This is a genomic window from Paenibacillus sp. GL_099_B, from assembly GCF_057835695.1.
The window spans coordinates 3,456,754-3,918,126 of record NZ_CM174430.1 but is presented as its reverse complement, the minus strand read 5'-3'; the positions used below and the strand labels follow the sequence as shown (position 1 = coordinate 3,918,126).

Here is a 461,373-nt window from a genome sequence, read left to right as displayed (position 1 = left end):
CACGTTCCTTCTATGTAGATTATGATCTCGGAGGGCCAGAAGAAGAAGGTGCGTTGACGATCTGGGTCGGACGAGGGCGGGATTATGTTGATTTATTGCGCGAACTGGTTAGCCAGGATTTCACGCCAAAGACAGGGATTGAAGTCAATATCAATCTTATGCCAAATCCCAACATGCTAATCCTTGGCAATGCAGCAGGAGAAGTTCCTGATATTGCACTAGGAGTCGGAGAATCGACACCGGCAGATTATGCCATGCGGAATGCTGTCGAGGATTTATCACAGTATCCGGGTTTTGATGACGTGATGAATCAGTTCATACCGGGTGTTACCAGAGCTCTGATGTATGATGGTGGAACTTATGGACTGCCAGAAGTACAGAATTTTCAATTGTTGTTCTACCGCTCGGACATACTTGAAAGACTGGATTTAGAAGTGCCAGATACCTGGGACGATGTGTTTGATATCCTACCCACTCTGCAAGAGAATGGGATGACCATGAACGTGCCAAAAGGTGACTATTCCACATTGTTTCTGGAACATGGTACCGACCCTTACACAAAAGACGGTCTGAAATCTAATATATTCAGCGACACTGGACAACAAGCATTTAAATTATGGACCGAGATGTTTACCAAATACAATTTGCCCATTGATATCCCGGCTTTCTTTCAGCACTTTCGGGATGGGGATATTCCGATTGGGATATCTGATTTTAACACCTATGTCCAGTTACAAGTAGCTGCTCCGGAAATTACAGGACATTGGAAGGTCGCTCCGTTACCTGGAATTAAGCAGGAAAATGGTGAGGTTGTGCGCTGGTCTCCTCAAGGCTTAACTGGCGCCATGATCATGAAAAAAAGCGAGCAGAAAGACAAAGCCTGGGAATTTCTGAAGTGGTGGACTTCAGGAGAAGTGCAATCTCGGTATGCTGCGGATATGGAATCATTTTATGGTATCGAATACCGCTGGAATACAGCCAACGTAAACGCGATGGAATCGCTAAACTGGCCTTCTGATGATTTGAAAGCTATTCGGGAACAAGCCAGTTGGGCATTGAACATGCCGAATGTACCGGGATACTATTTCTTGGGCAGGGAGATGGATTTTGCATGGAACCGAACAGTATTTGACGGCATACCAGCGGATGAATCATTGGAAGAAGCGCATTTGTCCCTGCAACGGGAGATGGACCGCAGACAGCGGAACTTCGGTATCATGGGCAGAAGTTTAAATATTCCACAGATTACAGAGCCCTACGTATGGGAGGACACAGAATCGTGAAAACAGAGGTTTTTCCCGTGTTACACCCAGCTAAGCGACCTTCACCTTTGGTGTCAAAGTGGATGCGTTTTCTGAGAGAGCTTAGAAAAGATGCTTTCTGTTATCTTTTTCTGGCACCGTTTCTGATCTGCTTTCTCGTATTTATCGTCATTCCCGTCGTGATGGCGGCCACACTCAGTTTTACATCTTATGATGGGTTTGGAAGTCTGAATTTTATCGGTTTTGACAATTTTATCGCATTATTTACGCAAGATATTATTTTCTTGACCAAAGCACTTCCGAATACATTTCTGTTTGCATTAATTGTTGGGCCGGGTGGCTATATTCTATCGTTCTTCTTCGCCTGGCTGATCCATCAGCTGCCTCTGCGGGTCAGGGATTACTATACATTAGTGTTCTATGCACCCTCTATGGCCGGTGGGGTAGCATTATCGGTCGTTTGGATCGCAGCGTTCAGCGGAGACAGGGTCGGGTATCTTAATAATTTTTTACTGCGAATGGGCTGGATTGACTCCCAAATCACCTGGCTGCAAGATCCCAAGTATTTGCTTCCTATTATGATTATGGTCTCCTTATGGATGAGTTTCAGCGTAGGCTTTCTGGCGATGCTTGCCGGATTGCAAACGGTCAATCGCGAGCTGTATGAGGCCGGTCGCATCGACGGCCTCTCCAATCGGCTCCAGGAAGTATTCTATATCACCATCCCATCGATGAAGCCACAGATGTTATTCAGTGCCGTCATGACCATCGTGTCTACACTGAAGGCAGGCAGTATTTCGACCCAGCTTACGGGTATGGCGGTGACTCCGCAGTATGCGGGTCATCTGATTATTAATCATGTCGACGATTATGCATTCATCCGGTTTGAACTTGGTTATGCTTCTGCAGTGTCGGTCATGCTGCTGTTGTTCAGCTATTTTGTGATGAGGTTTGCATATCGGCTGTTCAACTCGAAGGAGGAGCTGTAATTATGATAGCCAAATTACGCAAGCTCCGTTCAGTATCATCCTTCGATGTCATCCTGATCTTGTTGTTTACTTGCCTGGCAGTATTTATGTCTTTGCCCATTGTATTTATTTTCAATCATGCCTTTAAACCGCAAAATGAATTGTTTTTGTTTCCACCTCAATTCTTTGTACAACAGCCGACACTAAATAACTTTGAGACGTTGTTTCTTCATGCTTCCAATGCCATGGTACCGTTCACCCGTTACCTGTTTAACAGTATGATTGTTGTGTCATTTACACTGATCAGTGTAATCATGGTCAGTACAATGGCAGGTTATGTATTGGCAAAATATCAGTTCCATTTCAAGAAACTCATTATGGGAATGATCACGCTTTCCCTTATGTTCGCACCCGAAACTGTTTCCATTCCACGTTATCTGGTCATCAGCGCTCTTGGACTGAACAATACGTATTTCGGACACATCTTACCTTCGCTTGCATCACCGGTAGCGGTGTTCATGCTGGTCGGATTTATTTCTCAGATTCCAAATGATCTGATGGAGGCTGCTAAGATTGACGGAGCCAGTCATTTCGGCATATTCAGACGAATCATTCTCCCTTTATCCGTTCCAGCCATTGCAACGATATCCATTCTTACTTTTCAAAATGTATGGGGCGATGTCGAGACCTCAACTTTGTTCATGCAAAAAGAGGCAATGCGTACATTACCGTTCTATGTGAATAGTCTGCTTAGCGGACTGCAGAACAATGTCGCAGGACAGAATATGGCAGCAGCAGCCGGACTGCTCATCTTCATTCCAAATTTGATCATCTTCCTGCTCTTCCAACGCAAGGTATTGGAGACGATGGTCCATTCCGGTATTAAGTAAAGTCATCAGTAAAGGAAGTAGAATCGCGATGAAAAAATGGTTATCAATGGCACTCATAGGCTTGATTGCGTTAACCGTTCTGCCGAAGGTAGCTTCGGCAAGTCTTCCATACTGGACGGCTTATTATGACAGTAACCAGTCTAACTGGTTCCAAATTCAGCCGATTTATAGACCAGCAGGCGCCTATTCCGCCGACTTCGGGGAACCGGTAGACCTTGATGTCGCCTCAGACGACAAGGTCTACATCGCAGATAAGAAGCAGAACCGAATCGTAGTGCTGGATCAGGATGGTAGCCTGCTGCGTACGATCGGTGAAGAAGAAGGATCAGGACAGTTGTCTTCACCGGAAGGTGTATTTGTGACACCGGAGCAAGCAGTGTATGTTGCGGATTCAGGTAATCAGAGGATCGCGGTATTTGATCAAAACGGGGTATTTCAGCGTGATTTCAAAAAACCGGATACACCATTAATGGGATCCGAGCACTTTGTGCCCGTCAAGTTGATCGTTGATCGTCGGGGTGTCATGTACATACAACTGAATTCATCTTATCAAGGACTTGTACGGTTAAATCCCCAAGGTGAATTCATGGGTTACTTCGGTGCTAATAAAGCTGATCAATCTATGCTCAACTGGTTGAAGAAACTGGTTCTGAATAAAGATCAATTGGCCAAGGAGAAGGCTGCGCTTCCTAAACCGATTACGAATGTCTCGCTAGACAAAGACGGCTTTATCTTTACCTCGACTGCTGGCGGTGAGGGGAAGGGAGCCATCCGTAAGTTGAATGCAGGTGGCGTGGACATATTCAAGAATAAGACGTTAGAGAACGGTCACGGTATTGTTGATGTTGCGATTGATGCTGATGCATTTCTTTACAATATTGACCTTGACTCTATGCACATCAATTTGTACGACCGTAATGGGGAAGCGATGTTTGAGTTTGGTCTTGTCAGTAAAGATACGCAGCAGTATGGCATATTGGGTTATCCGACAGGCATCGGGGTGGACAGCCATCATGCGATCTGGATCTCGGACAGCGGTACGAATACCGTCCACAAATATGTGCGTACTGATTTGGGGCGGGATGTCCTGAAAGCGCTAGCTTTGTATGCAGAAGGGAAATACGAGCAAAGCAAGCCTTACTGGGAAGCCGTGTACGCCCGTAACGATATGTATAACGGGACCTTTCAAGGATTAGGAAAAGTGCTTCTACATGAAGGACGGAACGATGATGCGTTGATGTTTATGGAGGCAGCCTTTGATACGGAAGGCTACTCCAAAGCATTCTGGAAGCTGAGGCTAGACTGGTTGCAGAACCACTTTATGATCCTGATATATAGCCTAATAGGGGGTGGACTCTTCCTCCATTTTGGTATACGCGGATTACGCGCATACCTTCGGAAGCAGCCGCTTCCCGAGCGCTGGCAGCAGCCTCTGGCTGATTTAAAAAATTTCAGTTATGTGATGTTTCATCCATATGAAGGATTCTACCGGATCAAGGAAGCGAGAATTGCACCATGGATTACGATAGCACTGCTGTTTCTCGTCCTGGCCATCAAATTGTGCACAATCTACTGGACTGGGTTCCTCTTTCATCCAGTAGAACTCTCAGAAGTTAATTTACTGAAAGAGATGGGGTTCTTCATCCTACCTTGGATCACCTGGATTGTTGCCAATTACTTAGTTTGCAGTGTTAAAGACGGTGAGGGTAAATTCCGGGAAGTAATTCAAGGAAGTGTGTATGCGCTCTCACCCTACGTATTCTTCTCGATTCCACTACTGTTATTGTCCAACATCGTCTCACTGGATGAAGCGATCATCATTCATGCGATGAATATGGTGATGGTACTGTGGCTTCTCTCAATGTTCTTTGTGATGACGCAAGTAATTCACAATTTTGAATTTGTGGAAACGATCAAAAACTCGGCCGTTACTGTGTTTGCGATTCTGACGATCTGGATGTTTGGCTTCATTATATTCGGATTGTCCTTTAATCTGTATGACTTTTTCTATGAGCTTTACAAAGAGGTGAACATCAATCTATAACACACTCAAACGAAAATGGAATAGGGCAGGGTGGTCCGCCATCATTGTGCTGGTGCTTGGCCTGATGCTGATCATGTTGGTGATAAAACCATGGCAGCAGAGTACAACGGAGAGTTTTGCCGCTACTGGAATGCAAATGCTGCTGCCAGAGAAAGATCCCCTCTATCAAGGTGAAAGATGGGAGCCTGCTACACAAGCAGATGGTTATGCAATTGCGGTAGATAACGATCAGTACACTCTGTATGTGAATCCGCTCAATACTCAAATCTACGTTCTGGACAAAAGCAGTGGATACCGTTGGACCAGCAATCCGACTGAAGTTGAGCTCGCGGATGAGACCGTCAAGGGGCAACTGTTGGATAATTTGCAGTCCCCGTTTGTATTAACCCATGTACGTACGCAAGGGGCAGATCAAACGGTTAGGGAAACTTTGAACAGTAAAGCGCCCGGTTTAGAGACGACGATGATCCGTGGTATGAAAGGACTTCAAATTCAATACTGGTTTCCTGACAAACGCATCGGTTTTGCTATTCAATACGAATTGACGGAATCCGGATTAAAGGTCAAAGTGCCGGCAGCAGGCATCCGCGAAGAAGGAGATCACGTGTTGTTTTCACTGGATGTCCTGCCTCATTTCGGCGCTGCTATGGCTAGTGAAGATGGATATTTATTTGTGCCTGATGGTCCTGGCGGACTGATCCGCTATGATACGGCAAAGGCAAGCCTGTCCAGAGGGTATATCCATCAGGTGTATGGCCAGGAACTGACCAATGCAGGGAATATCAATTTAATGGTTCAGAACAGAGAGGATATCGCTTATCCGGTATTCGGGTTGAAACGGGGAGATCATGCTTATGTCGCTGTCATGAGGAAGGGCGAGGATTCTGCTAATGTAGTCGCAATGGCACCTGGACAACGCTCATCCTTCTACAATGTGTACTCGAGTCAAATATACCGAGAAGAGTATTTATACAGAATGAGCAGGTTGGCTACACCAAGCAAGGCCATTCAGAAGCAAAAATTGGACCTGGACCGTGAGGTAGAGTACCGCTTTCTGAATGGGGAGCAAGCTTCTTATGTCGGAATGGCGAATGCCTACCGAGATTATCTACAAGAATCCGGCCAGTTGGGAGAAGCTTTGCAACCGGTAGAGCATATACCCCTCTACCTGAAATTGATGGGCGGAAATTATGAGAAAGCTTTTGGAAGAGTGCAATATGTTGCTACCACTACGTTTGATCAAGCGACTGAGATTGCAGAGCGGCTGCAACAGCAGGGTGTCGCTTCGCTTAAGACGATATTTTATGGCTGGCAGAACGAGGGCGATTACAACATGGAGAAGCGTTTCCCAATTGAGAGTTCGCTCGGAGGGGAGGCTGGAGCTAAATCCTTCGTCGCTTCGATGAAGAAATCCGGTATTGATGTTGCTTTCCAAGAGGATTTCCTATGGGTGGATAGCGAGTCATCATTCTCTGGCAAAACAGATGCCATCCGCGGTATTGATGGCACGGCTTATAACATTGATGGGTGGTATCTTGCTAAACCAGTATACACCGCAGTAAGTGCAGCAGAGACCATCGACAAGCTAAAAGATATTGGAGTGCATGGGATCCATTACAGCGGATTGGGCGAGATTCTTGTGCATGATTATGAGTTGTCCGGCATCCGTACAAGAGAATATACGAAGACCGTATACAACGGTTTACTTGATTACACCCGCAAGGAGTTGGGATCGGCTAGCGTTGAACGCGGCAATGCTTATGTGCTTGGCAGCACTGATTTCATTGACGGAATGGCATCCTCCTCCAGTTATGATTTCATGATCGATGAGACCGTTCCGTTTTACCCAATCGCACTGCATGGCAACGTACCTTACACATTCGAAGCAGGAAATTTGCGCGATGATGAGGATACTGAATTTTTGAAGGCGATAGAATATGGAGCGCTGCCATCCTTTTTCGTCACTCATGATGACTCCCGGAAGCTGAAAAACACACCTGTATATGGGCTATACAGCAGCAGGTTCGACAAGTGGGAGAGCCGCATTGTGGAGGAATACGGACGATTTGATAGCTTAAGCGATCTTTATTCGCTTAGGATTGTTGATCACGAGCAAATAAGTGATGAGCGTTATATGACCACGTATGAGAATGGAACTCGCGTCATTGTGGATTATGCAGCCAAGAGCTTCAAGGTGGAGAAAGGGGCTGCCCAATGAGCAAGTTGCAAGAACACAAGAAGAAGGCGGTTCAGTACCACTTCAAGCGCTATGGCGTCGGCTTGCTTTTCATGCTGCCCTGGATGATCGGATTCAGTGTGTTCGTAGCCATACCCATCGGTTGGTCAATGTTCATGTCCTTGCACAAGGTGGCGGTGGTGCCAGGCGGATTTAAGTATGATTGGATCGGCATTCAAAATTACCGGGATGCTTTCCTAAAGGACAATGTGTTCCCGATCGAGATGATCACCTATTTTCAGCAAATGTTGTTGATGGTTCCGATTATCGTCATCTTCGCTTTGCTTATTTCGCTGCTGCTGAATCAGAAGTTTCCCGGCAGGTTCATCTATCGCGCTTTATTCTTTCTACCTGTCATCTTCGCCACTGGTCAGGTGTTGTCGGAGCTGTTTACGCAGGGGGCAGGCGATATCCCTTTTCTGGATCAATACAATCTGGAACCGTTAGTGAAGCAATATGTCGGAGGCGAAATGGCGAAGATGATCATGGAAGTGCTGGGGCGCGTTGTCCTAATTCTCTGGTATTCGGGGGTACAGATCTTGATCTTTATCGCCGGATTTCAGACGATATCGCCATCCATTTATGAAGCAGTACGGATTGATGGGGCATCGCCTTGGGACAGCTTCTGGAAAATAACGCTGCCTGCCAGCATTCCGTTCATAAGCCTTAATGTGCTGTATACCATCATAGACCTATTCACCTTCCCTCTCAATCCGGTGCTGAAGCATATTCGCGACAATATGTTCAAAGTGGATACCGGATACGGATATGCAAGTGCGTTGGCCTGGATCTATTTCGGATTCATCTTTGTCCTGATCGCGATAGTACTAGGAATGTTCAGCCATAGCATGCGCCAGAGGGGGAGAAGATCATGAAAGAAGAACTATGGTTCGATCGGGCCAAAAATTATGCAAGAGATCTGCTGTGGCGGAGAGAGTCGCAAAGGCTTAAAGCTCTGCTTATGGGCAGGAATTTGTCAGACGGATTGCTGGCTAAACTGATCATTTATGTGCTGCTGTCTATTGTGGCGTATTTGTATCTGCAGCCACTTCTCTACATGATCACCACGATGCTAAAGACGGTCAGCGACCTGTTGGACCCGTCTGTGAAATGGATCCCCCGCGTCGTTACATGGGAGAACATGACAAAGGCTTACGAGGGATTGCAATACCCGGAAGCGCTGCGGAATACGGCGGTGATTGCTCTTACTTGTTCACTTGTACAGGTGCTGATCTGTTCTATGACCGGATATGCACTTGCACGGCTAGCAATCCCCTTCAAAGGACTAATTACAGCACTGGTATTGTTGACCTTTCTTATACCTCCACAGGTCATCATTATTCCGCTGTATGTTATTTTCAGCAAGTTAGGACTACTAAATTCGTTGTTTGTATTCCTGGTACCAGCGATCTTCGGCCAGGGTTTAAAGGGAGCGCTGTTTATTCTCATATTCCGCCAGTTCTTCAAATCCCAGCCCCCTAGCCTTGAAGAAGCGGCGAAGCTTGACGGTGCATCTGCAGCCCGACTTTACTTCCGAATTATGCTGCCACTGGCTCAGTCCGCCTGTCTGGTCGTCTTTCTGTTCTCCTTCATCTGGTATTGGAACATGTATTATGAACCATCCATGTTTTTGGCCAAGGGATTTACACCCTTGTCGATACGTCTGGACAATCTGGAAGAAGTGTTGAATCCCTCTCTGCTCAGCAGCCAGGAGTCGGTTAATAACCCGGTTACGGAAGGGACCAAAATGGCAGCGGCATTCCTTATTATTTTCCCGCCAATGTTGATCTTCATGTTCCTTCAGCGCTGGTTCATCACCGGAATTGAACGAACTGGAATTGTAGAGTAGATCACTAATGGGGAGGTATAGCGATTATAACTTTGAATTCACTGGAAAGGGGGAATGCTGGCCGGTAGTGGCTGTGGGCGGTCTGTATCTCTGAAGGAATGATCACAAATAAGATCAAATGGGGAGGGAAAAGCTTGAAAAAGAAACGGTTAGGAACATCGATATTGGCTGCAGTCTTGTCTCTGACTTTTATGTTGGCGGGATGCAGCGGAAATTCAGGAACTAGCGGGAATAAGGAGAGTTCACCACCAGCGGGGAATGACACTGTAGTAACGGAGCCGGGTCAGGATGGGGACCGGGAGCCGGTTACGCTGAAGTTCATTTCCTGGAAAGAGGGCACTTATGACGATTTATATGAACTGTTCCATCAAAAATATCCTTGGATAACCATTGAACAAATTCCGGTCAATAAGCAACCGATCATGGAAATCATTGCATCACTTGAAGCTGCCGGAACGCCGGCCGATGTGACCGAGATCGATACCGATTTGGTGGCTTTTGAGCAGGGGGGTCTCATTGAAGATTTAACACCTTACATTGAAGAAAGCGAAATTTTCCAGAATGCCAAATTTCCTGAGGGTTTCTTGGACACCATGACGTTCAACAGCAAAAGGCTTGCGATACCGATGGTCGATGTACCGATGTGGATCTTGGTGAACAAAGATTTACTTGCCAAGCATGGCGTCGATATGCCTTCAAATGATTGGACCTACGATGATTTTCGAAATATTGCTAAGCAGATTACCGATTCGAATGCAGGCGAGTATGGAGTGACTAGCCAACCAGAAATTCAAATGCGCATGCTCTCCAGTAAAGCGATCGCGGATGGTTATGCTGCGAACCACCAATACATGAACGAAGATATGACACAGAGTTTGCTGAGTACGCCGGAGATCATGAACGAAGTGAAGTGGTTCCAGGAGCTGGTTACCAAGGATGGCTCCATGCAGAGTAACGCAGCCGCAGAAGCAGACGGAAATGTGACTAAGGATTTCATAAATGGTAAAACAGGTTTTGCAATTGGCGGCGATTGGGTACTTCCGACATTGAAGGAGAAGGCGCCATTTCAATGGGATGTGCTTCCGTTCCCTAAAGGGAAAGTGAGCCAGCCGGGGTATTCCATTTATGGACCGCTCGCCATGCTCGCAGGCTCCAAACAAAAGGAGGCCGCGTTCCTGTGGCTCAGCTTCCAATTCACGCCAGAAGCGCAGAAATGGAAGATTGACCAAGGGGCAAATGCATCGGTCAACGATCCGGAAATCACCGCTTATTACGATGAAGCTCCAATATGGGAGGGTAAGAACATTGAAGCGGTAAAAATTGCACAGCAAAACGCTAGAATCCAGTCTGGTTTGACCGTAGTGGGATGGAGAGAATACAACTATAATAACCTCTTGAACGATATTATTTTCGGAGATCGTGATATTAACGATATCATTCCGGAAACCGAAGCCTGGAACAAAAAAACGCTAGAGTTACGCGAAAGTCTGAAGTAACCTGAAGTGAAAATAATAGCCGTTGGTCCTATGATCAGCGGTTATTCTACTTGGTGTTATATAAGATAAAAGAGAGAACGAAATCGTTGAATTGACAGGAATTTCTCCGCTCATGCTTGAAGTAACAATGAATGCTAGCCTACCAAATCATGTTATGGAGGGTACTCATATGATGCCAGATAGACAATTAGAACGGATGCTCGGGAAGTTAGTTCGCTTTACCAAGACCATTGAACCTCTTATGTTTACCAAAGTGGATGAAGTGCCGATGAAGAAATACCATACAACTGAATCTCTATATTCGATTCCAGACGAATCGAATTTTAAGGATTGCAAGAAGGGGGATATTTGGGAAGGAGAAAAAACATACTGCTGGTTTAAAGGAAGCTACAAAGTACTCAGTAATCTCGCCGGACAAAATTTATATTTGTATCCTCACATCGGTGGATATGAAATGATGATGTGGGTCGACGGTGTACCGTCTGGAATTTTCTGCTCCAAAATCATTGTGAACAGCCATGGTAACCATTACTGCGACATGTTAAAACAGCAGGTTAGAGGTGGCGAGAATATAGAGATCGCTCTGGAAGTCTATGCTCATCATGATTTTCCGGGTGTAGCACCTCTGGAGACAGAGAGTCAAGGAAACTTTACTTATGTATATGAAAGCGTTGACATTTGCACCAAGAATGATGAAATTTGCGACTTCTATTTTGATTTAAAAACACTTAATCAAGTTGTTGCTAAATTGGATTCTAACAACTTCGTTAGAAGCAATATCGTTGCCCAGCTAGTCGAAGTGCATAAAGTATTGTACTACGATTACGACAATGTAGATTACGATACTTTTATGGGCGCTATACGAAAAGCACATCCGATTCTGCAAAACCTACTAAAAAATCAAAATTCTATATCCGCACCAAGTGCCGGAATTATTGGACACTCCCACATGGATACAGCGTGGTTGTGGCATAAAGACGAGACATTGAAGAAATGTACTCGCACCTATGCCAATCAATTAAACCTTATGAAACAGTACGATGAATATAAATTTGTACAAAGTTCCGCATACCATACGGCAATGGTTCAGCGGCATTACCCTGAAGTATTTGAAGGTATCAAAGAACAGGTTATAAACGGCAGGTATGAACCCAATGGAGGGGTATGGATCGAAAGTGACTGTAATTTGCCTAATGGTGAATATTTAATCCGCCAATTTATTTGGGGACAACGATACACGCAGGAGAATTTTAATTACCGTTCGGATTGTTTCTGGTTACCGGATACGTTTGGCTATAGCGCTTCTTTGCCTCAAATTATGAAGGGCTGCGGAATAAAATACTTTTTGACAACGAAAATGGACTGGAATGATACGAATGTATTCCCGTATGACACCTTTATTTGGAAAGGATTAGACGGATCGAGAGTTTTCGTTCATTTTAATCGAACTCATATATGGCCTGATGCTGCAAGCTTGGTAGATTATGTTGCGGGGGGAGATATGAGGGGAATCAAGGAAAAATCCGTTACAAACCAAAGGTTATTAGCCTATGGTTTTGGTGACGGCGGTGGAGGTCCACAATTTGAAATGATTGAAATGGCACGTCGTGTTAGGGATTTAGAAGGCATTCCTAAAGCAAAGCACACTACAGTAAGTGAGTTCATGAAAGAACTCGAAGAAACTGCAATAGATCCGTCCATTTTCAGTGGAGAACTATATTTGGAGCTACACCGCGGAACATTAACCAATCAACATAATATCAAAAGGAATAACAGATTGGCCGAAATTTCTTTAAGAAACCTAGAGTATGTAACGGTACGGGAAGCCATTAGGAAAAATATAATAGCCAGTGACGAGAAAATCCGTCCACTAATGGAAGATATGCTGGTTAATCAATTTCATGATATTTTGCCAGGTACAAGTATTGCTCGAGTCCATGATGAATCCTTAGCTGAAACATCTGCAATCATTGAAAAATCGGCCAGGTACATTCAAGAATTGATTAAACCTAAGAACAGACCACTATCCAGAACGGTTATCAATACCTTATCTTTTGACCGAAGTGAAGTAGTGTATCTTGATTATACTGACGGTTTAAAGGTGCAAGGAGATTATCTTCAACAAGTGACTGCCGACATTCACGGGAACAAGAAACTAGCCGTAAAAGTTATGATTCCAGCTTTCTCTAGCATCGTGTTAAAACTGGAGGAAGGTGCGCCTGAAGTTGAAGCAGCGTTTAGTTTGGATGGGAATCAATTAGAAACGCCGTTAATCAAAGTAAGTTTTAATGAAAAGGGTTATATTGAATCATTCTTTGACAAAAAAGCCAAGAGGGAACTTCGTGGTGAAGGCTACGCATTCAATACCTTCCTTATAGCCGAGGATGTTCCGACTGCATGGGATAATTGGGATCTGGATGTTGATAGCCAGTATAAATTCGCGGATACTGCTGCAATGATTTCAAGAGAATTGATTTCTAATGGCCCTCTTGAAATACGTATTCGAAGCAAGTATCAAATTACAGTGAAAACAACCATCATTCAGGATATGGTGTTCTATAGTGACAGTCTGCAAGTGAGGTTCGATACTCTGATTGATTGGCAAGACGAACATCGTTTCTTGAAAACAGCTTTTGATACATCTATTTTTACGAATACTGCAAAACAGGAAATACAGTTTGGATATATTGAACGTCCAACAACAAGAAATAATTCTATGGAAAAAGCTAAATTTGAAGTGGTTAATCATAAATTTACGGATCTGTCTGAAGCAAGGTATGGGGCCACCTTATTGAATGATTGTAAGTATGGAATCAGTGTGGAAAATTCAAGCATGAAACTTTCGCTACATAAGGGAGGTAACCGTCCAGATCCTCGAGGGGATAAAGGCTTACATGAATGCAGTTATTCTTTCTTACCTCATGATGGTAGCTTTTGTGCGAAAAATGTTGTGCATCCTGCATATCAATTCAATATGAAGCCGCTTATTTTGGCAGGGGAATTTCAGCAAAATGGTCTTTTATCGTTAGAGGCTGATAATATTCTCGTGGAAGCTATCAAACCGTTAGAGAATAATGATAGAGGATTTGTCATTCGAATGTATGAGGCAGAAGGAGCATACACAATCACCTCTTGGAATTTAAATATCTCTTTTGACAAAATGGAAATAACTAATATGTTGGAAGAAACGCTAGAAAGCTTGGATTCTAATATGAACCTTGTTTTCAAACCGTTTGAAATCAAGACCATTAAGGTGAGTTATTAAAATAAAACAGTGATGGTTGAATGTTAAATAGAATTACAGAACGATAAATCCATCACTTGAGAAGCATTGTATTTTGTTTGACAGAAGGTGCATAGCCTAGAACCTTTTTATAAGCGCGGAAGAAAGATGAATAATCGTGGAAGCCTACGGCTGATGCTGCGGAATTGGCTGTTTGGCCCTGCGATATCAAATTTTGCGCCATAGTGACCCGTTTATGAATGACATAATTGCCAACCGTTGTGCCTGTTGCTCTCCGGAACATTTTGTTCAGATGGTGTTTGCTGATGTAGAATTCAGCAGACAAATCGTCCAGCTTAATAGATTCGGTAATATGATCGTTTAGATAAGCAATGATTTTTGATACGGATTTAGTGGATGATGAAGATTCAGATGCCCCTTTGAGTGAATAGCTGCTTATCAATATTTGTGATAAAAGAGCTTCGAGACGCACGCGAAGCGACAATTCACGAATAGCTTCGTCAGCAAGTCTGGCGTCGATCAATTGTTTGAAAAAAGGAAACATAACTTGATCCCCATTATCCATGTAATAGATGTCAGCCGAACCGAAATCAGGATGGAACGGAGATAATAAGACTGACTGGTTTTCAAGAGGCAGAAAGCCAGGTATAAAATGTAGCGATATTCTCTCATAGGGAATGTCGCTTTCGATTTTGACCCCATGAAAAACGTGGGGAGCAATAAGCAGGAGGCTGTGGGGCTTGGGAACATAATGTTTGCCTTCTACAAGATAGCTCACATCACCGGCAACGAAATAGAACACCTCGTAGAAATTGTGACAGTGAAGTGCATATTGTTCAGTCTTCTTATGGTCTACAGCATGGTGAAGAATTAACGAGTCGGTATGGATATTGACAGTATTCATTCAGTCACCTCTTCCAATCGGTGTAAAGTTAGTCTAATAGATCGACGCTATATTTGCAATGTAATTGCTCCTATTTACAATGGAAAATCTACACGTCAGAACTATAATTAATTAATGTAGACATATTCCAAACGTAGAGAGGGAGCTGTTTCATGTGATTTTAGGTGCACAGTTGTACACAGTACGTTCTTTTCTTCAAACTGAAAAAGACATCAAACGTACATTGCAAAAAATTGCGGAGATGGGTTACACATCGATCCAGGTTTCTGCAATCGGTAAAATCAAGCCGGAAACACTTAGAGCCATGTGCGACGAGTTATCGCTCCAAATTGCTCTGACGCATACGAGCCCTGAGCGGATATTGTATGAAACCGATCAAGTGATTGAGGAGCATAACATTCTTGGTTGCGATTATATCGGTATCGGAGCTATGCCGGATAAATATCGGTCACTGGATTGGTACGGATATTTCGCGAGTGACTTCCGGGAAGCGGCTGGGCGGATCGCCAGGTCCGGAAAGCTATTCATGTATCACAACCATCACTTCGAGTTTGAGAAATCGAATGGCAGGCGTATGATCGAACGTCTTATCGAGGATTTCTCACCCGAGGAACTGGGAATTACTCTGGATACGTATTGGGTACATGCTGCCGGAGCTGACGTATGCGAATGGATCGACAAATTAAAGGACCGCCTTCATTGCGTGCATTTGAAGGACATGGGTTCGGATAAGCAAATGGAACCGGTGATGGAAGGTAACATGAATTTCACGGGAATTTTGAAAGCGCTTGAAAATGCGAATACGAAATATTTGCTCGTAGAGCAGGACGTTTGTCAAACGAGTCCGTTCGATTGTTTGCAGACGAGCTACAACAATTTGGCTTCTCTTGGCTATCGCTAGAGGAAAAGGAGATCGATCATGAAAAAATTACGTATCGGTATTATCGGAATGGGAAATATGGGGTCGGACCATGCGAAAAAATTGATTAATGGCACCGTAACGGAGGTGGAGCTTACCGCCGTATCAGACATGGATGAAAAGCGGATTACGGCTTCCAAGACGTATTTACCGGAGACATTAGGCTATTTTAATAGTCCGGAAGAATTGATAGACAGCGGTCTTTGCGACGCTGTTATTATCGCTACGCCGCACTACGATCATCCAAGGCTTGCGATACAAGCTTTCAGCAAAGGATTGCACGTCTTGTGCGAGAAGCCGGCCGGAGTCTATACAAAACAGGTAAGAGAGATGAACGAGAAGGCGCAGGAAAGTGGCGTCGTATTCTGTATGATGTTTAATCAGCGCACAAATCCAATGTACCGGAAAATGCGCGAGTTGGTGCAAGGTGGCGAGCTTGGGGCCATCAAACGGGTGAACTGGATCATTACTGACTGGTATAGAACTCAGGCTTATTATGATTCTGGGAGCTGGCGCGCAACTTGGGCTGGCGAAGGCGGTGGTGTGCTCATCAACCAATGTCCTCATAACATCGACTTGCTCCAATGGATCTGCGGGATGCCTTCGAAAGTACGTGCTTTTTGCCATGAAGGTAAGTGGCACGATATTGAGGTTGAAGATGATGTGACGGCGTATTTGGAATTTCCGAACGGTTCCACTGGCGTATTTGTAACCACAACCGCGGATCTACCAGGAACGAACCGTCTTGAGATTACGCTGGAGATGGGAAAGCTCGTCTGTGAACACGGTAAACTGACGTTGCATAAGCTCAGCCAAAATGAACGTGAATATTGTTTCGAATCGAAGGAAGGCTTCACAACGCCGTCCGTTGAAGTATCCGTCGTTCCAGCGGAAGGGGATAATAGCCAGCATATGGGTATCATCGCTTCATTTGCGAACGCGATCCTGGACGGAACACCGCTCATTGCGGACGGTGAGGAAGGCATCCATAGCTTAATGTTGTCGAACGCCATGCATTTGTCCAGTTGGATTGGTGAAACCGTTGAATTTCCAATTGACGAGGATTTGTATTTATCCGAGTTGAAGAAGCGGATCTCGACATCCAAACGAAAGATAGGGGAATCGGTACTATTTGATACAACAGGAAGTTTTGGTACATGAAATGGATGGAGAAAGAAATCTGATCGTTCGTAAATGCAGATGGAGGGGAGAATAACCCCTCCTTTTTTTGGCTGAAGAAGAACATCGTTTAAACTGGATGAGATATATAATTTCCATTGTTTTACTAAAAAGAAGTGGGTATATTTAAACAGTGAACACGGGTGAATGCTTTTTTTGATATAGAAATCTTGAATGGATGGCGATGTCCGTATTTCAGAAATGGAAGGGGATTAAATGAAGAGTTCCGTTTTCAGATTCCAGAGGTGGCTGGTACCCTATCTACTATGCATGGCTTTGGCATTGTCTGGATGCATGGGCAACCCAGGGGCAGATATCAATGATTTTTTCACATCATCTAATCATCCTAGTGAGCCGGAAGTGACACTCAAGTTTTATTTTGGCGGAGAGAAAAAAGCAGCGACCGATGAAGTATGGACGACAGTCAGCGAATACGTAAAAGACAAAGGACTGAATGTAAAGTTTTCTATTCATTTCATTTCCTGGCCTGAATATCCGGAGAAACTTCTAGTTATGGCTGCCGCCGGTGATCGGTGGGACCTTAATTTTGATTCGGATTCTTCCTTCAGAGAGATGGCTTCGCGGGGTTCTTATATGGCCTTGGATAAACTTTTACCCGAGTATGCGCCAAACCTCTATAAAAAATATCAGATGGATGGTAACCTGCGATCTACTACGATGAACGGAGATATTGTCGGACTGCCATGGTCTATCAAAATGAATCAGCGTCCATATGCCGGATGGCGTGTAGATCTCGCAGAGAAAGCGGGAATTTACCGGGAACCGGATTCGGTACAGACGGTTCAAGATGTAGACGTACTCTTACATGAACTAAAGCATGCTTATCCGAATAGTAAAGTGACTCGTATTACAGCACTTCCATTCTATCTCGTGCGAGAGGAGTGGCTGGATTTGGGGTTTCATGGACTAGGTATTAATCTGAATGACCCTGATCATAAAGTGCAGGCCATTGAGCAGCAACCCTTCTATGTGGAAGCCGCAGCGATGAGCATGAAATGGTATGAGGACAAGATTTTGAGTCCAGAATCACTGATTGACCGAGCAGACAGTTCCGATCAATGGCGCAATGGTAAAGTGTTATTTACACTTACCTCGCATGAATGGGCACATGCTGCTGATCAGGGTTTTGTTGATTCAAACTATCGTCAGCAAATGTCTCTTCTGTACCCGGATAAGAAGCAAGTCAACCGCAGTCCAATTTCGAACGTTGTTGCCATTAACCGTAACTCGGAGAATGCTGAATTGGTGCTGCAATTTCTCGATATGATGGAGACCGATCGAAAACTGTATGACTTAGTGATCTACGGCATTGAAGGCAAGACGTATCAGATGGACGGGGAACAGGTGGTTTATCCGCACAACTTAAGTGATTCGACAAGCAACTATATGGGCTGGGGCGGACAATGGGCGCTTTGGAATTCGCGATTCATCAGGTCCACGGAGACATACCCAGGGGATTTCTGGGGAGAGGAAGCACGGTTTGCCAAAATACCAGTCAATTTGGATTCGCCGTTAGAAGGCTTGCTGCTTAGTGAATATGCGATCAGCAAGGAAGTTGAAGAGCGGGTTCAGTTGTATGAAGATATGGGTCGGTCCATTGAATTCGGATTGGTATCTGATGTTAAGGAGGCAGTATCGGATTACCGAATAAAACAACAGAACATCGGTCTTGATAAAATCATTGGCGAGGTGCAGCGGCAAGTCGATCTGAATCTGGCGTCGAATTACCCTGACTAACTTCCGGGAGGCTTACTTCATGATTAATGTGTTAATTGTTGATGACGAGTATGAAATTCGTGAAGGTCTTCGTAAGCGCTTTCCTTGGCATGAATATGGGGTTGGAACAGTCCGTTCTGCCTCCGATGGCGACGAAGCACTACAGATTGCACAGGAGTACAAACCCGATTTGATCATTACGGATATCAAGATGAACCGGATGTCGGGACTTGAACTGCTCAGTGAATTGCAGATGAGGGAACCTAAGGATTGGAAAGCAATTTTGATTAGCGGTTATGATGATTTTTCCCTGGTAAAGCAGGCGATTCATCTGGGTGCTATCGACTACATATTGAAACCCATCAACATGGATGAAATGGAACGGATTGTGCGCAAGGCAACGGATCACATCAGGCGGGAGAGGCTAGAGGAGCAAAATAAAACGAATATTGCGTACCAGGTTCAATTTGCTGTTCCCATATTGCAAGAAGAACTTCTGCGCGAAGTGGTAGAAAACGAATACAATCCGTATCGAGAAACCCGCATCACTCATCGGCTGAAGTCCTTGCATTTGGACTGGATGAAAGAATCTCCCTTGCTGCTGATGGTCGTTGAAGGAGATGATCTGAAGGCGCTGGTCAATATGCAAATGCTGACGGCTGAGAAGGATCTTGTACTCTTCGGGATTGGCAATGTGGTCAGCCAGACACTGGCTGAAGAATTGAATGTACCCGCAGCATTATTCAAGGATACCACGGACCGTTGGGTGGCTGTGATTAGTTGTCCTGATCCCAAAATACTGGAGTTATGCAAATCAGTGGCTGAGATCTGCTTGCAACGGATCAATCAATTCGTAAAAGTGAAGGCCAGTATTGCAGTAAGTGCCTTCCCGAAGGAGCTAAAGCATCTTAATGCCTTGTACGTTGAATGCGTCGAATCGTTAGGGCAGAAAGTCATTTATGGGGGCAATCGGTTGTTCACTGAATCCGTTGATGGGATGGATACTGAGAATGAGAAGATGTCCATTAGCGAACCGGCGGCAGTGCTGGATCTGGTCAGGTATGGTACAGAAAAGGATATTACTGAATCCATGAAAGGCTTCGAAGACATGGTTAAATCTTGGGAGCTCTTAAGTCTGAAAGACATTCAACAGCAAATATTCCAGTGGTTAATGGGCATCTATCGAATCGCCGCATCCGCTGGTTGGCCAGACCGTTCATGGGAACGCGATCCTATTGGGTTGTGGGAACGCTTGGAACAATATGACACTCTGGAATCCCTAAAGAAGCATGTAGAAAAAAACTTGCATCTGTTAGCAATTGATTTTCATAAAATGGATAACTCATCCAGCAGAATTGTGCAGGAAGCTGCAAAATTGATCCGAACCCGTTACAACGAGAATCTATCGTTGCAATACGTCGCATCGATGGTTCATGTTACTCCGATATGGCTCAGCAAGCTTTACAAAAAAGAACGGGGTCATACCTTTCTGGAGGATTTAACAAGTATCCGGATGATACGAGCCAAAGAATTGCTGGGGGATATAAAATATAAGATTTATCATGTTTCATATGAAGTTGGCTATAAGGATCCGGTTCACTTTTCAAAATTGTTCAAAAAGCATGTCGGGGTGACACCGAAAGAATTCCGTAGATTACGGGGGATTTCGGATGATTAATGCTTTTCTGCGCCTGGCATCTTCCTTTCGTAACCGTATGATTTTGATCTTTCTCTCGATAACGATCATCCCCTTCATCCTATTCTCTGCATATGCCCATACCAAATCAATAGAAGGCATTCAGCAAGCCAATATTACATTCTCGATGAGTTATCTGGAGCAAGCCAAGATAAACGTGGAAACTTATTTAGCTCAGTTAAACGAAGGTATCAATAGCTTGATCGGTGACAAAACATTGCAGTATTTATTGGAGAGGCCGCCGTTAAGTCAAAAGGAAGAAGAGACGAACTCCGTTGATATGCTGAGTATCGTATATGAAAAGAAAAAACAGATGGATGCGCTGCAGATTCGATTATATCCACTAATTCCAGCAGATTATCCAACCTATATGAGAGCTTTGGAGGAATCTGCCTCGGTTGGTGAAGAAGAATGGTTTCGGCAAGCAGCGGACAGTAACGTGCCATATTGGCAATTGTCAGTAAGTGATGGTCCGAATCGAGGTCCGCTGTTGTCTTATATCAAGACGTTCACAAGTCTGCATAGCAGGACGCCCCGCGGCATTGTGATAACGGATCTGGCTGACAATCACCTAAGCCGATTCTTTTCACCTACCAAACGACTGCAAAGGCAAAAATTTCTGATCATTGATGAAAAAGGGGCCATTCTTTTTGATTCGGCCGGGAACGAATGGACAGGTGATGTTTTACCTTCTCCACAACTGCTGGCCAAGCGCAATCTGTATAACGAAGGCGTGGAGAAATTGTCGATTTATGATCAAGAGCATTTGATCACTTTCGTCCGGATGGACAGCCTCCCCTGGACGATTATCAGTCTGACTCCGATGGATGCTCTAGTGGAGCCCGTTATGGAGATGAATCGGCTGCTCCTTGTCATTATTATTGTTTATTTACTTGTATCCATTGGCGTCGTTATTTATCTTACCCGAAATTTCACGCAGCCTGTCCTTCGATTGGTACGTCTGATGAGAAAGCTTGAAGAAGGCGATTTTGGAATGTACATCCCGCATCAAGAACGCAAGGACGAGATAGGGTGGCTGTTTCGTGGATTCGGCAGCATCGTACGTAAAATCGAGGATTTGATTGCACAATCCACCCGAGCCGAACGGAGCAAAAAAGAACTTGAATTTCAAGTGCTCAGTCATCAAATCAATCCGCATTTTCTGTACAACACGCTGGAATCGATCCGCTGGAAAGCGGAGAATCATGGACGAAATGATATTGGTGAGATGGTGTCCGCATTAGGCAATTTATTACGACTCAGTCTCAATCAGGGCAAGGATATTACGACAGTTGGTCGTGAAATCGAACAGGTGAAGGCTTACGTGCAAATCGAACAGGCCAGAATCGGGATGCCACTGCGAGTGGTGTACTTTTTTGATGAGGATATGCTGAATATAACGTTCATGCGCCTTTTACTACAGCCTCTGGTTGAGAATGCGATACAACACAGCATACGTGGGAATTTCGAGCATGGCAAAGTTATACTCTCCGGACGAATAGAAGAACAGGATCTGGTCATTGACATTACAGACAACGGGAAGGGAATACCCGATTCAGTTATACAGGCATTGGAGGAGGAAAATGAGGATCAGAAGATGAATGGGCGATCTGGTGTCGGCCTGCGCAATGTCAATGAGCGGTTAAAGATTTATTTTGGTTTAGAGTATAAATTACAAATCGAATCCAAGGAGGGCGTAGGCACCCGAATTACAATCCGGCATCCGATTCTGAAAGAGAAATTAGAGAATGGGGCATAAATCGGTTTAATTCTCCGTTTTACTTAAGCCATTTATGCCGCTTTTTCGATATGCTAGCGGAACTAATCCTATGTGTTTGCGAAAAAGGGATGAGAAGTAGCTCACACTTTGAAAGCCGCAGGCAAGTGCGATTTCACTTACAGATCTTTTGGTTTCCCTCAACATCTCACAACTTTTATGAAGGCGGTATCGAGTTAAGTAATTGTTGGGAGTTTGACCCACGTATTTATTAAATAAAGTGCAGCAGCGGCTTCGACAAACGGCTCCTGAGGACGCAATGTCTTCAAGAGTTATTTTTTGCTCGTAGTTTTGATGAATGAATCGAGTCATTTTCTGAATATTCGTCCATAATTGCACATCATGGATATCCCCCACCTTCTGTTGCAAGTGATCTCCAATACCAGCACATAAAGATAAAGCCTGTGAAGTTAAGCGGAACGGATTTGGAGCAAAGCTATTGTGCATTTCAGCATAGATCGATTGAATGGATAACAATATCTCGTGCTGCCAGGATATCTGTTCTGCTAGTAATACAAAATCATCCATGTTTGGACCAAACTTCTCTTCCCAGTAAGCTCCTATGAACGAACCTTCCCCGATGAGAGATGAATGGATCACTATAACAATAAATGAACAATTACAATGAGTATGAGAAAAACCAAAATGTAAACGATGGCTATTCACAAAAATCCCATTTCCTTGCTCTAATTTAATGGTCTGTCCGTTAACAGAATACTCCATGGAGCCTTCCAGAATGTAAATGAACTCTACGTCCGAATGCCAATGAGCGGCAGCTGTAAAATTATCAAATTCATTCAAGCTTCCTCTCCGGACATACAAGGGTAGGTCAGGTAGATTATAATTCAATCGTTCCGATAAATCAGAAAATACCTCTAAATTTTTCATCCAACAAAGTGCCTCCAATAAATATACGATTTTGATAAAAGTATAGCCAATATTTATGGAAAGGACAATGGATTTATCCTATCTTGATAATATGGAAAGCAACAGAGAGGAGTGGATGTAAGTTAAAAAGAAAAAGCCTATAAAGTTAACTACTCCTATGACGCGAGATTTTAATAAGGAATTAATCACGCTTGTCATTCCCATTGCATTACAAAATCTAATCTCAGCCACAGTCATATCAGCTGATGTAGTTATGTTGGGAATGATTAGCCAATCTACAATGTCGGCCGTATCGCTAGCGGGACAAATCACCTTTGCATTGACATTGTTTTACATGGGAATGGCTACGGGAGCAGGGATTTTAACTGCACAATATTGGGGGAAGAAAGATGTACAAACCATACAGCGTATTCTCAGCACTGCCTGCTTGTTCTCATTTAGTATCTCAATTTTGTTTTTTTTAGTATCTTTTTTATATCCTGAAACGTTAATGCGTTTTTTTACAAATGATAGTGAATTAATTCGGTATGGTTCAATATTTCTAAAGATGAATTCGTTTTCTTATCTTGCAATGGGCATTTCACAAATGTATCTAAGCGTGATTAGAAGTATGGAAAATGCAAGACTAAGTGCTTGGATTAGTTCACTATGTTTAAGTTTAAACATTTTGTTTAATGCGTTATGCATCTTTGTGTTTTTCCCAGACAGACCTGAAATGGCAATCATGGCGGTAGCTCTTGCTACAGTTTTAGCTCGGTTTATTGAGTTGGGCTGCTGTGTTATTTATTCCGTGACGAGAGGATCGATTCGCTTTCGTTTTCCCATATGGGATGGTATTCAACGCAATCTCTTAAAAGATTTCCTGAAATACACCATGCCTGTACAAGGCAATTATATTGTTTGGGGAGGGGCACTAACTGCGACTGCTGCAATTATTGGACATGTAAGTGCTGATATGGTTGCGGCGAATTCTGTTGCATCCGTGGTTAAGAATTTAACCATTGTCCTGTGTGGAGGTATTGCTAGTGGAGGATCTATATTGGTTGGGAAATATCTAGGTAAAGGGGAGATCGAGAAAGCCAAACAGGTGGGAAACAGAATGAATCTATATGCTTTACTATTTGGAATAATAGCAGGATGCACAATTATCCTGATAAAACCGCTTGTTTTCTCCGTAGTAAACCTAAATGTCATTTCTCAAAACTACTTGGATGGAATGTTATATATTAGTGCAGTTTATTGTATTGCTAAATCCATTAATGCAACCAATATCTCAGGAATATTCACTGCAGGAGGTGACTCTAAATTTGGCTTTTGGTGTGATTCGATTGTAATGTGGGGTATTATTTTGCCGCTTGGCTATTTCTGTGCTTTTGTATGGAACGTATCACCCCTTGTGTTATATATCGTTATTAGTTTGGATGAGATCATTAAGTTGCCATTGGCATTTATTCGTTACCGCCAATACAAATGGCTAAATAATATTACAAGGACTTTTTCGCCAGCCAGTTAAGAAATATGCGATCAAAGAATGTAAGGTCAACTAAAATAAATAGATTAAATGCAGAGGGGACTAAGGCATGAATATTACAGAACGAATGGCAAACCGACAACTGTTTACGGATCACGATGCGAATTATCCACAGGAAGCTTCTGATCTGGCTCGGGCGCGTCAACGAGGAAAGGCACTATGTTATGAGATCAATCGCTTACATCCCGATGATATTGAAATGCGTAAGGCTCTGATGGAACAACTTTTCGGTAGTATTGGTGGAAATGTTTGGATGGAACCTCCTATTCGGATGTCTTATGGATCAAACACTACAGTAGGCAATAATGTCTATATCAACTTTAATTTAACTGTTGTCGATGACTATAAAGTCACGATTGGAAACGATGTCATGTTTGGCCCAAATGTCACGATTGCTGTAACCAATCATCCAGTACACCCAGAAAAGCGCAAAGAAGGTGGAATGTTCGCTCTACCGGTAGTTATCGAGGATGGTGCATGGATCGGTAGCTGCGCTGTGATTGTGCCAGGAGTTACTATCGGTGCGGGTAGTGTGATCGGTGCAGGAAGCGTGGTAACCAAGGATATCCCTAGTAATGTAATCGCTGTCGGAAATCCCTGCAGGGTCCTACGTGATATCACGGATCATGACAGAGAGTATTACTACAAAAACATGCGTTTCGACCAAGTGGAATGGTAATGGATAACCAAGCAAATAATCAAATCTAACTTGGGCCGATTAGACGCTACCTGGCAAGGAGAGAATATGGGAAAATGATGCCACTTATTGTTGAAATCATTATATCAGTATGTATTTTGATTGGATTATATTTTGTAGTAGGTAGTTTATTGGAATCCCCACGAGTTGTCAGTTACGTAAAGCATCTAGAAGAACAATTTGAAAAAAACCTTTATGAAGACAACACAAATTGAATAATAAGGTATAAGAACTATAGGATAAATTGCTGTTATCCCCTTTTTGTAGACAAGAGAAAAAAGACATCTGCTAAGATGGACTTAATCTTGCTGAGCGGAGGGGGTTTTTTTATGGATAAAAAAGGAAAAAATGATCAATGGTGTAGCCGAAAGGGTCGGCTTGTATATGGATTGAACTAACGGGTGGGATAGTTTAAGCTATTCACACTGGTTTATCATAGATCGTATTTAAACACATTAAAAAGCCGATTCTTTCCTTATGAGGGAATCGACTTTTCTTTAGCAAAAAACAATATAACAGTCAAATTAAATTGAAATAGGGTGGAAACATGGATAAGGGATTTACATTAGCTAGTCAACTATTAACGCTGCTGGATACGGAACAAAGATGGTTTACCTTAGCCGAAGTTGAAAAAAGTTTAGGTATCTCAGATAAAACCATACGTAAAATGGTGGAGGAAATCAGCAAGCAATTACCTCCTACTGTGACCATAGAAGTTTCTAGAGGAAAGGGAATCGTTCTTCGGCGAGATGGACGAAGTGAGACGATGAGTGAAGTGATTTCTACGATGTTCAGACAAACCATTTTTTATCGACTGATGAATGTATTGTTCATGAATGTGGATCGACTGTCCGTGGAGGAGCTTGCCGGAGTCATGTTTATGAGTACCTCGTCGTTGAAGAAACTGATTGTACAATTAAATAATAATGATCTAAAAGCGTATAAGTTACGCATTACATATTCAACCCCGACAATCAAAGGAAATGAAATGAATATCCGATATTTCTATTGGAAGTTATATTGTGATGCGTATGAGTTTACAGGATGGCCCTTTGCGAATGTCGATTTTGCATATATCAATCAGCTAATCACAAATACAGAGAATGAGAAAAATATTGTGTATTTTATCAATTCCAAAAGGAGATTATCCTTTTTGTTGGCCATTGTTGTGGAAAGAGTCACTAAAGGGAAATGCGTAAAAATCGACGAAAGTGGTTACCCCTGGGAAAAGGGGATGTTTTATATGCCCGTGAAGACCCTTGCAAAGAGTCTTGAAGAAAAACTTTCCATTAATTTTCCCAATAGTGAAATCTGCTTCATGCAATCCCAGGTTAGTCTCAGCCAATATCATTATTATGAAGGATCAGAAATTACGCCGATGAAAGAAGTCGAATTGCATAAAGACAAAGAAGAATATCAAATGGGTAATCTGCTTCTAAAACTATTGGCAAACGTATACCCCAATTTGGAGATGGAAGAACGATTTGTATTGGAGATTTACGCTTTCTTTGACAAGTTATTAATCGATAATGCAATTCCTGAATGGATGATGATATCAAAAAGTAATTTAACGGCATATGTTCAAAAGGAATGCCAGCAGCTTTATCAAGAACTGCAAACCTGCATGCAAACGTGGAGTAAAGCTTATCCAGCCGTTTTGTACAATAATTTTCATTTAACCAAGCTAACCTTAATTGTTCGTTCCAGTTTACGATATAAAAGGAAAAGGGCCTTCTTGGTGATTGGTGAAGAATTTTCAATTCGTCATTACATAGCGGATTTGATAAAGAAGGAAATTGGAGATCAGCTGATCATCAATACTTCCATAATGAAAGGTCTCTCCGACGAAATGATGCAGCAACATCAGATTGATTTTGTCATTAGTAATATCCCGGTTGCATTGCAGACCGTGCCTGTTGTTATTATCTCTACAATCCCGTCCAAAAGAGATCTAGACAATATTCGTAAAGAATTGCTTTTATAATTTGATCAATTATTTCCCTTACCCTCCGTAAGATTTTGGTCTAGTTTGTTATGCTGAAAAATCTTATGCTCAATGTACTTTCCGAACAGATTTTCTTGAAGGCAAGCGGAAGAGATTTCGGTAAGCCTGAGTTCAACATTGAGAGTAGGAGGCAGAAATATGAGTAGGCATTTAGGCGCGAAAAAAGGAGAAATAGCGGACATCGTTTTGCTTCCAGGAGATCCTTTGCGTGCAAAATTTGTAGCAGAACACTTTTTAGATGAGGCCAATTGTTATAGCGAAGTAAGAGGCATGTATGGGTACACCGGATTATACAAGGGGATACCGGTATCGGTTCAGGGGACAGGGATGGGAAATCCATCGATGAGTATCTATGCAACGGAATTGATCGTCGATTATGAAGTGAAGAAATTGATTCGCATTGGTACATGTGGCGCGATGCAGAAAGAAATTAATATCCGCGATATTGTAATAGCCCAATCCGTGTCTTCAGATAGTAATATGACGGATAAGATCTTCCATGGCTGCAATTATGCACCTACAGCAGATTTCTCATTGTTAATGAAAGCGTATCAACAAGCACAAGCTAAACAAGTAAGTGTCTTTGTTGGCAACATCTATAACTCGGATGAATTCTATCGTGAGAGCTTAGATCGACTTCACAAGTTTATGGATTTTGGTGTATTAGGGGTAGAAATGGAAAGCACAGCCCTATATACATTAGCCGCTAAATATGGTGTGAAAGCGCTATCCATTTTGACAGTAGGCAGTCAACTGTTAACACAGGAGCACTTAACTCATCAAGAAAGTGAACAATCATTTTATGAAATGGTCGAAATCGCTCTTAACACAGCCATTGAGAGCTAATCTATCGATAAGAGTAATGTTGCAAGAAAAGAGAGTGAGCAAGAAATGAAGGGAATACTGTCTGGGTTGCAGTGGATGATGTTTATGATTGCAGGTGCAATCGCTGCGCCAATTGCTATCGCAGATTTATATAACCTAACACCTGTGGAGACGTCTGGACTCATCCAGAGCACACTGATTACTTTAGGAATAGCTGGATTTTTACAAGGTGTCATCGGCCATAAATTCCCTATTCATGAAGGTCCAGCAGGGTTATGGTGGAGCATTTTCACCATTTACGCGAGTTTAGTGGGGGTATTGTATTCTTCGAATATTGCTGCCCTGCAAGCTTTAAGTGGGGGAATGATCTGTAGTGGAGTTTTATTTATCCTAATCTCAGCATTTAAGCTAATGGATAAAATCGCTCGTCTATTTACGCCAACGGTCACTTTTATATATTTGCTCTTATTGATCTTTCAATTAAGCGGTTCTTTTATGAAAGGTATGATGGGGATCACTTCAAGCCACACCTTGTTAGATGTTAAAGTGTTCTTGCTGAGTGTGATTGTGATTTGCATTACCTTTGGGTTAGGGAACAGTCGCTTTGTTTTGCTGCGCCAATTTTCAGTAATAATCAGTATATCGATAGGCTGCTTATTGTTTATCATATGCGACAAGATGCCGGTGATTTCACCGGCGGATACGCTATTTAAACTGCCAAAAATATTTCCTTTTGGAAGTCCAAGATTTGATAGCGGGACAGTCACAACTGCCTTTCTATTAACACTATTGTTAATAACCAATGCGCTTGCGTCTATTCGGTTGATGGAGACCGTTATGAAACAAAAGAAATTGGACCATAACCGTTATTTACGTGCTGGATTTACTTCTGGCATTACCCATTTTATTGGTGGCAGTTTCGGAGCGATTGGCTCAGTGCCTATTTCGGGAGCAGCGGGGTATGTTGAACAAACAGGGATGAGGGAACGGAAATCGTTTTTAATTGGATGCATCTTAGTAATCTCTGTATCCTTGTTTCCGCCAATAATGAACGTAATATCCGGTATTCCAGCGCCCATAGGCTATGCCGTTACATTTGTCATCTTTGTGAAGATGGTTGGATTATCCCTGAAGGAATTGAAAAAGGTTCTTCATGAAGAACGAACATTTGTTGTTAGTGGAGTTTCTCTTTTAGTTGGTGTGGGTTTAATGTTTATCCCTACATCCGCTATGAGCCATTTATCTCCGATTGTAATAGCTATTTTAAATAATGGGTTAATTTGCGGAAGTCTATTGGCGATTATTTTGGAACAAGCATTAATGTGGAAACATGCAAATCGATATGAGGATTCCAAAAAAATGTATCGATAATTTGGAGGGTTAAACATGCATTATCTAATTTCAGTTGTCGGTCTGGTTATTGTTCTATTACTGGCCTGGCTTGCGAGTAATAATAAGCGGAAAATTAAATATCGTCCAATCATAGTAATGATTGTTATTCAGATAGGTTTGGGATTAATTATAATAAAAACGAGTATAGGGGAATTCTTAATTAAAGGGTTTGCCGATAGTTTTTCAAAATTACTTGGATATGCCAATGAAGGAACGAACTTTGTTTTTGGTGGGATTGCCAATGAAGGAGCTCATACTTTTTTCCTGTTTGTGTTGATGCCAATTGTTTTCATGTCAGCATTAATAGGAATCCTGCAACATTACAAAATACTGCCGTTCATTATCAAGTATATTGGTCTGGTGCTAAGTAAAGTAAATGGCATGGGAAAATTGGAATCTTATAATGCGGTTGCAGCCGCAATTGTAGGACAAAATGAAGTATTTATTTCTGTGAAAAATCAGCTTGGATTATTACCAAAACATCGCTTGTATACATTATGTGCATCTGCAATGTCAACGGTATCCATGTCCATTGTTGGTTCATATATGACGATGCTGGAACCTAGATATGTAGTAGCTGCATTAATATTAAACCTATTTGGCGGCTTTATCATTGCATCCATCATTAATCCGTATGAAGTTACAGCTGAAGAAGATATTGTTGAAGTTCAGGAAGAGGGCAAACAAACGTTTTTTGAAATGCTGGGCGAATATATTATGGATGGCTTTAAAGTAGCCATTGTAGTAGGAGTAATGTTAGTTGGTTTTGTTGGAATCATTGCTTTAATTAACGGAGTCTTCAGTGGTATATTTGGTATCTCGTTTCAAGGAGTGCTAGGGTATGTTTTTGCACCAATTGCCTTTATGATCGGAGTGCCATGGCATGAGGCTGTTCATGCGGGGAGTATCATGGCCACGAAGCTGGTTGCGAATGAATTTGTTGCCATGCTTGACTTTGTTAAGATTCAAGACGGTTTAAGTGGGCGTACTACAGCCATTGTTTCCGTTTTTCTAATCTCATTTGCTAACTTTGGGTCCATTGGTACAATCGTGGGTGCAGTAAAAGGGCTGAATGAAAAACAAGGGAATATTGTTGCTCGCTTTGGATTGAAGCTGTTATATGGCGCCACACTTGTAAGCGTTTTATCCGCCATAATTATCGGAATTATATTTTAGTTAAATCATTTCTCTTTTGAATACAATTGAACTCGAAATGGGGCTTTTCAAGCATATTTCACAAAAGCAGGACAATTCAGGAGTCGTGTGGAATAAATATACAACTTTACCGAATCTGGAGGTCGTGAAATGGCGTTTCCGACACATATTGTCTCATCAGGTGGAATTGTAGAAGATGGAAATGGAAATATCCTATTAGTAAAAGCCCATGACGATGGTTGGGTGTATCCTGGTGGTATAACTGAAGTGGGAGAAAATCTGATTGATGGCGTGATTCGTGAAATTAAAGAGGAAAGTGGAATAGATGCCGAGGTTAACCATTTAATTAATGTTGTTTCGAATACAGCGATCCATAAGTGGTATGACGGTGTGACCGATGTTCCCACGAAGGTCATGTTTGATTTCGTTTGCAAAGCTGTAGGTGGAGAGTTAGCGACTTCTGATGAAACAAGCGAATGTAGGTGGGTTCCCAAGGGGAATGTTCTAGATTTGATTACATTACCCGCCATCCGCATGCGTTATGAAGCTTATTTGAACTTTAATGGCTCTGTGAATTATATGGAATACGTCACTGGGACTATGTCAGAATGTGATATCAAGCTTCAAAGGCGTGTTTAAAGTGTACGAAGGATCAAACAAGAACATACTACCAACCCAAGTCGCTATAATAGCGGCTTTTTTAATTGAAGGACCAAGTTCTTGCACCAAACTGAGGACAAGAACTTGATCTAATTATTAATCTCAACAAATACACACTGAAAAAATACCATCAAATGATATCCTCTCAATATCCTACAGAGCGGTCCCTAGATGTCCTTGATAGATGCTGTTTGCGAAATCCTTTCGCGAATGTCTTCTTCAGTTCGTGGGACAAGAAAATCTACCATCAATTCCGCGTTTGCTTGCACTTCCTCGATGAAAGGACGGAAACTCTGATTATATTCTTGGAACGCAAGTTCATAGTTCCCATGGTTTTTATGGAAAGCATCGGCCAAGGCTGCCGCCCCATCGATTGCGAGTGATCCACCCATGCCAGCAGCCGGAGAGGCGCAGTATCCAGCATCACCGACCAGCGCTACCCTGCCTTTTGTCCACGAGGGCATTTTCATTTGGCACAGTTTGTCAAAGTAAAAAGTTATTGAGTTCTTCACTTCTTCCAGCAATTCTGGCGTTCGCCAGCCTAGTCCGGAAAATTGATTCAAAATGATATCCCGCTGCTGTTCCTCGTTTCGGTAGTCGTAGGGGAGCTCCTTCTCCGAAGAAAAGCAGAGCACGATATCGGTTTTATTGTTATAAGAGTTTAGCATGACCGCCTTGCCCAGCTCGTTGTACATCTGTGTCGTATTCTCCCGGATCAACAACTTATCCACGATCGTGATAGAGAAATACGTTTGAAGAAAATGCGAAAATTCCGCTTCCTCGCCGAACCATAATTTTCTGACGACCGAATGAATACCATCACAGCCGAACACCAGGTCATAAGAGCGTTTTTGTCCTCCTTTGAAAGCTACCTCAACGCCATTAGCTTCTTCCTTCAAAGACGTAATGCTATCCCCGAAAATAAACTCAACGTCATCTTGGACAGCCTCGAACATGATATCCAGCAATACATTTCGCTCAATTTCATATTCATCTTCTGCAAGCTGCTCACGGATTTCGACTCTTTCAGTGACATCATCGGAATTTTTGAATTCCATTAATTCCATGTCTATTTTATTCGACTGGATTTGGTCTAGAAGCCCCATACGTTTCGCGATGTCGGCGGTATTTTCGCGGATATTTACAGGTGTGCCGCCTTTTTTAAGACCTTCAGCAATCTCAACAACGGTCACGTTGTAGCCAAACTTCTTCATCCAGTAGGCTGTTGAAATTCCGGCGAAACTCGCCCCACTAACTAGAATATTTTTTTTCATATTCTCGTTCCTCCCGTGATCAATATTATTTCTAATGATGTTGTATAGAATAAAATAGCTTTGTGAACTGAATATGAACGGCTCGTGCAGAGCCAGGGGTTGATATTTTCCTCAAGAAAAGCCAAGTTTGATTGTGGGGAGTATCGCTCCACTAATAATTACGGATATGGGTTGTATGAAGTCAGCATGAAGCCTGCCAAAAATACAGGCATCGTATCCTCCTTTTTCACCTACACAGGACCTGCTCATGGCACGCAATGGGATGAGATTGATATTGAATTCTTAGGAAAAGACACGACCAAAGTACAGTTTAATTATTTTACGAATGGGGTCGGTGGTCATGAGAAGGTTATTAACCTTGGCTTTGATGCATCACAGGGGTTCCATACCTATGCTTTCGACTGGCAACCAGGGTATATCAAGTGGTATGTTGATGGCGTATTGAAGCATACCGCAACCAGCAATATCCCCATAACTCCCGGTAAAATTATGATGAACATATGGAATGGGACCGGGGTTGATAGTTGGTTAGGTGCTTATAACGGTGCCAATCCATTGTACGCTGAATACGATTGGGTTAAATATACGAGTAATTAGTTATGCAGAAGCAGCCGCTCAGCGGCTGCTTTTGTTTTTTCAAGAGCACGAGGTACCTCCTGAAAAGAAATTTCGAGTAGAAGATGTTAATGAAATTATCGGCAATTCCGATAAAAATAGCTGGGGGGATTGTGGAAGAGTGCTCTGGGCAGCCTAGGGGCAAGCGATTCATATACAGTTCATAAATGCAATTTACAATAAGATAAATTGTTGTTAGTAACCGAAACCTGTTTTACGAAAAGCTGCTTATTACAGATAAATATGGAGGTAAGATTCGTTTGGAATTGTTTGAATTTATTTTATTGATGCTGGTGGCGGTCTCTTTATCCAATTTAGTAAACCGGTTTATACCTTCGATCTCCGTGCCTATTATTCAAATCGTGCTGGGGATGTTGATTACTTTGCTGCCCTTGCACTATGAACTGAAATTAAATCCGGAGCTGTTTTTACTTCTATTCATTGCCCCGTTGCTGTTCAATGATGGTAGGCATGCGGATAAAGAAGCGCTGTGGAAGCTAAAGAAACCGATCCTTTTGCTAGCGCTAGGATTGGTCTTTGTAACGGTAGCTGTGATGGGATATTTCCTGAATTGGTTACTTCCGGTCATTCCGCTGGCGGCAGCCTTCGCATTGGCAGCAGCACTGGCGCCTACCGATGCTGTGGCCGTAGGCGCACTGGAGCAGAAAGTGAAGATCCCCCATCAGACAATGCAAATTCTTGAGGGAGAGTCTTTAATAAACGACGCATCAGGGCTGGTCTCCTTTCAGTTTGCCGTAGCCGCAATGGTCACAGGTGTATTCTCTTTCAAAACGGCCAGTATCAGCTTTATTGCGATTTCACTTGGTGGTGTGGTGTTGGGTCTGCTGCTCACCTTAGTAAAATATGGTGTGGTGAAGTGGTTGCGCAAACTGGGAATGGAGAATGTCACGCTTCACATGCTGATTGAGATTCTGACTCCATTTTTAATTTTCATGGCTGCAGAGGAATTGGGGGTCAATGGTATCCTGGCCGTTGTCGCAGCAGGAATTGCCCATTCTTTCGGTTACAAGAAAATGAACCCTGAGGTAGCCAAGTTAAGTGTTGTATCCAAAAGCACCTGGTCAGTTATTATCTTTGTATTAAACGGACTCGTTTTCCTCTTGCTTGGAACACAGCTTCCTGAGATTATCCAGACAATTTGGAGTAACCCCGAAATAGGTAATTTTAAAATCATTATGTACACACTATTATTGACTTTGGCTGTACTCGGACTGCGTCTCATCTGGGCCATGCTGATGGATATTTCCGAAGGGACCAAACCGCGTGATCCTTGGGCGCTGAGGTTGAAGAAGGCGCTTATCCTCAGTCTTTCGGGAGTTCGGGGAACGATTACACTTGCGAGTACCTTGTCACTGCCGTTTTTACTTAATGATGGCACTGCATTTCCAGCCAGAGATCTGATCATTTTCCTCGCGGCTGGAGTTATCTTGTGGACTCTTCTGGCATCCAACTATCTGTTGCCGCTTTTATTGGGTAAAGAAACACAAACGGAACAGGAAGAGGACGAAATTCAGGCAAAAATTGAGATTCTGAGGAATGTGGTTACCGGATTAAATGAACTGACCACGGACCAGAATCGTCTTGCGACCGCCCAAATCATCAATACGTATACTTCCAGAATACGAACACTCAAGAAAGATGAGAAGAAGGATAAGGCACAGCGATCCTTGGGTTTGTCCGTATTGAAATGGGAAAGAGAGAATACGCTGCATGCGCTTGAAAAGAAAGAAGTGAATCCATACACAGCGTACCGTTATCTTAACCGAATTAACAAACTGTTGTTTATGCACACAAGAGATGCCCGTTATAAAAAAGAGTTTTTCCCCGTTAAGCATTGGGACGAAGTGTTCGGGATGCTGCAGCAAGTCCGGTTAAGCTTCCGAGAAAGACGGGCTGAATTGAATAGTCTCAGAATTCAAAATATTGCTTATGTCATTAAGCAGCTAAATGTTCTACTCGCAGAAGGCGAGCAGGATATGGAGATGGTCAGCTCGCTAATTCTGCAGTATGAACGAATGCTGTTGGGTCTGACCAGAAATGAAAAGGACACCGGCACCCGAAAAGAGTTTGGTATATCGATGCAGGAGCTGGCCCGAGTCGGAATTCAGCTGGAGAGAGACAACATCCAGTCCATGTTCGAGACAGGAAGGATTTCAAGACAAGGCGTGAAGGAAATGAAACGAGATATTCTATTCATGGAGCATGATTTGCGAGAAGAGACAAGCTAAGAGGTACCGATCGATGTTTTTGTCAAAAACCTAGGGGAAATGCAAAGATCTCTTACGAAAACTCATTGAAGAAAACCGCTATTTTAGCGGTTTTTTTGTTTTTATGGAACTTTGTTCTTGACCTGAATACTCATAGGCTGTTTTTAGGCAAGGAGTTGCCTAGAGGATATAAGTGTGTTAAAGTACCTATTAACCAAACATCCTACGTTTGATGAAATGAGGGCTTACGTATGCTTCAGAAAACAAATCGGCTGACGCTGGTCGAGCAAGTCGCATTGCAAATGGAAAGACAGATCGAATCTGGCAAGTGGGCTGTCGGGATGCGTATTCCGGCTGAACCGGAATTGATGGTCGAGTTGAATGTTAGCCGCAATACATTGAGGGAAGCCATTCGGGCGTTGGTCCACTCAGGACTCTTGAAGACGAAGCAAGGGGACGGGACGTACGTCTGCTCTTCGAGCGTGCTGGGAGTTGTGCTACATAAACGAATCATGCGCTCCGACACGATGCAGACATTGGAAGTCCGGCATGCGCTCGAGCGCGAGGGAGCCCATCTTGCCGCACAGCGCAGAACGGACGACGAGGCGCGCGAACTTCTTCTCCAATTGGAACGCTGGGAGGGGGCGGCAGCACGCGGTGACATGGATGGTATTGTAACGGAGGATATCCATCTACACCAAGGCATCATCGCGGCGTCTCATAATGAAATCTTGATCGAATTATACAATCATATCGCGGACGCATCACAAGATACGATTATCAGCTTGACTCGTTATGAAATCGAAGCGAGTTTCAAGGAGATGCACCGGCAACTGGTTGAAGCGATTGTTGATCAAGATGCCGATCGTGCCGTGGCAGCGGTTCACCGTCATATTGCGGAATCGAAAGCTGTTCTTGAGGTCAAAGGAGACGAGCAGCCATGAGCGTACTAAGCGATACAAAGTCAACGATTGGGAAGAAACCGTTGTCGTTGGCTTGGCCAATTATCCTCGGCATCGTCCTGATTGCAATGATTATGCGGTCGCCGTTAACATCGGTAGGCCCATTGATCGGCTCGATTCGCGAATCCCTCGGACTGTCAAATGCTACGGCAGGTCTGCTCACTACGCTGCCGTTGCTTGCTTTCGCGTTGCTCTCGCCGTTCGCCCCCATTCTGGCACGCCGTTTTGGGGTGGAACGAACCCTTCTTTATGCGTTGGTTTTACTCATAGTAGGTATCGCGATCCGTTCGTTGGCCGCAACAGCTTCTTTGTTTGCAGGCACTGCTTTGATTGGGCTATCGATTGCGGTGTGCAACGTGCTCATTCCAAGTCTGGTCAAACGTGATTTTGCTCATCAAGTCGGCCTCATGACCGGTGTGTACTCCGTGTCGATGAATTTATCCGGGGCGATTGCATCCGGTGTCAGTATTCCGGTCGCCCGCGACCTCGGTTTCGGCTGGAATGGCGCGCTTGGCATTTGGGGCGTACTCGTTTTGTTGGCCGCGCTGTTCTGGTTGCCTCAGGCACGGGCGAGTAGGGGGTCTGCCGTAGCGGCAACAAGTGGTGCGTCCAAGCGCCGAAGTCTGTGGCGTTCGCCTCTGGCATGGATGGTTACGATTTTTATGGGGATGCAGTCTCTCTTTTTCTATGTTTTAGTCGCTTGGTTGCCAGAAATCATGACAAGCCGGGGATTGAGTGAAGACAGCGCCGGTTGGATGCTATCGCTGTTTCAAACTGCTGCGCTGCCCGTAGCGTTCATCGTGCCGATTGTTGCGGGACGCATGAAGAACCAACGTTTACTGGTCATCATAATGACTATCCTGTTGTTTGTTTCATTGGGAGGCCTTTACTTTGGGGGAAATGCTCTCATTTCGTTATGGACAGTTTTACTCGGAATTGGTGGGGGATGTGCGTTCAGCTTGGCCATGATCTTTTTAAGTTTACGTACGAAAGATGCCCACGATACAGTTTCTTTGTCTGGCATGTCGCAATCCGTAGGATATTTGCTGGCAGCAACCGGACCGATCTTGTTCGGTTTGCTTCATGACATCACGGCAAGCTGGAACTCCCCGCTGTTGCTGCTGCTTGTCGTTAGTGCTCTGCTGCTCCTGTCTGGCTTGGGCGCCTCCAGAAATCGCACGGTATAAGGAAAGAAGAATAAGCAGAGCTTGTGAAACGCGCCGAATGCCACGGCAGAGGCAGTATGAGATTTGTAGCTCAAGTCTATCAGGGTAGGCCGTGAGCAGATAGCGGAATAGCACCTATATATGGAAGTATTTTAATATATCAATTGCGAAAATGATTGGCTATAATGCAAAAGGTATAAAAGGAGAAATGAAATTTATAAAAAAAATACAAAAATGAGGAATGTAAGTGATTTACTTTTTATGGACGATGTATCTTGGATTGCTAGGAACAGCATCTCTCGCATTTTTATTAAAAGGAAAGTATAAATCAAAACTTAGCAAAATAGATTTCGTCGTATCTGTCATTACATGGATTGGGTTGTTAGGGTTCGTTACGGAAACCACTATTCTAACTCCTATATTCTGGAAAATTGTTACAGTGGCAGCTCTTTTGTGGGATATATCATTCACGATGCTCCTAAAGGATTATGAAGGTCAAGAAATACTAGAGGAGTTACCGATTGGGGTGAAAAGAGTTTGGATGTTAATAACATTAGTTATCATGATCGGACCTCTTTACTATGGGCTTTTCAGATATTCTTTTTCATGAATGGTGCCGGTAACCTTAGGTTTCCTATGTATTGAAGGAATCCGTGTAAACAAAATGAGAATGTAAAACCAGTGAAATTTTAATTCATTCACTGGTTTTTTATTTACCCTCGAATGCAGTTTGAGAAATTACAAAGGAGTTTTCTTTTTTTAGGACACACATAAACGTATGCGAAGGGAATATTCAGAGGTACAAATTTAATTTTTCAATAATAAATTTTTATTCATTTTGAAAAATACTGCGCATCGTCTGATCCATTTCAAATAATAAAACTTTTGTGTTTTGATTTCATTGTATGTCCTCCAGCATTGATAAGATTGGGATTCCAAAGAAATTTCCTAAACAAAAAAAAGTGATCGTCCAGAATAGAGCGCTGGAGTATGTTATAAGAGCAAATTTTGTATAATGAATACCGCTCACTCCAATGAGCAAAGGCATGAAATAACGCACAACCGGGATAAACATTCCGATACACATCGCTACATGGCCTCTTTTTCTTAAAATGGATTCGGCTATGAGATAGTGCTTATTGTGTGAGAATTTATTCTTAAATTTGTGGCCGAATAATTTGCCTGTAAAATAAGCAATCGTGATCGCTGTTATCAGACCAATCAGAATACTGATATAGGCAGCCCAGTGATTGATAAAACCCGAGCGACTTAGAACGGCACTGGTAAGAATGGTTACTTCATTAGGAATTGGGATTCCGAATGGGCCTAGGGAGAAGGCGAGAAAAAAGAAAAGGTAACCATACTGATGGACAAGATCTAGCACGTTATGAACAATCATTTTTTCAACTCCTCATGTGGATAGATGTATCTTAACGAGAAAAAATAAGGAATTGATTAGAGTATTTCTAAAGAAAATCTAAAGAAGTTGCAGTGAAAAAAAATGAACCGCATGACCATATTGGATAAACATTGGCCATGAGATTCACTAAGGTCTCAATCACTTATCTATCGATGTATAAAAACTTCATAAATTCCTTCGTTTTTATAACAGAGATTTTTCATGTAGATTGTGTATGATGATCTGATGAATCGAAAATGGAAAAATGTATTCGCTTTACATAACTGGTGCCTCCGCAGAAAGTATTGTAGAGTTGTAGGAGCAATTACGCGATGAAGGTGAGAAATATGGAAATAAATAAGATTCTTGTTGTAGACGATGAGCCGGAAATTCGAGAAGCTCTCGTTATTTACTTAAAAAGCAATGATGTAGATGTATTTACGGCCTCTAACGGATTGGAGGCACTGGAGATCCTTGAACAAGAAACGATTCATCTTATTATCATGGACATCATGATGCCGCAGCTTGATGGAATCAAGACGACATTTAAAATTCGTGAAGATAAAAATATACCGATCATTATGCTTTCCGCCAAATCGGAGGATAGTGACAAGATTTTGGGACTCAACGTTGGAGCTGACGATTATATAACGAAACCGTTTAATCCCTTGGAACTGGTCGCTAGAGTCCGATCTCAGCTACGCCGGTTTACGAATTTAGGTTCCTTTCACTCCATCGGGGAAGAGATCATTCAAGTAAAAGGACTCGTGTTGAACAAAAGCTCGAAAACTGTTGAGGTGGATGGAGCGGACGTTAGACTGACCGCGAAGGAATACAAAATTTTGGAGCTGTTGATGGAGAACAAGGGCAGAGTTTTCTCCATTGAAGAAATTTATGAACGCGTGTGGAATGAGCCGGTTTTTGCTTCAGAGAATACGGTTGCCGTACATGTGAGAAACATTCGTGAAAAAATTGAGATCAATCCTAAAGACCCAAAATATTTGAAGGTGGTATGGGGAATTGGATACAAAATCGAGAAAAAGTAAAGCGGATCGAACGATTGGAATTGACCCTCTTGTCCTCATCATCGCAGTTATTTTAGGGATCTTCTTACTTATTAACGAGTATTCATACTTGGGGGTGGGTCTGAGATTTTCAACTTCACGTTTTATTTTGGAACTGCTTTCCATTATTATCTTGGGTTTGTTGGTAGCCAGACTGTTTCGTTATTTTAAGGCGCCTCATAATAAACGTACCTTCTGGGATGGCAGTGTGTTGCTAGATTACTTTTATATTTGGAGAACCGGTTTTAGAGCCAGTCTGCAAAACGGGAGACTAACGTTTGGCCTCATTATTATGTTTCTGCTGATTGCATTAACCGGTATTTGTTTTTGGGAGGCAGTCACATATTACGGTGAGGGATGGCTCATCCTTTATTTGTTGCTATTTGTGCTGTTTGTGGTTCCTTATATGCTCTCCAAGCTTAGACGTTTCATCGCCATCATCAATGGAAGTAAAAAGATATCCGAAGGGAATATTCAGAATTCAATTCAAGATACTGCCGGAAACGATTCCCTATCTGAACTTGCTGGCTATATTAACAATATGAAAGCCGGGTACCAAAGCGCATTGGAACATCAAATGAAAAGCGAGCGGTTAAAAACGGAACTGATAACCAACGTATCGCATGATTTGAAGACTCCGCTTACTTCGATTATCAACTATGTCGATTTATTAAAAAAAGAAAATCATTCTTCGGAGACAACCCGAGGCTATATTGAAACGCTGGAGCGCAAGTCGCTTCGACTGAAACTGTTAATTGAAGACCTGTTCGATATCTCTAAGATGGCCAGCGGTACAATAGAGCTGGATATGGAGTACGTCGATGTGGCAACGTTATTGACACAAGCGATAGCGGAATCCAACACTCATATGGTACAGGAGTCGCTCGAAATGCGGGAGAGGATTGCCAAGTTCCCGATCCATGCGCATTTGGACGGTAATAAAATATGGCGTGTATTCGAAAATTTAATTAGCAACGCGCAGAAATATTCGCTTCCAGGAACCCGAATCTATATTTATTTGGACGAGACTGATGATCTGGTAAGATTCAAAATTCAAAACACCTCTGCCTATGAGATTGATTTTGATGCGGAAGAACTGTTCGAACGTTTCAAAAGAGCAGACGAATCCCGCCAGACAGAGGGATCGGGACTAGGTCTGGCTATTGTGAAAAGCATCGTTGAGTTGCATGGAGGGCAGATCAAAGTCGAGATTCACGGCGATCAATTCAATGTTATTGTGCATTTACCCATACTAACTCAATAATCCCCAACGGAAAGCATAGGCAACGACTTGTGTCCGATTTTTTGCACGTAGCTTGGTCATCAAGCTGCTTACGTAATCTCTCACTGTATACTCGCTGAGGAACAACAAGGAAGCGATTTTCTTGTTATCATAACCTTCCGCCAGAAGTTCGAGAACGGTTGCCTCTCTTTCTGTTAAAGCGATGGCCATCGTTTTGGCGGTGTTTTCCTTCTCTTTCCTAGATAAAAACAAACCAATCCTTTTTCCCACTTGTTCAAGCAAATCCAGCTCAGCCTTCGTGCAATCAAATGAATCTCCCATTTGGTCAAAAGTTACCCAGCCATACAATTGATGCTCGTGGGCAATCGGTATAAATATAATCGAAGACAACTGAAATAACTGGATATGCTCGTCCCTTAGATAAGGTTTTGGATTTTTCAAATAGATCGGTCTTTTAGAGTTGAAGATTAGATTTTGCTCGGTCAATTGTCCTTTCATACTCTGAATTTTCGGAAGTTCTTCGCCAATGACCCCATAGAACTGGTTGGACCAAGGTACATATGCATAGAAGACACAACGTTTATAATTGAAATACTTCTCACATTTTTTCAGGATAAAGGCAAGATCTGAAGCTCCGGAAGAACTGACTAGGAGTTGGCTTAATTGGTCCAGCAAACGCAGCCTTTTTAATTCGTCATTTTCCTCCGTTTCATGATTACCAGACTCCGTATCAGCCCACTTATGAAAGCTATGCATCAGATACGAAAAGACAGATAACAGGAACATGAGCGGGTCCATCATCCGCTGATGTTTCAATTGGATTAATAGTGTCAGCAAAGCTTTTTCCAATATAATTTGAAGCCATTGTAAGCTTGCCATATTTAAAATAGTTAGCTGGGATTGAACCCAGGTATCCAAATAAGAAGAATAATGATTATCCATATGATCCAAGTCTGAATAAGTAAACATCTGGAAAAAAGATCTCATCAGTACTTCCGTTTCGTTCCGATGTGTCTCAGAGATATTAGCTTCCGCGATCAGGTAAATGTTTGTGTTTTCTTCGAGCTGTTTACTATGCGTTTTGAAAAATAATACAAATTCCTGAAAAGTCATTTCAGTATATGGATGAAAATTTTGTGTCATAATAAGCCGTTCCCTTCAAATGAAATACCCTACAAATGGGGGGTATACAATCCATTATTACACAGAACTTTATAGGATAGTATTTCAAAATTAAAGGAGTAATATTGAGGAGTACAAGTTCTTGAGTCTTTTGAGTCCAATTAGGATTGATAAGATCTTAATGAATGGGCAAAATATGGATATATAACTGATGATGAAATGGAGCGGTTGAATCTTATGAAATTACATGAAAAAGTAGCTATTGTTACAGGTGGTGCTAGTGGGATTGGTGAAGCCACCGTTCGCCTTTTCGCAAAAGAAGGAGCAAAAGTGGTCATTGCTGACTTCTCTGAACATGGTAAAGAACTAGCTGCCGAACTCAACGGGGAAGGTCATGATACGTTATTTGTCAAAACAGATGTGACTAAAGAAGAAGATATTAAGCACATGATTAATGAAACTGTTGAGAAATACGGTAAGCTGGATATTATGTATGCAAATGCAGGGGTTGCCGATGACGAAACCGCTGATGTATTGTCATATGATAAATGGAAACGAACGATCGATATTAACTTGTCAGGTGTATTTCTTTCCGATAAATATGCTATTGAGCAGTTCCTTAAGCAAGGAAATGGCGGAGTTATTGTTAATGCTGGGTCGATACACAGCTTTGTTGCATTGCCTAAAACAACAGCTTATGCCTCGGCAAAAGGAGGCGTTAAACTGTTAACTCAGAATTTATGTACTGCGTATGCAAGCAAGGGAATCCGGGTCAACGCGGTATGTCCTGGATACATTGAAACGCCTCTGTTGAAGAACGTAGATGAAAAAAGCAAAGAATATTTAACTTCACTTCATCCACAGGGCAGACTTGGCCGACCAGAAGAAGTAGCAAAAGCTGTGTTGTTTTTAGCCAGCGATGATGCTAGTTTCGTGAATGGTACGACCTTGCTTGTTGATGGAGGTTATACCGCACATTAATTTTGGTCAGATAAAAGATGGTATCTGAAAACAGATTAACAAATCGAAATAAACCTCTAATCATTGAAGACTTCTTCATTGATTTAGAGGTTTTCTTTTACATACGGCGTAGCCTATAGAAGATTCCTTAATTACCCTTTGACAGAGCATTAAAGTTTCCTGCATACTGACTTTATAAAGTTGTTTTATAAAGAGGGTTACAGAAAGAGCTGACCACATTAGAAGGATCTAGGCTCTAAGTGCGTGTTTTACTAAATCTGCTTGTATTCATCATACTCAATGAATATGGGATGATTTTTTTTGCATTTAGATACGGGAGGTGAGAGTCATGGTATATATAATTTTAGCAGCTATCATTTGGATTGGGGTTTATGCGACTTTGAAATTGTCGAGTGAGCCTATTGAAGTGAAGCCAATTCGATCAATTAATGATCTCTTTGAATAGCTAAAGGAATTGCCATGGACACTTAATAAGCACGCTTTATAAAGACGAAAACTATTTTAAAGATGAGTAAACCTGTATCCAACAAAGAACCCAATAATAAATCCAACTTGAATTCGGAGGATTTTAAATGATTAGACTCGTAGTAACTGATCTGGACGGAACATTTTTGAATAATCAAGGTTCGTTTGATATTGAACTTTTTAATGAAGTGTATGAAGAAATGCAAAAGAAAGGAATAACGTTTGTTGCCTGCACGGGAAAACAGTGTGAACGAGTAGAAAAGTTGTTTGGTGACCATGGGAAAGGAATTTGGATTCTTGGAGATAGCGCGGCCAGAATCAAGAAAGATGGAAAAGTCGTCAAAGAGTTTAGCATTGATCGCACACTCGTTCTGCGAGCCATTGAAGAAATTCAAGGTTTTGATCCCCAAATGACAATCATTGTATGTGCAAGCGATGCAGCATACGTACATTCCTCTATCTCTGATGATATGTACAACGTAGTTAAGGGCTCTTATGAACAAGTCATAAAAATGGAATCCTTCTCCGAAATCGATAGTGATTTTATCAAAATAACCGTATTTGATACACAAGGCAGAAGCACAATGCTTAGAAAACATGTAGAACAAACGTTAAATGGCCAAATCTATATTGTCGACTCTGAAGCCAGATGGCTGGATATTACTGCTCTTCATACCCATAAAGGTGAAACGGTAAAAAAATTACAGGATATGCTGGGGGTGACCCCGGAGGAAACGATGTCGTTCGGTGATGGAGAAAACGATGTTGAACTGATGGCAATTGCTAAATACAGCTTTGCTGTTAGCAATGCTTGCGAGAACACCAAAAAAGCAGCAAGTTTCATCACAAAATCTAATGAAGAAAACGGCGTTCTTACAACCATTCAAAAAATGATGGATTTACAGTAGGACTGCTCTAAACATTCAAATAGAAATTACTATATGACGAAGCATGTGAAAAGGAGCGTGGGATATTTGCGTAAAAATGTATATTTGTCAGGCTCTGTACTTACTTCTGAGGAACGACGGAAGTTGGAACAGTTAAATACGATTATGGAAGCACACTTCTTAACCACACATCTACCGCATAGAGACATAGAAACTCAATCTGTACACTCAAAAAGTGGAGATGAAATGTTCAAATTTGCAGTTAAGGCGATAGAAGAATGTGATATGTTTGTCGCTGTTTTAAACAACAATGACTTGAATTTAAGTGATGCCTTTTGGGAGATTGGTTATGCTTATGCGCATAAGAAACCTATCTTTTGTCTACTTGAAGGTGAATTCAATATCAATCAATGGGGACAACTCATGTTGATGAATTCTTCAGTTGTTTGTCATAATGTGGAAGAACTCAAAGGACAATTAGATCAGGCACAAAACTATTTAAAATCAAAAACGAAAACAGTGTAGATATGATTGCTGTAGAAGACTCAACATAGACATATCTCATCGCCTATAGTAACAAGTATTCAAAAAAAATAGAAAATGTGATGAACGGACGGACCAGCAATCAAGAAAGAGCTTATCAAGGCGTTCACTGCACAATAGAGGGAAAGCTTTGATCGAACGAGAGTGGGGTTACGCCGGGCTAAACAAAGAGTTATACAAAGATCTTGTGGCGAAAGATACTGATGTGAAATTCGGAGCTGGGCAACATTTTGGCCATAGTTCAGGAGTTATTCCGGTTGCGGACCATTTATAATTAATCCTTATCGATATGAACAATCTATTGCTAAATTGATATTTTAATGTAAAATGACTAAAATGATTCGCAAATAGATTAGTCTAATCTCGGCAAGACTTCTTTTATTTTCAAGAGAGGTTGATATGGAAATTTATGAGACGACTGTGGGCAGATCGTATCACCGACAAATTCAATCGTTTGATTTACAGCAGCTCCTTCAAACAGAGAATTCGCTTATCTATCATCACTATGATAACGCTTGCAATCGGGGCAGTGGGCATGACAACTTATTGGATTGCATCCAAGGAGCTCCAGAAGAACGCATTTGAGACTAGTCAAGAAACCGTAAACAAAACGACTCAAATTCTGGACGACAAATTAACGGGGATTTCCAACTCCATTCGTTCACTGACCTTTAGTTATGCCTTCAAGGATATGATGCTGGATGTACAGAGTAACGATATCTCTAATTACTATGTGCATTTGTCCGAGCTCCAATATGTGTTTTCACAGGTTTATTTCAACGAACCTCTAATCGAAAGCATACTTATTGCTACGCCCATTGGAGATTTTTATCCCATTTCACAAAGACGTTCTCAGACACAGTCCTTTTATGAATCCAGTATGTATTACGATATGATTGAGAATTATGGTGGGAAGTGGATAAAAGGGCATACGGATAAGCTTTTTACTGGGAACAAGCGTGCCATTTCATTTGTTACAAAGGGAACTCAAGAGAATGTCCCCAACACAAATGTATTTATTGTCGTGAATGTTAATGAGAGTGGATTAATTGGGCTGGTTAACAAACATTCTTCAAATGATGATAGCGATTATTTTGTAATCGATTCCAAAGGCGAGGAAGTAATCCGGACTTCATGGTCATCCAGCCATAATCTAATGAAAGATAAACCCTTCTTGTACAATGTATCTGAGAGTAATCAGGGCTCTTTCTTTCATAAGTTCGATGAAACCGATTACTTGGTTAATTACACAAGATCAACAGTAGTCAAAGATTGGAGCCTGTTCGGTATTCAACAGAAGGATACACTGCTTGAACAAATGAACGGAGTAAAGCGTACCACCCTGTATATTATGCTTTTCTTCCTGCTGTTCACTAGCCTTTTAACCAATAAACTAACGGCGCTGTTGCTAAATCCCCTATATAAACTTCAGCGACTTATGCGTGAAGTAGAGAATAACCGTCTGAATGTTCGCTTTACCAGCCGTTCCTCCGACGAAGTTGCTCAGGTCGGATTCCAGTTCAACCGCATGTTGGATGAAATTAACCGACTCATCGATGATGTAAAGTTGAGCGAATCCGGAAAACGTAAGGCAGAGATGCGAGCTTTAACTGCGCAAATGGAACCACACTTTTTGTATAACACTCTTAATACGATCTATTGCAAATCAGTCCTGGGGGAAAATGAGGAAGTCAATGAGATGATTCTATCCTTGTCCCAGATGTTTCAGCTTGGCTTGAGCGGAGGGAAGGACTGGAACACGCTCCAAGATGAATTGTTGCACGCAGAGCAGTATTGTCTGATTCAACAAAAATGCTATGAAGGGCTGTTTGAGCTTGAAGTTACCGTACTGGATGAATCTGTGCTGAACTGCCTTTTGCCAAAGATTCTCTTGCAGCCGATTGTGGAAAATAGTATCCAACATGGCTTTAAGGACATTACTTTCGGAGGTCAGATTCATTTACAGGTGGACAGGCAAAACAATTTGGTTCATCTGACTATTGAGGATAATGGTGTGGGCATGAATGCGGCGATGGTAAGTCAAGCGATGTTGCAACCGCCAGTCTCCAAGAAGGGTTATGCTCTGAACAATATCGTGAATCGGCTCAACCTGTTTTATGGAGAAGAAGCGCGAATCGAACTCTGCAGCCTTCCTGGCAAAGGATCGAGAACTGACATTTGGATTCCGATTAGAAAAGGAGAAGTTGAATCATGATAAATGAACCCCAACGGATTAAATTATGCATTATTGATGATATTCGAAGTGTAGTCGATATGATTTCTCAGAAGCCGCCTTGGGGAGAACATCACATTGAAGTGGTTGGTACGGCCCTCGATGGTGAGGAGGGTATTCGACTGGTGAAAGAAACCAAACCTGATATTGTTCTTACAGACATACGGATGCCCAAAAAGGATGGGTTGGCCATGACGCAGGAAATTCTCGTAAGCGCTCCCTCCACGAAAATTGTCATTCTCAGCGCGTATACCGACTTCTCATTTACAAGACAAGCGATTCGTTTAGGTGCATTTGATTTTGTAAAGAAACCTTTCTCTATAGATGAAATCATTCAGGTCGTGTTGAAAGCAAAGGCTGCATTCGAAGAAGAACGGCAGGGCCAGAGTAAGGCAATTGAAATGGAGCAACAGGTAAGGAAGAGTTTACCGGTATTGCAGCAGGAGTATTTGTCCTTGCTTGTTCATCACAGGACGAATGCTGTCGCTGCTTTTCAGAAATGGCAAACACTCGGCATTCAACTTGCCCCTCAAAATTTCAACCTCTTTATCGTAGAGCTAGACCGTTTCATGGACAAATATAAAGCACAACCTGCACGGGAAGTCGAATTGATCAGGTTCAGCCTTCGAAATATTTTGGAGGAAACCATCGCAGCTTTTATAAGTGGAGGTGTTGTTTTTAGCGAAGCGTTAAATCGATTCGTCTGTTTAATTAATTGTGAAGATATGATAATGGCAGAGCAAATTTCTGAAGCATGCAGGTTGAATATTTATCAATTCACGAACTCTACCATCTCAATTGGTATTGGTAGTTGTGTTACTTCTATCGATGAATTACCGGATTCATATGAGCAAGCTTTAAGTGCTCTGGCCTATCATTTCTATTCAGATGGTAATGGTGTTAACAGTTATTCAGGCATATCCGAAGACGAGAAAACACTGCTTAATTATACTGCGTCAACTGAGCACGAGTTTCTCATGGCTCTACGCTCGGGCAATCGGGAAAAATGTCGGCTTATCCTAGAGCAAATCTTCAATGATCTATTGCAGCGAGATCCTCTTCCCAAACCGCAACAAGTCGACAATCTATGCTATGAATTGTCATCCAAAATATGTCGAGTCATGTTAGAACAATTCCCGCCCGATCGCGTGAAGAGACTTGAAGAACAATGGAACCATGTGAAGCGTACAGGTGTAATTACATTTCAGATTATGCGGGATACGGTGAGAGAACTCTGTCTTGAAGCGTGTTCTTGGATTGAGCAGGAACGCTCGGATGAATCAACTAAGTTGATCTATCAGGCGAAGGATTACATATGTGCCAATTTAAATTTAAATTTATCTCTTGATTATTGTGCAAAGCAGTTCAATTTAAGTCCCGGATATTTTTCGAATTTATTTAAAAAAGTACTGAATATTTCATTTCAGCAATTCGTGATCCATCAGAGAATGGAAAAGGCTAAAGAGATGCTGATCGATGATTATCAGGTACAGGAGATTGCAAGGGAATTAGGATATGAGCATCGGCGTTATTTTAGCGAAATTTTCAAGAAGCATACCAATATGACCCCATCCGAATTCAAGCTATATAGTACGGGGAAGATCAGTCAACCTTTAGATCTTGCTCATAAGCAATCATAATTCGTAAGAGTAGCCTTGTTTCCGTGAGTTTCGGATGCAGGGCTAGTTTTTTAATGACAGATTCATAAGAAAACCTGCCCTTGATGTGTGGTTTACCGCATTATGTAAACGATTACAAGAAACTATAATGGAGGAGAAAGAGAGTTATTAGATAAAAAAGGGAGGTAATATGTATGAAGTTAAGCAAGAAATTCCTTCTAACTGCACTGTGTATCGTTCTCACGGGAAGTCTCGCAGCTTGCAGTAGTCCTGAATCCACAGAAAAAGGAACCGGAACATCAGCTAAAACCAAGATCACCTACTGGACTGGAGACCGCCACGATTCTGAGTTTGTGAAAGAGACGATCGATAAATTCAATGAAACGAATAAGGATAACATTGAGGTGGAACTGGTCATCAAGGGAGACGATTTCGATCAAGCACTAGATATGTCTTTTCAGACTTCAGAGCCACCGGATATCATTCGTGTTAAAGAAAACACCATACAGACTTTCTATAAGAAAGGGTTCCTTGCTCCAATTGACGAGTTCCTCACAGAAGAAATAAAAGATACATTTCCTGTTATGGAGGATCTGAACAGCTTCGATGGAAAACGCTATAGCTTGCCGAACTATGGTACAACGATGCGTCTGATTTACAATAAAGAGCTTTTCGCCAAAGCGGGTATTGAAAAACCACCGACGACATTGAATGAGTTGGTCGAGGCAGCCAAGAAAATTACGGAAGTGGGTAAGTCAAACGGAGCCTACGGTTTCGCACAGAATTTCAAGAGTCCTTCCAGCGCCTTGGGCCGATCTGCCCGTGTTATTGCAGAAGTAAGTGGTTATGGAGGGTATGGTTATGATTTTAAGACAGCACGATATGACTATAGCGGCTTTAAATCCATCATGGAAGCATTTAAGCAAATCAAGGATGACGGAAGTATGTTGCCGGGTGTCGAGTCGCTTGATATTGATCCATTACGCGCTCAATTCGCTGAAGGGAAAATCGGAATGTACTTGTCCTATTCTGCTGAAGCGGGGGTCTACCAATCTCAATTTCCAGCCAAAATCGATTGGGCCGCAGCACCTGTACCTTCCATTGACGGCAATTTCAATGGTGCTTCTGGATTCCTAGGGGGCCAATGGCTGGCAATAAGTTCAGAGACCGAAAATAAGGAAGCAGCCTGGAAGTTCCTTGAGTATATGTATAATGAATCTGTCCTTCAACAATATCAAGAGAATGGCTTTGGAATATCCATGGTTCCTTCAGTAAGTGCTGTTGCAGCAAAGCCAGAGGTTAAAGGTATAGAAGGTTTCCTGCCCAACAAGTACGACGGTGTCTGGCCGGTCTACCCAACCGTGCCGGTACATGGTATGAAGTCTGACGACGCCTTCGTAAAGTACATCCTAAGCGGAGGTAATCTAGATTCTATTATCAACGATTTGAATACACGTTATAATGCCGCTTTGGATACAGCAATTGCAAGTGGTGACGTGAAAGCCGAGCCTATTGCGGATTTCGATCCAGCGGAACTTGCAGGAAAGTACGTAAAATAGAGGTATTTCAAAGGGTGGGGCATGCTCCATCCTTCATTAAATCTTATAGAGATTGCAAGGAGTTGAGAGGATATGAATAAAGCAAAGAATCTAGCTTTTTCATACAGCTTTCTTTTGCCCAGCTATATACTAACCATCGTTCTGGGTATTTACCCGATTATGTGGGCCATGAGATATATGTTTTACGATTACAAAGGGTTTGGGACTGCACAATTTGTAGGACTGGCAAATCTAGAACGAGTCATGACAGATCATCAGTTCTGGGATTCAGTAGCCAACACGTTCGTTTATGCTGGAGGCAAGCTCCTGCTATCGATACCGCTCGCTCTGATATTAGCCGTCATTCTGAATTGGAAAATTAAAGGAAGAAATCTGCTAAGAGCCATTATATTTATGCCTACGATCATTAGTACAGCAGTTATGGCGGTCGTATTTTTCACCATTTTTAACTCGTATAATGGCATCCTCAATCAGTTCCTTCTGAAATATAAATTGATCGGCAGTGCCATTGATTGGCTGGGTGTTGATTATGCCATGCTGACGATCATCCTCGTTGCTGTATGGGGGGCGGTTGGGAACTACATGCTTTTGTTCTTAGCAGGCCTTCAAAATATCCCGGAAGATGTGTACGAGAGTTCTGCTCTAGATGGGGCTAACAAATTCCAACAATTTCGCTACATTACCATTCCAATGCTCGGCCCTGTCATGCAAATGATAATTATGCTAGCCATTATTAATGCGCTAAAAGGTTATGAGAGTATTATGGTGATGACCGATGGCGGGCCTATTGGAAAAACCAATGTCATGTTTTTATATGTATATAAATTGTTTTTCCCGCCTGCGGGTTCCACGGCATCTACACAAATTCAAGAAATTGGCTATGGTAGTGCTGTGGCTTTTGTCACAGCTGTTATTGTCGGTATCATCACGATACTTTACTTTTATGGATCAAAACGGATGAGTCATAACGAATAAGGGAGGAACGTTCATGAGAATCGCATGGAATACCGTACTGTGGGCGTTTCTGCTAATGGTCGCATTTCTAACGCTGTTTCCTATAATTATCACCCTGCTTGGTTCTTTTAAAACGAATGCCGAACTTACTGCCGGAGCGACTTTTCTTCCAGCTATTTGGCAGTTCACCAACTATATCGAAGCATGGAAACAGGCGAATTTTTCAACATACACACTAAATAGTGTATTTGTTGCCGTCGCGTCAACCATAGGAACATTAATCGTCTCGTCCATGGCAGCCTATGTCGTGAACAGAATGGACTTTATCGGCAAAAAACTATACGTCAGCATCCAGGCATTTACTATGTTTGTAGCGATCGGAGCCGTCGTTCTTCGACCTCAATTCGAGCTGATGATTAAACTTCATCTGCATAATACGCTGTGGGGCGTAATTCTGATTCTGATCAGCACACATGCTTCAGCATTCTTTATCCTGCTCAGTTTCATGAACGGAATTCCCAAAGAGCTTGATGAGGCTGCACGCATCGATGGGTGCTCTCCGGGCAGAACATTCTGGAGAATCATTATTCCGCTGCTTACGCCTGGGCTCGGTGTGTGTGCGTTGTTTGCCTTCCGGGGAGCATGGAACGAATACCTGATTCCGTTTGTGTTTACGCTCAGTAAACCCGAGCTGCAGACATTGACCGTGGGACTAGCCAATCTGAAGTACGGTATCTCGGCTGCTTCACAGACACACTTCATGATGGCGGGGGCATGCCTGTCCATTCTCCCGATCCTTATTGCTTATATTTTTGCTAACAAATCCTTTATGCAAATGACTGCGGGCTCCTTAAAGGGCTAGTAGTATTCTTAACATCATCAGGAGGAATGGAAATGAATTCACCTTATATCGGAAAACTCGCATCAAGTTCTGTAATTAAACGTTATCTGAACAACCCGATTCTAGATGCTTCTTGCGTCCCATATCCCACGGCGCTTGTGTTCAATGCAGGCGTAACGAAATTCAATGGAAAATATGTGATGGTTTTTCGAAACGACTACGGCTCTTTGGAGCAGCAGACGATTGAGGCTCATCATACAACAGATCTTGGTGTTGCCTTCAGCGATGACGGGATTCATTGGGAGGTACAACCGAAGCCGTGTTTTAAGCTACATGACCAAGAGATTATCCGCGCCTATGACCCAAGGCTTACTGTAATTGATGGCCGCTGTTATATGTGTTTTGCCGTAGACACACACCATGGCATTCGCGGTGGTGTGGCCGTTACCGACGATTTTGAAGAGTTTGAAATATTGAGTTTGTCGACACCAGATTTGCGAAACATGGTACTATTCCCGGAGAAGATTGGCGGGAAATTCATGCGGCTTGAACGGCCTTTCACAGTATACAGCCGCGGGGGAGTCGACCGATTCGACATGTGGATATCAGAATCTCCGGATTTGAGGTACTGGGGAAATTCTGACTTGCTGCTTGCTGTTGAAGATGTACCATTTGCCAATGATAAGATCGGTCCTGCAGCTCCCCCCATCAAGACAGAGCAGGGATGGCTTACTACATTTCATGCCGTTGATATTGACCCTGCAAGAGGCAAGAACGGGTGGGAAACGTCGTGGCAGAAACGGTATACTGCAGGCTTAATGCTGCTTGATTTGGATAATCCCAAAAAAATAATCGGCATGTATCAGAATCCGCTGCTGGCACCAGAAGCTAGCTATGAGATCGAAGGAGGCTTCCGTAATAACGTTATCTTCCCAGGCGGAATGATACTCGAAGATGATGGTGAGGTTAAGATTTATTATGGTGCAGCAGACACGATTGAATGTCTCGCAACAGCGCACATCGATGATTTGATCCAGTTATGTCTGAAGGGTTAACAGGAGGGGATGAGACAATGACCATATGGGATCTCGTGCAACATCCTCCTGCTAATTATCGTACAGTGCCATTCTGGTCCTGGAATGACGATCTGGATAAAAATGAGCTCGAACGGCAGATCGAAGAGATGCACAAAGCTCGAATCGGAGGCTTTTTCATACATGCTCGTGGTGGTCTTACTGTACCTTACATGGGAAAAGAGTGGATGAAGGCCATACAGATCTGTATCAAGAAAAGCCAGGAGCTCGGGATGGAAACATGGCTCTATGATGAGAATGGCTGGCCAAGCGGTTTCGCTGACGGAAAGGTGCCTACATTGGGGGTGGCTTATCAACAGAAGCGTTGGCTTATGAAAGGGCTCCTTTAAATAGAGGTAATAAAGTGACGATTGCCTCCTATGTCCAGTCCGAGGAAGAACTGCATCTACTCACCGCTGACGACACACGTAATCCTGACTTCCGAGTATATTACGAGTTGAATCCTTTTTATATCGACACGTTAAGCAAAAAGGCTGTAGCTGCGTTCATTGATTCCACCTATAATGCTTACTGGGCAGAGTTCGGTGATCAATTCGGCTCTGTGTTGAAAGGAATATTCACGGATGAACCGCAATTTGGACGCGGAGATCTTCCATGGTCGCTAGAAATCGAAAATGCCTTTCAGAACCAGCACGGGTATTCGCTGCGCAAGGTACTTCCAGCTCTGTTCCTGGAAACCAAGGACTGTCGCAGAATTAGGCATGATTATTGGTCATGTGTCACCACATTGTTTACTGAGTCCTACGCAAAGCAAATTGGAGAGTGGTGGAAGGAGCACGGCAAGCTGAGGTATTACTGCTTCATCCCGTCCGAACCGCTTGGGTGGAACTGGAGGGTTCTAACTCATCACAGGTTGAGCAATATCATGAATCGTTTGCACAGCTGTCTCGCTGGTTGTGCCAAACGTTTATCGAGCATGATTATGGAAGCGAGGGAATTATTGAACGTCATGGTAAAGTAGAGGGAAATCTTTTTTTTGTAGGTAAGGCTGGTTACCGAGTGGTTGTTGTTCCGCCGAGTGTGACCTTAAGCGAGATGACGGTGAAATTGCTCAATCAGTTTGTATTGCAAGGTGGAAGCTTAGTCGTATTTGAACCTGTTCCGTTCCTCATCAATGGACAACCGAATGAAGAAATCAGTCGTTTAGTGAACGCTGCAGTGAAACCCGATTGGAATCGCAACGCCTTGGTAGAATCTGTTTCCAGAACCGTTTCTCCATCGATCTCTGTTGCTGACAGGGAGGGACTTCCCATCGTATCGGACATGGTCAATATCCAGTCACTTAGGTTAGACGATTCCTATCTCTATTACCTGGTGAATTCCGGAGAAAAGTGTTATCCAGGTATAGAGGTAACTTTTCACCCGAAGGGTACACTGACTCTAATTGATTTGGAGAGTGGCGATATCAGGCCGCTTAAGTATACAGGAGCAGAGAACGGCATCAAATTGAAACTGACTTTGCACCCTGCTCAATCCTATGTCATCAGACTAGTTTTGATGGAAGATCAATCGCAAGTGGATCAGGTAACTGAACTCAGAGTAGACCATTCAAAAGTTAACAATCAACAACTAAATGAATTATGGAAGATTGATCATATCGATCACAATAGCTTGACTTTGGATACCTGCAGGTATCGGTTGGAGAATGGTGAGTGGTCTGAGTCGCAGCCTCTCATTTTTATCCAGGAAAAACTATTAAAGATTGGTTATCCTGTTCAGGTCGAATTGGAATTCGAATTTCAGATCGCCTATGATCTTATGGTTACGCGGGAAATGCATCTGGTATTGGAAAATCCAGAGAAAGCGCGAATTATTATTAATGGAAGCAAGATAGCATCTCATACTATCAGCTTAACATTGGATTTCTGGAACTCTCCTGAAACGTATGAAGCTATGGAACGTGCTCAAAGTTTTGAGTCTGAGGGGAATAAGCTGACATTTGATACGGAGCTTGAAAGCGTGTATCTAGTTGGTCATTTTGCAGTGAAATCGGAGTCTCCTTATAAAAATGGAGAGCATGTTGTTATATATACAGATGGTCCATTTGTACTTGAAGAATCTCCTCATCAATATGTACTGACAACTGATCTAGGCTGTCAGGGCTTACCTTTCTTTTCAGGCAGCATTCGAGTGATGCAGACGGTTGCAATAAATCTGGAAGATAGCGCTTCATGGCTATGGCAGTACGGCTCACATCCGGATGCGATTGTTACAAGATTATCAATTAACGGACAAGAAGTTCGTACCTTTTTATGGGAACCCTATGAAGCAGATATTTCAGGATATCTCCAACAAGGAGAGAATTTGATTGAGCTGGAGTTGACCAGCAGTTGTAGAAACTTGCTTGGGCCTCACCATCATGTGAAAGGAGAACCAATGAAGGTTGGCCCAGACAGTTTTAAAAATACAGTCGGTTGGACGGATAGAGACCTAGACCCAGATATCAATTTGTACCAATCTCATTACGCTTTCGTTCGCTTTGGACTAAGTACATCACCACGAATAGTTATGATGACATGAAAGAGCAAGAAGATAGGTAAGTTTTTTGATTTTTACAAAAGGACATATCGTGTTAATCAATAATTCCCTTTCAGGGCAGATGCTCACTTAATTAATATGAGTATAACTCACCTCTCACAGTGGAAGGCGAGTTATACTTTGTGTATTTAATTAATGTGTGTAATCTGCCCTTTTTGTGGAATTACCCTCATTATCTGATTTTCAGATGAAGTTTATAATGATTGTGCTGGGAGAAATTGCATGCCGGCCGGACTGCAATTTCCATCCATTTTAATTTGAAAGGGCTTTCAAAAAAGATTAAGGAGGCAAATGTGATGACAATGATTAGAAAATTTTTATGCTCTACTCTGGGGTTGATGTTAGTTGCTACCATTTTTACACTTACCTCGAATGCCCAATCTGGACTAGGTACTCCGGAAGGAACTCGCTTGGCACCAGCTACAATTCACACTTATCAACCATCAGTGCGCTATTCCAACTCGGCCAACTATACTCTGAAAGCGAACGGGGTGGTTATACCGGTTGTCAAAGGATTCAGTGACTATGACTATGCACATTTTTCCATGTCGGAAGGGCCTGTTACGTATGAATTAACGATTTTAAATACCGATAAAGTGCATGAATATTCCATAAGTCCAAAGAAGCTCGGTATACAAGCTGACAAGATAGAGGGAAAAACGATTACCTTCACAACACAATCTGACGAATACCTGATCGTAACGATGAATAATCGTCAAACGCGCATGGTCATTGCTGCAGATCCGATGGAGACTGATGTTCCCGCCTCAAGTGGGGACGGCATTTTTAATGTTACAACCGCACCATATCATGTGGTGACCTCAGGCACACCAGGATCCGGAGTATCCACAAGAACGGCTTCAATTCAGCAAGCGATTGATGATGCCAGCCAGTACGGTACTCTTCAAGGAGACGGTAGACAAGGCATTGTCTATATACCGGCCGGAACCTATTACATTGGCAATCTGGTATTGAAAAGTAATACAGCAGTCTATATGGAACCCGGAGCAACGTTCATTGGTACAGGTAAAACAGTTGATTATAAGGAGCACTGGTTTAAGGATTCCATGGGTAGGCCAGCTACCTGGTGGATCTCAACTGCTTTCCAATCCGAAAATATCCGGATATATGGGCGGGGGACGCTCGATGGAAACGGGCAAGCCTTGCACGATAATAAGACTACCAATGGTAAAGGAATGATCAATAATCTGGTTGTTCCAATTGCCACTTCCAATTTTGTCATGGATGGTATCCTTATAAGGGAATCATCGGGCTGGGCCGTTGTTACGGTTCGCTCTAATGATCTAACCTTCACGAATTTGAAATTGTTCAACAGTCTGGGAATGGGAGAGAATGACGGCATTGATATTTGCGACAAAATGTGTTATTCGAGGATACGATAGCGTGGACATTATGCTATGGGTACAAGATTGGTCAAGGCGTTATGCAGGATCAATCTAATATTGTATTCAGAAACGGAGTCGTTTATAAAGCCGCAGTGGGCTTCGCTATCCATCATAAATATGGGACCGGAATCGTCAGTGATGTGAGGTTTGAATCGATGGATGTCGAGGACATCAGTGGAAGTAACGAAGACAATAGTGCCTGGATGACCCTGTTCACGGTTAATGGTGGCAACCATGGAGTGGGACCCATTCGAGGAGTCACAGTGAAAGATATTATGGTGCGTGACGCAGGGGAAAGCTTTGCCAAGATTAAAGGATTGGAAGGAGCCATGATCTCTGATTTGACGTTTGAGAATGTCTATATGCCTGGTAGCAGTACCCCTGCACGTACGCTACAAGAGATGAATTTCCTAAATAAAGAGCATTACAGCGGAGTAACGATTAAGCCGGTTCAGAATAATGAGCCGCTTCCCTTAACTAATTTGGCGCTCCATCGTCCAGCGGTAGCTTCATCCAATGACGGGGTTGAGAACACCGCACCTTATGTGACCGACGGAAACTTAACAACCCGCTTTGGTTCAAAGCGCGGAGTGGACCCAGGCTGGATTTATGTGGATCTTGGAGAAACCAAAAAGATCAATGAAGTCAGGTTGTACTGGGAGGCTGCTTACGGTAAAAGTTATCGCATACAGGTAACTGACGATCCAAACCAGGAGGCGAATTGGAGGGACGTTTATAGCACCACAAACGGCAAAGGTGGTTTAGAGAGGATTACTTTTAACGAAGTGGAAGCTCGTTATGTTCGTATGTACGGAACCGCCCGGGCAACGATTTATGGGTATTCAATTTGGGAATTTGAGGTATACGGACCGGCGCAATAATTCCTATAGTTATGATTAATAACCTTGGTCGTTTAGTTTCTTCTGAAATCGATCCTGGCCATGTGTAGGCAAATCCCACGCTGTGAATGACTGCTCTACATGCTGGTTGCTTCAGGAGGTTAAGTCGCTTCGAGATGTGAATTTAGGTTAAGTTAATACAAGTCTGAAATCATATTGGCATTAAGCTAACGGGAAACGTTAGTCGAACAAAGCGAGATTAAAGAAAGGGCCATCCTGCAAAAGGATGGCCCAAAAACTTGCCGTTACAGATAGCACGGTGTGTGTATCGCACATACTGATACAGCGGAGAGTTGAGTTGAGAGTAGAAGCCACCACATGTGGAGTGTCTAATATGGATGATATTGAAAATGGACTTGGAGGCTTCATGTTCTAATTAATGAAGCTCCAGAAAATCCCTAGAGCAGTAAATCATTGACGATTGCGCTTGTACGACAGGGCGAACAGGAGGCCGCCAAACGTGACGAGCGCAATAAATATCAGCATCATATTGCTGTAAAGCGCGGCTGCTTGACTGGTTACGGTCGCGATTAGGGGGGAGTTTAGCCACGACTTCGTCAGCAGTCCGCCCACACCGGCAATGCCAATACCTTCGGCAAGGAAACAGGCGAAGTTGAGCATGCCCATTCCGGAACCTGCTTCATCCGGCTCGAGCGTCTTGGCGACACTTGCCGAAATGACAGTTTTTACAAACGAAAGACCTCCAAACGTCAGGATCATCGAACCTGTAATAAGCCAAGGCGCTCGATCCGTATAGAAGAGTACGATCAGAAAACCGGCGACAATCATGCCAAGCCCGGACAACATCCCTACAATATGGCCCCGGCGGTCAGCCAGCATCCCGCCGAGCATCCCGAACAAGATGACACTTAATGTGCCCGGGAACAGAATGGCGCTTCCGATGAGGCCGGTCGGCATATGGTACACCGCTCTCATCAAATAAGGCACCATGGAAAAGAAACCGGCGACCGTGCCGAGCAGCAAGGCACCGGTGAGCACACCAGCAATATACCTTTTCTTCCGAAATAGGAACGGTTCCAGAAACGGTGCCTGTTGCCGGCGGATATGAAGAGCGAGAAGCCCGAACAGAACTAGACTCGCAGTGAGGTAAATCCAATGGTAAAGCGTCGTGAACAGCGCAAACGAGAGAATGCCGACGGATAGCAGAATGGCCCCGGTAATATCGAATGATTTTCTTTCCGAAGTCTCGTCGGGCAGAGTCCGTAGTACGAAAGGAAGGGCTAGCAGCGACAGCAAGGGCAGTGCGAATAACAAGGACCAATGAATATAGTCGGAAATCGCACCTCCGATGACCGGGCCGATCCCCTCGCCAAATGCAACCACAGAGCCAATCAGGCCGAACGCCTTGCCCTGTTTTCCCGGTTCGACAATCTTGACGATGATCACCATAATAAGCGATGGAACTGCCGAAGCGCCAACTCCCTGAAAAAAACGCGCGATCAGAACGCCCGGATACCAGGTATGACACAATAGGCCGGCAATCGAACCGAAACCGTAGATCAGAATACCGAATAACAGCAACTTCCTCATACCTATATGTTCCGATATCTTGCCGTACACAGCGATGCCAATGGCGAAGGATAGCGAGAAGCAGGTATTGGTCCAATTTGCCGCCGACGGTGGAATATCAAAATAAGCGGCAATATCCGGCAATGTTACGTTAAACATGGTTTCGTTCATAACGCTGAAAAACGTTAAAATGCTCAGCCAAAGGATGAATCGTGACGCGTGAACTTCATTTCGATGTAGCACTTGCATATAACCCCTTTAAGATGAAGGGGAATCGCAGTTTATAGGGTCAATTATGCGTCTTCCCCTAAATGTTGTACCCTTACAGAATTGTTTTGCCGCATGATATAAATACGCCTCCAAATATGTGAAATTTAAAAATAAATCAATACAATTTTATCATATCCTGTTAAAAGAAGTAAGGAGAAGATTAGTTGAAAGAATAAATCATCAACACATCGAAGATATTTCTCATATATATGGTTTTGCAAATTCCTATAAGGCGAAAAGAGTATTGTATTATTCAATAGATTCGATGAAAATAATACACTAATTAATGCATTTAGTTCGGAAATTAGTAACTCTTATGCTGAAATTGAGGATGAGGAAAAGAATAGATAGAGACATAGTATATAGAGGTAAACAGAGGCGGTTAGATGTTGGAAAAGCAAAATAATAGGCATATATCTAATCAATTTTCGTCCACTTATTCATTAAGCTAACGGGCAATTTAGCCCAAAGGTATGATAAATGTGTAGGGACTTTTCATAAAGGGAACGCATGGATACTGTGGTTACATTTGAGGGAATTAGCCAGATTTGTAGTGAGTTCTTGGTAAAAGCAATGAACCTACGAATTTTTCCGTCCAAGTCACGATATTGATTTAATTACGATATGAGACTATAGGAGGAACGCCGGTGGACCTTAACAGGTGACCGGCGTTTTCACTTATTTTCTCGGCATTTTGCTCTCATCCATGTAAAGCAGGTTCCAGCGGTGACCGTCCAGGTCGGCAAATCCTGCACCGTACATCCAGCCGTCGATTTCACTCGGTTTGCCAAAGATGTTTCCTCCGGCAAACTCCACTTTTTGAATGAAGGCATCTACTTCTTCTTTGCTCTCAGCACCAATGGAAAATATTACTTCTGCGCTATGGGAAGTATCTGCTGTTTTTGAACCTGTAAATTTTTCAAACGCTGACTCCGGGAATAGCAGAATCGTTGTTTGACCTATGGAAAGCTTTGCTCTCTCGTTACCAACGCTCACCGCATGGAATCCAATCTCATTGAAAAAGGCAGTTGACCTCTCAACATCTTTGACTGGCAGGTTAATCCAGATATCCTGTGGCATGGTTGTAACCTCCTGGAATATATTTTTTACTACGCCTACTATACTCTACTTCTGGAAGCAGAAGCGAATTTTATAAAAGAGATCTGTAAGTATTCGTTCAAAATTTCCCTTTATGTCTATGCGCCTTATCCATTAGAATAGAAATTATAGATAGAGAGGTGTTAAAATGCTTTCGCATCGATTGCTTATTCACGATACAATTATTAAATTATTGCCTCACATTAATACAGAACAGAATCTGCTTTTCTATAGTTATTTAACTCAACGTAAGGATAAGGCCCAATATATTTGTCAATTTTTTAATAGCCAACTTACAGCCGTATTAGCTTATTTTAGCGAACTATCCTTTCCTGCATTTTCTTTCTTCCGAGTTGAAGATCGTGATATCTTTTTTCCAGAACTAATTGCTTTTACAAGAGAAACTATCAAACTTGACGAAAGTGCTGTATGTGGCACGATACTCTGTCAACGGGACCTTGAACTTTTTCAATCCTTCGGTCTCATCAAAGGAATTCCTCAACGTTTTTTAACTATGAAACATCAGGATGAATCGAAACTCCTTGAATCTAACATTGCAAAAAAGATAAATGAAAATGATTATTCTAAGGTAATTGATTTTTTACATAGTGGGGAAATGAGGTTTTTCACAAGGAGTGAGTTAGAGGATTATCCTTTTCTTGGAATTAAGGAAGGGGAAGATTTCATAGCTGTAGGAGGCTACCATTTTTATGACCCTCAGCTAGTAGAGCTTGGGAACATTGTTACCAGGTTAGATTACAGAGGAAGAGGATTTAAGTGAATTGACACACCTCGGTAAAAAAAATTCACCAGATGTCTATCTGGGCGTATTAGCAAATAACTTACCTGCTGTTCGCTTATATGAAGGCTTGGGGTATCAAACAACAATGGAACTTTCTATTGTCAATTTTACTTTATCTAAGACAAAAATTTAGTCCCATTTAAAGTCGCTATTTTAGCGGCTTTTTTGTTTTATCGGTATAAGCATTTAAAGGAATGGGCTTCTTTTGCCTTATGTCAGCGTTTTCTTTATCCCGTATGTAAAAACATTTAATCTATAACATGCTAATTGTGGTCTGGATTCAGTATAGCCTGTTCTAAAAAAACGAATGAATACTTAATATCATCTCAATATAGTTCGTAAACAACTGTGAACAATACGTTAATTCGTTGACAATGAGTGTTATATTTATTAAAATTCGAAAGGGGCATCAGGGTAAAGCAGATATGAGTATCCTTATCATTGGTTTAGAATCTTAGCTTTTTAATCCTAATGACGAATATAGGAGCGATAATATTACAATCCTATTACGATGATTAGGATTTTTTTTGTTTTTAGCTTTGGTGAATAATTTGAAGGTTGGAGGCTGGCTTTAATCATGGACAATTGGTTCAAACTAAAAGAAAGAGGCACGACTGTTTCAACAGAGATCATCGCAGGGATCACGACATTCTTCACGATGGTATACATAGTTATCGTAAACCCAGGAATACTCAGCAGCACAGGGATGGACTTTAACGGAGTATTCATTGCTACGGTGTTGGCAAGTATTGTGGCGACGCTGATTATGGGAATCGGGTCCAATTATCCGATTGTCATAGCGCCTGGTATGGGTCTGAATGCATTCTTTGCCTATAGTGTAGTTGCTGGATATGGTGTATCTTGGCAGGTTGCACTAGGAGCGGTATTTATAGCAGGGCTTTTGTTTATTATTTTATCGCTTACTTCATTTCGTTACATGCTGCTTGATGCCATTCCTGCGAGCCTTAAGCACGCGATAACAGCAGGTATCGGATTGTTTATTACAACGGTAGGTCTGCAAAATGCCGGGATTATTGCCGATTCAGAATCGAATTTGATTACGATCGGGAACTTGGCAGAGCCTATGACTTACCTGACCATTATCGGTTTGATTATCACTGTTGTGCTTATGGCTTACAATGTAAAAGGTTATCTGTTCATCGGAATGGTGGTAACAGCGATACTTGCCTGGATTATGGGACTATTTCAAATGCCGGAATCGATTGTATCCATGCCGCAAGGCCTCACAACAACGGCCTTCCAACTGGATTTGGCAGGCGTTTTCTCTAATGGCTTGTATACCATCATATTTACTTTCCTGTTGATCACACTGTTTGATACGACGGGGACGATGCTCGGAGTTGCTGAACAAGCAGGACTTCTGAAGGAAGGTAAATTTCCGCGCTCACGCGGCGCCCTATTGGCTGATGCCGTAGGGACTACCACTGGCGCTTTGCTCGGAACGAGCCCAACATCGGCTTATATCGAGTCCAGCACAGGGGTGGCTGCAGGAGGAAGAACAGGACTGACGGCGGTAACGGTAAGTGTACTGCTTGCTCTTACTTTGTTCTTTACACCTATCGTAAGTGTGATATCAGGTATCCCGGCGATCACTTCTCCGGCACTGATTATTGTTGGTTACTTTATGATTAGCGTAATCAGCAAAATCAATTGGAAGGATCTCGAAGAAACATTTCCTGCTTTCTTGATAATCATACTTACTCCGTTGACGCACAGTATTGCGACAGGCATCGGCGTAGGCTTCATTTTCTATCCGGTACTCAAGCTGCTTCGCGGAAAGGGCAAGGATGTTCATCCGATATTCTACATTTTTGCGGTATTGTTCTTCATTCAGCTTGTATTCCTGGATCACTGAGAGAAACGCTTTAATAAAAAGGAGAACTGCTTGTATACAGCCAGTTCTCCTTTTTTATATCACACTTAGACTCAACGTAATCTATTCATGCCATTTACGGGTAGCACATGATTTCGGGGAATGAACAAACCGGATCCGTAAACGAACAGTGATGAAGAAATGGGCATCACCACAGAAAATGTTCCCGCGACCTGTTACCCAACAGGATATGCGATAGGCTCCGCTTGGAACACGGAATTGTTGCTCGGGCCAGGAGTAAACATCTGCCCGCCCCTTGAATTCTGGGCTTTTGGCAAACCGGTCAATCACGGCCATCGACGAAATCGATTCCGGCTGCAGCGGGAGAATGGCGTTTTCGTTTTTCAGAAGCACAATGCTTTCGGCTGCCGCTTTACGTGCGTGTTGATCAAAGACATCAGTAAGGTCCATCACCATATCAGCTTCGACCAACTGCCTCAATTGTGATGGATTAACACTAAACACGCAGGAAGATCGTTCGATGCTATAGCCAAATTCAATTTGGTATCGTACTCATCGCTGACCCAGTCAGTTTTGACATCAATATTAAACTACTCTTGTTATCGCCTAATCCACATATTGTTTGTAACACCATCACCTTTTGGATATTTCGCAGAAGTGTATTCAGATGTTACGGTGTGAATTGGTTTTTGTTCCCGCCTCGTTGGTGCCAGAGTGCTTGAAATGCTATGGAGTATTTATTTTGTAGACGCTACATTTCAACGTATAACTATTCATATTACTATACCAGTATATAGGGGTTAACCATGCCTTTTAAGGGTTATGAGGCGCGAAATAGAGGTGTTAAAATCGATGTTTTACAACGAGGTTTATTGTGTTAATCTGTATTTGTTGATTCGAATCTAACATTTCTGGACACTGAACTTCATGAACAATTAGAACGAGAATAATGGAGGCAGCTTTAACCATTGAATAACACGGGATTCCCATCTTTTTTTTTGAGGATACTCATCTCATACCTGAACTTCATTCGCCGTACGTTACTGGAGTGCAGCCAACGGAATAATGATCACAGCAAGGCAGAAAAGTGTATATTTCACTGCATAGTTCAGCTAACAACATGATTAGCGTTATATTTGAAAGAATGGCATTTCACCATATCCTTAGAAAGGCAGTTTTACTACTTTCATTGGAGAAGGAGAGACCTCAAACCGAAGAGTGATATTGGCTTCGTTAGCATCAGTAACATTTTTAACATTTTTTAAAGATCAAAAAGAAGGATGTCAACTGTAATGAAAAATCGAATGAATTATCGTTTTGCGAACGAAAGTATTCCCAAGCTAATTTTTTGGTTAGCTACTCCTGCCGTCATAGCTCAGTTGATTAATGCTATGTATAGTGTAGTTGATCGGATGTTCCTCGGCAGAATGGAAGAGAGTGGAACGCTAGCCTTATCGGCTATAGGTGTGTCTTTTCCGATAATTATGTTGATTTCAGCTTTTGCAGCTTTATTTGGAACCGGTGGAGCTCCTCTAGCTTCTATAAAAATGGGCGAAGGAGAACATAAAAAAGCGGAAGAATTACTAGGTAGTTGTTTTTCTATGCTACTAATGGCATCTATAATAATAACAACTGTGTTTCTTCTCTTTAAGTCACCATTCTTAACACTATTTGGTGCAAGCCATGAAACATTGCCGTTCGCCAATGATTTTCTAGACATTTACCTTTTTGGTACATTGGGAGTACTCATTTCTCTGGGATTGAATCCATTTATTGCAGCACAAGGATATGCTAAAACGGCCATGCTCACAGTATGTGTTGGTGCGGTTGTGAACATCATCCTCGACGCCATTTTTATTTTTGGGATGAATTTGGGCATTAAGGGTGCAGCTTGGGCTACTGTTATTGCACAATTTATTTCGGCGATTTGGGTTTTAGGCTTTTTAACGTCCAAACGTGCCTATTTGCGCTTACGCTTATCCAATATGCGCATCAACCTTAAACAAGCGACAAGCGTTCTTATGTTGGGGCTTTCTCCATTCATTATGTTGTCGACGGAAAGTTTAATTCAAATTGTATTTAACACGTCTCTTGCTAGATATGGTGGTGATATGTATGTTGCGGCTATGGGGATTTTGGGAACACTGATGCAAATATTTGGGCTGATGCTATCCAGTTTTGCACAGGGCGCACAACCAATCATTAGCTATAACTACGGAGCTCGAGATTTTTCACGAGTGAAATCCACAATTTTATATTGTAGTATTATTTGCGCTACTATAGGCTTCTTGATGTGGGGCATAGCCATTTTTATACCGCAGCTACCCATTAACATGTTTACCACTGATCTAGAGCTTATTGTATTGACGGCTAGACTAATGAAAATATTTTTCTTGGGAACGTGTATTTATGGTATACAATTAGCCTTTCAACAGGTCTTTATTGCTTTGGGACAAGCTAGAGTTTCTATATTCATCGCGATTTTGCGAAAAATTATTCTGCTTATTCCATTAGTACTCTTGCTCCCTAATTTTATTAGCCCGAAAACTGATGCAGTTATTATTGCTGAGCCCATTGCAGATTTATGTGCTGCACTTACTTGCTGTGTTTTATTTGGAGTTACCATCAAAAAGCTTTTAAAAGATAAATCGACGTCAATAAATAAAAATTGAAGAGCAATCGAGTGATGCTATGGAGTATATATTCGGATAAAGAGGTGTGCTATTTGATTTGTACCGAGCTAATTGAGTCATACAAAAGCGAAGACATGACGGCTTTGGGTGGCTCAACGCGCGCGAGTGGCTCGATTTGGTAGGTATGCATTTTGTCCATCACCTGCGCCAAAAGGACGAACTGGTACAAAAGCTTGTGTTTTAAATTAATCTGAATGTGAAGGGGTGTACGTATGAAGAATTTAGGTTCCATGAATGTTGATGTGATTACCTTGTTTGTGGAGGATTTGCAAAGGGTGAGGGCGTTCTATCAAGAAGTATTTGGTGTTTACGCCGTATATGAAGACGATGTGTCTGCGGTATTCAACTTCGGAAATATGAGCATTAACCTCCTGAATATTTCCGAGGCGTACGGTCTGATCCATCCTGGGACAGTCGCAAGCCGAGAATCCGGATCTCGTTTCCAGTTTACCATTCGGGTGGGTGATGTAGATGAAGTATGTAAGGAATTAAATATACGAGGCGTTGCTCTACTTCATGGTCCAGTGGACCGTCCGTGGGGTGTACGCACTGCTACCTTCACAGATCCGGCAGGACATGTCTGGGAGATTGCGCAGCAATTGGCATAGATATTAAGTTTGCGCATTGAACTAACGAGAAACGCTAGTTGAATCCATAGTCTAAAACCTCCTATTAGAGGCAAACTAGAATTAATTGCTCTAGTAGCTGCCGAATTGGAGAGGTCGAGAGGTTAAACATTGAGGATCTGAACTGGGAGAACTGCTCTGCCATTGTAAACGGGAAGGGTTTAAAGCAAAGAGAAGTTTTCTTCACCACGGAGTGTAAAGTAGAGAGGGAAATACACCACAGACTCATATTATTTATGCAAGAAAATGAAAAATCAGGGGATTGACTTAATAGACTGTAGTTCAGGCGGGTAATAACTGTACCAAATAAAGGATAGGAGAGATCTCAATGAAGGCTGTACAAATTTCTCGTATTCCAAAACACTATATGCCCAATTCCCTCGTTTCACTGTGTGCCTCATCTTCCTTTTTGCGACAAATATACACAAAAACAGGAGAGAGGCTGAAGGGCTCAAATTGAATTTTCTCAATATCGAATAGCTCAGCCAACCGTTTCTTCATATGAAGTGAGTGCTGGTATAACACTAACATGCCTCCAGGTCGGAGCGCTGTATTGATCTGCGACAGGAGGTATTGTCTCATTTCTCTGGAAAAATTAAAAAACGGTAGTCCGCAAATGATGCAATCCAACTGATGAACATGTTCTTGATTGATCCTTTTCAATAAATAGGACGCATTCGAATGGAACATGAATTCAGGATATTTTTTCTTCAGATTACTTCTCATTTTTGGGTCTCTCTCAAATAAAAACACGGTTGCAGATTTCGGTAAGTGTGCTCTCATGAGACGTGTGATGGCACCTGTACCTGGACCCAACTCTGCAACGGTTCTAACTTCATCCCATCGTACAGACTGGACGATTTTATTGGCCAGAAATTTTGAACTGGGCAGGACACTTCCTACTCGTTTGGGGTTCTTCAGAAATCCTTGCAGGAAAAGAAGAGGTTCGGATGTTTTCAATGCTGTATCCTCCATTGTTGAATTCACTGATGTTTTACTGGATGTTGTTGGAAGGCAGGCTTAACTGGAACGTAAATACGTTATGCGTATGTTGTAGTATCAAGGCACCCCGATGTAACTCCGCAATATTTCTTGCAATCGAAAGACCCAGACCAGACCCCGTTTGAATGCCTTCGCTGCTTCTTGAATAATCCACCTTGTAAAAACGATCAAACAGTTTATCCTTTTGCTCTATTGTGAGCGGCATACCTTTATTTTCGACTTCAATGGTAATGTGTTCTTGACGCATACTCATTCGAATGTGGATTATACCAGGTTTGAAGGAATACTTTAGGGCATTCATGAGAAGATTATCGATGGCCCGAGCAATCTTATCACTATCCACGCAGGCTATGATTGGGGCATCGCCGATCTCTTTTTCAATGTGAATACCATTCTCCTGAGCTAAAGGTTCAAATTCAAACAGTAACTGATTCAAGAGTTGATATAGGTCAACCTTTTTCATATCCAATTGGGTATCTACTGAGGTTAAACGCGTGTATTCAAATAAATCATCGAGCAACTTCTTCAAATGCGTTGCTTTGTTATAGGTATTCTGAATAAACCGGTCATACTCTGCTTTGTCTTGAAAGGATTCTGTTCTAAGAAGCTCAATATACCCAATTATGCTGGTAAGCGGTGTGCGCAGGTCATGTGAGATGCCCGTAATCATATCCATCTTGGATTTCTCCAACTCGCGCTCCTTGATGATCTGCATCTGCAACTGTTCAGTCATGTGATTGATGTTGGAAGCGACTCGTCCAAGTTCATCTTGTCGATTGACGGGTACACGGTAGTCCAGGTTGCCCTCAGATATGAGTTGAAGTCCTTGCTCCAAGTGAATGATATCTTTAACCATTCGCCGAGTTAAAAATAGAAAGGTTAAGATAAAAGTTAATATGAAAATTGGAGTAATAACATACGGAAGCGAGTTGCGGAACCAGGCCTGCTCCCAAGCTTTAAAAACATCTATAGAAAGGAAAATGAGCATATTATTAAAGCCAGCTGCAACAATGGTACTCAAAATAATTCGGATCAAAATGTTAACCTGAATTTTTTTCTTTCGATTTCGATGTGATGGGTTAGATAAATCAGTCAATTTTATAGCCCACTCCCCATACCGTTTTAATATACTGAGGTTCTCGTGGATTCACTTCCAGTTTCTCTCGTAGATTACGAATATGGACCATCACCGTGTTATCCGAATATCCATAAGGCTCTTTCCATACGGTTTCGTAAATCTTCTCGGAGCTAAATACTTGTCCAGGATGGCTGGCAAGCAACACCAGAATAGAAAACTCCAGTGGTGTAAGCGAAATGTCATTCTCTTTTAGCTTCACGGAATGTTTACTTGTATCAATGACAAGGTCCTTGATCAGGATAAGTGAATTGAATTCTGCTTTTCCAATCAATGTTTGACGTCGTAGCTGAGCCTTAACGCGGGCTAGTAACTCTAACGGATTAAACGGTTTGACCATATAATCGTCAGCCCCGGTAGTCAGGCCTGTGATTTTATCTATGTCCTCCTCCTTAGCGGATAACATAATAATGGGAGTGGTTGATACTTCTCTTATTTTGAAGCAGGCTTTGATCCCGTCCATAATGGGCATCATAACATCCAGAATAACGAGCTGGACTGATGTTGTTTTGATAATATTTAGTGCTTCTTCACCATTGGCTGCTTCAATGACGTGATATCCTTCGTTACGTAAATAGACATGAATGACATCACGGATATCGGGTTCATCATCAACAACGAGAATGGTATTCATCATTCAACACTCCTTTTATGACCTGTTATATATAAATAAATTACTAATCCTTATAAAGAGGATAACATCAGTGTAAACGATAGCCCAGAATGTTTAAATTGTTTCCTTTTTGCGACAGACATAAACGAACGCAGGAGGGATATTCAAAGGCACTAGTTCAACTTTTTCGATGATAAAGTGCTCGGATAATGTTTTTTTCATTTGAAGTGAGTATTGAAAGGCGATGAATAACCCCCCAGGTTTGAGTGCCTTATGGATCTGGTCTACCAAAGTATTTCTCAATTCAGCCTCGAAGTTGAAGAAAGGCAACCCGCTAAAAATATAATCCAGTTGCTGAATGCCCTCTTGATTCATGGATTCTACTAATCGAGCGGCATCTGGATAACAGGAGAATTCCGGGTATGTGGTCTGCAGATTATCCCTCATCGTCTCGTTCATCTCAAACAATAACACTTTGGTCCAATCTTTTGCCTGTTGATGAATATAACGAGTGATGGCACCTGTACCCGAACCGAGTTCGGCGACTGCTTTTACTTCTAGCCAAGGAGCTTGGTTCACCATTTTGTTAGCGAGAAACCGGGAACTGGGTATGATGCTGCCAACATGTTTAGGGCTTTGAAGAAAGCTTTTCAGAAATAAAATAGGTTCATTGGAATTCATTTTTGTGGTTCCTCCATATATGTGATGGTATGTTATCAAAACCAGTAGAAATGTAATAAATGAAGCGTAGATAGAATGGACCGCCGAAGTAGGTTACCGCTAGAATACAGAAGTATGTGATCCATGAATTGATAACACCCGTGTGGCTCAAAATGGCACCGCTGATCATCGTGATCTCATTCGGAATTGGAATTCCGAATGGCCCTAACGAGAAGGCAAAATAAAAAATCAGATTTCCATACTGATGAAGTAACTCTAAGATTGTATTACTGATCATTGTTTTGCCTCCTCTCGTGTCGATACAGAAATCATAATGAAAAAAACTAAGGAATTAATGAGCATATTTCTGAAGAAAATCTAAAGAATACATAAGCAAAGCCAAATAACTACGTTCAAGACAAAAAGCCTTACCAACTTACTGGCAAGACTTGATAAAGTGGATATATTCTGGAGCGGTGATCAAGTGGCACAGTCAAAATAATAATGTTGTTCGTGTGATTTAATGTTAACGTACCACCTTGCAGCTTAATCATATTTCTGGATATATGAAGGCCCATTGCAGTTCTGGTATATTTCTGATGCATGGCGGGATGATCTATGCTGCTGTTTACGAACGATCCATAGAGTTACTGTTTTCATCAGGATGGGAGGAGAGATCACCTTCTACCCCAATGACGAGCTATCTGTGATCTGCTTTGAAGATCAGGGGAATGACGCCTGACTGAGCGGAAGCGTAAATATGAAGGTCATGAGAAAGGCAATCAGAAAACTGAAACTAGAACTGATAAGGATATGGAAACGAATACTATGTTCGCGGTAACGGATTTATCAATGTATCCATATTAGTGATAAACTCTGAAGAACTTGAAAGGGATTTTCTAGATATCTTTTTTAATATAGACAGCGCGCTCAATCACCATTAAAATTATAATAATGAAAATATTTCCATAATAAAGGAGGGGAACATGGTGGAACTTTTTTACGAAATCGAAGGGAATGGAGTCCCGATTGTCATGATTCACTCGGGAGGCGTCGACTCAAGGGTGTGGAGGTTTATGGTGCCTGAACTGGCAAAATCATTCAAGATCATTACCTTCGATGGTCGAGGAACCGGCCGCTCTCCTGCTATACAAGAACCGACTTCACTCGTGGAGGATTTGCGCAAACTTCTCGAACATCTTGGACTAGATCGTGTCACACTTGTTGGCCATTCTATCGGTGGGCAAGTCGCGACTGATTTTACGTTATCATATCCTTCCATGGTTGAGCGGCTAGTGGTGATTGCCCCTTCATTAACGGGATTTGCGTATTCGCAAGAATTCACCAAATATATTGCATCGGTGAATGCGGCCGCTCCCGATATTTCAAAACTTGTGGAGTTGTCTTTAGCCGGACCCATCTATCGGGTTACGATGGCTAGCCCCCATCGGAGTTTTCTGAGTGAAATGCATGCTCACTACATGGCAAGGGTATTTACCGAGTGGAGAAGCTTTGAGGTCCTTTGGCCATAGCCGCCTTCGATTGAACGTTTAGAGAAAATTGCAGCAAGTACGTTATTTATACAAGGAACAATAGAATGGCCGGATATGTATAAGATCGCCGAGCACTTCAAGCGTGTACCTGCGATTAGGTTTGCCGAAATCAAAGGGGCCGATCATATGCTTGTCCTTACTCATGCGGAAAAACTAGCAAATAACATTCGACAGTTTTGTCACAGGTGAGAACCGGTACGAGAATACACCTTTGAAAGTCGCTATTTAAGCGGCTTTTTTGTTTTATCGGAACAAGTTCTTGTCCCGATTACCGGAGAACGTGAAGAGTTTAGCAGGGAGGAACAAAAGCTGTAAATTAAAAATACGTATCATTCTTGTTAAATGAATAGTATTTCCATTGAAAATTGCTGCCCTTGATCCATAATTTACAAGTTTGCTAGAAACTTTTTCCTAAACCAAGCGTCTAATAGTATGACTTTTTGAGAGGATAACAAATTACTTGGGAGCAGAAGGAGCCAAAGACAAAGCATGAATATGAAGAAGAAATTGTCCATTTTTACCGCTTTAGCCGTTTTTCAAGCATTTGCAGTCGGTTCTGTGAATGCGCAATCAGCACCGCAAGATGACACAGCGTCAGTAAATACAGCAAAAGTAGAATCGGTTGAGGTGCTGAAGAAAGAGCAGCCGATTGCAGAGAGTGAAGTGAAAACGGGTAGCAGTAACGCATCCAGCAGTACTCCGTCCACTAAAGTAAAAGAAAGCGGAACTTTGACAGGCACTGAGGCAACACCTAAAACAGATATCGAGAAACCCGCCATAGATGGGGGAGAGACGACTACAAACAAAACGAGTACGGGGTCTACTACGATTCAGGAAGGATCCACTGAGGATGTTGAAACGCCAGCTACGCCTGCTCAAATAGAGCAACCATCCATTGATGGAAATTCTGCCGTAGCAGCAGGCGGCAATCTGACGTTGTACATGAATAGCAACAAAATGGAGCAGGATGGGAAAACGTATCTTGCTGGTCAGCCAATGACTGTAAAGAACGGCGTATCCTATGTTGCGATCCGTGCACTGGTGGACCGTGTGGGATACGGGGTCAAATACGATAACAAAACCAAGGAAACCATCATCATCAGTGGTGATAATGAGCTCCGATTCAAAACCAACAGCACGGTCTATACCGTAAATGGAGAGTCCAGAACGATGAAAGGCCCTGCTTATCAGCAAAAAAATACGTTCATGGTGCCTTTAACTTCCATTACTCAAGCTCTGAACATCACCTATAAAGTGAATCAGTCTGCTAAAACGGTTGTGTTGAATCTCAATACTAAACCCGTTGCAAGCTTTGTGATTTCCCAAAAGGAAATTTTTGCGGGCGATAAGGTGGACTATGTGACTTCTTCCAGTTCTCCAAATGGATTGGATATCCTAGACGAACGCTGGACAGGTCGTCAGGAATCGTTTGATCAAGCGGGTACATATACGATTTCATATCAAGTACAGGATTCCAACGGTCAATGGAGCGATCCCTATTCGATGACGATTCAAGTTTTGAGTCCTAATCTTCCTCCTGTAGCCATGTTCACCACAGACAAGGAACAATATAAAATGGGCGAAAAAATAACATACATCGACCAAAGTACAGATGATGAAAACAGTATTGATAAAACGGTATGGGAAAACAATTCGCTGGCCTTCTTTGAACCCGGTCCCAAAACGGTGACACTCACCGTTACTGACAATCACGGCGCGACGAACACGTACTCCAAAGTTATAACCATAACCAATGAGACATTATATTCATTTTCCGATTTCAATTTACTCTTCACGCCGGTAGGACAGAAATTTACCTTTAACGGTGGCGAAGTAACTTCCATGGAAAAATTGCCTTATACCTACACGGATGAACCAAGTCTGCTGATCCGCAGTAACAGTCCTGAAACGGTTAATACGGAAGGCATCGTGTACAAAGAATCATCTTCGGGGCAGACCCGGTTCATGATTCACCACGTGAACAATACAGGAAAAAGAGTGAAAATGTATGTTATTGCAACCAATAACAACCCAAATCCGGTAGTATTCGAACAACAAAATATGGGCTTTGCTGGGCCTACACCGTATGCTACCGTAGCTGGGAAATTGTCGATTGATAAATGGTTCAAATCGATTCAGACCGGAGCCGATCAGAAGAAAGAGGTTATTCAACCTGGAGAAAGCAAACTGATTTTGACCGAACTAAATAAAACTCCGATGAAAGAAGGACAAGTGATCTCACTCTATTCGGATGCTTATAGTGATTATTCCCTGGACTATAACGTTATCCTGGTCGAAGAAAATAAAGATCCGTTCGAGGCTTTACCAATGCTGCCTGTGCTTGATCGTGACGGTGTGCACAACCGTGGAACGTACCCGAATGCGACTCGTATCATAACGTATGATCAGCAAGTGGGAGCCAAACCAGCTCGTCTGCCACTGGGTGATAACGCAAGCGATCCCAATCTGGTTGGAACAGATCCAATGGCTTACACAGACGCATCCAACGCGGGTAATTTTGGTGTATTGTACAAAATCACGTTGAGCAATGTGGCTCCACGTACGTTAATCTCATTTAACCCTCGTGGAGGGAAGTACTCAGGAGTTGCTCTAGTGAACAATCAGGTTGTATCCATTGCCGAAGGTAACGTTGCTGTTAGCAATTCAAGTGAACAAAGCGTTCTTTACCGCACAGGGGCATATGGAGAGAGCGTAACGATTCTTTTCTCTGCCGCGCCAGGAAGCAACCTGCCGGTCAATCTGCTATTTACACCGCTTCCATCGGAGAAATGATGTAGTTGTCTCTCATAAGCTAGAGCGGGAATGAATGATTGGGTTGGCGTATTAACTATTGAAAGAAGGACTCCTTAAGGAGTCTTTTCTTTTCACTGGGAATATGAGGATATAAGGAATGGATGCCGCTTAAAAAGCCATATTTAAAACTGCTTATTTCTACTGAGGAGGAATCAAATTCCGATGAATGTAGTCGTCAAGTTGATACGTGAATTCAAAGAGCGCGATACCCGACGTTTGTTGAAAGACTATCGAGACAAAGTGGAGCTTATCAGAAAACGGAATTTGGAAGCTTGGGACGATCAGCGGCTGCAAGCGGAATCCCTTCGGCTGCAAGAAGAAGCAAGATCAGGCACGCCTTTGGATGAGTTGCTTGTTGATGCTTATGCGTTAGTCTGCGAGGCTGCGAAGAGGACACTCGGATTACAGCCTTACGATGTCCAGGTTATGGCTGCTATTGCTTTGCACGAGAGATTTTTGATCGAGCAGCATACCGGTGAAGGAAAAACCCTCTCTGCTGTTATGCCTGCTTATCTAAACGCGTTGACAGGCGAAGGCGTTCATGTGCTCACATTTAACGACTACTTGGCAAATCGAGATGCAGAGTGGATGGGCCCAATCTACCGCTACCTCGGGTTAACGGTAAGTTCGGTTCAAGCGGGCATGAGACTGTTGGAGAAACGGGAAGCTTACGCCAAGGATATAACCTATGTTACGGCTAAAGAAGCGGGGTTCGATTATTTGCGTGACACAATAGCATTCAATGTAGCTGATACCGTACACCGTCCTTTCCACTACGTCATCGTCGACGAAGCGGATTCACTGCTTCTTGACGAAGCACGGGTGCCGTTAGTCATTAGTGGCGATTCGAGCGCTTCCAAGAGTGACGGCGTTCTTTTCGCAGAAGTGGCCCGGCAGCTGCAGCCAGCAGAGCATTACGATTTTGACGAGTTCCAGCGGAACGTTTACTTGAATGATGCGGGTGCTGCGAAAGCGGAGTTGCTGCTGGGATGCGGCAATTTGTACGATAGCCATAATAGTCATTTGTTAACGTCATTGAATTGTGCGCTGCATGTGGAATCGTTATTAAAAAAAGACGTCGATTACATCGTCCGGGACGGTGAAATTGAGCTAATCGAAGAACATACCGGCCGTGTGGCTGAGAACAGGTATTTGCCGGACGGGCTGCAAGCTGCACTGGTGGCGAAAGAAGGGTTGCAGTGGAAGGCCGGTGGTAGAATTCTCGGTACGATCACCATTCAACACTTCATTAGCCTGTACTCAGGAATTTGCGGAATGACGGCTACGGCGCACGCTTCAGCAATGGAATTCGAAGATATCTATGCGCTGCAGGTCGTGCAAATTCCGCCGAACCAGCCAAACATACGGATCGACCACAAGCACCGAATTTACACCCATAAAGAAGCCAAATATAAGGCGCTTGTACAAGAAATCTCTTCCGTCTATAGGGTGGGACGCCCCATTCTTATTGGTACGTCAAGCGTCGAGGAGTCTGACATTCTGGCGGAGGCGCTTGCCGTTGCCGGCGTACCTTGCCAGGTTCTGAATGCGAAAAACGATGCGAAAGAAGCCGAAATCATCGCCAAAGCGGGAGAAATCGGCGCCGTAACGGTATCTACGAATATGGCAGGACGCGGCGTCGACATTCGTCTCGGCGGCGGCAACCCAGCGCAGGCAGAAGTGGTTGCCGAGCTGGGGGGATTATACGTGATAGGTACATATGTGAACGAAAGCATGCGGATTGATAACCAGCTGCGCGGGCGTTCCGGCCGCCAAGGTGATCCGGGAGCTTCCGTATTTTATATAAGCCTGGAAGACGAGTTGATGCTTCGCTTCGGCATTCATAGACTGTTTCGCGCTCCCAGGCAGGACGAGGTTCTTGATGATCCGGCGCTCCGCAGCAAAATCGAGCATATTCAGCGCGTTATCATAGGTCAAAATTTCGATATTCAGCGGGAATTGAACTGTTATTCGGATATGGTGGAGGATCAGAGGCGAATCCTATACGAAGAACGGCTCGGAATATTGAAAGGCGAGAGACCGATGAGCCCATCGGAGCAGCGGGTACGGCTTTTTTATATCGACGAGTTCTGGGCTGACCATCTGTCATACGTTTCTTACATTCGCGAAAGCATCCATCTCGAGAGCATTACCAGTCGCAACCCGATCGACGAGTTTCATACGCAAATCACCCAAGCATTCGAGCAAATTCCGGCTAAAATAGATCATGAGTCGGCGAATATGCTTAGAAAACTTGGAGGTTCGAATGATCCGGCGAAATGGGAACAGTTCGGTCTGAAGAGTCCTATTTCGACTCGGACTTATATGATCAACGATCAATACAGCCAAGATAAGCGCAGCTCATGGACCGGAACGACGGTATTTGCTTTTTGGGGACGCGAGATTTTGAGGTTGGTACTGTGGCCGGTACATAGGCTGTCAAAATATTGATGGGAGCGTGACGATCGATGAACAGTAGAGAACGGTTTTCGAGCCGGGTCGATTCGTATTTAAAATACCGCCCGAGCTATCCAAAAGAGGCTATCGACTATTTGTACGACTTCGTCGGTTTACGTGCGAACAGTAACATAGCAGACATCGGTTCAGGTACTGGGATCATCTCAAAGCTACTTCTGGAACGCGGAAGCTATGTGATCGCGGTCGAGCCAAATCAGGCAATGCGGGAAGCCGCCGAGCAAATGTTAGAAAGTAATCCGAAATTTCAGAGTACATCAGGTTCTGCAGAATCTACTGGATTACCTGATCAGTCGGTTGAGTTTATTGTCTGCGCTCAGGCATTTCACTGGTTCGATCGCTCCGCAGCACAAATCGAGTTTCGCAGAATTCTACGGCCAGGTGGGAGAGTAATACTCATCTGGAATTCACGTCTTACAAACGGTACTCCATTTCGTGAAGAGTACAATCATCTGCTTCATACTTACGGAACCGACTACGAAAAAGTCAATCATAAAAATATTTCTCAGACGATGCTGCTCTCTTTTTTCAAGGAAGGTTCAATGCATAAAATGCGATTCAGAATGAGTCAGGAGTTCGATTTCGAGGGCTTGAAAGGCCGGTTGCTATCCTCTTCCTACAGCCCTGTACCCGGGCATGCAAATTATGATCCCATGATGACAGAACTGCGGAATCTATTTGATAGAAATAATCAAGATGGTATTGTTGAATTCGATTATGAAACTGAGATTTTTTGGGGAGAAGTATAGTTCCAAAATGATACCCAGGTATAGCCTTAAGCTATACCTGGGTATGTTTGTGGAATTTACGTCCATAAAGCTTTTTCACGATTGTACGCCTAGATGTTGATTTTAAGACGTAATTCGGCCATCATAGCCTCAGCTTGTTGTGGATCTTCATTCAGCAGCTTCCTGTATGTCAGCATCCAATTCAGCGTTAAAAGCATATGATCGTATTCTTCCTTCTTGCGCTCGATCTCATTAATCTTCTGAAGAATCCATTCAATTACTTCATGGTTGGTGCGTGCGTTCGTATCGTGATCCTGCAAAATCGTCTTCAGCTCGGCTAACGAGCAGCCGATGCCTTGAAATTTCTTAATCAGCCTTAACCGCTCAATTGCTTCGTCTGAGTAGTTGCGGTAATTATTCTTCTCTCGCTGAATATGCCTGCTATCAAGCAAGCCTTCCTTCTCATAAAATCGAATGGTATGGGGGGTTAAACCCATCAAATCTGCTAATTCTTGAATTTTCATATGAAATCATACCTCCAAACGCTTGCCTTAGAGTTCACTTCATAGTTTAGACTGAAGTCATATCTTCGTCAAATACTTAAGGAGGCGTTAAAATTTTATGCGTATATTCGTTACTGGTGCAGCAGGTTATATTGGTACAGCCGTTGTCCGCGAACTCATCGGTGCGGGCCATCAGGTAGTTGGTCTGACCCGTTCGGAGAGTGGTGCTCACGTATTAGAAAGCTTGGGAGCTGAGGTGGCTCGCGGTGTTTTAGAGGATCTGGATTTACTGCGCAGCTGTGCAGCCACTTCAGACGGCGTTATTCATCTGGCATTTAACCACGATTTCTCTAATTTCGACGCATCACTGGCAACTGATCTACGCGCCATCGAAGCAATGGGAGAGGCGCTTGCCAGCTCCGGTAAACCACTTGTTATTACAGCACATGCGAATGGCAAAACATCGGAGGATGCGGCACTTGCGTTTATAGAACAAGGCGTGAGAGCATCGATCGTCTCGCTTGCACCTTCCGTTCATGGAGAAGGAGATAAAGGCTTCGTGCCGGAATTAATCCGGATCGCTCAGGAAAGAGGCTCTTCGGCTTACATTGGAGACGGCTCTAACCGTTGGCCAGCGATTCATCGCTTGGATGCGGCAGTTTTGTTCCGCCTCGCTGTAGAATCTGCGCCTGCAGGCTCACGACTGGATGGCGTGCACGATGAAGGCATTGCGTTCAGCGACATTGCCGCAGCCATTGGTCGTCATGTGGATGTGCCAGTAGTTAGCATCCCGCCTGAAGAAGCGCAAGCAATCTTCGGTTTTCTAGGCATGGTCGCGTCGCTTGACTTAGCAAGATCAAGTGAAGGGACGAAGGAGCTTCTCGGCTGGAAGCCTGTCCAGCATGGACTTCTCGCAGATCTGGAGCAAGGACATTATTTCACAAAATAGCGTTAGATAAATGTAGTTCACAAAAAATAACGATCGCATCTTGGCGTTTCGCAAGGGAATTGGAAGGAAGGAATGAGAATGAAATGACAACAACGTATATATAAAGAAAGTCGCATTAATAGTCATAACCCAGTCAAGTAAACACGAAAAAAGACAACTTAAGCTACGACCGTTTCCTGGTATTCTACCGGGGAAGGGTCGTTTAGTTTCTTCTGGAATTAATGCTGGTTATAAAACAAAATTTATTCTCTCATTTGCACAAGAACTTGTACCGATTGCAGAAAAGGACAAGAACAAGTCGCATTCATTTTAGTAGGTTTGAGAGGTTACACAAAGTATTTTTGAGCCTTTTTATTTTGACGCAACTGCAAATAAGCGCCTCGGCTTTAACCACCGAGACGTGTTAAACTGGATAGTCTTGGTCCTGCGACCAAGGCATTTTGCTTTTCTTCGGGTGCGTAAAAATACGACATTTATGAAATGGTTTGCAATATATTAACGATTTTCCTTTCAACAGCGGAGTCGTCTATCATCTTCAGATATTCAGGTTTTAGCAATTGATACTGCTTCATGCGGTAGAAATCCATAATCGCTTGCTTCAAGGTGATGTCATACTGAATTGAAAATGATGGCTCGATAAAGCGCCGCAGCACAGCGTCATCTTGAACCATAAATAACACGGCATTCATTCTGTTGAAAATCTGTTGCTCCATTCCTGATTCAAAAAAAGTTTGTAAGCTTTTATTCCGATTTTGTAGGGCAACTGACAAATTCTCGAAATGGTGCGGATAAAATTCCTTTAGATCTTGCAAGAATAAATCAGAGATATACGTGGCACACATAAAAGATTGTAAAAATGTGATTTGAAAACGATCCAAATAAGAAACGGAGTCGTCTTCGACAACGGTGTCAGCATTCTTTGCGTATTCAATGTAATAATCCACAACTTGTTCGATGATGTCGTCTTTAGAGGAAAAATGCTTATAGAGTGTCACTTTGCTAATATCCATATATTTTGCGAGATCGTCGACTTTCAGTTGGCTGAATTTTGTTCTTCTAATTATGGGTTTTATTTTTTCCACATATGTATCAACACTCACAGCTTTTCTCAAAGGTAAGTACCTCCCTTTATGCCTATAAATATCATTATAACAAACTTGCCGCCATTTATGTATATAATTTATTAAATGAACTAAATGTATTAAAATTGTTTACTTAATAAAATCATTACTATATAATCGGTCCTGTACCTAATCATCCGCTTGCGGATTACTCAAAGGGAGGACGATTCAAATGGAACAATTCAGTAAGGGCAAATTCTCCGGGAAGAAAGTCGTGATCACGGGAGGAAGCAGCGGACTTGGCCTCGCAACGGCGAAGTTATTAGTGGATGAAGGAGCACGCGTTCTGATCACCGGACGTACTCAGGCTAAGCTCGACTCGGCTCGTGAAGAACTCGGCAACAACGCGGTCACAGTGCTGAGCGACGCCGCGTCGTTGACGGATATCGACGAGTTAGCCGACCGGGTAAAGGCCGAGTTCGGCACGATCGATGCCCTGTTCGTTAACGCCGGCATCACGCGCTACGTCCCCTTCGAATCCATGTCCGAGGATGTGTACGACGAGTTACATACAATTAACGCTAAAGGTCCGTACTTCACCGTACAGAAACTCGCCCCATTGCTAAACGCAGGAAGTGGCGTGGTGCTCACTACCTCTATCACGAACGTATTGGGTATCCCGATGATCAGTGCGTACTCGGCCAGTAAAGCAGCGTTGCGCTCCATGACTCGCAGTCTGGCTCGCGAGCTGTTACCGCGAAAGATTCGCGTTAACGCGGTAAGCCCCGGCCCCATCGACACCGGTATCTTGGAAAGGTCGATGCCGAAGGAAGCTGCAGAACAGATCGGGGCGCAGACAAAACAGCAGATCCCAATGCTGCGTTTCGGCGATCCGGTCGAGGTCGCCAAAGCCGTATCATTCCTAGCATTTGAGGCCACCTTTACCACCGGGGCTGAGTTCCCTGTTGACGGAGGCGGCTCCCAGATCTGAGCACTCTCCGTTCGCAGTTGGCACAGGGTTTCTTCTCAAGTGTTTTTGTTGAAAGATCGGGTTGCGGACTTAAAATTTACAGAACATGCGCAGCGTGTGCTGGATAAAATCTCTGATACATATAACCATGAATTTCTTGGTGGGAATGTTCCGAGTTATCTTTAAAAATGAAAAGTGTTTGTTTAATTACCCTGATTGATGCAATGTTCACTACGTTCCCTAACTGGAATGAATCAAACGCCTTGCTGTCAATGTTATACTCAACAAAAAAATCGTTGCCTACTTCGTACTTAGGCAACGATTTTTTTGTTTTTATATTTCTATCATCATTAATCTAAACTATCCAAGAAGGCTAGTTTTCTCTGAATATAAGTTCGAGTTGCCTTTGACCATCTGGTGTAATGATATTTAAAAAACTTCTTGGATACTTTTCTCCATATTGAATATGGGTTGTTAATTGATATTTACCATCAATAGTTGTGGTAGTAGATGGTTCTGCTGTGTAAGTATTTTCTGCTCCAGAACTGTTTTGCAAATATAAAGCAACTGGCTTTGCTAATTCTCAACGTTATTGATTTGAAACTTCGATTCATTTTCGTATGCATTTTAGCGGTACAAGTTCTTGTCCCGCTTCCCGGGATGAGCTCTTGGAACGATCCAAGGCACACTTCCTTAATATCTTATAAGAAATTCTTGAAATTTCAGAAATTTATCCGATAGGGGGGTGCTAATATACAAATACAAATAAAGACGAGGTGATGATATGCAAGCGAAATTGGCAGCGGACGCCATTCCCCTCTCCAAAAAGCGGAAGTCATGGATAAGGACGATCCAAAAATATAAAGTGATGTATGCTCTCTTATTACCGGCCTTAATTTACTTTGCCGTATTCAAATACATTCCTATGGCGGGAATATTGATTGCTTTTAAAAACTACAACCTGGCTTTGGGAGTATGGGATAGCCCGTGGGTGGGATTCAAAAATTTTACGGATTTTATGAACGGCGTTTATTTCTGGGACATCATGAAAAATACGATTGTTATATCGCTCTATAAGCTATTGTTCGGTTTCTCAGCTCCCATCTTACTTGCTTTACTGCTCAATGAAGTTCATACCCATTGGTTTAAGAAAATCGTACAAACAATTACTTATTTACCCCACTTTCTGTCTTGGGTCATTGTATATGGATTGATGGTAGCATTATTAGCCCCAGGCGATGGCCTTTTTAATATGATTTTGAAGGAAAGTGGTTTTCAGCCCATTTCATTTCTAACGGAGCCTGCTTGGGGAAGACTGCTGGTCATCGCATCTGAAATATGGAAGGACATTGGATGGGGAGCGATACTGTACCTCGCCGCATTAGCAGGTATTGATCCAAGCTTATATGAAGCGGCTCGAATGGATGGCGCTTCCAAATGGAGACAGCTCTGGCATATCACTTTACCCGGCATTCGTGGAGTCATTATTCTGATGCTGATCCTTAAATTAAGCCATATTCTGGATGCTGGATTTGACCAAATATTTATGTTTGCCAACACCTTTAACCAGGAGAAGATCGACATTATCGACACATGGGTATACCGTGAAGGGTTGGAGCGTCTTAAGATTGGCTTGGCTACTGCTGTAGGATTGTTTAAAGCTGTCATTGGATTTGGTTTAGTTTTGGCAGCCAATAAGCTCGCCAAAAAATTCGATGGGCAAATTTGGTGAGGTGGTTTTTAAAATGATCAATTTGACAATCGGGGAAAAAGTCTGGCAATCCATCGTTTATGTGATTCTTATTTTTTTATCACTACTTTGCTTACTACCCTTTCTATATGTGATTGCTGTCTCAGTGACGCCAGAATCGGAAGTGTTAAGAAGAGGGATCGTTATTATACCAGAATCTTTTACCTTTCTGGCCTATAAAGAAGTATTCATCTCTCATGGGATCTGGCAGGCGTATAAAATTACGTTGTTTCGAACGATTGTAGGCACGATGCTTAATGTGTTTTTTACGGTCTTAGCAGCTTATCCGTTATCCAAAAAATATTTGCCGGGACGCAGTCCGTTCTTACTATTCATTGTGTTTACCATGATGTTTAGTGGGGGGTTAATTCCGACTTATCTACTAATTCGCTCTCTGGGGTTGCTAAACAGTCCGTGGGTATTGATTATTCCAAATCTCATTAGTGCATTTAATCTGGTGATCATTAAAGGCTTTTTCGAGCAATTGCCTGGTGAAATCGAGGAATCAGCGAGGGTTGACGGTGCAAGTGAACTTCAATCGTTATGGCGGATCATTTTACCACTGTCTTTGCCCGTCATTTCCACTATTTCTTTATTTTACGCAGTGGGACATTGGAACAGTTATTTCGATGCTATTGTTTATATTAATGATTCCAACTTCATGCCGCTTCAAGTAGTCTTGCGCAACATCCTGCTTAACGTCGCAACACAAAGCGCTGAGTCGCTCGCCAATTCCGGAGCTGTAAGTACATTCGCTGTGCAGATGGCTACAGTTGTTGTGACTACGATTCCGATTTTGATCGTTTACCCATTTTTACAAAAACATTTTACTAAAGGTGTGCTCTTGGGATCCGTTAAAGGTTAAAAGGTGTTCCAACCTAACTTATTACGGTGAAACCGTGATAATATACAAGCAAAGGAGAGGTCAATATGCAGCGTAAGAAGATTTCATTTGCTATTCTGTCGGCAATCTTAGGATTGGGAACGCTACTGGCAGGATGTGGGGGAAATGAAGAAGTTACATCGACAGCTTCAAGTAATTCGCAAGGGCAGTCTGGCCAGTTTGCAACCAAAATGAAAATCTCAATGTTTAACCAAGGCACTTTCAACGCTGCTGCTCCGGTACCTCCACGTGATGAAGATGTTCAACGTCAAATGTTGGAAAAAGAGATGAACATCGACTTGGATATGATGATTCCTCAAGCTGGGCAAGCAACAACCAAACTGAATACGCTCATTGCAGGCGGAGATATTCCAGATTTGATCTTCTTGAAGAGTCGGGCTGATCTGGCGCAATATTACGACCAAGGCGTTCTTGCGGATTTGACACCGTATCTGGATCAATTCCCTGAATTACAGAAACGGTTTGGCAACGACTCCTGGGAAGCAATGTCCTATCAAGGAAAAACGATTGGAGTTCCAGGCTATGATAATGTAAACGGTATCAGTCGAAGCTTTTTCATCCGTAATGATTGGCTGAAAAAGCTGAATATGGAAGTGCCAACGACACCGGATGAGCTGTTCGAAGTTATGAAAGCCTTTACAGAGAAAGACCCGGACGGTAATGGCAAAAACGATACGTACGGATTCATCGGCGGTATGAACAAAGAAGGTAATCTGCAAACCTACGGCTTCGATAGCTTGATGTGGATGTTTGGCGTCAATCCTCCTTCGGCCATCGAAATAAAAGATAATGAACCGATATTCCTGTTTATCGATCCCAAAATGAAAGAGGCGCTTGCTTACATTAACAAAATGATGGCAGCCAACGTGGTAGACCCAGACTGGGTGACGATGAATTCACCTGATCTGTTAGACCAAAAGATGTTTAAGGGTAAAGTTGGCTTCATGATCAGAGATGCCCGTAGGCTGGAGCCGGATTATCAGCAGAAAATGAAAGAGATTAGTGGCGAGGTGCCGGAATGGATCGTCATTCCTCCGATGAAAGGTCCTTACGGGGATCAAATTGTAGAAAGAAAATCATTCCAAGGCAATTCATGGGCCATTTCCGCGAAAGCGGATAAGGACAAAATCATTCGGATCTTGTCCATGCTGAATTATCTCTTTACAGACGAAGAAGCTTATCCGAATTTTGCATACGGAATTAAAGGTATTCATTGGGATGTAGTGGACGGCAAGATCAAAAATAAAACCTCCGAGTTATCGAAGGAAATGAAAGAGAAGTACCTGTGGGTCGATCATTATAGAATGCCACGCCGTGGTGATGATGCGGAGTACTTCAGCTTCCAGAATCCTAAGACGGCGGAAGCTTTCAAGGACAATCAGCAATATGTGGGGCCAACGTTGCCCGGAAATTTATTGACCCCAGACCCCAGCGATACCTTGGATGCTGACCGCACACGTTTCATTAATGAAAGTTTAGTTAAATTTATGACGGGCAAAGAGCCTCTTTCCAACTGGGACAATTTCCTCCAAACGTTGGATACCAAGTTTGACATGCAGAAATATAAGGAAACAGCAATCAAACAATTTAAAGAAGCCGGCCTTATCAAGTAAAATAAAAAAATAAAGAGAGTGGCTATTCGTAGCCCCTCTCTTTATTAGCATATGCTATTCTTATTTTAAAACGGAACTAAAAAGGAAGATGATGGATGCGAAGAAGAATCAGCTTGCCTTTAAAATTATTTTTTCTCGTGTTTGCATTTGTATTAGGGTGCATAATCTTGATAAGCCAATTGTCTTATCGCTATGTCCAAAAGGAAATAAGAACCAATGACATTTTTTACACCAACCAAATCCTTGACAAGGTAGACCAGTACTTCACTGTTAATTTTTCTTCCTTCCAGACGATTCTCTTCTCAGTCGAAACATCAGTGAAAGCCAATATTGACAATGCGGAAGTGATTAAAAAGCAATTAAGAGAACTGTATGAACTCAATAGTAATTACGTCAGTAATATTTATTTGATCAAAAGCGATTTATCCATTCTAGGCGGAAGTACAGCTACTCGAATATTCGATGAACCTTTATCTGAAAGAGAACCTTTGTTTGATGCGGCTGATAAGAACAGAAGGACTACCTTTGTTAGTGAACCATACAAATCGAAGTATTCTGGCTGGACCGTTACGATGGTTCGATATCTAAACGGTGCTCCGTTTCCAATGGCCATTGCGGTTGACTTGGATCTAAATGCCATTGAAGAAACCTTGTTCAAGATTAATAAACAAGAACAAATGAATCTGGCTCTGATCACAGCGTCAGGTAAAATCATTGCCGGATTTTCTGAAAATAAAGGACTACTGAATATTCAAGATCATACGTTTTCGATCGGGGAAACGTCAGCTGAACAAATCCTGGATACGACAGAAACAAGTCTTCAACTGCATACCATGGATGGCATTCCGGTCTCCCTTCTGAAAAAACCGACGGAGAAATTCAACTGGACCATAATCTCAATCAATGATGAATCACGCTTGAAAGCAGCTTTGTCCAGATTGGAAACCTATTATATTGAGCTTCTAGCTGCAGGTCTTCTCTTAAGTTTGATCATTTCTTTTTTGGTTGCCAAATATATAAGGAAACCACTCTATACACTCAAAACAAAAATGAAGCAAGTGGAGCAGGGTTTACTCACAACGACAATTACGGTTAATCGAAACGATGAGTTTGGAGATCTTTCACGAGCATTCGATCGTATGCTGCAGCAAATTGTGGAACTGATTCGGGGAGCGGAACTTCATAATGAGCTTGAGCGGAAGTTGGAAATCCAGGTGCTACAGTCTCAAATTAACCCTCATTTTCTGTATAACACACTTGGTTCGATCAGCAACGTTATACGTCTCGGACAAATAGAGAAAGTAGATGTGGTGATCGGATCGCTCATTTCATTATTGGAATACGGGATAGACGATGCTTCAGAGAAGGTTTCCTTAAGTCAGGAACTACGTAATGTAGCGGACTATATCGAGATCCAGAACGTTCGGTATAACCGAAACTTCCACTTGATTGAAAATATCGAAGCAGGGTTAATGGATTTTCCGGTTTTTCGAATGCTGCTGCAGCCTCTTGTGGAGAATAGCATCTTCCATGGTTATAACGGAGGGGGAATTGAGGGACCTATTACGATTCATGCGTACAGGGAGGACAGTATCGTCATCATAGAAGTTGTTGATCAAGGCGAGGGGATTCCAGCTGATAAAATAAAGCATATTTTAATCTCAGAACCGAGTGAAATGGAATTAAAAAGGAAAAGGATCGGGCTAAATAATATTCATGGCCGAATAAGACTTCACTATGGCAATCAATTCGGACTGCAAATCATTAGCATACCTAAGGAAATAACCCGTATACGCGCTTTATTCCCGGCAGAATTGCAAAAAGGAGATGCATAATGGTGAGAGACTATACCTGCTTCATTGTTGACGATGAAGACCTGATCATTCAAAGATTGGAATTGTTTTTTAATGAACTCTCTCATAGGGATAAGCGATTTGTTCTAGTGGGCAAAGCGAATAATGGGCTGAATGGGATCGAGGAGATCATAAAACTTAAGCCGGACATCGTCATATCCGATATCGTTATGCCGCGAATGGACGGAATCTCCATGATTGAGCAGCTCAAGGCGGAGCTCCCCCATACGCAATACATACTTTTGACCGCCTATTCATCCTTTGAATACGCCCAGCGAGCCATTCAAGCCAACGTATTGGAGTACATTGTAAAGGTTCCGCTGAGGGAAGCAGATTTGAATCGAGCTTTGGATAAAGCAGCCGGAATTTTAAATGAGTTTAAGAAAAAAGAAGCGGAATTTCAATCTTTAAACGTATCCGTGCTTGAAAACAAATATAGAGTGCGCAAGCAATTTTTCAACGAACTGATCAGAGGCGAAATTCCTTCTCATCGGGCATCGGATTTTGCTAATCGCATGCAGTTTCATTTCTTTCAAGCCAACTATTGCTGCTTCATCGTTGAAATGAATACGTATGAAAGTTTCCGAAACGAATACGCAGCCACAGATCAAAACATCTTGAAATATGCGATTACGAATATCATCGAAGAAACGGTGATGAATGGTGGTAGTGGGGTAGCTGCGGATCTGTCCGATAATTGTTTTATTGGCTTTCTATCCTGGGAAAATAACCGCAGTGATATGGAAACGGAATATGCTTGCCTATCCTTGGGAGGGCAGATCGTCTCTCATTTGCATCAATATTTGAATCAAAGGGTATCTGTCGCTTTTGGCGGTCCACACCGAGGCTGGGAATCGATCAAACAGGCGTACACGGAAGCTAAAAATGTGAGTGAGGATTTCTATTATCATACCGAGAAAGTAGTAAAAACACCGATGCATCGGTTCCAATACCATAATGACAAAAAAGCAGACTTTCAGCAGAAGCTGGCTGATTTTCTTATACGGATGAAAAGGAAGATTTCCAAGGAAGAGCTGGAGAATGCACTTGCCGATCTGTCTCAATTTGTTTCGGACCATAAAATCCACAAGTCCATCATGGCGCCAATGATTAGAGACTTGTACAGAGACATTACCGTAAAGTTTAAATCAGGGAACAAGATGGCCACGGAAGTCCCAGACTTCCCCATGGAATTTATGGCTTTTCAGGAGCAGCTCGCCTATATTGGTGACTTCACATTCGAATACGTACAAGCGGGCCAACTATTACATCGTGCAGAAATCATGAGTGCTATGCATTTTATCGAGAAAAACCTGAAACAACGCTTAACGTTGGAGGCAATTGCGGAGGAAGTGAATCTAGCGCCATCGTATTTTAGCAGCTTATTCAAAAAAACAATGAGCGAAGGCGTGATCAGCTACATCAACCGTAAAAAAATCCATCTCGCTCTCGAGTTGTTAAACGTCCGGGATTATTCTTTATTGGAATTGTGCGAGGAAGTAGGCATCGTCAATGAAGGTTACTTTTGCAAACTGTTTAAAGAATATACGGGTGATACACCTAAGCAATATCGGATAAAAATGACACGGTACGAATCCAAATAAGAATACAAAAAATGTATGATTTTTTCGTGAAATCCTGTAAAAAAAAAGGGGCCAAAACCATTACCATGATAGGAGCATCTAATCATGGAGGTTATCAAAATGGAGCTTATGAAAGCAGATGTAACCGTCGTAGGTGGAGGTATTGCAGGGATATGCGCTGCCATTGCAGCTGCACGCCAAGGTCTGCAGGTTTCACTTATTAATGATCGGCCGGTGCTTGGGGGAAATGCGAGCAGCGAGGTCAGAGTTCATATCAACGGGTCGGCATATCTCGGAAATAGTCCATCCTATTATGCCCGCGAGGGCGGGTTGGTAGAAGAACTTAAGCTGAAGATCTTTCATTATAATCCGTTATACAACAAGAAGCTTATGCTTTCGCTTTCGGATACGGTCTTGCTCGACATGGTTTATGATGAGCCTAACATTTCTCTATTTCTGAATACATGTATACATGAAACGGGCATGGAGAACGGCAGAATTCAATGGGTGGAGGGCCTTCAATTAGCTTCCGAAAGAAAATTTCGTTTTGAAAGCCCAACCTATATCGATTGCTCCGGTGATGGAATTGTTGGATACCAAGCAGGTGCTGACTTCCGATGGGGAAGAGAAGCGAAGCATGAATACAAGGAGGAGCTTGCTCCAGAAGTGGCGGATCATTACACGATGGGCGATACGATTCTGTTTCAAGCCCGTGACGTAAACTATTCCGTTCCTTACAAAAGGCCTGGCTTTGCGTATGATATCACGAAGCTGGAGTTTTTCGATAGTATCAGAAAAGGATTAAACCATCGGTCTTTTCCAAGGAAAATCAATGGACTTGGCGGATTGTGGTGGCTGGAATACGGCGGACATATGGATATTATCAAGAATAATGAAGACATCGCATTGGAACTGCGGAAATTGGTGTACGGGATATGGGATTATATCAAAAATAGCGGCGAGTTTGATGATGTAGACAATCTCATCTTGGATTATGTATGCCCGATTCCGGGAAAACGGGAGTCGAGGCGGTTTATAGGGGAACACATGTTGTCTCAGAACGATCTTACAGCAAAGACTCATTTCGAAGATGCTGTATCCGTCGGAGGTTGGTATATGGATCTGCATGCGAATAAAGGCATCTACGATGAGGGACCCGCTACAGCGTGGAATTTCGTGCCGGGATTGTATAATATCCCTTTCCGCAGCTTATTTTCACATAATATTCCTAATCTCATGTTCGCTGGCCGCAATATAAGCGCTACCCATGTGGCTTTCGGATCTACAAGGGTGATGGCAACCTGTGGTTGTATGGGGCAGGCGGTAGGAACGGCTGCTGCGTTATGCGTAAAATATGATACAGACCCCGCGGACATAGTCAAAGCGCATATGGGTGAGCTTCAGACGCAGCTGCTTCGAGACGGGCAAACGATTGTAGGGCTTCAAGAGCAGTTGGATTCTTATTTCGCTGACGGATTAACGATTCGTGCCTCGTCTCAGCGAAGCTATGAACATCTTCATCCAACCGAAGAGATCTCCTTGGAGAAAGCGTTATGTTTGGTTTTGCCAATTCAGACATCCGTGGCTGAAAGTGTGCAGATCAAAATTAAAAATAGATCCGAGAGTTCGGAAACGTTGCAAGTGAAGCTATTTGGCGGGGAACGGAAGGAGAACTATATTCCCACCAGCGAGCTAAAAAACTACCGCTTGGTTATTTCAGCGGGTCACGATGACTGGATTACACTGGACCTCAGCTGCAAGAAGCCGGCTGACGACAAAATCTACATCGTATTGGAAGGTACGGCGAGCCTTGCCGTATATGGCAATGAAGAAAAAATGACAGGGGCGGTGAGCTTCTATTATAGACCAGAAGAGCCATCCAAATTGAAGAAGCTTAATAAGAGTATTTGCTTCAAGGATCTGAAACCTTCCCAAAATATGTATAGCCCTGAGAATGTCGTCAACGGCTTCTCCAGACCTTATGGTCTGCCGAACGGCTGGATTTCTGAACGTACGGAAGGACAGGAATGGTTGGAATTTGGTTTTGCAAGCCCCAGGAATCTGGAAGAAATCCATCTTGTTTTCAATTCACAGCTGAATTTGGAGCATTTCGACGATCCGATCGAGCCACTTATCCAAGATTATGATGTGATCTTAACCTTAGAAGATGGAACCGAGAGTGAAATTAATATCCGTGATAATTATCTTTCGTTGAATAAACATCAGGTGCATGAAAAAGGTGTAACCCGAATCCGGTTTGATTTCTGTGCAACGTATGGTTCGCCTTATTATGAAGTGTTTGCTGTAAAATTTTTTGCTCCTAAAAACGCTAAGTGAGGGCGGGTGAAGTCACGATGAAGGAATTTTTCCCTCGAAGAGGGCTGCCTAATGTCATTCAAAAGTTGGAAAATGGGGAAACAGTAACAATTGTCTATTTTGGCGGCAGTAATACGCGTTCTGAAGGATACAGGGTCATGACGGCGGATTGGCTGCGAGGGCAATATCCCAATGCAGATATCCGCTCTGTGAATGCAGGCATTGATGGGACAGGATCGGACCTCGGCTGCGCCCGTTTGGAGACAGATGTACTGCGTCATCAGCCTGATCTCGTGTTTGTTGAATTTGTTGGTAACGATGGCGGAGTTCCCGAATCCAAGGCGCGGATCGAAGGCATTGTCCGACAGATTCGCAAACGGAGCCGGTTTACCGATATCCTGTTTGTGTATACGGTTAAGGAACGGGATTTGACCTCATTTCAATCCGGCCAATACCAGAAGGGCGCTCGTATGCAAGAGGAAGTCGCCGACTATTACGGCATTCCTTCGATTCATCTGGGCGTAGCGGTCAGTCAATTGGTTTTGGATGGAAAGCTCATTTTCACCTTAAGAGCAGACGTGTCTATTCCCGGAGCCGTTATTTTTACGCATGATTCGATCCATCCAACGATTCCCGAAGGACACCAGATCTACACGGATACAATCACCCGGTCGTTTGAGAAAATGAGCGAACTTCGAGATCACGTGGGAAAGGTCGAGCATCACTTGCCGCAGGACCCATTGGTCCCGGCCAATCCTTGGGAGTATGCAACTATGCTGCCACTGGATAGTCTTACTCATTTTTCCGCGGGGTGGTCTTACATGACCCCTGATGATTTTCCTTTAGTGCGTGAGTACGATTGGTTGTTCCCCGGTCTATGGCGAGCAGTCGATCCCGGAGAGACGATCACAGTGGAGTTTGAGGGAACCCACATCGGATTATTCGATATCGGGGGGCCGGATTCCGGCAGATTGAAGGTGTCGGTGGATGGAGAGGAACCCTTTCTTATCGATCGATTCACTTCATATAACGATCATAATCGAAATCAATATGTTTTCTTACCGGAGCTACAGAATGGGAAACATACGGTTTGCTTCGAAATCGATCACAAGAAGACAGACAAAGCGGCCGTGTTTGAGGCAAGTGGCAATGAAAGAAGTATGGAACATGTTCGGCAACATCCGGCTTGGTATGATCAAACGGTCATTCAGCTTGGGAAGTTGCTATTGGTGCAGCCGCCATTATAATTGATTAGTCCACTTGGAAGACCTATATTCTATCTGAATGCAACTGAGCAATCAATTAGGATGTAGGTTTCTTTTTTTACTTAAAATCTTATAAGAAATTCTTAAAATGAAAGAAATTTCACGGTGATGTGACATGCTAAGATAAAAACGACAGAGCGGGATTAGCCAGAAGGATAAGGTTAATTGCTTTTTTACGATCATTTGAGCAAAAGGGCATCTTTTTTTTGGAAGCGTTATCATTAATAGGAGAGGCTGTGAGTTGTATGGTCAAAAGGAAGCTGTTTTTCTTAATCGTTTTCATGTTGACGATAGGAGTTCCTTCCAGCCTGATCGGAATAAGGGCCGCTTATGCGGAGACCTTACCTTATCAGACGATTATCATCGATGACGGTAGCATTAAGATTAATGATGTTGTGAAACCTGATGCGGGTAACGAGAACAATGGATATTCGGCTCCAAATTGGACCACAAGCACAGGGGTGAAGGGGTATGATCTTTCCAGCACCAAATATACGAGTACAGTAGGCAAAACGATAACATGGAATCCACGCTTGGAAGCAGGGACGGCGAGAATATCGTTCTATAAGCTGGATTGGGCGGATAACGCTGATAGCAATGTGAAAATCGAAATTGTTCATAATGGAACGACGGATGTAGTCTTTATGGATCTAAGACCCTCATCTGGCGCTCCTTCGGGATGGGTTGATTTGGGAGAGTACTATTTTTCCGGGGTTGGTGAAGAATTCGTTAAATTGACCCGGTCTACCGGCACCACGAACACGATCCTTACGCGTGCTGATGCGGTCAAGTTCGAAGGGAATATAAGGCAGAAAGAGCCACATAAGACGATCATCATTGATGATGGAAGCCTTACGATTGATAATGTCGTCACTGTTGATTCAGGCAACGTCAATAACGGGTTCTCCGCTCCTTATTGGACCACAAGCGCAGGAGTGAAGGGATACAATAATTCCAGTTCCAAATATACGGATGCCGTAGGTAGAACTATCACATGGAATCCGCGCTTGGAAGCAGGGACGGCGAGAATATCGTTCTATAAGCTGGATTGGGCGGATAAAGCAGATAGTAATGTGAAGATTGAGATTGTTCATAACGGGATAACGGATGTTAAGTTTATGGATCTAAGACCTTCGTCAGGTCCATCGGTTGGATGGGTGGATCTGGGGGAGTACGAGTTTAGTGGTGATGATAGCGAATTTGTCAGGCTGACTCGAACGCAACCTACGACGGGTACAATTATTACTAGGGCCGATGCAGTCAAGTTCGAAGGGAATATCCGGCAGCAAGCACCGCCGTTGCCCCCGCTGCGGAGCCGTACCTTAGCGAATCTCAGTTACACGGAAAAAGGCAGCATCGAAAATGCTAACTATAAGGCGACTTTCTATGAGGCAGCATGGGATGGGGGCAAATCCATCGTTCGTGACATGTTCTACAAGAACACGGACACGGGAAACTGGATGCCAATCAATAATGTGTCGGAAAGACTTGAGGAGCAATGGGTCTTATTGGATGGGAATGCGGGCAGCCGAACCAATTACTACGATACGATGAACAAACACTGGATTACATTCGACGGGGTCCATTTTCCAGACAGCCACACGGCGGTATTAACCGATTCTACGCATGGCAGTGATTACGATTTTGAAGTGAACTGGTCCATGGCAGGGGAAAAACCAGATGTTTCTTTCGCCTTTACGCCTCGCCGCGACGGTAATTATGTGATTGGATATCAGTCCTTCACAACAGAGGCAGTCTCCGGCATCAATGAAGTGTTAAATGGATTCAGGTCGCATGCCAAAATGGTAGGTACGGTGGAATCAACAAGCTTGAGAGAGCTGAGCGCTCCGATGAGCCTGGTTGAGAAGAATGATGGTTCGGGTAATCCATTGACGTATGGCGTATTTGTACCTTCGGCAGAGCTTCCGGTTGAATTTGAACCGACGGGAGGCGTTACGAAACAACGGCTTGGCATGAGCCTGGTCAACAACGAAGGCAGCGTGCAACCAATCCTGTATGCGCCTCAATTAGGGACTTATTCTCAAATGACTGCAGAAAGCACTTATCAATTTCATATGGGGCTAATCGCTCAAAAAAGCAATCTGTATGAGTCCTACGCGGATATTCTTCGCAATGAGTACGGTTATTCAGCATACCGCGAAAATGTGTCAGATCAGTCGCTTACTGACGCGATGTTCAATATGATCGATTTGCTTAAGATTGAGCCGCAAGGGGACGACTCTGTTAATTATGTCCCGTCACCCAGCGGGTGGTGGAGCCGTGCCAAGGGCTTTATTGATATCGAAAACGAGGATAGCGTTCGAACAAGCTCGAATGCGGTTCTTCTGGGGGCTTACTATTTGACTGGGGATGACCAGCTATACGATACGAGAGCACTGCCGTCCGTCCAGTATGGTGTATCGCGAAATGGTATCGGTTGGTCGCCGACGCAGAAAAAAGTATACGGTGTGCCTTCCTTATGGAAAATGGCTACTCTGCCTTTCGATGTTTCAAGCGTAGCCGCTGTCAATCAGATGATGGGCACTTCGGCAGGAATTGGGGCGCTGGCACAGGAAGAGTATCTCATGCGTGATCCTGACCAGAAAGACCGGGGGCCTGTCATTCAACCCCTGATGATGTATCGTATGACGGGAGAGGCGCAGTATTTGCAGGCTGCCAAGGATGCAGCCGATAGTTATATCATGCAATATATCGATACGCCTACATCTGTGGATGTGAGTAAAAATGAGTTCATTTATTATTATAGCAAGCTGTGGATGGAGATCTTGGAGCTTTATGAGGAAACTCAGGATCCCAAATACTTGAATGCCGCTTATAAGGAAGCCAAACGGTATGCAACCATGTTCGTTGCTCGTCCAGTTCCTGAAGGTAACGTTACGATTCCTCAGCCTGAGACGTATAATTACGCGGAGTCGTTCCATTGGCCGGAAAGTGGTAAATTTCAATATCCTAGGCTCAAGCTTCCAGAAGATATAGCCGGAGGCGTTCAAGCGGATAGTTGGCTGGTTTCTCCCAATGGATTGACGTTTGAAGCGGGAAGTACAACCGGCTATTATCGGATGAATGCTCAGGAAGCCCCATTCATGCTGAGATTGGCGCAGTATACAGGTGATAAACTGCTGCAGGATATTGCTCATAATGCGGTTATTGGTCGATATTCCAGTTATCCAGGTTATTACTATAAGGGATTTGCCGTTAGCCAACTTGAACCGGATTTTCCTCTGGAAGGCCCAAGCGGGGCTACATCCATCTATTATCACCATATTCCGGGGCAGCTTGGGCAAACGATGGATTATTTGATCAGCGAACAATCATTAAAATCAAATGGCAGTATTACATTTCCTTCCGTATTTGAAACGAATTTTTTATGGTTCAAATATCACCTCTATGGGAATAAACCAGGTCAATTTTATGGTAATTCCGACGTTTGGCTCTGGATGCCCAAGGGGATTATTAAGACTAATCATCCTCAATTGAACTGGATAACGGGTGAGAGCGGGGATAAATTCTACATCGGCCTAAGCAATGCATCGTCAGAAGAAGTTCAGACTCCGATCGAATTGAATGAACAAATCATTGGATTCAACCCGGCACAAGATTATACCGTAACGATCATCCGCGACAATGGTACACCAGAGCAAGCAGTTATGAGTGGCGGAATCATTCAAGCTACGGTTTCAGGCAAGGGAATCACCGCGATCATTGTAGAGGGTCTCGATATTGATGTGCCGCTGCATCAGGTCAGAACGGCTGATACATCGGATGCAAGCTATTTCTTCGATATCCACAGTCCAATTGATGCGGTTAAAGGCATGCTGATGGTTAAGCCTGACGAAACGGCCTATGATGCTTATGTGCAGGCCAAAACGACGAAACCAGCGACAATCCATTATTCCTTGGACGGTGGGGCTACGTATACAACCATCCCAGATACGATATACCCGATGGAATGGTCGATACGGGTAAACGATTTATCACAAACTTTCACTTATTACGTGGAATCGGAGGGGAAACAGACCCGCAAGCGGACACTCTATCTGCCTGATCAGGTAACGGAAACTCCAGTCCAACCCGGTGGGCAGGATAGTTCATCTATCATTGTGGATAATACGGAGGCGGAGACAGAAGGCGTCTGGATAAGGGATACGACGGCTGACAACTATTACTATGATAACTATGTGTATGCCAAATCTACGGCCGGCACAGCGACAAGCAAAATGAGATGGCGGCCTGAGCTGGCAGAAAGTGTCACTTACAGTGTGTATTACAAGATTCCGCAAATCACCGCTGCGAGTGAAAATTGGGCAACGAATGCCTCATTTACCGTGTATTACAGCGGAGGCTCCGAGACGGTTACTGTTGATGAGACAACGGCGAATGGTACTTGGGTGCACCTAGGGGATTATCCTTTTGCTGCAGGCGATAGCGGGTACGTTGAGCTAACCAACAAGGCTAACAAGTCCAGGGTCGTTGCCGATGCGATCATGTGGGTGGACCCGAACAGGATACCGCAATTGGAGTCTGCTGTGATCCTGTCCGATCGGAACGAGTTGCAGATGACTCAAACCGCACAACTGAGCGTAACCGGCTATTTGGATAACGGTTTGATCGGTGATCTAACACAGGCCAATGTTCAGTATTTCGTTGATCGTACGGATCTGGCCGAAGTGGATAGCAGTGGGTTGTTGACCCTTCTAAATCTCGATGGAGACACGGATCACATTGAGGTATGGGCTACTGTAACGATTGATGGTGTGACCTTAACCACACCGCCTTTGAACATCACGATCAAGGACCTAACGGTTATCGTCGATAGTACAAATACAACTGGGTTATACACGACAGAAGGGTCTTGGAGCCAAAGCAATTTAGCCGGATACAAAATTGGGGTTAAGTCCCGTTACTCTACAGTTCAAGGATCATCAGCAACGTGGAAAGGCCAGTTTCCAGAGGGGAAATATACGGTCTCGATCTACAAGCTCGTTCATACGACGGCAAACGATAATAATGTCAAAGTAGAAGTGAAGCATAAGACGGGTACCGAAGTCACCTATATCGATGCATCGGTCGGCTCATCGGGGTGGGTTAATCTAGGAACGTTCGACTTTACGGGTGACGGTAGCGAGTATGTCCGGTTAACCAGGGTTACTCCTACAACGGTAGACCCGCCAACGCTTCCTGCGGATATGATCTATACGAGGGTTGACGCAGTTATGTTCGAACGGCATTCCGATGGTTCGGAGCTGCTTGCAAGTGAGGCGCCAGGTGAACCAACACTTTCTGAATAATAGAGGTGTTGCGACATGTTTACATGATGCCAGTTAGTGTACATGTGAGTTATTGAATTGATGTTATACAAGTTATTGTTAAATAACCCTAAGAGCTGAGTGGATGAGAACGATCCATTCGGCTTTTTTTATGTCGAGGGACAAGAACATGGTCCCCATCCTATTTCTAGAGTAGAATCAACATAATATGTATCATCATGTAGAGGTTAATGGGACAGGTCAGGAAATTATGAAGCAGCAATGCCTGCAAAATGGTGCAGGGAATGTCGGATGCAAGAAGAAAGGATTTGATATGCTTGAATCAACGAGGGAGGGAAAGATCATGAATACGCTAGCACGACTGAATGAGGGCCTGAGCTACATTGAGGAGAATCTAATGGATTCCGTGGATATGAAAGAGGTAGCACGAATCGCCTGCTGCTCGGAATACCATTTTACACGTATGTTTTCCTTTCTTAGCGGCATTACCTTATCAGAGTATATCCGACGTCGGCGCTTGACGCTGGCAGCTCTGGAACTAAGCCGGAATGACAGTAAAGTCATTGATGTTGCCCTCAAATTTGGATATACCTCTCCGGATTCCTTCGCTAGGGCTTTTCAGAGCATGCATGGTGTTACGCCCTCGGAAGCGAAAAATCATGGTCCATCTCTCAAGGCCTTCCCTCGAATGACATTTCAATTGACCATTCAAGGAGGAAGCGAAATGAACTACCGTATTGAAGACAAAGAGGCCTTTAGGATTGTGGGCATCAGTAAAAGGGTGCCGATCGTGTTCAACGGAGTGAACCCGGACATTGCTGCGATGTATCAACATCTTACGCCGGAATTAATTGAGACGATTAAGGGGTTATCCAATGTTCAGCCGCTTGGGATAATAAGTGCCTCGACTCATTTTAGTGAGGAACGGATGGAGGGAAAAGGGGAACTAGATCATTATATCGGTGCAGCCACGACCCAAGAGGCTCCCGAGGGTTTGGCACAACTGGAAGTGCCTGCCTCAACGTGGGCAGTGTTTACTGCTGTTGGTCCTTTTCCGAGTACGCTTCAGGATGTATGGGGAAGAATCTATTCCGAGTGGTTTCCTTCTACGGATTATGAGCTGAGCGAAGGACCGGAAATACTGTGGAATGAGCACAAGGATGTCACTTCTTTGCAGTACAGAAGCGAGATATGGATACCGATACGGAAGCGATAAAGCTGTGTGTCTTCATATGTGTGGGGTGGCGCAATAGTTTTAAATCGGGACAAAGAAGAGTCACCACCCTCAATTTGTATTCGCATGTAGTGAGCAAGCGAGAATCATTGAACTTTTTGAGTTTCAGATGTCGGTTATATGTGAAATACCAAAAGATCTCTTCACTACTGAAGAGATCTTTTGGTGTACAACAACTTTTTAATGGAAATCACATTACATAATGATGACAGATGAGTGCGTGAATCCATTTGCAAGGTACTGTTATGGTGTTTAATGTCCACCTGTATCGGAAGCCCAGACAGGATACCAGCCCAAGGCCGGATTTTCATTGTTGTACAGTACCAGATTGCCGTCATTTTGCATGATCAGCACATTGCCTCTAAGATTGGCTGGCACATTGTCTGCTCCATAATATGTCTTAGCCCACGCCAGGTTATCTGACGTCCAATAAGGTGTGTTTTGCGGATCTGATATGACCAACTTCCCGCTGAAATAATTAATCTGGAGTTTATGTATTCTCGTGTCTTTGGTTTTGCTGTTCCATATCATCTTGCGTGACTTGACATCCCAGATCTGCGCATCACCATAATTATCAAATTGAAACGAAAACCTGATATTGTTTGACACTAACCCCCCACCGGCGACGTTATACATCGTGTCATAAATCAGACGATCTCCACTGGCGGCGGAAGTCACAGGGGAAAATGAAATCAAAAACATGAGCATGGCCAGACAAGATAAAAAGACTTTTTTCATATAGCATCCTCTTTTCCTGAATATGTTCTAAGTTACTCGTCAAATATATCATATATTTTTCTTTTATGGATAAAAATTCAATAAATTGGTCCCCTACCAAGAGACTGTCATACGCAAACGGCCTGATCTCTGAATGACCAGAACGCGATTCAATAACTTGAGCAGAATGCCCGCTTGGATCGTTGGTGAGAGATGGAGGGCTCTGCCAATTTGTATGAAATATCGGGTTAGGTCAACTCTGGAGTCAAGTTTAGGTAGATTAGGGGGTTGCTGTGTTAAACATTGCTATATACAAATCTTATTTCATGCATTATAGTTATTAAAGATAATCAATATCTATAATAAAAATCCAGTGGTTTATATTCAAGTGGTTAGAATAAAATATGAACTAAAAAGCCTATAGAAAATCTCTTAAGCAGAACTTGTTGCCTTAGTTCCACAGGCAGGACTGAGATCAATCCCGACGTCAGCTGGAAAAAACCAAGTATTCTTACAAATACGATTATACAAGGAGTATAAAAATGAATCCAAAACTACAAAGAAAAATTGAGCACTTGGAGAATATCGAGAGGTTCCCAGCAGAGGAGTTATTTGAGTATATACAGCTTAATAAAGAGGACGAACTATTAGATCTTGGAGCCGGTACAGGTTATATAAGCTTTTCTTTTGCTAAATATGTGAAAAAGGTAGTTGCCTTTGATTACGATAATGATATTTTAAAGTATCTAGAGGTAAAAGCTAAGGAAAAAGGGATAACCAATATTGAAACCACAGCCGCAAACTTTAAAGAAATGCCATTAGAGAACGAAAGATTCGAAAAAGCTGTTGCTTCAATCTCGTTACACGAGGTTCAACCTCTTTCATTGGTGTTGGATGAAATCCACAGAGTTTTAAAAGACAAAGGGATCTTTTTGTGCATTGAATTAGAGAAGTCGAAGATGTCGGAGATGTCTAATGCTCCAAGGGTTTCATCGAAGGAAATGGAGGGAGAAATCGTTAAGGCAGGCTTTTCAGTTATTGATATGTTTCATTCACCAACGCAAATTGCTAATCAACCCGTCTATATCATTATTGCACAGAAGAATAAATAAAAAATGAAACTAGTTCATAATAAGCAAAAATTAAAAACCTTATGATAAAAAGAACAGGAATATTGTTATTGATGTAAGGACGTATTCTAAAAACTGAAATCGGCGTTATTGGGATATTGCCTCAAATTGCTGAACAATTCGTTAGCTTATCAATTCTTAAGCAGGGTTACTAATTGTAGTTGCCATAAAGTACAAAAGGACGGCGAAGCCGTCCTTTTTGCTACATTATATTAAGTTCTTATTCCGAGACGAGACAAGAACTTGGTTGTATCCAGAAATAACAGAGGAGCTGAGAAGCTGATCGAATTGATCATACAGGGTGTTATTGTAGATTCCTTTCTCATAACCGGAAACTTTTACGAATGTCTTTTATTCTTTAAATGAAGATCTTAATTCACTCTCATAATCGTCAAAGAAATTCATATATGTTCTGCGAGGCATCTCGATCATTCCCAATTTCGTTCCGAGTGTCATAACCTGATCCGTTTCAGCATCATATGGCGCCCAAAATGGTAGTTTATCATCGTTAGGGTCGCCACTCTTGGCGAAATTTACCCAATACGAAGACATTCGATCGGCCAGTTCATAATCTTCGGGGGTGTAGGGCAAGTTCACCTTATCCAAATTATTGTATGCATACACGATTTCGCCGGAGTGGTATGCTCCTAACGTCTCAAATCTAGATGGTCCGGGCTGCCCCTTATCGAAGATATAATAGTAGACATTAGATTTCCCTGTTGTGCTCTGAAGTTGTGCCCAGGTGTGCATTTGCCAGGTGAACAGCTTGTCCGTCGAAAGATCGACTTGAGCCTGCTTGGATTCGTTATCACTATCCGAACGATACAGCTCCAATACTTCATCAGCTTTGTCTCCGAACCGTTTACGAACAGAAGCTTGGAATTCATCGACATCCTTTATTGCATATATGGGCCAAGGCATCGTGAGAAGGGTTCCTTCATCAGAATTGCTGCCGATCAAAGTGCGAACATCATTTTGTTTTCCAGTTTCAAAAATGTTATAAACGGTATTCGGCAATACATAACCATCTATAGCTGGGGCGATCGTCTCGTCTGCAGAAGCACGAAGTAAGTCCGCTGCGGACATCTTCCGTAAATCGCTAATAGAAGTTTTATTAAGCGACTTCTGGAATTCATCTCCGTGAAGTTCGGCTTGGGCCAGCGTTTGCGTATAGATTCCACCCGTTCTCTCTCGCTCCATATCAAAGAAAGCACCGCTTTCGGCAATTGCTTTATTGAATAACCCCTTAGCCAAGGGGGATGCCGTTAGAATATTAACCGAGCCCGCTCCGGCCGACTCCCCTGCAATTGTCACATTGTCCGGATCGCCACCGAAAGCAGCAATATTACGTTTGACCCACTTCAATGCAGCGATTTGATCCAGAATCCCGTAGTTTCCCGAAGCTCCATAATCGGATTCCTCGGTTAGCTCTGGATGTGCCATAAAGCCGAAAATGCCGAGTCGGTAATTAATCGTTACGAATATAACACCCTTTTTTGCCATGTTCTCGCCGTTGTACAAGTCCATGGAACCTGATCCGTTTTTGAATGCCCCTCCATGGATGTACACCAATACAGGATGCTTCTCCTGATCTGATTTAGCACCTGACCATACATTTAAATATAAGCTGTCTTCACTTATTTTTTCATTATGCTTGATACTGAAATTGTCCATGAATGCACTTGTGCCAAGTCGTAAGTTAATGAAGTTTGTTAAAATAGACGGTGTTTTTTTCTGCATGGCCGCATTCGGGAAACGTTTTAGTTCGCGTACCCCTTTCCATGGCTGGACCGGTTGCGGAGCCTTCCATCTCAATTCTCCGACTGGCGGGGTAGCATAAGGGATTGCAGCGAAAGCCCTGACAGATTTATCTTCGTTATAAAGTCCCGAGATCAAGCCGTCTTGCGTCTCCACCGGCTCAGTTGGCATGGATTCCATCTCATCGTTCCATACTGATCTGTTCACAAGAATGGGACCGGTCAAAATCACTATTAAGCCTAAAAAAGCGGATGTCAATATCCAGGAAGCGAATTTGAATAAAGTTCTCAAACGAACAAGCGGTTTTCGCATAAAAATTGCTATTGTACCTACTACAGCGAACAAGACCCACTCGAGCAGTCTACTTTCTCTAGTAAATAATAATAAAGCCGTGATAAGTGCAAAAACCGTAAATGGGGCCCAAAACCAGATGATAAGATTCTTATTTTTTTTGACTTCAAGTTCACTCATGCAATCTACTCCTAATTCCATAAAGTTATGGTACACTTGTACCGTATAAGTCGTTATCTTATAATTACTAATATGGGTTGTCAACAAGTTAAGATGATGTGAAACAGGAGGGATAGATTTGTACCATATAAACCGTGATAAAAGATCAATTCAATCGAGTGAATTGATCTTCGAAGCATTGCTGGCTTTAACAGATGAAATGGATTATGAGAAAATAAGTGTGACGGATATCGTAAATCGCGCCAAGGTTGGAAGATCAACCTTTTACCGAAATTTTGACCAAAAAGACGACGTGTTCAAATTCAAATGCAACCAAACATGCCTCCGATTAAGAGAATATCTTACCGATTACCAAACACAGTATGACGTACCGCCAGGGCCGGCCTCTAGCAAACCTTTTTTTACGTTCTGGTCTAGTAACACTCTTCTGATTGAAGCGTTAATCAAGATCAATAGAATTGACATATTGAGCGATTCTTATGTAGAAGTTTTACGACAATATTACGATGATTATACCTATCTACTGGATGGGATACCTTCAGACTATGTAGAGTATGTAATGGCTGCGAATGTTGGTTCGTCTATTGGTGTGCTGGTCCAGTGGATTAAGAATAACAAACGCGAATCCCCCGAAGATATGGCCGAAATAATCATGCATCAACTTTTGTCCAACTACAACAGATTAATTTGAAGTTCGGAATAAAAGTAGTGGGGCCTTCCTTTAATCTGTAATTAATTCTTAATCTATCTTAAGATAGCTGTATATGCAGTTTGAATTTGATCAAAATTTGCATATTGATCAAATTTGGCGATGTACTAAAGATGAGGAGGACGATGTAGAATGGAATTCAAGTTTGGGGACGCTGCTATTCTTCTACCCCCTTTACACATTACAATTATCGCAATAATTATTATTCTCTTTTTAATAAGGTGGAGCAAGCAATTAGAAATAAGACGTTTTACGGTTTTCTTTTACTTTTTAATTAGTACTTTCATTACTTCTATTTATTCTCGTGCTACAACAGAAGGTGTCTTTCAGTTATGGATTCCCTTAGGATTTATAGTGGTTTTCTTTTACTTGTTTCGCAGCGAAAGAAATCATCCTTCTAAGATGAAAGCGAGTATTTTAGGGCTTTCTATAGCAATATACCAGTTGATTATTCAATATTTCGGATAGATTTTGATATTTATTGAACATAGTTCCAATACACGGTATAAAAATGCGATGAAGCCGGTGGCGTGAGATGGAGATTTGAACTAGTTGTTCGACTCGACCATGGCTCCCTTACTTTTCATTATCGAGCGGTTAAAGTAGAATGCATATAAGCTGGGCGAAAATACGAAAATGATCACATTAAACGAAGTAAAAGAGAGGTTTGTACTTATGACAATGACGTTTAGGAAACTAAGTGAGCTATCGATGGAGGAAAATGTACGTATTTGGAATCTAGGATTCGAGGGCTATTTTATACAGATGGTCATGACGATTGATGCTTTGATGACCAGGATTGTTAACGAAGGACTTTCCTTGGAGAATTCACTCGCTATTTATGTGGATGGTGAACTTTCAGGGTTTGTCATGAATGGATTTCGTGACGTAGATGGAAAGAAAGTGGCATGGAACGGTGGGACAGGTATTGCGCCTGCATTTAGAGGGCAGGGCATTGGCAGAGCGCTCATGTTAAGAAATATAGAGTTGTACCGAGAACAAGGCGTGGAACTTGCGTTACTTGAAGCGCTCACCCAGAATGAGAGTGCGATCAAGCTATATCAGTATGTGGGGTATGAAATTACGGATCGATTAATGATTTTACAACATACGGGTACAATAGATCCCCAATTATTGAAGCGATCTGTTGAGCATCCCTTTTCTATCACCAAAGGATTGCCCCGTGATGTATATGCGCTAGACTTCTATCGAGGTTTATCTGCTTGGCAGACACAATGGCCTAGCATGAAGGAGGGTGAATCTATAATTATTAGACAAGATGGCGAGCCTGTATGCTATGCATTGTATAAGCGAACATTTGATCAAGAGGATAAATTGGTAACCATTTCGCTCTATCAATGTGAGGTCCTTCCTGGGCGGGAAGATGCAGAGGAGATTTATAAGCTTGCTCTCAGTGAGCTGTTCGCCCCGTTAGACTATGTTTGCAGACGAGGGACATCTAACCTGCGTAAATCCAATCAATCTCTGAACGATCTATTGATAAAATTAGGTTTCACAACAAATGTTGAGCAAGTGTTCATGATGCGAAATATGGATCTTAACTAAGATAAAAGAGAAACAGATAGATAATAGTAATGTTGAATTACAAATTTTTTTAGCATTCGTTGAATACATGATACAAGAAATAAAGCAACACACATCATTAAGCTAACGGGACATGATAGCGCAAAAAAATAAGAAGACAGCCGATTAAGATCGGCTGTCTTCTTATTTAACTAACCGACAGGACAGTTCATTGGCAATAGCGTCATCTATAGTACTCCAATCTGCACAGATTTCCGAGAATATTTGAAAAATACTATCGCACATAGCTACCTAAGATTAGATAAGGTGGCTGAAGAAGGTCGTAACAGGAAGGAACTATAGGTTGTTTGTAGCCTTTTTACTAATGGACTGATGCGAAAAACCGTTTAATAGTGCAGTTTAATCATTGAAATGATTGAGATTTACTACATTTTTACATGTAGTATGAAGATGATTCAGGATGGAATTATTCATTCCGGAATCCCAGAAGTGCATAACTTGTCGTGCTTATGTTTTCTTAATTACATTCCAAGGAAGAGGTGTTGTTCATGAAAAAGTTAATGGATTTTAGAAAGAAAATGTCGGCCGTGTTAATGGCAAGTGGCCTGATATGCGCGATGCTGTTACCCATTCAAGCGTCGGCGGCAGACATTGCTTTTAACGAACCTTTAAACGGCGTGAATCCTAATTTGTTCTATATTTGTTCTATACCTCAGATGGATGGGCTAATGGTCCAGATTTCGGAGTGGGCTGGAAGGCGGTTAATCAGGAATTCGTGAATGGAATTATGGCTCTGCGACTTGACAATACTGGGTATCCCGCAAGTTGCTCGGGGAAAAATTATGCTTCCGCTGAATATTCGACCCATGTGAAGTATGGCTATGGCCGGGTTGAAGCACGTTTAAAAGCGGCTTCAGGAGTCGGTCTCGTCACAAGCCTCTTCACGTATTCCGGGCAAGGAACAGGTACATCCAATGACGAAATCGACATTGAAATATTGGGCAAAGACACGACGAAGATGGAAACTAATTATTTTACGAATGGTGTAGGTCAACATAGCACGATCATCAATCTGGGGTTTGATGCCTCGCTCGATTTTCATAATTATGCGTTCGAATGGTCGCCATCTTCCATTAAGTGGTATGTAGACGGTAAACTGGTCCACACGGAGAATGGATCACGTGGAACACTTCCGACCAGTCCTGGCTATATTATGGTTAATCTGTGGTCGGGCTCGGGACCGGCTGAAATATGGACAGGAAAATTCAATTACCCAGGTATGCCGGTACGTGCCTATTTTGATTGGATCAAATTTAAACCGGCTAACTGACGTTTGAAAGATGGGTTTTTTAACTGAATTTACAAATAAGATGAAATAATCTGAATATAACTCTGTGTGATATAGGCAGAAATTGAAGTCCAGAAGAATTAGCAGTTATGGATTATCTGAAGGCGTTACAAAGTTTACTCTGTAGTGACCTTTTAAAAAGCTGTCCCGGGTCAGTAGTGGCTCTCGGGATAGCATTTTTTATTTACAACAATTGGAATATAGGTGATAGAGTTTTTTACAAGATATGTATTTGGTAGCGCTTACAAAAAATGTGGGGGGAGTTATGAATGCCATCTATCATAAGGGAAGAAGCGGTTCCGAAGGAAAAGGTAAAAATGAATAAGAATTATCCAGTTTATGTCGGCGACACGATTGGTGTGACTATCCCTTATCAAAAGCTTCATTGGCATAATGTTCTGGAGATTAATTATATTAAATCCGGCACGGGGTACTACATCATCAACGGGCAAAAATTTGATTTCCAGCAGGGAGATGTGCTGCTCATCAATTCGAATGATCTTCACTGCGCTTACGAAACGAAGGATCTTGTCATGACTGTCATTACGTTCGATTCGACCTGGTTTATTCATAACCTCCGATTCGATCCGGAGCTATTCAGCCCGTTCCGCGAAATAGACAAACATTACATGAATCTGATCCACCGTGATCATCCAGCCATGGACAGGCTGCGGTCACTTCTTCTTGAACTCCAAGTGGAGCATGAGAGGGAGCAGCGTTCCTACGCTACGGTTGTATACTCGCTTATTCTCCAGTTTTTGACTATCGTAAATCGGGAGTGTCGAATAGAGGGGATTTGCGGTAGTCAACCCATCATCAGTGAGAGGCAGTATGAGAAAATACGTCAGGTGATTATGGTCATGATTGAACTGAAGTACAGAGTGAACAACACTGGAGATATTTAGCTAAGAAGTAATTCGAGCAAAAAATTAGAATGAACAGTTTTACCAAGCCATTTAACACTTTCAAGCAATGCAATTATATCTTCATTTCCCTATCATTATAAGTAAACGAAGTGACGCAGGCAGCCGGCAAAAATCCACTTTCCTTATTAAATCTTTCGTTTGTATCCTCTTAATTACTTGACAAAAGGTAACTGGTTAGATATTTTAATACATAACCAGTTACCTATTTTGGAGGTGGAAATATTGGAATTTCCAATCGAAAAAAAAATCACACCTAAAGCCTATGTTTATGGATCAATTTTCACATTGTCTAACCGTTTGCAACTTTTAGGTGATAGAAGATATAAGGATCTTTCATTAAAACAAGCTTTTGTGTTGTGGAATATTTCTCTTTATGAGGATTACTTTCTTAACCTAAAAGATATTGCTCAAATTGTCGGTACTTCGAGTCAGAATGTGAAAAAAATCATAGATATTCTTGAGAAAAGAGGTTTTGCTACAGTAGGAAAAGATGAAACTGATAGAAGGAGTTTACGTGTTGCTTTAACATCTAAGGGTAAAAAGTATTACTTGGAAAGAGGTAAGGAGGAAGAACAGTATATAGAGGAGTTATTTACTGACTTCGATGATGAGATGCTTATGGGATTGTATCAAGGTCTATATAAACTTATGGAAAAAACAGCTCAAGAACAAGGGGGAAAATAATATGGCAGTTTATCTGAATGAAGTATCGCGCACCTTTGGTGAGTATTTACTAATACCAGGTTACTCATCTGTAGAGTGTATACCGGCAAATGTTAGCTTACAAACACCCTTAGTGAAATTTAAAAAGGGAAATAAACCACCTATGTCTTTGAAAATTCCTATGACATCAGCAATTATGCAGTCTGTTTCTGATGATACAATGGCAATATATTTAGCAAAAGAAGGTGGACTTTCTTTTATTTACGGATCACAATCTATTGAAAGTCAGGCACAAATGGTTGCTCGTGTTAAAAGTTATAGAGCTGGATTTGTTGTTAGTGATTCAAATATATCTCCTGAAGCTACTTTAGAAGAACTGTTAATGTTAAAGAAGAAAACAAATCATTCAACTATAGCAGTAACAATTGATGGAAGTTCTAGAGGTGAATTAGTAGGCATTGTAACTAGCAGAGATTATCGAGTTAGTCGGATGACTTTAGACACTAAAGTTAAAGATTTTATGACACCGTTCGAAGAATTAATCTGTGGTAATAAAGATACCACATTAAAAGAAGCGAATAATATTATATGGGAGCACAAATTAAATTGTCTTCCAATCATTGATGATGAACAAAGATTGATTTCTATGGTATTTCGAAAAGATTACAATACTAATAAGAAAAATGAGAATGAGTTGATTGATGAATCCAAAAGATATATGGTTGGTGCAGGTATTAATACTAGAGATTATGCTGAACGAATTCCAGCATTACTTCAAGCTGGAGTAGATGTTCTTTGTATTGACAGTTCCGAAGGATTTACAGAATGGCAAAAGATTGTTCTTGAATACGTTCGGAAGAATTATGGTGATACCGTAAAAATTGGGGCAGGAAATATAGTTGATAAAGAAGGTTTCCGTTTCCTTGCAGAAGCTGGTGCCGATTTTGTAAAAGTAGGAATTGGCGGCGGTGCAATTTGTATTACACGAGAACAAAAAGGCATAGGGAGAGGTCAAGCTACCGCATTAATTGAGGTAGCGAAGGCTCGTGATGAATATTTTAATGAGACAGGAATCTATGTACCAATTTGTTCTGATGGAGGTACTGTACACGATTATCACATTACATTGGCACTAGCGATGGGAGCAGATTTTCTAATGTTAGGCAGATATTTTGCCCGATTTGATGAGAGCCCCACTAAAAAAGTGAATATAAACGGTAATTATATGAAGGAGTATTGGGGAGAGGGAAGTACAAGGGCAAAAAATTGGCAAAGATATGACTTAGGCGGTGACGAAAAACTTTCTTTTGAAGAAGGAGTTGATTCGTTTGTACCCTATGCAGGAAGTTTAGAAGATAATGTTGGACTTTCTTTAAGCATAGTACGTTCAACAATGTGTAATTGTGGTTACCTGACAATTTCTGAACTACAAAAAAATGCTAAGATAACCTTAGTTTCTTCTACAAGTATTGTTGAGGGTAGTGCACACGATGTTCTACTTAAAGATAGTCGTCAGATATTGTAACACATCATTGTTAGCGAATCGTTCACTGAATAAATTAGATTTTTATATAAATGAGATGTAGCTTATATATGTTAGAGAACTGTGATCACAGTTCCTTAAAGTGTCGAGAAAGTCTTAGGGACTTTCTCGACACTTTATTTTTTATTTGGGGGGACTCGAGAGACCGTAGAAGAGTAGTTAATCCAGAACCCCAACCATTTCTTGTCACGGGACAAGAGCATTGCTTCGTTATTTGGCAACATTATATAGTTGTATTGCGTTCATTTAAGTGAGTACTTTAAAGGGGGAGGATTATAATAAAAGTAAAATATTTATATTTTATTCTCAACATTATACTGATTATTCTAACATCAGCTTGCTCCAGCAGTTTGACTAGTTCAGGTTCACAGGAGGATCTTACTGGACCTTATCGCGTAGCGTTGGATGAAGTGATTTCAAATGATACAGCTCTTAATGCCGATATGGGGTACATTTCTCTGGTTTGGGAAGAGGGAGTTATTTTGAAAAGTTCTGATAAACAAGTTATTGAAGAATACTTACAAAAAGAATATAACATCAAGATTTATAACTACACCTATGAACAATTAATAGAGCAAAAGTTATATGAGCAGGGGAAAACGATGCTTAAAGGCATTCTTCTAACCATTGAAAAGCAGAAGCAATCGATCAACCCAGATGAGATGACTATTGAGGTTAGTAAGTATCGTGCAAACGAGGGATCAATCTCTTTAGACATGAAACTTGCTTACCAGCAAGGGCAATGGAACGTCGTTGAATATGCTATGATCAGAGAAAGTTAGGGAGTACCTTATGTAAAGAGCTGTTCTTTCGGCCGTATTTAAGAGTGGATATATCTTTCCTGTCTTTCAGGGAGGTAGTAGGGAACTTTATGTCAATGTACAAAATGTACATACTTCACGCCATCCGATCTGGGAAAAAAGGAGAATACCCCCTATGAAATCATCACCGAAGGAGTCTTATGTGTCTCATGACACTCGCCTTACCCGCTATGCTATCGTGTCCACTGCCGTAACATTGCTCAGTGATGAACAGCTTCGAGAACGAGTAGAAGATGCTATGGGCCTTGATACTGGCATTGGTGGTGCAACGGCTTTGATGCAGATTCAGGAAACGCCCATCTTCGTGAAAATAATACCACTTACGGAAAAAGAAAGGCTCACTGAAAATGCCATGTCCACGGAAAACGTGTTCAAACTTCCTCCATATTGCCAGTATGGCATAGGTTCTCCAGGTTTTAGTGTGTGGCGCGAGGTTGCAGCCCATACCATGACCACCAACTGGGTGCTGGCAAATCACTGTGCGAGTTTTCCGTTAATGTACCACTGGCGAGTGTTAAAAAGTCCAGAACGACGAACTCCAATCTCTGATGAACTGAGCGATGTTTCTCGTATGGTTGAGTTTTGGGATACTTCAAAAATGCGTGACCGTATTGAGGCACTTGAACAATCCGAGTACAGTGTTGTACTGTTCTGTGAGTACATTCCCTACAACCTGCACGACTGGCTTTCCGAACAGATTGCTATTGGTGAGAGTAAAGCCGCTTCAGCACTGTCCATGGTGGATTTGAATCTGCAATCCGCTGTCTCCTTTATGAATGCAAACAAGTTACATCATTTCGATCTTCATTTTAAGAATGTTTTAACCGACGGAAACCGTGTTTATATTTCGGACTTTGGTCTTGCGACGTCTTCTCGGTTTGAACTGTCCGATTCCGAATTGAATTTTCTTGAAGCGAACAAGACTCATGATGGGTGTTATGTGGTAACAACGTTAGTGAACTGGCTTGTAACGGCATTGGTTGGCATGGTAAACCGAACTGAACGTATAGACTACATACGCCGTTGTGCTGAGCACGACGAGTTGCCAGAGCTGATGGATCCAGCAGCAAAGATTATCATGCGGTACGCTCCAATAGCCGTAGTGATGAATGATTTCTACACCAATCTCGTTTCGATGGGCAGAACTACGATTTTTCCAGATGAGGAGATTGAACGGATCTGTACAAAAATGGGGTTCGATTCATTTTACTCAGATGCGAAGCTTGTTTAGTACTTTAGAATCTTATAGTTAAGTTTAGGTCTTGTTAGTTCCTAGAAGTGGATTTGAAAATGTACAACGTTTTGATGGAAAAGGAAAAGGTCACATCAATAAAATAACAAAACAAAATGTGCCAACACCTCATGTTAATTGTAAGTCAATACCTGGGGGAGTTAGACTAACTAGACCAGATGGAATTCCAAAGAAGAGGTAGAGATGATGAATACATTAAAATGGCTTCAGAACTGGTATTATGAAAACTGTAATGGAGATTGGGAACATTCATATGGTGTGAAAATTGATACAGTGGATAACCCCGGTTGGTCTGTTGAAATCAATTTGGCTGAAACTTATTTAGAGGATACGCCATTTGATTCGATAGAAGAAGAGAGAACTGATGAAGATTGGTTCTACTGTATTGTGAGGGATGGAGTATTTCATGGTGCAGGCGGAGCAACGAATCTAGAAGAGATAATAATTCACTTTAAAAATTGGGCTTCAAGCATAGAAAGATGATAATTACGTAAGTTATCGATGTGTTCTATCGCGCTGCCCTAATCTTGTTTTAGGACACTAGTGCCAAATAAAAAAACAATAACATTACTGATTTGATGATTATTTAATAAAGTTTCGACTGCATTATACCTATACGACTTCTACTGGAAAAATTAAACTGACCCCTCCGCTATTTTCAGCGAGAGAGGCCCGTTACTTGTCAATTGCAGTACTTATATGTTGTACATGCCATCCAAAACAGCGATCAAGATGATGAGTCGTTACTAAAGCGATATGTCACTTTTTTTGGTTCGTTCCGCCAGTTCAGTTATTGACTTAATGTCTTGATCAGTTAATAGATCTAGAAAATACTTGCGTATTGCCTTTGAGACTATGGGAAGGGCTTCATCCAAGGCTGACTTTCCGACGGAAGTAATAATGACTTGCACACCGCGATCTGTGTCTAGTGGTTTCCTCAGAACTAGACCTCGTTTTTCCATACGCGTTAGATGATGAGATAGTCGGCTCTTATCCCAGTCCATCGAGTCAGCTAATTCCTGTTGGCGAAGTTTACCATCCCCAAATTGGACTAAACGATCTAATACTCCAAAATCACCTTCTGATAGTCCTGTATATTCAGACATTTCTTTTACAACGCGACCGAAGACTCGTTTAAAGGAGCCTTTCCACGTATTCCATAGTCGCATTTCGTCTTCGTTTAGTTCATTAATATCCATGCGAATATAATACCATGGTTGACACATCAACCACAAGGTGTTACAGTTTGTTTTGTGAGTTGACATATCAACCAATGGGGTTGAATTTGTCTTTAGGTTGATATGTCAACCTGAGAAAATTATAAAGGTCTGCAAAAGATGTAAAGGAAGGAGTAAAAAATGCATAAACCTGTCGCCTTGGTCACTGGGGCAAACAAAGGAATCGGGCTTCAAATAGCGAAAGATCTCGCGTCACAAGGCTTTGCGGTACTCATCGGCTCGCGCAATCTCGAAAAAGGGGAGGCAGCAGCAAAAAGTATCGGTGAAGATGCTCGTGCTATACAGCTCGACGTCACGAATCAGGATTCCATCTCAGCTGCTGCAGCACGAATTCGCAGCGAACTCGGCCGTCTTGACGTGCTTGTTAACAACGCGGGCATATCACACGCAGGTCTGCCAGGTAGGCCGCTGGAGGAAGTTGGAAGGTCCGGCCGCCCAAGCGTCGCGTCTCTCGACGAGATACGCACAGTTTTCGAAACGAACGTGTTCGGCGTAATTGCTGTCACGCAAGCGATGCTGCCGCTTCTGCATGAAGCAGCAGTGGCACGTATTGTTAACGTATCAAGCGGCTCGAGTTCGTTGACGTTAAACGCAGATCCTGCCAATTCGCATCGCGAAATGTTCGGTGCCGTTTATAGTCCGTCGAAAACCGCTCTCAATGCGATTACACTTGCTTTCGCAATCGAACTTGAGTCCACAGGAATTAAGGTCAATGCTGTATGCCCGGGCTTCATCGCAACAGATCTTAACAATTTCGAGGGCACGGGCACCGTACAACAGGCTGCTCGTCATCCTGTACGCCTTGCTATGCTCGGCGAAGACGGGCCGACGGGAACGTTCTCAAATGAGAAACGCCAGCTCCCTTGGTGATTTAATCTCTAGTACTGACTCACCAGAAGATCCACGGACAATATAAGGCGTAACGCCTACAAATATGAGGAGTGTGTTATTAAATGGAATATGTGAAACTGGGACAAAGCGGTTTGGATGTTTCGAAGTTAAGTCTTGGAACCATGAGCTTCGGCGTACCTGAACGCGGCAATACCCCATGGTCATTGGATGAAGAGGACAGCAGAGCGATCATTAAAGAAGCAATCGAAATGGGCATTAATTTTTTTAGTACTGCGAATATGTATTCGGACGGAACAAGTGAAGAATTTCTTGGACGTGCATTAAAGGATTTCGCCCGTCGTGATGAAACCGTCATTGCTACAAAGGTATTTGTTCCGATGCGCAAAGGTCCGAATGCAATGGGACTTTCCCGTAAAGCCATCATGACCGAAATTGATAACAGTCTAAAACGGCTTGGAACGGACTACGTCGATTTGTACCAGATCCATCGTTGGGATCCTAATACACCAATCGAGGAGACAATGGAGGCTCTTCACGATTTAGTTAAGGCGGGAAAGGTTAGATATATTGGAGCATCCTCCATGTTGGCATGGCAATTTGCGAAAGCGCAGCATGTCGCGGAGCGCAATGGCTGGACACGTTTCGTTTCCATGGAAAATAGACTTAACTTGCTTTATCGGGAAGAAGAAAGAGAAATGCTCCCCCTTTGCAAAGATGAGGGGGTTGGCATCACTCCTTACCTGCCTCTGGCGGCAGGCCGGTTAACCCGGGATTGGAATGAACAGACCTCGCGATCCGAGAATGACCAAATAGCAAAAACGTTGTTTATTAAAACGGAAGAAGCTGATCGCAAAGTTGCAGAAAGAGTAGCGGAAGTTGCCGCTAACCGAGGGATTCCGCGCGCACAAGTTGCTCTTGCATGGTTGCTGCAAAAGGAAGAGGTCACAGCACCAATAATCGGTTCGACCAAAATCAGCCATCTCGAAGATGCGGTTTCAGCGTTATTGGTTAAATTAACGCCTGAAGAAATTACCAGTTTAGAAGAACTTTATATACCACATCCATTAGTATAATTGATATTCGAAATCAAACAAGTATAACAGTCAGTGAAGGGGATTATACAACTGAGATCATTGATTCGAAATGGATAGCACCTAAGGATCTGTTGATTCCAGATTTACTGGAGCTACGTGATAAACAAGTAATTAAACAGATTACAGAAAATTTGATCTCTCAAAAGGAATACTCATTAGCTTTATTCAACAGATATCTCACGGGACAAGAACATGGTCCCATTGAAAGTCGCTATTTTAGCGGCTTTTTTATTTTATCGCTAGTTCAGAAAAACCCAGGAACTGTTAACTTACTCAAATAAGATTTTATAATAAAAATGGTAATGTTAAAAAAGACATCGATCATACGAACCATGGAAATCTAAGGAACACCCTAAACTCCCACATACACATGATTGGAAGGTTCCTAGAAGTCCATGGAGATAGTGAGGGGAGACTCAAGATGTATAGTTACGATGAATTCACTGAAGACTTAAATCTTGGACACGAAATAGAATTTATCTTGAATGATACACATTTCTTAATCAATTATAATGAAAGTGGTTGGTACTGTATTAAAGAAAATGAAGAAGCGCAAATTAAGTATGAATCAGTTGAACAACTATTAAATGAAGTTAAGATTAATGGTAAATCATTAAAAAGTTTATGGGGAAATATCATTGTGAGTGACATATTTTTACTAAAATCAGCCAACAACGTTATCTGTTAAAAAGCCGCTATAGTAAGGGAGGCTAATAATGGCAGGAAAGAAAAGGGTTAAAGTGAAGTTAGGAGATGTCTTCGCGATAAGACTTAATCAGGACCGTTATTGTTACGGACAAGTTGTTTCTGAAGGAAGAATATCAGATTGTATGATTGTATATGATTTGGTATCCATGGAACACCTAACGGTCAGTGAAATCACCTCGAAACCCATCATTTTCTTAATACAGACTGTAAACTCTAGGATTGAAGATGGTATCTGGAATGTGATTGGAAATGGGCCAATACCAAGCATGACATTTCCGTTGTACAAGTGGAAACTGAAGATGGATACATGTTGGTAGATCATAAGGGTGATGTTGTGAATGAAGATCCCAGTGCTTCGGAGATTGAAGAAGTCCCCGAACTGGAGTCTTGGTCACCTGTTGGTCTAGAAAAAGCAGTCAATGCTAGGTTTGTAACTGGAGAATGGGACCCGTACTATAATGAGTTAATTTATACAAATTAGTTTATGTTCAATGTAACCTTGAAGGGCCCATTACCCTCAAGGGTTTTTTATCTAGATATCAAGGGACGAGAAGTGAATATTGATGGGCAAAAACATGTTCCTATTACCGATTCGGCATGTATCTAATCGATCTTCGTCCGTTAATTTATTAAGCTAACGGGCAGGTTAGCATGCCTATGATAGCTGGATTCTGTATACTAAACGAGAGAATTGTCTTTGAAAGGAGTTTGCAGGTGGACACAATCATGATAACGCCGTTTGTCGGCATCGGTCCTTTTCGGCTGGGGATGAGCAGGGAAGAGGTGGAGCAGATTTTTGAAAATCTAAACCATTGGAGAGCTGATGATGGTATATCCGTGAATCCGAGCTACATCGAGATGCTGTTTATGCGCGAACATTTCGAATACGATTCCAATGCGCGGGTGAAGTTCATTCAACTGATTAATCCGCGTTACTCGGGGCAATTCTATATTCCCTGCTTATATCAAGGTGTGGACGTCTTCACGACGAAGGTAGAGGATTTAATCCACTCGCTTAGGCAAGAGTTCTCAATGGTCGGAGATGATGATCCGAGGACAGGTTTTTCCTTTGCGATTCAAGACCTTGAGCTAAGCTTCTGGCGAGAAGGTATTATGAATGATGAAATCATGAAAGACCCGTTCTTTCTGGAGATGAGCGAAGAAAATCAGGAGATCGAGAAGCGATATTTCTATTTTACTACCGCCTCGATTGGAACACCGGGATATTTCGATTTTATGGATAACGATTTAGCGGACACACAAGGTTAGGGAGAAAACAAATAATATCGAGATGGCTTTTTAGAGTTATGCCGGATCATATTCTTGTTCGAGCTGAGGACAAGAACAACTTACTCTGCTTCATCATCGTCCCCGTTGCCTGCATCTAATACTGTAAGCGTCACATCGGATGTACTTGCTGCTAACCATCGTCTTACTTCATATCAGTTACAATGCGAATGCAAAAGTCAAATCGTTTATTGACATTGATCGATCGTTCGATTATATTTCGAGTATGAAAACTAAATCCGAAAACAAAGTGAATCTTATTTATCAGGCTACGATCGAACTTCTGAATGAAAGTGGCCTTTCTGAAATATCTATCTCAAAAATTGCTAAAAAGGCGAAAATCTCTTCTTCGATCATTTATTTTTATTTTGATAGCAAAGAGGATATGTTGATCAAATTGTATTTTCTGCTCAAGGATCAAATGCACCAGCTCATGTTTCATGGTGTAACAGAGAGTACACCCGTAAAAGTGGGGTTTGAGAATATTCTGCGTAATTACTCAAATTATATCTTAAATAATAAGGACAGCTTCTTGTTAATGGAACAGTTTATTGACTCACCCTTTATACGTAAAAAATGTAAGGATCACAATGGTGGCGTGTTTAAGCCGATGTATCCTTTGTTTGAAAGAGGAATTAAAGAAGGTTATTTTAAGGATTTGGAAACGAATCTATTGGTCACATATTCCTGTTTACCTTTTGTTGAAATGGGAAAAGAGTATTTAAATGGGGCGTATGAGTTCAGTCCAATAAACATTGAGAAAATGATTCAAATGAGCTGGGATGCGATTAAAGTATAGTCAGCTCTTTTTTTTATTATAAATTGATCGATCGTTCAATAAATTTTTTTGAATTATTTTGATCGATCGTTCGATAAACTTAAAGGGGGTGATTTTCATTTTTGCAATCGAATTTTCAAGGCATGGATTCCCATAGAGTGAGAAGTTATCCAAAAGAAGAAACGGTATCAATTCAAACATTAAAAACAATAGATTAGACAAACAAAGGGGATCAATTCTTTCATGAAGAACTACAAATGGATTATTTACTTGCTTGCATTAGGCGCAACCGTGGTCGGTACTGCGGAATCAATTATTACAGGTATTCTGGATATGGTGGCCGCTGATATAAATGTCACTATTGGCTTGGCTGGCCAATTGGTTGCCATGTATTCTATAGCCTACGCGGTAGGAACACCAATTTTAATCGCGATCACTTCAAAAATAGATCGGAAAAAGCTGCTGTTCATAGCACTTCTTATCTTTATTATCGGTAATGTCATTGCTGTCCTTAGCCCTAACTTTATTATATTGATGATATCCCGTGCTATTTTGGGTGTGAGCGCTGGGGTATTCGCGGTAGTGGCATTGGGGATTGCAGCACAAATTGCTCCTCCAGAGAAAAGAGGAAGTGCGATTGCCACGATTTTGATGGGTACGAGTCTTGCGCTCGTTGTCGGCCTTCCTTTAGGAACCTTAATCGGTGAATATATGGGGTGGCGCTGGATCTTCGCAATTCTTGGTATTATCACCATCATTCCTATTATTGCGATTGTAAAAGCGATACCTAAAATGTCTGGACAAGAAACGATTCCTTTATCCAAGCAATTGGCTATTCTCAAAGATTTCAAAGTAATCAGCGGTTTATTAGCTTCCTTGTTCTTTATTACCGGTTACTCCGTTGTTTCCACATACCTTGCGCCGTTACTACGCGAAAATGCTGGCCTCAATAGCAATACAATTAGTCTCGTCTTGCTTGGCATGGGTTTAATGGCTGTTGTTGGAGCACGTGTTGGAGGATACGGCGCTGATAAATGGGGAATAGCCCCTACACTGATTGTCAGTCTGTTGATCCATGTTATTGCCTTGTTTTTCCTCCCGTTCGCTGCGGTTACTTTTGTAGGTGCCATGTTTATTCTTGCACTCTGGATGCTTGGAGCTTGGACAACTGCTCCTGCACAACAGTTCTATCTGGTAACGATGGCTCCTAAATCAACCGAAATTATACTGAGTTTGAACTCATCCGCCTTCCACCTTGGTGTTGCCCTGGGTGCAGCTTTGGGGGGAGTGGTTGTAGAGCGGTTAACCTTGTCGTCGATCGGCTGGGTCGGTGGTTTAGTCGTCATACTTGCAACTGTATTTGCAGTGATTTCTATATTAATGGGAAAGAAAAAAATCATCAAGTCTACTTGAGAGCGAGTAAGCGAAGGAGGGCGAGACTTACGAGCTGTACCTGGAAGCGAACAACCCGGGCCTCTGGATGGTGCATTGCCACAATCTCAAGCACGCCTCGATGGGCATGAGCATGATGTTGAATTACGAAGGCATTACGACGCCATATCGGGTGGGAACCAAGTCCGGGAATCTTCCCGGCCTATAAGCATGAGTTGATCACATTCCTGACGAAAGACGCGAAGACTATATTAATCTCCGAGCCAACTACTTCACCAACGGCACCTGAAAGCACGTTGTGACTACAGGTACGAATAAAATAGCCTAGCGGAATACTGCCCAGAAAGAGGAGTAGAGCAGAAGCCGCCATTCTGTCAACTTGTATATGGTGTAACTAGCGAAATGTATGAACCGCTAATGGCGCTTTATTATGCGGTTCGTACATTGTTTTTGGTAGAGTACTAGAATGATAAAAATGATGAGTACAGAAAGGCCGAAAAGAGGCATCAAAATATCCCAATAAGGGGATGATAACTTAATATTAGATAGATTGTAAGCGTCGAAAAGAAAAAGAACATTTTCCGATTCCAATTACCAATTTGATGATGATCCAAACAGGTGCTCTGTCAATTCTTTAGCATAAACAATTACGTATATTATTATGATTGCGGGCAATTCTAACCTCTAGAAATATAATGAAGAAGTAACCAGGATGGAATGAGGAGGGGAAAGTTATAATTTACAGGCCAGCTTTATTGATCATCGATATACAAGCCGGACCGTTTGAAAATCCTCTCTTTATTCACCACGGTGAAAAATTATTAACGAATATCAAGCAACTTATTACTTGGGCACACATAAGTAAGATTCCAGTCATACTTACTCAGCATAATGGTAAACCGGGAACGACTACCTCGAAATTATCTCCTGGGTGGTCTATTCATCCTACGTTACCCTTGATAGCTGATGACGTGAAGATCGAAAAGAACTACCCAGACTCATTTCAGGAAACAAACCTGGATTCACATTTAACTCGTTTAGGCGTTAATCAACTGGTTATCGCGGGAATTCAAACGGAGATTTGTGTTGATGCGACATGCCGAAGAGCATTTAGCATGGGATATGACGTTATTCTAATAAAAGATGGTCATAGTTCAGCCGATACTTCCATCTTGAAAGCAGATCAAATCATTTCACACCATAATACTGTTTTGCAGGACTGGTTTGTTTCTTTGAGCGATACTCAGAATATCATTATGTCGGTTTCAAGATAAAAAGTATCTCCTCCGTTGATGGAATTATCAATACGAACTTTAACTGCTGTAACTATCTTGTTTCTAATCACGAAAATTTTAGGTGAACGTCAAATTACCGAATTATCCTTTTTCAAGTATATCACCGGTATTTCTTTAGGGAACTTAGTAGGGTATTTGAATGGGTAGCTGTGTCAGCAAGTGCAGAGTAATTTACAATAAAGAGTGAGCTGTCGAGGGACAAGAACAAGAGCCCAGTGGAAGTCGCTATTTTAGCGGTTTTTTTTATTTTATCGGTACAAGTTCTTGTCCTGAGCCGAGAACAACGGGAAGATTTGCGAAGATTCCATTATTTGGTGTAGTATGTGGAGTGGAAAAGGACGGAACGAACGGTTTCAAAGTGAAGAGTGAGAAAGGAGCTAAAATGTGAGGATGTATTCTAAAAGCAATAGAATATTGATAGGTGTGGTTTTTATAGTTTGTGTAGTAGGAGGTGTAACAGTATTCCAAAGCACATATGCTAAAAGTACGACTAATCAAAGCCACACAAATTCTCCTAACTATCCTGAAAATGAACAAGGACAAACATACGGTTCTGCTGCAGAAGCCACCTCAGTTGAAATGCTACCTAATTTAATCTATGCAGGAAGTGTGAATGGCATTAAAGGGTACTTGCTGAAAAAAGATTATCTCGGTGAACCTGGTGATGTCCCACTGTATGATGTTTATGGGAAAACCATAATTGGTTCTTTTCATATTAGCCCTAATATTATAAACTATCCTAAATATAAAAATGGACAGACATACGGTTCAAGCGCAGATGCTACTTCTCCAGAAACGGAACCTGAATTAATCAGTACTATAGGTGAGGATGGCACTGCAGGATATGTGCTAAAAAAAGACTTAGACGGTGAGCTACCAAAATCACCCGAGGAAGCCATTGCAATACAGAACAGTAGATCACCAGATGGTCGTGATATTCCGATGTTTGATGTTGATAGTGCAACTGTAATTGGTGTGTTTCATGTTGGAGGAAAGTAATAAAAAGGATGTTAGGTGTTAGCCTCCACAATTCATGAACACCGCTCTGCCGTCAGTGAAGAAGCCGGTTGAAAAAATTGCGTAAATAGTCGAGGGACAAGAACAATGTTCCATTCAAAGTCGCTATTATAGCGGCTTTTTGGTTTTAAGGTACCAAGTTCTTGTCCCAAGCTCAGGACAAGAACATTGTGTCATCCCGATGTTTTTATCTAAACAGTTGAGTGATGGAAATTATGTGGCGTGATAAAGCACATTACCATAAAAAGTCGATAAAAGTTATTTACTAAAAGAATTTGGACTGAAATGGAAATGGTGTAGGTTTAAAGAGAGAACCAGTCTAAGTAAATTGGAAGTTAGAAAAACTAAGATTATAGCTAAGCATTCCGTAAATGATTTAAAGATTCTAAAGTCTGACTTAAGTAGTTAACTCGAGCAACTTAAAGTTTATACTGCCGTAGTTTCTTCAATAGCAATAGTTGTCACCATCACGACAGAGTAAGGAGTGAAAGAATCATGCCAACCGAGAACCCTTACTCTTGGCGGTTCGTGGTACCGCTATATATGGGGTCTACGCTTAACCCAATCAATAGCTCCATGATTGCCACCACTAGTGCCGATCGCTGCAGCATCTATACAGATTTCAGTGGCTCAAACCACAATACTAGTGACGGCTCTATATCTAGCGACCAATTGGCGGCTTGGTTGTGGATACGTGGGGGATGGCGAACAACGTTTTTCGTTAACATCCCTTTTCACTCATCACGTTTGTCATGACCATGTTTTGGATTCCTAAGGATACTCATATGGAGGGAAAGAAGACAGTACGGGAGCTGTCATCGCGCATCGATATTACGGGTATCATAGGATTTTCTGCCACAATCTCCACGCTCATGATATTCCTGTTCTCTTTAACCCGCCCAATTTGGATTGCGCTTGGTCTGTCCATTGTGTCGGGTGTTATGCTTACGGTGGGAGTTGCGAGCAAAAAATCCTTTCATCGATATACGTATGCTAGCCTCGAACCTAGCGCTCACCGGTACCTATGCATGGTTTGCATCGATGACTTTGTCCTTGTATACCGTGCTTTATGGTGTTACTGCATGGATTAGCGCTGCACGCGGAATGTCCGCACTTGAAGCTGGACTTTTAATACTACCTATGAGCGTACTTTCGGCTTTGGTAGTGGGGCCAATTTCAAAACGAAATTTGGTTCGTGGACCACTCATTGTTGTCGCGGGTTCCTCTATCGTTGACTCCATTGGGGTATTCTTTCTCAAGACTAGAACGCCAATGATTTGGATTGTGTTAATTACTCTAATCTTCGGTATCATGAAGGGTACAATGTCTAGCGGCAACCAAACAGCGTTGTACATGCAGGTTTCTGAAGACCAGATTGGTACAGCTTCAGGTTTTCTCCGTACATTCGGATATATTGGTTCTATTGCTTCCTCAGCATTAATCGGCATTGTTTTTCACACAAAGATTACAGATAGCGGCCTCCATCACATTGCCATCATAATGATCGTGGTAAGCATCATCGCACTAATCTTGACCATAGCTGACCGTCGACTCAAAACGACTAGTTCAAGCTAGTGCTACGAACAGGGTCACTTGCAGCTTTTGTTAGGAGAGGTAGCAGAACTGAATTAAAGTTTTACTGGAGTAACCGAATTTTTACTCATCCCGAACAAAGTGATTCCTCATAAAGGGAGTTAATTCAATTGATTCTGGCGCTTGCATTTCACGCAAATTAAAGTTATTATAGACTCATAAAATCTATAATTCAAACAGAAGAGCACTTTGAAATATTCACAAGCAACCGACTATGCGCTTCACGCGATGTTCTATTTGGTGACAACAGCGCCGGATAATCCGGTAAGCTTGCAACAGCTGGCTGAGAAACTAGGCGTTACCTAAACATATCGGTCTAAAATGCTGACCAAAGCTGGTTAAGACGGGACTCATCCAGTCCGTGTCTGGCGTGAACGGAGGGTAACCGGCCTCTGCGCTATCGGGAAGATATCTCGTTGCTGGATGTTATCGAAGGAAACGCTTCGTTGTTCGAGTGCGGTCTTGATCACGGCAGCGAATGTTTGATTCAACAAGTTGTCCCCGAAGCAGGACGCCAAATGGAGCAGTATCTGAAAAATAAAAAAATTATGAACTGGCCGGGCAATTCAAAGGAATGGATTGATCGATCGAATTTTGGGCTATTTATAGATATTATATAGCTATAATATCTATAAATAAATGCGATGCAGGAGAGAATTTTATTGTGACGATTGGGATTGTGCCATTATCGATGGGGCCGGTGGAGCTCAATGCTGCCCCAAGAAATTCCTTATAGGCTCCCCGTGACGCACAGATAAAGTTCCCCACGGAAATCGAAACTGGGCCTATGAAAGGAGGTGAGAAGGATTATAGAAGAAGTGATCGAGAAGTACCGCGAACGCATGGGGTGCTATCCGGCTATCAACCTACGAACACGAGAGAACCGACAGTTTTGCAAGCAGAATGGCATCCGTCTCAGGACCGGCATTGGGACGCCAGCCGAATAACGGCCCGATAAGCGAAGAGAAACAAGTCGTCAAACAGGACGCAGGTGAACGAAATTCGATTGAAGGCAAGTGCAAATACGGGCTTGACTGTCTTCGGGCACGCCAGGCAAAGACAAGTTAATCGGTCATCACGCTACAACTTCTGGTGATGAATCTGGAACGAAGGCTCCGCGTTCTTTTTCGCCTTATTTGCAACAAATGCTAAATACGACACTGCCACGCATAATGCCGGACATTGGAATAAGTGAAACGGAGCATTAATCTCCAACAGATAAACCGTTGAAATCTCATGTACAATTAAGGATATAATACATCTTTATTATATTTAATTCGGAAGGATGATCACGATGGCTATTCAACACGCGAAAGATTCTACTTTTAAAGAGATGGTGCAAAATGAAGGTATAACAGTAGTGAATTTCTGGGCTCCTTGGTGTGGTCCATGCAGAATGTTTGCACCTGTTTTAGAGGAGTTTGAAAAGGAAGCAAATGATTCCATTAAAGTAGTTAAAGTTAATATAGACGAAAATCCGGAAACCTCTTCACAATTTCAGATTATGAGCATACCGGCAACCATTATATTCAAAGATGGAAAGCCCCTATATAAAGAAATAGGCATATTGCCGAAAGGTGCCATGCAGCAGCTTGTTGCCTCCGAATAAATCAACACACAAAAGCCGACAGGTAACGCTTTAGCAAGTATAGCATCTGCTTTCTCCAAAAAAAATAGTGTGGCAAGTGAATGGACTTGAAAAACACTAGACACTAGGAGGCACATATGTGTAAAACAATCGTCTGAGGAAACGATCTTCACACTGTCAGTCGAAGGTACAGGTATTTTAGAGAGGTTCTGGTGGGACCGCTAAAAAAATATCATATTCCGGAAAGCAAACTGAGAAACTTCTAGCTAAGGAACAAAAACCGTGTTCTTATATGGATAAAATATATAATAATGGTAAATTTGCTCAAAGAAGATTTTATGATAAAAATGGTAATGCTAAAAAAGACATCGATTATACGAAACATAGAAATCCCAAGCACACCTAAAGTCCCACAGACACATGATTGGGATTGGAATAAGAATGTTCCTAGAAGTCCATGGAGATAGTGAAGGGTGACTCAAGATATATAGTTACGATGAATTCACTGAAGACTTAAATCTCGGACACGAAATAGAATTTATCTTGAATGATACACATTTCTTAATCAGTTATAATGAAAGTGGTTGGTACTGTATTAAAGAAAATGAAGAAGCGCAAATTAAGTATGAATCAGTTGAACAACTATTAAATGAATTTAAGATTAATGGTAAAACATTAAAAAGTTTATGGGGAAATATCATTGTGAGTGACATATGTTGACTAAAATTAGTCAACAACGTTATCTGTTAAAAAGGCGCTTACAAGGAGTCAAGTAGACAAAATAAATAAAACGATCTTTAAATTGCACCGTTTCCCGGTATTCTACCAGGGAACGGTTGTTTAGTTTCTATTATATCGCGGGACAAGAACATTATTCCATTCAAAGTCGCTATTATAGCGGCTTTTTTTGTTTTAAGGAACTAAGTTCATGTCCAAAGCTGAGCACAATTACATTGTGTCATTTCCGTTTAGAAGGTGATCTAAACATGCATCGGTTCGTATGCATCAATTCCACAGTTTTACGAGTCCTTCAAAACCGCAAGGTAGAATTACAAAATTGTAAGGTAGATGTAAGTTGAATCGATAGCTTAGGCCAGCCTGGCAGGATAATATTGGAACAAACGAAAATAGAAATTTTTTAAAAGGAGAATTGAGATGAGGCTGTTTGAACTGTTGCTTTTTTTGTCAAACATCGGCTTGTTTGCATTAACATTCCTATTAAAAAAAGGACGGCGTAGAATTCCAGTATTCGTTGCAAGCGGGATCGCCACACTTTTACTGGTCATTCATTGGATGGTGGAAGGATACAGAGTTCAGCTATTTTTCCCATATTTCATAACTATCATTTTTTTAGCCATTTCAAGTTATAGCTACTTTAAAAAAAACGGCCAAAAAAAAATCCCAAGATTCATGTTGGGTTCAGCTTATACCGCTATAGCGACAACGCTGGTCGTAACAGCGGGTCTTATGTATGCTTTTCCTGTATTTAAACTACCTGAACCGACAGGCGAATTTAAGGTAGGAACGCAAACTTTTCATCTCGTGGATACAAATAGGGAAGAGATTTTCGACGAAGCCAGAAGTGGTAAGAGAGAGTTGATGGTTCAGGTATGGTATCCGGTTCAAGATGGCACCGGCAAGTACGCTCCCTTTATTCCCGATACCCAGATTTTACGTTATATGGCCGCGAACTATGGCCTTCCTGAGTTTACTCTTCAGCACTTGAAGTACGTATCCAGTCATGCTTATTCGGGGGCCGAAGTCTCTTCTGCTCAGACTTCATATCCACTGATCCTTGCGAATCCCGGCTTTGGCTCGTCCAGGTTCCTCCATACGTCGCAAGCTGAGAATCTCGCGAGTCACGGATATATCGTGGCAGTGATCGACCACACCTACAATACATTTGCAACCGAGTTTCCGGACGGTCGAATCACGACCAGCACAACCAACGACTTATTCTCGCCCGACGATGATTACCAAACGGGAAGAGAAACTCGCGACAAGTTGGGAAAAGTGTTAACCGGCGATGTGATGTTTACGCTGGACCAATTCGAGCTCATCCAATCGGGACAGATTCCAAGTCATCTAAAAGGGAAAATTGATCTCGATCATGTCGGGGTGTTCGGTCATTCCATCGGCGGGGCGACGGCCTACGACGCTTCTTACGATCCGCGAATCACGGTTGGAATAGACTTGGATGGAGGGCTTTATCGTCTTCGTGACAGAGAGGATCTGCGAAAGCCGTTTTTGTTCATCAACTCGGAAAGCTATTTCGAAGAATTAAAAATGGTGATGAATAACCGGGTCTACACAGATGCAGAGCTTAACCGTATGGGCTCAACAAGAGAGTGGATGGATCAAGTAACGGAAGATAAAAAGTTGGAGCTTGAACGGATGCGCGAAACGTTCGACGAAGGGGGACAAATCCTTTATATCGAAAATACAGAGCATTTGAATTTTGCCGACGTACAGTTCATTTCTCCGATTTTCAAAATGCTGGGCATTACAGGAAAGATTGCGCCAGAAAGAGCGAACTCCGTTATCAATGCTTATATGCTGGATTTCTTCGATATGTATCTGAAAAATCAAGGCGGAGCCTTAATGAAAGGACCGGATAGCCGCTTTCTGGAGGTGAAGTTCATAACCTCGCTATTATAAATTACGGAACAGGCTACCAAATGTGTTTTAATCCCCTTTGTAAAATAACTATATATTTACTATATGGATAATAATTCAATGAAATTCAAGGGCCCATACAGACATAAGAAAAAGGGGAAGAAGTACGCCTTCCATGATCCGGAGCAAGATTCACAATGGTAATAAAAGTGAATACACACATGATCCATTAAAATTGCATTTGGTTAAACGCTTGATTCGATGGGAAATCCGGACAGAATGGTATAGATTCAAATATATAAGCCAATTAGAAAAAGTAAAAACCCCGCCGTCTGATTCGACAGGTAACGGGGTTTTCATTATTATGAATCTGATTTACGGACTTCGATCTGAAATTGGTCGGAATATGATTTGAGGTTCCCTGCAAGGCTGGCGAGCTGCCCGGAGATGTTCGACAGTTCGTTGGCCGACCGCTGCTGCTCCACAGCACTTGCCGTGACTTCTTCGGCCATGGCTGAAGTTTCCTCGGTTGCGGAAGCAATATAGCTCAAATGCTGTTCCACTTCCTGACGAATAGAGTGCATATCCACCGTCCGGCTTTCCAAACGTTGAGCCAGCTCCTGCACCTCGGTCGATAAGCGGCTAACCTGTCTGAACGTCTGGAGGCAATCAGCGATCTGTTCTTCCTGTTCCTTGACCGCCACCATATTCGCATCAAAATGACTGCCCATACGATGTATCTCTTGAACAAATGAACTCAGGATCTCATCAATCTCCTGGATCGAACGTTCGGATTGCTGAGCGAGCTGTCCCATTTCACCAGCAACGACCGCAAAGCCTCTACCCGCTTCGCCAGCGCGGGCTGCCTCGATTGAAGCATTCAGCGATAGAATTTGAGTTTGTTTTAAAATGTTGTGTATTTGTCCACTAATGGAGGAAGCGAGTTCCGATTGAGTCGTCAGTGAACTGGAAATTTCCTGCTGATGCTCAACACGCTTCGCATTCTCGCGGCTCTTTTCAAGCAGAACCTCATGTTCACGTGTAACTTGTACTTGCACGGCAGATAACTGCTCAGAAGTATGGGTAAACTGTTGCACATATGAACCTACTTCATCCATTATTTTGCCGAGATTCTCTGAGTGCTGGACGGATTGTTCTGTTTCTTCGGCCTGTTTCACGGAGCCTATAGCAATTTCTTCGATCGCTTTGGAAAGTTCTTCGGTCTGACGCTGATTCGTTTGAGCCGTTTCCGCAATATTTTTCGAGGACTGCTGCAACGTATTGGATCCTTGCTGTATTCCCATCAGAATGTTCGTCAATTGGGCAACCATGACATTAATCAAATCACTGATATCACCGAGCTGATCATTTGTCATATGTGTGGATACAACTTTGAGATTCCCATCAGCAACCTGTTCGAGGCTTGACTTAATATCGTGTACTTGTCTGAGAATGCCTCTTACTACGAATAGCATCATGACCAAAGACAGAATCAGAACAACCACAAAAATCGGGATAATGGTCCGATAAGCATTATTCAGGGATGTCGCGGAGACTTGATTCACTGCTCCAGCAGAAATATCAATGCCCAGATAGCCAATAACAGTACCTTGCGAATCCTTGATTGGTGTAAAGGAGGACAATAGCTGTCCCCAGGTTGGCTCATCTACAATGCCTGTTGTGACGACTTCACCGCGTAACAAGCGTTCCTGAATCTGGGGGTTGAATTCCATTGCAGTCCCGTAAGGGCTGTATTCCCTATCGTCCCAATCCGCTCCATCCACGGTGTAGATCCAACCGTCTGAAGTTTTGTTATACATATAAACATATAAGGCTCCAGATTGAAGCCTAACTTTAACGAGTTCGTCTCTAAGACTTTTGTATTCGTTGCTCTCCTCTGAAGCAGTAGAGGATAATGTCTTGATTAGTTCCGATTCCTGGCCTAGTTGAGAAGCAGTATTCACTGCCAGCTGCTGATTGTTATGCTGCATGGTCATTAATGATGCATTTTCACTAGAATCAATGGTGGTCCACATGATTAGACCGCCCATGGCCAGCAGCGGAACCAGAATGATCAAATAAAGTTTAAACCTTAAATCCATCTTTTTTTTGCGAGTCTGTCTCACGTTCTGTTCCCCCTTGGAAGTAGTAAAGCAATATGGTTATTCGTATAACCCCATTCTATTTATCGTAAAATCGAAGAGGGAAATGAAGACTAATCCTAGATTTATATTTACATATAGGCTGATGGGCGGCATACTTTTTATCTTGAAACATATTAGACAACTTGATTTAAATGATATCAACAACAAGTACAGAAATGGAGGAGATCGGGGACATACAAAAACGTACACGTATAAAGCGAACAGTGGCCTCCAGGAACTCGCATATACAACAGGTACAGGTGCGTCTAAAGTTAATTTTGAATACACTGGGTTAGAACAAGTCAAAAGTATAGCAAAAGATAATCAAAGCCTCATTTTATATCAATACAATGATACGGGCGCAATGCAACAAGTCGATCGAGCCAACGGAATTATAACTAAAGCTACTTACGATCAAGGGGATCAGCTGCTTACTTACAGTGATTACTTTGGCACTGGTAGTGCACTTCGTGAGCACAACTATACATATGATAGCAATGGAAATGTAAAAATAATTCAAACTGATGCTGGTGGTACAGCCTATCTGTACGACACACTCGACCAATTGACACAAGAAACACTACCGGATGGAAGGACGATTCGTTACAGTTATGATGAACAGGGAAGGCGTATTCAGTCGATTGGCCAGTCCGTGGCGTATGCGGACCTTAACTCTAGAATTTTCAGTTGAGGAGAGGGTGAGCCTTACAAGGTGGTCGTGATCAATTGTGCCAAGAAGCTGGCTCACTGAATGAGTAGACAATAGTGCAAATACACTCAACACTGTTGCAAAATGACCTGAAATTCAAACGAAGCTCCACAAAGGGCAAATTGACATGGGAGAATGGCTTATACATTCCTATCTTCAATGAATAACATACATAAACAACTGACTAGGAAGAAGTGAGTAGGTTGAGAATTGATTTGGGTAGCGGCATAAATAAGTTCAAAGATTGCATTGGCATTGATCGTATTCGTTATGAGATGACGGACATTGTTCATGATTATAACTTGCCTATTCCACTTAAAAACGACACTGTCGATTTTATAATGTGTTCTCACAGTTTGCAATATGTTGATAATTTGATTTTGGTTATGAAGGATATTTATCGGATTTGCCGACACAAAGCAATAGTATGTATTGTTGCTCCTTATGCTCATGCCAGTGTTCATATGGTAAATCCCCAGTTTAAGCAACAGTTCAACGAGCACTCGCCTAAATATTGGACGACTTACCCAGGACGTATGGAAGACGATAGTGAGCTTTCCCTGTATCCATCGGTCGCTTTCCCCGTAGAAGAGGATTTGTCCCAAAATCGGATTGACTTCCGAATGCTGAAGATGGAATTCTTTTATTTCCCTGCCTACCATGGTTTATACAATGAAGTGGAGCTGGGACTTCTCAGACAATCACAATTCAACGTAGCTCATCAAATCATGTATCATCTTCTGGTCGTGAAAGAACCGATGCCCGAAGCGGAAATAGCCGGTCTTCAAGGGACCGTAAGACTGGAAGAACCGGATTATGTGATGGAACAACGAATTCGAACAACAGAAAAAGAAGAACAGGAACAATCCTTCAACTTGGATCATTTTCGTTCCCTCTCATCTGGAGAGGAAGAGTCTCTAAATAAGTCAGTAGAAGAAAAGCCCCCTATACTTAAAAAAAGTAGCAAAGGGGGCAAGCAAAAATCTTCTGGAACCAAAACAAGGGCCAAGTCCAATCGGAAAACAAGTGTAGGTAAGAAAAAAGTAGGTACAAAACGATAAGTTGTTATTCTTCACTTTCCACAATGGTGACTACAGTGGTGTTTGATGCAAGGGTTATAGCAGCAGTGCCTGCACCAGGAATGACGTAAACAATGGATAATGAAGCCTGATTCACCAGTTTGCTATTCGCAGGTTGCCCCTTGACCAGAACTTGATAATGGATCTGAATGGATTCTCCCGGCAGCAATTGGTTTAATATCAGGCCTTGTTCTAGATTGGTGCCCGTCTGCGGAAGATTTGGGGCGTGAATACTGCCTGATACGATGTGTGCTTCCGATTGTACTTTATCTTTTAAAACAAGCTGGGTTGCGGTGTAAGGGCTCGTATTCTGAATAAGGATGGCATAATTAATAGTTTCACCTACTTCAACAACCGTTTTGTTAGCCATTTTTTGCACAGGGATGGCTGGCGCTGAAGAGGTTTGCGATACCCCAGATCCAGCCTCCGAAGCTACAGGGGGAGTGGAAGGTACTGGTCCTGACGGAATTATAGGCACTGTTGGTGTAATTGCTGTGACGGGAATGATGACGATGTTGGAATCCACTCTGAATGGAATTGAACCTAACCGATATTCCACACTGGCCTGATTGGTGATTTGAGTTAAAGTAATACCACTATTTACGGTGACTTGGAAACGTATTGAGATTGTAGCTCCGGCTTCAACATTCTCGATACCAACTCCAGTTGCCGGGTTCGCTCCCGGTATATTTACCCCTCGGCTCGTAACACTTCCACTTACAAAAGTCGTTCCTTGAGGAATCTGATCAAAGAACAAAACATCACTTAACGACACGTTGTTGCCATTTACCAAGGTGAACGAGAAATCAATGATTTGATTTGGAGCAACCTGAGTGGGAGAAGCGGTTTTGATAATGTCCACCAGTGGGTCTGAAATTATCGTTACGACCGAATTGGAATTGACTGAATTGTTTGTGACGCTACCGTCAGGCAGAGTATAGGTGTACGTGGCTATGGCTTCATTTACAACCTGATTATTGGCAGGGAAATTTAATATGTTTACGGCGAACGCGACGGTGGTGATATCTCCTGGTGGGAGGGTCCCTATCGGAATTCCATCTACAGGATCGCTAATAATAGGCACTCCATTCACTGTTAAGGAATCCGGAATAAAGACAGCCTCTAGGGGAATGGGGTCAACTAGGGTGACGTTTGCTGCCGTATTTCCCGAATTTTGAACACTAAGGACATATTGCACGGTATCCCCGAGATCTACTTCAGCAGGGGATGCGGATTTGAGAATCGTAATCACCGGTGCTAGAATGGGGATCTCTACAAGGTTGGAGGAGGTGCTGCCACCTAACCCATTTAGAATAAAGGTCAGATTGGCTTGGTTTATTAATGTGTTTGGAACGGGCTGCACGGATAAATTATCTACACTTACTTGGAAGGTCAACGTATTAGAACTGTTCCCTGCAAGGCTGCCAATTAAAAATCCATCAGAAGGATCAGCATCAATCTGTACTACCCCGTTCAGGGTTAAGCTGTCCGGAACAAAAGTTGATCCATCTGGAATGGGATCAGTGAGAATAACATTAGTTGCTATCGCACTTGAACCGTTAAGCACAGAAAATGTGTAGGTTACAATATTCCCCGAAGTTACTATCGTTTGGTTAGATAATTTTGTGACTGTGATTGTGCCAGGATCGCTCACCGGAATGGTCACTATATTGGATTGAGATGTTCCCGGAATAACTCGCCCATCTGGAAGGATATATGTGAAATCGCCGGTGGCCTGATTGACTAACTCGGGCCGGTCTAGCAGGGAAGTAACGGTTGCTAAAAAGGTGACAGTAACCGGAAATTGAGGCTGTACAGTGCCTAAATTAATCCCAGTTGTTGGATCAGCACTACTCCAGCGATTCCCGTTAATAAGCACGCTGTTTGTTACGAATGTTTCTCCTGCAGGCAGCGGGTCCAGTAAAACAACGTCAGCATTGTAATTCCCGAGATTGGATACAACCACTGTATACGCAATGATATCGCCTACAATAGCTGCTAGGGTATCGGCTGACTTTACGAGATTGATAATAGGTTCAAATACTCTGACATTTACGATATTGGATAAGGAAACTCCTGTAAAGTCTTCCGTGCTAAACACTAGGGTAGCCTGATCCGTAAGGAATAAGGGGAACGGTACCGGAGGTGCTGTTCCAACAACAGTGACTTGGAACGTGATGGTTACAGTGCCATTGGCCGTGATGGTACCAATGGCTATACCTGTGTCAGGGTCAGCTCCAGGGATAGAGACCCCGTCTATCGTAACGCTGTCTGTCACAAAAACGGAGGCAGGGGCCACAGGATCGGTTAGGATGACGCTGGTCAAATCAATGGCATCATTGTTTTGGACAACCAGTGTATACGTAACAATATCACCCACGATGGCTTGGAGCTCATTTGCGCTCTTAATGACTGTTACGTTGTCTGCGGAGATAGGGATGACGACGACGTTGGAGTCAGCTGCTCCGGGTATAACTCGGCCATCTGGTGGTGTGTAGGTAAAGCTTGTCGTGGCCTGATTGATAATTTGGAATGATTCAGGCAACGAATTGATAACAATTTGAAAACTGACGAGCACAGAACCTCCAGCAGGTACGATCCCCAGTGAAAATCCTGAATTGGGATCTGCTGCAGGAATAGAAATGTTGTTCACCAGTACCGTACCCGGAACAAAAGCGGTCTCAGCCGGAATGATGTCGGTAAGGAGGGTAGTTGCATCAATATTCCCTGTATTGTTAACGATGAATTGAAATGAGATAATCTGTCCAACCACAGCAAAGGTAGGAACTGCGGTCTTGGTGATGCCGATAATCGCCTGAAAGACAGGAATCGTCACGACGTCGGAAAAAGAGGCACCGCTAAAAGTGCCGCTCGTGAACGTAACTTGAGCTTGGTCTGTTAACTCTGCAGGTTCAGGTAGGGAAGTGACATTCACACTAAAGGTAATCGTTGAAGAAGCGCCTCCAAATAGGGTCCCAACTGCTATGCCTGTCATGGGGTCAGATGTAGGCTGAGAAACTCCATCAACCGTTACGCTGCCCACTGCAAACACAGAACCTGGAGGAATAGCATCGGTCAACAGAATATCAGTGACGGGAATCGTATCCTGATTGGTCACTACAATGGAATAGGTCACCGTGTCTCCAACGACAGCATCAAGGACGGGGGTAGACTTCACTACACTAACGAAGGGTAATGTCACTGGAATAATAACGGTGTTGGATACTACGGAGCCAGGGATAACCCTTCCATCCGGCGGTTGGTACGTATAGGAAGCTGTACCCTGATTCACGAGCTGAAATCCGGCTGGCTGGCTAACCACATTAACTTGAAAGGTAACTGTAAACACCGTATTTGGGGCAACCGGTCCGATCGGAATGCCGGTCACAGGGTCGGCACCCGGTTGAACAACGCTATTGATTGTAACACTCCCCGGCACAAACACAGATCCATCCGGAATATTGTCCAGCACAGTAGTGGTTGCACTGATGTTGCCCGTATTTGTAACAACAAGGGTATAGGTCACGTTCTCGCCAACCTGGACGTTTGACGTCTCCGCACTCTTAACAATGGCTACATTAGGCTGAAAGACAGGGATTTCTATGGCATTGGTAGGCACAGCGGTATTAATGACTGGGCCACTCGGTACCGTAGGAGCAGTGTACCCAACCTTGGCCTGATTGAATAATCGTGGTGGTGCTGGAAGCGAAGTGACTACGACCTGGAAGGAAACGGTTACCGATGCACCTGAAACAAGAATGCCAATGGGGGCACCTGTGATTGGATCAAGGGCAGCCTGGGGAACCCCGTCAATCGTAATACTATTCATCACAAAAGTAGTACTATCCGGAATGTTATCAAAGAACATAACATTGGTCGCATCCAACAATGACGTATTCGAGATCACGATAGAGTACGTTACGGTATCTCCAACGATGGCATCAGCGACGTTAGCGCTTTTTACAGCAGTCAATACGGGAGTATTAATATCAATCTGCAGGCCATTTCCGTCAACAAGGTAACCGTCACCGTTGGTGGTCAGTTGGAACGTGGCTTGAGTCTGTGTATTATGCAAAGTAAAGCCAACATCAACATTCGTAATATCCCAACCTTGTCGACCGCCTATGATATTGGTCCCAGGTGTCCCATTGATTTGATTGCGTGTACCGAAGGTTCCCGATGTATCCAGAAGGCCGGCATCATTGTTAATCTGTGAAGCGAAAAAGTTGGTCGCGAAGTTATTGGGGCCTGACAGATTGGTGACCGTTCCAATGGTCGGGCCAAACCGTGCCTGATCCCCTGTCTTTATAGCGTCACCTTCCTGGCTGCTGAATAACGCTCTTCCTGCGAGAGGCCCCATAAATGGAGTAGCAAAACCATCAATGACCATGTTAACAGGACCTGAAGTGGAGAGAATGACATCTGCAGTCACTCGAATAGACATGTTTCTCAGAGGCAGAGCCGGGTTCTGATACACAACGCCCAGGGTCCAGCCTGCATGGTTCGATGTTGGATCAGGGATCGAAAGTGTGCCGACTACGCCTCCTGTCGTGTACGCTCCTGCACCAGCAGCGGAGACCAGATTGGTAACTTCCGCTGATCGTACATAGGCATAGGTCGTGGGAAAGCCAGCTTGAGTGGAGAGGATAACCTCAAAACGAGTGGCCGTGTCGGGCAATACACTTGTCTGACCTAATGGAGTAGTAAACAATACGGGGTTGTTAATGAAAGCAGAATTATTTTCCGTGCCATCGATGTATGTACCACCCCAAATCAATTCCGCATACAAAACCGTGCTGCCAGCGGGAATCTGAAGTACAGCGGCTGAGCTGTTGTTGAGGAAGACACTGGTTGTACCTGGCGGGTAGGTCCCAAATTGTTGCGTTGTGTCTGTTGTAATATAAGCACCGATACTATCAACCGTTCCGGGAACACCAGGGGTTCCAGAACGGCTAAGTCCAAGTGTATTCCCAGTGAAGGTAATTGCTCCATTTTCATTAATGGAGTACCTTTCAATAAAGGCCATTTCATCCTTCCTTTCCGTATCGCAGAGCTCTCTCCTACGTATATTGAAGTAAGAGGTTGTACGATAACCAAGAATGAAAGGAAAAAGGAAGTAGGCAACAACGTATTTTGCGACAATATCCAAAGACAAAAAATACACAAAATAATATGTCAAGGAATGGACCCCAATATTGAGGCAGTGCTGTCTTAGCACAAATTCATTCAACTCCGTGTCCCAAGCCAAAGACAAGAACTTGTACCGATTGCCGAAAAGGACAAGAACATGTTCGATGATTCAATGAGAACGACGCCCTCCAATGGGAGCGTGGGTGAAAATATATCTTGAAGCTAACGGGAAACGATAGCTCAATACAACGAAGGAGACAGACGACCAACATGATCGGCTGTCTTTTTATTAAACTAACTGGCAGAATAGCGCCCCTCGCTAATTTTATTCCTCGAGGTGGATGCCGGCAGCTTTCAAATGCCCATAGGTAACAATTCTACTAAACTGAGATGCAGCTTCATCCGCAGGAAGAGGCTGATCATTTTTAATCCACCAAATGACAATCCCCATGAAAGCCGATACGAGATATTCGAGCAGCAACTCTTTGGATATCACTAAATGGGATTGTCCTTGAATAGGACTCCACCCCTCATTTAATTTGTCTTTAATGATATTCTCCATTTTTGCTCGAAACTGATAGATTCTATTCTCTTCAATTAACATGGCGTTGTAAAAGGTAGTGTTGAGAGAAATATGTTCCAGTACAGTTTGCATGACAGTCTCAAGTATAGAAATACTGAAGGGATTCATGCTGATGGGACAAAGAATGACGGCATCCTTTAGTTCGCTTAACAATTCATTTATACATGTATCTAATAAATCGGGTTTATTTTGATAGTGAAGATAAAATGTATTTCGATTGATCATAGCCCGATCGGCAATATCCTGAATCGTTATCGCTTCATATCCTTTATCCTGAATAAGCTCATAAAACGCCTTTCGAACCGATTGCTTCGTGCGAAGTATTCTTAGGTCGGTTTTCTTATTCATTATTTTCTGTCCCCTTTAATTTATTTTAAGCAGTTAAGCGACAAAATTTGTTGAGATGTCTGTTATCCTTCAAAATTAAAAATATTGAATATTGAGCTTGGTATTACCCACTATTATAATGAGCGATAGATAAATAAACAACATAACGTTCATTATTTATCTAGTGACTATAAAATTCAGGAGGATATACAAATGACATCAAAGAACCAAAATGAGCTTGTTCGTAAGGCAGTCGCCGTGCTGGATAGTTTTGAGAGCGGCAACCCTGAAGCGATCACGGCTCACGTTCATCCAGATCAATATATTCAGCACAATCAAGGCTTATCTGATGGTCGTGCGGCCATGCTTGGTGCACTTGACCACTTAAAGGAATTGGTACAAAAGTAAGTATTAAGCGTGCTTTGGTCGACGGGGATTATGTGGTACTTCATTCCGTATATGAGTTTTTTGGCCCGAAAATCATTATTGATATTTTCCGTTTTAAGGATGGGCTGATTGTTGAACACTGGGATAATATGCAAGAGATGGAAGGAAAGACACCGAGCAATCATACGATGATTGACGGACCGGTAACGATAAAGGATCTTGACAAGACAGATGCTAACAAAGAATTTGTCAAAAGCTATGTTGAAAACATCTTGCTTGGGAAGAATCCCGGCCTGCTAGCTTCTTACTTTGATGGTGATAATTACATTCAGCATAGTCCGCATATTGCAGACGGCCTTTCCGGCCTCCATGTTGCATTGCAGGCGCTGAAGGAAAAAAACATTAAATTTGAATATACTCATGTCCATCAAGTGATTGGGCAAGGTGATTTTGTGCTTACAGTAAGTGAAGGTCTCCTCGACGGTCAACCTACTGCTTTCTATGATTTGTTCCGCGTGGAGATTGGTAAAATCGCCGAACATTGGGACGTCGTAGAGGCCATACTGCCGCCAGAAAAACGAAAAAATTCGAACAGCAGGTTTTGAGTTTGGCCCAATTGAATTTCAAGAAAGACATCACCGAATTTAATTACGGTGATGTCTTTCGCATCGCGAAATGTACTTGAGTGATAAATTCTCCCTTCAAAGATATAGAAGCGTTGCTGTAGCAACGCTTATTTTATTCAGTACAATTAAATGACCGTGTGGAGCAGTTATACATACGGAAAAGATGAACATTGCAAAGAGATCATCAACTATATGTTCATTATAAACAGATAAGGAGTAGATGATCATGAGAATGCTGAAAGAAAAAATGACGTGACTGGGAGTGGGAAGCGTACTGGTCGTGTTGATCCTAGCATGGCATAAATCATATCCTTGTGCCAAGGCACAAAGCTTGGTCCCATAATATGTGTAGGGTGGATCGTTGTCATGATTTTTTTGATGTATTTTCATGGGATTGGATAAACGTCCAGGCTGCTGCTTCTTCAGTCGTTTTTGATGGATCTTCATTATCGTAAGCAATGATTGATTCTGAAAATCGTCCAACAAGTCATCATTCTATAGAAAGTATTAGAACTTCGAAGTGAGGGTAAGAGCAACAATGAATTGAACTTGGGGGTAAACAGTGTTACTCTAAAAGTCTGTGTTCGACAATACATTACAAAATACTCACCATTTTAGTTATAAAGAAAGGTAACACTATGATAAAAGTTGATAACTTATCCTTCTCGTTTCCACAAAAAGAACTATATAACAACATTTCATTTACGTTTGAAGAGGCACAACATTGCGCTTTTATCGGAACAAGTGGCAGTGGGAAAAGTACACTGATCGATATACTGATGGATCCTGAAAGATATTTGTTCGAGGGCAAGCTAGAGATAGACCCGGATTGCAGAATCGGGTATGTAAGTCAATTCTCGCAAGTAGATAAAACGAAAGAAATGACCGTTTTTGAATATATCGGAGAAGAATTCATCAAGATACAAGATGAAATCTCAGCCCTTTATGCGGAAATGGCCACCACGTCGGATATGGATTCGCTGCTGGAAAAGGTTCAATTGGCTTTGGATGCCTTCGAGGCGATGGATGGGGATAATTTCGAAAACACCATTAATAAGCAGCTAAACCTGGCCAACCTCATGAAGCTAAAAGATCTTAATGTATCCGAATTAAGCGGCGGGGAATTCAAACTCATTCAAGTGATGAAGGAAATGCTTAGTCGTCCGGACTTAATGATCATGGACGAACCCGATGTATTTTTAGACTTTGAAAACCTAAATGCGCTTAAAAAATTGATTAATTCCCACAAGGGAATGCTGCTAGTTGTTACGCACAACCGATATCTATTGAATCATTGTTTCAACAAAATTATACACCTTGAAAACACGGAGATCCAAGAGTTTGACGGGCGATATATCGATTATAACTTCTCGCTGCTTCAGACTAAGATCGAACTGCAAGAAATCGCGGTTGCTGAAGCTGAAGAAATTGAGAGATACGATCACATCATCGACAATCTTAGAGAGATCGCCACGTATAATTCGGAAGCCTCCAGAGGCAGAGCGTTAAAAGCCAGAGTTAAGTTTCAAGAGAGATTGGAAGCGCGTCGAATAAAAGAGCCATTTGTCGATATCAAGCAGCCGAATATCAGTTTTGGTATCGATAAGGAAATGGAAGACACCGTTGTGGTTAACGTCAATAATTATAGCGTTTCCTTTGACGAGTTGCTTTTGAAAAATGTGAACTTCGAGATCAAATCGACAGATAAAGTAGCCCTGATCGGTCCAAACGGTACCGGGAAAACGACTTTACTCCGAGAAATCTTTAAAAATAATCAGGATTCCATTGAAATAAATGCTGATGATGTTAACGTGGCTTATTTATCTCAGGTTCAAGGCGAGATGCTAAAGGATTCCAATACAATATTAGATGAATTCATCGAGGCTGGGTTTGAAACTTATGATGAGATTAGATCATTTATTTCAAACTATGGCTTTGAAGGAGAAATTCTTGATCAAAAGATAGAGTCTTTATCTGGTGGAGAAAAAAACATGCTTCAATTGGCTAAAGTTTCTGCCAGTCAAGCAAACGTATTGCTTCTTGATGAACCGACAAGCCATTTAGATATCTATACACAAATCGCATTGGAGAAAGCTATTGAGGACTACAAAGGTGCGATTCTCATGATTTCTCATGATTTCTATTCTGTTGTTAATGGTATGGATTATGTTTTAATTATTGAGGACAAGACGATTAGTAAAATGAGTATACTAGAATTTAGACAGATGATTTATGCGAGTCATTTTAATGAAGACTATCTAGAAACTGAACAAAAGAAAAAGTCTGTTGAAATGAAAATAGAATTGGCTTTGAAAGATACTAATTTTGAACTTGCAAAAGTATTGGTTGATGAGCTAGAAGAGCTGATTAAGTTGCTTTAATTACAGCTCTCTGATTGAAATGATTACAAGAAAGTGAAGTCAGTTACAGCAAAAAGGGCTATAGTTGCCGAGGTGCAAGAACATTGTTCCATTGAAAGTCGCTATTTTAGCGGCTTTTTTTATATTATCGGTACAACTGAAAACCGCATGTCTAAATCCAATCATAAGAATATGTTCCTATCTATGATAGTTGTATACCTGAATTCCTTTCTTTATGTCTACTTCTATATGAAGCCGAAGATTAAACGTGAAGAGCTTGAAAGATTCCTCGCAAACAGCGAGTTTGGCTATTCATAATAAATGGCCTCGTAAGGAAACTCTAACTTATTCATGCGATACTCTTTAGGCGACATGGACATATATTGCCGAAAAACTTTGCCGAAATAGCTGGGACTCTCAAAGCCGCATTGTTGACCAATTTGGGAAATCGGAAGTTCCGTCGTGCGGAGTAGTCGAATTGCAACCTCAATGCGTCTGTCTTTGAGATAGGCTAGCGGTGATGTTTTCTCGGATTTCTGAAATAATCTGCACAAGTAGTGTTTATTGATATCGCAGTGGCTGGCCAGCAGATCCAGCGTCAATGGAGCTGCATAATTCTCTCGGATGAATTTTTTACATTTCTCAATTGTTGTTATTGAAAGGGCACCGATATCCTTCTCCGCATCCCGACTCGTCTGCACTAGGATAAGCAACCACCGATAGATTTGCTCGGACAAGCGATACTTGTCCGTAACTTTCTCTTGATGAATCAAATGGATAATTTGCCATAACTCTTGAATCAAAGGAGAGTCCGCGTTTCGTCGAATGACATGTCCTTCAATATCATGGATCATATCCCAAATTCGGTTGGCTTCATCCCCTCGAATGTTTATCCATATAAATTCCCATGGTTCGTTATTCTCTTGCTTATAGTAATAGCAATGTTCTCCGGAGATTTTAACAAGTAGTGCATGTCCCTTCGGTAAAGGAATCGTTTGATTTTCAATATCCAGATAACCCTGACCATTAAGCGTGTATTGAAAAACGACGTGTCCCGGGTCCGGTCTATTGTCACTTGGACAACGATATTCCTCGCTAGAAACGATCTGCCATCCAATAGAGTCCAGTGTCATGATTGATGTATCGTCATTACGAAAAGCATAAGAGACCGTATGAACCATCGTTTCATCTCCTTCCTAAAAAAGTCAATTATCTTATATAATACGTCACATTTTTTAGATTGTCTGTCTTTTTTTAGACCTGTAAGATAAATGTAAGCGGTAACATAAAAAGGGGGTGACTGTAGTTTGTGTTCATTTGACAACCAGAAGGGCAGATCGAACTTGTGATTCTAAAATGAATTTTTCGATAAGGAGGACTTAATCCGATGAACCGAAGAACTGTTTCCATCCAGAAATCGATATTTGTATCTTTATTAGCGCTCCTTATGGTTATCTCACTGGTTATACCCCCGGCGCCTGTGCGTGCAGAGTCACCAATTAGCCTACCGGGTCGCCAAGGAGAATATCTTAACCGGGGTCTGGTTGCGGTTCTTGTAGACAACGGTGTTTTTTTAAGCTGGAGGTATTTAAATAATGATCCTGATGATATCTCTTTTAATATATATAAAAATGGAACCAAAGTGAACGCATCGCCCATAAGCGACGTGACGAACTATGTGGACACCACTGGTTTCGACAGCTCGCAGTACCAAATATCCACTATCGTTGCGGGAAAGGAGCAAATGCTGCCCGAAGTTGTCTCGGTCTGGCATAATGATTATTTGCCTATTCCGCTGGATAAACCGGCCGACGGTCGGACCAAAGACGGTGGAACCTATACGTATTATGCAGGTGACGCATCTGTAGCTGACTTGGACGGCGATGGCGAATATGAAATCGTCTTTCTGTGGAGTCCGAGCAATTCCAAGGACAATTCGCAGGCAGGTTATACCGGCAATGTCTATATCGATGCCATCAAAATGGACGGCACGAAGCTGTGGAGGATTGACCTGGGCGTTAACATCCGTGCCGGAGCGCACTACACGCAATTAATGGTGTATGACCTCGATGGCAACGGAAAGGCCGAAGTTGTGGTCAAGACGGCGGACGGCACGAAGGACGGACAAGGCACGGTCATTGGCGACGGCACGAAAGATTACCGTAACGAGAGCGGATACATACTGTCAGGGCCTGAATATCTCACGCTGTTTGACGGTGAGACTGGCGCAGCCGTGTCCACGGTGAATTATGATCCGCCAAGAGGAAACGTCAGCGATTGGGGTGACGGTTATGGCAACCGTGTAGACCGTTTCCTTGGCGCCATCGCTTATCTGGATGGCACGAAGCCAAGTGTCATAATGAGCCGGGGTTATTATACCCGCACAGTGCTTGTTGCTTATGATTATGTTGGCGGGGAGCTGGTCAAGCGCTGGACTTTCGACACAAACGAAGCAGGAAAACAGTATGAAGGACAGGGCAATCATAATCTAAGTGTGCTGGATGTCGACAATGACGGCAAGGACGAAATCATGTTTGGCGCTCTAGCCATAGACGATGACGGCAGCTTGATGTACAGCACCGGACTCGGCCACGGCGATGCCATGCACGCCGGTCAGCTCGATCCAAACCGGGAGGGCTATCAGATGGTAAGCGTGCATGAGCATTCAGATGCTGCATACGGACTGGAGATGCGCGATGCGGCAACAGGTGAAATTCTCTGGGGAGAGAAAACAGGTTTTGACACCGGTCGCGGGATGTCGGCGGATATTGATCCGAACTATCCGGGATACGAATCATGGGCCACAACGATTACCAATGGGCAGAGCGTTCCCGTAACCAATACCTATTCAGCTGCCGGAGAGGCTATCTACACGGTGGACGAAGGGCCCGAAACTGCCAATTTCGCCATCTGGTGGGACGGAGATCTTCAGCGTGAGCTGTTTGACCACGAGTGGGATAACAGTACAGCCAAAGGTATCCCGCTCATTTATAAATGGGATTACGAAAACAAAAAGCTAAATGAAATCTTCCGGGCGACCGGTACGTTAACGAACAACCATACCAAAGGGAATCCGGCGCTTCAGGCGGACATTCTGGGCGACTGGCGTGAGGAAATTCTGCTGCGAAGCGAAGATAGTTCGGAGTATCGTCTCTATACAACAACCATTCCTACAGACTATCGCATCCCTACGCTGATGCAGGACCCTGTGTATCGACTCGGCGTAGCCTGGCAAAATGTAGCCTACAACCAGCCGCCTCATACCGGCTTTTATCTTGGAGCGGAAGCTACCGCATTCCCTAAAGCCGATCTGGCGCTGACTCGCGAAGCAGAAATGCCGGAGCCGGTCTATCGCTTTAATTTCGGAACAGAGACTGCGTCGGGAAGTACGAACATACAGGATACGCTCTACGCGCAAAATCCAGGATACGGGTTCGTGGATACAACCGGTGTTACCGTAGGAGCAAATGAGGTTTCGGTTGCGACAGGTACGACATTTGCTGTTGACCTGCCAAATGCCAACTATAAGGTTACACTACGTTTGGGCAACGATACGCATGACTCAAACGTCGGGGTCAAATCCGAATTTGTGCAAAAGCTCGCCGTAAGCAATGTTGCAGCCGGAGCACCGTTGGAATATTCCTATGATGTTGCATTGGTGGATGGGCAGCTCGATTTACTCTTCACCGGTACAGCCATAGACATCCAGGATATCCTCATTGAGAAATATCCAGAGAAAGTGGCCGGTGCAGCAACAACGATCTATATGGCCGGTGATTCAACCATGCAATCTTACAGTGAAATGCAGGCTCCTCAAGAAGGGTGGGGCCAGCAGTTTGGACGTTATTTCTCGAATGGGGCAGTCATCGTGAATGATGCAATCGGTGGCCGAAGCAGCAAATCGTTTATGGTAGACGGCCGTCTGGACACGATCCTGCAGCGAATCAAACCGGGGGACTTCTTCTTCATTTCCTTTGGTCATAACGACGCGAGTGTAGGGATACCGGATCGGTATGCATCACCGGAGGACTATAAGATTTACTTGGCTCGTTATGTAAACGGTGCCAAACAGCGCGGCGCTACACCAGTATTGATCACTCCGGTTGGACGCAGAGATTTCAATACGGTGACTCAGGAATTCAACGTCAGCTTCCCGGCATACGTGCAGGCTGCCAAAGAAGTGGCAGAGGAGCTTGACGTGCCGCTAGTTGATCTCAGTAAGTTAAGTGTTGCGTACTACGATAAAATTGGTAATACAGCTACGGAGAAAGTGTTCCTTTATGCTAATCCGGGTGAATATCCAAAATACCCGAATGGGATCAACGATAATACCCATTTCAGCAGCTATGGTGCACAGAAAATTGCCGGACTCGTTGCTGGCGCGGTCAAAGACATGGAGCTGAGCATTTCATCGCTGGTCATCGACCCGGATATTTCCGAACCCGAACCAGAGCCGGAAATCCAGCTATATGAGGAGGATTTTGAAGGTGATGCCGCCGACTACCAGTATGCGATGGTCAATGCTACGGGTATTGCAGGAACCATGACGGGTACGGTCGTTGAACAGTCTGGAAATAAGGTACTGTCCGTTACGGGGTCCGGATCGGGCAATCGGGCCAAGGTGTTCCGTCTGTTCGATGCCGTAAACGGCGATCAGGTGAAAGTGAACTTTGACTGGCAATCCGGTAATGTGAGTGCCTATCCGTCAGAAGGTCATCTCACGGTCCAGGATTCTAACGAAAATGCCCTTTTCACGCTGTATACGAAAACCGGAAGCACGAAAATTCATTATTTTGTCGGTGCATATAATCCGGACTACGGTACGGGCGATACGGCCTTACCCGAAGGGGGAACGGCTACAGAGATTTCCAAGAACCAGTGGGTCGATGTGGATGCAACCGTTAATTTTGCCAAGAAAACACTGGATCTGACATTGAAGAATCTGGCGGATCCGACAGTTACACAAACGATTTCAGATATCCCGCTGAGTTCAGGTGTATATGCGGACAACGTCAGAGCCATTCGGTTCCTGGGGACGAGAAAAGGCGGTGGAGGCACGCTGAACTGGACTACGCAGATCGACAACGTGCGAATTGAAGGCACGGAGCTTCCTTCGGAGGGCGGCGATCAAGCTGCCTTAATCGCTCTGTACGATGAGATCAAAGCACTGGATCTGTCGGATTATACAGAAGCATCGAAAGCAGTAGTGAACCGGGCTTTGGCAGCTGCGGAAGCCATATTCAATACAGATGCCACTCAGAATCAAATTGATCATGTGTTTAACATGTTAACTGTGGCGAAAGATTCATTGACAAGTGAACCGGGCGAAGAGATTAGCGAATACAAATTTGATTTTGGTTCAGGCGGCGCTGCCGAAGGATACACCAATGTAGATGCAAAAAGAGCGTACATTGAAGGTAATGGGTATGGCTTTGCCGATACTACGCTAACCAAAGATGAGAACCGGGAAACCGGAGATGCGCTCAAGGAGGATTTCACACGGGTAAACGGCACCTCCTTCCTGGTGGAAATGGAACCGGCCAATTACCGGGTAACGATGACCATCGGGGATGCCCAAGAATCGACCAGCGCGAATGTCGTTGTAGAGCAGATGACGAAGCTGCCACTCACAACCATTGCCAAGGGCGAATTCAAAGAAATTACGTATGACATTGCTCTGATCGATGGCGTCTTTAATTTCGACTTCACCGGAAATGCACCGAAGATCAATGCACTGAAGCTGGAGCGCCTGCCAGATAACAGCGCAAGCGATGAACCTGTAATTTATTTGGCTAGTGATTCCACTGTGGCCAATTACGCGGAGAATTATCGTCCGCAAGCGGGTTGGGGCGAAACGTTGGGGAGATATTTTGATCAGAATGAGGTAAGCATTGATAACCGGGCAGTTGGAGGATTGAGCAGCAAAACCTTCCTGGTAGGCGGATATCTCAATGATATTTTGCTCGACATTCATGAAGGCGATTATCTGTTCATGCAGTGGTCTCATAACGATTCCACGCCGTCACGTCCGGAGCGTTATCTTACACCCGAGCAGTTTAAAGTATATTTGAAAGAATACATTAACGGTGCTGTGCAGAGAGGTGCAATTCCGGTTCTGGTCACGCCAGTGAACCGTCGCGATTTTACCGGAGAGGTGCTGAACAAGAGCTTCCCGGAATACGTACAGGCGATGAAAGAAACGGCGCAGGAAACGGAAACACTCATCATTGATCTGAACCAGGCCAGTTGGGAGCATTTCCAGGAGCTTGGAACAGAAGGAACCAAATCGATATTCATGTGGGTAGGTACAACTGAGGACAATACACACTTGCAGATGAATGGTGCAATCAAGGTAGCCGAACTCGTGGCACGTCTTGTGAAAGATTTGAATATACCGCTATCTGATTTTGTCACGCTGGAAGGGGAGTCACCTGATCAGGAAGCCCCGCATACTACGGCAACTGTGGAAGGAGAATCCCAGAACGACTGGTATACGACTCCAGTACAAGTAACCTTAACAGCAACCGATGAAGATTCCGAAATCGAAGGGACCTATTATAAAATCAATGGTGGCGAAACGGTGAGTGGTACGCAGTTGACCCTAACTGAAGAAGGAACACATACCATCACCTACTGGAGCGTCGATGTTGACGGTAACACAGAGAGTGAACAGTCTTTGTCTGTATCCATTGATCTCGTACCTCCAACCATTGAAATTCATGGGCAAACCGAGTACACCATTGATCAGCACGTGGAAATTGGCTATACAGCCTCCGATACGGTATCCGGTGTGGCAGAACCGACGGGTGTGCTCCTGGACACTCCGGCGTATACACTGGAACCCGGCCTGAACCAGGTTACGGCAACCGTCTCCGATTTGGCTGGCTGGGAACAGACAATTGAATATAGTTTCGGGGTTATTGCTACGTTCGACAGTCTGATCAATCTGACCAATTCCTTTGCGGATGAATCGATAGATCCTAATGCCGGTATTCTTGCTGATCAGCTTGCGAACACCTTACAGCAAGCCAACCAGGCAGCAAACGATCATGAAGGAGCAAAGGCGCGTCAACTGCTTGCAGCCTACGGTAATGACGTTCAAGCAGCTAGAGGAACCGTATTTACGGATGAGCAGGCAAATGTGCTGCTTAAGTTGGAAGAATGGCTCAAGCAGGCAACCCCACTAGCAAATGGGGCCCCTGGCACTCCGGTGTTATCTGACAATAACGGTTACGACACGGGGCTCAAAGACGGAGACTATACTGTAACGATGAATTTATGGTGGGGCAATAACGGCAATCAGTTCAAATTGTATGAGAATGGTGAATTGATCAAGGAAATTTCTCTGGTCGATCAATCCCCATCCGCCCAGTCTGTTAAAGTTGATATTACTGGAAAGAAAAATGGCACCTATATTTATACAGGTGAATTGATCAATGCACTGGGTACGACCACGAGTGTTCCGCTGACAGTCATCGTCACGGATGCTTCCCCGGGGCAATCTGTACTGTCGAACGACAACTGGGACGGTGACGGTAACTTTAATGTCACCATGAATCTGTGGTGGGGAACGAACGCGACCGAATACGAACTTTACGAAAATGGCGTTTTGATCGACACTCAATCGCTGCAAGCTCATACGCCGAGTGCACAGTCTGCGGTTACTGCAATTTCTGGAAGGGTACCTGGAATCTATGAGTATGAAGCTGTACTTCGTAATTCTTCAGGAGAAACCAAATCATCCAAATTAAACGTGACGGTACGAGAGTAAGCTGAAATGTTTGAGGCATTCCATTAACATTAAGTGATTAAAACGAAGTAAGGTAAGTATATAAAAAGTGCTACTCCTCATCATTTTTGAGGAGTAGCACTTTTGTTTATTTTGAGAAATTGAAACGGCTATGCATAGCCGTTCTTTTTGTTCTCAACATAGATGTAATAATAGCAAGCCAAATGTACGAAATTGACTAACGACCATACAACAAGCCATATGATTGGAGACGACAGGGTAGTCCAGATGCCGAACCAAGGCAGCACACGTCCTCCGCCGATAAACGTCACCAGAGGGGATAGGGACAAGAGAACTAGAATCGGGATCAGCCTTCCGACAATTATTAGAATCAATTTGCTGATCGTTAGGCGTTTGTTCCTCCGACGGATGTGAAAATAGGCATACACGCCCCATATAAGCGTAGCGAGGATCAGCGCAATCATGATCGTTTCCATATTTCGGCCGTTCAGAAAAGAGATTGTGGGCTTCTCACCCCTCATAATATTCGCGATTCCATCGATAAAAGCCGAGTAATTCACAAAAGCGTTTAATCCGGAATTAAACATCACCGCTATACCCAACTGATCGTCCAAATAAACCATTTCTTCCGACTTGTACGTCCAGAAAATGCCGCTATGGGAGATCGTTCGCCGGCCGGACTCGTCTTGGTCTGCAAGCCAGCCTATACCGTACGGACCGATGGCTCCAGCTGTATGATATTGTTTCATCAACGCAGGGGAAAGCAAGCTGCCATGATATTGGGCAAGCATCCATAGGGACATGTCCTCCGCGGTTGAAGCGATGCCAGCGGGACCGTCAATGAACCAAAGCGGTTCCGATTGACCTATGGAACGTCCCAAACTCAAGTAATGCCCTAGCGGAATAGTTTTATTTTCATAGATTTGCTGCGTCGTGGTGACGCTAAAGGTATGGTTCATTCCTAACGGTTCAAAAATATGTTTTTTCAGGTAATCTGAAAAGAACTCACCGCTGACGCTCTCCACGAGGTTCGCCAGCAATACGTAATTGGGATTATGATAGCTGTATGCTGTTCCGGGGCTATGAGCAAGTTGAATCTTGTTTAATAATCGGTTCGTCTCATTCAGCGATTGGAATTGCGGATTTCTCGTCATATCGGGATTTACTTTGTCATTGAGACCACTGGTCTGATTCAATAAATGACGGATCGTGATGTCAAGAACACGGGGATCCTGAGGAGAAAGCTCTGGAAAATAGGAAGCGTAAGTCGCATCCAGATCAATCATGCCTTTTTCCGCCAGCTGCAGAACGGCCAATGCGGTAAAGGACTTACTTAACGAAGCAATAGGAAAAGGGGTGTCTCCCGTAACGCTTTGACCATCCGCGAATGTCCCGTAGCCTTTTGCGTAGAAGACCTCATCGTTATTGGCAATCGCCAGTGAAGCAGCTTTAATGTGATTGGCTTTCATGGTCCGATTCATATATTCGTCGATCTCCTGCAAGACTTCTGTCCTGTCTCTGGCTGCATTGGCGGATACGGGGGTTCCCCACATGGTAAATAACAACAATAAACAGCTAATTGTGATATACATTCTTTTTCTCAGTTTTAACATGATAACACTCCTTGAATTCAAGATAAGGAAATGCTATCAGATAATTTTCAACTATTTATCAACTTGGGTCCCAATACTTACCGTCACGCTTCCGCCGCCGTGAGGTCCGTTTGCGACCTGGAGACTTCCTTCGTGTTTTTCGCAAAACACCTTGCAAATGTAAAGACCCAACCCGCGATGTTCGGACGAATCCCACACTTCGCCACGGTAAAAAGGGAGTACAGCCTTAACCAGGGCTTCGTCCGAGAAACCAGGACCGTCGTCTGAAACGGTAATTTTCATCGTGCCTTCCTGAAGGTCATAACAAACGTTCACTTGACTGGATGCGTATCTCACCCCATTGGCGACCACATTTTCGAAAATCTGCATGACAAGATAGGGATCCACATGTATTGAGGCATTATCATATTTCAAAGAAGAGACGAAGCGTATACCGAACTGCCTTGCTATTTGTTCGCCGCTGCTATCCAGTAAAGTCGTCAATGAGATCGTATCCATCGACTTGAAGTTCAACAGGACATCTTCCAGTCTCTGAATCGAGTTCATGGCCTCCGCATAGCTCTCCAGACGCAAGATGTGAAGGTTCATGGTATGGATCAGGTCCAGCACCTTTTCTTCCGATAACTTCTTCTCAGGCAGATAAGTGGCGAGAAACTCAGCGTTTCCTTTTAACACCGACAGGGGGGTTCTCAGATCATGGGCAAAAATCGCATTGAGCTGCTTCCGCTCCTCAACCGAACGCCAGAGCGTCTTTACGTTTTTCTCCAACTGTGAGCGCATGTTTTCAAATACCGCGATTAACTCGCCCATCTCGTCCCGGCTGTCATAGGAGATTCTGAAGCTTAGATCGTTGGCCGAAATGCTTTCGGATGCTTGCTTTAATAGCTCCAGCGGACGTTTTAGTTTCCATCTGTAAAATAGAACTGCCATAGTGACAATTCCTGTGGCCACGGTTAGCAGAACAGCCGCGACAAGGGAGGGCAGCACCCAATCCGTTTCTCCAAAACGCAGCCGCAGGTTCTCTGCCCAGGAGAACTCCATGGTTATGACGACCAGCACAGCAATGAGCGTGACCACGCACAACAGGATAAAAGATTGCAATAAGCTAAATCGCTTAAGCGGCAGCCTATTCATGAGCTTGGCCATTTGTATCCGACTCCCCAAACTGTTTCGATTCGGTTATCGCAGCTGTATTCCTTTAATTTGGAGCGAATACGCCGGATATGCTCCGCGATCACGCTGCTGTCGCCTTGATTGTCCATGCCCCAAATAGTTTCGTACATGCGTTCTTTTTCGAACACCATGCCGGGATGCATGGACAGCAATTCGATAATGTCGAACTCTTTTTTGGCCAGAGGAATTCGCTTCTCCCGGTAGTAGAGTTCCCGGGCTGTATAGTCAATGACCAAGTCTTCGTTAAACCTTACCGAGGATTTGCTTTGGATTCGCTGTTCCCTGCGCATATGCGCTTCGACCCTGGCCCCCAGTTCGTGAATACTGAAAGGTTTCAGGATATAGTCATCGCCTCCGGCCCGAAATCCGGCTATTTTATCTGCATCTTCGATTCGAGCCGTTAAAAATAAGATTGGGCAAGAGACGAAGTCACGAATTTTCTCGCACAATTGAAGGCCGTTCTGCTCAGGCATGTTGATATCTAGCAAAACGAGATCGGGTTGTTGTTCCACTTTCCGCAGCGCCTCCCGGCTGTCCTTGGCCGTCATGACGGAATATCCGTTTATTTCAAAGTAATCGGTCAGCAACTTTCGAAGATCTGCTTCATCGTCCACGATCAGTATTTTAGGCATTAATGCTCTGTCTCCCATATCTAAATGTTTGCATTCAGCATAGCAAAAAACTTCAAGCAATGTAATCTCCATTGAAATAGGATTTTTTATTCAGAAATCAATAAGTACTTGGGGAATAGGTACAACGTTTTGATGGAATAGAAAAAGGTCCCATCAATTCTTCCAGCAGGTTTACGTGAAAAAGGCCGTCTTCGATAAACTTAACTCTGTAGAAGTCTTGCAGCGGTTGATGAGGTGCGGAGTTGAGGCGGAAGCCTGGGTTCACAGAAACTAGTATTTATACAATCGATATTATAGAATATTAAATAGAGGGAATTATTCCAAATATGGGTTGTAATATTCTTGGGTGGAAGATACAATACTTTGAATTTCTATGAACAAGAGGTGGAAAACAGCTATGAAAAATAGAAACATAACTGGTATTGTAGTGGCCATAATTTATTGTGTTGTTCTTTATGTTTTTTTAACTGATGCCCCCCCTGGTGAAGCTCCAAATAATCCGTTTTGGGTTTATTCATTGTTTCCACTTGGAGTTGTTGTAATTACGTCTCTTTTTGATTATGTGATCAAGTTCGATTTCTTCAGAAAAAAGAAGAAGTAGTAGAAAAAAGTAAAGAATGAATGGTGTCGCGAGACAAACACATTGTTCCATTCAAAGTCGCTATTATAGCGGCTTTTTTGTTTTAAGGAACCAAGTTCATGTCCCAATCTGAGGACAAGCACATTGTGTCAAGAACTTAAGCTGAGCCGTACCACAAGTGAGTTCAAAAATATTGGAGTGTTGAGGAAGGCCACGCGGACTCACGCTGCATCAGAGGCGTAAAATCAATATTCCGGTGCGGCGTACTTCGTTACGTCCGGCTCAAATACCACTCCATTGGACAAGTCTAGCTCCACATGGGTGGTTCCGCGAACATCGGTCAGCACCAGTATGCGCGAGCCAACGACGGGAACGCGATCGGCGCTGGTACGCATGTGCGCTGAGACGATAATAGGAGCATCGTCGACGATATAGCTTACCTCGACCGTGAACATCGGGAAATTGAAGAGCCAGCGGTTAGTGAAGTTCACGGCAGTCAATGTCCCTGCGAATGACGAACCCTCCAAGCGGAGGCGCTGGATGTCCGCCTGACGTCGCGCGGCGTGGGCGATTGAGCCGGGTAACTGTACGAGCATGATAGCCGCCATAAGGGCGAAGCCAGCTCCGACGATGGCGCCGAGCTCTGGCGGGATCGTCGGCGACGTCGCTATGGCTGCGATGTCGAAGGGCCGCGCCGGATTGCTTGTCAGCGTCCAGAGCAGGAGGACTCCCGCCCCTGTAACCAGCCCTCCTGCGATCGCTAGTGTCGCGAAAAGGCCGGCGACCCTGGTCTGTCCGAACTGCTCGACCGCTCGCGAGTACACTCCACCGGTTGCACCGATCGCGACAAGCAGCAGCACCACGGCAATGCTCACCGTGACCGGATGACCGAGGAAAATGCTGATCGCGGGTGTCGGCGCCAGACCGAGCAGTGCTCCGAACGGAACGGAGCCTGTCATTGCCCACAGTGTAGCAGCTGTGAGCAGCCATGGCAGTATCGGAGCCGCACGTCCGACACGACGTCCCGGCCGGAGCATAGTCATCCTTCCGTTCCTGTCCATGGTGGAGAACAACGGCATCGTCTCAATATGTTTTTGCTGCCCGTGCTTCTGTTGATCCTCCGCAGCATCCCTCATTGGCATGGCCCTCCTGAGGGAGATAATTTAAAAGCATATATTTGATAAGGGAAAGATGAATAGTTGTGAGCGTTATCACAATCTAGGTGCCGTACTAAAAAGTTCAAATTTCTATTAACTTTATATTTAGCCATACACACCTTCACCTCCAGAAATTCTTGTCTATATTTTATCACCTATACGTTGTCTACTGTAGATAATCAATTCAAAACAAGGAGCAGATCAATAGTGATATCTGACTGATAAAAGGTCAATGTGATGGATTAAAAGAATATCTCGAAGAAGCCTTTCTTAAGAAAATGAGAGAAAAAACTACATCAACCTATCGGAGAACGATAATTGTATAAAGCGAAATCAAAATCAGGGCCATCCGGCGAAGGATGGCCTTTAACTTGCCGTCACAGACAGCGCGGAGAACCGTAGCACAAATAGAGGCAATTTCTCTGAAGAAAAACTTGCAGAAGTCTGTATTTAAAGAATGCGGACCCTTAAGAGTAGGTTAGGTCAGTCTTTATGGGATATATTTTGTGAACAACTTATGCGCGCTTTTTTATTGTTATATAACATATGGATTTGGTTTGAATGACAGACTCATTCTTTAGAATAGGGCGTAATCCCTCTTGAATATAGGTTCTCTACTAACTTGAAAAATTCTTCTGATGATAAATCCTTTTGACGCTGGATCCAAAGACGGAATAAAGAAAGAGAAGTTGTCAGGTAAAACTCAATGAAGTATGGCGTTAAGGAATGGTTTTGCGGAACGTTTAATTCCAATTGATGTAAAGTGATTTCTTTTTTTAAGCGTTTTAAAAAACGTGCACTTCCATAATCACCCAAAAGGGCATTCAGAACCAGGAGGTGTTCTCTGTTATCCAGACAATAAAGCGTATCTTGAACCATATTCATCGAGAGCTCTTTATTCGCCATTTCTTTTTTCATGTCATTGAATAAGTCATTTTCAACAGAGTCTAACAATTCGTAAATGTCAGTAAAGTATTGATAAAAGGTGCTGCGGTTATATCCTGACTTATTCGCAATTTCCTGAACCGAAATTTTCTCAATTGGCTTTTGGCTATATAACTCACAAAAAACTTCTACAAACTGTTGTCTTGTTTTCTCCGTTATTTGGGGTTGCTTTTTCATGTTTTCCTCCTACTAGCGAATAAGAATATCATCCGACAAATCATGAAAATCTGATGGTTGATCAAGGAATAATAAAGATTTACAATCACATCATACAACATGTTGTTGGGTAATCAAAAGGAAATGCTAATAAGTAGGGGTGGTTTATATGTCAGCAAAACAAGATAGAATTTTAATTTTTGGTGCAGGTGTCATCGGGAGCATGTACGCCATTAAGCTTATTGAAGCAGGGTTCGACGTTACCCTGTTTGCACATTCTAATAGATTTAAATCATTAAGAGAAAATGGCCTGCAATATAAAGAAAAAGATACAGTTAGATCGATACAAGTGAATGTCATTGATACGCTCGAAAATGACGATATATACGATTTTATTTTCGTTACCGTTCGTTATGATCGGTCCGAATCAGCGTTGTTAGCGCTAAAAGATAATCAAAGCAAAAATATAATTACGATGACTAGTAATTCAATTGGATTTTCTTCGTGGCTGGATATCGTAGGGGATAGACTTTTACCAGCTTTTCCAGGCTTCGGCGGACAGATTAAAGATGGAGTATTGCATGCTCGATTTCTACCAAAGTTTATAGCGGCAACTGCTTTTGGAGAAATTAATGGTGTAGTGACAGAACGTATAGAAAACCTCGCAACATTATTTAAAACAGCAAAGCTTCCTTACGTTATTAAAAAGGATATGCAAGCGTATCTAATCACACATTCCGTATCAGACATTGCCATGTTAAGCTTTTTGCATTCTGAGAATAAGATCATTGACAATAACACTGCCAGAACCAGAAAGACGGCACGCAAAATAACAGTCACTTTAAAAGCGCATCTAAGGGCAATACAAAAAGCTGGCGTTTCAATTGATCCACCAATGCTTAGAATGGTACTTAAAATTCCAAACATATTTTTGGATCTTTTCTTTATGACATGGCTACGAACTAAAATGGTAAGGGATATGATGTTGCCGGATTATGCGAATAATGCTAACAATGAGATTGTGCAGCTAAGTAATGATTTAATGAAATTTTTAAGTCAAAATGATATCAAATCGGTAATCCTTGACTAAACTAACGGGAAACGATAATTGAACAACAACAGCGGCAGTCTAAGACTTTATTTATCAAGTCTTGTTCTGTCGCCGCTTTATTTATTGGACCTATTCTAAAACTTTATTTTCACAGAATATCAATTTTCCGTTTTGCCCCAGTTGGGAAGGAAAGGAAGTCAGTCGGTTATTTGTCACCTGCACTATGTCTAACTCAAATGATAAAGCTTCAGAAACACGTAAGGCTGAACATTTGGTATAGGAATAGGTTGAAAACCGATTGGACGATGAACGGTTCTGGAAGGAAATATATGCGTACATATCATGAAATTTTTCCTGTGAGAAATGTATAACTAATCAATGAAGGTGCGCGATATGAAGGTCAAACTGATCCGAAGCAAGGAAGAATTTGGCGGTATGTTGCTGCCCTATCCGGAGAAGATGATCTGGGAGGCGTTACGCCGATCCGCTGTGAGCAGTTGATTCGCCAGTTAAATGGAGTGGTGGCGGTTATAGCTTGATGGGGAAGTAAGGGGATCAGCTGGTTCAGACCCGGACGATACTGCTCCTCTATCTCATTGAACTAGCGGGCAGATTAACACGATAAGCCTCTTAGGATTAGTCTGCTTAAGTAAAAAGAAGTATTTTCATGAATCTCTAATGTAAATAAATACAAATTGCACTTCAGTTAATCCATTTTCTATACATATTTTTAATAGTATATTGAGGTAAATAAAGTGATTATTCACTTTGAGAAATCCGAAATTGCTTTGTCGGTATTATTTTATGGCTACGTACGGGTTGCAAAACCATCGAAATATGGGAGTTTAAAACAGATGTTGTGCCGTAGTTAGTTTTATGAAAGGAAGGTATAAGGGTGAGTATTTATTACGCTTCAAGCAAAGGGGATATCACTAAGGATGCACTCCAAGAGTTATTTCTTTCGGTAGAATGGGAGTCTGGCAAGTATCCAGACGAGCTTTTACAAGCAATCGCAGGGTCTCATTCAATTGTTACCGCTTGGGAAGGAGCAAAACTTGTCGGTTTAATAAATGCTTTGTCAGATGGTGTTTTAACGGTATATTTTCATTATATGCTTATTAATCCGAGTTATCAGAGTATAGGTATAGGTAAGGAAATGATGAATATAATGCTTGATAGATATAAAGGGTGTAAAACAAAAGTATTAATTTCTTATCCTCATGCAGTGGATTTTTATAATAAATGTGGCTTTAATACAGAGGATGGAGCTACACCAATGTTTATCTCAGAGTTGATATGATGAACTAACGGGGAACGTTAGCTCAATAAAACTAAGAAGAAGACTTCAAAGTGATCAGCTGTTGTTTTCAGCTAAGGGACTGACAATAGAGATCGTTGCAGAAATGCTGACGATCCTTTTTGTATACCTATAGGGATGGTAGAGAACGGGAATATTATATTAGAGTGATATTCATTAAGCTATCGGCAGGATAGTACAAATTTTGTGCTTTAAGAGAAAGTGTGTTAAGGGACAAGAACATATTCCCAATGAAGTCGCTATTTTAGCGGCTTATTCTGTTTCAAGGTACCAAAAACTGTTTCCATGCCGAGGGAAAGAATGCAAGTCAAAAGCCTAGAATATTATTTCATCATTTTAGATAATATTGTTTCAATCAAAACAATTCGCAAAATTCATATTGTTTAAATCTAATATTGATGATACTATAATTTTGTTTCATACAAAACAATACATAGTTTTTGTTATGTGTAAAACAAAAAAAATAAGGAGGCAGCGCATGAAAAGAATAAATCCGAGATCCTCACACAAACAGCGGCAGATCTCATTTCACAAATCGTCATTACCGCTTCTTCGTTAGCTTTTATTTCCGGACGAGTTGCATTAAACGAATAAGGCGAGCTACTTGAGAAGGATGACTATCTGTTTCAGGCAAAGTAAGTCTTTGCTAAATTGGATGCAATTGCATCGATTTCCAACTAAGAGAGGAGAAATATGAAAATGAATTATGATGTGATTATTATCGGCGGGGGACCTGTCGGCATGATGTTGGCAGGGGAACTCGCTTTGGCGGACGTCAAGGTTTGTATTTTGGAGAAATTAGAAGATACCACCCCATACTCTAGGGCACTTAGTATCCATCCTCGTACAATAGAAATGCTGGACTTGCGCGGTTTAAAATCGGAATTGTTGAAAATCGGGAAACCGTTGCCGACCGGGCATTTTGCAGGCTTGGAAACTCGGTTGGACTTTACGGTCATCGACTCTTCATCGAATTATTCATTGTTTATTGCCCAATCCGAAACCGAAAAGATACTGGAGCGCAGAGCCAGAGAGCTAGGTGCGGAAATACGGCGAGGAACGGAAGTATCGTCCATCTCACCAAATTCAGAATATGTTGAAGTGGTAGCCACTGGAACTGAAGGCGAAATGACATTAACAGCAGCATATGTGGTTGGTGCAGATGGAGCCGGAAGCATTGTACGTAAACAGGCGAACATTCCCTTTAACGGAACGGATACAACACTTACTTCGGTCCAAGGCGATGTTGTGCTTAAACGCCCACCTGCAACGAATGTCGTTTCCAGCTTTGACGAGAACGGAATGATCATGATCGTTCCTGTGTCTAAAGAGTTGCATCGTGTAGTTTTTATCGATCCGGATCGAAAATCTATTCCTAAGGACACACCGGTCACGCTGGAGGAACTACGCTCAGGAATGCTCCGCATGTTAGGGGACGACTATGGGATTTCAGATCCGTACTGGATGACTCGCTTTGGCAATGCTACCCGACAAGCTGACCGCTACAGGGAGGGAAGAATATTCCTTGCAGGGGATGCTGCTCATATTCATTTCCCTGCCGGAGGTCAAGGTATGAATGTGGGACTGCAAGAGGCCTTGAATCTCGGTTGGAAATTGGCTGCGGAAGTGAAAGGATGGGCACCAGAAGGGTTGCTCGATAGTTACCATGAAGAGCGTTTTCCCGTCAATTCAGCATTGCTTAAGAATACACGTGTACAAACGCTGCTATTTGGTAACGATTTTTCATCGACTACGATCGATCTGCGGAGATTGATATCCAACTTATTGGAAATTCCGGAAGCTAACTACCGCTTAGCGAGTCAAATTGCAGCTGTGGATGTTGGCTATACAGTGCCAGATACTGTTTCTGAACATCCGTTAAATGGTCGCAGACTGGCAGAGATCAAACTGCGCAAGAATAACGGCGATATCTTCAGCAGTTACGAACTTTTCCGGGAAGGCAAATACATATTGCTAAATCTCGTTAATGATCAACTCGTGGAAGGCATCACTCGTCGTTTGCCCAATCAGCATTTCACATGTGTTACTGCAATATTGGCGGAACCAGCCCTGGACTGGAACAATGTGCACACAGCAATGATTCGTCCGGATGGATATATCGCATGGGCAATTTCCGATCAAGACAGTGAACTGGAACAAAGTATTAAGGAAGGTATTAAGAGCATCAGCAAAGGGTAACTTTTTTTACTCTTATTGTTTTGTGAGAAACAAAAAATGTCCGGAAGCCTCTGAATCATCGCTTTCCGGGCTTTTTCTATGTGAGATGTTGATATGAGAAACGTTCCGTTTTCTTACTTTACACTCGCGATGTCAGCTACGTTTTGGGGCGCAAATTTCAACGCGGGGAAATTAGCCTTAGCCGTGATGAGTCCCACCCAAGTTGTTCAAAGCCTTGGAAGCAACTAATCCCATTATTTCATGGATACTTTGGTCTACAAGTTTCCAAAAATAAGCGTATCAAATGTTTTTTGCGAAACAATTATGTATAATGAGGAGAGATACGCGAATAGAGGAGACCAAAGAAAATGCAGCCAATGGATCATTCTAAACAATGGATTTTTAAAAGCTTTATTCATCTTATGAGTCAACAGGACGTAAGGGAAAGCAAGTTATCCGTCAGAATGAGTGAGGAACTACATAAATTCGAAAAGGAATTTGGCGAAAAGGTGAATTTGACCTTGTCGGAGATTCACCTCATCGCATGTATCGGAGATTTCTCACCGATTAATGTCACCTCCATTTCAGAAAAAACGGGATTAACCAAAGGGTCCATCACAAGAATTAGCAAAAAACTTCTAAAACTGGCCTTGATTAAAAGACAGCAGATTAATGACAATAAAAAAGAAGTCTACTATAGTTTGACTTCAAAAGGACAAAAAGTTTATGTTATCCATAATCGAGTCCATCAAGAAATTGAAGAACGATTCATGAATTTTCTAGATAAATATACAGCTGATGAACTTGTTTTTGCGAGCAAGTTCATCCAGGATTTAAAAGAGTGGGATTATTGAAAGATATACGCCTGAATCGTTGATAAAATAAATGCCCATAGAGCTGCTAAGTTAGCAGCTTTTTATCTCAGTGATATTACCCCTCGAATTAGACATAACCCAAGAAATCTTAGTCTACCGGAACTCTTGAAGGAAATGATCATCAAGATATTTTTGCAATAGATGTAAACCAGCCGTCTAAGCTTCGCATTGAGCTGGAGAAGCGGGTTGGTGATTGCGCGAACTGGATGTTGTTTCGTTAAGGCGACACGGAAAATCCACTCGCATATCCAGTCACAATAGAGGGCAACCGTACGACAGTTGCATTAGAATATAACGATGCAGTCAAAGGTGCCTTTGCTTAGTCTACAACTTTATTTTCCGAGTCTAATTTGTTTTATTTGAACACAAGGAAAAAATTCTTTTACAATCATTGTCAGTACGTTATAATACAATCACCAGGTGGATTACCCAACATAAAAAGTGAAATATTGTAATTGATTAGTGAAGTCTAAGTAATTAGATATCGGAGGTATGGTTATGGTCAAGAAGAAAATTTCCAAAGCCCTCAGCGCAGCTTTAATCGTTTCTATGCTGGCTACTGGCGTGATCGTCGCTATCCAAGGTAATACAACGTTAGAGGTAGCGAAGTCAGCAGGGGATAAAAAGGTTGAAGTTATTAAATAAGTGAGACCTTACTATGCAGAAGATAGGTGCGAAAGTCAACGGAATCAAAAGACTCCAACAGTGTTAGCAACTAAAGATGAAGTGCTCTCTGCTAATTAGTATGAGATGAATAATATCACCATTATAATCAACACAGTCGCCATCTTTGATGGTGGCTTTTTTTGTTTTGAAGAGCGGGGTGCAGCCCTGGCAGGAAAAGGTTAGTTTTGGGAGACGCACTCTGAAAATTCAGTCTTTAGTATGAGGTGAACGATGATGAAGTCCGTATAATTAGGAATTGAAAGGAGAGTCGTATCTTACTCAAAATGGGCATCATTTGGGACAAATTGGAGGTTGAAAAGATTGAATAGGCACGAAGAAACCATGAATGCACCAAGCTTGTTTCGCAATCGGTTCCTGCAGACGATTTTATTATCAAGTGTGCTCCTGCAGGTTGGCATTTGGGTACGTAATTTCGCTATTCTCCTGTACGTTGCGGATAGAACAAACAATGATCCATACGCCATTTCGCTAATCAGCGTAGCCGAATTCGCACCAATTTTTGTTTTTTCGTTCATCGGAGGTACATTTGCTGACCGCTGGCGGCCGAAGCGAACGATGATCTGGTGCGATTTATTATCCGCGGTATCGGTATTCGTAGTACTTCTGACCATACATTACGGTTCTTGGCACTCCGTTTACCTTGTCGCATTCATCTCAGCTATTCTTTCGCAGTTCTCTCAACCTTCAAGCATGCGTTTGTTTAAGTATCATGTGCCGGAAGAACAGCTCCAGCAAGGGATGGCTCTATTCCAATCGCTGATGGCCATCTTCATGGTGCTTGGTCCTATGCTCGGAACCTTCGTTTACAGCACGTTTGGCCTTGAAATATCGATCGCTGTCATGGGCTTGGTTTTTCTGCTCTCTGCACTCGTTCTTATTCGTCTGCCAGAAGATCATATGCAAACTCAAACCGTCCCTGTAAAAGGGCAGTTCCTCAAAGAATTCATTGAAGGCTTCCGCTATGTTTGGCAAAGCCAAGTACTGCGGATGCTCGGACTTGCGTTTATTCTCGCGGGACTGGCTGTTGGCGTAGCCCAAGCGCTCAACTTGTTTATTGTAACGGAGCGGCTGGGCAGAAGCGAGGAGTTCCTGCAATATCTGCTAATGGTGAATGGTGCAGCTATGTTGATTGGTGGCGGAATCGTAGCCGTCTTCGCCAAGCGGGTTCCGCCGCAGATTCTTCTTGCGATAGGTATGATCGCAGGCGCAGTCTGCACAGCCATTGTAGGGTATTCGACAAGCGTTTCGCTCACCCTAACCGTTCAATTTCTGAATGGACTTGTTTTCCCTTGCATTCATATTGGGATCAGCACAATGATTCTGAAATGGTCAGAGGCTTCGATTGTCGGCCGGGTGAATGGGGTTCTGAATCCGATGTTCGTTGGCATGATGGTCGTTTCCATGTCTTTCGCTGGCGCGTTAAAGGGTGCCTTTTCGCTGGGGACGATATATGGTGGTGCAGGATTATTATTTCTTCTTGGCGCACTGGTCATGGTTCCGATCATGAACCACAAAGTGCCGGATAACACACATATTGCACAAGAGACATAATTTCGCGATTTTTATAAGATTTTAATGAGAAGAGCCGGCCATGAAGAAGTGATCGGTTCTTCTTCATTCCCTGGTGGTTAAGCCTCCAGTCTCATAGCGGTAAAAATTGTGATCGTTGTTTTGCTGGAAATGGCCGCTGAGAACTTTGATGGCTTCGTCATTTCAGATTATAGAAAAATACAGTAAGAACTTCAATAAAGACGAATAATGTCGAGGACAAGAACACATTCCCATTGAAGCTGCTATTTTAGCGGCTTTTTTGTTTTATCGGAACAAGTTCATGTTCCAAGGAACGGACAAGAACTTGTGGGAAACGTTAGTCCAATAAATCCAAGAAGGCAGTCGATTAACTTGACCGGCTACCTTTTGTTCAACTAACAGGAGGTACTATAGCTTTAAAGGAAGACCAAAGTTTTTGGGGAGCCAATGATGCTGGTTGAGAATTTAGACTCGCTTCTTTCCTAATCCTGTTTTCAAAAGTTATGGACAGATAGAACACAATTCATATTTCAAAATAACTTCAGAACATTGTTTCATTCATAATCACTATTATAGTTAGGGTATCGAAAGTTTTAAGCAACGGGATATTACGTGAGTCAGTGGGCTTAAATGAGCAACTCCAAAATACATCCCTTTAATGAAATTTGTTCATATATGAGAAACTGGAGTATGATGGGGGAAGGCAATGCTGATAATCACCATATAAATAATTTTATTTTTATTGTTAACCATACAGGTAAAGAGTTACCAAAAACTAATGTTTTTCTTTTTAGCTATTGTTCAAAAGGATTGTCCTTGGAAATTTCCTATATAATCAATGCCACATATGGAGCGATATATTCGAGCCTTATTGACCTATACATCACCATACTTCCTTGAAGGGGGACATCTGTTTTGGATGAGCAGTTTCTAGATTTATTGGCCCAGAAATATGATACGGAAGAAAAAATCATAACAGAGATCATCAACCTTGAAGCGATCTCCAATCTCCCGAAGGGAACCGAGCATTTTGTCAGTGATTTGCATGGGGAGTTCCAGGCTTTTCAGCATGTACTAAGAAACGGTTCAGGTACCGTCAAAGAGAAAATCAAAGAATTATTTCGGGAGGTTTGGACGGATCAAGAAATCAATGATTTTGCGGCGTTGGTTTATTATCCGGAAGAAAAAATACAGCTGGTTATAGGGGAACTGTGTAATAAACAGGCTTTGAACCAGTGGTATAGACAAACGATTGAACAAATGCTTAAGCTTATTTCTTATGCCTCTTCCAAGTATACGCGCTCGAAATTGCGTAAAGCTCTGCCGGAGCAGTATGTATATATTGTAGAAGAGCTTCTATACAAGACGGATTCGACCAACAATAAAGATCCTTATTACGAGGAAATATATCGGCAAATTATATCCTTGGGCCAGGCGGACAAGCTCATTATCGGCCTTGCTTATACGACCCAGCGCCTTGTGGTTGACCATCTTCATGTGGTTGGAGATATCTATGACCGGGGGCAGGACCCCGATAAAATTATGGATACGCTAATCAACTACCATTCTGTAGACATTCAGTGGGGGAACCATGATGTCCTCTGGATCGGTGCCTACGCGGGTTCGCTGGTCTGCCTTGCGAATATTATCCGGATCTGCGCCAGATACGACAATCTGGACATCATTGAAGATGTATACGGAATCAATCTACGCCCCCTGCTAAACTTGGCGGAGAAATACTATGAAGACAATTCGCCCTTCAGACCTAAGCTACAGGCTGGCCATAACGTATCGGAGCAGGAAATTCTGCAGATCACCAAAATTCACCAAGCCATTGCCATGATCCAGTTTAAACTTGAAATCCCAATTATCAAGAGACGCCCATACTTTAATATGTCTGAAAGACTTTTGCTGGAGCAGATTGATTACGACAAAAATGAAATCAACATCTGCGGAAAAACGTACCTGCTGGAAAACACCTGTTTCGCAACCGTAAATCCGGAGAAGCCTGAACAATTGCTGGAGGAAGAACGCCAGGTGATGGAAAAGCTGCTGTTCTCCGTTCAGCATTCCGAAAAGCTGGCCAGACATATGAATTTTCTTATGAAAAAGGGTAGCCTTTATTTAAAATATAACGGGAATTTGTTAATCCACGGCTGTATTCCTTTGGATGAAGAAGGAAATATGGAAGAAATGCAGATTGAAGACAAGACATATGCGGGCCGTCAATTGCTTGATGTTTTTGAAGAATATTTACGTTACGCCTATGCGCATCCGGAAGAGACAGAAGATCTGGCGACGGATATGGTATGGTACATCTGGACAGGGGAATGTTCCTCGCTCTTTGGAAAGAGAGAAATGACCACTTTTGAACGGTATTTTATCCAAGATAAAGAAGCACATAAGGAGAGAAAGAATCCTTACTACCATTTACGTGAAAATGAAGAGATCTGTCGAAAAATCTTGCTGGAGTTTGATTTGAATCCAGATCATGGACATGTCATTAACGGCCACACGCCAGTCAAAGAAAGTCGTGGAGAGAACCCTGTTAAAGCAAACGGAAAAATGATCGTGATTGACGGCGGTTTTTCCAAAGCCTATCAATCCACAACGGGCATTGCCGGATATACCTTGTTGTACAATTCCTTTGGCATGCAGCTCGTCGCCCATCAGAAATTTAATTCAAAAGAAGATGTCTTATGTAACGGAACGGACGTGTTATCTGTAAAAAGATTGGTGGACAAAGAACTGGCGCGGAAGCTGGTGAGGGAAACCAATGTCGGGGAGAAGCTGCTGCAGAAAATCTCAAATTTGAAGGATCTACTAGAATATCGCTACATGAAATGAAACGATTGCTAAAAGTACACACCCGGATCAACCGTTTGAGTGCAATTTGACGTAGACGCTCGTATTGGGCAGGGAAGTAATAATACCCTGCCTGTGCGAGCCTTTCTTTTTTTACAGAGCGATTTAACACGAGGCCTATGAGATGTCATCGCCTGGAGGATATCATTTTATGAAACATCTCGTCTAATAACATTATTTCTGCTTTTTGGCTGATGGCGTGGTTCCCAAGCTTTACATCAATTATGAAGTCATTGCTGAGCATCTGACGGTAACGGGAAATAATATCGCTGTCAGTCAATTTTCCCATTTCCTTCGTTTCGGGTGGGATTACCGGAATTCCGGCTTGCTCTACCAGATGAATGTTTTGTTTAATATCTGCGGCGATCTTGCTTAAAGTGCTTACACTTCTTGCTGTATCTATATCTACCATTCCGTCATTCGTATAGAAATGCTTGTTAACGATCGCGAGCGCAGTATGCGAAATATGGAATGCTTGAATGTCTTTTTGGATTTCATAATGCAAATCCACCGATTCAAATATTTGGGCAAGCTCTTTCACTCTCTCGGTCGTCAGTCCATTTATTTCACCAAAAATGGTTCCTTGATGTTTTTCGGAACCGAATTGGGCGTATAGAACATCTTCTTTGATGTCTCCACCGGCACCAGGGAAGCCCGGAAGTAAGCGATCTCCCACGATTTCAAGCCAAGAATCATATCCAATGGTGTTGGTTAAGGTGACGATGGTCTTGCTCCGATTATGCTTGATCGCAGACAGGGCAGATTCAACCTGATCATATCGGACTGGAACCAAAATGAAATCATAAATGTCTTCGTTATCAAGCTTTTCTATCGACTTGATCGATATTTTCTTTATCGTTCCATTATCGTTGTATTTCAGTCCATCCCTTTTCAGCGCCTCCAGTCTCTTTCCTCGTGCAAGTATAGTGACGTCTAGTCCCGACTGTGCGAATCGGAGTGCATATACACTGCCAATCACGCCGGCGCCAAATATCAAAAGTCTATGTGGTCTGGTGCTCAATATGATCATTCCTTTCAAAGAATTATTCACAGATTGTTTAAGCAACACCTGTTTGATAAGATAATAATATCGCATGCCTATGATTTCAACCGGCAGATTTAGTGGGAAGTTGCATAGGCAACACATTGTGATAATTGATGTTTAACAAGGAGATACAGTAATGGTAAATCAGGAAGATCCGAGGGTGTTGCGTACACGACAGTTAATTAGAACAGCGTTCAGACAATTGTTGCGGAGAAGGGGATTTGATGCAATCACGATCAAAGATATCGCACAGGAAGCAACCATTAACCGTGCCACCTTTTATGCCCATTTTGAAGATAAATATGCTTTACTTGACGAAGTCACAGAACAGGCTTTTCATGAGATGATTCCTGAGCATGTGGCGAATGCACAGGCGTTTACGGATGAAATATGTGACCAGTTGATTTTGCTGACGCATCAATACATCGTAGATTTTTATCGGATCTGCAGAATAGATTCCAATTCGATGGCTAAGCTTGTCGATGAAAAAATAAAGAAAATGCTGCAGCAAACGATAGAAAGCATTTTTTTGAAAGGGGATACCCACCATGGGGCGGACAAGCATCATATAAAAATTGCGGCGGCCATGACAGCTTCAGCGATCTATGGCGCTGCGCATTATTGGTTAAATGTCGAGGAAAAGGATCGAACCGATGAGCTTGTAGACATTGTTCGTCTCTATGTAATGAACGGCCTGGGCTGCATCGTAAATGGTGATGAATACAGATGAAAAACGAGACTGGTCAGATAGGAACAATGGTGTACCATAAGTTACACACTTACATTTGGCTACATAACGAATGATGGATGATGTTGAAAATAAAAGGGCATAATTCCATGAAAGTAGGGTATTTTGTGTCATTTTAGTAGGGAACTTCTTGTCAATGTACAATGTACAGATAGTGTCGAGGGACAAAAACATTGTGTCATTTCGGATTAGATTATTATCTAAATAAAGTGTTATGGAATAATGTCGCGTGACAAAATACCAATTGTATCAAAAGTCGCTAAAATTGAGGTTTTTATTTTGGTGAACAATTCTTTTTCCTGAGATGAGGATAACAAATAACTAATTATTAATTGATTTCTGCTTCATTAAGCTAATGGACAGAATAGTTCCAAAATGCGTTATTAAGAAAAGCGGTTGAGCCGTTGGTAGATAGAAGGCGATTTGAGTTGCGGAAATTCTTGGTGTGATATGCCCTTCAGCTTAATTGCTTAATAATGTTGATTCAAAGAAAGAGCCGATGATAGCTAGATCCTGTAGTATACAGGTTTCGAGGGTCAAGAACATTCTCCTATTATCGATTAGGCCAGTATCTCAAAGTGCAGTCTTTTGGCTTTAGAAATTTTCTGAGTAGACTATAACGATAGTAGGGAACTTGTGTCATTTTGGGAGCATCGAGGTACAGGGAAATATTACCATTTAAGTCGCTGTTTTAGCGACTTTTTTATTATGGCTTAGCCAGTTGAGTACGTGAAACGCGCGAATCAAAAAAACCACCCGCTATGCGGATGGAGGGATCGAGGGTTTGACCACCAAGACCATTGCAATAAAATTGAGATGTTCAGCCTGAAAAAGAAAATAACCCCATCGAAAAAGGGGTCGTAGTTCTAGGTCACGAATATAATATATGTCCCAAAGCTCCCCTGAACCGGTTTTGAGCTATCGCGGTATTTGTGCGGTGAAGGAAATAGTCGAGAACTAGTAATTACGAATATTTGGGAATGCGTTACATTTATAATTTTGGGAGGGAGGGTTTCAACTGATGGGAAAATCCACAATCTGCTCCATGCAAAGTCTTTTCTATAAACAACGGCGGTTGTTTGTATGGAGCAATAGCGAAATATAACCGCTGAATCATCTCTGGCATGATGTTACTGTTTATAGAATGACTTTGCTCCCTTAAATTTTCAAAAAAATTTTAAGGAGCAGAGCTATCATGAAATATGTAAATGCAGACAGCATCTTTCCGGAAGAGTTGCTAAAAGAAATTCAGAAGTACATTCACGGCCGTATGGTTTATGTCCCGACCCCAGAAAAATTGCACAAAAAATGGGGAGAAAAATCGGGGAGTAGAGAACAGCTAAGTCTAAGAAACGAAACGATACGTCAAACATATTTCAATGGAAAGTCGATCGATGAACTTTCGAATGAATTCGGTCTTTCCTACGAAAGCATTAAGAAAATCATTTACTCTAGAAAATAGATTCACTTGTAAGTCACATCGAGCTTTCCGATGTGGCTTTTTGTGTAGAATTTGATTCTGAATCAAATTCAGTATATTTTCAATCAGCACCTTTTGTTACCATAAAAGTAAAGGGGGAGAGGTTATATGGATAAAAAGATTAAACTACTATACACACAAGATATATTGAGACAGTCCGCGCAATGTTTTGGAATACGTGAAGACTCAATTCTCGAATTAAATGGGTTTCAAAATTTCGTTTATTCCGGGGCAGTTGGAGATCGAGAAGTTATTTTAAGAATTGCCCATGTCACACATCGGAATGAATTATTAACAAGAGCGGAACTAGATTTTATCATGTTCCTGGCTGATCGCGGAATGAAAGTAGCGAGGCCCATTCAGTCTTTATCAGGGGATCTTATTCATATCATTGACGAGTCCTTTGTTGTGACAGCTTTTGAGAAAACATCCGGCAGAAATGCAGTAATAGCCGAAGAGAGCAATACGTTTTATGAGAATATCGGTCAAATGGTCGGGAAAATACATAAGTTTTCACTTAATTATTCGTCCCAACATTCACGCTTTGAATGGAATGATAATGCCCTATTAGCCTCATTTAAGAAGTATTGTCCGTTAGAATTACACGATAACTTTGATCGTTTAATTACTGAAGTTAGCGCTCTACCCAAGGAAAAAGATACGTACGGTCTTATTCATGGGGATATCAGCCCTGGCAATTATCTTAATGATGGGGACAAAGCCTTTATTATTGACTATGACGACGCGGAATATAGCTGGTTTGTTTCTGATATTGCTACCCCATTATTTTATGAAATCCCTATTCCGTGGGTTGTGTCTGGAGATGTAAGGAAGGAGATTGCAAAGCGTTACTATTGCAACTTCTTAAACGGCTATTGTAAGGAAAATACGGTGAGTCAAGGTTGGTTAAACAAAATCCCATTATTTATTAATTTAAGGCAAGCTAGAGTTTTAGCCGCGTTCTATAGAAGCAGAGATTTTAACGCTCCTGATTGGAGCGAATGGGATGAGCAAGCCCGGCGCTTCTACTATGAAAATTTGTTAAATAACACTCCCTATATTGATATGGACTATTTGTGTTAACGAGTACGATACATTAATAAAGCCAGAAAAGGAAGGGCCATCCCACAAAGGATGGCCTTTAAACTTGCCGTTACAGACAGCGCGGGGAATCGTAATAAGTGTGATTCTAATTAACAGCATAGAACCTAAGAGTTATAGGATTCTCAGCAAGAAGAATGACTCGTATTAACTTTAAATATACTGGCATGCAGATTTTTTTGATTAAGCAGGCTAGATTTGATTTTTGATGTTATCTAACCCGATCTGACCTAGCATTTCTATATTACCGTTACTAAGTAACTGGTTCACTATTCATCTTTTCGTCCTTAGCCAGTTTACCTGTTCGCCTAAATTGTACATAATATAATGCAGCTACGGCAACGATAAGAATGGGAAGTGTCAGGAAAATATTGCTATATACGAAAGTTGCACTGTTTTGTGGTATCGGATTTAAGCTAATGGTCGATGTGCCCAAATCTAGTATCTTGCCGATAACAGCTGTTGATGTGGCCGTAGCGATAAAAGTGACCATCGAAAATAATCCCATCCCTACGCCAATATTCTCTTTTGAGAGTGTACGTGAAACAGTGTTTGACATTGCAATTTGCATGAACGATTGACCAAGAATACCAAAAACAAGAAAGATCGCAATAAATACTGGCGACATACCAACGACTGAAGACAAAGAGATGAAACCGATAATAAGAAGTGCAGCTGCAGTAAACATAAGGAAACGATCTCCCTTTTCATCTGCTAATTTACCGCCTCGTCGACCCAAAAGCGCGACCATTAAAGACGACGGCAACATAACTATTCCGATGAAAACCGGTGACAAGTCGTTTACAGAAGAAAGTAGCTGAGGTGTAATGAATGGAAAGGCAAAGCCAATCCCGATCATGACGAAAGTAATAATTAGACCGAATGAAAACGGTTTGTTTCGAAATATGGCCGGGTTTATGAATGGGTTTGGAGTATAGCGTATACGTAGTAGGAAAAAAATGAAAGTAAGAGTCCCCCCTAAGGCAAGCCAAACACTTCCGTTTGTTAAAGCCAGTAACAAAATGGCTACGGTACCGGCCAGAAGTATTCCACCGATATAATCCATTTTTCTGGAAACTCCCTTTTCATCATCTAAATATTTCCGATACATCGGCAAAGTAAGTAATGATAAAAGCGAGATTACAAATAGTACCCGCCAGTTCCATGTACTGCTTACCACGCCGGCAATGATCGGACCAATGGCCAAACCGAGTGAAAATCCGATTGCAACGGTACCTAATGCACGACCGCGCCTTTCAGATGTAAAGTAACGTACTGGTACAATCATAGAAATCGCCGGAATGACTGATGCACCAGCTGCCTGTACAATTCGCCCCACAATGACCATCCAATATTCACTAGCCACTAAGCCAATGACAGACCCAATTGCAAAAAGTAGTAGACCAAACGTCAATAAATTCTTCAAGCTGTATCTGTCTGTCAATTTACCGTAAGTTACCGAGCCAATTGCGTACACAATCATATAGCCTGTGATGATCCAACTCGCTTGCGATGAAGAAATTTGAAATTGTTTACTGATATTAGGGAGTACAATATTAAACATGGTTGCATTCATGACGGATATTATGAGTGTAAAGACAAGTAAACCAAGTAATAACTCTCCTTTATTTTTTTGAACGCTATGTTTGGTTTGCATTGGAATGCCTCATTTCTATAGGATAAAACTGTATTGATGAAATAACGAGCCTGTATTCCTTTGATGATAAAAGTTTCATCTGATTAAGCCGACAATGTAATGTTTTAAATACTTCGCTGGCAGAGATGGTCAACGCTAATTTACTGAAAAGTCCTCAATTATGAGGACTTTTCAGTTTTTCTGGATATATTTTAAATTTCACTTTGTTTTTAATCTTGCTCCCACAGCCGCAAATGACGGTATGCTTCAAAATTATAATTGGCTCCTGGCAATTGGGGCATACATGATGATGTGGCTGATCGTTCAGCTTCACCACTTCCTCCGTACTTGACTCCGCATATGAATGGAGTACTTTGCTTTTCAAACCTAGTTCCTGTGCAAAAAAAATCGTAAACACGCATAAGATACTCGGAATTTTTCATATCATTCTCTCCTATGCTTCATCAACATCTTGGTTTACTTGATTTCCCCTGTTGCCATGAGAACTGCTCTTCCCAGCGTATGACTCAGCATGGTGAATCCAAGGAGAGCTGGCGTGGAATTAGGGGCGACACTAATATTTTCGACGTCCAGCGCATGAACAACAAAATAATATCGATGAGGACCGTGTCCCGCTGGAGGCGCCGCACCGATAAAGCGTTCCAGTCGCAAATCATTCGGTAGTTGCAGGGAGCCTTGCGGCAAACCGCTGGAATGCTCGTCACCTGCGCCTGTGGGTAGCTCGGTTACGCTGGCAGGGATATTGATAACGGCCCAGTGCCACAACCCCGATCCAGTTGGGGCGTCCGGATCATATGCAGTTACGACAAAACTCTTTGTCCCGTCGGGTGCACCCGACCACTTCAAATGGGGCGAGAGATCTTTACTTCCCTCTAGTGTTGACATCTCCGAATAATGCTGGGTCGGTAGAGGATGTCCCTCCATAATGTCATTACTCTCCAACTGAAAGACTGCTACTTCTGGCAATTTGGAAAATGGATTGTTGTTCATTGTAAATTACCTCCTTTTATTTTCATTTTCGATAATACATTAAATAATCGATTCTGTAAACTATAATCGTTTTTATAATTTACTATCGAATTTAATGTTTGTTTTTTATTAATAACGGTGTAAACTATCTACATACAATTACGTAGAATTATAATGTGTAAGAAGGAAGGTGCTGCTTCATGGCCAAAAGGAATGGTTCGTCCACCTTAAGCGAGAATGTCAGGAAGAAACTACAATCCGATATTTTGACTGGACAATATGAACCGGGCTCTCCATTAAAAGTTTCGGAATTAGCTAAAGGTTTCGAAGTCTCAGTTGCTGTTGTTCGCGAAGCGTTGACGCGATTGGCGACTCAGGGTCTGGTACAGCAAAATCCTAACCACGGATTTTCAGTAAAGACGGCGTCGGAAGAAGAACTGAACAACATCATACAAGCGAGGTTAATCAATGAATCCGAAGCTTTACGCCTATCCATCGCCTATGGTGATCTCACATGGGAATCCAATGTAATTGCCGTGCATCACAAGCTATCGCAAACGGCTGAGTACAAGGAAGTGAATGAAAAGCTTGTTGTCCGCGAAGAATGGTCCGAGATTCATCGTCAATTTCATTACGAGCTTATTGCCGCATGTCCGAATCCAGTTCTCTTGGATATCTGCAGCAACCTTTGGAATTTGAGCGAATTTTATCGACATTGTTCCCCCCCGCAACAGCAAGTCCGCGATGGCCTCGCTGAACATAAGGCATTAACAGATGCCGTTCTTAGCCGCGATGGTGAACGTGCTACACAGATCTTTAGAGCACATATCCAACTAACCGCAGAGGTCTTATTCGACAACCAATAAGTTGTTTATAAGATTCAAAAGTTTAAATCGAAACTTATCGGTTACTTGGGGAATTGGATAGAGACGGAGATACTTAATATTCGCATTAGCGATTTCTTGGTTAATCTAGCTATTTTCTATGGAGGTGAGGCTATTGAAAACAATCGGGGTAGGGTTCTTATATGCATGGCTCTATGCAAAGCCAGTAAAGGATATGGCAATGCTTTGCATAGAGCTTAGGGACAATCACATTGCCAACGATAAATCGTAATATTCTACTAACTGGCTTTGCACCTTATTGACTTATTAAATAAGGAGTGAGGCCCATGAAATATTCAAATGCAGAGTTTGTTTTTCCCGAAGAACTGCTACGTATCATTCAAGAATACGTTCAAGGCGAATTGATTTATATCCCCAAACCTAAAGAGGCACACCTAAAATGGGGCGAGAAAACACACAGCAAGAGTAGGGTCTCTGCTCGAAACGCTGAGATCAAATCCTTGTTTCGCAATGGAGTCAGCATAGAGGAGTTGGCGGGTCAGTATTTCTTGTCCTACGAAAGCATAAAGAAAATTGTTTATAGTAAGAACTAATGAAACCCGCTAAATGGTCGTATCGACGGTTTAGCGGGTTTTGTGCAAAGATGGATTAAATCAACTTATACATAGAAACCGCACCTCTACATCGATAGACTCAAGTTAAGGTTGTTGGGATGAAGAACGGCCTGCTTATACGAAGGGGTGTAACGAATGAACGAAATCATGAAGAAGAAGCTGCTGGGCAAAAATGAACTGCTGATTAACATGGTTATCGAACGCGCAAAAAGAGATTTTCTAGACGATATCGCCATTATTGGGCTTACGGGTTCATTTAGCACCGGGGACTTTCACGAGAAGAGCGATCTTGATTTGATTATTATCAACAATACAGAAAGGGGATGGGAAATATCCGATTGCTTCATCTTGGATGACGTTGGATATGACATCTATTGCACGCCATGGGATTCAAGAATACAAGAGCAATCCACACTAGAGAGTCCCAACGTATCAAGCCTAACCGAGCTCAAAATACTCTACTATTCAAAGCCTGAGGATTTGGAGAAATTGAATGACTTCAGGCAAAAAGCTCTTGATGCACTTGCGAGCCCGATAGGAGAAGCGTGTCTTAATCGAGCAAAAAAATGGATCGATCTGGCTAAGCAAGCATACAGCGATACGATGCTAAGTGAAGATATCGGTTCAGTGCGACATGCATCTGCCGACGTTCTGTACAATCTAGTCAATGCCTTGGTCAGTATGAATAACACGTGCATCAAACGAGGAATCAAGCGATATTTGGAAGAGATACGCTCGTTTCGCTATGTTCCGGATGATCTCGAATCCTTATACATGTCAATCATCGAAGCTCATACCATTGAAGATATCCGAATAGCATCTTTTAAAATGTTGAATAGCGTAACAAGGTTACATAGTACGATGTGCGATAACTTCATTGTTAAACCTGCTCCTAACTTTGATAATCTGAGGGGAACATACGAAGAATTGTGGTGCAACTACTACAATAAAATCTTGAACAGTGTTACAACAAATGATGCTTCCTACGTCTTTCTTTCGGCCTTTGGAGCACAAGGGTATCTTGATGAAATGGCTGTGGAGAAGGGGACCAAGAAATTTGATCTTATGCAGTACTTTGATGCAAGTGATTTACCAGTAATGAAAGAGAAGTTCCTTGAAGTGATGGATGAATATCTAGACGAGTATAATAAGGTTGGCAGAGAAGTCAAACGTTTTACAAACTTCGAGCAATTATATGACTATTATATGAATCATTGACCTACCTTACATAAAGGGCCGTGAAGAATTAGTTTCTTTACGGTCTTTTTTACTTGTGTTTATCTAGATGGATATCGAATCTGATGTTGAAGGTTTGTAATAAAATTCATAAAAAGTATAATAAGAGTATTACATATAAGGAGCGTGAATAGTATGCGAAAAAATACTATGACTACACAAAAGGAGAATAATATGAAAATAAAAAGGATGATAACGATTGAGAAATATAAATATAGGGATTCTTGCGCATGTAGACGCAGGAAAGACGAGTTTAACTGAAAGATTACTTTTTGAAACGGGTATCATATCTGAAATCGGCAGTGTTGATAAAGGAAATACGCAAACAGATTCTATGGAAATGGAACGACAACGAGGAATTACCATTCAATCTGCTGTCGTTTCCTTTACGGTTAATAATATGAAAGTGAATTTGATTGATACACCAGGTCACCCCGAATTCATCTCCGAAGTTGAGAGGGCTTTACGAGTATTAGATGGAGTCATCCTTGTCATTTCATCTGTCGAAGGTATTCAAACTCAGACACGAGTTTTGATGAAGACACTTGCTAAATTGAAAATCCCTACAATCTTTTTTATCAATAAAATTGATCGTGTGGGTGCTAGGTACGAATCGTTACTAACTGAGATCCATGATAAATTGACACCCCATGCTTTAGCAATGGGCTTTGTTTATAATATCGGCACATCAGCCGCGCATATGGAATTGTTCACGGAAAACAATCAGAAATTTATGGAGGGCCTAGCAAATCGTTTAGCTGATAATAATGAACGCTTTCTCGAACGATATCTTTACAGCGCTGAAGACTTAGCCCCCGTTGACTTTGAATCGGAGTTTCTAGAACAGTTCAAGCAAGCACAGCTTTATCCGGTGCTATTTGGTTCAGCAATTACTGGTGAGGGCATTCCCCATTTGATTACAGCCATACAGAATTGCCATTCTTCCGTTCATTATGAAAATACTTCTTTTACAAGAGGGAGAGTTTTTAAAATTGAACGTGGAAAAAACGACGAAAAGATCGCTTACGTACGAGTTTTCTCTGGTGAAATCAAGATACGTGAGAGTCTTTCCTATTATCGGATGAATCAAACAGGAGAAATTATCAAATTTACCAACAAGGTCACGGGGTTGAAACACTTCTTTTCTGGAAAAACAACAGATGGAACAATTGCTGCAAGCGGAGATATTGTAAAGATTATGGGGTTAACAGACTGCCAGGTTGGCGATGATATCGGTGTTCCTTCCAATGAAACGACTGAAACTCTGTTCTCGCCGCCTAGTTTAGTAACAACGATCAAAGCCTCTGACGAAAACGAGACAATTCATTTATTCAGAGCATTGAAAAAATTAGCCGAACAGGATCCATTTATTCATATCAAACAGAATTCTCTTCAAAGGGAGCTATCTATTCATCTTTATGGTGAAATTCAAAAAGAAGTGATTCGGGATCAACTGAAAAAAGACGCTCAAATCGATATCGAATTTCTTGCGACACAGCCTATTTATATTGAAAAGCCTATCTTTACAGGGGAGGCAGTTGAGAGAATGGGAGACAAGGGAAACCCATTTTATAGTACTGTAGGCTTTCGGATTGATCCGAATCCTCGTTCAACCGGTATTGAATATCATCTAGAAGTAGAGCTCGGCTCCCTACCTTTATCGTTTCATAAGGCAATTGAAGAAACCGTCTATGAGACGCTTAAGCAAGGACTATATGGTTGGGAAGTTCGCGATCTAATCGTGACACTTACGGATACCGCCTATGCAAGTGCAGTTAGTACAGCTAGTGATTTTCGAAAATTAACGCCTCTTGTGTTAATGAGAGCACTAGCTGAAGCAACTACTCAAATTTATGAACCCATTCATCGGTTCGAATTAGAGGTTCCGGTTAATTTTCTAAGTAGGATTTTATTTAAACTAACTCAAGCCTCTTCAACCTATCAGGATCCGATTCAGAATGACCAGGTATTTATGATATATGGTATGATCCCGATTAAGAATATTCAGTCATTCAAGAACCAACTTCCGGGTTGGACCCAAGGTGAAGGTGTATTGCTATCCGAATTTTATGGCTATGAGCCCTTCGATGGTGAAGTGCCATCGTGTACAAGATACGATCATAATCCATTAAATCGGAAGGAATATCTCTTACATGTTTTGAATTCGGTGTAAGCAAAAAGCGAGTAAAAAGCAGCGTACAAGTGGTGTACACTGCTTTTTCTTTGACTCACTTAGAAAAGAACTAGACAGTAGAGTGTCTTCTACAGACGTTTAACAGTGTTATTAGCAGAGGCGGGATTTGTTATGATAGAAATCTGGAGGCGAATAAGATGCTTGAATTAGAGTTTACTACTATAGAGGAGTGGGATGAAGCATTGTGGGCGCGGATGGAGCGAATCTATCATGAGGCTTTTCAAAGCGGCGCTAAGACAAAAGCGATTCTGCGCAGTATGCTTGACCGGGGGATTGGTTATTTACACACGGGCGTGCATCATGGAGAAGTGGTTGCGATGGCTGTTACTGGACTGGAGGGGAAGGCTGCGGACCGCATTCTGCTCATCGATTACCTCGCGGTTGAACAGAAGCTGCGCGGGTTGGGCATAGGGACCTGGATGCTAGAGCAGCTCAGAGCCTGGGCGTTAAGGGAACACGGGATCAAAGGTATGATTATCGAGGCGGAGTCCGGAACAACGGAGGCTCATCAGGAACGCATTCAGTTCTGGCAACGCAACGGGTTCATCCTGACTTCCTATGTCCATCAATATAGAATGGTGCCAGAGCCGTATCAGGCAATGATGCAGCCACTGGATAGAAGCACTCATGTGCCTGATGATGGTGAAGCACTGTTTCGTTATATCAATGCTTTTCACAAGGTTGCTTACCGGAAGAGTTAGACCGCATTCAAGGGACCTGCAGGAAATTTCCGTAGAGATTAGGATGTAAAATGATCAGTTATTGACTGTATGGTCAATAACTGATATATTAATCCCATGAGCAGACCAAGAGAATTTGATGTTGATCGTGTATTACACCAGTCTATGGAAGTGTTCTGGAATCAAGGCTTCAAAGCAACTTCTTATGAGGACCTTACGCGTACTACAGGAGTCAAAAAGCAAAGTTTGTACTGTGTTTTTAAAGACAAGCGATCGTTGTTCCTGAAGGCGCTGGCACTTTACCGTGAACAGGTTATAGCGAAACTGAAGGAGATTGAAGCCCTGGATTCGTCTCCCGGTGATAAACTGGATGCCTTACGATATTCCCTTTTAGACGATGAAACTGGCTGCCAAGGGTGTCTAATTGTGAATGCATCACTCGAATTCGGAACAGATGACGAGCAAGTCACACGCGAAGCTGAGCTCATGGTAGAAGAGGTTCAACTGGTATTAGAGAAGATCATAAGTAGTGGCCAGAAACAACAGTTAATTTCCAACCGGTATACGAGTATAGAGCTTGCATCTTATCTAAATAACACCATTCTTGGTGTGAGAGTTATGGAGAAATCAGGTTCATCCCGTGAACAGATCGAGACGGTTCTGCGTACTTCATTTGGCATGATCATGTCTTGATCTTTTTTTTGTGAAATTCTTGACTACGAAGTCAAAAATAATTGAAGGCGTATTAATACACCACGAAACCTTGAAGGAGGTGGGGCTTTTCGATAAAAATCGTGTATTGATTCATTTGGAAGTAACGTCTAGCTGTTAACCAGGCTGGTTGCTGTTTAACATCTCCTAGGTCAACTATATAAAACGAAATATGTGGAGGTTATTATGAATTTTTCTCAATCCGTAGAAGCATTGTTCCAACCTATAGAGTTAGGTCACTTGAAGTTATCCAATCGGATCGTGATGGCGCCGATGACGCGTCAATTTTCTCCGGACGGTATCCCGGGTTCGAATGTTGCTGGTTATTACCGCCGCAGAGCAGAGAACGCAGTGGGGCTTATTGTGACGGAAGGGACGATAATTAATCACCCGGATGCATCCAATCAAGCCAATGTGCCGCACTTTTATGGCGAAGCTGCAATGAATGGCTGGGCACATGTTGTATCTGAAGTACATGAAGCTGGCGGTCGAATTATTCCACAGATCTGGCATATGGGAGCCAAAGGTCATGTTAATGATTATTCGGAAGCTGAGATTGCTACAATTGTTCAGGAATTCGCACAAGCAGCCTCAGAAGCGAAACGCGTTGGGTTCGATGGTGTTGAAATCCATGGAGCACACGGCTATCTGATCGACCAATTCCTGTATGAGAAAACCAACTCTCGTACGGATCGTTACGGTGGAGATATGATGGCTCGCACACGTTTTGCAGTTGAAGTGATTGAGGCTTGCCGTGAAGTAGTGGGACCGGAATTCCCGATTGTACTGCGTTTATCTCAGTGGAAGACAGATGATTATCAGGCTAAATTGGCTGAAACACCGGTATTACTGGAGCAGCTTCTCGCACCGTTGGTTCAAGCTGGAGTAGATATCTTCCACTGTTCCACACGCCGTTTCTGGGAGCCGGAATTCGAAGGGTCTGATCTGAATTTTGCTGGATGGACCAAAAAACTGACTGGCAAACCGACAATCACCGTTGGATCGATTGGTCTTGATGGTGACTTTACAAGTCTGTTCACAGAAGGTAAAGGCGCAAGTAACGTCGGTATCGATGGATTGGTACAACGACTTCAGAATGATGAGTTTGATCTGGTTGCTGTAGGGCGTGCTCTTCTAGTCGACCCTGAATGGGCTAAGAAAATTCAAGAAGGACGTACCGATGATCTGGTTCCATTTACAAGAGAGGCGATGACCGTACTTACTTAATTGCAGTTATACTCATTAGGAATATGTATGACTGACCCCATAACGTGAGACAAATAAAACACCTTCAAGAGAATGAAACCTTGTCGTAAGATAGGGAGATCATCTTGAAGGTGTTTTTGTAATGGCAACTAGAGTGAGTTATCCCGTGGAATTAAAGATGAAAGCCATATCATCCATCGGATGTTGTCGGAGGACAAGAACATTGTGTCAAATTCGATTAGATGGTGATCTAAATAAATTTCCTTTATTTCTCTGGATTCCTAACAAGATTTGGATCTGGATAACCCGCTTAATCGAAATGGGTACAGCTACGGACTAAATAATCCTATTACATTTGTGGATGACGATGGAAATAATCCATTTATAATATTTGTTATTGTCTTCGTTGTAAGGTAGTCGCTAAAAAAGTAGTTAAAGCTACTGTTAAGAAGGCTGCAAAAAAAAGAATGCACAGAAACTATGGGACAAGGGCAATTCAATGAGTAAACACCAAAGGCCACGCCCATGGGAGTAATATAAGGAGAGGATCAAATGTATCTAAAAGAATTTGATTTAGATTTACCATATATTGTTGATGATGAAAATATTTAATCTATAATAAAAAAACAAAAATGTAAGTACCACGAAGCAACAAAATTAGATTATGAGTTGAATTGGAAATGGAAAAGACGTTCATTCAGATTGGAAACTCGCTGCATTACAGCGATGTATGAACGTTTATTTTGGAAGTACAAAACGAAAGATTGTTGGAAAGTCCTAATAGAATGTGTAGAAAACATTTCGGACCAAGGATCATTAACGATTCAGGGAGAAAAAAAAGACCCCTGGACTGTGCTTATTAGGAAGCTCCGGCATAAACGGGAGCGGGAACCTCTGTGGAGGTTCCGTGACTTGTAGCCCGCCGCCATTGCGACTAGGTGTTTGGCCACTTAATATTTCAGCAATGCTTGTGTTATCCAAACGAAAATTAAATTGTACATTTCTTTTGTCGGCTACCTAGCAGCTTTCTTTTTAAGTGTCCATGACAAAGAGACCAGATTATTTAGTTGTGGCAGCGGCTGTTCCTCCAAACATACCGATCATCACATGAGTGATTTTTTTAAGATTTGATGTCCATTCCAAAAATTGTAGATAAGAAGTTGGAATATTTGAGGGGGATTTTAGCTTTTGACGATTTATCAAGGTTCCATCTTTTTATATAAAGGAGGGAGAGTGCGCTCGACAAATGGGAGACACTTAAATCCGGAATGTCGCAGTGTTTGCTGCTGTCTTCGGGAGACAGCATTACGCATTTGCCGGGGATGAATCGATTGAACACGGGAATAAAAAACGAAGAGAACAGTCTGATACGTAATGTCTACAGCCTGAATATTATCCGAAGGCTACCGATTGACGGGATGGTCACACGCAGGTTCCGTAACGGCCATTTCGTCGCAACCAGCCACCAATTATGTCCCGGCCAATGTTGTGGACGGCGTCGCTGCGCCGCAATGGTTTGCGGACAGCCCAGACACCCCTGACTGGGAAAGGCAGGCTGTATCCTTGACGACTGCCGCGGGAATCATTGAGGTGCGGGACCATTTCATGCCAGGCGATACAGCTACGTGGGCGGATGTGGTGACGGTACTGCTGAGAATGTTAAATATTAGGGAGTTGAATCGATTATGAAAGCTTTAATTATTTCGGATATTCACAGCAACGTCAAAACGCTGGAATCGATCTGCAAGGCAGAATCCGACTGTGACGTGATTTATTGCGCGGGAGATCTTGTAGACTACGGGCCTTTCCCGCGGGAAGTTATCGAATGGGTGCATAAGAACGATGCGAATTGCGTTCGCGGCAACCATGACGACATTATTATCGACCTGTACCGAAACGGCAATAGCGGTCATGATGTGGCGGAGGATGAGATCAAGTGGGCGCATTACAATGCAAGGCTGCTCGGCGAAGCGGAAATTTCCTTCCTCGAAAGCACACCGGTCTACCGCACATTCAAGATGGACGGTTATAGCTATACAATGCAGCATCTGTACGAAAACTATTTGACGATTGATAGCTTGCCCAAGTACGATGCTTTCTGGGCAGAACGCAACGGCAGGACAATTGGGGCCGAAGAAGATCGCCGCATTATTTTCGGACATACACATCGCAGATGCATTCATTATTTGAGTGACGACAGTTTGTGGCTGAATCCGGGAAGCGTGTCCTACCGCCGTCGCGACGATCCGTCGAAAGAAGCGCACTATTTCACGATTACCGATGGCAAAATAGCGATGAAAAGTCTTGTCTATGACCGCACGCCTTTGCTTGAAGCGGCACAAAAGTTGCTGTTGAAAGAAGAAGAGATGAAGGTTGCATACTTCTTTTTCGGGTAAGCGGGCAGGAGAGCAGGCAACAACAATGGGGATGTATCCACGATCTGATGTCGGGATACGTCCTTTCTCATTTATTGTACACCGGCAGGTTGCGATTTACAGCTTGCAAGGCGATAATTCCCGCTCATTTTGCGCCTCAGTTTACATTTTTATGATTGCTTCATTTTTTTACACTATGGCATGGGAAACGTATCTTTCATAATAGAGGTTGTGAAGTTGCGGATATGATCTTGCAGAGGCTACGGATCATATCCGCCTATTCTATAGGAAGCAGGTGGGAAAATGACCACTATTTATTGGGTATCGAGTAGCGACGAGTTGGCGGCAGCCATTGACCGGTCAGAACCTGGTTCTTCGATCTTGTTGGCAGACGGCGTTTACGACCGGAATGAAGACTATATTATTGAAGGCAAAGTGGGATCGGACACCGCAATATTAAGCATTCGCGCTGTAAATAAAGGAAAAGCGACGATAGCTGGAGAATCAAGTATACGCATCTTGAACTCTGCTTATGTAGAGGTATGGGGGCTGCATTTCAAGGTCGAGCAGCGCGAATCTATCATTCTGGACGGTTCGCGGCATGTGAGGATTGCGCGGAATAGATTTGAGCCGCGACAGGTTGGGGCGGAGTATAGTCTGCTGTCTGTGATGGGAAGCGGCAGCGGCTGGAACCGGATCGAACGCAACGAGTTCGGGCCAAAGGCCGACCTCGGACCGCTCGTTATTTTTGATGGCGACGGTGAACAAATCTCGCAGCATGATGTCATTGAATATAATTATTTTCATCATATAGGCCCGCGTGTCGTCAATGGGCTTGAAGCGATCCGGCTCGGCCTGTCCGGCATCTCTCTCTCGAACGGCTATATTACAATTCAACACAACCTGTTTGAAAATTGCGACGGAGAGCCCGAGATTATATCGGTAAAAAGCTGCTATAATACAGTTCGGTACAACACATTCCTTAACTCCGCCGGCCAAGTGACAGCGCGTCACGGACATGGAAATTGCTTTCATAATAATGTATTTATCGGCGATGGCGTGAAGGAAGAAATGGGCGGATTTCGCATTTACGGAAACGACCATCACATTTTTGATAATTATATGGAAAACTTGACGTTGGATGCGCTGCTCATTGACGGCGGCAACTACGATGGCGGACCGGACGGCTATCCCGAGGCGCCGACGCAGGAGGAACTGAGGAAACATTGGCGCGTCTATAGTGCCAGTGTAGTGAATAATACGATTGTCAATTGTCGTCACGGTATTACGCTCGGCAAGCGGATTCCTTATGCGCCGGAGCGATGTGTAATCGCTTACAATCGAGTATGCGGCAAGGAGCAGGCGGCCATCTATGAATACCGGCCGTCTCCGGCGGTATGCATTAACAATCATAAAGCGGATGTCGCGGATATTCGTTGTCCGGCTATTCTGACAAGAATTGACGTCGGTCCCGACTCCGACTAAAGCTAACATGGAGGAGAACCTATGGCCCAAACTCGAAACCGGTGGACAATCTATCTGAAGCAGCTCCGGCATAAAAATCGCAGCGTATTCCTGACCTGGATGCTTTCCTACGTCTCGGTGCTGCTCGTGCCCATTCTGATCAGCGGCGTTATATACGGCGCGACGCTGAACGTTGTAAAGGCTGAAATTAACCGTGCCAACCAATCTATTCTTCTTCAGATGGAGCAAGCCATAGATAGCCAGTTCAAAGGAATCGAGAATCTAAGCCTCGAGGTGAGCCTCAACAGGCGAATCGCAGCATTTATTTCGGCCGATACCAATCTCTCTGATTCGGACCACTACGATATATACCAAATCGCTAATGATTTGCGCGTATATGAAATCGCTAACGATTTTCTTGAAGGCATTTATATTTACTACAAAAATAGCGATACGGTCATCGCCCGCAACAACCGTATGAACATCGAAGCGTTATACGACCATATTCGCCTTGAAGAGCATATGCCGTTCCAGTCGTTTCGAGAATATTTTGACCAATGGTACATTAAAGGCTACCACTCCGTTGTTGTGCCTGAAGAGAATGAGTGGCGGCCTACGGTCATGTATGCCCAAAATGTGAACTCAACAATCATGAATCAACCTGGAGCTGTCTTGCTGTTCATGATTGACCGCAGCAAGCTGCTGGAGCAAGCTTCGGCGCCTGAGAAAGGTACGATCTTTATTCTGGATGAAGACAACCGGTTCATTGCGTCTACGGGCGACTCGCTGTCGGAACCTGCTCTACACTACAGCGATATGCCTGAAGAATCGGGACAACTTGAGATCGAGACTGCCGGTCGCCGGCTTGTTGCATCCTACACAACCTCATCCATTACGGGATGGAAATATGTGATGACGCTGCCGGCGAACGTATATCACCAGAAGATGAACGTGGTAGAGCAATTGACGATCGCCAGCATCTTGCTGTGCCTTATTGTTGGCGGTGGCGTGACGTATTGGCTCCTCAAGCGGAACTACCTGCCGATCCATGCGCTGATCCAGAGCTTGTCGTTCAAGGCGGGCTTTACCTTTGATCGCGGCTCCAATGAATACTCCTTTCTGGAGCAGGCGCTGAGCAGCACCTTCCATGAGAAGGAGGAGCTTCATTACAAGCTGAATCAGCATAACAATACACTCAGATCGCACTTTTTGCAGCGGCTGCTGAAGGGGCAACTCGACAGCCATATCCCTTTGCACGAATCGTTCTCAGCCTATGATCTGCGTTTCCCGCTGGGCGGATTTTCTGTTATTTTGCTGCGCATCGAGCATTTCGGCAAGTTCCATCGGAAGGATGAGGATCAGGTCCATAACAAGCGGTTGCTGCACTTCCTGATCGCCAACGTGGTCGAGGAGGTCGCGCGAAAGTCAGTAAACGCCTATGCGGTAGAGCTGGACCAGGAGTTGCTCGCCTGCATCGTCAACCATCAGCTTGCATCGCCGGCGGAGCAGCGGGGGGAGCTGGGGCACATCGCGGAAGAAACGATGTCGTTCATCGGAAGTCATGCCCATGTCCAGTTGACCGCTGCCATCAGCGCGCAACAGGAGGGCGAATATGGCATTTTCCAGGCGTTCCAGGAAGCGATCGAGGCGATGGAATACCGTATCATTGCAGGCAGCGGGGGTATTATTCATTATGGGGACCTAAGCGGCAACGACAACCTAGGGGCTGGTCCAGGTGGTTATTTTTATCCCCTCAAGGCCGAGCAGCAATTGATCGTTATGGTTCGCGAAGGGCAGCTTGATAAGGCGAAAGCGTTCGTTGGGGAGATCATTCAGAAAAATGTGACGGCGGAGCCGTTTCCCTTTCATACAGCCAAATGTCTCATGTTCGATCTAATGGCTACGCTGCAAAAAGTAATCGGTGAAATCCGCATCACGGGCAAGCCGGATATGCCTGACGGAGTGCGCGCCATCGAACGCCTGATGCATTGTCAGACGGTAGGGGAGATGCGCAACCAGCTTTACGATATGCTAGAGCTTCTGTGCAGCTACGTTAATAATAACCGCGAATACTGCAGCAATCCGCTAATCGATAAGGTCATGAAATATGTCAACGAGTATTATCAGGACGAGAACCTGAACATTTCGATGATCGGGGAAGCCTTCTCCATGACGCCGTCGTATGTGTCCAAACTGTTCAAGGATCTTGCCGGCGAATCTCTGCTCGATTATATTAACAAGACGCGGCTGGTGCAGGCCAAATTGCTGCTTACCGACGGGAAATATACGGTCAGCGAAATATCGCTGAAGGTTGGTTACAACGATGTGAATACCTTCCACCGCATATTCAAAAAATTTGAAGGGATAACGCCTGGGCGCTACAGGGAAGTCAAGTAGCTCTCGGGCTTTTCTTTTCAAGAAAAAGTGGTAAACATGCGGTTTTATTACCCTCATTTTTGAGAAATTGTAGTACATTTTAGGTTTTAACGATGGTTTGCGGCACGGAATTAACGTTATGTTGAAAGCGTAATCAAACCAACTTGTTCGAGACGAAAAGAACGGAGGGGAACAATGGCAGAAAATCGCAACGGCAAGACTCGTAAAAGGCTGCAGCTCACACTGGGGATCGTAATGGTACTTTCATTGTTGTTAACCGCATGCTCCAGTAATGGGGGCTCTGGGAACAAGGATAAGACAGAGCCGACTCAAAGCGCCGTCAGCAATAAGGGCGGCGATGGTGTAAGCAAAGGCAACGAGGGATCGGATAATCCGGTATATCCGCTGGATACGAAAGATACTTTCTCGTACTGGGCTCCAATCAACGGAAACCTGATTACATTTACAACGAATCTGGCGGAAGCGCCGATCGGGAAGGCGATTGCAGAAGCAACCGGCGTGAAAGTGAACTACATCCACCCGACCGACGGTCAAGCTGAAGAGCAGTTTAATTTGTTGCTGGCTTCCAGTAAGCTGCCGGATGTGCTGGAGTATGACTGGAGTATTTATCCGGGTGGACCGGAGAAGGCGATTTCTGACGGGGTTATCGTACCGCTAAACGATTTGATCGACCAATATGCGCCTAACCTGAAAAAGATGCTGGAAGCTAATCCAGAGCTGGATAAAATGGTGAAAACCGACAGCGGCCAATATTACATCTTCCCGATGGTGCGCAACGCGGAAGGATTAGTTTTCCGCGGACCCATGCTGCGCAAAGATTGGTTGGATGAGCTAGGGCTGCAATTGCCTGTAACGATAGACGATTGGCATAAGGTTCTGACGGCGTTCAAAGAGAAAAAAGGCGCCGTAGCACCGCTGACGGCGCTATACGCGAACAAAATGAATTTGCAGGACGCGTTCTTCGGCGCATACAAAACGTCGCAGGGCTTCTACATTGACGACCAAGGCAAAGTGAAATACGGCCCGTTAGATCCGCAATACAAGGATGTTATGACGTTGCTTCGCCAGTGGTATTCCGAAGGGCTGATTGATAAAGACTTCCCGATCGTCGAGCGCAACACGCTGGATAAGCGGCTTCTGAACGGCGAGTCCGGCGCGACTGTTTTCCTGCTGGGCGGTGGCATGGGCAAATGGCTGGAGTCCGGCAAAGCCCAAAATCCGGCTTTTGATCTCGTAGCGGCTCCTTATCCGGTATTGAAAGCAGGCGAAAAACCGTTCACCGGACAGCGCGATTTCAAATATAACCCAAAAGCAAGCGCGGCCGTGACGACATCGGCGAAAGATCTGGAAACGATCGTAAAATGGCTGGACTTCGCATTTAGCGAGCAAGGAACCATGATGTACAACTTCGGCGTTGAAGGCGAAAGCTACACGATGGACAACGGCGTTCCGAAATTTACCGATATGATCGTAAAAAACGATAAGTACACTTCACAGCAGATGTTGGCGCAGTATACGGTTCCGAACGGTCCATTTCCGATGCATGAGCAAAAAACGACCAACACGTTCCCGCAACAGGACGAGGCGGTCCAGATTTGGTCGAAGACCGATGCGGCGAAACATATTTTGCCCGCGTTTATTACGCCTACTGTAGATGAGAGCAAGAAGGTAGCGCAGACGATGACGGCAATCAACACGTATCTGGAAGAAATGTTCATCAAATTTGTAATGGGCAACGAGCCGCTCGACAAGTTCGACAGCTTTGTGAAGCAGCTGGAAGATATGGGGATTCGTGATGTAATCGACATCTATCAAGGCGCCTTGGAACGCTACAACAACAGATAACTCCATGTAGTGTCCCACGGCTGGCTGCAGGCTGCCGTGGGGGCAAGGGAATGGTACAGATCCCCTGCCGATGATGCTGGATGTGGATAGGAGGAGTAGGAGATGGCTCAGTTGAAGCTGGGACGCAGCAAAGTCACGCATGTCGGTCGTGTGCCGCTTAATATCGCGAAAGACATGGTTAAGAACAAGTATTTGTACATGATGCTTACTCCTGTTTTGTTATATTTCATTATTTTTCATTATTTCCCGATGTACGGTTCGATTATTGCGTTCAAGGATTTTAACCCCCGGCTTGGAATTGGGGGCAGCGCGTGGGTAGGACTGGAGCATTTCAAAGACTTTTTTGGCGGGATGTATTTTTGGCGGGTGCTTAAAAACACTCTGATGATTAGCTTGTACGATCTCATTTTCGGTTTCCCCGCTCCGCTTATTCTCGCCTTGTTGCTTAATGAGGTAAAAAATACGCTGTTCAAGCGTTCGGTTCAGACGATTACTTATTTGCCGCATTTTATTTCGCTTGTCATTATTTGCGGTATGATCAAGGATTTTACGAGCAGTGATGGCGTCATCAACGATATTATCGCATTTTTCGGTGGTGAGCGGGTTACGATGCTGCTGGAGCCGTCTTTTTTCCGGACAATCTTCGTTTCGTCGAATATATGGCAGCATATAGGCTGGGGTACAATTATTTATTTGGCCGCGCTGTCTGCGATCGATCTTGAGCAATATGAAGCTTGCAAGATCGACGGGGGTGGACGCTGGAAGCAGATGCTTCATGTTACTCTACCCGGTCTGCTCCCCGTTTTCGTTATATTGCTCATCCTGGACATTGGCCGAATTATGAGCGTTGGCTTCGAGAAAGTTATTCTGTTGTACAACCCGACCACTTATGTGACAGCGGATGTCATTTCCTCGTATGTGTACCGGATCGGGCTTCAAGATTTTCAGTTCAGTTTCAGCTCCGCTGTCGGATTGTTCAACTCCGTGATTAACTTCGCGCTTGTTATCGGATCCAACTGGATAAGCCGGAAGTTGAACAATACGGGTTTGTGGTAGAGGAGGGTTCGCATGCGAGTAAGCTTGGGTGAACACATATTCCGGGTTTGCAATACGCTGTTTTTGTCCGCGCTCATGATTGTAACAATGTACCCAATTCTATACGTGGCATTTGCTTCATTCAGCGAACCAGCGCTGATGATGGCGCATAAGGGCATTCTTTGGAAGCCGCTGGGCTTCTCGCTTGAAACATATGGGGCGGTATTCAGCAACCCGATGATCCTGCTCGGCTACCGCAACACGTTATTTATTGTCATTGTAGGCGTGGCTCTCAATTTGCTGCTTACTTCCTTTGCCGCATATGCCTTGTCCAGAAAAACGTTGCAATATCGCAAGCAGCTTACGTTGTTTATCGTGTTTACCATGTTTTTCAGCGGTGGATTAATTCCGTTCTACTTGCTGGTCAGAGGGCTGGGCATTACGGACACGCTGTGGGCGCTGATCCTGCCTACCGCAATAAGTGCATTCAATTTCATTATCATGCGAACATCGTTCGAGGCAGTGCCGGATGCGCTGGAAGAGTCGGCCAAGATCGACGGCGCTAACGACTTTGGCATTCTGTTCCGCATCTTCCTGCCGCTATGCAAGCCCGCGCTTGCAGTGGTAGGGCTGTATTACGGAGTAAGCCACTGGAACTCCTGGTTTAACGCCATGATCTTCCTTCAGGATCGGTCGCTGTATCCGTTGCAGTTGATCCTGCGAGAAATTTTGATTATTGGCGATGCAAACTCCATGGCGGAAGGAGCCTCCCAGGATGAGATCATCATATTGGGCGAGACATTGAAATACGCCACGATAATGGTAGCGACCCTTCCGATTTTTCTGGTCTATCCGCTATTGCAAAAATATTTCGTGAAAGGCGCCTTGATCGGTGCCATTAAAGGTTAGGAGAAAGGGTGGAATTCAGAGATGAGCAATGAAAATGTGAAACTGAAACCATCCGAGCTGACGGCTTGGTGGGATAAAGTGAAGATTAAAGTTGATCATATGATCGAAGCGGACTGGACAGAAGCGCCGCATGTTTCGGCGGCGGGCAAATATGACCAGATCAAAGTGGATCAGTGGATTTCGGGCTTCTGGCCGGGCATTCTGTGGATTCTGTACGATATGACCGGCGAGCAACGATATCGGGAGGAGGCCGAGCCTTGGGACGAACGCATGGAGAAATGTTACTTGCGGGACAACCATTTCCACCACGATGTCGGCTTTCAGTTCCTGCCGACATCCGTTATCCGCTACAAGCTGACCGGCGACCCGGACGCTCGGCGGCGCGGGCTGTTCGCCGCCAACTATCTGGCGGGCAGGTACAACCCGGCAGGACAGTTCATTCGAGCCTGGCCCCGCAACCAGACGGGCTGGTCGATCATCGATTCGATGATGAATTTGCCACTTCTGTTCTGGGCGAGTGAAGAAAGCGATGATCCGCGCTTCAAGCATATTGCGGTCGCCCATGCAGATATGGTGCTTCGCTCATTCATCCGAGGCGACGGCTCAGTGCATCATATCGTTATCTTCGATCCGGAGACGGGCGAAGTGGAGCGTTATGACGGCGGACAGGGCTTCGCGCCGCAATCGTCCTGGTCGCGGGGCCAAGCTTGGGCGCTCTACGGGATGAGCTGCGCTTACCGCTATACGGGAGAAGCGCGTTACTTGAATGCGGCGAAGGGGGTGGCGCATTATTTCATCAGCGCGTTGGCGGAAGACGATGTGCCGCATTGGGATTTCCGTGCTGCGACCGACTTGACGGACGAGCCACGCGACACCTCGGCGGCGAGCTGCGCAGCATCTGGCTTGATCGATATCGCGTCGCAGGTGGCTCCTGAGGAAGCCACTTTATATCAGCGCGCGGCCACGCGCATTCTTCGATCGCTGTCGAACAACTACAGTGCGCTCGACCAGCCGGAGTATGAAGGCATCCTGCTCTGCGCAACCGGACATAAGCCAGTCAATACCAACATCAACGTATCACTGATTTACGGCGATTACTATTATATTGAAGCTTTGGCGAAGAGCAAAGGCTGGAGCCAGCACATTTTTTAAGTGGACTGCAATTACGAGGCCGCGAGGACAGGAAGCTCCTCCCAACTTCCGTATTCTTGAGAGAAAGTGCCGGACTTAACGAAGGGAATGATTCAATAACCATCATTTCATAATGGAAAGGATGAAAATGAATTATGGGAACCAAAAGTATGACGTGCATTATTTTGTTCTGTATGTTGGTTGCGTTAATGCCTGGAGTAGTGGGGGCGGCCGATGCGAAGTTCACAATTGGCAGCTCCGACGTGACGGCGAGCGGACATGACGGCAACGTTCCGGCCAACACGGTGGACGGCGATTTCGTCACACGGTGGTCGGCAAATGGAGACGGGCAATGGATTCAGTACGATTTGGGCGTAAACCGGAAAGTGTCTTCCATCAAAATTGCATTTCTGAAAGGGGCAAGCCGCACCTCTACTTTTGGTATTTTGACGTCTACGGACGGTTCCACCTTTACGACCGTCAGCAGCGGAGTTGTGAGCAGCCTTGTGGAAGGTCTGCAAACGTTCGATTTTCCGGATGTCGATTCTACTCGCTATGTGAGGATCGTTGGGCACGGCAATTCCTCCAACTTGTGGAACAGCTATACCGAAGTTGAACTGTACGGCACAGCGAGCGGCCCTCCGCCAGGCGCAAGCAAGTTGGCGATTACCGTGCCACAACTTATGGCCAGCGGAGATGACGGCAATATCGTCGCGTATACAATCGACGGCGATCTTAACACGCGCTGGTCAGCGAGTGGCGAGGGGGAGTGGGTCCAATACGACCTTGGATCGAGCAAGCGGGTGGAATACGTGAAGATCGCCTTCACCAACGGGGTGGAGCGAACTTTCGCTTTTGATATCCAGACTTCATATGATGGCTACAACTTCAGTACAGTGCTTTCGGGAGCGGTCAGCAGTCTGAGCAACAGCTTGCAGACGTTTGATTTTGCCGATGCTGCCCCCGTACGCTACGTTCGTATTGTTGGCCACGGCAACTCGGTGAACGCCTGGAACAGCTTTGCCGAGGTCGAAATTTATGGTAGCGATTCAAGCGGCAGCGGTAGCGAAGGGACGGTCGTCGAAGTTAGCACTTCCACGCAGTTGGCTGCCGAGCTTGCAACCGCTACGGCGGGTAAAACGATTGTGTTGGCAAACGGCACGTATTCGCGTACAAGCCCGTTTGCTGTTCAGAACAAAAACGGCACTGCCAACGCGCCAATCGTCATTAAAGCGAAAAACCGCGGTCAGGCTATCATCTCGGGAGCGTCAGGCTTCCGCGTCGAGAACTCCTCGCATGTGGTGCTGGACGGATTAAAGTTTACGAACACAAGCAATGGCGCAGTGGTGTTGGAAGGCTCGCACCATGTGCGACTGACCCGTAATACTTTTGCGCTTCCAAGCTCGGGGAGCGGCCTGATGTGGCTGCAAGTGCGGGGCACGAACAGCCATCATAACCGCATCGACCGGAACGACTTCGGACTGAAGAGCGACACCGAACCGCTGATCGCTTACGAAGGACAGAACGGCTCAGGGCAAATTTCGCAATATGATATTATCGAATACAACTATTTCCATGATGTAGGCCCATGGGTAGCTAACGGCAAAGAGACAATTCGTCTCGGCTTGTCCGGTCTTACGCTCTCCCACGGCTATAATACGATACAATACAATGTATTTCAGAATTGCGATGGAGAGCCGGAAATCATATCGGTCAAGAGTAGCAGCAATTCGGTGCGCTTCAATACATTCCGCACATCCAAGGGCAGCCTGACGCTGCGGCATGGCCATAACAACAGCGTATATGGAAACTTTTTCCTCGGGGACGGCGTGGAGTCGGATCAGGAAGGCATCCGGATGTTCGGCAATGACCATAAGATTTATAACAACTACTTTGAGAATTTGACTGGCGAAGCAATTTACTTGCCTAACGGCGACTTCGACGGCGGTACTGGAGGCTCCCCTCCAAGTCCTACGGTCGAGGAATTGCGCAAACAATGGAAAGTTTACCGGGCGCTTATCGTCAACAATACGATTGTAAACAGCAAAACCGGTATCGTCATCGGCTCCGGCAAAGCGTATGCTCCGCAGGATTCCGTCGTGGCGAACAATATCGTATACAACAGCACCGGCACGCTTTATTACGAGGCGGCGACAACGAATACACTGTTCCAAGGCAACATCGGGTTTGGCAGCACTATTAGCAACATATCGCGCAGCTCGGAGCAGATCCGAAATATCAATCCGCTGCTGATTACGGTGAGCGGCATTCAGAAACTGTCCGCGAGCAGCCCGGCAATTGATGCAGCTATGGGGACATACGCGTTCGTGCTGGCGGATATGGACGGTCAAATGCGGGCGACAGCAGATGGGGGGGCGGACGAATATTCCGGCGCGCCTCTACTGAATCGCCCGCTAGCGGCCGACGATGTGGGGCTGAATACGCATTAGAATCAATATATGTGCAAGCATGCCGGCGGTTGGTTCGCCGGCATGACTATGTCGATCCATTGGTGTATGGAGCAGTCCTGTGATTCACTTCATTTGGAAGGATGGGAGACCATGTTTCACAGCAATGATGGAGCAGCGGAAAAAAACGAGGTGACTTTACATGCATACTAGCACAATGTTGCCGGCTCCGCGTGGCGGCGGCTTCCGTATGGAAGGTTATTGGGTGTGGTGCGGTTCCGTCGTGCAGGGAGAGGACGGCAAATTCCATATGTTTGCCTCGCGCTGGCCGAAGACACTGCCGATGCATCCCGGCTGGATGACGGCTTCAGAGATTGTCAGGGCAGACTCGGATACCCCCGAGGGACCGTACCGATTCTGCGAGGTGGCGCTTCCGGCGAGGGGAGCGGAATATTGGGACGGACGCTGCACGCACAACCCCCATATCGTCAAGCATAACAACAAATATTTGCTTTATTATACGGGTTCGACCCATCCGCTAAGCGATCCAGAGCCGCCCGGGAATTTCGGGTTAACCGATCCTCAATGCATCGTGGCGCGGGCGAACAAACGGGTAGGTCTGGCTATAGCGGACAGCGTTTTGGGCCCGTGGCGCAGAGCGGACGAACCGATATTGCCCACACGTCCCGGCCGATTCGATAGCTTTCTGACCTCCAATCCGGCTCCGTGTGTCCGGGAGGACGGTTCCGTGCTGCTGATCTACAAGGCACGTCACTACGAAGGCAACCTGCATGGCGGCATGACAATTGGCGTTGCGTATGCGGATCACTATGAGGGGCTGTACCGGGTACTGAGTGACGAGCCGGTGTTTCCTCCAGAGTCGTTCCATATTGAAGACCCTTTCATCTGGCAAACAAACGAAGGATACCATTTGATCGCCAAAGATATGGAAGGGCATCTATGTGGAGAAAAATACGGCGGCATCTTCGCCGAGTCGCCGGACGGGCTGAAATGGAGCTTGCATGGGCAGCCGCAAGGCTATTCCCGGACGGTGCGTTGGGATGACGGCACGGTACAGACGCTGGGCAATCTGGAGCGGCCGTTCCTGTTGTTCCAGAACGGCAAGCCGACTCATTTGTTCGCGGCCGTTTCGGACGGCAGTGATGGTTTTAAGGACGCTTCCGATACGTGGAACATGGTTATACCTTTGAAGCAATGATTCAACTACGTGGCGTCAAGCGAGCGCTATGCGACGATGACCTATAACCGCTGCGGCAGAAGTGCTGAAGCGGCCGGCGATTAAGGGCAATACAGTCATCGTTATCGAGCATAACCTTGACGTCATCAGTCAGGCGGATTGGATTATCGACATGGGGCCTGATGGCGACAGCAGGGGGGGCGTGGTCCCGAGTCGAGGACAAGAACTTGTACCGATTACCGATATGGAAAAAATATAGTCCGATTTCCGATTAGACATCTACCTAATTAATTTTCGCCTGCTAATTTATTTAAACTAACGGGTAGGATAGTTTAAGATCAATCGCGGGGAACTATACCATAAGTAACGGTGGGAAATTGCATCTCGGAGTTGAGTTGCGTGAAGAAGTCATCAGGTGGATGTTGTAGTAGTGAGCGAGGTGTCAACAAAATGAGTCAAGACAATATAAACTGTACCCCATAGAGACTTTTTATGGTTTCTAGTTCTTTTATAAAAAGTAATGAAATTTATGCTAAGCAAAATTAAAGTCGTTCCTGCGAAGTGTTGAACAAAAATACAGTTGTACCGGATCAATCCTTGTAATTTCATAACGAGTCTATAGCAATGTAAAAGCCATGACTTTCATGACAGTACGTTCGGCAAGTTTAACGGTATGGGTACAAACAAGTTTTTATTCTCTAACGGTATTTTATTAAGAGAAAAGGAAATATTCACTTATCGCTGAAATATATAGGTATGGATACCCAATAAAGTGGCGTTTTCAAATGACGCCCTCCCTTAGGAGATGATTAAAAAATGAAAACACAGATGAATCAAATTGAATTGAATTGAATGGTCTCACTTTTCAATATCGCGAGAGCGGGGAACCGTCTGCACCACCGATTGTTGCACTTCACGCACTTGGAGAAAGTGCAGAATCATGGGATCAAGTGGCTGCTTCATTAGGAGAAAAATACCGCGTTTTAGCTTTAGATCAACGTGGGCACGGTGGAAGTGCGAGAACGAGTACCAGAAAGAGGAATCCAGATAAGATACTACGCGCGCCTCAGGAAGTGAGATAATCCCTCTGCTTAATTAGAAAAATTACTACATAGGATGACACTGTTTTTTTTGTTTTCAACTCTAATGAATTGGAACTCTTGCTCAGAAATCAGGATAAGAACACTTTTTGCTGATTAGATGTTATTCGAATACGCTCGTGAACATAAATTTCTTAACTCTGAGATCCCTACACTCCTTCTTTAAATTTCCTTCGATAGTTCGAAGGGTTGAGACCATAGTAGCCGGTGAAACGAAGGGAGAAATAGTCCGGCGTATTGAATCCAACCCCCAAAGCAATCTCTGCAATAGGTCACAGTGTATATAAAAAGTAATTTCTCGGCTTGCTTCAACCGATGTTTCATCAATGTTTCCATAATAGAATCTCCAGCCTGTTCCTTGAACAAAGGGGATAAACAAACCTTAGTGATGTTAGGGAGGGGAAACTTTTCTTGGCCACCTCTTTCCATACGCTGATAAATATTGGTATGCTTCTCTAATTCGAAGAAGAGAACGGTAGTCGCTTGGAAATGGGGACGTTAGCCACATCATGCGCAATTGCTGCTATATTTGTTGTGGGACTCATGAGAATGAAGCGGCAAACGACACTCATGGACGAGACAGTGAAACGAGCAAACTTCAGTTGACTCATTCCAGGTTATAGTTTGAAGACGAAGAGGTGCCTTACGTGAATTGAAAATATAGATCAATGAGGACATTTGACATCTCTCCAGCTAAAGGCTATTCTCATAAAACGCATCTCTCAGTGCGACAATCTGATAAGATATTAAAGAATAATAGAATTAATATGAAACGTTATATGCAATATTTCACCATGCAGAATACGAGAAGAAAGAGATGAATTAAGTTGAAAAGAAAAGCTATGCATCTTATTACAATACTTTGTTTAGTGGTGATGTTTTTACCTACCGTTGTATTTGCTGAAGATAAAAATGAAACAAGCATCATTGTAGCAACTGGAAAAGATGTACCTACAGGTGGTATTCTAGGAAGTCTTCCAGAGAAATACCCTGCTAATGCTGTTGAGTTTGTTACGCAAGATGGAGTTAAATTAACGGGTTATGTATTAGGTAATAGTAATAAAGGTATCACACTTGGTCATGAAAATGGATGGATGGTTGATAGCTGGCTTCCTTTTGCTGAACGACTTGTAAAGGAAGGGTATATGGTGATTCTTTGGGCATTTAGAAATGATGAACCTTCTGATTCGGTATCTGGAGAAGCAACTTATCGTAGAGATTTAGATGTACTGGCTGCTGCTCAGGTTTTAAGAGAGCGCGGTGCAACTAAAATCTTGGCTATGGGAGCATCCATTGGTGGTACTTCTACAGCTGTCGCTGCGCCAAATATACCGGAATTAGTAGGCTTAGGGATATTATCTTCACCACGACAATTTGGTGTTAGTCCGCCAATAAGCGCGCTGGAGGCTGTTAAAAAGGTAGAAGTACCATCTTTTTTCGCGGTATCAGAAGAAGATCCTACCGGAAGTTATTATGATGAAGTAAAGGCTCTTTATGAGGCATCTGCTTCAAAACAAAAGCAGTTTAACATTTTGCATAGTAGTGAACATGGTACAGATATGTTATCTGAGGAGGGGAGTTATTCCAAGCGTTCCAAGGAGGATTCGACTGTTAAACTAAAACAAGAGCGTATAGCATTAGCCGACAAACTGCTGCTTTTTGTAAATAATTCCTTTGGTCAGACAACTCGTACAGATGGTGATCGTAATGAAACCTCTAAGAATACAACAGACTATGCAGATAGTAGTAAATCATCTGACAATACATCAGACTATATTGATAAGAACAAAACAGAGAAGTCAGCATTCATGAATCCTGCAATCATTGGAGTCGGAATATTATTTTTACTTGCTATCGTAGCCAGCATCATTGTTAAAAAGAAGAGGTAGGGTATCAATCTTACCGAAGTCATAGTTAGTTTTTCTAATTAAGCTAACGGGCAGGATAATGGAATTCTGTGTAGCTAAATAAATACAAAGATGTAAAGGCATATGCAGAGACGTCGCTCGATTATTGTCGCGGGACAAGAACACTGTTCCATTCAAAGTCGCTATTTTAGCGGCTTTTTTATTATATTGGCACAAGTTCTTGTCCCGAGCTGAGGACAAGAACTTGTGCCAATTACCAAAATTGACAATACAATTAAAAGGGAATTAGCGAAAATAGATGGAATCCTAAACATTGAAATCTGAAAGTTATCGAAAAAATAAATTTAAGGTTTTTGTTTGATGAAGAAACCTATCTCGAGGGAAAAACATGCTCACATAATAATATCTTCATTTAATGGCAGGATTGTTGAATTTTGTGAACATACTTCAAAGTATGCGAACGATAAAAAATAAGTTTTTCTTTTGAAATTTAAGACATGCTACAGTCATTTGTTTACAGAACTTAACGTCATTCAATTTGGATTAAACTAGAATTTCAGCGTTCACTGAATTCGTTAAAGGAAGTACGATCGCAGAAAAAAGAGGTCAAACCAGTAAGTTCTGGTGACCTCAAATCCGATCGGTTAGGTTATAATTTATGAGAGATATAACTGGGCTAAAGAACAGGGAATCTTGCTAGGCCTGACAGACATCCAATGCAAGTGACGATCTATTCATTAGTGCTAAGTGACAACAAGTGTTTTAGATTGTCATCAATAAATTGATTATCGGCACTGTTGATTCCACGACCGGCAAAATGGCCCCAGATCGATTGGATTGGTTTCAAGACAGCATTAGGTATACGCTTAGCTTCGTATTCATTATCGTCCGCTGTGCAGAAGAGATCCGTGCTTCCCGGCATGATACAGGCAAGAGCTTTTATGCTCTGAAGTGCTTTATCGAAATCTCCGTTATAGGAGGGGTTGGCACTAATATCTGCATGCTGGCCTGTCCATAACATGGACAGAACATTATGTGGATCCATATTCATAAAGCTATTTTCCCAGACACCAGCTACAAAATCCTCCAATGATTCAAATCCCATCTCATGATAAAGTTCCTCTCTGTAAAACGCATGAGATAATCCCCATCCGGCATAGACCCGTCCAACGGCGCGCATGTCTGCAGAAGTTAATTGGTTTAGTTTACTTGAGTCGAAGCCGACCGCAGATAGCAGTGAAGCTTTTACACCTTCCAGCACCACATATGTGTGAGGCCATGGTTTGGCGATGCCTCCGAAAGGTGCAATTCGTTCGACCATCTCCGGGTAACTTGCCCCCCATTGAAATGCCTGAATGCCGCCCATCGACCACCCGACGACGAGAGCAATCTTTTGAATACCGAATTTTTCGGTCAGCAGTTGGTGCTGGAATCGAACGTTGTCATAGATGGTTACCTGTGGAAAATGAGCCCCATCGAATGGATGAGGTGTGTTACTGGGAGATGAAGATAGTCCATTGCCCAGCAAATTTGGAACGATAATAAAATATTTCTCTGGATCGAGTGCCATCCCGCTGCCAATTAGCCATTCATTCTGAACATGCTGATCCCCAAAAGCCGTTGGATAGAGAATAACATTATCCTTCTGTTCATTTAATTTTCCGTATGTTTTATAAGCAAGAAAAGCATTTGGTAACGTCACTCCTGATTGTAAGAGTACATCACCCAAATTAAAAATTTCATAGTCCATCGTATAGTCGCTCCCTTCAAAATGAAAACCACATGTTCACTGTGATCTCTTGTGCTCAGTATAGCGCTGTGATACTCTCAATAAAAGTGAATAGAATTCAAGATAGTATTCAATAAAATTGAAAGATGGAGGGGAGCATCGGATGGAATTGCGTCAACTGAATACGTTTTGTACGGTTGCAACAACATTGAATTTCACGCGGGCAGCAGAAGTGTTGAGCTACGTTCCTTCCAACGTCACGATGCAAATTAAAGCATTGGAAGATGAGCTAGGTGTTCGCCTCTTTGATCGATTGGGCAAGCAACTCGCGCTCACAACTGCGGGTAAACGCTTTTTAACACACGCCCAAGGCGTTCTTGAAAAAATGGACGAAGCTCGTAGTGCTGTCCATGATAATGAAAAACTAACTGGTACCTTAACGATAAGTGCGAATGAGGTTATTTGTTCCTACCGGCTTCCACCTGTCTTCCAACGGTTTCGTTCGCAGCATCCGGGAGTTCGTCTAATCTTCCGCTCAGTTCCGAATCAAGAGCTCAAGCAAACGCTCTTTGAGGGAACCACGGATATTGTTTATATGTTGGATGAACCCATTCGCTCGAGTGGACTTTCCGTGGAACCTTTGCTGGAAGAAAATTTCCGATTGTTAGCTGCTCCAGATCACCCACTCGCCAAACGAACTGTGCTGCAATTGGAAGATTTTCATGAAGAAGTGTTCCTGACCAATAAAAAAGGTTGTCCATATCGAACGATGTTTGATCGGTCATTTGAGAAAGAGGGCATTGATAGCATCACGTATCTAGAGTTTCAAAGTGCCGAGGCCATTAAACAATGTGCGATCTCGGGAATCGGTATCGGTTTTCTTCCTGAAATCGTTGTAGAAGCCGAAGTTGAACGCGGGGAACTTGTTGTTCTTCCATGGCAAATTCCGGATTTGCGGGTGTATACACAGATGTTGTGGCATAAAGACAAGTGGCTTTCACCAATCATGTTATCTTTTATAGAAACAGCAAGGGAAGTTTTTCGTCTACAGAATGAGAATAAACTGTAAGCCTATGTATGAATGAGGCATAAAGGAGGCACCGTTTCGCACACGTGGTTAAGGACAGTAGCACCCATTCTTCTAGTATTTCATGATCTCAAATTGAATCACGTTTGTCCTACCAGTAGGACAACAATACTTTCTTGTTGTCGAGTTAAGGATGACCCTGAAGAAATAAGGTATTTCATTCAGGCAATCTGGACTAGTTTTCATGCTGCACCACTAATTATTAGGGATAATCTGGAGTATTTCTCTGATCGAGTTGTCAGTTGCCAAATGAAAATCAACCAAAGGCTTGATGTGGAGATTCTTTCCTGGGTTCTTGAAAAACTAGTCATGCAATTCAGTGATAATTCCTTCTGTTCTTGGTTAGAGGTAGCAGGGAAGAGAGCAAAAAAATTAGCGTACCATCTTGGAAAGAAATTGATTGTTTCTATGATTATTATGTTAACAATACTACACAGAGTATTAATGAGGGAATTGAAGCAAGAGAGTGTTCTGGATAATTCGTTTTCGTTACCTTGAGAACGGCTCAAACGCGAACCAGAAGTGCTTGCTTCCAATTGAACGGTTTTACTATGTAGGAAGCCGAATTCTGGCGAGGAGATATTCAACGAAAGTATGTGAAAATTTAATTTTATTAGGACTTTTGTTAATGGGAAAATCATTGACTTAGCCCTGATGGGAGAAGGGAAAGATGTTTGCGTGAACAGCAAGGAAACCAAACGAAAGTGTGACAGATCAGCAGCTTCAGGATCAGTTGAAATATTATAAAGAACGAGCTCCAGAGTATGATGACTGGTGGTACCGTCGAGGCACATTTAATCAAGGAGACGAAGCCAACCAAATCTGGTTCGATGAGATCAGTACGATTAAGGATGCCTTTAAAGCTGAACATTTTCATGGTGACTTCCTTGAACTTGCGGCGGGAACTGGCACTTGGAGTAGTCTGTTCTTAAAAGAAGCCCTTATATTGACCATTGTAGACGGTTCCGAAGAAATGCTTTCGCATAATCCGGTAGTATCTGAACTCAATGTAAGAATGATCATTGCAGATCTTTTCAGTTGGTCTCCGGATCAGTTATACGATTCAGTTGCTTTTACTTTTTGGATATCTCATTTACCCAGAGAGAGACTGGCGAGCTTCTTTACCATGGTATCACGCTGTTTGAAGCCCGGAGGGAAAATGTTCTTTATCGATGATCGAGAAGTAGCAGGAACCCGTGAGTCTCATGTAGTGGGGACATCTGGGCAAACGATGGTTCGGAAGCTTAATAATGGTGATCATGCTACTATAGTGAAGAATTTCTTTGGCGATAAAGAGATTGAGCAAATTGCTGCTAGTGTGGGAATTGAATTGCATGTCCATTGCACCCCTAAGTACTTTCAGTATGGGATAGGGTCCAAAACTGTCTAAAGCAGCACAATATAGATAACACTAAATGTTCGGTGAAAATAAAGAATTAGACTGGAGTCGTTGATTTAACGCGGTTTTTGAATTAAAGAATCGTCAGCTTTTTTAATGATGCAAATTTTTGAAGTTCATTTATTTCGTGTAAAGGTACCGTCGGAACCATTTGAATGGCTATCGGATCTAAAATTTCTCGCGTTTTTTATCGTTCGTCAAAGCCAAAGTTCGAAAGTTCGAGATTTGATTTTTGTGAAATTCCCAAAGGAAACAATCAGGTTACTAACGGTAAATAATAAAATCCAATAATTATTTCATTCAATATGATTCGAGGGATAAAGATTCTTGTCTTTTTATAGCTCAGATGTTCTTGGAAAGGTACTGGTCCTTCGCATATTTCTGTTGATTAGACAGTGACTTAAGGAACCACTATCAAAGTGTTTTTTGAGCAGGATGACTCAGAAAAGAAACATATGAATGATTCAAATACCCTGTTGAATCGAGATATTATAGACGGATAGACCGATATTGGTAAGCAACTGAAAGATCTGCTCCACTCGGACAGCTTATTGACCTCTAGTACTAAGACTCACAACATTAACCGTTTTTCGCCGCTGCGCTAACGCTTTTACTTGCCGTGCAGGTTCTTTTCTCAGGGCGATCGGCAGCCGCAGGCAAAACCATCGAACAACTGCCGGAGCCGGAATGGAGCTATAAGCTACCAGAGGGTTACACCTTTTGGAACACATTGGACAGCTTGCAAAGCAAGGAACGAATGTTTATTCAACTGAGCAAGAAAGTGAAGCTTTCAGCCTCCCAGATCAAATACAGCGATAAGGTTTACGCGTCCATTGATCGCATAAATGGTTCTACGAGTTGGGTGTACGATTATTCTGACATTGTCAACGACAAACCTTTTACCGCTACGAAGCTTTATTCTGCTAATAATGGCTACAGTTATTTTTTCAAAATGAAAGGCGCCATCGCCTATGATCTCTCAGTTGTCGATCCGACGGGAAATTTGAAATGGACAAAATATATAACTGATTCGTACACGCCAGTGGTGCTCGACAACGGTAACTTTGTCATTCGTTCCTTCGCCCCCAACAAAACAACTTCCCTTAGTTTCACTGAATACAACCAGGGCGGGAAACAGATTCGAAAGCTAAACTTAACCAACAAATGGACTACAGGGATATTAGAGGTACTTCCAAACGGCTATGTGGTGCATGAATTGTCTGAGCAAGGTAGCATTAGTGTTTACCGGAGTCTGAGTGCGCTGAAAACACCACTAGTCACCTATACAGCTCCCAAATCGATGAAAGATCCCTATCTCGAGGTGAAGCCATTCAAAGGCGGATCCTTTATCGTTTATTTGAGCAGTAAGAATGGTAAGCTGGTAGTTGGCTACGATATGAAAGGCAAGAAGAAGTGGGTGCGTACTCTAAAGTGAATGATCAGATCGATATTACGGGCAACAACTATTTGGTTCGGAACGACAACATTTATAAGCTGTATAGCAAGGACAACCAGCTTCTCGGCAAACAGCAAATTGGCGAAATTGGCGATAAGAACTGGAATTACCATATGACGCCTTCGGGCGAGATTACTGTGGAGAAGCAGTATCAGTGGCAGGAGCGTCCACCTATAATTGATGAGAACGTGTTTGAGGGAGATTGGGCCAGGGAAGACTTCTACGTGCTGGATCCTAGGAATTTGCAGATCAAATACCATCTTTCTACGCTGTGGCTCGATCAAAAAGCCGGGCACATGTATATTTATGCCGGAAACGGCGAGCTTTATCTCACGAACGAGTTCTTCGATAACACCTTGACCAAATACATACTGAAATAGCGCTGAGCGAGGATTTCCCTTTATCGGTCTTCCAAACACGCGTAATTCCTCTAAAACATCGCCAAGTGACGTACAGCACTGGCGATGGTTTTTATATAATCCGTTCACTTATAGTGGTTATTACTTGGATGAAGAAACGGATATGTTTTACCTATTCAACCGATATTACGACCCACAAGATGGTCGTTTTATTAGCCAAGATAATATTGAGCCAATCGATTCAAATTTGTACATTTATGCTGCCTATGATCCAATTAACAGTGTTGATCCTAATGGAGATTTTACATGGGCACTTGGTGTATATGCGATACCAGGTGTGGGCGAAGTCGCTTTGGGCGTAACTGCAGCAGTAGGACTTGGTATAGCGGCAGGTTACGGAATTAAAAAAAGGATATCAGTATTTCGCGAATAGAGACAAAATGGCTAAGAACGATAGAATGAGAGGGAGCGAGGCGGAAAAAAGAGAAAAGAAACAAATAAATGATAAATGTGGTTCAAGGTCTCAAAGGGAAAAAAGTACAAAAGAATTACACCGAGATAAAAGAGATCAAAGAAATGATAACAACAGAAGTTGGAATGATTTGGACATGTATCGATAATTAATTATTAATTTGACCTTTGTAATATTGACCTCAACAACTTATTTGTTGGGGTCAATATTATAAAAAGGAGATGCGAAAAATGACTTTTTTTGAACAAGGGGAAGAGCTCTATGAAGAAGGTAATTATGATGAAGCATTAGTTTACTTTAAAAAAGCTCTCAATGATAATATAGATATCGAAGATACACTGAATTACATGGGAAGATGTCTTACAGAGTTAAAAGAATATAATGCCGCAATTGAAGTTTACGACAGGGCAATTAGACTATTCCCTACATGGGAAAGATTATACTTCAATAAAGGTTATGTCTATTTACAATTAGGCAATACTGAAGATGCACTGATTTTTTGTAAACGTGCAGTAATGATAAACTCAAATTCTGAAGATGCTTTGTATTATCTTGCCCTTTGTTATCAAAAAAAGGAGGAATATAAGAAAGCAATAGAATACTATCAAAAATCATTAGCACTTAATACTAATCAAGAAGAGGCCCACATTAACCTAGGATTGATTTTCCATGAATTAGGAAATAATCAAGAAGCGCTCGACGAATTTCAGTGGGCTTTACAGATAGATCCGTCATCAACTAATGCAATGTATAACAAAGCATTAGTGTTAAAGCATATGGGAAAAAAAGAGGAAGCTATTATCGATTTTAAAAACATCCTAATATCAGAACCTGAAGATTATGATGTAAGGTTACAAATCGCAAAAATTTATCTTGAAGAAAATCAATTTGAATTAACAGCATATTATTTAGATTCAATATTAAGTTTTGATTCAAATAATACTGTTGCGCTTTATTTCAAAGGTAAGTTGCTTGAGAGACAAGGCAATTATGAGGCCTCAATCAAACTATTAGAACATGCCTCTTCATTAGACCCGATTGATATAGATATTTTGTTACTATTAGCTCAAATTTATAGTTTGATCCATTTAAAAGAAAAAGAAAGAGCTTGTTACATCCGCATCTTAAAAATTGACCCTGAAAATATAATTGCAAAAAATCAATTGCGATAAAGTATTGAAACGATGGAAGAAACTGAACGAGTACAATGGCTAACAATCTCATCGAGGGAGTAGTCATATTATCAGATCATAAAATTGTTGAACGAGTTTAAGAGAATTTTGAAGGTTACTAGTAGCTTCAGATAATATATATAGAACTGGGGAACTTCACATGTAAGAAGATCAAGAGATCGTGCTGTCGGAGGACAAGAACATATTCCCATTGAAGTCGCTATTTTAGCGGCTTTTTAGGCATATATTTAATTATTTTTTCTTTTGTAAATCTAATGGGCAAAATAGTCTTAATATCCAGTCCAATATTAAGAAAATACAAATACGAGTGGTCAGTGATACGAACCAAAAAAGTAATGTGATGCTCTAGAAAGAGTGCACAGAATCTATAGGATTTAATAAATATACCCGGGTGATATTGATATTTTGTGTTTTTACCTGTGTATATTCATCATAAAAGAGCTGTAAAGAAGGAGGGTATATATCTATGTCACTATCAACGAAATGATCTAGTAAAGCAGGTCCATTGGTTCAAGCAAAATACTGCGTCGGCAACCGGATTATAATGACATGGAATACGGCAGCAAATGTTGAGATCGACGGGGGGGGTGATGCTGTAGACTTGGTATGGGCGATTTGTGTCCGCGTACGAGTAAACGCTGCATTAAAAAAAGACCTACACCAATGTTGTAGGTCTTTTTTTCACCATTTCAGGGTAGAGCTGTTACTTCATTGGTAATATTAATGAATAATAATGAGCGTATAAGTGCTTCGCCGTTGTCAGCCCTTCGCGATGCTGACGACACCTTCATTGATATTCCATTGGGACTGATGCATGATTTTTTTTGCTAAGGCAGTATCCCTTTGCGCAAGGGCTTGAAAAATATCTTCGTTCAAGGAGTGCTTGCGTGTCGGGGCTGCGCGATAATGTGTTGCCGCCGATGGTGTCGAACACGACATCGACTCCGCGGCCACCCGTTTCTCTCATGATGGCGTCGACATTTTTCGGAAGAAACGAGTGTCTATTATATTGAAGAGGCAGCTTTTGCTACAGGCGAACATGATCATCCGAACAGCGCTATTGGCATGGGTAATACTAGCACCTTAAGGAGTTTGTAGCTATGGAACTATAGTGGTAAGGAGAGCCTGACCTCGGCAAGCGCTTCCGTACGGAGTCATCTCATTGCGTTTGCCGCGGAAGAATCCCGTTTGAACCGGGGTAAATCGATTGATTTAAAGGAATAAGCAAAAGAAATAATGGCTGCACAAGAAGTTACCGAGCAGCAAAAGATATAAGCAAAGATTTAGTAGCGATTGCTTCTGGGAATGGGGGAAGCAATCGCTATGTTTTTTTGCGGATATTTTTATTTTTTGTCCTCCACATGTGTACAAAAAATAAAAAAGATGATACATTGAACTTAGTTTAATTCCTTTTATAACAGGGTTTTTTGGAGAAATACTATGTCTCCTGTACGAGGACATACGTATATCGAGGAGGGAATGGAATGTCTAGTCAAGCATTGGACCAATTTTTAAGTTCGAACATCGAAGATCTAAAGACTAAAGGTCTATATAACGTCATCGATACGCTGCAGGGTGCAAATGGTCCTGTTATTCGTATCGACGGAAAGTCCCTAATTAATTTGTCTTCCAATAACTATTTGGGACTGGCAACAGATTACCGCCTGATTGATGCTTCAGTTAAGGCGTCGCAGAAATACGGGGCAGGCGCAGGGGCTGTGAGAACAATTAATGGTACGATGGATCTTCATATTGAGCTTGAAGAAAAACTGGCCCGTTTCAAAAAAACGGAAGCCGTTATCGTGTATCAATCGGGATTTAACTGCAATATGGCTGCTATATCCGCGGTAATGGACCAGCATGATGCGATTTTATCAGATGAGCTGAACCATGCTTCGATTATTGATGGCTGCCGCCTGTCGAGAGCCAAGGTGATTCGCTTTAAGCATTCGGATATGAATGATTTAAGACAGCAGGCGAAAGATGCCAAGGAATCCGGTCAGTACCATAAAATTATGGTCATCACCGACGGGGTTTTCTCCATGGATGGTGATATAGCAAAGCTGCCCGAAATCGTGAAAATAGCAGAAGAATTCGATCTGATTACTTATGTGGATGATGCCCACGGTTCGGGCGTTCTCGGAGCAGGTGCGGGAACCGTGAAGCATTTTGGATTGTCCGACCGCATTGACTTTCAAATTGGTACTCTTTCCAAGGCGATCGGCGTTGTCGGCGGTTATGTGGCGGGTAAAAAACAACTGATCGAATGGTTGAAGCTGAGAAGCCGTCCGTTTCTGTTCTCGACATCGCTACCTCCGGCTGCAATCGCTTCTTGCAGCGCTTCTGTCGACATTTTGATGAATGACAAAGAACTGATCGAGAAGCTGTGGGAGAACGGCAATGATTTGAAAAATGGCTTGAGCCGGCTTGGATATGATGTAGGCCAAAGCGAAACGCCGATCACACCTTGTATCATTGGCGATGAAGTAACCACCCAACAGTTCAGCAAACGGCTCTATGAAGAAGGCGTTTACGCCAAGGCAATCCTGTTTCCGACGGTTCCGAAAGGAACCGGAAGAATACGCAACATGCCGACAGCTGCCCATACCAAGGAGATGCTCGACCAGGTGATCTCCGTTTATGAGAAAGTTGGCAAGGAAATGAAGCTGATTTAGCTGCATTCGCGGGAGTATATTTCGGGAGGAATGTCTTATGAACAAGATTTTGGTGACCGGAGCACTGGGCCAAATCGGTTCTGAGTTAGTTGTTAAATTACGTGAAATTTATGGTGCGGATCACGTCGTTGCTACGGATCTCAGGTCATCAGCCCACGAAATTACCCGATCCGGGCCATTCGAGCTGCTGGACGTGACGAATGATAAGGCGATGTTCGAAATCGCCAAGCGGTACGAAGTTGATACCGTCATCCATTTGGCTGCGCTGCTGTCGGCTACCGCAGAGGAGAAACCGCTGCTTGCCTGGAATTTGAATATGGGCGGATTGATGAATGCACTTGAAATATCAAGGGAGCTCGGCTGCCAATTTTTCACTCCAAGCTCCATTGGATCTTTTGGTCCTTCGACTCCGAAAGACAATACCCCGCAGGATACGATCCAGAGGCCCAATACGATGTACGGCGTGAACAAAGTGTCCGGCGAACTGCTTTGTGATTATTATTTTCACAAATACGGCCTGGATACTAGGGGGCTGCGATTCCCGGGTTTGATATCTTATATGACGCCTCCCGGCGGAGGAACGACGGATTACGCGGTGGAAATTTATTACGCAGCCGTGACGACTGGCCGGTATATATCTTATATCGCCAAGGACTCAAACATGGACATGATGTATATGCCGGATGCCCTGAACGCTATCATCGAATTGATGGAAGCGGATTCTTCCCGGTTGATGCACCGAAATTCATTTAATGTCACCGCAATGAGCGTGGATCCGGAGGCGATCGCTGCAGCGATTCGGGATGAGTTTCCCGGCTTTATCCTCGATTATGACGTTGATCCGAAGAGACAGGCGATTGCCGATAGCTGGCCGCATTCCATTGATGCGACTGCAGCGAAAACAGAATGGGGATTTCATGCCCGCTACGACCTGAAGGCCATGACGAAGGATATGCTTTCACAGCTAAGCGAGAGACAAATGCTTCGCAAGGCTTAAAGTTATTATGAATTCGCTGTGCAAAGCGAGTAGAAATACAAAAGAAGCTGCATCAAGAGGTTTGCGTTACCCGGACCTTTTGTTGCAGCTTCTTTTTTCATCCTCCAGCCCAGACATTTCCGTGTCTGTGGCTTATCAGATAAAGAACACGGCATAAAGTTTGCAACAGGACGGACCGAGGTATGCAAAATTAAAACATGTGTCGAGGGACAAGAACTTGTACCGATTACCGGAATGGACAAGAACATAGTCCGATTTCCGATTAGATGTGCATCTAAACATTGAGCACATGCACTTAAAACCTCAGTAAGTACCATAATTCATGAAAATGTTTACATTGTTATGGAACAACTGACATGTGGTTTTAGATCAAAGGGAGGGGAACATATACAGACATCGTACTTTGTGCTGATTTGTCATTCTTAGAGACAAGAGCTTGAACCCATTACCGTATTGGACAAGAACATGTTCCTATTGCCGAATAGGCGTATATCTAATCGTTATTTTGCCCGTTAATTTATTCAACTAATGGGCAGTTTAGCTTCAGAAGAATAGAGGTCTTGATAAGCTTAATGTCGAAAAGAATGTATAACCGCATAAAACAGAAGGAGGGGTACTTTGAAAAAAATTAGGGGAGCAACAGAAGAGGAAATGATAGAAATTTATAAGATGGGCTATGATGTTTGGGGAGATAATCTGCCATATGAAGAATATATAACTATGTGTCAGGCTTCCAATAAGTATAAAAAGGGAAAGTGGTACGTTCTTGAAGCAACAGATACAAAGCAACTATTAAGCTCGCTCATCGTATATGAACTAAATCTTTCTGAAGACCAAATTGTAAAAGGGATTGGTTCAATCGCTACCCCTTTATATTTAAGAGAAAAAGGATATGCTTCTTTATTGGTCAAAGAAACGATAAATAAACTTGAACAGGAAGAAAAGTGTAACAACTTTTTCCTTTATAGTGATATTGGGATAGAATTTTACAAAGGATTAGGTTTTATTGTACTACCTAACAATAGTCAAAAATATAAAGACAGTGTTTGTATGTATTACTCAAAAGAAAATGATATCGACTCCATATCACTTGATATCCCCGATTACTTTTAAAGCACATCCTTATTGAACTAACGGGAAACGTTAGCCCAATAAAACCAATGAAGCAGCTGACCAATGTAATCGGCTGCTTTTATTCAACTAACGGGTAGGTGGTGGTGTTGAGCTAGCTGCTGCCGTTTGGTAGCTTGTCGAGGGACAAGAACATTATACCATTGCCGAAAAGGACAAGAACATTGTGTCATCTCGGATTAGGTAGTTATCTAACTAGCATCATGATGGATCTCCTGTGGCGAGATACAAGCACATTAATATAAGACTTCGCTTGGAATAACGATAGGAACTAGATTTTTCTTTTTCGACCCAGATTGGCGTATCAGAACTCTAAATAACTCTTATTCATCATACTGTATGAAGCTGCACAATCAACAAAATGCATATAAAGAACATACACCTACTGATAGGCTAGATGCCTAATAGTAGGTGTATTCTAGTTAAACGAATCTTAACAATTAGGTTATAAAGTAATAAAAAAGGAGGAGGAAACATGATGCAAGAAGCTGTCGTTTGGGGGCCGTTAATTATTAAATACAATTGGATTGCAATAATCTTTTCTGTACTGATAGCATATTTAACCATGAAATATTGGTTGAAGGGTAAGAGCGATTTAAGCAGGCCTATACTAAATGATATAACCAATGTACTTTTATGGGCGTTCCTGATTTGGAAGTTTAGTGTGATTATTTTTAATCCCGTCACTGTTTTGAATAATCCGTACTACATTCTTTATTTTACCGGGGGTGGGCGTGGGATCTTGCTATCGGCGATTGTAGTTCTTATCTTCTTATCTATTCAAAGTAGTAAGCGTAGAATTACCTTCAGGGTGTATGCGGAAGTGTTGGCGGCAGGCTTATTATCTTATATAATGTTCTATTCTATGTTCAAGCTCATCTTTAACAACCCGGCAACATCATCATTTTTGTATGATCTTAGTCAAATTGTTTTAGCAATCGTACTATTGGTTTGGATGTATTGCAGAAAAGAGGGCTTTGAAAATCCACAAGAAATCAATCAACTTATTCTTTGGTTCAGCATCGGACAGATTTTCTGTTACTTTTTTAAAAGCTTTTCTGTAGTAGTGTTCTTAGGATTTTCTAGTGAGCAGCTTGTTTTTTTGGCTGTTGCTCTATGTTGTTTGACTATTCACAACATTATAAAAAAAAGAGCTTAAATGAATCTTAACAATCCTCCGTTATGGTTGTTAAGAGTACTTTCCTGGAGGAATTACAAATGGACAATATTTCAATTTTATTTGCTTTATCGGCAGGGGCGCTATCCTTTTTTTCACCTTGTATTTTTCCGCTTTTGCCTGCTTATCTTGCTAATCTTACAGGCTCTTATGGGAGTGGGGAGAAAACCAGTGTTTCTAGTAGAACACTGATGATTCGTTCCACTCTCTTTATCCTTGGTTTTACTGTGGTTTTCCTGCTTATGGGTGCTTCCGCGAGTATGATTGGACAAATTTTCACTGCGAATCGAGGGTTGTTAGAAAAGATTAGTGGACTACTCATTATTATATTTGGCCTACAGATTGCAGGGATTTTAAATCTTCGTTTTCTCATGTTTCAAAAGCAGCGGGAAACCAAAGCTCCAAAGAACGGAAGCGGGTGGAATTCATTTGTCGTGGGAGTTGCTTTTGGAACGGGTTGGACACCTTGCGTCGGTCTGGCATTATCTTCAATTTTGTTGTTGGCCGGATCTTCTGAAACGATGTACAATGGAATCTTTTTATTGTTGTTTTATTCGTTGGGTTTAGGAGTTCCTTTTTTATTGATATCAATCTTAATTACGAAATCTAAGGGTATCATGAGAAAAATAAATAAATGGTTACCGCTTTTGGCACTGCTGAACGGATGGATTTTGATCGCAATGGGCTTTCTTTTATTTTCGGGCCAATTGCAAAAGTTAAGTGCTTGGCTCGCTTCCTTCGCGCCAATATTCTAATAAAAGAGGATGATCTTTTCTATGAAAAAAAATTTTATCGTCATTGTTATCCTAATCGGTTTGGTTGGGTGGGGGATTTATGATACAAGTAAGAAAAATGGTGACCGTCAAGCAAACTTGGCTAGTAGCCAACCAGCAATGGAGGGAATAGATGACTCCTCACTGAGTATTGGTATTAACCAAGGGAACATTGCACCAGACTTTGTGTTAAATAGTCTAGATGGTAAAAGTTTTAAGCTTTCTGATTTCAGAGGACAAAAAGTAATCGTCAATATGTGGGCAACCTGGTGCCCGCCCTGTAGAGCAGAAATGCCGGATATGCAAAAATTTTATGATAAGTATAAAAATGAAAATACCACAGTAATTGCAATAAATATGACAACTTCAGAGAAAAGTGTAGATAGAATTCCCGAGTTTTTAGATGAATTTGGGATTACATTCCCAGTTTTATTAGATAAGCAAAATAGCATAGGGGAAATATACCAGGTTTATGCTCTTCCTACGAGCTATATCATTGATTCGCAGGGTATTATTCAGCAAAAAGTTACAGGTCCAATGAATTATGAGATGATGGAAAAACTAGTTAAAGAAATACGCTAAGTAAATTTGGAGGTATTTGGAATGATAGCAGAGGGAACCGGGATTTTAGTAGTAGAAGATGATGTGAAAATTCGAAAGCTGATCGTCTTGTATCTGGAAAAGGAAGGGTATGAAGTAATTGAGGCTGGAGATGGGGAGGAAGCTCTAGATGCCTTTAAAAAAAATGACCCTTGCCTTGTTATTTTGGATTTAATGCTTCCTAAAATAAGTGGTGAAGAAGTCTGTAAGAGTATTCGAGGAGATTTGAAGGAAGAAATTCCTATTATTATGTTAACAGCTAAAGTAGAGGAAAATAACCGGATTGAAGGATTGAAATCGGGAGCCGATGATTATGTAACGAAACCGTTTAGTCCGGGTGAATTGGTTGCACGGGTAGAATCCATTTTGCGGAGAACGGGCCAGCGGTGTAGCAAACTTACATACCGCGGAGTAACCATCAAACAGTTACGGGGTGAAGTACACTATAATGGGGAAACCATTCAACTCACACAGCATGAGTTCCGTCTTTTGTATTTTCTTATGGTGCATCCCAATCAAATTCTAACTAGGGAACAGATCATTGATGAACTGTATCCCAATAATGAAAAGGCAGTAACAGAAAGATCGATCGATGTTCATATAGGTAGATTGAGAGAAAAACTGATGTGGGATGGGGACAACGCACTAATCGAAACTATTCGAGGAATGGGGTATCGCTTTGTTGCGTTTCAAAAATAATCCATTACAAATCAACATCATGTGGAAATTTACACTGATCAATGTCGCGGTCATTGGTATTGCCATTTGGTTCGCAGGAGTTTCGGTAAAAGACTATGCTTGTCTGTTGTTTGCTAATTCCCCGTCTGTGACTCCAGAAGAAAGCGCCATTTTCACTCAAACGATGCAGACTTTTTTAATTAAAGCAAGTCTGACGGCTGTGTTGATTGCAGCGTTCATCCACTACTTTTTTGTAAAAAAGTTGATTCTTCCTCTTAAGGAATTGGGCCATGCAACGCGACAAATGGCTCAGGGGGAAATGCCAAAACCCTTATCGATTCGTGTTCACGATGAAATTGGTCTCTTAACCGTTGACTTTAATCAATTGAGCCTGAAATTGAAACAGGTAGAGGATTTAAGAAAAAAAATGCTGTCTGATATTTCACATGAACTGCGGACACCATTAACGAATATAAACGGATATTTGGAAGCTTTAAGCACAGGGGTTATTCCGGGCAATAAAGAGCTATTCGAATCCATTCACGAAGAATCGTTACGCATTACCCGTTTAGTTGAGCAGTTACACCAATTGAATGTGTGGCAAGGAAAGAAGATTTCCAATGAGAATAAGATGAATGTACTCTCTATAGAAAAGCTGATTGAATCCTGTACGGATCACTATTCATTGGAGTTCAAGAATAAAGGAGTCATTATTGATCTCAAGACGGAAGCAGCAAAAGTAGTAGGAGATGAAGATGGGCTAAAACAGGTGCTTCACAATCTTCTGACCAATGTAATGCAATATGACGAGGGTGGATGGGTTGAGATTACAGGGAAGCAGAAGGATTCAAACTACCAAATAATCGTCAAGAATTTAGGTCAGCCGATTCCAGAAGAACATGAATCTCTAATATTCGAGAGATTCTATCGGGTAGATTCATCCCGCAGTAGGGATTCAGGAGGATCAGGATTAGGGTTATCTTTAGTGAAGGAAATTATAGAGCAGCAGGGTGGAAAAGCAGGGTTGCGGTCAAAAGGAAGTGAGCACTCCTTTTGGTTTACTGTACCTTTAAAAAAATAATACCAATATTATTGAACTATATCCTTTGTAGAGGACATTATAAAAAAAGCTAGGCAACTTGAATGAGTTGCAGTCTAGACTTTGAGTCAGTGTCGTTTTGGAATATATACTTCTCCATGATTCTGCCGTAAGTCCAGCCTTCGTTGACGTCTACGCGTATGCCCTCGACCTTAATCTCATATAAATACTTTTTTTCTGTCCTCTTTTCACTGACATTAAAATGCATCCCTTAGATTTCATCGGATAAATCAGGTTATTCCAAGGTCTATTCTAAGGGCTGCACTTCGTAGGAGATGGAGGGCTTCTAATTTATTCAGCAATTATTTTTTCCTATTGTCTTTGGGTCCAAAGTGACCATTTGCTAATTATTTTCTTGTGAAACGGTAGAGTTGCCCACACTGATTAGCTTTCTGGCACTTAACAATGAGTAAATGAGTATGCGTTATAATTTATCTACATACCAATAAGTACATTTCTACTTGCGGGGCCCCAATTCGCCCCCTTATAACCTGTCATTCCCTCAAGGTTAACAAAACAAGGAAGTACGGTATACAATACACCTGACACTGCATTAACCCTAAACGTGATATGAAATCTCATGTTTGAGTTATCGACTGGTGCGATCTGGGCCATATCTGGACGTATTGAGTTTGAAGACATCAGTGCATCACTCATTCCCACAGTTGCAATACCGGTAGGTGTTTCCATAGTACTCCTAATCCAGTAGTTTGAAATATGTGTTGCTGATCCTAAATCTGTCCGCTGATCATACGTAATCAGAATTTGATTTGCTGCACTCTGTTTTGCTTCCAAAAGAATTGGATGCGGTATCATCTGACGCTCATTCTGGAAATTAATCATTATTAATTGCCCCCTTAAGTAAACTTAGTCAACAGCCTATACATTGTATTAATATTAAATTATTTATATACCATTGGGTGTCTTAGGATATTTCAACTAGGAAACGCTAAAATGTAGATAAATTCGATTGAATCTAATAAACTGTCTGGTTTAGAGTTACGGTTGATCAGATGTATTTTAGATAGATTGCAAGTCTTTAAACAAATTAATCTTCCCGCTACACGTTAACCCACGTGAATTATTCATTTATGTAGACATTAAAGTGGAAACAGAAAAAGGGTAGAGTTAATGCACACAGCTTTTGTATGCCAACTTACCGAGATAGAAGATTAAAACATAAATAAAATTGATGAATTTGAACCTGTATTCTGAGACCTATGAACCAGACTGATTCAGTATCACAGAGTAATACCATCAAGAGCGGCTGTCGGGGGACAAGAACATATTCCGATTTCTGATTAGATGCATATCTAAACATTTAGCGAATGCACTTAAAACTCATTAAGTACTATAATACATGAAAATGTTTACACTATTTTGGAACAACTGACACGATGAGACGTAAACACAGCTTTTATACGACACTCATCACCGTAACAGTAAATACATAAGCCTAAATAGAATTATCCCTTTTCTGTAGGTGGTGTTAATTCATTGTTATGCGAATTATTTATTGATGAACCCCCCAAAGTAGAAAGAACTACTCCGCTTACAATGAGGATGGAACCACCAGATTGAGTGAAGGTAATTGGGGCGCCGAGCATGAAGTATCCAAGCACCATGGCCACAAATGGTTGAAGATTCAGAAAAACGGATGCTTTGGCAGCGCCGACCTTCCGAATTTGATTGTTCCAGATGATTGCACATAAGCCTTGAATGAGTAGAGCAGAACCGATTAAGAACGCCCACCACCCCATGGAATGAGAGCTCTGCTCATAAGGTTCGCGCCATACTGCCACCGGAAACACGAGTATGCAGCCCAGCAATGTTGAATACGCAGTCGCTCCGAGTGCATCCATTTTTTCTGTTAGCTTTCTCATTAGGATGGTAGAACCGGAGAATGCGAGCATGCAAATAAACATGATTCCCATACCCGTTGTCAGTGATACATGTAATCCTCTACCTTGGCTGACTACAAAAAAAACACCGATAAGTGCAACCAGAGATCCTAATACCATACACAGAGTGAATGATTCTTTTAAGAAGAGTCGCGCTAGCAAAGCGGTAAATATAGGTGAGAGCGATAAAATAAGCGAAGCTGTCGTTGCATCTATCGTCTGCAATCCTGTAAAGAAAGACACCTGATGCAGCAACATCCCAATAAGAGTGAGCGGAATTAAGTAGATTATATCCCGTGAAGTCAATCGAATCATATGTCTTGACAAGAGCAGATAGCCATTTAGGAACACGGATGAGACGGCAAGGCGGTATGCGGAAAGATGCATTGCAGGAAACTCCTGCAGCAAGAGTGAGCCGAATACGAAGTTACTTCCATAAAGAGTCGCGCAAAATAAGAGAAACAGATAAGTTCGCAAGCCAATGCGCCTTCTTTCAAAATTTGACTAATCCAAATAGCCTTATTGGTTAAGCTGTCGTTTGATGGCAACCAGTTCGATCTCAATCTCAGCGCTACGTGGTAGCTTAGCTACCTGTACGGTAGTTCTTGCGGGATGATGGTTACCAAAATAGTGACTATAAACCTCATTCATTTGCCCGAAGTGATCTAGATTCGTCATAAAAACTGAGGTTTTCACAACGTCTTCCAGGGTGAAACCAGCTTCAGATAACACATTCTGAAGGTTCATCAGGATCTGTTGAGTTTGTGCAATGATGCCTTACTTTAATTGGCCTTCATAACATTTCCGGTAGCAATGGCTTGCGAATAAGGGCCGATTGCCGCCGGAACTTGTGCGGATGTAATCATAGTATGATTCATGGTGAATTTTCCTCCTTTAATGAATACAGAATTATTGTCGTTTTTGTTCGTTTAATAAAGCATCCGCAGCAATAAGCTGCGGATGTCAGATTGTATTGAAATCCGCTAATCGCGTTATTATTGACCCGCAGGTGTGTAATTCTCGTCTAGAAATGATTGAACAGCTTGGAACGCTTGAACTCTATTTTTCTCGAGCAGTACCATATGAGTACCTTCTCCGATTTCCACCCAACGGCGATAAGCAGCTCCAGTTAAGGAAGTAAAGAAGTTTTGTGCCAAATCTAACGGTACATCGATATCCCACTCCGCATGAATGAGGAGTACAGGTACGGTGATATCTTTTGGTTCATAGAAGGCTTTGCCAACCGTCCAATATTCACGTATGTCTAGAATCGGTCCGTTGGTAGCGCGAATATGCTCAGGGTGTGCAGTCTTGTTATTGGGATCGGAGGCCAGCGTTGCTTCAACCCATTTTTCAAACCAACCCTCAGGGAGCAAGCTATCACGTTTTCCTTCAGGAGCAGCACTTAACCAGCGTTTTTTAGTAGTGCCTGCGGGCACAAGGCGATAAGAGCCAAGCGGGCCGCCTGTATCAATAGGGATTGGTTTGTTGCTCAGCCACTGAGGAGCAATAAGGGTTAACTTGTTCACTTTATTGTTATTATGGCTTGTATATGCCCCAGCCACCGTACCGCCCCAAGACATCCCAAGTACATTGACCTTCGATAGATTGCGGTGCTCTAGGACGAAGTCTACGGCCGAGCCAAAGTCACGAACTCCGGTTTCTGTACGGACAAGCGGAGGATTCTGATCAGCAGGTTGCTCCATTTCTGGCGGTCTTGTGGATCCACCATAGCCACGAACATCTACTGCATAGACGTCATAGCCGTGACTAGCCAGGTAATCAAGGAAGGTGAAACCGTCTAGCTCCACATCATATAGGCTGCCAATTGGATAAGTAGCACCATGGACCATGACGATTGTTTTCTCATTAGAGAAGACAGTCATAGATGCAGGACGTTTATTAAGGACCGATAGCTCAATACCTGGCGAATCGCTAGCTATGTTAAAGTTCTCAGATACGATGGAAATAGATTTGTTGAATGTGTTGTTAGACATTATATTTTCGCCCCTCTTCGATGTATTAGATAAAGCGCCAGTTGAAGCCGTCTTCGCTTCGGGTGACGTATCCCGCTGAACTCTCTGGGAAGTGCGTACTGAAATAAATAATTGGACGATCGGCAACATATTCCAAAGCCCAGCGGCGCGAAATTCGGGCCTGATCGCCAAATTCGCAGTACATCGAATTCCAATCCGGTCTCATAACTTGGAATGGGTGATGCATGATATCGGCGCCGAACAAAGCTTCTTCACCACCCGATGAAAGACGAATAGACATTTGTCCAATACTGTGACCCGGAGTGGGAATGAATGTAAATAGTTCTAGAAACTTTCCGCCTTCTGGACCGATTGTTTCCGTCATGCCTGCCTCAACGATAGGAAGTACACTCTCTTCGTAAACGTTGAAGTTCGCTTCATTTTCTTTGTTATGGCTCGCTTCGCTGGAGTAAAACTCTTGTTCGTTACTAGGGAGTACGTATTTTGCATTCGGGAATGTCGGTACCCATTTGCCGTCAACCAGCTTCGTATTCCAACCGACGTGATCCACATGCAAATGAGTTAGTAACACGTAATCGACTTCTTCCGGAGTAACACCTGCCTCTTGAAGTCGATCGAGATAAGGTAGCTGCAGATTAGCAAGATCCGGATTCAGTGGCAGGTTTTTATCATTACCTGTGGCTGTATCAATAAGAATCGTGTGATGGGGTGTTTTCACGACCCAGGTGCCTATACTGACGATAAGTTGCGAGTTTTCATCAATCAAGCCCGCTGGGAAGGATTCTTTTTTCGCTTCCAAAAGTGAGGGATCCCATGTGCCAGGGAAATAAATTTCTGGTGGAACGCCACTGATTACCATTTCCGTCACTCGGGTAACCGTAGTATCGCCTACGGTGTAAATCTTTGGTAGCTTAGTCATATGGCTCATCGCCTTCCTTTAAAATTTCGCTGAAAATGAAATGCTATATTGAGAAGAATTATGTGTAAATGTCCCGGGATCATATTTGCACATCAGCCTTGTTAAAATATTAGTCCAATAATGCTGGTAAATCAACGTTTTTGCACCGAAATTGAACCTTCGTAAGAAAGCTTGCTATTGCTCGGTATTTTGATTAATATCAAAATATAAATTTCGCTGAGAGCGAAAAAAATAAATATGCAGGAGAAATAAATTATGAATTCTATAGGCGAGGTCATTAGAAGCACCCGCAAAAATCAGAAATTAACTCTTAAAGAAGTAGCAAAAGCAGGATCTATCTCCTTATCTTTTCTTAGCGAAATCGAACGGAACAAAGCAAATCCGTCGATAAGTGTCCTAAAACGGATTGCCAATGCGTTGAACGTGAATTTTACAGATCTATTTGGAGAGAAAGAGCAAAGCATCGTTGTGAGAAAAAATGAACGTAAACCATTGGTACATTCTGAAGGCTCACGTATTACGTGGTATTCCCTTAGCGAAGGAAGTAGAAATAAGATGGGACCCATCTTGGGTGTGCTTGAAGAAGGTGCGACTTCTGGTGATGTTGGCGTAGGACACAGCGAAGGAGAAGAGTTTCTGTATGTCCAGTCAGGGTGCTTGGAGTTTATGCTTGGGAATGACAGATATACGCTAGAAGAAGGAGATAGTATTTACTTCGATGCTAGGACGCCGCATAGCTATAAGAATGTATGGAGAGGTGAGACCCTGGTGATTGCCGTGTCGACGCCTCCAACTTTTTAAGTTCAAACCTAATTAATAACAATCATATGGGGGAATAAAAAATACAGGTTGAAGGTATTGCTGAAACCAAGAAAAAAGGGAAGGACTTGGGACGACCACAATCTAATCGTTATTTTGCCCGTCAATTCTTTAAACGAACGGGTAGGATTGTTCAATAACTTCGCGAATACTTTAAAATGGATAATTTTCGTGAAGTTCAGTGTTAGCTGAAAGAAACGCAAAAATAAAATGATGAAAGGCGGATTCTATTGAAGCCAGGGATTATAGTTCTTCTTAATGGTACTTCAAGTTCTGGAAAGACAAGCATATCTAATCAATTATTAACTCAAATTGATATCCCATTTCAACATTTATCATTTGATAATTTTAATAATGGGATATTTCATAGTTATAAAGATTTCATTAACAGCACATATCCGAGTAATGAAATAAATGGTGCAGAGGATGGACAATTAGTAAATCAAATTCTTGCAGATCCGTTGATTTCATTATACTACTCGACAATAAAACTATTTTCTGCGATGGGAAACAACGTAGTTGTAGATTCTGTTATAGGTAATGACAAATGGTTCAATACTTGTATTGAATTATTATCAGATCACCCTGTCATATTCGTAGTAGTTAAATGTTCAAAGGAAGAACTTGCTAGAAGAGAAGAACATAGAGGAGACAGGGAGATTGGTTTAGCAAGTTCACAATACGATAACGTGTATTGCTTTAATGAATATGATCTTGAATTTAATACTGAAATAATGAGATCGAGTGAGTGTGCCAATGAGATATTAAATTTTATAAGATCTAATAAAGAATACACTGCTTTTAAGAAGTTGATTAAGGGGAAAAGTGTAAGTAAGTAGTTCAAAGAAGGCGTATCCATCAGCTAACATCATATTCACGCTTCGGGTCATTCGGCTTCCGGTCCTGTTAAGCTAACGGGAAACATTAACTCAATACAATAAGAAAGCAGCTGACCCATTGTGATCGGCTGCAGGGTCAGTTGCCTGGGTTCCTCGTACGACTCGAATCGTTATCCCAGCAAGGGCTAACGGGAGTGTAACGGAAACCGTTCCTTTAAACTGAACACGTGGGTTTGTCCCAGCACCGACTGTCAGTAGACCAATCTGTTCGAATAACTGCGGCGTGATAATAAAGAACAGGCATCTGAGAGGAAATTGTTGTCGAGCGACAAGAACATGATCCCATTGGATGTCGCTATTTTAGCGGCTTTTTTTGTTTTATTGGTACAAGTTCGTGTCCCAAGCCAAGGACAAGAACATAGTCGGATTGCCGATTCGATGGATATCTAAATATGCTATTTTTATATCAAGTGTTTCTTTCATTTTAAAGGCTCCTTTTAATTGAATTGGAATATGTAAAAATATAGTATCATCCTTTCTGTTTACTATTCACCTTATATATGTCAATAATATTTTTCGTGACATATAGTTAAATTTTTATTAGTTTAAGACAAACAAAAAAGCACCTTTCTCCCAATTAAGGATCAGTGCTCTGGAATTAGCCAAGGTATTAATGAACAATCCCTTATTGAGAAGTAGCAAACTGGCGAGAGGTATTCCGGTATACGGTTGGTGACAACCCTCTTTTAGCCGTAAATTGTTTGATGAAGTAAGTGTCATACTCAAATCCGGTGGCACTTGCAATGTCGTTCAAGTTCATCCCTGTGTGGGTGAGAAGATCCGCCGCAACTTTCAAGCGGTGGGACAGCAAATATCCCATTGCTGTAAATCCGCATCTTTCCTGGAACATCTTATTGAGCGATACTCGATTTAAGTGTACGCATTTCGTTAAGTCTTCCAAGGTGATTTTATTGGAATAATTAGTGTGTATATATTCCAGCACTAAATCAACCGGTGATTGTTCATTTTTGAGGCTCAAATTCTCAAGCACGCCCAATATCTGAATGAGATATTTTTTTATTCTACATACCCAGCTTGCATCGCTTTGCGCATAAACTTCTGTTCCAATCACAAAAAACCATTCCATTAATTGTGGAAAGGCTTTCTCGGTAACAAAAGGTACTCCGGTGCGTGTTGAATTGTTCTGAAAAAGCGAAAGCCCTGTTTGTATCTTAGGATGGATTGGAAAGTAGTCTTCCGTTTCAGAAATCGGGATGCTATTAAGAACATCGGGATGATAACTGAATGATTGCGCAGAGATATTATGCTTCTTGAAAATTTGTATCGTATCATCTTCAGACAAACACAGAACGCCGGGTGCTGAAACTGCTATTGGTCGTTCGTTGAGTACACCGTTGATGCTACCGGAAGTTACAAAGATTAATGTAAACCGCTCGGGATAGGGGAGACAGTCCAAATCATCGGCGGCAACAAATTCAATATCTACCATTCTGTCTTTGTGGCGGTCAATTTGCGGCATAGTGCTCTCCTAACAGATAGTATAGTCAATGTATTCACATAAATCAGTGTAACACAAAGATTCCAGGGATATAATATTATCTAAGTTGAAGAAAGGTGGTTATTATAGTGGGAATTAACATTGCAATAAATGGTTTCGGCAGAATTGGCAGGCTTGCCCTTCGGCAGCTTTTTGGTGAGGAAGGTTATCGTATTGCCGCCATTAATGACCTGACGAGTCCGAAGATGCTTGCGCATTTGCTAAAGCACGACACAACGCAGGGACGTTATAATGAGAAAATTGAGTACAGCGATAACAGTTTAACCATAAACGGCGTGTCTATTCCGATTTATGCTGAAAGAGATCCCGGTAAACTCCCATGGAATGAATTGCAAATTGATGTGGTACTGGAGTGTACAGGCTTTTTCGCATCCAAAAAAGCATCTACAGCTCATATTGAGGCAGGTGCAAAAAAAGTGGTCATCTCAACCGTAGCTGGGAACGATGTTCCCACTATTGTATATGGTGTTAATGAACACACGTTAACTAAAGAGGATACTATTGTTTCGGCTGCATCTTGCACTACGAACTGTCTGGCCCCAATGGTCTATTACCTGAACGAACTGACGCCGATTAAAAAAGGTTTTATGACGACGATACATGCATATACAAACGACCAGAATACCCTTGACGGCCCTCACGCCAAAGGCGACTTGCGCCGGGCGCGCTCTGCCGCCGGCAACATCATCCCAACATCAACTGGGGCAGCAAAAGCAATAGGACTTGTAATTCCTTCTTTGGATGGAAAACTAGATGGTATATCCCAAAGAGTACCGGTTATGGCTGGCTCCTTGACAGAATTGACAGCAGTCGTGGGCGGTTCCGTAACTGCAGAGCAGATCAACAAGAAAATGGAGCAGTCCCAATCGGAGCAATACGGTTATACAGAGGAAGAACTTGTTTCATCCGATATTATCGGCATAACCTATGGTAGCTTATTTGACGCTACGCAAACAAAGGTAACGGAACTAGGAACAGATACTCTGGTGAAAATAGCAGCATGGTACGATAATGAAAACTCCTTTACCAGCCAAATGATTCGCACCGCCAAATATCTCGCAGAATTGTAATGGTAACTAAACTTAAAATTAAAAGAGCCAAACTATACTTAGCGCTTTGGCTCTTTTAACTTTAAGTAGTGAAGGAAGGAGGCCGAAATGTTTGGTGAATAAAGGGAAGATGTCGGGGGACAAGAACATGATCCCATTGAAGTCGCTATTTTAGCGGCTTTTTATTTTATCGGTACAAGTTCTTGTCCCAAGCCAAGGACAAGAACTTGTACCGATTGCCGAAATAGACAAGAACATGGTCCCGTTTCCGATTAGGTGTATATTTAATCGTTATTTTGCCCGTCAATTCATTAAACTAACGGGAAGGTTAGTTTCGGTATGTGGTATTATTTGTTTGATGGAGTAAACTAAAGGGTGAGACTAACATGAGTCAGCGTTACCCAACAAAGGTAAGCATAACGATCAAAGGCTTAAAAGGGAGTGAACTATATTAATATACAGCATCCCTATTTACGACAAATTCAGCTTAAGAGGCAACAAGTACCCACCTATAATCGTTACCCCTTTGATTTGGCGGTCATTCGAAACCTAAATACTCTTGATTTCCACCCCAAGGTAACCTATATCGTAGGTGAAAATGGGATGGGTAAATCAACACTGATGGAGTCCATTGCTGTCGCATGGGGATTTAATCCGGAGGGTGGGACGGTCAACTTTTCCTTTTCAACGCAGGCTACTCACTCGAGCTTATATGAATATATACAATTGATCAGAGGTCCGCGACGCCCGAGGGATGGCTTCTTCTTCCGGGCAGAAAGTTATTATAATTTAGCCACGACGATCGATGAGTTGGACAGCCAACCTTCATTTGCTCGCCCTATTATAGAATCGTACGGTGGCAAGTCATTGCATGAGCAATCGCACGGAGAGTCGTTCTTTTCCACTTTCATTCATCGGTTCGGGGAGAATGGATTATATATACTGGATGAGCCTGAGGCTGCATTGTCTCCCCTTCGCCAAATGGCGATGCTGACACGAATCCATGAACTTGTTTTGCAAAACTCTCAATTTATAATTGCGACCCATTCCCCAATCCTTATGGCATATCCAGATTCGATTATTTACAATCTAAAGCCAGATGGTATCGAAGTCCAAGTATTGGAAGAAACCGACCATTATATGATTATGAAAGAGTTTGTGAATAACAAGGATAGGATGCTCAGAGCGTTATTCGAAGAAGCTCAAGATTAAATCCACTGCTATCCTATGGAACCCAAAAGCTTAAGAGAGATCGTTATAAAGAAAGCGATCCATTGTCAAGATTAAGCTAACGGGAAACGTTAGCCCAATAAAACCAAGGAGACAGCTGGCCATAGTGTTCGGCTGCTTTTGTTCAAGTAACGGGCAGGTTAGCATAATAAATCCTCTTCATTTAGTGAAAACTACCCTTAAAATGCTGAGGATGAGGGTTTTAGAAATGAAAAGATGTATCGGATCACTGCTAACAGTCATCATTTTCTTTGTGACAATACAGCCCGTTTGTGCAAAGCCAAACGATGAACCATTGAAACGGCTTGTACTTACTTTGTTAGCTCCAAAAATACAGGAACAGATTAACCAATACTATACAAGTAAATTAACTGTATCACCTACGTTTTCGCCTTTTTTGGATGGAACTGATGTAGACGTTAAATATCATTCTTCGCATATTGGTGTTCAGGTTAAAACAATCCCGTATGTAGGACCTCATTTGGATGTTGGACTCGACTCGATGAGGTTTAGTATAGATAACTCCGGATCAGTAGTGGTTCTTGAGTATAAGCACATTAGGGATTATGACTTGCCTCCTAACTGGCAAGAAATTATTAAAACTCGTTAAACTAACGGGAAACGATAGTTCAATACTCTAAGAAGGTAACCGATTCTCATTTTTTTGTTGGGCTCTCGGTGACATAAGTAAGTACCAAAGAAGGTGAGCCAAGATTGACACGCAAAAATTAAAGCAGCCCGCAGCAAAGGTATTCGTGGGGCTGCCTTTTCAATTGTGGTTATAAGTTGTAATTAATGCCTTCGCCAGCGCCTGTGCGGGCGTTGATGTATACATGAGAAACGCCTTCGATCCCAGTGACGGGAAATGCATATACGAGCTTGTCGTTGCGGAGCTCCAGCTTTGGCTTACCCGAAACGTTAACTTTTGGACCAAGCTTCGCTGAGGCTTGCTCCGCTGTAAGCTTCGGGTGAATGGGGAAGGTTTTATTGTAATGGGTAAAATACTTAGACGCATCAAAGCTCTTTAACGCACCGGTACGGCGATCAAATTGCCATACGACTTTCATCTGTGGAATGGAAACTTGCTCCCGGACCGGAATATACGTGAGATAAATGGAGGTTTCTTTTATCTCTTTCGCTACTAATGTCAGACGTTCGTCAGACCAGCGAGCCATCCAGGTGTCCGCAACCGCGACAACCTGCTTTAAGTCCATAGATTGCTCTACATCTCCTTTTTCGGAGATCGAGCCCTTGCGTCTCACTTGGAGCACGTGTCCGCTTTTACTCAGTGTTGCAATATAATAGCTGGTTGGTTTCCCATCGGTGTCCGATAAATTGAAATCCATGACTTCTCCGAACTCGGGGCCGATCCCGTCGGAGGACATGTGGACGATTTGCTTACCTGCTCCTTTATTCCAAGCCTCGCCCATGAAAATTTTCGCTTTGGCCGCAAGCTCCGTAGCCTTGTACGTGGTTTCCCCGGCGAACACGGTTCCTGGCTTCAGAGGTATGTAAGGATTCTGGTTGTACAGGAACTCGTTAAAGGCTTTATTGCCGGACGTAAAGACCGAGTCGAGTTGAGACAAGGCCTCTTCCATTTCGGTCGAAATCTGTTGTATATCTGATAAAGAGGAATCAACAGCTTTCTTTCTCATCTGCTCGAGATACGGTAGGGCGGTCCTCGCGAACGTTCTCAAGCGCTGAATTTTTTCTAATTGATCCGGGTTGAGCGACATTCCCTTCTCGCTGGCGGGATAGGCCAAGTAGCGGCTGCCGTCCGTGATAAATGACTCATACGAGGACCAAGATGGAAAGTTCATTGTAACGGATCCGATCCTTACATATTCCAAGATAAAATTGGCATGTTCAATTGCAGATTGAAGTGCTGCTTGCCGATCTGCAATAGTAGATGCCGCAAGAGCCTCCGCAAGCGCATAGTCGAAATCGCGCAGGTAGATCGCTTGCATATGCGACCAGTATTGCGTATTGCGCTGTTGTTGCTGCTTCCATTGTCGATTATCCTGATGCTCGGTATAACTGAAATACGCGCCTGCTAATGTCGTCACGCAAAGCAGGCCGATGATGGATTTGGTGCGAACGTTCATGTCAATTAAAACTCCCGTCTTTGTCTTCATAATGCTTATCCACTTTAACAAAGATGAGAACACAGTTTAATGAGTAAATTTTACCAATACAAATCGCTAGTCCATTGCGCCAACTCTTCATGTTTTCGTATAATGTCCATTCCTTAGATCTATCATGATATGGGTATATTACTATATTTTAAGTTTGAGCGTACATAGAGGAGACGGATGTGACCCCTTACACGTATGCAATGATTCACCGACGGTAATCACCCAGAGCCTTCGACAGTCATGGCGAGCACCACGCAGGAGACGATCGAATAGGATAATAAATAACTCCGCATACCCACTACATTTAGGGATATCGGAGTTCTTTTTAGAGTCAACCCTGTGGAGTGCCTAATTCATAAGTTTTGGATGTGAACAAGCTTCCTCCTCACATTGTAATCATTTTTTGTAGAGATAATTCTTTACTAGTCTGTACCTTAAGACGAGCAGAATCATCTCCTGACACGACTGGGCAATAGCAAACCGCCACTCCTAACATTTTACATAAAAAGAGAATTTATTTGGGTATAATAGAGACTTGCTTGTTCATTACTATGTTCAAAGGAGAGTAATAATGAAGTTTCGATTGAAAGTTGCTTTTTATGTCGCCGTGTTCTTGCTTGTCTTATTTATGAGTTTAAATGGGTATTCGAAAATCCTGACCATAGGGGTTGGTACGGGTGTAGCCCTTATTTCGTTTATCATCCACTACTTTTATCCGTTGGCCCTTGAAAAGCGTATGGATCCTGTGGAGTCCTTTTTACTTATTCAGAAAATACGCCTGAACTTTATATTAAGCCGGCGGCTTCATAGGCGTAAGTGTCTTACCTCCCGGTCGCAGCTGTTTGCAAAATACTGGGTTCTCTTGCGCGTGTTTAAGTGGTTTAATCCGATGCTTCATTGTGAGGTATAGGTAGTTATGACACTTGACGTTGATGTTAGTCACCAATGAATACATACAGATATTCAGGTGGATCCCGTAATTTTCACTCTCTCGCTGGTTACAACGGGATTTTTTTATCTGTTGTGAGTGATTCTACGCTGGAATTTGCTCTTGGCTATGTACTCTAGCAAATGATCTTCTATAAATGAATAGTTGTTTGCAAAAACTCGATCCATTTCATTTCATGTTGTAACTACTCCGTGATTATCTAATTTATCGATTTGTTTTTCCGATATATTAAGTAAGAAAGGGAGTTAGCCATCCATGTTAGAGTCCAAGGAGGGCGGAGGATTATGAAAATCTAAGAGGCTAGTGGAGTACATAGATTTTAAAAGCAAAATAGAATTAAAAGGAGTTCAAAGATGAAAAAGTCAGTAAAAATACTACTTTTAGTGATGATTGTATTATTAGTAGGTTGCAACTCTGAGAAAGTAGTCCCTAATGAAGTGAGTTCAACTAATAAAGTGGAAGAAGAAATAAAGGAAAAGATTCAGGTGGATTTAGCTATCGTTGAAGAGTACGACCAGATGAAGGGACTTAAGTTTTATGGTTCTACTAATTTACCTTCAGATATGAAGTTTGTATTAAATATTTCAAACAAAAATGGATTCACGTCTCAAAGTACGGTTATCGTTCAAAATGGAATGTTTAGCAGTGAATGGTTTGAAGAAAAACCTGGAGATTATGAAGTATTAGTCACATCACCTACACCAAAAGAGCAATCTGAGGTAGTTAAAGAGACTATTGGTGAAGAAGGTGAGCTTCTATTCGGTGAACATGTTTCATCTGATTCCAATGAAAACAATATAAAAGCGTTAATACCTGTATCATATCATGAAAAAGAGGAACAGCCTTTCAAGTATGATCCAAGTACTGCTGAAAACACACAAGATAGTACAGCTAGATCAGTAGATGAGGATGCAGTTTACCAGTATATCATGCAAGAATTTGATGTAATAACTAATTACGGTGAAAATTACGTCCCTGAAGTCCATGATCCGATCGTAATCGAAAAAGCAAGTAAGCATTTTGGGATGACTGTAAGTGAAGTAGATAAAATATTTATGGATAAAGCAATGCAATTACCCTAATGGGTTGTAATCTTCATACAGCAATGGTTCCATTAGAAGCAGCTAATACAGCTGCCTTTTTAAATTTTTGAGACAAAAACTTTGCCTCCGATCTGCTGAATTGTGGTCTAGGGGGAGTTTAACTTATCCCGAAAATAAACATCTCATTTACTTTACTATCACTACTCAATTAACTTAACTACTTTTTATAACTATCCCATAAGTCAGCGATTTCAAGAAATGGGAAAGTAAACGGGAATCGGTACAAGTTCTTGTCCTCAATTCGACTATTTTCCTAATCCCTACTAAATCTTCAAAGAGCAGTGAGTGAGGATACGTCTTTAAGCGTCACTTAGATAGTCATGGTATACAAATTGATCTTACCAATTATGAGATGAAATATGTTTTTAGCATTTGATCTGGTAAACCTTATAATGATGACAAAGAGAGTTTGCTCTGGCGCGTGAGTGATAAACTCTTCAATGTCGAAGAGTACCCTTTCAATATAGTAGTATTGTCGAGGGACAAGAACATATTCCCTAGCACACTGATATTTTGTTTTCCCCTTGTTTCATTCGATACGCAAAGCAAATAGCCCCCACGAATGGACGGGGCTAAGATTTGAACGGTTCAATTTATACTCCATAGTTATACGACCCTGCGCGTTCTACGATTATATTCCAGTCTTCTTCTTCAAAAAGGATGTTGTTCTCATCCTCGGGTTCGCCGATCTGTACTTCAAGGAAGACCAACCTGGTTTCAGCGAAAATAGAATAGACGCTCTCCGAGATCATCGCGAACTGAGTGCCCAGAGTCATCTGTGTGACCTGTCCGTTGATAAGCAATTGACCGCTGCCTGCAAGTACCGTCCACGCTCTACATCCTGCCCGGTGCCATTTCAACCCGATATGTTTGCCCGGTAGAACTGTTATGTTTAATGTGGTTACAGTTGTATTTTCATCTTCTACCGAACTCTCAATGACACGATAACTGCCCCAGGTTGCTTCACCATACATCGGTTTTAATGGCAAGCTGCCCAATTGCGCTTTAATTTCATTTAAATTATTTTTGTTGGCAATGAGAATGCCGTCCGGACTTGCGGCAGCGATAATACCTGGCACGCCAATGACTTGGATGGGGTAGGGAAGCTCGTTAATAATATAGGAATCGGAGGAAGAGCCCGAGATTCCACCGTGTCCGAATACATGGGAATCTAACTGTGCACACAGCGTATCCCAGCTTCCGATATCCTGCCATACTCCCTTATAAGGTAGGACTACGGCCCGCTGCGCCTTTTCTGCAACATGCTTGTCAAAACTGCGTTCAGGCAACGCTTCATACAGGGACGACAATTGATCATAATGAACCGGCAGCCCCATTTTTTTAATATGGGATATCATAAACGCGACGGTGAACGCGTACACACCGCAGTTCCATAGTGCCCCACGTTGTAGCAGAGTTTCAGCAATGGTGGCTTCGGGTTTTTCTATAAATTGTGTTATGGGCGCATAAGCATTACGTTCTTCCCCACCCGGCAGGATGTATCCATACTGTTCTGAAGGATGTGTAGGCCTTGTCCCAATTAAAGCGATATCGGCTTGAGAATGTTTCAATATGTCCGGCAGTAATTGGAAGTTGCCGAAAAAATCTTCACCTGCGAACACATCAGCTGGCGCGATACAGATCACATCGTCATCTTTGGCCATCCGGAAGGATTGCAGATATAACGTCGCTAAGGCCGCCGCAGTAAAAGTGCCTCGTTTATAAGGTTCCCCGATGACTGGTATTTTGCCTTGAGTATGTCGAGCCGTAATATTAGCCTGATCCTGATGTGAAATAATGAGCGTTGAATCCGTTAGGGATGAACTGTCAAGCTGGCGGCATACTCTGCTGATCATGGATTCCCTACCTCCAGCGGGTAATGGAAGTATATCTATGAACAGCTTGGAGCGAAGCTCATTGGATAACGGCCAGAGCCTTTTGCCAGAGCCGCCGCACAGCAGTACGATATGCATGGGCTTCCTCCTTAAGCTCAGGGAGCTTTACTATAGATTTTCCGTTTATGAAAGGAAAGAGAACGGTATTTAAGAGCCAGATTACGGATTTGTTGCTCTTTTAACGAAGAAGCGTTCACATTCAGACTTTTATTCATGGAACTTCTAAGGACCATGCTGCCTGGGTTCTTCGTATACATAAAATTGGCATACGTTTCATACTCGGAGAAACCAAACTGCTTCTTCTTATTGATATTGGAGATGATCGCTTTGTACCATGGCAGCTTATGAACCGCTTCAATTTTCTGTTTCAAGGCAGAGAGTTTAGATTTGTCGAACAGCATATAATGGGTGACAAAAGAGCGGGGACGCGGAGCTTTCATGCTTAACAACTTGCTGTAGGTATTGAAATATTCCGGCTGGCTCCAGTCACGACAGTAAAATACTGTTTTGCCTTCTACATTAAATGAATGAGGTTTAATCAGTACGGTATCCGCATCCATGACTAGAAAGTACTTTGCCTTCACAATGGAATCTCCGTTCATTTTGAGCAGCTGCTGATATAACCAGCCTGACCGATTCCATCGGGAGGACTGGTAGTGTATCTCGTTTTTGGTTATAGGCAGGACGGATCGCTCATTAACAAAAATGCAGTTTTTACGGGAACAAAGTTTTCTGATTTTGGTGCTGACCGGAGAAACAATATATATGCTTCCAATGGGATGCTTTACATAACGGCGAATGTTATCGATGACGAGGGGAAGGGTAGCCAAATCTTTCTCGATCGCTGGTATAAGAACATCAATCTTAGGCGCATTATTCAACCGGATTCCATGCTGGACGGACATCTTCTCAACTCCTTGCACAAATCGTGATGACTTATTATATGGTATGTGTGCAAAAGTGTTTTGGTCAGGGCATGTGCAAATATACATTTTTACGAATAGGGGCTTTTGTTGAGGGTTCCTTTATCGGTATTACATATAATGCATGCAGGATCTTGATCAAACAGCGGGCTTTGATGCGGTTGCTGAAGGGAGAGTTTACGACATGGGAGTTGATAAATTGCAGCCGTTAAGAAGCAAGTGGTTAAAAACAAAATTGATCATTAATAATGAATTAATTAAACCGTTTATCCCCGACACACAGAAATATAACAAAACGAATCTGAAATCCATGATCAGCAAATATGGAATGGTCTATGTCAAACCCGAGAGAGGTACTTTCGGGATGGGTGTTATTAAGGCCGAGATGGAAAGTCATCAACATTTTGTCTATCAGATAGAGCAAAAACGCCTGACGTTTGACAGCTTTGAATCGTTTTATAGCAGTCTGACTCGTTTGGTGCATAAAAGAAGTTATCTGATTCAGAGAGGAATCCATCTGCTTAAGCACAATAACAGACGTTTTGACATCCGAGTCATGATACAGCTAAGCCCGACCAAACATTGGGAAGCTACCGGAATCATCGGCCGACTGGGTCATCCAAAGAAAATCGTAACCAATTATCATAGTGGTGGTACACCGATGGATATTCACAAGCTGCTACAATCGCATGCATCCACAAAACGCAGGAATGAACTGGTTCAGGAGATGAATGAGCTTAGCCTGCGCATAGCTCATCATATGAAAAAAAAGTACCCTTATCTAATGCAAATCGGTGTGGATATCGGCCTTGACCACAGTCTGAAACCCTGGATTATAGAGGTGAATGTCAAACCGGACCCATTTATATTCAATCAATTAAAGGACAAGACGATGTATCGTAAGGTAATACGATATTACCGCCATGCTATGCCCAAAAAAACAGAATAACAGACCGGATTTTTCATAGGAATGGATGGAGAAGGTTTCAAGCTCAAGAGTCGCCAATGTGGCGACTTTTGAGCTTGAACTGCGTTTTAGGGTCTGAATAATGCAATTCATCCCAATTCGACTCCGAAACCTATGCTAAAATAGTATATTCGAGAGTGAAATTCAGAGTCGATGTCGATGAAAGGAGGATGTTCCCCCATGTTCAATATTGCAATCTGTGATGATGAGGAGCAGCTATATACAGTAAGGAAGGGGGGTTCGTTCTGCATCTCATTTCGCAGGGCGATTTATAAGAAATATTAATATATCTGAGGAAGCTCCTTTGATAATTGAGGATCACTTAGATTATTTCTACGAACAAATTGTAAATGTGTCGCGGGACAAGAACATTGTTCCATACAAGTCGCTATTATAGCGGCTTTTTTGTTTTAAGGAACCAAGTTCTTGTCCCAAGCTAAGGACAAGAACTTGGTTCCTTTGCCGAAAAGGACAAGAATATTGTGTCATTTCGGATTAGATTGTTATCTGAATATTATCATGACAGAACTTATGTGGCGAGATAAAAGCACAATTCGCTTTCTGAAGGCAAGAACTCAGTTCCATTGCTGAAAAGATTGGGAACATGGTATCAATGTCGATTAGAATATTTTATCTGTTTCATTAAGCTAACGTTACTTGGGAATGATGTTGTTGGTTTCATATCTATAGTCCATGTATTAGCAGTAGGGTCTGCGAATGGTTATCTGCATATAACCGGACTTGCTGTTCATAATGATTTTCAACGTCATAAAGTAGGAACTGATCTGCTACGATACACTGAAAATTATGCGAAAGAGAGCGGAATATCCAGCATTATTTTATGTACCGGGATGAAACGAACGGGTGCCCATGCTTTCTACGAGCATAATGGCTATGACAAAGATTCATACTGCTTTGATAAGATTATTAAAATTGGCTGATTGATAATCATTTTTCTTTTCAACTAACGGGAAACGATACCTCTATACAACTAAGAAAGCAGCTGACCAATCTGTGAACTGCACCCCAATTGTTAGACACTATCTAGCAATTGGAGGTGCAGTTTTTTTTGTCGAAATTTAATTTAGACTTGAAGATAGAAGCTATTCATCAACACTTATCAGGAAATGAAGGGATTAAAAGCATTGCGAAATCCTTAGGAATTAATCATGAAGTTCTGCGTATGTGGATCAAGCAATACGAATATCACGGTATAAAAGCTTTTGAAAAAACCTATACAGCTTACTCCCTTCCATATAAACTAGACGTACTCAACTATATGAACGAAAATGGGACGTCTCCAAATGAAGCAGCTGTCATTTTCAATATCTCTTCTCCAGGGGTTATTCGAAGATGGCGTAGTCAGTTCAATGAAAATGGAATCGACGCCCTAAAACCAAAGATAAAGGGGCGTCATCATATGACTGATAAGAATAAAAAAGGGCTTAAAAAGAAAGAGCCTGCCGAGGGATCACTTGAAGCTCTACAAGCTGAATTAGAACGTTTGCGAATGGAAAACGCCTACTTAAAAAAGTTGAATGCCTTAGTTCAAAACAAGGAAAAATCACCAAACAAGACAAAGCACAAGTAGTCTATGAATTAAGGCTTGAATTCCCGGTGGTTGCATTGCTAGCGTTCGCTGAAGTCCCACGTAGTACCTTCTATTACTGGGTGAAACAGTTTGGCAAGCCCGATCTAGACATAGACCTGAAACTTCTTATTCGCTCCATTTATGAGGAACATAAGGGACGTTATGGCTATCGCCGTATCCGTGATGAACTCTTTAATCGTGGACACCGAGTTAACCATAAAAAGGTACAACGTATCATGAAAGAATTAGGCTTGAAATCTGTGGTACGCATGAAAAAATATCGTTCCTATAAAGGAACCGTAGGTAAAATTGCACCTAACGTACTCGATCGTAATTTTCAAGCGAAAAAACCAAATGAGAAATGGGTCACCGATATTACGGAATTCAAGTTGTTTGGAGAAAAGCTTTATTTATCACCTGTTATGGACTTGTTTAACAGTGAAATTATCACTTACACAGTAGGGTCTCGCCCTACGGTATTCATTAGTCTCCGAAATGCTAAATAAAGCCTTTAAACGCTTATCCAGCGAAGATGAGCTCCTCCTGCATTCGGATCAAGGCTGGCACTACCAGATGAAGCAGTATCGACAGGCTTTAAAGAAACAAGCGATTACCCAGAGCATGTCACGCAAAGGGAATTGTTACGATAACGCAGTAATGGAGAACTTCTTTGGCATTATGAAGTCAGAGTTTCTTTATCTTCATGAGTTTGAAAGCGTAGATCACTTCAAGCAAGAACTAGAACGATACATGGATTACTACAATCACAAACGCATCAAGTCAAAATTAAAAGGCATGAGCCCGGTACAATACCGAGCTCATGCCAAACAAGTTGCATAAAAATATTTGTCTAACTTTAAGGGGTCACTTCATCTGATCGGCTGCTTTTTTTCATCTAACGGACAATAATAAATTCTCTTCATTTAGTGAAAAATACCCTTAAAAGTGCTGAGAATGAGGGTTTCAGAAATGAAAAGATGTATCGGATCATTGCTAACAGTCATCATTTTCTTGATGACAATACAGCCCGTTTGTGCAAGGCCAAACTCGAGTTCCTCGTCCATGATGTCGATGCCGAATACGAGCGCTTGAAGCCGTTTGTCGACGAGTGGGTAAAGGAACCGACCACGATGCCGTGGGGGAACCGTGCTGTGTTGTTCCGTGATCCCGACGGCAACCTCATTAACCTCTTCAAGCCGGTGACCGAGGAAGCGATCAAAAGGTTCAGCGGTAGGGGGTGACTCATGGGGAAACAGCTTTGCCTCTCCTTATAGCCTCACTCAGTGTGAAATTGAGACTGGCCCTTGTAGCGCGGTACCTAGAAAGGTTATCTGTTTAGAAGGGAGGAGGCTCCTTTGATTCACTAAACTAACGGGAAACATTAGTTCAATAAAAATAAGAAGGCATCAAAGTGATCAACTGCTATTTCAACTAGCGGCTGACAATAGGGATCGTTGCAGAAATGTTGACGATCCTTTTTTTGTATACCTTTAGGGACATATTTCTCACTACTCATCTTTTAACTGTATAAAAGATTCAAGTCCTCCTAAACTTCTCTTCTTGGGGGCAGATGCTTATCAAATTGCAACTGGAAAAATCGCAAGTGTTCAAGAAGATATGGAAAAATGGAAAGAAACAGGAACTCTACTGGTTATAATGGACAACTTAAGCTTTAGCTTAAACTGATTCAGACCATTGGGTTGTTTGCTGTTCAATGGGCAAAAATATTTGGTGCGAAAAAAGTAATCGCGGTTGATATTGACGATGAAAAACTTCAAATTGCGAAGGAATTAGGCGCTGATTATACGATTAATTCTCTGAATGAAGATAATTCTGACAAAGGTTGCTGAGTATACGGATGGCATGAATGCAGATATTGTAGTTGAAGCAGCTGGGACGCCACAAACAGCAGCAACTGTGTTTGGATACGCCAAAAAAGGCGGCGGAGTTGTATTCCTAGGTATCCCGTATGCAGACGTTGCGATGGAAAGATTTTATTTTGAGAAAGTGCTAAGAAGTGAGTTAACCGTGTGGGGATCATGGAGTTGTGTATCCGCACCATTCCCAGGTAAAGAACTTGAAGAGGGTCCAGCAATGTTTGAGCTTTTAATGGAAAGAAAAGAACTGATCGGCAAGGTAATCATGTATCCAGAAAGCTGAGGGTGAATCTATGAATACTTTAACGGAAACTAGCACTACCTTAATGAATGTTGTCGAGGGACAAGAACATATTCCGATTACCGATTAGATGATCATCTAAATAATAAGCATATGTAGTTAAAACCTCATACAAAGACTTACACGTATAATGCGAATAGTGGCCTTCAGGAACTCACATATACAACAAGTACAGGTTCGTCTACAGTTAACTATGATTACACGGGGTTAGATCAAGTTAAAAGTATTCAAAGCTGTTGTTAAGAAGACGGCAAAAAAAGCTGCAGTTAAGGCAACACATGGTAACAGTAAAACAAGTAATAAAATACAACACGGTTATGAAATATCATACAAGTCATCAGGTGATGTTGTGAAAACGGGGATTAGTGGTCAACGGCTAAATAAAAATGGTACATCACCACGAGCAAATAGCCAAGTGAATAAATGGAATAAAGATGCAGGAAGTATAACATTCGAAGCAAAAGTGGTGAAAACTAACATGCGTAACAGACAGGAAGCCCTCGATTGGGAGAAAGCGAATGCTATGAGTCTATGGAAAAAAGGCAATTCAATGAGTAGACATCTACAACCACGTCCATGGGAAAAATAGAGGGAGATGAGTGTATTGTATCTAAAAGCATTTGATCTAGATTTGCCTTATATAATTGATGATGAAAATGTCGAATCAATAATGAAAGAAGAAAATTGTGAATATGACGATGCGACAAAAAAGGATTACGAGTTAAATTGGAAATGGAAACGGCGTTCATTTAGTTTGGAGACGCGTTGTATAACTGCTATGTTTGAACGTTTAATCGGAAAACAAAAAACGAAAGATTGTTGGAAAATTCTTGTGGATTGCGTTGAAAACATTTCGGATGAGAGGATTATTAATAATTCAGGAGTCTGTTTAGTTCAAATTAAATTTAATTTGGATGACTTCAGCGTAAAAAATGAGACAGAGAAAAAAAGAACGACGCTCCAATTGCTTATGAATGGAATTGAAAAACTGGTTTCGGATAGAAACTGGGATATTACACCATTTAAAGAGACTGCTCTGAAAATTGAAGAGTTAGGGTATGTAAATGAGTGGGTCTGGAAGAAAGTTATCAAGAGTCCTAAAAAGAACTATAGTGCTAAGGTTATTTGTCAACATAATGTAGAAAGCATGGATATATACCTTTCTATTATGCACCGAGACGGAACACAAATACTGTTAGAAAAAGTGATTTCAGAACTTCCGAATGAATTCGCCTATGCTAGGCATCTAGGTGAGCTTAAATGGATATCTGATTCTGAAGTTGCTTTAATTGATGAAGATAATGATGGGATGGTTTCAATAAATCTAGAGAAAGTAAAATAAATTATTAAAAAATCGACAACACGACGGGGGCCTGGGAGGCGGCATTGCTGATTGGAATCGCCTTACCGGCCATCGACGGAGTTTTCGAAATTAAGGAAGGGGAAAAGCACAGTTGAGCAATAATACAAAGAAAGCAGCAGATCTATTAGTGAATGTCGAGGGACAAGAACATATTCCTATTGAAGTCGCTAATTTAGCGGCTTTTTTATTTTATCGGTACAAGTTCTTGTCCCAAGCCAAGGACAAGAACTTGTACCGATTGCCGGAATGGACAAGAACATAGACCGATTACCGATTAGATGTATATCTAAACATTGATCATATGCACTTAAGACTTCATTAAGTACCATAATACACATGAAAATGTTCACATTGTTATGGGACATCTGACACGATGAAAGGTTAAACACTCTTGAATTTGGAAATATAGTCTTCATAAGCGTTTGTTTGCGTTCCTAGTGGACGATTGTAGTATTTACACGAAACCCGGAAATGTATATGAGTAATGATTGCTTCATACCCAGATTAGATTACCACTAATTGGGCGTTAAAACATAAACTTATATGTGATAAATTTAATAAGCTTTAAATTTACATATTGGAGAGTGCTAAAGAAATGTCTAAAAGAATACTTATTTTGATTTGCTGTTTTACTATAGTGTTGGGGAGTTTTCCTTTCCATACGATGGCAAAGGGGAATGGCAAGTATAATATTGAGCTTGCGTTAAACCCAAAAGAAACAGACTCATTTCTATGGAGTAACGCCCTAAAAGAAGGTAATAAACACTTTCTTAATGATGATTTCAAAAATTCGGATAAAACAGACGGATCTGCAAAATTGAAGTTTTCTATTGATGAAATAGATGAAACGTCAGTACATATTATTGGGGAAGGCAAGATTAAAGTTAAATCGATTGAAAAATTTAAGTTTTTAATGGATGGAGAACTTACGAAGTATACCGTAAATGATCAAACTGTCTATTTTGGTCCTGTTATTGCTGAGGCTAAAAATGAAAAAAACATAGATATCGATACGGTACTTACAGTGTACATTAATCCTCAAACAGAGGAAGTATATGTAACTGAGACCTATGGAACATTACAAAGTGACAACGGGGTTGGCATTTTGTCTTTTGGAGAGGTGCCCTCAAGTTACTTGGAATTAAAAGATCAAATTATTTCAGATATGGAACACGCTAATGAACAAAAGGTAGCATCACTTACTAAATTTGATCTGAACAGCTTTTTCGGATTAGGAGTGGCAGATGCTGAAACTCTTGTAATGGCCTCCGCGAGTACGTTTAACTATAAAACATCATTTATGACTCAAGCGATAGGTAAAACAGGAACTGCTACAGGTACGCCTAGTAGTTTCCCAGCAGCAAAATATGCTACTTTAGGTGTCAATATATATGCTAGAGAGAGAGCACAAGCGGGAAATGGTTTTTCTATGGTCGAAACAAGGCTTTGGAGTAACACACCTGCTGTAGAAGAGTATCTTAAAGCTACCGAAGACAATATGTATGGAACAGAAGTGATGACGGCGTACTTGGACATGTTCGTTGTCGGTGCAGGTAATTCATCATTACTTCTCAATTATAGAAAAGATACAAGTTACCCTATAGATAGTACACCAGTTAAAGCATTACAAATTCCAATCTTAAAGGGATATCTGAAAAAATCTTTTAATCTATTGGCTACTACTTGGGCTGCTTATCAAAATGCAACATTAGGGGTAACTACTACCACAATAGATTCTAATGTGATGAGTAGTTGGAAGGCCTATGCTGAACGCAAAATAAGAAGTACGACAGGGAGCGGTGCAATTGCCAAAAAGGCCGATCTTCCAAGTAAGACTGCTGGGGTGACCTCATCCGCAGATTTAAATGGAGGTACTGCTGCATACTTCTTCTTTGAAGAGCAAACAGACGGGACAAATAAAATGTTTATTAAAGCTAAGGCAGTATACCTGTGTAATATTGGAAAATCACTAGCGTTCTTCGTAACGCCAAAAATTGAGACATATTATAATCATGAGTTTTAGTCAGTATTTTCTCATTAGAGCGACTTCATTAACTCAACCAAAATTTTAACGGGGTGTTCACTTGAAAAGAAAGATCATATATATCTTAAGCATTTTAATCGTTATCTGTGGTTTAGCATACGTAGTCCAAGAAAAATTCCAGGATAAACAAAACGATATCCCACATACTTTATATTTATTAAACGGAGTAATATGGCAAACTCAATTGCGAATAAGTGATACGTTGACCTATGCGGTAGAGAATAATAAACTTGAAACAGAATTTGTTCGTTCATTGCTGACACTTAACGGTTATGAATCCGATGCCTTGTATGTTGCTCTTGAAAGGAAGTATCAACATCTATTAAATGGCCCGAATACGAGTGACTATATTTATCTAAAAATCAAAGAAAATAACCCTACTGCGCAACAAATGGATCTCTTAAAAAAATTATCTATTTTCTATAAAGACCTTTCATTACAGCAGAGTCAATTAATCAATGAAGATGGAATATTTAATGAGAAGGTCTGGGGAAATATTCTGTCGATAGATAAGGAAATAAATACGCTAGTTTCGCTTATTAAATAAATTGAGTCGCTTATAATATTTATTTACTAATAGTATCTAAGGTTTTGTGGGGTACTTGTCAAAAATGCACTTAGGCGGGATTACTTACAACCTATAACCGGTAGGAGTAAAAGATGATAGGTAATGTAGAATTGTCTTGTGATACTGACTATTTAAGTTCATGACCGGCAGGGACTGCACAATAAGACTAAAAATGCAGCTGATCAATGTGATCGGCTGTTTTTGTTTAAATAACGGTTGTTTAAAAAGCAAGGTGATTTCGGAGAATCGGAATAAAGGATGACACCAAATACAAAACCAGGATGACACTTGTCGAAGGACAAGAACATATTCCCATTGAAGTCGCTAATTTAGCGGCTTTTTTATGTATCGGTACAAGTTCGTGTCCCGAGCCAAGGACAAGAACTTGTACCGATTGCCGGAATGGACAGCATAGGAGATGGTCGACCATGCTTGAAGAGTTCATGGGAAAGGGGCGGCTCTGTTTATTGATTTGCAAGGTTGACGACAAGATCGCGCTCGACAGGTTTGTCCGAAGGGGTCTGGACAACCCGCTTCGGGAATACTTCCATGGCGATACGGAAGTCGACATGGCCAGAAAAGGAATTGAGCTGAGCGTGAGCCCTTACGAGGAACCCCGGCTCGACGTACCTACATTCTCTATTGACACTTCAGGGGAATACACGCCCTCCATTAAAGAACTATGCAGGAAAATTTTCGGTGAATAGGATAGAGGTGATCTAGAAAAAGAAAAGATATTAATCAACGAGAAGCCAAAAGACCCGAAATCTGAAAAGCTATTCCATCGTCAATAAGAAATTTACGTTAAACTCTAACGAAGAACGATAATTCAAATGAACAAAATGCAATTGGTTTTATTTTGAAAAGAACTTTCCATTATATCCAGAGGAATATTACATTTATATCCATATATATTGCCCCTAGTGACAGCTACAATGGTATTACCCCAACTTGGCGACATCGGAAGCAAGGATTTATTCCGATACTCATCATTTTAGAAATAATACAAAGAATGATTGAAAGGGAAAATTCGAGACAGAAAAGCTATGGTGAAACACGGTTCGAAAAAGGGAACTTACCAACTTTAAATATGTTAAAAAAGATGGTGAGAGCTGGTTATGAGACAGAATTTGAAATTTCTATTGTCCAACCAGGGGTATCAATATTAGATATCACAAACTCTATGAAACAAATTATCCTAGCAACAGATACTTATTTAAAAGATACGTTTGGTTTACGTTTGACATGCTTTTTTAGTAATTAGTTGGATGGATATTTGTGGCTTACAAAGACATAAAAAAGAGCGTGCAACTGTAAGGAGTTGTACGCTTATGCCGAAAAGGACAAGAACATTGTGTCATTGACGGATTAGATTGTTACCTAGATAAATGTCAGAACTAATGTGATGAGATAAAAGCAAAAATCGCTCTCTGAAGGCAAAATCTCCGTTCCACTGCTTAAATTACGGACTTTCGAGTGTGATATTTAATCTGTTCCAGTAAGCCAACAAACAGGTTAGCTTACTTTAATACAAATGAAGAGGGATAGAGGGATCAGAACTTGTACGGATTGCCGGAATGGACAAGAAGATAGTTGATCATTAAACAAACTCAGACAAACAAATATGATAATTATTTGTTGGAGATCGTAACTTCGGAGTCTTACCACCTGGCTTCCTGTTCATAGGATCTGGCTATTTCTTCGAAGAATCCTCCCAACGTATGGATAACCAAAGTATAGACTTTCAGCGAAGGAATGGTATTTTTCAGCGAGTTCGAGCTCCTGTTTCCCCCCTTTGTCGCGCCAGTATGAACACCGATATAAAATCCCCTTCCTTGTTCTGGTGATGCTATACCTTTCACTGCCTCCTCACAGACCTCTTCGCATTGCCTAAGCTGTTTTCACCCGAAGGCGTATTGGAAAGAAGTTGGCCAATTCAATTTCCCCCTATTTCAGCGGTGCCTAATTCGCGGCATAGATGACGGACCTCTCGTATAGCGTGTTTTTTTTGATTTAACGTTGCAATTTCTTGTTCAAAACCCTTGATAAGGAGGGGTTCATAAGCTTACCACAGGTTTTAATGCTACCTCAGTTGAGATTAAATAGAGGACTACTTTCAAAGATATTTTTAACTTGCTGAGCCATAAATTCGGGAGGATTGGGTCTATTATTTTTAATCCACCATTCCACGACGCCGACGTAAGCAGATGCCATAAATTGGACAACAACTTCTTTATCAATCCCATGATTATCGTATTCCTTTTTCATTCTTTCCTTTAATTTATTTATGATCACTTGCATCAACTGATCGTGAAAGCGAGTCACGCCTTTGTTGGTCAGCATGGAGGAATAAAATAAAAAATGATCATCAAAGTATTGAAACACGGGAAGAAATTGTAGAACACCTAGTCCCTCGCTCTCTGGATTTGCTACAGCACAGCGATGCAACATGTTACCTAAATGATATTCTATGGTTTTGTTCAGTAAATCATATTTATCCGCATAGTGAAGATATAGAGTTCCCCTGTTAATATTGGCCCTTTCTGAGAGATCATTGATCGTAATGTTGTCAAAACTCTTTTCAGTCATTAATTCAAAAAGGGCTTTATGGATTGCATCCCTAGTTTTTGATATTCTTCGATCCACTTTAGTCATTTGTTTAATCACTCCAATTTTGAATCATTACTTAACAAACTTCATTTCTTTGTTGATTAATAAACAAACGATCGGATATTAACCATTGAGTTTGCTCGGCACGTATTTATAATTTTAATAGATGCATGTTGATAATTCAATCAATGTTCATATATTGTGCGAATGAACAATCAAACATGCGGTCAGAAATGGAGAGGAGGAGAAAAATTTAAAATTGAAGCTTGCTATGACGTGATTTGTCCGATGTGTTGGCTTCGAAGTTCGCCATTAGAGACATGACGAATATGACAGCACTGGAGCTGAATTCATTGTAGATGGAGGCTTAACGGCTCAGTAATACAGAAAGGATACAAAGCGTTTGTGTCAACAATTCATCATATCGTAACCAATGGAGGTTTAAACATGAAAGTCGTTGCTATTGTAGGGAGTATTCGTAAAGATTCATATAATAAAAAGCTTGCTCATTTTATTAAGAATCGATACCGCGATAAGTTTGAACTCGAGATCCTAGACCTTAGACTGCCGATTTATGACCAAGATATTGAGAATGACCCTCCTGAAGAAGTCCAAAAATTCAAAGATCAGGTGGCCAATGCAGAGGCAGTATTATGGGTGACGCCTGAATATAATGGTACGATTCCAGGTGTGCTAGGGAATGCCATTGATTGGTTGTCCCGCGTGGACATGGTTATGAATGGAAAACCATCGTGGATCGTCGGATCCTCTATGGGGAATTTAGGTACAGTTAAAGCACAATTGCATTTACGAGAAATTTTATTCTCCTTCGGCATTTCATCTCCGCTTCTTCCTGGAAATGAAGTCTATGTAGGGGCCGTGCATGAAAAATTTGACGAAGAGGGCAATCTAACTCACGAACCGACAATTCAATTTTTGGATTCCGTTGTAGATAACTTCTTGACTTGGTTTAATCGTAATAATCGATAATTATATATTGGAGGATGGGAATTATGTCGGAAACTATCTCTGCGGCACAGGCGGGCACCATTTTACTAGGTGACCTGACCGTCAATCGTATGGGCTTGGGAACTAACCGTATTACTAACACGCCAAATTCACAAAATCTACTAAAACGAGCCCTTGAACTGGGCATTAATTTTATTGACACAGCACATGTCTACAGTGACGGTGAGAGCGAGAAGGCCATTGGAAATGCTTTGGCACCTTACGGCAATGGCCTAGTTGTAGCCACAAAAGGTGGTGCGACGGAGGCTGGTCCCCAACAATTACGACGCGAGTTGGAAGAAAGTCTGAAGAAACTCAAAACAGACCGAATTGACCTTTATCAACTCCATCGTGTTGATGCTAATATTCCACTGAAAGAGACTATGCAGGCGCTCAAAAGCTTCCAAGACGAGGGGCTTATTAGACACATCGGTTTATCTGAGGTAACGGTTGAGCAACTTCAGCAGGCTATGCAAATAGTTCCGATAGTGAGCGTCCAGAACGAATACAATGTGGTCAACCGCAAGCATGAAGCGCTGGTTGACTATTGTACTCAACAACAGATTGTCTTCATACCTTGGTTTCCTTTGGGTGGATTGCTTGGCGACACGGCCAAGGTGGAACAACGGGTAGCAAATATCGCCCACAAATTAGGTGTTCCAACTCGGCAAGTGGCATTAAAGTGGCTTCTTCAGCGCTCACCAATAATTCTACCAATTCCCGGAACACTTTCTCCTACTCACTTGGAAGACAATTTGCATGCAGCCACTCTCGAACTAAGCGAGGAAGATTATGCAGCGCTAACAAACTAATAACCAGATAAAAACTTCGTTAGGAGCTTGTCCGACCATCTCTTAGTTAGGTGCCTTTGATGCAATCTTAGGAGAGGTTACTTTGCGCGTAGCTAATCTTGCCAAGGGCTTCACCGACTTGCCTAATCTTACCAGTTTCCTGGTTGGAAATCGGCCCGAATTAATTGCTCCGAGTAAGACTACGATTTCATATTCCCCGGCGCCTGCCACCTTATACTAACCCCAAAAAAGGCCTAAGGGCCTTTTTCTCTTTTTGGCTTGGGCTAAAGAAGAGACGAGCAGCCAAAGGGAACTGAATAAATAAACGACAGTTGGTCTCACAGTAATCTAAAGTCATAAAAAGTGTGGACTCTTGAAATAATCGATAACAATACCAGAACCAGAACCAAATGGTTCTCCGGTTTTTTATGATTTCGTGTTTGCCTGAACGGAAAAGGAAATGAAGAACTAAAATATTCTTCAGGAGTGTACCCGTAAGGAACACAGGGAGAGCGTATCGCCCAGTGCATGTCGGATGCTTTCGGTTATTTGGACGAACAACGCTCTTACTTTCTCTGGATGGCTTGCTTCCGTCTTCTCAACCAGCGACTAGTTCATGAGAGTCTGCGGATTGGCGAAGGCGAGCATGACCTACTCCGTCTTCGGATCGAGGTAACTGAAATCCGGAACGTTCGGGGACTCCAGGGCCTCTTTTAAATGTTTCGTCAGATTGTTCGACATGAACGTACTCATCACGGCGATGCCAGTCGTTACGCCGAGGTACCGGAACAGATGCGTCGATGCGGTAACGAAACTGAGCTGATTATGCGTAACCGGATTTTGCGTTGCCAGGGAGAATCCCGGCATCCCGAGACCCAAACCGATACCGAAGATTATCGAGCACAGATCGTCATCGTGATGTTGTTCATAAAGATCATGAGGCCCATGCCAATAATCAAGAGTGGGATCGGCAAAGCGCTTGTATTTCCCGATTCTGGAGATCAATTGTTCGGTAATGATACTTGTGATCACCATACACTGCGACATCGGCAGCGTGACATTACCCGCATAGATCAACGAAATGGCCAGCACGCCCTGCTCGTAGAAGGAAATATAAATCATGGCTCCCATCATCAAGTTCGAAACCGTCACCACGCCGTTTTTAAACAAGTGGTGTGAGAATTGGTTCCTTCACTCCGGCAGTTGTCATAGCAGAACTCAGCGAGAGGACGCATTTTTAAGATACCATCAAACGTTTCGTAAGCGACTACACGCCAGGGGATACTGAGTTGAGCTCTCGCAGATAGGATACGTTTTTGTAATAGCCGACGCGTGGTTAAGATCGCGTCGAGCGGCTCCAACCGAGTAGCGCTTTTTATTGCCGACCGGACGCTCCGTACAGGCTGACTTGTCCCCGATGTTTTCGCCGGTAAGAGAGCCGCGTATACGGCATCTTCAGAAGCTCCACTCTGCAAGACAAGATGACCCTCATACTAAAAATCTAAAAGGATTAAACCCACTACAAAATGAAGCCACGGCTTCCACTTTGCTCATTTGTTTAATAGTTCCAATTTTAACCGTTAATTAACAAATTTATTTCCTTTGTTGATTAATAAACAAACAGTCGAATATTATCCATTGAGTTTGTTCGGTAAGCAATTATAATGTTAATAGATGCATGTTGATTATTCAAACAATGTTCATTTATTACACAAATAAACAATCAAACATGCATTCAAAAATGGAGAGGAGGAGAAAAACTTAAAATTGTGGTTTGGTCTGACGTTATTTGTCCGATGTGTTATTTTGGCAAAACCAAATTGGATTCGGACCTCAGCCCGAATTTTATATACCACAAAAAACAGGATTGAATAGAAATGGCAAGATTAACTGGTAAAGTAGCTGTCGTTACTGGCGGAGCTATCGGCCAAGGTGCTGCACATGTTCGACGATTTGTTGCAGAAGAAGCAAAAGTTGTCTTTACGGACATTCTTGAAGAAGAAGGAATGAAGCTTCAACAAGAAGTTGGCGGGAATGCGAAATTCATTAAGCAGGATGTTTCTAAAGCAGAGGAATGGGAACGAGTTATTTCCGAAACGGAAAAAGTATTTTGTCCTATTCATGTACTTGTCAACAATGCAGGCATAGCTCCTCAGTACGCACTTGAAAAGACATCTGAGGAAATGTTCAGAAAAGTTTTTGATATCAATCAACTTGGTGTGTTCTTAGGCTTGAAAAGCGTTGTGCCCTCGATGCGTAAAGCTGGGGGTGGCTCTATCATAAACATTTCATCTACTGCTGGAATCGTCGGCCAAATGAAACACCTCGCATATTCGGCTTCGAAGTTCGCCATTAGAGGCATGACGAAAACGGCAGCACTGGAGCTGGGTAAAGATAATATTCGTATTAACTCTGTTCACCCAGGAGCCATTAAGACTCGTATGTTGAAAGGATTTACTCCTGAACTTCTTGCTCAACTGGAAAGCGCAATTCCGCTTCAAAGAGCAGCTCTACCTGAAGAGGTAACCAGCCTTGTTCTATATCTGGCGTCGGACGAATCGAGCTATTCAACTGGAGCTGAATTCATTGTAGATGGAGGCTTAACGGCTCAGTAATACAGAAAGGATACAAAGCGTTTGTGTCAACAATTCATCATATCGTAACCAACGGAGGTTTAAACATGAAAGTCGTTGCTATTGTAGGGAGTATTCGTAAAGATTCATATAATAAAAAGCTTGCTCATTTTATTAAGAATCGATACCGCGATAAGTTTGAACTCGAGATCCTAGACCTTAGACTGCCGATTTATGACCAAGATATTGAGAATGACCCTCCTGAAGAAGTCCAAAAATTCAAAGATCAGGTGGCCAATGCAGAGGCAGTATTATGGGTGACGCCTGAATATAATGGTACGATTCCAGGTGTGCTAGGGAATGCCATTGATTGGTTGTCCCGCGTGGACATGGTTATGAATGGAAAACCATCATGGATCGTCGGATCCTCTATGGGGAATTTAGGTACAGTTAAAGCACAATTGCATTTACGAGAAATTTTATTCTCCTTCGGCATTTCATCTCCGCTTCTTCCTGGAAATGAAGTCTATGTAGGGGCCGTTCATGAAAAATTTGACGAAGAGGGCAATCTAACTCACGAACCGACAATTCAATTTTTGGATTCCGTTGTAGATAACTTCTTGACTTGGTTTAATCGTAATAATCGATAATCCAAAAAAGATTCTATAATCGTAAGTTTGTCAGAAATGAGGTGGACACACCATATCCTGGGCAACTTTATGACGAATAACTACGGTGAAACAGCCAAATCATCTAACAGTTCGCGATGGAGATGAAGCGCATTTGTTATCAAAGTAAATGGTTCGAACAAGCATAGGCTGGAGTTTCAGCCATTTCGCTCGGCACACAAGAAGTAACGGACTTAAATATACAAACCACATTAAATTGAAAAGAGGAGAAACAATATGAATGCAAAAGAGATCGTTGTAAAATTCATGGAAGCAGAATCCAAACAGGATGTTCAAGCCATGGCAGCACTTATGGCGGACGATATCGTATATGAAACGCCTTTTGCCCTGCCGGGAGTATCAAATCGTGTAGAGGGAAAAGAGTCGTTAGTGCAGATGCTGGATCAATTTATCGGTAAAGAAAATGGGATGTATTCTTCGTGGGATATTTTCAATGTAAGGGTTTATCCTACTGACGAACCGGATTTGTATTTTGCTGAAATGGACGGAAATGGGGTTGTGGCCCAGAGTGGCCATGTATACGAACAGTCCTATATTAGTTTGTTGCGCGTATCAGACGGTCGTGTTGGCCTCTGGCGCGAGTACTTTAATCCTATCCACTTGAAGGATGCGATTGCTTCACTTCAAGTAAATTAAAAGAAACTTCAGGTTCTCACTATTAGCGTTTTGCGGTGTTGGGTCGCGATTCATCAAATTCCGTGACTTGGATATTTGTCTTTTGTGCATCTCTGGGGCGCAGTAACTGGATTGTTCACTCAGCAAAATTTTCTGGGAACTTGTCGGCCGTAAGGATCATTCGAGGGCGTTCTTCATTTCATTTGGTGGATATATCGCGGCATTTAGTTGGAGAGGGTCTTTTCTCACATTCTCATATGCAGTCATTCATTTAATTCTGGTGCTGCTGTTTATTCCTAATTCACCGCCAGTACAAGTGGTGAATATTGAAGGAAATCAGAAGACAACGACTGTAGTTTTTCAAGGTATTTGCCTATGGACTAACAAGCTCGGGTCTTCTGATTCCTTATTATAGGGTTGAAATTGCTGTGCATCTTGCTCTGTTAAATTTGAAAGACCTTAGAAATCACGATTGGATATAAAGACGAAGGTATACCATAAGGCAGACATTGACTGTTTGCTATATTTAAACGGATATTGTTTATGCAAAGGTTTAGGTGCTAAACTTGTTTGTACTTGAAGTAGTAAAGGGACTTCTTAATATGGGGCAGTAGTGAACTGATTATTCATATTTAGTGCTATGATCTGCTTTTCCACACATTGAATTAATCAACTAAAAGTGTGGAAAACACGTTCATTAATTTTTGTGCCTTGAGCACACGAAAGGAATGAAGCTTAATTGAAAGTGGATATTTTTTTTGATACGATTTGTCCTTGGTGCCGCGTTGGCAAGCAGTTTTTATTTCAAGCGTTGCAGGAGTGGCGAGGAGATCCAATAGAAGTTGATTTTCGTTCATTTTTATTGGACCCGGACGTGCCCGTGGAAGGTCGGGATTATAGTATCGTAATTGACCAGTTTGGAGGTAAGGAAAGAACTGACCAAATGTTTGGGCAAGTATGCAAAATAGGTGAGTCATGTGGTCTCGAGTTTGACTTTAATCGGATTGAATATATGCCCAACACGATGCTAACACATCAGTTGATCAAACTTGCACCTGAGAATCAAAAGTCAAAAATCGTAGATTTGATTGCTAAAGCTTACTTCGAAGACGGGCTTGATATCGGCAGCATCAATGTATTATTGGAAATTGCCAAGTATGCCGAATTAGATCAAACGGATATAAAGAAAAGATTACTGGACAAAGAAGGGGTTCTGGAAATCAGAGAAGATGTAAGTTTTGCACAAAAAGCAGGCATTCGGTCGATCCCATTTTTTATAATCAATGGTCGGTATTCGATCCAGAGTCCACAGTCTGCAGAAAGCTTCCTGCAAGCTTTTCAACAAATTCAAACTCAGGAATCGAAGAACCACGGAACGTTTCATGACTTGGTGATTCAATAATTCCTAAGTCCGTGAGAGATGAATGTCTTTTTTACGTGTAGAAAGACATAAAGTTTATATGTCCAGGGGCAAGAACGTGTTTCCCATTGAAGTCGCTTATTCAGCGGCTTTTTTTATTTTTTTAAAATGAAAGTAAAAATAATATGTGCGCAGGCAAGAATTGTCCCATCAAAAAAAGCAAATCTGTCGATTTTTCATATCTTTCATAGGGGAAGGAAAAAACAACGGACAAGAACTTGTACCGATTACCGGAATAGACAAGAACATATTCCGATTGCCGATTTATGTATGTCTAAACATTGAGCACATGCACTTAAAAACTCACTAAGTACCCCATAACAAATGATACGATGAGAGCAGTAGCCGGAATGGACAAGAACATAGTCCGATTACCGATTAGGTGTATATCTAAACATCGACCACATGCACTTAAAACTTCATTAAGTACCATAATACATGAAAATGTTCACATTGTTATGAACAACTGACACAATGAGAGGTTAAACCCGTGCAGCTAGGTATTAAAAAGAAGAAATATCGGACTGAAACTAACTGATGAGGACAAGAACTTGTACCGATTGCCGAAATAGACAAGAACAAGTTCCTATTTCCGATTAGATTAATATCTAAGTGTAGAAGTTAGTCTCTTTTAGCGATTAACAGACTACAGGATGGATTATAATCAAGAGACCAGCTTCAACGCTAGGAGGTATTTTCACTGGAACTGTATTCCCATTTGAAATGGATAAAACAATTTCGTTAACAAGCACTTTAGCAAAGAAAAGGGAAGGAAGCAGAATGTTATTTTGGATCAAGGGAGGGGAAACATATGCAGATATCGTACTTAGTGCTGATTTGTCAATGTTAGGGACAAGAACATATTCCTATTGCCGATTAGCCGTATATCTAATCGTTGTTTGCCCGTTAATCCATTCAACTAACGGGCAGGTTAGTTGAACAACATCTCGAGGTTCTAATATTCTATCATCTATAGATACGATGGTCAGGATAGAGTTTTATTGGAATTGCCGGCGTATCTATTCGTCCAGCCATCTGACAAAAAAATAACTTTTGAAAAGGTGGATTTTAAAGAGTCGGAAGTTAATGTCCTTACCCCACAATACAAAACGGGGCATGGATTGGAAGGGTATGTATTTACAATCAATAAACAAAGTGGTAACGCATTCCCGTTGGAAATAGTAAAAGAGGGACAAATATCTAAGACGCTTCTTTATTCGGAATCTGAACCAACAGTAAATGCTGAAAACGATGCTTTAATTGTTCATCCAGCCACTGGTGCTGGCACCCCTGGGGAAGATACAAAAGACTTAAATTACTTACTTGATTTGAGTAATCAGGCTTTATTTAGTAAATATTCGACAACTCGTATACATGTGAAAACCTTGAAATCATCTTCTGTCTTTCTATACAAGAGTGAGCAGCCGGAATGAGAGGAGTAGGGAAGCAAACAGCCAGCCAAATCTTTTAGCAGCTCCGACATGATTTGTTAATAATTCGAGTTAGATTGCTTATCATATCTTATCTGAATCGATAGACAAGCTGTTTACGAATTACGCTCTACTGATAAATTCACGGATGATTTACTTATATTGGTTGTGTGCATAAGGAAGGAGGGGTTGCAATGAGAGATTCAAATCTATCGTCTACTATATGTGGACAGGCTTAATGGGAGTGTGTCGTCGAATAACTGGGCTGTGGCGCAAGGGATCATGTCTCGAGCTGAAGTAGCTGCCATACTTGCCCGCTTTATAACTTCGCGCTAGCTAGGCATCACCCGTAAAGAGCCTTGAGCAATCAAGGCTCTTTACGGGTTTCTTTCGGATTACTTATATCACCACGATTTTAAGTTATTACAAAATTCATTTAAATGAGTACATTTTTATAATTTCCCCGGTAGCTATAATGAAAATATGAGAGCTCCTCTTAATACAGCCGGAAGGAGGAAAGAAATGAAAGCGGTTTTAGAACAAGACTACGATTCAATTAAGAAGAAAAATAAATTTCTTCACAACGTCAAAAGAGACAAATGGTTATACGCTCTTTTACTGCTGCCCTTTGCCTATATCCTGATCTTCAAGTATGCCCCGATCTACGGCGTTGTTATGGCCTTTCAAGATTACAATATTTTTGCGGGAATACAGGGGAGTGAGTGGGTTGGATTGGATGTGTTTGAGTTCATTTTCCAGCAGGACAGCTTCTACCGTGCGCTCAAGAATACGCTGCTGCTGAATGTTTATGACTTGATCGCGGGCTTCCCGGCGCCGATTATTCTAGCGATTTTGCTCAATGAAGTGAGAATGGCGAAATTTAAGAAAATAACGCAAACCGTATTATATCTGCCTCACTTTTTATCCTGGGTGATTATTGGCGGCATGGTCTATCTGATGTTCTCCAACAGCGGCATGGTCAACACGTTCCTGGCGAACCTGGGCCTTGTGAAGATCGAGTTTCTGTCGCAGAAGGTGCCTTGGTTAATGACTTATATCTCGGTTGGCGTATGGCAGCATATCGGCTGGGGAACGATCATCTATCTGGCGGCAATGACGGGAATCAACAAGGAATTGTACGAGGCCTCCGATATTGACGGATGCAGCAGACTTCGCAAAGTATGGCATATTACGCTGCCCGGCATTAAGTCAACGATCAATATTTTGCTGATACTCCAGATTGGCAGAATGGTTTCCATAGGGTTTGATCGACCGTTTGTAATGGGCAATTCATTAGTCAGCGATTACTCCGACGTGATCAGTACATTCGTATACAGAGTTGGTATTAGTTCGGGGGATTTCTCCCAAGCGACTGCGGTAGGATTGTTCCAATCCGTCGTTGGCCTAATCCTGCTGATGGGTGCTAACTATATCGCGAAGAAATTGGGTGAGGATGGGATATGGTGAGCATGGCGAGCAGTTTAGGCAAAAAGAAAAAAATGAGCGTGGCGGATATCGTCATTATCGTATTTATCGTGACGTTATCCATCACGTGTATCGTTCCGTTCCTCTATATGATTGCGCTTTCTTTAAGCTCCAACGAAGCGATTATCTCTCAAAAGGTAGGGCTGTGGCCGGTGGGCTTCACCCTCGAAACGTACAAAACCATCTTAAGGGACGGGGAGATGCTGTATACGCTTGGTTACAGTATTCTGCTTACGGTTTTCTACACCGTGGTATGTATGCTCCTGACCATTTGCGGAGCGTATCCTCTGACGAAAAAGCGGCTGATGGGAAGAAACTTTATCCTGTCGGCATTGGTCTTCACCATGTATTTCAGCGGTGGTTTGATTCCTTCTTATATACTGGTTAAAAACCTGGGGATGATGAACACGGTGTGGAGCTTGGTGTTGCCGGGCGCCATGAGCGTGTTTAACCTAATTATCCTGAAGACGTTCTTCACCAATCTTCCAGAAAGTCTGGAAGAATCGGCTGCGATTGATGGCTGTTCGGATCTGGGCATTCTCATGAAAATCGTGCTTCCTCTGTCGCTGCCCTCGATCGCCACGTTAAGCCTCTTCTATGCGGTGGACAGATGGAACGGTTTCCAGGATGCCCTGTTCTACATTACGGATAAAAATCTGTATCCGATGCAGATGAAGCTGTACCAGATCATTTCGGCCAATCAGCAGCTGGACAGCCAGCAAGGCGGAGAAGGAAGCGCCGGCTCCTTCATTGTGCCCGAGTCATTGAAAGCGGCCAGCGTTATGTTTACGACCATACCGATCCTGCTCATCTATCCCAAGCTGCAGAAGTATTTCGTAGACGGCGTAATGACGGGAGCCATTAAGGGCTGATAAGGATAAAATTCGGATGGAAAGGGGTGATTGCCGGGCTGGGCTGGTGGATGTAAAGAGGCTTTGCGATAAGAATCAGTTCATATCTATCATTTGAAAGGGTGGTTTTGAGTGAATACTGGTATAAAGAAAAAAGCAGCCATTCTGTTTAGTACAGCGCTGCTTGCCGGTGTTATGGCAGGCTGCGGTGGGAATAACGGCAATAATGAACCGGCGGCATCAAACGGTGGATCCCCGGCAGCAGAATCATCTTCTGGTCCCGTTGAAACCTTGACTGTAGAAGTGTTCGATAGAGGGATTCAAGGACAGCCGGACTTGAATAACAACACGTGGACCAAATACGTCAACGAAAAATTCGGTAAGCCTAATAACGCCGTCGTAAAATTTGTTTCCGTGCCTCGTTCCCAGGAAGTCGACAAGCTGAACGTACTCATGGCTGCCAACGAAGCGCCAGATATTTCCTTCACCTACGACGGTACGACCGTAACCCGTTTTGCCAAAAACAATGGCCTTTATACGCTGGACGAATTGCTCGAGAAGGATGGCCAGCAATTGAAAGCTTATCTCGGCGATACCGTTCTTGACTACGGGAAATACGATAGCAAACAGGTCTCCATCCCGGCGAAGCGGACTTTGCTTGCCTGGAACGGATTGTTTATCCGCAAAGATTGGCTCGATAAGCTTGGACTGCCCGTTCCGACGAACAAGGACGAATTGTACGATACGCTCGTTGCCTTCCGTGACAAGAACCCCGACAATGTAAATGGCGTCATTCCGTGGGCGACTGCGGCTGCCGGCATGAACTACACCTTTGGCAATCTGGTTCCATCCTTCTGGAGTCCTATGTCAGAGGAAGAATTCGTTACCACCACCAACTGGCTGAAGCCCGGCAACAAGGATGCGTATAAATGGCTGAATAAGCTGTACGCGGAAAAACTGATCAGCCCCGACTTTGCTTTGGACAAAACGGCTAAGCAGGCGGATGCCGACGTAACGAACGGCAAGGTAGGCTTCTATGGGGCCAACTGGGATTATCCGATGGTGCAAAAAATTCGCGAGCCGCTGAAACAAAATGCGCCGGACGCGAACTATGTTCCGATCGATGCCTTCAAGAACGCGGAAGGAAAATATATCAAAGAGACGTATAATGAAAACGGACTTTTCTCTTTTATTCCGAAAAGCAGCAAACATGCGGAACTGGCTATGAAGTATCTGAACTGGATGGCCGATCCGGAAGTGTTGTTCTTCCTGCAGTTCGGCGAAGAAGGCGTCAACCACACGATGGTAGACGGCATCCCGCAAGGGATTGCGCAAACCGGCGAAAATATGCAGATGAGCAATCTCAATCTGGATTATACGCTCGTTGTTAACGGCGCGGAGCTGGGCGACACCGAAAAGAATGTCAAAACGTACGCGGCAGCCTTGGCGACCGGAGATAAAGACTATGAGAAAATGGCTGTTGATTCCTATAAGATCAACACGACAGACGGCTATACCGGCTTTTACTATGGTGTCCCGAACGAAGCCAGCATCAAATACGGCAAAACGCTGGGTGATATGAACAAGCAAATGATGGATCGGCTGATTGTTGTCAAGCCGGCCGAATTCGACGCCTTGTATGACAAGTTGGTGAAAGAATATATGGACGCTGGCGGTAAAGCGGTTCAAGAAGAGAACGTGAAGCAGTACAGAGAAATTAAAGAGAGCAGCAAGTAATTCATAAGATACGGATAAACCCATCGTTTGCTAATGACCGTGGTTTATCCGTATTTTAGATTGCTATTACCGGGAAGCTTTGCTATCATTTCGAAGAAATCCACAAGTTCAGGAGGATACCCATGTACAAGGTCATGATTATTGATGATGAGTCGTGGGCGATTAAAGGAATTCGCAACGCCTTTGACTGGGATAATTACGGTTTTGAAATTATAGGCCAATTTACAAGCGCTTACAAAGCGTGGGATGCTATTCTAGCAGAGAAACCTGACTTGGTATTTACGGATATACGCATGCCGGACCTTTCCGGACTTGATCTCATGAAGAGAGCCAAATCGCATAATCTGGACACTGAGTTTGTCGTCGTTAGCGGATACGCGGAATTTAAATATGCCCAGGAAGCGCTGCGCTACGGCGCGCTTAATTATTTCCTGAAGCCTTTGGACGTAGATATGGCAGATTCTTTTATTGAGGAACTTGCCATGCATTTCTCCAAAAGAAGCGCGGCACGCAATCAGCTCCTTCTGGATGCGCTGACCTCGCCCAATGAGGAGGAGATCAAACGTTATTTGCCTCTTCCGGGTAGCGGGGAGGTATGTTACTACCAAGTGCTTTCCATCGATTTCGCAGGCGGCAACAAGGATTTCGGAAAGCTGCTCTCTTTGGAAGAAAAGCCTGTTACGGCTGTGGTCGTTGAATCCGGAACGAGTAAAAGGCTGATTGTTCTGATAACGGAACATAAAGCTTGTTTGGAAGAACTTTGGGATGAATTAGTCGCGAACAATACTGGCATGAATACGGTGGGCGTCAGCAGCATTTCCAGTCAGCTAACGCATATGAGCAAGCTGATTAAAGAGGCGGATCTGTCTGCCTCACAGGTTTTTTTGAACGAAATTGGAAGGGTCGTTCATTACGAACCGAAGGTTCATTTGGTGAAACCATGTATCGAAGAGATTAATCGGATCGTTCGGGAGGACCAGCCTGGCGACATGGATGCGTACTTAAACGGGCTGCAGGCATACTTCAAAGAACAGCAGCTCGGCATGAGCGAGGTTGTCTACTTATGGAACCAGGCAGTCGGGATCCTTATAAACGCCTACGCCGAAGAATTGAAGGATATGGAAATGGAATTCCTCAATTATTCCGAGATTAAAGAACGATTCGAACACTTCGAATCTTTGTGCAGCTTTTTGCATGACGTCCTCGCTTCCATTACGCAAGGGAACAACCGACCGTTGCAGGAAGGGGACATTGTATCTTGCTTTAACCGAATGGTAGCCTATATCGACGGTCACTATGAACAGAAATTGTATTTGAAAGATTTGTCCGCCCAGTTCTATATTAATCAGGTGTATTGCTGTCAATTATTCAAGAAAAATCTGGGCAAAACCTTCTCCGAATACGTGTCGGAGCTCAGGATTAAGAAAGCCCGCGAGTTGTTGAGGAAAACGGACCTGTCGATCGAGGAGATCGCCATTCAGACTGGGTATGTGGAATACTACTATTTCAATAAGGTTTTCAAGAAACATTGCGGAATAACGCCTTCTAAATTCAGAAAAAGCAGTTAACGATGAACGGAGCGGCAGGCCATGAAGACCAGTAGACTGAAATTGAAACATCAAATATGGCTTATCTTTTATTTCGCTATCGTTATATTTACAGTCATGGTGTTGTATTTCTTCAATAGCTTCTCTCATCTAACCCAGAATAGGGCCGCCAATTTTGGAAACCAAATGATAGAGCAAACGCGAAGCAAGATTGATACCGTGTTTAATGATATCCGGGTCAGCACCGGCATTGCGGTCAACAGCAAACTGATTCAGGAATATACCGTAGTGGATGATGATTACAAAAGGGCGTTTGATAGCGGTAATTATGCACTGGATCTCATGGATTATATGAGATCCTTTAATTCGTATGTGAGCGGAATTGTCATTGATGACGTTCGGGGGAAGCAGCTTTACAGTCTGGATTCCTCGGGCGGCGATATTTTCTTTCTAAAACGTTACGAAAGCTTTATCCAGACGTATAAGAAGGACCCTTCGCTTCGGGAAAAGGGGCAGTTCACCACTACTTTAAAAGACGATAGCACGGGATCGGAACAGTTTTTTTATATCGCGCCGATTTTGGAATCTATTGGTGGCATCTATTTCTCGCAAATAACAGGTTACTTCACCGTAATGGTTAATATGGACAAGCTTCAGGGGCTTGTGGAAAATACGGAATTGACGCCGCACTCCACTTTGTACATTCTGGACAGCCAGGATGAGGTTATTGCGTCCACGAATGCCAAGACACGAGGCATGTTGTTCAAGGATGTACTGTCTTTGAATAAGGACAACCTGCTTAACGGCGTGAACACAACCATCGACGGGGAACGTATTCTCGTTCAGGTCAAAGGTTTGGAGCAGGCGGATGGGTGGCGAATTGTTAGTTTGATTCCGGTTCATGAACTAACTGCGGACATGAACCCTATGAGGAAGGTCAGCATTATCGTGGGGATCGGGATTATTCTCATTCTGATTATGATGGGCATTTTCTTCATGAATAGCCTGATGAATCCGGTGATGGGGCTTGTTATGGATATGAAGAGGGTAGGGAGAAGGGACAGGGGCTTCCGAATTAAAGTCCGCTCTACCAATGAAGTAGGCTCGCTGGCTCGCGATATCAATCGGATGATGGATGAGATGGAGGAAATGACAAGGGATATGTTTAATACCCAAGCCAGATTGTACAAATCCGAGCTCAGCCAGAAGCAAGCGGAGTTTTCTGCCCTGCAGAGCCAGATCAACCCGCATTTCCTGTATAATACGCTGAATTGCATCAGCAGCATCGGATTGGAATACGGAAGCAGGGAAATCGCGCAAATGACGTCAAGCATGTCCAAAATTTTCCGGTACAGCATCAAGCAAGATGAGCTTGTGCAGATCAAGGAAGAAGTGGACTGTATTCAGGCCTATATAAAGATTATCTCTATTCGGTATGATAATAAATTCTCTATGAACGTGGATGTGGAAGAGCGGCTGCTTGAGTTGAGAACTCCCAAGATGATTCTCCAGCCTATTGTCGAGAATTCCGTCTATCACGGGCTCGAGCGGATGGACCAAGGGGGGCGGCTAGAGGTTACCGGGAGCATGGATGAGCAGGGGGATGTGTGCTTCTGTATCAGGGATACCGGAAAAGGAATGGAACCGGAGGAACTGGCCGCTCTCCAGGCTAAGCTGGACACGGATTATCCGGAACGCGCGCAAGACGGCCAACCGTCGCAAAGCATCGGATTAACCAATATCCATAACAGGCTTCGGCTCCTTTTCGGAGAGCGCTATGGGATCACCATAGAAAGCCGGATTGGCTATGGAACAACTGTAGTCGTTAAGATTCCGTCATTGGAATAGCAGGCAACTAGTAAAGGCCTGAATGGCGTATTCAGGCCTTTACCTTTATTCAGCGGGCTGAATCCGGATCGACGCTTGCGACAGGCAGTTGGTTATCATGAGCTCCACTCCTCCGTCAGGGTGGCTTGTGCATACGACTTCGCATCCTGTGCAGTTAGCCTCGTATTCGAATCCTTCGGCCAGATTGACCCGTATATGAAAGGGCTGATCGGATTGTCCGGCGTAATGAAACTCTGCCTCATATTCCGTAAAGTCATCCTTAATGCGTTGCTGCAGCATCCAGACGTTAAAGCCTGTAGTAACCTTTCCCAACTGATAATAGGACGCAAACCAATTGATGACAGGCGCCGATAACCCTCCGAAGTGATGCCAGCCTGCGCCGCGTCCCGACTGCACGATAAAATGCTCGTAACAATTGTAAGTGGCTTCGTTCTCGCGTTTCCATAATTCCAGCGCCGTGTTTGCAATACGGTAAGCGAGGTCCGGATAACCGTAATCGAACATCGTTTTCCAGAAAAACCACTGATGAGGCATCCAGACCGCACCGTTCCAATAACCGTCTGCCCGATAATACGGGGCGCTTTGATCAACGGTGGATAAGCCGATTGGCGTCCAGAAACGTTGTTCGTCAAACAAGGCTTCAATCAGACGCCGGGCACGGTCTTTGCTGCAGATCCCTGCCAGGAGTGGGTATAAACCATCCATCCCCCTATTGTAATTCGCTCCGGAGCCGTGATGCAGAAGACCTTCGTATTCTCCTTTTTCGTTATGCAGCACATAGCCGTAATAGCCGGTCTCCTCATCCCAGGCATAAGCGTCAAGGGCATTGCTCCATCTACGGATATCCTTCTCGTATTCCTGGATGTCTATATCCCAATCATCAGAAGATGCCGCCGCCATCCTAAGGATTTTGGCGATTCGTATGAGCTGACTCGTCGTAATGACGGGAGCTGCTTTATTTTCTAATTTTTGCTCATGCACGTATTTCTGAGGAGGGTAGTCATCCCATCCCCCGGAGTTATAGAAATAATCCCAGGTTTGAAGCAGACCGGTTTGAAATACGTCCGTTGTTGAACCATTCAATTTGCCTGCAAGGAATAAGTAGTATTGCCGTAATCTCGGGTAGAAATAGTTAAGGAACTCTGGAGACTGCTTGCGGTTCCATAACTCGTGGAACAAATAATGCTGCACGGGAACCGGGCTGCCGTGATGAATAAAGGCTGCTTCAGGATCTCCCGGCTCCGTCATATAAGCATTTAAGCAATCAATCGCCCGGCTGTCATCGAGATCGGCGAAGCCAAGTCCGATAAACCCGGAATCCCATGTATACAGGGAATCCCACCATCTCCCCGGCGTGTTGTGACGAATAAATTGTCGCTTGGTGTAGACCGGGAAAACCGTATTGGTCAGCAAGGTCGCCCGCATGAGCTGCTGGCTGAAGGAATATCGGTCGCCCGAAGGATAAGCGGGAGGAGACTCCAGCTTTTTGCGTTCCGCTAGATAGATAGACTCGCAGCTGCTGGCATCCAATGCAAAGCATGCCAGACGGGCATGTACTTCTTCCAAAGTCCCGCCGCACACCAATCCGTGAAGAACAAGGGATGAAGCCGGGTTTAGGGGAATAGGACGCATAAACACATTCGTATAATTTCCTTTTCCGTTGCCTTGCAAAATAGCATTCACATGATTGTGCACCGTGTGACGGGCGAAATGATCAAGCTCGTCCGTTCTGAACTGTCTGATCTCCGCATCGGGATAATTCCACAACAAGCCGTAATAGTAGGGGTTATCCGGATAATGAAGAATAAGACTGCCGGGAACGGGACCTTCCAGTAGTTTCGGTTCCAAGCCCCAAGGGAGATCCACGAACGCAACCTCTTCGGAAGTCTGCTGCTCGACAAGCGTAAAGCCGTCAAGAACAAGCGGGTTAGCACTCCGCGTGCGAAGACTAACGGCAACTTTTCCTGCAGGCAAGTTCCCGATATGCAGTTCTGACAACGTTAAGCTGCCGGATGGTTCCAGGTGAAGCCGGTACTTCTGCTCCCCGAGCCGAAGCTCGAGCTCCGCTCCTCGAATGGCTTGACAGCGCAGCAGGAACACGGCGTCCTTCAGGGAGGTCTCGAGGTTTATCTCATATCGGAGCAGATCTCCGGGATCCGTTCCGAATGAACTGCCAACAGCCGACCCGCCCGTAAAATGCTGTCCGCGAATTTCCCCGCGCGCCAATCCGTCGTAGACAAGACCGTTTGCAGGCCGTGGCTTGGCAAAGATCAATTCCTTGTAATCCAGCGCATTTACCCATTTTGCTCCATCAGGAAGCCGTGCTTCCGCGAGGATTTGGACTTCGCCGTGTCCCGGCAGCCGGGGAGGCTGGAGCGAAGCCATCGCGTGCAACACCAGATTTTGCGGATACTCCGTTTGATTGGCGAAGTTAAGGCGGATAAGCCGACTCTGCTCATCAATCCGGCTGAACGATATATCCGCGTAGACGCGGTCCTTCCATTCGAGTTCATGACGATGGGAGAAATGGCTGAAATCCGGCGAAGCCTCCCAGGGATGATAGCCGGATTCCCATAAGACATTAGGAATGTCTATTTTTCGCCGATAGAATCCGGGCATTAAGCTTAAATCAAATCGAACTCCTTTCGACGGATCGTTAATGTGGGAGATACCTATATATTGCTTGGCATAAGGTCCCCAGGAAGGCAGGTTCAAGTCATGATTATTGGAAAGGCGCTGATAGTCATTCATGTCGGACGGCTCCTTCGGCTATGGCATTTTCTCTTTATTGTAAAGGCAAGGTGCCCGAAAAAGCCTCTTGATAGCCGATTCCTTTGTCTTGAAAACGGACATTCATGATACGATAAAGGCACTATAGCCAATGTGGAGGCAGGAAAATGACGGTGAGTTTCAGTGCTTATGACAGGGAACAGGTCGATTACGCCGATCCATATTTTCGCATGAAAATATGGAAGATTAACCACCAAAGTTTAACCTCCGAGGAATACGGACCATGGCACTATCATGAGGAAGTGGAGTGGATTGCTGTTCTGAAGGGCACGATGGCCATTGAAACAACGAATCATCATTATCCGCTGCAAGGCGGCGACGTGATGCTGTTAGGCTCAAATGAGCTTCATCGATCCTATAAATACGGAACTTCCGAACTGATTTACATCGTGTGCCACGTTGATATGACCGCTTTTATGGACCCGTCCCTGCTGACGTATTATGCGGCTTTTACGGGCAAATCCGCCAATCTGACGACGCTGTACGAGCCGTTAAGCAAGTCCGGCTCAAAGGGACAAGCCTTGGAGTTGCTCAATAGAATGCTTCAGGATATTACGGCCAAGAAAAGAGGATACGAGCTCGCCGTTAATGCCAGCTTCAAAATGCTTTTGTATACGCTGATTCAAATCGATGACAGGAAGGTTATTGCGCCGATGGACCCGCATCTGGCGGAAAAACTGCGGCCTGCGTTAGCGCTGATTGAGCAGCAGCTCGAGACATCCTGCCTGATCGCCGATATCGGCAAAGAGTTGAATTACAACGGCAGTTATTTTTCCAAGCTGTTTAAGAGAGGAATGGGAATGACGTTTACGTCTTATGTGCAAATGCGGAGAATGAAGCGGGCCGCGCAGCTTCTACTCACGGAGTCTTGGTCGGTAACCGAAATCAGCGGCAGAGTGGGATTTGCAAGCCCGGCTCAATTTTATCAGTTGTTTAGAAGACATTTTGGTTGCTCCCCGAAGCAGTTTATATGCCGTCATGGACGGGATAACGGATCGATAGGGGAATATTCGCTCATGCAATGGGAAAGCGGAGACTGATGCTGCTTTACATTGAACATAAATAGCCCATTGCCATGTAAAATTGGAAACTAAAAGCTTCCAAATTCGGTGATGGGCTCATTTTCATTTTTCAAAGCACTACACTACATTAGTTATTCCAATCGAATTGCGCCGTACCCTTGGTATTGGCGAGAAAGATGCTCTGGAGATCTATGTAGACGGCGAGCGTATTATGCTTAAGAAATACGAGCCTGCTTGTATCTTCTGCGGCAATGCAGAAAACGTATCCTATTTCAAATGCAAAATTGTTTGCCATAATTGTTTATCTGCAGAAAAATAGTACCTATCAGAAGCGGCTGTTGAGCTAATGCAACTTTAGTTAAATAACCCATTACCGGCGGGGAATCCAAAGTATTCAAATCCAACTGGCCAAAACAAACAATTCAAAAAAATATGTAGACCAGTTGTAGCTCGATTAAAAATATAAAAAAAACAGCGTTACCAAATTAAAACGGTAACGCTGTTTTTTTTGGACAGCAGGAGTGCATTGTTATCATCTCTTCAAATCTTTATTTTTTTGCAAAAATCATTTATAGAATTACATTTTAATCAAAATTCATGAGCGTATAATACTTTACATGAGATCTCTGTTTAAGATTACCGACAGAGGACTCCTGTCGAATCACATTTGTGCTGAGCGGAGACCACATGGCCGTAGAGAAAGATTTCAAGGAACAATGCGTGTCAATTCATAATCGGGATTACAGGACAAGACTACGCATCCATATCAGCTAGGCAGCAGTGGCGAAGACAGCTTCTAGGAGGAGGTCAATATGTAACGATTGATTCAATAGGTGATTCAGTAATGAACCATTCAAATTCCATTAATTTGTAAGCGTCATCTTGTAACGAGGGGAGTAAACTGTCAACTACAGAAGGAGGTTGTATTATGAAAAAAACTAAAAAATCTAATTATGTATTGTTTTGCTTTTCGATTGTAATTTGCTTGATTGTATCTTTACCGGGACTAGCAAATGCTGCTCCAATTCACGCTGGTCCACAATTTGTGGATGGCTATTATGCAGATCCTGACGTACAGATATATAATGGCACATATTGGGTGTATCCGACTCGTTCGACTCAAGTTGGTGAATCCGACACTGGCGCAAAATCGGTGGACATCTTCTCTTCAACAGACATGGTCAATTGGACAAAATACTCGAATGTCATAAGCTCGGCCAATATTTCATGGTTGCAACACTCCTTGTGGGCGCCGAGCGGGGCTTATCGCGATGGGAAATACTACATCTATTTTGCTGCTAACGCAATCAATGGCGATGGACAATTAGGCGGAATAGGCGTTGCGGTCGCTGATAATCCACAAGGTCCATATACCGATGCGATTGGCGCCCCCCTTATCAACGTTGTACGAAATGGTGCAGGCCCAATGGATCAAGATGTATTTATAGATGATGACGGTCAAGCGTACATGTATTTTGGAAGTTGGGGCGAGTGTAATGTTGTAAAACTTAACGCGGACATGAAGTCTTTGGGAACATGGTCTGACGGAACCGTCTATAAGAAAGTTACGCCCACTAAAACGGGCGATAATGATTATTTTGAGGCGCCTAAAGTGTTCAAGAGAAACGGGATATACTATTTGACTTATGCTGCAGGCGTTTGGGCAGATTCATCTTATAAGGTCATGTATGCAACGTCCAGCTCTGTAACAGGACCATTTGTACCGCAAGGTATTATGTTACATACCGATACGACAACAGCAGATGGACCTGGTCATAACGGTATTGTTCAATCACCTACAACAAATGATTGGTACATTTTTTACCATAAGCGTTATCTGAGCAGTTCACAACGCGTACTGGCATTTGATAAATTTGAGTTTAATGCTGATAATACGATAAAACCAGTCGAAATGGCAGTAGAAGATACCTTTGATGACAGTACTGATACGGGATGGACCAAATATGGCGGTGCATGGACCGTATCTGGCGGCCAGTATAATGTAGCATCAAATCCGGGTGCCAAGGCACTTTTGGATACCAATTTCTCAGATGTAATTTATGAAGCTGATGTGACACCGGGGTCAACCGGCAATGCGGGTCTGGTATTTAGAGTATCCAATCCTGGAACGGGTGCGGATGCTTACCAAGGCTACTATGCTGGACTCGATGTTTCCAAACAGAAGGTTTTGATCGGAAAGGCTAACAACAATTGGACATTGCTTTCCACTGCTTCTATGAGCTTAACGGCTAATACAAAGTATCATGTTAAAATCGTCGCACAAGATGCTTCCATTAAGGTCTATGTTGATGATATGACGATACCTAAGATTAATGTAACGGATTCAACCTATATTGGGGGCAGTGTTGGTCTTAGAACGCATGATTCAGCTGCCAAATTTGATAATATTTCAGTTCAAAGCAGCCGATATGAAACAGAAAATTTATTTGTAAGCGCAACCTCAGGCGACAAACACACCATGTTTGGGAATGGAACCGGTCGAGACCTAAATTTGAGCGGTGGATTTGGAACTGCACTGGAAGCCAATGCAGTCAACGACTTTGTGACATACACGGTGAATGTGCCCGAAGTGCGAAGCTATAGTGTAAGGGTCGGCGTGAAAAAGGGAGCGAACAGAGGGCAGTTTCAATTGTCTGTAAACGGTGTCAATCATGGTCTGATTCAGGATTTATATTCCTCTGCATTTAACTATGTAGAACTGAATGTTGCTACTATCACCTTCAACTCGGCAGGCGATAAATCTTTTAAGTTTAACGTTGCAGGTAAAAATGGCTCAAGTTCAGACTACGATCTGTCAATTGATTACATTAAACTAATACCAAACTGAAGCAAAAATGCAAAGGTATATGTAATTAGAAGTTAAGCAAAACACCTATGCCTATAGCGAGGCCACTGAAAAGTAAACTAATCAAATCGATCTGCACCAGGACGCATACCGATAGCAGATCAACAATTACGTGAGGCAGCTGCCGGCCAAAAGCTGGCAGCGCGTAGCCGTGAGCCAGTTGCAGGGAGTCTCGGCCGGCAGAGGAGGCATACTGACGATGAAAGCATTTATTCTTTACCGAGATGGTGTAATTAATGTTGGTAGCAGCATTAACAAGAAGAAGGAGTTTATCCTGATTGCTGGTGTACCTGAGGTTAAATACGGAATATGTGAAAATGTCTGCGAAAAATCAAGCAATCAATGGAGCTGACCGTAAAGATCTTAAAGCGGTTGTTGCAATTACGATGAAATATTTTGTCTTTTTAATGCATTGAGCTAGAATTGAAGTGTCAGACTAGAACTACACACACAAACGGAGGCTATTTGTTGTATAACGGGTAAAGGGTAACTCCAACCAGAATGGGTGGGTACAAATATACCGATATTGGATGGTTATTTTTAGCGTTTTTTCGTTTATCATTTTGATCAAATCAGAATTAAATAAGGGAGTGAGTTCGGTTTATGAAAACATCAAATGACGAAAAGATATCCAAGGTCGAGATCATCAAGCGGTAGGGCCGTCATCTAGGGGCACAATAAAGGAAGCGTTGCAGGACGAAGAACCGTATTTTTCCGAGGATAATATTCAAGTGCTCAAGTTTCATGGCGTCTATCAGCAGGATGATCGGGATTTACGGGCACAGCTTAAGGTAGAGGGGAAGGAGCGGCATTACAGCATGATGATCCGCGCCCGCATTCCGGGCGATGTGCTAACTTCGGATCAATATCTCGTCTTTAACAAGCTGGCGGATGAGAAAAGTGGAGTTATTATGACCCTTATTGAGTAAGTAAAACACTTCATATAGTCATGTTGAAAAGAAACCAGAGTGCTCCATCTTCGCACTGGTTTCTTTTCTGTTTAGAAAAAACAGATACGTTTTAAGCTCGGTCCGGATGCTTGTTGGAAATATTGAAAGAATCAAATAAGATAAGTAATTATCGGTGCATATGCAGGAGTATGGGGCAGATAAGAGTGATGTTATAGATTAAGATAGAACGATGTACAAGAAGATTCGGAGGAGATGAACATGGGTTTTATGATTGCTCAACGCGCGTATATCAAGCTATATCTGATTACGATGGTTGAACAGCACAGGGGGTATGGTTACGAGATGCTGGAGGCAATGAAGCAGGAATTCAAACCTTACGGTTACGTTCCACCCCAGAGTGAAATTTATCGGGCATTACATGAATTGGTACAGCAGGGTGTATTGTATCGGACGAAAAAACTGAAGGGCAATGATCCGAAGGTCGATTTTCAAGAAATCGTTCTTTATCATTTCACAGATGATGGTGCGGAGAAAGCTGAGTTATATAAGAAACAGGTAAAAACGAATCTTGATCGGTGTCTGAATATGCTCCACAAAGCAGTGAACGACAATTATTGATAAACGTTCATTATATGTGACTGGGATCTGTACCAGTATAAAAATAGTATCTTTATGTTAATGTAAATACAGATTTTTCTATTTAAGAAGTAAGGAGGCCTTTAGAGATGAATAGACATGGGTTCGGAAACTAATTTAGTCCTTGATTAGGCTAACGGAGGTTGGTTGTTTTATTTCCTTAAACACTGTTAATTCAAAAGATTATAGGCCACTGAATCTTTAAATTGACACAAAGTTACCCACCAGACTGGAGGATGACACATAAAGTTGCCTACTAGGCTGGAGAATGACATCATAATGTTGCCTACCAAGTTCCAAATTTGCTCCGTTAATTAAAGACAAAAGGGCTTAATTGCATGAAAGTAGGGAACTTTGTTGTCGAGGGACAAGAACATATTCCTATTGAAGTCGCTAATTTAGCGGCTTTTTTATTTTATCGGTACAAGTTCTTGTCCCAAGCCAAGGACAAGAACTTGTACCGATTGCCGAAAAGGACAAGAACATGAGCCGATTACCGATTAGATAAACATCCAACTAAGTTTCATGCAATTTCATTTAACAAATGTGTAGGAAAAATAAACTAATTGTCCAGTGAAAATATAGTATTTTCTTAGTGTTTAGGTTAAAGATAAGTCCCTGTTTAAGCACTACATGCTACACGCGTAGGTTCTTTATTAGGTGATTGGAAATGAAATATAAAAAGGAGGACGTAACCCGCGAAGGCGCGGATGGCAGTGCTTAGACTTTCATGAACAAAAGAGGTTTTTGTGGTATTATATGTAATTATGGGTTGTGAAATAAATGGATTATTTGAAAAGAAAATGGGGGAATCAAAATATGGAACGTAAAATTCAACTAATGGAAACCTACGTAAATATCGACTTTGGAAACTCACCCTTTTTAAAATTAGATAAAGGGTTGCAAATTCCATACTCTTCAATCAAAGGAATAACAACAGGTAGACCGATACCAAATGCTTTTAAACTATATGGTGCTTTATTAGGAGAAATGAGAAATGGGTTATTTAGATCAAATAGTGGTTATCAACTACACTTTTTTGAAAATGAGCTTAAAACTCTTCATTTAGATTTGAATAACTTTAAAGTTGGTAAGTTCGAAATATCAAAGTTGATCATTGGTGTTGATAATCCTGAAGAAATAAGTGAAAATATTTCCGAAAGAGTGAAGTGATAATTTGTTGACGCTGGTCATACCCAGCGTTTTTTTATTAAAAAAGATGGAACAATTCAAATGCAAATTTGTCGAAGGACAAGAACTTGTACCGATTACCGGAATGGACAAGAACATATTCCGATAACCGATTAGATGCATATCTAAGTTCAAAATACATAATAAAAATGTCACGCTAGAGATAAAGTACTTAATTTCAAGAATTGCGATTGGAATAAACAGAAACCTAGAAGTCCTTGGAGATTATGAAAGGGGAGACAGTGAGTGAATGTACAGTTATGAAGAGTTTATTGGGACAAGAACTTGTACCGATTGCCAGAATGGACAAGAACATAGTCCGATTACCGATTAGATGTATATCTAAATATTCAGCAGGTACACTTAAAACCTCATTAAGTACCATAATACATGAAAATATCCCCATGTTATGGAACAACAAGAAAGGAGATGCGAGATCTTGGAGATGCTTAAGTTGCTTCGTCAATCCATTGATTATGTGGAACAACATCCGCACTTACCGATTGAGATTGAGGACAGTGCTAGGTTAGTAATGAGTTCAAATATCATTTTCAGCGCATGTTTCATGTAGTAACTGGTGTGACCGTAACTCAGTACGTGAGGAATCGGCGTCTTACGCTTGCAGCGCAGGAGTTAGCGGGAACGGATTTACAATGAATAAAATGGGGTAAATCATCTGTTTTGGTATTAATTACGTTTTACTTGTAATTAGTTGATATGTTAAATTCTTATTCACGTCTTTTTAAAAGATTCTGGATAAAAAGGAGTGAATACATATTCTATCTCAACACTTTAAATGGCGTTAATTTTTTTCTAGGAGGATTTTTGTTGAAGAAGAAGGAGTTTCTTGGCGCTTTAATATTTTTATCTTTTATGATTAGTTTTGCGGTGATAATAGGGACGGGATTCAGTGATGAAACTGGAACGAAAGTTCAAAGTAATGGCGAAATTACCATGAATGCAACTGAGGAGTACGTAGATGCTCTCCCTGATGATCTCAAAAACGATCTAAACCAACAATTGAATAGAGAGACAATTGATAATCAGAGAACATTTCTGAGAACAATGGTCACTAATAATAATGATATTAACCTTCAGCTCACAATGACACCAGAAGGCGAATTCTTCTCTGTCAAAGGATCTGGCAGTATCACTTTATTAGGAGAAACAAGTAAGTTAACTTTAAATGAGTCTATAATTTCTAAGGCTAAACTGGAATCAGGAGAAACTTTTGTATATGGACCTTTAGATGCTAAGATGACACTTGGAACTGGGGAAACAAAAGATATTATTATAGGGATAGGAGCTATTGTTGAAACTGGTCAGAGGTACTTTAGTTTGACAATGGGCAATCTGGGAGACAAAGAACTAACTTATCTAACATTTGGAGATACGAGCTTCCTAAATGAAGAGATACAAAAAATACAACTTGAGAACGCAGGTGGTTAAGTATGAATGATTTTAGAAAGTTGAGTTTTTTGGGACTCAGTGTAGCTCTTGTCAGTGCTTTATTTCTTCCTTTTAGTAATATCTCTCATGCTGCTTCTTCAGGTTCAGACGGAGAATATTGGTATAAGGGTGAATCATATGCAAATTTACTCCACTGGGATAATAGCAATGTGAATTCTAACGATACTTCATTGAGCACAGCAGTAGTTACTGCGAAGGCTAATTACAATCCTAAAATCGATCGTGGCAAGGAAAGTATAACAGCCTGGTCACGTCTAGATACAATAAATAGACTTTATCCAAGTCCATTATACTATCCGGCACAAGTAAATGAAATTGAAGTGAAATTTCGGGTTATGGATTTATCAACCGATTTTGATATCTACAGTACAGTACCAAAGCATAACATAACAGAATACACAGTAAACCCTTATCTCACTGGAGGCGTGGGTATGATGTTTACTATTTTGAATTATGCTATCCCTGGATCTGACATCATTGCAGCTCCATTTGATATGGTTATGAATAATATTAAAGTTCAAAAAGGTACAGACACTTCTGGAGGAACAGGGACTATACAATCTGTTAAGTTTAAGTTGCCTGATTCGGACAAGTCTTCACTACCAAATAGCATTAGCTATAAAGAAGCAGACTATAAAACTAAGGGAGTTGGGAAAGAAAAGGGTGTGACTGCTTCTTTCTCATATGATATGTTTAGCAGCAGTAAGAGAGTTATTGTGACCCCCCAAACAAAAATAAAATACTCCATACATCCTGTTCCTTTTGGAGGTTCATATTTTCCAACAATTTATGCTTCAAGTAATACAGCTTACTTTAATCACACTATAAATTAAATTTATTTGATTGGACTGTAGAAATGAGAAAAAACTCCTATAAACTCGTTCTGATTGCATCCATTTTTCTGAATGTACTGCTCGTTATTCTCTCGTATAACAATCATTTAAATAAACAACGTGATTATGCATCTGGAGATCCTTCAGCCTATAGAACCTTTATTCATGGATTGACTTATTTTAGTGAATCGATAGGTACTTTAAAAGCTGAAAATTCTAAATCTGAAAATACGAATATTCTTATTAATGCAAAAGAGCGGTTAAACCTTGCAATGAATTCTTATATTAAATTTGAGAATTCTATGGCTTCAACGAATCTAGAATCCTCAATCCTTGATGACAAAGTGGCGATGGTTAATGAATCCATGTTTAAGGTGCTTTCTTCGTATGTACGAGGAGAATATGATTTACAACAAATCAATCAATTCAAAAAACAGGTGGATGAATTGCTGAATAACCTGCCTAAATCTTATGATACAAAGATGAAAGAAGATTTTATAAAAACCATTAATAATCTTTCTTATTAAGTCAGAACATGAGAGCTTAAGTAAAGATGTCGCGGGACAAGAACATTGTTCCATTCAAGTCGCTATTATAGCGGCTTTTTTTGTTTTAAGGAACCAAGTTCTTGTCCCAAAACTTGGTTCCATTGCCGAAAAGGACAAGAACATTGTGTCATTTCGGATTAGATTGTTATCTGAATAAAGTGTGGTGGAATAATGTCTCGTGACAAAAACACCAATAGCATCAAAATTCGCTAAAATTGAGGTTTTTAATTTTGGTGAACAAATTCATTTTCCTGAGCTGAGGTTAACAAATAACTAATGGACAATAGGTGCAGAAATGGGGTATGTATGGGCACAGTTACACTTGAACACGCCACAATGAATTTTCGATTATTATATTGAATTATCTAGCAGTGGAATCAAGTAGCAACATTGAGAAATTTTGTCCAGTGGGAAATATGAAGAGAATCATCTGATTGCCAAAGACTTAGAAGTCACTTTGTACGTGCATCATCTTCTTCCAAATGGATTTCTATGCAGAAGTCTTCCTAGTGAATCATCACTGCTCCCTGTTTTGTAACCATTTAACCGTCCCAATGAGTCCTATTAAGAATACCAGTAAATAACTTAGTCACAAAAGCAACTCATCTTCTGTAGAATTTAAAGATATTGATGTATCCTATGCAGCAATCGAAATTAAAAAGCTGCTGAGATTGGTATCATTGAAGGTAAGGGAGTAGGGGGCGATCGATTTTTATTGCACCAAAACTATCATAACTGATTGAGCTTGCTTTCAGGCTCTTCACAGTTTTCTACACGTTTTATATTCTCTATAAAGAAATCATATCTTTTTTTATGAAATTTCCGACCATCAGGCATTCCTGCTGTATGGGGAGTAAGTATCACATTACCCAGATTCCGGAGCTCGCTGTCAATAGGAAGCGGTTCAGATTCAAACACATCCAGGCATGCGCCTGAAATATCCCCTTTTTTTAATGCATCAATCAAGTCTCTTTCGTTGACAATCCCGCCGCGAGCTGTATTGATAAAAAGAGTGGTATTCTTCATTTTCTTGAATGTCGCTTTGTTGATCAGCTGTTTGGTGTGCTGATTCAAGGGTATATGTACACTGATTATGTCCGATGTGCTTACAAGAGTATCGAAATCCGTCATTTTCACAAAACCGTCCGATTGTACAATGGCAGTTCTCGAATAACCCAGCACATTCATATCAAAAACCCTGCAAAACGCAGCTACTTTTTTTCCGATTGCGCCCAAACCGATAATCCCAATCGTTTTGCCCTGTAATTCACTCCCTGTATAGTCCAATTGATTTTCATCCATCTTGTTTTTCATGAAAGTATCAAGATACGGTATGTTTTTATAATAAGACAATATCAGTGCCATTACGTGCTCGGCCACTGCCTGTGCATTCACTCCTGCAGCATTGGCCACCCAAATGCCGAGCTGTGTACAGGCAGGCAGGGACATCTACATTATCAAATCCTGCACCTGTCTGGACCAATTTTAATTTTTTTGCGATAGAAAGCAGGCTATGATCCACTTTAATATGTTCAGGGATGATTACCTGGCAATCTTCAATATGATGCAGCATTTCTTTTCCGGGCGGGGCAACTACAACGTTCCAGTCTTCAGGAAAATACCTTGCAATATTTGATTTTGAAGTCTCGCTAAAATAGCCAACTATGAGAATCTTCATTGCTAAACCACCTTTCATAACCTATACCATTCTTCTAATAAAACCCGTTTGATGCTCGTCATTTAAAGAAGCAGTAATTTTTACTCCAACACTTGTATATTTCTTCCGAGACGATCTAAGCGCCAGACAATTAAAGTGTCTCCTTTCGGACAAAAATCTAAAATTTCTGTCAATCCTTCTCTTTTCTTATTCACACCACTAATTATTTTCACCTCTCTATGATTGTATCATATTAAAAAACAATATAACTCCATTAACTTATCCTTAGGAAGGATAACGTTCTATGTAATGGTTTTAATCTTTTATAAAGATATAAATATTTCAAATACTCCTTGACATGTGAATGTATTATCGGTATAGTGTGAATCAATTCACACTATACACTAAGGAGTAATCTATGCCAAAAAATACTTTCTTTCGTTTAGATGAAGCAAGGCGCGAGGAAATATCTAATAGCGCTATGCATCTTTTTGTTAATCATCTTTACGAGGATTTAACTATGAAGATGGTTTTGGATAGTTTGTCCATGCACCCCGGAACATTTTATCGGTATTTTGAAGACAAGGATGACCTTTATTGTCTCTTAATACGTAATGTGACCCAGAAAAGAGCTGCGTATTTTAATAACAGTAATGAAGATTCCCTTTTCCAGTTTTTCCTTACTGGCTTATTTGGTAACGTTAATGGCATTGTGACAGAGCCACTGAATGAGTTGGAAATCAAACTCACTGAAACATTTTTATACATTCCTGAGAACATCTTGCTTAAAATATATCTGAATGTGCTAAAGGGCGAGTCATTCCCCTTAATCAAGGACATTTTACGCCGAATGAGGGTTGATGGATATCTCCGACCTGATCTTGACGACGACCTGATTTCTTTTATGTTTGAGTCAATGCAGTTTAATTTAGTCATGTTTTTTAGGGAATTCGATATTAAGGACTCTAACCTGCAACATAAGATTAGCAAGTACTTTGCTGACTTTATGGGTCATGGGCTGCTTGAAGATCATAAATATTCTGAAATTGTTCTCAAGAAAGCCAAGGAGTAGATATATGATTCACTGAAGATAGGATGTAATCGTTTCACAGTTTTGAAAAGAGCTTATAGCACAATGTATGTATTTCACATTCGCTACTTTTATTAATTAAGGGGGAACAAGAAAATGAAAACGTATGACGCATTTCCAGAACCCATTGGCAGCCATACTGTCAGCCGGACTCAGATGGATTTGGAGTACACGGCATCAGATCACTCAACAAGAGAACTGACGGCGTTTGTGTACTATCCGTCCGACAGTAGCGAAGGTAAGACTACATCAACGTACATGTTTCCTGAGGTCTACGAGATGTTTAATGAGCAGCCACTTATCACTGCGTTGAAGGATGTTTTCTCTATAGATATCAAGACCCAGTGTTACGACGACCTTGCTCTCTCCGGAAAGGAAGAGCGCTATCCGGTGTTATTCTATGTTTGCGGCGGGGGCGGTTCTCCAGAATGGGGTACAGTGATCTGTACAGACTTGGCAAGCATGGGATATGTTGTGGTGAGCATTGGCCATCAGAATAGCACGATGTATAAGCGTAAAGATAGGCGCCTGTTTAATGTATCAAAGGATTTTTCGGATGTCATTATGGCGTTATCTGAAGATCCGGAGATGCTGGCGTTGGCTGGTAAGATGGAGATGCGGCCTGACGATGAAACTGCCATTGAGATGTGCCGTAACGTGCTTACACTGCCGATACTTGCCAAGGTAACAGAGTATAGTGAATTACAGGCAGAAGATGTAAGGTATGTAGCCGATTATCTTTACAAACTGGACTCTGGAGATCTGAATTCGATCTTTAAGGGAAGATTGCTGCTTGACATCGGCATGGGCATAGTCGGACATTCTTATGGAGGGCTTACGACGGCGATGGTTTGCCGGGACGACGAGCGGTTCGCCTGCGGAATTGGCTTGGATAGTGGTGCATTCGGCCTTCAGGGCAGCGACCTTAAGAAACCCTTCTTGCTACTGTTTTGTGAACCTAACTATAACATGAATGCGATAATTGGCGCTAACAATAGCATGGAAACCTATTATTTCTCTGTTGATCGTGTTGCGCATTTAGATTATTGCGACATCGTGTTTACTAGTGTTAATGAGGAACTCAGAGGCGAACGGGATGCTATGGAGATGCGAAATCTTGTTACAGACTATACGAAGAACTTTTTTGATCATTACATACTGCAGAAGGCTGCAAGTGTGGAAAGTCTGGCATACGATGGCGTGGACTTGATCAAGAAGACCAGCAACAAGTGACATAACCGAGAGGTTGCTGATAAACGCATGTCAAAGAGCTAGCCGTACAGACATAGAGCCGATAACCCTATTATGCAGTTATCGGCTCTCTCGCTAATTCAGGCATTGTTTTTCTACTTGAGATGATAAGCGATGTTTTCACCTTGAAAAACACACTTGAAAACAAACTTCTCATACCAAATGAATTTATACTAATGAATCTAAAACATCCATACCAACGTCGCATAAGATCACACAGGGTTAATTCAATAAAGGGGACTTTAGTACAAAAAGGAGCTTGTAACTAAGTGATACAAGCTATTGTCTATTTGTGTATTCTTACGCAAAATAAGTTTAAAAATGGTGCAATATAAATTACAAATTGACACACAAAGCATTAATTGCATCTCCATCACTTCCACCAGCAGTTTATGTAGCGTCGATTGAATCGTTCTTTAACCCGAAAATTGGTCTGAATTCATATCAAAAGGATATCGTTGAGCGGGCGCGTCGATATGCATAACAGACACCCAATGATTCAATGCGGACGAACAGACCGAGTGAATGGTGAGATGCTGCCGTTTAGCTTCGAGCATCATTACGAGAATTACCTCAGCCGGCTGGAGCGAATAGATCCAATAACAGGATGCTTACGAGCTGGCGAAGTCGGGCTGGCTGAGAAACGGATAGGCCTGCTTATACCTACTCTTCATCCTTCGTTAATGGACTCTCAGAAGCATGGGATCGAGGATGAGGAGTATGATGAAGACGAGTTGTTACACAAGAGTTTGTTCCATCAGCTGTTCGAATAATGTCCAAAATGACCATAATGGGATGCTTCGGACGCATGAACACTCAAGGATTAGGTTACCGTAACTTATTTTATTTGCTTGTGATGATAAATTCTCTAAAAGTACATACCGACAGTGCTGGTTTTATCGATATTCCTGTAGCCTAATTAGGAAGCGTAACAGTGCTCGATATATCCTTAAAATATGGTTTCTAAAAGTCGAAAATCAACTTATTAAATACAACTTCGAATTCCGTGACGGGAATTCAGAGTTGTATATGAGTTTTAGTATGTTATAAAATACTTAATGTTTAAAATAGTTTAATTTCGTCTGCTCGAAAGCGGCACGGATTGGACCATCTTCACAACAGGGACGGGACTTGGAGCTCTGCCGGACAAGGAGCGCAACTGATCGTGTTCCCCGAGATATTCCTGCCCGGGTATCCCCGGGGTCTCAGCTTCGGTATGCAGCCGTAAAGTGGAAGGGAGAAAAGATTGGCAGCGCTACTGGGAAAGTTCGATTGACGTTCCAGGATCCGAAACTGAAATGTTGGGCCAATTGGCAAAAGAATTGGAAGTTTATTTGATTATCGGCGTGTTAGAGAGGGATCAGGAGTTCAGTACGGGCACTTTGTATAATGTTTTATATCAGGCCGGACGGGACTTTACTGGGCAAGCACCGTAAGCTGGTTCCTACCGGCTCCGAACGTATCCTGTGGGGGCAAGGGGATGGCAGTACGTTAAATGTCATCAATACCCCGTTCAGCAGAATAGGTGGCTTGATTTCAAATTGTAGATTGGAAAAGCACAGAACTATAACAAAAAACACTTCAACTCCACAATTAGGAGCACCTGCTTTTAAAAACCTTGATCGATAAATAGAAAAGGTCCTGAATCGTTAGGTTGGAATACCAAACGCTTCAGGACCTTTTTTGTTGGAGAGATATCAAGCTGCTAACTTGGATGCATCTTTTATATTGGACTTACGGGTAAGATGTATAAATAATAGGATAGATAAGAACCCAAGTAACAAGAAGACAATTCCTACCCACATGACGCTTTGAATACCCATGCCATTGATAAATGCACCACTAACCATTGTACCAATGGTAACTCCAAGATTTGAAAACGCTACGAACAGACCATTAGAGAAGTCTGGTGCTTCGGGCGCGGATGAAGTGATCATGTACTGGGTGATATTAAGGCCAAAAGTAAACAATACGCCCCAGAAAGCAATAAGAAGTATCATGGGAACAGTAAACGATCCGAGCAAGAATAGTACCAAATAACTACCAACAAACACGAGTGGATAGACAAAGGCAGTCTTTAACGCATTATTTGTAAGTAATTTACCTGCGAGTAAATTACCTATCATCCCTGTTAAACCAAATAGAATAAGCATTAAGCTAATCGTATTTGAAGACATTTCCGTTACACGCCCGAGGTACTCTGCAAAGAAGCTGAATGTTGCATACATACCAGAAAGGATAAAGATTGCACCAAAGATGGCTGCCCAAACAACACCTTTCTTCAAAATACGAACCTGTGAGCCATAAGACTGTTTTTGTTTCACGGGAAGGGAAGGGACAAAGAGAAGAATGGCCAAGAATGTTAAAGCATTTACAACAGCAAAGAATAACATCGCTATCTCAAGATTCGCATAGTCCGCAATGAAAGAGGCAATTGGAATTCCAATAATCATACCCGCGGTGAGACCCATGAATACACGACCGATTGCTTTTGGAGCCATTTCTGGACTAACTGAGGAAGCAGCTGCAGTAAAGGCAACAGACACATAAACTGGATGTAGGAATGCAGGAACAATTCTTGCTATTAAGGCTATTGTAAAATTGGGGGCAAACATAGAAACAACGTTACTAACCACAAATAGCCCGATAGCAAGAAGCATAACACCTTTACGGTTATATCCTGAGAATAACAATGGCAAGATAGGACCTGAAATTGCAACTGCGAGTGCGAATAGGCTTACAAGCAGGCCTGCAGTTGAAACGCTAACTCCAAAGTTTTCAGCAATGAGTGGCAATATCCCGATAATGCCCATCTCTGTATTAATGATTCCAAAAATCCCTAAAGCTAGGATGGAAATAAAAAATGCTTTTGATTTGGTAACAGACACAATATTCACTCCTATTTATATTATTTTGTATAACTACTGTGAAAATGAAAAAAGATATACTGATATTTTTCTATTAGGAATCAATCTTTAATCAAAGATTCATCAGAGCATCTTCCCGATTTGTAAAATTAGCAAAATAACAATGGTAGGCTTAATCCCAGGCAAAGTAATATGCCATATTTTACGAAGCCTGCTCGCCAGCCTTTCGTCTCCGAATGGTCCATTCCGCCGCCAAGAAAAGAAGTACGATCGTTCCTATAACACTCGCCGTACCTCGTAGCTCATTCCCAGCACGTTGATGAAGAGAAGCATAAGCGTATGTATTATCTGATTTGTAAAGCAGAACGCGTAGCTGCGGATCATCCAGCGGCGGTGGTTATCAACCCGTCCTTGTCGAATATGCAAGTATGCGTTCACTGTTATAAATATCTAAATGATATTAAGCAAATTGAAGGCTATACTCACGACCTTGCCTCCGGTCGCAAAAGGAGCCATATAGCCTGATGTGATGCATACGGCCAGTACGGCGACGACATAGACGTAGCCGAGAATATGATGCATCTTCCGGTACTTACGGAGCTTGGCACTAGCAAAGTTTATGACTCCCGCAGCGATTGCGATGCAGGCGAAGATGACGTGAACGTTCAGCATATTTAGCAAGACAGGTAAATTCATCGGACGGATGAGCTTGGTCTTGTGGCTCAAAAAAACCGACGCATCCGGATCCAGGGCGAAACGATTCAAGAGCGTCCAGAAGACGAAGTGTGCAGCAACGGTAATCAGGAGGCGGAAAGCACTTTTAGTGTTCATCAGCCTGGGCGCGTTACCTATCAATCGACGAGAAATCACGTTGACTGCGCAACCGGGCAAAATGGAAACCGGCGAATGTGAACAGTGAAATGAAAAAACAGCAATTAAGCGAGAACAAGAGACTGCGACTAATCGTCATGGCGCAACTCCATTACATGTTATTTAGAGTCATCAGCGCGATCCGGAATATAAACCTGTAATGAAAAGGGATGAACAAGGAGTAGAGTGAAAAGGCTCAGTAGAGCGCAAGCCCATGCATGGGCTGTAGATAGAATAGAATAAGCGGGGACCTTGTCCCCGCCCTCCATATTGAAAAGTAAACTATCCGGGCAAAATGGCTTCGATTTGCTCCAGCTCTTCTGCACTAAGTTCCGGTGCATTCAAGGAGGCGACCGCATCCTCAATTTGGCTTACCTTGCTGGCTCCAATCAGGGCGGAAGTCACTCTGCCGCCGCGAAGCACCCAGGAGAGAGCCAACTGCGACATTTTCTGTCCGCGAGCAGCGGCAAGATCGTTCAGTTTCCGTACTTTACCGAGGACATCATCCGTAAGCTCTTTTTCAGAAAGGAAGACACTTGGTCCGGCGGCACGGGAATCGGCTGCGATGCCGTTTAGATAACGGTCAGTCAGGATGCCTTTTTCCAGCGGTGAGAACACGATGCTTCCAATACCTTCTTCGTCCAGTACATCCTGCAAGCCGCCTTCAATCCAGCGGGACAGCATCGAGTAATTCGGCTGATGAATCAGGCATGGAGTTCCGAGCTGGCGCAGGATTTGCGATGCTTTGCGGGTATCTTCCGCACTGTAATTCGAAATGCCGACATACAGGGCCTTGCCTTGGCGAACAAGCAGATCCAATGCAGACATCGTTTCTTCCAGCGGCGTGTTAGGGTCTGGGCGGTGGTGGTAGTAAATGTCTACATAATCCAGTCCCATCCGTTGCAAGCTTTGATCCAGACTGGATACGAGATATTTCTTGGAGCCCCATTCTCCGTAAGGGCCTGGCCACATATAATATCCGGCTTTGCTGGAGATAATCAGTTCATCACGATAAGCGGCTAAATCCTTCTTCAGGATTTGTCCGAAAGTCTCTTCTGCGGAACCGGCAGGAGGCCCGTAGTTGTTGGATAAATCAAAATGGGTGATCCCCAGATCAAAGGCTCTTCTCACCATCGCTCTGCCGTTCTCGAAGTTATCGATCCCGCCAAAGTTATGCCACAGACCTAGAGAAATAGCTGGCAGGAGCAGGCCACTGCGGCCAGTACGGTTATATGTCATCTTGTCATATCGGGTGGAGCTGGCATTATACATGAATGTTCCTCCTAAATGTGATTTGAAACGTGATCCTTTGAAGCACTTGGAAAAGCCGTTTTTTCCGGAAGCGCATACTTTTGTTGGATCTAGCGCAATCTTCATCATAAAGCTGCATTCGTTTCAAGTTTGGTTTACGCTCTTATTGTAGGTCCAAACGTATGTCAGCAAGGAAGTAGTTTGTTTGGTCACCCTTTCTCTAGAAGACTTGAACGACTTCATGAATGCCATCTACTTCTTCAAAAATGGCACGTTCTATGCCAGCCTTCAATGTGATCGTTGCACTAGGACAGCCGTTGCACTCTCCCAAGAATTTTAGTTTAGCCACTCCATCCTTAACTTGAACCAATTCGGCATCTCCACCATCGCGGTTTAAATAAGGACGCAGTTTTCTCAATACATCATCTACATCTTTGAACAATTCCTCAGAATCTCTCATTTCATGACTCCTTTCATAGAGGCTGTGCTATCAGCTTCACTGTTCGCATTTTTCTAATTCATCAATCATGTCTTGATAAAACTTAACTCTTCACCTGGAATAACTTTCTAGAAATCGGAAGTACCGATCTTGCTCCTGCTTATGCAGCTTTCCGTACAGTGCATATAAACCCTGCTCTTTTGATGCTTGCAGCTAGGGTAAAGAAGAACTGCAATGATGTTACTTGGCGAGTTTTGCAAAGTATTCTAATGTTCTAACCAGTTGCGCGGTGTAAGACATTTCATTATCGTACCAGGCAACAGTTTTCACCAGTTGCTGGTCGCCAACGGTTAGAACTTTTGTTTGAGTTGCATCAAAAAGAGACCCGAATGTCATTCCTCTAACATCGGAAGATACGATCTGGTCCTCCGTGTATCCGTATGTTTCTGGATCTGATACTTCTCTCATAGCGGCGTTAACTTCCTCAACCGTTACCTTCGTGTTCAAAATGGCTACGAGTTCTGTTACGGAGCCTGTTGGCACAGGTACACGCTGAGATGCACCATCAAGTTTGCCCTTCAGTTCAGGAAGAACGAGGCCAATGGCTTTAGCAGCACCGGTGGAGTAAGGAACAATGTTCTCTGCTGCAGCCCGTGCTGCGCGGAAGTTTCCTTTTGAATCTGGCGCATCAAGGGTATTCTGGTTGCCTGTATAGGCGTGAACGGTTGTCATCAACCCGGATTGAATTCCAAATTTATCGTTCAGAGCTTTAGCCATGGGAGCCAGACTGACCGTTGTGCAAGAAGCACCGGAAATGACGGTTTCCGTTCCGTCCAGTGTGTCATGGTTTACGTTATACACGATGGTCTTCATGTCGGCTGTTGCCGGAGCGGAAATAACAACTTTATTTGCTCCGCCTTTCAGGTGAAGCTCGGCCTTTTCTTTGGTGGTGAAGAAACCTGTACATTCGAGTACGATATCTACGCCAAGCTCGCCCCATGGGATTTCTTCAGGGTTGCGGTTAGCCAGCACTTTAATTTCTTGACCGTTAACAGTAAAGGCTCCAACATGAACTTCGATATCACCATGGAAAGTGCCTTGTGTAGTATCATATTTGAGCAGATGCGCCAGCATTTTTGCGTCAGTTAAATCGTTTATCGCTACAACCTCGATATTTTCTAACTCTTGAATTCGACGGAAAGCGAGTCTACCGATTCGCCCAAAACCATTAATGCCTACTTTTATACTCATTGAATAAACCTCCTGTTTTCGTTCGAAATCCATTCCCCATTTTTTTGTCCAATTTGCCTTTGGAATGGTTTGTTTTTAAAATAAAGATACCGATCGGTACCTTTATTATATCAAGATTTATGACATTGGCAAGGTTTCGGCCGTAAAATTTGATATAATGTTAGATTAGAATAAGATCATTCGGAGGAACCTATGAAAAAAGGAGATCGAACAAGAGAGCACATTATTATGAAATCGGCAGCAATCTTTAATCAAAAAGGTTATGCCGGTACATCGTTAAACGATATTATTGCCGACACCGGGATTAAGAAGGGGGGCATCTATCGACACTTTACAAATAAAGATGAGATTGCGCTTGAAGCCTACAACTACGCCGCCAGTATAGTTGACAGCAAATTTGCTGAGGCGGTCGAACGGGAGCAGTCTGCGTCAGGGCGGTTACTTGCTTTTTTTCGTGTTTATGAAGATGTTATTGGTAATCCACCATTTGTTGGCGGATGCCCTATGCAGAATACAGCCGTAGAAAGTGACGATACTCATACGGAACTTCGAGATCGGGCAAGACAAGGGCTGCATAACCATTTGGATATGATAAAGAGTATAATTCTTAACGGAATATATAGTGGAGAGTTTAAGGAGGATATGAATGCGGATGCACTTGCTTCATTTGCCTTTTCCTTGCTCGAAGGAGGCATTTTACTCAGCAAGTTAGATGGGGATAATAAACATATGCAAATGAATACAGCATGCTTTGCATTCTATTTACAGAATTGTTGTTTGAAAAATAGTTAATCAGTTGTGCTTAGAAGCGTAGAGAGAATATGATGCTTTATGATCTCCCTCAACATTTTGGAGGTATATCGACATAAAAGTATTTGTAGCTGGTCAACCGGGGTTATTGACCGTATGCAGACTCAACCGGTTTTTGGAAAGGGCCTTGTTTTTCCCTAACTGGCAGATCAAATCTTGCTCAATGCTTCCCTAAGGGACGTTGGCATACCCATGGCGTTGGAAGGGGAAAGGTGGTATGATCGCGGAACCGAATGACAAAGCACTACCGATTTTCTTGTTTCTGGTAGCGGTCAAACTGTTTATGTTTGCCATATGACCGGTCTGCGACTAGGATGTACTCCGGGTTTTTTGCGTTAAGGAATGTCGAGGGACAAGAACATGGTCCCATTGAAGTCGCTATTTTAGCGGCTTTTTTAATTTATCGGTACAAGTTCTTGTCCCGAGCCAAGGACAAGAACTTGTACCGATTGCCGGAATGGACATGAACATAGTCCGATTACCGATTAGATGTATCTAAAAAATGAAGCACATGCATTTAAACCTCATTATGCACCATAGTACATGAAAATGTTCACATTGTTATGGAACAACTGACATGATGAGAGGTTATGACGAGCGGCTAGGTATTAAAAAGACGACATATCGGACTGAAACTAGCTGCTGAGGACAAGAACTTATACCGATTGCCGAAATAGACAAGAACATGTTCCCATTTCCGATTAGATTAATATCTAAGTGTAGAAGTTAGTCTCTTTTAACAATCTACAGGATGGATTATGATCAAGAGACCAGCTTCAGTGGTTCTCTACCAGCAACACGTTTAGCCATTATGGATTTTGATCCTATATTTCTCACCGTTTCTCGTGCAGCAATTGCTGAGATTTTGGCTGGTATATTCCTTCTCTTATTCAAGCAAAAGGTTCCTGTCCGAAGAGATATTATCCCACTCATTCTTGTAGCTCTTGGTGTGGGGATTTCCACTATTGACAGGGCTGGCTCTACAATATATTACATCCGCTCATGCCATTATCTATATCGGTCTGTTGCCTCTCTCCACCGCTATTTTTGGAGTTTTACGAGGCGGAGAACAATGCGCGGCCAATTTTTTTGGTGCTATCAGCTTTAGACAGTGGTTTGGTGGTAGGGTTTGCTTTGTTAAGCGGGGAAGCTTCTTCTCCAGTGGGGGATGGACTTATGTTGGCATCAATTATTGTGTGTGGTTATGGATATGCGGAAGGCGCACGTCTTTCTAGAAGTTTAGGTGGCTGGAAAGTCATCTCCTGGGCATTAATCATATCGCTCCCAGTAATGTTGTTACTCTCATTTTTGTATATGCCGCAATCTTGGGGAGATATACGCGTTTCTTCATTCATAAGTCTTGTATATGTATCGCTTTTTAGTATGTATATTGGCTATTGGCTTTGTATTTTGGTATCGAGGCCTTGCACAAGGGGGGAATTGTAGGAGTTGGACAGTTACAGCTTCTACAGCCATTTTTTGGCTTGTTACTTTCAGCTCTTATTCTACATGAGTCAGTTGGATGGCTCATCTTTTTTGTAAACATTGGTGTCGTATTGTGCGTAGCATTCGCTAAAAAGTTTGTATCCAGATAACGCTAAGGATCATAGCCGTCAGATTTATAGATTAAACTAACGGGAAACGATAGTCCAAGAATACGAAGAAGCAGCTGATCAATATGATCGGCTGCTTTTATTCAACTAACAGGCAGGACAGGATAGCCATTTTATCGAACACTAGATAATAAGGGGATTTTATGAAGGTCAATTGACTAGGAGTGAGGGTATGAAATTATTACTGACATCTGCAGGCGCATGTTGGACAAGCCGATTGCTGACTCCAATGCCCTGTGCATTCCCACGGCGATGTACGCGCATCCCTGGGTTGGCCCTCGCGTCAAAAACCTGAGAGTTTATCAGCGGAAAATCCGAGAATCCCATGGTCGACCTCGGCTGGAAGTCTGTAGGCGTGCTGGAGCTCACCGCACTGCCAAGCATCAATAGAGACCACTGGGAGCCCCTGGTCCGGGAGACAGACGTCTTGCTGGTATCGAATGGCGATGCTCTCTTCCTATGCCATTGGATGCGACAATCCGGACTGGCAGAACTCTTGCCTTCACTGAAGGCCATTTATGTGGGAATGAGCGCCGGCAGTATGGTGATGGCACCTAAGGTCGGGGAATATTTTGTGTGGTGGACTTCACCTACCGGTGGGATATGAAACGTAGGGACTGGTTGATTTTGCAATCTTTCCGCATCTTGATCACGTCATGCTGCCAGATAACACTATGGCTGCAGCTGAGAGCTGGGTCGCAGAGATTCAAGGGCCGGCATATGCAATCGATGATCAGACCGCCATCAAGGTGATCGATGGAGCAGTAGAAGTGGTTTCCGAAGGGAATTGGAGGCATTTTAGGCTTTAAGATTCCTCACTGCTGAGGTAACGGGATACAATAATTCAATATTACCAAGAAGAAAAGTAGCCGATCTACGAGATCGGCTACTTTTCAGATTGTCGAGAAACCCAGTTCTCTTTCGAGAGTCGGGTTTCTCGACAATCTGACTAAAGCATTTATTGCTTTAGTGTTTTTATTTTATGGGGGTGTAATCATTGTCAAGGTACAAAAGGGTTCTCGTTAAGCTAAGTGGTGGAGCAGTAGCAGGAAACTCCGAATTTGGTTTTGAGCCAGAAAGGTTGGACCATATTGCGGATGAAATTATGTTAGTGGTAAACTTAGGCGTTGAAGTATCATTAGTTATAGGTGGGGGTAACATTTTCAGAGGGAATATGGCGGAAAGCTGGGGGATAGAAAGGGCAGAAGCTGATAACATTGGTACACTTGCGACTGTAGTAAATAGTTTAATGCTTCGTGGAGTTCTTAAAGCCAAGACCAAAAAGGAAGTACGGGTAATGACGGCAATACCTATTACTTCAGTTGCAGAACCATGCATCCGTCTAAGAGCAATCCACCATCTAGAAAAAGACTATATTGTAATTTTTGCAGGGGGGAACGGTCAACCTTACGTTACAACAGACTATCCTTCAGTACCAAGAGCCATCGAGGTTCATTGTGACGCTTTATTAGTTGCAAAGAAAGGTGTTGATGGTGTTCTTAACGCAGACCCTAAATTGGATAAGGATGCAAGGAAATTTCGCTCGCTTCATTACAACGATGTCTTAAAACACAACTTAAAGGTAATGGACCAATCCGTTTTCATTTTAGCAAGAGACTACAATCTGCCCATGCAAGTGTTTAATTTTGACAAGCCAGGCACAATGAAAGAGATTTGTGAAGGAAATAATAATGGTACTATTATTAGCGGTGAATCAATTTTGGAATTGGAATAACAGAACTTCTGTCCGAGGGAGTACTTTTGTGCTCCCTAAATTTCGAAATAAACATGCTGTTACAGACAGCGGGGTTAACCGTATCATAAGCAGAGGCAAGTTTTGGAGTCAATAAAAGAAGCCCGTTCTTTCAGAGCTTTTGAAAAATATATAAGAGGAGGCCACTCATTTGAAAGCACTTGTATTTAATAAATTCGGAGGACCGGAAGTACTAGAATATCTTGAAATTTCGGATCCAGTTATCGGGCCTGACGAAATATTAGTAAGGATGCAAGCCATCGGATTGAATTTTGCAGATATTTATAGAAGGAAAGGAAACTATCATCTTACTGGGAACTCCCCGTTTATTTTAGGTTATGAAGGGGCAGGAGTCGTTGAAAAAACAGGAGCTAATGTCCAAGGAATCAGCGTTGGCGACCCTATTGCATTTGCAGATGTCCCCCATGCTAACGCAGAAAAAGTGGCTGTTCCTATAGAAAAGGCAATTCCTCTTCCAGAGACCATTTCATTTGATAAGGCGGCTTCTGTTTTACTGCAAGGGTTGACTGCCCACTATTTAACAAAAGATAGTTATGCGGTTAAGGAGAATGATGTAATTCTAGTTCATGCCGCAGCAGGGGGCGTTGGACAGTTGCTTGTTCAAATTGCAAAGCTCTTCGGTGGAAGGGTCATCGGTTTAACCTCCTCGATGGAGAAGGCATCGGCAGTTAAAAACTCTGGAGGGAATCAGGTTTTTTTGTACTCGGATGATTGGAAGAGAAGAGTCATGGAGGAGACAAACGGAAAAGGTGTGGATGTTGTCTATGACTCAGTAGGCTCGACGCTCGAAGATAGTTTTGCAGTCACTCGCATTGGGGGGACGGTTGTATTTTATGGAATGGCAGGGGGAGACCCTGCTCCAGTTGACCCAAGGATGTTGATGGATACGTCAAAAACATTGACTGGTGGCGATCTTTGGAATTTCCTTACTTCCCGCGAGGAACGGGCAACCCGTTCAGCCGAGTTGTTCCGCTGGATCGAAGAGGGGAAAATAACGGTATCCGAGCCTACGGTATTTGCACTACGAGATGGAAGAAAAGCGCATCAATTTCTGGAAAGCCGCAAAAGCACGGGGAAAATCTTATTAAGACCATAAAAATCGTATGAATCTAACCAAGACTCAAGTAGGGCAGATTATCCCTTTGTATCTGGCCAAAGAAAAAAGCCCCTCACCTTGTCGGTGAAGGGGACTGCGACTGCAAGACACTGTTGCAGCATCTCGTCAAATTCCAGTTCAATCTGTTAGAGAATTTTAGAAACTGTCAAATAGAGTCTAAATTTGTCGAAGGACAAGAACATGGTCACATGGCTTTTTTATTTTATCGGTACAAGTTCGTGTCCCGAGCCAAGGACAAGTGTCGACGGACACGAACTTGTTTTTGTCGAGGGACAAGAACATGGTCCCATTGAAGTCGCTATTTTAGCGGCTTTTTTATTTTATCGGTACAAGTTCTTGTCCCGATTGCCGTATTGGACAAGAACATAGCCCGATTACCGATTAGATGTACATCTAAACATCGATCACATGCACTTAAAGCTTTATTAAGTACCATAATACATGAAAATGTTCACAATGTTATGTGACAAATGACAAGATGAGAGGTTAAACACGGTTGCTAGGTATTAAAAAGGTGAAATATCGGACTGAAACTGGCAGTTGAGGACAAGAACTTGTACCAATTACCGTATTGGACAAGAACATGTTCCTATTTCCGATTAGACCTATATCTAATCAATACAATAATTATATGTTGGAAAGATTAACTTTGGGAAATTTTTCATTTAGAAAATATTCCAATAATATGGTATAACTCTTCTTGCTGTAAAAAAATAGACAAGGGGATACAACATGAAAAAGAAACACAAATTTTGGAATAAGGTAATTAGCTTAATTATTGCTGGTTCCTTAATCTCTACATCATCGCTCAATAATACCACTGCTTGGGGAAGCCCCTCTGCCGAAAGATCAACGCTTCAAGAAAGCAACATTTCCGACGATTCTAACTTGTCGTCCAACAACACCCCAAAAGAGATCGTTTCGCTTCGAAGTGAGAAATCGAAGACATTCGCAAATGAGAATGGAACGTACACAACTCAAATTTCTGAAACTCCCATTCACTATCAAGATTCCTCAAATCAAGAGTGGAAGCCTATTGATAACCGTTTAAATACGACGAGTCAAACGGCTTACAATAATAATCATGAATTCAAAGTAGAAATGAACAAGAAACATTCTGTTTCTGATAATTTGGTAGAGATCAAAGAGGATAAATTCAGCATTGGTTTAAACCCCATATCGGAAACAAATACGGTAAAAACTACGCAAAGCATCTCTAGCACAAAGGCTGCAGGGATTGTTAAGAATAATGTAATGACGTATAAGGGACTTTATCCCGATACTGATTTAATCTATACCCTGGGAAACGATAGACTCAAAGAAGAGCTTAAACTCAGCAAGAAGCCGACAGGCAAGAAGTCAGTGATTTACTCATTTGCCTTAACTCTAGGTAATCTGGATTATCGCCAGGAACAGGATGGCTCCGTATCCTTGATTAACCCATCTACTGGCGATATTGAATATATCATCGATAAACCGTTGATGTATGACTCTTTTATACCCGAAGGTTATCAGCAGGTAGGGGGAGTTAATGCTTACCCTGAAGAATCTCTTTCCTACGATATTCACTATGAATTGAAAGAGAAAAAGGGACAGTTAAACATTGACGTGATCCCCAGTCTCGCATGGCTTAATGATGCGTCCCGTGTATACCCAGTCACCATCGATCCGACCATTGTTAAATTTCAACCGACATACCGCTTAGCGGATACCAATATACGTAGTGCTTTTCCCAAACAAACTGGAGCAACCGACACGACACTAGGTGTAGGTCTATATAAAGACGCTACTAGCTCTAATGTCATCCGTTCTCTCATTCAGTTTGACACATCGACGATCCCACAGGGGGCAAAGGTGTTAACGGCTGACTTGAATCTCTGGTTAGCGTCCGTTTCAAATAATACTAATGTAGATATCACACTGAATAGTGTCAATAAAGCCTGGACGGAATACTCTGCATCCTGGATGTATGCAGATGCTACGAACTTGTGGAGTAAACAGGGTGGAGATTTCAATGCTTCGCAAGTCGCTACAACTGCTGTCGGACCTTTAACATCACTTTCAGCAAACTATAAGTGGTCCTTGCCTGCCAATATGCTAGAAAAGTGGATCAATGACCCCACAACAAACAAAGGGTTTATGTTGAAAAGCAATTCAGAAACAACAAACAGCTACAAGAAGTTTATATCCGGTGATGACACGGCCAATCCGGATTACACGCCGCTTTTAAGCGTGACATACACCTCTGCTAGCCGACTTGGTCTAAAAGATTATTGGACATATGATAGTCATCCGATAGCTAACGGAACTAGTTATACCAATTTGGGCACGGGGAACAATATCATCCAGTTTAATGATTATTCCTTAACTGGTAGAGGAGATACCTCCGTAGACTTCATGCGGACATATAATTCAAAATCTAGCGAGTCTTCACCGTTTGGCTACGGATGGTATTATACGGGTGGTGAAACCATCGTAGATGCTTACAAAACCGGAGACGTATTGTTTACAGACCACACTGGATCTGCTTATGAATTCAAATATAACGCAACAAACAATACGTATACACCTTCAGCGGGCGATTATCTGACACTAAAAAAGGTGAAAAGTAGCGCAGGGGCCACGACCGGTTATGAGTTAACAGACAAACATGGATACCTGATGCATTTCGATACGGTCTCCAATGATGATCAAGTAAGCATTACTCAAGCCAAACTCAGTTATGAACAAGATATGCATGGAAACCGAATAACGTATAAAAGGAATGGGAACGGAGCACTAACGGGTATAGAGGACCCATCAGGCCGTACCATCACATTTGAATATACTTCAGATGGGTTAGTTGATTATGCCATGCTAGAAGGGCGTAAGACGGATTATACGTACCAAAATGGAAAGCTAGTCACTGTAGATCAGTATAGTGAGGATGGTACTTACAGCCGAACTCAGTTTAGTTATGGCGGCAATTACATTAAAACTATCTTTGACCCGAATAATCGATTAACCACTTTTACCTATGATCAAGAGTACTTGGTTAAAGTGCAGGAACCTTCAACGGTTTCGGTTACAGATGCAAGTGATCGGCCGGCAACCCAGTACAAATACGACAGCGCCGCTCGTACAGCAGACGTAACAAATGCAAATGGCCATACGACAAACTATACGCTGAACGCTAACTTCGTGGCAGAGAAAATCGAAAATGCCAAAGGTGAAATTACCCAGTATGTCCTAGATGAAAACTACAATGTCAAGAAAGTAACCAACCCAGATGGAACTGTTGCTGAGCAGACATATGATAGTAAAGGTAATGTTCTGACTCAAACCGATGAAGTCGGAAATGTTACGACATACGAGTACAATGATTTGAATCACATTGCTAAAGAAATTGACCCTAAACAGAATGTGACTAATTACTCGTATACCGTAGCTGGTGATTTGGAAACCATTGTTGACGCCAAGCAAAAGGTTACGCGTTATGAATATGACACCTATGGAAACTTAAAAAAGACGACGTATCCAGACCAATCGATAGAAACCTACAGCTACGACGATAAAGGTAACGATATTAAATCGGTAATAGATGCAGCAGGAAACACAACAACAGTGACAACAGATACGGTTGGGAATATGATCGCAAATACCGACGGAAATAACAATCGTACCGATTACCATTATGATAAGTTAAATCGTTTGAAAACTGTAATTGATCCGAAGCAAAAAGAGACAACGTATGAGTATGATACAGCCGGAAACTTGACTAAAACGATTAATCCAAAACAGGCTGTAGTTCAGTATGAGTACAATGGGCAAAATCAGTTAATGAAAAAGACAGATGCCATTGGCAAGGTGACAGATAACAAATATGATTCAAATGGCAACCTAATGGAGACCACGACTCCTAATGGGAACACAATTTCTTCAACATTCACGGCTTTGGATCAACTCAAAACTATAAGTATAGATGGGCAACAAAAGTGGTCTTATGAATATGATGAAAATGGATTACTGGTCAATGTAAACAATGGTGCTCGTTCCTTTACGTATAAGCCTGATGGATTACCTGAAACAGAGGTAGATAGAGGGCATCAAAAGTCATATATCTATAATGCGAATAGTGGACTTCAGGAGCTCTCATATTCAACCGGTGCACATTCGTCTACTGTAAGTTATGATTACACCGAGTTAGATCAAGTCAAAAGCATTAGCAAGGATAATCAAAACCTCGTTTCTTATCAGTACAATGATATGGCTGCAATGGAACAAGCCGATCGGGCAAACGGAATTGTAACCAAGGCTCACTACGATACTGGGGAACAGTTGCGCACTTACGGTGATTACTCTAGTACAGGGAGTGTAATTCGGGAGTACGACTACACGTATGACTCCAATGAGAATGTAAAAACAATTCATTCGGAATTAGGCGATACAACCTATGAGTACGATGCGCTTAACCAACTCGAACAAGAAACTCTACCCGATGGGACGACGATTAAATACAGGTATGACGATGTAGGTAATCGGACACAAAAAGTAGTTGTCATCAATGGGCAGGAGCAAATCACTGTATACGAGCATAATAACGCCAATCAATTAACTTATGTTAATGGACAAGCTTATCAGTATGACCATAATGGAAACCTAGTAAACGATGGTAAACAAACGTATATATATGATGCACTGGATCAATTAATTGAAGTGCAAGATCAATCTGGTCAGAGAATACAAAAATACAGTTATGATGAGAATGGAAGACGTATTCAGTCCACTGGTCAGTCCGGAACAGTGAATTTCTTCTACGATGGCGATGAAGTCATCTATGAAACGGACGAAAATAATAAAACACTTCGAGAGTACACATGGGATGATAGTGGAAGTCCGGTAGCAATGACTAAAGATGGATTGACCTATTATTACCATTTGAATGGTCATGGAGATGTCGTCAGTTTAACAGATCAGGCTGGTAACGAAGTAGCACAGTATGAATATGACGCATGGGGGAATATTGTAAATCAGAGTGGCTCGCTTGCGGATGAAAACCCATACCGTTATGCTAGTTATAGATACAATGCAGAAACTGGATTGTATTACCTGATGTCAAGAAACTACAATCCGCAGCTTGGTTCCTTTATCTCGTTGGACTCGGAACAAGACTTGGATCTAGATAACCCGCTGAATCGAAATGGATACAGCTACGGACTAAATAATCCAGTTGCATATGTAGATGATAATGGAAACAACCCATTTATAATTTATTTAGTTATTTTCGTTGTTAAAGTTGTCGTTAAGGAAGTTGTCAAAACAGGAGTCAAGAAGGCTGCGAAAAAAGCTACTGTAAAAGCAATAAAAAAGGGAACATCATCTGCAGCAGCAGAGAAGACGGGGAGGTCAGGAAAACAAGCTAGACTCAAAGAAATAGCAAATGATGCTAAGGTTTCAACTTCATTACGAGGAGAAATCAAACGTGATCTAAATGAAATTAAAAGAAAAAAACGCAAAAATGTAAGAGTCCCTCAGGGATACCAAATGCAGCACAAACGTGGTTTCGAGGCAAGAAAGGGTTACGGTTACGAACACAGTGTTTTAAATATTACAAAAAACCATAAGACACAACATAGATACGATAATAATGGAAAAATAAGATAAAACATCATTAGGAGGAAATATGAATCAGAAAGAATTTGAATCTGTCATCAATCTCCCTGCAAATATTCGTTATGAATACTTCATCAAAAGAGTAGTAGATTCAGAAGAAGTGTGGGGACTTTATGAGAATGGTTGGTCAGTTACTGAAGATGATGAAGGTAATAAATTACTTCCATTTTGGCCTAAGAAAGAATTCGCGGAATACTGTGCAACTGATGGTTGGGAAATTTACTCAAGTAAAAGTATGGATTTGTACGAGTTCATAGACGAGTTTCTACCCAATTTAAAAAAAGAGGGTTTTAAACCTTCAATATTCTTAAATAATGCTGATTCTGCTGTATTAGAAGTCGATATACTGATTGAGGATTTAAAGACAGAACTTGAAAAATACTAACAGATTTGATAATGGCCGTTCCTAGAACTTTGATCGATCGGGGACGGTCGAATGATAAAATCTAATATCTAAAAATACAACAATCGAATTCAAAGTAAAGAGTGACTATACATTTATCTAACAAATGACAGGATAGAGAGTGTTGTCAATAATTTGGCGGGCTGCTGATTATATACATATGTACAAAATACGAGTTTTGTGAAACAGTTGTTATTTTAAAACATGAAATCAACTTTTCTGTGAACATCCTATCTTGTTGTTAATCACATGGATAAATGTGGCTTTTTCTTTTTATAACCCCCGAGATAATTTTAATTTCGTATGGATAAATATGTGATCTCACTTATTCTAATTGTCGTATCACACAACTCAGTTATCTCAAATATAATATGCACCCATTCCAGCTTTAAAATGAGCACATATTATATTCGATATTGAATTTGAATTGAATTCTTTTGATTTTACCCTATGTCATTTTTAATTCCCGTGCACCCAAAATTCAATAATACTGTTCCAGGTATTAGATTCATTTCCTTGCCCGACAAATCGAATGAATTTGGCCTGAACCGGTTCAAATTCAAATGTTTCATAAGCCGCCTGTTTTTGACTGGCCACATTACTTAATACTTTTTGGTAATTAATACCATCTAATGAAACTTCCAAATCAAAATAATTGGATCGCGTATGTCCATTATAGAATTGAATGCTTACCTGCCCTAATTGGGTCTGTTGCTCAAGCTCCAATTGCAGGTATTGTCCCTTTCCATCAGCAGACCATCTGGAGTCTGGATCACGATCGATGGTATGGATCGGCAGATTGCCATCATCTGCACTTGCCGTAACTTTGGTTACAACAGCGAACGGTCCTTCCGGTTCGGCCATAGGCTCTTTGACTTCAAATTTCTCCCGTGCCTCGACCGTTACGCCATTAAAGACGCAGCTCACGACAATGTCGACCTTTCCCGCTTTTAACGCATGGAGAGTAGTTCCTTCCGTATATCCAATCGTATCATCACTCGATGTGTACGTGACAGGAACATTCAATTCTGCAATATTTACGATCTCGCCATTATCTAATGTTAGAAACGAGGATAATTCTCCGCTTCCGCCTGCGCTGATCGCATTACCTGCGACTCTCCAGCCGGGTACTGCTTTATTGGGACTTATGGAGATATTCTCTGGAAGTACGGGTGTATCAGCTACCTTAAACTTCACTCGCACGTTCTGTTTCTGACCCCGATAGGATACAGTGATCTCTCCAGTTCCATTAGTCCCTTGCGGTTGCTTAATTTTAACCTTTGCATCCTTGGCATAAGCTTTTGCAGAGATGATCGGCGTTTCGGTTGTGCCATAAGGCAAAGTATGAACGTAATCCGTTCTTAAGAACTGCATACCCCCTATAGCTTCGCCATTCACCAACAGGGATTGAAGCCCCAGATGAAGATCTTTGATTCGTTTCTTGCTCTGATCCTGATATAAACTTTGCGGGGACAAACGATCGCCCTCCCCAATGCCTTCCGCCATATCAAATGGCTGCGTATTCGCATCCGGAATGGAACCAACAATGTTAACGTTCACGCCGGTGTCCTTTCCTTTTGTTCCAATGACATATCCATTCCCGAATTGTTCTGATTCTACAATAACGCCGGATTTACTAGGATGGGCCGCCTGACCGGTCGTATTCCAGAACACACTTTCAGTGGTAACGACCCCATGACGATTCGTTTCGGATGATCCATAATCCCGTGTAATGGCAGAGATCCCGTCCCCGTTAACTACCAGGTTATCGATCAGGTTCGCCATGCTCAAATACATATGAAAATCAGTCAATAATGAAGATTTCTCAGAATACGAGCCTTGCAGCACATTCCCGTTCGCAGAGAAGTTGGCATATGTGAAGCTATGCCTAGCTCCGATCGCCTTACTATTCTTGATGAGATTATCATTTCCAATAAATTGATATAAATAACCATTTCCGTTCGCTCCACGATACTGCGGGTACTGCATGGTTACATGATCCACAGTGACGTTCTTCGTACGGTCCAGAATAATACCCTTGGACAACAGATGATAATCTGTATTGCCAGCTGGCTTATAGGTATTGATATTTCGAATCCAGCTGTTCGCCACTGCAATCACATTGACCGCTTTGGCATTATCGGCTTCATATCCAGCAGTCCCAACGACTTTGAAGTCATCTTCACCAAGCCCCGACTTCGCATTTTGAATGTTTGCGATCGAGAAATCTTCCAACCCTACCTCGACAATTGGATCTGCGGTCTGACTAATCGTAATATCATCGCGCAGCTTCATTGGATAACGCGTCGGAATGTCTAACGTGATCGTTTTATTCTCCGGATCTACCCCCACGATTTGGCGATAGAATAACGGTTCTACTTTCCCGAGACGTGACGACCACTTGTTTTGCATACCAAGCTCACGTAAGAATCCTGGCGTCGTTTCGAATGAAATGACCACGTAATCATTCACTGCAAACCCGCTTGTGTTCTCAACGGGCAGCAGGACGGTTGGATCGGTAACGGATTTGCGAAGTTTCGTGGAAATCCCGGTTTTCTTCCAATCTCCGTTACCGATCCGGATAATATCCTTGTTTTTCATATTTTGTTGTGCATTATAGATATGAGTCTTGTTCATCCCGTCACCTTTCAGGACCACACGACTTGCAGGAATGTTTAGTGAATAATCCTTGCCGTCCTGAGGGTTAACCTGATATGTACCCTTGGGAAGATACACGACACCGCCACCTCGCGTCACAGCAGTATCAATTGCCTTTTGAATAGCCTGTGTTGCATCACGGCTCCCTGAAGGATCGGCAAAGTACGGTGCTTTCGTGACGTCGATACGTTTGTTTTTAGCCGTTTTAGGTAGTTCTGTTTCCCCACGCCGATATCCGGCATACGAAAAGTCATGCAGAAACCTTCCCTGTTCATCTTTAAATCCTGGATACCAATCGTTTGGATAGAGCCTGCTTCTGCCATCCGTACTCAGAGACAGATTCTCACCGGCACGATCAATAGATGGCTGTGAGTCACCCTCTGACGCTCGAACTTCCTGGGTTCCAGGTGCAGACAACCCAACAGTCAACGTAAATGCCAACAATAAAAAAGGCCACTTTCTACGCATGCTTTCGTTCTCCTCCTTTTGGATTTCAGAGTATGTGAGCGGTTTCAAGAAACCCTATAGTCACCTCCGATTCTGCTCAAGCAAGAGTCATGTGCATGCCATCTCAGCATGTCATAACCGATTGTAGAGTACGAGGGAACGAAATTACATCAACAAAAACGACACTTAAATACCTATTTTATACAATATAAGGATTTATTTCGAGGATACAGCACGATTATACCGCTCTAACGCCTGCTGCTGAATCTCAATCGCACGATCAATCTGTAATGACTTGATTTGCTCGACGTACGTATCGAAAGCATCCACCGGCTCAATACCAAAAATGATTTTAAGCGACATCTCGTCCACTACTTTGTTCACTTCCTGCATGATAACTGACATCTCCGTGCTTTCTTTCTCGGTTTTGGGCAGGGTCGGTACCTGATGAAGAACAGCATCCGTGTTGGACCATAACTGCACCGCCTCTTTCTGTTCCGGCAAAATATAATATTGTTCCATATATCGCGTATCCTGTACAAATGGACCGAAATAACTCGCTCTGGTGTACATCGCTAGTGCTTGTGCCGGCGACCACTTATCAGGGTTTTTCAAAATAGTCTCGGTATACGTCGGATACCCGTCCTTCATCTCAAAACTGACACCTTCGATGCCAAAGTTGAATAGCAAATGTCCCTCAGGCCCATACCCGTAGTCCAGCATCCGTGCTGCTTCTTCTACATGATGACTGTTGCTGGATATGGCGACTCCACTGGAACCGATAGCGGGAGCAAGTTGACCAAATTTCGGGCGGTCTCCTTTGTTCATGACAGGATATGGCGCTGGCACAAGCTTTGCATGGGGATCCGTCTCCTGCAAGATGGGTAGCCATGTACCAATCCCCGCCCCTGCATTCCAGATACTCGCGCCGCTGCGTCCTGTGGTCATGTTTGTATCCTGAGTCTCCGAATCGACGGCAGCCAGATTCTTGTCAATGAGTCCCTCCGCATACCATTCACGAAATAAGGAGAGAAACGCCTTATATTCAGGTTCTTGTGCCCCAAACTTAATTTGGCCATCTTCCACGTAGAACCCCTTTTTAATGTCAAAAGCGCCAATAAAACCACCACCTTCGATACCAAATAACGGATTCGGAACACCTAGAAAAGTAAGCGGGGCGTCAGCTCCCTTTTTGTCCTTAAATGCCTGAAGCATCGTATGCCATTCGTCAATCGTGGTTGGCACATCAAGTCCAAGTTCATCCAGCCAGTCCTTCCGGATAATCGGTCCTTGATAGGTTCGCAGCTTATCATCTCCCTGAATAAAAGGAAACGCGTAATAACTTCCGTTCGCTGTGCGAATCTGCATATCAATGTCTGGATGCTCGGTCAGGTACTGCTTCAGATGAGGTGCGTATTGATCAATAACATCGTTTAATCGCAGAATATATCCATCTTTGATCGCTTTCTCCGGCCCACCGGGATAATTGCTCCACTCGTATTCAATCATATCCGGCAGTTCTCCGGACGTAAGCAGCACATTAATCGCTTCTTTGGCCTGATTGGCGGGAGGCCGGATGAATTGAAGGTTGACTCCGGTTCTCCGCTGCCACTCCTGAAAAAAAGGAACTTCATTGAAGCTGGACTTAATACTCGCTGCATTGCCATTCAATTCTGCCCAGTAGGTTAATCTTCCATCGTCATTGGGTGCAGCAATTGAGACGGTCTGGTACTCTGATGAGCCGGAACGTTCATCCAGCTTGGCATCTGAATCTGTCCCGTTCTGATCGCAAGCAGTCAGCATGCCAAGCAGCAGGATGAATCCTGTCAACTTTGCTATGAATGCCAACTTCCTCTTTACGTTCATGTTCCGGTCTCCTTTCAAATCAACTGATTTCTTTATATTTACCAGGCGTAATGCCTTCGTATTTCTTGAATACCCGGATGAAAGTTGCTGCATCGTTATACCCGACCAATCGGGATATTTCTGTAATGGATTCCTGTTTATGCTCAATCATTTCTTTAGCCTGTCGGATACGGCACTTATGAATGCAGTCCAGCAGACCCTCACCGGTCTGATTCTTGAAGAGTTTGGACAAGTAACTGCCCTTAAGCTCAAAATGCTCACCAATTGCGTTGACGTTCAAATTCACATCCGTATAGTTACTCTCAATATACTGTGTGACTTGGGTACTGAGATGACGCAGAGAATCCTCACGTTCTTGTGATACATTCGTTGCGCGCTTTTCACCGGCATAGGCACATACCTCCTCAAGCAAACCCTGCAAAGCCTCCTGCATCTCCTGGATGGTATCCCCGGCAATAATGTCATCAATCCGATGCGGGTAGTGAGTTAGTGTATTGTTATCCCTGTCCCCCAGATCATTGATGGCCTTTATCATCGTACCTACCAGGTTAAAAATCAGGCAACGAGCGAGTGTAATCGACATAATCGTTTTATCAAAGTTTCGCTCTGTAATCTCGTTCATGTAAGCGCTTGCTTGTTCAGTATCTCCCGCCTTGATAAAATTAAGAAGCTGTTGTTCTACCTGAAGCGGATAGTAGTAGCCAAACGGGTCATCCGCCATCGCATCGCTGCGGACATCCCCATAGGTAATGATGCCTTTCTTGCCAAGCACCATTTTGTATTCCATCGCGTCTACTGCTTCCTGGTATGCTTCGGCGATGCCAATCCACGACGTATGGCGTCCGCTGATGGAGATCGTCAGTTCCATATCATAGCGTTCCAGGAAGCGCTGCGCTTCTGCCGCAATGTGATGAAGATCCTGATTCCAATCCGAAGAATCCGCTTTCATATTTACAAGGCAGACCATCATATCATCGACTTCCGCTACATATCCGATGTGCTGGTGCTCCGAAGTCAGTTCTTCAACCACATTGGAAATAATGAGATGGATCAATTTGTTTCGTTCGTTGATATCAATACCCGGCAGTTTTCCATAGAGATTCTCTTCATTCTCGATTACAAATAAGATAACAGCAAATTCACTTGAATACAGCGGCATATGAAAGGAACGGAATGCATCTTCATAAGGCACGAGCGAATCCTGTTTGCCTTTGAGAAGCCGATTTATCATATTGGAGCGCAGCACCTGCTGATGTTTCTGCAACTGCTGGGCAATCTCGTTCTTTTCTGAACGTGTGTTCATGATGACCTTCTGAATAAACCGAAGTTCGTTCCGATCAGCAGGTTCGTTCTGCGAATTTTTGTCTTTTAGTGATTCCACGAGCTGTTGGATTGGGGAGTAATTCCGGCGCATGAAGAACCAGGTCAGTACACCTGCACTAATGAGACTCACCACGATACTGATATACGTAAAATTGCGGACATATACTGCCTTTTCCCAATACAGGCTGCTGGGAATAATCAATGCGTACTTGAGATCGGAAACCGCAGAGTCCATGTAGAACATCTCCGACTTGCCTACCTTGGCGTTATCCAATTGAACCTGATTGCCATTCATGAATGGCTTCAATTCCTCTGACCCCGGATGATTGCTCATCAGAATCTCGTTATTCTGGTTCAGAATCAGCAGCGTGGCATCACTAAAACCCGAAATGCTCTCAATCGCCTCCTGGAATCTTCGCGTATCCGCCATGACGACAACCGTACCCGTCTCCTGACCATTCAAATCATCAGGCAGACGTGTAATGTACGCAATGGAAGACTCCGCCGGAGCGGCATTCTGATGTGGCAGTATGACGAACTGATTCGTCTCTGTACCCAGGATCTGATCCCGCCACGCTTCGAAAGACATTGCACCTGTGTTATGTATGGTATGAAATGCCGTTCGCATATCCCGAATATTACCTGAACGGAGAATGGAATGGTCTTTTTTCCACACGACGTAGAATTCATCGATGGATGCGTAGGATGTTTTATAGAGACGGAGTTCCTTTACCAGTTGGTAAGCCGTGTACGGCGCCTCTTTGGCAGGCTGATTGGAATACATCAGCGTTTGCAGATTTGGGCTCCACGTCATCTCCATGTTTAACCGCTTCATCAGATCAACTTGTGTATCGATCGTATAACGCATCTGCTTCAATAAAGAATCGTTGGCCCGATGTATTTCACTCTTCAATGTCTCATTTGCTTGCATGTAAATAACCAAACTGATCAGAATCGGCACAATCAAAACAGCACTGTAAGAGACAAGCCAGGTCACAATTATGCTTTCTCGTTTTTGCCACAAATATCGAATGTTTAGCAACAACTCATCACCCAACTCTTCGTAGATTATCTATGTTTGGATCAGGAATTTATTATAACGGTAAGAGCGCGATTGGGATATAGATAAAAAGTTCAATTCGATTGACAAAAAGGGTAGCCACCACCGATTTTCCCCGTCAAATCAAGCACAAATAGCCCGAATAGACTAATTTCGTCTATCGGGCATTCGGTATCAAGTCGGTATCAAGTTGAAAATGTTTTTTAAATATTCTTATAAATTTTTTAGAAAATGCGGTGCTTCCAACCGTTTAATTTGGCACTCGCCTCCACGTAGAAATAGTCACCGTAAATGAGTGAGACGTTTACGTTCTGACCTGCCGGTTTATGACCGGTTCCCTCGAGAAGCATACTTTCGTGCTCAGGAAGATCCCAGGTTCCATAATGATCCCGCAGGGAACTCAGGATACGTTTGGCAACGGTAGCATAGAGTCGGCCTTCCGGATCAGGAAGTACATCTGCAAGCTCAAGCAATCCGGAAGCAGCAATGGCACCAGCGGAGCTGTCTCGTGGAACCTCCTCCCCTTCTTCGGGCTCAGCACGGAAATCCCAATGCGGAACGCTATCCTCAGGCAGGCTGGAAATGAAGAAGTTTGCCACACGCTGTGCAGCATCCAGATATGACGGGTCTTCTGTATATCGATACATATTCGTTAATCCATATAAAGCCCAAGCAGCTCCACGACTCCATGCCGAATCCGGCGCCGCTCCCTGTCCCCCTATCGCTTCTGCCCGTTCACCTGTTTCGGGATCAAATCGAATGATATGATGCACAGAACCATCTTCCCGCACAAATTGCTTCATGACCATATCCGCATGAGCTTTGGCGATATGGCTGAAACGCGGATCTCCACTCTCCTCAGACGCCCAGAAGAGCAACGACAGGTTCATCATGGTATCGATGATCGACCAGCCCAGCATGTCTCCATTCCAAGCCCGGATGAAGCTACCTTTGGTATTAAAGCGGCCAGCCAGGAAGTTGGCGGCAAATAAGGCACGCCTTGCGGCATCAGCATCTCCGGTGAGTTTGTATTTGATGACAGCCGTAGGCAGGAAATGAAAGCCCACGTCGTGATCAAAGTAGTTATTTTCGAGAAACTGTTCCGATAGCCGTTCATCCCAGTTCCATGCAGCCTCTTTATATTTCTCATCACCCGTCATATCGTACACAATCCATAACATACCCGGCCAGAATCCCGAGGTCCACCAATCGATTCTCATGTCGTCATAGATGCCATTTGCTCCAGCGACATGCGGAGACTTTTCACCTATGGCTGCAAGCATCTGATCGGCTTTACTTTTAATCTGATCCCACACGTCTTTGTTCACTTCATTTAATACGCTCATGTAACCTCATACCTCCTTACCGTTATTAAATTCTCTGGATTAACCTTTCAATGAACCAACCATGACACCTTTCACGAAAAAGCGCTGCAAAAACGGATAGATGCAAAGGATTGGTATCGTCGCTACCATAATCGTCGCATACTTGATGGTTTCCCCGATCTGGAAACGATCCCCAGCCGAAGCACCGGCCGACATACTCTCCGTGGAATTGGCGATCAGAATCTCACGCAGCACCAATTGCAATGGGAACAGTTCTCGACTTTTGATAAATACAGACGCATAGAACCATCCGTTCCACTTATCGACTGCGTAATACAGAATCATCACGGCAATGACTGGCATGGACAACGGAATAATGATACGGAACAAAATGGTGAAGTGATTCGCTCCATCAATCTTGGCCGACTCTTCCAGACTGTCCGGAATGCCCATAAATGACGTTCGCATGATAATCAGGTTAAACGTGCTGATGGCAAAAGGCAGAATGGTCGACCACAATGTATCTAACAGGCCAACGCCTTTTACAACCAGGTACAGTGGAATCAACCCGCCGCCAAAGAACATCGTGAAAACGATAAAGAACATGAACACCTTGTTCCACATCACGTTTTTACGGGATAGCACATACGCACCAAGCGCAGTCATGAACAGGTTGACGATAACGCCGAACACAAGAATAAACAATGTATTACGGAAACCTGTGGCTATACCTGGGTTGGCAAGTACACTCTTGTAAGCTTCCAGACTAAAGCCGACCGGCTTCCACAGGAGACCTTTGTTTGCTAACAGCTGCGCCGAATCACTTAAGGACGCGAATAACACGTAGAGCAGTGGATACAATGTGACGATGACGAGCAGGATTAGAAACGTATAATTGAAGATCGTAAAGATTCGGTCAAACCAACCGCTTTCCTTAATCAAAGTTACCACCTCACCATAAGCTGTTTTGACTCACTCTGCGGCTGATATAGTTCGCCGAAATCAGAAGAACGAGATTGATCACCGAGTTAAATAGACCGACTGCCGAGCTGTAACTCCATCCGAACTCCAACAATCCCTTTCGATATACGAAGGAGGAGATTACATCTGCTGTTTCATAGGTCACCGGATTATAAAGGAGAATGATTTTCTCGAACCCGACATTCAGCATATTACCCATCCGGAGAATGAACATGATCGTAATAATAGGCAGCAATCCGGGTAGCGTAATGTGAAACATTTGCTTGAGACGGCTCGCTCCGTCTATCTTCGCCGCTTCATACTGCTCCAGGTCGATGCTCATCAACGCAGCGATATAGATAATGGATTCCCAACCGATCCGCTGCCATATTTCAGACAGAACATAGATCGGACGGAACAGCTCCGGCTTTTGCAGCATCGCCTGACCGTCATATCCGAGCATCATGATAAGGCGGTTGATTAAACCATCCGCGTTCGTGAAGTCCGTAATAATACCACATATGACGACGAGAGAGATGAAATAAGGCATATACGTTATCGTCTGAACGACCCGCTTGAACGCGCGCTTGCGTACTTCATTGATGAGCAGCGCCAGAATAATCGGTGCGGGGAATTCAAAGACCAGCGTGTACAAACTGATAAGAAGGGTGTTCTTCAGAACACGCAAGAAATAATAACTGTTGAAAAACTCTTCAAAGTGCTTCAGCCCAACCCAATCACTCCCCAAAATACCCTTCATCGGAGAATAATCTTTAAAGGCAATAATTGCGCCGTACATCGGACCGTAATGAAATATTAAATAATATCCAATAACGGGAATCATCATGATGTATAAATACTTGTTCATCATGAAGTCCCGCACGAACCGGCTTCTAAAGGATTGACGATTGCTCATGATGTACCTTTTCACCTCTTTTCAATCGGGAGGGCTAGTGCCCTCCCCTTTTACAATTACCGGTTGTTGTAGCGTTCAAGTGCTGCTGTTTGGATTTCAATTGCTCGATCCAGATGTAACGATTTCATTTTCGCGACATAGCTCTCGAATTGATCCACCGGTTCGTTGCCCAGAATGATCTTGATGGTCATCTCATCGACGAGCGTGTTGATATCATTCATGATGGTCGCGTATTCGGAGCTCTCTTCAGGTGTAGGTGTGATTGAAGGCAGATTATATTTTGCGGCCTGTGTATTCTTCCATACATCAATGGCATCGCGCTGAGTCTGTAATGCAAAGAACTGCTCGGCATAACGTTTGTCTTGAACGAACGGACCGTTATAGCTGCTGCGGGCATATAGTGAAATCGCTTGTGCAGGAGCGAGTTTATCCGGATTCTTTAGCAGCAAGTCCGTGAATTTCGGATAATCGCCTTCCATGTTATAGCTGACACCCTCTTCACCGAAGTTGAAGAACATGTGCCCTTCCTCACTGTAGCCGTAATCCAGCATGCGAACGGCAAGTTCCGGGTCCTTGGCTGCCGTCGTGATGGCAACCGTGCCTTCCGAGGCATAACCCTGATTAAGCTGGCCGAATTTAGGAATATCACCTTTGTTAAGTACCGGATATGGTGCAGCGACCAGAACAGCATCCGGATCATTTGCTTCTACGAGCGGCTGCCATTTGCCGATACCTCCGCCTGCGTTACCGACACTAGCGCCAGTAGCACCAGAAGCGAGGTTACCATCAACAGATTTGGTATCAGCTGTCGAGATGTTTTTATCAATCAAACCTTCTTTGTACCATTCCTGGAATAACGTCAAGTATTCTTTGAAACCTTCTTCCGCAGGACCAAATTTGACCTGTCCGTCTTCCTGATAGAATCCGCGGTTTACACCGAAGGCACCCAGGAAAGCACCATTACCGGAATCGTTAAAGAATCGTGGCTTACTTACTACAGAGAACGGAGCGGCTGCGCCTTTCTTCTCTTTGAAAGCTCTCAGGGTTGTTGTCCACTCATCAATCGTTTCCGGAACTGGCAGTCCCAGCTCATCCAGCCAATCCTGACGAATGATTGGTCCCTGGAAGACACGAAGATACTCATCTCCCCGAATGAACGGAAATACATAGTAGCTGCCACTGTCCGTTTTGACCATCTTGTCGATGTCCGGATTGTCCTGCAGGTATTTCTTCAGATTCGGAGCATACTGGTCAATCAGATCGTTCAACTTGAGGATGTAACCATCATTGATGGCTTTCTCCGGTCCACCAGGGAAATCTCCGATAAAATTGTACTCCAGCATGTCTGGCAAATCCCCGGAAGCCAGCATCACGTTAAAGGATTCTCTGACCTGACCGGTCGGTGGTGCCGTGAATTTGAGTGGCACGCCGGTTTTTTCCTGCCATTTTTGAAAGAATGGAATTTCGCTGTGCGAATTTTTGACCCCGATCAAGTTTCCGTTAATTTCACCCCAGTACGTAAGCGTCTTATCCGTTTGAATTGGATAGGTTGTTGCTTCCGTTGATCCGCTTGGTGTGCCTTTTTCAGCATCGCCCGTTTTACTGTCTCCGGACGAACACCCCAGGATCGTTGTACCTAATAACAGGATCATCAAACTCGTAGATAACACTTTTCTTCTCATGGACCTTATCCTCCACCTTTTGGGAATGTCTGTGCTCTACCTCAGAGTAAGGGAGAGCGCACTGTAGCGATATTCGCAAAAGATGAAATGACATGTTGATTTCGTCAGAACCAAATGATCATTTAGCCAAAACGATAGACGAATTCTCTATATAATTATCTGCAATGCCTTGATCTTACAGTGTTGGCGCGGGTTTGTGACTGTACTTATGGCAGCACAAAAAAACAGACCATGAACAAGGTTCATCGTCTGTAACGTGGATGAATATGAGTGGATTGGAACATAAACAATATTTGTGACGGGGATTACCTTCGCATTTTTAGTCCCAAACAACTTCGGTACCTGCGATAAAATCATGTATTGCACGTTTGTCTTCTCGTACAGCAACCATGATGACACTCGCAATGAAACCAATGCCAAATGTGATTCCATATACCAGTCCTGCAACAACAACTCGCATGAGCATGGTTCCAATTCCAGGGGGCTCATGTGTATCGTATTTTCGAATTCGAATTCCGCAAATACGTTTTCCTATCGTTCGGCCACTCCATAATACAGGTAATAAAATGGAATATAATCCACTCAGTAGTTTAGCTAAAGGCTCGTCATTATCATAATTTCCAGTCAGTACACCTACAATAATGGCTAAAGGGATTGAAACAATAATTCCATCTAACAAGTTTGCTCCTAATCTAACCCAAAAACCTGCTTCTCTCAAATGAATGCCTCCTTTCATATGGATTTAGTTGAATGTATGTAGACACATATCCATGTAGTATAACAGAAAAATATTCCATTAAGTTCTTAATCATCCTATTCAAGGAATCGAGAAAGGCTCCTCAACTTTTGTTGAGAAGCCTTTTCATGGCGAACCTTTTAACTTTTAAATCTTTTGTTATATTTCTATTCAGCGTTGCTTCTGTCCTTCCAAAATCAGGTTACCCAAACGATCCATGAGTTCCATCCGTCCCATAGCCGTATAAGAATAATTGTAGTTATCTACGCTGGAGATTTTATAAATCTTCCCATCCTTGACGGCATTCATGTTATTCCACACCTTGCTGTCTTCCATCTTGTTCTCGCTATTCTCCATCAGCACCAGCTGGTCCGGATTGACGGAGATCAACGCCTCTATACTGATCTGTTTGCCTCCCCAGCCTTCGGGCTCAGGAATACCTTCTGTGCGTTTTAGTCCCCACTCGCCGTACAACATCTCTGCCGCACCTTTATTCGAATAGATCACCAGATTGTTAGGATAGGTTTCGATGACCGCAAAAGATTCACCGTTCACAGCCGATTCAAGTTTTTGCTTCCACTCAGCCGACTTTGCATCATATTTAGCCAGGAACTCATCCTTTTTGGTTTCTTCTCCGAACGTATCTGCCAGGAACGTCAGACGTTCTCTCCAATCATAATACGAGTATGGCAAAACAATTGTCGGTGCAATCAAGGACAGGGTTTCATACTGATCTGTATTAAAATCCTTTCCCAGAATGATCAGATCCGGGTTCGACGCAGTCACCGCTTCTATACTGAATTTGCTGCCGAGCCACCCCAGAACCACGGTATTTGCATCCAATTTGTCTTTAAGGGGTGGAGTGATCTGATCCTGCTGCCCATAATCGGCGCTGGTCGTCGCGACAGGCGTTTTGCCAACGATCAATAATTCCTCTGTTGAGCCGGACAGATCCACAATCCGCTGCGGATTAAGGGGGATTGTAACTTCCTCTCCATTTGGATTGGTGATGACTTTCGTTGTCGCTTGCGTCGTTCCCTCTGACGAACTAACCTCCTGACTGCTTGTCTGTTCAGTTCCGCAAGCCGCAAGTATCAGCATGGAGCATAGTGCAATCCATATATAAATTCGTTTTAACATTTAAATTATTCTCCTTTTGAGTAAATTCATCTATCTGGTTTGGACGACTGCGTTCATCGCTATACCTTTACCTGCCATCCCTCGGCATCATGCTGTAATTGCCACAGACGCGAATAGATCCCCGAGCCTAGCAATAATTGCTCATGCGTTCCTTGTTCCACAAGCTGGCCCTGATCCAGGACAAGGATCTGATCCGCATTTTGAATCGTTTTCAAACGATGGGCGATTAGAATTACCGTTTTGTTCGCGACCAGTTCATTAATCGCTTGCTGAACTGCGGCTTCATTTTCCGGATCAAGTGATGCCGTAGCTTCGTCCAGCAATACGATGGATGCATTTTTCAACAACGCACGTGCAATCGATATACGCTGTTTTTCCCCACCAGATAACGTCGAGCCTCCTTCTCCCACGAACGTGTCATATCCTTGAGGCAAACTTGCGATAAACTCATGGCAGCAAGCCCGGCGGGCTGCTTCTTCGATTTCTGCCTGGGTAGCCTCTTTCTTCCCTACACGTATGTTGTTACCAATCGTATCCTGGAACAGATAGACGTCCTGGAAGACAACAGAGATATCCTCCAACAGTTTCTCCGGGTCCATACGGTTAATTGGCTGCCCGCCAATGGTAATGGAACCTGACTGCACATCCCAGAAACGTGCAATGAGACGGGTAACCGTACTTTTTCCACTACCGGATGGCCCTACAAGTGCAGTAATGGTGTGCGGAGGAATGGTAAACGACAAATTCTTCAGCACAGGCAGCTCATCATCATAACCAAAGGTTACGCGTTCAAACGAGATGGCTTGATTAGGTTGTACGCTTCCTGTTCCTGTCATCGGCGCCTCCTGCTGCACTTCCATAATGCGCCGTGCACTATATGCGGAGTATCGCATTTCACCATAACTCATCAGCGCAACAGTCAGAGGTTCAAACACTTTCGTACCGACTAGCAAAAACAGCAGAAATATCGGCAATGTCAATTCCCCGCCAGCAAGCAAATAACTCCCTGCCAAAATCATCCACGTCATGCCGGAACGCGCAAGAAGCATCGCCCCCATAATCATCGGACCCATAATGCCTTCCAACCGAATGGATGCCGACTTCAACTCGTCAAAAGAACGACGCAGTCGTTCAAATCGTTCTCCACCCATATTGTGGGCTTTGATCTCACGAATACCGGTTAAATACTCTTGCAGCCGACTGGCCGCTTCATTCTTGGCTCTCACATGATTCTCGCTTAAGCGAACCTGAATGGAGTCTGTCATCCATAACAAGGCCACCCCCAGTGGAACAGCGACGAACATCGCAACTGCCATTCGCCAATCTACAAACAGCAGTCCAACAAAAGCCAACACCGGCAGCACAATTGCGCTGATGAGCTGTGACAGATTGTGAGAGATCGTATGCTCTACCTGTCCGTAATCACTCAGAATCAGATTGGTCAGATCTCCCGGGTCCCTTTTGCCGAAGAAACCCAATGATAGATGACGAATATGTTCAGCCAGCTTCAAACGTCCCGTTGCGGCGAGGCTGTATGCTGCCCGATAGGTTTTATCATAGAGAGAAGAGTAAGCCGCATACTCCACCAACAGCCATGCAAACAGAATGCAGCACACCATCCACATTCGCTGGATGTCCAGTCCCTTATCCGGTTCAGCGAAGGATTTGTATATCGTATTGAAAATATCAACGAGCAGCGCAGCCGGAATGATCTTGGCAATCCCGTCCAGAATGGCGGCTATGATGGATGGAAGCAGACTGCGGGGGTTACCACCCGATATGTTGTATAAATAGTTCCTCATTGCTTCGCACCTCCAAGCTTCCAGGAAGCTGCATGAATATGGGCCTGCCACATCTTCTCATACAAACCGTTTGCTTCGCGTAATTGTTCATGTGTACTTCGCTCAACAATGGTACCCTGGCGAATGACCAGGATCTGTTCAGCTGACCGAATCGTTGTTAGACGATGAGCAATAATCAGGACCGTTTTACCTTGAACCAGTTTGGCAAGTCCTTGCTGGATCTTATGTTCATTCTCTGCATCTGCATATGCTGTCGCTTCATCCAATACGAGGATGGGAGCATCCTTGAGCAAAGCTCTCGCAATGGCAATCCGTTGAGCTTCACCACCAGACAGGTACGTACCACCTTCTCCAATTTTGGTGTCATATCCCTCATCCAGCTTCTCAATAAACTCATGACAACAAGCTGTCCGAGCCGCAGCAATGACATCATCCCGCGATGCAGCTGTATTGCCCATGCGGATATTTTCCTCAATCGTATCGTAGAACAGATGTACGTCCTGGAATACAAACGAAACCGTCTCCATCAGCTTCTCTGTCCCCATTTCCTGAATGGGAACCCCGCCAATCGTAATTTCGCCTTGCTGCACGTCCCAGAAACGCAGAAGCAGATTGGCAATGGTAGATTTTCCGCCACCCGAAGGTCCAACCAATGCGGTCATTTCTCCTGCTTTAGCTACAAAATCAACTTCTTGAAGTACAGGTTTGAACGCTTGGCTCTCCTTTTGTTCATAAGCAAAGGATACCTGCCGAAAAGCCACTTCATATGTATCGGGCACTTGCGGAGAGAGAGGTTCCTGTACAACCGACTCGGCAAATACAGCCTTGATTCGATTCTGACATTCCACGATCTCACGCATGCCACTGCCCAGATACATCAGCTTCAGTAGTGGCGCGGACAAACTCGGTGTAATGATCAGAAATAAAATAAAGGTGATCGCGAAAGATTGATTGCCTGCGTTTTCGCTGGAAAGTAAAATGCCGATCGGAACAATAAAGGTAACCAGCGAAATAATGATGATGAAAAACATGCCATACGACGTCTTACATAAATCGGTTATTCTCAACGAGATATCGCGATATCTCGTTACTGCCTGTTTAAAGGTGAGAAACGAGTCCGCTGTAATACCGAATACTTTTACCGCCGGCATTCCTCTTACGTATTCAACCCCTGTTGAGTTCATTTCTTCAATCGCATGCTGAAAATCACGATATGCCTGACTCCCCCGCTCACTTCGGAAGATACTGCTTTGCAGCCAGAACCCGATAATCATGGGAACTAGCAAAACCAGTGCCATACGGTAATCTAGCCAGAACAAATAGCAAAGCAGCACCAGTGGAATGACAATTGCACTCACCAGATCGGGAAGCTGATGCGCGATGAACTTCTCTATTTTCTCAACGCTGACTTCAATAATTTTTTTCAGCTCACCTGTCGTAGTTCGAGTGTGATACCCCATCGGCACTTTTGCCACATGATCGGCAAGCTTTACTCTGAGCTGGTACAGGATGTTGAACGCAGCGATATGCGAGCACATGCCTCCGATATAGAGCGCAATAAGTCCGGCGATCAGCGCTCCAAAAGAGACGAATCCCCAATACATCAGCAAATCCCTGTCTAGGCCAGATGGCTCCCGAGCATGGATTAACAGTTCTTCGACGATTTTATACACTCCGATAAATGGAACCATTTGCAGCAGACTCGATAAAATCGAGAAGATACTTGCTGTAATCAGCAAACCTTTCCGCTCCTTGGTTACTTCCATTAAACCGGATACTTCAGATGTGGTGTTCATCCCGCTCCTCCTGACATTAATAATCATTCTCAATATCACGCAGTGTTATATACGCCCAATTAATATCTCACAGCACAGTGATCAGATACTACCTCAAAACGGAGCAAAAATACCTCTATACGGATAATAAATAGGATCATTCTGATTTATTTCATCTAAAAATTAAGGCAAACAAAAAAAGACCATATGTGACATATGGCCTCTTACCAATGATGAATGGATATCGTGAAAAATACTCCGGGGCAGAATAGTGTTCCCTTTGAGGGATCTTTCACCCTTTTCGTTCTCAACCCTTATTGGAAATTCCCATGTTCTCTGCTCGCATCTTATACCGTTGTATAACCCTATTTTCTACTATGGCGTAGATCATCCCCGCAAGAGCAAATAGCCAGATGGAAGTCGTTCGGTTCAAATGGTATGTCTCCACGATATGGTCTCTGAACATCTGATCAAATACCCACGACCCTAGTAACCCGCAACCGACACTATATACAATCACCCTGGCGATAATAAAGGGGACATATTTACGCAGAAGCCATGAAATCGGACTTACAACTACAGTATAAAAAGTGAATACGTGTGGGCTAAAGGTGATAAAGATCAGGAGAAAAAAGATGTGACCCACATTCCGCAGGCCATAGTATTCTGTCGTTGTAACTTTGTATCCTTCCAGGACTTCAACTGCGACCACAGCACTCAGCATCACGATAACAAACTCAATCCCCAAAACCAGAAAACGTTGAACAGCGTTCAGCAACACTCAAAATCCCCTCCCCTATCTAAACACCATTCGTAGGCATTAGGTTACGGGGTGAAATGGATTGGTTACGGCTGCTCGTGAAAAGCTTTCCAGAATGAACCCTCTGTATTAATAATATCCTTGATCTGGGCAAAAGGAATCGTAAACGTCGGGAATCCCGCAACGTAAGGAGCGATTTCATAAGGGCTAAAATATAGATGCAGTGCATCGGCTGTGACAAAAAACGGCTGATCCGGGCTGATTCCCTCATATGTGTCCGGAAAAACATAAGAGTATTGTGGATCATTCTTGATCTGATCACCTACAATTTTGCTGAGCACCTTTACATAATCACTGTTCGGTTTAAACAAATCCTTGAGTTCATACATCTGGCCGCTGCTCAGATTAATAATCGCATAGATCATCGTCGGCATGCCATGTGCTGCACCCGCCGGGTAGTTATAACCCGTGAGCTTGAGTTGAAGCAATTGCTGCTGATAGAACGTAATATCAAAATCCCCTGTATATGTGTAACCCAGCTTCTGATCCGCAGGGATTGGCTTCACTTGGGAAAGTGCCTTTAACTTGGCGTTTACTGCAAGCTGAACGGCTTGATCGGTTAACCCTTCAACCTGCGGATAATACACGAGGTAATCGGGGTTTGGCTTATATTTCTCTTCCCGTACGCGATATGGCGGGTGAAGTGGAACGATTGTATTTTGCCGCCAAATGATCTGCCCTGCGCGGTTTACATAGGATACGCGCTGGTCCACATACGCCTTGATCAGATCGGGAGCTACCAATTCGAGTGTGCCCGAGCCTTCAACACGGGGGTATCCCGATGCAGGTCGCCCATTTAGATCCAGAAAGAACGTTTGTGTTCCATTCGTGACTGAAGCCAGGCCTCCCTTATAATTTGATACATCCGTATATACAAAATCCGAAAGTTTTCTACCAGTGACCTCTGCAATTGCATAGACCGAACCTAGAAAAGACTGTTTGGGGTCAATCGCTTGCCCCAAGGCCAGCCGATGTTCACCCAGGTCTCGAATGTCATTGTAGGCGGGTGGGATGGTAAATGTGCCCTGTGTGTTAATAACGCCATAGATGTAGTTGTAATCCTCCGCTGTATTCACAATAGCGTATCCACCACTGAACGGAAATGCCGAAGTGAAGCTCGGCTGAATCCGGATATGACCACTTTCGTCGATATAACCGTATTTACCTGATGCTTCTTTCTGAAAAGGAAGTAATCCGTCACCTAGAGGTCCTACATAGGCATATGGATACGTCGCCAGCCGTTGACCATTTCGGTTAATTAACGCATATTCATTTTCCTTGATCTGAACAACGGCCTTGCCATCCTGAAAATCGTTCGCTGAAGGGAACTGCGCCCGAATGACCTCATTTCCAGAGGTGTCCAAATAACCGTAACGACTGACTTCCCCGCCTGCCTGACTGCTGTCTGAAAGGTAAAACAACGCTCGACCGTCCTTCACATCGGCTATAAACGGATATGCCCGTTTGGTCAATATTGCGCCTTGTTCATCAATCATCTTGAATCCTTGGGAATCAATGACAATGGCCCGACCTTCTGAAAAAGAATTAATGGAATCGTATACAGGTTGAACGACAAATTGCCCGTTAAGATTGATGATGCCAGTCTTCCCGTCTTTCACCACGACAGCCAGGCCATTTCGTTGAAAGTCTTGGGCATCGTCAAGTATCGGTTCAAGTCGAATACGACCTTGGGCGTCCATATAACCCCACCGGGTTCCAGATGTTGTTCTGACCGATATCGGAAACAACCACGTCGTTTCACGCGGACCCTCTGTGCCCATGGCTTGCCTAATCTTTTTTTCCAGCTCAAGCAGAACTTCCCGTGAAGGGTATGGTTCATTGAAGCTTAGCGCTTTTTGGACCGAAACGAGCGCGGCAGGAAATAATCCGGCCTTGTACTGGGCATCTGCGAGATAGTACCAATAGAAAGTGTAGTTTGGATAGTGTTCAGCCAATTGTTCGTAATATTTTACTACCTTAGGAAAGTAATACGGGGATACATCTGTTGCAGGAACCCATTTCCCATTCTGCCAGCGGATGATTTCGACCCGATAAGCTTCACCTGTATCATGAATCCAGAGTGCAATCTCTACTTTGCCATCTCTGCCGTGGTGACCCGGCATATCGATGATTTCCGCATGGCTGTAATACAAATCTTCTGGCGCCTGATCTGTCAGTCCTGATTCCGTCCAATCGTATACAGCAAGCTTCGACCAGATCGCACCGACCTGCCAGCCAACAATGAGATTGTTCCGCGCCGTGGATGTCACAGATGCCGCTGTCAGCAAGGTAACACCATAACCCAGGCCTTTCGTCAAAGACATCTTGATCCAGTGACCCTGGTAAAATTTCAGAACAAGCAGCATTAATTCTCCGCCCTGCTCATATACAGCAGCAATCTCCGGCATTCCGTCTCCGGTTAAATCTGAAGCATAAATGGCCGGATGTTTGACCGGTTTATCAATGGTGACGACAGTCGCGTCAGCCGGGATATGTTGATTGACAATTTGTGTTAACAGAGGTTCGCTCATGGACATGCCTGTTTCCTCCTTAAGACAGCATTCGCCTAATGGTATGGGTATGCATCATAAGCGGGGATATGACATCTGAGCGAATATAACTGTTAACTTTGAAAAGTTGAAAGCGAATAGCAAAATTTTATAAAAAAGAGCAGTCGTGAAGACCGCCCATTTTATTTGTAACCATCCTTAAGGATCTTGCAATAAGACTTTCTGTCCGTTCAACATCAAATAATTCACTTCATTTACCGTTATTGTCTGGGGTGATATCCACTTCATCAAATTGTTGTCAATGTTCAGGAACCCCGATTTGGGAAGAATGCTCGTGCCATCGTTGAGATAGAGTTCCATTTGAAGATTCTCAGGCGTTATTTGATTGATGCCTTTGCCCATGAGCGTAACACCCAGGGAGGAGACTACAATCTCTGTACGTATTTCCTCATCCAGCGTAAGAGTTGCTTTTCCAGTTTTACTTAATGAATCCTGTTTTAGATCGAAAGTTGTTTCCCAATTACCCGTAACGAACTGATCATAACTAGTAAAATCTCCTTTAAGCTGGAGCTTGTTGAGTTGACTGATATCCGAAATATCAAAAATATACTCCTCATAATCCCCACCGTATCGAGTACCACCTTTGATATAAGAGCCATAGGAGACACTATTCATGGGGATATCCTGCTTGTTCCCTTGATCATCAGTGAAGAAAAAATAACCATGATTGTATCTACCCATCTCGTCATTTGGATTAATCTGGATATGCAATTTCCCATCAACGAAACCTATATTGGATATATACATCCAATTGATCCCAGGCAACTTAATATGAGTTTGATCCTGACGAAGTACATGAATGAATTCCTGTTCACTTAATTCCAGAGCGGATTCACCTCCCCACCCGCTAATCCAGTCTTTGAGTGGATCAAGAGTGTCATATTCGCTCTGCTGTTTCTTACTCAGGAGTTCTGAGAGATTGAGCCCAGAATCATAGTTCTCCTCTTTATTTGAACCTGATAAAAAAGAACTAATCTGGACACTCATTCGATTACTGAGTCGTTTTCCCTGAACCAGAAATCGAATAATCGCAGTCTTCTCATCAGGATCATACTGTACTAACTTTGCGTTATGTGACCGACCACCTGATACATGAAAATCATATACATCAAGCGAAGCATTCACTCGGTCTTCTGTTAAATCCTTGAGGGCTACATAAATTTCAGTTGTGCTGCCGTCTCGAACTGCACCGAGAGTCTGCATGCGTATGCCCTGATCTTCACTGGTCTTATTTACGGGACGAAGAATGTTGATTCGATCTCCACTCAAAAATTGCAGAATAGATGAAAGATCAATTACTCCCATGGCCGCTGCTGCACCTGTAACAATAGTTAAAGACAGGATGGCTGCAATGGGGATATAGATTATTTTAGGGATTCTCCTTTTATACAGTTGTGTGCTATTCTTCTTTGAATTACGTTGAGAATTTGCCTCAAGGCGCGCTTTCTCATAGAATAATTTCTTGATATGGGTTAGATTCTGTTCCGTAAAATGATCTCCTGGATTCGATATGGGAATCACCTCCTCTATTTCTTCTGCAACCACCACTTACGCAACCACTGTTTCGAACGATAAATTTTGTTATTAACCTGTCTGACGTGCAAAGACAATGCTTCTGAAATTTCCAATGGCTTCTGACCTTCGTAAAATCGGCGTTTCAGAATTTCTCGGTCTGGTTCAGGAAATGATTCAATAGCCTGCTCCAATTCAAGTTGCCTTTCTTTACTAATTAATTTAGAGAGAATGTCCTCAGTTTGAACGAAATGAATGCTCTCCTCATATGAAATCTCACTTCTCCGATTCCATTTCCGGTAACGATCAATGGCTTTGTGCTTCGCAATGGTTGCCAGATAATTTTTCAAACTACTGCGCTCGGGTTGGAAAGAAAGTGGATTTTGCCAAAATGAAAAAAAGGTGTCTGCTACGCATTCTTCGATTTCTTCTGTTGAGGCATTATGTAATATGGAATAAATAATTTTCCACAACAATCCAGCATAGTTATTCATCACCCATTCCATAGCTTCATGGTCACGTCTAGCGACTGCTTCCCTGATCTGTTCTTCCTTCATGCTCACCCTCCCTTCCATATTAGATTCGATCCAGAAATCCATTTTACTCAAATAAAATAAAAAGAATTGCAGAGGCTCACGCTTCTGCAATTCTTTATGTATCAATCGGTTCAGGATGATTCTTGAGTGCTGAGCTGCACATACTGGGTGAGGCGGCAATAATGAAGCAACATAAGCTCCTCATCACCGTTCCCCAGAGCAGTTTTTCGGCCCTCTTCGATCATGAGCTCCAGTATTTCACGAAGGAAAGTCATTTGAAACCTCAAGGTCTCCGCGATTAGCTGTTCCAATACTTCAATATCTTTCAGTGTGAATTGGGATAATCCGCGAAGCAACAGCTCTTCTGACCAGCTGCTAATCTTCTGCATCAACTGATTATAGTCTTCCAACTCTTCCCGTCCTTCCATAACCCGTATCCAGTTTCAGACTGATCACTGTTGGACCCTTCAGGAAGCTGATCGGGTATATCCGTTGTTGCTCTATACGTACAAAAGCATAGAAGTCTTCGAGTGTTCCTGCTCCATAGCCAGACTCTAGCCGTTTGATCATGGTCTCCCATTCCGTTGAATAAGGAAGAGTTAGATCTAACGTCTCCCCATGGTCACTCTCCATCGTTAGAATAAGGTTCTGCGACTGCTTATCGAAGCGATGCTCTACAACCCGGGCAACCTTGATCATCGCCAGTCGTTCTTTCGGAACGGAAAACAACTCAAATGAGCGTGCATCCTCAGCGAGTACGGAGGGTATATCTTGCATGTACTTGCCCAGATTCATCTCTTCCACTGATGTTCGTGGCAACAGTGTAAGCTTTGCGCCTTCCCCGGAGGAGAGTCTATGCTCTTCATTTACTTTAACCGAGCGAAACTCCACCTCTTCCCCGGCAAATTGACGAAAAGTCAGATTGGGCAACCATGGAGTAAAGGAACCATAATGCTCTGTATATGAGAATTGATTATCTTCATAGTATACCGCCCGCACATCGCTGTACGTATAGATCTCCGCATCATCAAAGCAATAGAAATAATAAGTGATTCCGCGGTAACCGGAGCGTGTCTCCCATGCATCAGCCCCCAATCCATACAGATGCAGCTCTGGAACCGCATAGTATTTACTTCGGAAACTGCCAATGAGCTGACTTTGTTTGAAAGTAGATACCTTCTCTTGTTCAAGCACCTGTAATGCAAGATACAACTTGCTTACCCGATCAAGCATCGATTGCATGGAAAACCGTACGTGTCGGTTAAAAAACAGTTGCAGTTCCCCCTGAATCCCACGTAAACTCCGCTCAACGTCAGGAAGATGACCACTATGGGCCGCAATCGCCAGTGTCTCCAATTGAGCCATATACGATTGCGGTAGACGAGCAAGTCCCGTCTTTAGCAGGCCTGCCAGCATGGAACGACATTCCTGCACCGTTTGAAGTGAAAACGTGGCATCATGGACTCTTCCACTTATGGCTTCCGTATCATCCAAACCTTGTTGCATCCGATACCGCAATAATGCTTCAAGCTTGGCCATATTGCCCGCAGTTTGTTTTACTTTGCACAGGGCCTTAGCCAGACTAGCTTCCTCTGTAAACGAAACCTCAATTTCTTGTTTCACGAGACGCACCGTTAGAAGAGAATCTTCCAATACTTCAATCTGCTCAGGATATCTTAATCGGAACAGAACCTCCTCAATCAAGGAAGAACTATACGATTTAATCAAAGGAGCAAGATCCCATTCAACCATCCAGCGGAAGCGGGACTCCGTTACCAGACCAGACTCAGGTTCCAACTCTTCTGATGACGCTGCTTCACCCTGATTTAATGTATCCTCTGTCTGATGTTCCCGTTGATAATACAAAATCGAAATCAGTATATGTTTGCAAATGTTGTCTGCCGGACAGGAGCATTCCCAATGATCCAGCGTATTTTCAAGCGTACAATGTGTACCATCACTCAACTGACAACTCACAGAGGCTTCATTCCATGTGTATTGCACAGTCACGCCATTATCCAACTCTTTCAGAGACCGTTTGTACAATCCCTTATTAGCGTATCGAATCAAATAATCCTCTGTACATAGCTCCGAAAATATCCGAAATTTCTGTTCAAATCCACTCACGTGATCAACGTCCTGACGCTCTTAAAATATCATAGATCGTCTCACTGAACACACGACCTGCAATTTCACCCAAAGCAATGGACTTGTGATCGCTATAATAATAGTGTTTCTGACTTGCAGGTTTAAAGAAGTGCAGAGATTCCAGCGTGATATCTTCCAATCCTTCATAATATGAAATGCTGGTACCACTGAAGCGAAGTTCTGCGATAAGATCTCCATACTCTTTGTAAAATTCATGATACCAGCCGCCATCCTGTGCTGGACCTTTGATCCATCCGTATTTCTCCAGTGCTTTGGGGAATGCGGTGGGAGAGAAATCAGACTCCGGCAAGCGGTCATATTCAACCTTGTTTTTGTCTTCATCCTCAGGCACATGAATTTGACGATTCAGCTGCTCAAACGGCTGCTTGATCTCATAATCCTCCAGCTGCGTTTTCCATCCTTCGAGCGTAGATTGGCCAAGTTCGAGTGGATGAATCAATCCCACCAGCGATCCCGAAGGCAGCTCATATTCATCCTCATCGACGGTATTAAACGTGCCATCCTCCATATAACGGAACGTGGTGACCAACTGACCATCTTCATATGTGCCCCATATCAGACCTACAGCAAATTTCTGCATGATTACATTCTGTACAAACAATGCTGTCCACTCATCAGCAGACCACAGCCGTTGTTTTGACAAAGATTCTTCCAGACGTTGCGCCTGGATGTTAACCATTGTTTTGAGATCCTTCTTCAATTGTGTGAAACGCGCCTTAGATTGTGCTGCAAGTTCAGCATCATCTTTCTGTGCAGGAGCAGGTAGACTCTTCACAGATTTACCCGTTTCTTCATTTACAACAACGACCTGCAGATCTCCATTCACTTTAATCAGGAATGAACGCTCCCCGTAGCTCAGCTGCATCGTTCCATTCTTATCAAAACCAAGTGTGGTGACGAGTCGATCTTCCAGTTGTTCCGAGGTGAGTCCCAAATTTTCCGCTGCCAGCTGCAACGCTTCTTCAGCAGCACCCTTAACCTGGCGGTTCTTCACAGTGCGTTTAATCTTGTCAATCGCCATAAGAGCAGAAGGTTCCTTAAGATAGGCCAGTACTTTTACAGCATCAGCCGCAATGGCGCCTCGGCTGTTTTCTGTCCATTCCTTAATTTGGGGAGCCAATATATTCACAATTTGAGTATCGCCAAAGAGTGCCGAGAGGTACATTACCCACTTCTCCTTCGCAGAAGCACTCTCCTGAATCCACAACTGCAGCAGCTCGCTAGCAAAACGTGCGAGCGATTCCTCGCTTACATACTCACGGAGTTCATTCAGTCTTTCGTTCGGCGCAGATGTATGATCTATTGATTGGACCAAGATATATTGCTTGATTCGATCATCTAATGGTTGATTGTCCTCTGAACGTATCAGAGAAGGAAGATCGTTCAAGGAAAACCAACTTAGTCTGGTCAGCTTTTTGGCATCTGCCTGATCTGCAAGTGCCGCATGAGCATACTCTGGACTTTGATCCGCGGTATCCAGCAGAATTTGAATCAGGTTCTTCCATTCGGCAGACTTCTCACCCTTCAGAAGCTCAAGGTATATATCCTTGCTATTATCCAAACTGCGGATGGCGCTCAGAGCCATTTCTTTCACACCCGTTTTTTTCTCCGAACGATATATTGTCGTGTATAAGTCCTGGTCAGGAATCCGATTGAATTCAGATAATGCCACGCCATTTGCCTTTTTGGATGAATCCTGCAATCCGGCACGAATTGCTTCAGCTACCTGTTTAGTTGACAGCTCTTGACGTTGTTCAAAGGTGATTTCCAAAATTAAGATGCGCGTGTCCGTGGGTAGTTTCTTGTACTGTCCCAGAGCAAAGTCCAGATTTTGCTGAATGATCCGTCGATATTCATCCTGAGGCATCGATTTGTACTTATAATCGGTCATACCGTTGAGAGAAATCAGACTGGACAGCAATTTCTCTTGTTTTACCTCTGGATCTTGGCCGTAAAGTTCCAACAGCTTCTCACCGCTAAACGCGAAAGATTGATACATATCAGAAACGATATCCAGTGTCCACTCGGGATACGTGGTTAGAATCAAGAACCGACGCATCGCCTCCGAATTCAAAGGCAGGAAACTAATGCTGATCAAGTTATGAACGCGCCTTTTGTCACGATTCAGGTTATTAAACAGTCCTCGACTATTCGGATCTTCCCAGTATTCTTCAAAGGAGCTTTCACCGTTCAAATATCGTGCAATCGCAAGTCCCTGTCTGCCTCCATCTAATGGATGTCGTAGAGCGCTGAATACGGCTTGTTCAACCGTTTCATCCACATCTGGCACTGCGATTCCATGATCCTCCAGCACTTTTTTAATACACAATTTGAGGAATGGGGGTTTTAATATGTGGTATGCACGAATTGCTTGTTTCGGATCATTCACAATCGTTGATTGCAGAAATTGCCATGGTATGGTGTACGATTCGAGTTCATTACGCAACATTTCGATGAGCTGATATGGCTCGTCCAGGGGCACCAGCCCTGACAGCAATTCGTTGGCATTTTTCGTTCTTGTATCCATACTTAACAAATAGCGCCGAACTTCAAGTGGATAGATCTCATGTAATTGGTTTATGGCTTCGAGCAAAATAAGACCGGTCTCACTTTTGTCTTCAAGGAAACGTTGTTTGCCGCCACTGATGTTAACCAAATACAACAAAGCATTGCTCAAAAGGATCATCGTCTTGTCGAACTCACTGTAAGACAGTTGCTCCTTTTTGGAAAGAGAAGTGTTCGAATAGTTCTCAGCTATAACCTGATTGTGCTTCTCCTGGAGGAATTCATCATTTAATTCATATGCAGATTTGTTATGTTTCGTTTGAAAATTGCAAACCACCAATGGCTCAATCAATGCATGCAATTCTTTCCGCAGCTTATTTGTATCATGGGTCATCACATGTTGAAACAATGCAGGCAGAGATTGAGTGAACTGTTGCACCTGGGCAAGATGGGAAGGGCTATTATTGAGATCTGAATAGAGTCGAAGGAGTATCATTCCATTGATTACATCATGGAAATTCCCCTTCAGTCTGCTCTTTAATTCATCCAGAATTTCCTTCTCTCCAGCATAGCGATTGATTTTCTCCAAACGGGACAGCAATTCGCCCATCCGATCATTGGTTTTGCTCTTTCCACTCAGTCCATAAGCTTCCGAGTCGTTTCCAAGGCAGAGCGTAAAACCATCGGTTCTCCACGAATTTCTTCTGGAATAATTGGATTCCATATGAATTACAATGGCTCCCGCTCGAAAAAAGATGTCTCCGTCATCTTTTTTGGCAATTTTCATGAGTACTTCTATCGTCTGGTACGCATAATGGCTGGAACCTCCCATCATATCGGGAAACTTATCCGTCGTTCCCATCACATAATCTATGATTTCCGGACTCCGATCCGTTTTCAACGAATATTCATTGGAACACACCTCTGCAAACTTCTCCACCAGAGCTTCTACTGCGCGATCTGCGGTTAACATTACACATTCCTCCTCGAATATGAGTTTATAAATGATCTTGTATATAACCAATTAAGTAATAATTTCGCCAATCCAATCTGCCAACTCATTGGGCGTAATCGCAGCTACATGTGCACCCATATTGGATAACGTCTGCGCAGCATGTTTGTTGTACACGGTATCTCCGTTAAAATCGAGTGCAGTCAGCACAAGCAATTTGCAGCCCGTATCCAGAATATCCTTACATGCTTTATACATGTGCTGGATCGGGTAACCCTCCTCCAAATCACTAACGAGAATGTATATCGTTTTCCCAGGATTTTCGATTAACGTCTCACCATAACGGAGTGCCTTGGTAATATGCGTTCCCCCGCCAAGCTGCACGTTCATGAGCACATCTACCGGATCTTCCAGCCTGTCACTCAAATCGACAACCTGTGTGTCAAAAATGAACAATTTCGTTCGCAGTGCATTCAGGCGATAGAAAATGCTTGCCATCACCGAACTGTATATCACTGAATCCAACATGCTTCCACTCTCATCCACACCAATGATGATGTCCCACTTGTTGTGAGACTGGATATTCCCGTCAAAATATAGACGATCAATTACAAATCTTCGATTGATTTTGTCATAGTTCTTCAAGTTCTTGGTAATCGTCTGCTTGAAATTCAAATTGCGCAAGGAACGCACTGAACTGGATGCATAACGGCTGCGTTTCCCTATAATGCTCGCTTTGGTCTGAGATTCCAGTTTGCGTCGCAGCTCTTCAACCACGACTCGTACGATTTCCTTGGCGCTCTTTAATACGTCGCCTTTCATTCGTCCTTTAAATTGCATAATGTTCTTGAGTAGGTTCATATTGGGTTCGAGGGATTCCAACAGCTTTTTGTCCGTTAACAATTCAGTTAGGCCATAACGGTCAAGCGCCTGTTTCTCCAGAATTTCTACCGTTGATTTCGGGAACAGTTCCCTGACCTTATGCAACCATTTGGGGACGGTAAGATCCGAGGGGCCCCTTCCTCCCCCTTTTCTGTAACCCTGCTCTTCACCGTATTCGCGATTATACAGATATCCGAGAATCTCATCGACTTCGGTATATTTAAAATCATCAGGGGAGTAGTCTTCTGCATTGGACAGTCCTTCTTCGGCAGATTCACCTAGAATAAGGCGCCAACGGTTTAAGGTTTCTGCCCGGTTCAGCTCTGCATTGTCTTTCACAATTTCCTTGGTTGTATTGAGCTCATTCAGATCAGCTTCCATGCGTCAAACTCCTTCCGAAGGGCTTCATCCCATGTTTTCGTCTGGATCAGCAATCGCTCGTCAACGGAAGGCCATGACATCTCTTCGTTCTCTACCTGATGCAAGCTCGCAACCCGATCCGCAATCAGGCCTGTCTCCATGGGTGTGAAGTAAGTAAACGCCAAACGAAGTTCAGGGATCATACGAATAAACTCTTCATAATCAAGCTGCTCGATCATATAGTTCAATTCTGATAAAAGCTGATCTTCATATAAAAATGCGTCCCGTGCTACAGAGAACACGCCCTGTAGATAAAGTGCAGTCTGTCGGGTCTGTTCCTGCGATCCCCGGATGTATGCACGTGCTCGATCCACGATCTCTTCTCTATGCCTATCGCCAAGTCCTGAAGATATGGCAATACACACCCCCTCCAGCTGTGCCGGAAGCTGGCTGTCTGACAGAAGTTCATCCAGATGTGCCCTGAATGGTTCATCCCGGAAATGCTCTTCGGACGATTCTGCCAGCATGGCAAGCAGCTTCAGTCCCTGGACAATCGCTTCATTTTCATCCGGATTCGTTCTTGAGAGCTGCATCAGTTTGTCCACGGCATTGTTATAGGCTTCGGACACGAGGTTGAGAAGCTGCTGTTCCTCAGACAACCCAAGAAGTCTGCGATGCTGCTGAATTCGATTCAAAATATGCAGACTTCCGCACAGTGACAAGAAATTCCCATCCTTCCGGAGCGCTGACTTTACTTGTTCATACAGCTTCATTGCGCTATCCTGCAGGCCCATGAGCAGAGCCTGCAGCATGGATTTGGCGAGGTCACCGCTGTGATGATCCGGTATTCCCTGCATTTCCTCTTCCATCTTGCGCGTAGCGGCTTCCCGAATTGTGCCTCCAAAGAGCGAGTTCTCGATTAATCGAGCCTCAATTCTGGAGGAATAGGAATATACCCACGTCTCCCGAACAAGGTTCATGGCTCGCTGTGCAATCCAATCCGGGCCTGATTGTCGCTTCGCGAAATCCGGAACGAGATAGACCATACATTGAAACAATTGACTTTGCCGACGATGATCTGGTTTGGCATATAAATCAAGTATCTTCTTATGTTGGCCTGTAGTACGAATATGAAGTTTTGATTCTGTACAACGTTCTTTGAAATCCTCAACGATCGGAATACTGAATGGGTTGGGAGCCACTTTTCCGATGACATCCCCGGTTAGCAATCTGTGCAGTTCTTGTATTGGTTTGTCTGAAGCTAACGTAAGTTCACCCTTAACAAAGGAAGAAAGTGTTGCATCCATCAGCTCATAGACTCCACCTTCCCTTTTTCCTCTTAGTCCTGCGAGTCCTTGCACCATGCTGTACGCCTCAATAGCGTCGCTAGTTGATACATGTTCATGTCCTTCCCTAAGCTTGCGGGTTAGTCGTGATAACAAGTCCAAAGCGGTCAAATTGTACACGGAGTTCTTTTGGTGAAGCAGCTGGGTCCAGATCTGATCGTAATAATTCACGTAAGGCATACCACTTGCATACCCATTCAGCCGATCCGCTTCGGCAAACGTGTAGACCATGGGATACATCTGCTGATGCACCGAATTCTGAGCCTTCGCATGCTCTTGCATCGTCATCTCTTCTGAGTCCGTCTCATGATTCTCGGGCATCAGCAGTCCATACGTATGAAATCCGCCAGTGATGACAAGCACACGTTCATGCTCCTGCCCAGCCTGCTTAATACGACTTCTCATATGAGCTTCTCTTGCCAAATCACCTGTACTGTGCAACCGCTCCGCTGAATAACACATCCGGGATAAGGTGCAGTACGTGAATACATCCTGTACAAATGCCTGTGTTGACTTCTCCAGACCACCAATTTCAAATACGTTCTCCCACAATTCATCGAAACTTCGACAGTTTGTTTTTTGACATAAACGGTGGATAAACTCAGACCCTGCGAGCAAAGTTTCATCTTGAATGGAAATTTCCCGCTGTTCTGCCTTGTTGGGCTTAGAGAAATGATGATAGTCCAGGTCGATAAAAGTTGCAGGGATGCTCAGCCGAGCTGCTTCTTTCAACGCTACATATTCAGGTGAGTAACGAAGCATCGGATAATAACAGGCCGCTCTCTCATCTTCACTCTCATAGGTGTAGTAAAGACTGACAGGAGGTAGGGTTGCCTCATCAGCCAGAACTTGAAGTAAGGGATTGCCGCTCTCAGGGCCTTCGATTAGAATGATGTCCGGCTTGTATTCTTCAATCAATCGCAGCAAATGATAGGAACAGGCTGGGCTATGATGGCGTATGGGAAAATAAAGCGTTCCGTTGTTCAGGTTATAGACCTGAGACTCAAATAGCGTCTGTAACTGGGCAACATCCAGATCAGCTTTTCCTGTTAACCGATCCATTTCTTCTCCTCGTAGTAATCCTTCCAAATCCCTTCTTCTCTGGAACGCTCCTTCACGACCTTGGAGAAGTAGGTTTTGAGAATGGACAGATCCTTGTCGCTTTCTTTCGCTATCGTCCCCAACATGTTTTGCACCAGCCGATCCAATGTAATTCCCTTGTCTTCGTAATAATAGGAAGTCATTGCACTCTGTACATATACAGATACGGCTTCAGCCGTACTCATGGACGCTTGGGGCGTATCCAACTTGTAACCTTCCCGCGTCATTCCTGTGCGAAGCTCCATAAATGTCGTGGCCAGCAATTCAACCACATCCGAATTAATCTCGGTGTCTATCCCGCTATGTAATAACAGGCTTTGCGCCTGGGATTCAATAATTTTGGCTTCCATTTTCACACTGCTAATCGGTTTGATCGTCTCAAAATTGAAACGGCGCTTCAGCGCACCACTCATTTCATTGACGCCTTTATCGCGAATGTTCGCCGTAGCAATCACGTTAAACCCTGGTTTGGCAAACAGCACACCGCCGTCCAGTTCAGGAATACTCATTACCTTGTCACTGAGAATACTGATTAGGCTATCCTGTGCTTCAGCAGGACAACGTGTAATCTCCTCAAAACGGGTAAGAATCCCCTTCTTCATTCCGTTATATAACGGTGAGGGTACAAGTGCCGCTTCGGATGGGCCTTTATCCAGCAGCATGGCATAATTCCAGGAATATTTGATCATGTCTTCGGTTGTACCTGCCGTACCCTGAATCGTGTTCAGACTTGTTCCGGAAATAGCTGCGGTTAGCAATTCACTAAGCATGGTCTTGGCTGTCCCGGGTTCCCCTACCAGCATCAAGCCCCGATTGCCTGCCAAAGTTACCACGGAACGTTCAATCAGGACATCGTTGCCATAAAATTTCCGCGTAATGGGAACCTCTTCTCCATCCAACATTGCAGGTTTATCCCTGCCAATAATAAAATCTCTGACATAGGCCGGGGACAGCAGCCAGTTTGGAGGACGTTTTCCTGTATCTTCTTCTCGCAGTGCCCGTAATTCTGTCTCATATAATGTCTCGGCGGGTGGCTTAAGCATTTCCATCGTCAAGGTTTCTCCTCTCGCATAAACAGATCGTATGTTCTTATAAAGTTTTATCTTATCACAGCAGCCTTTCAACGAACTTAGAAAACGACAAAAATGGTTGAAACGTCCTTCTTATCAGCATTCTTCATAAGTCCTTAGACATGGTTCATAGCACAATTGTGAATTACTTATATCGTTGCATTATGACAACTGCTTCAAAACTAATTTGAGTCCACGTTGTTGTTGTAGAAAACTTCATATTATAGGCCATACGTCCCTATAGTTCATTAAACGATCTGTAATATGGTTCAAGCAGATTAACAAGGTTTCAATCGCTCCAATATTGAATATATAGATGGTGCAGGCTTTTCGTATGAAGCCACCGAAATTAACATATGATCCCTTAGATAAGATGCGTAACATTACGAGCTTTTGATGAGAGGAGATTAACCATTTGAGTACAAATGAAACTTCACAGCCTGAGTTCTTCACCCGAGAATTCACACAGAACCCTTACCCCGTATATGAAAAGCTGAGACAGAATGATCCCATTTACAGAGTCCTGTTCCCTCATGGTGATTTCGGTTGGATTATTACCCAATATGAGGATGCAGTCGAAGTATTAAAAGACAACCGCTTCAGTAAGGATGTAGTCAAACGTTACGGACCCGATCAACAAAATATCTTCGTGCATAACATGCTTTTTTCCGATCCGCCTGATCATCGCCGGTTGCGTGGACTCGTACAGAAGGCTTTTACTCCCAGATTGATTGAGGGCATGAGAAGCCATATTCAAGATATTGCCGACGATCTCCTGGATAATCTCGATTCCCAGGACAAGATGAATCTGATCGATGAGTTTGCTTTTCCATTACCGATCATTGTGATCAGTGAGATCCTGGGTGTACCCCTTGAGGATCAGGACAAATTCCGTCTATGGTCCAATTCCATCATCGATGCGACAAGTGCGGAGAATTCCGAAGTGTTTGAAAAGCATGCCCAGGAATTCATTGATTACCTGAATGCCTGGTTTGCCAAAGTACGTAAGCAACCGGGTGACGATCTGATCAGCCAGCTCGTAGTGGCTGAAGAATCAGGAGAACAACTCTCTGAAAAGGAGCTGCTTGGTGTTGTCGCTCTGCTGATCATCGCCGGACACGAAACAACCGTTAATCTGATCGGTAATGGTGTGCTTGCCCTTTTGGAGCACCCGGAACAACGCGACCTGTTGATAAAGAAACCTGAGTTAATCCATAATGCTGTTGAAGAAATGCTGCGTTATAACGGCCCGGTTGAATTCAGCACGTCCCGCTGGGCATCCGAGGACATTGAATTTCATGGGCATCACATAGCTGAAGGTGAACTTGTTATTGTAGCTCTGGATTCAGCCAATCGGGATGAAGAGAAATTTAAGGATGCGGATGTTTTTGACATCACTCGCGAGAAGAGCGCACATTTGGCTTTTGGCAAAGGCATTCATCTCTGTCTGGGAGCCCCTCTCGCGCGACTGGAAGGCGAGATTGCCATTAATACGCTGCTTCGCCGCTTTCCCGATATGCAGCTTCAGACTGGTGTTAATGAACTTGAATGGAGACCCGGCATGATTGTTCGTGGTGTTAAGGAGATCCCGGTACAACTCAAATAGATATGTATTTGAAGCAAGAAAGCGAGGCACCTGCTTGCATGGAAATTAACACCATTGTTTTAGTCGTTTTTTTACTTCTTATTCTTATCTTATTGGTTCGCGTCATCAGCTTGCAGACACAGCTGAATGAATTGAAAAGGGATGTAGAACGTCTGGAGAATGGTTCAGGCAGTACCGCACACTCCCCTCTCAGTTATAACACTTCTTCAGTGAATGAGTCCCCGCCTCCACCGACACAGGCTGACCTGACTGAACTTGATAGAGAATTGCAGGCACTTGCACAACAGGGCAAGAAAATAATTGCAATCAAAAAGGCTCGTGAAGCCAGAAACCTGTCGTTGAAAGATGCCAAAGAATACGTCGAATATCTTGAACGCCTATAATAAGTGAGCGTAGATAGACTTCCCAACTTCCTGCAAAGGTTTTTGCTTTCAGTTGATTCATATTTGACTGGAAACAAGGATCTTCGCGGGGAGTTTACTTTTTTCTAAAGACATGATACTGTTATTTCAATATTTATAGAAATAAGAAATAAAGACGAAAGGACCGATTTTGATGCAATCCAATCCGATTGATACTGAACAGGCTGTCAAAATTCATAAAGCTCTGGGCGAACAAACGCGATATAAAATCATTCAGATCCTTTCGGGTGAAAGCAATCTTTGCCCAGCTGATTTGGAGAATCGGCTTGTGACCGTAGCACTCTCCACTTTATCTCATCACCTGAAACAACTTTCCGATTGTGGTTTGTTAACCTCACAAAAGAAAGGTACGTATATTTACTACAGTCTGAATACGGATACTGTACAGAGATTCGCTCCTTATCTGTTGGAGAGATAAAATTTTTGTTTTATATTTCTATAATACTAGAAATATAAAATCATTATATTGGTAATGCTACCTAGTCCGCTGAGCCTTATCGTAGTCGTATAAATACCCTTTTGTTATAGCACGCGGTACATTTGATGGATTATGTACTCGCTTTGCCTCATTGGTAGATTAGTTATTTCTTAATCCCGTTCTCTCGTCTTTATTTCTATATTTCTAAAAATATAATAATTATAATCAGAAAGAGGTTATATACTCATGTCTAACACATGGAAAATCTATGTCCTGGCCTTGGTCAGCTTTCTTGTAGGGACCTCCGAATATGTCATTGCGGGCATTCTGGATCGGATCTCGGACACCATGAATATATCGTTGATTGCTGCGGGACAGCTGATCACAATCTTTTCACTCATTTATGCACTCGGTACGCCCATTATTATCGCCTTAACATCCCGCATGGATCGACGAAAGCTGCTGCTCTACTTTCTGGGACTTTTTGTCGTTGGTAATGTCTTGGCCTACCTGTTACCCGGATATGGACTCTTTATCGCTGCACGTGTCCTCATGGCGCTGGGAGCCGGAGTCGTCGTTGTAACAGCCTTGACAGTCGCTGCCAAAATAGCGCCTGCAGGCAAACAGGCCAGCTCTATCGCAACGGTCATTACGGGGTTTACCGCATCTCTGATCGTGGGAGTTCCACTGGGAAGAATGGTTGCTGCAGCTTGGGATTGGAAACTTATTTTTGCAGGTATCGCAATTTTGGGTGTGATTGCCATGATTGTTATTGCATCTACGATCCCGCCATCTGAAGGCGAAGCACCCGTTCCTTTGAAAAAACAATTAGCTCTCCTTAAACAACCTCGTATTGGATTTGCGCTACTTGTCAGCTTTTTCTGGTTAGGAGGCTATTCTATTGCGTATACTTACATTTCACCCTACCTGGTATCTGTTGCAGGCATGAGCGAAACGTTGTTAAGTTCCGCTTTGCTGGCTTTTGGTATCGCAAGTCTGATTGGTTCCAAATCTGGAGGATACAGCGCCGATCGTATGGGAGTTAAGCGAACACTCATCCTGGGAATGGCCCTGCATGTCGTAAGTCTGCTGATGCTGAACATCACGGCTCATTCAGGTATGGCCGTCTTCATTGTGTTGATTCTATGGTCTTTCTCCGCTTGGTCTTCCGGCCCAACACAGCAATATAATCTGGTTACAATGGCTCCAGAATCGTCCGGGATTATGTTAAGTCTGAACAGCTCAGTTATGCAACTGGCCATGGCTGCTGGTGCGGGTATTGGGGGAATCGCCGTCAGCTCAGTATCATTGCCATCTATCACCTGGATTGGAGCTGCAGGGGTATTAATTGCAATGATCATCATCATTCTTGCCTATCGTCCGGCAATTGCCACAACAGCTCAGAATGAATCTTCCAATGTGGCATAATGGAGCGTAAACTCAAGAATAAAATGATAACACTCAAAAAGAGAGGCACTGTAATATTACAGTCGCCTCTCTTTCTTATTCAGTCTGATTGGTGCCTTATTGTGCAGTTACAGCACCATCAATGGGATAAACAGCGCCATTGATATACGGAGCTTCCTCTCCCAGCAGGAAGGATACCAAATTAGCAATCTCTTCAGGCTTACCAAGACGTCCGGATGGAATGCTGTCAAGGGTCGCTTTGAATACTTCAGGATTATCTTTCCCGAACTGAACCACCATTGGAGTTTCAATCGTACCTGGGGCAATGGCATTCACACGAATGTTTTCTTTGCCATACTCAATGGCCGCAGTACGTGTTAGTCCAACTACGCCATGCTTCGTCGCTGCATATGGTGCAACTGCTTGAACACCCACAATACCTGCTGTAGATGCCGTATTGACGATGGAACCACCGCCAGTTTTGAGCATTTCGGTAATCACATACTTCAATCCGTAAAATACACTTCTCAGGTTAATATCAATGATTTGGTCAAACTGTTCGATAGTATGCTCAATTAGTTTAATACCAGGACCAGCAATCCCGGCATTATTGAAGAACATGTCGATTCGACCGAATTCCTCGATCGTTTTGTTAACATAATTCTCTACCTCGTTCGCCTTGCTTACATCTGTTTGTACAAAAATGGCTTTACCGCCCAGCTTCTCAATCTGTTTTACAGTTTCCTGACCCGTTTCAGCCACGAGATCAACGACCACTATAGACGCGCCCTTTTCTGCCAGCTTCAGTGCAGTCGCTTGGCCTAATCCACTTCCTGCTCCAGTGATAATTGCTACTTTTCCTTTGTGACTCATTTTGATCTCCTCCATGTGTGTTCGTCATCTGTCATCGGATCGATTAATTCGATATGAAGCGGTATTGCGTTGGAATGCAACATATGTAGGGTAAAAAGCTTTGAATCCTGCCTGACTTTACCTATTTTAAAGGAGTTTCAATTTAAAAACAAACCATATAATATGAGCACATACTATAATATTCATCACATTCCACACATCTCAAGAAGGAGAACTCCTTAATAAAAGCGTGTAACATTCCCCTTCTTTTTGGTGAGATGTACAGTTTAATTTCATGCATTTACATTGTCAGATCGACGGATGAACAAAGTGCGATAATGCTAAGGAAACCTAATACTTATCTTAGCAAATTGGTTTTGGCCAGCTCGATCAGCTCATCGCCACGTCCATTCAGCACCGCCTTCATCATCCATAAGGTGAAGCCCTCGGCCTGTTTTATATTAATCTTCGGAGGCAGGGACAGCTCCTGACGGTTCACCACAACATCAATCAGAACAGGGCCATCATGCTGCAATGCCCGCTCTACAGCCCCTTCCAGATCAGCCGGATCTTCAACCCGTATCCCCTCCAGGCCCATCGCTTGAGCTACCATCGCAAAGTTGGGATTTACAAGCTCGGTACCGGATTCAAGCAATCCGGCAGCTTTCATCTCCAGTTCAACAAAACTGAGTGCACCATTGTTAAACACGACAACTTTAATCGGGAGATTATGCTGTTTAAGCGTCAGAAGATCACCCATCAGCATGGCAATGCCGCCATCACCGGACAAAGAAATTACTTGTCTTCCCGGATCAGACACCTGCGCTCCAATTGCCTGTGGAAGAGCATTCGCCATAGTGCCATGACTGAATGAACCTAACAGTCGGCGATTGCGACTCATTTCAATATAACGAGCCGCCCATACCGTAGGTGTACCTACATCGCAGGTGAAGATTGCATTTTCTGCTGCAGCATCGCTGATAACCTTGGTTAGATACTGTGGATGAATTGGTGTTTTTCCGGGTTTACCTACGGCAAGCTCATCCAATTCTTTGCGAACTTTCTCGTAACGTTCCACACTTTTATGCAAATGTTTGTCGCTATGCTCTTCCGTGAGATAAGGTAATAATGTTTCAATGGTGGCCTTTATGTCTCCACACACTCCATAATCGAGCTTTGTACGGCGACCAAGGTGTGAAGACTGAATATCCACTTGAAGTACAACCGCATCGTCCGGGAAGAATTGACGGTACGGAAAATCTGTTCCCAGCATCAGGAGCACATCACAGTCCATCATGGCATGATAACCGGAGGAATACCCGATTAACCCCGTGAGGCCCACCGAATACGGGTTATCGTATTCCAGGTATTCCTTGCCTCGCAAAGCAATAACCATAGGGGATTTCAAGCGATCACAGAGCTGCATCAGAGGTTCACGAGCACCAGCGCAGCCTGCGCCACACAGCAAAGTGATTTTTTTGCCTTGATTCAGGAATTCCGCCAGTTTCCGCAGTTCAGGTTCAGATGGGTGTACAACAGGCTGTGTCGCATGATATACATGCTCCGGCACAGGCAGGTCGGCCGCTTCTAAAGCCGCTACATCACCCGGCAGTATAATGACGGAAACGCCTGAACGCGCTACTGCGGTCTGCATTGCCATCGTAAAGGAACGCGGCATCTGTTTGGCTGTTGTGATCACTTCACAATAATGACTGCATTCCTGAAACAAATACTCTGGATGAGTCGCCTGAAAATACTCACTCCCAATCTCATCACTTGGAATATGAGCTGCGATGGCAAGTACCGGTACACGGTTCCGATGACAGTCATACAGACCGTTAATCAAGTGCATGTTTCCCGGTCCGCTGCTGCCCGCACATACGGCGATACTTCCGCTCACTTGGGCATCTGCCCCGGCCGCAAAAGCAGCTACTTCCTCATGGCGGACATGAATCCATTCAATTTTACCCGAACGACGGATGGAATCGAGTACCGCATTCAAGGAGTCTCCAACGATACCATAGATGCGTTTGACGCCTGCGTTCAATAGTGCTTCGACCAGAACGTCTGCAATTGTTTTTTTCATGACAGGTCGGTCTCCTTTATTCGCTTATTTTGAGTTATGTTTCCACCGCGTTAAACTACCTATTCTTTTACCCCAATCTTTTGAAATTAGAAACAAAATCATATGTATTTATAGATATATACAAAAATCCGCTTGTCATGGACTGACAAACGGATCATGGGTTGTTATGGCTTAAAAAGCGGTTCATTGCATGTTTAGTAATTCATTCACATCCATAAATTAATATTAAATGGCAGGCATCACATTGCCACCACTGACTGGGATATAAGCTCCTGTAATAAACGAGGACAGGTCGGATGCCAGAAATGCTACCGCATTGGCAATTTCCTGATCTTCTCCCCTACGTTTCAACGGAACAGTTTGAATATAACCCTCATCATGCCCCGATTCACTGCTGCGGTCGCGCTCACTGATCGTCCATCCAGGCGCAACCTGGTTGACCGTAATCTGATATTCGCCTACCTCTTTTGCCAGCACACGGTACAAACCATCCATGCCGCGTTTTCCCGCTGTATATGCAGACTGGGTAGCAAAATTTTGCATCGCACATTCCGTATTGATACCAATGAATCGACCAGCTCTGGCTTCTTTCATATAAGGGATGAATGCTTTGGCAAGATACACACTCTGCATCACACATGATTCGAACTGGCTTATATAATCATCCGGTGATTGTTCCAGCACCGTTGTCCAGGCATATTGGATGACCGCATTGGCAACCACGATATCCACATCGCCGAGGCTGGACTGAATTTCATCCCGCAACCGAAATGCCGTATCCTGCTTCGTAATATCGCCCTGAACAATGAACGTTTTTCGACCGATGGCTTCAATCTCAGCTTGTAGCTCTTTAGCCTTCGTTTCATTATTTATGTAATGCAGCGCGAGATCAGCACCACAGTCTGCCAACGTACGAGCGATGACCCTTCCCAATTGACCGGTTGCGCCTGTCACCAGTGCCGTTTTACCTGTAAGATCCAATTTCATAGGGAAAAGTCCCCTCCTTTGAGCCACATGTGTAAACACGAAATTTAGTGATGAAGAAAGAAGGATTTCAAAATGATTTAACCCTCATTAATCAAACTAGAAAACGCTTTCGAAGTTCATGTTATCTTCTGTTTGGTTCAATGAGATTCATCATTTCATTACTTCCCGTGCTGAATGAGATCGATTTCCTGGAAGCGACTAACTTCTTTTTCCCACCGTTCTTCCACATATTTGCGGTGAACCGGATGATCATTGTATGTATCATATGCAGCCTGATTGGCGAACACCATTGAAAAACTATAGTCAAATTCATTTTTTTCGCTTACCTGACGCAGGATCTGGAATTGCTCTACACCGGGGATATTCGCCAGTGCATCCGCACTCTCTTTCAAAAATGCCTCTGCTTCGGGTGTATCTTTACCCGCGTAAAGTGTAAACGTTACCATATGATTGATGCTGCTCATCTCTATTTCCTCCTCCAATATGTCTGATTCTGTTTTCTAGTGTACATCCGAATGTGTTGTAAGCGCAATAATTGGTTGAATTAATTTTAGAGGAAATGAATATGTATGAGTATTAGAATTACTTTTACTCTGAATTACATGGGTTTACTAATCGGTATGCAAACAAAAAAAACCTCAGGATTAATCCCGAGGTTTTCTTGTAATGGTTGGACAACCTATTTGATGTTGTATTTACGGTTAAATTTATCAACACGACCACCGATGTCCACGTTTCTTTGTTTACCAGTGAAGAATGGGTGGGATGCGGAGCTAGTGTCCACACGGATTACTGGGTATGTGTTACCATCTTCCCATTCCATTGTTTCGTTCGAGAATTTAGTCGAAGAACTCAGGAATTTGTAATCAGCACTTGCATCGAAGAAAATTACTGTTTGTGTCTTTGGATGGATATCAGCTTTTGGCATAATCTATTTACACTCCTTTAATATGGGTACTTCTTAGAATAGAACTAAATTTTATTATACTCTTTTTTTGGACGAAGTACCAGTCGGAATTAAAGAAACGATAAATATTTTACAATTCACTGTGATTTGTACAGGTTTCAGAGTTCAAGTTAAGCCCTTCTCCAGCACATTTAGCATATATTCCAACGCTTCAAGTTCATCTCTTCCCCGTGTCTGTAATCTCACCACACTGCCATGTCGAATGGGAAGAAGCGCCATACCAAGCAAGCTTTTGACATCTACACGATGCTCATGATTCGCATCCATAAATGACAATGAAATATCCGATGCAAAGCGCGACGCTTGAGAAGATACAGACATCAGATCATCCCGTTGGAAATCAGAGTGAATCATAAATTCATGTGTTCTCACAACCTTCAGTTCCTTTCGCTAGATGCTATTCAACATATTTGGTGTGTATAATTTTATATATTAAAATCTTCAAGCATTATACCACGTTACGGAAGCTTGTTTAATCCTTTTATGGCGAAAAATACAAAAAAAGAAGCCCTAAACATCAGGGCTCCTTCGAAATAGATTCATTTGCCGTTCGGATACACCATTACTTTCAGACTTCCGCTCTTGTTGTGCAATGCTCGTTCCATGGCCTGTTGGGTCTCCTCAAGCGAATAACGGTCAGTAATCAGGGACATCACATCATGCTGGCCTGAGCTCAGAAATTCAATTCCCGCTGGATACGTATTGGCATAACGGAAGATTCCGTATATATCAACCTCGTTGTCCGCGATAAAAGGAACATTCAGGGCAATCTCGTCCTGTGCAGGCAGTCCTACAATAGCAAGCTTGCCTCCGCGGCGGAGCGAATATAATGCTGACTGAAGCGCCTTCGGATTCCCCGCGGTTTCCCAAGCTGTATCTACACCGACGCCGTTCGTTAACTCACGGATCACCGCCTGTGCATCTTCGTTCCGTACATTAATGGTATGGGTGGCGCCCATTCGACGAGCAGCCTCCAACCGCACTTCCTCCAGATCTGTGACGATGATGCGCTCTACGCCAAACGATTTGGCAGCTGCAACAGCCATCAGTCCAACAGGTCCCATGCCCATAATAGCAAGTGTGGTTCCCGGAGCCAGTTTACTACGTCTTGCAGCATGAATGCCAACCGAGAAAGGTTCGTTCATGGCTGCCTCTTCATAAGACAGATGATCCGGGATAGGGAAAACCATATCCTCCCGAATGGTCATGTACTGTACAAATGCCCCATCTACCGGAGGCGTCGCCAGAAATTGCACATCGGGACACAGATTATAACGGCCTTCTTTACATGCCGTACATCGTCCGCAGGTTACCCCAGGCTCAATGGCTACCCGATCTCCTTCTTTCAGCCGTGATACTTTCGAGCCTACAGCTGCTACGATACCTGCACATTCATGTCCGAGTATAATTGGTTTCTCAACCACAAATCGGCCAATTCTGCCATGTTCAAAATAATGCACATCCGATCCGCAGACGCCAACGGCCATCACTTGAATGAGTACCTCGTCTTCAGCCGGCTGTGGTACAGCCTGTTCCTCAATGATGATGTGCCCAGGCTCTGTCATTACAGCAGCCTTCATGGTCTCGGGTAATTGATGATGTCCCATATGTTCCCTCCTTCTCATGTATGCCAACGCTGTTCTTTCCTCCGGAGAAGATCCGACAGTTCTAGCTTTCGTATCCAGATTAATATATCGTTCTTCCTTGTTTATCTGCAATACCACTTTTGCGATAGAAGTACGTATTGATCATGTCTCGCCATTCCTTGGCATGCTCCGCCTGCCCTGCCTGTAACGCAGACACCTTATCAAATACAGTAGAATCAATCTTGCCTTCCAGCTGTCCCCAGGTCTGAGCTAATGCCGCAGCCTGCTCTGAACCTTCAAAATGTGTATCATAAATGTGCTGAATGACCGTTTTGCCAGAATGCAGAACATGTGTATACGGGACATGGTGGAAAAATAACAGCAGCTCATCCGGACAGGAATCTAGGGATTCATATCTTTCGGCATTTTCGCGGTGGTATTGGGAAGTGTATCCTGTTCCACTGCTCACTGTCCGGTCCACACCAATGCCATCACAATCGGCAAAGTGATACGTCCCCCACTTGGAATACTCATAGCCATCCACATTTGGCCCATAATGATGCTCTGGATTAACCATCCAGCCTACACCGAGTGGTGCCGTATAACTTTCATAGATATCCAATGAATTCAAAAGCATGCCCGAGATTAGACGAACGACCTCTTCGTCATGTCCGAATGTAAGTCTAACCCACTCCTCCGCGATCTCTTCCGATGACAGCTCTGGATTCCAGGCAAGTCTCCCATATCCATATAGATTCGCCTGAGCGAGCGGATGTCCTGTCCAGCATTCATCTGCACCGATATTGGATACTGCGGCAAAGCCGCTATACGGTCTGTCGTACAGAGAACCGTCAGCAATACGTTTGATTTCAGAACCTGGCCCCTTGGCAAACGTATCAAAATCCAATACTTCTTTCCATTGTGGAATCAGATAACAGAGATGCCGCTGCTGGCCCGTATACTCCTGCGTAATCTGGAATTCCAACACCTGATTTGTGTTCTCCATTGCCCCGAACAGCGGAGATACGGCCTCGCGAACCTGAAAGTCCATTGGTCCATTCTTGATCTGCAAAATGACGTTATCCGCAAATCGGCCATCCAGTGGCTTGAAGTGGTCATATGCCGCCCGTGCGCGATCTGTGGAGCGATCACGCCAGTCTTGCTTGCAGTTATAGACGAAGCAGCGCCAAATCACCAGTCCACCGAATGGGCGAAGTGCCTCGGCCAGCATGTTCGCTCCATCGGCATGATCACGGTTATATGTGAAGGGTCCTGGCCGATTTTCCGAATCCGCTTTGATCAGATAGCCGCCAAAGTCCGGAATTGCCGCATACACCTTGGCTGTCTGAATGTTCCACCATTCACGGACCTGTTCATCCAGCGGATCTGCCGTAAGCAATCCAGCAATCTCTATCGGACTTGCGTAGTTGGCGCTCAGGAACAATCGGATGCCGTACGCTCTGAATTGGGCAGCAACCTTCGCAACATCACCCAGGAAACGTTCCGTCAGGAACAGGCTCTCACGCTGATGAACGTTAACGTTATTGATTGAAATGGCGTTAATGCCTGTAGAAGCGAGCAATCTGGCATAATCTCGAATACGTCCGAGATCACGAGTGAATTCTCCATTGTCATAGAAAATGGATTTTCCAGCATAACCACGCTCGATGCTGCCGTCCACATTATCCCACTGATTGATCATGCGTAATGCATTAACTGGCTGCTCAGAAATATAGCTTAATCTTCCCGTAGCAGGATGCACATCGTTTGAGTTTTCTTGCTCCAAAACAAGTTCCCTCAACAGATGAAAGGTACCATATAGAACACCTTGAGGGGTTTCAGAACCAATAATCAGCCTGCCCCGTTCCTTATCTTCGCGGATAATATAACCTTCTCCTTGCACGGTAGAGCGTTCCGTGTCGCTGAAGGCCTGAGCTACAGCTTCCGATCCCGTCCATGTGCCAAGCCATATCCCTTGTGCCTCCTGGTTCGCTAAATCCGGCTCACTCGCTTGGCTGGCAACTTCATGATTAACTTTCGGCTTGATGCCAAACAGCTTATCCAGCCCCTGTGTCAGTTCGGCAATTGCTGTTGATATGATTTCCTGATCTTCCGCCACCGACACGGTATGGCTCCAGGCAGGGGATGCCTTTTTGGCGTTCCCTTTCACTGCGGATTGACTTTGAAGATATCCAAGCCACGCATCATATTGCGGGCCGGAGATATTGGATTGAACGGTTGTGTTGCTCATTGTACAGCCTCCTTGCTAGCATAGATCTGCTCCAGACGATTACCTTTGCCTTCGAGCAGCCATAGAATCGATGTTACTCCGCGCGGGTAATACTTGCTTCCGACCGCTACACCGGCCAGGATCTGGTCACTCCAGCACCAGTAGGATTCCTCTGGATGCAGCAGCCAGTTTACATGAGCAACGTCAGAAGCCTTCCCTGTTTCATCCCATTCCACGCCCAGCAGTTCTCGTGCAATGAACTGAGACAGATATATTTTGCTGAGCCATGAGTTATTGCTCGTAGAAGACAACTTCCAGCCTCCATCTTCAAACAAACAAGTGCCAGGGACAAGAACGGTTTTAAAGTGGGTTCGAAGCGCTTGCAGGTAAGGACCGAAACGGCCATTTACATCCAGCGCGCCTTCACAGCCGGTGAAGTATGGGAACACCAAGCCTTCAATGGCCGGAATGATACGGGAATCATTATTTTCGGCGATAACTGCCGGAATGTAGCCACCATCGGTTAACTGGGCTGCGATACTGGCTGCACAGCGATCTGCCTGACGTCCTGCGTGATGAGACAACTCAGCCAGCTTCTCTGCAGCGAACAGCTTCTCCAGTGCTACATAGACGGCCCAGCATTTGCCTGCCAGATAGATGTTGTTACGGGACTGTCCAAGCGACACATCCAGGCTGTCGTATGTGGTAATCTCGGCTCCACCTTTGGTGCGACTGCTATCCAGCCCCATTAGGCCATTGCGTTGTTGTTCATCCGGATGATCCCGGTTTAACATGCTTTCGAAGCAATCCCGAATGACGGGCAGCATCTCTTTAACAAAGTCCCGATCCTGCGTCTGTTCAATATATACAGTTGCACAGCAGAGCCAGTTGACCAGTTCCTCGTGACTCATTTGCGAGAAGCAGTCATCAATACCCACCAGTTCATATGCCGAGTGCCCCGGACGTGAGAATACATTTGCCACGCCGATATCATGCGTGAAAGTAATGCCGCCCGGATATTCCTTCTCTTCGCCCGGGAACCGCACTTGATCTGTATAACTGTAGCGTTTCACAAACCACTCCAACTCGTTACGCACGGTCCAAGGATTTAAGGCAAGTTCAAAATACAACTGATCTGCGGTCAGATCGAGTGTATTCATCATCCGGTATTCGCCTTCATTTACGATCCAGAACGGTTCGCCGTCCTCATCCAGCAGTTGTGTACTTGCATAATAGCTGTGAATGGAATGGGCGAGCATAAATGACTGATCTTCACTCAAAGCAGATACACCGAGACGTTGCTCAACTTCCTTACAGGAAGCAGTCAGCTCGTTGAAACGGTCTAGCGCGTATTTTCCGGCTTCCAGGATATCTGCAAAATAACGACTATACCAATAGGTCGTGTCCATACCCGAAGTAACGATCCCGCCGCGATAAAAACAGACGGCAAATTGGTATGTACGCTTCTCTCCAGCGGGGACGTCCATCAACAACGCAGCTGTTTCGCCCAGTCCGAACGCCAGATTCTCACGATGCTTCTCCTGCAATATCTTGTCCAGAGTAAATCCGCGTGCAGGCCATAGCCCCTCATCCGCAGACAAAATGGCGGTTAGGCGACCTTGTCCAACTCCGGTTAATGCCCCACCCTCAGGTCCTCCGATGATACGCATGGCTGAGTAAGGATCATTACCTTGGTAGCCAAAATATGCTTTACGCGACTGCCGTCCTTGCGTGTTATCAATTGTCATCTCCACCAGCACCGCAGGCACAAGCGCATCCATTATTGCTTCACGATCGCCACTCAGCGGTTCGGGTACAGGACGCACAGGTGAGTAAATACGGAAAGTCAGATCACCCGCCGTCCACGTATCTATTCCTGAAGTGAACTCGCGGGTAATCTCTTCATCGCGGAACGCTGAAATCAGTGGGCGTGTTCCCTGTGCTGCAACTGCCGCTGGCGTGCTCGCTCCACTTTCCGTCGAGGCCGAAGACACCTGATCTGAATCCGAATTCTCCACTTTCTCTACATCATATCGAACGCTTGCATCTTCAACGGCTTCGAAAAATGGGAGTGCTTCGTAGTTCTCACTGTCGCGAGATTGTAAACCTATATATACGTTCTGATCTGCTGGCTTGCCAAGCTCCAGGCCTAGTCCGCCTTTGGCTCCTTTGTATCCAAGCGTAAAGCTGGCAAAAGCCCCGATCGGTGAGTGATGGGCATTATAAAAGATGGATTTGGATGTGCTCATGAACGATGACCCCTCTCAAAATGGTTTGCATGCGTTTTCATTAGCCCCATCCTACCATGGGCATTCCACCGTAGACCATGGTCAAATCAATCGGATATTTACCCAAATCAAGCTAATAGACTATAATATAAATAAAGCGGTTACATCTGTTTCTATATTTTTTATCAAGGGGGTCTTCCATGTCTTCCACCTATTTGCCTCCCGCTTTGGGAGAGAGTGTACATGAAGTATTCTACCCGGATGTACAAACAACGGTGAATTTGTTCGCCATACATTTGCGAAGTGTCGGGGCCGATTGGGATTATCCAGCCCACGAACATCCACAATATGAGCTGAATTATGTAACGGAAGGCGAACAATACATGACCGTGGACGGCAAGCTGTATATTCAAAAGGCTGGAGAATTACTCCTGATTCCTCCAGGAAGTATTCATTCCAGCCTGAGCCATAACGGCAAGGGGTTTACGTATTTTTGCATGCATTTTGATATCGATGATCAGTTATTTCTCTCTTTGCTTGCACGAATCAAGCAGGTTTTGTTCGATGTAGATAGTCCGGTCACCCGCCAGATCGAGCCTGTCCTTCGCAAATTAATGTCTTCTGCGGACAACCGGGCGGCGAGTACGATGGTACAGCGCATGCAGCTGCAATCGGCGGTATTTGAGTTGTTCGGCCATTTATGGGAGGCTGTCTCTCAGGAAGCCGCTCAATTGTTCACGGACGGATATGAGAAGATCGAACTGGCACATCAAATTCGTAACCGGCTGCAAGGACTGGTGAGTCAGCAGTTCAAACAGGGACGTGAGTCCGACAGCCATTATGGCATTGATGATATTGCAGCAGAGCTGGGCATCAGTTCCTCACATTGTAACCGTGTATTTCGGCAGGTGTATGGTCAGTCTCCGCGTGTATATTTATCTGAAATGGTTTTGCATGAAGCCAAAGTTCTGCTAGGTAACCCCAAGCTGTCGGTGCAGAACATCGCTGCCATGTTAGGTTACAAGGATATTGCCCATTTCAGTCGTCAATTCAAGCGCTGGTCAGGAATTTCACCCTCACGTTACAGACAGGAACAGCCTGCTCCCGAATGAGCTCATTCATTGAACATCATTCCAGTATGGTATTTAATTTGCTTACGATTAAACGTCAGTTTTTTTATTTTAATAGACGTTTAATCGTCTTCAGCTTGTTATCGTATGGCGGATATAAAATAGACAGGTTCAACCTGGTGCTCTTTTTGAGCACACTTTTCATATGAGAGAAGGTCTCCAGGCTATAACGCCCGTGATATGAACCAAGACCGGAATGTCCTACCCCTCCAAAAGGCAGACGTGGGTTGGCTACATGGGTAATCGTATCGTTAATGCAGCCGCCCCCAAAAGAAACCTCACGCATCACTTTATCCTGTAGTTGTGTATCAGATGTAAAGAGGTAGAGTGCCAGCGGTTTCGGCCGCTTCACAATACCTGCAATCGCCTCATCAATATGGGAATAACTGATAATCGGCAGAATTGGACCAAAAATTTCGTCCTCCATCGTCGCCGCTTCCCACGATTCGGCATCAATAAACGTCGGTTCAATAAAGCGATCTTCCTCATCGGAGTAACCACCATAGATGACGAGGGCTTGATCGCGTTCAATAAGGGTAGTGAGACGTTTGAAATGGGCCTTGTTGACGATTCGACCATAGTCTCGATTGTGCTGGATATTTGTGCCAAAGAACGACTCCACTGCTGCTTTCATTTCGGTGATCAACGAATCTTTCACCTGTTCATGCACAAGCAGATAATCCGGTGCGATGCAGGTCTGACCCGTATTAAGCAGTTTCCCCCATATAATGCGCTGTGCAGCCACTTTGAGATCTGCGTGCTTATCCACGATAACCGGACTTTTACCACCAAGCTCCAGCGTAACCGGAACGAGATTTTTGGCAGCGGCCTCCATGACGATTTTGCCAACCGGTACACTTCCTGTAAAAAAGATATAGTCAAATGGCGCATTAATGAGCGCCGTGGTTGTATCTTTGGCTCCTTCGACCACGTGAACATAAGCTGGTTCGAATACGGAGGTAATCATCCCGCGAATAACAGCGGAGACGGCTGGTGTGTTCTCTGATGCTTTGAGGACTGCCGTATTGCCTGCTGCCAACGCACCAACCAGGGGTTCAATTAATAGCTGGAATGGGTAGTTAAAAGGTCCAATAATCAATACCGCACCATACGGCTCAGGAATGATATAACTTTTGGAACCGACCAGCGCGAATTGAGTTTTAACTTTGACCGGCTTGACCCATTTCTTCACTTGGCGAATGGTGTGCGTGATACTATCCAGCATAAATCCGATCTCTGTAGTATAAGATTCGAACTCACTCTTGCCCAAATCCTGATAGAGCGCCTCGGTAAGACGGGACTCATACTTTTGAATCGCCTGTTTCAACCGGGTTAAATGTGCAATTCGAGACTCGGCCGAACGAGTAGCCCCTGAGCGGAAAAACTGCCGTTGATTCTGTAAAATTTCTTCGACTTCATGTTTGCTTAATTCTTGCATGACACTCATATAATCCAACTCCTCTTCGAGTTAATGATGATTCGTTTAAACATACGAACGTATAGACCACATGCCTAGGCATGTTAACAACTCTTGCCTATAAGCACTCCTCTTCCAACGCCCCAACCAGTTCCTTCAATAGTTCCACCGAGGACCTTAATGAAGCGGAATAATATCGCTGTGTGCCCTTCTGTTCCACGGAGATAAGTCCTTTCTCAAGCAATAGCTTGAGATGATGGGATATAGCAGGCCGGGATAGACTGAACTGTTCTGTAATTTCATTTACTGTCATGCTGCCCTTCTCACTAAGAGCAAGTAAAATCGCCTGACGATGATTGTCGCTAAGTACCTGGAATAAGGGGATGCAGGTTTGAAAAATAGATATCGATTTTTGTCCCATGGTTTCACCTCTATATATTCTACAGATATCACATTTGTCACGTCTGTTGGTTTAAACATTTGAACCTAATAACTATAGTTTACTCCACCATCCCGCTAACAGCAAGCCGTGTCAGATAAATTGTGAATAACTTATATAAAGCGCTTCCATACTACCATACAAGTATGGTAGTATGTCCTTGAAGGAGTTGAGATTATGGAATTTCCCCCTAGGTCTTCGTCCAAAGCCGAATTATTATCATCCTTAATAAACCCGTCTTCTCTGAACAAACAGGCATTCTCTTCTCGTGAGGCGGTCTATACGACGTTGAAGCAGTTGATTCTGAGTTTGAAGCTGCCTCCCGGTACCGCCATCTCGGAGAAAGAGATCTCGCTTGAGTTCAATGTAAGTCGGACCCCTGTTCGAGAAAGCTTTGTCCGATTAGCGCAGGAAGGTCTGCTGGAAGTCTATCCGCAGCGAGGTACCTATGTATCTCTGATTCAAGTTGATCTCGTGGAGGAAGCTCGATTCATGCGTGAACAGCTTGAGCGTGCCGTCATACGGCTCGCGTGTGTGCAATTTCCAGATGAACAAATGAAAATATTGGAGCAGAATCTTGCGCAGCAGCAGGAATGCATACTTGAACCGGATGATGAACGAATGTTCGGATTGGATGAGGAATTCCATAGTACTCTCTTTGCAGGCTGTAACAAAAAAAACACCTGGTCCGTGATCCAGCATATGAACGTGCATCTGAACCGGAGCCGAATGCTCCGTCTGTCTTCGGATCATCATTGGGATCACTTGCTCGAACAGCATCGATCCATGGTTCAGGCGATACAACAGCACGATGCCCAAACGGCGGAGCACATTATGCAGGAACATCTGCATTTGACCGTTACGGATCTTGCTGTCCTGCGGGATACATACCCTTCCTATTTTCAATGATGATGATGGATCTACCTGTTCTTTAAACTAATCTTGATGAGGTGAATGTGATGAGAATGGTTTTTCGCTGGTTTGGAGAAGGCAATGATACCGTAACACTTGACCACATCCGGCAGATTCCCGGAGTCGAAGGCATTGTATGGGCGCTGCACGATGTTCCGGCAGGTGAGGAATGGCCCATGGACAAAATTCTGGCAGTCAAAGCTGCTGCAGATAAGGCCGGGTTACATCTGGATGTCGTTGAGAGTGTTAACATTCATGAAGACATCAAGCTCGGTCTGCCTACACGTGATCAATATATTGAGAATTACAAAAAAACGATGGAAAAACTTGCCCAGGTAGGCGTTAAAGTGATCTGTTACAACTTCATGCCTATCTTTGATTGGCTGCGTACCGATTTGCATAAGGAGATGGAAGATGGCTCTACCGCCCTCTTCTACGAGAATAGCAAAATCGCCGATATTGAACCGCTAGAATTGGTTCGACGCATTACTGAAAATTCCGCATTGACGATGCCTGGCTGGGAACCGGAACGATTGCAGTATTTAACAGGTCTGTTCGAAGCCTATAAGGATGTAACAGAGGAAGATATGTGGGAACACGCTCGATATTTCCTGCAGGAGATCATTCCTACTGCTGAACGGTTAGGTATTCGAATGGCCATTCATCCGGATGATCCGCCTTGGCCAATCTTTGGTCTGCCAAAGATTATTACGAGTCAAGACAATGTTCGCAGATATCTGAACCTGTATGATAGCCCTTACAATAGTGTAACGCTGTGCAGCGGCTCTCTTGGAGCCAATCCAAACAATGATATCATCGGCATGATTCACGAGTTCAAGGACCGTATTCCTTTTGCTCATATCCGTAATGTCAAAATCTACGATAATGGTGACTTTATCGAGACCTCTCACCGCAGTCAGGATGGAAATGTTGATATTGCTGGTGTTGTGGAGGCCTATCACGATATTGGATTTGAAGGTTATGCACGACCGGACCATGGACGTCATCTCTGGGGAGAACAATGCAGACCGGGATATGGACTCTATGATCGGGCTTTGGGAATTATGTATCTGTGGGGCGTCTGGGACTCCCTGCAAAGGAGGTCAAAAGCATGAATGACTTTGCCAAAGAAAGATCAAGCCGTCTGGAAGGCAGAACAGCTGTAATTACTGGCGGGGCAGGTGTTCTATGTCGTTCTATGGCTGAGGAGCTCGCGCGTCATGGCGCAAGTGTAGCCATTCTGAACCGTACCGTATCCAAAGGGGAAGAAGTCGTTGCAGCAATCGAGGCTCAAGGCGGAAAAGCGATCGCAGTAGCTTGTGATGTGACCCAGGCCGATAGCGTAATAGCGGCAGCAGCTGTTGTTCAGGAGAAGCTGGGACCCTGCGACATCCTTATTAACGGAGCGGGTGGCAACCATGCCAGCGCCAATACCACAAATGAAATTTTCAGACAGGAAGATTTGGAGCAGCCGGATATCACTACTTTTTTTGATGTAAGTGTCGATGGTTTCCGTCAGGTGATGGATCTGAATTTTGTCGGGTCACTCATCCCTACCCAGATTTTCGCAAGACAAATGATTGAACGCGATGTTCCTACTACCGTTATTAATATTTCGTCCATGAGTGCCCCTTCGCCCATGACCAAAGTTCCTGCGTACAGTGCAGCCAAAGCGGCGATTAACAATTTCACGCAATGGCTTGCAGTACATCTGGCCGAATCGGGAATCCGGGTAAATGCTATTGCACCAGGGTTCTTCCTGACTGAGCAAAATCGTAATCTGCTGCTTAAGCCGGATGGATCGCCGACCGAACGTTCAAGCAAAATCATTGCGCACACGCCAATGCGGCGCTTCGGCAAACCGGAAGATCTCCTGGGCACGCTGATGTGGCTGGCAGATGAACGGCAGTCCGGTTTTGTTACAGGTACGGTTATTCCTGTGGATGGCGGGTTTATGGCTTACTCGGGTGTATGACCTCTATTCTATTTTCCTTTTACATGGATTGACCGAATTAAATATATGTTTTCGAATGATTAACCGAAGCCTGGAGTTCTTATCCAGGTTTCGGTTTTTTGCCGTTCAAGAATAAGATTATCCAGCCTAGGAAAAGCTTGTTATAGCCCACAAATATGCTGGGTGGAAATAAATATTGGCTCCAAGCATTAACGTTTTCAATTTGTATGATGAAGCGAAGGAAGGTGATACATACATGATGGAAGAAACATGGGTTGTTGCTGTGCGATCGATTATCGCCTTTCTGACCCTGATCATCTATACCAGGGTGCTGGGCAAACAACAAATGGGCAACTTGACGTATTTTGATTACATTAACGGCATTACGATCGGTTCCATCGCAGGTACATTTGCGACCGATCTATCTTCCAAGGCGTGGATTCATTTTGTGGCCTTGACCATTTTCACCATTATCACGATTATCTTTCAGTATATTACGCTGAAAAATCGTACCATCTCCAAACTGATGGACTCCGACCCTACACTTGTCATCCAGAACGGTAAAATCCTCGAACAGAACCTGCATAAAATGCGTGTAAAATTCGACGAATTGACCATGATGCTGCGGCAAAAGGATGTCTTTGACATCACTACGTTGGATTATGCCATTCTTGAACCGGACGGCAGTCTCTCTGTTGTGTTGAAACCCGAGAATCAACCGGTAACCGCGAAGGACATGCATATGCATCCTGCCAAGAGCAAGCTGATGACCGAGATTATTATTGATGGCGTGCTGATTAAGCAAAATCTGGAGGAACGAAACAAGGATACGAATTGGCTCAGCGAGCAGCTTAAGAAGCAAAAAGTGACGATACAGGATATTGCTTTTGCCGCCATATTGCCTAACGATAAATTGTATATTGATCTTTTTAAGGATAAGATCACCGAAAAAATCGATATGGGCGATTATGAGGGGCCTTTCTAAATTTACATGAAGGAGGCGATTGAATGAAATCGCGTTTCTGGTTGCTGTATGTGCTTCCGATCTGCCTCATTCTTGTGTTCGTTGCGATAATGGCAAGCGGAGCCCTTCTCAAAAAGCCCTTTGGTGCTGATGATCGCTTGCTTGAATCTGTACAAACATTGCAGAAACAGGTTGAGGGCAAAAAATGGACTGAAGCCAGGTCCCAAATCGATTACGCGATGAAAGCCTGGGACAAGATCGTCAATCGCATCCAGTTCAGTGTGGAGCGTGAGACGATCTACGATATTCTAGGTACCTTGGCAAGGATGAAAGGCGGCGTTGCTGCAGAAGATGATAAGGCGATTATGGAAGAAATTTATTACTTTTATGTGTTATGGGACAATCTTGGAGATTGACCCGAAGACACACAAAAAGGCACTCTCCTTTAATAAAAAAGGAAGTGCCTTCTCTGTTTTCTAAACATTACGCCCTCGTAATCCACGAGATTTTGACGTGCGGGCCGTGCTTTCTTTTCGGAAAAAGAGCGTAAGTGCTCCCTTCGCACACCACAGTGCAAACAGTGCAAATAACGTTCCCCAGAACAGCGCTGGGAGGAATGTCTGCTGAGCCAGATTGGCTGCATCCCCTGCGCGTGACGGCTGTGTCCAAGACATTAGTCCAACGTACATAGCACTAACTACGGACTCTTCCAGTGTGAGAAAAGCCAGTAACAAATAATAGAATTTCGCAATTTTGGCACCAAAGATCATAATCACAACATTCAGCGCACTAAAGCCTGTAAGCCAGAGCATGCCGAATTCTCCCCTTACATAGAAGAGAAGCGACACAAGAGCTACACCCGTCATGATGCCAAGCCCCCACATGTGCCGTCCTTTCCGGTATAGATAGAATAGCAGCCAGGCAAAGAGAGATGCCGTGACATACCCAGCTAAGGAAACCAATATAGATCTGCCGGGTGTCAGCATGGATGAATACGTAACGCCGCTGTGATCAGCGTATAATTCAATGCGCAATACTTTGCCGGATAACAACAGTGTTACCAGTGCATGACCAAATTCGTGAATCATCGTATCCAGATTACGGAACAATGAAGAAAATGGGATAAAGCGGGTTAGTATCGCTGAACCCACCAAGAACAGTATGGTTTTGAGCCATTTATTCAATTCGGTCCTACCTCCCTTGCCTCCGAGTAAAAATACCTATCACTATACTACGTGGCTACAGTGTAATCGTTTCGATCCATGAAATGTGCGGCGCAATATTGCATCCACCAGCAGAAACTCCGGTTATGGCCAATGAAAAAAGAAGACAGATCATAACGACCCGTTCCTGTCTCCAGTGTGGCAAGCAATCTGTTGCGCATCTGCAACAGCGCATAGGTCACAAATCGATCGGCTGCCTCATTTTGTACAAGTGTAACATAGGCATAGAGAGAATGATCTACCGGTTCATCGAGTGGGCTTACACCAGCGCATGAAAACTCAGTACGTACGCCCGCTCTGTGAAGCAAAGTCAAGGTATCCACAAGCTCAGCATCCACTTCAACATCGTTCCAAATCTCCGTTCTCTTCGCTGTCACCGTCTGCTTCTCGCGTTCCGTCCACTGCATTAACTCCAGCTTGCGTCTTCTCCATAGAGGGGCGGGCTGCTGGCTTAACAGCACTTCCTGTTCTTCATTTGAATCCATAAGGCTTTCCTCCCGTTCCCCGCATGATCTCCGTCACCCTGAACAACGCAGAGAGCACATCCCTGTGCTCTCTGCGTTGCAAAAGGCAAAGGAACGGCATTGCCATTCCTCAGCATGTTGTATTATTGTACCTTTTTCGATGACAGGCATCAAATGGGTTTTCTTTTTTCGTAAACTCGGCTTGTTAATGAAGCAAAAGCGCTACTCATTCAGTGCCAGTTTCAGTGCCTCCAAATTCTGCCGCATTACGCCGATGTAATCCATTCCTGCTGCGATCTCCTCTTCCGTCAACCCTTCAATCGGGTTCAACACAGCCGTTTTGGCCCCTACTTCACTGGCGATAGTCTCTGACACTTTGGATGAAACCAACGTTTCGAAGAAAATCGTTTTCACCTGATGCGCCTTGGCAAAATCAATAACGGCTGCCATTTGCGCTGCGGAAGGCTCTTGTTCAGGAGATAGACCGGCAATAGGTACTTGCTGCAAACCATATTCCTGTGCAAGATAGCCGAATGCAGCATGCTGTGTGATGAAATCTTTACGTTTGCTGTCTGCCACAGCCGCCTTGAAATCCTGATCCAGTTCCTCCAGTTTGGCAATATAGGCGTCGGCATTTTGCTTGAATTGCTCCGCATGTTCAGGCGCAGCCTGTGCAAGTCCAGCCTCGATATTCCGTACTTCCTTCACGGCAAGTGCAGGTGACAGCCAAACGTGGGGATCAAGTCCACCGTGATTATGATCATGTGTATGTCCTTCTTCTGCTTCGGCGTCATGATCGTGATCATGCTCCTCTGTTGTGGCTTCATCCGCATGGTCATGCGTGTCCGTTGTATCGGCATGTTCGTGATCATGCTCATCTTCTTCCGACCCTTCAAGCAGATCAATCCCATGGCTCGCTTCCACTTGAATGAGTTTGGCACTGCTCAGACTATCCGTAACTTGATCGATCCAGGATTCCATACCCGCCCCGTTATAGACAAGCACATCCGCTTTCTCGATGCTTGCAATATCTTGTGGTGTTGGTTCCCAATCATGTGGCTCCATACCCGCAGGAACGAGTGTATGGACATTAGCCAGATCACCTGCCACATTTTTGGTGAATTCGTACATCGGATAAAAGCTGACTTCAACGTTCAGTTTGGCCTCTTCGGTCTCGGCTGGTACTGGCGTGTTAGCCGAGCTGGTACTGGAATCGGAAGCGGACTGATTTTGTCCACAACCGGCTACGATAAGTGTAAAACTGAATAATAGCGCAAGAGCTGATTTTTTATTGAATTTCATGTGGTGTATTCTCCCTTGAATGTATGAATAGAGTTGCACGTTGTTGTTTTCTCTCTTTACGATGACGTTTACGGTTATATCGTCCAATCAGCTTTTGTGCTGATATGCCAATCAATAGAAAGACCAACAGGATGAGAGCAATCGTTCCTCCCGGTGGTGTGTTTAGATGGTAAGAGGTTGTTAGTCCGCTAAAGATACCGATTAATCCGGTGACGACGGCAATAAGGATCGCTGCAGCAAAGCTGCGTGACAATCTCAGTGCCAAGGCAGCGGGCAGTACAATTAAAGCAGACACAAGCAATACGCCGACAATCGGCATGGCTGAAGCAACAGTCATTCCTGTCAGAATGGCAAATGCAAATGATAAACCTTTAACCTGAATGCCCCCAATGGAAGCTGTCTCTTCATCAAACGTCAAATTGTACAATGGTCTTCGGAGCACGATGAAAAAAATAAGTCCGATGACGCACACAGCCGTCATAATCCACAACTGAATATCACTAACTGCAACGATGGAACCGAACAGATAAGAGCTGAATGTCTTGGACAGATTGGTTTTCAGACTCATGAGCACCACAGCAAGGGCCAGCCCCGACGTCATAATGATAGCTACAGGCACCTCGCTATATGTCAGGTAATTTCGCCGGAGTTGTTCCACCAGCAATGCACCGATAATCGCAATCGCAAATCCACAGATCACCGGATCCAGGTTCATCACAGAACCCAGGGCAACCCCTGCCAATGAAACATGGGATAACGTATCCGCCATTAGCACCTGCCGTCGCAGCATCAGATAGACTCCTAAAATTGGAGCAATGACTCCAATCAGTCCGCCTGCCCAGAAAGCACGCTGCATGAATTCGTACTCAAACACTGCCATTCCTCACTTTCTTGCCGCTCCAGGGTAATCGTCCGGTCCAACCGGTTGCCCATCTCTTCCAGTCCGTGGGTGACCATAATAATGGTCAGTCCATGGACGTCTGCATAATGGCGCATCAGATCATAGAACCCTTCACGGCTGCGCCGGTCCATACCTGTAGTCGGCTCATCCAGCACGAGTACCTGCGGTTGGCCTGCCAAGGCTCTGGCAATGCAGATTCGCTGCTTTTGTCCACCAGATAGTTCCCCAACCCGGGCGTTGCGGTATTCCCACATGCCGACTTCCCGCAAGCTGCGTTCCACAATGGCTTCCTGCTCGGATGTGAATCTGCGGAACAAGCCGAGTTTGCGGTAACATCCGGATCGCACCAGTTCGATCACCGTACTGGGAAATCCACTGTTGAATGATGCTACCTGTTGGGGTACATATCCGATGTTCAGCTTGCTGCCACGTACGGACTGTGCATTCATATGTACCGTGCCGCTCCAGGGCTGTAACAGCCCCAGCAACAATTTCAGCATGGTTGTTTTGGCCGAACCATTTGGTCCTGTAATGCCCACAAACTCCCCTACATGGATATCCAGCGACAGTTGGTCAATGACCGGCTCTTTACTGTATCCGAATACCACATCACGCATGGAAGATAGAATCATGGTTTTTCCTCTTTTCGTAAATATTACGATGTAAAAATGACAAAAAAATTTATCTTGTTTCCCGATGGATGGTCATCTTCTTCAATCGTGGTGAATACTTCTTCAATTCGATCCGTTCCGGATGGTTACGCTTGTTCTTAGTTGTTGTATAGTTGCGATCTCCGCACTCGGTGCAGGCTAAGGTTACAATGACTCTCATGGATATGGCCTCCTTTGATTTAATTAATCGTAATCATTACTATTTATTGATATTAGCCCATGCTTTTACGTTTGTCAACTCCACGCTGGAAATGGATCTTTCAGTTCTCGCCAATTCATTTGCATCTCTTCTTCTGTAAGGAGCGTCTCATCTAGCGTCCGTTCGATCTCCGCTCGGTCCATGTCAATCCCGATAAACACCAGTTTCGTAACCCGATCGCCCCACTGCTCATCCCAATCCGGAATAGGCGGAAGTGTATCACCAAAATGCATTTGTCGCTCTTCGTCACTCATCGCGCCTACCCACAACCCCGCTGGTCCCAACTGTTTGGATGTTCCCGCATAACTGAACGACACCGCCATATGGTTACGTGTAGCCAGCCACATTAAGCCTTTGGAACGTACAATGCTATCAGGCCATTTCGCAATCCAGCGAAGCAAACGATCCGGATGAAACGGACGTTTCCGGTGGTACACAAATGAGTGAATGCCATATTCCTCTGTCTCGGGCGTGTGTTCTTCCTTCATTAATTCGCGGATCCAACCCGCAGACTGGCTTGCTTTTTCAAAATCAAACCGACCGGTATTCAATATCTCCCTTGGGTCAATCTGTCCATGTGTTGTGCGAATAAGTCGGGCTTCCGGCTGCATTGCGTGCAATGCTTTCTCAAGTTTGAGCAGCTCGTCTTCCGATACCAGATCACACTTGTTCAAAATCAGCACATCACAGAATTCAACCTGATCCGTCAACAGATGAACGATCCCCCGTACATCGTCCTCTCCGGCTTCCTGCCCCCGATCCTTCAACGTTTCTTTGGAATAGAAGTCACGCCAGAACTGAGCAGCATCAACTACCGTTACCATCGTGTCGAGCCGCGTAAATTTCGTCAAATCAATCCCCAGCTCTTCATCAATATACGTAAATGTCTGGGCAACGGGGACTGGCTCTCCAATACCTGTAGATTCAATCAATATATAGTCAAAAGAACCATCCAGTGCAAGCAGCTCCACCTCTTTCAGCAAATCCTCACGCAGCGTGCGGCAGATACAGCCATTGGACATCTCCACCAGCTTCTCATCAATACGTGACAATCCACCACCATCCCGGATCAAACCAGCGTCAATATTAACTTCACTCAGGTCATTCACAATGACAGCAACTCGCATGCCCTCCCTATTGTGAAGCACATGGTTAAGCAATGTCGTTTTGCCTGCGCCCAGATATCCACTTAATACAGTCACCGGAACTCGGGGTTGTACCTGTTGTTCTGTCATTTCAATTACTCCCTTCCATTTATCCTCTTAAAACTAAAAAATCGGAATGCTATGTAGCTTCCACTCGACCGATGGGCTGAAAAATAATCATTACTTAATAGTAATTATTACTATTACCAAAATAAACTATACCTGAACCTCGTTTCTTCTGTCAATATAACAAGTTTTGCTCCAGATATGTAAATCGTAAAAATGTTGATTAATTACTGAGAACGAGTATGATGCGGACGGTACAAGCATATATTTTAGCAAAGTCCCGGTTCTGGAGGTCTATCCCATGAAAATGGCAGCCAATCTTAAGCTCCTGTCATTCCTGATTCCCTGCGCATTTCTTGTTCCCGTATTGATCACGATGGCTCCCAATGTGAAAGAAGCATGGAATAGTGAAGCCTTACAAAATATGAAAACGGTATTCATCAGCATTTTTCTCGAAGCCGCTCCATTTCTGCTCATAGGGGTGCTGTTATCTTCGCTAATGCAATGGTTTGTTTCTGAGGAAATGATTCGCAAACTAACGCCCAAGAACCCCGTCGGAGGCGTGCTGGTGGCGGGTTTACTGGGAATCATTTTCCCGATCTGTGAATGTGGCATGATTCCGGTCGTTCGACGGTTGATGCATAAAGGCATGCCGTCCTATATCGCGGTGACCTTTATTCTTAGTGGCCCTGTTGTAAATCCAATTGTCTTTACCGCGACCCTGCTCGCTTTTCCTTCCCATCCCGAAATTACGATCGCCCGTATGGGACTGGCCTTTGCTGTTGCAGCTGCTATCGGCGGTCTGGTGTATATGTTCGTCCGTCAGAATCCTTTGCGCAAACCGAAGGCTACAGTGACGGAGGTCAAAACACATCCCGGATTTAAAATGGCACAGCCTCATTCCCATTCTGCCGATCATGATCACGTTCACGATAAAAACTGGCGCAGCTTTTTCATCCATGCGGGTGACGAATTTGTAGATATGAGCAAATATTTGGTGATTGGTGCTCTAATAACAGCCTGCATTCAAACCTTTATCAGCCGCAGTGATCTCATTTCTCTGGGTAATGGGCCTGTTGCCTCCTATGTCTTCATGATGGGTTTTGCGTATGTATTGTCTCTCTGTTCGACATCCGATGCGTTCGTAGCCTCAGCCTTCTCTCACACGTTTGCGTTGGGACCGCTGTTATCCTTTCTGGTTCTCGGTCCAATGCTTGATTTCAAAAGCACATTGATGCTGCTTTCCACCTTCCGCACCCGGTTTGTTATTGGCCTGAGCCTGGCCATTATTGCTTTGGTTTTCGCAGGGTCATGGTTGATTAACCTTTTGGTATGAGCATGTATGAATGTATTATCTGATCAAAAGAGGTGATTACATGAACCATCCTGGTTATACAGCGCCCAAAGCTCCGGTTACCAAATCTCATCCTATCCAATGGCATAACCTGATTCGTGCGCTGTGGATCGGCGGGCTCGCTGTATACATCATTCGTTTGAATTCAACGGATTCTCTTCATTATTACTTGGCTCCAACGATGCAGCGATTGCTTCTATGCTGCCCTGTTCCCTTTTTGTTTATTGCCGCCATCATGGCCTGGCACGGACTGTTTGGTACTAGCCAGCTCCATTGTGACTGTGAGCATCCACCTCCTTCAGGATGGGTACGCAGCTCGCTGATGTATGGATTGATTGCCATTCCATTAGTACTTGGTTTTCTTTTGCCGGATCAGGCACTAGGCAGTTCTATGGCCAGTCAAAAAGGTATGTCCCTAACGTATGGACCTCCGGAGATTCGTCGAAAAGAAACCTTACCTGATACAGCAGAACTGGACATTAAAGATCTATCCAAAAAAACTGCAAATGTTGAATCATCTGTGCCTGCCACGAAAGTACAATTTGTTCCCCCGGATGAGTATAGTCGTGAATTTGCTGAACTTGCAGAGAAGTTATATGCGGAATCTGTCATTAAGGTATATCCCGAAATCTTCTCCGAGACATTAGGGTCAATCGACATGTTTCAACGACAATTCGCAGGCAAGGCCATCAGCCTTACCGGATTTGTATATCGAGACAAAAGCATGGAGCATGAATCTCATTTTGCATTAGGAAGATTTCTTGTGATGTGCTGCCCGGCAGACGCTGCACCCTTTGGCGTGATGATTCATGTCCCGAATGCAGACAGCTTTCCTACAGACAGTTGGGTACAAATCGATGGCACCATTGGTTCTGCTCAAGTGAATGGCGAGGACACCATTGAGATTCGGGCGACGAAGGTAACTCCGGTTGATCAGCCATCCACCCCTTACATTTACACCAGTGCAGATTCAGTTGTGACGTATGATAATTTGCATAATAAATAAGAAAAAGCCCCGAAGCTATGGAATGCACAGCTTCGGGGCTTTAAATTCAATTCAGGCATAAGGTTAACCTTGTTTGCCTGATATATTATTCAGTTACGATATCATGCACCAATACCGGAGCATCGGCATGATCTGCAATGGTAATGTTTTCTTTGATCTTCGCGATTACGTCTGCTACGTCTTCACGATTGGCATGGATTGTTACGAGTGATTCGCCAGCTTTAACCTGGTCACCCACTTTTTTGTTGAGCATCAAGCCAACAGCGAGGTCGATCTCGGATTCTTTTGTTGCACGGCCTGCGCCAAGCAGCATTGCAGCAGTACCGATTTCGTCAGCGACGATACCAGCTACATATCCGTCTTTATCTGCTGGTACTTCAACCAGATATTTCGCTTGTGGCAAGCGATCCGGGTGATCTACAACTGAAGCGTCTCCGCCTTGATTTGCCAGGAAGTCTTTGAATTTATCCAGTGCTTTACCGTTCTGGATTACTTCTTTCAATTTCTCCTCAGCATGCTCCAGGGAGTCTGCTTTGCCAGCAAGGAATACCATTTGACGTCCAAGCGCCAGACAGAGTTCTTCCAGATCTTTCGGTCCTTTACCTTGCAGCGTAAGAATGGCTTCTTTTACTTCAAGCGCGTTACCGATAGCGAGACCCAGTGGTTGGGACATATCGGAAATAACAGCCATTGTTTTACGTCCTACATTGTTACCGATGCTTACCATGGCATGTGCCAGTTCTTTTGCATCTTCTGTTGTCTTCATGAATGCACCAGCACCTGTTTTGACATCCAATACAATTGCATCGGCACCTGCTGCAATTTTCTTACTCATGATGGAGCTTGCAATCAGTGGGATGGAGTTAACGGTAGCTGTAACGTCACGCAATGCATAGAGCTTTTTGTCTGCCGGCGTGAGGTTGCCACTTTGACCGATAACGGCAACTTTATGTTCGTTAACGAGGCGTATGAACTCTTCTTTCTCCAACTCGACGTGGAAACCTGCAACAGATTCCAGTTTGTCCGTTGTACCACCAGTGTGACCCAATCCACGTCCGGACATTTTGGCAACTGGAACATCCAGAGCAGCAACAAGCGGTGCCAGTACCAGCGTTGTAGTATCACCAACGCCTCCCGTGGAGTGCTTGTCTACCTTGATACCTTCGATGGCAGACAGATCAATGGTTTCGCCTGAGTTCACCATGGACATCGTCAAATCTGCGCGTTCCTTATCGGTCATATCCTTGAAGAATACAGCCATCGCCCAAGCGCTGACTTGATAATCAGGGATTTCGCCTTGTGTATATCCTTGAACAACAAAGTCAATCTCGGCTGTTGTCAGTTCTTTTCCGTCGCGTTTCTTAGCAATAATGTCTACCATTCTCATGATGATCTCTCCTTCGTTGTGGGTGATTTGTATAGAACACTTTGTTGTTAGTCCGTTACGGCCCCGGATCGTTCTTTCGATCGCTGTTGTCTCCAAATTTCTTTGAATAACCTTTTATAAGGTTGAAATTTGGAGACAAAGGCGAACGCTTCGCTTCTTTAGAATCGATTCCGGGTCCTCCACTACGTGCTTGAAACAAAAGTTTCGATCAAAATCAATTGATAAGTAATTTTTACAGCGTAATTGCTGTTTCCAGTGCTACCACCATCATGTCGTTGAATGTTTTTTGGCGCTCTTCAGCAGTAGTCTCTTCACCTGTCAGTAAGTGGTCACTTACAGTCAGGATAGTCAGTGCGTTTACGCCAAATTTGGCTGCGAGTGTGTACAGTGCAGTTGTTTCCATCTCAACGCCCAGTACGCCGTGCTGCATCAATTTCTCAGTCACGGAACGGTCGTCACGATAGAAGGAATCGGAGCTGAATACGTTACCGACGTGAATTTTCATACCTTTTGCAGTTGCGCGGTCATAGGCTTCTTTCAGCAGGGAGAACGTCGCGATCGGGGAGAAATCATATCCACCAAACACGAGCTTGTTCATGCTGGAATCGGTACATGAAGCTTGAGCAAGGATAACATCACGAACGCGAACGTGTTCTTGCATACCTCCGCAAGTTCCTACACGAATCAGGTTTTTCACACCATATTCGCTGATCAGTTCGTTGGCATAGATGCTGAACGATGGAATCCCCATGCCCGAGCCTTGCACCGAGATACGGTGTCCTTGATATGTACCCGTGAATCCGAGCATTCCGCGAACTTCGTTGTAACAAACGACATCTTCAAGGTACGAATCTGCAATAAATTTTGCACGCAAGGGGTCTCCTGGTAAAAGGATTGTTTCTGCGATATCTCCGGGTTTAGCTCCAATATGTGTACTCATGATTAAATCTCCTCCAGTTATCCATATGATTGAATGAAGGCCAGGGATCGGAGCAGCCGAAGCTGCCCCAGTGGTTATCCTGTCCAACTTTATGTTTCAAGAAAATAACAACTTTCCCCAAGTTCAGTTAAAGATAAGAATGCTGACTATTTCAAATCCTTCAGGAAGCTTGTACCATATTCCGGCAGTTTCACTCCGAAGTTCTCAGCTACTGTTGCTCCAACATCCGCAAACGTACTGCGCAGTTCAAGCTTTTTGCCCCCACTGAAGCGTGGAGAGTACACAAGCAGTGGCACATACTCACGTGTATGGTCCGTCCCGCGGTAGGTTGGGTCATTACCATGGTCAGCTGTGATGAGCAGCAGATCATCGTCTGTCATTTTGCTGAAGATCTCAGGCAGACGAGCATCATACTCTTCAAGTGCTTGAGCGTAACCTTGTGGATCACGACGGTGACCGAACAGGGCATCGAAGTCAACCAGGTTCAGGAAGCTAAGTCCAGTGAACGCCTCATCCATCGTTTCGGACAGTTTGTCCATGCCATCCATGTTGGAGACGGTACGTACAGACTTGGTTACACCTTCGCCATCGTAGATATCTGCGATTTTACCTAAAGCGATCACATCAAATCCACCATCTTTAAGTTCATTCATCACGGTACGGCCAAAAGGTTTCAGTGCGTAGTCATGACGGTTAGCTGTACGCTTGAAGTTACCTACTTCGCCTACAAAAGGACGGGCAATAATACGGCCCAGCATGTAAGGATCGTCGAGAGTAATCTCGCGGCAGAACTCACAGATTTCATACAGTTCTTTCAGTGGAACAACATCCTCATGGGCTGCAATCTGCAGAACCGAATCTGCGGATGTGTATATAATCAGGGCACCTGTTTTCACATGCTCTTCGCCCAATTCATCAATAATTTCCGTGCCGCTGGCCGGTTTGTTCCCGATCACTTTACGGCCTGTTTTTTCCTCAATGCGTTGAATCAACTCATCCGGGAACCCGTCTGCGAATACGCGGAATGGCGTATCAATGTATAGGCCCATCAGTTCCCAGTGACCCGTCATGGTGTCTTTTCCTCTGGATGCTTCCTGCATCTTGGTGTAAAAGGCTTTTGGTGTATCCGCTATAGGGACACCTTCAATTTCCTTAATATTGGACAGTCCAAGACTGGCCATATGCGGCATGTTCAAACCTCCGCGTTCACGTGCAATGTGACCAAAGGTGTCGACGTCGAAATCATCGAATTCCGCTGCATCCGGCGCTTCACCAATTCCCACTGAATCCATAACGATCAGATGTACTCTTTTAAATGTTGACATAACTTAAGCACTCCTTCCAATAATCCGGCTTTACAAGAACAGTCCGGCGATGATCGCAGACAGCACGCTGACAAGCGATGCACCGTAAAGCAGTTTCAGACCGAAGCGGGCCACCACGTTACCTTGTTTCTCATGAAGTCCCTTCACCGCACCGGCAATAATACCGATCGAGGAGAAGTTGGCGAAAGATACGAGGAAGACGGATACGATTCCTGTTGTTCTGGCAGATAATGTAGTTTGTTTGGTCAGATCAAGCATGGCAACGAATTCGTTGGATACCATTTTGGTAGCCATAATACTTCCCGCTTGAATCGCTTCTTTCCACGGAACACCCATAATAAAGGCAAATGGTGCAAACACATAACCAAGCAGTTCCTGGAACGAAATGCCGAGCACTGCACTGAAGATCCCGTTAACAAGTGCGATCAAAGCAACAAAACCGATTAACATCGCTGCTACGACGATGGCGACTTTGAAACCATCCAAAATGTACTCGCCCAACATTTCGAAGAAGGATTGTTTTTCCTCTTCCTGTACTTCCAATATATCTTCTTCCTCGGAAACCTCATAAGGATTCACGATGGAAGCAATGATAAAACCGCCAAACAGGTTCAGCACAAGTGCCGTAACCACGTATTTCGGATCAATCATGGACATATAGGCACCGACAATCGACATCGATACCGTGGACATCGCCGAGGCACACAAGGTGTACAGCCGATGTTTCGGCAGCAACCCAATTTGTTTTTTAACAGAAATGAACACTTCAGATTGCCCCAATACAGCCGAAGCAACCGCGTTATATGATTCCAGTTTACCCATTCCGTTGACTTTGCTTAATACCAGACCAATATATTTTATAACAAAAGGTAAGATTCGGATATACTGCAATATCCCAATGAGCGCTGAGATGACGACGATCGGCATCAATACACTGAGGAAGAATGGCGCGCCCCCACTGTCTGCTCCAACGGTAGTCAAGCCACCGAACACAAATGAGATACCGTCATTCGCATAGCCAAGCAAACTTTCAAATACGGTCGCGAAACCGCCAATCAAAAAGGTACCGATTTCTGTGTTCAACAATGCGTATCCCAATATAACTTGCAAAACAATCATGATAATTAGTGGGCGATATCGGATCTTCTTCTTACCGTTGCTGACCAGATAAGCTAGTCCAAATACAACAAGTATACCAAGAAGGGCAATTAGGAATTTCATTCTATCTCTCCTTTGAAGGTAGTTAAGCCGGATGTTCATTCAGCTCAAAGGTTTCCCATATATGTGATGAATTAACCTTTCAGAAAACGGTTGAAGCGCTTACAATAAATTCGGTTTTTTATGATTCTGTTTTAATTAAAATATAGAAAATTTGGATCAGCTTTAAAACTTGTTCTCCACATCCATTTAGAGATATGAAGAACAAGTTAAACCCTTTTAAAGCATCCAAGCATTCCATCTAGTGGAATTTATCGAGCTAAGTTACTCACAAATTAATAATTAGATGTAGATTGTTCGCCTTGCATGATTTTCACACCAGAACTGGCGCCAATCCGAGTTGCTCCTGCATCGATCATTTTTTGCATATCTTCCAGACTACGCACACCGCCGGAAGCTTTAACACCCACATCTGGGCCTACCGTACGACGCATCAAAGCGATATCTTCTGGTGTTGCTCCACCCGTAGAGAAACCTGTGGACGTTTTGACAAAATCAGTTCCAGCTTTTACTGCTGCCTGACATGCACGTACTTTCTCTTCATCCGTCAACAGACAAGTTTCAATAATGACTTTCACCAAAGCTTTACCCGCTGCTGCTTCAACAACTGCACGGATATCCTGTTCCACAACGTCATCTTTGCCGTCTTTCAGAGCACTAATGTTGATGACCATATCCACCTCAGTAGCACCTTTGGCGATGGCGTCTTTGGTTTCGAACGCTTTGGTCTCGGAAGTGGAAGCTCCCAGAGGGAAACCAATAACGGTACAAATATCTACGCCAGTACCTTGAAGCTGTTCAGCAGCATAAGCAACCCAGCCCGGGTTAACACATACAGAAGCAAATTGATATTGTTTCGCTTCTTCGGTCAATTTGGCCATTTCACTTTGTGTTGCATCTGCACGAAGCAAGGTATGATCTATCATTTTGGCTAATTGTGGTGTAGTCATTTAAATCTCCCCTTATCTGAACTAGTTATTTTCTATATCCCTACCCTAACATGAACATATGTAAAAATCAATATGAACTTTTGTTCATCATTGAAATCTTAACACATTCCATGGTAACTTCATTAAACAAAAGGCTTCCCTCACCGGGATGAAATCGTACAATATAGCTTCTGCCTAAGAAAGCAAAACATCCGCCCATGTCGCGTGGCAGATGTTGTCATCCATTGAATTATAATCGGAGCAAAGCCTGAGCTGTGTATTGGTCTGTTACCAAAATGTTGGCGTAATGGCCTTTGAGCGCAGCATGAATGGCTTCTATTTTACGCTTCCCCCGGCCACGAGAATCGATTTTTCCTTATTTCGCAGCTCGGCCAGATCAATTCCGACGGTTCTGTTGTTAATTTCTTCACTGATCAACCGACCCTCGGCATCAAAAAAACGTGAACAAATGTCACCCGCACCTGAATGCATCAGCAATTGCTGTTCTTCTTCATTAAAGTACCCCAGTCTGAACAAAAGTGCATCTTCCTTCACTGTACCTACAGTAAACATGGCAATATTCGCCTGTCGGCCAAGCTCCACAATCCTGCCAATATGTCGGTCTGCTTCTACCATTTTTTTGACTTCAATATTGTCGAAGATCACGGGCAAAGGCAAATATCGGGGAACCGTATGGAAAGCTTCAGCAAATAAATGAACAATCTCTGCCGCATACGTATTCACATGGGAATGGCTTACGCCTCCCTTAAGTTGAACAACTTCCACGCCCTTGACCTGCTTTGGACGAAGCTGACGGGCTACGGCATTCATCGTTGTCCCCCAGGTTACGCCAATAATGTCCGCATCCTGCACCGTATCCTGTAAGTAATCTGCTGCTCTTTTACTAATATGTTTTAATATTTCTTCATCACTCTTCAACGGGGCAAAACATACAAGCGCAGTATCCAGATTATACTTGGCCTTGAGTTCCCCGGCGATAATGTCGATATCCTCCAGTGGGTCCATAATTTCAATGCGAACGTAACCGCGATCTTTCGCATACTGAAGTAACCGAGATACCGTTGGACGTGACACGCCCAGCCTGACCGCAATATCCTGCTGGCTGTAATCCGACTGATAATACAATTTCGCTGCTTCAATGCTTAATCGTTGCTTCTCCAGATCCATTCCCATATGCGCTCATCTCACTCATTCCTATTATCGTTCGATTCACCTTACACCAATTTATTATACATGATTGAGTACCAGGTCACTATCCAGGTATAAAACGTTATAAACGATGCATACTACATCGGTCGCTTATTAATGTGGGCCCTTTTTGGCAAAAAACATCATAGAGAGGAAGAACCGTATGTCTACATTATTGTATATTACTGCCCATCCTCATGATCATGAAACTTCCTTCAGCATGGCTGCAGGTAAAGCGTTTGTGGATGCATATCGTGAAAGCCATTCCTCGGATGAGGTTATTCATCTGGATTTGTATCGCTCGGATATTCCTCATATTGATGCAGATGTGTTCAGTGGTTGGGGGAAACTTCAATCCGGTAGCGAATTGACTTCTGAAGAACAGGCTAAGGTCCAACGATTGAATGAATTATCCGATCAATTTGCCTCTGCAGACAAATATGTTTTTGTAACACCGATGTGGAACTTCTCCTTTCCTCCAATTATGAAAGCTTATATCGACTCCATCTGTGTAGCTGGTAAAACGTTCCGTTATACGGAACAGGGCCCGGTTGGATTGCTTTCCAACAAAAAAGCACTGCATATTCAGGCCCGTGGTGGCATTTATTCTGAAGGACCTGCGGCCCAAATGGAATCCGGTCATCGTTACCTGAGCATTATTATGTCTTTCCTGGGTGTTCCGAAGCTTGAAGGCATTTTTGTGGAAGGACATAACCAATATAAGGAACGCGCAGATGAGATCAAACAGCAAGCTATAGAAGAGGCACGTACACTCGCTAAACAGTTCTAACCCTTAATTAGAACAAGTACAGCAACAAAGACAAAACCCGCATGCCAACCCATGAAATATTAATTCCATTAGGGCGGCACGCGGGTTTTTATTTTTTTATAATAAACGATAGAGCTTTATTGATGTCCAGCGCTGGCACGGCTCATGGTTTCAAGTTTGCGAGTAATGGCATGGCGGTCCACTTTCAGTCCCCAAATGGCTTCAATAATCTGTTCTTTCTCTTCAGAACCATCGGCATTTTTCAGTTGCATTAACAGATCATGCATCTGTTCGTTAATACCTTCAAATTGAGTCCAAAGATCTTGTCTGACCTCGGTTGAATCCAGATGATGATTAGCATCCACTTCTTCTTTCAATGCTTGCAGAATGGCCTCTTTCCACTCCTCATCACCTAGCTGTTTCGCTATGTTCAGGAGATCCAGATAATCGTCAACAAGAAGTGAGTTCAATTCAGAATGTGTTTTCATCGTTTATTGCATCCCCTTTGCATCTATTTACCCAGTATTATACTCGGTATTTCGGGATATGCAATACTTGTCGAAAAAAGTTAGTTATTGTATTAGGGACTATTGGATGATTATGGGTCAAAATGAGTGCTTTTATATAAGCAATTAATACAAAATATAGCCGAATGTGCCCGAGGTATACATCAAATGTAACCCGGATGGGAGCGCCTATGACTTAAGTTGTTGCAGTAGCTGTACGCGGTAAGCTTCACTTTCAAGAGATTGGATCTCCTTGTATTCTTCCGCAGTAAGCACTTTAGGCTCCCCTGCTGCCTTGGCGATCATGTACACCTTGGCGCTTTCCTCCACCACCTGGGTGCGGTAGTAGGCTTCGCGCAAGTTTTTACCTGTCGTGACCAATCCGTGGTTAACCAGAATGAGCGCTGTGTGCTCTTCAACCTTGGCAGCCACCGCATCAGCAAGAAGTTTGGTCGTGGGCAGAACATAAGGGACAAAGCCAATATCGCCCACCAGTGCTGACTGATCAGGGAACAAATGAGGCAATTCATCGAAAACGAGACTCAGGGCGATGGTGTATGCCGGATGTGTATGCACAATGGCTTGAATATCAGGATTGACCCGATAGCTATACAGATGCATCAACACCTCGGAGGAAGGGCGTGTTGATCCGGCACGTGTCTCTCCTGTCGCAATATCAATCGCGATCCATTCGTCAGGTTCCAGATCCTCTAGCGCGTAACCACTCGGCGAAAGAAGCATCGTTCCTTCGGAACGGGCGCTAAGATTCCCCCCAGGTCCAACCACCAGTCCCTGAGCAACCGCTCTGCGGGCATATTTGGTCAATTCTTCCCTTACCTGATGTTCAGACATGTTCTGCTCCACTCCTTTGACTTTTCTTTTTAAGCATTTTACAAAATGCCCATCTAATTAGATCTACTCGCCAATGTTTGATTTAGGTTTTGGTATCTTACGTAGGCTTCCTGCCACCTTGCGGTGTCTTCTGGCTCATAGGTTTCGGGAGAAAAGGAAGAAGCCATAACTTCTCGCACCTCGGACAAGCTGCGCACTTCACCATGTGCCAGGAATTGCAGCATGCAATTTCCGGCTGAAGTTGCCTCTGCAGGACCCGCTATCACCGGAATACCTGCTGCATTAGCCGTAAATTGGCACAATAAGCGATTATGCACACCGCCACCGACCATATGAATCACCCGTGGCCGAGTGCCTGTAATTAGCTCCAGTTCATCCAGAGTCTGTCTGAACTCCAGTGCTAAACTTTCGAGTATACAACGCGCAATGGCTCCAATCGTTTCGGGTATTGCTTGCCCGCTGGCACTGCACTGTTGCCGAATTCGCTCTGGCATGTCGCCTGGTGCCAAATACACCTTATCTCCGGGTGATACATAAAATTGATGAGCGGTTGCCGAAGCAGCGAGCTGGACCAGTTCCTCATGGGTAAAACGTTGATTCTCCCGTTCCCACTGCCGTTTGCACTCCTGCAATAACCACAGGCCTGATCGATTCTTCAAGGTTCGTACTTTGCCATTTACCGTGCCCTCATTGGTGAACCCTAGTTGACGACTACGATTATCCAATACAGGACTGTCGCGTTCCACGCCCATGAGTGACCAGGTGCCACAGCTAATAAAGGCAAATTCCGAATCTGTCGCAGGAATGGCTGCCAATGCAGATGCTGTATCATGTGAACCTACAGATATCACTTGCATCGGTCCAGTCTTCAACTCTGAATGCAGCTCATCCGTTAACTGCCCAAGCACCGTTCCTGGCTGTACGAGAGGTGGGAATAGCGACTCCGGAATACCCAGCCGGCCGATCAACTGTTCATTCCAACGGGCCTCTCCGGCATGCAATAGTCCGCTTGTACTGGCAATTGTGTACTCGCTTGCCTGTTGACCAGATAGATAATAGTTAAATAAATCCGGCATCAATAACATGCGCACATCTGGCCGAAGACCTTCCGAGTGCTCTCGCACACTTCCAAGCAGTTGAAATACGGTATTTATTTGTTGTGGCAGGACACCGGACATGGAATATAGCTCTTCTTCATCCACCATGCGCAGGGCTTCTTCCATCCACTTCGCATTACGCGATTCCCGGTAATGGCGGGGGTTGAAGCATAATCTTCCCGCCCCGTCCACCAATCCATAGTCGACTCCCCACGTATCCACAGCAATGGAACGGACCGGTTGGGAGATGCCTTGCATGCCCTTTACAATCCCTTGTTTCAGTTCGTGGAAAAGTCGCAGGAAATCCCAGTACAATCCATCCCCTAGGTGTACAGGATCGTTACTGAATCGATGCACTTCCTCTAACGAAAGCTTGCTCCCGTCAAAAGTCCCACGGACCACCCGGCCGCTTCCGGCGCCGTAATCGGCAGCAAGCACATGTGTTGCTTGAGTTCCCATCTCTCATGCCTCCTTCCCTTCCGCGACAAGCCGTTTGGATGTTAACGATACAACGGTCCAAAGACGCTGCATGCCCGGTAATCGGCACTTTCCGGTTCACTTGTGCCGAACAGTCCCCAGGCACGTGGACGGAAAATCTCAGATTCCGGTACATTATGCATACTGACCGGGATACGAAGCATGGAGGCCAGTGTCAGGAGATCTGCTCCGATATGTCCATAAGAGATGGAACCATGGTTCGCGCCCCATTGATTCATTACTTCATAGACCGAAGTAAAAGCCCCTGAGCCCGTCAGAACAGGTGCAAACCAGGTGGACGGCCAAGTCGGATCTGTCCGCTGATCCAGCGTATCATGCACATCCTCAGGCAGGTCGACGGTGTAACCTTGAGCCACTTGCAGTACCGGACCGAGTCCTTTAACCAAATTGAGACGCGTCATCGTAACAGGCATGCCTCCTTTGGTCAGGAAATCAGCCGAATAGCCGCCGCCCCGGAAATATTCCACGGATGCCGGCCGCCATGAGGTGGCTTTCAGGCAGTCCTGAACCTCTTCGTCTGTAATTTCCCAGAAAGGCTTAAGCACAGGCTCACCCGCTCTTGATTGTTGCCCTGTACCATCCAATGCCGCAGAACCGGAGTTGATCAGATGCAGAATACCGTCCTTGGCGTTTCCTTCCAGCTGATGCCCTGTCACGCGTTTTACCGAATCCGGGCTCCAATAGGTGCGTACATCTGCGAAGATCTGCGCGGTATGTGTAAGTAGGGAACCAAATAACATCGACACACCATTCAGGCTGTCGTTCTCTGTTGCCACCAGATAAGGCGAGCGTTTGCCATTCCAGTCAAAGGAAGAATTCAGGATGGATTCCAGAAAATCTCCGTTTGGTGAATGATCCGTCCATTGTCGTTGTCCCTGAAACCCGGAGACAATCGCGTGGTGGCCCATGGATTCCTCAGTGAATCCCAGCTCCGCAAGCTTCGGATTTCCAGCCATCAGATCACGTACGATCTGCGTCATTTTGACTACCGTTTCCCATTCATACTCTTTGCGTTTGCGATCTGTCTGCAGATGGGCAGCATTGTTATCCGGTCCTTCACTACAGTTCTCCTTCACCCAAGCTAGCGCCAGCTTATACTCCTCAGGATCGTAGATTTCTTCTTCTATACGACGAGTAAGTTCACTCATATCCACATATTCGTTCCGCATGCCCAGATACTCCTGGAAAAAAGAATCGTTCACGATGGAGCCGGCAATGCCCATTGATACCGAGCCGATAGACAGATAAGCACGTCCCTTCAAAGTTGCAGCGGCAAGACCCGCACGGCTGAAGCGCAGCAATTTCTCACGAACGTCATCAGGAATCGTCGTATCTCCTCCATCCTGAACATCCTCGCCATAGATACCAAAGGCCGGAATCCCCTTCTGTGCATGGGCAGAGAGTACTGCTGCCAGATATACTGCGCCCGGACGTTCGGTTCCGTTAAAGCCCCAGATCGCCGTAGGAATGGAAGGAGACATATCCATCGTTTCTGTCCCATAACACCAGCAAGGCGTAACGGTAATGGTCACGCCCACGTTGGAACGACTGAATAGTTCCGCTGCTGCCGCTACCTCGTTCACACCGCCAATACAGGACTCGGCAATGACGCATTCTATCGGCGATCCATCGGGATACCGAAGTTCTGCTGCGAGCAGCTCGGCAACGGACGTCGCCATGCGCATCGTCTGCTCTTCCAATGATTCACGAACACCCTTGCGTCTTCCGTCAATCGTGGGACGAATACCAATCTTGGGAAATGCCTGTTTATAACGATAATCCTGATGTGTCATACTAAAACGTCCTCCTTCAATGGTTTCATAGAATAGGTACGAATTACTTGTGACTGGTCCGTGTGCAGTTTGATGGGGCAAATTAGGGATTCTGTTCCTTCTCTTCACCGATACCCGAGGTAACACACTACCATTGCATGCCAACGGTCAATTCTTTTTCTTATTATGAATGCGTTTACAAATACTTAATTTAATAAACCGCTCTATATTATTGACTCCGTTATGCTGTCCTGTTATGGAATATGAAGGAAGCGATGTGAGCAAAAATGAAGAGCGGTTATACTGAAATAAATCAACTTTTTTACGATTAGGGTTATCGGTAACCCTAAGATATCATGAGCCTATGTTGCTGTCAATCGGCATTATCCTATAGAATGGAAAGACTATGTTGCGGAAAGGTTAGATCCTATTGATTACCATTTATGATATTGCCAAAAAAGCCAACGTCTCCGCCATGACCGTCTCCAAAGTCATTAATCAAACAGGTCGCATCAGCCCGGCGACACGCGAGCGTGTACAACAGGTCATTGAGGAACTTGGTTACATTCCCAACTCCAATGCACGCAGTCTTGTGCTGCAACGGACCCAGATGCTGTCACTGCTGATTACGGATATTACCAACCCCTTCTATACAACTCTGGCGCGGGGGGCTGAGGACGCTGCCAATCTGCGTGGTTATCGCCTCTTGTTCAGCAATAGCGACGAGGATTACGACAAGGAGAAAAATTATGTGGAAACCATTCTATCGACTCGCGTCGATGGTGTACTGTTTGCACCTGCAGGAGATCGCTCACTGAATCACTTGAAGCAGCTGCAGGAACGTAACATTCCGTTTGTTATTTTGGACCGCACTGTCCCGGGAATCACATCTGACGTTATCGCCGGGGACAGCCGAGATGGGGCGCTTCAATTGATTCGTTATCTGACGAATCTCGGACATCGCTGCATTGCTCTGGTTAATGGTTCTTCCGAGGTTTCGACTGCGCGGCTGCGAGAAGAAGGATACATGGAGGGGCTTCGGGAAGCCGAGCTGCCTTTTGATGAAGGCTTAATCCTTCGAACAGGCTACCGGGATTTCAGCGATGAAGTGGGTATCGACAGTTTACTTGCACATCAGCACAAACCTACAGCCATATTTGCAGCAAACAATATGCTCGCCATAGGCGTCATTCGACTTTTACGTAAACGGGGGCTTCGTGTGCCTGAAGACATCTCGGTCGTCTGTTTTGATGATCTGGACTTGGCTTCTGCCTTTGATCCCTTTCTCACCGTTGCTGCACAGCCTGCTTATGATTTCGGTGCCATCGGCATGCAAATGTTGATCGACCGAATTGAAGGCAAGGCTCCTGAGGAACCACAGACCGTCATTATGCCATCTGAGCTGCGTATTCGCGCTTCGGCCTCTGTACCTTGCGAATAAAGAGGAAAATCAATTGAAGATCAACCCTGTCTCGAGAGAAACTGTTTAGTTGAAGCAAATACAAACAGGACGCATCGGAGAATATCTCTCTGATTGCGTCCTGTTTTCTTTGTATGAAATGTACCTCTTATATATGGAATCTATATAAATTGAACTAAGCATTTACACAAGAACGTAGAGGACAGAAATAACCTGAAGAAGCGGAGCTAAAAGCTTTATGAAAGAAAGCTACATCGGAAGCATACACTTCGCCTTTATCCCCGGATTTTCCCCTTTGAAAAAAGGGAATCCAAAAAATCTGGGGATAACAGTGATCGGAAGGTTGTTCTGTCATCGGAGTGGCAAGCGTAAATATTCTTTAGTTCAATTTATCCCTCGGATTGAAGTGCCAGAGCGACTTCCCGAACTAAACCCGGGAACCAATCCATTAATGCTTCGAACGTATATCCCGCCTGCTCTGCTTTGGATGTATCCATTGTCCAGGATTCCGAGATTCCAAAGGGTGACATGTCTTCTTTGATCGTTTCGGTCAGTACCTGGGATTGCATGCCTGTTACCGTTTCGATCAGATGCATCATGGCGGAAAGAGTTATAGCTCCTTTGGACGCTGCATTCACAGGTCCTGTAATGGATGAATGTCCAAGCCAAGCGAGAAATCTCGCGGCCTCCGTGGAATTGATGAAACCAATCTCGGCGTTCGGATTGGGCATGCCGATGGGTTTTCCTTTTTGCACATGTTCAATATGAAAATGAAGTCTTCGCGTGTAATCATCAATCCCGAGTACAATTGGAATGCGCATCGCCGCCACCGGGAAATCCGCTTCCTGGAAAAACACAGCTTCCGCAAGCCGTTTACCCTCTCCATATGAGAAATTCTCATGGCTTCCATATTGCACCGGATAGGTGTACGGATCGAAATCGACTTCCGTAAATCCAGGTTTAGGATCTCCATATACCGAGAGCGTTGATGTCAAAATGTATCTTTGGGTCCGTCCCGCAAAAGCTTCGCAAGCCGACTTCGCCGCATCCGGTGAGTAACAGATGTTGTCATAGACAATATCCCACAAGTCGGTCTGCGCAACCTCGGCAAGAGATTTCGGGTCTTCACGATCCATTTTAATCCGGTTGACCTCAGGTCCAAAGTCTACATCCGTTTTTCCGCGAGTTGCGACCGTGATTTGAGACTTTCCTTCCCACAGTAAATGATCAACCAGGCGTTTGCCGAAGAAACGTGTCCCACCAAGTATAAGTACTTTTTTCATCCGATAAAACCTCCTAACCTCTTCTGGTCATGCGTATCTTATTAAAACCTTCATGAATGAAGTACTGTCTGTGTTGTTTCAATTCAGGTGTTTTTACCGGGATTTCACAATATGGAGCATCGTGTGTGCTCCCCGCTGGAATTCGTATGAGGTTTTCTCTTCAGAAGTAATATATCCGCGTTCTTCCAGTATAGCCTTTAGTTCATCCATGTGCTCATAACGTTTGCCAGACAAGTCTACTGTAGGAAAAATCCGCAGCTCCCGTTTGGTCACACGCAACAGCTCAAGGATCGTCTGAAGATGGAATTCGGCATCCAGACGATCTGCATACGTAAACAGGAAATGTGCAGACAATGTCAGGTCGAATTGTTCATCGGCAAAAGGTAACTCCGGCAGTACAGAGGCCACATAACGGTCAGGAAAACGTCTCATATCCGTTACACAGTCGGTGATTGCACGTCTACGTTCTTCTTTCAAGCCATGGATCGAACCGAAATCATCCCATCTATATTTGTCTTGTACTTGTTCCATTTGTTTCATCGTATGTTCAATATCCTGAAGTCCCTTCCCTTCCAGTTGGCTGATCTCATGTTCATAGGCGATATCCGCTGCCATGGGATCTACACCCCACTCTCGCGCATGGCTACTGAATGAACAAGCCCCACCCGGACAATCGAGAATGGACTTACCTTTAATTTCTTCCACGGTCAAGTTGAACATCTTCATATACTCCTCAAAGGTTCGCCCGATAAAAATAATCTGTGCCAGCTCCAGGCCGGCTACTCCGCTCTTCTGCTCATCTCGTCTCAGCTCACTTTCAGAATTAATCGTTAGGAAAAACAAGACCAATCTGCTGCCGGATCTGATCCATCACCTGCATGGTAACATAGGAACGTTCATAGGTGTTCATATCCGATTCCTTTTTGCCCTGCTGAATCAGATTGACAAACTCCTCCACCTCATAATACATCGACGGGTAAATTTGCTCGGCAGTGAGTTTTTCCACCGTACCATCATTGTAGCGTATCTCCGCATGTTCGGGTGAACCAATTTTGTCAATGAGGATGCTGCCGCGTTCGCCCATAATTTCACTTGGAACATGAGAATTGGAGATTTTCGAGTACGTCACTACCGCTTCCATCTCATCATAATTCAGAATGACACTGCCTTGTCCATCTACCCCTGATTCCAGCATCAATGCCTGGGACTGAACTTGTTTAGGCTCTCCAAACAACGTAATCAATGGATAGAGACAATACACACCAAGATCCATTAACGCTCCATTAGCAAGATCGGGTTTGAACGCATTCAGGACGATTCCTTCTTTATACTTGTCGTACCGGGAAGAGTACTGGCAATAGCTCGCCACATATTTACGTACCGGGCCAATTTTATGTAGGTGAGATTGAACCATTTTGAACGAGGGAACAAGGGTCGATTTCATAGCCTCCATGAGCAGAACTCCATGTTCTTTCGCTGTATCAATCATACGATGGACCTCTGCCCCATTGGCAGCCAAAGGCTTCTCGCACAGTACATGTTTGCCGTTTCTCAAAAACAACTCTGCCTGCTCGGCATGGAAGGTATTCGGTGTAGCAATGTACACGGCATCGAGGCCATCACTCGTCGCCATCTCTTCCAAATTGGTGAATCGAAGTGCAGCCTGATATTGATCTGCAAATGCATTAGCTTTATCTTCAGTTCTTGAGTACACGGCAGTCAATTCGAATCCTTCGACTTGTGCAGCGGCCTCAAGAAGCCTCTCTGTAATCCAGTTGGTACCTACCACTCCAAAACGAACCATTCAATCTACCTCTTTCGTAAATAAATTTCACGCTTAAACAGCTTGCCATCCTGTACATTGTAGCCTATATTTCATTCAGATTGAAGGGAAGTACATTTCCAACATATTGATATCTTGCGTTTTTGCTTGAACCATCGTCGATCTCCATAAATCAGGGGTATAATGAGACTTGAGGTGATTCTTTTGGAAAGTCACAACCCCTACCAAACAGATTCTGTTCCTATAGATGACAAACAGTGGAATGCCATTATCCACAACGACAGCAGCTTTGATGGAAAATTCTATTACGGTGTCAAAACAACAGGTATCTTTTGCAGACCTTCCTGCAAGTCGAAAGCACCCAAATATGAGAATGTCTCTATATTTAACAATCTTGAAGAAGCATTGGCACGACATTTCCGTCCATGCAAACGGTGCAAACCAACGGGAGAGCGAGTCCCCGATCAGGAATGGATTTCTGTTGTAACAGACTATATTGAACATCATTTTGCTGAGCCGCTAACACTAGATATTCTTGCAAATGTGAGTCACGGTAGTCCCTATCATCTGCATCGGGTGTTCAAACGGATTATTGGCCTAACTCCGGTAGAGTATATTCAGGAAAAAAGAGTTACCGAAGCCCGGAAATTGCTTGAAAGTACCCGGCTTACCGTTACAGATATCGGTCGACAGGTCGGCATAGCCAATCCGGCATATTTTATTACTGTATTTCGAAAACATACAGGATGCACACCTGCCAATTACCGTGAACAAAGGCGTGATCAATCATGAAGACCAGCTTGGTATACAAAGTACCCAAAACGTTGCTGAACAAAGGATCCGGGTTCCTTAATGGTTATACACATACGCTGAATCCCTACACAGGCTGCGCTTTTAGCTGTTCCTACTGTTATGTAAGGCAAATGCCCGTATCTTTATTTCGCAAAGAGCCATGGGGAAGCTGGGTTGATGTGAAACAGGAAGCCGCCAATGTACTTGCCAAGGAGCTGCAGCGTGCCAAATCGAAAGGTAAAGTCACTCTCTTTATGTCATCCAGTACAGATCCGTATCAGCCCGTTGAATATAAGGAGCAAATCACGCGGTCTTTGCTAGAAGTGATGGCCCAGCATCCACCCGATTTTATATTGGTTCAAACCCGAAGTCCATTGGTGACCCGAGATATCGATCTGCTGCAAAAGTTGGGTGACCGGGTCCGTGTTAGCATGACCGTGGAAACGGATCTGGATGATATCCGCAAGCAGTTCAGTCCTGCAGCTCCGCCAATCGCCGGCAGATTGCGTGCACTGGAACAACTGCGAGATGCCGGTATCCCTACACAAGCTGCTATTGCGCCAGTATTGCCCAGCAGCGAAAGCTTTGCAGCCATTCTGAGGCCGCTTGTTGATCGAATATGCATTGATGATTACTTTATGGGAGATGGCAGTGAGGGCAAGCGAACCCGGAGACTTGGCATGAAGCCACTTTACGAACAAGTTGACAAGGAAGATTGGTTCAGTCCTGAGGCATACAAAATGGTAGTCGAGCGAATGAAGGCGCATTTTGAGGAAGATGAAATCTGGATTAGCCAGGCCGGATTCGAACCCTAATTATGCCTTGATATAAAATGAAATTAGCCCTGCTTCCCTCGTATCGGGAGTCAGGGCTATACTTCTAACTTAATCGATTATTGATCAAGTGTGTATAATGGAAGATCTGCCGGCAGTGCAGCTGGGCGCTGACATGTGCTGTCCATTTTATAAAAAGTCTGCTCATCCGAAGAATCATGGAACGCCCACATGGCTTCAAGCACATGGTAGGCCAGCTCTCCACTTGCTCTATGAGCACGTCCGCTGCCCACTGCATAAGCCATATCTGCAACACCGATGCCACGTGTATTTTCCTGATATCCTGGCAGAAGCGGTACCTCAGTCCATTCCTCATCACCTAGCAAACGGTAACGAACTGGACCGCCGAATGTGTTTGGATCAGGAACCTGTAAGGTTCCATGGGTGCCGTATACTTCAATCGGTGGCAATACACTTCCGCCAAATACGTCAAAACTCGTAATCAGCGTGCCGATAGCTCCCTGCTCAAATTGCAACAATCCAGCTACATGCGTCGGAATTTCAACAGGGATGCTCTGACCCCGCTTTTTCTCACTCGTGATCGTCCGCTGTTCCATCGCTTTGCCCGTCATACCAGCAATTGACTTGATTGGCCCCAGCAATTGTACGAGCGCAGTCAGATAATAGGGCCCCATATCAAACATCGGCCCGCCACCGGCTGCATAGTAGAACTCCGGATCGGGATGCCAATGCTCATGTCCACGGCTCATCATGAATGCGGTAGCTGCCACAGGCTTGCCAATGACACCATCCTCTACCACTTTGAGTGCCGTCTGAATGCCTGAACCAAAGAACGTCTCTGGCGCACAGCCTACCAGCAGACCTTTGCGCTTGGCCGTTTCCAGGACCGCCTGACCCTCTTCACGTGTAACAGCGAGTGGTTTTTCCACGTAGACATGTTTACCTGCTTCGAGCGCCCGCAAACATACATCCGCATGAACGGCAGGAATCGTCAGATTGATAATCAGGTCGATCTCAGGGTCTGCCAAAATTTCCTCTACCGTGTATACGTTAGGAACATTATAGGCAGCCGCCTGCTCCTCTGCCTTGTTCCGATCTAGATCTGCAACCGCTACAAGATCAAGCACCTCAAATCGGTGACAGTTCTCCATATAAATACCGCTGATTTTACCGCAGCCAATAATGCCTACTTTCATTGTTTTCATGCTTGGACTCCCTTCGTGTTCCCACTTGATATAGCGCTTCCAAAACAACTCAAGACCGCTGTTATGTGGGTCAATTAATTGATCTCAACTGATATGAATTAGGTTTAAATTAAATTAGTGATTTTGGTTATCAGCCATTCCTGTGTAAACTTCAGTCACTGCGTCCTTGCGGCTTTGCGCAAGAGCTTTGCCTGCTGCAGTCCATTTGAAACCACTACGCATCATCTCAGTAACCTGTTTCATCTCCACAATATCTGCATGGTGTCCGAGCGAGTTGTAGAACACACGGCCTGCACCCCAGCGTTTGGTCCAAACGACTGGCATATCTACTGGGCCATTCGCTGCGTGAGGACCGTTAACAATAGGAAAACGTGTTGTTGCGAGCACTTCCACTGCAGGGTCCACGTGCAGGTAGTACTGTTCGCTTTTCACCTGGAAATCTTCAATATGATCCAGCAAAGGGCTGGAACCACGCTTCATGTTTACCGTGTACTCCACGCCGTCGTTCCCTGGATGCGCAACCCACTGTCCACCCGTCATGAACTGCCAGTCGACGTTGTTGCGGAACGCATCACACATCCCGCCATGAAGACCCGCAAGACCTACGCCGCTCTGAACAGCCGCAGATACGTTATTGACCAGTTCCTGTTCAATCTGTCCCATTGTCCACAGCGGAACGATTAGGTCCAGACCCAGCAGTTTCTCTGCATCGGCATAAGCTTCCAGTGTATCTGAGACTTCGACCTCGAATTGTTCTTCCTTCAAAATGCGTTCAAAAATCGCTGCTACCTGCTCTGGTTCATGTCCATCCCAGCCGCCCCATACGATTAGTGCTTTGCTCATCACCTATCACTCGCTTTCCGGAAGTTAAGTTATTGTCATTCTCTATCGGACCTTGCGCAAACTCAAGACCTCTCCGAGGTCAACATCCTAGCTTAAATCTAGCTTATTTATTTCAAATGAGTGTCAACATGATGTCCACTTCACAATTCAGTGGTTCAATGCTTACATTTCTTCTAGCGACACCCATCGGCGCTCTGTAACGGAACGTTCAACGGCTTCCAATACCGCTTGACAGGCAACCCCATCATGGAAACTTGGCTCAGGCTGCCGTCCTTCGGAGATCGCAGTCACCAGCTCCAGCATTTCATGTGTGAACGTATGCTCGAATCCAATCGTATGTCCCGCAGGCCACCACGCCTCAGCATATTTGTGTGCCGGATCGGTCGCCAGAACACGGCGGAAGCCCTGCACATCTTCATCATCCTTCGTAAAATACACTTCTAGTTCATTCATCCGTTCAAAATCAAAGCGGACGCTACCGAGACTGCCATTGATTTCAAACGAGTTGGTACTGCGATGACCTGCTGCAAACCGTGTAGCCTCAAAGCTTCCCAACGCACCATCTGCAAATCGTGCGAGGAACAAAGTGGCATCATCTACCGTCACTTCGCCCTTCGGAGCATCTGCGTTCGAACTGCCTTTGGCACTAAGTCCGGTCATTTCCGAAGCCAGCGGCCGCTGTTTAATGAACGTTTCGCTCATCCCAATTACTTCCTTGAATTCACCCACCAGGAAACGTGCCAGATCAATTAGGTGTGCGCCAAGATCGCCATGTGAGCCGGAACCGGCTACTTCCTTTTGCAGACGCCATACCAGCGGGAACGAAGGGTCCATGATCCAATCCTGAAGGAAAAACGCTCGGAAATGATAGATTTTGCCTAGGCGTCCGCTTTGCACCAACTCTTTAGCCAGCTGCACTGCTGGAGAGAAACGGTAGTTGAATCCGACCATGTGTGCAACCCCTGCTTCTTCAGCAGCCTGGAGCATTTCACGCGAATCAGCTAGCGACAAAGCCAGCGGTTTTTCACAGAACAGATGTTTACCCTGGCGAGCGGCTTCCAGCGCGATTTCCTTATGGGCATCACTCGGAGCATTAATATCGATCAGATCGATGTCATCACGCCGCACCAGCTCACGCCAATCCGTTACACTTTCAGACCAGCCGAACTGGCTGGCGGCCTCCTGAACTCTCTGCTCGTTCCGTCCGCAGATTACAGACATCTCCGGCTGCAGCGGGGCAGACGGGAAAAACATTGGCAGACTGCGATAAGCGTTGCTGTGGGCTTTCCCCATAAATTTGTATCCAACCATTCCGACACGAAGACGATTTGACATGGTCATTTCCTCCTTTTGGAATATAACTAGCAATGTATTAATTACGAATTGAAGAGGCACGGATGATCAGTTCCGTAGGCAACAACTGCCTTGCAGTTTCTGAGGGAACTTCGGTATTCACTGATGAAGCTGTTGCCCCCAATGATCCATGAATAAGCTTGGATGCAGCCAGTTCTCCCATTTCATAAAAGGGAACCCTGACGCTGCTCAGCGGTGGAACTGCCATCTCGGCCGCATCGGAGTCATCGTAACCCACAAACGCGGGGAAATCCTGAACCTTGATCCCACGCTCACGCAAACCATGCATAACACCGATTGCCATCCGGTCATTCGCAGCAAATACAGCGTCAATTTCGTCAAGCCGGGCTGCAATGGTGGCAGCTGCCTCCACCCCGCTTCGTCTGCCGTAATTCCCTTCCAACAACAGACTGGAATCCATATTCATTCCGGCCTCATTCAGTCCGATTTGAACGCCCTGAAGCCGCTCCTGACTGTTAGAATAACTATCCGGACCATTAAGAAAGGCAATTTTCCGGTAGCCCTGATCGGTAAGGTGACGGATTGCCAGCCTACTGCCCTCCACATGGTCGGCATCCACTTCCATGAATGATTCGCCTGCAAAGTGTTGGCTCATAATGCAAAAGGGATGCCCTTCCTGCTGAAGCTGTTGCATGGCAGCCAGTTCCCCATGATCATCTCGCGCGCCGAGAATGATGCAAGCATCCACTTTCTGACGGCGGAACAGATCCGTATAATTCATCACTTCACCCGGTGTCCTGAACATGACCAGCAAGTCCATGCCGCTGTCTCTGGCTTTGCTCCCAATGCCACTCAGCATTTCCGAGAAGAAATACGCCGAGAACAAGTGCGCCTTCGGAACGTAGGGCAACACCACGCCAAGGTTACCGCTTTTGCTTCTCGCAAAGCTGCGGGCTAGTGCGCTGGGCACGTAACCCAACTGCTCGGAAGCTTCAATGACCTTACGGCGGGTTTCCTCTTTAATAGGACCAACGCCATTAAGAACTCGGGATACTGTAGCTTCCGAAACACCGGCAAGTTCAGCCACTTCTTTACGGGATGCCATGGATCTCACCTCCTTCATGTTTCCTGAACACATGTAAAACCGATGCCATGTATCAAAATAATTATGTACGCGCGTACATCTTCTCATGTGTTGTAACCGTTGTCAATGCTTTTAACACAAAAAAAGATGAGGATTTGTGTAAACAAATTCCCCACCTCTTGCTTGCTATGTAAATTGAACTAAAGAATATTTACACTTGCCACTCCGATGACAGAACAACCTTCCGATCGCTGTTATCCCCAGATTTTTTGTAATCCCTTTTTCAAAGGGGAAAATCCGGGGATAAAGGCGAGGTGTATGCTTCCGATGTAGCTTTCTTTCAGAAAGCTTTTAGCTCCGCTTCTTCAGGTTATTTCTGTCCTCTACGTTCTCGTGTAAATGTTTAGTTCAATTTATATATTTTCTTGTAACTTGTCCTATATAACCTTCTTCGTCACACGCTTTCACATGGATTCATGTTGGCCCAGCTAACTAAAGTGCAGAGCTACATCAGGTCGTCACACCGTTACCAACGGATGATTGACTGAACTCAGCCTGTTCCAAAATAGTGACATGACTTTGAATGCGATCCGAAGGCTCAGGTGTCGATTGAAGCTGCCGCACTTTGTGCAACACTTCCTTATTAGGAAGGAAATGCTGAGAACGGATGAAACGAATCGTTTTTGTTTTGGCACGCATGACAATGGAATCGGTCTCTGCCCGGTCATCTGCGAGGTAACGCACTCCCCCAAGAATCTCACCAGGGGTAACACCTGTTGCTGCAAAAATAACATCTTCCGTGCCGATCATATCCTGCATCGTTAATACTTTGTAAGGATTGTCGATTCCCATTTGCAAGCAGCGCTGGAATTCGTCTGCATTCGCAGGCATCAGGCGACCTTGAATTTCGCCTCCCAGGCAGGACAAGGCGGCTGCAGCAAGCACACCTTCCGGTGCTCCGCCTGATCCGACATACAGATCAATACCTGCCTCTGGGAACGCAGGTGCCATTGCGCCAGCAACGTCACCATCACTGAGGAACTTGATTCGCACACCAACCTTGCGCAATGTCTTGATCGTGCTCTCATGCCGAACTCGGTCCAGAATCATGACAGTTAGATCTGAGATGTTTTTGTTTAATGCTTCAGCGGCTTTCTCCAATGTCACCTCAACCGGGTCTTCGATACTGACCTTGCCCACCAGAGCCGGCCCTACAGCCAGCTTCTCCATATACATATCCGGTGCGTGGAGAAGGTTGCCTTTTCCCGCCACTGCAATAACCGATAAAGCGTTGTTCAGGCCCTTGGCTACGATCTCTGTACCTTCCAAAGGATCTACAGCCACATCAACCTCGGGGCCCTCAGCGTTGCCGACTTCCTCGCCGATATACAACATGGGTGCTTCATCCATTTCTCCTTCACCGATTACCACCGTGCCGCGAATAGACACGGAATCGAACATGGCGCGCATAGCCAAAGTAGCCGCCTCATCTGCACTATTCTTGTCGCCCCGCCCCATCCAGGGTGCTGAAGCTAACGCAGCCAATTCTGTTACTCGGACAATTTCCAACGCCAGTTCGCGTTCCATTTTTCCCACTTCCTTTCCAGTTTCCAAAAGCATACATTGAAAGCGGTACTAAATCCATCGCAAATCCATATGAAATTGATCTTAAAAGGGAGCAATAGCCCGATTTTGAGAAATCACCCCATTCTGTCCCTCATCGATAAATGAACACATTTACACACGTTTGAACATGCCTTTTTACGAGTCTACTCCGCTAAATAATTTAGGTTTAAAGCAGCATATTTCATCTTATTTTTTTAGAAACTCCATATTCATCGCGTTGAGATTGTCCTTAGTGCAACTCATTTCATATAACAAGGTTTTTGTGTGATTAAACTTAAATTCACAAAGAGAAATATCATCCATTCTCACGTTCATCGAAAACGATTTATAATAAGCCCGCTACAACCATCCTGCACTTCAAAAGGAACTATATTGAAGGTGTTATAAGAGGGGCATTTTCTTCAAAGATTCGAACTAAAAATCCACCTAAATCCAACTCTATCCGCGCTTTAAAAATCGTTAGCAATATAGATACAGCTTATGGAGGTCATCGAAAATAATAAGTTTACATAATAATTATTACGTTGATAAAAATTCAGATTTTTATATTTCCCCTCAAATAGGTCTATTTTTCCCTCAGCTTTGTGTCCCAGATAAATATGATCTGACTCTTTCCCCAAACTTTGTAGGTTAGCAGGTTTCTACCTCAGCTCTCAACATGGCAACTGCAATTTTCAGAAAATCCTCTCTTTGAATTTGCAAGTGCCCATATCTAAAATGATATCCCCAACGTGCCTGTCCCCGAGTAAGGATCAGTTGGTCCAGCAAATCAGCGATCTTCACCTGCTGACAAGGATAATACTGAACATTCCTCCGATATGGTACAAAGGAATCCGACATACGATAGGTGTACACCTGATTGTCTATTACGCGCCCTATGGCGGTGAATGCTTGAAGTACCTTGCCTCCTTGCATGCTTGTTCGCGGCGAATAATAGATCAGCCAGTCTCCTGCATTCATTTTGCGCAGTGAAGCTACCTTGCCGTGACAGAGCTGGGCGAAGCCCCCTTCAACCCCTTTTTCCACATGTGATGCAGACACAACGCCGATCAAGTAGCGGTTTCCTTCTTCTGATTCTGCTTCGACATCTAACTGATGGGACAGAAATTCTCTCGTATGAGTCTGCTGAATTTCTTTGCTATTTGCCATCAAATCATGTTTTGCCTGTTCATTCATCTCTGCACCCGTTCTTCCCATGCCTTCTTCAGACGCTCAAGCTGCAAGAAATGATGACGATAATGCATCTCAACCAATGCAAACCATTCCTCTGCATTCAAACCGCCGAAGCTTGGATGTGCCAACGTACATTCCTGTGTTGTTTCTTCCAACAGCACTTCCATTCTCCGCATTTCATCCCTTACCTCATTAAATCCTTGAATTATTGATTCTCTTCCATCCGGTTGTAGTGGAGTATACTCAGGAGAAGCAGGAACGTGGATACGTATCGGAGGAAAACTTGCTTGCGCAAAAACAGCTTCACCTGTTTCTGTTTTGCCCTGGTTTTTCTTCTTACCTAAGTCCTCGTCTGCGCTTATACAAAGTTGAACATTGGCTAAATGCATTTTCATCGCAGATTGAATTAAATGCTGGTACATCTGGCCCACCGACCACTCAATTTCACTGGGTTTGTAGCTTAACTGAGCATCGCTCATCAGCTCCAGTTCCTGCAAATAACGTTCCAGCGTCAGTTCAAAATGACGTCGAATCTCATCGTTGTTCCTTGTTCTTGGCGTGTCCATACAAATAAACAGCTCCTTCAATCGGTTATAAACCGATCATACACAAACACTACTGACAGCGTTATGTCAGTAGTGTTTAAGGAGATTGCTTGCTTCCTCGCGAATACGGATTCTCAACGATTCAGGCTCTAAAACCAGAGCCGAGGCTCCCCAGCCAAGTATCCAACGCAGTACATCTTCTGGATGCCTTACACGAAAATCTGCGTATAATCCATCTGTTTGCAGTTCTGCTTTCTCCATGTAGTAATTATTCGCTTCAATCACTCTATCTGCAATTCGACCATGAAACCATACACGGACATGAACATCACGGTTGTCAGGTGGTGAGTAGCTATGAATATTAAAACCTGGAGGAAGATCGAATGGATCTGTACTAATCTCCAGGTCGCTCATGCGGGATATACGAAAATGACGAATCTCCTGTCGCAAATCGCATCGGGCAATCAGCATCCATGAGCCTTGCATCCAAAGCATCCCGTAAGGGGAGGCCATACGAATGGTCTTTTGCACGTTTTCATTAATAGTTCCAGGTTTATGGTAATGAAAGCGGATTTTGAGCTTATGCTGCATTGCCTTTCGGATGATTCCCATATGTTCGATCTCTCGCTCGCCTGCATGACTGTCCGGTGAACGAAGTAAACGGATACCCTGTTGTATCTGTCCCACCTCTTCCCGAAGAGGCACAGGCAGGATTGCTTCAATTTTGGAACGGGACGTAAGGGATGTACTTTTGTAGTAGTTATCGAAGCGCTGTTCCACAAAATCAAGTCCGATGAGAAGTGTTACTGCTTCTTCAGCTGTGAAGCTGATCGGAGGCAAAAAGTATCCTTCCATAAGTGAATATCCTACTCCGGGTTCTCCCACCACAGGAACTCCTGCCTCACATAACGCTTGAATGTCCCTGTATATGGTTCGGACACTTGTTTCAAACAAGAGGGCTAAATCTTCTGCACGTTGAACCTTCCCTCGCTGCAGTTCAAGTACGATGGCCAGCATACGATCTGATTTGTTCAAGAACACACCTCCTTGTGTGTAATACTAATTACACTCATCTTCATTGGACATCTATTATAAGTAACATACGGACAATTGAAAAGTATACTGACGAACAAGTCTTCACTATGCCCGCATCGACCCATTTTCGTAAGATGTTTCATTAAACAACAAAGACCAACCCCCAGAACATAGGTTGGTCTATAAAAACTCTTATGATATTGAAATTCAGAGAAAGCTCGGACCTCACTACTTCCATGATCATTGGGTAGAACCCATTCTATCGTGCTCATCGATAACCTTGTTTACCGCTCGTAGTATTCCTCCATATCCGGTGCAGCGGCACAGGTTGCCGCATAATCCCATTTCGATCTGTTCCTGACTAGGTTGCGGGTTGCGGTCCAAGAGAGCCTTGGTGGAAATCACCATTCCGGGAGTACAATATCCGCATTGAAAGCCGCCTTCTTCCACAAAAGCCTGCTGAATTGGGTGCAACTTACCTTCCACTTCTCCATGTAACCCTTCTATTGTTGTTATCTCACTGCCAACACATTGATAAGCCATAACGAGACAGGAATTTACCGGCTCTCCATCCATCAGTATCATACAAGCACCACATCGGCCGACTTCGCAGGAAACTTTCGTAATAATCATCCTTATCTATCGTCCGTTAGAGATAGTTAGCAAGCAATATAGATACAGCTTATGAGTTAATCCAAAATAATAAGCTTACATAATGATTGTTACGTTATTTTAAGTTCATTTTTTTGATGTTTTCTTTTAAAAGGTCGATTTTCTCCCCATCTTTATTCACCACATAAATATGGTCTGGTTTTTTGTCCAAACTTTTACCGCTAATCATCAATTGATGCCCGCCTTCTATGTTGTATTTTCGAATATATAATCCCGATCCTTCATCTTCATAAGGGTACGCTGCAAAATCATTCCATGTCAGGCTGTCTCCTTTCTCTGCGAGAGTATTCAGTTTTTTTAAGGGAATGGATGTACTCGCCCCCCCCTGATCATTATTTGCCTGACATCCTGAACAAAATGCAACCAAAAGCAACAATACTAAACTGAGTTTTCTAGGAATAAGTTTTGTCATTATTCTTCCTCCTTAAAATTTTATGTGGAATAATTTGTAATAAATATCTTGCTTTTGTCACTATTGTACCATAACATAATTACCGTATATTACATTTTTTAGAATTTATTCGAGAGGGGGTTCTCTATTCATAAGCACAGTTGAGTTAAACATATTTTACATCGCATTTGGAATCAAAATATTTAATAAATTTCAGGAGGGACGTAACAATGAAAAAATTAGTTTCATCTTTATTTGCAATGATCTTGTTATTCACACTAGCGTTACCTGTATTAGCTGAATCAAACAGTTCCAAAAAGGATACTTCTCCCGCAGCTGAAACTCAAACATGGTTGAATTGGTTTGACAAACTCACTAAAGAAGATCAATTAAAAGTAAGTTACAAACCAGCTGAATTAATATCTTTTGACGAGAATGCCCTCCTATCGTTACCTAATGTAGACCCATTAGCTTCTTTCGCTCCAGATACTAAAGAATGGTTGAACTGGTTTAACAGTTTAACAGAGGAAGAACAATTACAGGTGAATTATCGACCTGCTGAATTCGCCTTATTGAATAAAACAGAAGTCACTGTTCATGAAACCCAATACAACAACCAGACTATTGATTCTAAAACAAACTCAAATGATCAATTAACTCTTCAAGCTCTTGAAACAATGCCTACTGGTGGATATGAACACCCGTATTCTTCAAGTGCATGGGAAAATTTGACGGATAAAGCTAATTGCTATGCATACATGTTGAATACATCCACATATTCTGGACATAAATTACAACCAGGTGAACTGGCCGGAAAAGTTTTTACAAGTTTAACTTCTTCGAGCATCATTAGTGCCTCTAAGCTTGACATGCCATATTTAAATAAATCCCTACGAACTTCTACATATAGTGAAGTTCCTGGATACAGAGAGTACAAGGTAGCACTTGTTATTGCACCAAATTATGATTATCATTGGTACAGACAGGATGCTGATGGTGGCTGGTCACATAAGCGTGGGCTAACTGCTATTGATTTTAGAGATGCCAGTGGTAATTCGATTCGTAATCCACAAACAGCTGATCGTAATTATGGAAATGGTCTGAATTATTCGACTTGGGGCGGATGGTACATTATCAAATATTAATCGTTAGAAATAAAGACCGAGCGAAGCGGAGATATTCCCTCCAGCGCCCGGTCTTCTTTAATTCCGTAGTTCAATCACAGGTCAATTACTTTCTTCTCTTCCGTTGTTAAAATAGATGATGATAAACAGGTTTCTCCTGCGGTACGAACTGCACGAAGAATCCCTCCATATCCGGTACAGCGGCACAGGTTACCGCATAATCCCGTTTCAATCTGTTCCTGACTAGGCTGCGGATAGCGATCCAGCAATGCCTTGGTGGAAATCACCATCCCGGGAGTACAATACCCGCATTGGAAGCCGCCTTCTTCCACAAAAGCCTGCTGAATTGGGTGCAACTTCCCTTCCTCTTCACCATGTAACCCTTCAATTGTTGTTATTTCACTGCCAACACATTGATAAGCCATAACGAGACAGGAATTTACCGGCTCTCCATCCATCAGTATCATACAAGCACCACATCGGCCGACTTCGCAGGAAACTTTCGTTCCGGTCAGATTCAGTTGCGTCCGTAGTACATCCACAAGACGGGTTGTCTGGGCGATGTGCAATTGTTTCTCCTCGCCATTCACAACGGCTGTCCAGAAATTGCCCAAAGGTTCAGTCATGATAAGCTCACTCCTTTCTGAAGCGAGACGCCCAGTGGTTTGATTAGTTGATCGCGCGGAATCGGCAACCGATTAACCCACACCCCTGTAGCCTGATGAATCGCAGCGGTGATGGCAGGAGCAAGCGCCACCGAACCAATCTCGCCAATCCCCCGTGGTCCAAACGGATCGCCCTCTGGCAGATCTTCAATTGCCTCCACCTCCAGGTTGGTGTGAATGTCGCGAATCGTCGGAATCAGGTAGGTGTCCAGATTGGTTGTCATATAGCGACTGTCTTGCATCACGGCGTCCTCGGTCAATGTAAAACCCAGAGCCATTACGCTCCCGCCTTCAATCTGTCCGATGAATCCCATTGGATTGATGACAGGGCCAGCAGCCACCACATGCCTCGTATCCAGTAATTTGGCTTCCCCGGTTAGCGTGTTTACCTCCACCTCTGCTGCTACTGCCGCATACGTATATAGATAATGCCCACCCACAACATTGTCCGGCGTGGTCGGATATTCAAATTGAGTATCAAAAATCCATTCTTCCGCTTCTCCATGCTTCGCCAGATCAACGTAAGAAACAACAACTCTGGATTTCATCGCCGGTTCATTCGCAGTAATTTTTGGAGAAAGCTGTCCCTTGCGCCATACTCCCTCTATTCCAGTAATCAGTTCGTCAGCCGGAATACCTGACAAAGCAGAGGCTACTGACAAGATTTTGGAGCGGAATGGTGTCTGTAATCGCTGAAGAGCCATCCAGGCCATCGTCGTTGAACGCGAAGCGGTGCTTGAACCACTGTGTGGCACTCGATCCGTATCCCCAATGATGATGCTCAGATCGGATGTTGAACAGTGGAACAGATCGCAGAGCATCATTTCAAGCGTGGCAATGAGTCCCTGACCGAATTCTTCGTAGCTGAATGCCACTTCAATCTTACCTTCGGCATTCAGGGATAGGCGGCCCCCCGCCGGATCGGGTATGCCATAACCCAATCCTGCCCCGTGCATGGCGATGGCTGCACCCACACCACGTTTAATCCAGGGAGGCAGAGCAAGATCTGCCGGGGGATGCTGATGCTTTTGCCATAACTCCGAACGATCCATCGCCTCCCATACTTGCGACAGTCCATCCGTGACCAGAATCCGTTGATTCAATGGTCCAGGATCGGACTTTTCTCTCATGTTGCGTCTCCGAAACTCCCAAGGGTCCATATTCATAATCTCGGCGAGTCGATCCATCTGACCCTCCATTGCAAAGATTGCCTGATTACCGCCAAATCCCCGGAACTCTCCCGACACCCCTTTATTCGTATACACCGAGACACCCTCCACATCTACATGGGGAATAGAATAAGGCCCGAGACAGTGTTCTGTGCAAAAGTTCAGGACTGGCGCCCCCAGCGTGGCATATGCTCCGGTGTCTGCGGTAATACGGACTCGGTGAGCCTGGATCATGCCTTCACGGCTGATACCGGTCTGCATCTCAATTTTCATAGGATGCCGCTTCAAGCCTGCACGTACGGATTCTTTGCGTGAATTGTGCATTTTCACAGGACGTCCGGATCTTAACGCGAGCAGTGCCCCATAAGGCTGTACATTCAGCTCATCTTTCCCGCCAAAAGAACCGCCTATCGGAGACGAGACCACCCGAATATCCTCTTCGGAACACCCGATGATTCGGGCAAGTTGCATCCTGTCCTTGTAACCATGCTGTGTAGCCGCGTAGACATGGAGTCTCCCACTTTCATCAGGAACGAATAACCCGCCTTCCGTCTCCATATAGGCATGCATCTGGCGAGGGGTATAATACGTCTCACTCACAATATGTTCGCATGCAGCAAAGCCTTCATCTACATTGCCTCGCTTGATTTCGGTACAGTGCAGCACATTGCCGGGGCCATGTTCATGGAGCTCTGGTGCGCCGGGTGCCAGTGCAGCTTCTGGGCTGTCCAGCGGAGTCCATTCTTCATACTCAACACGGATGGCATCCAGAGCGAGCGCTGCACGTTCCGGGGAATCCGCAGCAACTGCGGCAATGGCATCACCGACATAACGAACGACATGCTCGCAAAATACAGGCTGATCTGGAGTTGCAATGCCAAAGAGGTTCAAACCGGGCACATCTTTGGAGGTGAGTACGGCAAATACGCCCTCCATAGCCTCCGCTCCGGTAATATCGATAGACAATATGCGGGCATAAGGGTAAGAGCTTCGAAGGACCCTTCCGTGGTTCATATCAGGTAGCGTCATGTCTGTCAGATATTGAAGCTTTCCCGTTACTTTGCCTACGCCATCTGGCCGCAGATGCCAGCGTTTCCCACTACTATTCCGATTCAACAGCATGATCTCTCTCCCCTTTACCCTTCAGAAGCTGTTGGGCTTACGTTTTGCTTCTCCAAAATGGTTTTCTTCTATGAGCGAAGTGCTTCCCAGAGTCCGGCACCGAGCATATTACCTGCCGTTTGCTTACGGTACTGTTCTGTAGCGAATGCATCACTATAAGTCACGAATTCCGAAGCTGCCGTGGCAGCTAGAGATGAAGCTTGCATAACAGAAGCCTCCACGCCAAGAAGCAACTTTTCCGACTCAGTAAGTCGCATGGCCATGCCTGAACCTCCACCTGCAGCTATCGCTATCTTATTCCAGCGGCCATCTGCACCCACTTCTCCGTGAAATGCAATTGTCACCAGCGATGCTGTAAAGGTCTCCCGCCGACCCAGCTTGCGGTAAAATGAAATTTCACGCTCCGCAGATGTCCGTTCGCTGGTGACATCAAGGAATGGCGTATGCTTCATCGGAATATGAATGGCGATTAACACATCATTCGGATTGCGACTGCCGTCACGACCACCGTTCAGCCAGGACGAAAGACTGCGCATCTCCATGCCGTTCTCCGTCATCCAGTATAACTGTGCATCGTAGACAAGGAGTGCGGGGATGGAGTCACCGACTCCCGATACAATGTTTCCGCCAATTGTCGCCACATTCCGAATAGAAGGAGCAGCGATAGCATTCATTGCAGACTGTAATATGGGCAACTGTTGCAGAAGAACGTCTGTGGCACAATGACTTAATCGCGTCAGTGCTCCTATGACCAGTTCATCTCCATCCACATTTACGCCGCTTGCACCTGGAATACGGGCAAGACTGATCATATGCTCAGGTACAGGAACAAGGCCGCCTTCCCACTGAGTACGCAATAATGTGGCCCCTGCTGCAAAACAATAGTTCCCGGACAGTTCACTCTTTAAAGCTTGAAGCTCATCTAGATTAACGGGCTGCCAAACCGTTGGCTGCGCTCCAGACCCATATGCCGGCATGACCATCCTTCCATCTCCCTTCTCTACCTGGAATCTATCTGCGGGGTGTTGGATATGAACGAATGATCCAAATAATTCTTCAAATCATATGGGACTGCAACAATAAGGTCAATTATCTTCACATCATTTTGGATAAATGTATAAATACACTGTTTAATTTGTGTGTGATGCATTATTAACTCTCAAAAGCTAACACAAGTCACTTCATAACCAATTAGATAAAAACAATAAAGAGGCCAACCAGATGGTCTGGTTGACCTCTTTACTTCGAGAATAATACACAAGGAATCACTCCTTCTGCCGTGATCTTCATTCATTTTCCCCATTCACATAATCCAAAATGCGCTCCAGCTCTGGTTCGGTATCTGCATCCCAAAAGCTAAAATCAGACAGCGATACATGCGTGCCTGCATATTTGGCATTGCGCATGATTTTTCGCGCCCCCTCATCTCCGCTGAGCGACAAAAGAGGCCCCAGCATATGCTCACGAAAGGCTACCGGAGGCTTGCCTCCACCGCCATCCGTAGCTGCTGCATAATCACACAGTTTGTTGGCGGCTAACGCCTCAGCAACCCTGTTTATATCCCGTGCCTGCAAGAGCGGCTGATCTGCCAAAATCATCATCACACCTTCTGGTCTGTATGCCATAGAAGACAGAATGCCACAGTGAAGAGACATGGCCATACCGTATGCATAATCGGTACAGATTGCAATCTGTAGCTTCGTCCTCGTATCTGGAGTACAGCCATATGATGCTGCATTGAGCCACATGGAAGGGATCCATGCCAATGAATCCTCTGGTTTGACTACACAGATGACTCTCTCCAAATCTGAATTCAAGGCAGCTTCCAAGGTCCATGCGGCCAAACACCTTCCATCAGGCATGATGATAGACAGTTTATCACGCCCCATTCGGCTGCTCTTACCTGCCGCTAGCACGATGCCCGTCAGTCGCATGTGCAATCCCCCTCTGTACGTTGCGACGCTCTGCGGCAACAACTGCACGTTTACAGGCAATAAGTTCTGCTGCGATGCTGATTGCGATCTCTTCCGGTCCGTCGGCACCAATGGTCAAGCCGACGGGTGAATGCAAATGTTTTAGTGGGGGGAGATCGTTCAGCAAACGTGCTGTCCGTGTTCTGGAGCCCATGATACCAAGGTATGCATAATTCCGATCCTCAAGTAATTCAAGAAATTCCCGTTCTCTCGGAAACTGATGACTCATCAATACGATATAATCCCCGCTTTGGATATCCAGTACAGGCATGATCTCACGAGGGAAACCATGGATAAGTTCAACCCCTGGGAAGCGTTCAGCGGTGCATAAGGTTTCTCGCCAATCTGCTACGACCACACGAAATCCTGCTGATTTACCCAGACGGGCGACCGGAATCACATCATTTCCGGCTCCAACAATAATCAGACGGGGTTTGGGCTCATATCTTGCAGAGATCTTTAGGGGGACATCCCACCGCTCTGTATCAGTCAATCCTTCATGCCTCTGAAGATCATTCTCTCCAGAATTAAATGCGACAGCGTCAGCTTCAGACGAATGAATAACGACCAACGATAGTCGCGGTGTGTCCTCTGTAAACATTGTATTTATTGGACCTAGAGAAGCTCCCTTGGCAACTGGGGAAGGGCATAATGATGTATGACTTTCTGCATCCTCAGCGAGCTGAATCACATAATGAATCCGGGTGTATTGATCGTAGAATGAACGGGTTAGCTCAACAGCTGATCCAGATTGAAAATACGTATGCATATGGGACAAGATCGACCTGAGTTCACCACATACCGGCTCTAGAAGCACTATAATCAACCCGCCGCAGCCAATCGTTTCCCCCCAGGACAAATCATCTTCGGGACGCATATCATATTCCACAAATTCCAACTCTTGTGTATCCAGCACACGGTCCACCCTAGCCAGCAGATCACTCTCCAGACAACCTGGACTGATACTGCCATACATCACACCTTCTTCGGTCAAAAGCATAGAGCCTCCCTGCTTACGGTAAGCATGACCTTCTACCTTAACCGCTGTTGCGAGAATACAGCGCGGTTCCCGCGCTGCAATTGCACACAGATCATGCATTTCCATCGCGTCTCCATCCTTTCAGGGATTTGGATCCGAATCCGAAGAAGTGATTCTGGACCTTCCTAGCGTATATTGAATGTCCAACTTTTGCTCAGACAGTTCATTGGATGAGTTTCATCCGATTGCATTCGACTAGATGCGTTTCATCAATCTTGCAATACTTTTATCCGATTCACGAAGCACGATACCACGATCAATCGTTTGAATCTTCCGGTTTTTGAGCACGATGCTTCCATCAATAATAACGGTATCCACACAGCTTCGCGTTGCGGAATAGACCACACGGGAATACACATCGGTCTCATAGGAAGGGTACGTATGAAAATCTTCCAGATCCAGCAGTAACATATCTGCTTTTTTACCCACTTCCAGACTGCCGATTTCCTTGGACATTCCGAGCACTTCCGCTCCACCCATCGTCGCCATGCGCAGCACCGTGCGGGCATCCATCACTGTTGGACCATGAGGCACCTTTTGAATGAGAGCGGTCAGGCGCATTTCCTGGAACATATCCAGATTGTTGTTACACGGCGCACCATCGGCACCAATCCCTACCGCAATCTGGCGATTCAGCAGATCAGGAATATCCGCTATACCCGAGGAGAGTTTCATATTCGATCCGGGGCAGTGGGTGACTTTTACCCCGCGTTTTCGAATAATCTCCTTCTCTTCCTCACTCAGCCACACACAGTGGGCGAGCACCAATCTTGGGGTAGCCAGGCCGATATGATCCAGATAGACGATGTTGCGCATACCACGTTCGTGTTCCACCAATTCGATCTCGCCACGATTTTCGGAGGCGTGGGTGTGCACCTTCACATGGTACTTATTCGACAGGTCACGTACCTCAACCAATAATTCCTCGGTGCACGAGACGACAAAGCGTGGACAAAACGCATACTGAATGCGTCCGCCGCCGAATCCGTTCCATTTCTCCAGCAAATCGACACTTTGTTGCAGCGAGGTAGCCGTATTTTCACGCAGCGGTTCAGGAACTTCATCCCCGTGATCCATCATCACTTTACCGGAAATCACCCGAATGCCGCTCTGTGCCATCGCCTGAAAAGCCGAATCGGTATGATGCACGGTCTCCATATCCAAAATCGTCGTTGTACCGCTGGAGATCAATTCGCCCAAGCCGAGCATCGCGGAGTAATAGACAGATTCCTCATCATGCGCTGCCTCAAGCGGCCAGATGCGTTGACGAAGCCAATCCATCAGTTCCAGGTCGTCTGCACGTCCGCGGAACAAGGTCTGACATAGATGAATATGCGTCTGGATAAAACCTGGCAGCAGCACTTTGCCTCGAGCATCAATGACCTGATCTGCCTGAACATCGATATGCTCTGCAATCTCTTTGATTTTATTGTCCTCGATCAGCAAATCTCCCGTAAATACATCCTCTTCTGCATTCATTGTGACGAGTTGTGCACCTTTTAGCAGGATCGTTCCCATGATAATCTCCCCTATCCGTATCTATCTGCGTAATTTTTACTAATTCTGATCCTGCATATTGAGGATGATCTTCTTTGGATCTATGCATGATGCTTCACATAAATCACGCTACCACCCGATAGCCATGCCATCTCCTCTAGGATCTGCTGCCCCACTAATCATGCCATCTTCATGGATGACAATCCCTTGTGACTGCCCCATAATCCCGTCCCACGGCGCTCTGGCTTCGACATTATGCCCCCATCGAGCAAGCGTGTCACATACGTCGTCATGATAGCGGTTCTCCACTCGCATCGTGTCGCCTTCCTCGCCCCAGGTACGCCCATATACCCATCGTGGCAGCCCAATGGCTTCCTGAATGTTCAGACCATAGTCCAGCACACCCGTAAGAACCGATAACTGTGTCTGAGGCTGGCCCTCACCACCTTGCGTGCCTACGAGCATATATGGTTTTCCGTTACGAGTGACAAGACCCGGCATTAGGGTGTGGAATGAGCGTTTATTCGGTTCCAATACGTTGGCGTCCTTCGGATCAAGTGAGAAAAAGGACCCGCGGTTCTGCATGATCACACCCGTATCGCCCGGCACATAGGCAGCGCCAAAATCAAAGTACAGGCTCTGAATAAACGAGACGGCATTCCCTTCATTGTCCACAACCGCCGCATAAGCCGTATCCTGACCCATCATTTTGGACAGAAAAGGCTGTGCCACAGGTGGAGCGGACTGAATCTCGTTCCACAATGCATCTCCATAAACCTTGGATAACAGATTTTCCAGCGGAATATCCCTGAACTCCGGATCTGTGAGATATCGATCACGGTCACGAAAAGCCTTTTTGACCACTTCAGCCATCAAATGATAAAACTCGGGGGACGTACGCGCCACGGATGATAGATCAATATGTTCCAGCATATTCAACATCATCAGCATCGAGAAACCCTGTGAATTCGGCGGCATCTGGTGAACTTGATAGCCACGGTAATCGGTAGTGATCGGCTTCACCCACTCTCCCTTGTGAGCCGCGAAATCCGCTAGGGCAAGCATGCCGCCATCCTCACGAATAGCCGAAGTTAGCTGCTCCGCCAGTTCCCCGGTATAAAAAACATCACGTCCACCTGCCTGAATCAGGCGAATGGAAGAGGCAAGATCAGGCTGCAAGAGCAGATCGCCTTCCTGCAAAAGTGTACCAAAAGGGGCAAATACCGCTCGCAGCGGTGTATGCCCCATAATGAAATCCTCATCACGTTCCAGCCACAGGCGCAGATTTCGGGATACAGGGCACCCCTTTTCCGCATATTGCGCAGCTGGTTCAAGTAACTGTTCCCACTTTAACTTCCCGTAGCGGGACCAGACTTCCCACCATGTATCTACCATTCCAGGAACCGTAATGGCACTAAGCACGCCTCGTTGAGGAATGGCGCTCATCCCCATCGCTTTAAACGTATCAGCATGAATACCTGCTGCTGAACGACCGCTTCCGTTGTAGGCCGTTATATCACCACTTGCTCCATCGTGAATTAGAAAGAAAGCATCTCCGCCAAGTCCTGTCATGTGCGGGTAGACTACGCCCAGTGCAGCACTAACCGCAATCGCTGCATCATAAGCGTTACCACCCTGCTGGAGGATTGAGCTGCCAACCGCACTCGCCAAATAATGTGGGGAGGTAACCATCACCTCCCTGGATATCGGCATCTGGTTCAACATAAGACACCCTCCTTCCCAGCATACACATCCAGCGCTACCTGCACGGCCTCCCCTGCTGGCAAGGCGTGACGATGACGCAACAAGACAGCTTCCAGTGCACCTAGCACATGCAGTACATTTTTGCGCTGGCAGCTGAATCCCATCGTACCAATACGCCAAATCTTGCCTTTCAGTGGTCCAAATGAGCTGGCAATCTCAATACTGAAATCGTTCAGAAGCATGCTGCGTACCGATTCTCCGTCTATGTCATCCGGAATTTCGATACAAGTGACCATCGGAAGTTTACTAGATAACTCTCCATACAGTTTGAGCCCCATGCCCTGAATTCCCGCAACCAACGCTCGTTCATTGATCCGATGTCTCTGGAAACGGGCATCCAGACCTTCCTGAAGCAAAATCCGCAGTCCTTCGTGAAGACCGTAGAGCATCGAAGTAGCCTCTGTATGATGGTTCAACCGTGCCGAACTCCAGTAGTCCTGCAATTGGCTCAGGTCAAAATAATTACTGGCAATCGTGCGTCCTTCAGCCCGAGCACTTGTTGCATCCCGGAGTCCCCGTTCGACGGTTTTGCGGCTCATCAGTTTCTTCTCCACACGGCTGTTATACGTTATTGGCGCCATCCCGGATGGAACGGACAAACACTTCTGCGTTCCACCCATCACCGCATCCAGATGCCAGGCATCTGTCTCAACAGGTGTACCGCCAATTGTGGCAACTGCATCGACGACAAGTAAAATATCCAGTTCACGACAGGCTTTACCAATCTCGGTGAGAGGCTGCATTTGCCCGGTTGATGTCTCGCCGTGAACCATCGCAACCAAACTCGGCTTATGTGCATGGATCGCTTTGATTACCTCTTCGGGATCAAATACTGTTCCCCACTCTGTTTCAAAAAAGATAACCTCGGCACCACAGCGTTCCGAAATTTCAACCAACAGATGTCCAAAGCGACCATAGATGGGGACCAGCACCTTGTCCCCCGGTTGGATCAGACTGACCAGCACGGCTTCAATACCCGAACGAGATGTGCCATCTACCGGATAACACCACTCATTGTCTGTCATGTATAGTTCACGCAGCATGGCCATCGTCTCATTCATCAGGGAAGTGAACTCCGGATCAAACTGCCCTAGAATCGGGAAGGATAATGCCCTCAGAACTCTTGGGTCGACTTCAACTGGCCCCGGTGTCATGATCGTTCGCAAGGACGGGGACAATTCTTTATAGTTGGACATCTTCACTCAACTCCCGTAACCGTATTTATAGAGTAACTGGACGAGAACCCGGAAACCTTTCATCAGGTCCTCTTCAGCTGTATATTCAAGGGGATTATGGCTAATTCCATCCTGGCTAGGTACAAAAATCATCGCTGTGGCGCAAGCCGGCTGAAAGATCTGCGAATCATGTCCTGCTCCGCTTGGCATGTGTATATAGGATAATTGCTCCAATTCACAAATATCACGAATGTCTGTGGTAATCCGTTCGTTCATCGGAATGGGACTGACAGACAAGTGCTCTTCCCAGTTCAGCCCGAGCTGTTGCTCGGCTGCGATTCGGCTAAATGCCTGAAGTATATTCTGCCAGCATCGGTCAATGCTCTCTTGCCTAATATGCCGGATATCCAGTGAGAATACGGCTCGTGAAGCAACAACGTTGCCGACGCCTGGATCAGCTGTTATTCGTCCCACAGTGGCTACAAGTGGTTCTCCCGCTTCAAGCGCAATGTGTCTTACGGCTGTGATCATCTCGGATGCACCTGCAAGTGCATCCTTGCGCCAGGACATCGGTGTAGTTCCGGCATGATTCGCTTCGCCACTTACTGTAATGCTAAAGCGTTTCTGGCCTACAATATCCGATACAATACCAATCGAATGGCCCAATCGTTCAAGGACCTGACCTTGCTCGATATGAAGTTCGATAAACGCACCATATGTGTGTGAAGCCGTTCTATAGCTGCTGTCTGGTCCAAAGCCTGCATCACGTATCGCCTGTGCAAAGGTAATGCCTTCTTGATCCTTCAAATGCTGAACTTCTTCCAGCCAGCTTACCCCTGTTATACTCCGTGATCCCCAGTAAGCAAAGGGGAATCGACTACCTTCTTCCTCGCATAGGGACACGACTTGAAGCGTTCGTTTAGGTGCCCCAAAACTTTTCTGTAGATACTCTAGCGCGAGCACTCCCGCAACTACTCCATATGCGCCGTCATACTTTCCACCATGTACCACAGTATCAATATGGGACCCCGTAACAATCGGCGCCTCTTCCATTCCTGTTCCTAAACCCGTACCGTACAGAGTTCCATACAGGTTGCCCGATTGATCGAATTCAGGAGCCAACCCTTTCTCCTGCATTTTTGCCGCAAGCGCATGTTGTGCCTCACACCATGCTTGGTCATACAATAGGCGTGTCACACCTCCCTGGGGATCAGCGCCATAGGCGGACAACCAGTCAAGCATGCCTTTCAGCTGCATCTGCTCCAATTGTGGCAAAGGCTGGATGGGACGTTCCGTACCAGAAGGCGTGTGTACTTCAAAGTCCGTCATGATATCCCCTCCGTTCCTTCAACACCAACTGGAACAGATGAGTTAGCACGAATAAATCGTCCCACAGGTTCATCCGATAATCCTGTTTTTGAACTGTATACTCGTGTGCCCCGGCAGAACACATCTGCAATGCTGGAGGAAAACGTGCGTCCCACATAAGGACTCTGTTTATGTGTGTAGTGCAGGTCATCCGTATTTAAGGTTGTATTCTTCACCCAATCAATAAGTACCAGATCCGCGTCCTTGCCGATGGCGATCTCACCTTTGCTCTCCAACCCAAGTCTTCTGGCAGGTTGCAGAGCCAGGACTTTTCCGAGCAACGGGAGGGCTACATTTCGCTGAAGATGTCCTTCCTCCAACATGAGTAGCAACGTGCTTTGCGCACCAGAGATGCCACCCCAGATTTCAAAGAAATTATCAGATTGTTTCATCGATGGCGGACAAGGTGAGTGGTCGGATGCAATAACATCAATTAGGCCTTCTTCCAGCGCATCCCATAACTGATCTTGCTCAGCCTGACTCCGCAATGGCGGTGCACACTTAGCTACAGCTCCCAACCGGACAACATCCTCATCTGTCAGAGTCAGGTAATGCGGACATGTTTCAGAAGTTACATCCAGCCCGCGCTGTTTCGCCTCTGCAATCAGATCAAGCGCTTCCCGTGTACTGATATGAACAAAATGCAGTGCACATCCGGTTTGCTCCCCATATTGCAGCGCTCGGAACACCGCCCGAACCTCTGCTTCTGCTGGGCGAGATTGCAAGTAATCCATCGGGCCAATTCGCCCGTCTGCAATACTTCTGGCACCAAGTTCAGCAACCATCGCTTCGTCTTCCGCATGAAGCGCCAGCACACGGTTCAACTTTGCAATTTCATACATGCCATTCAAAAGTGTATCGTCATCCGCTCTGGCGAAGATGTCTTCCCCTTCTCCGCCAGGTTCAGACATAAATGCCTTGAATCCTGCCGCACCCATACCAGCCAAAGGAGCAAGCTCGACCCGGTTGCCCGGAACAAGTCCTCCCCAGAACGCATAATCAACATAAGATTGACCGTCGGCTGCTTTCATTTTCGACTCCCAAGCCTCCGTTCTAATTGTTGGGGGGACACCGTTAAGCGGCATATCGACATACGTCGTAATTCCGCCTGCAGCCAATGATGCTGATCCCGACTTGAATCCCTCCCAGCTCGCGAGTCCAGGTTCATTGAAATGAACATGAATATCTACCACCCCTGGCATCACGGAGAGGCCATTTGCTTCTATTATTTCAGTGTCTTCATCACCCACTAGGTGTGAGGACAAAGCAGATATTTTTTCACCAGTAATCCCAATATCCAGTTCTTCCACGCTATCTCTCAATACAACCCGGGCTCCCCGGATGATCGTATCTAATCTTGTCATATGGATGACCCTCCCTGATCAGAACCGGATTCATATATTTCAGCTTCCCCGGTATGTACTGTAACCTCCTGGCGCAATCAACAAAGGAATGTGGTAGTGACTTGCAGCATCAGATACGGCAAACCGAATCGGTACAACTGTCCATAACGCCTGCCCCAATTCTTCAAGAGATCTCTGTGCGTAATAACCCTCAACGTTGAATTGAAGCTCATATACCGCTTGCTCAAGCTTCCCGCCTTCAAGTAACGAAGCATCCAGACGCCCATCGGCATTGGTCACCGATTCAGCAACTTTCATTTTGTTTTCCTTCTCGCCATCCCTGTGCAATACAAAAAGTTCAACCCGAACGCCTTCGGCCGGAACGCCCTTGGAAGTATCCAACACATGCGTAGTAATCCGTCCTCCCGCCACCGACATCATGCCTCCCCGTCTTTCTTCGAGCCCCTATGGTCAGCCTCTAGATCATCCCTTGTCATTGAGAAGCCCTGGAACCCATAAGGAGGTCTGGCCTCGGTGAATACTTTGCCTTCTCCTTCTTTTACTTCCTCCAGCACCGTCTCCCATGTCCGATTGTTGGATTCAAATGAAACTTCACTGAGCTGTCCAAATCGACGCAAGAGTCTTAGTCCAATCTGATAAATCAGATGCTGAATGGATGCCGAACGACACGCATGGAACAGGGCAGCAGCAACATCTCTTACCTGCTCCGCCGCTACATAACGCCCACGCTGATCGTCCATGCCATCTCTCGGGTCCTCGTAACGCCAATTGATATTCAGGAAAATGAACAGTGGACGGTCCCATGTCTCGGGTAAGGTGGTGTACTCATCCTTGACAAAACCGGCAAATTCACTGCCTTTGACCTTTATCAGTCTGATATCTGCAACACCACTGAAATGATTGCTCAGTTCGACCTGATTTCCTTTTCGCTGCGCTTCAATTGCAGCTGTCGCCCGATCATTCTGGGAATAACGGAATACCAGCTCGCTTGCACGAAGGCTTCCCTCTCTGCGAACAGGCACATCTTCAAAAGGAATCTGATCTGCCGTCATCTGAACTTTGGTCATCTGCGGATATGTCTCCAGAAAACGTCGGCTGACGTAAGCGAGATAACCTTCCACCGTAGCTCCGTAGTAATCCGCAGCATGTTTTAGGATGAAATTCTTCATTGAATCCGTTGCAACGACGTGAGAGTTATCTCCTTCGATAAAAGAAGGCAGAAATTCGTCGCCTTGCACAGCTACTTTAATGTTTAATCCGAACAGGATATTATTCCGTCCGGTGAAAGGAGATTCCGGGATGGGCTGGATACCCGTCAACGGTTTGGCGTATGAGCGGTACATCCATACGTCCCCTTTGCCGTAATACATGGTCCGCTGCTTTACTTCGGATGGCTTACATTCAAACTCATGTTCATGACCAATCTGTACCAGCCACTGCTCCAATCGAATGGAAGCAATCTTGAACACTTCCTTCAGAGCGGTCTGGAATTCTTCCTCTCTTCCTCTCTGATTGCGCCTCCGCATGGACTCCAGGATAGACTGAGCTGTGTGACCTTTTACGGCCAATATAAAAGGAAAGCCAAATTGGCTTGTATATTCTTTGTTCAATTTACTAAGTTCGTTGTATTGCTCCGGCGAAAGTGAATTAAGCCCTGCACCAGCCTGTTCCTGAACGGAATTGCTGCTCATGCTGATCCGCGCCCCGAGATCCGGGTGATTACAAAGCAGCTGCAACTTGACCTTTTCGTCGGATGTCTGCACTACGTTTTTCATCACATTTATCATTTGTTCAAAAGAGTCGAATGGCCGTGAAGGCCAGGAACGCTCCGCCACCCAAGGTGATTCTTCGAATAGTCCGCCAAACGTATGCACGAACTGTGTGATAGACCAGTTGTTAACGAGTTTAATGAAGTCGCCCATGTTAGAACCTCCGGTCTTCTGTGGATTGTTGTTCTTCATTTTAAGTGTCTCTCGATACTGCGACAACATTATTTACGCAAATTTGTAATATAACATAACATCAGTTATGTGATTTGTTAGCAATGCACGGGATTTGGTTGTTCAAATGTAATGAAAAGCGAAAAAAACCGCACTTCCTCAAGGGAAATACGGTTTTATCTGACATGCCTGCTTCATTGTCATGCTGCACAACACTTGTTCTGGATAATGATTATGATCATAAAAGTATTTACGTATTAAATGTGTCCACTCTTCAGATTAATGATGCTGCGAATACGGCCTTGCCGCAGTTTTGTCCCGTACAAACTTACGGAAGGTGAACACTAGCTTTAATTTCAGCAAATCATTAGTCTTCTTAAAGTCCATTTGCAGCAAACTTCCGACTTTCTCCATCCGATAGGTAACAGTGTTCCGGTGCACAAACAGCTGCTTCGCAGCTTCGTTAATGAGTCCATCATTCTCGATAAAAGATTCCAACGTATTCATCAGTACCTGATTGGGATCGCCATCCCTGGCCAGTAATGGCTCAAGTACTTTATTGCAGTAATTCTCCATGATGTTATCCGGAACATGTTGAAATACATAGGCAAATTCCAGCATCTCGAACTGAAGAGCACGATCCTTCATCCCGAATCGGCGAGCCAGTTGACGGGTATCCAGACATTCCTGATAGGCTTCGCGCAGCGACTTCGGCTCATGCTTCATTTTACTGATCCAGAACCGCGGTGCAGATGTTCCCTTGGCTTCCTGTGCTGCAAGAACATCACCAAACCGATTCAGCAGGAATGCTGATAATTCTTCTCCATAATCCCGCCCTGTTGGACAGGTATAGATGGATAGTATGCCATCTTCGATCTGAAAATGTTGTGAGGCCGTGAATTGCATCAACGGATTGTACTGCAACTCGCGGTGGATCTGTTTCAGTAGCTTTCCTTCTGCAAAAACAGACGGTTCCAGCGTGATCAATACACATTGATAGGTCCCCTGGAACAAATGAACCCCTTTATTTTCGCTGAGCTTGGTGAGTTCATCTACCGTCATTTTGTTATCTAGATATTGGGTTAACAGCGTACGCATCTCATCCTGAACGGTGGGGTTAATGTGTTCTCGATAGGTCATATCCATATAGAATGCCAGGACATCCGCAGCCTGCTGAAACAATTCTTCCTCCGCTCTAAGTGACAGCGCTGACTCTGTAAAGACGAGTAAAAATCCGTATTCTTCATCATTCTGCTTGATAGGTACCCGGTGACAGCTTCCCTGATTCCATTTCACTCGGTGCATAACGGACTTCCAGGGCCAGCCCTGTACTACCGCATCTCCTGAAATGCCTTCGCTGCCGTACAGTACATGTCCGCGGGAGCCAATAACCGCAAGCGGATAATTCAAAACGGTAGCGAGTTCGGCAAATACACTCCGATGCTGTTGCTGTTGCAATGCAAAGTGCATCAATTTTTTCTGTTTTTGCACCACCTCGTGCAGTAAACGATTGCTGCGTTCATGTTCAGCCTTGAATAACGCATTCATCTGGTCGGAAAATGTAAACTGAAACGGCAGTTCCAGCAGCGGTAACCGCAGTCGATCTGCTTCCTCGATAATCCCTTGCGGAATGGCCTGCCAGAAGCGGCCCAATTTAATGCCAAGCCCAGCACAACCGCGTTCGTTCAGGCGGCGCATCAAACGAAGTGCATCGGTCTCGTTGTCTTTCATAATAAATGCGGTTGTGAACAGCAATTCTCCGGATTTGATCCAATCCGCTATATCTGGAGCGTCCATGACGTTAACGGATTTCATCATCCGCGAAGTCCCTTCCCCACCTGCAACCAGTCTGGCCTCAGACAACGGGTATACCTGTAAAGCCTCTTTAACCGTGAGCTGCATGGACATTACCTCCCATATATATAACTCAAGAAACCGTTTATATCCTTGATTTGGACTTGAACAAAGGTTATACACTTGGTTTTAACCATTTTATTGAAATAAACCTTGAATGTTGTTAAGTATTATAACATCATTTTTATTTAAATAGCTCACATGAGAAAAAAATAAAACCCATGACACAATTGCAGCAATCGTTGCGCAACTGGCATAGGTTTTATTTTTGAGTTGATACATATTGAATTACAAACGGAAAAGATCAGATTCCCAATGTTTCGTGACTCAGCCACAATTTCATCCGGGACAGTACCTCTTTCATATTGAGCGGTTTGCTAATATAATCTGAAGCTCCTGCCGCGATACATTTATCACGATCTTCTTTCATGGCTTTGGCAGTCAAAGCAATAATAGGGAGCTTCTTGAGATTTAATCTCTCACGTATTTGGCGAGTGGTTTCATACCCATCCAACTCTGGCATCATGATATCCATCAAGATAATATCCGGATTCGCTTCTCCGCTCTCTAACATCTCCAGGCACTCGTAGCCATTCTGAGCTGTAATCACCTTCATGTCATACTGCTCAAGAGCATTTGCCAAGGCATATACATTTCGAATATCATCATCGACAACGAGAACCTGACGACCATTCAATAATGATTCTTCAAGTGGAGTCAGCAACATCTCGATTTTGGTTGAATTCATTCCTGAAGCACTGTTTATTTCAGGAGCAGTCACGGCAACCTCGTTCAAGAACAATCTGGAGTTCTGCATAACCTCAGGCTCTTCCCTTCTAAGCGGGAGGAATAGGGTGAAGACACTTCCTTGTCCTTCGCGACTCGTTGCTGAGATTGATCCTCCCAACAGATTGGCAAGGGATTGAGAGATCGACAGTCCCAGTCCGGTTCCACCGTATTTTCGGGCTGTGGCTCCATCTGCCTGCTTGAACGCATCAAAGATCTGCAACAGTTTGTTGTCCGAAATGCCAATTCCGGTATCACTAACCGAGAAAGCTATACCATCCGTCTCTGCTCCGTTCGCTTCAGCATTGGACAGACTCACTCTGGAGATGGTTAAGGCCACTTCACCTCCATTGGTGAATTTGAAAGCATTGGAGAGCAAATTACGCAAAATCTGGTGTAACCTCATCTCGTCGGAAAAAATCGTTTCCGGCAGAGGGCTTTGAAGCTGAATCCGGAAATCAATTCCTTTTTGCTCCGCCGTTTTCAGGAAATATTGATTCATCGCTTCCGGCAGGCTTCCAAGATAGACATCATCCAAATCCACTTCCATCTCTCCGGCCTCCACTTTGGAAAGATCGAGGATATCGTTAATCAGATTCAACAGGTCCTTGCCTGATGTATGGATCACCGAAGCATATTTCTGTTCCTCACTGTTTAAGTGCTGATGTTTGTTCTCAGCCAATATCTCGGACAGAATCAGCATACTGTTCAGCGGGGTACGCAGTTCATGCGACATATTCGCCAGGAACTCAGACTTATAACCAGAGCTTGTCCGTAACTGATCCGCTACTTCTGCAAGTTCGCTGACAGAGGTCTCAGCCACATTTTTCTGCATTTCCAGACGCTCGTTCAACATGTACAGTTCTTCTGTCTGCATATGTAATTCTTCCGTCTGGGACACCATTTCTTCGGTCTGTGCCTGCAGTTTCTCCGATTGTGTCTGCAATTCTTCATTCAACACCTGGGATTCATCATACAAATGCTGTAATTCCATGCGTGTTACGGTGGAATGTAGCGAGACCCCGAAGATTTCGATCAGTTCGGTTAGCAGCTTTGTTTCCTTTGGTTCGATCTGCTTCATGGAAGCCAGTTCGATTACAGCTATCGTTTTACCTTCAAATACCACCGGGGCTACCGTGAGTGATGCAGCTGACGCATCACCAAGTCCCGATGAGATGCGAATATAATTTTGAGGCAAGTCGTTCATCTGCAAAACTCGCTTCTCAATCGCACTCTGACCGACTAATCCCTCACCCGGTGCAACGGATACTTTACCGAGGGAACGCTCTTTCTCTCCATCTGCTGCATACGCAGCTACACGAATGAGACGATTCTCTTTCATTGCATATAACACGCCATAAGGGGCTTCAAGCAGGATCGCGACTTGGTTTAGGAACAACCGTGACAGTCCCTCCAGACTTGTTGGGTTCTGCAGGAGCGTAGCTATGCTGGCAACCCGATCCTTAAGTCGATTCTGTTCCTGTACCGTGTCAAGCAATATGTTCGTCTCTTTACCTAAATCACCGACCTCATCTTGTGTTCGAACAAGAATACGCTGTGTGAGATTGCCGCCTTGAGATATGTCGCTGATGGTATGTTTGACTTCACGCAGGGTCTTGACGATATTGCCCGAAATGACAAGCGCTGCGGCAACAGATAGTCCGGCAACGGCAGCCCATAAGGTGTACATAATGGTAAGGAGTGTGGAGCTTCGCGCTGCGAGTTCGGTCACCCGGCTCTCCGTGAGGCGCAACTCAGTGTTGCGGAAGTTCTCGAACTGGGATCTTAACAGATCAATTTCGCTTTTCCCCGGATCGGAATGGAAAAATTCAATGACTTTCTCCTGATCTCCTTGTCTTTTTAGGGCTACCGAGGCTGCTCCGGCAACATCAATCCAACGGACAATATGTGTTTTGATGGTTTCCAGAGTCATCTGCTGGGATGGGTTATCGCTAACCAGCTCATACAGTTCGGCATAATTGGAGTTCCACTGGGTTAGCGCTTGGTTGTATGGCTCTAAATAACTTTCTTCCCCGGTAATCATGAATCCCCGCTGTCCTGTTTCCATATTCAGAACATTTTTCTCAATTGCATTGGTCAGGTTATGCACTTCCAGGTCGTGGTGGCTGATAAAATCGATTTCCTTCTGCGATGCATCAATTTGGGCAGATAGCACCAGCAAAACGGCACCAAATAACAACACAACCACTAGATAGCCCAATAGAATTTTGGAGCGTATCGTGAATCTTCTCTTTTTCAACAACGCAGAAACCTCCAATGAAATAAACAATTCCGATCGATTAAAAAAAAGTCGCATATGTAGTTTATATGTATACGTATAGACTGACAAGCATTAGTTCACGTTCACGAACCTCACGAGCTAAAAAACGACCTGCATATGCAGGCCGCTTGTTTATTAGAATGAAGTTCGCATGATAATGATTGATTAGGCTTTCGGGGCAATCATTTTCGCTGGATCAACATACTGATCGAATTGCTCTTCCGTAAGCAGACCTGTCTGCAATGTAGCTTCTTTCAGAGACAGTCCTTCCTTATGCGCAAGCTTGGCAATTTTGGCTGCATTCTCATAACCGATGTGCGGATTAAGAGCAGTAACCAGCATAAGCGAGTTATTCAGATTATGTTCAATCTGACTGAGGTTAGGCTCAATGCCCACCGCACATTTATCGTTAAATGCAACGATGGAATCAGCAAGAAGCTGAACGGATTGCAGGAAGTTATAGATAATAACCGGTTTGAACACATTCAACTCGAAGTTGCCCTGACTTGCCGCGAAGCCAATCGCCGCATCGTTCCCCATCACTTGCGTAACCACCATGGTCATCGCCTCGCTCTGGGTTGGATTCACTTTACCCGGCATAATGGAACTGCCCGGTTCGTTCTCTGGAATACGAATCTCTCCCAGACCACTGCGTGGACCACTAGCCAGCCAGCGAACATCATTGGCAATTTTCATCAAGTCAGCTGCAAGCGCTTTAACTGCACCGTGAGCGTAGACCACTTCATCATGACTTGTAAGCGCGTGAAATTTGTTTGGTGCTGATACAAAATCCTTGCCGGTATGCTTGCCAATTTCCTTCGCTGTATAATCACCAAAGTCAGGATGTGCATTAATTCCAGTTCCCACAGCAGTACCACCAATTGCGAGTTCTTTCATATAATTAACACTATCCCGAATCATGCGTTCACTCTTATCGAGCATCGCTTCCCAGCCGCTGATCTCCTGACCGAGTGTAATTGGCGTTGCATCCTGAAGATGTGTACGTCCAATTTTGATAATATCTTTGAATTTTTCCGATTTGTCTGCAAAAGTGGCTTTCAGCACCGCGATTGCCGGCAAGAGCTGATCTTCAACAGCAAGTACACCTGCAACATGGAGAGCCGTTGGGAATGTATCATTGGAGCTCTGGGACATGTTCACATCATCATTCGGATGCAGACGTTCTTCCTTGCCCTTTTGTTCAAGCAATTGGTTACCCAGGTTAGCAATGACTTCGTTTACGTTCATGTTGGACTGTGTTCCGCTACCCGTCTGCCATACCACGAGCGGGAAATGATCATCAATCCGGCCTGCAATAATTTCATCAGCGGCATAAGCGATAGCATCCGATTTGGCAGCGGACAATTTACCCAATTTATGGTTACTGGCAGCAGCGCTTTTTTTCAAAATGGCAAGAGCACGTACGACTTCCATCGGCATATGCTCGCGACCAATCGGAAAGTTCTCCTTGCTGCGCTGCGTTTGAGCTCCCCACAGCCTGTCGGCTGGTACTTTCATTTCACCTAACGTATCTCTCTCAATGCGGTATTCCACTTGCTTTTCCTCCTCCAAAAAGATGGTTTGGGTCTCTACAAAAATACGTATACATTCTTTTCTTCACAGCATCTTGCATCTGTTGATTCCAAAGTCACCTTTGGGATTTATGCAAAATGCTTTTATGAGCAAAGCTTGTGTATCTTGTCATATTATACATGATTGACTGACAGGTTTTCACCTTTTCGACAAAAATGTAAGCGTGACGCAAAATGTCTGAGTATTTATTTTTGCGGTTTGATCGGATAAAGACGGCTGGTTTGCTCGAATACTTCGCCTGGCTCAAGACCAATAAGACCGATTTCTTCAGCAGGAATGCCTTGTACATTCGGAGCGTTGACCAGGTTCATCTGTGGTTCAGGACAGAAGAAGCCACCAGTCATGTTGTTATTCCAGATCATCCAGTGCTTGTATGACGTGCCTACATCATATACAAGCTTGTCACCGGTACGATGATCGGTAAGCTCCATATAGTTGCGCCCATTCTGCGGTTCTGCAGTGTAATGGTTGTCCATGGCTGCAAAAAACGGACTAACACCCTCACCCTTTAATTGCTCTTCCTCTGGTGTAAGCGGTTGAAATTGTCCCGTAGGCAAAGAACGTTCATTCAATTCACGACGCTGACCAATCGTTATTTTGGCCGTGTAATCGGATGCCTGGCTTTCCGGTGCAAAAGGTACGCTAATGGCTGTATGGAATGCGAACAGGTTGGGCATACGTTCCTTCCCGTTATTGTGGACATTCAATTGCTGCTGAAGTCCCAGACTACTCAGCGAATAACGGAGCGTCACTTTAAAGGTGAATGGCAGGAATTTGTAGAAGACATGTCCTTCCTTCACTTCTTGACTAAGCACAACATAACTCTCCAGCTCGTCAGATCCGTAGCCCTCAACCTTCCACTCGGCATCATGCAGGAATCCATGCAGATGGTTGCCTGTAGCTGGTTCGTTTACAGGTAGTTGATAGACTTCACCGTTCCAAGGGAAGCGGCCATCCTCATAGCGATTTGGTGGGGAAAGAATCGGAATACCGTATACGGCAGGTGCAGCCATAAATTCGTCCATATGTTCCTGGTCCGGCTCACGCAAATAACGGAACCCCTGCTCTGTATCACGGAAAGCAACAAGGTTGGCACCCACGCTCGGAATAACAGCCGCTTCGAATTGATTAAAACGAAGCCAGACGGCTGGTATACCTCCAAATTGTTCTTCGAAAGCTGCATTTTGCTGTGTCATCGTTATATGTACCTCCTGCATACTAAGGTTTATTATACGGCTCGACTATATCATGACCGCGCACAAAATACCAATCTATGATAGAGAACAAATTCATGATGGAACGACAAAAAAGACAGCTACGAAGCTCCGTGGCTGTCCCCATCCGCTTATGCTGCCGTAATGGAATCATTCCAGATTTCAATGGAATACCCATGCATGGCATCAGCTCTATTAATCCACATATTTGCCGTGATTCGGAACGGCGGTCTGTTCGAAATCAAGATCGAGTCGCTCCAGCGAATCTTTCAGCATTTCTCCGGTTAAGGAATGTCCGTGGCCGGTAACAGCAACTATGGGCTCCAGTCGACGAATATGCTGAACCGATCGATGAGCCGCTTCCCAATCCGTCGTGAAATACGCGGGTGGACCGTGCAACTGTTTGTCCTGAAGCAGCACACTCCAGAGCGATTCCTGTTTCACGGTGACGATCGCGTCTCCCGCAATCAGGGTACGGTCATCTTTCCGGAATAGCGACACATGGCCCGGCGTATGACCGGGTGTATGCAGCCATTCCCAGCCAGAAACACCTGGGATGGAATGATCATCCGGCAGACTGAATATTCGATCATCCAGATTAATAGCTTCATTAGGATAAGCAAATGACAGCCTTGCCATCAAACCCCCACCTACAGTAGGGTCCGCGGGAGGGTAATCCTTCACACCTGTCAAATAAGGCAGTTCCAGCGGGTGTGCATACACTGGGACACCCCAGAATTGTTCCAATTCGATGACGGTCCCGACATGATCAAAATGACCATGTGTCAAAATAATCGCAGACGGTGGACCAGGAAAGCGTTCAGTTGCAACATGAAGAATCTGATCAGTGAAACTCGCAATTCCAGTGTCCACGAGCACCCAGTTCCTGCTTCCAGGCTCCCCGATGAACACAACATTAACGAACAGTGTACGCAGACTGAGGATATCGTGCGCGACTTCTTCAAGTCCCGTCATTCCTGCTGTAATCAGATTGTCAGATGCCATTCACGGTTACCTCCCATTCAGGCGGATTGTCTCTCTGGTTCCATTCATCTGTCATAGACTTCCCTTTTCTGGAGTAACTATTCCTTATTCCCAATAAAATAGACGGTGGACGCCCTGTTTCAGGCATACACCGTCTAGTATAATCAGCTACATTCCATATTAGAACAAGAACCTCTCGGTCCTATTATGCTGGGTAAGCGTCCAGTGCCGCATCAAGCAGCTGATTGTACATATCGTCATCGTTTTCCAGCAGCTCGTCCATACGCAGCAATTCCTCTTCATCACCGGATTGTTCAGTGAAATGCAGACTATAGTCCCAATCCTTGCCGTTCTTGCTCATAAACGTAATCTCATAAACTGACTTTTCGCCTTCTGCACGAAAAACCGTATTTCCTACATAATTCTTCTCATCTTCACGACGCATCTCTGCACGAATAATCTCAATATTCACAATCGTTCTCTCCTTTAATCTCTCTTCAGTTGCAGGTCTCCACAATTTATGGTAAACCTAGTTTGGTAATTATTATTGGTTAATTGTACAATATATATCGTAGCAACGTATACCTTATTCAATGAGGGAACCATACTGACTCCTTACATACCTGTAATGAGGACTATAATAACAAACAGCTACGACATTATACCAAACAGGAGGAAAAAATAGCATGAACAATTTTGAAACGAATTTACAACAATATGCCGAACTGGCTGTCAAAGTCGGTGTCAATGTCCATCCTGGGCAGACTCTCGTCGTGAACGCACCAATCTCGGCTGCACATTTTGTGCGCCTGATCGTCAAAGCCGCTTATGGCACAGGTGCCAAGCTGGTCAAAGTAAACTGGAGCGACGAAGTGGTTACACGCCTTCATTATGACCTTGCACCCGAAGAATCCTTCTCTATTGAACCGAAATGGTTCGCAGGCGAGATGACTGAACTCGTGGAAGAAGGCGCTGCTATCCTTCATGTTATTGCAGAAAATCCGGATCTGCTTGCCGGTGTACCCCAAGAACGGATCGTGACTAGTCAGAAAGTACGCGGTAAAGCGTTGGAGAAATATCGCTCCTATCAGATGGCTGATAAATTCAGCTGGTCCATCGTTGCCGTTCCTTCCCCTGAATGGGCTGCCAAAGTATTTCCTGATCTTCCGGCAGAGCAGCAAATCGATAAATTGTGGGATGTCATCTTCAAAACCGTTCGCATTGGTGAGCAGGATGCTGTCGCTGAATGGAAAACGCATTTGTTGAATCTCGACTCCCGCGCTGATCTGCTCAACGAGAAGAAATACAAAAAGCTTCACTATACAGCCCCTGGCACAGACCTGACTATCGAGCTTCCTGAAGGCCATCTGTGGGTATCCGGTGGCAGCATCAATGAGCAGGGACACGTCTTCGTTGCCAATATGCCTACAGAGGAAGTGTTCACCGCTCCACTGAAAACCGGAGTTAACGGTACAGTTCGCAGCACCAAGCCACTGAGTTATGGTGGCAACCTGATCGACGGCTTCTCCATCACTTTCGAAAATGGTCGAATTGTCGATTATACTGCTGAACAAGGACTCGATTCATTGAAAAGCTTGATCGAAATGGATGAAGGCGCACATTATCTGGGCGAGGTAGCTCTCGTTCCACATCAATCGCCAATTTCGGATACGAATATTTTGTTCTACAACACCCTCTTTGATGAAAATGCATCCAACCATCTGGCTATCGGTAACGCCTATGCCTTCTGTCTGGAAGGCGGCAAAACGATGTCCAAGGATGAATTGATCAGCCATGGCATGAACTCCAGTCTCACTCATGTGGATTTCATGATTGGATCAGGAGAAATGAACATTCACGGTGTCACTTCCGAAGGTAGCGAAGAGCCAATCTTCCTGCAAGGCAACTGGGCTTTCTAATTTAAACGATGTAAATTAAACGGTGTAAATGAGAGAGAGGGTCACTCCTCTCTTTTCCTGCGTATGCGGGGCATTCATGATATGGAGGAACTTGATATGTTGAGTTTTGAACAAAAACTGGATCGTTATGCTGAACTGGCCGTAAAAGTTGGAGCCAACGTTCAGCCCGGACAAATCTTCGTTATCAGCGCGATGATTGATACAGCTGAATTCGTGCGTTTGTTGGTGCGCAAAGGCTACGAGGCCGGAGCAAAGAAAGTTATCGTCAAATATGGAGACGAAACTGTCAATAGGCTGCGGTTTGAAATGGCGCCTGAGGACTCTTTCCAAGACCCACCGAAATGGCATGCCGCTGAACTTGAGGAGCTGGCAGCGAACAATGCTGCGTTCTTGACCATATTGTCATCCAGCCCGGACCTGCTAAAAGGCATCGATCCAGAACGTATTTCCACCCATCAGCGTACATACGGTCAGGCGATGTCCAAATACCGTCAGTATCAGCAGGCCGACAAAATGAGCTGGACAGGAGTAGCCTGTCCTTCGCCGGATTGGGCTGCCAAAGTCTTCCCTGACCTTCCCCCTGCCGAGCAGGTGAAACAGCTCTGGGAAGCCATCTTTGCTGCTGTAAGAGCCGATCTGGAAGATCCTGTAGCGGCTTGGGAGCAGCATATTGAGCGTTTGGAGCTCAAAGCAGTTGCCCTGAACAGCAAAAAATATAAAACTCTGCATTTTGTTTCTCCGGGAACCGACCTTACCGTTGATCTTCCTGAAGGGCACATTTGGGCGCAGGCTGGCAGCATAAACGAACAAGGCACCCGTTTTGTGGCCAACATCCCGACAGAGGAAGTGTTCACAGCACCAGCCAAATATGGGGTGAACGGCAAAGTGTCCAGTACCAAACCGCTTAGTTATGGCGGAAGTATCATTGATCGCTTCTCTCTTACGTTTGAGAACGGACGTATCATTGATTTCCACGCCGAAGAAGGACAGGATACACTAGAAAGACTCATCAATATGGATGAAGGCTCCCATTATCTCGGCGAAGTCGCTTTGGTGCCCTTCCATTCTCCAATCTCGGAAAGTGGTATTCTCTATTACACAACGCTATATGATGAAAATGCTTCATGTCACCTCGCGATCGGCAGTTCCTATGCTTTCAATATTGATGGTGGCAAAACCATGTCAACTGAAGAGCTTGCAGCTCGCGGCATGAACTCCAGCATTACACACGTGGACTTCATGATGGGATCGCCGGAAACGAACATTTACGGCGTGACAGCGAATGGCGAGCGCGAAGCCATCTTCCTAAACGGCGACTGGGCTTTCTAAGCTATTCGTATCTGTTATTCTACGATTATTAAATAACACATAGAGGCTGCCCTACTGACCATGATTTACTGGTTAGTAAGGCGGCCTCTCTCTATTTCGGCTAGACTTTTTCTGCTTTTGTCGGACTAACCTCCCATTGTATCGCTTCCATATAATGTTGTAAAATGAAATGATACCAATGTTTGTGGATTGTTCACCAGAAAGGAGAACATCATGGCCAATCGGCTCCAATTACTCTTAGCCTCAGATTTCCATAATTTGGGCCCTCAGCTTCAAGAAGAAGTGTACTACGAATACTATAATATGGTACATGGTCTCATCGTTTACATCATCAAAGAACGTGCTGCAGCAGAAGATATCATTCAGGAAGCTTTTATCAAAATCATTAAAAACAAACCTCTCTTCGACAACGAAGTCAAACTGAAAGCCTGGCTGAAGGTTGTCACACGGAATACCGCCATTAATTATCTGAGAAAAAATAAAAATAACCGTAACCAACTGGATACGGATAGTGTTTTTATAGATATGGAGACAATTAATCAGACGGCAGCTTCCGTAGAGAGCACGGTGGAGACTCAAATGATGCAGGAATCCATCGAGTTCTATCTGGAACAGCTTAAGCCGGAATACCGTGTACTCGTGGAGCTGCGCTGGAAAGAGGGTCTTTCCTATCGGGAAATGGCTGATCTGCTTGATACATCCGAAGAAATTGTGAAGCAACGTTTGTTCAGAGCCCGCGGAAGTATCAAGAAGAAATTACATAAGGAATGGGGTGGAAGTATTGAGCAAAGGCAAGTCCGATAAGCATATTGATTCATTCGATTCAGAGCTGGAAGACGATTTTTTCGATGCCGCGTTTGATATGGCTTTTGACGAAGCCTTCCATCAGGCTGTATCTGCCACCCCTGCTTCCAACACCGAACCCATGCGTCAATCCTGGCTCCGAGTTCAAAAGGAAATTGTCCGGGTTGGCGTACGCAAGAAAAGAATGCGCACCATACGTTTATCTGTCATTGTTGCTGCGTCCGTGACCATCGGCGCCGTCATCTTCAGTATGCCCACTGGGACACAAGCCGTCTCCCCTTTTGTACAATCGATCAAGGAATGGGGCAATGGGATGAAATCCATTGTTATTGAGGATCGTACCACTCAATTGGGCGCTGATCCGTCGACAGCCAAGACACCTCCACCTCCTGAACGAGGAATCAATGAGGCTCCCACATTTTCCAGTGGGGATGAAACACCTGAAGAAGAAGATGGAGAGATTAAACTCCCCTTCTATGAGGAGTCACACATGCTTGAACCAATTATAGTAACAAAGGATATCGCACGATCGGGATTTAAGGGCGACTTTCTGCTGTCAAAAGCCATACCTAAGCGGTTTACAAAGATCAAATATGAACTTATGCTGGACACCCTCTATCCCGTCAATCCGGAAGATTATTATGAATCTCAACGAATGAGGGTTCGTTATAGCGGCGAAGGCAAAAATGGTGAAGAAGAAGTCATTCAGTTTGATTATGCCTATGTTTCGCCTGGTCAGGTCATTGAGGGGCCCATGCTTCGCGAAACAAGTATCGTCAAATTGGCTGATGGCAGCGATGCATTTATGTACCTCGGCCCCCCTTATAATACCTTTCAATGGATGATGGGTTCTGTCAACATGAGCTTATTCGGAACCGTCTCGGAAGAAGAGATGACTGCCATTGCCAATGACCTGCAGGAACAAAAATTTCCAGGTAGTACTCGCAAGTAAATTAAAATAATACGTTGCTTGAAATATGTGTTGTCGTCTCAGGCTTGACCCCATCGTCGGCCGTGTGAAGACTGACGACTCGATAGTAATATCCGGTTATAACGGTCCGGTTCGATTGGGCATTCAGGGTCTGCGTTTGCGTTTTCTTCTTGGAACCGGATTGATAGAGTATCCAGGCCGATCCCGTCCAGCGCTCAAGTCGATAATCGACTTGCAGCGATTTCATTTCCGAGAAGGTCGTTGTTGTTGTATTTACAACCGCAGTCAGCCCCCCTCCAGGTGTAACAGTCCCCTCTGCCTGATAAATATATTTCGGGGAAGTCAGTGCATGAATACTTGGTTCCAAAGGCGGTGGCGGTGGAGTAAGCGCGTGAGGCTGGATACTTGGACTGGCAACAGCAACCTCTTCGGTTGGTAGCGCAAGAATTATGGGTGCCGTTAGTGCTGCAACAATCATGACTTTCAGCATGGACGTTATTCTTAATTTCCGCATATGTATCCACCCTTCATTTTCCAAATTTGATTTTGTGTAAATATTAAACGGATGTAGTGGTTAGAAGGTTTCAAAAAAATAAAAGACGCTCCGACTTACATGTCGGCAGCGTCTTTTGGTACTTTGATACTTCTTCGAATGAACACATACAGAATGGATGAAACCTAAATAATTCCATTACGTATCCATAAGATACCGTTGATATGAAATTACTCTCACATGCTTCAGACCAAATGACAGGCTACAAAATGATCCGCTCCAACGTTCCGATACGCTGGAATTTGCTGCTTGCAGATATCTTCTGCCCATGGACAACGCGTATGAAACTTGCATCCAGGTGGCGGATTCACCGGACTGGGGATATCCCCTTTAAGCACAATTCGTTCCCGTTTCAATTTGGGAATCGGCACAGGTACAGCTGATAGCAGGGCTTTCGTATACGGATGCAGTGGATTGCCGAATAACTCATCTCTGGAGGCCGTCTCGACCATGGAGCCCAGATACATCACTCCAATACGGTCACACAGATGTTCCACCACACTCAGATCATGCGAAATAAACAAGTAAGCAAGGCCACGCTCTTGCTGAAGCCGTCTGAACAGGTTGATAATCTGAGCCTGAATAGACACGTCCAGTGCTGATACCGGTTCATCTGCGATAATCAGTTTCGGATTTAAGATCAAAGCTCGCGCAATCCCAATCCGTTGTCGCTGTCCACCAGAGAACTCATGGGGAAAACGATCAATATGATAAGATGACAATCCGCAGGCTCCGAGTACCTCCTTGACGAGATCACGAACCTCGCTTGCGGTAGCCAACCCATGATCCAATACAGCCTCCCCGATCGCATCACCAATGCGAATGCGCGGGTTCAGTGAACTGTAGGGGTCCTGGAAAATAAGTTGAAGCTGCGGACGGATCTTCCGCACTTCCTGCATAGATAATTGATGCAAGTCAACACCTTGAAAACGAATCTGTCCTTCCGTTTTTTCCGTTAATCGCACGATCGTTCTTCCAACGGTGCTCTTGCCACTTCCGGATTCACCCACTAATCCAAACGTCTCGCCTTCATGGATCGTGATGCTGATATCATCGACTGCTTTCACATGGGCTACTGTACGATTCAATAAGCCTTTGCGCACTGGAAAATAGGTTTTGAGATGTTCAATTTCCAATAGAGGTTCAGACATGACTCAATGCCTCCTCATACAGAAAGCATGCAGCCTTCTGACCAGGTCCAAGCTGCTTCAGCGTCGGCATTTGCGTGGTGCATATCGACATACAGTGCTCACAACGATCAGCAAAATGACAGGAATCCTTTAAGGACAGTGGATCAGGTACATGTCCGGGTATTGAATACAATTCATCCTGCCGTTGATTGATAATTGGCTTGGAGCGTAGTAATCCTTGGGTATATGGATGTTTGGGAGATTCAAATAATTGCACCACTTCCCCCTCTTCCACCACTTTGCCTGCATACATTACAACGACATAATCCGCCATTTCAGCTACAACGCCAAGGTCATGCGTAATCATCAGAATGGAGGTTCCTGATTGGGACTTGATGTGTTGTAACATATCCAATATCTGCGCTTGAATGGTCACATCCAGTGCAGTGGTTGGTTCATCCGCGATTAACAGTTTCGGGTTACATGAGATGGCAATGGCAATCATAATGCGCTGCAGCATACCTCCACTCAGCTCATGCGGATAGCTGTTTGCAATCTGTTCGGGACGTGAAATGCCAACTTCGGCTATCAGCTCAACCGCTCTGGCACGAGCCTGCTTTTTACTCATTTTCAAGTGTACAATCAGCGGCTCCATTAATTGCTCACCGATCTTCAGCACGGGATTCAACGAGGACATTGGTTCCTGGAAAATCATGGAGATGTCATTGCCCCGGATGGTACGCAGTGAGGATTTACTTTCACGAAGCAGATCCCGTCCACCAAAACGGATTGCACCACCTACTATCTTGCCTGCCGGTTCTTCAATCAATCCCATGATCGACATGGCGGTTACACTTTTGCCACAGCCTGATTCGCCAACGATGCACACCGTCTCCCCTACTCGTACATTCAGACTTACGCCGTCGACGGCTTTGACATTGCCTTCTTCCGAGTAAAAATGAGTTTCAAGTTGTTCAATTTCAATCATATTTTGCATGAGGCGTGCTCACCTTCTCTTCTGTTTGGGATCTAATACGTCTCGAAGACCATCACCAAAAATGTTAATCGCTATAACGGTCACGAAAATGGACAGCCCTGGCGGAATCCATAACCACGGATGCTGTTGAAAATCAATCATGTTGTTGGCCGCATCGATCATATTGCCCCATGTAGGCGTTGGCGGCATGACACCCAGTCCAAAAAAGCTGAGTACCGACTCGCTGAGAATGGATCCACCGATATTCAGAGTCGCCATGACGATAAGAAGCGGAACGATATTGGGCAGAAGATGGTGAAACAGTTTGCGACGGTCACGCAAGCCAAGAACAACAGCAGCCTGCATGAATTCCCGCTCCCGCAAGCTTAACATCTGTCCCCGTACCATTCGGGCCATACCGGGCCAGTTGACAAAACTGAGCATCAACATGACGATATACATTCTGGAATCCGGCGGAACTTTCCAATCCGATAACAAAGCGCCGAAAATGAACAGCAGCGGCAGTCCCGGAATCGTAAGCAGCAAGTCGGCAATCCGCATAATGACCTGATCAACAATACCGCGATAATATCCGGCAATAGCTCCAAGCAAGGAGCCGATAAATACGGATAGAACCATGGAGGCGAGACCAACGGTGAGCGATATACGACCAGCCATCAGCACACGGGTAAGCACATCCCTACCAAGCGCATCTGTTCCAAGCCAGTGATGAATGCCGGGACCTTGTTTCATCGCTGTCATATTGATCTTGTTATCGGTATAAGGTGAGAACAGCGGTCCAATGAAACAAGCCACAAACATCAACAAAACCACGATGAATCCGCCAACGGCAAGTTTGTTTTTGAGTAGTCTTCGGAGCGACAATTTCCATAAAGAAGACTTGGCAGGAACCTTTAAAGGTAAGGCAGATTCTGCGGCATTTCTCGTTACAGACGATGAAGAGATTGTCATTTTCATAGCCCCCTTATTGCAAACGGACACGCGGATCTGCGATGTGGTAGAGCACATCAGACAGCAGCGTTCCAATGACGGTCAGGATGGCGATAAACATGGTAAAGCCCATCAGCAGCGGATAATCCCGTAGCGAGAAGGACTGCATATATAACTGACCGATACCAGGCCAGCTGAATATTTTCTCAATAATCAGTGAACCACCGAATAAGGACGGCAGCTCGAATCCAATCAGTGTTATCGCAGGCAACAGAGCATTGCGCAAGGCATGGGTGTATAACACTTTGCTTTCTTTTAATCCTTTGGCTCGTGCCGTTCGAATATAATCCTGCTTGATCACATCAATCATGTTGCTGCGGAAGTAACGGGTAAGTGAGCCTACCCCGAGCAGAGTCATAACAATTACAGGCAAGGTCATGTGCTGGATCACCTCTTTGACATAGGCCAGACCGGTGGCATTACTTCCTGTGGTCATCATGCCGCCTGGAGGCAACCATTTTAAGTCAACCGCCAGCAGTTTAATCAAAAACAATCCGATAAAGAAGGATGGCACCGACATGGCTGCAAATATGCCTATCATCACGAAGGTATCGAACCACGAGTACTGCTTATAGGCAGCAATCACACCAATAATAACCGCGATGAACCAGGTCAGGAACGTGGTCACCGCAGCTAACAGGAATGAATTCCAGATATATTCGTTAAACAGCGTGAGCACTGGCTTTTGTTGTGCCAATGAATATCCGAAGTCCCCGTGTACAGCATTTTTCATCCAGATGAGATACCGTTCGATAACTGGCTTGTCCAGTCCATACAATTCTCGCAGCTCGGCCTTGCGCTCGGGACTCAACTTAATGTTGCTGGAGATGTAGTCGCCAGGGGTAAGTGCATACAGGCTGAAAATCAGAACGGAAGCGGCCAGCAAAATAAGAACCATGTATGTCATCCGTTTCACAATGTAAGTGCTCATATCAGGCTCCTTATCAATGCGTCCCCTGTATCTGCGACATCGCAAACACAAGGGACGTTTTGTTTATTTCGGTATTTATGTTTCTTGCTTCGTACGACCGTTTATTTCAGAGACCACTCGGGCAAGCTGGTTGCAATCCCGCGGTATGGACTGAGAGAGAGTCCATCGATCCGACCGTTATAGGCATAGACTGTTTTTTTGTAACTGGTGAAAATGACAGGCAGCTCATCGTTGAGCAACTGGTACAACTCTTTGTATACTGCCTTGCGCTCCTCAATGTCTGTCGTAGCCAGACCTTTGTTATAAAGCTCTTTCACTTTGGGATTGTCGTACCCTTTCAGCTCACCATCCACAAATTGCAGCACACCGTCCGAAGGATCCGTTAACATCGGTGTGGAGAAGGAAGCCAGGTCGTAATCGCCGCCCTCCACTTTGGAGACAAGCGAGTTGAAATCGGCAAACACTTCAGGCTGGAACTGCACGCCAATCGCTTCAAAGTTTTCTTTGGCTACAGCAATGAAGATATCCGTGGCCGGACTTTTCGTTCCGAGGAAATGCAGGGACAACTTCTTCCCGTTTTTCTCACGGATGCCATCCGCTCCAGGCACCCAGCCTGCGTCATCCAGCAATTGATTAGCTTTGTCCGGATCATAGGCGTATGGATTAATGCCTTCTTCCGTATAAGACCAGGAAATTGGTGAAGTCGGAATGTTGGCAACAGCACCTGCCCCTTGGTTAGCGTCCACATAGATGGACTGACGATCCAGGCCATACGTTATGGCTTGGCGTACTTCTTTTTCCTGAAGCTGTTCATGTTCCAGATTGAGCTGTAAATATCCGTATGTACTTGGTGTGTAAGGCAGAAGGTTGAGGTATGGGATATTTTTCAGCTTATCAATATTCTCCTGAGTAGCCGTGAACGAAGTGAAGTCGATCTCTCCGGTCTCAATAAACTGCCAGGTGTCTCCTTCCGATGTTTTATATATGAAATGCTCGGTTTTCGGTTTGCCCTTGTAGTAGAACTCGTTGGCAACAAATCGTACTTCCTGACCCGGAATGAACTTTTCAAGTTTGTAAGGGCCATTGCCTACAGGTGTTGCATGAAGATTTTTAATGTATTCGAGCTTTCCGAATTGATAGTCTTTGCCGTAGTAGGCTTTGGATAACACCTCTGAGCCCAATGTAAGCAGAGCAGTTGCGTTTGGCTGTTCCAGCGTGACCGAGATCGTTAACGGATCAATGACCTTAATACCCTCGATGTGATCTGCCTTTCCTTCGGTATACGCTTTACCGCCTTTCACCTTGGTGGAGAAAATATCGAATCCACCGTCATACGACTTGTCATGCAGAATGGTCCATGTAAAAGCGATATCATCTGCGGTAAGCGGTGAGCCGTCACTGAACTTGGAATCTTTTCTCAGATGAAACGTGTATGTACGCTGATCGTCGGACACATCCCAGCTTTCAGCGAGATCAGGAACAGGTAATCCTTTCTCATCTACGGTCACGAGCGAAGCAAAAAGCAATGAAGCAACGTTGCCATCATATCCGCTCTGATGGAAGTACGGTGTGAAAGCCCCGCTGGGATCCGTAAGTCCCACAATAACCGTATCCGTGCGTTTTTTTGCCGTCTCAGGTAATTGATTCAGGTCCGTTGCCTGAAATGGTGCATCCAGTGCTGCTGAAACCGGAGTGGCTTGTGTGCCCGAATTTGTTGTCCCGCTTCCAGCGGTAGTGGTCTCTGCTCCTCCACCTCCAGCACATGCCGATAATACAATTGCACTACTGATGATTAACGATGCCACGGATAAACCTTTCAATCTCATAAAATCCTCCCCAATTCATAAATGATCCATATTTTTCTCGCTCAGCCGTTCCTAATTCCCGAAATAATCCAGAATATATATAATTCCTATGAAATTAGTAAGGTATAAGTTCGATAAGCCCTATTATAAGAACCTCATTTAGTTCTGTAAATAGAGAACCACAAAAAAATATTTATATTAAACCCATTAATATCCACTTTAAAGCGATAAAATAGCCGTATGTTTTGCGCGGATTTCCTGAATAAATTTCAGTTCGGCCACAACAAACATACGGCTGTATCGGAGGAATATATTTTTTCTAAAAACCACATTTTGATAAACGTTATTGCTCCAGATAATTCATCACATTCGGTAAAATTTGCTCCAGTGCATGCAGACGAAGAGAATACTCAACCAAGCTCTCTCCTTCAAAATGCGCGTAGACCAACCCTGCTCCACGAAGCTTGGAAAGATGGTCATGAGTAATTCCTTTGGAGAGCTTCAAGTGACGAACAATTTCTATGAACGAACGCGGTCCCTGATGCAGAAAACGCATGATTTTCAGTCGGTTCTTCTCTCCCAAACTGCGGATCACACGCAAATGATGAGTCGGAATATACTCATGGTCTCCCATATACAATCTGGAGGAATAATGGCACAACAGAGTATCCCCAAAATGCAGGATGACATTTAGCGGTTGAAAATGAAATTGTGGCACAAGCAGCAGTCTATCCAGACCCTTCATATCTCGGAACATCAAACCGTTGGTCGCATCGTCGAGTACCTCTTTCTGGGGAGAATGACTTAACTGTTCCTTACGGTTCAGAACCTCCTGGCGCAGATGTTGTAAGATCGCGGGATCAAGCAAGCAAAAATATTGCTCATTCCACCCGGTTAAGACATAGGTCATCTTGGTCTGGAAAGCAGCGATATCGTCCGTATACGGGAAGCTGTACCGGGCAAAAATGTCATGGAGCTCAAGCACTGTTCGTTTGCTGAACCATTCAATAAAATCCTCCGGCTCCTCGGCTTCCACTCGCAAACAGACAAGCAGATACATCCATTTCCAATCATCATCCACGTTCATATCTTGCAAGACAGTAGCAAGCTCAGGGGTTAGCTGCCCTTCTGTTTCTTGCGCCCAGGCTATAGATAAATCAATCTTTTTATGCGATTTTCGGCAAATATATGTATGCAAACTGGCCATGAATTCAAATACAGGTGTAAATCCAACCTCAATGCGATAGCTCAATCTCAACCTCTCCTATCTTGCAAAGTCGTTCCATTATACCCTGTTTGCAGCCGTGCATGCTACGATTATAGAGTAAACAAAAAGCCGCACAGTGAAATATTCCACCGTACGGCTTCTCAATAGACCGATTTTCCTGTCTCCAAAAATAATACCTTGGATCAGGCTCCTTCGCCTTCAACCATCAGATCCAGCTTAATCACATTCACACGTGAAATCCGCTTATGTTCGGTCTCTTGAATAACAAAGACATATCCATCATACTCTACCGACTGCCCCACTTCTGGTGGGACGGCCTCTACTCTGGAGTATAACCAGCCGCCAATCGTATCATAATCCGCCCGGTCCATATCCAGCCCAAAGCGCTCACTAACTTCTTCAATCAGCATGAGGCCGTCAATGGAATATTCCATCTCATCCACTTTCTCAATCGCCGGACGCTCTTGGTCAAATTCGTCCTGAATCTCGCCCACGATCTCCTCCATGATATCTTCAAGCGTTACAAGACCGGAGGTTCCTCCGTACTCATCGATCAGGATGGCAATCTGTGTCTTGCTACGTTGCATCCGCTTGAGCAAGTCACTGATCGGAGTGGAATCGGGTACTGCGAGAATCGGCCGAATCACCGAGATGGTATCTGTAAGCTGAGATCGCATCAGGTCTTTAATGTGAATAAAACCGATAATATGGTCTTTGTCACCGTTATAAACCGGATAACGGGTACGCATGCTTTCACTGGCAATTTCCAGATTTTCCAGCATGGACTGATTGGCATTCAGGCAGATCATTTCCGTCCGCGGAATCATAATTTCACGGGCGGTTGTTGCCGTAAAATCAAATATATTATCAACAAGCGCCAATTCAGTATTGTCAATTAAACCGCTCTTATTGCTTTCTTTCATCAGAATGCGTATTTCATCTTCACTATGCGCCGAGTCATGCTCCGAGGCCGGTGCCATGCGAAACACTCTCAGCAGGCTGTTCGCCATACCATTCAATGCCCATATAAAGGGATACATTAATTTGTAAAAGAACGTAAGCAGCGCCGCAGACCATAACGTGATCGTCTCTGATTTGCGGATTGCCATCGTCTTGGGAGCAAGTTCCCCGAGTACAATATGCAAAATCGTAATAATAACAAAAGCAATCGCAATGGAAATCCCGTGTACGTATACCGGCCCCATTCCAAATGCGGTAAACATGGGCTCTAACAGGTGAGCAATCGCCGGCTCTCCCAGCCAACCGAGTCCAAGTGAAGCGAGCGTTATGCCCAATTGACACGCGGATAGATAAGCATCCATGTTGCGTACAATATTGGAAGCATAAATCGCATTTTTATTGCCTGTTTCCACCAAGGCTTCAATCCGGCTACCACGAACTTTGACCATCGCAAATTCTGCCGAGACAAAGAAACCATTCATCAATACAAGCAAAGCAATTAAAAATAAATTTAATATACTCGGTAAGGGGTCACTCAAATTATCATCCTATTCGCCGTCATTCTTCGGCAAATAGGTCCACCTCCTTCGAAAATGTAGGATATTTGCCATTCTGCCGCTCATATGCAGTTTCAACTTCCCAATGCGTTCACCTCCACCTTCTTCTGTCGAATAACAAGGATATGCTTCTTTTATTATATAATTCTACACTACACAGTCAATCCGTGTCCTATGACAACGAAATGATACATACGGGCTATTTCGTTAACAAATGTACCGAATGCGCAGTTTTTTTTACGTTTTACTAACAAATATATGCATCTTCTTGCTTAGGTTTAACTTTTCTCTTACGCTCAGTTAATCATTCAGCTATATACTTCCAAATAGAACAACAATTTGATCTCGGAGGTATGTTCATGAAAAGCCATCATGCTATGAAATGGAATGCTCTACTACTCAGCGCGGCTGTTGCGATTACAGCAGTGCCTTGGCAGGTCAATGCTGAACCCGTATCTGCCCAGCAACAGACGGCCACGGCTGCATTTACCATTTTACCTATTGACCGCGCTCAGATTCTGGCAGGACAAAAGCTGGATTTCCGGGTTGAGCTGAACGGTGCCAAGCTGAAATCGAAAGACATTAAAATCCAGGTTAATGGCCTGTCACCGGACAAATACTTCGGCAAGTCCGGAACATGGACAAGCAGCACCGACCTGAGCACAGAATACACCATCCGGGATGTTGCCTTCAAAGAGAGTGATTCCATTGTGGTAACCGCCGAAACGACTGCTACAGGCAAGCGTACATATTCAAGGGTCGTATACCAAGTGTTCGATCCTTCTAAAGACACAGCCACACTGACAAACGGTGAGCAAGCCAAAAATGTCGTTCTGATGATCGGCGATGGCATGAGTGCCAATATTCGTACCGCCGCTCGTGTTGTATCCAAGGGCATTAACGAAGGCAAATTCAAGGGTTGGCTGGAGATGGAACAAATGGATGCCATGGGCATGGTCACCACGTCTGGCATGGATTCCATCGTCACCGATTCCGCCAATAGTGCTTCCGCTTATGCAACCGGTCACAAAACAGCTGTAAACGCCGAGGGTGTCTACCCCGACAATACACCAGACCCTTTTGACGATCCGAAGGCGGAAAACATCGTTGAGCTGGTCAAACGGACACGTGGCATGGCTACTGGCCTAGTAACGACTGCGGATGTGACAGATGCGACACCTGCTGCGATGGCTGTACATACACGTAAGCGCGGGGAACAAGAAGCGATCGCCAGCATGTATCTGAATGAAGCCAATCGACCGGATGTTATTCTGGGCGGTGGACTGGAGTGGTTCCTTCCAGCAGCTGACGGCGGAAAACGCAAAGATGGACGCAATATTGTGGAGGAGTTCAAAAAAGAAGGATATACCTACGTTACAGATGCAACGAATCTGGACAAGTCTACCTCTACCAAATCATTGCTTGGATTATTCCGCAAAGGCAACATGAACGTATATTATGACCGGGAGTATACTCAGCCTAACAACGCGGAAATTGTGGGCAAGGATACCGATCAGCCAACGTTGATGGAAATGACCGACACAGCCCTTCAGGTGCTGGAACAGAACAAAAACGGATTTTTCCTGATGGTCGAAGGCGCATCGATTGATAAACAGGCTCACACGATGGATTTTGAACGCTCCGTATGGGATGCGATTGAATTCGATCAAACGGTGGGTCGGGTTAAGGAATATGCCAAGGAACACCCGGATACGCTCGTTATCGTCACATCGGACCACGGTCATTCTCTTACCCTCAACGGAACGTATAACACGGAAGCCGCCAAAGGTAAATCGGGTGACGAACTCCGTGAATTGATCGGCACATATGCTGACTCCAAATTCCCGACGTATGTGGATGCAAACGGAGATGGCTTCCCCGACAACCCGGATTCCGAGTGGAAGATTGCTGTTGGCTGGGGCAATATGCCGGATAACAACGAGAACTATCTTGCTAATCCGGTGCCAATCAGCCCTACCATTCAGGACCCTAACGTGAAAGACAAAACATGGTATATCGCTAACCCGGACAAAGATCCGGACGGTGTTCACTACACGGGTAATTTGCCTCATGATGAAGGCCAGGAAGTCCACACATTCGACGATGTGCCAATCAATGCCTCGGGACCAGGGTCCCGCCTGTTCTCCGGTTATCTTGATAATACGGACGTGTTCCGCAAGATGGTAACTGCATTGAAGTTGGATGCGTCCAAGTAGAATAACGGTTGAACTAACAAAAGAGTATCCTAGCCCATGCTCAGGCATGGCGGGATACTCTTTTTTCATGATTTTATGGATGATGAGGATTAGCTAGCACACCTACCTACCGCTTTACTGCTTCTACCACTCCACTGCTTTTATTCTGCTTCTACTGACATCTCACTCTCTATAGGATCACTACGTTCTCATTAACGGTGTCCCAACGCCAGTTTACTTTTTTACCTTCGCCAATCTGAAGACCGCCAATCCAGGAATTATCATGTCTTAATAGTGCCCAATCTGCTTCTCCATTCAGCACCTGAATACCGAGTTCGGTCAAAGACAAGACACCGTGACGGAATTCATCATGATGCTGCTGGAAGTTAGGAAAAGCTTTTACACCACTTAGTCGAAGTAAAGCATGAGGCTCCTCCGTCATTCTCTTCAGATGAGCCCAGTACTCCAGATCACCCATTCCCAAGATATGCAATTGGTCTCCAACATGCTTGAATAATGGATACGGGCTGTCCACGCCCTCTCTTATGGCCTCCAGTGTGGATTGCTCAATTATGCCCAGTCCGTTCGATAAAGAAGGCAGACGGGACAGGTGGGCCTTGAATGCAGCATGTGCAAAAGGGAGCACCGATGTATTTTTCAGAAAGTAGTCCTTGTGATCCTGAATGTCAGATGATGCATATGCTGTCCAAAACTCGCTGCCAGCCTGGATTTCCTCTGATCCCATCACATGCCAAGTACCTGATAAACGTCCGATCTGTGAGGGTGTAAGTTGCCCAAGTCCCCGAAAATGTTCAATATCCGGATAGGTGTCGATGCATAACAGATTCAGCTTTGTATTCTTCAAGTCCTGTTCCTTGAAATAGTGCAGCAAATACGATAGCATTGCCTGATCATAGAGGTCATACTCAAACCACAGGACGATCTCTTCGTGCTGATGGAATGACTTAAGTGTCTGCTCAAGTTCCTTAATTTTCAAGTATTCAGTCTGTGGAATACCCAAGTGCTGCTCCAAATATTGTGCACGTCCACTTCGATCTTTCTCATTCCTCATATTTCTTGTTATCGGTCCAAATGTATAGAGCTCTCGCCAGACCAGAATTTCACCTTGAATCCCACTTTGTCTTAATCGATCTGCCGCATGGTCACCATTCATAATGTGAAGCATCCCTTTTCCTCCTTCGTATAGATCACTAAATACTGAAATCACATCGGCCACAGGCAATGAACGTCTGAGCCTGGATCTGGCATCATACAACCGTTTCTTTAGAGCCGGAACATTAACCCCGAGGAATTCCGACATTTCCTTGAGCGAGTAGCCCTGAAAATAAAACAGTTCAACAGCAAGCTGCATGGAAGTTGGCAAAATGGAAATCGAATCTCGCAGGAGACGATGCACCTCTCCTTTCAAAGCCTGTTCTTCAGGATTATGAGCCTGATCCTCTTCTTGAATTACATCCTGAATCTCCAGAACCGGGATGGTGCCATGCTGCTTACGCCTCATTAGACGGTAACACTGTCTCTCCACGATGACTTTGAACCACCCGGGAAAAGCATCAGGATTGTCCAGTTTGGACAAATTCGCAAAGGCCTCCGTGAATGCCTCTTGTACTACATCTTCAGCCAGGAACGTATCCCTTAATTTTTGATAAGCGACAGCCAGTGCCATCCCACGAAATTGCTTCACCAGTTGTTCATAGGCCTCGGCTTCCCCCTGGATTGCTCCATCGATCCATGTCTTCAATATGTCTTGCTCCTTCCTGTGCGCTTGCTGCTTGATGTATTTATCTTTAAGTGCCCTGTTTTGAGAAAAAGGTTACTTCTGCTTATGTTTAATTTTAGTTTAGTTTATCGTCTATTTAATAATATAGGAAAAGCTGCCGCGTTTGCGGAATAACATCCACATTCGAGGCAGCCTGTGTATGGCCGTATTATATTATGTTCTTTTTTCCCTACAGATTAGCGTCTGCTCGGTTGTTGCGGATAGTTCCCGATCACGCCTGGATATTGATACAACAACGGCTCATCGAATGTAGCATAGTCAAAATTGACCATCAGAAGAATGATCCGTTTTCCAGTGTTCGGGTCACTGATGATGATATGGTCACGACCAGCTGCCTCCAGTATGCCTTGGAAAATGCGGGCGTTCCATTCTTTGTTTCCTTCGTAAGTCATGTAGAATGTTCCACATTTGCCCAGGTTGAGCCGTAAGATGTTTTCAATGTAGGATTGTTCGAACTGTGGCGCAGTTGTGGTTACAACGCCACCCGTAGGTGTCATTGGAGCACCGCTCGATACGAGCGGAGGTACGCTTGTGGAGCTAGGTGAAACCATGCCTGGTGTTGGCGACATCATCGGCATTCCGTTTCCAATTTTGTAAGAAGTTCCTTGTACTTGCGAATTGGCCTGTTGGCCCATAACCTGTGTTGGTTGATATGGCTGATTAATCATTGTGATTCCTCCCAAAATTTAATATACTGTTGGACAGTCTTCGCCTGTCGGACTGAAGAAACAATGCGCCTTGAAGCGGCCTGTATTTTGCTGGTCATACCAGGTTGGCGGACATTCTCCCACCGGACGGAAAAACCACAGGGAGTTGCTAGCTGGCCAGAAGCGTTCACCATTAATGACACGCTGTGCCAAGCGTATTTCCGATTGTCTTGCTCTTTGGTAGAAGTACCCTTTTTGCGTAGACTCGAAGCCACCCGGGTTCTGAAACACCATTCGATTAATGTCCCGAATATCACCGAAATCCAAGCAATCGCCGAGCACCCGGTTTACACCCACATTGCCTACAAGCAGCATGCCTTGTTCGCCGTCACCTTCAGCCTCCGCTCTCATCAGTCTAGCGAGCAGCTTGACGTCTTCCGAGTTGGCTTTAATAACAGCCATATCCTTTTTCCTCCCTTGTTGAACCTCTTCATCACCGTATATCGTATTGTGCAGGTGCCCATTCGGTGACACGATTTTATCTTTTTCCCATAAAAAAAGCCCGGAACCTCACCCTATGTGAAGTCCCGAGACATAACATTTCCTATATAACCTGCCTATTCAGGGCTTGGCTTGAATCCAGTAATCGTAAGCATGGACGATATTGCCTTTGTAGGCTTTATACTCGCTTAACAGATCTGGAAGCAGTGCCAGCTGACGTTCCATCTCCGCTGCTCCCTTATCATAAAATGAAATATGTTTACCTTCAAAATTCTCTTTCATCTCCACCGAAATCAGGAGTGGTTTACCCAAACGATCCGCAATTTTCATTTCCTGACTGACAACGTCGGCAATTCCATTGGAGCCTTCGGCAATGTTACGGAATGCCATCAGAGATACGTGATCCAGCGTTGTGATCATGTATTCACTGACGGACATGTCTCTTCCCGGTAACGGGGACGTATCGAGCCAAACGGCCAGATCGGCACTCGTTTCCAGATCACTGTCCTTTTTCGTCTCTTCATGGAAATAAGCAATATTAGCAGCCCATTCGGTCAGCAGCTTGTCCCGATCATTTTCCCATTCAGGTAAGGTGTATGGCTCAATATCGAGATGAATCCCCTTAAAACGTTCATCCGGTTCGGATTCAGCGTTATAATTCTTCACATAATCGATCAGGCGCTTTATTCGTGGCCGATTTTCCTCTTTACCCCATATTGGATGGCCTCCCATGGCATGAACCTCAATACCTTGAGCCTGGGCCCGTTTCACAAAACTGCGATAGCTGGAGTACGGTTGATCCAAATCAAGCCGGACGTATAACCAATTAACGTTTTGCTCTTTGGCGAACTCCAAAATGTGATCTCCACCATCATTCGTAACCTGAGAAGCCTGCCAGATATAGGTTCCCCGAATTTCCGGTTGATTGGATGGATTCTCCGGTAATGGTGGCTGTTCCTCTGGTTCCAGCTGCCCCCAGTACACAATGTCATGCACAGCCGAACCGGAGTAGGAAGCGTGATCCGTGAATGCAGATGCCACTTCCTTTATGACACTCTCCAATTGCGCTGCACCTTTGCCAGCAAAAGTCGTGAACTCTTCCCCAGGCATGGGCTTGGTGTTTACCCCAACGGTAATAGAACCATTTCTGGCGTCCGCCCATATCATTTCCTGTTCTACCAAACGTATAATTCCATTGTTTCCTTGGGCGCTATCACGGTAAGCCAATAGCGTAATATGATCAAATTGTCCAATAAACCAGTGTGACAACGACTCGTTATCCGCATCGTCAGTAGTTCTGCTACCCGTCACGGTGTAAGAATCCAGCCAAAAAGGCAAGTCGACATTCACTTCAACCGCCCCAGCCTGTTTAACCTGTTCCAGCAAGAGCTTCATATTGACAACCCAGGACTGGACCAGCGGCTTGGCATCTTCTTTCCACTGTGGCAATACATAAGGTTTGATATCCAAGTGAAGGGCGTCAAATCGCTCTTCCTGCTTTGCAGCCAGGTTATAATTACTCACCCAGGACGCCAGCTTGAGCATCGGACCTTCACGACCGCTGACTGCCCATGACGGATCTCCCCCAAGAGCTTCAACTGCAATTCCAGCCTTGGTGGCTTTGGATATAAATGTATGATAAACCTCCTCTGACAGATTCATATCCACATTCACATACAGTCTGTTAATCTTATGTTTAGCTGCATTCTCCAGCAGCTCATTTCCTCCATCACTGACAGACTTGGCCTGCCATACCCAGGCTGCTCGTATATCTGCGTCAGCTTCCGCAGTAGATTCAAAGCCTGTCATTATAATCCCTCCAATCAGCAGTAATAGCCAAAACACTTTCCGGGATGAGTTCCCGAACATAATCTCCCTCCATTCCTGTACTGTGGTAAAATCACATTTATTATAGCAACCGAGTTATCAAAAACAAATAAGCCCAAGTGCTTAACTTGGGCTTATTTCTGCTATGTTTTCAAAAGTTTACAATTGACCGGAGAAATCCCGGTACTAGTCCTCATATATCATTTTTCGGGTCATGCCCCCATCAATAATCAGGTTGGTCCCTGTGACAAAGGTATTGCTCGGATCGGACAAATATAAACAAGCGCGGGAGATATCCGAAGGTACGCCTACACGTCCTGCCGGGTGCTGTTCATGGTCCTCTGGCTTCAATTTTTCAACATCGCCTGTCTCAATCCATCCCGGACTGATACAATTGACCCGAATTTTATCCTTACCCAAGGAGACCGCCATCGCATGGGTCAACGCCACGATAGCACCCTTGGACGCAGTATAGGCCTCTGTTTCCGGCTCTGACATAAAGGCACGTGTTGAGGCCATGTTCACAATCGCTCCACCATTTTCGTTCTGCTTCATATGCTTCGCTGCTTCCCGGCTTGCGAGAAAGCAACTTCGCACATTGGTATTGAGTATATCGTCCCACTCTTCCAGCGTTAGCTCATAGGGAGACTTCCATCTGGAGACACCCGCATTGTTTACGAGCACATCAATCTGTTTGAATTCATCCATTGTAGTTTGAATGAGGTTCGTTATATCCTTCTCTTGACGTACATCACATTGGACAAAAATGGCTTCTCCGCCTTCATTGCGAATCGAAGCTGCCGCAGCAGCCCCTTCCGCTTCCTGATAGTCGGCAAGTACGACTTTAGCCCCTGCAACCGCATAGGCCTCAGCTACACTTCGACCGATTCCTTGGGCTGCTCCCGTCACAACCACGACTTGATCTGTAAATGACATCATCATTTCCTCCTCTATTAGGATGGTCCATTCATCACATAAGTCTACATCAACTCACCGAATATGGACCATAAATTGAATAAAGTCTCTTCTTATATAAAAACACGTTAGCCCCATTAAGAAACGCTTGTCCGTAAAAGAAATTAAAAAAAGCTTACGCCATTATGGCGCAAGCCAGCCGGTTTATCCGCGTACACGCTCTGAATACAAACGATTGTAGCGTTCAAAGCCTACATAACGCGTTCCCTTGAAAGAGAGTCGACCTTCATCTCCCTCGGCGCACATGCCGTACTCATCACCATTCACTTTGAATTCGAGACGATCTCCGCTCTCCACTTCAAAAGTGATGTAATAATGCGTACGGGCTGTACTTCCTGGTTCGGAGTGCGACTGACTCATCTGCATTCTCCTGCTGGTAATACGAGAAGGTACGGTAAGCAGTGGCTCTGAGTTATTGCGTCCCCATCTCCATACTTCTTTCCCTACCGACAGAAGAACAATACCTATAATCAGGACAAATACTACCGGAAAGACGGTTCCAAAAAAATCAAACATCCAGGATGATTCAATGCCCATGTCTCTCCCCTCCGTTCATAAAACCTAGGACAGCCGGAGTCTTGACCCGTCTTCTGTAATATATATGCACGTTAACAGGGAACTTGTTATTCTGATTCAAATCCAAAAGGTTGAAGGGAAAAACCCTCCGACAGAATGCCGAAGGGTTGCCTCCAAACGAAAATGAGCACTATTCTCAACGTTTAATGCACTACATTATGCTTTGTAATCTGCACCCAGAGTCGTTTCTTTCCACTCATCAATACTTTGGAGCAGCGTTGCTTCTTACTATTATGGATACAATCGATCTTTTTTGAAAACCTTGGCACCAACTGGGATAGCGGCCTTGATGAATGACTGATATCCCAGTTGAGGATACCCTTTGTACCCTCTTTATGCCAATTGCGTGATAACCAGATGTGCCGAAACTGGCCTTGTTCCTCCGGCGAGAGGTGTAATCGTCAGTGCAGTGGAATTACCAGCCGGGTTGCGTACGGTCAGTATTGAATTAATGACAGTCGTTTGTACTAAAGCTACTTCTACAATCTGAGACGTTCCTGTTGCCCGCCCAACTACGGTTGGAGCCAAATCAGCACCATTGAGGGTTAAAATAAGTTGACCGGCTTCATTGATACTAACTTGAAACAGTACTTGGTAAGTGCCTATTGCTGCTAGATTGAATGAACTAGGACCCGTTCGAGAAATAGTCGTTCCGCTAGTAGGCCCATCTTGAGGAAAACTTACATCCGTGCCTGGAGCAACAGTAGCTGCATTGTCTGGAGGCATCAGAGCAAAAAAATCGGCAAATCCAAGAACCCCTCCGGCTGCACCTGTAGCGCCAGTAACACCTGTTGGTCCAGCTACACCAGCTACTCCCGTGGTTCCGGTGACGCCCGTTGGACCTGCTACACCTGCTACTCCCGTTACTCCAGTGACGCCTGTCGGACCAGCAACACCAGTTGCGCCTGCCGCTCCGGCGGCACCAGCCGGGCCAGTTGCTCCCGCTGGTCCGGGAAATCCTTGTGGTCCGATGGCTCCGGCTGGACCAGGCAATCCTTGCGGACCTTGTGGTCCCACAAGTCCTTGTTCCCCAGGGATACCCTGCGCGCCCATCGGCCCCGCAGGTCCTGCTTCGCCTTGAGGACCTACTGCTCCCGCTGGACCTGGTTGCCCTTGAGGTCCTTGCGGCCCTGGAGGTCCTCCAGCTGGCCCTTGAGGTCCGATCGGCCCTGGAACGCCTTCTACGCCTTGTTTTCCTTGGATCCCCTGTAAGCCTTGGGGACCAGTAGGCCCAACAACTGTCGGCGTAGTAACATTTACTTCAGGTGAAGGACACTTTACCTGTACAATTTTTTTAATTACTCGGCGATTTTTTTTTTTCCTTTTGGAGAATGAACAGTTACATTTTTTTTCTTACACCTTTTTTTCTCATCTGGACAACTCAATCAGGACACCTCCCTATAAACATAGTTTAGTGTACGTATGAAGTTGGTTTGAAGTATGGACGAACAACTATTTTAAAGCTATCTCTAACAAAAAAAGGCTACTGACATGGTAGTTTAGCCCTTATGTGTTTCTCTGTCCTCTATAGGTTAACGCTCGCCGAGTTTTATTTGGCAACGGCGGTTATTATAAAACTCGATGTCACGATCCACACCTTGCTACACATCGTCGAAGCAGTTTGGTTTATTTCGATAAATTTCTTCGGTCTTAAGGTGTGTGAAGAAAGACTCGATACAGGCATTATCAAAACAGTTTCCACGCCCCGGTTACGCCAAGATCTTTAAGCCGTCTTGCATACGCTTTGGAGGTATACTGGGGAAGTTCACAACAACACTGGAGTAGAGAGAAGGGGATTCCATAATATGCGGTTGCTTACTAATCCGGCACTAAAAATTACTCCAACGGCAAAAACTCCCTGCCAACGTTTATAGTCAGCAGGGAGTTTATCAATTTTAAGCTTCAACTGCTTCAGGTCTTTTCACTTGAAGAGGAGGAGGAACAAGCCAACCTTTTTCTTTACTCATTTGAAGAATACGAACGCCTAAAGCGGTTTTAGTAACGTGATATTTGGCAAACAAGGCTCCAATATCCTCTCTAATCGATTGACCCATAACTTGACTACAAGCAACCAGTCCCATCGAAGTATCAGATGCAATTTTTGCCGCTATCTCAGGATCAGTGAACCTTGCACCAACAGGAATGTCTTCAAGTTTTACTGGAGGTCTATCTGGTAAGGCTGGTGTTGGAGCAATCCCATTATCAGTAAGCAAGGTATCACACTCTTTAATCTCCAGTTTAGCCTGATCAATCAGTGCGTCCAATGTTTTTTTCAAATCCTTATCTCCTGCATGATTTAGAAATGCTTGGTAGAAGGAAAGAGCTCCCTTTGCAACCGTTGAACATTGCCATACGCTGAAGATTTCGCCATAATGCATAGGTTCATTTTTTGGATTTCCACTTAATATTCCCATCAAAACCGCTCCTTCAATATTTATTTTCCACCAGATATATAGTTCCTAATTAAATAACAACATATTCAAAAACACTGAAAAATTCACAATGGAATAATGAACTGATTTTTGGAGAAATTAAATTCATCACGCTTTAAGGAGGTTATTTTCATGAAGAAACGAGTAACAACTGTTTTTGCTTCAATATTGTTGTTTGCAGCTTTAGCTGTTCCTGCATCGGCTCAAAATGTAAATGAAGCTACTGTTGATGGTCGTGACAATAATACGTACCATTACAACAGCTCCAATTATAATCCAAACAGTGTAAGAGCAAATTCAACAGATGACGGTAAGCGTATGGATTGGGGCTGGCTGGGCTTGCTTGGTTTACTAGGTCTAGCTGGAATGCGCAAAAGAGTATCCGACCATTCAGATCGATAATTGTTGACTTAGATCCCCCTCTGGGACAAAACCCAAAAGAGCTCTGCCTGGGTAGCAGAGCTCTTTTTAAAGCTGAAGAATTAAACTAAGAATGCTTTAGAGATGATGACCAACAAGATAAAGAGTACCAGAATTGCACCGATGGACGTGAAACCACCATACCCTCCACCATATCTTCTTTCCTCATAACCAACTTCACTCCTGCGTTTTCCTCATCATTTGTGGTATGTCATAAAGTATTCTATTTTTGGATTTATTGAAAAGGCGAATGTGAAACAAAAATAAAAAAGGCTATTATCAAACATTAAGCCAGCAGAAATTTTTTTTACAATTGATATCTAAATTCTGAATTATTTGAAAGTGATTAAGTTCCAAAATAAACCTCTAGCTTCCCCTGGGGGGTGTTGTTGGCATCTATACTGCAGCCAGGTTATCCGGAGCAAACATTGTAACAGTAATAAAGTTTCCGATCAGTACAATAGGCATCTGAGAGTTTCCGTTAGGGTTAAAGAAGTTATCGCGAGCCTGCGAGGGTATAATAAATGACTCTCTTGGTGCCTGTAAAAGGCGATACAGTAATGTATGGAAAGAAGTTTTGGGTCCGCTAATGCTCCCGTAATACCCGGATCAGACCACAAAAGTCAGCTTCCTTGGTTGATAAAAAAGCCCTGCTTTCTTCGTTTTCCAATAAAAAACGCCCCCAATCGGGGGCCAATCGTTGATAAAGCAGTATTTTTTCCGTCTACTTGGATTTTAAGCGTACATCAGATCCATATATCCGCGTGTTACTTCTCCACCATCAGTCTGTTCCGGTTCATCTGCCTGTGCGTACTTCGCCATACAAGCTTTGACTTCTTCCTCGGTGGTACAACGGTTGGCATCATCACATGTGTAGCATAATTGGAGCATGTATCTGGTTAACTCGTCCGCCTGCGTGAATTGAGCTTGTTCATTCGTTCTCATGTTCATCACTCCCATCTCTTCTTGAATTCAATATAACATCATTTGAAGGGAATTATTGTGATTTAATTCACAAAGTAATTGAAATGAAAAGAAACCCGTAGGTTCCTCTTCTAAAGGCGTTCTATTTCAACGCAATTATAGTACTTTCCAGCGCACACCGCCGTCTACGGTTTGCAGCAACAGTGATCTTTTGGTATCCGTATTTTCGACCAAAATCCAGCCTAGTTTCGAAGAAACCATTTGGAGCTTGACGATCTCCGGGTACTCTTTGAGAATGTTTTCCAATATTTCACTTACAGGAAGTGCCTTCCAGGTCTTGCCGGCATCTTTCGTGTAATAAGTCTTGCCTTTCTGCATGACCCAGCCTTCCAAGGGATTCAGAAATGTAGGAGTCAGACCGCGATTGATTCCGGTTTGTTTATTCAGACTGAACGTTGATAACTGCCAGCTCTCTCCGCCATTTGTTGTGAAAAACCCGTTGAACTTGGTGCTTTCCCCTTGAGAACAGGATATCGACATCCAGGCTGTTTGAGCTTCCCGTCCAAAAAACTGTGGCGAGCTGATGTTAAAATTACCACATCCGTTAAATTTGTTTCGGTCAAAGAACGACGGGCCCGCCTTCCAATGTTGGCCACCGTCCGATGTAACGTACAATTTCGGCGTACCGAACTCTAGAGCGGTCAAGAACCCGTGATCCGAGTCCGAGAAAGTCATCCCAGTGGAATAACCCCGTGTAGGGATCTCTGCAGATGCTGGTTTACCATCTTCGTCACTCAAAGTCATCTGATTCCAGGTAATACCGCCATCTTCGGTAAGATACAGTTTCTTGTCTTGCTTGCCAATGGAAGTATCCACTGTTGTCAGTATCCAGCCTTTCTCAGGAGAAACAAATGTAATGGCCGTCACCTTATCCGTCTTCGACAAGGAGGACAGGCTCCAACTCGCTCCTCCGTTGTTCGTGCGCAGCACCATCGTATCTGTTCCGCCCATTCCTTCACGAACAATCCATCCATGTGTACTATCTACAAAATAAATGCTTTGTCCATATTGCGGATTAGCCGGAAACTGTACATTTTCCGAAGGTGAGATGTTGGTCCAAGTACTTCCCTGATCCTGAGTATAATACAGACGCAGGGCGTTCCGCGTCACTCCCCATGCTAATCCACCGTTACCATTAAGCAACTGGAAATCCGTTAACCGGGTCTGAATTTGATATTTGGCTGTATCCGCAGCTTGTGTACTGTTTGCAGGGGGAACAACAGTTAATGTCTGGCCCATATTCCCGTTATCTTCTCGCTCCTGCGGCGGCTCTGCCACCGGGGTCTCTCCCGAATCGGTGCAAGCCGCCAGCAGTGCAGCTATACCGATAGACAGCAGTGCTGTCTGCGCGATTTTGATCCATTGCGAACGCAAGTGGTTTCCACCTCTCTCATCCAATAAGCAGGCGCGCATGCCTGTCCATTCATGTTGTATTTACGATTCATCTGAATCCACTACTCCTATTCTACCACAAACGATGTCGAAAAGGTTCATCTCCACTCTCTGGAAGCGGGCAGCGTTTTTTTGCTGCATCTGTTTCTTCTGCGGAATATAAACCGGGTTTTCGACGAAATCTTCCGCAAATAGACATGAAATGTGAGAAAGTTTATAGACATGGCTCGCTTTTCACAGGCTTATCCCTTAATATGGATTGGAAGTATACCCCAAAAAGGAGAGGATATGAAAATGGTAAACAGTGCAGCGCTCAAACCAAGTCGTGTCGTTATTGTAGGCATGGGTGCGGTGGGAACAACAACGGGATACACGCTGATGTTAAGACAGCGTTCGTCCGAGTTGGTATTTGTGGACGTGAATCATGATAAGGCTACCGGCGAAATGCTGGATATGAACCACGGTCTCCCATTTACCGGAGGCGTTAAAGTATGGGCAGGCGATTACTCCGACTGCAAGGACGCAGACATCATTATTATTACTGCGGGTGCTTCCCAAAAACCAGGAGAAACTCGAATTGATCTGCTGAAGAAAAATGCAAGCATTTTCAAAGAGATCATTGAACGTATTACTGAAGTTAATTCCCATGGTATTCTTTTGATTGCAACGAATCCTGTAGATATTTTGTCCTATACCTCGTGGAAACAAAGCGGTTGGCCCGCTTCTCGTGTGATTGGTTCTGGTACGTTACTGGACAGTGCACGTTTCCGTTACCTAATTGGTAAAAACAAAGGAATTGATCCACGAAGCATTCACGCCCATATTATTGGGGAGCATGGCGATTCCGAAGTACCGGTATGGAGTCTCGCCAACGTTGCTGGAACGGATCTGGAGCTGGATGAAGAAACGCAGCAGGATATCTTTGACCGGACCAAAAATGCAGCATATGAGATTATTAATGCCAAAGGAGCTACTTCCTATGCAATCGCGCTTGCATTGGACCGAATCGTGGCTGCCATTCTCGGCAATGAAGGCTCCGTATTGAATGTATCGACGTTACTGGAAGATTACAATGGCGTATCCGATGTTTATCTGGGTGTTCCATGTGTTGTTGATCGCAACGGCGTACGTGAGATTCTTCCCCTTCCTTTGAATGAGACGGAGAAAGTCGCTTTCCAAGCCTCTGCTAACAAATTGAAGGAACAGATTGCCGGACTGGAGTAAATCCAGGTGTTTGTCTAATCACGTTATTTTATCATGAGCAACTAGCGTAAAGGTTGTATAACTAAAGGACCACCTGTATCTTCCTTATGAAGATGCGAGTGGTCCTTTGGTCTTGTTATAAACAAGTATTAATTATAGCAAAATAAAAATTGATTTCATATTTAAGTTTACATAATAATTGTTCCGTTAATAAAAAACAGATTTATTTAAAATTAGTATTCACCTCTCATATTCCCATTAAATGTATTAACACTCCTCTACATGAAATTACAAAAAAACCTGTCACGTGGACAGGCTTCTCTATCATTACTTCCTTCTATATATAACTGAAGCTTATCTCTTACATATCCGCCACAAACGCGGGAAGTTTGACATCCAGCAAGGCCATCGCTTCCTCCTTCTCACGGCTGGTTACGTGGGTGTACACCGTGGTGGTTTGAATGGAGGAGTGACCCAACAGCTCCTGAACCGTTCGCAAATCTGCTCCGCGTCTAAGCATCATGGTAGCGAATGAGTGACGCAGTTTATGACTGGAATAGTTCACACGCTGATTGGAGGCCGATTCCTGCTGAAAGCGTTCAAAGGTTTCGGTCGATATAAGCTGAATACTGCGAATCGACAATCGTTTCCCTTTTTGCGAGACGAATAAGGCCTCTTCCTTTGCACGCCATGGATCCAGCCGCTCCTGGAGAGCCTGGGATAACAGTTCGGCAACGGTCTCAGGCACAGGCAGTGTACGCCATTTCCGGCCCTTACCGAATACGTCCAGCGTGCGCCGTTCCGCATTATAGTTTTTGCAGTTCAAGGCATGAACCTCTCCGACCCGCAATCCCATGTATCCCATGAGCAGAAAAATAGCCAGGTTTCGTGTACGATACTTGCCCTCGACCGATTGCAAAAATCGTTCCAAACCGCTTTCGTCAAGGAAGACGGGGGCACGATTTTGCTCGGTTTTGGATTTCTTAATTCCGAAAGCGGGGTTATTGGTCACCAATTCAAGCTCAATCAATGACTTATAAAAACAGTTCACCGCTGCGTGTTTCCGATTCCGCGTAGAGTCACTTACCCCTCTTTCCCGAGCTCGGGACAAGAAGGATAAAACATGAAGTTTTTTGACCTGCTCCAGTGACTTTCCATTAATAGAGATGAGAAATTCAGCAACGTCACCTGTGTATGATTTTACCGTATGTCCCGTGTAGCCCGCATCTTTCATCCATATATGAAAAGCTTCAAGCTCATCGGCGTATTGCTCCTGAATCTCTTCAGTCATCATCTGTGTTCGTCACCACACTTCTATTTATTAGTCTACAATTACGACGTCGATTAGTGGGATGATCGCCTCGGGCTGTCCCTCACTGCGGGTGAGTACAAATGAAGGCAGTGGATTTTCGTGCAGTCCATTCACTGATTCACAGATCTGAACATACAAGTCCATACGCAACGTCTCGCCTTCACCCGCAACATCAATTACAGGCCATGCTTTCTCTGCACAGGATGGCCAGTAAGCCAATTCATTTACCGGCACGATACTTAATTGTTTACTTTCAGGATGCACACGGTATATTCCCGTGGTCTGAGGTTCATCACCCAGCTTGTCTACCGAAAGTATAGTTCTCGAATGTTCATCCGGAGCCGAATAAATCGAATAACACCATGGTGTTACTCCCCAGGCAATCGCCATGAGACCTTCCTCCAGCAAGGTGTCCGAAAGGTCACCCTCACTGAATTGTTCAATCAGATTATGGTTTCCAGAACCGATCAAATCTTCTACACGTTTAGCCATACGAGGCAGATCTGCGAGAATAAAGCCACCACTGCCGTAGGAGTCAAACACATGATTATCCCGTGTCCAGACCGTTTCGGGTACTGCGTTCATCTGCACAACTTCGGCTGGAAACAGACATATCGCTACAGTTACTACCTGAGCATATTTCACCATGGCATGCTGCTCGGGCTCCAGTGGTCCCTCTGCGATGCGGGGTGTTTTGACGTGCAGTGAAATTCGCAGCTCGTACTCCCCTTCTGCAAAGTCACCCAAATTCAATACGATCGGATGATCTATTCCTTCAATGGGAGTGAGTGAGCATGTACTGTCTGGTCGCAGGGTAACTGCATATTGTACAAATCCCAGCTCCTCCCCATATATGATAATGGCATCTTGCCGATCCGGCGGTGCATCCATTTGCTGCGCAACAACCGATACTTTGCGTCCATCCTTCAAACGGCGCTGCGGATCAATATCCAATTGAAATTCGTTTGTGTCCCCTGGGTGTGAAATGATTAGTTTCGTCTCGGCAAGTACGGCTGAGTCAGCCAATGCAAAACCAAAATTCGAATTTTGGTGATGTTGATTGGTATGTAATGGTGTGTTCATGATACATCCCCTCTCCTATATCTGATGGCATGTCACACCCCCAAATATATGTCATATTTGCCCTGACCGCAACCCCGGTTCCGCTCACAAGGACAGATGTATTACTTATTAGATACCCATATATAGCCTTATACATTACCATTTTTTTTGTATTACACGAACTGCTCTCACAAAAAAAAGCCCCATTCCGCGCCGTTTTGGCGATGCGGTATGAGACAATGCAGTTGACTCTATTACGTATAGTTCTAGTGTGACAAATTAATTTACTAACCTTTCACGATATCTCTACAATGTAGGAATCAGCTATGACAGCTATTTCCCCTTTGTTTTTTTGAAAGTGTCCGATATACGCCGTGCCGGATTCAAATGACTGTGATGACGACCGTAGGCAAAGTAGATGATTAAACCAATAATTAACCAACCGAAGAACGTGATCCAAGTCAGAGCCGCAAGACGTGTCATGAGATACATACAACCAACAGCACTCAGAATAGGAATCAATGGAACCAAAGGTACACGGAATCCCCTTTTTAGTTCCGGGTTGTTTTTCCGCAATACGATAATTCCCAGACTCACAACCGCGAAAGCAAACAGTGTTCCGATGTTGGTCAATTCCGCCAGATGGCCAAGTGAGATGAATCCCGAGAATAAAGCGACGATGATCCCAGCAACCCAAGTACCCGTAGCGGGTGTTTGGCTTTTGCCACTGACTTTAGAGAACACCGGAGACAATAGTCCGTCCCGTGACATGGAATAAAGCAAACGTGTCTGACCATACATCATTACAAGTAATACAGTGGTAATTCCCGTAATCGCTCCAAGCGAAACAATCCAGGACAATCCTTTCAACTGCACAAATTCAAAGGCAAAGGCAACCGGATCACTCACATTTAGCATGTGATAAGGTACAATCCCTGTCAGGATCAACGATACAACGATGTAAAGCACGGTACAGATCGCAAGGGATGCAATAATACCGATTGGCAAGTCCCGTTGAGGACGTTTCACTTCTTCCGCAGCCGTAGATACCGCATCGAAACCAATGTAAGCAAAAAATACCGTTGCCGCCCCTGCGGTTACCCCTGAGATGCCAAACGGAAGAAACGGTTGCCAGTTATCTGGCTGCACATAGAACACACCCACACCGATAAAGATCAGCACCACGATGATTTTAATCGCTACCATGATTCCGTTGGCACGAGCAGCCTCTTTCACCCCTCGGGTGAGCAGGAACGTGATGATTAACGTGATCGCCGCTGCGGTGATATCAAAATAGGTTCCCTTTTCAGGACTAAATGCACTGGTGAGCGCATGGGGTAATTGCAACCCAAATCCGGACAATAACGTTTGAAAATATCCAGACCAACCGCTGGCAACAGCCGCACTCGCAAATCCATACTCAAGAATTAGATCCCATCCCAGAATCCAGGCAATGACTTCGCCGAAAGCGGTATAGCTGTATGTATACGCACTTCCTGAAGCAGGCACACTGGATGCAAACTCCGAGTAACATAATGCAGCGAAGGCGCAGATAATACCTGCCAGCAGAAAAGACAGTACCAAACCGGGACCTGCATATTTTGCAGCAGCAACGCCTGTTAATACAAAGATACCCGTACCGATGATCGCACCTACCCCGAGGGTCATTAGATCAAATGGGCCAAGCACCTTTTCAACATGTTGCTTTCGTTATCTCCGGTGGCAATCGGCTTTTTTCTAAACAGGGAAGATCGATTCTGGTTTTGATTCATACACAGTTTCCTCTCGTATTGAAAATGATGAATGTGTCTCTTTACTTCAAATATTTTGTTTTGTTCATCTGTTCTATGAAAAAGCCCTTTGTTCTATCTTACCGACCAACTACAAAAATCTATCGATTTCTACACTTTGTCGCGTTGCTTGGTTAAATTTATTTTGGGATGATAGTATATTTTGTGCGTTCTAGACGAAAATTATCATGATCTGTTGGACAGGGCTGAATATGAAAATCGATTTAAAAGAAAACTGCGTATAATTTATATTATGCGCAGTTTTTTAATAGCTTTTTTCTTTAACAAAACATTATAAACCCGTTGTTACATGCAACTACAGAAATGCAGTGCCTTTTCGCCTCTTTTTGCTGTTTATTCCTTACTCCCCCTGTCTTGTTGCACAATAAACAGGTACGCCAAAGAGCCACATATCCGTATGTGGCTCTTCACTCGAAACACTATTAGATCTATAAGACAGATAAGAACATCCTTTCTTTTCATTCCGGAAGAGAGTCACTCTTTCATTCACATGGATTATCTAACTTATGAAAATACAATTCGCTCTGCATCCGACATCCGATATTGAGATAGCAGATATTCCTTGCTTGCCAAAGCCTTCCGACGGACCTCGTTCAGATCGACATGCAGCAACCTGCCTTCGCGCTTCACCGGCCGACCTGCTACGAACACGGTATCCACATTGGATGGATTGGCAAATTGAACGACGGCTCCAACCGGATCATGCACCGGGAATAAGTTAAGGTCGGTGGTTCGGATCATAATCAGATCGGCTTCTTTACCTGGCGTAAGTGTGCCAATCTTCCGTTCAAGTCCAAGAGCCTTCGCCCCAGCAGAAGTTGCGAATCTCAACACTTGACTGGATTGCAGATTAAGCTCACCAGGCATTTCACCCTGCAGCAAAAGTTGTTCATTTTCCCGAGAACGTTCAGCTTGAAGTGCAAATTTCATCTGGGAGAACATATCCCCACCTGTTGATGTTACAACATCGACTCCGAGCGTTGGAGTTCCTCCATTTTCCAGGAAGTACCCCGTTGCCGGATACCCGTGCCCCATCATCATCTCTACTTCCGGTGTGACAGACAGTGAGGCGCCGCTATCGGCCAACATTTTATACTCATCCGTATCCATCGTATTTCCGTGTACGACGTTCAGACCTGGACTCAGTAAACCAGCCTCATACATTTTACTTATCGAACGATCTACAGATCCCCAGCTTCCAAAGCCAACATGCATGGAACATATCGCTTCCAGCTCTTGGGCAAGCTGAATTTCCTTCACCGTGGTATCCCAATGGCTGAACTCCGGACCACGAATAGCAAGGCCGAACGTAAGCAGCTGATCCCGTGAAGAAAAATACTGTTCCTTGACTCTTCTCACATCATTCGAATACGTAAGCTGGCTCTCTCTGTTCCAGTAGGGCGTCTCACCCGGTACACCATAAGCGAAAACCGACCGAATACCCGCATCCTGAAGTCCGCGAATCAGTTCATCCGTGTGCTCCGGTGAATACGGCATACTCCAGTCAAGTACCGTGGTCACTCCTGCATTAAGCGCTTCCAAAGAACCGAGCAAATTGGCGATATAGCTGTCTTGTGGCCGGAGTTTACTTCCCATCGCTCCATAGTAGAGATTTTGTAGATAGATCGGCAGTGACCAGTTGGTTCCCGCTGTTTTTACAAGCGACTCCCACACATGCCGGTGCGTATCTACGAGTCCAGGGAGTATGATCATCTCCGATGCATCTATCACTTCTGCTTCAATACAACTCAGATCGGGCTGGATAGCAGTAATAAGAGAATCCTCAATGAGAACGTCCGCCCGTTTATACTGACCCACCGACGAATCCATAGACAATACACAACCATTTTTCAGTAGATAACTTGTCCCCACAAGACACATCTCCAATCATTGTTTTTTGTTGGATATACGCTTGAATCCCGGATGTTAATCTCTGATGAAATGACTAGCTGAAATATTTTAAGTATATAACCATTATATAGGACTACATGGGAAGATTCAATTTTGGATTTACCAAAATCTTATTGAATATTTCCTGTCTGTTGCAAAGTACAGAAAATCAAACTTTCTTTGTATACACCTTACTCTTGCTGCTGGTCCTTCTTCTGTTTTGCCCGAAACCTTCTAACCTTCATCAGATTACCACACATCTTGTCATCACAATATTTCTGGGTTCTACTGCGTGTATCGTCATAGAAAAACCAACGGCAATCCATATTGTCACAGATACGAATTCTTCCGCCATCCCCTTCAATTACTGTGATCGCAAAATCGGCTGCGACCTCTGCCATGACCTGCTGCCATTGAGTTCCTACAGGAATAAGTGAAATTTTCAGTCCCTCATCTCCAGCCTTCAGTCTTCTTATGACTTGACCTTCCTCCATCATGGCGTTAAGCCATTCCTGGTCTTTGTTCGATAATGGATTTCCGCCAGATAAACGAGTTGCAAGAGCCTGCAATTCATTTCTGAAGTTTCTCAAGGCTCCCTCCTCTTCAGATGAAGCAGGTATAGATGCGTTCAGTTGCCATTGTTTAATGAATGCTTGCTGCCATTCGGCTTTGCCAAGCCTGTCCTCAGAACGATCTCCGCCACGCCAGTCATGGTAATCACTGTTTACAAAATCAGTCCATAGTCTATCCATACGTACCTCCGCTAAATTGTAACGATCTAAAACGAAAAAAGATAGTTACATTTATTCATGTTTGGGTTATATTAATTGTAACCACATTTAAGTGCTTTAGCTAGTTACCATGAATTTATTTTAGGGAGGAAAAATCAATGACTACAACAGCAACAGAACTATTGCTCATTCAGAAAGATGACACTTGGGATCAATGTAACTGGATTGTGCCTTTATCCAAGGCACTCGAAGGACTGACTGCTGAACAGGCAGCCTGGGTTCCATCATCCGGTGGATTAAGCATCTGGCAGTTGGTCAACCATATGTATTATTATAATCAACGCTTGCTGAGTCGCATTCAGCGTACAACACCATCCGGTACACCTGCCGAAAACAATGAATCTACCTTCGGAGATCCGGGCGACCCTTCTGATAGCACTGGCTGGAGTACACTTATGCAAAATACAACACAATTAGCCGGACAGCTTCGTCATCAGCTTGCTTCATTAGAAGAATCCGATCTTGAAGCCCCTTTCATGGATACGGATGAAAAATGGGCACATGAACTTGCCCGCTGGGTACTCCACGATGCGTATCATGCAGGACAGATTGTATTACTACGCAGACAACAGGGAAGCTGGAATATCATATTCTAAAAAAACACTTGAACTGCTAGCGCTTACAGGAATAAGATGGACTTATTAATGTTACAGCTTGTTCAATACACAATATAATTGAATAGGATCTTCGGGGTAGGGTGCAATTCCCAACCGGCGGTGATGTTCTTAAAGAACCAGCCCGCGACTCGCTGTTTGACCAGACTTTGGACATTCAGCGACTGACTTGGTGTGACTCCAAGGCCGACGGTACAGTCCGGATGAGAGAAGATCAACACATTAACATGCCGTTACGGAAAGGCTTATTTTCGTACGACATGTCAATGATTGAGCCCCCGTTTATTTGGTGTATACCAAAACGGGGGCTTTTGTCGATTTTGCCAACTGAAGATTCCGTGTTCTGACGAAGGAGTCCTGAATATGGAAAAGACCCAAACTGCATCAACGGTTTACCGTAAGGAACGAAGCAATACCGGATTCTGGCTCGTCGTGCTCGGCGCCGCCCTTTGGGGCGTAGATCCATTGTTCCGTATCATTTTGCTCAAAACGATGACCTCCACTCAGATTGTGCTTGTGGAACATATTATTGTCAGCCTTGTGGCGATTCCCGTGCTGTGGAAGTTTCGGGCGGATCTGAAAAACCTGCGTGCACGCCACTGGATTGCCGTGATCTTTATCTCCTGGGGAGGATCTGCTCTCGCCACGGTATTATTCACACTTGCGCTTACACATAACGATCCCAACACCGTCTTATTGTTGCAAAAGATGCAGCCGCTATTTGCGATTGTTCTGGCTAAGCTTCTGCTGAAAGAAACATTGCCTCGCCGCTTCGGTGGACTGTTTATCATTGCACTTGCAGGAACATACCTGCTCACGTTCGGATTCACCCTTCCCCTTGGCAACTGGGACAATTGGGTTCATGCAGGCAGCCTGTTATCGCTGGGTGCAGCTGCATTGTGGGGCGGTTCAACGGTTATGGGGCGGCTGATGCTGGGGCAAACCCGTTATGAAACGGTCACCTCTCTGCGCTTTGTCGTAGCCTTGCCACTGCTGATCTTTATGACGTGGAACGAAGGTGCTGCCTGGACATTCCCTTCCGCTACAGGTGAACAGGCGGCTGTAGCACTTAATATTCTGGGTCAGGCATTACTGCCAGGGTTACTGAGTCTTCTGTTATATTACAAAGGTCTCTCTTCCACCAAGGCCTCAGTTGCAACGCTCGCAGAACTGAGCTTCCCGATGGCCGGTGTACTGGTAAACTGGATTGCATTCCGTACATTAATTACATGGGAGCAACTGGTGGGCTTCATCCTCATCTGGATTGCCCTATTCGCCATCTCCAAACAGCAAGAACGCTCAGCGAGTCCGGCTGACGGTGCACCAAAGCTTCGTACGGATTGAATTTTATATAAAAGCAAATCAATTAAGGCACTGGACATCCTTTGAGATGTACAGTGCCTTTTGTCTTTTCACTATTCCGGTGGTACGATGACATATGGAATAGTAGATCAAGTCAATTTAGAGAGGAACGATTATCATGTCTTCATCTTCATCATTTTCATATACATCTTACGATGCCATAGGCTTGGCTGAATTGGTTCGCGCACGGGAGATATCTCCTGTCGAATTGCTGGAAGCGGCGTATGCACGCCTGGAAGAAGTGAACCCGCAGCTTAATGCGGTCATTCGTACATATGAAACACGTGCACGTCAGGAAGCGGGTATGGTTCGCCCGGGAGAGCAGCCCTTTGCCGGCGTGCCCTTGTTATTGAAAGATATCTCCCAAGCCCTGGAGGGTGAAATTCTCACCTCGGGTTCACGTCTTCTCAGTGAACATCGTGCACTGCGGAATTCCAATTTCGTTTCGCGTCTGCGCGATGCAGGCTTCATTATCATTGGACATACCAATACGCCGGAATTTGGCCTGAAAAATATTACTGAGCCCCGTCTTCACGGTGCAAGTCGAAATCCATGGAATACGAATCACTCACCAGGTGGTTCAAGTGGAGGTGCCGCTGCCGCAGTAGCCTCGGGTGTTGTACCCCTTGCGGGAGCCAGTGACGGTGGCGGTTCAATCCGAATCCCTGCTTCATTCAGCGGCTTGTTCGGACTCAAGCCTACACGTGGACGGACACCCGTTGGACCGGGGGTTGGTCGTCAGTGGCAAGGTGCTTCGATTGATTTTGCCTTGTCCCGTTCCGTTCGCGACAGCGCTGCTTTACTGGATACACTGCAAGTGATTCAACCCGAAGCTGCGTTTCATGCTCCCCTCTTTCCAGGCAGCTACCTGGCTGATATGCACTATCCTCATCAACGCAAACTGAAAGTCGCTTACACAACAGCTTCTCCTGTAGGTACACCTGTGAGTGACGAAGCCAAAGAAGCTGTATATAAGATGGTTCGCTGGCTGGAAGAACAGGGTCATGAGGTTGAAGAAAAGCTGAGTCCAGTTAATGGTGTCAAACTGATGGAGAACTATTACATGATGAACAGCGGCGAAATGGCGGCGATGATCTCTTCCATGGAACGTTCTATGGGCAGATCTTTAACATCTGATGACATGGAGATCGAGTCCTGGGTTCTGGCTGAAGCGGGTAAAAAAGTATCTGCTGCCGAATTCGTACATAGTCTGGCCGAATGGGATGTTGCCGCAGCCCAGATGTCCACATTGTTTGAACGGTATGATTTTTATGTCACACCCGTCAATGCTTTTCCAGCACCCAAGATCGGAGAATTGACACCTCATGATGAACAAATTCAGCATCTGATGCGTATTAGCGATTTGGACAAGATCCAGCAGCAACAGTTGATTTATGAGATGTTTGAACCAAGTCTTACCTACACTCCGTTCACTCAGCTCGCAAATCTGACGGGTCAACCAGCCATGAGTGTTCCTGTGCATCTGACTCCTGAAGGCCTGCCCATGGGTGTACAAATTATGGCAACGAAAGGCCGTGAAGACTGGTTGCTTCATCTGGCTGGTCAGCTGGAAACATCCGAACTTTGGGTCGGCATGAAAGGCAATCCACTCTTTCCAGTATAAATGCATTCCCTTTTTCACGTATCTCAGCAATCTTACGTACAGCGTATCCTTCAGAGTCATCTGTTGCATTACTCAATAGTGAATGAAAGTAATGTCATCTCCGCATACTGAGTTTAAAAAACATCGGGGGAAATACGGATGAATTCAACGAAAACCCATAAGCAGTCTATTCATATTCCTGCCAAAACAGGTTACGCTCTTAGAGTGAAGAAAGGTTCGTTGATCCGTGTTACCGATTTGGAGGGGCAGCAAGTGGTCGATTTTGTTGCTTACGATGCGCAAAATATCAATAATCGGCTTGATCCCGGTGTAACACTCGATGTCCTGCGAACATACAGGATTAAACCGGGACAATGCCTGTATTCTAACCGTTATGAACCTCTCATTTCCATTGTCCAAGAAACTGTAGGCATTCATGATTTTTTCAATTCGGCCTGTCGTCCAGAGATGTATGAGGTCTTATATGATAAAAAAGATCATCCCAGTTGTTATCATAATCTGAATACAGCCTTGGAACCTTTCGGCATCGCTCCCCCAGATCAGCATTATCCCTTCAACCTATTTATGAATTCCGTTGTAGATGGCGAGGGGAAAATTGATGTTATCGCACCCGAATCGAGCGCTGGTGACTATGTGGAAATGGAAGCTTTGATGGATCTGATCATCGGTTTGTCTGCTTGTCCATGTGAAGAGAGTTCTTGTAACGGGTACCATTGTACTCCTGTTCAACTAGACGTGGAATCAACGACCGTTTAAATGAGCTCTATGCTAACAGCTTGTTCTAATTTGCTCCAAACGGGAATACGATGACTTGTACCCGTAAGTGTGTGACTTATCGGTACAAGTCGTCGACCCGTTAAGGAGTGAACGCGTATATGTCTGTACTGTTCAGTTATATTATTCTGGGAATCTCACTATCAGCTCCAATTGGTCCGATCAATGCTGCTCAGTTGGATCGGGGAGCACGCCACGGATTCATGCATGCCTGGATTTTGGGACTGGGAGCTATGTTTGCCGATTTGGTGTACATGCTTCTGATTTACTTTGGAGTTGCCCATTTTCTGGACACGCCGTTCATGCGCTCGTTTCTTTGGTCTTTTGGCAGCTTTATTTTGGTATATACCGGAGTGGAAACACTGTCCAAGTTAAAAGACGGCATCCAGGCCTCTTCTACAGAAGATGCAAGGGTTGGAAAATCCTTTATATCTGGCTTTCTCATGGCCCTGTCCAATCCGCTGAATATTTTATTCTGGCTCGGGATTTACGGCTCTATTCTTGCTACAACCGTGAAGCATACCGACACCGCTCATCTACTACTATACAGTTCTGGTATTTTCATAGGAATCCTTGTATGGGACGTTATCATGGCTGGTATGGCCAGCCGATTTCATAAACGCAGCAACGAAACCGTTTTGCGCTGGATCTCCATCATCTCAGGAATCTGCCTTATCGGATTTGGCCTGTACTTCGGGTTTGAAGCTGTACGCTCCATCTTTTTCTGACATAAAAACTACACTGGACAGTCACCCAACGCCATCCGCATTAATACGTTAACGGTATCATGTGGAATGGAGTTGGAGAATCCATGGCAGATCTGTACAGTGCCGATGAAATAAATGCATTATTCAAAGGTCTGCCCGAATGGCAGCAGGACGCGTATTCACAATTCGCTAATATGATTGCAGATGAGGGTAATACGTATCCTTGTGTACCCGGACGGATGGGTTTTCTCTCAGGACATCTGAGATACGGATTCACAAGTGATCCGCGTACACAAGCTTCTGCTGAAGACATGGCGGAATTACTTAGCCAATATGGACCCGTTTCACGGGACACGGGACATTACGCTTCTTTGGTAGTCATTTGCGATACATCGGATGATTTGAGAAAAAACACAACAGTGGAGCAGTATCAGTCCTTGTTCTGGGAAATGCTTAACCGGGTAAGCTCACTCGATGCTGCTTCCTGGCCTGAACATATTTCGACTGATCCGCATGAAGCCACATGGGAATTTTGCTTTGGCGGGGAGCCCTACTTTTGTTTCTGTGCCACTCCCGCGCACGAGCTTAGAGCCAGCAGGCACTTCCCTTATCTTATGTTTGCTTTTCAACCACGGTGGGTGTTTGAATCGATTAATGACAACACACCTCTTGGCCGGAAAATGAAAACCTTGATTCGCAAGCGCTTGGCAGCCTATGATGCCGTTCCGGCTCACCCTTCACTCATGTGGTATGGGGAGCAGGATAATCTGGAATGGAAACAATATTTCCTGCCCGATGACGAGCAAACCCCTTCCAAATGTCCTTTTATGCGCATGAAGCAAGCCATTAGCAAATTGACGAAATAGCTGATATAAGACAACACAGTAGCATAACCCAAGTACCCAGAACTCAGCAGACCAGCCAAGACGTATGAAAAGCTCTATCCAGGAGTCAGGACTTTGACGGTTTAGTGGATGGTGAAGGTCGCGGTTTTCGTACTTTGTTTATAATATAGGTAATCAAGGCAATCAATACAACAAGACCTATACTTGCCAGCAGACCTCTTCTGCTGGTTTTTTCCATGCCCGTCCCAGCTACTGCTGCAAGTATAAGAACCATGGCGGTCCATACTTTGATACGATTCCATTTTCTTGGTTTCATTTTCTTGATATACGTGATGCAAATCAGAAGCCAGGTATACATTAATACCAAGCTGCCTGCGGTTGTTACATATTCGAATAGGCTCTTAGGCATCCATAACGCCAGGAGAGTAGAAAGGATTAATCCGGCTGCAGTGCATCCTAACGCATATAGAGGCATGCTCTTTTTCCCCCAAGTCTTCGTAAACATCTTCGGTGCATCTCCGTCTTCACCCAGTTTAACTAACATGGACGTAATCGCATAGATTGAAGCGACCATCGTGGAGAACCCCGCGATAATCAAAATTCCATTGAGAATATGAACCACGACCGTAAATCCAATGGATGACATCGCTTTGACGAGAGGACTCTCGTCTGGTGTTAATTTTGCAGCGGGAACCAATAGCAGGATCAAGGCAATCGCCACAACATACAGCGTACTAACGGTTAACAACATCACTCGTCCTGATTTCACTGCGTCCTTTGGTTCTTTCAGCTTGGCTGCCATTAAACCCATGACCTCAATCCCGGCAAAGGCAAAAAAGGCATAAATAAATCCGGTCCACACGCCTTTTATTTTATGAGGAAACCATTCATTCATTATTTTCTGCGGTGTAATCTTTACATCTAACCAGCCCAGACATGCTGCTGCTGCAATCGCGATAAAAGCAACCGTTGCAGCTAACTTGATTACTGCGAGCACATTCTCCGTTTGAGTTAACCCTTTGGCTCCCAATGCGGCGATGAACAATCCAATGCATGCATATACCGCCACAAACACCCATAATGGAAACTTGGGAAACCAAAATTGAGAGAACAATCCGAGTGCCGTTAATGAACTTCCCATGATCAGCATTTCGGAAGACCAATACATCCATCCGCTTCCGAAACCGGCCCATGGGCCGAACGCTTCTCCGGCATATGTTCGAAAAGCCCCTTCCTTCGGATCATCTGCCGTCATCTGAGCCAATGCGCCAAATACAAAATAGGTCCCTGCAGCAGCCAGCACCAAAAGTACAAGCACGAATAAACCGGACCAATGAATAGCCAGACTTGTTCCGAGGAAAAATCCCGTTCCCAGCGTACATCCTGCTCCAAATAATGAAAGACTAATCCAGCTCAGTTTGTCTTCTTCTTTTCGATGCACATGACTTTTCATATGTATCCTCCTTCATTCGTACCCCATTACGGTTTACATATGATGGAGGTTTTATGTCAATAAGGTAAAAAGAGATGAAACTGACTTTTATTTAGTTTACATAATAATGTTTACGTTAACTAATGTCATTGCTGTTGATGTCTCGATACTTTTGGTAACAGATCTTAAGTGATTCTTTAAGCGCCTATAATTAAAGAAAAACCCTTCGAACTGTAAAAAAAACAGTTTGAAGGGTTTCTTGTTAGTTTCTGAAAACAAACTTCTCGTTTAGTATGGCGAATCTGATCGGTGTATGTTCTTATCGATAATAACCTGCATTATGCAGGTTCTATTTCTTTCCTAACAACTGTTGAAGCTCATCCAGCTCTATCTTGGCTTCCGGTTGGAATTCCTCACTTTTTACATATTGTGAAAGGCTATAAAGTAATTGCCGCCCTTCCGTCTGGCTAATCAATTTATCATAATTTAGAGCCCCAACCAGCAGCTTGCCTTTTCCAATCTGGCATTCAAACAGTAGCCCCAGCTTATGATTACGTTCAAAATTGTCGATGGTTTGAACGAAAGGTTGAACTTTTTCTGAGAGCTTATCCAGAATAATAGACCGTGAATTCATGACAATATGCCACCAAGGATAAGTGGAGTGGGTCTCACTTGGAAAATGCTTCAATGCCGGGTGCGAGTTATTAATTAAGAGGCCAAGTGTACCGACGGGTACTTGCTTGTTCATGCTTTCCGAAATAGATCGGAACATCGGATAACACCAGAAATCGGTACAATATGTGCCTTTGACTGAACTATCGTTATCTTCGAGTGTTGGGAGTAACAGCACGCTCTCGCCTTTTTCCAGTAAGTGAATGACTTCATCGGTCAATTCCTTATAAATATGGTCATGTTCAATAGTTGTCACATCATGTTCAGGGTATACCCAAAGGTCATATTGTTTCCGAATATCGGTACCTGGAATATACAGGGACAGAGTGATAGGCGTCATCTTTTTCACATCAGGCAGCTTGAACTTTATCTGGCTTATTTCAAACCAAGTTTCTTCAGAAACAAAGCGAATCTCGTCTTTTCCATGTGCAAGCAGTTGATTCGAATCATGCATCTCCCACTCCACGGTATGACCCTTCAATGAATCTGCTCGGTAGTACCTTAATTGAATATGGGCATTGAAATCTTCTCCCGAATTGTAGTTGAATTTCTCGAATCGGGCCAGAAGGACTGCATCGGAGCAAAACGTTCTCCACTCCTCGGGAGTAACCAACCCTTTCGAATCCATGAAGGCATCCAAAATACCTACCAGTGCTGTCCCCTGTCCACTAAAGTCCTGAAGATCGAGCAATTGAAATCCTGCCAGATGATTGGATCGAAATGCCGCCTCAAGCTCCTCCTTATAGCAGGCTACTGCAAGCTTGCCAGAGCTTTTGAAAAAGGGTTCAGCCAGATGTCCCATTCCTTTGGATTGCAATCGTTCCCGAAACACCTCAAAGTTTTTTGCTTTCAACGACCCGGTATACATCTCGATCTCTTCGTAATTGGGGTACATGGCATATTGTCCAATTTCATGGGAGATGACGGGTAGATGTGGAATGAGCCGTTGTTCAACAGAAGCGGCTTTCACGGTCTTGGCTTCCGTACCATATTGAATTTGAATTTCAGATTCTTCTGCTTGAATTCCCTCATTCTCCAAAACTGTTCCAACTGGCAAGATCATGTCATCGTAGTCCTTCAGGGTACTAGGCACGTCTGTTTGAACATGACCCAACGGGGCATCACACATGGCATAGGAGCCGCGGAAAAGTCTGTCTTTAGAAAAACGTACGCCACAGTAAAAATCTTCTTCCTCTAGAATAAGCGGAGTGAACTGAAAATTGTTAGAACCCTGGGTGTACAGGTGACGTGGATCAAATGCTTTATACGCTTTAATAATGGCATTCAGTCTTTCTTTACTTCCCCAAAGTTCATTACCGAGTGACATCATCACAAAAGAAGGGTGATTCCCATACGCCTTGAGCATGGCAAAGCCTTCACGAATGAGATAGTCCTGTTCAGCCTGATTATGCTGTGGGTCAAGTTCATCCGTGATCGTTCCCCAGAATGGCAATTCAGGCTCCATATAAATGCCGAGCATATCTGCAGCAGTGAACGCTGCTTCAGGAGGACAACAGGTATGGAAACGATAATGATTTATACCATATGATTTGGAAATGCTTAGGATTCTCAGCCATTCATCCAGATTAGTTGGCGCGTAACCTGTAAGCGGAAATATTAAACCATCATGTTTTCCACGAAGAAAGGTCTTTCGGCCGTTGATGGTAAAAGCAGCTCCATTGGCTTCAAAATCTCGCAGTCCTGTTATGATTTCGGTTGTATCCAGCACATCGCCATGTTCCCCCAGCAGAGTAAGGGTCAGCAGATAGAGATGTGGTTCCGAATCACTCCAGAGCAATGCGTCGTCTCCCATCTTGTAGAGCACATTAACTTCGTCCTGGTTGCATGGATAGGTTTGCTCAATCACCACATGATTTCTGTCTGATGCCACATATCCATGAATCTCTTTAAGGGGTTTGAAGGTTTGCGCAGTAACGGACAATACCGTACCTGGTATCGCTTCTGATAATGTACTTGTGATTTTGAATGTTCGCTCTTTAGCATCGGGATAGATCTGTACCTCACCCATGTGCACGTCGTGGTAAAAATGAAGCTCCAGCTTCCCGGTAATTCCGTTCCAGTTAGTCTGTGTATCGACGGATGTAAGATGCCCGCCTTTCGTCGGATAGTCCGTATTATCGACCCGGATGGTAAGGGTGTGCTTTCCTTCCGATAGCCCCTCCGGCAAGCTGTACACATGGGGAGTGTTGAGGCTATCCTGCGCTCCATATTCTTCACCATCGACCCATAACTTGGTTATGCGCGTGCGTTCCAGATACAAACTGCATCTTTTGCCAGCAAGCGTTGCTGGTATATCAATCTCCCGTTTCAGCCATACCCATCCTTCATATGAATATTCATCGGTCAAAGACCCGATGTGAGACACATCGCTCTTTCTTCCTTTGCGTGCATGAGAAGTCGTGTTCGGCAGCGTTATAGTGTCGTCAAATGGGCCTTGAGCGCCTTGTTTATGTTCATCCAGTTGAAGCTCCCAGCTTCCCTGCAAGTTAATTTTGTTTAACATGATCCCAGCTCCTCTATTACTTTATGTATGTAATCTATTCTTCTGGTTACGTTTACTATTATATAACTGTAATCTTAGTCCACCCATATAATAAAATTTATGCCGAGTATAACAATATGGAAATAATTCAAAGGTTGTCGCTGACAAGTTCGTCGCTATAATGACTTAGAAATTCAAAAAAAGTCGCCCAAAAAGGCGACTAGTGTTACTTATTATTTGATTGATTCAATTCGCATACGCTGCTAGATCAGACAATGCCGGCATGTTTACTCCGTTGTATTGACGTCCGATTCCTCGTACAAATCCGCTGGTAAGGCCTGCACGAAAGGCGACCACTCGCCCGTCATGTATAGATGAAGGCGGTGCATAGCCCGCGTACACGCCGTATAAAGAAGCTTGCGTTCATTGTCTCGACCATAAGCTCCAGACGAAGCATCATAGACCAAGACTGCATCGAACTCGACACCTTTGGCGAGGTACACAGGAATGACCATTACACCTTTTTCGAAGTTGAATGTTTCCTTCGTAACGAGCTGCAACGCTTCTCCTCCTTGAATCTGTAACGATTCATGGGCCTTGTGGCTTTCGGCGGCGGTCTTCGTGATGATAGCTATGGAATCAAAGCCCTCGGCTCTTAGCGCCGCGATATCTGCCACCATTTGTGCATCCAGCTTCTCCCTGTCATTGCTTCTCGTCAGCAGGGGCTTTAGGCCTTTTCTTTCAAATGGTACAATTTCATCTCCGTCTGGAAGCATCGCTCTTGTAAATTCAACGATCTCCTTCGTAGAGCGATAACTGCGTACAAGGGAGAAAAGGCTTGTTTCGGCTTCACCGTAGAGACGTACCAGTGGTGAATCAGCTGCGGCCAAATTGGTGGCCTGCGTGAAGATAGCTTGCCCAAAATCGCCGAGCACTGTCATGCGGGCACGGGGAAACAGCTTTTTGAGATATTCATATTGAAATGTTGAATAATCCTGACCTTCATCAACAAAGACATACTTGATTTCCGTGTTCGTCCGGACACCTTCAATCAGTTCTTTTACATACAAATAGGGAGTCGCATCCTCATGGAACAACTCGTTCCGTAGCAGACTTCCCTTCGTTTGACTGCATATCTCAGGCCATAGCGAGGGGATAACCGCAGCATTCGTTTTCTCCCGATAAGCGGCTTCGTCAACAAACAATTCGCCATATATACCTTTGATATCAACAAACGAGAATTTTTTGATTCCTTTTCTTAGTGGGCTAAAACGTTCTTTCACGATCTGGCGGCCGAGCAGTTCCTCCTCCTTCTGCGCAAAGTCAAAGTCACCTTCATCTTCTCGACGCTTCTTGCTTATTTTCTCACGAATTTGGGCGTACTGTTCCGCGATATCGAATACTTCCTTATCTTTATGCAGCACTTCGAAGATATCCGCATACTGATCAGTGTCGAGATAATTCAATTCTTCCTGTACCCACGGTTCTTCACGTTCCATGCGTTCCAGCGAAGCCAGCTCTTTCAGCAGCCATTCCTGCAAGAGAAGAACTCGATTTAGCAAGGGCAGGGAACGATCATAACCGTAAAATTTGGCTCTCATTTGCTCCGCAGTAATTAAATCACGATTTCGAAACTGAATACTGTTGAATCGCATGCCTTCCTGCCCCAACCAGTTTCCATAGTTCTGCAAGGCTTGCAGAAAAGCATCAGAAGCTTTATATTCGATCCCCTGAAGCCGAGCCTCATAGCCCGGAGCTCCATGCGCAGTCAGTACATATTCAATCTGATCAAAGACATCCTCCGGACGCAACAAAGATCCTAGCCAATAGTCGAGAAATTGTTGAAAAGTGGTCTGCTGCATATTATCTTCACCGAGCTCCGGAAGGACAGTGGAAATATAACTGCCAAACATCGGATTCGGTGAGAAAAGAACAATTTGATCAGCACTGATCGTCTGGCGGTGTTTGTACAATAAGTACGCCACCCTCTGCAAGGCTGCGGAAGTTTTACCGCTACCGGCTGCTCCTTGTACGATAAGCATTCGACTTTTGTCATTACGGATGATGGCGTTTTGTTCCTTCTGAATGGTTGCCACGATACTTTTCATTTGTGAATCCGCACCTTTGCCAAGCACTTGCTGCAACAATTGGTCTCCAATCGTTTCGTTCGCATCAAACATGTTGCGGATTTGTCCGTTATGGATCTGAAATTGCCGTTTGAGCTCCATTGTGCCATCGATTCGTCCTATCGGCGTCACATAGGACGCTACGCCGGGGGAAGAGTCGTAGTACATGCTCGCGATCGGTGTACGCCAATCATAGATCAGAAAGCTCAATCCGTCTTCGTCGACAAAAGAAGATACGCCGATATAGATCTGATCGGTGAGGGCCAGACCTTTCTCCTGAAAGTCGATGCGGCCAAAATAAGGGGACGGGAGCAAACGTTTCATGTTATTCCATTGCTGCGTCAACCGCATGTGACCACGTTCCCGCTCGGCCAATACCGCAGACTGCTGGTTAATGGTGTAGAAGGTCTCTTCGAAATCTTCGTGAGTGCTAGTGTTGATCGTAACTTCTTCCCAAAAGCGCTTGCGAATTTCTGTAGCCTGGTCACGCATTCCGGCAACCTCTGGCTCCAATTCTTCGATTTTGGCCTGTAGTTTGTTCCTTACAGACTCCAGCCGCTCCTGTTCCAGCTGCCAATCTTTTGTTTGCATCTCTCTAACCACTCCTTTTCCTATTTTTGGGATGAAAAAGAGCATTGACAAATCAAAATTCCAGATGTAAAATTAAAGTAGGGATAAAAACAAGTACATACTTTATTTTTGTTTGTCAATGGCGCTAACGATTATATCATAGCGTTATTTTTCGTTCAATTCTTTTTTTCTCAAAAGGTGGCCTTTGAATTCATCAGGGGTCATCTTTTTTTACGTATCTATTGGGTTTCCCTCTCCCTCTTTCCCTAACCGGACAAATCAAAGCACATAATGACAGGCTCTTGGACCAGTCTTCATCTATTATAGGAATCAAGGAGTGGTTAACCGCATGAACTGGATCGAATCATTACAGCTAGCTATTGCATATATGGAAGAACATTTACTCGAAAATATGACAATGGAGCAAATTTCAGCTCAAGCTCATATTTCTCCCTTTCATTTTCAACGTACGTTTGCCCTATTAACTGATGTTACGGTAGCCGAATATATCAGACGAAGACGGTTAACATTGGCAGCCAATGAACTTATACAGAGTGATCACAAAATCATTGATCTGGCGCTCAAGTATGGTTATGACACTCCTGAATCTTTCTCCAAAGCTTTTCGTAGGCAGCACGGAATTGCCCCCAGTGAAGCGCGTAAGAACAGTACCTCTGTCAAATCGTATAATCGTTTGGTTATTCAATTAAGTCTAAAAGGAGCAGAACCAATGAATCACAGAATTGTTGAACAAGCTGCGTTTACATTAGTAGGGATAAAGCAGGCTTTCTCTTATATTGATGGGGAAAACTTACGAGGTATAGCCAAGATGTGGCAGGATGCGTATACGAGCGGTACAGAAGATCGTTTATTTGAATTGAATAATGGTGTACTTCAAGGATTGCTTGGCGTCTGTGTGGATCAGAACGAAATCCAGGAGAAACAGATGGAATACTGGATTGCTACGGCTTATGATGGTGAAATACCTGAAGGATTATCATCATTCACAATTCCAGCTTCCAAATGGAGTGTTTTTGAAGTCGAAGGTCCGATGCCGGAAAGTATGCAGCGCTTATGGAAGCAGATTATTTCCGAATGGTTCCCTTCCAATCCTTACGAGCATGCAGGTATACCTGAGCTTGAAGTATATCCAGGGCCTAACCAGCCGCCTCAAATCTGGATACCTATAAAATAAGAGAATTATACTATCCGTTCTTGCCCTCAATTCGGACAAGAACGGTATCCATCTCCATTGAACACTTCACTTCATTTTAACGATGACCTTTCCTTTGGCACTTCCCCCTTCGAGATAATGAAACGCTTGCCCGGCATCCTTGAAATCATAAATCTTATCAATAACCGGTTTAATGAGACCTTCCTCCAAGAAACCCTTTATTCGCTCTAATTGCACCCCGCTTGGTTTCATAAAAAGGAAATGATATCTTGCTTGGTTTTTCTTCTCAAGAGTTGTAATCTTATGGCTCACAATCGATAGCAGTGTGGTCTTTAACCAACCCAAGTTGGCTTCTCGCCCGAATCTCGCGTTTGGCAAGCCGGAAATAGATACTATTTTTCCA

General features: G+C 43.9%; 363 protein-coding genes, 20 pseudogenes and 1 riboswitch (2 of these 384 cut by a window edge). Of the genes and pseudogenes, 221 read left to right on the top strand and 162 right to left on the bottom strand.

Features of this window, described 5'->3' with window-relative positions; translation table 11 throughout:
- The 9 genes from AC3ITG_RS17715 to AC3ITG_RS17675 all read left to right on the top strand — a co-directional run.
- Positions 1-1,283, top strand: partial view of an extracellular solute-binding protein gene (locus AC3ITG_RS17715; RefSeq protein ID WP_489250849.1) — the 3' portion only. Its footprint begins 1,675 nt before the window's first position; the window shows 1,283 of its 2,958 coding nt (coding positions 1,676-2,958); its start codon lies beyond the left edge, outside the window; its stop codon occupies positions 1,281-1,283.
- On the top strand, positions 1,280-2,251 hold the full coding sequence (locus AC3ITG_RS17710) for a carbohydrate ABC transporter permease (RefSeq protein ID WP_489250848.1): 972 nt from the start codon (positions 1,280-1,282) through the stop codon (positions 2,249-2,251). The genes AC3ITG_RS17715 and AC3ITG_RS17710 overlap by 4 nt, the downstream gene beginning before the upstream one ends.
- 2 nt (positions 2,252-2,253) lie before the next feature.
- Positions 2,254-3,120, top strand: coding sequence for a carbohydrate ABC transporter permease (locus AC3ITG_RS17705; RefSeq protein WP_413371812.1), 867 nt, complete (start codon positions 2,254-2,256; stop codon positions 3,118-3,120).
- A gap of 28 nt (positions 3,121-3,148) precedes the next feature.
- Complete coding sequence (locus tag AC3ITG_RS17700) at positions 3,149-5,164, top strand: YIP1 family protein (RefSeq protein ID WP_489250847.1); 2,016 nt, start codon at positions 3,149-3,151, stop codon at positions 5,162-5,164.
- Between the two features lie 46 nt (positions 5,165-5,210).
- Positions 5,211-7,382: a DUF5696 domain-containing protein gene (locus tag AC3ITG_RS17695; protein WP_489250846.1), complete on the top strand. Its 2,172-nt coding sequence runs from the start codon at positions 5,211-5,213 to the stop codon at positions 7,380-7,382.
- Complete coding sequence (locus tag AC3ITG_RS17690; protein WP_413371809.1) at positions 7,379-8,275, top strand: carbohydrate ABC transporter permease; 897 nt, start codon at positions 7,379-7,381, stop codon at positions 8,273-8,275. The genes AC3ITG_RS17695 and AC3ITG_RS17690 overlap by 4 nt, the downstream gene beginning before the upstream one ends.
- On the top strand, positions 8,272-9,249 hold the full coding sequence (locus tag AC3ITG_RS17685) for a carbohydrate ABC transporter permease (protein WP_413371807.1): 978 nt from the start codon (positions 8,272-8,274) through the stop codon (positions 9,247-9,249). Before AC3ITG_RS17690 ends, AC3ITG_RS17685 begins: the two co-directional genes overlap by 4 nt.
- Before the next feature lie 134 nt (positions 9,250-9,383).
- Positions 9,384-10,745, top strand: a complete 1,362-nt coding sequence (locus AC3ITG_RS17680) for an ABC transporter substrate-binding protein (RefSeq protein ID WP_413371806.1) — start codon at positions 9,384-9,386, stop codon at positions 10,743-10,745.
- Positions 10,746-10,857: 112 nt separating this feature from the next.
- Complete coding sequence (locus AC3ITG_RS17675) at positions 10,858-14,010, top strand: alpha-mannosidase (RefSeq protein WP_489250845.1); 3,153 nt, start codon at positions 10,858-10,860, stop codon at positions 14,008-14,010.
- A gap of 52 nt (positions 14,011-14,062) precedes the next feature.
- Here the strand turns inward: AC3ITG_RS17675 and AC3ITG_RS17670 are convergent, their stop codons facing one another.
- A complete protein-coding gene (locus tag AC3ITG_RS17670; protein ID WP_489250844.1) occupies positions 14,063-14,893 on the bottom strand; it encodes a helix-turn-helix transcriptional regulator in 831 nt (276 codons plus the stop codon).
- Positions 14,894-15,047: 154 nt separating this feature from the next.
- Here AC3ITG_RS17670 and AC3ITG_RS17665 point away from each other — a divergent pair, with 154 nt between their 5' ends.
- The 5 genes from AC3ITG_RS17665 (at position 15,048) to AC3ITG_RS17645 (ending at position 22,183) form a co-directional block, all read left to right on the top strand.
- Positions 15,048-15,794: a sugar phosphate isomerase/epimerase family protein gene (locus AC3ITG_RS17665; RefSeq protein WP_413371803.1), complete on the top strand. Its 747-nt coding sequence runs from the start codon at positions 15,048-15,050 to the stop codon at positions 15,792-15,794.
- An 18-nt stretch (positions 15,795-15,812) separates the two neighbouring features.
- Positions 15,813-16,973, top strand: a complete 1,161-nt coding sequence (locus AC3ITG_RS17660; protein WP_489250843.1) for a Gfo/Idh/MocA family protein — start codon at positions 15,813-15,815, stop codon at positions 16,971-16,973.
- A 234-nt stretch (positions 16,974-17,207) separates the two neighbouring features.
- A complete protein-coding gene (locus AC3ITG_RS17655; RefSeq protein ID WP_489250842.1) occupies positions 17,208-18,749 on the top strand; it encodes an extracellular solute-binding protein in 1,542 nt (513 codons plus the stop codon).
- A 19-nt stretch (positions 18,750-18,768) separates the two neighbouring features.
- Positions 18,769-20,406: a response regulator transcription factor gene (locus tag AC3ITG_RS17650; RefSeq protein WP_163756972.1), complete on the top strand. Its 1,638-nt coding sequence runs from the start codon at positions 18,769-18,771 to the stop codon at positions 20,404-20,406.
- A complete protein-coding gene (locus tag AC3ITG_RS17645; RefSeq protein ID WP_489250841.1) occupies positions 20,399-22,183 on the top strand; it encodes a sensor histidine kinase in 1,785 nt (594 codons plus the stop codon). The genes AC3ITG_RS17650 and AC3ITG_RS17645 overlap by 8 nt, the downstream gene beginning before the upstream one ends.
- Before the next feature lie 6 nt (positions 22,184-22,189).
- Here AC3ITG_RS17645 and AC3ITG_RS17640 read toward each other — a convergent pair whose 3' ends face one another.
- On the bottom strand, positions 22,190-23,089 hold the full coding sequence (locus AC3ITG_RS17640; RefSeq protein WP_489250840.1) for an AraC family transcriptional regulator: 900 nt from the start codon (positions 23,087-23,089) through the stop codon (positions 22,190-22,192).
- A 157-nt stretch (positions 23,090-23,246) separates the two neighbouring features.
- Between AC3ITG_RS17640 and AC3ITG_RS17635 the strand changes: the two genes are divergently transcribed.
- The 7 genes from AC3ITG_RS17635 to AC3ITG_RS17605 all read left to right on the top strand — a co-directional run bounded on the left by AC3ITG_RS17635 (position 23,247) and on the right by AC3ITG_RS17605 (position 31,333).
- Positions 23,247-24,602 (top strand): MATE family efflux transporter, encoded by a 1,356-nt coding sequence (locus AC3ITG_RS17635; RefSeq protein WP_489250839.1) that lies wholly within the window; start codon positions 23,247-23,249, stop codon positions 24,600-24,602.
- A gap of 67 nt (positions 24,603-24,669) precedes the next feature.
- Complete coding sequence (locus AC3ITG_RS17630; RefSeq protein WP_489250838.1) at positions 24,670-25,299, top strand: DapH/DapD/GlmU-related protein; 630 nt, start codon at positions 24,670-24,672, stop codon at positions 25,297-25,299.
- Between the two features lie 565 nt (positions 25,300-25,864).
- The gene (locus tag AC3ITG_RS17625; RefSeq protein ID WP_489250837.1) at positions 25,865-27,301 is read left to right on the top strand and encodes an AcpB/EbpR/MafR family transcriptional regulator; all 1,437 of its coding nucleotides are present in this window, start codon (positions 25,865-25,867) and stop codon (positions 27,299-27,301) included.
- 159 nt (positions 27,302-27,460) lie between these two features.
- Positions 27,461-28,168 (top strand): purine-nucleoside phosphorylase, encoded by a 708-nt coding sequence (gene deoD, locus AC3ITG_RS17620; protein ID WP_489250836.1) that lies wholly within the window; start codon positions 27,461-27,463, stop codon positions 28,166-28,168.
- A gap of 45 nt (positions 28,169-28,213) precedes the next feature.
- Positions 28,214-29,518, top strand: a complete 1,305-nt coding sequence (locus tag AC3ITG_RS17615) for a purine/pyrimidine permease (RefSeq protein ID WP_489250835.1) — start codon at positions 28,214-28,216, stop codon at positions 29,516-29,518.
- A 15-nt stretch (positions 29,519-29,533) separates the two neighbouring features.
- Entirely contained in the window at positions 29,534-30,715 is a 1,182-nt protein-coding gene (locus tag AC3ITG_RS17610; protein ID WP_489250834.1) for a NupC/NupG family nucleoside CNT transporter, read from the top strand.
- Between the two features lie 129 nt (positions 30,716-30,844).
- On the top strand, positions 30,845-31,333 hold the full coding sequence (locus tag AC3ITG_RS17605; RefSeq protein WP_489250833.1) for an NUDIX hydrolase: 489 nt from the start codon (positions 30,845-30,847) through the stop codon (positions 31,331-31,333).
- A 188-nt stretch (positions 31,334-31,521) separates the two neighbouring features.
- Here AC3ITG_RS17605 and AC3ITG_RS17600 read toward each other — a convergent pair whose 3' ends face one another.
- The gene (locus AC3ITG_RS17600; RefSeq protein WP_489250832.1) at positions 31,522-32,628 is read right to left on the bottom strand and encodes an FAD-dependent monooxygenase; all 1,107 of its coding nucleotides are present in this window, start codon (positions 32,626-32,628) and stop codon (positions 31,522-31,524) included.
- A 108-nt stretch (positions 32,629-32,736) separates the two neighbouring features.
- Between AC3ITG_RS17600 and bglS the strand changes: the two are divergent.
- The 4 genes and pseudogenes from bglS to AC3ITG_RS17580 all read left to right on the top strand — a co-directional run.
- Positions 32,737-33,225 (top strand): annotated as a pseudogene (gene bglS, locus AC3ITG_RS17595) (beta-glucanase); the annotation flags it as partial.
- 278 nt (positions 33,226-33,503) lie between these two features.
- A complete protein-coding gene (locus AC3ITG_RS17590; RefSeq protein ID WP_413025430.1) occupies positions 33,504-35,492 on the top strand; it encodes a Na+/H+ antiporter in 1,989 nt (662 codons plus the stop codon).
- A 230-nt stretch (positions 35,493-35,722) separates the two neighbouring features.
- On the top strand, positions 35,723-36,415 hold the full coding sequence (locus tag AC3ITG_RS17585) for a FadR/GntR family transcriptional regulator (RefSeq protein ID WP_413371785.1): 693 nt from the start codon (positions 35,723-35,725) through the stop codon (positions 36,413-36,415).
- Positions 36,412-37,620, top strand: coding sequence for a CynX/NimT family MFS transporter (locus tag AC3ITG_RS17580; protein ID WP_413371784.1), 1,209 nt, complete (start codon positions 36,412-36,414; stop codon positions 37,618-37,620). Before AC3ITG_RS17585 ends, AC3ITG_RS17580 begins: the two co-directional genes overlap by 4 nt.
- 877 nt (positions 37,621-38,497) lie before the next feature.
- Here AC3ITG_RS17580 and AC3ITG_RS17575 read toward each other — a convergent pair.
- The gene (locus AC3ITG_RS17575; protein WP_489250831.1) at positions 38,498-38,998 is read right to left on the bottom strand and encodes a DedA family protein; all 501 of its coding nucleotides are present in this window, start codon (positions 38,996-38,998) and stop codon (positions 38,498-38,500) included.
- A gap of 332 nt (positions 38,999-39,330) precedes the next feature.
- Between AC3ITG_RS17575 and AC3ITG_RS17570 the strand changes: the two genes are divergently transcribed.
- Both AC3ITG_RS17570 and AC3ITG_RS17565 read left to right on the top strand, forming a co-directional pair.
- Positions 39,331-40,044: a response regulator transcription factor gene (locus AC3ITG_RS17570; protein WP_489250830.1), complete on the top strand. Its 714-nt coding sequence runs from the start codon at positions 39,331-39,333 to the stop codon at positions 40,042-40,044.
- Complete coding sequence (locus AC3ITG_RS17565) at positions 40,019-41,326, top strand: sensor histidine kinase (RefSeq protein WP_489250829.1); 1,308 nt, start codon at positions 40,019-40,021, stop codon at positions 41,324-41,326. The genes AC3ITG_RS17570 and AC3ITG_RS17565 overlap by 26 nt, the downstream gene beginning before the upstream one ends.
- Here the strand turns inward: AC3ITG_RS17565 and AC3ITG_RS17560 are convergent.
- Positions 41,315-42,448, bottom strand: a complete 1,134-nt coding sequence (locus AC3ITG_RS17560) for a LuxR C-terminal-related transcriptional regulator (protein ID WP_489250828.1) — start codon at positions 42,446-42,448, stop codon at positions 41,315-41,317. The two genes, AC3ITG_RS17565 and AC3ITG_RS17560, sit on opposite strands and share 12 nt — an antisense overlap.
- Before the next feature lie 216 nt (positions 42,449-42,664).
- Here AC3ITG_RS17560 and AC3ITG_RS17555 point away from each other — a divergent pair, with 216 nt between their 5' ends.
- The 14 genes from AC3ITG_RS17555 (at position 42,665) to AC3ITG_RS17490 (ending at position 58,428) form a co-directional block, all read left to right on the top strand.
- Positions 42,665-43,408 (top strand): SDR family NAD(P)-dependent oxidoreductase, encoded by a 744-nt coding sequence (locus AC3ITG_RS17555; protein WP_413371779.1) that lies wholly within the window; start codon positions 42,665-42,667, stop codon positions 43,406-43,408.
- Positions 43,409-43,980: 572 nt separating this feature from the next.
- A complete protein-coding gene (locus AC3ITG_RS17550; protein WP_413371778.1) occupies positions 43,981-44,781 on the top strand; it encodes a Cof-type HAD-IIB family hydrolase in 801 nt (266 codons plus the stop codon).
- A gap of 66 nt (positions 44,782-44,847) precedes the next feature.
- Entirely contained in the window at positions 44,848-45,285 is a 438-nt protein-coding gene (locus tag AC3ITG_RS17545) for a nucleoside 2-deoxyribosyltransferase (RefSeq protein ID WP_413371777.1), read from the top strand.
- A gap of 553 nt (positions 45,286-45,838) precedes the next feature.
- On the top strand, positions 45,839-47,518 hold the full coding sequence (locus AC3ITG_RS17540) for a sensor histidine kinase (protein ID WP_489250827.1): 1,680 nt from the start codon (positions 45,839-45,841) through the stop codon (positions 47,516-47,518).
- The gene (locus AC3ITG_RS17535) at positions 47,515-49,176 is read left to right on the top strand and encodes a response regulator (protein ID WP_489250826.1); all 1,662 of its coding nucleotides are present in this window, start codon (positions 47,515-47,517) and stop codon (positions 49,174-49,176) included. Before AC3ITG_RS17540 ends, AC3ITG_RS17535 begins: the two co-directional genes overlap by 4 nt.
- Before the next feature lie 173 nt (positions 49,177-49,349).
- On the top strand, positions 49,350-50,714 hold the full coding sequence (locus AC3ITG_RS17530; RefSeq protein WP_489250825.1) for an ABC transporter substrate-binding protein: 1,365 nt from the start codon (positions 49,350-49,352) through the stop codon (positions 50,712-50,714).
- A 72-nt stretch (positions 50,715-50,786) separates the two neighbouring features.
- On the top strand, positions 50,787-51,689 hold the full coding sequence (locus AC3ITG_RS17525) for a carbohydrate ABC transporter permease (RefSeq protein ID WP_489250824.1): 903 nt from the start codon (positions 50,787-50,789) through the stop codon (positions 51,687-51,689).
- A gap of 13 nt (positions 51,690-51,702) precedes the next feature.
- Entirely contained in the window at positions 51,703-52,530 is an 828-nt protein-coding gene (locus tag AC3ITG_RS17520) for a carbohydrate ABC transporter permease (protein WP_489250823.1), read from the top strand.
- 32 nt (positions 52,531-52,562) lie between these two features.
- Entirely contained in the window at positions 52,563-53,564 is a 1,002-nt protein-coding gene (locus tag AC3ITG_RS17515) for a glycoside hydrolase family 130 protein (RefSeq protein WP_489250822.1), read from the top strand.
- Positions 53,565-53,581: 17 nt separating this feature from the next.
- Entirely contained in the window at positions 53,582-53,932 is a 351-nt protein-coding gene (locus tag AC3ITG_RS17510) for a hypothetical protein (RefSeq protein WP_489250821.1), read from the top strand.
- Positions 53,933-53,946: 14 nt separating this feature from the next.
- A complete protein-coding gene (locus AC3ITG_RS17505) occupies positions 53,947-54,564 on the top strand; it encodes a hypothetical protein (RefSeq protein WP_489250820.1) in 618 nt (205 codons plus the stop codon).
- Positions 54,498-56,123 (top strand): hypothetical protein, encoded by a 1,626-nt coding sequence (locus AC3ITG_RS17500; RefSeq protein ID WP_489250819.1) that lies wholly within the window; start codon positions 54,498-54,500, stop codon positions 56,121-56,123. Before AC3ITG_RS17505 ends, AC3ITG_RS17500 begins: the two co-directional genes overlap by 67 nt.
- 314 nt (positions 56,124-56,437) lie before the next feature.
- Complete coding sequence (locus AC3ITG_RS17495) at positions 56,438-57,544, top strand: glycosyl hydrolase family 28-related protein (protein ID WP_489250818.1); 1,107 nt, start codon at positions 56,438-56,440, stop codon at positions 57,542-57,544.
- A 41-nt stretch (positions 57,545-57,585) separates the two neighbouring features.
- Positions 57,586-58,428: a discoidin domain-containing protein gene (locus AC3ITG_RS17490; RefSeq protein WP_489250817.1), complete on the top strand. Its 843-nt coding sequence runs from the start codon at positions 57,586-57,588 to the stop codon at positions 58,426-58,428.
- A gap of 429 nt (positions 58,429-58,857) precedes the next feature.
- Here AC3ITG_RS17490 and AC3ITG_RS17485 read toward each other — a convergent pair whose 3' ends face one another.
- Both AC3ITG_RS17485 and AC3ITG_RS17480 read right to left on the bottom strand, forming a co-directional pair.
- The gene (locus AC3ITG_RS17485; protein ID WP_489250816.1) at positions 58,858-60,225 is read right to left on the bottom strand and encodes an MFS transporter; all 1,368 of its coding nucleotides are present in this window, start codon (positions 60,223-60,225) and stop codon (positions 58,858-58,860) included.
- Between the two features lie 699 nt (positions 60,226-60,924).
- The gene (locus AC3ITG_RS17480; protein WP_413371767.1) at positions 60,925-61,326 is read right to left on the bottom strand and encodes a VOC family protein; all 402 of its coding nucleotides are present in this window, start codon (positions 61,324-61,326) and stop codon (positions 60,925-60,927) included.
- A gap of 166 nt (positions 61,327-61,492) precedes the next feature.
- Between AC3ITG_RS17480 and AC3ITG_RS17475 the strand changes: the two genes are divergently transcribed.
- Together AC3ITG_RS17475 and AC3ITG_RS17470 are read left to right on the top strand one after the other, a co-directional pair.
- Positions 61,493-62,125: a GNAT family N-acetyltransferase gene (locus AC3ITG_RS17475; RefSeq protein WP_489250815.1), complete on the top strand. Its 633-nt coding sequence runs from the start codon at positions 61,493-61,495 to the stop codon at positions 62,123-62,125.
- A gap of 598 nt (positions 62,126-62,723) precedes the next feature.
- Positions 62,724-64,022, top strand: a complete 1,299-nt coding sequence (locus tag AC3ITG_RS17470) for an NCS2 family permease (RefSeq protein WP_489250814.1) — start codon at positions 62,724-62,726, stop codon at positions 64,020-64,022.
- 81 nt (positions 64,023-64,103) lie between these two features.
- Here AC3ITG_RS17470 and AC3ITG_RS17465 read toward each other — a convergent pair whose 3' ends face one another.
- Entirely contained in the window at positions 64,104-64,505 is a 402-nt protein-coding gene (locus AC3ITG_RS17465; RefSeq protein WP_489250813.1) for a hypothetical protein, read from the bottom strand.
- A gap of 788 nt (positions 64,506-65,293) precedes the next feature.
- On the opposite strand from AC3ITG_RS17465, the gene AC3ITG_RS17460 reads away from it, so the two are divergent.
- Positions 65,294-66,673 carry an MATE family efflux transporter gene (locus tag AC3ITG_RS17460; RefSeq protein ID WP_489250812.1) on the top strand — a complete coding sequence of 460 codons (1,380 nt, stop codon included), beginning with the start codon at positions 65,294-65,296 and terminating at the stop codon, positions 66,671-66,673.
- Between the two features lie 233 nt (positions 66,674-66,906).
- Positions 66,907-67,302 (top strand): VOC family protein, encoded by a 396-nt coding sequence (locus tag AC3ITG_RS17455; RefSeq protein WP_489250811.1) that lies wholly within the window; start codon positions 66,907-66,909, stop codon positions 67,300-67,302.
- A 381-nt stretch (positions 67,303-67,683) separates the two neighbouring features.
- Here AC3ITG_RS17455 and AC3ITG_RS17450 read toward each other — a convergent pair whose 3' ends face one another.
- The 5 genes from AC3ITG_RS17450 to AC3ITG_RS17430 form a co-directional block, all read right to left on the bottom strand.
- Entirely contained in the window at positions 67,684-68,280 is a 597-nt protein-coding gene (locus AC3ITG_RS17450; RefSeq protein WP_489250810.1) for a class I SAM-dependent methyltransferase, read from the bottom strand.
- A 34-nt stretch (positions 68,281-68,314) separates the two neighbouring features.
- Positions 68,315-69,358 carry a sensor histidine kinase gene (locus tag AC3ITG_RS17445; RefSeq protein WP_489250809.1) on the bottom strand — a complete coding sequence of 348 codons (1,044 nt, stop codon included), beginning with the start codon at positions 69,356-69,358 and terminating at the stop codon, positions 68,315-68,317.
- A 52-nt stretch (positions 69,359-69,410) separates the two neighbouring features.
- Positions 69,411-70,094: a response regulator gene (locus AC3ITG_RS17440; protein ID WP_489250808.1), complete on the bottom strand. Its 684-nt coding sequence runs from the start codon at positions 70,092-70,094 to the stop codon at positions 69,411-69,413.
- Between the two features lie 90 nt (positions 70,095-70,184).
- Positions 70,185-70,751, bottom strand: a complete 567-nt coding sequence (locus tag AC3ITG_RS17435) for a class I SAM-dependent methyltransferase (protein ID WP_489250807.1) — start codon at positions 70,749-70,751, stop codon at positions 70,185-70,187.
- Positions 70,738-71,028, bottom strand: a complete 291-nt coding sequence (locus AC3ITG_RS17430) for a hypothetical protein (protein ID WP_489250806.1) — start codon at positions 71,026-71,028, stop codon at positions 70,738-70,740. The genes AC3ITG_RS17435 and AC3ITG_RS17430 overlap by 14 nt, the downstream gene beginning before the upstream one ends.
- Positions 71,029-71,716: 688 nt before the next feature.
- On the opposite strand from AC3ITG_RS17430, the gene AC3ITG_RS17425 reads away from it, so the two are divergent.
- From AC3ITG_RS17425 to AC3ITG_RS17410, 4 genes are all read left to right on the top strand, one after another.
- Positions 71,717-72,262 (top strand): alpha/beta fold hydrolase, encoded by a 546-nt coding sequence (locus AC3ITG_RS17425; RefSeq protein WP_489250805.1) that lies wholly within the window; start codon positions 71,717-71,719, stop codon positions 72,260-72,262.
- A gap of 510 nt (positions 72,263-72,772) precedes the next feature.
- Positions 72,773-75,076, top strand: coding sequence for a copper amine oxidase N-terminal domain-containing protein (locus AC3ITG_RS17420; protein WP_489250804.1), 2,304 nt, complete (start codon positions 72,773-72,775; stop codon positions 75,074-75,076).
- A 183-nt stretch (positions 75,077-75,259) separates the two neighbouring features.
- The gene (locus AC3ITG_RS17415; RefSeq protein WP_489250803.1) at positions 75,260-77,548 is read left to right on the top strand and encodes a preprotein translocase subunit SecA; all 2,289 of its coding nucleotides are present in this window, start codon (positions 75,260-75,262) and stop codon (positions 77,546-77,548) included.
- Positions 77,549-77,565: 17 nt separating this feature from the next.
- Positions 77,566-78,321 carry a class I SAM-dependent methyltransferase gene (locus tag AC3ITG_RS17410; RefSeq protein WP_489250802.1) on the top strand — a complete coding sequence of 252 codons (756 nt, stop codon included), beginning with the start codon at positions 77,566-77,568 and terminating at the stop codon, positions 78,319-78,321.
- Positions 78,322-78,410: 89 nt separating this feature from the next.
- Here AC3ITG_RS17410 and AC3ITG_RS17405 read toward each other — a convergent pair whose 3' ends face one another.
- Positions 78,411-78,824 (bottom strand): MerR family transcriptional regulator, encoded by a 414-nt coding sequence (locus AC3ITG_RS17405; protein WP_489250801.1) that lies wholly within the window; start codon positions 78,822-78,824, stop codon positions 78,411-78,413.
- Between the two features lie 97 nt (positions 78,825-78,921).
- On the opposite strand from AC3ITG_RS17405, the gene AC3ITG_RS17400 reads away from it, so the two are divergent.
- Positions 78,922-79,752: an SDR family oxidoreductase gene (locus AC3ITG_RS17400; RefSeq protein WP_413379369.1), complete on the top strand. Its 831-nt coding sequence runs from the start codon at positions 78,922-78,924 to the stop codon at positions 79,750-79,752.
- Positions 79,753-80,225: 473 nt separating this feature from the next.
- On the opposite strand, the gene AC3ITG_RS17395 is transcribed toward AC3ITG_RS17400, so the two are convergent.
- Positions 80,226-80,864 carry a TetR/AcrR family transcriptional regulator gene (locus AC3ITG_RS17395; RefSeq protein WP_413379367.1) on the bottom strand — a complete coding sequence of 213 codons (639 nt, stop codon included), beginning with the start codon at positions 80,862-80,864 and terminating at the stop codon, positions 80,226-80,228.
- A 181-nt stretch (positions 80,865-81,045) separates the two neighbouring features.
- Between AC3ITG_RS17395 and AC3ITG_RS17390 the strand changes: the two genes are divergently transcribed.
- The 10 genes from AC3ITG_RS17390 (at position 81,046) to AC3ITG_RS17345 (ending at position 99,571) form a co-directional block, all read left to right on the top strand.
- Positions 81,046-81,804, top strand: a complete 759-nt coding sequence (locus AC3ITG_RS17390) for an SDR family oxidoreductase (protein ID WP_489250800.1) — start codon at positions 81,046-81,048, stop codon at positions 81,802-81,804.
- Positions 81,805-82,567: 763 nt separating this feature from the next.
- Positions 82,568-83,515 (top strand): ABC transporter permease, encoded by a 948-nt coding sequence (locus AC3ITG_RS17385; RefSeq protein WP_489250799.1) that lies wholly within the window; start codon positions 82,568-82,570, stop codon positions 83,513-83,515.
- 13 nt (positions 83,516-83,528) lie between these two features.
- Complete coding sequence (locus tag AC3ITG_RS17380; protein ID WP_489250798.1) at positions 83,529-84,398, top strand: carbohydrate ABC transporter permease; 870 nt, start codon at positions 83,529-83,531, stop codon at positions 84,396-84,398.
- A gap of 65 nt (positions 84,399-84,463) precedes the next feature.
- Positions 84,464-86,050 carry an extracellular solute-binding protein gene (locus AC3ITG_RS17375; protein ID WP_489250797.1) on the top strand — a complete coding sequence of 529 codons (1,587 nt, stop codon included), beginning with the start codon at positions 84,464-84,466 and terminating at the stop codon, positions 86,048-86,050.
- Between the two features lie 167 nt (positions 86,051-86,217).
- Positions 86,218-87,885, top strand: coding sequence for a sensor histidine kinase (locus AC3ITG_RS17370; RefSeq protein WP_489250796.1), 1,668 nt, complete (start codon positions 86,218-86,220; stop codon positions 87,883-87,885).
- A complete protein-coding gene (locus tag AC3ITG_RS17365) occupies positions 87,885-89,507 on the top strand; it encodes a response regulator (RefSeq protein ID WP_489250795.1) in 1,623 nt (540 codons plus the stop codon). The genes AC3ITG_RS17370 and AC3ITG_RS17365 overlap by 1 nt, the downstream gene beginning before the upstream one ends.
- A gap of 84 nt (positions 89,508-89,591) precedes the next feature.
- Positions 89,592-91,823: an FAD-dependent oxidoreductase gene (locus tag AC3ITG_RS17360; RefSeq protein ID WP_489250794.1), complete on the top strand. Its 2,232-nt coding sequence runs from the start codon at positions 89,592-89,594 to the stop codon at positions 91,821-91,823.
- Between the two features lie 17 nt (positions 91,824-91,840).
- Complete coding sequence (locus AC3ITG_RS17355; protein WP_489250793.1) at positions 91,841-93,049, top strand: SGNH/GDSL hydrolase family protein; 1,209 nt, start codon at positions 91,841-91,843, stop codon at positions 93,047-93,049.
- Positions 93,050-93,312: 263 nt separating this feature from the next.
- Positions 93,313-98,376, top strand: a complete 5,064-nt coding sequence (locus AC3ITG_RS17350; RefSeq protein WP_489250792.1) for a golvesin C-terminal-like domain-containing protein — start codon at positions 93,313-93,315, stop codon at positions 98,374-98,376.
- 322 nt (positions 98,377-98,698) lie between these two features.
- The gene (locus AC3ITG_RS17345; protein WP_413379342.1) at positions 98,699-99,571 is read left to right on the top strand and encodes an AraC family transcriptional regulator; all 873 of its coding nucleotides are present in this window, start codon (positions 98,699-98,701) and stop codon (positions 99,569-99,571) included.
- Positions 99,572-99,841: 270 nt separating this feature from the next.
- On the opposite strand, the gene AC3ITG_RS17340 is transcribed toward AC3ITG_RS17345, so the two are convergent.
- On the bottom strand, positions 99,842-100,327 hold the full coding sequence (locus AC3ITG_RS17340) for a hypothetical protein (RefSeq protein WP_413379340.1): 486 nt from the start codon (positions 100,325-100,327) through the stop codon (positions 99,842-99,844).
- A 521-nt stretch (positions 100,328-100,848) separates the two neighbouring features.
- On the opposite strand from AC3ITG_RS17340, the gene AC3ITG_RS17335 reads away from it, so the two are divergent.
- Positions 100,849-101,418, top strand: a complete 570-nt coding sequence (locus AC3ITG_RS17335; RefSeq protein ID WP_413379338.1) for a class I SAM-dependent methyltransferase — start codon at positions 100,849-100,851, stop codon at positions 101,416-101,418.
- 369 nt (positions 101,419-101,787) lie between these two features.
- Here the strand turns inward: AC3ITG_RS17335 and AC3ITG_RS17330 are convergent, their stop codons facing one another.
- Positions 101,788-103,365: a carboxylesterase/lipase family protein gene (locus tag AC3ITG_RS17330; RefSeq protein WP_489250791.1), complete on the bottom strand. Its 1,578-nt coding sequence runs from the start codon at positions 103,363-103,365 to the stop codon at positions 101,788-101,790.
- A gap of 418 nt (positions 103,366-103,783) precedes the next feature.
- Here AC3ITG_RS17330 and AC3ITG_RS17325 point away from each other — a divergent pair, with 418 nt between their 5' ends.
- The 11 genes from AC3ITG_RS17325 (at position 103,784) to AC3ITG_RS17275 (ending at position 112,955) form a co-directional block, all read left to right on the top strand.
- Positions 103,784-104,356: a TetR/AcrR family transcriptional regulator gene (locus AC3ITG_RS17325; protein ID WP_489250790.1), complete on the top strand. Its 573-nt coding sequence runs from the start codon at positions 103,784-103,786 to the stop codon at positions 104,354-104,356.
- Between the two features lie 150 nt (positions 104,357-104,506).
- Entirely contained in the window at positions 104,507-104,842 is a 336-nt protein-coding gene (locus tag AC3ITG_RS17320) for a hypothetical protein (protein ID WP_489250789.1), read from the top strand.
- A 207-nt stretch (positions 104,843-105,049) separates the two neighbouring features.
- The gene (locus AC3ITG_RS17315; protein ID WP_489250788.1) at positions 105,050-105,940 is read left to right on the top strand and encodes a GNAT family N-acetyltransferase; all 891 of its coding nucleotides are present in this window, start codon (positions 105,050-105,052) and stop codon (positions 105,938-105,940) included.
- A 527-nt stretch (positions 105,941-106,467) separates the two neighbouring features.
- Positions 106,468-106,698, top strand: a complete 231-nt coding sequence (locus AC3ITG_RS17310; RefSeq protein ID WP_489250787.1) for a hypothetical protein — start codon at positions 106,468-106,470, stop codon at positions 106,696-106,698.
- Positions 106,695-107,249 carry a family 16 glycosylhydrolase gene (locus AC3ITG_RS17305; protein ID WP_489250786.1) on the top strand — a complete coding sequence of 185 codons (555 nt, stop codon included), beginning with the start codon at positions 106,695-106,697 and terminating at the stop codon, positions 107,247-107,249. Before AC3ITG_RS17310 ends, AC3ITG_RS17305 begins: the two co-directional genes overlap by 4 nt.
- A gap of 287 nt (positions 107,250-107,536) precedes the next feature.
- Positions 107,537-108,172, top strand: a complete 636-nt coding sequence (locus AC3ITG_RS17300; RefSeq protein ID WP_489250785.1) for an AraC family ligand binding domain-containing protein — start codon at positions 107,537-107,539, stop codon at positions 108,170-108,172.
- 243 nt (positions 108,173-108,415) lie between these two features.
- Positions 108,416-108,877, top strand: a complete 462-nt coding sequence (locus AC3ITG_RS17295) for a MarR family winged helix-turn-helix transcriptional regulator (RefSeq protein ID WP_413379323.1) — start codon at positions 108,416-108,418, stop codon at positions 108,875-108,877.
- Position 108,878: 1 nt separating this feature from the next.
- Positions 108,879-110,381 (top strand): IMP dehydrogenase, encoded by a 1,503-nt coding sequence (locus AC3ITG_RS17290; RefSeq protein WP_489250784.1) that lies wholly within the window; start codon positions 108,879-108,881, stop codon positions 110,379-110,381.
- Positions 110,382-110,749: 368 nt separating this feature from the next.
- Positions 110,750-111,181 carry a hypothetical protein gene (locus AC3ITG_RS17285; protein ID WP_489250783.1) on the top strand — a complete coding sequence of 144 codons (432 nt, stop codon included), beginning with the start codon at positions 110,750-110,752 and terminating at the stop codon, positions 111,179-111,181.
- 154 nt (positions 111,182-111,335) lie between these two features.
- On the top strand, positions 111,336-112,451 hold the full coding sequence (locus AC3ITG_RS17280; protein WP_489250782.1) for a protein kinase: 1,116 nt from the start codon (positions 111,336-111,338) through the stop codon (positions 112,449-112,451).
- A gap of 204 nt (positions 112,452-112,655) precedes the next feature.
- The gene (locus AC3ITG_RS17275) at positions 112,656-112,955 is read left to right on the top strand and encodes an immunity 53 family protein (protein WP_489250781.1); all 300 of its coding nucleotides are present in this window, start codon (positions 112,656-112,658) and stop codon (positions 112,953-112,955) included.
- 263 nt (positions 112,956-113,218) lie between these two features.
- On the opposite strand, the gene AC3ITG_RS17270 is transcribed toward AC3ITG_RS17275, so the two are convergent.
- Positions 113,219-113,671 carry a MarR family winged helix-turn-helix transcriptional regulator gene (locus tag AC3ITG_RS17270; RefSeq protein ID WP_489250780.1) on the bottom strand — a complete coding sequence of 151 codons (453 nt, stop codon included), beginning with the start codon at positions 113,669-113,671 and terminating at the stop codon, positions 113,219-113,221.
- A 159-nt stretch (positions 113,672-113,830) separates the two neighbouring features.
- Between AC3ITG_RS17270 and AC3ITG_RS17265 the strand changes: the two genes are divergently transcribed.
- From AC3ITG_RS17265 to AC3ITG_RS17195, 15 genes and pseudogenes are all read left to right on the top strand, one after another.
- The gene (locus tag AC3ITG_RS17265; RefSeq protein ID WP_489250779.1) at positions 113,831-114,580 is read left to right on the top strand and encodes an SDR family oxidoreductase; all 750 of its coding nucleotides are present in this window, start codon (positions 113,831-113,833) and stop codon (positions 114,578-114,580) included.
- An 83-nt stretch (positions 114,581-114,663) separates the two neighbouring features.
- The gene (locus AC3ITG_RS17260) at positions 114,664-115,635 is read left to right on the top strand and encodes an aldo/keto reductase (RefSeq protein WP_489250778.1); all 972 of its coding nucleotides are present in this window, start codon (positions 114,664-114,666) and stop codon (positions 115,633-115,635) included.
- Between the two features lie 442 nt (positions 115,636-116,077).
- Positions 116,078-116,344, top strand: a complete 267-nt coding sequence (locus AC3ITG_RS17255) for a hypothetical protein (RefSeq protein ID WP_489250777.1) — start codon at positions 116,078-116,080, stop codon at positions 116,342-116,344.
- 28 nt (positions 116,345-116,372) lie between these two features.
- Positions 116,373-116,681, top strand: coding sequence for an Imm26 family immunity protein (locus tag AC3ITG_RS17250; protein WP_489250776.1), 309 nt, complete (start codon positions 116,373-116,375; stop codon positions 116,679-116,681).
- A 409-nt stretch (positions 116,682-117,090) separates the two neighbouring features.
- Positions 117,091-117,633 (top strand): hypothetical protein, encoded by a 543-nt coding sequence (locus AC3ITG_RS17245; protein WP_489250775.1) that lies wholly within the window; start codon positions 117,091-117,093, stop codon positions 117,631-117,633.
- 244 nt (positions 117,634-117,877) lie between these two features.
- Positions 117,878-118,450: a TetR/AcrR family transcriptional regulator gene (locus AC3ITG_RS17240; RefSeq protein WP_489250774.1), complete on the top strand. Its 573-nt coding sequence runs from the start codon at positions 117,878-117,880 to the stop codon at positions 118,448-118,450.
- 222 nt (positions 118,451-118,672) lie between these two features.
- Positions 118,673-119,842, top strand: a complete 1,170-nt coding sequence (locus AC3ITG_RS17235; RefSeq protein WP_489250773.1) for an MFS transporter — start codon at positions 118,673-118,675, stop codon at positions 119,840-119,842.
- A 31-nt stretch (positions 119,843-119,873) separates the two neighbouring features.
- Positions 119,874-120,029 (top strand): annotated as a pseudogene (locus AC3ITG_RS17230) (multicopper oxidase domain-containing protein); the annotation flags it as partial.
- A gap of 547 nt (positions 120,030-120,576) precedes the next feature.
- Positions 120,577-121,095, top strand: coding sequence for a cysteine hydrolase family protein (locus tag AC3ITG_RS17225; protein ID WP_489250772.1), 519 nt, complete (start codon positions 120,577-120,579; stop codon positions 121,093-121,095).
- 411 nt (positions 121,096-121,506) lie between these two features.
- Positions 121,507-122,115 (top strand): hypothetical protein, encoded by a 609-nt coding sequence (locus tag AC3ITG_RS17220; protein WP_489250771.1) that lies wholly within the window; start codon positions 121,507-121,509, stop codon positions 122,113-122,115.
- A gap of 954 nt (positions 122,116-123,069) precedes the next feature.
- Positions 123,070-123,708, top strand: coding sequence for an MFS transporter (locus AC3ITG_RS17215; protein WP_489254484.1), 639 nt, complete (start codon positions 123,070-123,072; stop codon positions 123,706-123,708).
- 207 nt (positions 123,709-123,915) lie between these two features.
- Positions 123,916-124,346: pseudogene (locus AC3ITG_RS17210) on the top strand (RrF2 family transcriptional regulator).
- A gap of 195 nt (positions 124,347-124,541) precedes the next feature.
- Positions 124,542-124,878 (top strand): annotated as a pseudogene (locus AC3ITG_RS17205) (transposase); the annotation flags it as partial.
- A gap of 142 nt (positions 124,879-125,020) precedes the next feature.
- Positions 125,021-125,335 (top strand): thioredoxin, encoded by a 315-nt coding sequence (gene trxA / locus AC3ITG_RS17200; protein WP_489250770.1) that lies wholly within the window; start codon positions 125,021-125,023, stop codon positions 125,333-125,335.
- 1,134 nt (positions 125,336-126,469) lie between these two features.
- Positions 126,470-127,972, top strand: coding sequence for an alpha/beta hydrolase family protein (locus AC3ITG_RS17195; RefSeq protein WP_489250769.1), 1,503 nt, complete (start codon positions 126,470-126,472; stop codon positions 127,970-127,972).
- Positions 127,973-128,292: 320 nt separating this feature from the next.
- On the opposite strand, the gene AC3ITG_RS17190 is transcribed toward AC3ITG_RS17195, so the two are convergent.
- Positions 128,293-130,056, bottom strand: a complete 1,764-nt coding sequence (locus tag AC3ITG_RS17190; RefSeq protein WP_489250768.1) for a methyl-accepting chemotaxis protein — start codon at positions 130,054-130,056, stop codon at positions 128,293-128,295.
- Between the two features lie 82 nt (positions 130,057-130,138).
- Here AC3ITG_RS17190 and AC3ITG_RS17185 point away from each other — a divergent pair, with 82 nt between their 5' ends.
- Positions 130,139-130,765, top strand: coding sequence for a hypothetical protein (locus AC3ITG_RS17185; protein ID WP_489250767.1), 627 nt, complete (start codon positions 130,139-130,141; stop codon positions 130,763-130,765).
- 221 nt (positions 130,766-130,986) lie between these two features.
- Positions 130,987-131,844, top strand: a complete 858-nt coding sequence (locus AC3ITG_RS17180; protein WP_489250766.1) for a methyltransferase domain-containing protein — start codon at positions 130,987-130,989, stop codon at positions 131,842-131,844.
- Positions 131,845-131,848: 4 nt separating this feature from the next.
- Here the strand turns inward: AC3ITG_RS17180 and AC3ITG_RS17175 are convergent, their stop codons facing one another.
- Positions 131,849-136,888 (bottom strand): beta strand repeat-containing protein, encoded by a 5,040-nt coding sequence (locus AC3ITG_RS17175; RefSeq protein ID WP_489250765.1) that lies wholly within the window; start codon positions 136,886-136,888, stop codon positions 131,849-131,851.
- A gap of 429 nt (positions 136,889-137,317) precedes the next feature.
- Positions 137,318-137,923, bottom strand: a complete 606-nt coding sequence (locus AC3ITG_RS17170) for a TetR/AcrR family transcriptional regulator (protein ID WP_413379277.1) — start codon at positions 137,921-137,923, stop codon at positions 137,318-137,320.
- 192 nt (positions 137,924-138,115) lie between these two features.
- Here AC3ITG_RS17170 and AC3ITG_RS17165 point away from each other — a divergent pair, with 192 nt between their 5' ends.
- From AC3ITG_RS17165 to AC3ITG_RS17155, 3 genes are all read left to right on the top strand, one after another.
- Positions 138,116-138,310 carry a hypothetical protein gene (locus AC3ITG_RS17165; protein ID WP_489250764.1) on the top strand — a complete coding sequence of 65 codons (195 nt, stop codon included), beginning with the start codon at positions 138,116-138,118 and terminating at the stop codon, positions 138,308-138,310.
- A 137-nt stretch (positions 138,311-138,447) separates the two neighbouring features.
- Positions 138,448-138,894 carry a nuclear transport factor 2 family protein gene (locus tag AC3ITG_RS17160; protein WP_489250763.1) on the top strand — a complete coding sequence of 149 codons (447 nt, stop codon included), beginning with the start codon at positions 138,448-138,450 and terminating at the stop codon, positions 138,892-138,894.
- A 659-nt stretch (positions 138,895-139,553) separates the two neighbouring features.
- Positions 139,554-141,296 (top strand): ABC-F family ATP-binding cassette domain-containing protein, encoded by a 1,743-nt coding sequence (locus AC3ITG_RS17155; RefSeq protein WP_489250762.1) that lies wholly within the window; start codon positions 139,554-139,556, stop codon positions 141,294-141,296.
- A gap of 287 nt (positions 141,297-141,583) precedes the next feature.
- On the opposite strand, the gene AC3ITG_RS17150 is transcribed toward AC3ITG_RS17155, so the two are convergent.
- The gene (locus AC3ITG_RS17150) at positions 141,584-142,456 is read right to left on the bottom strand and encodes a helix-turn-helix transcriptional regulator (protein WP_489250761.1); all 873 of its coding nucleotides are present in this window, start codon (positions 142,454-142,456) and stop codon (positions 141,584-141,586) included.
- Positions 142,457-142,662: 206 nt separating this feature from the next.
- Here AC3ITG_RS17150 and AC3ITG_RS17145 point away from each other — a divergent pair, with 206 nt between their 5' ends.
- On the top strand, positions 142,663-149,046 hold the full coding sequence (locus AC3ITG_RS17145; protein WP_489250760.1) for a rhamnogalacturonan lyase family protein: 6,384 nt from the start codon (positions 142,663-142,665) through the stop codon (positions 149,044-149,046).
- Between the two features lie 128 nt (positions 149,047-149,174).
- Here the strand turns inward: AC3ITG_RS17145 and AC3ITG_RS17140 are convergent, their stop codons facing one another.
- From AC3ITG_RS17140 to AC3ITG_RS17130, 3 genes are read right to left on the bottom strand one after another with little or no spacing between them, the layout of a single operon-like run.
- The gene (locus AC3ITG_RS17140) at positions 149,175-150,638 is read right to left on the bottom strand and encodes a serine hydrolase domain-containing protein (protein ID WP_489250759.1); all 1,464 of its coding nucleotides are present in this window, start codon (positions 150,636-150,638) and stop codon (positions 149,175-149,177) included.
- A 51-nt stretch (positions 150,639-150,689) separates the two neighbouring features.
- A complete protein-coding gene (locus tag AC3ITG_RS17135) occupies positions 150,690-151,784 on the bottom strand; it encodes a HAMP domain-containing sensor histidine kinase (RefSeq protein WP_489250758.1) in 1,095 nt (364 codons plus the stop codon).
- On the bottom strand, positions 151,769-152,443 hold the full coding sequence (locus tag AC3ITG_RS17130) for a response regulator transcription factor (RefSeq protein ID WP_489250757.1): 675 nt from the start codon (positions 152,441-152,443) through the stop codon (positions 151,769-151,771). Before AC3ITG_RS17130 ends, AC3ITG_RS17135 begins: the two co-directional genes overlap by 16 nt.
- A 397-nt stretch (positions 152,444-152,840) precedes the next feature.
- Here AC3ITG_RS17130 and AC3ITG_RS17125 point away from each other — a divergent pair, with 397 nt between their 5' ends.
- Complete coding sequence (locus tag AC3ITG_RS17125; RefSeq protein ID WP_489250756.1) at positions 152,841-153,044, top strand: hypothetical protein; 204 nt, start codon at positions 152,841-152,843, stop codon at positions 153,042-153,044.
- Between the two features lie 224 nt (positions 153,045-153,268).
- Here AC3ITG_RS17125 and AC3ITG_RS17120 read toward each other — a convergent pair whose 3' ends face one another.
- Complete coding sequence (locus tag AC3ITG_RS17120) at positions 153,269-154,159, bottom strand: hypothetical protein (protein WP_489250755.1); 891 nt, start codon at positions 154,157-154,159, stop codon at positions 153,269-153,271.
- Between the two features lie 591 nt (positions 154,160-154,750).
- On the bottom strand, positions 154,751-155,302 hold the full coding sequence (locus AC3ITG_RS17115; RefSeq protein WP_489250754.1) for a TetR/AcrR family transcriptional regulator: 552 nt from the start codon (positions 155,300-155,302) through the stop codon (positions 154,751-154,753).
- Between the two features lie 148 nt (positions 155,303-155,450).
- On the opposite strand from AC3ITG_RS17115, the gene AC3ITG_RS17110 reads away from it, so the two are divergent.
- From AC3ITG_RS17110 to AC3ITG_RS17080, 7 genes are all read left to right on the top strand, one after another.
- On the top strand, positions 155,451-156,371 hold the full coding sequence (locus AC3ITG_RS17110) for a ketopantoate reductase family protein (protein ID WP_489250753.1): 921 nt from the start codon (positions 155,451-155,453) through the stop codon (positions 156,369-156,371).
- A gap of 856 nt (positions 156,372-157,227) precedes the next feature.
- Positions 157,228-157,632, top strand: a complete 405-nt coding sequence (locus AC3ITG_RS17105) for a GNAT family N-acetyltransferase (RefSeq protein WP_489250752.1) — start codon at positions 157,228-157,230, stop codon at positions 157,630-157,632.
- Between the two features lie 717 nt (positions 157,633-158,349).
- On the top strand, positions 158,350-159,849 hold the full coding sequence (locus tag AC3ITG_RS17100; protein WP_489250751.1) for a monooxygenase: 1,500 nt from the start codon (positions 158,350-158,352) through the stop codon (positions 159,847-159,849).
- A 347-nt stretch (positions 159,850-160,196) separates the two neighbouring features.
- The gene (locus AC3ITG_RS17095; protein WP_489250750.1) at positions 160,197-160,682 is read left to right on the top strand and encodes a MarR family transcriptional regulator; all 486 of its coding nucleotides are present in this window, start codon (positions 160,197-160,199) and stop codon (positions 160,680-160,682) included.
- Between the two features lie 519 nt (positions 160,683-161,201).
- Entirely contained in the window at positions 161,202-161,348 is a 147-nt protein-coding gene (locus AC3ITG_RS17090; protein ID WP_413379225.1) for a hypothetical protein, read from the top strand.
- A gap of 363 nt (positions 161,349-161,711) precedes the next feature.
- Positions 161,712-162,941: an MFS transporter gene (locus AC3ITG_RS17085; protein WP_489254483.1), complete on the top strand. Its 1,230-nt coding sequence runs from the start codon at positions 161,712-161,714 to the stop codon at positions 162,939-162,941.
- 894 nt (positions 162,942-163,835) lie between these two features.
- The gene (locus AC3ITG_RS17080) at positions 163,836-165,767 is read left to right on the top strand and encodes a fructose-1,6-bisphosphatase (protein ID WP_413379220.1); all 1,932 of its coding nucleotides are present in this window, start codon (positions 163,836-163,838) and stop codon (positions 165,765-165,767) included.
- A gap of 145 nt (positions 165,768-165,912) precedes the next feature.
- Here the strand turns inward: AC3ITG_RS17080 and AC3ITG_RS17075 are convergent, their stop codons facing one another.
- Positions 165,913-166,815, bottom strand: coding sequence for a ketopantoate reductase family protein (locus AC3ITG_RS17075; protein ID WP_489254482.1), 903 nt, complete (start codon positions 166,813-166,815; stop codon positions 165,913-165,915).
- Positions 166,816-166,966: 151 nt separating this feature from the next.
- On the opposite strand from AC3ITG_RS17075, the gene AC3ITG_RS17070 reads away from it, so the two are divergent.
- From AC3ITG_RS17070 to AC3ITG_RS17060, 3 genes are all read left to right on the top strand, one after another.
- On the top strand, positions 166,967-167,560 hold the full coding sequence (locus AC3ITG_RS17070) for a TetR family transcriptional regulator (protein ID WP_489250749.1): 594 nt from the start codon (positions 166,967-166,969) through the stop codon (positions 167,558-167,560).
- A 1,213-nt stretch (positions 167,561-168,773) separates the two neighbouring features.
- Positions 168,774-169,040, top strand: a complete 267-nt coding sequence (locus tag AC3ITG_RS17065) for a CD3324 family protein (protein ID WP_079345358.1) — start codon at positions 168,774-168,776, stop codon at positions 169,038-169,040.
- A gap of 126 nt (positions 169,041-169,166) precedes the next feature.
- Positions 169,167-170,141: a phosphotransferase enzyme family protein gene (locus AC3ITG_RS17060; protein ID WP_489250748.1), complete on the top strand. Its 975-nt coding sequence runs from the start codon at positions 169,167-169,169 to the stop codon at positions 170,139-170,141.
- 271 nt (positions 170,142-170,412) lie between these two features.
- Here the strand turns inward: AC3ITG_RS17060 and AC3ITG_RS17055 are convergent, their stop codons facing one another.
- On the bottom strand, positions 170,413-171,816 hold the full coding sequence (locus AC3ITG_RS17055) for an MFS transporter (RefSeq protein WP_489250747.1): 1,404 nt from the start codon (positions 171,814-171,816) through the stop codon (positions 170,413-170,415).
- A 456-nt stretch (positions 171,817-172,272) separates the two neighbouring features.
- Positions 172,273-172,806, bottom strand: coding sequence for a YbhB/YbcL family Raf kinase inhibitor-like protein (locus AC3ITG_RS17050; RefSeq protein ID WP_413379210.1), 534 nt, complete (start codon positions 172,804-172,806; stop codon positions 172,273-172,275).
- A gap of 179 nt (positions 172,807-172,985) precedes the next feature.
- Between AC3ITG_RS17050 and AC3ITG_RS17045 the strand changes: the two genes are divergently transcribed.
- The 7 genes from AC3ITG_RS17045 (at position 172,986) to AC3ITG_RS17015 (ending at position 180,292) form a co-directional block, all read left to right on the top strand.
- The gene (locus AC3ITG_RS17045; protein WP_413379208.1) at positions 172,986-173,651 is read left to right on the top strand and encodes a GntR family transcriptional regulator; all 666 of its coding nucleotides are present in this window, start codon (positions 172,986-172,988) and stop codon (positions 173,649-173,651) included.
- A gap of 305 nt (positions 173,652-173,956) precedes the next feature.
- The gene (locus tag AC3ITG_RS17040; protein ID WP_489250746.1) at positions 173,957-174,223 is read left to right on the top strand and encodes a CD3324 family protein; all 267 of its coding nucleotides are present in this window, start codon (positions 173,957-173,959) and stop codon (positions 174,221-174,223) included.
- 156 nt (positions 174,224-174,379) lie between these two features.
- Positions 174,380-175,462, top strand: a complete 1,083-nt coding sequence (locus AC3ITG_RS17035) for a nucleotidyltransferase domain-containing protein (RefSeq protein ID WP_489250745.1) — start codon at positions 174,380-174,382, stop codon at positions 175,460-175,462.
- Between the two features lie 217 nt (positions 175,463-175,679).
- Entirely contained in the window at positions 175,680-177,653 is a 1,974-nt protein-coding gene (locus AC3ITG_RS17030; RefSeq protein WP_489250744.1) for a GTP-binding protein, read from the top strand.
- Between the two features lie 158 nt (positions 177,654-177,811).
- Positions 177,812-178,375 carry a GNAT family N-acetyltransferase gene (locus tag AC3ITG_RS17025; RefSeq protein WP_489250743.1) on the top strand — a complete coding sequence of 188 codons (564 nt, stop codon included), beginning with the start codon at positions 177,812-177,814 and terminating at the stop codon, positions 178,373-178,375.
- 96 nt (positions 178,376-178,471) lie between these two features.
- Positions 178,472-179,047: a TetR/AcrR family transcriptional regulator gene (locus AC3ITG_RS17020; protein WP_053783056.1), complete on the top strand. Its 576-nt coding sequence runs from the start codon at positions 178,472-178,474 to the stop codon at positions 179,045-179,047.
- A 204-nt stretch (positions 179,048-179,251) separates the two neighbouring features.
- Positions 179,252-180,292, top strand: a complete 1,041-nt coding sequence (locus AC3ITG_RS17015; protein ID WP_489250742.1) for an NADH:flavin oxidoreductase — start codon at positions 179,252-179,254, stop codon at positions 180,290-180,292.
- Between the two features lie 795 nt (positions 180,293-181,087).
- On the opposite strand, the pseudogene AC3ITG_RS17010 reads toward AC3ITG_RS17015, so the two are convergent.
- Positions 181,088-181,273: pseudogene (locus tag AC3ITG_RS17010) on the bottom strand (manganese catalase family protein); the annotation flags it as partial.
- Positions 181,274-181,681: 408 nt separating this feature from the next.
- Here AC3ITG_RS17010 and AC3ITG_RS17005 point away from each other — a divergent pair.
- The 14 genes and pseudogenes from AC3ITG_RS17005 (at position 181,682) to AC3ITG_RS16940 (ending at position 198,022) form a co-directional block, all read left to right on the top strand.
- Positions 181,682-181,960, top strand: a complete 279-nt coding sequence (locus AC3ITG_RS17005) for a hypothetical protein (protein WP_489250741.1) — start codon at positions 181,682-181,684, stop codon at positions 181,958-181,960.
- Entirely contained in the window at positions 181,957-182,667 is a 711-nt protein-coding gene (locus AC3ITG_RS17000) for a metallophosphoesterase family protein (RefSeq protein ID WP_489250740.1), read from the top strand. The genes AC3ITG_RS17005 and AC3ITG_RS17000 overlap by 4 nt, the downstream gene beginning before the upstream one ends.
- A 282-nt stretch (positions 182,668-182,949) precedes the next feature.
- Positions 182,950-184,131, top strand: a complete 1,182-nt coding sequence (locus tag AC3ITG_RS16995) for a polysaccharide lyase 6 family protein (RefSeq protein WP_489250739.1) — start codon at positions 182,950-182,952, stop codon at positions 184,129-184,131.
- Between the two features lie 21 nt (positions 184,132-184,152).
- Positions 184,153-186,507 carry an AraC family transcriptional regulator gene (locus AC3ITG_RS16990; protein WP_489250738.1) on the top strand — a complete coding sequence of 785 codons (2,355 nt, stop codon included), beginning with the start codon at positions 184,153-184,155 and terminating at the stop codon, positions 186,505-186,507.
- A 174-nt stretch (positions 186,508-186,681) separates the two neighbouring features.
- On the top strand, positions 186,682-188,352 hold the full coding sequence (locus AC3ITG_RS16985) for a type 2 periplasmic-binding domain-containing protein (RefSeq protein ID WP_489250737.1): 1,671 nt from the start codon (positions 186,682-186,684) through the stop codon (positions 188,350-188,352).
- A 174-nt stretch (positions 188,353-188,526) separates the two neighbouring features.
- Positions 188,527-189,408 (top strand): ABC transporter permease, encoded by an 882-nt coding sequence (locus tag AC3ITG_RS16980; protein WP_489254481.1) that lies wholly within the window; start codon positions 188,527-188,529, stop codon positions 189,406-189,408.
- Between the two features lie 12 nt (positions 189,409-189,420).
- Positions 189,421-190,296 (top strand): carbohydrate ABC transporter permease, encoded by an 876-nt coding sequence (locus tag AC3ITG_RS16975; RefSeq protein ID WP_053782204.1) that lies wholly within the window; start codon positions 189,421-189,423, stop codon positions 190,294-190,296.
- A gap of 21 nt (positions 190,297-190,317) precedes the next feature.
- Positions 190,318-191,448: a glycoside hydrolase family 88 protein gene (locus tag AC3ITG_RS16970; RefSeq protein ID WP_413379184.1), complete on the top strand. Its 1,131-nt coding sequence runs from the start codon at positions 190,318-190,320 to the stop codon at positions 191,446-191,448.
- Positions 191,449-191,582: 134 nt separating this feature from the next.
- Complete coding sequence (locus tag AC3ITG_RS16965) at positions 191,583-193,877, top strand: chondroitinase-B domain-containing protein (RefSeq protein WP_489250736.1); 2,295 nt, start codon at positions 191,583-191,585, stop codon at positions 193,875-193,877.
- A gap of 225 nt (positions 193,878-194,102) precedes the next feature.
- Positions 194,103-194,333 (top strand): hypothetical protein, encoded by a 231-nt coding sequence (locus AC3ITG_RS16960; protein WP_236703501.1) that lies wholly within the window; start codon positions 194,103-194,105, stop codon positions 194,331-194,333.
- Positions 194,334-194,427: 94 nt separating this feature from the next.
- Positions 194,428-195,054: a glycoside hydrolase family protein gene (locus AC3ITG_RS16955; protein WP_413379180.1), complete on the top strand. Its 627-nt coding sequence runs from the start codon at positions 194,428-194,430 to the stop codon at positions 195,052-195,054.
- Between the two features lie 61 nt (positions 195,055-195,115).
- Positions 195,116-195,292: a hypothetical protein gene (locus tag AC3ITG_RS16950; RefSeq protein WP_489254566.1), complete on the top strand. Its 177-nt coding sequence runs from the start codon at positions 195,116-195,118 to the stop codon at positions 195,290-195,292.
- Positions 195,293-195,875: 583 nt separating this feature from the next.
- Positions 195,876-196,064: pseudogene (locus AC3ITG_RS16945) on the top strand (alpha/beta fold hydrolase); the annotation flags it as partial.
- A gap of 896 nt (positions 196,065-196,960) precedes the next feature.
- Positions 196,961-198,022: an alpha/beta hydrolase gene (locus tag AC3ITG_RS16940; RefSeq protein WP_413379179.1), complete on the top strand. Its 1,062-nt coding sequence runs from the start codon at positions 196,961-196,963 to the stop codon at positions 198,020-198,022.
- A gap of 709 nt (positions 198,023-198,731) precedes the next feature.
- On the opposite strand, the gene AC3ITG_RS16935 is transcribed toward AC3ITG_RS16940, so the two are convergent.
- Positions 198,732-199,751: an alpha/beta fold hydrolase gene (locus AC3ITG_RS16935; protein WP_489250735.1), complete on the bottom strand. Its 1,020-nt coding sequence runs from the start codon at positions 199,749-199,751 to the stop codon at positions 198,732-198,734.
- Between the two features lie 142 nt (positions 199,752-199,893).
- Here AC3ITG_RS16935 and AC3ITG_RS16930 point away from each other — a divergent pair, with 142 nt between their 5' ends.
- From AC3ITG_RS16930 to AC3ITG_RS16865, 14 genes are all read left to right on the top strand, one after another.
- Positions 199,894-200,799, top strand: coding sequence for a LysR family transcriptional regulator (locus tag AC3ITG_RS16930; RefSeq protein WP_489250734.1), 906 nt, complete (start codon positions 199,894-199,896; stop codon positions 200,797-200,799).
- 724 nt (positions 200,800-201,523) lie between these two features.
- A complete protein-coding gene (locus AC3ITG_RS16925; RefSeq protein WP_489250733.1) occupies positions 201,524-202,207 on the top strand; it encodes a class I SAM-dependent methyltransferase in 684 nt (227 codons plus the stop codon).
- 628 nt (positions 202,208-202,835) lie between these two features.
- Positions 202,836-203,651 (top strand): hypothetical protein, encoded by an 816-nt coding sequence (locus tag AC3ITG_RS16920; protein WP_489250732.1) that lies wholly within the window; start codon positions 202,836-202,838, stop codon positions 203,649-203,651.
- A complete protein-coding gene (locus tag AC3ITG_RS16915; RefSeq protein WP_489250731.1) occupies positions 203,648-204,052 on the top strand; it encodes a hypothetical protein in 405 nt (134 codons plus the stop codon). The genes AC3ITG_RS16920 and AC3ITG_RS16915 overlap by 4 nt, the downstream gene beginning before the upstream one ends.
- A 22-nt stretch (positions 204,053-204,074) precedes the next feature.
- Positions 204,075-204,464, top strand: coding sequence for an RHS repeat-associated core domain-containing protein (locus AC3ITG_RS16910; protein ID WP_489254480.1), 390 nt, complete (start codon positions 204,075-204,077; stop codon positions 204,462-204,464).
- 269 nt (positions 204,465-204,733) lie between these two features.
- Positions 204,734-205,675, top strand: coding sequence for a tetratricopeptide repeat protein (locus AC3ITG_RS16905; protein WP_489250730.1), 942 nt, complete (start codon positions 204,734-204,736; stop codon positions 205,673-205,675).
- Positions 205,676-207,180: 1,505 nt separating this feature from the next.
- Complete coding sequence (locus AC3ITG_RS16900) at positions 207,181-208,371, top strand: glycine C-acetyltransferase (RefSeq protein ID WP_489250729.1); 1,191 nt, start codon at positions 207,181-207,183, stop codon at positions 208,369-208,371.
- A 37-nt stretch (positions 208,372-208,408) separates the two neighbouring features.
- Positions 208,409-209,368 carry an L-threonine 3-dehydrogenase gene (locus tag AC3ITG_RS16895; RefSeq protein WP_489250728.1) on the top strand — a complete coding sequence of 320 codons (960 nt, stop codon included), beginning with the start codon at positions 208,409-208,411 and terminating at the stop codon, positions 209,366-209,368.
- A 618-nt stretch (positions 209,369-209,986) separates the two neighbouring features.
- Positions 209,987-210,481 (top strand): GNAT family N-acetyltransferase, encoded by a 495-nt coding sequence (locus AC3ITG_RS16890; RefSeq protein ID WP_489250727.1) that lies wholly within the window; start codon positions 209,987-209,989, stop codon positions 210,479-210,481.
- Positions 210,482-210,974: 493 nt separating this feature from the next.
- The gene (locus AC3ITG_RS16885) at positions 210,975-211,658 is read left to right on the top strand and encodes a hypothetical protein (RefSeq protein WP_489250726.1); all 684 of its coding nucleotides are present in this window, start codon (positions 210,975-210,977) and stop codon (positions 211,656-211,658) included.
- Between the two features lie 59 nt (positions 211,659-211,717).
- Positions 211,718-212,431, top strand: a complete 714-nt coding sequence (locus AC3ITG_RS16880) for a cytochrome c biogenesis CcdA family protein (RefSeq protein ID WP_489250725.1) — start codon at positions 211,718-211,720, stop codon at positions 212,429-212,431.
- A 21-nt stretch (positions 212,432-212,452) separates the two neighbouring features.
- A complete protein-coding gene (locus tag AC3ITG_RS16875; RefSeq protein WP_489250724.1) occupies positions 212,453-213,031 on the top strand; it encodes a peroxiredoxin family protein in 579 nt (192 codons plus the stop codon).
- A 21-nt stretch (positions 213,032-213,052) separates the two neighbouring features.
- Positions 213,053-213,748, top strand: a complete 696-nt coding sequence (locus tag AC3ITG_RS16870; RefSeq protein ID WP_489250723.1) for a response regulator — start codon at positions 213,053-213,055, stop codon at positions 213,746-213,748.
- Positions 213,729-214,808, top strand: a complete 1,080-nt coding sequence (locus tag AC3ITG_RS16865) for a sensor histidine kinase (protein ID WP_489250722.1) — start codon at positions 213,729-213,731, stop codon at positions 214,806-214,808. The genes AC3ITG_RS16870 and AC3ITG_RS16865 overlap by 20 nt, the downstream gene beginning before the upstream one ends.
- 453 nt (positions 214,809-215,261) lie before the next feature.
- Here AC3ITG_RS16865 and AC3ITG_RS16860 read toward each other — a convergent pair whose 3' ends face one another.
- The 5 genes from AC3ITG_RS16860 to AC3ITG_RS16840 all read right to left on the bottom strand — a co-directional run bounded on the left by AC3ITG_RS16860 (position 215,262) and on the right by AC3ITG_RS16840 (position 219,643).
- Positions 215,262-215,669, bottom strand: a complete 408-nt coding sequence (locus AC3ITG_RS16860; RefSeq protein WP_489250721.1) for a hypothetical protein — start codon at positions 215,667-215,669, stop codon at positions 215,262-215,264.
- A 623-nt stretch (positions 215,670-216,292) separates the two neighbouring features.
- Entirely contained in the window at positions 216,293-217,204 is a 912-nt protein-coding gene (locus AC3ITG_RS16855) for a DMT family transporter (RefSeq protein ID WP_489250720.1), read from the bottom strand.
- A gap of 42 nt (positions 217,205-217,246) precedes the next feature.
- On the bottom strand, positions 217,247-217,474 hold the full coding sequence (locus AC3ITG_RS16850) for a Rid family hydrolase (protein WP_489250719.1): 228 nt from the start codon (positions 217,472-217,474) through the stop codon (positions 217,247-217,249).
- A 248-nt stretch (positions 217,475-217,722) separates the two neighbouring features.
- Complete coding sequence (locus tag AC3ITG_RS16845; RefSeq protein WP_489250718.1) at positions 217,723-218,724, bottom strand: alpha/beta hydrolase; 1,002 nt, start codon at positions 218,722-218,724, stop codon at positions 217,723-217,725.
- Between the two features lie 25 nt (positions 218,725-218,749).
- The gene (locus tag AC3ITG_RS16840) at positions 218,750-219,643 is read right to left on the bottom strand and encodes an MBL fold metallo-hydrolase (RefSeq protein ID WP_489250717.1); all 894 of its coding nucleotides are present in this window, start codon (positions 219,641-219,643) and stop codon (positions 218,750-218,752) included.
- Between the two features lie 255 nt (positions 219,644-219,898).
- On the opposite strand from AC3ITG_RS16840, the gene AC3ITG_RS16835 reads away from it, so the two are divergent.
- Positions 219,899-220,444 carry a helix-turn-helix domain-containing protein gene (locus tag AC3ITG_RS16835; protein WP_489250716.1) on the top strand — a complete coding sequence of 182 codons (546 nt, stop codon included), beginning with the start codon at positions 219,899-219,901 and terminating at the stop codon, positions 220,442-220,444.
- A gap of 248 nt (positions 220,445-220,692) precedes the next feature.
- A complete protein-coding gene (locus AC3ITG_RS16830) occupies positions 220,693-221,301 on the top strand; it encodes a chloramphenicol phosphotransferase CPT family protein (protein ID WP_489250715.1) in 609 nt (202 codons plus the stop codon).
- 685 nt (positions 221,302-221,986) lie between these two features.
- Here the strand turns inward: AC3ITG_RS16830 and AC3ITG_RS16825 are convergent.
- Positions 221,987-222,841: a helix-turn-helix domain-containing protein gene (locus AC3ITG_RS16825; protein ID WP_489250714.1), complete on the bottom strand. Its 855-nt coding sequence runs from the start codon at positions 222,839-222,841 to the stop codon at positions 221,987-221,989.
- A gap of 107 nt (positions 222,842-222,948) precedes the next feature.
- On the opposite strand from AC3ITG_RS16825, the gene gap (AC3ITG_RS16820) reads away from it, so the two are divergent.
- From gap (AC3ITG_RS16820) to AC3ITG_RS16810, 3 genes are all read left to right on the top strand, one after another.
- The gene (gap, locus tag AC3ITG_RS16820; protein WP_489250713.1) at positions 222,949-223,950 is read left to right on the top strand and encodes a type I glyceraldehyde-3-phosphate dehydrogenase; all 1,002 of its coding nucleotides are present in this window, start codon (positions 222,949-222,951) and stop codon (positions 223,948-223,950) included.
- 420 nt (positions 223,951-224,370) lie between these two features.
- Positions 224,371-225,141 carry an AAA family ATPase gene (locus AC3ITG_RS16815; RefSeq protein ID WP_489250712.1) on the top strand — a complete coding sequence of 257 codons (771 nt, stop codon included), beginning with the start codon at positions 224,371-224,373 and terminating at the stop codon, positions 225,139-225,141.
- A gap of 226 nt (positions 225,142-225,367) precedes the next feature.
- Positions 225,368-225,769, top strand: coding sequence for a DUF3888 domain-containing protein (locus AC3ITG_RS16810; protein ID WP_489250711.1), 402 nt, complete (start codon positions 225,368-225,370; stop codon positions 225,767-225,769).
- A gap of 169 nt (positions 225,770-225,938) precedes the next feature.
- Here the strand turns inward: AC3ITG_RS16810 and AC3ITG_RS16805 are convergent, their stop codons facing one another.
- A complete protein-coding gene (locus AC3ITG_RS16805) occupies positions 225,939-227,264 on the bottom strand; it encodes a hypothetical protein (RefSeq protein WP_489250710.1) in 1,326 nt (441 codons plus the stop codon).
- A gap of 1,332 nt (positions 227,265-228,596) precedes the next feature.
- Between AC3ITG_RS16805 and AC3ITG_RS16800 the strand changes: the two genes are divergently transcribed.
- Positions 228,597-229,325 (top strand): hypothetical protein, encoded by a 729-nt coding sequence (locus AC3ITG_RS16800; protein ID WP_489250709.1) that lies wholly within the window; start codon positions 228,597-228,599, stop codon positions 229,323-229,325.
- A 614-nt stretch (positions 229,326-229,939) separates the two neighbouring features.
- Here AC3ITG_RS16800 and AC3ITG_RS16795 read toward each other — a convergent pair.
- Together AC3ITG_RS16795 and AC3ITG_RS16790 are read right to left on the bottom strand one after the other, a co-directional pair.
- Positions 229,940-231,319 (bottom strand): sugar phosphate nucleotidyltransferase, encoded by a 1,380-nt coding sequence (locus tag AC3ITG_RS16795; protein WP_489250708.1) that lies wholly within the window; start codon positions 231,317-231,319, stop codon positions 229,940-229,942.
- A 17-nt stretch (positions 231,320-231,336) separates the two neighbouring features.
- On the bottom strand, positions 231,337-232,146 hold the full coding sequence (locus AC3ITG_RS16790; protein WP_489250707.1) for a DUF6492 family protein: 810 nt from the start codon (positions 232,144-232,146) through the stop codon (positions 231,337-231,339).
- Between the two features lie 202 nt (positions 232,147-232,348).
- On the opposite strand from AC3ITG_RS16790, the gene AC3ITG_RS16785 reads away from it, so the two are divergent.
- From AC3ITG_RS16785 to AC3ITG_RS16735, 11 genes and pseudogenes are all read left to right on the top strand, one after another.
- Positions 232,349-233,113: a YheC/YheD family protein gene (locus AC3ITG_RS16785; RefSeq protein ID WP_489250706.1), complete on the top strand. Its 765-nt coding sequence runs from the start codon at positions 232,349-232,351 to the stop codon at positions 233,111-233,113.
- Between the two features lie 602 nt (positions 233,114-233,715).
- Positions 233,716-234,072 carry a GNAT family N-acetyltransferase gene (locus tag AC3ITG_RS16780; RefSeq protein ID WP_489250705.1) on the top strand — a complete coding sequence of 119 codons (357 nt, stop codon included), beginning with the start codon at positions 233,716-233,718 and terminating at the stop codon, positions 234,070-234,072.
- 128 nt (positions 234,073-234,200) lie between these two features.
- Positions 234,201-235,562, top strand: a pseudogene (locus tag AC3ITG_RS16775) (IS3 family transposase).
- A gap of 206 nt (positions 235,563-235,768) precedes the next feature.
- Positions 235,769-235,963: pseudogene (locus AC3ITG_RS16770) on the top strand (VOC family protein); the annotation flags it as partial.
- A gap of 453 nt (positions 235,964-236,416) precedes the next feature.
- Positions 236,417-236,882: pseudogene (locus AC3ITG_RS16765) on the top strand (zinc-binding dehydrogenase); the annotation flags it as partial.
- Between the two features lie 229 nt (positions 236,883-237,111).
- Complete coding sequence (locus AC3ITG_RS16760; RefSeq protein WP_489254479.1) at positions 237,112-237,489, top strand: hypothetical protein; 378 nt, start codon at positions 237,112-237,114, stop codon at positions 237,487-237,489.
- Between the two features lie 15 nt (positions 237,490-237,504).
- Complete coding sequence (locus tag AC3ITG_RS16755; RefSeq protein WP_489250704.1) at positions 237,505-238,242, top strand: hypothetical protein; 738 nt, start codon at positions 237,505-237,507, stop codon at positions 238,240-238,242.
- Between the two features lie 112 nt (positions 238,243-238,354).
- Positions 238,355-238,525 carry a hypothetical protein gene (locus AC3ITG_RS16750; protein WP_489250703.1) on the top strand — a complete coding sequence of 57 codons (171 nt, stop codon included), beginning with the start codon at positions 238,355-238,357 and terminating at the stop codon, positions 238,523-238,525.
- 333 nt (positions 238,526-238,858) lie between these two features.
- The gene (locus tag AC3ITG_RS16745) at positions 238,859-240,286 is read left to right on the top strand and encodes a hypothetical protein (protein ID WP_489250702.1); all 1,428 of its coding nucleotides are present in this window, start codon (positions 238,859-238,861) and stop codon (positions 240,284-240,286) included.
- Positions 240,287-240,347: 61 nt separating this feature from the next.
- The gene (locus AC3ITG_RS16740) at positions 240,348-240,854 is read left to right on the top strand and encodes a hypothetical protein (protein ID WP_489250701.1); all 507 of its coding nucleotides are present in this window, start codon (positions 240,348-240,350) and stop codon (positions 240,852-240,854) included.
- Positions 240,855-241,303: 449 nt separating this feature from the next.
- Positions 241,304-241,582, top strand: coding sequence for a hypothetical protein (locus AC3ITG_RS16735; protein ID WP_489250700.1), 279 nt, complete (start codon positions 241,304-241,306; stop codon positions 241,580-241,582).
- A gap of 1,381 nt (positions 241,583-242,963) precedes the next feature.
- On the opposite strand, the gene AC3ITG_RS16730 is transcribed toward AC3ITG_RS16735, so the two are convergent.
- Entirely contained in the window at positions 242,964-243,530 is a 567-nt protein-coding gene (locus AC3ITG_RS16730) for a TetR/AcrR family transcriptional regulator (RefSeq protein WP_489250699.1), read from the bottom strand.
- A 402-nt stretch (positions 243,531-243,932) separates the two neighbouring features.
- Between AC3ITG_RS16730 and AC3ITG_RS16725 the strand changes: the two genes are divergently transcribed.
- Positions 243,933-244,475, top strand: a complete 543-nt coding sequence (locus tag AC3ITG_RS16725; RefSeq protein WP_489250696.1) for an NADPH-dependent FMN reductase — start codon at positions 243,933-243,935, stop codon at positions 244,473-244,475.
- Positions 244,476-244,498: 23 nt separating this feature from the next.
- On the top strand, positions 244,499-245,305 hold the full coding sequence (locus AC3ITG_RS16720; protein WP_489250698.1) for an aldo/keto reductase: 807 nt from the start codon (positions 244,499-244,501) through the stop codon (positions 245,303-245,305).
- A 430-nt stretch (positions 245,306-245,735) separates the two neighbouring features.
- Here AC3ITG_RS16720 and AC3ITG_RS16715 read toward each other — a convergent pair.
- Positions 245,736-246,457, bottom strand: a pseudogene (locus AC3ITG_RS16715) (MFS transporter); the annotation flags it as partial.
- Between the two features lie 704 nt (positions 246,458-247,161).
- Between AC3ITG_RS16715 and AC3ITG_RS16710 the strand changes: the two are divergent.
- The 10 genes from AC3ITG_RS16710 (at position 247,162) to AC3ITG_RS16665 (ending at position 259,479) form a co-directional block, all read left to right on the top strand.
- Positions 247,162-247,899, top strand: coding sequence for a glucose 1-dehydrogenase (locus AC3ITG_RS16710; RefSeq protein ID WP_489250697.1), 738 nt, complete (start codon positions 247,162-247,164; stop codon positions 247,897-247,899).
- Positions 247,900-247,964: 65 nt separating this feature from the next.
- Entirely contained in the window at positions 247,965-248,507 is a 543-nt protein-coding gene (locus tag AC3ITG_RS16705; RefSeq protein WP_489250696.1) for an NADPH-dependent FMN reductase, read from the top strand.
- Between the two features lie 234 nt (positions 248,508-248,741).
- Positions 248,742-249,182, top strand: coding sequence for a nuclear transport factor 2 family protein (locus tag AC3ITG_RS16700; protein ID WP_489254478.1), 441 nt, complete (start codon positions 248,742-248,744; stop codon positions 249,180-249,182).
- Between the two features lie 724 nt (positions 249,183-249,906).
- On the top strand, positions 249,907-250,563 hold the full coding sequence (locus AC3ITG_RS16695; RefSeq protein ID WP_489254477.1) for a DsbA family oxidoreductase: 657 nt from the start codon (positions 249,907-249,909) through the stop codon (positions 250,561-250,563).
- A gap of 1,019 nt (positions 250,564-251,582) precedes the next feature.
- Positions 251,583-252,014 carry a hypothetical protein gene (locus AC3ITG_RS16690; RefSeq protein ID WP_489250695.1) on the top strand — a complete coding sequence of 144 codons (432 nt, stop codon included), beginning with the start codon at positions 251,583-251,585 and terminating at the stop codon, positions 252,012-252,014.
- Between the two features lie 519 nt (positions 252,015-252,533).
- The gene (locus AC3ITG_RS16685) at positions 252,534-253,478 is read left to right on the top strand and encodes an ABC transporter permease (RefSeq protein ID WP_489250694.1); all 945 of its coding nucleotides are present in this window, start codon (positions 252,534-252,536) and stop codon (positions 253,476-253,478) included.
- A complete protein-coding gene (locus AC3ITG_RS16680) occupies positions 253,472-254,368 on the top strand; it encodes a carbohydrate ABC transporter permease (RefSeq protein WP_489250693.1) in 897 nt (298 codons plus the stop codon). The genes AC3ITG_RS16685 and AC3ITG_RS16680 overlap by 7 nt, the downstream gene beginning before the upstream one ends.
- Before the next feature lie 111 nt (positions 254,369-254,479).
- On the top strand, positions 254,480-256,084 hold the full coding sequence (locus AC3ITG_RS16675) for an extracellular solute-binding protein (RefSeq protein WP_489250692.1): 1,605 nt from the start codon (positions 254,480-254,482) through the stop codon (positions 256,082-256,084).
- Positions 256,085-256,206: 122 nt separating this feature from the next.
- Positions 256,207-257,652: a helix-turn-helix domain-containing protein gene (locus AC3ITG_RS16670; protein ID WP_489250691.1), complete on the top strand. Its 1,446-nt coding sequence runs from the start codon at positions 256,207-256,209 to the stop codon at positions 257,650-257,652.
- Positions 257,653-257,673: 21 nt separating this feature from the next.
- Positions 257,674-259,479 (top strand): cache domain-containing sensor histidine kinase, encoded by a 1,806-nt coding sequence (locus tag AC3ITG_RS16665; RefSeq protein ID WP_489250690.1) that lies wholly within the window; start codon positions 257,674-257,676, stop codon positions 259,477-259,479.
- 45 nt (positions 259,480-259,524) lie between these two features.
- Here the strand turns inward: AC3ITG_RS16665 and AC3ITG_RS16660 are convergent, their stop codons facing one another.
- The gene (locus AC3ITG_RS16660; protein ID WP_489250689.1) at positions 259,525-262,230 is read right to left on the bottom strand and encodes an MGH1-like glycoside hydrolase domain-containing protein; all 2,706 of its coding nucleotides are present in this window, start codon (positions 262,228-262,230) and stop codon (positions 259,525-259,527) included.
- A 146-nt stretch (positions 262,231-262,376) separates the two neighbouring features.
- On the opposite strand from AC3ITG_RS16660, the gene AC3ITG_RS16655 reads away from it, so the two are divergent.
- From AC3ITG_RS16655 to AC3ITG_RS16605, 11 genes are all read left to right on the top strand, one after another.
- A complete protein-coding gene (locus tag AC3ITG_RS16655; RefSeq protein WP_090900056.1) occupies positions 262,377-263,309 on the top strand; it encodes a helix-turn-helix domain-containing protein in 933 nt (310 codons plus the stop codon).
- Between the two features lie 115 nt (positions 263,310-263,424).
- Positions 263,425-263,610 carry an AbrB/MazE/SpoVT family DNA-binding domain-containing protein gene (locus tag AC3ITG_RS16650; protein ID WP_489254476.1) on the top strand — a complete coding sequence of 62 codons (186 nt, stop codon included), beginning with the start codon at positions 263,425-263,427 and terminating at the stop codon, positions 263,608-263,610.
- Positions 263,611-264,219: 609 nt separating this feature from the next.
- A complete protein-coding gene (locus tag AC3ITG_RS16645) occupies positions 264,220-266,139 on the top strand; it encodes a family 43 glycosylhydrolase (protein WP_489250688.1) in 1,920 nt (639 codons plus the stop codon).
- 217 nt (positions 266,140-266,356) lie between these two features.
- The gene (locus AC3ITG_RS16640) at positions 266,357-266,509 is read left to right on the top strand and encodes a hypothetical protein (RefSeq protein ID WP_177185745.1); all 153 of its coding nucleotides are present in this window, start codon (positions 266,357-266,359) and stop codon (positions 266,507-266,509) included.
- A gap of 379 nt (positions 266,510-266,888) precedes the next feature.
- Positions 266,889-267,086 carry a hypothetical protein gene (locus AC3ITG_RS16635; protein WP_489250687.1) on the top strand — a complete coding sequence of 66 codons (198 nt, stop codon included), beginning with the start codon at positions 266,889-266,891 and terminating at the stop codon, positions 267,084-267,086.
- A 240-nt stretch (positions 267,087-267,326) separates the two neighbouring features.
- The gene (locus AC3ITG_RS16630) at positions 267,327-267,686 is read left to right on the top strand and encodes a replication termination protein (protein WP_489250686.1); all 360 of its coding nucleotides are present in this window, start codon (positions 267,327-267,329) and stop codon (positions 267,684-267,686) included.
- 837 nt (positions 267,687-268,523) lie between these two features.
- Positions 268,524-268,877, top strand: a complete 354-nt coding sequence (locus AC3ITG_RS16625; protein ID WP_413379145.1) for a hypothetical protein — start codon at positions 268,524-268,526, stop codon at positions 268,875-268,877.
- 457 nt (positions 268,878-269,334) lie between these two features.
- The gene (locus tag AC3ITG_RS16620; RefSeq protein WP_413379143.1) at positions 269,335-269,466 is read left to right on the top strand and encodes a hypothetical protein; all 132 of its coding nucleotides are present in this window, start codon (positions 269,335-269,337) and stop codon (positions 269,464-269,466) included.
- Positions 269,467-269,723: 257 nt separating this feature from the next.
- Positions 269,724-270,344: a hypothetical protein gene (locus AC3ITG_RS16615; protein ID WP_413379141.1), complete on the top strand. Its 621-nt coding sequence runs from the start codon at positions 269,724-269,726 to the stop codon at positions 270,342-270,344.
- A gap of 2 nt (positions 270,345-270,346) precedes the next feature.
- Positions 270,347-271,198 carry a hypothetical protein gene (locus AC3ITG_RS16610; RefSeq protein WP_489250685.1) on the top strand — a complete coding sequence of 284 codons (852 nt, stop codon included), beginning with the start codon at positions 270,347-270,349 and terminating at the stop codon, positions 271,196-271,198.
- A gap of 23 nt (positions 271,199-271,221) precedes the next feature.
- Positions 271,222-271,725, top strand: coding sequence for a hypothetical protein (locus AC3ITG_RS16605; RefSeq protein WP_341177024.1), 504 nt, complete (start codon positions 271,222-271,224; stop codon positions 271,723-271,725).
- Positions 271,726-272,475: 750 nt separating this feature from the next.
- Here the strand turns inward: AC3ITG_RS16605 and AC3ITG_RS16600 are convergent.
- From AC3ITG_RS16600 to AC3ITG_RS16590, 3 genes are all read right to left on the bottom strand, one after another.
- Positions 272,476-273,141, bottom strand: a complete 666-nt coding sequence (locus AC3ITG_RS16600; protein ID WP_489250684.1) for an NAD(P)-dependent oxidoreductase — start codon at positions 273,139-273,141, stop codon at positions 272,476-272,478.
- The gene (locus tag AC3ITG_RS16595; RefSeq protein ID WP_489250683.1) at positions 273,086-273,424 is read right to left on the bottom strand and encodes a hypothetical protein; all 339 of its coding nucleotides are present in this window, start codon (positions 273,422-273,424) and stop codon (positions 273,086-273,088) included. Before AC3ITG_RS16595 ends, AC3ITG_RS16600 begins: the two co-directional genes overlap by 56 nt.
- Before the next feature lie 80 nt (positions 273,425-273,504).
- Positions 273,505-273,618 carry a recombinase family protein gene (locus tag AC3ITG_RS16590; RefSeq protein WP_489250682.1) on the bottom strand — a complete coding sequence of 38 codons (114 nt, stop codon included), beginning with the start codon at positions 273,616-273,618 and terminating at the stop codon, positions 273,505-273,507.
- Between the two features lie 203 nt (positions 273,619-273,821).
- On the opposite strand from AC3ITG_RS16590, the gene AC3ITG_RS16585 reads away from it, so the two are divergent.
- The 4 genes and pseudogenes from AC3ITG_RS16585 to AC3ITG_RS16570 form a co-directional block, all read left to right on the top strand.
- Positions 273,822-274,475, top strand: coding sequence for a TetR/AcrR family transcriptional regulator (locus AC3ITG_RS16585; RefSeq protein ID WP_489250681.1), 654 nt, complete (start codon positions 273,822-273,824; stop codon positions 274,473-274,475).
- A gap of 114 nt (positions 274,476-274,589) precedes the next feature.
- Entirely contained in the window at positions 274,590-275,726 is a 1,137-nt protein-coding gene (locus tag AC3ITG_RS16580) for an alpha/beta hydrolase (protein ID WP_489250680.1), read from the top strand.
- A gap of 494 nt (positions 275,727-276,220) precedes the next feature.
- Positions 276,221-276,517, top strand: a complete 297-nt coding sequence (locus AC3ITG_RS16575; RefSeq protein ID WP_326065453.1) for a hypothetical protein — start codon at positions 276,221-276,223, stop codon at positions 276,515-276,517.
- A gap of 329 nt (positions 276,518-276,846) precedes the next feature.
- Positions 276,847-277,280 (top strand): annotated as a pseudogene (locus AC3ITG_RS16570) (nitrilase-related carbon-nitrogen hydrolase); the annotation flags it as partial.
- Positions 277,281-277,441: 161 nt separating this feature from the next.
- On the opposite strand, the gene AC3ITG_RS16565 reads toward AC3ITG_RS16570, so the two are convergent.
- The 6 genes and pseudogenes from AC3ITG_RS16565 to gap (AC3ITG_RS16540) form a co-directional block, all read right to left on the bottom strand.
- Positions 277,442-278,632 (bottom strand): MFS transporter, encoded by a 1,191-nt coding sequence (locus AC3ITG_RS16565; protein WP_489250679.1) that lies wholly within the window; start codon positions 278,630-278,632, stop codon positions 277,442-277,444.
- A gap of 105 nt (positions 278,633-278,737) precedes the next feature.
- A pseudogene (locus AC3ITG_RS16560) lies at positions 278,738-278,830 on the bottom strand (sugar ABC transporter permease); the annotation flags it as partial.
- A 57-nt stretch (positions 278,831-278,887) separates the two neighbouring features.
- Positions 278,888-279,283: pseudogene (locus AC3ITG_RS16555) on the bottom strand (DUF2306 domain-containing protein).
- A gap of 480 nt (positions 279,284-279,763) precedes the next feature.
- The gene (locus AC3ITG_RS16550; RefSeq protein WP_053779478.1) at positions 279,764-280,753 is read right to left on the bottom strand and encodes an aldo/keto reductase; all 990 of its coding nucleotides are present in this window, start codon (positions 280,751-280,753) and stop codon (positions 279,764-279,766) included.
- A gap of 199 nt (positions 280,754-280,952) precedes the next feature.
- The gene (locus AC3ITG_RS16545; RefSeq protein WP_163753924.1) at positions 280,953-281,192 is read right to left on the bottom strand and encodes a NifU family protein; all 240 of its coding nucleotides are present in this window, start codon (positions 281,190-281,192) and stop codon (positions 280,953-280,955) included.
- A gap of 219 nt (positions 281,193-281,411) precedes the next feature.
- Positions 281,412-282,422 (bottom strand): type I glyceraldehyde-3-phosphate dehydrogenase, encoded by a 1,011-nt coding sequence (gene gap / locus AC3ITG_RS16540; RefSeq protein WP_489250678.1) that lies wholly within the window; start codon positions 282,420-282,422, stop codon positions 281,412-281,414.
- A gap of 192 nt (positions 282,423-282,614) precedes the next feature.
- On the opposite strand from gap (AC3ITG_RS16540), the gene AC3ITG_RS16535 reads away from it, so the two are divergent.
- The 7 genes and pseudogenes from AC3ITG_RS16535 (at position 282,615) to AC3ITG_RS16505 (ending at position 293,773) form a co-directional block, all read left to right on the top strand.
- Positions 282,615-283,214 carry a TetR/AcrR family transcriptional regulator gene (locus AC3ITG_RS16535; protein ID WP_489250677.1) on the top strand — a complete coding sequence of 200 codons (600 nt, stop codon included), beginning with the start codon at positions 282,615-282,617 and terminating at the stop codon, positions 283,212-283,214.
- Between the two features lie 769 nt (positions 283,215-283,983).
- Positions 283,984-284,827, top strand: a pseudogene (locus AC3ITG_RS16530) (DMT family transporter).
- A 195-nt stretch (positions 284,828-285,022) separates the two neighbouring features.
- Positions 285,023-285,654: pseudogene (locus tag AC3ITG_RS16525) on the top strand (Type 1 glutamine amidotransferase-like domain-containing protein).
- A 188-nt stretch (positions 285,655-285,842) separates the two neighbouring features.
- Positions 285,843-286,580 carry a UMP kinase gene (gene pyrH / locus AC3ITG_RS16520; protein WP_489250676.1) on the top strand — a complete coding sequence of 246 codons (738 nt, stop codon included), beginning with the start codon at positions 285,843-285,845 and terminating at the stop codon, positions 286,578-286,580.
- A gap of 169 nt (positions 286,581-286,749) precedes the next feature.
- The gene (locus AC3ITG_RS16515) at positions 286,750-287,715 is read left to right on the top strand and encodes a quinone oxidoreductase family protein (protein ID WP_489250675.1); all 966 of its coding nucleotides are present in this window, start codon (positions 286,750-286,752) and stop codon (positions 287,713-287,715) included.
- Positions 287,716-288,468: 753 nt separating this feature from the next.
- Positions 288,469-293,379, top strand: a complete 4,911-nt coding sequence (locus AC3ITG_RS16510) for a polymorphic toxin type 8 domain-containing protein (protein ID WP_489250674.1) — start codon at positions 288,469-288,471, stop codon at positions 293,377-293,379.
- Positions 293,380-293,398: 19 nt separating this feature from the next.
- Positions 293,399-293,773, top strand: a complete 375-nt coding sequence (locus AC3ITG_RS16505) for a DUF2750 domain-containing protein (protein WP_376034865.1) — start codon at positions 293,399-293,401, stop codon at positions 293,771-293,773.
- 477 nt (positions 293,774-294,250) lie between these two features.
- On the opposite strand, the gene AC3ITG_RS16500 is transcribed toward AC3ITG_RS16505, so the two are convergent.
- The 21 genes from AC3ITG_RS16500 to AC3ITG_RS16400 all read right to left on the bottom strand — a co-directional run bounded on the left by AC3ITG_RS16500 (position 294,251) and on the right by AC3ITG_RS16400 (position 327,283).
- Complete coding sequence (locus tag AC3ITG_RS16500; RefSeq protein WP_489250673.1) at positions 294,251-296,917, bottom strand: discoidin domain-containing protein; 2,667 nt, start codon at positions 296,915-296,917, stop codon at positions 294,251-294,253.
- A 195-nt stretch (positions 296,918-297,112) separates the two neighbouring features.
- The gene (locus AC3ITG_RS16495; RefSeq protein ID WP_489250672.1) at positions 297,113-298,762 is read right to left on the bottom strand and encodes an extracellular solute-binding protein; all 1,650 of its coding nucleotides are present in this window, start codon (positions 298,760-298,762) and stop codon (positions 297,113-297,115) included.
- Positions 298,763-298,781: 19 nt separating this feature from the next.
- Positions 298,782-301,082 (bottom strand): helix-turn-helix domain-containing protein, encoded by a 2,301-nt coding sequence (locus tag AC3ITG_RS16490; RefSeq protein ID WP_489250671.1) that lies wholly within the window; start codon positions 301,080-301,082, stop codon positions 298,782-298,784.
- A 287-nt stretch (positions 301,083-301,369) separates the two neighbouring features.
- A complete protein-coding gene (locus tag AC3ITG_RS16485) occupies positions 301,370-302,428 on the bottom strand; it encodes a glycoside hydrolase family 88 protein (protein ID WP_489254475.1) in 1,059 nt (352 codons plus the stop codon).
- A gap of 102 nt (positions 302,429-302,530) precedes the next feature.
- Positions 302,531-303,412, bottom strand: coding sequence for a carbohydrate ABC transporter permease (locus tag AC3ITG_RS16480; protein ID WP_063563855.1), 882 nt, complete (start codon positions 303,410-303,412; stop codon positions 302,531-302,533).
- Between the two features lie 10 nt (positions 303,413-303,422).
- Positions 303,423-304,346 (bottom strand): ABC transporter permease, encoded by a 924-nt coding sequence (locus tag AC3ITG_RS16475; protein WP_063563856.1) that lies wholly within the window; start codon positions 304,344-304,346, stop codon positions 303,423-303,425.
- Positions 304,347-304,402: 56 nt separating this feature from the next.
- On the bottom strand, positions 304,403-306,028 hold the full coding sequence (locus AC3ITG_RS16470) for a type 2 periplasmic-binding domain-containing protein (RefSeq protein ID WP_489250670.1): 1,626 nt from the start codon (positions 306,026-306,028) through the stop codon (positions 304,403-304,405).
- Between the two features lie 319 nt (positions 306,029-306,347).
- The gene (locus AC3ITG_RS16465; protein WP_076288706.1) at positions 306,348-306,764 is read right to left on the bottom strand and encodes an RDD family protein; all 417 of its coding nucleotides are present in this window, start codon (positions 306,762-306,764) and stop codon (positions 306,348-306,350) included.
- A 171-nt stretch (positions 306,765-306,935) separates the two neighbouring features.
- Positions 306,936-307,904, bottom strand: coding sequence for an ABC transporter substrate-binding protein (locus AC3ITG_RS16460; protein ID WP_489250669.1), 969 nt, complete (start codon positions 307,902-307,904; stop codon positions 306,936-306,938).
- Positions 307,905-307,963: 59 nt separating this feature from the next.
- Entirely contained in the window at positions 307,964-309,706 is a 1,743-nt protein-coding gene (locus tag AC3ITG_RS16455) for an ABC transporter ATP-binding protein (protein WP_489250668.1), read from the bottom strand.
- Positions 309,703-311,502, bottom strand: a complete 1,800-nt coding sequence (locus AC3ITG_RS16450) for an ABC transporter ATP-binding protein (RefSeq protein WP_489250667.1) — start codon at positions 311,500-311,502, stop codon at positions 309,703-309,705. Before AC3ITG_RS16450 ends, AC3ITG_RS16455 begins: the two co-directional genes overlap by 4 nt.
- Positions 311,503-311,788: 286 nt before the next feature.
- On the bottom strand, positions 311,789-312,262 hold the full coding sequence (locus tag AC3ITG_RS16445) for a hypothetical protein (RefSeq protein ID WP_489250666.1): 474 nt from the start codon (positions 312,260-312,262) through the stop codon (positions 311,789-311,791).
- A 65-nt stretch (positions 312,263-312,327) separates the two neighbouring features.
- Positions 312,328-314,838 (bottom strand): WG repeat-containing protein, encoded by a 2,511-nt coding sequence (locus AC3ITG_RS16440; RefSeq protein WP_489250665.1) that lies wholly within the window; start codon positions 314,836-314,838, stop codon positions 312,328-312,330.
- A gap of 171 nt (positions 314,839-315,009) precedes the next feature.
- Entirely contained in the window at positions 315,010-316,416 is a 1,407-nt protein-coding gene (locus tag AC3ITG_RS16435) for a DUF4179 domain-containing protein (RefSeq protein WP_489250664.1), read from the bottom strand.
- Positions 316,398-316,940 (bottom strand): sigma-70 family RNA polymerase sigma factor, encoded by a 543-nt coding sequence (locus tag AC3ITG_RS16430; RefSeq protein WP_413025667.1) that lies wholly within the window; start codon positions 316,938-316,940, stop codon positions 316,398-316,400. Before AC3ITG_RS16430 ends, AC3ITG_RS16435 begins: the two co-directional genes overlap by 19 nt.
- A gap of 110 nt (positions 316,941-317,050) precedes the next feature.
- Complete coding sequence (locus AC3ITG_RS16425) at positions 317,051-317,329, bottom strand: hypothetical protein (RefSeq protein ID WP_489250663.1); 279 nt, start codon at positions 317,327-317,329, stop codon at positions 317,051-317,053.
- Positions 317,316-319,046 (bottom strand): hypothetical protein, encoded by a 1,731-nt coding sequence (locus AC3ITG_RS16420; RefSeq protein WP_489250662.1) that lies wholly within the window; start codon positions 319,044-319,046, stop codon positions 317,316-317,318. The genes AC3ITG_RS16425 and AC3ITG_RS16420 overlap by 14 nt, the downstream gene beginning before the upstream one ends.
- Positions 319,047-319,050: 4 nt before the next feature.
- On the bottom strand, positions 319,051-322,566 hold the full coding sequence (locus AC3ITG_RS16415) for a DUF4132 domain-containing protein (RefSeq protein WP_489250661.1): 3,516 nt from the start codon (positions 322,564-322,566) through the stop codon (positions 319,051-319,053).
- Between the two features lie 51 nt (positions 322,567-322,617).
- Entirely contained in the window at positions 322,618-323,808 is a 1,191-nt protein-coding gene (locus AC3ITG_RS16410; protein ID WP_413025674.1) for a VWA domain-containing protein, read from the bottom strand.
- A complete protein-coding gene (locus AC3ITG_RS16405; protein WP_489250660.1) occupies positions 323,793-326,195 on the bottom strand; it encodes a DUF5682 family protein in 2,403 nt (800 codons plus the stop codon). Before AC3ITG_RS16405 ends, AC3ITG_RS16410 begins: the two co-directional genes overlap by 16 nt.
- The gene (locus AC3ITG_RS16400; protein WP_413379055.1) at positions 326,183-327,283 is read right to left on the bottom strand and encodes an ATP-binding protein; all 1,101 of its coding nucleotides are present in this window, start codon (positions 327,281-327,283) and stop codon (positions 326,183-326,185) included. The genes AC3ITG_RS16405 and AC3ITG_RS16400 overlap by 13 nt, the downstream gene beginning before the upstream one ends.
- Positions 327,284-327,719: 436 nt before the next feature.
- On the opposite strand from AC3ITG_RS16400, the gene AC3ITG_RS16395 reads away from it, so the two are divergent.
- The 4 genes from AC3ITG_RS16395 (at position 327,720) to AC3ITG_RS16380 (ending at position 331,178) form a co-directional block, all read left to right on the top strand.
- On the top strand, positions 327,720-328,910 hold the full coding sequence (locus AC3ITG_RS16395) for a cytochrome P450 family protein (protein WP_489250659.1): 1,191 nt from the start codon (positions 327,720-327,722) through the stop codon (positions 328,908-328,910).
- Positions 328,911-328,948: 38 nt separating this feature from the next.
- Complete coding sequence (locus tag AC3ITG_RS16390) at positions 328,949-329,293, top strand: hypothetical protein (RefSeq protein ID WP_489250658.1); 345 nt, start codon at positions 328,949-328,951, stop codon at positions 329,291-329,293.
- Positions 329,294-329,465: 172 nt separating this feature from the next.
- Positions 329,466-329,750 (top strand): ArsR/SmtB family transcription factor, encoded by a 285-nt coding sequence (locus tag AC3ITG_RS16385; RefSeq protein ID WP_205524711.1) that lies wholly within the window; start codon positions 329,466-329,468, stop codon positions 329,748-329,750.
- A gap of 246 nt (positions 329,751-329,996) precedes the next feature.
- Positions 329,997-331,178 (top strand): MFS transporter, encoded by a 1,182-nt coding sequence (locus tag AC3ITG_RS16380; RefSeq protein ID WP_449007779.1) that lies wholly within the window; start codon positions 329,997-329,999, stop codon positions 331,176-331,178.
- Between the two features lie 96 nt (positions 331,179-331,274).
- Here AC3ITG_RS16380 and AC3ITG_RS16375 read toward each other — a convergent pair whose 3' ends face one another.
- From AC3ITG_RS16375 to AC3ITG_RS16335, 9 genes are all read right to left on the bottom strand, one after another.
- Positions 331,275-332,030: an SDR family NAD(P)-dependent oxidoreductase gene (locus tag AC3ITG_RS16375; protein WP_489250657.1), complete on the bottom strand. Its 756-nt coding sequence runs from the start codon at positions 332,028-332,030 to the stop codon at positions 331,275-331,277.
- A gap of 337 nt (positions 332,031-332,367) precedes the next feature.
- Complete coding sequence (poxB, locus tag AC3ITG_RS16370) at positions 332,368-334,095, bottom strand: ubiquinone-dependent pyruvate dehydrogenase (protein WP_163754068.1); 1,728 nt, start codon at positions 334,093-334,095, stop codon at positions 332,368-332,370.
- Between the two features lie 225 nt (positions 334,096-334,320).
- Positions 334,321-335,082: an SDR family NAD(P)-dependent oxidoreductase gene (locus AC3ITG_RS16365; RefSeq protein ID WP_163754071.1), complete on the bottom strand. Its 762-nt coding sequence runs from the start codon at positions 335,080-335,082 to the stop codon at positions 334,321-334,323.
- 158 nt (positions 335,083-335,240) lie between these two features.
- A complete protein-coding gene (locus AC3ITG_RS16360) occupies positions 335,241-335,546 on the bottom strand; it encodes a Dabb family protein (RefSeq protein ID WP_163754074.1) in 306 nt (101 codons plus the stop codon).
- Positions 335,547-335,761: 215 nt separating this feature from the next.
- Entirely contained in the window at positions 335,762-336,010 is a 249-nt protein-coding gene (locus tag AC3ITG_RS16355; RefSeq protein WP_062319704.1) for a type B 50S ribosomal protein L31, read from the bottom strand.
- A gap of 144 nt (positions 336,011-336,154) precedes the next feature.
- Positions 336,155-336,421 carry an HPr family phosphocarrier protein gene (locus AC3ITG_RS16350; protein ID WP_413379037.1) on the bottom strand — a complete coding sequence of 89 codons (267 nt, stop codon included), beginning with the start codon at positions 336,419-336,421 and terminating at the stop codon, positions 336,155-336,157.
- Between the two features lie 167 nt (positions 336,422-336,588).
- Positions 336,589-337,656, bottom strand: coding sequence for an NAD(P)-dependent alcohol dehydrogenase (locus AC3ITG_RS16345; protein ID WP_489250656.1), 1,068 nt, complete (start codon positions 337,654-337,656; stop codon positions 336,589-336,591).
- Between the two features lie 79 nt (positions 337,657-337,735).
- A complete protein-coding gene (locus tag AC3ITG_RS16340; RefSeq protein WP_489250655.1) occupies positions 337,736-339,886 on the bottom strand; it encodes an alpha-glucuronidase family glycosyl hydrolase in 2,151 nt (716 codons plus the stop codon).
- A complete protein-coding gene (locus AC3ITG_RS16335) occupies positions 339,883-342,114 on the bottom strand; it encodes a glycoside hydrolase family 52 protein (RefSeq protein ID WP_489250654.1) in 2,232 nt (743 codons plus the stop codon). The genes AC3ITG_RS16340 and AC3ITG_RS16335 overlap by 4 nt, the downstream gene beginning before the upstream one ends.
- A 179-nt stretch (positions 342,115-342,293) precedes the next feature.
- Here AC3ITG_RS16335 and AC3ITG_RS16330 point away from each other — a divergent pair, with 179 nt between their 5' ends.
- Positions 342,294-343,205, top strand: coding sequence for a helix-turn-helix domain-containing protein (locus tag AC3ITG_RS16330; RefSeq protein ID WP_489250653.1), 912 nt, complete (start codon positions 342,294-342,296; stop codon positions 343,203-343,205).
- Positions 343,206-343,269: 64 nt separating this feature from the next.
- Here the strand turns inward: AC3ITG_RS16330 and AC3ITG_RS16325 are convergent, their stop codons facing one another.
- Both AC3ITG_RS16325 and AC3ITG_RS16320 read right to left on the bottom strand, forming a co-directional pair.
- Entirely contained in the window at positions 343,270-344,661 is a 1,392-nt protein-coding gene (locus AC3ITG_RS16325) for an aldehyde dehydrogenase (protein ID WP_489254474.1), read from the bottom strand.
- 97 nt (positions 344,662-344,758) lie between these two features.
- Positions 344,759-345,061, bottom strand: a complete 303-nt coding sequence (locus AC3ITG_RS16320) for an ArsR/SmtB family transcription factor (RefSeq protein ID WP_413379025.1) — start codon at positions 345,059-345,061, stop codon at positions 344,759-344,761.
- Positions 345,062-345,256: 195 nt separating this feature from the next.
- Here AC3ITG_RS16320 and AC3ITG_RS16315 point away from each other — a divergent pair, with 195 nt between their 5' ends.
- From AC3ITG_RS16315 to AC3ITG_RS16295, 5 genes are all read left to right on the top strand, one after another.
- Positions 345,257-345,988 carry a GntR family transcriptional regulator gene (locus AC3ITG_RS16315; RefSeq protein WP_489250652.1) on the top strand — a complete coding sequence of 244 codons (732 nt, stop codon included), beginning with the start codon at positions 345,257-345,259 and terminating at the stop codon, positions 345,986-345,988.
- Positions 345,989-346,038: 50 nt separating this feature from the next.
- Positions 346,039-347,106 carry a mannonate dehydratase gene (uxuA, locus tag AC3ITG_RS16310; RefSeq protein ID WP_376034711.1) on the top strand — a complete coding sequence of 356 codons (1,068 nt, stop codon included), beginning with the start codon at positions 346,039-346,041 and terminating at the stop codon, positions 347,104-347,106.
- Positions 347,103-347,966 carry an SDR family oxidoreductase gene (locus AC3ITG_RS16305; protein ID WP_413379019.1) on the top strand — a complete coding sequence of 288 codons (864 nt, stop codon included), beginning with the start codon at positions 347,103-347,105 and terminating at the stop codon, positions 347,964-347,966. The genes uxuA and AC3ITG_RS16305 overlap by 4 nt, the downstream gene beginning before the upstream one ends.
- Before the next feature lie 175 nt (positions 347,967-348,141).
- The gene (locus AC3ITG_RS16300; RefSeq protein ID WP_489250651.1) at positions 348,142-348,930 is read left to right on the top strand and encodes a DUF421 domain-containing protein; all 789 of its coding nucleotides are present in this window, start codon (positions 348,142-348,144) and stop codon (positions 348,928-348,930) included.
- A 23-nt stretch (positions 348,931-348,953) separates the two neighbouring features.
- The gene (locus AC3ITG_RS16295; protein ID WP_413379016.1) at positions 348,954-349,325 is read left to right on the top strand and encodes a DUF4363 family protein; all 372 of its coding nucleotides are present in this window, start codon (positions 348,954-348,956) and stop codon (positions 349,323-349,325) included.
- 60 nt (positions 349,326-349,385) lie between these two features.
- Here the strand turns inward: AC3ITG_RS16295 and AC3ITG_RS16290 are convergent, their stop codons facing one another.
- From AC3ITG_RS16290 to AC3ITG_RS16260, 7 genes are all read right to left on the bottom strand, one after another.
- Complete coding sequence (locus AC3ITG_RS16290; protein ID WP_111620815.1) at positions 349,386-350,093, bottom strand: M50 family metallopeptidase; 708 nt, start codon at positions 350,091-350,093, stop codon at positions 349,386-349,388.
- A gap of 47 nt (positions 350,094-350,140) precedes the next feature.
- Positions 350,141-350,617 (bottom strand): hypothetical protein, encoded by a 477-nt coding sequence (locus AC3ITG_RS16285; RefSeq protein WP_489250650.1) that lies wholly within the window; start codon positions 350,615-350,617, stop codon positions 350,141-350,143.
- 201 nt (positions 350,618-350,818) lie between these two features.
- Positions 350,819-351,898: a metal ABC transporter substrate-binding protein gene (locus AC3ITG_RS16280; protein ID WP_489250649.1), complete on the bottom strand. Its 1,080-nt coding sequence runs from the start codon at positions 351,896-351,898 to the stop codon at positions 350,819-350,821.
- Positions 351,885-352,778, bottom strand: coding sequence for a metal ABC transporter permease (locus AC3ITG_RS16275; RefSeq protein ID WP_413379010.1), 894 nt, complete (start codon positions 352,776-352,778; stop codon positions 351,885-351,887). The genes AC3ITG_RS16280 and AC3ITG_RS16275 overlap by 14 nt, the downstream gene beginning before the upstream one ends.
- Entirely contained in the window at positions 352,724-353,431 is a 708-nt protein-coding gene (locus tag AC3ITG_RS16270) for a metal ABC transporter ATP-binding protein (protein WP_413379008.1), read from the bottom strand. Before AC3ITG_RS16270 ends, AC3ITG_RS16275 begins: the two co-directional genes overlap by 55 nt.
- A gap of 49 nt (positions 353,432-353,480) precedes the next feature.
- Entirely contained in the window at positions 353,481-353,630 is a 150-nt protein-coding gene (gene rpmG / locus AC3ITG_RS16265) for a 50S ribosomal protein L33 (RefSeq protein WP_024631975.1), read from the bottom strand.
- Positions 353,631-353,704: 74 nt separating this feature from the next.
- Entirely contained in the window at positions 353,705-354,904 is a 1,200-nt protein-coding gene (locus tag AC3ITG_RS16260) for a CobW family GTP-binding protein (protein ID WP_489250648.1), read from the bottom strand.
- Between the two features lie 277 nt (positions 354,905-355,181).
- On the opposite strand from AC3ITG_RS16260, the gene AC3ITG_RS16255 reads away from it, so the two are divergent.
- Both AC3ITG_RS16255 and AC3ITG_RS16250 read left to right on the top strand, forming a co-directional pair.
- A complete protein-coding gene (locus tag AC3ITG_RS16255; RefSeq protein ID WP_489250647.1) occupies positions 355,182-356,216 on the top strand; it encodes a permease in 1,035 nt (344 codons plus the stop codon).
- 40 nt (positions 356,217-356,256) lie between these two features.
- The gene (locus AC3ITG_RS16250; protein WP_489250646.1) at positions 356,257-357,240 is read left to right on the top strand and encodes a TIGR03943 family putative permease subunit; all 984 of its coding nucleotides are present in this window, start codon (positions 356,257-356,259) and stop codon (positions 357,238-357,240) included.
- 85 nt (positions 357,241-357,325) lie between these two features.
- Here AC3ITG_RS16250 and AC3ITG_RS16245 read toward each other — a convergent pair whose 3' ends face one another.
- From AC3ITG_RS16245 to deoR, 6 genes and pseudogenes are all read right to left on the bottom strand, one after another.
- On the bottom strand, positions 357,326-358,627 hold the full coding sequence (locus AC3ITG_RS16245) for a pyrimidine-nucleoside phosphorylase (protein ID WP_113054643.1): 1,302 nt from the start codon (positions 358,625-358,627) through the stop codon (positions 357,326-357,328).
- Between the two features lie 232 nt (positions 358,628-358,859).
- Positions 358,860-359,567 carry a purine-nucleoside phosphorylase gene (gene deoD, locus AC3ITG_RS16240; protein ID WP_489250645.1) on the bottom strand — a complete coding sequence of 236 codons (708 nt, stop codon included), beginning with the start codon at positions 359,565-359,567 and terminating at the stop codon, positions 358,860-358,862.
- Positions 359,568-359,713: 146 nt separating this feature from the next.
- The gene (gene deoB, locus AC3ITG_RS16235) at positions 359,714-360,892 is read right to left on the bottom strand and encodes a phosphopentomutase (RefSeq protein ID WP_489250644.1); all 1,179 of its coding nucleotides are present in this window, start codon (positions 360,890-360,892) and stop codon (positions 359,714-359,716) included.
- A 30-nt stretch (positions 360,893-360,922) separates the two neighbouring features.
- Positions 360,923-362,113: a NupC/NupG family nucleoside CNT transporter gene (locus AC3ITG_RS16230; RefSeq protein WP_053780590.1), complete on the bottom strand. Its 1,191-nt coding sequence runs from the start codon at positions 362,111-362,113 to the stop codon at positions 360,923-360,925.
- Between the two features lie 272 nt (positions 362,114-362,385).
- Positions 362,386-363,060, bottom strand: a complete 675-nt coding sequence (gene deoC, locus AC3ITG_RS16225) for a deoxyribose-phosphate aldolase (protein ID WP_413378994.1) — start codon at positions 363,058-363,060, stop codon at positions 362,386-362,388.
- Between the two features lie 229 nt (positions 363,061-363,289).
- Positions 363,290-364,227 (bottom strand): annotated as a pseudogene (gene deoR / locus AC3ITG_RS16220) (DNA-binding transcriptional repressor DeoR).
- Positions 364,228-364,411: 184 nt separating this feature from the next.
- On the opposite strand from deoR, the gene AC3ITG_RS16215 reads away from it, so the two are divergent.
- On the top strand, positions 364,412-365,038 hold the full coding sequence (locus tag AC3ITG_RS16215; RefSeq protein WP_489250643.1) for an FMN-dependent NADH-azoreductase: 627 nt from the start codon (positions 364,412-364,414) through the stop codon (positions 365,036-365,038).
- Positions 365,039-365,154: 116 nt separating this feature from the next.
- Here the strand turns inward: AC3ITG_RS16215 and AC3ITG_RS16210 are convergent, their stop codons facing one another.
- From AC3ITG_RS16210 to AC3ITG_RS16195, 4 genes are all read right to left on the bottom strand, one after another.
- Positions 365,155-365,505 carry a hypothetical protein gene (locus AC3ITG_RS16210; protein WP_413378990.1) on the bottom strand — a complete coding sequence of 117 codons (351 nt, stop codon included), beginning with the start codon at positions 365,503-365,505 and terminating at the stop codon, positions 365,155-365,157.
- 207 nt (positions 365,506-365,712) lie between these two features.
- Positions 365,713-366,375, bottom strand: coding sequence for a class II aldolase/adducin family protein (locus AC3ITG_RS16205; RefSeq protein WP_489250642.1), 663 nt, complete (start codon positions 366,373-366,375; stop codon positions 365,713-365,715).
- A 53-nt stretch (positions 366,376-366,428) separates the two neighbouring features.
- Positions 366,429-367,931, bottom strand: a complete 1,503-nt coding sequence (locus tag AC3ITG_RS16200; RefSeq protein ID WP_489250641.1) for a rhamnulokinase — start codon at positions 367,929-367,931, stop codon at positions 366,429-366,431.
- A gap of 41 nt (positions 367,932-367,972) precedes the next feature.
- A complete protein-coding gene (locus AC3ITG_RS16195) occupies positions 367,973-369,763 on the bottom strand; it encodes an L-fucose isomerase (RefSeq protein ID WP_489254382.1) in 1,791 nt (596 codons plus the stop codon).
- A gap of 409 nt (positions 369,764-370,172) precedes the next feature.
- On the opposite strand from AC3ITG_RS16195, the gene AC3ITG_RS16190 reads away from it, so the two are divergent.
- Complete coding sequence (locus AC3ITG_RS16190) at positions 370,173-371,183, top strand: LacI family DNA-binding transcriptional regulator (protein ID WP_274567035.1); 1,011 nt, start codon at positions 370,173-370,175, stop codon at positions 371,181-371,183.
- Positions 371,184-371,551: 368 nt separating this feature from the next.
- On the opposite strand, the gene AC3ITG_RS16185 is transcribed toward AC3ITG_RS16190, so the two are convergent.
- The 3 genes from AC3ITG_RS16185 to AC3ITG_RS16175 all read right to left on the bottom strand — a co-directional run bounded on the left by AC3ITG_RS16185 (position 371,552) and on the right by AC3ITG_RS16175 (position 374,249).
- Positions 371,552-372,445 carry an NAD-dependent epimerase/dehydratase family protein gene (locus AC3ITG_RS16185; RefSeq protein WP_489254381.1) on the bottom strand — a complete coding sequence of 298 codons (894 nt, stop codon included), beginning with the start codon at positions 372,443-372,445 and terminating at the stop codon, positions 371,552-371,554.
- Between the two features lie 93 nt (positions 372,446-372,538).
- Positions 372,539-373,165: a class I SAM-dependent methyltransferase gene (locus AC3ITG_RS16180; protein ID WP_489254380.1), complete on the bottom strand. Its 627-nt coding sequence runs from the start codon at positions 373,163-373,165 to the stop codon at positions 372,539-372,541.
- A 103-nt stretch (positions 373,166-373,268) separates the two neighbouring features.
- A complete protein-coding gene (locus AC3ITG_RS16175; protein WP_489254379.1) occupies positions 373,269-374,249 on the bottom strand; it encodes a Gfo/Idh/MocA family protein in 981 nt (326 codons plus the stop codon).
- 162 nt (positions 374,250-374,411) lie between these two features.
- On the opposite strand from AC3ITG_RS16175, the gene AC3ITG_RS16170 reads away from it, so the two are divergent.
- Both AC3ITG_RS16170 and AC3ITG_RS16165 read left to right on the top strand, forming a co-directional pair.
- The gene (locus tag AC3ITG_RS16170; RefSeq protein WP_489254378.1) at positions 374,412-375,020 is read left to right on the top strand and encodes a bifunctional transcriptional activator/DNA repair enzyme AdaA; all 609 of its coding nucleotides are present in this window, start codon (positions 374,412-374,414) and stop codon (positions 375,018-375,020) included.
- Entirely contained in the window at positions 375,017-375,835 is an 819-nt protein-coding gene (locus AC3ITG_RS16165) for an SPL family radical SAM protein (RefSeq protein WP_413378974.1), read from the top strand. Before AC3ITG_RS16170 ends, AC3ITG_RS16165 begins: the two co-directional genes overlap by 4 nt.
- A 77-nt stretch (positions 375,836-375,912) precedes the next feature.
- Here AC3ITG_RS16165 and AC3ITG_RS16160 read toward each other — a convergent pair whose 3' ends face one another.
- The 10 genes and pseudogenes from AC3ITG_RS16160 to AC3ITG_RS16115 form a co-directional block, all read right to left on the bottom strand.
- Complete coding sequence (locus tag AC3ITG_RS16160; protein ID WP_489254377.1) at positions 375,913-377,019, bottom strand: Gfo/Idh/MocA family protein; 1,107 nt, start codon at positions 377,017-377,019, stop codon at positions 375,913-375,915.
- Between the two features lie 114 nt (positions 377,020-377,133).
- On the bottom strand, positions 377,134-377,862 hold the full coding sequence (locus AC3ITG_RS16155) for a ThuA domain-containing protein (RefSeq protein ID WP_413378970.1): 729 nt from the start codon (positions 377,860-377,862) through the stop codon (positions 377,134-377,136).
- A gap of 162 nt (positions 377,863-378,024) precedes the next feature.
- On the bottom strand, positions 378,025-379,197 hold the full coding sequence (locus tag AC3ITG_RS16150) for a Gfo/Idh/MocA family protein (protein ID WP_489254376.1): 1,173 nt from the start codon (positions 379,195-379,197) through the stop codon (positions 378,025-378,027).
- 37 nt (positions 379,198-379,234) lie between these two features.
- Positions 379,235-380,281: a LacI family DNA-binding transcriptional regulator gene (locus AC3ITG_RS16145; RefSeq protein WP_489254375.1), complete on the bottom strand. Its 1,047-nt coding sequence runs from the start codon at positions 380,279-380,281 to the stop codon at positions 379,235-379,237.
- 489 nt (positions 380,282-380,770) lie between these two features.
- Complete coding sequence (glpX, locus tag AC3ITG_RS16140; RefSeq protein ID WP_079695983.1) at positions 380,771-381,847, bottom strand: class II fructose-bisphosphatase; 1,077 nt, start codon at positions 381,845-381,847, stop codon at positions 380,771-380,773.
- A gap of 669 nt (positions 381,848-382,516) precedes the next feature.
- Positions 382,517-383,083, bottom strand: a complete 567-nt coding sequence (locus tag AC3ITG_RS16135) for an EVE domain-containing protein (protein WP_489254374.1) — start codon at positions 383,081-383,083, stop codon at positions 382,517-382,519.
- On the bottom strand, positions 383,059-383,646 hold the full coding sequence (locus tag AC3ITG_RS16130; RefSeq protein WP_489254373.1) for a DinB family protein: 588 nt from the start codon (positions 383,644-383,646) through the stop codon (positions 383,059-383,061). Before AC3ITG_RS16130 ends, AC3ITG_RS16135 begins: the two co-directional genes overlap by 25 nt.
- Positions 383,647-383,691: 45 nt before the next feature.
- The gene (locus tag AC3ITG_RS16125) at positions 383,692-384,639 is read right to left on the bottom strand and encodes a helix-turn-helix transcriptional regulator (protein WP_413378960.1); all 948 of its coding nucleotides are present in this window, start codon (positions 384,637-384,639) and stop codon (positions 383,692-383,694) included.
- 240 nt (positions 384,640-384,879) lie between these two features.
- A pseudogene (locus AC3ITG_RS16120) lies at positions 384,880-385,263 on the bottom strand ((2Fe-2S)-binding protein); the annotation flags it as partial.
- 103 nt (positions 385,264-385,366) lie between these two features.
- Positions 385,367-385,723 (bottom strand): hypothetical protein, encoded by a 357-nt coding sequence (locus tag AC3ITG_RS16115; protein ID WP_072732914.1) that lies wholly within the window; start codon positions 385,721-385,723, stop codon positions 385,367-385,369.
- 209 nt (positions 385,724-385,932) lie between these two features.
- On the opposite strand from AC3ITG_RS16115, the gene AC3ITG_RS16110 reads away from it, so the two are divergent.
- Positions 385,933-386,847 carry a hypothetical protein gene (locus AC3ITG_RS16110; RefSeq protein WP_163754177.1) on the top strand — a complete coding sequence of 305 codons (915 nt, stop codon included), beginning with the start codon at positions 385,933-385,935 and terminating at the stop codon, positions 386,845-386,847.
- A 74-nt stretch (positions 386,848-386,921) separates the two neighbouring features.
- Here AC3ITG_RS16110 and AC3ITG_RS16105 read toward each other — a convergent pair whose 3' ends face one another.
- The 18 genes from AC3ITG_RS16105 to AC3ITG_RS16020 form a co-directional block, all read right to left on the bottom strand.
- Positions 386,922-387,452: a (2Fe-2S)-binding protein gene (locus AC3ITG_RS16105; protein ID WP_163754180.1), complete on the bottom strand. Its 531-nt coding sequence runs from the start codon at positions 387,450-387,452 to the stop codon at positions 386,922-386,924.
- Positions 387,449-389,782 carry a xanthine dehydrogenase subunit D gene (gene pucD, locus AC3ITG_RS16100; RefSeq protein ID WP_489254372.1) on the bottom strand — a complete coding sequence of 778 codons (2,334 nt, stop codon included), beginning with the start codon at positions 389,780-389,782 and terminating at the stop codon, positions 387,449-387,451. The genes AC3ITG_RS16105 and pucD overlap by 4 nt, the downstream gene beginning before the upstream one ends.
- 68 nt (positions 389,783-389,850) lie before the next feature.
- Positions 389,851-390,765 (bottom strand): FAD binding domain-containing protein, encoded by a 915-nt coding sequence (locus AC3ITG_RS16095; RefSeq protein WP_489254371.1) that lies wholly within the window; start codon positions 390,763-390,765, stop codon positions 389,851-389,853.
- Positions 390,766-391,068: 303 nt separating this feature from the next.
- Positions 391,069-391,716, bottom strand: coding sequence for a nucleotidyltransferase family protein (locus tag AC3ITG_RS16090; RefSeq protein WP_489254370.1), 648 nt, complete (start codon positions 391,714-391,716; stop codon positions 391,069-391,071).
- Positions 391,682-392,860: an XdhC family protein gene (locus AC3ITG_RS16085; RefSeq protein ID WP_489254369.1), complete on the bottom strand. Its 1,179-nt coding sequence runs from the start codon at positions 392,858-392,860 to the stop codon at positions 391,682-391,684. Before AC3ITG_RS16085 ends, AC3ITG_RS16090 begins: the two co-directional genes overlap by 35 nt.
- 129 nt (positions 392,861-392,989) lie before the next feature.
- Positions 392,990-394,312: a 5'-deoxyadenosine deaminase gene (locus AC3ITG_RS16080; RefSeq protein WP_413378948.1), complete on the bottom strand. Its 1,323-nt coding sequence runs from the start codon at positions 394,310-394,312 to the stop codon at positions 392,990-392,992.
- Positions 394,313-394,420: 108 nt separating this feature from the next.
- Entirely contained in the window at positions 394,421-396,016 is a 1,596-nt protein-coding gene (gene ggt / locus AC3ITG_RS16075) for a gamma-glutamyltransferase (protein WP_489254368.1), read from the bottom strand.
- Complete coding sequence (locus tag AC3ITG_RS16070) at positions 396,010-397,251, bottom strand: pyridoxal-phosphate-dependent aminotransferase family protein (RefSeq protein ID WP_413378944.1); 1,242 nt, start codon at positions 397,249-397,251, stop codon at positions 396,010-396,012. Before AC3ITG_RS16070 ends, ggt begins: the two co-directional genes overlap by 7 nt.
- A gap of 6 nt (positions 397,252-397,257) precedes the next feature.
- Positions 397,258-398,559, bottom strand: coding sequence for a Zn-dependent hydrolase (locus tag AC3ITG_RS16065; RefSeq protein ID WP_489254367.1), 1,302 nt, complete (start codon positions 398,557-398,559; stop codon positions 397,258-397,260).
- On the bottom strand, positions 398,556-399,962 hold the full coding sequence (gene allB, locus AC3ITG_RS16060) for an allantoinase AllB (protein ID WP_489254366.1): 1,407 nt from the start codon (positions 399,960-399,962) through the stop codon (positions 398,556-398,558). The genes AC3ITG_RS16065 and allB overlap by 4 nt, the downstream gene beginning before the upstream one ends.
- 39 nt (positions 399,963-400,001) lie before the next feature.
- Entirely contained in the window at positions 400,002-400,382 is a 381-nt protein-coding gene (gene uraH / locus AC3ITG_RS16055) for a hydroxyisourate hydrolase (RefSeq protein ID WP_413378937.1), read from the bottom strand.
- Positions 400,379-401,884 carry a factor-independent urate hydroxylase gene (gene pucL, locus AC3ITG_RS16050; protein ID WP_489254365.1) on the bottom strand — a complete coding sequence of 502 codons (1,506 nt, stop codon included), beginning with the start codon at positions 401,882-401,884 and terminating at the stop codon, positions 400,379-400,381. The genes uraH and pucL overlap by 4 nt, the downstream gene beginning before the upstream one ends.
- A gap of 297 nt (positions 401,885-402,181) precedes the next feature.
- Positions 402,182-403,804 carry a PucR family transcriptional regulator gene (locus tag AC3ITG_RS16045; RefSeq protein ID WP_489254364.1) on the bottom strand — a complete coding sequence of 541 codons (1,623 nt, stop codon included), beginning with the start codon at positions 403,802-403,804 and terminating at the stop codon, positions 402,182-402,184.
- A gap of 256 nt (positions 403,805-404,060) precedes the next feature.
- Positions 404,061-406,802 carry a CHASE3 domain-containing protein gene (locus AC3ITG_RS16040; protein ID WP_489254363.1) on the bottom strand — a complete coding sequence of 914 codons (2,742 nt, stop codon included), beginning with the start codon at positions 406,800-406,802 and terminating at the stop codon, positions 404,061-404,063.
- 186 nt (positions 406,803-406,988) lie between these two features.
- The gene (gene fumC / locus AC3ITG_RS16035) at positions 406,989-408,377 is read right to left on the bottom strand and encodes a class II fumarate hydratase (protein ID WP_063563935.1); all 1,389 of its coding nucleotides are present in this window, start codon (positions 408,375-408,377) and stop codon (positions 406,989-406,991) included.
- A 224-nt stretch (positions 408,378-408,601) separates the two neighbouring features.
- Complete coding sequence (locus AC3ITG_RS16030) at positions 408,602-409,612, bottom strand: aldose 1-epimerase (protein ID WP_489254362.1); 1,011 nt, start codon at positions 409,610-409,612, stop codon at positions 408,602-408,604.
- Positions 409,613-409,825: 213 nt separating this feature from the next.
- Complete coding sequence (locus tag AC3ITG_RS16025) at positions 409,826-410,635, bottom strand: MBL fold metallo-hydrolase (RefSeq protein WP_489254361.1); 810 nt, start codon at positions 410,633-410,635, stop codon at positions 409,826-409,828.
- 184 nt (positions 410,636-410,819) lie between these two features.
- The gene (locus tag AC3ITG_RS16020; RefSeq protein ID WP_174532100.1) at positions 410,820-411,086 is read right to left on the bottom strand and encodes a hypothetical protein; all 267 of its coding nucleotides are present in this window, start codon (positions 411,084-411,086) and stop codon (positions 410,820-410,822) included.
- Positions 411,087-411,300: 214 nt separating this feature from the next.
- Between AC3ITG_RS16020 and AC3ITG_RS16015 the strand changes: the two genes are divergently transcribed.
- The 4 genes from AC3ITG_RS16015 to AC3ITG_RS16000 all read left to right on the top strand — a co-directional run bounded on the left by AC3ITG_RS16015 (position 411,301) and on the right by AC3ITG_RS16000 (position 415,618).
- Positions 411,301-412,533 (top strand): aminopeptidase, encoded by a 1,233-nt coding sequence (locus tag AC3ITG_RS16015; RefSeq protein ID WP_413378923.1) that lies wholly within the window; start codon positions 411,301-411,303, stop codon positions 412,531-412,533.
- A gap of 96 nt (positions 412,534-412,629) precedes the next feature.
- Positions 412,630-413,862 carry an aminopeptidase gene (locus AC3ITG_RS16010; RefSeq protein WP_489254360.1) on the top strand — a complete coding sequence of 411 codons (1,233 nt, stop codon included), beginning with the start codon at positions 412,630-412,632 and terminating at the stop codon, positions 413,860-413,862.
- 213 nt (positions 413,863-414,075) lie between these two features.
- On the top strand, positions 414,076-414,666 hold the full coding sequence (locus tag AC3ITG_RS16005; protein WP_063563940.1) for an RNA polymerase sigma factor: 591 nt from the start codon (positions 414,076-414,078) through the stop codon (positions 414,664-414,666).
- Entirely contained in the window at positions 414,644-415,618 is a 975-nt protein-coding gene (locus AC3ITG_RS16000) for a hypothetical protein (RefSeq protein WP_489254359.1), read from the top strand. Before AC3ITG_RS16005 ends, AC3ITG_RS16000 begins: the two co-directional genes overlap by 23 nt.
- Position 415,619: 1 nt before the next feature.
- Here the strand turns inward: AC3ITG_RS16000 and AC3ITG_RS15995 are convergent, their stop codons facing one another.
- The 8 genes from AC3ITG_RS15995 to AC3ITG_RS15960 form a co-directional block, all read right to left on the bottom strand.
- Positions 415,620-416,111, bottom strand: coding sequence for a hypothetical protein (locus AC3ITG_RS15995; RefSeq protein ID WP_489254358.1), 492 nt, complete (start codon positions 416,109-416,111; stop codon positions 415,620-415,622).
- 224 nt (positions 416,112-416,335) lie between these two features.
- Positions 416,336-417,301 carry an ABC transporter ATP-binding protein gene (locus tag AC3ITG_RS15990; RefSeq protein WP_326065516.1) on the bottom strand — a complete coding sequence of 322 codons (966 nt, stop codon included), beginning with the start codon at positions 417,299-417,301 and terminating at the stop codon, positions 416,336-416,338.
- Complete coding sequence (locus AC3ITG_RS15985; RefSeq protein WP_489254357.1) at positions 417,294-418,277, bottom strand: ABC transporter ATP-binding protein; 984 nt, start codon at positions 418,275-418,277, stop codon at positions 417,294-417,296. The genes AC3ITG_RS15990 and AC3ITG_RS15985 overlap by 8 nt, the downstream gene beginning before the upstream one ends.
- A 9-nt stretch (positions 418,278-418,286) precedes the next feature.
- On the bottom strand, positions 418,287-419,228 hold the full coding sequence (gene opp4C, locus AC3ITG_RS15980) for an oligopeptide ABC transporter permease (protein ID WP_413378911.1): 942 nt from the start codon (positions 419,226-419,228) through the stop codon (positions 418,287-418,289).
- A gap of 13 nt (positions 419,229-419,241) precedes the next feature.
- Positions 419,242-420,198 carry an ABC transporter permease gene (locus AC3ITG_RS15975; RefSeq protein WP_064638220.1) on the bottom strand — a complete coding sequence of 319 codons (957 nt, stop codon included), beginning with the start codon at positions 420,196-420,198 and terminating at the stop codon, positions 419,242-419,244.
- Between the two features lie 101 nt (positions 420,199-420,299).
- Positions 420,300-422,024, bottom strand: a complete 1,725-nt coding sequence (locus tag AC3ITG_RS15970; RefSeq protein ID WP_489254356.1) for an ABC transporter substrate-binding protein — start codon at positions 422,022-422,024, stop codon at positions 420,300-420,302.
- 322 nt (positions 422,025-422,346) lie between these two features.
- On the bottom strand, positions 422,347-423,255 hold the full coding sequence (locus AC3ITG_RS15965; RefSeq protein WP_489254355.1) for an ArsR/SmtB family transcription factor: 909 nt from the start codon (positions 423,253-423,255) through the stop codon (positions 422,347-422,349).
- Positions 423,256-423,413: 158 nt separating this feature from the next.
- Entirely contained in the window at positions 423,414-424,730 is a 1,317-nt protein-coding gene (locus tag AC3ITG_RS15960; protein WP_489254354.1) for a hemolysin family protein, read from the bottom strand.
- Positions 424,731-425,107: 377 nt separating this feature from the next.
- On the opposite strand from AC3ITG_RS15960, the gene AC3ITG_RS15955 reads away from it, so the two are divergent.
- Entirely contained in the window at positions 425,108-426,964 is a 1,857-nt protein-coding gene (locus AC3ITG_RS15955; RefSeq protein WP_489254353.1) for an alkaline phosphatase, read from the top strand.
- Positions 426,965-427,133: 169 nt separating this feature from the next.
- On the opposite strand, the gene AC3ITG_RS15950 is transcribed toward AC3ITG_RS15955, so the two are convergent.
- From AC3ITG_RS15950 to AC3ITG_RS15910, 9 genes and pseudogenes are all read right to left on the bottom strand, one after another.
- Complete coding sequence (locus AC3ITG_RS15950; RefSeq protein ID WP_489254352.1) at positions 427,134-428,705, bottom strand: sigma-70 family RNA polymerase sigma factor; 1,572 nt, start codon at positions 428,703-428,705, stop codon at positions 427,134-427,136.
- A 215-nt stretch (positions 428,706-428,920) separates the two neighbouring features.
- Positions 428,921-429,412, bottom strand: coding sequence for a spore coat protein GerQ (gerQ, locus tag AC3ITG_RS15945; RefSeq protein ID WP_076288616.1), 492 nt, complete (start codon positions 429,410-429,412; stop codon positions 428,921-428,923).
- Between the two features lie 18 nt (positions 429,413-429,430).
- The gene (locus AC3ITG_RS15940; RefSeq protein WP_063563952.1) at positions 429,431-429,853 is read right to left on the bottom strand and encodes a cell wall hydrolase; all 423 of its coding nucleotides are present in this window, start codon (positions 429,851-429,853) and stop codon (positions 429,431-429,433) included.
- 159 nt (positions 429,854-430,012) lie between these two features.
- Entirely contained in the window at positions 430,013-431,701 is a 1,689-nt protein-coding gene (locus AC3ITG_RS15935; protein ID WP_489254351.1) for a hypothetical protein, read from the bottom strand.
- A 204-nt stretch (positions 431,702-431,905) separates the two neighbouring features.
- Positions 431,906-432,655, bottom strand: a complete 750-nt coding sequence (locus AC3ITG_RS15930; protein ID WP_489254473.1) for an SDR family NAD(P)-dependent oxidoreductase — start codon at positions 432,653-432,655, stop codon at positions 431,906-431,908.
- Between the two features lie 183 nt (positions 432,656-432,838).
- The gene (locus AC3ITG_RS15925) at positions 432,839-433,231 is read right to left on the bottom strand and encodes a DUF2500 domain-containing protein (RefSeq protein WP_413378896.1); all 393 of its coding nucleotides are present in this window, start codon (positions 433,229-433,231) and stop codon (positions 432,839-432,841) included.
- 372 nt (positions 433,232-433,603) lie between these two features.
- The gene (locus AC3ITG_RS15920) at positions 433,604-434,323 is read right to left on the bottom strand and encodes a collagen-like protein (RefSeq protein WP_489254350.1); all 720 of its coding nucleotides are present in this window, start codon (positions 434,321-434,323) and stop codon (positions 433,604-433,606) included.
- A gap of 581 nt (positions 434,324-434,904) precedes the next feature.
- Positions 434,905-435,028: pseudogene (locus AC3ITG_RS15915) on the bottom strand (IS3-like element ISBth8 family transposase); the annotation flags it as partial.
- 137 nt (positions 435,029-435,165) lie between these two features.
- The gene (locus tag AC3ITG_RS15910) at positions 435,166-435,684 is read right to left on the bottom strand and encodes a DUF3231 family protein (protein WP_489254349.1); all 519 of its coding nucleotides are present in this window, start codon (positions 435,682-435,684) and stop codon (positions 435,166-435,168) included.
- A 150-nt stretch (positions 435,685-435,834) separates the two neighbouring features.
- Between AC3ITG_RS15910 and AC3ITG_RS15905 the strand changes: the two genes are divergently transcribed.
- Positions 435,835-436,104 (top strand): WGxxGxxG family protein, encoded by a 270-nt coding sequence (locus AC3ITG_RS15905; protein WP_489254348.1) that lies wholly within the window; start codon positions 435,835-435,837, stop codon positions 436,102-436,104.
- 80 nt (positions 436,105-436,184) lie between these two features.
- On the opposite strand, the pseudogene AC3ITG_RS15900 reads toward AC3ITG_RS15905, so the two are convergent.
- The 3 genes and pseudogenes from AC3ITG_RS15900 to AC3ITG_RS15890 form a co-directional block, all read right to left on the bottom strand.
- Positions 436,185-436,274, bottom strand: a pseudogene (locus tag AC3ITG_RS15900) (YjcZ family sporulation protein); the annotation flags it as partial.
- 583 nt (positions 436,275-436,857) lie between these two features.
- Positions 436,858-437,067 carry a hypothetical protein gene (locus tag AC3ITG_RS15895; protein ID WP_024632043.1) on the bottom strand — a complete coding sequence of 70 codons (210 nt, stop codon included), beginning with the start codon at positions 437,065-437,067 and terminating at the stop codon, positions 436,858-436,860.
- 135 nt (positions 437,068-437,202) lie between these two features.
- Positions 437,203-438,480, bottom strand: coding sequence for a VPS10 domain-containing protein (locus AC3ITG_RS15890; RefSeq protein WP_489254347.1), 1,278 nt, complete (start codon positions 438,478-438,480; stop codon positions 437,203-437,205).
- Between the two features lie 312 nt (positions 438,481-438,792).
- Between AC3ITG_RS15890 and AC3ITG_RS15885 the strand changes: the two genes are divergently transcribed.
- The gene (locus AC3ITG_RS15885) at positions 438,793-439,722 is read left to right on the top strand and encodes an L-lactate dehydrogenase (RefSeq protein ID WP_024632045.1); all 930 of its coding nucleotides are present in this window, start codon (positions 438,793-438,795) and stop codon (positions 439,720-439,722) included.
- Between the two features lie 340 nt (positions 439,723-440,062).
- Here the strand turns inward: AC3ITG_RS15885 and AC3ITG_RS15880 are convergent, their stop codons facing one another.
- From AC3ITG_RS15880 to AC3ITG_RS15860, 5 genes and pseudogenes are all read right to left on the bottom strand, one after another.
- Complete coding sequence (locus tag AC3ITG_RS15880; RefSeq protein ID WP_413378884.1) at positions 440,063-440,995, bottom strand: tyrosine-type recombinase/integrase; 933 nt, start codon at positions 440,993-440,995, stop codon at positions 440,063-440,065.
- Between the two features lie 27 nt (positions 440,996-441,022).
- Complete coding sequence (locus AC3ITG_RS15875) at positions 441,023-442,096, bottom strand: hypothetical protein (RefSeq protein ID WP_489254346.1); 1,074 nt, start codon at positions 442,094-442,096, stop codon at positions 441,023-441,025.
- Between the two features lie 312 nt (positions 442,097-442,408).
- Positions 442,409-443,847, bottom strand: a pseudogene (gene bcaP, locus AC3ITG_RS15870) (branched-chain amino acid transporter BcaP).
- A gap of 543 nt (positions 443,848-444,390) precedes the next feature.
- Positions 444,391-445,767, bottom strand: coding sequence for an amidohydrolase family protein (locus tag AC3ITG_RS15865; RefSeq protein ID WP_489254345.1), 1,377 nt, complete (start codon positions 445,765-445,767; stop codon positions 444,391-444,393).
- Positions 445,768-445,967: 200 nt separating this feature from the next.
- A complete protein-coding gene (locus AC3ITG_RS15860) occupies positions 445,968-446,528 on the bottom strand; it encodes a CGNR zinc finger domain-containing protein (RefSeq protein ID WP_489254344.1) in 561 nt (186 codons plus the stop codon).
- Positions 446,529-446,665: 137 nt separating this feature from the next.
- On the opposite strand from AC3ITG_RS15860, the gene AC3ITG_RS15855 reads away from it, so the two are divergent.
- The 6 genes from AC3ITG_RS15855 to AC3ITG_RS15830 all read left to right on the top strand — a co-directional run bounded on the left by AC3ITG_RS15855 (position 446,666) and on the right by AC3ITG_RS15830 (position 452,514).
- A complete protein-coding gene (locus AC3ITG_RS15855; protein WP_413378874.1) occupies positions 446,666-447,163 on the top strand; it encodes a DinB family protein in 498 nt (165 codons plus the stop codon).
- An 83-nt stretch (positions 447,164-447,246) separates the two neighbouring features.
- A riboswitch (FMN riboswitch) is annotated at positions 447,247-447,400 on the top strand.
- A 144-nt stretch (positions 447,401-447,544) separates the two neighbouring features.
- Complete coding sequence (locus tag AC3ITG_RS15850) at positions 447,545-448,525, top strand: DMT family transporter (RefSeq protein WP_489254343.1); 981 nt, start codon at positions 447,545-447,547, stop codon at positions 448,523-448,525.
- 136 nt (positions 448,526-448,661) lie between these two features.
- A complete protein-coding gene (locus tag AC3ITG_RS15845; protein ID WP_489254342.1) occupies positions 448,662-450,167 on the top strand; it encodes an amidase in 1,506 nt (501 codons plus the stop codon).
- Between the two features lie 138 nt (positions 450,168-450,305).
- The gene (locus AC3ITG_RS15840) at positions 450,306-450,923 is read left to right on the top strand and encodes a DUF1989 domain-containing protein (protein ID WP_413378868.1); all 618 of its coding nucleotides are present in this window, start codon (positions 450,306-450,308) and stop codon (positions 450,921-450,923) included.
- 119 nt (positions 450,924-451,042) lie between these two features.
- A complete protein-coding gene (locus AC3ITG_RS15835; protein ID WP_489254341.1) occupies positions 451,043-451,669 on the top strand; it encodes a LysE family transporter in 627 nt (208 codons plus the stop codon).
- A gap of 83 nt (positions 451,670-451,752) precedes the next feature.
- Positions 451,753-452,514 carry a YqcI/YcgG family protein gene (locus AC3ITG_RS15830; protein WP_489254340.1) on the top strand — a complete coding sequence of 254 codons (762 nt, stop codon included), beginning with the start codon at positions 451,753-451,755 and terminating at the stop codon, positions 452,512-452,514.
- A gap of 85 nt (positions 452,515-452,599) precedes the next feature.
- Here the strand turns inward: AC3ITG_RS15830 and AC3ITG_RS15825 are convergent, their stop codons facing one another.
- The 3 genes from AC3ITG_RS15825 to helD all read right to left on the bottom strand — a co-directional run bounded on the left by AC3ITG_RS15825 (position 452,600) and on the right by helD (position 459,817).
- Positions 452,600-453,946, bottom strand: coding sequence for an amino acid permease (locus AC3ITG_RS15825; RefSeq protein ID WP_489254339.1), 1,347 nt, complete (start codon positions 453,944-453,946; stop codon positions 452,600-452,602).
- A 328-nt stretch (positions 453,947-454,274) separates the two neighbouring features.
- On the bottom strand, positions 454,275-457,121 hold the full coding sequence (locus AC3ITG_RS15820; RefSeq protein ID WP_489254338.1) for a DUF8487 domain-containing protein: 2,847 nt from the start codon (positions 457,119-457,121) through the stop codon (positions 454,275-454,277).
- A gap of 266 nt (positions 457,122-457,387) precedes the next feature.
- Positions 457,388-459,817: an RNA polymerase recycling motor HelD gene (gene helD / locus AC3ITG_RS15815; protein ID WP_489254337.1), complete on the bottom strand. Its 2,430-nt coding sequence runs from the start codon at positions 459,815-459,817 to the stop codon at positions 457,388-457,390.
- 328 nt (positions 459,818-460,145) lie between these two features.
- On the opposite strand from helD, the gene AC3ITG_RS15810 reads away from it, so the two are divergent.
- The gene (locus AC3ITG_RS15810; protein WP_489254336.1) at positions 460,146-460,991 is read left to right on the top strand and encodes an AraC family transcriptional regulator; all 846 of its coding nucleotides are present in this window, start codon (positions 460,146-460,148) and stop codon (positions 460,989-460,991) included.
- Between the two features lie 66 nt (positions 460,992-461,057).
- On the opposite strand, the gene AC3ITG_RS15805 is transcribed toward AC3ITG_RS15810, so the two are convergent.
- Positions 461,058-461,373, bottom strand: the end of a protein-coding gene (locus tag AC3ITG_RS15805) for an NADP-dependent oxidoreductase (RefSeq protein ID WP_489254335.1). Its footprint extends 686 nt past the window's final position; 316 of the gene's 1,002 nt are visible here — the last part of the coding sequence; the start codon falls outside the window, past its right edge; it ends in the stop codon at positions 461,058-461,060.

Coding starts and splice junctions, on each gene's coding strand:
- ggt (WP_489254368.1), bottom strand. CDS start 396,016: ATGTTGAACCAGATGCCGATATCCAGGGAGGTGATGGTTACCTCCCCA.
- AC3ITG_RS15820 (WP_489254338.1), bottom strand. CDS start 457,121: ATGTTAAACAAAATTAACTTGCAGGGAAGCTGGGAGCTTCAACTGGAT.
- AC3ITG_RS16655 (WP_090900056.1), top strand. CDS start 262,377: ATGACGGTGAGTTTCAGTGCTTATGACAGGGAACAGGTCGATTACGCC.
- AC3ITG_RS15935 (WP_489254351.1), bottom strand. CDS start 431,701: ATGACAGGCTTTGAATCTACTGCGGAAGCTGACGCAGATATACGAGCA.
- AC3ITG_RS17510 (WP_489250821.1), top strand. CDS start 53,582: ATGACCATATGGGATCTCGTGCAACATCCTCCTGCTAATTATCGTACA.
- AC3ITG_RS17415 (WP_489250803.1), top strand. CDS start 75,260: ATGAATGTAGTCGTCAAGTTGATACGTGAATTCAAAGAGCGCGATACC.
- AC3ITG_RS16905 (WP_489250730.1), top strand. CDS start 204,734: ATGACTTTTTTTGAACAAGGGGAAGAGCTCTATGAAGAAGGTAATTAT.
- AC3ITG_RS17115 (WP_489250754.1), bottom strand. CDS start 155,302: ATGAAAAAGCAACCCCAAATAACGGAGAAAACAAGACAACAGTTTGTA.
- AC3ITG_RS17235 (WP_489250773.1), top strand. CDS start 118,673: ATGAAGAACTACAAATGGATTATTTACTTGCTTGCATTAGGCGCAACC.
- AC3ITG_RS16320 (WP_413379025.1), bottom strand. CDS start 345,061: ATGGGACAAAAATCGATATCTATTTTTCAAACCTGCATCCCCTTATTC.
- AC3ITG_RS16215 (WP_489250643.1), top strand. CDS start 364,412: ATGTCTACATTATTGTATATTACTGCCCATCCTCATGATCATGAAACT.
- AC3ITG_RS16725 (WP_489250696.1), top strand. CDS start 243,933: ATGAAAGTCGTTGCTATTGTAGGGAGTATTCGTAAAGATTCATATAAT.
- AC3ITG_RS16510 (WP_489250674.1), top strand. CDS start 288,469: ATGAAAAAGAAACACAAATTTTGGAATAAGGTAATTAGCTTAATTATT.
- AC3ITG_RS17585 (WP_413371785.1), top strand. CDS start 35,723: ATGCTTCAGAAAACAAATCGGCTGACGCTGGTCGAGCAAGTCGCATTG.
- AC3ITG_RS16900 (WP_489250729.1), top strand. CDS start 207,181: ATGTCTAGTCAAGCATTGGACCAATTTTTAAGTTCGAACATCGAAGAT.
- AC3ITG_RS16535 (WP_489250677.1), top strand. CDS start 282,615: ATGAAAAAAGGAGATCGAACAAGAGAGCACATTATTATGAAATCGGCA.
- deoD (WP_489250836.1), top strand. CDS start 27,461: ATGAGTAGGCATTTAGGCGCGAAAAAAGGAGAAATAGCGGACATCGTT.
- AC3ITG_RS16400 (WP_413379055.1), bottom strand. CDS start 327,283: ATGGAAATGCTTAAGCCACCCGCCGAGACATTATATGAGACAGAATTA.
- AC3ITG_RS15865 (WP_489254345.1), bottom strand. CDS start 445,767: ATGTGTCTTGTGGGGACAAGTTATCTACTGAAAAATGGTTGTGTATTG.
- AC3ITG_RS17705 (WP_413371812.1), top strand. CDS start 2,254: ATGATAGCCAAATTACGCAAGCTCCGTTCAGTATCATCCTTCGATGTC.
- AC3ITG_RS17315 (WP_489250788.1), top strand. CDS start 105,050: ATGACAATGACGTTTAGGAAACTAAGTGAGCTATCGATGGAGGAAAAT.
- AC3ITG_RS17520 (WP_489250823.1), top strand. CDS start 51,703: ATGAGAATCGCATGGAATACCGTACTGTGGGCGTTTCTGCTAATGGTC.
- AC3ITG_RS16825 (WP_489250714.1), bottom strand. CDS start 222,841: ATGCCGCAAATTGACCGCCACAAAGACAGAATGGTAGATATTGAATTT.
- AC3ITG_RS16450 (WP_489250667.1), bottom strand. CDS start 311,502: ATGAACACCACATCTGAAGTATCCGGTTTAATGGAAGTAACCAAGGAG.
- AC3ITG_RS16580 (WP_489250680.1), top strand. CDS start 274,590: ATGAAAACGTATGACGCATTTCCAGAACCCATTGGCAGCCATACTGTC.
- AC3ITG_RS15885 (WP_024632045.1), top strand. CDS start 438,793: ATGGTAAACAGTGCAGCGCTCAAACCAAGTCGTGTCGTTATTGTAGGC.
- AC3ITG_RS17455 (WP_489250811.1), top strand. CDS start 66,907: ATGAAGAATTTAGGTTCCATGAATGTTGATGTGATTACCTTGTTTGTG.
- AC3ITG_RS17255 (WP_489250777.1), top strand. CDS start 116,078: ATGTATAGTTACGATGAATTCACTGAAGACTTAAATCTTGGACACGAA.
- AC3ITG_RS16885 (WP_489250726.1), top strand. CDS start 210,975: ATGATGCAAGAAGCTGTCGTTTGGGGGCCGTTAATTATTAAATACAAT.
- AC3ITG_RS17155 (WP_489250762.1), top strand. CDS start 139,554: ATGATAAAAGTTGATAACTTATCCTTCTCGTTTCCACAAAAAGAACTA.
- AC3ITG_RS17470 (WP_489250814.1), top strand. CDS start 62,724: ATGGACAATTGGTTCAAACTAAAAGAAAGAGGCACGACTGTTTCAACA.
- AC3ITG_RS16145 (WP_489254375.1), bottom strand. CDS start 380,281: ATGGCATCCCGTAAAGAAGTGGCTGAACTTGCCGGTGTTTCGGAAGCT.
- AC3ITG_RS16315 (WP_489250652.1), top strand. CDS start 345,257: ATGGAATTTCCCCCTAGGTCTTCGTCCAAAGCCGAATTATTATCATCC.
- AC3ITG_RS16970 (WP_413379184.1), top strand. CDS start 190,318: ATGAGCAATGAAAATGTGAAACTGAAACCATCCGAGCTGACGGCTTGG.
- AC3ITG_RS17070 (WP_489250749.1), top strand. CDS start 166,967: ATGGTAAATCAGGAAGATCCGAGGGTGTTGCGTACACGACAGTTAATT.
- AC3ITG_RS17275 (WP_489250781.1), top strand. CDS start 112,656: ATGATGAATACATTAAAATGGCTTCAGAACTGGTATTATGAAAACTGT.
- AC3ITG_RS17300 (WP_489250785.1), top strand. CDS start 107,537: ATGCCATCTATCATAAGGGAAGAAGCGGTTCCGAAGGAAAAGGTAAAA.
- AC3ITG_RS16810 (WP_489250711.1), top strand. CDS start 225,368: ATGAAAAGATGTATCGGATCACTGCTAACAGTCATCATTTTCTTTGTG.
- AC3ITG_RS17490 (WP_489250817.1), top strand. CDS start 57,586: ATGCAGGATCAATCTAATATTGTATTCAGAAACGGAGTCGTTTATAAA.
- AC3ITG_RS17515 (WP_489250822.1), top strand. CDS start 52,563: ATGAATTCACCTTATATCGGAAAACTCGCATCAAGTTCTGTAATTAAA.
- AC3ITG_RS17405 (WP_489250801.1), bottom strand. CDS start 78,824: ATGAAAATTCAAGAATTAGCAGATTTGATGGGTTTAACCCCCCATACC.
- AC3ITG_RS17435 (WP_489250807.1), bottom strand. CDS start 70,751: ATGAATTCCAATGAACCTATTTTATTTCTGAAAAGCTTTCTTCAAAGC.
- AC3ITG_RS17600 (WP_489250832.1), bottom strand. CDS start 32,628: ATGAAAAAAAATATTCTAGTTAGTGGGGCGAGTTTCGCCGGAATTTCA.
- AC3ITG_RS17160 (WP_489250763.1), top strand. CDS start 138,448: ATGGAAGGAAAGACACCGAGCAATCATACGATGATTGACGGACCGGTA.
- AC3ITG_RS16025 (WP_489254361.1), bottom strand. CDS start 410,635: ATGGCATCTGACAATCTGATTACAGCAGGAATGACGGGACTTGAAGAA.
- AC3ITG_RS16660 (WP_489250689.1), bottom strand. CDS start 262,230: ATGAATGACTATCAGCGCCTTTCCAATAATCATGACTTGAACCTGCCT.
- AC3ITG_RS17020 (WP_053783056.1), top strand. CDS start 178,472: ATGAGCAGACCAAGAGAATTTGATGTTGATCGTGTATTACACCAGTCT.
- AC3ITG_RS16195 (WP_489254382.1), bottom strand. CDS start 369,763: ATGACACATCAGGATTATCGTTATAAACAGGCATTTCCCAAGATTGGT.
- AC3ITG_RS17240 (WP_489250774.1), top strand. CDS start 117,878: ATGAAAACTAAATCCGAAAACAAAGTGAATCTTATTTATCAGGCTACG.
- AC3ITG_RS17250 (WP_489250776.1), top strand. CDS start 116,373: ATGGCAGGAAAGAAAAGGGTTAAAGTGAAGTTAGGAGATGTCTTCGCG.
- AC3ITG_RS16390 (WP_489250658.1), top strand. CDS start 328,949: ATGGAAATTAACACCATTGTTTTAGTCGTTTTTTTACTTCTTATTCTT.
- AC3ITG_RS16360 (WP_163754074.1), bottom strand. CDS start 335,546: ATGAGCAGCATCAATCATATGGTAACGTTTACACTTTACGCGGGTAAA.
- AC3ITG_RS15830 (WP_489254340.1), top strand. CDS start 451,753: ATGGCAGATCTGTACAGTGCCGATGAAATAAATGCATTATTCAAAGGT.
- AC3ITG_RS15845 (WP_489254342.1), top strand. CDS start 448,662: ATGTCTTCATCTTCATCATTTTCATATACATCTTACGATGCCATAGGC.
- deoB (WP_489250644.1), bottom strand. CDS start 360,892: ATGTCAACATTTAAAAGAGTACATCTGATCGTTATGGATTCAGTGGGA.
- AC3ITG_RS16430 (WP_413025667.1), bottom strand. CDS start 316,940: ATGAAGGAAGAACAGATCAGGGAAGCAGTCGCTAGACGTGACCATGAA.
- AC3ITG_RS15940 (WP_063563952.1), bottom strand. CDS start 429,853: ATGGCTGTTATTAAAGCCAACTCGGAAGACGTCAAGCTGCTCGCTAGA.
- AC3ITG_RS16260 (WP_489250648.1), bottom strand. CDS start 354,904: ATGACAGAACAACAGGTACAACCCCGAGTTCCGGTGACTGTATTAAGT.
- AC3ITG_RS16460 (WP_489250669.1), bottom strand. CDS start 307,904: ATGTTAAAACGAATTTATATATGGATTGCACTATGCTCCATGCTGATA.
- trxA (WP_489250770.1), top strand. CDS start 125,021: ATGGCTATTCAACACGCGAAAGATTCTACTTTTAAAGAGATGGTGCAA.
- AC3ITG_RS17265 (WP_489250779.1), top strand. CDS start 113,831: ATGCATAAACCTGTCGCCTTGGTCACTGGGGCAAACAAAGGAATCGGG.
- AC3ITG_RS16085 (WP_489254369.1), bottom strand. CDS start 392,860: ATGGAAATGCATGATCTGTGTGCAATTGCAGCGCGGGAACCGCGCTGT.
- AC3ITG_RS17650 (WP_163756972.1), top strand. CDS start 18,769: ATGATTAATGTGTTAATTGTTGATGACGAGTATGAAATTCGTGAAGGT.
- AC3ITG_RS17310 (WP_489250787.1), top strand. CDS start 106,468: ATGAAAAAGTTAATGGATTTTAGAAAGAAAATGTCGGCCGTGTTAATG.
- AC3ITG_RS17195 (WP_489250769.1), top strand. CDS start 126,470: ATGAGGCTGTTTGAACTGTTGCTTTTTTTGTCAAACATCGGCTTGTTT.
- AC3ITG_RS16375 (WP_489250657.1), bottom strand. CDS start 332,030: ATGAGTCACAAAGGAAAAGTAGCAATTATCACTGGAGCAGGAAGTGGA.
- AC3ITG_RS16685 (WP_489250694.1), top strand. CDS start 252,534: ATGAAAGCGGTTTTAGAACAAGACTACGATTCAATTAAGAAGAAAAAT.
- AC3ITG_RS16485 (WP_489254475.1), bottom strand. CDS start 302,428: ATGCTTGCAGCCATAGGTGAAAAGTCTCCGCATGTCGCTGGAGCAAAT.
- AC3ITG_RS17125 (WP_489250756.1), top strand. CDS start 152,841: ATGAAAAATAGAAACATAACTGGTATTGTAGTGGCCATAATTTATTGT.
- AC3ITG_RS16210 (WP_413378990.1), bottom strand. CDS start 365,505: ATGAAAACACATTCTGAATTGAACTCACTTCTTGTTGACGATTATCTG.
- AC3ITG_RS15880 (WP_413378884.1), bottom strand. CDS start 440,995: ATGATGACTGAAGAGATTCAGGAGCAATACGCCGATGAGCTTGAAGCT.
- AC3ITG_RS16605 (WP_341177024.1), top strand. CDS start 271,222: ATGAGAAAAAACTCCTATAAACTCGTTCTGATTGCATCCATTTTTCTG.
- AC3ITG_RS17635 (WP_489250839.1), top strand. CDS start 23,247: ATGACGCGAGATTTTAATAAGGAATTAATCACGCTTGTCATTCCCATT.
- AC3ITG_RS16930 (WP_489250734.1), top strand. CDS start 199,894: ATGGAATTGCGTCAACTGAATACGTTTTGTACGGTTGCAACAACATTG.
- AC3ITG_RS17380 (WP_489250798.1), top strand. CDS start 83,529: ATGATCAATTTGACAATCGGGGAAAAAGTCTGGCAATCCATCGTTTAT.
- AC3ITG_RS15860 (WP_489254344.1), bottom strand. CDS start 446,528: ATGGATAGACTATGGACTGATTTTGTAAACAGTGATTACCATGACTGG.
- AC3ITG_RS16545 (WP_163753924.1), bottom strand. CDS start 281,192: ATGAGAGATTCTGAGGAATTGTTCAAAGATGTAGATGATGTATTGAGA.
- AC3ITG_RS17425 (WP_489250805.1), top strand. CDS start 71,717: ATGGTGGAACTTTTTTACGAAATCGAAGGGAATGGAGTCCCGATTGTC.
- AC3ITG_RS17385 (WP_489250799.1), top strand. CDS start 82,568: ATGCAAGCGAAATTGGCAGCGGACGCCATTCCCCTCTCCAAAAAGCGG.
- AC3ITG_RS17675 (WP_489250845.1), top strand. CDS start 10,858: ATGCTTGAAGTAACAATGAATGCTAGCCTACCAAATCATGTTATGGAG.
- AC3ITG_RS16285 (WP_489250650.1), bottom strand. CDS start 350,617: ATGGATTCAAATGAAGAACAGGAAGTGCTGTTAAGCCAGCAGCCCGCC.
- AC3ITG_RS17320 (WP_489250789.1), top strand. CDS start 104,507: ATGGAATTCAAGTTTGGGGACGCTGCTATTCTTCTACCCCCTTTACAC.
- AC3ITG_RS16840 (WP_489250717.1), bottom strand. CDS start 219,643: ATGACTAAGCTACCAAAGATTTACACCGTAGGCGATACTACGGTTACC.
- AC3ITG_RS17340 (WP_413379340.1), bottom strand. CDS start 100,327: ATGAAAAAAGTCTTTTTATCTTGTCTGGCCATGCTCATGTTTTTGATT.
- deoD (WP_489250645.1), bottom strand. CDS start 359,567: ATGAGTACACATATTGGAGCTAAACCCGGAGATATCGCAGAAACAATC.
- AC3ITG_RS17550 (WP_413371778.1), top strand. CDS start 43,981: ATGATTAGACTCGTAGTAACTGATCTGGACGGAACATTTTTGAATAAT.
- AC3ITG_RS15840 (WP_413378868.1), top strand. CDS start 450,306: ATGAATTCAACGAAAACCCATAAGCAGTCTATTCATATTCCTGCCAAA.
- AC3ITG_RS17700 (WP_489250847.1), top strand. CDS start 3,149: ATGAAAAAATGGTTATCAATGGCACTCATAGGCTTGATTGCGTTAACC.
- AC3ITG_RS16030 (WP_489254362.1), bottom strand. CDS start 409,612: ATGACACAGCAAAATGCAGCTTTCGAAGAACAATTTGGAGGTATACCA.
- AC3ITG_RS17570 (WP_489250830.1), top strand. CDS start 39,331: ATGAAGGTGAGAAATATGGAAATAAATAAGATTCTTGTTGTAGACGAT.
- AC3ITG_RS17400 (WP_413379369.1), top strand. CDS start 78,922: ATGCGTATATTCGTTACTGGTGCAGCAGGTTATATTGGTACAGCCGTT.
- AC3ITG_RS15920 (WP_489254350.1), bottom strand. CDS start 434,323: ATGGGCGCGCAGGGTATCCCTGGGGAACAAGGACTTGTGGGACCACAA.
- AC3ITG_RS16105 (WP_163754180.1), bottom strand. CDS start 387,452: ATGACTGAACCTTTGGGCAATTTCTGGACAGCCGTTGTGAATGGCGAG.
- AC3ITG_RS16985 (WP_489250737.1), top strand. CDS start 186,682: ATGGCAGAAAATCGCAACGGCAAGACTCGTAAAAGGCTGCAGCTCACA.
- AC3ITG_RS16330 (WP_489250653.1), top strand. CDS start 342,294: ATGTCTTCCACCTATTTGCCTCCCGCTTTGGGAGAGAGTGTACATGAA.
- AC3ITG_RS16185 (WP_489254381.1), bottom strand. CDS start 372,445: ATGAAAAAAGTACTTATACTTGGTGGGACACGTTTCTTCGGCAAACGC.
- AC3ITG_RS16365 (WP_163754071.1), bottom strand. CDS start 335,082: ATGAAATTGGATCTTACAGGTAAAACGGCACTGGTGACAGGCGCAACC.
- AC3ITG_RS17420 (WP_489250804.1), top strand. CDS start 72,773: ATGAATATGAAGAAGAAATTGTCCATTTTTACCGCTTTAGCCGTTTTT.
- poxB (WP_163754068.1), bottom strand. CDS start 334,095: ATGAAAAAAACAATTGCAGACGTTCTGGTCGAAGCACTATTGAACGCA.
- AC3ITG_RS17560 (WP_489250828.1), bottom strand. CDS start 42,448: ATGACACAAAATTTTCATCCATATACTGAAATGACTTTTCAGGAATTT.
- AC3ITG_RS16170 (WP_489254378.1), top strand. CDS start 374,412: ATGAGACTTGAGGTGATTCTTTTGGAAAGTCACAACCCCTACCAAACA.
- AC3ITG_RS17075 (WP_489254482.1), bottom strand. CDS start 166,815: ATGATCATATTGAGCACCAGACCACATAGACTTTTGATATTTGGCGCC.
- AC3ITG_RS16245 (WP_113054643.1), bottom strand. CDS start 358,627: ATGAGAATGGTAGACATTATTGCTAAGAAACGCGACGGAAAAGAACTG.
- AC3ITG_RS16135 (WP_489254374.1), bottom strand. CDS start 383,083: ATGGGAAGAACGGGTGCAGAGATGAATGAACAGGCAAAACATGATTTG.
- AC3ITG_RS17090 (WP_413379225.1), top strand. CDS start 161,202: ATGGTCAAGAAGAAAATTTCCAAAGCCCTCAGCGCAGCTTTAATCGTT.
- AC3ITG_RS16670 (WP_489250691.1), top strand. CDS start 256,207: ATGTACAAGGTCATGATTATTGATGATGAGTCGTGGGCGATTAAAGGA.
- AC3ITG_RS16610 (WP_489250685.1), top strand. CDS start 270,347: ATGAATGATTTTAGAAAGTTGAGTTTTTTGGGACTCAGTGTAGCTCTT.
- AC3ITG_RS17130 (WP_489250757.1), bottom strand. CDS start 152,443: ATGCCTAAAATACTGATCGTGGACGATGAAGCAGATCTTCGAAAGTTG.
- AC3ITG_RS17050 (WP_413379210.1), bottom strand. CDS start 172,806: ATGAACAACAATCCATTTTCCAAATTGCCAGAAGTAGCAGTCTTTCAG.
- AC3ITG_RS16385 (WP_205524711.1), top strand. CDS start 329,466: ATGCAATCCAATCCGATTGATACTGAACAGGCTGTCAAAATTCATAAA.
- AC3ITG_RS16110 (WP_163754177.1), top strand. CDS start 385,933: ATGAAAAAATTAGTTTCATCTTTATTTGCAATGATCTTGTTATTCACA.
- AC3ITG_RS16205 (WP_489250642.1), bottom strand. CDS start 366,375: ATGTCTGAACATCAGGTAAGGGAAGAATTGACCAAATATGCCCGCAGA.
- AC3ITG_RS17525 (WP_489250824.1), top strand. CDS start 50,787: ATGAATAAAGCAAAGAATCTAGCTTTTTCATACAGCTTTCTTTTGCCC.
- AC3ITG_RS16505 (WP_376034865.1), top strand. CDS start 293,399: ATGAATCAGAAAGAATTTGAATCTGTCATCAATCTCCCTGCAAATATT.
- AC3ITG_RS16895 (WP_489250728.1), top strand. CDS start 208,409: ATGAACAAGATTTTGGTGACCGGAGCACTGGGCCAAATCGGTTCTGAG.
- helD (WP_489254337.1), bottom strand. CDS start 459,817: ATGCAAACAAAAGATTGGCAGCTGGAACAGGAGCGGCTGGAGTCTGTA.
- AC3ITG_RS17290 (WP_489250784.1), top strand. CDS start 108,879: ATGGCAGTTTATCTGAATGAAGTATCGCGCACCTTTGGTGAGTATTTA.
- AC3ITG_RS16405 (WP_489250660.1), bottom strand. CDS start 326,195: ATGGATCGGTTAACAGGAAAAGCTGATCTGGATGTTGCCCAGTTACAG.
- AC3ITG_RS16355 (WP_062319704.1), bottom strand. CDS start 336,010: ATGCCAAAAGCTGATATCCATCCAAAGACACAAACAGTAATTTTCTTC.
- AC3ITG_RS17475 (WP_489250815.1), top strand. CDS start 61,493: ATGCTTTCGCATCGATTGCTTATTCACGATACAATTATTAAATTATTG.
- AC3ITG_RS16625 (WP_413379145.1), top strand. CDS start 268,524: ATGGAACGTAAAATTCAACTAATGGAAACCTACGTAAATATCGACTTT.
- AC3ITG_RS15985 (WP_489254357.1), bottom strand. CDS start 418,277: ATGCAAAATATGATTGAAATTGAACAACTTGAAACTCATTTTTACTCG.
- AC3ITG_RS17120 (WP_489250755.1), bottom strand. CDS start 154,159: ATGAGGGATGCTGCGGAGGATCAACAGAAGCACGGGCAGCAAAAACAT.
- gerQ (WP_076288616.1), bottom strand. CDS start 429,412: ATGATTAATCAGCCATATCAACCAACACAGGTTATGGGCCAACAGGCC.
- AC3ITG_RS16270 (WP_413379008.1), bottom strand. CDS start 353,431: ATGATTCTATCTTCCATGCGTGATGTGGTATTCGGATACAGTAAAGAG.
- AC3ITG_RS16010 (WP_489254360.1), top strand. CDS start 412,630: ATGTTGAGTTTTGAACAAAAACTGGATCGTTATGCTGAACTGGCCGTA.
- AC3ITG_RS17095 (WP_489250750.1), top strand. CDS start 160,197: ATGCAGCCAATGGATCATTCTAAACAATGGATTTTTAAAAGCTTTATT.
- AC3ITG_RS17670 (WP_489250844.1), bottom strand. CDS start 14,893: ATGAATACTGTCAATATCCATACCGACTCGTTAATTCTTCACCATGCT.
- AC3ITG_RS17150 (WP_489250761.1), bottom strand. CDS start 142,456: ATGGTTCATACGGTCTCTTATGCTTTTCGTAATGACGATACATCAATC.
- AC3ITG_RS17245 (WP_489250775.1), top strand. CDS start 117,091: ATGATAACGCCGTTTGTCGGCATCGGTCCTTTTCGGCTGGGGATGAGC.
- AC3ITG_RS16790 (WP_489250707.1), bottom strand. CDS start 232,146: ATGTCCGTCCAGCATGGAATCCGGTTGAATAATGCGCCTAAGATTGAT.
- uraH (WP_413378937.1), bottom strand. CDS start 400,382: ATGATGTCGGTGGCGGGAGGACGGATTACTACGCATGTGTTGGATACT.
- AC3ITG_RS17185 (WP_489250767.1), top strand. CDS start 130,139: ATGAAGACTAATCCTAGATTTATATTTACATATAGGCTGATGGGCGGC.
- AC3ITG_RS15895 (WP_024632043.1), bottom strand. CDS start 437,067: ATGAGAACGAATGAACAAGCTCAATTCACGCAGGCGGACGAGTTAACC.
- AC3ITG_RS17690 (WP_413371809.1), top strand. CDS start 7,379: ATGAGCAAGTTGCAAGAACACAAGAAGAAGGCGGTTCAGTACCACTTC.
- AC3ITG_RS16680 (WP_489250693.1), top strand. CDS start 253,472: ATGGTGAGCATGGCGAGCAGTTTAGGCAAAAAGAAAAAAATGAGCGTG.
- AC3ITG_RS17655 (WP_489250842.1), top strand. CDS start 17,208: ATGAAGAGTTCCGTTTTCAGATTCCAGAGGTGGCTGGTACCCTATCTA.
- AC3ITG_RS15970 (WP_489254356.1), bottom strand. CDS start 422,024: ATGAGATTGAAAGGTTTATCCGTGGCATCGTTAATCATCAGTAGTGCA.
- uxuA (WP_376034711.1), top strand. CDS start 346,039: ATGAGAATGGTTTTTCGCTGGTTTGGAGAAGGCAATGATACCGTAACA.
- AC3ITG_RS16470 (WP_489250670.1), bottom strand. CDS start 306,028: ATGAGAAGAAAAGTGTTATCTACGAGTTTGATGATCCTGTTATTAGGT.
- AC3ITG_RS15955 (WP_489254353.1), top strand. CDS start 425,108: ATGAAAAGCCATCATGCTATGAAATGGAATGCTCTACTACTCAGCGCG.
- AC3ITG_RS16640 (WP_177185745.1), top strand. CDS start 266,357: ATGAAAGCATTTATTCTTTACCGAGATGGTGTAATTAATGTTGGTAGC.
- AC3ITG_RS16255 (WP_489250647.1), top strand. CDS start 355,182: ATGAAAATGGCAGCCAATCTTAAGCTCCTGTCATTCCTGATTCCCTGC.
- AC3ITG_RS16325 (WP_489254474.1), bottom strand. CDS start 344,661: ATGCAAGAATTAAGCAAACATGAAGTCGAAGAAATTTTACAGAATCAA.
- AC3ITG_RS16250 (WP_489250646.1), top strand. CDS start 356,257: ATGAACCATCCTGGTTATACAGCGCCCAAAGCTCCGGTTACCAAATCT.
- AC3ITG_RS17580 (WP_413371784.1), top strand. CDS start 36,412: ATGAGCGTACTAAGCGATACAAAGTCAACGATTGGGAAGAAACCGTTG.
- AC3ITG_RS17535 (WP_489250826.1), top strand. CDS start 47,515: ATGATAAATGAACCCCAACGGATTAAATTATGCATTATTGATGATATT.
- AC3ITG_RS16150 (WP_489254376.1), bottom strand. CDS start 379,197: ATGTCAAATCGTCTTCGTGTCGGAATGGTTGGATACAAATTTATGGGG.
- AC3ITG_RS16805 (WP_489250710.1), bottom strand. CDS start 227,264: ATGAACGTTCGCACCAAATCCATCATCGGCCTGCTTTGCGTGACGACA.
- AC3ITG_RS17645 (WP_489250841.1), top strand. CDS start 20,399: ATGATTAATGCTTTTCTGCGCCTGGCATCTTCCTTTCGTAACCGTATG.
- AC3ITG_RS16705 (WP_489250696.1), top strand. CDS start 247,965: ATGAAAGTCGTTGCTATTGTAGGGAGTATTCGTAAAGATTCATATAAT.
- AC3ITG_RS16475 (WP_063563856.1), bottom strand. CDS start 304,346: ATGAGCAATCGTCAATCCTTTAGAAGCCGGTTCGTGCGGGACTTCATG.
- AC3ITG_RS15905 (WP_489254348.1), top strand. CDS start 435,835: ATGAAGAAACGAGTAACAACTGTTTTTGCTTCAATATTGTTGTTTGCA.
- AC3ITG_RS16795 (WP_489250708.1), bottom strand. CDS start 231,319: ATGCATATCGTACTGCTGTGCGGCGGCTCTGGCAAAAGGCTCTGGCCG.
- AC3ITG_RS17025 (WP_489250743.1), top strand. CDS start 177,812: ATGCTTGAATTAGAGTTTACTACTATAGAGGAGTGGGATGAAGCATTG.
- AC3ITG_RS16785 (WP_489250706.1), top strand. CDS start 232,349: ATGGGAGTTGATAAATTGCAGCCGTTAAGAAGCAAGTGGTTAAAAACA.
- AC3ITG_RS17330 (WP_489250791.1), bottom strand. CDS start 103,365: ATGCCAACTGAGCCGGTGGAGACGCAAGACGGCTTGATCTCGGGACTT.
- AC3ITG_RS16005 (WP_063563940.1), top strand. CDS start 414,076: ATGGCCAATCGGCTCCAATTACTCTTAGCCTCAGATTTCCATAATTTG.
- gap (WP_489250678.1), bottom strand. CDS start 282,422: ATGAGTATAAAAGTAGGCATTAATGGTTTTGGGCGAATCGGTAGACTC.
- AC3ITG_RS16850 (WP_489250719.1), bottom strand. CDS start 217,474: ATGAACCTTCAGAATGTGTTATCTGAAGCTGGTTTCACCCTGGAAGAC.
- rpmG (WP_024631975.1), bottom strand. CDS start 353,630: ATGAGAGTCATTGTAACCTTAGCCTGCACCGAGTGCGGAGATCGCAAC.
- AC3ITG_RS17175 (WP_489250765.1), bottom strand. CDS start 136,888: ATGGCCTTTATTGAAAGGTACTCCATTAATGAAAATGGAGCAATTACC.
- AC3ITG_RS15825 (WP_489254339.1), bottom strand. CDS start 453,946: ATGAAAAGTCATGTGCATCGAAAAGAAGAAGACAAACTGAGCTGGATT.
- AC3ITG_RS16080 (WP_413378948.1), bottom strand. CDS start 394,312: ATGGGAACGATCCTGCTAAAAGGTGCACAACTCGTCACAATGAATGCA.
- AC3ITG_RS17055 (WP_489250747.1), bottom strand. CDS start 171,816: ATGCAAACCAAACATAGCGTTCAAAAAAATAAAGGAGAGTTATTACTT.
- AC3ITG_RS17260 (WP_489250778.1), top strand. CDS start 114,664: ATGGAATATGTGAAACTGGGACAAAGCGGTTTGGATGTTTCGAAGTTA.
- AC3ITG_RS16180 (WP_489254380.1), bottom strand. CDS start 373,165: ATGTTCAACTTGACCGTGGAAGAAATTAAAGGTAAGTCCATTCTCGAT.
- AC3ITG_RS16345 (WP_489250656.1), bottom strand. CDS start 337,656: ATGGGACATCATCAATTACCCGAGACCATGAAGGCTGCTGTAATGACA.
- AC3ITG_RS16280 (WP_489250649.1), bottom strand. CDS start 351,898: ATGAAATTCAATAAAAAATCAGCTCTTGCGCTATTATTCAGTTTTACA.
- AC3ITG_RS16845 (WP_489250718.1), bottom strand. CDS start 218,724: ATGTCTAACAACACATTCAACAAATCTATTTCCATCGTATCTGAGAAC.
- AC3ITG_RS16575 (WP_326065453.1), top strand. CDS start 276,221: ATGCATAACAGACACCCAATGATTCAATGCGGACGAACAGACCGAGTG.
- AC3ITG_RS16410 (WP_413025674.1), bottom strand. CDS start 323,808: ATGGAAGCTGATCTGAATGAGCTCAATACAACCAAGGAAATTGTGAAA.
- AC3ITG_RS15925 (WP_413378896.1), bottom strand. CDS start 433,231: ATGGGCATTGAATCATCCTGGATGTTTGATTTTTTTGGAACCGTCTTT.
- AC3ITG_RS17040 (WP_489250746.1), top strand. CDS start 173,957: ATGAAATATTCAAATGCAGAGTTTGTTTTTCCCGAAGAACTGCTACGT.
- AC3ITG_RS17015 (WP_489250742.1), top strand. CDS start 179,252: ATGAATTTTTCTCAATCCGTAGAAGCATTGTTCCAACCTATAGAGTTA.
- AC3ITG_RS16730 (WP_489250699.1), bottom strand. CDS start 243,530: ATGACTAAAGTGGATCGAAGAATATCAAAAACTAGGGATGCAATCCAT.
- AC3ITG_RS17135 (WP_489250758.1), bottom strand. CDS start 151,784: ATGGCCAAGCTCATGAATAGGCTGCCGCTTAAGCGATTTAGCTTATTG.
- AC3ITG_RS16070 (WP_413378944.1), bottom strand. CDS start 397,251: ATGTCCAACTATAAAGAATTGTCCCCGTCCTTGCGAACGATCATGACA.
- AC3ITG_RS17365 (WP_489250795.1), top strand. CDS start 87,885: ATGGTGAGAGACTATACCTGCTTCATTGTTGACGATGAAGACCTGATC.
- AC3ITG_RS17660 (WP_489250843.1), top strand. CDS start 15,813: ATGAAAAAATTACGTATCGGTATTATCGGAATGGGAAATATGGGGTCG.
- AC3ITG_RS17460 (WP_489250812.1), top strand. CDS start 65,294: ATGAAAAATCGAATGAATTATCGTTTTGCGAACGAAAGTATTCCCAAG.
- AC3ITG_RS16645 (WP_489250688.1), top strand. CDS start 264,220: ATGAAAAAAACTAAAAAATCTAATTATGTATTGTTTTGCTTTTCGATT.
- AC3ITG_RS17350 (WP_489250792.1), top strand. CDS start 93,313: ATGGTCAAAAGGAAGCTGTTTTTCTTAATCGTTTTCATGTTGACGATA.
- AC3ITG_RS16745 (WP_489250702.1), top strand. CDS start 238,859: ATGTCTAAAAGAATACTTATTTTGATTTGCTGTTTTACTATAGTGTTG.
- AC3ITG_RS17085 (WP_489254483.1), top strand. CDS start 161,712: ATGAATGCACCAAGCTTGTTTCGCAATCGGTTCCTGCAGACGATTTTA.
- AC3ITG_RS17280 (WP_489250782.1), top strand. CDS start 111,336: ATGAAATCATCACCGAAGGAGTCTTATGTGTCTCATGACACTCGCCTT.
- allB (WP_489254366.1), bottom strand. CDS start 399,962: ATGACAAGATTAGATACGATCATCCGGGGAGCCCGGGTTGTATTGAGA.
- AC3ITG_RS17065 (WP_079345358.1), top strand. CDS start 168,774: ATGAAATATGTAAATGCAGACAGCATCTTTCCGGAAGAGTTGCTAAAA.
- AC3ITG_RS16415 (WP_489250661.1), bottom strand. CDS start 322,566: ATGTTAACCGCAGATCGCGCAGTAGAAGCTCTGGTGGAGAAGTTTGCA.
- AC3ITG_RS16045 (WP_489254364.1), bottom strand. CDS start 403,804: ATGCAGCTCACGGTTAAAGAGGCTTTACAGGTATACCCGTTGTCTGAG.
- AC3ITG_RS17390 (WP_489250800.1), top strand. CDS start 81,046: ATGGAACAATTCAGTAAGGGCAAATTCTCCGGGAAGAAAGTCGTGATC.
- AC3ITG_RS15990 (WP_326065516.1), bottom strand. CDS start 417,301: ATGTCTGAACCTCTATTGGAAATTGAACATCTCAAAACCTATTTTCCA.
- AC3ITG_RS17165 (WP_489250764.1), top strand. CDS start 138,116: ATGACATCAAAGAACCAAAATGAGCTTGTTCGTAAGGCAGTCGCCGTG.
- AC3ITG_RS16095 (WP_489254371.1), bottom strand. CDS start 390,765: ATGGTCATGCCGGCATATGGGTCTGGAGCGCAGCCAACGGTTTGGCAG.
- AC3ITG_RS16380 (WP_449007779.1), top strand. CDS start 329,997: ATGTCTAACACATGGAAAATCTATGTCCTGGCCTTGGTCAGCTTTCTT.
- AC3ITG_RS17335 (WP_413379338.1), top strand. CDS start 100,849: ATGAATCCAAAACTACAAAGAAAAATTGAGCACTTGGAGAATATCGAG.
- AC3ITG_RS16860 (WP_489250721.1), bottom strand. CDS start 215,669: ATGATTAATTTCCAGAATGAGCGTCAGATGATACCGCATCCAATTCTT.
- AC3ITG_RS16155 (WP_413378970.1), bottom strand. CDS start 377,862: ATGAGCAAAGCACTAATCGTATGGGGCGGCTGGGATGGACATGAACCA.
- deoC (WP_413378994.1), bottom strand. CDS start 363,060: ATGACTACACCACAATTAGCCAAAATGATAGATCATACCTTGCTTCGT.
- AC3ITG_RS16295 (WP_413379016.1), top strand. CDS start 348,954: ATGAAATCGCGTTTCTGGTTGCTGTATGTGCTTCCGATCTGCCTCATT.
- AC3ITG_RS16870 (WP_489250723.1), top strand. CDS start 213,053: ATGATAGCAGAGGGAACCGGGATTTTAGTAGTAGAAGATGATGTGAAA.
- AC3ITG_RS16440 (WP_489250665.1), bottom strand. CDS start 314,838: ATGTCCATGAGCGAACCTCTGTTAACACAAATTGTCAATCAACATATC.
- AC3ITG_RS16595 (WP_489250683.1), bottom strand. CDS start 273,424: ATGAAGATTCTCATAGTTGGCTATTTTAGCGAGACTTCAAAATCAAAT.
- AC3ITG_RS17530 (WP_489250825.1), top strand. CDS start 49,350: ATGAAGTTAAGCAAGAAATTCCTTCTAACTGCACTGTGTATCGTTCTC.
- AC3ITG_RS15875 (WP_489254346.1), bottom strand. CDS start 442,096: ATGAACACACCATTACATACCAATCAACATCACCAAAATTCGAATTTT.
- glpX (WP_079695983.1), bottom strand. CDS start 381,847: ATGGAACGCGAACTGGCGTTGGAAATTGTCCGAGTAACAGAATTGGCT.
- AC3ITG_RS17430 (WP_489250806.1), bottom strand. CDS start 71,028: ATGATCAGTAATACAATCTTAGAGTTACTTCATCAGTATGGAAATCTG.
- AC3ITG_RS16935 (WP_489250735.1), bottom strand. CDS start 199,751: ATGGACTATGAAATTTTTAATTTGGGTGATGTACTCTTACAATCAGGA.
- AC3ITG_RS17220 (WP_489250771.1), top strand. CDS start 121,507: ATGTATTCTAAAAGCAATAGAATATTGATAGGTGTGGTTTTTATAGTT.
- AC3ITG_RS17605 (WP_489250833.1), top strand. CDS start 30,845: ATGGCGTTTCCGACACATATTGTCTCATCAGGTGGAATTGTAGAAGAT.
- AC3ITG_RS17630 (WP_489250838.1), top strand. CDS start 24,670: ATGAATATTACAGAACGAATGGCAAACCGACAACTGTTTACGGATCAC.
- AC3ITG_RS15835 (WP_489254341.1), top strand. CDS start 451,043: ATGTCTGTACTGTTCAGTTATATTATTCTGGGAATCTCACTATCAGCT.
- AC3ITG_RS16965 (WP_489250736.1), top strand. CDS start 191,583: ATGGGAACCAAAAGTATGACGTGCATTATTTTGTTCTGTATGTTGGTT.
- AC3ITG_RS17345 (WP_413379342.1), top strand. CDS start 98,699: ATGAATACGCTAGCACGACTGAATGAGGGCCTGAGCTACATTGAGGAG.
- AC3ITG_RS16160 (WP_489254377.1), bottom strand. CDS start 377,019: ATGAAAACAATGAAAGTAGGCATTATTGGCTGCGGTAAAATCAGCGGT.
- AC3ITG_RS16875 (WP_489250724.1), top strand. CDS start 212,453: ATGAAAAAAAATTTTATCGTCATTGTTATCCTAATCGGTTTGGTTGGG.
- pucD (WP_489254372.1), bottom strand. CDS start 389,782: ATGCTGTTGAATCGGAATAGTAGTGGGAAACGCTGGCATCTGCGGCCA.
- AC3ITG_RS16495 (WP_489250672.1), bottom strand. CDS start 298,762: ATGAACGTAAAGAGGAAGTTGGCATTCATAGCAAAGTTGACAGGATTC.
- AC3ITG_RS17575 (WP_489250831.1), bottom strand. CDS start 38,998: ATGATTGTTCATAACGTGCTAGATCTTGTCCATCAGTATGGTTACCTT.
- AC3ITG_RS17270 (WP_489250780.1), bottom strand. CDS start 113,671: ATGGATATTAATGAACTAAACGAAGACGAAATGCGACTATGGAATACG.
- AC3ITG_RS16115 (WP_072732914.1), bottom strand. CDS start 385,723: ATGACAAAACTTATTCCTAGAAAACTCAGTTTAGTATTGTTGCTTTTG.
- AC3ITG_RS17110 (WP_489250753.1), top strand. CDS start 155,451: ATGTCAGCAAAACAAGATAGAATTTTAATTTTTGGTGCAGGTGTCATC.
- AC3ITG_RS16835 (WP_489250716.1), top strand. CDS start 219,899: ATGAATTCTATAGGCGAGGTCATTAGAAGCACCCGCAAAAATCAGAAA.
- AC3ITG_RS16335 (WP_489250654.1), bottom strand. CDS start 342,114: ATGAGCACATCCAAATCCATCTTTTATAATGCCCATCACTCACCGATC.
- AC3ITG_RS15910 (WP_489254349.1), bottom strand. CDS start 435,684: ATGGGAATATTAAGTGGAAATCCAAAAAATGAACCTATGCATTATGGC.
- AC3ITG_RS17170 (WP_413379277.1), bottom strand. CDS start 137,923: ATGAATAAGAAAACCGACCTAAGAATACTTCGCACGAAGCAATCGGTT.
- AC3ITG_RS16800 (WP_489250709.1), top strand. CDS start 228,597: ATGAAAAAGTCAGTAAAAATACTACTTTTAGTGATGATTGTATTATTA.
- AC3ITG_RS15995 (WP_489254358.1), bottom strand. CDS start 416,111: ATGCGGAAATTAAGAATAACGTCCATGCTGAAAGTCATGATTGTTGCA.
- AC3ITG_RS15810 (WP_489254336.1), top strand. CDS start 460,146: ATGAACTGGATCGAATCATTACAGCTAGCTATTGCATATATGGAAGAA.
- AC3ITG_RS17355 (WP_489250793.1), top strand. CDS start 91,841: ATGAAGGAATTTTTCCCTCGAAGAGGGCTGCCTAATGTCATTCAAAAG.
- AC3ITG_RS16175 (WP_489254379.1), bottom strand. CDS start 374,249: ATGGTTCGTTTTGGAGTGGTAGGTACCAACTGGATTACAGAGAGGCTT.
- AC3ITG_RS15975 (WP_064638220.1), bottom strand. CDS start 420,198: ATGAGCACTTACATTGTGAAACGGATGACATACATGGTTCTTATTTTG.
- AC3ITG_RS16995 (WP_489250739.1), top strand. CDS start 182,950: ATGACCACTATTTATTGGGTATCGAGTAGCGACGAGTTGGCGGCAGCC.
- AC3ITG_RS16975 (WP_053782204.1), top strand. CDS start 189,421: ATGCGAGTAAGCTTGGGTGAACACATATTCCGGGTTTGCAATACGCTG.
- AC3ITG_RS17540 (WP_489250827.1), top strand. CDS start 45,839: ATGACAACTTATTGGATTGCATCCAAGGAGCTCCAGAAGAACGCATTT.
- AC3ITG_RS16230 (WP_053780590.1), bottom strand. CDS start 362,113: ATGAAATTCCTAATTGCCCTTCTTGGTATACTTGTTGTATTTGGACTA.
- AC3ITG_RS16735 (WP_489250700.1), top strand. CDS start 241,304: ATGCTTGAAGAGTTCATGGGAAAGGGGCGGCTCTGTTTATTGATTTGC.
- AC3ITG_RS17625 (WP_489250837.1), top strand. CDS start 25,865: ATGGATAAGGGATTTACATTAGCTAGTCAACTATTAACGCTGCTGGAT.
- AC3ITG_RS17480 (WP_413371767.1), bottom strand. CDS start 61,326: ATGCCACAGGATATCTGGATTAACCTGCCAGTCAAAGATGTTGAGAGG.
- AC3ITG_RS15855 (WP_413378874.1), top strand. CDS start 446,666: ATGACTACAACAGCAACAGAACTATTGCTCATTCAGAAAGATGACACT.
- AC3ITG_RS16305 (WP_413379019.1), top strand. CDS start 347,103: ATGAATGACTTTGCCAAAGAAAGATCAAGCCGTCTGGAAGGCAGAACA.
- AC3ITG_RS16710 (WP_489250697.1), top strand. CDS start 247,162: ATGGCAAGATTAACTGGTAAAGTAGCTGTCGTTACTGGCGGAGCTATC.
- AC3ITG_RS17140 (WP_489250759.1), bottom strand. CDS start 150,638: ATGTTAAAACTGAGAAAAAGAATGTATATCACAATTAGCTGTTTATTG.
- AC3ITG_RS16015 (WP_413378923.1), top strand. CDS start 411,301: ATGAACAATTTTGAAACGAATTTACAACAATATGCCGAACTGGCTGTC.
- AC3ITG_RS17410 (WP_489250802.1), top strand. CDS start 77,566: ATGAACAGTAGAGAACGGTTTTCGAGCCGGGTCGATTCGTATTTAAAA.
- AC3ITG_RS16340 (WP_489250655.1), bottom strand. CDS start 339,886: ATGAGCAACACAACCGTTCAATCCAATATCTCCGGCCCGCAATATGAT.
- AC3ITG_RS16165 (WP_413378974.1), top strand. CDS start 375,017: ATGAAGACCAGCTTGGTATACAAAGTACCCAAAACGTTGCTGAACAAA.
- AC3ITG_RS16550 (WP_053779478.1), bottom strand. CDS start 280,753: ATGTATAATGCCAGCTCCACCCGATATGACAAGATGACATATAACCGT.
- AC3ITG_RS17035 (WP_489250745.1), top strand. CDS start 174,380: ATGAACGAAATCATGAAGAAGAAGCTGCTGGGCAAAAATGAACTGCTG.
- AC3ITG_RS16990 (WP_489250738.1), top strand. CDS start 184,153: ATGGCCCAAACTCGAAACCGGTGGACAATCTATCTGAAGCAGCTCCGG.
- AC3ITG_RS17685 (WP_413371807.1), top strand. CDS start 8,272: ATGAAAGAAGAACTATGGTTCGATCGGGCCAAAAATTATGCAAGAGAT.
- AC3ITG_RS16585 (WP_489250681.1), top strand. CDS start 273,822: ATGCCAAAAAATACTTTCTTTCGTTTAGATGAAGCAAGGCGCGAGGAA.
- AC3ITG_RS17000 (WP_489250740.1), top strand. CDS start 181,957: ATGAAAGCTTTAATTATTTCGGATATTCACAGCAACGTCAAAACGCTG.
- AC3ITG_RS16455 (WP_489250668.1), bottom strand. CDS start 309,706: ATGAGGAACTATTTATACAACATATCGGGTGGTAACCCCCGCAGTCTG.
- AC3ITG_RS17375 (WP_489250797.1), top strand. CDS start 84,464: ATGCAGCGTAAGAAGATTTCATTTGCTATTCTGTCGGCAATCTTAGGA.
- AC3ITG_RS16065 (WP_489254367.1), bottom strand. CDS start 398,559: ATGACGGACTTTGAAGTACACACGCCTTCTGGTACGGAACGTCCCATC.
- AC3ITG_RS16275 (WP_413379010.1), bottom strand. CDS start 352,778: ATGGCAGTGTTTGAGTACGAATTCATGCAGCGTGCTTTCTGGGCAGGC.
- AC3ITG_RS17100 (WP_489250751.1), top strand. CDS start 158,350: ATGAATTATGATGTGATTATTATCGGCGGGGGACCTGTCGGCATGATG.
- AC3ITG_RS16980 (WP_489254481.1), top strand. CDS start 188,527: ATGGTTAAGAACAAGTATTTGTACATGATGCTTACTCCTGTTTTGTTA.
- AC3ITG_RS17485 (WP_489250816.1), bottom strand. CDS start 60,225: ATGCAAGTGCTACATCGAAATGAAGTTCACGCGTCACGATTCATCCTT.
- pucL (WP_489254365.1), bottom strand. CDS start 401,884: ATGGGCGACTTCATTAAACTCGTTAACAACTGGTCTATCACACAGTTC.
- opp4C (WP_413378911.1), bottom strand. CDS start 419,228: ATGACAATCTCTTCATCGTCTGTAACGAGAAATGCCGCAGAATCTGCC.
- AC3ITG_RS16665 (WP_489250690.1), top strand. CDS start 257,674: ATGAAGACCAGTAGACTGAAATTGAAACATCAAATATGGCTTATCTTT.
- AC3ITG_RS16465 (WP_076288706.1), bottom strand. CDS start 306,764: ATGAAAGGAGGCATTCATTTGAGAGAAGCAGGTTTTTGGGTTAGATTA.
- AC3ITG_RS17555 (WP_413371779.1), top strand. CDS start 42,665: ATGAAATTACATGAAAAAGTAGCTATTGTTACAGGTGGTGCTAGTGGG.
- AC3ITG_RS16500 (WP_489250673.1), bottom strand. CDS start 296,917: ATGCGTAGAAAGTGGCCTTTTTTATTGTTGGCATTTACGTTGACTGTT.
- AC3ITG_RS16880 (WP_489250725.1), top strand. CDS start 211,718: ATGGACAATATTTCAATTTTATTTGCTTTATCGGCAGGGGCGCTATCC.
- AC3ITG_RS17640 (WP_489250840.1), bottom strand. CDS start 23,089: ATGAAAAATTTAGAGGTATTTTCTGATTTATCGGAACGATTGAATTAT.
- AC3ITG_RS17045 (WP_413379208.1), top strand. CDS start 172,986: ATGGCCAAAAGGAATGGTTCGTCCACCTTAAGCGAGAATGTCAGGAAG.
- AC3ITG_RS17610 (WP_489250834.1), top strand. CDS start 29,534: ATGCATTATCTAATTTCAGTTGTCGGTCTGGTTATTGTTCTATTACTG.
- AC3ITG_RS17440 (WP_489250808.1), bottom strand. CDS start 70,094: ATGATGAATACCATTCTCGTTGTTGATGATGAACCCGATATCCGTGAT.
- AC3ITG_RS16090 (WP_489254370.1), bottom strand. CDS start 391,716: ATGCGACTGACGGGCATCGTGCTAGCGGCAGGTAAGAGCAGCCGAATG.
- AC3ITG_RS17060 (WP_489250748.1), top strand. CDS start 169,167: ATGGATAAAAAGATTAAACTACTATACACACAAGATATATTGAGACAG.
- AC3ITG_RS17615 (WP_489250835.1), top strand. CDS start 28,214: ATGAAGGGAATACTGTCTGGGTTGCAGTGGATGATGTTTATGATTGCA.
- AC3ITG_RS15930 (WP_489254473.1), bottom strand. CDS start 432,655: ATGTCATTTACAGATCAAGTCGTGGTTGTGACGGGAGCAGCCCAAGGA.
- AC3ITG_RS16200 (WP_489250641.1), bottom strand. CDS start 367,931: ATGGGAACTCAAGCAACACATGTGCTTGCTGCCGATTACGGCGCCGGA.
- AC3ITG_RS16630 (WP_489250686.1), top strand. CDS start 267,327: ATGGGTTTTATGATTGCTCAACGCGCGTATATCAAGCTATATCTGATT.
- AC3ITG_RS17360 (WP_489250794.1), top strand. CDS start 89,592: ATGGAGGTTATCAAAATGGAGCTTATGAAAGCAGATGTAACCGTCGTA.
- AC3ITG_RS17495 (WP_489250818.1), top strand. CDS start 56,438: ATGACAATGATTAGAAAATTTTTATGCTCTACTCTGGGGTTGATGTTA.
- AC3ITG_RS16720 (WP_489250698.1), top strand. CDS start 244,499: ATGTCGGAAACTATCTCTGCGGCACAGGCGGGCACCATTTTACTAGGT.
- AC3ITG_RS17145 (WP_489250760.1), top strand. CDS start 142,663: ATGAACCGAAGAACTGTTTCCATCCAGAAATCGATATTTGTATCTTTA.
- AC3ITG_RS15850 (WP_489254343.1), top strand. CDS start 447,545: ATGGAAAAGACCCAAACTGCATCAACGGTTTACCGTAAGGAACGAAGC.